This is a genomic window from Microtetraspora malaysiensis (assembly GCF_050947145.1).
Taxonomy (GTDB): Bacteria; Actinomycetota; Actinomycetes; order Streptosporangiales; family Streptosporangiaceae; genus Microtetraspora_A; species Microtetraspora_A malaysiensis.
Genome location: NZ_CP191998.1, coordinates 3331147 through 3788688, shown reverse-complemented (window position 1 = coordinate 3788688; position 457542 = coordinate 3331147). Strand labels below are relative to the sequence as shown.

Annotated in this window: 418 protein-coding genes, 3 tRNA genes, 6 pseudogenes and 1 riboswitch (2 of these 428 cut by a window edge); of the genes and pseudogenes, 219 read left to right on the top strand and 208 right to left on the bottom strand. The window is 71.1% G+C overall.

From position 1 onward, the window contains the following. On the top strand, window positions 1-619 hold the 3' portion of the coding sequence (locus ACQP1V_RS17925; RefSeq protein WP_433424388.1) for an EamA family transporter. 218 nt of this gene lie to the left of the window's left edge; 619 of the gene's 837 nt are visible here — the last part of the coding sequence; its start codon lies beyond the left edge, outside the window; the stop codon is at window positions 617-619. Between the two features lie 32 nt (window positions 620-651). Here ACQP1V_RS17925 and ACQP1V_RS17920 read toward each other — a convergent pair whose 3' ends face one another. The 5 genes from ACQP1V_RS17920 to ACQP1V_RS17900 form a co-directional block, all read right to left on the bottom strand. Then, complete coding sequence (locus ACQP1V_RS17920; protein WP_387410898.1) at window positions 652-1290, bottom strand: HdeD family acid-resistance protein; 639 nt, start codon at window positions 1288-1290, stop codon at window positions 652-654. Window positions 1291-1443: 153 nt separating this feature from the next. Beyond that, the gene (locus tag ACQP1V_RS17915; RefSeq protein ID WP_433424385.1) at window positions 1444-2076 is read right to left on the bottom strand and encodes a GAP family protein; all 633 of its coding nucleotides are present in this window, start codon (window positions 2074-2076) and stop codon (window positions 1444-1446) included. Window positions 2077-2115: 39 nt separating this feature from the next. Then, window positions 2116-3345: a cytochrome P450 gene (locus ACQP1V_RS17910; RefSeq protein WP_433424382.1), complete on the bottom strand. Its 1230-nt coding sequence runs from the start codon at window positions 3343-3345 to the stop codon at window positions 2116-2118. 61 nt (window positions 3346-3406) lie between these two features. Then, the gene (locus tag ACQP1V_RS17905) at window positions 3407-5032 is read right to left on the bottom strand and encodes an FAD-dependent oxidoreductase (protein WP_433424380.1); all 1626 of its coding nucleotides are present in this window, start codon (window positions 5030-5032) and stop codon (window positions 3407-3409) included. Between the two features lie 139 nt (window positions 5033-5171). Beyond that, window positions 5172-6230: a LacI family DNA-binding transcriptional regulator gene (locus ACQP1V_RS17900; protein ID WP_433424377.1), complete on the bottom strand. Its 1059-nt coding sequence runs from the start codon at window positions 6228-6230 to the stop codon at window positions 5172-5174. A 161-nt stretch (window positions 6231-6391) separates the two neighbouring features. Here ACQP1V_RS17900 and ACQP1V_RS17895 point away from each other — a divergent pair, with 161 nt between their 5' ends. From ACQP1V_RS17895 to ACQP1V_RS17860, 8 genes are all read left to right on the top strand, one after another. Continuing rightward, window positions 6392-8011, top strand: coding sequence for an ABC transporter substrate-binding protein (locus tag ACQP1V_RS17895; protein WP_433424374.1), 1620 nt, complete (start codon window positions 6392-6394; stop codon window positions 8009-8011). Between the two features lie 8 nt (window positions 8012-8019). Beyond that, window positions 8020-8970, top strand: a complete 951-nt coding sequence (locus tag ACQP1V_RS17890; protein ID WP_433424371.1) for an ABC transporter permease — start codon at window positions 8020-8022, stop codon at window positions 8968-8970. Beyond that, the gene (locus ACQP1V_RS17885; protein WP_433424368.1) at window positions 8967-9833 is read left to right on the top strand and encodes an ABC transporter permease; all 867 of its coding nucleotides are present in this window, start codon (window positions 8967-8969) and stop codon (window positions 9831-9833) included. Before ACQP1V_RS17890 ends, ACQP1V_RS17885 begins: the two co-directional genes overlap by 4 nt. Then, window positions 9833-10801, top strand: a complete 969-nt coding sequence (locus ACQP1V_RS17880; protein WP_433424365.1) for an ABC transporter ATP-binding protein — start codon at window positions 9833-9835, stop codon at window positions 10799-10801. Before ACQP1V_RS17885 ends, ACQP1V_RS17880 begins: the two co-directional genes overlap by 1 nt. Beyond that, window positions 10794-11693, top strand: coding sequence for an ABC transporter ATP-binding protein (locus tag ACQP1V_RS17875; RefSeq protein ID WP_433424362.1), 900 nt, complete (start codon window positions 10794-10796; stop codon window positions 11691-11693). Before ACQP1V_RS17880 ends, ACQP1V_RS17875 begins: the two co-directional genes overlap by 8 nt. Continuing rightward, window positions 11690-13105 (top strand): amidase, encoded by a 1416-nt coding sequence (locus ACQP1V_RS17870; protein ID WP_433424359.1) that lies wholly within the window; start codon window positions 11690-11692, stop codon window positions 13103-13105. The genes ACQP1V_RS17875 and ACQP1V_RS17870 overlap by 4 nt, the downstream gene beginning before the upstream one ends. Before the next feature lie 31 nt (window positions 13106-13136). Next, window positions 13137-14765, top strand: a complete 1629-nt coding sequence (locus tag ACQP1V_RS17865; RefSeq protein ID WP_433424356.1) for an amidohydrolase — start codon at window positions 13137-13139, stop codon at window positions 14763-14765. 130 nt (window positions 14766-14895) lie between these two features. Further along, complete coding sequence (locus tag ACQP1V_RS17860; protein WP_433424353.1) at window positions 14896-15405, top strand: N-acetyltransferase family protein; 510 nt, start codon at window positions 14896-14898, stop codon at window positions 15403-15405. A gap of 43 nt (window positions 15406-15448) precedes the next feature. Here ACQP1V_RS17860 and ACQP1V_RS17855 read toward each other — a convergent pair whose 3' ends face one another. Next, window positions 15449-16435, bottom strand: a complete 987-nt coding sequence (locus ACQP1V_RS17855; RefSeq protein ID WP_433424350.1) for an alpha/beta fold hydrolase — start codon at window positions 16433-16435, stop codon at window positions 15449-15451. Between the two features lie 324 nt (window positions 16436-16759). Between ACQP1V_RS17855 and ACQP1V_RS17850 the strand changes: the two genes are divergently transcribed. After that, window positions 16760-17107, top strand: coding sequence for a hypothetical protein (locus tag ACQP1V_RS17850; protein WP_433424347.1), 348 nt, complete (start codon window positions 16760-16762; stop codon window positions 17105-17107). Window positions 17108-17175: 68 nt separating this feature from the next. Next, on the top strand, window positions 17176-17601 hold the full coding sequence (locus ACQP1V_RS17845) for an archease (protein WP_433424344.1): 426 nt from the start codon (window positions 17176-17178) through the stop codon (window positions 17599-17601). 15 nt (window positions 17602-17616) lie between these two features. Here ACQP1V_RS17845 and ACQP1V_RS17840 read toward each other — a convergent pair whose 3' ends face one another. The 3 genes from ACQP1V_RS17840 to thiD all read right to left on the bottom strand — a co-directional run bounded on the left by ACQP1V_RS17840 (window position 17617) and on the right by thiD (window position 20023). Continuing rightward, window positions 17617-18531, bottom strand: a complete 915-nt coding sequence (locus ACQP1V_RS17840; protein ID WP_433424341.1) for a GlxA family transcriptional regulator — start codon at window positions 18529-18531, stop codon at window positions 17617-17619. Then, complete coding sequence (locus tag ACQP1V_RS17835) at window positions 18528-19079, bottom strand: cysteine hydrolase family protein (RefSeq protein ID WP_433424338.1); 552 nt, start codon at window positions 19077-19079, stop codon at window positions 18528-18530. Before ACQP1V_RS17835 ends, ACQP1V_RS17840 begins: the two co-directional genes overlap by 4 nt. Before the next feature lie 140 nt (window positions 19080-19219). Further along, on the bottom strand, window positions 19220-20023 hold the full coding sequence (thiD, locus tag ACQP1V_RS17830) for a bifunctional hydroxymethylpyrimidine kinase/phosphomethylpyrimidine kinase (protein WP_433424335.1): 804 nt from the start codon (window positions 20021-20023) through the stop codon (window positions 19220-19222). Then, window positions 20015-20109, bottom strand: a riboswitch (TPP riboswitch). Its footprint overlaps the gene before it by 9 nt. A 365-nt stretch (window positions 20110-20474) precedes the next feature. On the opposite strand from thiD, the gene ACQP1V_RS17825 reads away from it, so the two are divergent. Then, on the top strand, window positions 20475-20669 hold the full coding sequence (locus ACQP1V_RS17825; RefSeq protein WP_433424332.1) for a hypothetical protein: 195 nt from the start codon (window positions 20475-20477) through the stop codon (window positions 20667-20669). 57 nt (window positions 20670-20726) lie between these two features. On the opposite strand, the gene ACQP1V_RS17820 is transcribed toward ACQP1V_RS17825, so the two are convergent. From ACQP1V_RS17820 to ACQP1V_RS17765, 12 genes are all read right to left on the bottom strand, one after another. Then, window positions 20727-21203, bottom strand: a complete 477-nt coding sequence (locus ACQP1V_RS17820) for an SIS domain-containing protein (RefSeq protein WP_433424329.1) — start codon at window positions 21201-21203, stop codon at window positions 20727-20729. Between the two features lie 180 nt (window positions 21204-21383). Then, window positions 21384-21992: a cadmium resistance transporter gene (locus ACQP1V_RS17815; protein ID WP_433424326.1), complete on the bottom strand. Its 609-nt coding sequence runs from the start codon at window positions 21990-21992 to the stop codon at window positions 21384-21386. A gap of 103 nt (window positions 21993-22095) precedes the next feature. Beyond that, the gene (locus ACQP1V_RS17810; RefSeq protein ID WP_433424323.1) at window positions 22096-22401 is read right to left on the bottom strand and encodes a hypothetical protein; all 306 of its coding nucleotides are present in this window, start codon (window positions 22399-22401) and stop codon (window positions 22096-22098) included. Window positions 22402-22503: 102 nt separating this feature from the next. Next, window positions 22504-23748, bottom strand: coding sequence for an FAD-dependent oxidoreductase (locus tag ACQP1V_RS17805; RefSeq protein ID WP_433424320.1), 1245 nt, complete (start codon window positions 23746-23748; stop codon window positions 22504-22506). Further along, the gene (locus ACQP1V_RS17800; protein ID WP_433424317.1) at window positions 23745-24629 is read right to left on the bottom strand and encodes a TetR/AcrR family transcriptional regulator; all 885 of its coding nucleotides are present in this window, start codon (window positions 24627-24629) and stop codon (window positions 23745-23747) included. The genes ACQP1V_RS17805 and ACQP1V_RS17800 overlap by 4 nt, the downstream gene beginning before the upstream one ends. Before the next feature lie 134 nt (window positions 24630-24763). Continuing rightward, the gene (locus tag ACQP1V_RS17795; protein ID WP_084259472.1) at window positions 24764-25066 is read right to left on the bottom strand and encodes a hypothetical protein; all 303 of its coding nucleotides are present in this window, start codon (window positions 25064-25066) and stop codon (window positions 24764-24766) included. Between the two features lie 239 nt (window positions 25067-25305). Continuing rightward, complete coding sequence (locus ACQP1V_RS17790; protein WP_433424314.1) at window positions 25306-25551, bottom strand: type B 50S ribosomal protein L31; 246 nt, start codon at window positions 25549-25551, stop codon at window positions 25306-25308. Further along, window positions 25548-25712 (bottom strand): 50S ribosomal protein L33, encoded by a 165-nt coding sequence (rpmG, locus tag ACQP1V_RS17785; RefSeq protein ID WP_387410851.1) that lies wholly within the window; start codon window positions 25710-25712, stop codon window positions 25548-25550. Before rpmG ends, ACQP1V_RS17790 begins: the two co-directional genes overlap by 4 nt. An 84-nt stretch (window positions 25713-25796) precedes the next feature. Beyond that, entirely contained in the window at window positions 25797-25922 is a 126-nt protein-coding gene (locus tag ACQP1V_RS17780; protein ID WP_433424311.1) for a hypothetical protein, read from the bottom strand. A 59-nt stretch (window positions 25923-25981) separates the two neighbouring features. Next, window positions 25982-28039, bottom strand: coding sequence for a cellulose binding domain-containing protein (locus tag ACQP1V_RS17775; protein WP_433424308.1), 2058 nt, complete (start codon window positions 28037-28039; stop codon window positions 25982-25984). 146 nt (window positions 28040-28185) lie between these two features. Then, window positions 28186-29307, bottom strand: a complete 1122-nt coding sequence (locus ACQP1V_RS17770; RefSeq protein WP_433424305.1) for a hypothetical protein — start codon at window positions 29305-29307, stop codon at window positions 28186-28188. 46 nt (window positions 29308-29353) lie between these two features. Further along, entirely contained in the window at window positions 29354-30448 is a 1095-nt protein-coding gene (locus ACQP1V_RS17765; RefSeq protein WP_433424302.1) for an SPFH domain-containing protein, read from the bottom strand. A 197-nt stretch (window positions 30449-30645) separates the two neighbouring features. On the opposite strand from ACQP1V_RS17765, the gene ACQP1V_RS17760 reads away from it, so the two are divergent. Genes ACQP1V_RS17760 through ACQP1V_RS17745 form a run of 4 tightly spaced genes read left to right on the top strand, consistent with a single transcriptional unit; the run spans window position 30646 to window position 33622 of the window. Next, window positions 30646-30972, top strand: coding sequence for a PadR family transcriptional regulator (locus ACQP1V_RS17760; RefSeq protein WP_387410843.1), 327 nt, complete (start codon window positions 30646-30648; stop codon window positions 30970-30972). Then, the gene (locus ACQP1V_RS17755) at window positions 30969-31853 is read left to right on the top strand and encodes a hypothetical protein (protein ID WP_433424299.1); all 885 of its coding nucleotides are present in this window, start codon (window positions 30969-30971) and stop codon (window positions 31851-31853) included. The genes ACQP1V_RS17760 and ACQP1V_RS17755 overlap by 4 nt, the downstream gene beginning before the upstream one ends. A 33-nt stretch (window positions 31854-31886) precedes the next feature. Next, on the top strand, window positions 31887-32762 hold the full coding sequence (locus ACQP1V_RS17750; protein ID WP_433424296.1) for a hypothetical protein: 876 nt from the start codon (window positions 31887-31889) through the stop codon (window positions 32760-32762). Between the two features lie 32 nt (window positions 32763-32794). Then, window positions 32795-33622 carry a hypothetical protein gene (locus ACQP1V_RS17745; protein WP_433424293.1) on the top strand — a complete coding sequence of 276 codons (828 nt, stop codon included), beginning with the start codon at window positions 32795-32797 and terminating at the stop codon, window positions 33620-33622. A gap of 99 nt (window positions 33623-33721) precedes the next feature. On the opposite strand, the gene ACQP1V_RS17740 is transcribed toward ACQP1V_RS17745, so the two are convergent. Then, entirely contained in the window at window positions 33722-35947 is a 2226-nt protein-coding gene (locus ACQP1V_RS17740) for an ATP-binding cassette domain-containing protein (protein WP_433424290.1), read from the bottom strand. A gap of 48 nt (window positions 35948-35995) precedes the next feature. Between ACQP1V_RS17740 and ACQP1V_RS17735 the strand changes: the two genes are divergently transcribed. Further along, on the top strand, window positions 35996-36616 hold the full coding sequence (locus ACQP1V_RS17735; RefSeq protein ID WP_433424287.1) for a TetR/AcrR family transcriptional regulator: 621 nt from the start codon (window positions 35996-35998) through the stop codon (window positions 36614-36616). 36 nt (window positions 36617-36652) lie between these two features. Here the strand turns inward: ACQP1V_RS17735 and ACQP1V_RS17730 are convergent, their stop codons facing one another. Further along, window positions 36653-37588 (bottom strand): nitroreductase/quinone reductase family protein, encoded by a 936-nt coding sequence (locus ACQP1V_RS17730; protein WP_433424284.1) that lies wholly within the window; start codon window positions 37586-37588, stop codon window positions 36653-36655. Between the two features lie 346 nt (window positions 37589-37934). Between ACQP1V_RS17730 and ACQP1V_RS17725 the strand changes: the two genes are divergently transcribed. Continuing rightward, window positions 37935-38384 carry a hypothetical protein gene (locus tag ACQP1V_RS17725; protein WP_157570673.1) on the top strand — a complete coding sequence of 150 codons (450 nt, stop codon included), beginning with the start codon at window positions 37935-37937 and terminating at the stop codon, window positions 38382-38384. 183 nt (window positions 38385-38567) lie between these two features. Here the strand turns inward: ACQP1V_RS17725 and ACQP1V_RS17720 are convergent, their stop codons facing one another. Both ACQP1V_RS17720 and ACQP1V_RS17715 read right to left on the bottom strand, forming a co-directional pair. Then, on the bottom strand, window positions 38568-38777 hold the full coding sequence (locus ACQP1V_RS17720) for a TOBE domain-containing protein (protein ID WP_433424281.1): 210 nt from the start codon (window positions 38775-38777) through the stop codon (window positions 38568-38570). A gap of 72 nt (window positions 38778-38849) precedes the next feature. Further along, window positions 38850-39455: a molybdopterin-dependent oxidoreductase gene (locus ACQP1V_RS17715; protein WP_433424278.1), complete on the bottom strand. Its 606-nt coding sequence runs from the start codon at window positions 39453-39455 to the stop codon at window positions 38850-38852. A gap of 107 nt (window positions 39456-39562) precedes the next feature. On the opposite strand from ACQP1V_RS17715, the gene ACQP1V_RS17710 reads away from it, so the two are divergent. From ACQP1V_RS17710 to ACQP1V_RS17690, 5 genes are all read left to right on the top strand, one after another. After that, a complete protein-coding gene (locus ACQP1V_RS17710; RefSeq protein WP_433424275.1) occupies window positions 39563-39769 on the top strand; it encodes a MerR family transcriptional regulator in 207 nt (68 codons plus the stop codon). Continuing rightward, window positions 39766-40023, top strand: coding sequence for a hypothetical protein (locus ACQP1V_RS17705; protein WP_433424272.1), 258 nt, complete (start codon window positions 39766-39768; stop codon window positions 40021-40023). The genes ACQP1V_RS17710 and ACQP1V_RS17705 overlap by 4 nt, the downstream gene beginning before the upstream one ends. A gap of 125 nt (window positions 40024-40148) precedes the next feature. Continuing rightward, window positions 40149-41105 carry a sigma-70 family RNA polymerase sigma factor gene (locus tag ACQP1V_RS17700; protein WP_433424270.1) on the top strand — a complete coding sequence of 319 codons (957 nt, stop codon included), beginning with the start codon at window positions 40149-40151 and terminating at the stop codon, window positions 41103-41105. A 57-nt stretch (window positions 41106-41162) separates the two neighbouring features. Further along, a complete protein-coding gene (locus tag ACQP1V_RS17695; RefSeq protein ID WP_433424268.1) occupies window positions 41163-41942 on the top strand; it encodes an alpha/beta fold hydrolase in 780 nt (259 codons plus the stop codon). Between the two features lie 122 nt (window positions 41943-42064). Next, window positions 42065-43225: a PP2C family protein-serine/threonine phosphatase gene (locus ACQP1V_RS17690; protein ID WP_433424265.1), complete on the top strand. Its 1161-nt coding sequence runs from the start codon at window positions 42065-42067 to the stop codon at window positions 43223-43225. Here ACQP1V_RS17690 and ACQP1V_RS17685 read toward each other — a convergent pair. Together ACQP1V_RS17685 and ACQP1V_RS17680 are read right to left on the bottom strand one after the other, a co-directional pair. Then, window positions 43222-46035 (bottom strand): SpoIIE family protein phosphatase, encoded by a 2814-nt coding sequence (locus tag ACQP1V_RS17685; RefSeq protein ID WP_433424262.1) that lies wholly within the window; start codon window positions 46033-46035, stop codon window positions 43222-43224. The genes ACQP1V_RS17690 and ACQP1V_RS17685 overlap by 4 nt on opposite strands. Window positions 46036-46238: 203 nt before the next feature. Continuing rightward, window positions 46239-47198, bottom strand: a complete 960-nt coding sequence (locus ACQP1V_RS17680) for a helix-turn-helix transcriptional regulator (RefSeq protein WP_433424259.1) — start codon at window positions 47196-47198, stop codon at window positions 46239-46241. Between the two features lie 143 nt (window positions 47199-47341). On the opposite strand from ACQP1V_RS17680, the gene ACQP1V_RS17675 reads away from it, so the two are divergent. Then, window positions 47342-47779 (top strand): VOC family protein, encoded by a 438-nt coding sequence (locus ACQP1V_RS17675; RefSeq protein WP_433424258.1) that lies wholly within the window; start codon window positions 47342-47344, stop codon window positions 47777-47779. 162 nt (window positions 47780-47941) lie between these two features. Here ACQP1V_RS17675 and ACQP1V_RS17670 read toward each other — a convergent pair whose 3' ends face one another. Genes ACQP1V_RS17670 through ACQP1V_RS17660 form a run of 3 tightly spaced genes read right to left on the bottom strand, consistent with a single transcriptional unit; the run spans window position 47942 to window position 49257 of the window. Next, window positions 47942-48355 carry a spore-associated protein A gene (locus ACQP1V_RS17670; protein WP_433424256.1) on the bottom strand — a complete coding sequence of 138 codons (414 nt, stop codon included), beginning with the start codon at window positions 48353-48355 and terminating at the stop codon, window positions 47942-47944. Window positions 48356-48398: 43 nt separating this feature from the next. Continuing rightward, entirely contained in the window at window positions 48399-48812 is a 414-nt protein-coding gene (locus ACQP1V_RS17665) for a spore-associated protein A (protein WP_433424254.1), read from the bottom strand. 34 nt (window positions 48813-48846) lie between these two features. Next, the gene (locus tag ACQP1V_RS17660) at window positions 48847-49257 is read right to left on the bottom strand and encodes a spore-associated protein A (RefSeq protein WP_433424251.1); all 411 of its coding nucleotides are present in this window, start codon (window positions 49255-49257) and stop codon (window positions 48847-48849) included. 602 nt (window positions 49258-49859) lie between these two features. On the opposite strand from ACQP1V_RS17660, the gene ACQP1V_RS17655 reads away from it, so the two are divergent. Beyond that, entirely contained in the window at window positions 49860-50828 is a 969-nt protein-coding gene (locus ACQP1V_RS17655; RefSeq protein WP_433424249.1) for an ArsR/SmtB family transcription factor, read from the top strand. Here ACQP1V_RS17655 and ACQP1V_RS17650 read toward each other — a convergent pair. Next, window positions 50797-51594 (bottom strand): ABC transporter permease, encoded by a 798-nt coding sequence (locus tag ACQP1V_RS17650; RefSeq protein ID WP_433424246.1) that lies wholly within the window; start codon window positions 51592-51594, stop codon window positions 50797-50799. The two genes, ACQP1V_RS17655 and ACQP1V_RS17650, sit on opposite strands and share 32 nt — an antisense overlap. Next, window positions 51591-52304 (bottom strand): ABC transporter ATP-binding protein, encoded by a 714-nt coding sequence (locus tag ACQP1V_RS17645; RefSeq protein ID WP_067139650.1) that lies wholly within the window; start codon window positions 52302-52304, stop codon window positions 51591-51593. The genes ACQP1V_RS17650 and ACQP1V_RS17645 overlap by 4 nt, the downstream gene beginning before the upstream one ends. 162 nt (window positions 52305-52466) lie before the next feature. Here ACQP1V_RS17645 and ACQP1V_RS17640 point away from each other — a divergent pair, with 162 nt between their 5' ends. From ACQP1V_RS17640 to ACQP1V_RS17630, 3 genes are read left to right on the top strand one after another with little or no spacing between them, the layout of a single operon-like run. Next, window positions 52467-53615 carry a sensor histidine kinase gene (locus ACQP1V_RS17640; RefSeq protein ID WP_433424243.1) on the top strand — a complete coding sequence of 383 codons (1149 nt, stop codon included), beginning with the start codon at window positions 52467-52469 and terminating at the stop codon, window positions 53613-53615. 4 nt (window positions 53616-53619) lie between these two features. Then, window positions 53620-54267: a response regulator gene (locus ACQP1V_RS17635; RefSeq protein WP_157570677.1), complete on the top strand. Its 648-nt coding sequence runs from the start codon at window positions 53620-53622 to the stop codon at window positions 54265-54267. Between the two features lie 26 nt (window positions 54268-54293). Then, window positions 54294-54608 (top strand): thioredoxin family protein, encoded by a 315-nt coding sequence (locus ACQP1V_RS17630; protein WP_433424240.1) that lies wholly within the window; start codon window positions 54294-54296, stop codon window positions 54606-54608. Between the two features lie 131 nt (window positions 54609-54739). On the opposite strand, the gene ACQP1V_RS17625 is transcribed toward ACQP1V_RS17630, so the two are convergent. Together ACQP1V_RS17625 and ACQP1V_RS17620 are read right to left on the bottom strand one after the other, a co-directional pair. Beyond that, window positions 54740-55552, bottom strand: coding sequence for a helical backbone metal receptor (locus ACQP1V_RS17625; RefSeq protein WP_433424237.1), 813 nt, complete (start codon window positions 55550-55552; stop codon window positions 54740-54742). Beyond that, window positions 55545-55883: a TfoX/Sxy family protein gene (locus ACQP1V_RS17620; RefSeq protein WP_433424235.1), complete on the bottom strand. Its 339-nt coding sequence runs from the start codon at window positions 55881-55883 to the stop codon at window positions 55545-55547. The genes ACQP1V_RS17625 and ACQP1V_RS17620 overlap by 8 nt, the downstream gene beginning before the upstream one ends. Before the next feature lie 158 nt (window positions 55884-56041). On the opposite strand from ACQP1V_RS17620, the gene ACQP1V_RS17615 reads away from it, so the two are divergent. The 3 genes from ACQP1V_RS17615 (at window position 56042) to ACQP1V_RS17605 (ending at window position 57702) form a co-directional block, all read left to right on the top strand. Further along, window positions 56042-57475 carry a hypothetical protein gene (locus ACQP1V_RS17615; RefSeq protein WP_433424232.1) on the top strand — a complete coding sequence of 478 codons (1434 nt, stop codon included), beginning with the start codon at window positions 56042-56044 and terminating at the stop codon, window positions 57473-57475. A gap of 63 nt (window positions 57476-57538) precedes the next feature. Then, window positions 57539-57610: transfer RNA gene (locus ACQP1V_RS17610), tRNA-Lys, on the top strand. Window positions 57611-57630: 20 nt separating this feature from the next. Next, a tRNA-Pro gene (locus tag ACQP1V_RS17605) sits at window positions 57631-57702 on the top strand. Window positions 57703-57746: 44 nt separating this feature from the next. Here ACQP1V_RS17605 and ACQP1V_RS17600 read toward each other — a convergent pair. Then, window positions 57747-58928, bottom strand: coding sequence for an MFS transporter (locus ACQP1V_RS17600; protein WP_433424229.1), 1182 nt, complete (start codon window positions 58926-58928; stop codon window positions 57747-57749). A 157-nt stretch (window positions 58929-59085) separates the two neighbouring features. Continuing rightward, the gene (locus tag ACQP1V_RS17595; RefSeq protein WP_433424226.1) at window positions 59086-59397 is read right to left on the bottom strand and encodes an ArsR/SmtB family transcription factor; all 312 of its coding nucleotides are present in this window, start codon (window positions 59395-59397) and stop codon (window positions 59086-59088) included. A gap of 319 nt (window positions 59398-59716) precedes the next feature. Here ACQP1V_RS17595 and ACQP1V_RS17590 point away from each other — a divergent pair, with 319 nt between their 5' ends. After that, window positions 59717-60430: a GntR family transcriptional regulator gene (locus ACQP1V_RS17590; RefSeq protein WP_433424223.1), complete on the top strand. Its 714-nt coding sequence runs from the start codon at window positions 59717-59719 to the stop codon at window positions 60428-60430. 49 nt (window positions 60431-60479) lie between these two features. On the opposite strand, the gene ACQP1V_RS17585 is transcribed toward ACQP1V_RS17590, so the two are convergent. Both ACQP1V_RS17585 and ACQP1V_RS17580 read right to left on the bottom strand, forming a co-directional pair. Beyond that, complete coding sequence (locus tag ACQP1V_RS17585; protein WP_433424221.1) at window positions 60480-61103, bottom strand: response regulator; 624 nt, start codon at window positions 61101-61103, stop codon at window positions 60480-60482. After that, window positions 61100-62302 (bottom strand): sensor histidine kinase, encoded by a 1203-nt coding sequence (locus ACQP1V_RS17580; RefSeq protein ID WP_433424218.1) that lies wholly within the window; start codon window positions 62300-62302, stop codon window positions 61100-61102. Before ACQP1V_RS17580 ends, ACQP1V_RS17585 begins: the two co-directional genes overlap by 4 nt. 207 nt (window positions 62303-62509) lie before the next feature. On the opposite strand from ACQP1V_RS17580, the gene ACQP1V_RS17575 reads away from it, so the two are divergent. Together ACQP1V_RS17575 and ACQP1V_RS17570 are read left to right on the top strand one after the other, a co-directional pair. Further along, window positions 62510-63052, top strand: a complete 543-nt coding sequence (locus tag ACQP1V_RS17575) for a GlcG/HbpS family heme-binding protein (protein ID WP_433424215.1) — start codon at window positions 62510-62512, stop codon at window positions 63050-63052. Between the two features lie 121 nt (window positions 63053-63173). Further along, window positions 63174-63845, top strand: a complete 672-nt coding sequence (locus ACQP1V_RS17570) for an ankyrin repeat domain-containing protein (protein WP_433424212.1) — start codon at window positions 63174-63176, stop codon at window positions 63843-63845. Between the two features lie 117 nt (window positions 63846-63962). Here ACQP1V_RS17570 and ACQP1V_RS17565 read toward each other — a convergent pair whose 3' ends face one another. Together ACQP1V_RS17565 and ACQP1V_RS17560 are read right to left on the bottom strand one after the other, a co-directional pair. Continuing rightward, window positions 63963-65237 (bottom strand): amidohydrolase family protein, encoded by a 1275-nt coding sequence (locus tag ACQP1V_RS17565; RefSeq protein WP_433424210.1) that lies wholly within the window; start codon window positions 65235-65237, stop codon window positions 63963-63965. A gap of 392 nt (window positions 65238-65629) precedes the next feature. Beyond that, on the bottom strand, window positions 65630-66178 hold the full coding sequence (locus tag ACQP1V_RS17560) for a TetR/AcrR family transcriptional regulator (RefSeq protein WP_433424207.1): 549 nt from the start codon (window positions 66176-66178) through the stop codon (window positions 65630-65632). A 113-nt stretch (window positions 66179-66291) separates the two neighbouring features. On the opposite strand from ACQP1V_RS17560, the gene ACQP1V_RS17555 reads away from it, so the two are divergent. Both ACQP1V_RS17555 and ACQP1V_RS17550 read left to right on the top strand, forming a co-directional pair. Beyond that, window positions 66292-66906 (top strand): DUF2867 domain-containing protein, encoded by a 615-nt coding sequence (locus ACQP1V_RS17555; protein WP_433424204.1) that lies wholly within the window; start codon window positions 66292-66294, stop codon window positions 66904-66906. Between the two features lie 5 nt (window positions 66907-66911). Next, complete coding sequence (locus tag ACQP1V_RS17550) at window positions 66912-67328, top strand: DUF6463 family protein (RefSeq protein ID WP_433424203.1); 417 nt, start codon at window positions 66912-66914, stop codon at window positions 67326-67328. 255 nt (window positions 67329-67583) lie between these two features. On the opposite strand, the gene ACQP1V_RS17545 is transcribed toward ACQP1V_RS17550, so the two are convergent. Further along, window positions 67584-67964 (bottom strand): winged helix-turn-helix transcriptional regulator, encoded by a 381-nt coding sequence (locus ACQP1V_RS17545; RefSeq protein WP_433424200.1) that lies wholly within the window; start codon window positions 67962-67964, stop codon window positions 67584-67586. Window positions 67965-68125: 161 nt separating this feature from the next. Between ACQP1V_RS17545 and ACQP1V_RS17540 the strand changes: the two genes are divergently transcribed. After that, window positions 68126-68533, top strand: coding sequence for a RidA family protein (locus ACQP1V_RS17540; protein WP_433424198.1), 408 nt, complete (start codon window positions 68126-68128; stop codon window positions 68531-68533). A 31-nt stretch (window positions 68534-68564) separates the two neighbouring features. On the opposite strand, the gene ACQP1V_RS17535 is transcribed toward ACQP1V_RS17540, so the two are convergent. After that, on the bottom strand, window positions 68565-69062 hold the full coding sequence (locus tag ACQP1V_RS17535) for a MarR family winged helix-turn-helix transcriptional regulator (RefSeq protein WP_433424196.1): 498 nt from the start codon (window positions 69060-69062) through the stop codon (window positions 68565-68567). A 73-nt stretch (window positions 69063-69135) separates the two neighbouring features. Here ACQP1V_RS17535 and ACQP1V_RS17530 point away from each other — a divergent pair, with 73 nt between their 5' ends. Next, complete coding sequence (locus tag ACQP1V_RS17530) at window positions 69136-69555, top strand: DoxX family protein (RefSeq protein WP_433424194.1); 420 nt, start codon at window positions 69136-69138, stop codon at window positions 69553-69555. Window positions 69556-69649: 94 nt separating this feature from the next. Here the strand turns inward: ACQP1V_RS17530 and ACQP1V_RS17525 are convergent, their stop codons facing one another. Continuing rightward, the gene (locus tag ACQP1V_RS17525; protein WP_433424191.1) at window positions 69650-69835 is read right to left on the bottom strand and encodes a hypothetical protein; all 186 of its coding nucleotides are present in this window, start codon (window positions 69833-69835) and stop codon (window positions 69650-69652) included. A gap of 201 nt (window positions 69836-70036) precedes the next feature. Here ACQP1V_RS17525 and ACQP1V_RS17520 point away from each other — a divergent pair, with 201 nt between their 5' ends. From ACQP1V_RS17520 to ACQP1V_RS17510, 3 genes are all read left to right on the top strand, one after another. Continuing rightward, window positions 70037-70717 carry a phosphatase PAP2 family protein gene (locus tag ACQP1V_RS17520; protein WP_433424188.1) on the top strand — a complete coding sequence of 227 codons (681 nt, stop codon included), beginning with the start codon at window positions 70037-70039 and terminating at the stop codon, window positions 70715-70717. A 123-nt stretch (window positions 70718-70840) separates the two neighbouring features. Beyond that, window positions 70841-71506, top strand: coding sequence for a response regulator transcription factor (locus tag ACQP1V_RS17515; protein WP_387410783.1), 666 nt, complete (start codon window positions 70841-70843; stop codon window positions 71504-71506). Then, complete coding sequence (locus tag ACQP1V_RS17510; protein ID WP_433424186.1) at window positions 71503-72879, top strand: ATP-binding protein; 1377 nt, start codon at window positions 71503-71505, stop codon at window positions 72877-72879. The genes ACQP1V_RS17515 and ACQP1V_RS17510 overlap by 4 nt, the downstream gene beginning before the upstream one ends. A 141-nt stretch (window positions 72880-73020) precedes the next feature. Here ACQP1V_RS17510 and ACQP1V_RS17505 read toward each other — a convergent pair whose 3' ends face one another. Further along, window positions 73021-73791 (bottom strand): COG4705 family protein, encoded by a 771-nt coding sequence (locus ACQP1V_RS17505; RefSeq protein WP_433424183.1) that lies wholly within the window; start codon window positions 73789-73791, stop codon window positions 73021-73023. Between the two features lie 1390 nt (window positions 73792-75181). Here ACQP1V_RS17505 and ACQP1V_RS17500 point away from each other — a divergent pair. The 6 genes from ACQP1V_RS17500 (at window position 75182) to ACQP1V_RS17475 (ending at window position 80656) form a co-directional block, all read left to right on the top strand. After that, the gene (locus ACQP1V_RS17500) at window positions 75182-75493 is read left to right on the top strand and encodes a hypothetical protein (RefSeq protein WP_433424181.1); all 312 of its coding nucleotides are present in this window, start codon (window positions 75182-75184) and stop codon (window positions 75491-75493) included. Window positions 75494-75735: 242 nt separating this feature from the next. After that, window positions 75736-76836 carry a DUF222 domain-containing protein gene (locus ACQP1V_RS17495; RefSeq protein WP_433424178.1) on the top strand — a complete coding sequence of 367 codons (1101 nt, stop codon included), beginning with the start codon at window positions 75736-75738 and terminating at the stop codon, window positions 76834-76836. A gap of 208 nt (window positions 76837-77044) precedes the next feature. Continuing rightward, window positions 77045-77872, top strand: coding sequence for a serine hydrolase domain-containing protein (locus ACQP1V_RS17490; RefSeq protein ID WP_433424176.1), 828 nt, complete (start codon window positions 77045-77047; stop codon window positions 77870-77872). Then, window positions 77845-78291, top strand: coding sequence for a hypothetical protein (locus tag ACQP1V_RS17485; RefSeq protein WP_433424173.1), 447 nt, complete (start codon window positions 77845-77847; stop codon window positions 78289-78291). Before ACQP1V_RS17490 ends, ACQP1V_RS17485 begins: the two co-directional genes overlap by 28 nt. 606 nt (window positions 78292-78897) lie before the next feature. Further along, the gene (locus tag ACQP1V_RS17480; RefSeq protein ID WP_433424171.1) at window positions 78898-79497 is read left to right on the top strand and encodes an RNA polymerase sigma factor; all 600 of its coding nucleotides are present in this window, start codon (window positions 78898-78900) and stop codon (window positions 79495-79497) included. Then, window positions 79490-80656 (top strand): CU044_5270 family protein, encoded by a 1167-nt coding sequence (locus ACQP1V_RS17475; RefSeq protein ID WP_433424168.1) that lies wholly within the window; start codon window positions 79490-79492, stop codon window positions 80654-80656. Before ACQP1V_RS17480 ends, ACQP1V_RS17475 begins: the two co-directional genes overlap by 8 nt. A 28-nt stretch (window positions 80657-80684) precedes the next feature. On the opposite strand, the gene ACQP1V_RS17470 is transcribed toward ACQP1V_RS17475, so the two are convergent. Together ACQP1V_RS17470 and ACQP1V_RS17465 are read right to left on the bottom strand one after the other, a co-directional pair. Then, on the bottom strand, window positions 80685-82025 hold the full coding sequence (locus ACQP1V_RS17470) for an MFS transporter (RefSeq protein ID WP_433424165.1): 1341 nt from the start codon (window positions 82023-82025) through the stop codon (window positions 80685-80687). Window positions 82026-82042: 17 nt separating this feature from the next. After that, window positions 82043-82642: a mycothiol-dependent nitroreductase Rv2466c family protein gene (locus ACQP1V_RS17465; protein WP_433425868.1), complete on the bottom strand. Its 600-nt coding sequence runs from the start codon at window positions 82640-82642 to the stop codon at window positions 82043-82045. 274 nt (window positions 82643-82916) lie between these two features. On the opposite strand from ACQP1V_RS17465, the gene ACQP1V_RS17460 reads away from it, so the two are divergent. After that, the gene (locus ACQP1V_RS17460) at window positions 82917-84032 is read left to right on the top strand and encodes a PP2C family protein-serine/threonine phosphatase (RefSeq protein WP_433424163.1); all 1116 of its coding nucleotides are present in this window, start codon (window positions 82917-82919) and stop codon (window positions 84030-84032) included. Window positions 84033-84090: 58 nt separating this feature from the next. Here ACQP1V_RS17460 and ACQP1V_RS17455 read toward each other — a convergent pair whose 3' ends face one another. From ACQP1V_RS17455 to ACQP1V_RS17440, 4 genes are all read right to left on the bottom strand, one after another. Beyond that, on the bottom strand, window positions 84091-84624 hold the full coding sequence (locus ACQP1V_RS17455) for a DUF421 domain-containing protein (protein ID WP_433424160.1): 534 nt from the start codon (window positions 84622-84624) through the stop codon (window positions 84091-84093). 194 nt (window positions 84625-84818) lie between these two features. Then, window positions 84819-85991: a biotin synthase BioB gene (bioB, locus tag ACQP1V_RS17450; protein ID WP_433424159.1), complete on the bottom strand. Its 1173-nt coding sequence runs from the start codon at window positions 85989-85991 to the stop codon at window positions 84819-84821. Window positions 85992-86173: 182 nt separating this feature from the next. Next, window positions 86174-86866, bottom strand: coding sequence for a hypothetical protein (locus ACQP1V_RS17445; RefSeq protein ID WP_433424156.1), 693 nt, complete (start codon window positions 86864-86866; stop codon window positions 86174-86176). A gap of 254 nt (window positions 86867-87120) precedes the next feature. Then, a complete protein-coding gene (locus ACQP1V_RS17440) occupies window positions 87121-88101 on the bottom strand; it encodes a patatin-like phospholipase family protein (protein WP_433424154.1) in 981 nt (326 codons plus the stop codon). Between the two features lie 92 nt (window positions 88102-88193). Between ACQP1V_RS17440 and ACQP1V_RS17435 the strand changes: the two genes are divergently transcribed. Continuing rightward, the gene (locus ACQP1V_RS17435; protein ID WP_433424151.1) at window positions 88194-88385 is read left to right on the top strand and encodes a hypothetical protein; all 192 of its coding nucleotides are present in this window, start codon (window positions 88194-88196) and stop codon (window positions 88383-88385) included. A 38-nt stretch (window positions 88386-88423) separates the two neighbouring features. Continuing rightward, entirely contained in the window at window positions 88424-91990 is a 3567-nt protein-coding gene (locus ACQP1V_RS17430; protein WP_433424149.1) for a protein kinase domain-containing protein, read from the top strand. 253 nt (window positions 91991-92243) lie between these two features. Here ACQP1V_RS17430 and ACQP1V_RS17425 read toward each other — a convergent pair whose 3' ends face one another. Next, window positions 92244-93197: a MurR/RpiR family transcriptional regulator gene (locus ACQP1V_RS17425; protein WP_433424146.1), complete on the bottom strand. Its 954-nt coding sequence runs from the start codon at window positions 93195-93197 to the stop codon at window positions 92244-92246. A 91-nt stretch (window positions 93198-93288) separates the two neighbouring features. Here ACQP1V_RS17425 and ACQP1V_RS17420 point away from each other — a divergent pair, with 91 nt between their 5' ends. The 5 genes from ACQP1V_RS17420 to ACQP1V_RS17400 all read left to right on the top strand — a co-directional run bounded on the left by ACQP1V_RS17420 (window position 93289) and on the right by ACQP1V_RS17400 (window position 98538). After that, window positions 93289-94401, top strand: a complete 1113-nt coding sequence (locus ACQP1V_RS17420) for a C45 family autoproteolytic acyltransferase/hydolase (protein ID WP_433424143.1) — start codon at window positions 93289-93291, stop codon at window positions 94399-94401. 286 nt (window positions 94402-94687) lie between these two features. Beyond that, window positions 94688-95689 (top strand): ABC transporter substrate-binding protein, encoded by a 1002-nt coding sequence (locus ACQP1V_RS17415; protein WP_433424140.1) that lies wholly within the window; start codon window positions 94688-94690, stop codon window positions 95687-95689. Then, entirely contained in the window at window positions 95686-96708 is a 1023-nt protein-coding gene (locus ACQP1V_RS17410) for a FecCD family ABC transporter permease (RefSeq protein ID WP_387417940.1), read from the top strand. The genes ACQP1V_RS17415 and ACQP1V_RS17410 overlap by 4 nt, the downstream gene beginning before the upstream one ends. Continuing rightward, entirely contained in the window at window positions 96705-97733 is a 1029-nt protein-coding gene (locus tag ACQP1V_RS17405) for a FecCD family ABC transporter permease (RefSeq protein WP_433424136.1), read from the top strand. The genes ACQP1V_RS17410 and ACQP1V_RS17405 overlap by 4 nt, the downstream gene beginning before the upstream one ends. A gap of 7 nt (window positions 97734-97740) precedes the next feature. Beyond that, window positions 97741-98538, top strand: coding sequence for an ABC transporter ATP-binding protein (locus ACQP1V_RS17400; protein ID WP_433424133.1), 798 nt, complete (start codon window positions 97741-97743; stop codon window positions 98536-98538). A gap of 141 nt (window positions 98539-98679) precedes the next feature. On the opposite strand, the gene ACQP1V_RS17395 is transcribed toward ACQP1V_RS17400, so the two are convergent. Next, window positions 98680-99234, bottom strand: coding sequence for a Chromate resistance protein ChrB (locus tag ACQP1V_RS17395; RefSeq protein WP_433424130.1), 555 nt, complete (start codon window positions 99232-99234; stop codon window positions 98680-98682). 89 nt (window positions 99235-99323) lie between these two features. Here ACQP1V_RS17395 and ACQP1V_RS17390 point away from each other — a divergent pair, with 89 nt between their 5' ends. From ACQP1V_RS17390 to ACQP1V_RS17370, 5 genes are all read left to right on the top strand, one after another. Beyond that, complete coding sequence (locus tag ACQP1V_RS17390) at window positions 99324-100115, top strand: COG4280 domain-containing protein (protein ID WP_387417944.1); 792 nt, start codon at window positions 99324-99326, stop codon at window positions 100113-100115. Then, window positions 100112-100318, top strand: coding sequence for a hypothetical protein (locus tag ACQP1V_RS17385; RefSeq protein WP_067140609.1), 207 nt, complete (start codon window positions 100112-100114; stop codon window positions 100316-100318). Before ACQP1V_RS17390 ends, ACQP1V_RS17385 begins: the two co-directional genes overlap by 4 nt. A gap of 153 nt (window positions 100319-100471) precedes the next feature. After that, window positions 100472-100690: an iron chelate uptake ABC transporter family permease subunit gene (locus ACQP1V_RS17380; RefSeq protein ID WP_433425866.1), complete on the top strand. Its 219-nt coding sequence runs from the start codon at window positions 100472-100474 to the stop codon at window positions 100688-100690. 2 nt (window positions 100691-100692) lie between these two features. Next, window positions 100693-101250, top strand: a complete 558-nt coding sequence (locus tag ACQP1V_RS17375; RefSeq protein WP_433424126.1) for an ABC transporter ATP-binding protein — start codon at window positions 100693-100695, stop codon at window positions 101248-101250. Next, on the top strand, window positions 101250-102164 hold the full coding sequence (locus ACQP1V_RS17370; RefSeq protein ID WP_433424123.1) for a DUF7676 family protein: 915 nt from the start codon (window positions 101250-101252) through the stop codon (window positions 102162-102164). Before ACQP1V_RS17375 ends, ACQP1V_RS17370 begins: the two co-directional genes overlap by 1 nt. Window positions 102165-102269: 105 nt before the next feature. Here ACQP1V_RS17370 and ACQP1V_RS17365 read toward each other — a convergent pair whose 3' ends face one another. After that, window positions 102270-103259 carry a helix-turn-helix transcriptional regulator gene (locus ACQP1V_RS17365; protein WP_433424121.1) on the bottom strand — a complete coding sequence of 330 codons (990 nt, stop codon included), beginning with the start codon at window positions 103257-103259 and terminating at the stop codon, window positions 102270-102272. 96 nt (window positions 103260-103355) lie between these two features. Between ACQP1V_RS17365 and ACQP1V_RS17360 the strand changes: the two genes are divergently transcribed. After that, window positions 103356-104489, top strand: coding sequence for an epoxide hydrolase family protein (locus ACQP1V_RS17360; RefSeq protein WP_433424118.1), 1134 nt, complete (start codon window positions 103356-103358; stop codon window positions 104487-104489). A gap of 148 nt (window positions 104490-104637) precedes the next feature. Here the strand turns inward: ACQP1V_RS17360 and ACQP1V_RS17355 are convergent, their stop codons facing one another. Together ACQP1V_RS17355 and ACQP1V_RS17350 are read right to left on the bottom strand one after the other, a co-directional pair. Beyond that, window positions 104638-105414: a methyltransferase domain-containing protein gene (locus ACQP1V_RS17355; RefSeq protein WP_433424115.1), complete on the bottom strand. Its 777-nt coding sequence runs from the start codon at window positions 105412-105414 to the stop codon at window positions 104638-104640. 168 nt (window positions 105415-105582) lie between these two features. After that, window positions 105583-106038, bottom strand: coding sequence for a MarR family winged helix-turn-helix transcriptional regulator (locus ACQP1V_RS17350; protein ID WP_433424112.1), 456 nt, complete (start codon window positions 106036-106038; stop codon window positions 105583-105585). 142 nt (window positions 106039-106180) lie between these two features. Here ACQP1V_RS17350 and ACQP1V_RS17345 point away from each other — a divergent pair, with 142 nt between their 5' ends. The 3 genes from ACQP1V_RS17345 to ACQP1V_RS17335 are packed head-to-tail and all read left to right on the top strand — an operon-like array spanning window position 106181 to window position 108584. Further along, window positions 106181-106585: a DMT family transporter gene (locus tag ACQP1V_RS17345; RefSeq protein WP_433424109.1), complete on the top strand. Its 405-nt coding sequence runs from the start codon at window positions 106181-106183 to the stop codon at window positions 106583-106585. Between the two features lie 49 nt (window positions 106586-106634). After that, window positions 106635-106952 carry a DMT family transporter gene (locus ACQP1V_RS17340; RefSeq protein ID WP_387417951.1) on the top strand — a complete coding sequence of 106 codons (318 nt, stop codon included), beginning with the start codon at window positions 106635-106637 and terminating at the stop codon, window positions 106950-106952. A gap of 57 nt (window positions 106953-107009) precedes the next feature. Next, the gene (locus tag ACQP1V_RS17335) at window positions 107010-108584 is read left to right on the top strand and encodes a TIGR03086 family metal-binding protein (protein WP_433424105.1); all 1575 of its coding nucleotides are present in this window, start codon (window positions 107010-107012) and stop codon (window positions 108582-108584) included. An 11-nt stretch (window positions 108585-108595) separates the two neighbouring features. Here the strand turns inward: ACQP1V_RS17335 and ACQP1V_RS17330 are convergent, their stop codons facing one another. The 4 genes from ACQP1V_RS17330 to ACQP1V_RS17315 all read right to left on the bottom strand — a co-directional run bounded on the left by ACQP1V_RS17330 (window position 108596) and on the right by ACQP1V_RS17315 (window position 110582). Next, window positions 108596-109144, bottom strand: a complete 549-nt coding sequence (locus tag ACQP1V_RS17330) for a YceI family protein (RefSeq protein ID WP_433424102.1) — start codon at window positions 109142-109144, stop codon at window positions 108596-108598. A 76-nt stretch (window positions 109145-109220) separates the two neighbouring features. Then, window positions 109221-109451 carry a winged helix-turn-helix domain-containing protein gene (locus ACQP1V_RS17325; RefSeq protein WP_433424100.1) on the bottom strand — a complete coding sequence of 77 codons (231 nt, stop codon included), beginning with the start codon at window positions 109449-109451 and terminating at the stop codon, window positions 109221-109223. 191 nt (window positions 109452-109642) lie between these two features. Beyond that, a complete protein-coding gene (locus ACQP1V_RS17320) occupies window positions 109643-110071 on the bottom strand; it encodes an ester cyclase (RefSeq protein ID WP_387417955.1) in 429 nt (142 codons plus the stop codon). A gap of 28 nt (window positions 110072-110099) precedes the next feature. Beyond that, on the bottom strand, window positions 110100-110582 hold the full coding sequence (locus ACQP1V_RS17315; protein WP_433424097.1) for a hypothetical protein: 483 nt from the start codon (window positions 110580-110582) through the stop codon (window positions 110100-110102). Between the two features lie 382 nt (window positions 110583-110964). Here ACQP1V_RS17315 and ACQP1V_RS17310 point away from each other — a divergent pair, with 382 nt between their 5' ends. Together ACQP1V_RS17310 and ACQP1V_RS17305 are read left to right on the top strand one after the other, a co-directional pair. Continuing rightward, window positions 110965-111519 (top strand): hypothetical protein, encoded by a 555-nt coding sequence (locus ACQP1V_RS17310; RefSeq protein ID WP_433424095.1) that lies wholly within the window; start codon window positions 110965-110967, stop codon window positions 111517-111519. Between the two features lie 219 nt (window positions 111520-111738). Beyond that, entirely contained in the window at window positions 111739-112053 is a 315-nt protein-coding gene (locus tag ACQP1V_RS17305) for a hypothetical protein (RefSeq protein ID WP_433424093.1), read from the top strand. A 203-nt stretch (window positions 112054-112256) separates the two neighbouring features. On the opposite strand, the gene ACQP1V_RS17300 is transcribed toward ACQP1V_RS17305, so the two are convergent. After that, complete coding sequence (locus tag ACQP1V_RS17300) at window positions 112257-113411, bottom strand: RtcB family protein (protein WP_433424092.1); 1155 nt, start codon at window positions 113409-113411, stop codon at window positions 112257-112259. A 196-nt stretch (window positions 113412-113607) separates the two neighbouring features. After that, window positions 113608-114453 (bottom strand): TrmH family RNA methyltransferase, encoded by an 846-nt coding sequence (locus ACQP1V_RS17295; protein ID WP_433424089.1) that lies wholly within the window; start codon window positions 114451-114453, stop codon window positions 113608-113610. Window positions 114454-115008: 555 nt separating this feature from the next. Between ACQP1V_RS17295 and ACQP1V_RS17290 the strand changes: the two genes are divergently transcribed. Further along, window positions 115009-116187: a cytochrome P450 gene (locus ACQP1V_RS17290; protein WP_433424087.1), complete on the top strand. Its 1179-nt coding sequence runs from the start codon at window positions 115009-115011 to the stop codon at window positions 116185-116187. Between the two features lie 281 nt (window positions 116188-116468). Here ACQP1V_RS17290 and ACQP1V_RS17285 read toward each other — a convergent pair whose 3' ends face one another. Beyond that, window positions 116469-116966 (bottom strand): GNAT family N-acetyltransferase, encoded by a 498-nt coding sequence (locus ACQP1V_RS17285; protein WP_433424084.1) that lies wholly within the window; start codon window positions 116964-116966, stop codon window positions 116469-116471. Window positions 116967-117036: 70 nt separating this feature from the next. Here ACQP1V_RS17285 and ACQP1V_RS17280 point away from each other — a divergent pair, with 70 nt between their 5' ends. Further along, window positions 117037-117996 (top strand): LysR family transcriptional regulator, encoded by a 960-nt coding sequence (locus tag ACQP1V_RS17280; RefSeq protein ID WP_433424082.1) that lies wholly within the window; start codon window positions 117037-117039, stop codon window positions 117994-117996. A gap of 52 nt (window positions 117997-118048) precedes the next feature. Here ACQP1V_RS17280 and ACQP1V_RS17275 read toward each other — a convergent pair whose 3' ends face one another. The 3 genes from ACQP1V_RS17275 to ACQP1V_RS17265 form a co-directional block, all read right to left on the bottom strand. Further along, on the bottom strand, window positions 118049-118609 hold the full coding sequence (locus ACQP1V_RS17275; RefSeq protein ID WP_433424079.1) for a sigma-70 family RNA polymerase sigma factor: 561 nt from the start codon (window positions 118607-118609) through the stop codon (window positions 118049-118051). A 322-nt stretch (window positions 118610-118931) separates the two neighbouring features. After that, window positions 118932-119942, bottom strand: coding sequence for an aldo/keto reductase (locus ACQP1V_RS17270; protein ID WP_433424076.1), 1011 nt, complete (start codon window positions 119940-119942; stop codon window positions 118932-118934). Between the two features lie 60 nt (window positions 119943-120002). Then, on the bottom strand, window positions 120003-120542 hold the full coding sequence (locus tag ACQP1V_RS17265; protein WP_433424075.1) for a TetR/AcrR family transcriptional regulator: 540 nt from the start codon (window positions 120540-120542) through the stop codon (window positions 120003-120005). An 84-nt stretch (window positions 120543-120626) separates the two neighbouring features. Between ACQP1V_RS17265 and ACQP1V_RS17260 the strand changes: the two genes are divergently transcribed. After that, window positions 120627-121649, top strand: a complete 1023-nt coding sequence (locus ACQP1V_RS17260) for an aldo/keto reductase (RefSeq protein ID WP_433424073.1) — start codon at window positions 120627-120629, stop codon at window positions 121647-121649. A 152-nt stretch (window positions 121650-121801) separates the two neighbouring features. Next, complete coding sequence (locus tag ACQP1V_RS17255; RefSeq protein WP_433424070.1) at window positions 121802-123403, top strand: ABC-F family ATP-binding cassette domain-containing protein; 1602 nt, start codon at window positions 121802-121804, stop codon at window positions 123401-123403. A 52-nt stretch (window positions 123404-123455) separates the two neighbouring features. Here the strand turns inward: ACQP1V_RS17255 and ACQP1V_RS17250 are convergent, their stop codons facing one another. The 8 genes from ACQP1V_RS17250 to ACQP1V_RS17215 form a co-directional block, all read right to left on the bottom strand. Further along, window positions 123456-124388, bottom strand: coding sequence for a S66 peptidase family protein (locus tag ACQP1V_RS17250; protein WP_433424067.1), 933 nt, complete (start codon window positions 124386-124388; stop codon window positions 123456-123458). 13 nt (window positions 124389-124401) lie between these two features. Continuing rightward, complete coding sequence (locus tag ACQP1V_RS17245; RefSeq protein ID WP_433425864.1) at window positions 124402-125325, bottom strand: ABC transporter ATP-binding protein; 924 nt, start codon at window positions 125323-125325, stop codon at window positions 124402-124404. Window positions 125326-125351: 26 nt separating this feature from the next. After that, window positions 125352-126332: an ABC transporter ATP-binding protein gene (locus ACQP1V_RS17240; protein WP_433425862.1), complete on the bottom strand. Its 981-nt coding sequence runs from the start codon at window positions 126330-126332 to the stop codon at window positions 125352-125354. 47 nt (window positions 126333-126379) lie between these two features. Further along, window positions 126380-127276: an ABC transporter permease gene (locus ACQP1V_RS17235; RefSeq protein ID WP_433424064.1), complete on the bottom strand. Its 897-nt coding sequence runs from the start codon at window positions 127274-127276 to the stop codon at window positions 126380-126382. Then, the gene (locus tag ACQP1V_RS17230; RefSeq protein WP_067140532.1) at window positions 127273-128313 is read right to left on the bottom strand and encodes an ABC transporter permease; all 1041 of its coding nucleotides are present in this window, start codon (window positions 128311-128313) and stop codon (window positions 127273-127275) included. Before ACQP1V_RS17230 ends, ACQP1V_RS17235 begins: the two co-directional genes overlap by 4 nt. Continuing rightward, window positions 128306-130195: an ABC transporter substrate-binding protein gene (locus ACQP1V_RS17225; protein WP_433424061.1), complete on the bottom strand. Its 1890-nt coding sequence runs from the start codon at window positions 130193-130195 to the stop codon at window positions 128306-128308. Before ACQP1V_RS17225 ends, ACQP1V_RS17230 begins: the two co-directional genes overlap by 8 nt. Before the next feature lie 211 nt (window positions 130196-130406). Further along, window positions 130407-131042, bottom strand: coding sequence for a protein-L-isoaspartate(D-aspartate) O-methyltransferase (locus ACQP1V_RS17220; RefSeq protein WP_433424058.1), 636 nt, complete (start codon window positions 131040-131042; stop codon window positions 130407-130409). 2 nt (window positions 131043-131044) lie between these two features. After that, on the bottom strand, window positions 131045-132163 hold the full coding sequence (locus ACQP1V_RS17215; RefSeq protein ID WP_433424055.1) for a CapA family protein: 1119 nt from the start codon (window positions 132161-132163) through the stop codon (window positions 131045-131047). A gap of 73 nt (window positions 132164-132236) precedes the next feature. On the opposite strand from ACQP1V_RS17215, the gene ACQP1V_RS17210 reads away from it, so the two are divergent. From ACQP1V_RS17210 to ACQP1V_RS17195, 4 genes are all read left to right on the top strand, one after another. Then, the gene (locus ACQP1V_RS17210) at window positions 132237-132719 is read left to right on the top strand and encodes a nuclear transport factor 2 family protein (protein WP_433424052.1); all 483 of its coding nucleotides are present in this window, start codon (window positions 132237-132239) and stop codon (window positions 132717-132719) included. Between the two features lie 117 nt (window positions 132720-132836). Continuing rightward, window positions 132837-134015 (top strand): hypothetical protein, encoded by a 1179-nt coding sequence (locus ACQP1V_RS17205; RefSeq protein ID WP_433424050.1) that lies wholly within the window; start codon window positions 132837-132839, stop codon window positions 134013-134015. Next, entirely contained in the window at window positions 134015-134821 is an 807-nt protein-coding gene (locus tag ACQP1V_RS17200) for an SDR family oxidoreductase (RefSeq protein WP_433424047.1), read from the top strand. The genes ACQP1V_RS17205 and ACQP1V_RS17200 overlap by 1 nt, the downstream gene beginning before the upstream one ends. A 14-nt stretch (window positions 134822-134835) precedes the next feature. After that, a complete protein-coding gene (locus ACQP1V_RS17195) occupies window positions 134836-136008 on the top strand; it encodes a sulfotransferase family protein (RefSeq protein ID WP_433424044.1) in 1173 nt (390 codons plus the stop codon). 13 nt (window positions 136009-136021) lie between these two features. Here the strand turns inward: ACQP1V_RS17195 and ACQP1V_RS17190 are convergent, their stop codons facing one another. The 3 genes from ACQP1V_RS17190 to ACQP1V_RS17180 all read right to left on the bottom strand — a co-directional run bounded on the left by ACQP1V_RS17190 (window position 136022) and on the right by ACQP1V_RS17180 (window position 138586). Continuing rightward, window positions 136022-136687 (bottom strand): response regulator, encoded by a 666-nt coding sequence (locus tag ACQP1V_RS17190; protein WP_433424041.1) that lies wholly within the window; start codon window positions 136685-136687, stop codon window positions 136022-136024. Next, window positions 136684-137835, bottom strand: coding sequence for a sensor histidine kinase (locus ACQP1V_RS17185; protein ID WP_433424038.1), 1152 nt, complete (start codon window positions 137833-137835; stop codon window positions 136684-136686). The genes ACQP1V_RS17190 and ACQP1V_RS17185 overlap by 4 nt, the downstream gene beginning before the upstream one ends. Before the next feature lie 145 nt (window positions 137836-137980). Then, complete coding sequence (locus tag ACQP1V_RS17180; RefSeq protein ID WP_387418234.1) at window positions 137981-138586, bottom strand: helix-turn-helix domain-containing protein; 606 nt, start codon at window positions 138584-138586, stop codon at window positions 137981-137983. A 73-nt stretch (window positions 138587-138659) separates the two neighbouring features. Between ACQP1V_RS17180 and ACQP1V_RS17175 the strand changes: the two genes are divergently transcribed. Further along, entirely contained in the window at window positions 138660-140264 is a 1605-nt protein-coding gene (locus ACQP1V_RS17175; RefSeq protein ID WP_433424035.1) for an FAD-dependent oxidoreductase, read from the top strand. Between the two features lie 41 nt (window positions 140265-140305). Here ACQP1V_RS17175 and ACQP1V_RS17170 read toward each other — a convergent pair whose 3' ends face one another. Together ACQP1V_RS17170 and ACQP1V_RS17165 are read right to left on the bottom strand one after the other, a co-directional pair. Beyond that, window positions 140306-141520: a hypothetical protein gene (locus ACQP1V_RS17170; RefSeq protein ID WP_433424032.1), complete on the bottom strand. Its 1215-nt coding sequence runs from the start codon at window positions 141518-141520 to the stop codon at window positions 140306-140308. Window positions 141521-141531: 11 nt separating this feature from the next. Beyond that, window positions 141532-144336, bottom strand: a complete 2805-nt coding sequence (locus ACQP1V_RS17165) for an ATP-binding protein (RefSeq protein WP_433424030.1) — start codon at window positions 144334-144336, stop codon at window positions 141532-141534. Between the two features lie 191 nt (window positions 144337-144527). On the opposite strand from ACQP1V_RS17165, the gene ACQP1V_RS17160 reads away from it, so the two are divergent. Together ACQP1V_RS17160 and ACQP1V_RS17155 are read left to right on the top strand one after the other, a co-directional pair. After that, window positions 144528-144884, top strand: a complete 357-nt coding sequence (locus tag ACQP1V_RS17160; RefSeq protein ID WP_433424027.1) for a VOC family protein — start codon at window positions 144528-144530, stop codon at window positions 144882-144884. Window positions 144885-144963: 79 nt separating this feature from the next. Further along, entirely contained in the window at window positions 144964-145575 is a 612-nt protein-coding gene (locus tag ACQP1V_RS17155) for a glyoxalase (protein WP_433424024.1), read from the top strand. Window positions 145576-145718: 143 nt separating this feature from the next. On the opposite strand, the gene ACQP1V_RS17150 is transcribed toward ACQP1V_RS17155, so the two are convergent. Both ACQP1V_RS17150 and ACQP1V_RS17145 read right to left on the bottom strand, forming a co-directional pair. Then, window positions 145719-146537: a MerR family transcriptional regulator gene (locus tag ACQP1V_RS17150; protein ID WP_433424021.1), complete on the bottom strand. Its 819-nt coding sequence runs from the start codon at window positions 146535-146537 to the stop codon at window positions 145719-145721. A 212-nt stretch (window positions 146538-146749) separates the two neighbouring features. Then, window positions 146750-147595, bottom strand: coding sequence for a M55 family metallopeptidase (locus ACQP1V_RS17145; protein WP_387418470.1), 846 nt, complete (start codon window positions 147593-147595; stop codon window positions 146750-146752). A gap of 251 nt (window positions 147596-147846) precedes the next feature. Between ACQP1V_RS17145 and ACQP1V_RS17140 the strand changes: the two genes are divergently transcribed. The 3 genes from ACQP1V_RS17140 to ACQP1V_RS17130 all read left to right on the top strand — a co-directional run bounded on the left by ACQP1V_RS17140 (window position 147847) and on the right by ACQP1V_RS17130 (window position 149818). Then, the gene (locus ACQP1V_RS17140; protein WP_433424018.1) at window positions 147847-148443 is read left to right on the top strand and encodes a 3'-5' exonuclease; all 597 of its coding nucleotides are present in this window, start codon (window positions 147847-147849) and stop codon (window positions 148441-148443) included. A gap of 104 nt (window positions 148444-148547) precedes the next feature. Then, a complete protein-coding gene (locus ACQP1V_RS17135; RefSeq protein WP_433424015.1) occupies window positions 148548-149147 on the top strand; it encodes a TetR/AcrR family transcriptional regulator in 600 nt (199 codons plus the stop codon). Continuing rightward, the gene (locus ACQP1V_RS17130) at window positions 149144-149818 is read left to right on the top strand and encodes a molybdopterin-dependent oxidoreductase (protein WP_433424012.1); all 675 of its coding nucleotides are present in this window, start codon (window positions 149144-149146) and stop codon (window positions 149816-149818) included. Before ACQP1V_RS17135 ends, ACQP1V_RS17130 begins: the two co-directional genes overlap by 4 nt. Window positions 149819-150020: 202 nt before the next feature. Here ACQP1V_RS17130 and ACQP1V_RS17125 read toward each other — a convergent pair whose 3' ends face one another. Then, window positions 150021-150803, bottom strand: a complete 783-nt coding sequence (locus ACQP1V_RS17125) for a PIG-L family deacetylase (RefSeq protein WP_433424009.1) — start codon at window positions 150801-150803, stop codon at window positions 150021-150023. 116 nt (window positions 150804-150919) lie between these two features. Here ACQP1V_RS17125 and ACQP1V_RS17120 point away from each other — a divergent pair. Beyond that, window positions 150920-151051: pseudogene (locus ACQP1V_RS17120) on the top strand (helix-turn-helix domain-containing protein); the annotation flags it as partial. 47 nt (window positions 151052-151098) lie between these two features. Here ACQP1V_RS17120 and ACQP1V_RS17115 read toward each other — a convergent pair. Continuing rightward, the gene (locus ACQP1V_RS17115) at window positions 151099-151638 is read right to left on the bottom strand and encodes a GNAT family N-acetyltransferase (RefSeq protein ID WP_387418475.1); all 540 of its coding nucleotides are present in this window, start codon (window positions 151636-151638) and stop codon (window positions 151099-151101) included. 850 nt (window positions 151639-152488) lie between these two features. Between ACQP1V_RS17115 and ACQP1V_RS17110 the strand changes: the two genes are divergently transcribed. Next, window positions 152489-153409 carry a hypothetical protein gene (locus ACQP1V_RS17110; protein WP_433424005.1) on the top strand — a complete coding sequence of 307 codons (921 nt, stop codon included), beginning with the start codon at window positions 152489-152491 and terminating at the stop codon, window positions 153407-153409. 101 nt (window positions 153410-153510) lie between these two features. Here ACQP1V_RS17110 and ACQP1V_RS17105 read toward each other — a convergent pair whose 3' ends face one another. The 3 genes from ACQP1V_RS17105 to ACQP1V_RS17095 form a co-directional block, all read right to left on the bottom strand. Next, entirely contained in the window at window positions 153511-153894 is a 384-nt protein-coding gene (locus ACQP1V_RS17105; RefSeq protein WP_157570708.1) for a hypothetical protein, read from the bottom strand. Between the two features lie 7 nt (window positions 153895-153901). Then, the gene (locus ACQP1V_RS17100) at window positions 153902-160201 is read right to left on the bottom strand and encodes an RHS repeat domain-containing protein (RefSeq protein ID WP_433424002.1); all 6300 of its coding nucleotides are present in this window, start codon (window positions 160199-160201) and stop codon (window positions 153902-153904) included. 92 nt (window positions 160202-160293) lie between these two features. Continuing rightward, window positions 160294-164400, bottom strand: a complete 4107-nt coding sequence (locus ACQP1V_RS17095) for a LamG domain-containing protein (protein WP_433423999.1) — start codon at window positions 164398-164400, stop codon at window positions 160294-160296. A gap of 510 nt (window positions 164401-164910) precedes the next feature. Here ACQP1V_RS17095 and ACQP1V_RS17090 point away from each other — a divergent pair. Further along, entirely contained in the window at window positions 164911-165468 is a 558-nt protein-coding gene (locus ACQP1V_RS17090) for a nitroreductase family protein (protein WP_433423996.1), read from the top strand. A 201-nt stretch (window positions 165469-165669) separates the two neighbouring features. Further along, window positions 165670-165804, top strand: coding sequence for a hypothetical protein (locus ACQP1V_RS17085; RefSeq protein ID WP_433423994.1), 135 nt, complete (start codon window positions 165670-165672; stop codon window positions 165802-165804). Window positions 165805-166096: 292 nt separating this feature from the next. On the opposite strand, the gene ACQP1V_RS17080 is transcribed toward ACQP1V_RS17085, so the two are convergent. The 4 genes from ACQP1V_RS17080 to ACQP1V_RS17065 form a co-directional block, all read right to left on the bottom strand. Then, complete coding sequence (locus ACQP1V_RS17080; protein ID WP_433423991.1) at window positions 166097-166621, bottom strand: hypothetical protein; 525 nt, start codon at window positions 166619-166621, stop codon at window positions 166097-166099. A gap of 423 nt (window positions 166622-167044) precedes the next feature. Further along, window positions 167045-167419, bottom strand: coding sequence for a hypothetical protein (locus ACQP1V_RS17075; protein WP_387416915.1), 375 nt, complete (start codon window positions 167417-167419; stop codon window positions 167045-167047). A 1856-nt stretch (window positions 167420-169275) separates the two neighbouring features. Next, window positions 169276-169686 carry a nuclear transport factor 2 family protein gene (locus ACQP1V_RS17070; RefSeq protein ID WP_433423988.1) on the bottom strand — a complete coding sequence of 137 codons (411 nt, stop codon included), beginning with the start codon at window positions 169684-169686 and terminating at the stop codon, window positions 169276-169278. A gap of 159 nt (window positions 169687-169845) precedes the next feature. After that, window positions 169846-169941 (bottom strand) — tRNA-Sec (locus tag ACQP1V_RS17065). A gap of 93 nt (window positions 169942-170034) precedes the next feature. Here ACQP1V_RS17065 and selD point away from each other — a divergent pair. After that, window positions 170035-171081, top strand: coding sequence for a selenide, water dikinase SelD (gene selD, locus ACQP1V_RS17060; RefSeq protein ID WP_433423985.1), 1047 nt, complete (start codon window positions 170035-170037; stop codon window positions 171079-171081). A gap of 206 nt (window positions 171082-171287) precedes the next feature. Beyond that, complete coding sequence (locus tag ACQP1V_RS17055; protein WP_433423982.1) at window positions 171288-171518, top strand: hypothetical protein; 231 nt, start codon at window positions 171288-171290, stop codon at window positions 171516-171518. A gap of 177 nt (window positions 171519-171695) precedes the next feature. Here ACQP1V_RS17055 and nrfD read toward each other — a convergent pair whose 3' ends face one another. From nrfD to fdh, 3 genes are read right to left on the bottom strand one after another with little or no spacing between them, the layout of a single operon-like run. Beyond that, a complete protein-coding gene (gene nrfD, locus ACQP1V_RS17050) occupies window positions 171696-172625 on the bottom strand; it encodes an NrfD/PsrC family molybdoenzyme membrane anchor subunit (RefSeq protein WP_433423979.1) in 930 nt (309 codons plus the stop codon). A gap of 52 nt (window positions 172626-172677) precedes the next feature. Continuing rightward, window positions 172678-173526 carry a 4Fe-4S dicluster domain-containing protein gene (locus ACQP1V_RS17045; RefSeq protein ID WP_433423976.1) on the bottom strand — a complete coding sequence of 283 codons (849 nt, stop codon included), beginning with the start codon at window positions 173524-173526 and terminating at the stop codon, window positions 172678-172680. Continuing rightward, on the bottom strand, window positions 173519-176707 hold the full coding sequence (fdh, locus tag ACQP1V_RS17040) for a formate dehydrogenase (RefSeq protein WP_433423973.1): 3189 nt from the start codon (window positions 176705-176707) through the stop codon (window positions 173519-173521). The genes ACQP1V_RS17045 and fdh overlap by 8 nt, the downstream gene beginning before the upstream one ends. Window positions 176708-176838: 131 nt before the next feature. Here fdh and ACQP1V_RS17035 point away from each other — a divergent pair, with 131 nt between their 5' ends. Continuing rightward, window positions 176839-177678 carry a TIGR03619 family F420-dependent LLM class oxidoreductase gene (locus ACQP1V_RS17035; RefSeq protein WP_433423970.1) on the top strand — a complete coding sequence of 280 codons (840 nt, stop codon included), beginning with the start codon at window positions 176839-176841 and terminating at the stop codon, window positions 177676-177678. Between the two features lie 6 nt (window positions 177679-177684). Here ACQP1V_RS17035 and ACQP1V_RS17030 read toward each other — a convergent pair whose 3' ends face one another. Both ACQP1V_RS17030 and ACQP1V_RS17025 read right to left on the bottom strand, forming a co-directional pair. After that, on the bottom strand, window positions 177685-178611 hold the full coding sequence (locus ACQP1V_RS17030; RefSeq protein ID WP_387416926.1) for an aldo/keto reductase: 927 nt from the start codon (window positions 178609-178611) through the stop codon (window positions 177685-177687). Between the two features lie 52 nt (window positions 178612-178663). Next, window positions 178664-179536 carry an NAD(P)-dependent oxidoreductase gene (locus ACQP1V_RS17025; protein WP_433423968.1) on the bottom strand — a complete coding sequence of 291 codons (873 nt, stop codon included), beginning with the start codon at window positions 179534-179536 and terminating at the stop codon, window positions 178664-178666. A gap of 195 nt (window positions 179537-179731) precedes the next feature. Here ACQP1V_RS17025 and ACQP1V_RS17020 point away from each other — a divergent pair, with 195 nt between their 5' ends. Further along, entirely contained in the window at window positions 179732-181042 is a 1311-nt protein-coding gene (locus tag ACQP1V_RS17020; protein WP_433423965.1) for an FAD-dependent oxidoreductase, read from the top strand. Here ACQP1V_RS17020 and ACQP1V_RS17015 read toward each other — a convergent pair. Genes ACQP1V_RS17015 through ACQP1V_RS17005 form a run of 3 tightly spaced genes read right to left on the bottom strand, consistent with a single transcriptional unit; the run spans window position 181021 to window position 183678 of the window. Continuing rightward, entirely contained in the window at window positions 181021-181638 is a 618-nt protein-coding gene (locus ACQP1V_RS17015; protein ID WP_433423963.1) for a hypothetical protein, read from the bottom strand. The two genes, ACQP1V_RS17020 and ACQP1V_RS17015, sit on opposite strands and share 22 nt — an antisense overlap. 55 nt (window positions 181639-181693) lie before the next feature. Continuing rightward, on the bottom strand, window positions 181694-183238 hold the full coding sequence (locus ACQP1V_RS17010; RefSeq protein ID WP_433423960.1) for a multicopper oxidase family protein: 1545 nt from the start codon (window positions 183236-183238) through the stop codon (window positions 181694-181696). Beyond that, the gene (locus tag ACQP1V_RS17005) at window positions 183235-183678 is read right to left on the bottom strand and encodes a hypothetical protein (protein WP_433423957.1); all 444 of its coding nucleotides are present in this window, start codon (window positions 183676-183678) and stop codon (window positions 183235-183237) included. The genes ACQP1V_RS17010 and ACQP1V_RS17005 overlap by 4 nt, the downstream gene beginning before the upstream one ends. A 170-nt stretch (window positions 183679-183848) precedes the next feature. Between ACQP1V_RS17005 and ACQP1V_RS17000 the strand changes: the two genes are divergently transcribed. The 3 genes from ACQP1V_RS17000 (at window position 183849) to ACQP1V_RS16990 (ending at window position 186968) form a co-directional block, all read left to right on the top strand. After that, window positions 183849-184991 (top strand): sensor histidine kinase, encoded by a 1143-nt coding sequence (locus ACQP1V_RS17000; RefSeq protein ID WP_433423954.1) that lies wholly within the window; start codon window positions 183849-183851, stop codon window positions 184989-184991. Next, a complete protein-coding gene (locus tag ACQP1V_RS16995) occupies window positions 184988-185665 on the top strand; it encodes a response regulator (protein WP_387416895.1) in 678 nt (225 codons plus the stop codon). Before ACQP1V_RS17000 ends, ACQP1V_RS16995 begins: the two co-directional genes overlap by 4 nt. Before the next feature lie 370 nt (window positions 185666-186035). Beyond that, complete coding sequence (locus ACQP1V_RS16990) at window positions 186036-186968, top strand: GNAT family N-acetyltransferase (RefSeq protein WP_433423951.1); 933 nt, start codon at window positions 186036-186038, stop codon at window positions 186966-186968. 55 nt (window positions 186969-187023) lie between these two features. Here ACQP1V_RS16990 and ACQP1V_RS16985 read toward each other — a convergent pair whose 3' ends face one another. Further along, the gene (locus ACQP1V_RS16985) at window positions 187024-187902 is read right to left on the bottom strand and encodes an alpha/beta fold hydrolase (RefSeq protein ID WP_433423948.1); all 879 of its coding nucleotides are present in this window, start codon (window positions 187900-187902) and stop codon (window positions 187024-187026) included. A 3-nt stretch (window positions 187903-187905) separates the two neighbouring features. Continuing rightward, window positions 187906-190608, bottom strand: coding sequence for a LuxR C-terminal-related transcriptional regulator (locus tag ACQP1V_RS16980; RefSeq protein ID WP_433423946.1), 2703 nt, complete (start codon window positions 190606-190608; stop codon window positions 187906-187908). 159 nt (window positions 190609-190767) lie between these two features. On the opposite strand from ACQP1V_RS16980, the gene ACQP1V_RS16975 reads away from it, so the two are divergent. The 5 genes from ACQP1V_RS16975 to ACQP1V_RS16955 all read left to right on the top strand — a co-directional run bounded on the left by ACQP1V_RS16975 (window position 190768) and on the right by ACQP1V_RS16955 (window position 194484). Beyond that, a complete protein-coding gene (locus tag ACQP1V_RS16975) occupies window positions 190768-191175 on the top strand; it encodes a DUF4259 domain-containing protein (protein WP_433423943.1) in 408 nt (135 codons plus the stop codon). Window positions 191176-191252: 77 nt separating this feature from the next. Beyond that, complete coding sequence (locus ACQP1V_RS16970; RefSeq protein ID WP_067140123.1) at window positions 191253-191780, top strand: DUF1697 domain-containing protein; 528 nt, start codon at window positions 191253-191255, stop codon at window positions 191778-191780. A 280-nt stretch (window positions 191781-192060) separates the two neighbouring features. After that, window positions 192061-192564 (top strand): MarR family winged helix-turn-helix transcriptional regulator, encoded by a 504-nt coding sequence (locus ACQP1V_RS16965; RefSeq protein WP_067140126.1) that lies wholly within the window; start codon window positions 192061-192063, stop codon window positions 192562-192564. 382 nt (window positions 192565-192946) lie between these two features. Next, window positions 192947-194041, top strand: coding sequence for an endonuclease/exonuclease/phosphatase family protein (locus tag ACQP1V_RS16960; RefSeq protein ID WP_433423939.1), 1095 nt, complete (start codon window positions 192947-192949; stop codon window positions 194039-194041). Then, complete coding sequence (locus tag ACQP1V_RS16955) at window positions 193981-194484, top strand: endonuclease/exonuclease/phosphatase family protein (RefSeq protein WP_433423937.1); 504 nt, start codon at window positions 193981-193983, stop codon at window positions 194482-194484. The genes ACQP1V_RS16960 and ACQP1V_RS16955 overlap by 61 nt, the downstream gene beginning before the upstream one ends. Window positions 194485-194554: 70 nt before the next feature. On the opposite strand, the gene ligA is transcribed toward ACQP1V_RS16955, so the two are convergent. From ligA to ACQP1V_RS16940, 3 genes are all read right to left on the bottom strand, one after another. Next, complete coding sequence (ligA, locus tag ACQP1V_RS16950) at window positions 194555-196675, bottom strand: NAD-dependent DNA ligase LigA (RefSeq protein ID WP_433423934.1); 2121 nt, start codon at window positions 196673-196675, stop codon at window positions 194555-194557. Window positions 196676-196829: 154 nt separating this feature from the next. Beyond that, window positions 196830-198170: a PLP-dependent aminotransferase family protein gene (locus ACQP1V_RS16945; RefSeq protein WP_433423932.1), complete on the bottom strand. Its 1341-nt coding sequence runs from the start codon at window positions 198168-198170 to the stop codon at window positions 196830-196832. Window positions 198171-198244: 74 nt separating this feature from the next. Further along, entirely contained in the window at window positions 198245-198658 is a 414-nt protein-coding gene (locus ACQP1V_RS16940; protein WP_433423929.1) for a YchJ family protein, read from the bottom strand. A gap of 154 nt (window positions 198659-198812) precedes the next feature. On the opposite strand from ACQP1V_RS16940, the gene ACQP1V_RS16935 reads away from it, so the two are divergent. Together ACQP1V_RS16935 and ACQP1V_RS16930 are read left to right on the top strand one after the other, a co-directional pair. Continuing rightward, window positions 198813-199673: a response regulator transcription factor gene (locus ACQP1V_RS16935; RefSeq protein ID WP_433423927.1), complete on the top strand. Its 861-nt coding sequence runs from the start codon at window positions 198813-198815 to the stop codon at window positions 199671-199673. 195 nt (window positions 199674-199868) lie between these two features. Continuing rightward, entirely contained in the window at window positions 199869-201569 is a 1701-nt protein-coding gene (locus ACQP1V_RS16930) for an AMP-binding protein (protein WP_433423924.1), read from the top strand. Between the two features lie 40 nt (window positions 201570-201609). On the opposite strand, the gene ACQP1V_RS16925 is transcribed toward ACQP1V_RS16930, so the two are convergent. Continuing rightward, window positions 201610-203235 (bottom strand): prolyl oligopeptidase family serine peptidase, encoded by a 1626-nt coding sequence (locus ACQP1V_RS16925; protein ID WP_433423921.1) that lies wholly within the window; start codon window positions 203233-203235, stop codon window positions 201610-201612. Window positions 203236-203274: 39 nt separating this feature from the next. Beyond that, a complete protein-coding gene (locus tag ACQP1V_RS16920) occupies window positions 203275-203727 on the bottom strand; it encodes an Lrp/AsnC family transcriptional regulator (protein WP_433423918.1) in 453 nt (150 codons plus the stop codon). A 30-nt stretch (window positions 203728-203757) separates the two neighbouring features. Here ACQP1V_RS16920 and ACQP1V_RS16915 point away from each other — a divergent pair, with 30 nt between their 5' ends. Then, window positions 203758-204642, top strand: coding sequence for an SMP-30/gluconolactonase/LRE family protein (locus ACQP1V_RS16915; protein ID WP_433423916.1), 885 nt, complete (start codon window positions 203758-203760; stop codon window positions 204640-204642). Here the strand turns inward: ACQP1V_RS16915 and ACQP1V_RS16910 are convergent. From ACQP1V_RS16910 to ACQP1V_RS16900, 3 genes are all read right to left on the bottom strand, one after another. Then, on the bottom strand, window positions 204584-205633 hold the full coding sequence (locus tag ACQP1V_RS16910) for a hypothetical protein (RefSeq protein ID WP_433423914.1): 1050 nt from the start codon (window positions 205631-205633) through the stop codon (window positions 204584-204586). The two genes, ACQP1V_RS16915 and ACQP1V_RS16910, sit on opposite strands and share 59 nt — an antisense overlap. Window positions 205634-205822: 189 nt before the next feature. After that, on the bottom strand, window positions 205823-207184 hold the full coding sequence (locus ACQP1V_RS16905; RefSeq protein WP_433423912.1) for a CBM35 domain-containing protein: 1362 nt from the start codon (window positions 207182-207184) through the stop codon (window positions 205823-205825). Between the two features lie 70 nt (window positions 207185-207254). Next, window positions 207255-209114, bottom strand: a complete 1860-nt coding sequence (locus ACQP1V_RS16900; RefSeq protein WP_433423909.1) for a PQQ-dependent sugar dehydrogenase — start codon at window positions 209112-209114, stop codon at window positions 207255-207257. A 303-nt stretch (window positions 209115-209417) separates the two neighbouring features. On the opposite strand from ACQP1V_RS16900, the gene ACQP1V_RS16895 reads away from it, so the two are divergent. Continuing rightward, window positions 209418-209768 carry a MerR family transcriptional regulator gene (locus tag ACQP1V_RS16895; protein ID WP_387416877.1) on the top strand — a complete coding sequence of 117 codons (351 nt, stop codon included), beginning with the start codon at window positions 209418-209420 and terminating at the stop codon, window positions 209766-209768. Then, window positions 209765-210739 (top strand): aldo/keto reductase, encoded by a 975-nt coding sequence (locus tag ACQP1V_RS16890; RefSeq protein ID WP_433423907.1) that lies wholly within the window; start codon window positions 209765-209767, stop codon window positions 210737-210739. The genes ACQP1V_RS16895 and ACQP1V_RS16890 overlap by 4 nt, the downstream gene beginning before the upstream one ends. Before the next feature lie 61 nt (window positions 210740-210800). On the opposite strand, the gene ACQP1V_RS16885 is transcribed toward ACQP1V_RS16890, so the two are convergent. Beyond that, complete coding sequence (locus ACQP1V_RS16885) at window positions 210801-210962, bottom strand: hypothetical protein (RefSeq protein ID WP_433423906.1); 162 nt, start codon at window positions 210960-210962, stop codon at window positions 210801-210803. A gap of 10 nt (window positions 210963-210972) precedes the next feature. Here ACQP1V_RS16885 and ACQP1V_RS16880 point away from each other — a divergent pair, with 10 nt between their 5' ends. From ACQP1V_RS16880 to ACQP1V_RS16860, 5 genes are all read left to right on the top strand, one after another. Next, window positions 210973-211263: a 2Fe-2S iron-sulfur cluster-binding protein gene (locus tag ACQP1V_RS16880; protein WP_433423903.1), complete on the top strand. Its 291-nt coding sequence runs from the start codon at window positions 210973-210975 to the stop codon at window positions 211261-211263. Window positions 211264-211508: 245 nt separating this feature from the next. Continuing rightward, window positions 211509-211973 carry a hypothetical protein gene (locus tag ACQP1V_RS16875; RefSeq protein WP_433423900.1) on the top strand — a complete coding sequence of 155 codons (465 nt, stop codon included), beginning with the start codon at window positions 211509-211511 and terminating at the stop codon, window positions 211971-211973. Between the two features lie 227 nt (window positions 211974-212200). Further along, window positions 212201-213334 carry a sensor histidine kinase gene (locus ACQP1V_RS16870; protein WP_433423898.1) on the top strand — a complete coding sequence of 378 codons (1134 nt, stop codon included), beginning with the start codon at window positions 212201-212203 and terminating at the stop codon, window positions 213332-213334. Beyond that, a complete protein-coding gene (locus ACQP1V_RS16865; protein WP_387416872.1) occupies window positions 213331-214029 on the top strand; it encodes a response regulator transcription factor in 699 nt (232 codons plus the stop codon). The genes ACQP1V_RS16870 and ACQP1V_RS16865 overlap by 4 nt, the downstream gene beginning before the upstream one ends. A 41-nt stretch (window positions 214030-214070) precedes the next feature. After that, window positions 214071-215606, top strand: coding sequence for an alpha/beta fold hydrolase (locus ACQP1V_RS16860; RefSeq protein WP_433423894.1), 1536 nt, complete (start codon window positions 214071-214073; stop codon window positions 215604-215606). Between the two features lie 93 nt (window positions 215607-215699). On the opposite strand, the gene ACQP1V_RS16855 is transcribed toward ACQP1V_RS16860, so the two are convergent. Then, window positions 215700-216923: a saccharopine dehydrogenase family protein gene (locus tag ACQP1V_RS16855; protein ID WP_433423891.1), complete on the bottom strand. Its 1224-nt coding sequence runs from the start codon at window positions 216921-216923 to the stop codon at window positions 215700-215702. A 129-nt stretch (window positions 216924-217052) separates the two neighbouring features. On the opposite strand from ACQP1V_RS16855, the gene ACQP1V_RS16850 reads away from it, so the two are divergent. Continuing rightward, on the top strand, window positions 217053-217766 hold the full coding sequence (locus ACQP1V_RS16850; RefSeq protein WP_433423888.1) for a TetR/AcrR family transcriptional regulator: 714 nt from the start codon (window positions 217053-217055) through the stop codon (window positions 217764-217766). Window positions 217767-217808: 42 nt separating this feature from the next. On the opposite strand, the gene ACQP1V_RS16845 is transcribed toward ACQP1V_RS16850, so the two are convergent. From ACQP1V_RS16845 to ACQP1V_RS16815, 7 genes are read right to left on the bottom strand one after another with little or no spacing between them, the layout of a single operon-like run. Next, window positions 217809-218606, bottom strand: a complete 798-nt coding sequence (locus ACQP1V_RS16845; RefSeq protein ID WP_433423885.1) for a glutamate ABC transporter substrate-binding protein — start codon at window positions 218604-218606, stop codon at window positions 217809-217811. Window positions 218607-218646: 40 nt separating this feature from the next. Continuing rightward, window positions 218647-220122 carry a hypothetical protein gene (locus ACQP1V_RS16840; RefSeq protein ID WP_433423882.1) on the bottom strand — a complete coding sequence of 492 codons (1476 nt, stop codon included), beginning with the start codon at window positions 220120-220122 and terminating at the stop codon, window positions 218647-218649. 1 nt (window position 220123) lies between these two features. Then, window positions 220124-220807 carry an FHA domain-containing protein gene (locus ACQP1V_RS16835; RefSeq protein ID WP_433423879.1) on the bottom strand — a complete coding sequence of 228 codons (684 nt, stop codon included), beginning with the start codon at window positions 220805-220807 and terminating at the stop codon, window positions 220124-220126. A gap of 2 nt (window positions 220808-220809) precedes the next feature. Further along, a complete protein-coding gene (locus ACQP1V_RS16830) occupies window positions 220810-222099 on the bottom strand; it encodes a VWA domain-containing protein (RefSeq protein WP_433423876.1) in 1290 nt (429 codons plus the stop codon). Beyond that, a complete protein-coding gene (locus ACQP1V_RS16825) occupies window positions 222096-223007 on the bottom strand; it encodes a PP2C family serine/threonine-protein phosphatase (RefSeq protein WP_433423873.1) in 912 nt (303 codons plus the stop codon). Before ACQP1V_RS16825 ends, ACQP1V_RS16830 begins: the two co-directional genes overlap by 4 nt. Beyond that, the gene (locus ACQP1V_RS16820) at window positions 223004-225229 is read right to left on the bottom strand and encodes a tetratricopeptide repeat protein (RefSeq protein WP_433423870.1); all 2226 of its coding nucleotides are present in this window, start codon (window positions 225227-225229) and stop codon (window positions 223004-223006) included. The genes ACQP1V_RS16825 and ACQP1V_RS16820 overlap by 4 nt, the downstream gene beginning before the upstream one ends. Further along, window positions 225226-226401, bottom strand: a complete 1176-nt coding sequence (locus ACQP1V_RS16815; protein WP_433423867.1) for a hypothetical protein — start codon at window positions 226399-226401, stop codon at window positions 225226-225228. Before ACQP1V_RS16815 ends, ACQP1V_RS16820 begins: the two co-directional genes overlap by 4 nt. Window positions 226402-226758: 357 nt before the next feature. Here ACQP1V_RS16815 and ACQP1V_RS16810 point away from each other — a divergent pair, with 357 nt between their 5' ends. The 3 genes and pseudogenes from ACQP1V_RS16810 to ACQP1V_RS16800 form a co-directional block, all read left to right on the top strand. Next, on the top strand, window positions 226759-227262 hold the full coding sequence (locus ACQP1V_RS16810) for an RNA polymerase sigma factor (RefSeq protein ID WP_067140264.1): 504 nt from the start codon (window positions 226759-226761) through the stop codon (window positions 227260-227262). Then, the gene (locus tag ACQP1V_RS16805; RefSeq protein ID WP_433423863.1) at window positions 227259-227903 is read left to right on the top strand and encodes a permease-like cell division protein FtsX; all 645 of its coding nucleotides are present in this window, start codon (window positions 227259-227261) and stop codon (window positions 227901-227903) included. Before ACQP1V_RS16810 ends, ACQP1V_RS16805 begins: the two co-directional genes overlap by 4 nt. Window positions 227904-228167: 264 nt before the next feature. Continuing rightward, window positions 228168-228572: pseudogene (locus ACQP1V_RS16800) on the top strand (RNA-guided endonuclease InsQ/TnpB family protein); the annotation flags it as partial. 68 nt (window positions 228573-228640) lie between these two features. Here the strand turns inward: ACQP1V_RS16800 and ACQP1V_RS16795 are convergent. Continuing rightward, window positions 228641-229519 carry a hypothetical protein gene (locus tag ACQP1V_RS16795; protein ID WP_433423860.1) on the bottom strand — a complete coding sequence of 293 codons (879 nt, stop codon included), beginning with the start codon at window positions 229517-229519 and terminating at the stop codon, window positions 228641-228643. 763 nt (window positions 229520-230282) lie between these two features. Here ACQP1V_RS16795 and ACQP1V_RS16790 point away from each other — a divergent pair. The 3 genes and pseudogenes from ACQP1V_RS16790 (at window position 230283) to ACQP1V_RS16780 (ending at window position 232787) form a co-directional block, all read left to right on the top strand. Next, entirely contained in the window at window positions 230283-231119 is an 837-nt protein-coding gene (locus ACQP1V_RS16790) for an SAM-dependent methyltransferase (protein ID WP_433423858.1), read from the top strand. 30 nt (window positions 231120-231149) lie between these two features. Next, window positions 231150-231320 (top strand): annotated as a pseudogene (locus ACQP1V_RS16785) (SEC-C metal-binding domain-containing protein); the annotation flags it as partial. 78 nt (window positions 231321-231398) lie between these two features. Beyond that, window positions 231399-232787: a sensor histidine kinase gene (locus tag ACQP1V_RS16780; RefSeq protein WP_067143955.1), complete on the top strand. Its 1389-nt coding sequence runs from the start codon at window positions 231399-231401 to the stop codon at window positions 232785-232787. Here the strand turns inward: ACQP1V_RS16780 and ACQP1V_RS16775 are convergent. The 3 genes from ACQP1V_RS16775 to ACQP1V_RS16765 form a co-directional block, all read right to left on the bottom strand. Further along, window positions 232725-233360 (bottom strand): response regulator transcription factor, encoded by a 636-nt coding sequence (locus ACQP1V_RS16775; RefSeq protein ID WP_369407241.1) that lies wholly within the window; start codon window positions 233358-233360, stop codon window positions 232725-232727. The genes ACQP1V_RS16780 and ACQP1V_RS16775 overlap by 63 nt on opposite strands. A gap of 11 nt (window positions 233361-233371) precedes the next feature. Beyond that, on the bottom strand, window positions 233372-234250 hold the full coding sequence (locus ACQP1V_RS16770) for a CPBP family intramembrane glutamic endopeptidase (RefSeq protein ID WP_067143953.1): 879 nt from the start codon (window positions 234248-234250) through the stop codon (window positions 233372-233374). Window positions 234251-234325: 75 nt separating this feature from the next. Further along, a complete protein-coding gene (locus ACQP1V_RS16765) occupies window positions 234326-235012 on the bottom strand; it encodes a hypothetical protein (RefSeq protein ID WP_067143951.1) in 687 nt (228 codons plus the stop codon). Window positions 235013-235047: 35 nt separating this feature from the next. Here ACQP1V_RS16765 and ACQP1V_RS16760 point away from each other — a divergent pair, with 35 nt between their 5' ends. Next, complete coding sequence (locus ACQP1V_RS16760; RefSeq protein ID WP_433423854.1) at window positions 235048-235299, top strand: TetR family transcriptional regulator C-terminal domain-containing protein; 252 nt, start codon at window positions 235048-235050, stop codon at window positions 235297-235299. A gap of 19 nt (window positions 235300-235318) precedes the next feature. Then, window positions 235319-235822, top strand: a complete 504-nt coding sequence (locus ACQP1V_RS16755; protein ID WP_433423851.1) for a HEAT repeat domain-containing protein — start codon at window positions 235319-235321, stop codon at window positions 235820-235822. A gap of 425 nt (window positions 235823-236247) precedes the next feature. Here ACQP1V_RS16755 and ACQP1V_RS16750 read toward each other — a convergent pair whose 3' ends face one another. The 3 genes from ACQP1V_RS16750 to ACQP1V_RS16740 form a co-directional block, all read right to left on the bottom strand. Further along, window positions 236248-237468: an acyl-CoA dehydrogenase family protein gene (locus tag ACQP1V_RS16750; RefSeq protein WP_387418117.1), complete on the bottom strand. Its 1221-nt coding sequence runs from the start codon at window positions 237466-237468 to the stop codon at window positions 236248-236250. 110 nt (window positions 237469-237578) lie between these two features. After that, the gene (locus ACQP1V_RS16745) at window positions 237579-238544 is read right to left on the bottom strand and encodes a glucosyl-3-phosphoglycerate synthase (protein WP_387418116.1); all 966 of its coding nucleotides are present in this window, start codon (window positions 238542-238544) and stop codon (window positions 237579-237581) included. 93 nt (window positions 238545-238637) lie between these two features. Next, on the bottom strand, window positions 238638-239855 hold the full coding sequence (locus ACQP1V_RS16740; RefSeq protein ID WP_433423847.1) for an MFS transporter: 1218 nt from the start codon (window positions 239853-239855) through the stop codon (window positions 238638-238640). Between the two features lie 118 nt (window positions 239856-239973). Here ACQP1V_RS16740 and ACQP1V_RS16735 point away from each other — a divergent pair, with 118 nt between their 5' ends. Then, the gene (locus tag ACQP1V_RS16735; protein WP_387418114.1) at window positions 239974-240549 is read left to right on the top strand and encodes a TetR/AcrR family transcriptional regulator; all 576 of its coding nucleotides are present in this window, start codon (window positions 239974-239976) and stop codon (window positions 240547-240549) included. A 115-nt stretch (window positions 240550-240664) separates the two neighbouring features. On the opposite strand, the gene ACQP1V_RS16730 is transcribed toward ACQP1V_RS16735, so the two are convergent. Then, window positions 240665-242134 carry a helix-turn-helix domain-containing protein gene (locus ACQP1V_RS16730; protein WP_067140302.1) on the bottom strand — a complete coding sequence of 490 codons (1470 nt, stop codon included), beginning with the start codon at window positions 242132-242134 and terminating at the stop codon, window positions 240665-240667. Window positions 242135-242483: 349 nt separating this feature from the next. Here ACQP1V_RS16730 and aceA point away from each other — a divergent pair, with 349 nt between their 5' ends. Then, window positions 242484-243776, top strand: a complete 1293-nt coding sequence (aceA, locus tag ACQP1V_RS16725) for an isocitrate lyase (protein WP_433423844.1) — start codon at window positions 242484-242486, stop codon at window positions 243774-243776. Between the two features lie 159 nt (window positions 243777-243935). Here the strand turns inward: aceA and ACQP1V_RS16720 are convergent, their stop codons facing one another. Together ACQP1V_RS16720 and ACQP1V_RS16715 are read right to left on the bottom strand one after the other, a co-directional pair. After that, window positions 243936-244748, bottom strand: a complete 813-nt coding sequence (locus ACQP1V_RS16720; protein WP_067140307.1) for an ABC transporter ATP-binding protein — start codon at window positions 244746-244748, stop codon at window positions 243936-243938. Between the two features lie 57 nt (window positions 244749-244805). Continuing rightward, window positions 244806-245786, bottom strand: a complete 981-nt coding sequence (locus ACQP1V_RS16715) for an alpha/beta hydrolase (RefSeq protein WP_387418112.1) — start codon at window positions 245784-245786, stop codon at window positions 244806-244808. 314 nt (window positions 245787-246100) lie between these two features. Between ACQP1V_RS16715 and ACQP1V_RS16710 the strand changes: the two genes are divergently transcribed. The 4 genes and pseudogenes from ACQP1V_RS16710 (at window position 246101) to ACQP1V_RS16695 (ending at window position 248521) form a co-directional block, all read left to right on the top strand. Beyond that, window positions 246101-246928: an ABC transporter permease gene (locus tag ACQP1V_RS16710; protein ID WP_433423839.1), complete on the top strand. Its 828-nt coding sequence runs from the start codon at window positions 246101-246103 to the stop codon at window positions 246926-246928. A 6-nt stretch (window positions 246929-246934) separates the two neighbouring features. Further along, complete coding sequence (locus ACQP1V_RS16705; RefSeq protein ID WP_433423836.1) at window positions 246935-247720, top strand: ABC transporter permease; 786 nt, start codon at window positions 246935-246937, stop codon at window positions 247718-247720. Between the two features lie 5 nt (window positions 247721-247725). Further along, a pseudogene (locus tag ACQP1V_RS16700) lies at window positions 247726-248158 on the top strand (ATP-binding cassette domain-containing protein); the annotation flags it as partial. Next, window positions 248153-248521 carry an AAA family ATPase gene (locus ACQP1V_RS16695; RefSeq protein ID WP_433425859.1) on the top strand — a complete coding sequence of 123 codons (369 nt, stop codon included), beginning with the start codon at window positions 248153-248155 and terminating at the stop codon, window positions 248519-248521. The pseudogene ACQP1V_RS16700 and the gene ACQP1V_RS16695, both read left to right, overlap by 6 nt. On the opposite strand, the gene ACQP1V_RS16690 is transcribed toward ACQP1V_RS16695, so the two are convergent. From ACQP1V_RS16690 to ACQP1V_RS16675, 4 genes are all read right to left on the bottom strand, one after another. Continuing rightward, complete coding sequence (locus ACQP1V_RS16690; RefSeq protein WP_387418108.1) at window positions 248454-248924, bottom strand: hypothetical protein; 471 nt, start codon at window positions 248922-248924, stop codon at window positions 248454-248456. The two genes, ACQP1V_RS16695 and ACQP1V_RS16690, sit on opposite strands and share 68 nt — an antisense overlap. A gap of 111 nt (window positions 248925-249035) precedes the next feature. After that, a complete protein-coding gene (locus tag ACQP1V_RS16685) occupies window positions 249036-249902 on the bottom strand; it encodes an ABC transporter permease (RefSeq protein ID WP_433423832.1) in 867 nt (288 codons plus the stop codon). Further along, window positions 249889-250935 (bottom strand): ABC transporter ATP-binding protein, encoded by a 1047-nt coding sequence (locus ACQP1V_RS16680; RefSeq protein ID WP_433423829.1) that lies wholly within the window; start codon window positions 250933-250935, stop codon window positions 249889-249891. The genes ACQP1V_RS16685 and ACQP1V_RS16680 overlap by 14 nt, the downstream gene beginning before the upstream one ends. Before the next feature lie 22 nt (window positions 250936-250957). Continuing rightward, a complete protein-coding gene (locus tag ACQP1V_RS16675; protein WP_433423826.1) occupies window positions 250958-252115 on the bottom strand; it encodes a LolA family protein in 1158 nt (385 codons plus the stop codon). 173 nt (window positions 252116-252288) lie between these two features. Between ACQP1V_RS16675 and ACQP1V_RS16670 the strand changes: the two genes are divergently transcribed. From ACQP1V_RS16670 to ACQP1V_RS16655, 4 genes are all read left to right on the top strand, one after another. Next, window positions 252289-252963 carry a response regulator transcription factor gene (locus ACQP1V_RS16670; RefSeq protein ID WP_387418104.1) on the top strand — a complete coding sequence of 225 codons (675 nt, stop codon included), beginning with the start codon at window positions 252289-252291 and terminating at the stop codon, window positions 252961-252963. Next, a complete protein-coding gene (locus tag ACQP1V_RS16665) occupies window positions 252953-254428 on the top strand; it encodes a sensor histidine kinase (protein ID WP_433423821.1) in 1476 nt (491 codons plus the stop codon). Before ACQP1V_RS16670 ends, ACQP1V_RS16665 begins: the two co-directional genes overlap by 11 nt. A 155-nt stretch (window positions 254429-254583) precedes the next feature. Further along, on the top strand, window positions 254584-255216 hold the full coding sequence (locus tag ACQP1V_RS16660; protein WP_433423819.1) for a copper chaperone PCu(A)C: 633 nt from the start codon (window positions 254584-254586) through the stop codon (window positions 255214-255216). 100 nt (window positions 255217-255316) lie between these two features. After that, window positions 255317-256834 (top strand): pyridoxal phosphate-dependent decarboxylase family protein, encoded by a 1518-nt coding sequence (locus ACQP1V_RS16655; protein ID WP_433423816.1) that lies wholly within the window; start codon window positions 255317-255319, stop codon window positions 256832-256834. A gap of 24 nt (window positions 256835-256858) precedes the next feature. Here ACQP1V_RS16655 and folP read toward each other — a convergent pair whose 3' ends face one another. Further along, a complete protein-coding gene (gene folP, locus ACQP1V_RS16650; RefSeq protein WP_433423813.1) occupies window positions 256859-257692 on the bottom strand; it encodes a dihydropteroate synthase in 834 nt (277 codons plus the stop codon). Window positions 257693-257811: 119 nt separating this feature from the next. Continuing rightward, entirely contained in the window at window positions 257812-258681 is an 870-nt protein-coding gene (locus ACQP1V_RS16645; RefSeq protein ID WP_387418099.1) for a LysR family transcriptional regulator, read from the bottom strand. 525 nt (window positions 258682-259206) lie between these two features. Between ACQP1V_RS16645 and ACQP1V_RS16640 the strand changes: the two genes are divergently transcribed. The 5 genes from ACQP1V_RS16640 to ACQP1V_RS16620 all read left to right on the top strand — a co-directional run bounded on the left by ACQP1V_RS16640 (window position 259207) and on the right by ACQP1V_RS16620 (window position 265758). Next, window positions 259207-260430 (top strand): neutral zinc metallopeptidase, encoded by a 1224-nt coding sequence (locus tag ACQP1V_RS16640; RefSeq protein ID WP_433423810.1) that lies wholly within the window; start codon window positions 259207-259209, stop codon window positions 260428-260430. Window positions 260431-260605: 175 nt separating this feature from the next. Continuing rightward, entirely contained in the window at window positions 260606-261088 is a 483-nt protein-coding gene (locus ACQP1V_RS16635) for a LysR substrate-binding domain-containing protein (RefSeq protein ID WP_433423807.1), read from the top strand. Window positions 261089-261453: 365 nt separating this feature from the next. Then, on the top strand, window positions 261454-262668 hold the full coding sequence (locus tag ACQP1V_RS16630; RefSeq protein WP_433423804.1) for a neutral zinc metallopeptidase: 1215 nt from the start codon (window positions 261454-261456) through the stop codon (window positions 262666-262668). A 923-nt stretch (window positions 262669-263591) separates the two neighbouring features. Further along, window positions 263592-265064, top strand: coding sequence for an LCP family protein (locus tag ACQP1V_RS16625; protein ID WP_433423801.1), 1473 nt, complete (start codon window positions 263592-263594; stop codon window positions 265062-265064). A gap of 109 nt (window positions 265065-265173) precedes the next feature. Beyond that, the gene (locus tag ACQP1V_RS16620) at window positions 265174-265758 is read left to right on the top strand and encodes an AAA family ATPase (RefSeq protein ID WP_433423799.1); all 585 of its coding nucleotides are present in this window, start codon (window positions 265174-265176) and stop codon (window positions 265756-265758) included. Window positions 265759-265881: 123 nt separating this feature from the next. On the opposite strand, the gene ACQP1V_RS16615 is transcribed toward ACQP1V_RS16620, so the two are convergent. Then, complete coding sequence (locus ACQP1V_RS16615; RefSeq protein WP_433423797.1) at window positions 265882-266487, bottom strand: TNT domain-containing protein; 606 nt, start codon at window positions 266485-266487, stop codon at window positions 265882-265884. Here ACQP1V_RS16615 and ACQP1V_RS16610 point away from each other — a divergent pair. Both ACQP1V_RS16610 and ACQP1V_RS16605 read left to right on the top strand, forming a co-directional pair. Beyond that, window positions 266468-266914 (top strand): hypothetical protein, encoded by a 447-nt coding sequence (locus ACQP1V_RS16610; RefSeq protein WP_433423794.1) that lies wholly within the window; start codon window positions 266468-266470, stop codon window positions 266912-266914. The two genes, ACQP1V_RS16615 and ACQP1V_RS16610, sit on opposite strands and share 20 nt — an antisense overlap. A gap of 561 nt (window positions 266915-267475) precedes the next feature. Then, window positions 267476-268222, top strand: a complete 747-nt coding sequence (locus ACQP1V_RS16605) for a phosphotransferase family protein (RefSeq protein ID WP_433423792.1) — start codon at window positions 267476-267478, stop codon at window positions 268220-268222. Between the two features lie 63 nt (window positions 268223-268285). Here the strand turns inward: ACQP1V_RS16605 and ACQP1V_RS16600 are convergent. Together ACQP1V_RS16600 and ACQP1V_RS16595 are read right to left on the bottom strand one after the other, a co-directional pair. Next, a pseudogene (locus ACQP1V_RS16600) lies at window positions 268286-268465 on the bottom strand (transposase); the annotation flags it as partial. A 571-nt stretch (window positions 268466-269036) separates the two neighbouring features. Next, entirely contained in the window at window positions 269037-269225 is a 189-nt protein-coding gene (locus ACQP1V_RS16595; protein ID WP_433423789.1) for a hypothetical protein, read from the bottom strand. A 169-nt stretch (window positions 269226-269394) separates the two neighbouring features. Here ACQP1V_RS16595 and ACQP1V_RS16590 point away from each other — a divergent pair, with 169 nt between their 5' ends. Together ACQP1V_RS16590 and ACQP1V_RS16585 are read left to right on the top strand one after the other, a co-directional pair. Then, window positions 269395-269838, top strand: coding sequence for a transposase (locus ACQP1V_RS16590; protein WP_433423786.1), 444 nt, complete (start codon window positions 269395-269397; stop codon window positions 269836-269838). A gap of 638 nt (window positions 269839-270476) precedes the next feature. After that, on the top strand, window positions 270477-272132 hold the full coding sequence (locus ACQP1V_RS16585; protein WP_433423783.1) for a DUF222 domain-containing protein: 1656 nt from the start codon (window positions 270477-270479) through the stop codon (window positions 272130-272132). A gap of 64 nt (window positions 272133-272196) precedes the next feature. Here ACQP1V_RS16585 and ACQP1V_RS16580 read toward each other — a convergent pair whose 3' ends face one another. Together ACQP1V_RS16580 and rpsD are read right to left on the bottom strand one after the other, a co-directional pair. Next, window positions 272197-272985, bottom strand: coding sequence for an ion transporter (locus ACQP1V_RS16580; RefSeq protein ID WP_433423780.1), 789 nt, complete (start codon window positions 272983-272985; stop codon window positions 272197-272199). Window positions 272986-273474: 489 nt separating this feature from the next. After that, complete coding sequence (rpsD, locus tag ACQP1V_RS16575; RefSeq protein WP_433425857.1) at window positions 273475-274089, bottom strand: 30S ribosomal protein S4; 615 nt, start codon at window positions 274087-274089, stop codon at window positions 273475-273477. Window positions 274090-274151: 62 nt separating this feature from the next. Between rpsD and ACQP1V_RS16570 the strand changes: the two genes are divergently transcribed. Then, window positions 274152-274958 (top strand): DUF2470 domain-containing protein, encoded by an 807-nt coding sequence (locus ACQP1V_RS16570; RefSeq protein ID WP_433423777.1) that lies wholly within the window; start codon window positions 274152-274154, stop codon window positions 274956-274958. A gap of 113 nt (window positions 274959-275071) precedes the next feature. Here the strand turns inward: ACQP1V_RS16570 and ACQP1V_RS16565 are convergent, their stop codons facing one another. Next, window positions 275072-276226, bottom strand: a complete 1155-nt coding sequence (locus tag ACQP1V_RS16565; protein ID WP_433423774.1) for an ROK family protein — start codon at window positions 276224-276226, stop codon at window positions 275072-275074. A 142-nt stretch (window positions 276227-276368) separates the two neighbouring features. Here ACQP1V_RS16565 and zwf point away from each other — a divergent pair, with 142 nt between their 5' ends. Genes zwf through eda form a run of 4 tightly spaced genes read left to right on the top strand, consistent with a single transcriptional unit; the run spans window position 276369 to window position 281539 of the window. After that, the gene (zwf, locus tag ACQP1V_RS16560; RefSeq protein ID WP_433423770.1) at window positions 276369-278021 is read left to right on the top strand and encodes a glucose-6-phosphate dehydrogenase; all 1653 of its coding nucleotides are present in this window, start codon (window positions 276369-276371) and stop codon (window positions 278019-278021) included. After that, the gene (edd, locus tag ACQP1V_RS16555; RefSeq protein ID WP_433423767.1) at window positions 278018-279907 is read left to right on the top strand and encodes a phosphogluconate dehydratase; all 1890 of its coding nucleotides are present in this window, start codon (window positions 278018-278020) and stop codon (window positions 279905-279907) included. The genes zwf and edd overlap by 4 nt, the downstream gene beginning before the upstream one ends. Further along, a complete protein-coding gene (locus ACQP1V_RS16550; protein ID WP_433423764.1) occupies window positions 279907-280884 on the top strand; it encodes a glucokinase in 978 nt (325 codons plus the stop codon). Before edd ends, ACQP1V_RS16550 begins: the two co-directional genes overlap by 1 nt. Window positions 280885-280927: 43 nt before the next feature. Then, complete coding sequence (eda, locus tag ACQP1V_RS16545; protein ID WP_084258845.1) at window positions 280928-281539, top strand: bifunctional 4-hydroxy-2-oxoglutarate aldolase/2-dehydro-3-deoxy-phosphogluconate aldolase; 612 nt, start codon at window positions 280928-280930, stop codon at window positions 281537-281539. Between the two features lie 114 nt (window positions 281540-281653). On the opposite strand, the gene ACQP1V_RS16540 is transcribed toward eda, so the two are convergent. The 6 genes from ACQP1V_RS16540 to ACQP1V_RS16515 form a co-directional block, all read right to left on the bottom strand. Next, window positions 281654-282589 carry a carbohydrate kinase family protein gene (locus tag ACQP1V_RS16540; protein WP_084258844.1) on the bottom strand — a complete coding sequence of 312 codons (936 nt, stop codon included), beginning with the start codon at window positions 282587-282589 and terminating at the stop codon, window positions 281654-281656. Between the two features lie 35 nt (window positions 282590-282624). Next, window positions 282625-283647, bottom strand: coding sequence for a LacI family DNA-binding transcriptional regulator (locus ACQP1V_RS16535; RefSeq protein WP_387411353.1), 1023 nt, complete (start codon window positions 283645-283647; stop codon window positions 282625-282627). A gap of 10 nt (window positions 283648-283657) precedes the next feature. Next, window positions 283658-285286 carry a glycoside hydrolase family 13 protein gene (locus ACQP1V_RS16530; protein ID WP_433423760.1) on the bottom strand — a complete coding sequence of 543 codons (1629 nt, stop codon included), beginning with the start codon at window positions 285284-285286 and terminating at the stop codon, window positions 283658-283660. A gap of 30 nt (window positions 285287-285316) precedes the next feature. Then, window positions 285317-286183 (bottom strand): sugar ABC transporter permease, encoded by an 867-nt coding sequence (locus ACQP1V_RS16525; RefSeq protein WP_387411350.1) that lies wholly within the window; start codon window positions 286181-286183, stop codon window positions 285317-285319. Beyond that, the gene (locus ACQP1V_RS16520) at window positions 286180-286845 is read right to left on the bottom strand and encodes a carbohydrate ABC transporter permease (protein ID WP_433423756.1); all 666 of its coding nucleotides are present in this window, start codon (window positions 286843-286845) and stop codon (window positions 286180-286182) included. Before ACQP1V_RS16520 ends, ACQP1V_RS16525 begins: the two co-directional genes overlap by 4 nt. 355 nt (window positions 286846-287200) lie before the next feature. Then, window positions 287201-288490, bottom strand: coding sequence for an extracellular solute-binding protein (locus tag ACQP1V_RS16515; protein ID WP_387411347.1), 1290 nt, complete (start codon window positions 288488-288490; stop codon window positions 287201-287203). A gap of 620 nt (window positions 288491-289110) precedes the next feature. On the opposite strand from ACQP1V_RS16515, the gene ACQP1V_RS16510 reads away from it, so the two are divergent. Further along, a complete protein-coding gene (locus ACQP1V_RS16510; protein ID WP_433423753.1) occupies window positions 289111-290385 on the top strand; it encodes an ABC transporter ATP-binding protein in 1275 nt (424 codons plus the stop codon). Window positions 290386-290465: 80 nt separating this feature from the next. Here the strand turns inward: ACQP1V_RS16510 and ACQP1V_RS16505 are convergent, their stop codons facing one another. Both ACQP1V_RS16505 and ACQP1V_RS16500 read right to left on the bottom strand, forming a co-directional pair. After that, window positions 290466-291152, bottom strand: coding sequence for an amino acid-binding protein (locus ACQP1V_RS16505; RefSeq protein WP_245658261.1), 687 nt, complete (start codon window positions 291150-291152; stop codon window positions 290466-290468). A gap of 216 nt (window positions 291153-291368) precedes the next feature. Then, the gene (locus tag ACQP1V_RS16500) at window positions 291369-291794 is read right to left on the bottom strand and encodes a DUF488 domain-containing protein (RefSeq protein WP_433423750.1); all 426 of its coding nucleotides are present in this window, start codon (window positions 291792-291794) and stop codon (window positions 291369-291371) included. 355 nt (window positions 291795-292149) lie between these two features. Between ACQP1V_RS16500 and ACQP1V_RS16495 the strand changes: the two genes are divergently transcribed. From ACQP1V_RS16495 to ACQP1V_RS16470, 6 genes are all read left to right on the top strand, one after another. Beyond that, on the top strand, window positions 292150-293553 hold the full coding sequence (locus tag ACQP1V_RS16495; RefSeq protein ID WP_433423747.1) for an ATP-binding protein: 1404 nt from the start codon (window positions 292150-292152) through the stop codon (window positions 293551-293553). Window positions 293554-293738: 185 nt separating this feature from the next. Next, window positions 293739-295805 (top strand): N-acetylneuraminate synthase family protein, encoded by a 2067-nt coding sequence (locus ACQP1V_RS16490; RefSeq protein ID WP_433423744.1) that lies wholly within the window; start codon window positions 293739-293741, stop codon window positions 295803-295805. A 40-nt stretch (window positions 295806-295845) separates the two neighbouring features. Next, window positions 295846-296811 carry a glycosyltransferase family 2 protein gene (locus ACQP1V_RS16485; protein ID WP_433423742.1) on the top strand — a complete coding sequence of 322 codons (966 nt, stop codon included), beginning with the start codon at window positions 295846-295848 and terminating at the stop codon, window positions 296809-296811. Window positions 296812-296824: 13 nt separating this feature from the next. Continuing rightward, window positions 296825-298159, top strand: coding sequence for a polysialyltransferase family glycosyltransferase (locus tag ACQP1V_RS16480; protein WP_433423739.1), 1335 nt, complete (start codon window positions 296825-296827; stop codon window positions 298157-298159). Between the two features lie 147 nt (window positions 298160-298306). Further along, window positions 298307-299278, top strand: coding sequence for a GlxA family transcriptional regulator (locus ACQP1V_RS16475; RefSeq protein ID WP_433423736.1), 972 nt, complete (start codon window positions 298307-298309; stop codon window positions 299276-299278). Between the two features lie 206 nt (window positions 299279-299484). Further along, window positions 299485-300810 (top strand): DJ-1/PfpI family protein, encoded by a 1326-nt coding sequence (locus tag ACQP1V_RS16470; RefSeq protein WP_433423732.1) that lies wholly within the window; start codon window positions 299485-299487, stop codon window positions 300808-300810. A gap of 146 nt (window positions 300811-300956) precedes the next feature. Here ACQP1V_RS16470 and ACQP1V_RS16465 read toward each other — a convergent pair whose 3' ends face one another. Continuing rightward, complete coding sequence (locus ACQP1V_RS16465) at window positions 300957-302213, bottom strand: DUF6716 putative glycosyltransferase (RefSeq protein WP_433425856.1); 1257 nt, start codon at window positions 302211-302213, stop codon at window positions 300957-300959. A 5-nt stretch (window positions 302214-302218) separates the two neighbouring features. Then, the gene (locus ACQP1V_RS16460; protein ID WP_433423730.1) at window positions 302219-303301 is read right to left on the bottom strand and encodes a hypothetical protein; all 1083 of its coding nucleotides are present in this window, start codon (window positions 303299-303301) and stop codon (window positions 302219-302221) included. Window positions 303302-303447: 146 nt separating this feature from the next. Between ACQP1V_RS16460 and ACQP1V_RS16455 the strand changes: the two genes are divergently transcribed. From ACQP1V_RS16455 to ACQP1V_RS16415, 9 genes are all read left to right on the top strand, one after another. Beyond that, window positions 303448-304362, top strand: a complete 915-nt coding sequence (locus ACQP1V_RS16455; protein ID WP_433423727.1) for an oxidoreductase — start codon at window positions 303448-303450, stop codon at window positions 304360-304362. Between the two features lie 67 nt (window positions 304363-304429). Beyond that, complete coding sequence (locus ACQP1V_RS16450; protein WP_387411328.1) at window positions 304430-305029, top strand: TetR/AcrR family transcriptional regulator; 600 nt, start codon at window positions 304430-304432, stop codon at window positions 305027-305029. After that, window positions 305026-305844 carry an aldo/keto reductase gene (locus ACQP1V_RS16445; protein ID WP_433423723.1) on the top strand — a complete coding sequence of 273 codons (819 nt, stop codon included), beginning with the start codon at window positions 305026-305028 and terminating at the stop codon, window positions 305842-305844. Before ACQP1V_RS16450 ends, ACQP1V_RS16445 begins: the two co-directional genes overlap by 4 nt. Before the next feature lie 112 nt (window positions 305845-305956). Further along, window positions 305957-307420, top strand: coding sequence for a sulfatase family protein (locus ACQP1V_RS16440; protein WP_433225127.1), 1464 nt, complete (start codon window positions 305957-305959; stop codon window positions 307418-307420). A gap of 339 nt (window positions 307421-307759) precedes the next feature. Further along, complete coding sequence (locus ACQP1V_RS16435) at window positions 307760-309109, top strand: ABC transporter substrate-binding protein (RefSeq protein ID WP_433423720.1); 1350 nt, start codon at window positions 307760-307762, stop codon at window positions 309107-309109. Window positions 309110-309193: 84 nt separating this feature from the next. Beyond that, window positions 309194-310168: a carbohydrate ABC transporter permease gene (locus ACQP1V_RS16430; RefSeq protein ID WP_387411321.1), complete on the top strand. Its 975-nt coding sequence runs from the start codon at window positions 309194-309196 to the stop codon at window positions 310166-310168. A gap of 56 nt (window positions 310169-310224) precedes the next feature. Beyond that, window positions 310225-311049, top strand: coding sequence for a carbohydrate ABC transporter permease (locus ACQP1V_RS16425; RefSeq protein WP_387411389.1), 825 nt, complete (start codon window positions 310225-310227; stop codon window positions 311047-311049). Beyond that, on the top strand, window positions 311046-312482 hold the full coding sequence (locus tag ACQP1V_RS16420) for a GH1 family beta-glucosidase (protein WP_433423717.1): 1437 nt from the start codon (window positions 311046-311048) through the stop codon (window positions 312480-312482). Before ACQP1V_RS16425 ends, ACQP1V_RS16420 begins: the two co-directional genes overlap by 4 nt. Before the next feature lie 28 nt (window positions 312483-312510). After that, window positions 312511-313530 (top strand): LacI family DNA-binding transcriptional regulator, encoded by a 1020-nt coding sequence (locus tag ACQP1V_RS16415; RefSeq protein ID WP_387411318.1) that lies wholly within the window; start codon window positions 312511-312513, stop codon window positions 313528-313530. 36 nt (window positions 313531-313566) lie between these two features. Here ACQP1V_RS16415 and ACQP1V_RS16410 read toward each other — a convergent pair whose 3' ends face one another. After that, window positions 313567-314070 carry an Lrp/AsnC family transcriptional regulator gene (locus tag ACQP1V_RS16410; protein WP_387411316.1) on the bottom strand — a complete coding sequence of 168 codons (504 nt, stop codon included), beginning with the start codon at window positions 314068-314070 and terminating at the stop codon, window positions 313567-313569. A gap of 155 nt (window positions 314071-314225) precedes the next feature. Here ACQP1V_RS16410 and ACQP1V_RS16405 point away from each other — a divergent pair, with 155 nt between their 5' ends. After that, window positions 314226-317702 (top strand): indolepyruvate ferredoxin oxidoreductase family protein, encoded by a 3477-nt coding sequence (locus tag ACQP1V_RS16405; RefSeq protein ID WP_433423713.1) that lies wholly within the window; start codon window positions 314226-314228, stop codon window positions 317700-317702. Between the two features lie 28 nt (window positions 317703-317730). On the opposite strand, the gene ACQP1V_RS16400 is transcribed toward ACQP1V_RS16405, so the two are convergent. Continuing rightward, the gene (locus ACQP1V_RS16400) at window positions 317731-317940 is read right to left on the bottom strand and encodes a phosphopantetheine-binding protein (RefSeq protein ID WP_433423710.1); all 210 of its coding nucleotides are present in this window, start codon (window positions 317938-317940) and stop codon (window positions 317731-317733) included. Between the two features lie 421 nt (window positions 317941-318361). On the opposite strand from ACQP1V_RS16400, the gene ACQP1V_RS16395 reads away from it, so the two are divergent. The 5 genes from ACQP1V_RS16395 (at window position 318362) to ACQP1V_RS16375 (ending at window position 323804) form a co-directional block, all read left to right on the top strand. After that, entirely contained in the window at window positions 318362-319048 is a 687-nt protein-coding gene (locus tag ACQP1V_RS16395; protein ID WP_433423707.1) for a thiamine pyrophosphate-dependent enzyme, read from the top strand. Window positions 319049-319064: 16 nt separating this feature from the next. Further along, window positions 319065-320387 carry a GH1 family beta-glucosidase gene (locus ACQP1V_RS16390; RefSeq protein WP_067132239.1) on the top strand — a complete coding sequence of 441 codons (1323 nt, stop codon included), beginning with the start codon at window positions 319065-319067 and terminating at the stop codon, window positions 320385-320387. An 86-nt stretch (window positions 320388-320473) separates the two neighbouring features. Beyond that, complete coding sequence (locus tag ACQP1V_RS16385) at window positions 320474-321352, top strand: aldose 1-epimerase family protein (RefSeq protein ID WP_433423705.1); 879 nt, start codon at window positions 320474-320476, stop codon at window positions 321350-321352. 20 nt (window positions 321353-321372) lie between these two features. Continuing rightward, on the top strand, window positions 321373-322407 hold the full coding sequence (locus ACQP1V_RS16380; RefSeq protein ID WP_433423702.1) for a phosphotransferase family protein: 1035 nt from the start codon (window positions 321373-321375) through the stop codon (window positions 322405-322407). 59 nt (window positions 322408-322466) lie between these two features. After that, complete coding sequence (locus ACQP1V_RS16375; protein ID WP_433423700.1) at window positions 322467-323804, top strand: class II 3-deoxy-7-phosphoheptulonate synthase; 1338 nt, start codon at window positions 322467-322469, stop codon at window positions 323802-323804. Between the two features lie 147 nt (window positions 323805-323951). Here ACQP1V_RS16375 and trxA read toward each other — a convergent pair whose 3' ends face one another. Beyond that, a complete protein-coding gene (gene trxA, locus ACQP1V_RS16370; RefSeq protein ID WP_433423697.1) occupies window positions 323952-324320 on the bottom strand; it encodes a thioredoxin in 369 nt (122 codons plus the stop codon). Window positions 324321-324489: 169 nt separating this feature from the next. Between trxA and ACQP1V_RS16365 the strand changes: the two genes are divergently transcribed. The 3 genes from ACQP1V_RS16365 to cydC all read left to right on the top strand — a co-directional run bounded on the left by ACQP1V_RS16365 (window position 324490) and on the right by cydC (window position 329784). Then, complete coding sequence (locus ACQP1V_RS16365) at window positions 324490-326082, top strand: pentapeptide repeat-containing protein (protein ID WP_433423694.1); 1593 nt, start codon at window positions 324490-324492, stop codon at window positions 326080-326082. A 208-nt stretch (window positions 326083-326290) separates the two neighbouring features. Further along, window positions 326291-327991: a thiol reductant ABC exporter subunit CydD gene (gene cydD, locus ACQP1V_RS16360; protein ID WP_433423691.1), complete on the top strand. Its 1701-nt coding sequence runs from the start codon at window positions 326291-326293 to the stop codon at window positions 327989-327991. Then, window positions 327988-329784: a thiol reductant ABC exporter subunit CydC gene (gene cydC, locus ACQP1V_RS16355; protein WP_433423688.1), complete on the top strand. Its 1797-nt coding sequence runs from the start codon at window positions 327988-327990 to the stop codon at window positions 329782-329784. The genes cydD and cydC overlap by 4 nt, the downstream gene beginning before the upstream one ends. 186 nt (window positions 329785-329970) lie before the next feature. On the opposite strand, the gene ACQP1V_RS16350 is transcribed toward cydC, so the two are convergent. The 6 genes from ACQP1V_RS16350 to lon all read right to left on the bottom strand — a co-directional run bounded on the left by ACQP1V_RS16350 (window position 329971) and on the right by lon (window position 338123). Beyond that, window positions 329971-331245 carry a S1C family serine protease gene (locus tag ACQP1V_RS16350; protein WP_433423685.1) on the bottom strand — a complete coding sequence of 425 codons (1275 nt, stop codon included), beginning with the start codon at window positions 331243-331245 and terminating at the stop codon, window positions 329971-329973. A 254-nt stretch (window positions 331246-331499) separates the two neighbouring features. Continuing rightward, window positions 331500-332627 (bottom strand): Fic family protein, encoded by a 1128-nt coding sequence (locus tag ACQP1V_RS16345; RefSeq protein WP_433423682.1) that lies wholly within the window; start codon window positions 332625-332627, stop codon window positions 331500-331502. 81 nt (window positions 332628-332708) lie between these two features. After that, entirely contained in the window at window positions 332709-333551 is an 843-nt protein-coding gene (locus ACQP1V_RS16340) for a MetQ/NlpA family ABC transporter substrate-binding protein (RefSeq protein ID WP_067132209.1), read from the bottom strand. 161 nt (window positions 333552-333712) lie between these two features. Beyond that, on the bottom strand, window positions 333713-334369 hold the full coding sequence (locus ACQP1V_RS16335) for a methionine ABC transporter permease (protein WP_433423674.1): 657 nt from the start codon (window positions 334367-334369) through the stop codon (window positions 333713-333715). Next, window positions 334369-335331 carry a methionine ABC transporter ATP-binding protein gene (locus ACQP1V_RS16330; protein WP_433423671.1) on the bottom strand — a complete coding sequence of 321 codons (963 nt, stop codon included), beginning with the start codon at window positions 335329-335331 and terminating at the stop codon, window positions 334369-334371. Before ACQP1V_RS16330 ends, ACQP1V_RS16335 begins: the two co-directional genes overlap by 1 nt. A 428-nt stretch (window positions 335332-335759) precedes the next feature. Next, on the bottom strand, window positions 335760-338123 hold the full coding sequence (gene lon, locus ACQP1V_RS16325; protein WP_433423668.1) for an endopeptidase La: 2364 nt from the start codon (window positions 338121-338123) through the stop codon (window positions 335760-335762). 347 nt (window positions 338124-338470) lie between these two features. Here lon and ACQP1V_RS16320 point away from each other — a divergent pair, with 347 nt between their 5' ends. Together ACQP1V_RS16320 and ACQP1V_RS16315 are read left to right on the top strand one after the other, a co-directional pair. Further along, window positions 338471-338797: a hypothetical protein gene (locus ACQP1V_RS16320; protein ID WP_067132196.1), complete on the top strand. Its 327-nt coding sequence runs from the start codon at window positions 338471-338473 to the stop codon at window positions 338795-338797. Beyond that, complete coding sequence (locus tag ACQP1V_RS16315) at window positions 338797-340071, top strand: DUF6745 domain-containing protein (RefSeq protein ID WP_433423665.1); 1275 nt, start codon at window positions 338797-338799, stop codon at window positions 340069-340071. Before ACQP1V_RS16320 ends, ACQP1V_RS16315 begins: the two co-directional genes overlap by 1 nt. 60 nt (window positions 340072-340131) lie before the next feature. Here the strand turns inward: ACQP1V_RS16315 and ACQP1V_RS16310 are convergent, their stop codons facing one another. From ACQP1V_RS16310 to ACQP1V_RS16285, 6 genes are all read right to left on the bottom strand, one after another. Further along, a complete protein-coding gene (locus tag ACQP1V_RS16310) occupies window positions 340132-341130 on the bottom strand; it encodes an STM4011 family radical SAM protein (protein ID WP_433423664.1) in 999 nt (332 codons plus the stop codon). Continuing rightward, complete coding sequence (locus ACQP1V_RS16305; protein ID WP_433425854.1) at window positions 341127-342461, bottom strand: STM4012 family radical SAM protein; 1335 nt, start codon at window positions 342459-342461, stop codon at window positions 341127-341129. The genes ACQP1V_RS16310 and ACQP1V_RS16305 overlap by 4 nt, the downstream gene beginning before the upstream one ends. Window positions 342462-342664: 203 nt before the next feature. Then, complete coding sequence (locus tag ACQP1V_RS16300) at window positions 342665-343516, bottom strand: STM4013/SEN3800 family hydrolase (RefSeq protein WP_433423661.1); 852 nt, start codon at window positions 343514-343516, stop codon at window positions 342665-342667. Then, window positions 343504-344709, bottom strand: a complete 1206-nt coding sequence (locus ACQP1V_RS16295) for an STM4014 family protein (protein WP_387411286.1) — start codon at window positions 344707-344709, stop codon at window positions 343504-343506. Before ACQP1V_RS16295 ends, ACQP1V_RS16300 begins: the two co-directional genes overlap by 13 nt. A gap of 42 nt (window positions 344710-344751) precedes the next feature. Continuing rightward, a complete protein-coding gene (locus tag ACQP1V_RS16290; RefSeq protein ID WP_433423659.1) occupies window positions 344752-345720 on the bottom strand; it encodes an STM4015 family protein in 969 nt (322 codons plus the stop codon). Window positions 345721-345847: 127 nt separating this feature from the next. After that, window positions 345848-347095, bottom strand: a complete 1248-nt coding sequence (locus tag ACQP1V_RS16285; protein ID WP_433423656.1) for a glycosyltransferase — start codon at window positions 347093-347095, stop codon at window positions 345848-345850. 370 nt (window positions 347096-347465) lie between these two features. On the opposite strand from ACQP1V_RS16285, the gene ACQP1V_RS16280 reads away from it, so the two are divergent. Then, on the top strand, window positions 347466-348935 hold the full coding sequence (locus ACQP1V_RS16280; RefSeq protein WP_433425852.1) for an MFS transporter: 1470 nt from the start codon (window positions 347466-347468) through the stop codon (window positions 348933-348935). A gap of 82 nt (window positions 348936-349017) precedes the next feature. On the opposite strand, the gene ACQP1V_RS16275 is transcribed toward ACQP1V_RS16280, so the two are convergent. Beyond that, entirely contained in the window at window positions 349018-349851 is an 834-nt protein-coding gene (locus tag ACQP1V_RS16275) for a hypothetical protein (RefSeq protein WP_387411280.1), read from the bottom strand. A gap of 292 nt (window positions 349852-350143) precedes the next feature. Here ACQP1V_RS16275 and arfB point away from each other — a divergent pair, with 292 nt between their 5' ends. Beyond that, entirely contained in the window at window positions 350144-350566 is a 423-nt protein-coding gene (arfB, locus tag ACQP1V_RS16270) for an alternative ribosome rescue aminoacyl-tRNA hydrolase ArfB (RefSeq protein WP_433423653.1), read from the top strand. 17 nt (window positions 350567-350583) lie between these two features. Continuing rightward, window positions 350584-351039, top strand: coding sequence for an NUDIX hydrolase (locus tag ACQP1V_RS16265; RefSeq protein WP_433423650.1), 456 nt, complete (start codon window positions 350584-350586; stop codon window positions 351037-351039). Window positions 351040-351095: 56 nt separating this feature from the next. Here the strand turns inward: ACQP1V_RS16265 and ACQP1V_RS16260 are convergent, their stop codons facing one another. Continuing rightward, window positions 351096-351875: an HAD-IIA family hydrolase gene (locus ACQP1V_RS16260; protein WP_067132176.1), complete on the bottom strand. Its 780-nt coding sequence runs from the start codon at window positions 351873-351875 to the stop codon at window positions 351096-351098. Window positions 351876-352175: 300 nt separating this feature from the next. Here ACQP1V_RS16260 and ACQP1V_RS16255 point away from each other — a divergent pair, with 300 nt between their 5' ends. The 5 genes from ACQP1V_RS16255 to ACQP1V_RS16235 all read left to right on the top strand — a co-directional run bounded on the left by ACQP1V_RS16255 (window position 352176) and on the right by ACQP1V_RS16235 (window position 357625). After that, a complete protein-coding gene (locus tag ACQP1V_RS16255; protein WP_387411275.1) occupies window positions 352176-353087 on the top strand; it encodes an ABC transporter substrate-binding protein in 912 nt (303 codons plus the stop codon). A gap of 3 nt (window positions 353088-353090) precedes the next feature. Continuing rightward, window positions 353091-353945, top strand: coding sequence for an amino acid ABC transporter permease (locus ACQP1V_RS16250; RefSeq protein ID WP_387411273.1), 855 nt, complete (start codon window positions 353091-353093; stop codon window positions 353943-353945). Next, window positions 353942-354745 carry an amino acid ABC transporter ATP-binding protein gene (locus ACQP1V_RS16245; RefSeq protein ID WP_433423647.1) on the top strand — a complete coding sequence of 268 codons (804 nt, stop codon included), beginning with the start codon at window positions 353942-353944 and terminating at the stop codon, window positions 354743-354745. Before ACQP1V_RS16250 ends, ACQP1V_RS16245 begins: the two co-directional genes overlap by 4 nt. A gap of 173 nt (window positions 354746-354918) precedes the next feature. Beyond that, the gene (locus tag ACQP1V_RS16240; protein WP_433423645.1) at window positions 354919-355965 is read left to right on the top strand and encodes an LLM class flavin-dependent oxidoreductase; all 1047 of its coding nucleotides are present in this window, start codon (window positions 354919-354921) and stop codon (window positions 355963-355965) included. A 493-nt stretch (window positions 355966-356458) separates the two neighbouring features. Then, window positions 356459-357625, top strand: a complete 1167-nt coding sequence (locus tag ACQP1V_RS16235) for a serine hydrolase domain-containing protein (RefSeq protein ID WP_433423642.1) — start codon at window positions 356459-356461, stop codon at window positions 357623-357625. A gap of 59 nt (window positions 357626-357684) precedes the next feature. On the opposite strand, the gene ACQP1V_RS16230 is transcribed toward ACQP1V_RS16235, so the two are convergent. Both ACQP1V_RS16230 and ACQP1V_RS16225 read right to left on the bottom strand, forming a co-directional pair. Further along, a complete protein-coding gene (locus ACQP1V_RS16230; RefSeq protein ID WP_433423639.1) occupies window positions 357685-358329 on the bottom strand; it encodes a LuxR C-terminal-related transcriptional regulator in 645 nt (214 codons plus the stop codon). After that, window positions 358317-359528: a sensor histidine kinase gene (locus ACQP1V_RS16225; protein ID WP_433423637.1), complete on the bottom strand. Its 1212-nt coding sequence runs from the start codon at window positions 359526-359528 to the stop codon at window positions 358317-358319. Before ACQP1V_RS16225 ends, ACQP1V_RS16230 begins: the two co-directional genes overlap by 13 nt. Before the next feature lie 131 nt (window positions 359529-359659). Here ACQP1V_RS16225 and ACQP1V_RS16220 point away from each other — a divergent pair, with 131 nt between their 5' ends. Both ACQP1V_RS16220 and ACQP1V_RS16215 read left to right on the top strand, forming a co-directional pair. Then, the gene (locus ACQP1V_RS16220) at window positions 359660-360358 is read left to right on the top strand and encodes an ABC transporter ATP-binding protein (RefSeq protein WP_433423634.1); all 699 of its coding nucleotides are present in this window, start codon (window positions 359660-359662) and stop codon (window positions 360356-360358) included. Then, a complete protein-coding gene (locus ACQP1V_RS16215; protein WP_433423631.1) occupies window positions 360355-362844 on the top strand; it encodes an FtsX-like permease family protein in 2490 nt (829 codons plus the stop codon). The genes ACQP1V_RS16220 and ACQP1V_RS16215 overlap by 4 nt, the downstream gene beginning before the upstream one ends. Window positions 362845-363174: 330 nt before the next feature. Here the strand turns inward: ACQP1V_RS16215 and ACQP1V_RS16210 are convergent. After that, window positions 363175-364019 (bottom strand): annotated as a pseudogene (locus tag ACQP1V_RS16210) (TIGR03619 family F420-dependent LLM class oxidoreductase). Window positions 364020-364095: 76 nt separating this feature from the next. On the opposite strand from ACQP1V_RS16210, the gene ACQP1V_RS16205 reads away from it, so the two are divergent. Together ACQP1V_RS16205 and ACQP1V_RS16200 are read left to right on the top strand one after the other, a co-directional pair. Beyond that, window positions 364096-365097, top strand: coding sequence for an aminoglycoside phosphotransferase family protein (locus tag ACQP1V_RS16205; protein ID WP_433423628.1), 1002 nt, complete (start codon window positions 364096-364098; stop codon window positions 365095-365097). Between the two features lie 99 nt (window positions 365098-365196). Continuing rightward, a complete protein-coding gene (locus tag ACQP1V_RS16200; protein ID WP_067132159.1) occupies window positions 365197-365454 on the top strand; it encodes a zf-TFIIB domain-containing protein in 258 nt (85 codons plus the stop codon). An 83-nt stretch (window positions 365455-365537) separates the two neighbouring features. Here the strand turns inward: ACQP1V_RS16200 and ACQP1V_RS16195 are convergent, their stop codons facing one another. The 4 genes from ACQP1V_RS16195 to ACQP1V_RS16180 form a co-directional block, all read right to left on the bottom strand. Next, the gene (locus tag ACQP1V_RS16195; RefSeq protein WP_433423625.1) at window positions 365538-366518 is read right to left on the bottom strand and encodes a hypothetical protein; all 981 of its coding nucleotides are present in this window, start codon (window positions 366516-366518) and stop codon (window positions 365538-365540) included. A 118-nt stretch (window positions 366519-366636) separates the two neighbouring features. Next, window positions 366637-367764: an IS5 family transposase gene (locus tag ACQP1V_RS16190; protein ID WP_433412213.1), complete on the bottom strand. Its 1128-nt coding sequence runs from the start codon at window positions 367762-367764 to the stop codon at window positions 366637-366639. Between the two features lie 444 nt (window positions 367765-368208). After that, on the bottom strand, window positions 368209-369141 hold the full coding sequence (locus ACQP1V_RS16185) for an inositol monophosphatase family protein (RefSeq protein ID WP_433423623.1): 933 nt from the start codon (window positions 369139-369141) through the stop codon (window positions 368209-368211). A 20-nt stretch (window positions 369142-369161) separates the two neighbouring features. Next, on the bottom strand, window positions 369162-370316 hold the full coding sequence (locus ACQP1V_RS16180; protein WP_433423621.1) for a hypothetical protein: 1155 nt from the start codon (window positions 370314-370316) through the stop codon (window positions 369162-369164). 392 nt (window positions 370317-370708) lie between these two features. Here ACQP1V_RS16180 and ACQP1V_RS16175 point away from each other — a divergent pair, with 392 nt between their 5' ends. The 6 genes from ACQP1V_RS16175 (at window position 370709) to ACQP1V_RS16150 (ending at window position 375516) form a co-directional block, all read left to right on the top strand. Then, the gene (locus tag ACQP1V_RS16175) at window positions 370709-371506 is read left to right on the top strand and encodes an SAM-dependent methyltransferase (RefSeq protein ID WP_433423619.1); all 798 of its coding nucleotides are present in this window, start codon (window positions 370709-370711) and stop codon (window positions 371504-371506) included. After that, window positions 371503-372147, top strand: coding sequence for a hypothetical protein (locus tag ACQP1V_RS16170; protein WP_433423616.1), 645 nt, complete (start codon window positions 371503-371505; stop codon window positions 372145-372147). Before ACQP1V_RS16175 ends, ACQP1V_RS16170 begins: the two co-directional genes overlap by 4 nt. Before the next feature lie 87 nt (window positions 372148-372234). Beyond that, complete coding sequence (locus ACQP1V_RS16165; protein ID WP_433423613.1) at window positions 372235-373443, top strand: 4Fe-4S cluster-binding domain-containing protein; 1209 nt, start codon at window positions 372235-372237, stop codon at window positions 373441-373443. A gap of 37 nt (window positions 373444-373480) precedes the next feature. Next, window positions 373481-373717: an acyl carrier protein gene (locus ACQP1V_RS16160; protein ID WP_433423610.1), complete on the top strand. Its 237-nt coding sequence runs from the start codon at window positions 373481-373483 to the stop codon at window positions 373715-373717. Further along, window positions 373714-374916, top strand: coding sequence for an enoyl-[acyl-carrier-protein] reductase FabV (fabV, locus tag ACQP1V_RS16155; protein ID WP_433423607.1), 1203 nt, complete (start codon window positions 373714-373716; stop codon window positions 374914-374916). The genes ACQP1V_RS16160 and fabV overlap by 4 nt, the downstream gene beginning before the upstream one ends. A 66-nt stretch (window positions 374917-374982) precedes the next feature. Continuing rightward, the gene (locus ACQP1V_RS16150) at window positions 374983-375516 is read left to right on the top strand and encodes a hypothetical protein (protein WP_433423604.1); all 534 of its coding nucleotides are present in this window, start codon (window positions 374983-374985) and stop codon (window positions 375514-375516) included. A gap of 848 nt (window positions 375517-376364) precedes the next feature. On the opposite strand, the gene ACQP1V_RS16145 is transcribed toward ACQP1V_RS16150, so the two are convergent. Continuing rightward, complete coding sequence (locus tag ACQP1V_RS16145) at window positions 376365-376724, bottom strand: hypothetical protein (RefSeq protein WP_433423602.1); 360 nt, start codon at window positions 376722-376724, stop codon at window positions 376365-376367. A 518-nt stretch (window positions 376725-377242) separates the two neighbouring features. Between ACQP1V_RS16145 and ACQP1V_RS16140 the strand changes: the two genes are divergently transcribed. Then, a complete protein-coding gene (locus ACQP1V_RS16140) occupies window positions 377243-377665 on the top strand; it encodes a hypothetical protein (protein WP_433423599.1) in 423 nt (140 codons plus the stop codon). A gap of 51 nt (window positions 377666-377716) precedes the next feature. Here the strand turns inward: ACQP1V_RS16140 and ACQP1V_RS16135 are convergent, their stop codons facing one another. After that, window positions 377717-378049 carry a hypothetical protein gene (locus ACQP1V_RS16135; protein WP_433423598.1) on the bottom strand — a complete coding sequence of 111 codons (333 nt, stop codon included), beginning with the start codon at window positions 378047-378049 and terminating at the stop codon, window positions 377717-377719. 133 nt (window positions 378050-378182) lie between these two features. Between ACQP1V_RS16135 and ACQP1V_RS16130 the strand changes: the two genes are divergently transcribed. The 7 genes from ACQP1V_RS16130 (at window position 378183) to ACQP1V_RS16100 (ending at window position 383972) form a co-directional block, all read left to right on the top strand. Continuing rightward, entirely contained in the window at window positions 378183-379649 is a 1467-nt protein-coding gene (locus ACQP1V_RS16130; RefSeq protein WP_433425850.1) for an IS1380 family transposase, read from the top strand. Window positions 379650-380786: 1137 nt separating this feature from the next. Beyond that, window positions 380787-381143 (top strand): plasmid replication, integration and excision activator, encoded by a 357-nt coding sequence (locus ACQP1V_RS16125; RefSeq protein ID WP_433423596.1) that lies wholly within the window; start codon window positions 380787-380789, stop codon window positions 381141-381143. 164 nt (window positions 381144-381307) lie between these two features. After that, window positions 381308-382732, top strand: a complete 1425-nt coding sequence (locus tag ACQP1V_RS16120) for an FtsK/SpoIIIE domain-containing protein (RefSeq protein ID WP_433423594.1) — start codon at window positions 381308-381310, stop codon at window positions 382730-382732. Continuing rightward, window positions 382729-382938, top strand: coding sequence for a hypothetical protein (locus ACQP1V_RS16115; protein WP_433423592.1), 210 nt, complete (start codon window positions 382729-382731; stop codon window positions 382936-382938). The genes ACQP1V_RS16120 and ACQP1V_RS16115 overlap by 4 nt, the downstream gene beginning before the upstream one ends. Further along, the gene (locus ACQP1V_RS16110; protein WP_433423589.1) at window positions 382925-383110 is read left to right on the top strand and encodes a hypothetical protein; all 186 of its coding nucleotides are present in this window, start codon (window positions 382925-382927) and stop codon (window positions 383108-383110) included. Before ACQP1V_RS16115 ends, ACQP1V_RS16110 begins: the two co-directional genes overlap by 14 nt. Continuing rightward, on the top strand, window positions 383107-383328 hold the full coding sequence (locus ACQP1V_RS16105; RefSeq protein WP_433423587.1) for a hypothetical protein: 222 nt from the start codon (window positions 383107-383109) through the stop codon (window positions 383326-383328). The genes ACQP1V_RS16110 and ACQP1V_RS16105 overlap by 4 nt, the downstream gene beginning before the upstream one ends. Next, window positions 383325-383972, top strand: a complete 648-nt coding sequence (locus ACQP1V_RS16100) for a replication initiator (protein WP_433423584.1) — start codon at window positions 383325-383327, stop codon at window positions 383970-383972. The genes ACQP1V_RS16105 and ACQP1V_RS16100 overlap by 4 nt, the downstream gene beginning before the upstream one ends. Here ACQP1V_RS16100 and ACQP1V_RS16095 read toward each other — a convergent pair. Together ACQP1V_RS16095 and ACQP1V_RS16090 are read right to left on the bottom strand one after the other, a co-directional pair. Further along, window positions 383938-385374, bottom strand: a complete 1437-nt coding sequence (locus ACQP1V_RS16095) for an NF041680 family putative transposase (RefSeq protein WP_433415262.1) — start codon at window positions 385372-385374, stop codon at window positions 383938-383940. The genes ACQP1V_RS16100 and ACQP1V_RS16095 overlap by 35 nt on opposite strands. Before the next feature lie 148 nt (window positions 385375-385522). Then, window positions 385523-386650, bottom strand: a complete 1128-nt coding sequence (locus ACQP1V_RS16090; protein WP_433412213.1) for an IS5 family transposase — start codon at window positions 386648-386650, stop codon at window positions 385523-385525. 116 nt (window positions 386651-386766) lie between these two features. Between ACQP1V_RS16090 and ACQP1V_RS16085 the strand changes: the two genes are divergently transcribed. The 3 genes from ACQP1V_RS16085 to ACQP1V_RS16075 all read left to right on the top strand — a co-directional run bounded on the left by ACQP1V_RS16085 (window position 386767) and on the right by ACQP1V_RS16075 (window position 389041). Next, window positions 386767-387819 carry a replication initiator gene (locus ACQP1V_RS16085; RefSeq protein ID WP_433423581.1) on the top strand — a complete coding sequence of 351 codons (1053 nt, stop codon included), beginning with the start codon at window positions 386767-386769 and terminating at the stop codon, window positions 387817-387819. 432 nt (window positions 387820-388251) lie between these two features. Further along, window positions 388252-388659, top strand: coding sequence for a hypothetical protein (locus ACQP1V_RS16080; RefSeq protein WP_433423579.1), 408 nt, complete (start codon window positions 388252-388254; stop codon window positions 388657-388659). Window positions 388660-388690: 31 nt separating this feature from the next. Next, window positions 388691-389041, top strand: a complete 351-nt coding sequence (locus ACQP1V_RS16075) for a hypothetical protein (protein WP_433423576.1) — start codon at window positions 388691-388693, stop codon at window positions 389039-389041. 435 nt (window positions 389042-389476) lie between these two features. Here ACQP1V_RS16075 and ACQP1V_RS16070 read toward each other — a convergent pair whose 3' ends face one another. After that, window positions 389477-391048 (bottom strand): recombinase family protein, encoded by a 1572-nt coding sequence (locus tag ACQP1V_RS16070; RefSeq protein WP_433423573.1) that lies wholly within the window; start codon window positions 391046-391048, stop codon window positions 389477-389479. 300 nt (window positions 391049-391348) lie between these two features. Here ACQP1V_RS16070 and ACQP1V_RS16065 point away from each other — a divergent pair, with 300 nt between their 5' ends. From ACQP1V_RS16065 to ACQP1V_RS16025, 9 genes are all read left to right on the top strand, one after another. Then, complete coding sequence (locus tag ACQP1V_RS16065) at window positions 391349-391726, top strand: hypothetical protein (RefSeq protein WP_067132146.1); 378 nt, start codon at window positions 391349-391351, stop codon at window positions 391724-391726. A 42-nt stretch (window positions 391727-391768) separates the two neighbouring features. Next, on the top strand, window positions 391769-392947 hold the full coding sequence (locus ACQP1V_RS16060) for a serine hydrolase domain-containing protein (RefSeq protein WP_433423570.1): 1179 nt from the start codon (window positions 391769-391771) through the stop codon (window positions 392945-392947). Window positions 392948-393153: 206 nt separating this feature from the next. Beyond that, on the top strand, window positions 393154-394014 hold the full coding sequence (gene efeU / locus ACQP1V_RS16055; protein WP_433423567.1) for an iron uptake transporter permease EfeU: 861 nt from the start codon (window positions 393154-393156) through the stop codon (window positions 394012-394014). Between the two features lie 61 nt (window positions 394015-394075). Beyond that, window positions 394076-395206 (top strand): iron uptake system protein EfeO, encoded by a 1131-nt coding sequence (gene efeO / locus ACQP1V_RS16050; RefSeq protein ID WP_433423564.1) that lies wholly within the window; start codon window positions 394076-394078, stop codon window positions 395204-395206. Between the two features lie 31 nt (window positions 395207-395237). Beyond that, window positions 395238-396488 carry an iron uptake transporter deferrochelatase/peroxidase subunit gene (gene efeB, locus ACQP1V_RS16045; protein WP_433423561.1) on the top strand — a complete coding sequence of 417 codons (1251 nt, stop codon included), beginning with the start codon at window positions 395238-395240 and terminating at the stop codon, window positions 396486-396488. 120 nt (window positions 396489-396608) lie between these two features. Further along, window positions 396609-400112 (top strand): tetratricopeptide repeat protein, encoded by a 3504-nt coding sequence (locus tag ACQP1V_RS16040; protein ID WP_433423558.1) that lies wholly within the window; start codon window positions 396609-396611, stop codon window positions 400110-400112. Between the two features lie 80 nt (window positions 400113-400192). Beyond that, on the top strand, window positions 400193-402040 hold the full coding sequence (locus ACQP1V_RS16035; protein WP_433423555.1) for a serine/threonine-protein kinase: 1848 nt from the start codon (window positions 400193-400195) through the stop codon (window positions 402038-402040). After that, entirely contained in the window at window positions 402037-403602 is a 1566-nt protein-coding gene (locus ACQP1V_RS16030; protein ID WP_433423552.1) for a serine/threonine-protein kinase, read from the top strand. Before ACQP1V_RS16035 ends, ACQP1V_RS16030 begins: the two co-directional genes overlap by 4 nt. 17 nt (window positions 403603-403619) lie before the next feature. Beyond that, window positions 403620-405344: a hypothetical protein gene (locus ACQP1V_RS16025; protein ID WP_433423549.1), complete on the top strand. Its 1725-nt coding sequence runs from the start codon at window positions 403620-403622 to the stop codon at window positions 405342-405344. Window positions 405345-405376: 32 nt separating this feature from the next. Here ACQP1V_RS16025 and ACQP1V_RS16020 read toward each other — a convergent pair whose 3' ends face one another. The 5 genes from ACQP1V_RS16020 to ACQP1V_RS16000 all read right to left on the bottom strand — a co-directional run bounded on the left by ACQP1V_RS16020 (window position 405377) and on the right by ACQP1V_RS16000 (window position 413243). Further along, entirely contained in the window at window positions 405377-407326 is a 1950-nt protein-coding gene (locus ACQP1V_RS16020; protein WP_433423547.1) for a CehA/McbA family metallohydrolase, read from the bottom strand. Between the two features lie 132 nt (window positions 407327-407458). Beyond that, complete coding sequence (meaB, locus tag ACQP1V_RS16015; RefSeq protein ID WP_433425848.1) at window positions 407459-408424, bottom strand: methylmalonyl Co-A mutase-associated GTPase MeaB; 966 nt, start codon at window positions 408422-408424, stop codon at window positions 407459-407461. Window positions 408425-408426: 2 nt separating this feature from the next. After that, complete coding sequence (gene scpA / locus ACQP1V_RS16010; protein WP_387411247.1) at window positions 408427-410544, bottom strand: methylmalonyl-CoA mutase; 2118 nt, start codon at window positions 410542-410544, stop codon at window positions 408427-408429. Further along, window positions 410541-412370: a methylmalonyl-CoA mutase family protein gene (locus ACQP1V_RS16005; protein ID WP_433423544.1), complete on the bottom strand. Its 1830-nt coding sequence runs from the start codon at window positions 412368-412370 to the stop codon at window positions 410541-410543. Before ACQP1V_RS16005 ends, scpA begins: the two co-directional genes overlap by 4 nt. Before the next feature lie 75 nt (window positions 412371-412445). Next, the gene (locus ACQP1V_RS16000; protein WP_433423541.1) at window positions 412446-413243 is read right to left on the bottom strand and encodes a peptidoglycan recognition protein family protein; all 798 of its coding nucleotides are present in this window, start codon (window positions 413241-413243) and stop codon (window positions 412446-412448) included. Window positions 413244-413577: 334 nt separating this feature from the next. Here ACQP1V_RS16000 and ACQP1V_RS15995 point away from each other — a divergent pair, with 334 nt between their 5' ends. Beyond that, complete coding sequence (locus ACQP1V_RS15995) at window positions 413578-414366, top strand: hypothetical protein (RefSeq protein WP_433423539.1); 789 nt, start codon at window positions 413578-413580, stop codon at window positions 414364-414366. Between the two features lie 33 nt (window positions 414367-414399). Here ACQP1V_RS15995 and ACQP1V_RS15990 read toward each other — a convergent pair whose 3' ends face one another. From ACQP1V_RS15990 to ACQP1V_RS15980, 3 genes are all read right to left on the bottom strand, one after another. Next, a complete protein-coding gene (locus ACQP1V_RS15990; protein WP_433423537.1) occupies window positions 414400-414945 on the bottom strand; it encodes a YceI family protein in 546 nt (181 codons plus the stop codon). An 84-nt stretch (window positions 414946-415029) separates the two neighbouring features. Then, window positions 415030-415965, bottom strand: coding sequence for an RNA polymerase sigma factor SigJ (sigJ, locus tag ACQP1V_RS15985; protein ID WP_433423534.1), 936 nt, complete (start codon window positions 415963-415965; stop codon window positions 415030-415032). A gap of 125 nt (window positions 415966-416090) precedes the next feature. Next, on the bottom strand, window positions 416091-417023 hold the full coding sequence (locus ACQP1V_RS15980; protein ID WP_433423531.1) for an RNA polymerase sigma-70 factor: 933 nt from the start codon (window positions 417021-417023) through the stop codon (window positions 416091-416093). Between the two features lie 199 nt (window positions 417024-417222). Here ACQP1V_RS15980 and ACQP1V_RS15975 point away from each other — a divergent pair, with 199 nt between their 5' ends. From ACQP1V_RS15975 to ACQP1V_RS15965, 3 genes are all read left to right on the top strand, one after another. Next, entirely contained in the window at window positions 417223-417708 is a 486-nt protein-coding gene (locus ACQP1V_RS15975; RefSeq protein ID WP_387411238.1) for a carboxymuconolactone decarboxylase family protein, read from the top strand. 104 nt (window positions 417709-417812) lie between these two features. Further along, the gene (locus ACQP1V_RS15970) at window positions 417813-418235 is read left to right on the top strand and encodes a VOC family protein (RefSeq protein WP_433423529.1); all 423 of its coding nucleotides are present in this window, start codon (window positions 417813-417815) and stop codon (window positions 418233-418235) included. A gap of 161 nt (window positions 418236-418396) precedes the next feature. Then, the gene (locus tag ACQP1V_RS15965; RefSeq protein ID WP_433423526.1) at window positions 418397-419563 is read left to right on the top strand and encodes a DUF5925 domain-containing protein; all 1167 of its coding nucleotides are present in this window, start codon (window positions 418397-418399) and stop codon (window positions 419561-419563) included. Between the two features lie 88 nt (window positions 419564-419651). On the opposite strand, the gene ACQP1V_RS15960 is transcribed toward ACQP1V_RS15965, so the two are convergent. Next, on the bottom strand, window positions 419652-419990 hold the full coding sequence (locus ACQP1V_RS15960; RefSeq protein ID WP_433423524.1) for a hypothetical protein: 339 nt from the start codon (window positions 419988-419990) through the stop codon (window positions 419652-419654). A gap of 238 nt (window positions 419991-420228) precedes the next feature. Between ACQP1V_RS15960 and ACQP1V_RS15955 the strand changes: the two genes are divergently transcribed. The 3 genes from ACQP1V_RS15955 to ACQP1V_RS15945 are packed head-to-tail and all read left to right on the top strand — an operon-like array spanning window position 420229 to window position 424591. Continuing rightward, window positions 420229-421419 carry a C39 family peptidase gene (locus ACQP1V_RS15955; RefSeq protein ID WP_433423521.1) on the top strand — a complete coding sequence of 397 codons (1191 nt, stop codon included), beginning with the start codon at window positions 420229-420231 and terminating at the stop codon, window positions 421417-421419. After that, on the top strand, window positions 421416-423287 hold the full coding sequence (locus tag ACQP1V_RS15950; protein ID WP_387411234.1) for a prolyl oligopeptidase family serine peptidase: 1872 nt from the start codon (window positions 421416-421418) through the stop codon (window positions 423285-423287). The genes ACQP1V_RS15955 and ACQP1V_RS15950 overlap by 4 nt, the downstream gene beginning before the upstream one ends. Beyond that, entirely contained in the window at window positions 423284-424591 is a 1308-nt protein-coding gene (locus tag ACQP1V_RS15945; RefSeq protein ID WP_433423518.1) for a M20/M25/M40 family metallo-hydrolase, read from the top strand. The genes ACQP1V_RS15950 and ACQP1V_RS15945 overlap by 4 nt, the downstream gene beginning before the upstream one ends. 463 nt (window positions 424592-425054) lie before the next feature. Here ACQP1V_RS15945 and ACQP1V_RS15940 read toward each other — a convergent pair whose 3' ends face one another. From ACQP1V_RS15940 to ACQP1V_RS15930, 3 genes are read right to left on the bottom strand one after another with little or no spacing between them, the layout of a single operon-like run. Continuing rightward, window positions 425055-426029, bottom strand: a complete 975-nt coding sequence (locus ACQP1V_RS15940) for an ABC transporter permease (RefSeq protein WP_387411232.1) — start codon at window positions 426027-426029, stop codon at window positions 425055-425057. Next, window positions 426022-426945: an ABC transporter permease gene (locus tag ACQP1V_RS15935; RefSeq protein WP_433225033.1), complete on the bottom strand. Its 924-nt coding sequence runs from the start codon at window positions 426943-426945 to the stop codon at window positions 426022-426024. Before ACQP1V_RS15935 ends, ACQP1V_RS15940 begins: the two co-directional genes overlap by 8 nt. After that, entirely contained in the window at window positions 426942-428552 is a 1611-nt protein-coding gene (locus ACQP1V_RS15930) for a peptide ABC transporter substrate-binding protein (protein WP_433423515.1), read from the bottom strand. Before ACQP1V_RS15930 ends, ACQP1V_RS15935 begins: the two co-directional genes overlap by 4 nt. Window positions 428553-428669: 117 nt before the next feature. On the opposite strand from ACQP1V_RS15930, the gene ACQP1V_RS15925 reads away from it, so the two are divergent. After that, entirely contained in the window at window positions 428670-429641 is a 972-nt protein-coding gene (locus ACQP1V_RS15925; RefSeq protein ID WP_433423512.1) for a response regulator transcription factor, read from the top strand. Window positions 429642-429719: 78 nt separating this feature from the next. Continuing rightward, on the top strand, window positions 429720-430529 hold the full coding sequence (locus ACQP1V_RS15920; RefSeq protein ID WP_245658250.1) for a DUF4253 domain-containing protein: 810 nt from the start codon (window positions 429720-429722) through the stop codon (window positions 430527-430529). Between the two features lie 37 nt (window positions 430530-430566). Here the strand turns inward: ACQP1V_RS15920 and ACQP1V_RS15915 are convergent, their stop codons facing one another. The 3 genes from ACQP1V_RS15915 to ACQP1V_RS15905 form a co-directional block, all read right to left on the bottom strand. Beyond that, window positions 430567-431340, bottom strand: coding sequence for an ABC transporter permease (locus ACQP1V_RS15915; RefSeq protein ID WP_433423509.1), 774 nt, complete (start codon window positions 431338-431340; stop codon window positions 430567-430569). Then, window positions 431337-432227, bottom strand: coding sequence for an ABC transporter ATP-binding protein (locus ACQP1V_RS15910; protein WP_387411225.1), 891 nt, complete (start codon window positions 432225-432227; stop codon window positions 431337-431339). Before ACQP1V_RS15910 ends, ACQP1V_RS15915 begins: the two co-directional genes overlap by 4 nt. Window positions 432228-432371: 144 nt before the next feature. Further along, on the bottom strand, window positions 432372-434501 hold the full coding sequence (locus ACQP1V_RS15905; protein WP_433423505.1) for an anthranilate synthase component I: 2130 nt from the start codon (window positions 434499-434501) through the stop codon (window positions 432372-432374). A 245-nt stretch (window positions 434502-434746) separates the two neighbouring features. On the opposite strand from ACQP1V_RS15905, the gene ACQP1V_RS15900 reads away from it, so the two are divergent. The 4 genes from ACQP1V_RS15900 (at window position 434747) to ACQP1V_RS15885 (ending at window position 440356) form a co-directional block, all read left to right on the top strand. Further along, complete coding sequence (locus ACQP1V_RS15900) at window positions 434747-436369, top strand: CocE/NonD family hydrolase (protein ID WP_433423502.1); 1623 nt, start codon at window positions 434747-434749, stop codon at window positions 436367-436369. Between the two features lie 209 nt (window positions 436370-436578). Continuing rightward, complete coding sequence (locus ACQP1V_RS15895; RefSeq protein WP_067132018.1) at window positions 436579-436782, top strand: DUF3311 domain-containing protein; 204 nt, start codon at window positions 436579-436581, stop codon at window positions 436780-436782. Next, window positions 436779-438365: a monocarboxylate uptake permease MctP gene (gene mctP, locus ACQP1V_RS15890; RefSeq protein WP_433423499.1), complete on the top strand. Its 1587-nt coding sequence runs from the start codon at window positions 436779-436781 to the stop codon at window positions 438363-438365. Before ACQP1V_RS15895 ends, mctP begins: the two co-directional genes overlap by 4 nt. 161 nt (window positions 438366-438526) lie before the next feature. Continuing rightward, complete coding sequence (locus ACQP1V_RS15885) at window positions 438527-440356, top strand: protein kinase domain-containing protein (RefSeq protein ID WP_433423497.1); 1830 nt, start codon at window positions 438527-438529, stop codon at window positions 440354-440356. Here the strand turns inward: ACQP1V_RS15885 and ACQP1V_RS15880 are convergent. Then, window positions 440304-441743 (bottom strand): WS/DGAT/MGAT family O-acyltransferase, encoded by a 1440-nt coding sequence (locus ACQP1V_RS15880; protein WP_387411218.1) that lies wholly within the window; start codon window positions 441741-441743, stop codon window positions 440304-440306. The genes ACQP1V_RS15885 and ACQP1V_RS15880 overlap by 53 nt on opposite strands. 300 nt (window positions 441744-442043) lie before the next feature. Further along, window positions 442044-442457 (bottom strand): hypothetical protein, encoded by a 414-nt coding sequence (locus ACQP1V_RS15875; protein WP_433423493.1) that lies wholly within the window; start codon window positions 442455-442457, stop codon window positions 442044-442046. Between the two features lie 507 nt (window positions 442458-442964). Here ACQP1V_RS15875 and ACQP1V_RS15870 point away from each other — a divergent pair. After that, the gene (locus ACQP1V_RS15870) at window positions 442965-444044 is read left to right on the top strand and encodes a helix-turn-helix domain-containing protein (protein ID WP_433423491.1); all 1080 of its coding nucleotides are present in this window, start codon (window positions 442965-442967) and stop codon (window positions 444042-444044) included. A 72-nt stretch (window positions 444045-444116) separates the two neighbouring features. On the opposite strand, the gene ACQP1V_RS15865 is transcribed toward ACQP1V_RS15870, so the two are convergent. The 14 genes from ACQP1V_RS15865 to ACQP1V_RS15800 form a co-directional block, all read right to left on the bottom strand. After that, window positions 444117-444890 (bottom strand): hypothetical protein, encoded by a 774-nt coding sequence (locus ACQP1V_RS15865; RefSeq protein WP_433423488.1) that lies wholly within the window; start codon window positions 444888-444890, stop codon window positions 444117-444119. Window positions 444891-445107: 217 nt separating this feature from the next. Next, the gene (locus ACQP1V_RS15860) at window positions 445108-445533 is read right to left on the bottom strand and encodes a hypothetical protein (RefSeq protein WP_433423485.1); all 426 of its coding nucleotides are present in this window, start codon (window positions 445531-445533) and stop codon (window positions 445108-445110) included. Window positions 445534-445827: 294 nt separating this feature from the next. Further along, on the bottom strand, window positions 445828-446241 hold the full coding sequence (locus ACQP1V_RS15855) for a PH domain-containing protein (RefSeq protein WP_387411216.1): 414 nt from the start codon (window positions 446239-446241) through the stop codon (window positions 445828-445830). 136 nt (window positions 446242-446377) lie between these two features. Continuing rightward, on the bottom strand, window positions 446378-446860 hold the full coding sequence (locus ACQP1V_RS15850) for a DUF5709 domain-containing protein (RefSeq protein WP_433423482.1): 483 nt from the start codon (window positions 446858-446860) through the stop codon (window positions 446378-446380). Between the two features lie 64 nt (window positions 446861-446924). Continuing rightward, window positions 446925-448940, bottom strand: coding sequence for an MFS transporter (locus ACQP1V_RS15845; RefSeq protein ID WP_433423480.1), 2016 nt, complete (start codon window positions 448938-448940; stop codon window positions 446925-446927). 87 nt (window positions 448941-449027) lie between these two features. After that, window positions 449028-449189, bottom strand: coding sequence for a hypothetical protein (locus ACQP1V_RS15840; RefSeq protein WP_157570321.1), 162 nt, complete (start codon window positions 449187-449189; stop codon window positions 449028-449030). A gap of 172 nt (window positions 449190-449361) precedes the next feature. Further along, window positions 449362-450549 carry a 4-hydroxybenzoate 3-monooxygenase gene (locus ACQP1V_RS15835; RefSeq protein ID WP_433423477.1) on the bottom strand — a complete coding sequence of 396 codons (1188 nt, stop codon included), beginning with the start codon at window positions 450547-450549 and terminating at the stop codon, window positions 449362-449364. After that, the gene (pcaD, locus tag ACQP1V_RS15830; protein ID WP_433423474.1) at window positions 450546-451724 is read right to left on the bottom strand and encodes a 3-oxoadipate enol-lactonase; all 1179 of its coding nucleotides are present in this window, start codon (window positions 451722-451724) and stop codon (window positions 450546-450548) included. Before pcaD ends, ACQP1V_RS15835 begins: the two co-directional genes overlap by 4 nt. Before the next feature lie 2 nt (window positions 451725-451726). Beyond that, window positions 451727-453136, bottom strand: coding sequence for a 3-carboxy-cis,cis-muconate cycloisomerase (pcaB, locus tag ACQP1V_RS15825; RefSeq protein ID WP_433423472.1), 1410 nt, complete (start codon window positions 453134-453136; stop codon window positions 451727-451729). Then, a complete protein-coding gene (pcaG, locus tag ACQP1V_RS15820) occupies window positions 453123-453689 on the bottom strand; it encodes a protocatechuate 3,4-dioxygenase subunit alpha (protein ID WP_067131978.1) in 567 nt (188 codons plus the stop codon). Before pcaG ends, pcaB begins: the two co-directional genes overlap by 14 nt. Beyond that, window positions 453686-454414, bottom strand: coding sequence for a protocatechuate 3,4-dioxygenase subunit beta (pcaH, locus tag ACQP1V_RS15815; RefSeq protein ID WP_433425846.1), 729 nt, complete (start codon window positions 454412-454414; stop codon window positions 453686-453688). Before pcaH ends, pcaG begins: the two co-directional genes overlap by 4 nt. 92 nt (window positions 454415-454506) lie before the next feature. Next, a complete protein-coding gene (locus ACQP1V_RS15810) occupies window positions 454507-455679 on the bottom strand; it encodes a thiolase family protein (protein ID WP_433423469.1) in 1173 nt (390 codons plus the stop codon). Beyond that, on the bottom strand, window positions 455672-456409 hold the full coding sequence (locus ACQP1V_RS15805) for a CoA-transferase subunit beta (protein WP_387411378.1): 738 nt from the start codon (window positions 456407-456409) through the stop codon (window positions 455672-455674). Before ACQP1V_RS15805 ends, ACQP1V_RS15810 begins: the two co-directional genes overlap by 8 nt. 44 nt (window positions 456410-456453) lie before the next feature. After that, complete coding sequence (locus tag ACQP1V_RS15800) at window positions 456454-457263, bottom strand: CoA transferase subunit A (RefSeq protein ID WP_387411205.1); 810 nt, start codon at window positions 457261-457263, stop codon at window positions 456454-456456. A gap of 96 nt (window positions 457264-457359) precedes the next feature. Here ACQP1V_RS15800 and ACQP1V_RS15795 point away from each other — a divergent pair, with 96 nt between their 5' ends. Further along, on the top strand, window positions 457360-457542 hold the 5' portion of the coding sequence (locus tag ACQP1V_RS15795) for an IclR family transcriptional regulator domain-containing protein (RefSeq protein WP_433423466.1). 1455 nt of this gene lie beyond the right edge of the window; 183 of the gene's 1638 nt are visible here — the first part of the coding sequence; its start codon is at window positions 457360-457362; the stop codon falls past the right edge of the window.

Here is a 457542-nt window from a genome sequence, read left to right as displayed (position 1 = left end):
GCTCATCCGCTGCTACGAGCTGGGCGACTTCGGCCAGGTCTACCCGATCGCCAGGGGAAGCGCTCCGCTGCTCGTCGCGATCGTGGCCGGCATCCAGGGTGAAAGGCTCACGGTCCTTCAGGTGTGCGGCCTGGCCGCGACCTGCGGTGGCCTCGCGGCGCTCGCGCTCGCCGGGGTGGGGCGGCGCAACCTGCCGTCCCGCAAGGCCGTGACGGCGGCCGTGCTGACCGGGGCCGCCATCGCGTCGTACACCGTGGTGGACGGCCTGGGCGTGCGGGAGTCCGGTACCGCGCTCGGCTACACGACCTGGATGTTCGCCGTCGAAGGGGTGCTGACCTTCGCGGTGATGACGGCCGTACGCGGCCGGGCGATCGTACCCGCGTTGCGCGACCGCTGGCTGGTCTCGGCCGGCGGAGGGACGATCTCGATGCTGGCGTACGGCCTGGTGCTGTGGGCCCAGACCCGGAGCGCGCTCGCCGAGGTCGCGGCGCTCCGCGAGACGGGCATCCTGTGGGGCGCGCTCATCGGCGCGGTGTTCTTCGCCGAACGGCTCGGCCCCCGGCGCGTGGCCGCGGCCGGGATCGTGGCCCTCGGTGTCATCCTGCTGTCCGCGCATTGACGACAGCCCCGCCCGTCGCATCGGGAGGGGCGCTAGCTTCGCGGCGCCCCGGGAGCGCCGGTGTCCACCAGCCGCCTGTCCAGGCGCCGGATCGACAGGGTGAGGGCCACCGTCAAGATCCCCCAGGTGATGAGCCACAGGCCGAAGGTCCACGTGATGGCCACCAAGGTGATCCCGGGCCACAGAAGCAGGGCGAGCCCCACGAGAGCGGACAGGACCGCCAAGGAGGCCGCCCATCCACGCTCGCGCACGGACCGGTCGGTCAGCGCGATGACGAACCCCACGATGCCGCTGATCAGCCAGAAGAGGCCGAAGAGGAGCGCCAGGATCGCGGCGGTGTGGAACGGGGCGCGCAGGACGAGCACGCCGACGACGAACGACAGCACGCCCAGCAGGGTGAACAGGACGCGGGTGGCGCCGCTCACCTCGACCGCGACGACGGCCTGCGCGGTCCGGTACACGCCGTGGATGATCAGCTTCACGCCGAAGAGGATGGCCACGACGCCGATGGTGACGTTCGGCCACACCACGATGGCCAGACCCAGCAGCACCGACAGGATGCCGACGGCCACGGCTATTCCCCAGACGCCCGTCGCCAGCCGTATGGTCAGCCGGTCGAACGCCGGCCCGCCGGCCGGTCCCGCCGCGCCGGAGGGTGTTGATGACGCCATATGCTCCCCCTTGTCCGAGGGGCCCATCGCGGCCTGCCGAACGGAGCGTGCGCGGAGCCGTCCCGGGACCCGCCGTATCAGCTGCCACGGCTGGTCCCGCCTACACCTCGCGGCCGGTCATTTTTCCGGCCCCGGACGACCGGGCGACGCGTCTCACAGGATGAGCGCGATGAAGATCAGGCAGGCGACGATGTTTACCAGCCAGCCGTGGGACTCCATCCACTCCCGGATCCTCGGCATGGCGCGTTCGGCCCGCCCGCGAAAGAGCAGGAGACCCAGCAGAGGCAGCGCCGCGACCGCGACCGTGGCCCCGATGAACGGCAACGCCGCGCCCGGGCCTGTGCCGCTCTGCGCCAGATTCGCGCCCACTGTCAGCATGACGAGGATGTCTGAGGGCATCAGCAGGATCACCAGGAAGCCGGTCGTGAACGCCTTCCACGGATCGGCCCCCAGCAGCTCCCTCAGCCACTTCGGCGGCTCCGCCGTGTCCCGCCTCGCGTAGTTCTTCACCGCGACGGCGAGCAGCACGGCGACCAGGCCGATCTGGACGGCGGTTCCCACCGATCCGGCGTCGGAGGCGGGGGCCGGTGAGATCTCGCCACCGAGCAGCCCGAACACGCCGCGGGCGATGGTGACGCCCACCGCCGTGGCGCCGGCGACGCCGACGAGGAATGCGAGAGAGCACGCGCGGGCGCGCTCAGTGGTCACCAGGATGATGGCGCACATGATCTGCGGTCCCATCATCATGGTGACGGCCAACGGGAGCACCTGGAGATTCACGGCCATCCCCCTCCACCGGGCCCACCGGTCCTCGCCGCGCGCTGCTCACGTCACCGGAGACGGGGCGACTCCGTCGAACTCGATGAGGAGGTGGCGAGGCCCGCGCAGCGCCACGTTCTCCCGGTAGGGCGGCGGGTCGGCGACCAGCCGGGGGTTCTCCAGCCGGGAGGCGAGCGCGGACAGCGCGAGCCGGGTCTCCAGGCGGGCCAGCGGAGCGCCGAAGCAGAAGTGGATGCCGCCTCCGAAGCCGAGGTGCTCCTTGTCCGCCCGGTCGGGGTCGAACCGGTCCGGGTCGGGGAAGCGCCCGGGGTCGCGGTCGGCGGCGGCGAGCACGAGCGTGATCGTCGCCCCCTTGGGGATGGTGGTGCCGGCGATCTCGATGTCGTCCAGCGCGGTGCGCTGGGGCAGCATCTGCACCGGCGGCTCGTAGCGCAGCAGTTCCTCGACCAGGGGGACGACGCGGCCGGGGTCGCGGCGCAGCCGGTCGAGCTCGGCGGGGTGGCGGAGCAGGGTCAGCATCCCGTTGGTGATGAGGTTGACGGTGGTCTCGTGACCGGCGACGAGCAGCAGGGAGGCGGTGCTCAGCAGTTCGTCGCGCGACATGGCCCCTTCGACGCCGTCGTCGGTGGCCAGCGCGGACAGCAGGTCCCCGGACGGCTGCCGCAGGCGGGCCTCGGCCAGCTCGTCCAGGTACGCGCGCAGTTCCAGGCCGGCCTCGACCCGCCGCCGTTGCGTGGCCTCCCCGGCTCTCGGGTCGATCGCCTCGACCAGCGCCGCCGCCCACACGCGGAAGCGCGGCTCGTCCTCGGTCGGCACGCCCAGCAGCCGGCAGATCGCCGTGACCGGAAGCGGGTAGGCGAAGTCGTCGACCACGTCCACCCGGGTCCGGTCCGCGAAGCCGTCGATGAGACCGGTGACGATCTCGGAGAGCGCGCCCCGCATGCTCTCGACGCGGCCGGGTGAGCGAGGTGGCCCGAAGTGCCGCATCGCCACACGGCGGACCCGGTCGTGGTCCGGTGGATCACGACGGATGAAGGCGGGCGGCAGGCCGGGCAGGCTCTCCCCGTCCGACGGCCCGCCGCCGGCGACGTCTTCCTCGCGGATCGAGCTGATCCGCGGATCGTGCAGCAGCTCGACGACCTCCCGGTAGGTGCTGACCACGTAGCGGCCGTCGACGCGCAGGACCGGGGTCTCGCGCAGCTCGGCGTACAGCGGGTAGGGGTCGGCGCGGTTCGCGTAGTCCAGGATCCGCGCGAAGACGGACGTCTCGGCCATGGCGTCGCTCCTCGGCTTCGCGGGCTGTCCGGACGTGTACGGTGCAGGGCCGGTGCAGCGGTCACTGCGGGCGGCGCACCAGGGTGGCTCTCCGCTCGCTCGGGTCGTGGCCGGTCACCACGACGGTGGCTCCCTGGGCGACCGCGACGCGCGGCGGCACCTCCGCCGGCACCGGGCGCATCTCGGCGGGCCGGCCGACCATGGCGAAGTCCGGCGGGAACGGCGCGGCCCGCTCGATCATCCGCTGGTAGAACTCCAGCCACATGGCCTGGTCGAACGTGACGGCCGCGGTGACGCGCCCCCGGAACCCGTAGACCGCGACGAAGCGGCGCTCGGTGACCGAGCCCTGCGCGATCACGACCTCGTCCGCGAACGTCGGCACCCCGACGGACTTGATGTTGATCCCGAACTGGCTGGACCAGAACACCGGCAGGGCCAGGTGCGCCCACCGCCGGGTCTGGTCGCTGACCATGTTGTGCGCGGCGATCTCCGCCTGGGCGACCGCGTTGCCCCAGTGCTCCAGGGCCAGGAACTGGAACTCGTACGCCGGATGCGGCAAGCGCGCGATGTCCCCGGCGGCGAAGATGTCGTCGGTCACCACCCCGTTGATGTCGAAGACGCGGCAGCCCGCGTCGCAGCCCACGCCCCAGACTCCGGCGGCCAGCCCCGCGCCCTCCAGCCAGTCGACGTTGCGGACCGCGCCGAGGGCGACCACCGCCGTCTCCACCTCCAGGGTGGTGCCGTCGGACAGGCGCGCGGCGCGCAGCCGCCCCTCCGCGTCGCCGTCGAGCCCGATGACGGTGGTGTCGCAGTGCAGGTCCACGCCGTGCTCCCGCTGGATCTGCGCCGCGATCCCGCCGATCACCCTGCCGAGCGCGCCGGCCAGCGGCGCCGGTCCCCGGTCGACGACCGTCACCGGCCGGCCCAGCTCCCGGCAGACGGAGGCGACCTCCGACCCGGTGAATCCGGCGCCGATGACCAGCACCCGCCCGTTCCCGGACGCGAGCCGCCGCCGCAGCAGGGTCGCGTCCTCGATCGTGCGCAGCACGCACACGCCGTCCAGCGCGGCCTCCGCCTCGTTGGGCCACGGCCGGGCCCGCGCGCCGGTGGCGATCAGCAGGCGGTCGAACTCGACCTCCCGGCCGTCGGCGAGGCGCACCCGCTTGCCGGCCACGTCCAGGCCGGTCGCCCGCTGGCCCAGCAGCCATTCGGCGTCCAGGTCCGTCAGCCGGGGCAGCGTGGTGTGCTCCAGGGGCATCCGGCCGGTCAGCACCTGCTTGGACAGCGGCGGCCGGTCGTACGGCTCGTGCGGCTCGTCCCCGATCAGGGTGAGCGACCCGGCGAAGCCGTCCCGGCGCAGCACCGCGGCGGCCCGCACGCCGGCCAGCGACGCGCCCACGATGACGACCCGCCCGGAACGCCGGAACCCGTCCCCCCTGTCGGGAGCGCTGTCGGGGGCCGGGTACGGGTACGGCCGGGGGCCGGGGACGTGCCCGGCGAGCCGGTCGACGTGAATCGCCTGGACCGGGCACGCCGCCTGCGCCCGCAGCACGTGTTCCCGCTGCTCGTCGCTCGGGTCGGGGTCGTAGAGCAGCGACTCCTGCCCGGGCATCGCGAAGACGTCGGGCGCCGCGAAGACGCATTGCCCGTACCCCTGGCATCGGGTGAGATCGACGACGACGCGCATCGGGCACCTCCCTGCGCGCGAGTGCTATGGGCGGCCAACCACAAGGCCGTGGTGCGATTTACGGCGGTATGTCGAGAACCCAGTGGAAAGCCCGGGCACGGGACGTCCTTACCCCGGTCGTGCGGCTCTATCCCCGCCTCTATCCCTGCTGCGCGGCCCGCCGCGCGGGGACGGTCGAAGACGCGCGGATCCGGAAGTCGGCCGAGAACAGGCGGCCGTCGTCGCCACCGCGGCCGTCGAGGCAGTCGACGAGCAGCTCCACCGCCGCCCGCGCGGTCTCGCCGGGCAGGAAGCCGAGCGTGCTGATCGGCGGGTCGGTGTAGGAGGCCGCCGGGTCCTCCGTGCTGCAGACCAGCAGCAGGTCGCCGGGGACGGAACGGCCGAGCCTGCGGATCGTGTCCAGCAGGAGCGGCGGGCTGAGCTCGACCAGGGTGAAGAGCGCGTCCGGCGGGACCGGGGCGGTGAGCACCTCCGTCACGGCCTGCAGCGCGTGCTGGACTCCGGGGGCGGGGATGGCGACGATCCGGGGCTCGCGGCCGCGCTCGGCGCACCAGTCGTGGTAGGCGCCGACGGACTGCTGGTGGAAGCAGGCCGTGGTCGCGCCCGCGACGACCGCGATCCGCTCGGCGCCCGCGGCCTCCAGATGATCGAGGACCTGGCGTACGGCGGCGCCGTAGTCGAAGTCGACCCACCGGCCGGCCTCCCGCGCCTCGACCGGGACCTCCGCCAGCGCCCGGCGGTCGGCGACCACGGGGACGCCCGCCGTGAGGAAGTCCCCGACCATCGGGTCGCCCTCGACCGGGTCGATGACGAAAACGCCGTCCAGCGGCATGTCCAGCCAGCAGTCGTCCGGCCCGTAGGTGGGCAGCAGGACGACGCCGTACCCATGGGCGAGGGCCGCCTGGGTCGTCGCGGTGGCGAGTTGCGAGAAGTAGGCCAGCTCGGCGTAGACCCAGGGCGTCTCGACGTACTCGCGTGCCGCGACGCCGAGCAGGCGGGTGTGCCCGGCGCGCAGCAGCCGTGCCGTGGCGTTCGGGCGGTAGCCGAGAGATCGCGCCACCTTCTGCACGTGCTCGCGGGTGGCGGCGGGGAGCCGCCCGGCTCCGTTCAGCGCGTCCGACACGGTCGTCTTGGACACCCCTGCGGCGCGGGCCACGTCCACGAGGCGAACCCTGGGTCTGCGGTGCGACTGGCTCATGAGCGCGATCCTGTCATCCGGGCGGACGCTCCGCCACCCACCCGTATGCATTGCAGAATCGTTCCGCCGAACCCTTGTGCAGGAACGTTCCTTCACGAATACTCACAGCCACCTCTGCCGCACACCTGATCGTTGCGGCCCGTTCAGAAAGAGGTGGTCTGATGCGCACCTCCCGTTTCGCCGCCGCGACGGTCCTGCTCGCACTCGCGGTCGCCGCCTGCGGCGGCGCCTCGCCCTCCGGCAAAGGTGGCGACTCCGCCGCATTCGAGATCACGAAGGACACCCCGCCGGCCAAGGGCGCCGTGGACACGGTGACCTGGTCGCTCTACGCCGAGCCGCAGTCCCTGGACTACGCGTACGCCTTCGACTACCACCCCAACACCGTGCTCGCCAACGTGTGCGAGCAACTCATGCGGGTCACCCCCGACCTGAAGGTGGAGCCGGGCCTGGCCGCCGCCGCGGCCAACCCCGACCCCAAGCGCTGGGTCTACACGATCCGCGACGGCGTGAAGTTCCACGACGGCTCCACGCTCACCGCCGACGACGTCGTCGCCAGCATGCGCCGCCACATGGACCCCAAGGTCGGCTCGTACTGGGTCTCCGCCTACCAGAACGTCGACAAGATCGAGAAGACCGGGCCGATGGAGGTCACGGTCCACCTGAAACGGCCCGACCAGCTCTTCAACGAGGAGATGGGCACCTCCGCCGGGACCATCGAGAGCGCCGCCTCGCTGGCCAAGGAGGGCTACGGCACCCCGGACGTCGGAGTCAACTGCACCGGCCCCTTCTCGTTCGAGTCGTGGCAGAAGGGCCAGTCGATCAACTTCAAGAAGTTCGCCGACTACTGGGACAAGGCGCTCGAACCCAAGGTGAGCACGCTCAAGATGGTGTTCATCCCGGACCCCGCCGCCCGCGTCAACGCGCTGCTCGCCGGCGAGGTCGACGGCGGCTACCTGCTGCCGCCCCCCGGGTTCCCCAAACTCCGCACCGCCACCAACGGCACGCTCTACTTCGGCCCCAACACGACGGCCGTGAACCTGATCCCCACCAACCTCAAGGGCACGCTCGGCGACCTCAAGGTCCGCAAGGCGCTGTCCATGGCGCTCGACCGCGACGGCATCATCAAGGCCGCCGCGGGCGGAGCCGCCACACCGGCGAAGGCGCCCGGCGCCATCGGCGCCTGGGGAATCGCCCCCGACGCCGCCAAGGAGTACTACGCCAAGCTTCCGGCCCTCACCAGGGACGTCGCCGGGGCGAAGAAGCTGGTCGAGGAGGCCGGCGCCACCGGCAAGAAGATCGTGATCGCGACGAGCACGCTCTCCCCGGAGATCGGCGTCATCGCCAACGCGGTGCAGTCGGCGGGGCAGGCCATCGGCCTGAAGGTCGAACTGAAGGCGGTCGCCCCCGAGGCCTACACGGCGCTGTTCTCCGACCCGAAGGCCCGCGAGGGCATCGACCTGGTCATGACGATCTGGTACGACTCCACCCCCGACCCGCTGGAGTTCTACGGAATCCTGCGGACCGGCGACTTCTCCAACTACGGCGGCTACTCCAACCCCGAGTACGACGCCCTGGTCGACGAGGCCAACGCCCAGGCCGATCCGGCCGCGCGCGCCGCGACGATCGCCAAGCTGCAGGAGATCGCCGTCCGCGACGTCGTGTGGATCCCGCTGTACGAGCCACCGCACAGCATGTTCCTGAACAAGCGGCTCACCGGCGCACCGACCAGCATCTCCCAGCTTGTCTACCCGTGGGCCGCTCGTCTGGGTTTGGCCGGTTGAGTTCGACCATGGCAGGCTTCCTCCTCCGCCGGATCGCCGGGATCGCCGTGACGTTGCTCATCACGTCATTTCTGATCTTCGGTTCGGTTCATCTCGCCCCGGGTGACCCGGCGACCTTCCTCATGGGAGGGCGCTCGGCGTCACCGGCGGCCCTCGCGGCCATCAGAGAGCAGTACCACCTGAACGACCCGTTCCTGGTCCAGTACACCAAGTGGATCGGCGGCGTCGTCACCGGCGACTTCGGCAAGTCCGCGACGTTCCGGCAGGACGTGGGCGGCCTGATCGCCGCCCGGCTGCCGACGACGCTGTGGCTCATCGGCTACGCCGGCGTGCTGATCGTGGTCGGCGGGCTGGTGTTCGGGGCGCTGGCCGCGCTGCGGCGGGGCATCGTCGACCGGGCGGTCCTCGTCGGCACGGGCATCGCCACGGCCACGCCGTCCTTCGTCGCCGCGATGGGGCTGATCTCGCTGTTCTCCGTCCAGCTGGGCTGGTTCCCCTCCTTCGGCAACGGCGGCGGGTTCGGTGACCGGATCTACCATCTGACGCTCCCGGCGGCGGCGCTCGCCCTGACCTTCGTCGGCCTGCTGGCCCGGGTCACCCGTACGTCGATGCTCGAAGAGCTGGGACGCGAGCATGTCGAGGTGGCCCGCTCACGCGGGGTGCCCGGCTCGGACGTGGTACGGCGGCACGTGCTGCGCAACGCCCTCGGCCCGATCACCACCGTGACCGGAACGGTCGTGGCCGGCCTGCTGGTCGCCACCTCGATCGTGGAGACCGCCTTCGGTCTGTCCGGGGTCGGCCAGCTGCTGGTCAGCTCGGTCACCGTCAAGGACTTCCCGGTCGTGCAGGCGGTCAGCCTGCTGGTGGTGCTCGCCTTCGTCGGCGCCAACCTGATCGTCGACCTGGTCCACCCGCTCATCGACCCCCGTCTGTCCCACGCGAAGGGAGGCAAAGCATGACCGCCGTACCCACCGTCCACCGGCGCAGGCTCTTCGCGCCGCTGGCCCGCATCGTGGGAGGCGACAAGCTCGTCACGGCCTCCCTCGTCCTGCTGGCCCTGCTGATCGTGGCGGCGGTCTTCGCCCCGCTGATCGCACCGCACGACCCCGACGCCGTGGATCTGTCCGCGACGTTGAGCGGCTCCACCCCCGAGCACCTGCTGGGCGCGGACCAGTCCGGCCGCGACGTCCTGTCCCGGCTGATCTTCGGCGCCCGTACGGGACTGCTCGGCCCGCTGGTGGTCGTGATCGTCTCGACGCTGCTCGGCATGCTGATCGGGGTGACGGCCGCCTGGCACGGCGGAGTCGTCGACTCCGTGCTCTCCCGGGCCATGGAGCTCATCTTCTCCTTCCCCGCCCTGCTGCTGGCCATCATCCTGGTGGCGGTCTTCGGCGTCGGGCTGACCGCGCCGGTGATCGCGATGAGCGTCGCCTACGCCCCGTACGTCGGCCGGTTGGCACGCAGCGTGGCCCTGCAGGAGAAGGCGCGCCCCTACATCCAGGCGTACAAGGTGCAGGGCTGGTCGGGCTGGGTGATCTGCCTGAAGCACCTGCTCCCCAACATCGCTCCGCTGATCCTCGCCCAGTCCGCGATCAACTTCGGCTACGCGCTCATGGACCTCGCGGCGCTCTCCTTCCTCGGTTTCGGTGTGCAGCCGCCCACCGCCGACTGGGGCGCGATGATCAACGAGGGCGCCCCGTCCCTGCTCCTGGGCGCGATGCTCCCCGTCCTCGCCCCCGGCGTCGCCATCGTGATCACGGTGGTCGCGTTCAGCATCGTCGGCGAGTCCATCGCCGACCGCGTCGCCAGGCGGGAGCAGTGATGACCACTCGGCTACTGGAGATCGAGAACCTGAACGTACGGCTCGCGGCCGGCAAGGCCGCGCGCCCCATCCTCGACGGGGTGTCACTGCACGTCGAACGGGGCGAGGCCGTCGGGCTGGTCGGCGAGTCCGGATCGGGCAAGTCCGTCACCTGCCGTTCGGTGCTGGGGCTGCTGCCCGAGGGAGCGCAGTCCTCCGGCAGCCTGCGGGTGGACGGAGAGGACATCCTGACGATGCCTCCCAACCGGCTCCGTGAGCTGCGCCGCCGCGACGTCTCCATGATCTTCCAAGACCCTCGGGCCTCCATCAACCCGATGCGCAGGATCGGCGACTTCGTCACCGAGGGGATGCGGGCCGGCGGCGTGCCGCAGAAGGACGCGCTCAAACGGGCCGAGGAGTTGCTGGAGTCGGTCGGCATCCGCGAGCCGCGCGCGGCTCTGCGCAGGTACCCGCACGAGTTCTCCGGCGGCATGCTGCAGCGCGTGATGATCGCCGGCGCGCTCGCCGGAGGTCCCCGGCTGCTGCTGGCCGACGAGCCCACCACGGCGCTGGACGTCACCACCCAGGCCGAGGTCATCTCCATCCTCACCAGGCTGCAGGCCGAGCGTGACATGGGGATGCTCTTCGTCACCCACGACCTGGAGCTGGCCGCCGCGATCTGCGACCGCATCTACGTGATGTACGCGGGCCGGATCGTCGAGGCGCAGTCCGCCGAAGGACTCTTCAGCCGGCCGCGTCATCCGTACACCTCGGGGCTGCTGGCCGCGACCCCGCGGCTGGAGTCGGACGAGCCGCCGCACGGCGTCCCGGGACGTCCGGTGTCGCTGGCCGAGAGTCCGGCCGGATGCGCTTTCGCGGCCCGCTGCGCCCACGTCCGGCCCGGCTGCACGCAGGAGGAACCGGTACAGCGGGAGATCGACGGTGCTCAGGTGGCCTGTCTGCGCGTGGAGGAGCTCATCCATGACTGAGTACGCACTGGAGGTCGAGAACCTGCGCAAGACGTTCGGCGACCATGTCGCCGTCGACGGCGTCTCCTTCTCGCTGAAGCCCGGCGGCTCCCTGGCCATCGTGGGCGAGTCCGGATCGGGGAAGACGACGACCGCGCGGATGATCGTCGGCCTCGAGCGGCCCGACTCCGGCCGGATCAGCGTCACCGGGCGGGACCGCTCCGGCGTGGCCCGCGGCAGGGCGACCCGGCTGGCCCGCGCGCGAGAACTCCAGATGGTCTTCCAGGACCCCTACCTCTCGCTCGACCCCCGCGTCAGCGTCGCGCAGTGCGTCGAGGAGCCGCTGCGCCTGCACTTCGGGATGAGTCCGCAGGAGCGGCGGGCCCGCCGCGACGAGCTGCTGGAGCGAGTCGGCCTCGGCGAGCGGGAGGCGGACGCGCTCCCGAGACGGCTGTCCGGCGGCCAGCGGCAGCGGGTCGCCATCGCCCGCGCGCTGGCGACCGAGCCGAAGGTGCTGATCCTGGACGAGGCGACCGCCGCCCTCGACGTGTCCATCCAGGCCCAGATCCTCGACCTGCTGGCGGAGATCCGCCGTGACACCGGCGTCGGATATCTGTTCGTCACGCACAACCTGGCGCTCGTCCGGCACATCGCCGACGACATCCTCGTGCTCTACCAGGGGCGCGTGGTCGAGACGGGCCCGACCCGGGACGTGCTGGCCGTCCCCGAGCACCCGTACACCCGGCTGCTGCTGCACTCCGTGCCGCGGCCGGGCTGGGACCCGGCCCAGATCGCGGCCGACCGGCGCGCCCTCGCGGCCGCGCTGAAGGAGACGCCAGCAGCTCCGGCGTCCCCCGAATCCCTTCGTCACGTCCCCGACACGAACTCCACGGAAAGGAGTGCGGCCCAGTGACCGACCTCGCCTATCTGCCCGCGACCGAGGCCCTGCGGATGTTCCGCTCTCGCGAGCTGTCCCCCGTCGAGCTGATGACCGCCGTCATCGAGCGCGCCGAGGCCGTCGAGCCGCGGGTCAACGCGCTGAGCGAGCGCATGTTCGATGAGGCGCTCCTCCAGGCGAAGGAGGCCGAGCGCGCCTACCGCGACGGCTCCCCGCGACCGCTGGAGGGGCTTCCCGTCGCCACGAAGGACGAGCAGCCGATCGCCGGGCGGATCGCCTCGGACGGATCGCTCGCCTACGCCGACGATGTGGCCGAGGTGACCCACCCGGTCATCGAGCGCATCGTCGCCGCCGGCGGCATCGTGCACGCGCGCGCCACCACGCCCGAGTTCTGCTGCGCCGGGTTCACGCACTCGCGGCTGTGGGGGATCACCCGCAACCCGTGGAACCTGGACTACTCGCCCGGCGGCTCCTCCGGCGGCTCGGGCGCGGTGCTCGCCTCCGGCACCGCCACCCTGGCTACCGGCTCCGACATCGGCGGCTCGATCCGGCTGCCCGCCGCCAACACCGGCACGGTCGGCTACAAGCCGCCCTACGGCCGGGTGCCCGCGATGCCGCCGTTCAACCTCGACCACTACTGCCACGACGGGCCGATGGCCCGCACGGTCGCCGACTGCGCGCTGCTCCAGAACGTCATCGCCGGCCCGCACCCGCACGACGTGGTCTCCCTCCGCCCCGCCGTCCACATCCCCGACCGGCTCGGCGACGTGACCGGGCTGCGCATCGCGTACGCGCCGAACCTGGGCGACTGGGAGATCGAGCCGGAGATCGCGGCCAACACCAGGGCCGTGGCCGACGCGCTGCGGGAGGCCGGGGCGATCGTCGAGGAGGTCGAGGTCGGGCTGCGCCGCGCCGACGTCATGCGCGCCGCCTTCATCCACTTCGGCGCGATCTTCGGCCCCATGGTGGGCCGGGTCGCCGCCGAGCACGGCGACCTGCTCAACCCCTACGCCCTCGCTTTCGCCGCCGACGCCGCGCGGGCGATGGAGGAGCCCGGCGCCTTCCTGACCGGGCTGGAGATGGAGGCGGCGATCTACCGGCCCATCGGCGAGCTGCTCGACCGCTACGACGCGCTGATCTGCCCGACCACAGGGGCGTCGGGCCTGCGCGCGGGCGAAGAGTACGTCGACACCAAGCTCAGTGTGAACGGCGTCGAGCTCGACCACTATCTGGAGTACTCGCTCACCACGGTTTTCAACATCGCCAGCCGCTGCCCGGTGCTCAACGTCCCCTCGGGTCGCGCGTCCAACGGCATGCCGACCGGCGTGCAGATCGTCGGCCGGAGCTACGACGACGCGACCGTCTTCCAGGTCGGCGCCGCCGTCGAGCGCGTCCGGCCCTGGGCGCACCGCCCCGAAGCGCTGTGATCCCCCTGATCCCGTCTCGAGGAGAATCCGCATGACCACCCCCGCCGATCTCGTCTTCCTCGGCGGTCCGGTGCACACGCTCGGACCGGGCCGCACCGCCGCCACGGCGGTCGCCGTCCGCGACGGCCGGATCGTCGCCGTCGGCGCGAACCCGGACGTCCGGCCGCTGATCGGCCGCGCCACCGAGGTCGTCGACCTGGCCGGCCGCGCCCTGCTCCCCGGCTTCCAGGACGCCCACGTGCACCCCGTCCTGGCCGGCCTCTCCATGATCCGGTGCGACCTGCACGACGCTCGCGACGCGGACGAGGCGGTCGCCGCCGTCCGCGCGTACGCCGAGGCGAACCCCGGCGCCGAGTGGATCAGCGGCGGTGGCTGGTCCATGGAGTGGTTTCCCGGCGGAACGCCGAGCAGGCACCTGCTGGACGCGGTGGTCCCCGACCGGCCCGTCCATCTGATCAACCGGGACGGCCACGGCGCGTGGGTCAACACCCGGGCGCTGGAGCTGAGCGGCGTCGACGCGGGCACGCCTGACCCGGCCGACGGGCGCATCGAGAGGGAGGCCGACGGCAGCCCGCAGGGCACGCTCCACGAGGGCGCGTCCGACCTGGTCGGCCGGCACGTCCCCGAACCGACCGCGGACATGATGCTGCGCGCGCTCCGGGCGGGCCAGCGGCGGCTGCACTCCGCCGGTGTGACCGCCTGGCAGGACGCGATGGTCAATCCGAAGGTGCAGAGCGCCTATCTGGCGGCGGCCGAGTCCGGGCTGCTCACCGCGCGGGTGGTCGGCGCCCTCTGGTGGGACCGCGACAGGGGCGAGGAGCAGATCCCCGAGTTGCTCGCGCGCCGAGGTGAGGCGGGCCGGTTCCGCGCCACCAGCGTGAAGATCATGCAGGACGGGGTGGCGGAGAACTTCACCGCCGCGATGACCTCCTCCTACCTCGACGGCTGCGGCTGCCGGACCGGCAACCAGGGGATCAGCTTCGTCGATCCCGAGAAGTTGCGCGGGTACGTCACCCGCCTGGACGCCGAGGGCTTCCAGGTCCACGTGCACGCCGTCGGTGACCGGGCGGCCCGCGAGGCCCTGGACGCGTTCGAGGCGGCACGCGCCGCCAACGGCGCGAACGACCACCGGCACCACATCGCCCACCTGCAGGTCGTGCACCCGGACGACGTGCCGCGGTTCGCCGCCCTCGGCGTCAGCGCCAACATGCAGCCGCTGTGGGCGGCGCACGAGCCGCAGATGGACGAGCTGACCATCCCGTTCCTCGGCCCCGAGCGGGCGGCCTGGCAGTACCCGTTCGGGGATCTGGCCCGCGCCGGCGCCTCGCTCGCGGCCGGGAGCGACTGGCCGGTCAGCAGCCCCGATCCGTTCCTGGGCATCCACGTCGCCGTCAACCGGTGGGTCCCGGGCGAGCGCGCGGAGGCGTTCCTGCCGGAGCAGCGCCTCACCCTGGCGGCCGCCCTGGCCGCGTACACGATCGGCGCGGCGCGGGTGAACCACCTGGACACCGAGACCGGCACCATCGAGCAGGGCAAGCTCGCCGACCTGGTGGTCACCGACCGTGACCCGTACGCGATCCCGGCCGGCGAGCTCGCCGAGACGTCGGTGCTGGCCACGTACGTCGAGGGCCGCCTCGTCCACACCGAGCCGGCCTTCTGACGGCCTCCCTGAGGAAGCGCGGGCGAGGGCGGCCTGGCCTCGCCCGCGTCCCGGAAGAGCCGTACTAGTTGCAAGGAACTTGCAACTACTTGATCTAGGCGAGAGAGTCCGGGCCCAGTAGGGTGATCGCGTGATCAGTGACGTGACGGTTTCTCCGGCCACCTGGGACGACGGGGATGCGGTGGGCGAGATCCACGCGGAGTCGTGGAAGGCCGCCTACGCCGGCTTCTTCGCTCCGGAGTTCTTCGCGGAGGCGGTGCGGCAGCGGCGCCACAAGTGGCACGACGTGCTCGCCGAGAGCAAGGGAACGATCATGCTGGCCGCCCTGAACGGGCGACCGCTGGCCTTCTCCTACTTCGGCCCCTCGGCCGAGCACCCGGAGGCGACGGAGATCTTCGGCTTCTACGGCCACCCGGACGGCTGGGGAAGCGGTGTCGCGAGCGTCCTGATGACCGCTTCCCTGCGGAGAATGCGCGAGGACGGCGTCAGGCGGGTCCACCTGTGGACGCTACGGGACACGCTCCAGTCCCGCCGCTTCTACGCGAAGAGCGGCTTCACGGAGTCGGGCGTGGTCCGCGACCACGACTACGGCGACGGCAACCCGATCGAGCAGATCGAATACGAGCTGACCCTCCCCTGACGGCCCCAGCGTTTCCACAGGGGGCCGGCGTTGTCCGGTTTGATCACGCGAGGCCGAGGAAACCGGCCAGCACAGGGTTGACCAGAGCGGGTTCGTCCTCGTGGAGGATGTGCCCCAGGCCGGGGAACATGCGGAGCGTGGATCCCGGGATACTGCGGCGCAGCCGGTCGGCCTGCTCGGGGGCGACGAACGTGTCCCGGTCCCCCCACAGGATCAGCGTGGGAGCGCGGATGCCGCCCAGCTTCCGCTCGACGAGCGACAGGTCAAGCTCGCGGACCTGCTTCCACATCGCCGCACGGTTGGGTCGGTGGCTCAGCGGCGCCCAGTACTCGTCGACGACCCTGGAGGTCATCCGTTCACTGTGCGCGTAGGCCCCCGACAGGCCTGAGGCGAAGGTCGATCTGCCCATCAGCTTGGTCACCGCCTCGCCGATCACGGGCACACGCATCATTTCGAGATTGGCGTTGCCTGGCGCGTCCAGCCCCAGGGGCGCCATCAGGATCAGCTTTCCCACGCGTTCGGGACGGGTCTCGGCGAGGTACAGCGCAACGGAACCGTTCAGCGAATGGGCGACCACGGACGCCCGCGGCACGCCGACGGCGTCCATGAATGAGCCGAGAGCATCGGTCATCGCCCGCACGTCATAGCCGAAACCCTCGTCGTGGACGCTCGTGTATCCGTATCCAGGCAGGTCGACCGCGTACACGGTGTGATCGCCGGCGAGGGCGGGGATGGTGTCGCGATAGGTGTAGATCCACAGCGTGCCACCGGGGAGCAGCACAACGGGCGAGCCGTTCCCGGTCTTGGTGTAGTGGAAGCGGGCCACGGGCGTGTCGACGAAGCGCGACTCCGCCGACCAGGACGAGCGGAAATCCCGCTCCTCGGGTGGCTGCCACGCGTACGCCACGACCAGGAGCGCCGCGACCACCACAACCATCAGCGCGGCGACCGCCTTCAGCGCGCGGCGTAACCCTCGCCGCCGTGGGGCCGCCCCGGGCTGTTGCATGGGGTTCTCATCCTTGGTGAACATGAGGCCTCGTCCTCCGTCTGTGAACTATGCATAAAGACGGCACGCCCGTGGGCCGTGTGACGGCCGGGCCGCGTGAGGTCGATCACAGGCGCGCGACTCCCCGGCGGTCGCGCACGCCGCATCACTCAGCGATCAGCCCCCATCCGGCATCGTCCGCTCTCCACCGGGCCCGTAATCGTCACCGAATCAACGCGGCGTATAGTTTGAATTAATGAAATATGGCCCGCCGAACCACTCCCCGCCAAAACGGCCGGGACGCCGAAACCAAAGGGGACGCCAGCGAAAACAGCACACGCACATCGTTCAGAAAAGGTCGTAGAAACAATGAGGAGATACAAGGTCAGAACTTTGATAACGCTGCTACGCCCGGAGGAAGGAGGACTGAAACACGAATTACTCAGCCCCACGCACTCGCTGGTGGTCCACGTACGCCGCCGCGAAGGGACCAAGATCCGTAGCCACCTGTTCGAAACGGCGATCACGACCGACGACGACGAACCGCTGGTCCCCGGTGACAAGGACCGCCTGGTCACCATCCTCGTGACGGACGACCAGGCGAGCGAATATCTCCAGCCTGGTCAGCACTTCGACCTCTGGCCCGAGCATGATGTGGGAGCCGCGTTCGGGAAGAACGTCGGGACCGGCATCGTCTCCCAGCGCGTGTTCGTCTGATCCGTGAAGTCTCGTATCCGCGGATCGGGCCCGACGTGCCGAACGCGGCCGAAGAAGGGGTGGACAGCGTGAGCAGGGGGCACCGGGTGGTCCCCCACACCGCCGGCATCGCGCTGGAGGCGTGGGCGGACGGCCGCGAGGAATGCCTGGCCGAAGCGGCACGGGCACTGGTGGAGACCTTCGCCGACGTCGGCGACGCGGTCCCGGACCACTGCGACACCATCGCCCTGGCCGAGGAGACCGACGAAGAGCTGCTCATCACGCTGCTGGACGAGGTCGTCCGCGAGGTCGAGAGGTCCGGCCGGGTGGCGGTGGACGTGTCGATCGACGAACGAACCGGCGCCACCGAGGGGCAGGTCGAGATGCGATTGGCGACCGTCCCGCTGGAGACGGTCGGCCGCGCCGGCGAGTCACCCGCGCCGATCAGCCGCGAGGGACTGCGGTTCGGCCGCGAGTCCGGGATGTGGCACGCCCACGTCGTGATCGGCCTCTGACCGGGGGAGCCATTGTCAGAAGGGCACTCGGGCGCGGAGACGGCGCAGCATCCGGGCATCTTCGAACCCCACCTCGCGCGCAGCGGTCTCCACCGTCGTGCCACGGCTGACCAGGTGCTCCGCACGTTCCAGTCGCAGCGCCTGCTGGTAGCGCAGCGGGGTGAGCCCGCCGGTGGCGCGGGCGAACAGCCGGGTCAGGGTGCGTTCGCTCACGCCGGCGGAGGTGGCCAGGTGGGCGAGCGGCAGCGGCTCGGCGAACCGCGCGTCGATGAGGTCCTGTACGCGGTGGACGGTGTCGTCCAGGTGGGAGCGGTGCCGCAGCATGGCGCTGGCCTGCGGCTCGTGGCCGTTGCGGCGGGCGTAGACGACCATGGCCCTCGCCACCTGGGCGGCGAGTGCCGGGCCGTGCCTGACGGCCAGCAGGTGCAGCGTCAGGTCGATGCCGCTCGCGATGCCCGCCGAGGTCACCACCCCGTCGTCGGCGGTGAACAGCACGTCCCGCACCACGATCGCCCGGGGATGCCGGGCCGCCAACTCGTCCTGGAGTTCGTGGTGCGTGGTGCAGCGGCGCCCGTTCAGCAGCCCCGCTTGGCCCAGCGCCTCCGCCCCGGCGCAGACGCTCGCGACGGTGCCGCCGGCGGCGTGGTGCGCGCGCACCCGCTCCAGCGCGGCCGGGCTCAGCTCCGGCCCGCCACGCAGTGTGGGCGCCCGCCAGCCCGGCACCACGACCAGATCGTCGGGGCCCAGCTCCGGCCACTCGATGTCCGCGATCAGGGGCAGGCCCTGCGCGGTGCGCACCTGCTCCTGCTCGGCGACGTAACTGAGCTGGTAGGGCTGCCCGAAGTCCGCCGCCGTACTGAAGACCTGGGCCGGCCCGGCCAGATCGAGCAGGTGGACACCGGGCAGCAGGACGAAGACGACACGGCTCACGCCTCGGATGCTCCCAGCTCCGCCTCCAGTTCGGCTACCGTGGCGATCCGGGCGAAGCGGTCGCGGAGGACCGCCTCCGTACGCTCGATGATCGCGTCGGCGCCCAGCTCACCGATCGGGTTCGTCGTGGTGGCGTCGGTGACGAAGACCATCCGGTAGCCGAGGTCACTGCCCACCCGGGTGGTGGTCTCCACACACTGCTCCGTGCGGATCCCGCAGACCAGCAGCTCGCGTACGCCCGCCCCGGTCAGCAGCTGTTGCAGGTTGGTGGTGGTGAAGGCGTTGTGGGACGTCTTGCGCAGCACCGGCTCGCCGGGCTGCGGCTGCTCCAGCTCGTCGAGCAGGCGCACGTGTCCGAGGGCCGGGTCGAACACGTCACCGCTGCCGGGTTCGGCGTGCAGCACCCAGACCACCAGGTCGCCGTTGGCGCGGGCGAGGCGGACCAGCCGGTTGACCGGATCCGCGATCTTCGGGTTGGCGATCTGCTCCCAGAGGGGGCGGGCACGGAAGGACTCCTGGACATCGATCACGATCAGCGCTCGGCTCATGTCCCCTATTCTGACCAGCGCCGATGCCGGTACGGCAGGCCCGATCTGGCCTCGTACCGGAACGATCCGGTCACCGGCGCCCCTCGGCCCATCGCCCCGGCACCGGCTGGCTTCCCAGGTGGGAGGCCAGTCGCCCGGGATCACCAGACGGCGTGGAAGTGGTGGACCGGGCCGCGGCCGTGGCCGACGCCCAGGGTGTCGGCGGCGCGCAGCGCGCCGGTCAGGTACTCCTTGGCCTCGCGAACGGCGGCGAGCCAGTCCGCATGACGCGGCCGCAGCGCCGCGATCGCCGCGGACAGGGTGCAGCCGGTGCCGTGGGTGTTGCGGGTCGCGACGCGCGGCGCGGAGAGCTCGATCGCGCCGTCCCCTTCGCTGAAGACGTCCACGCAGACGTCGCCGTCGAGGTGGCCGCCCTTGAGCAGCACCCGCCGCGCCCCCAGCGCGTGCAGCCGCTTGACCTGCTCGCGCATCTCCTCGACGCCGACTGCCTGGGGCTCGTCCAGCAGGTCCGCGGCCTCGGGCAGGTTCGGCGTGATCAGGTCGACACGGGGCAGGAGCTCCTCGCGCAGCGCGGCCACCGCGTCCTGCGCCAGCAGCCGGTCGCCGCTCTTGGCCACCATCACCGGGTCGAGCACCACATACGGGGGCGAGAACCGGTCCAGCGCCGCGGCCACCGCCCGGACGACCGCGGCCTCCTCCAGCATGCCGATCTTCACCGCGTCCGCCGGGACGTCGGTCAGCAGCGTGTCCAACTGGGACTCGACGAACGCGGCGGGCACCTCGAGGATCTCGCGTACACCGGTGGTCGTCTGCGCGACCAGGCCGGTGATCACCGCCATGCCGTAGCCGCCGAGCGCGGAGAAGGCCTTCAGGTCGGCCTGGATGCCCGCGCCGCCGCTGGGGTCGGTGCCGGCGATCGACAACACCTTGGGGATGGCAGTCAACGATGACGTCCCTTCGCTAGTGCGAACTAGATCAGGTTCGACGGGTGTGATCTCAGCCCGGCTCCCGGGCACCCCGCGTCACGAGCAACCGTAACAGAGCACCGAACGAGGTCGATCTACGACCTCGTCGTCGCCCAGGCCGGACCTGCTCCCGTCGAGCAGACCGGGGAACACAGCGGCCCGCACGTGATCGACGGAAACGTTCGGACCGGACTTCTCGGCCCGCAACGCCGACCAACGACCGCCACCGGCAAAACGCCCTCAAGGCACCCACGATAAAAGCCCGGCGATATTTACCTGGAATAGCAGTTCCCGTTCCCGGTGACTATTGGCGACTGCTTTTCTCCGTCAAATTCGAGAGGCGCTTGACAGCGCGACGGTGCCGCGACGATCATGGACGCCGCTTGCCGGCACTTCATTCAACGCGATACGGCCTGGCCGCGGAACACCAATGCGGCTCGAACCGTGCACCTCGTGGTGTCCCCACCGGCGGACCGTGCTCGACCAGGCCGACCACATCGTCGTCATGGCGCGGGGACGGGTCGAGGCGCAGGGCAGCCTCGCCGAAGTCCTGGAGACCAGCCCCGAGATGCGCATGTTGTGGAGCGGCACGACCGAAGAACGCCAGGGCGACGCGGCGCCATGACCGGGGAGGCGCGCTCCGGCCCAACCCGGCCCGGACGTCCAGGTGAACGGTGCGGTGTCAGTACGCGTGGTCGGCCGTGACGTCGGCCGACAGACGCAGTGCCTGTTCGGCGGTGGCGCCGCGCAGGGAGAGCAGGGTCAGAGTCAGCGCGTCCACGACGGCGAGGTGGGCCAGGCGGCTGGCGACGGTTTCCAGCCCGAAGACGAGGTCCTGCCCGCCGGCGACAAGTGTGACGGTGCTGGTCTCGCTCAGCGGAGAGTGGGCGTAGCTGGTGAGCGCGATGACGCTCGCGCCTCCCTGGCGGGCGCGGCGGGCGGCGTCCACCGTGCTGCGGGTCGCGCCGGTGTGGCTGATGGCCAGGCAGGAGGCGGACGCCGGGAGCTGGCCGGCGGCCAACTGGGCCGTGATCGGGTCAAGCGGGGCGTCCGCGACGGAGCCGAGGGCCCGCAGGCGGTAGGCGGCGTCCGCGGCCACGGCGCCGGACAGCCCGGCTCCGACGACGAGGACGCGGGTCGCCGCGTGCAGGCGCTCCACGGCACGCTGATCTTCCGGGAGCGATTGGGCGTCCTGCGGGTCACCGCCGCCGTCACCGTCCTGACCGGCATCGCCGTACTGGAGCTGGCCCACTGGTGATCGGCCGCGCCGCCCGCGAGGCGGCGGTCTGTTCTGGGCTGAGCACCCCGCCGCAGAGGGGCCGCCGTCAGAACCTCGCGGTCAGAGGATCTTCCCCAGCGCGCCGGACTCCAGCACGATGAACGCCCCGATGGCCATGAACACCAGCGGGACGATCCACTGCCCGTGGCGCTCAATCACCGCAACGACCTTCGTGTGCGAGCCCAGCCAGGCGCCCACCAGGCACCAGACCGCCACCCCTGCCGCGAACACGGCGATGGTCAGAATCGTCGGGCCGACGCCGACGGCGCGGAAGACCGGCGTGTAGACCGAGATGTTGTCGGCGCCGTTCGCGACCGTCACCCCGATCACCGACGCCAGCCCGGACGCCACCGCCGGGGCGGGGCCGTCGCTCCCGTCGGCCCGAGCGCGTAGCGCCCTGACCAACGCCCATATCCCGAGCCCGAAGGGCACCAGGCCCAGCAGGCCGACGTAGTCGTCCGGCACGATGGTCAGCCCCAGCGCGGCCACCACCGACACCAGGACCAACGCCGCGACGCCGAGATACTGGCCGGTCCAGATCTGCCACGTCCTGGGCGCGCCACCGGCCCGCGACGACAGGAACAGGACCGTCAACACGATGATGTCGTCGACGTTCGTACCGGCGAACATCCCCACCGCGGAGGCCAACGTGCCCAAGATTCCATCCACGACCGGCAAAGCTATCGCGTAGTGGCGAACACCCACTTTCGGGACGGAAAGGCCCGGGGCGGCTCGACGGACGCGTCGGCCGGGACGGTGACGACGTGACTGATCAGCCCTCGACCGAGCGGACGCCCTCGTCCGCGCCGCCCGGGATCCCCTCCTGACCGAAGGTGATCATCATGTACCTGCCGTTGGCGTAGCTGACCACCGGCCGGCCGAGCATGTCCCCCACCCTGCGGGCGACCTCCTGGAACACCTCCACCAGCTCCGGGGTGTCGGCGCTCACCCTGAACCGGCCGCCGGCGACGAGGTGCTCGGTGACCAAGGGGGTGAATCCCGCCACGGCTCGGGCCCTCTCGTCCGCGGCGAGTGGGGTACGCCTGAGGGCGACCTGCGTGTCGAGAGGGTGCGCCATCGCTGATCTCCTCGTGATCGTCGGCTCTCCAGGATGCCATCGGAGCCGCGCCGCATGAGCGACAACCGGAGCAAATATCGCTTACGGGCATAACGCGGGGCTTCAGCCGGAACGGCGGGGCTTCCTCGGCGCCCGGCGGGCGAAGACGGGGGCGCGCTCGGGGCGGACGCCCACCCCGATGATGTACGCGGGCACGGCCGACAGAGCCGGCACGGCCGCGAGCAGGGCCAGGAGCAGCTTGGGCGGAGCGAGGGGCCGGTCGTCGAGGACCGGCTCCATCACGCGCCGGTGCAGGAGCCTCTGCAGACCCTGGGTGACGGCGGTGGGCAGGAGGCGCCGGCGGCGCACCGCGTCCAGGTCGCGGCCGGTGACGCGGTGCCGCCTGAGCGGGGCGGCGAGCAGCCGGGCGGCGGCCACGGCGTCCTGGACGGCCAGGTTGATGCCGACGCCGCCGACCGGCGACATGGCGTGGGCGGCGTCCCCGATGCACAGCAGCCCCGCGGTGTGCCAGCGCCGCAGCCGGTTCAGCCGCACGTCCAGGTGCTTGACGTCGTCCATCGACTCCAGAGCGTCGATGGCGCCGTCGAGTTCGGGCGCGACCTCGACGACGTCACGGCGGAACGCCTCGACGCCGCGTGCGCGCAGCGCCGCGTCGCCGCCCTTGTGGCCGAGGTAGGCGATCTGCAGGTAGCCCTCGCGGGGGATCATGGCGATGGCCCTGCCCCGGCCGAAGCGCGGGGTCAGGGACGAGGGGACCGCTCCCTGGACCGGGACCCGGAACCACCAGACGTCGATGCCGACCGGGAACTCCCGCACCCGCAGCCCGGAGTCGCGGCGGGCGAGCGACCAGCGGCCGTCGCAGGCCACGGTCAGGTCGGCGCGCAGCTCGCCGGGTCCGTCCGGGCCGGAGTAGCGGACGCCGGCCACCCTGCCTTTCTCGCGGAGCAGGCCGGTGACCTCGGTGCTCATGCGCAGGGTGAACGCGCGCTCCTCCTGTCCGGCCTGGGCCAGCAGGTTGAGCAGGTCCCACTGCGGGACCATGGCGACGTAGGGGTGGGCGACGCGCAGGCGGCTGAAGTCGCCCAGCGGCACCCGGCGGCCGCCCGGCAGCTCGAAGGCCAGCCGCTCCACCCGGTTGTGCGGCAGCGCGGCGAAGCACTCGCCCAGGCCGAGCTCGTCCAGCAGGGCGAGGGTGCTCGGGTGGACGGTGTCACCGCGGAAGTCGCGCAGGAAGTCGGCGTGCTTCTCCAGCACGGTGACCTCCACTCCGGCCCGGGCCAGTAACAGGCCCAGCACCATCCCGGCGGGCCCTCCGCCGATGATCGCGCACGTGGTGGTCTCACTCATCGAAGCTCCTCTCGATGGAGTAGGGGATGTCCGTCCGCCCCGGCCGGTGGCTCGGGAAGGGCGACGGCACGCAGGAACGTCTCGGCGAACACCTCGCAGGCCTCCTCCACACTGGGCAGCACCACGCCGGGCACGCGCTCGCCGACCGGGCGCAGCAGGAAGTGGAGCACCAGCGGGCCGGCCATCTGGTGGATGAGCAGCAGGAGCGGCAGGTCGCGGACGCGGCCGGCGGCCACCTCGGCGGCAAGCCACCGCCCGAGCCCGCCGAGCAGGCGCGGCGCGAAGTGCCGGGCCAGGATGTCCGTGCCCTCGTCGTTCGGCCTGGCCAGGGCCTGGGCGAGAACGGCCGGCAGCACCCGGGGCGGGCGGGCGAGCCCGTCGGCCAGCAGGCGGTAGACCCGGCGGACCGTCTCGGCCAGGTCCGCCGGCGGCCCGGACAGCGTCTCCTCCAGGTCCAGGATCGGGCTGTAGCGGTCGAAGACGGCGCGCAGCAGCTCGTCCCGGCCGCCGAAGGTCGCGTACAGGCTGTGCACCGAGCACTGGGCGGAGGCGGCGACCGCCTCCAGGGTGGCCGCGGCCAGGCCCTGCTCGCCGATCAGGTGCGCCGCGGCCTCGACGGCGCGGTCGCGCACCGGCCGCTGCCCGCCGGGATCCACCCCGGCGGCGCGCACCGCCTCGTCCAGCGCCTGGCGGGTGCCGCCCAGCCGGCGCAGCAGCGTGCTGCGTGAGATCCCGGCTTCCTGGGCGATCGCGAGTATCGGTACGTCGGCCACGTCCCGGTTCAGCCGGGCGGCGGCGCGGAGCGCGGCCCGGACCAGCTCGGAGGGGACCTCCGCACGGTTGGCGTCCTGCAGGCGGTCGAATTCATCTTTCGGTGACACATCTTTAAGCGTATGCCTTAATAGAGTTTCATCAAGGGGGGAATTCTGCCCGGCCACGCGTGGACAGGATCAGATGCCGCAGGCGGTCGCGGACCGGATCGCCACGTCGGCGAGGCCTGCCGGGGCGAACGGGGTCAGTGGTCGTCCCAGTGCCCGTTGTGGCCGGCATGGCGGTGACCGTCATGGACGTAGTCCACGTGGTCACCGTGCGGGACGGCCACGTGTCCGCACCCCGGCCCATGCTGGTGATCGTGATCGCCGTGCGGCACGTGGCCCGGCGGCTCGCACTCGTCGACGTGGCCCTCGTGCACCCGGTGCATGCAGCCGTCGTGGACGTAGTCCACGTGGTCACCGTGCGGGACGGCGACATGCCCGCAACCGGCGCCGTGGACATGGTCGTGATTCCGATGCTGATGGTGCTCGGCAGATGTGGTCATTGGCCCCCACCCCACTGCTCGATCATGGCGGCGGTGCTCCCGCGGCCGGTCAGCGAACCCGTACCCGTGAGTCGTTCACGGGCAACGCCGTTTCTCCTCAGAAGCACACAGAGCACGTAAAACCCGCCAAATAGCGGCAACCGGGCCACCCGGCACGGGTTCGCACCCGCCCGGGCGACCCGGTGCGCCGCCGTCTCACCGAGGCGTGCCGTGCCCCCCGCCGGTAGGCGCGGCGGACATCAACTCCTCCCGTAGCGCTGGTTGAACCGCTCGACACGGCCGGCCGCGTCCAGGACGCGGTTACGGCCGGTGTAGAAGGGATGGCTCGCGGAGGAGACGTCCACGTCGACCACCGGGTAGGTGTTGCCGTCGGTCCACTCGATGGTCTTGTCGCCGATGATCGTGGAACGGCTGAGGAACGCATAGTCCGCGCCCGGGTCCCGGAAGACGACGGGGCGGTAGTCGGGGTGGATGCTCTTCTTCATCGTTCCTCCCGGAACTCCACGTGCAGACGGATGGTCGGGTCGTACTTGCGGAGCGCGAGCCGGTCCGGGTCGTTGCGCCGGTTCTTCGTGGTCACGTACGTGTAGCCGGTCCCGGCGGTCGAGCGGAGCTTGATCACCGGACGGAGTTCGTTCCTGGCCAATTCGGATCCTTTCTGATCGTCAGACCGCACAACGATAACGATAACCGTTTTTATTCCACCTACATCGTCCATGGCCTCTGGCCGTCAGTCCAGTGGGCAGACGTGGGTGGTCAGCGGGCCGCCGTTCCAGGTCGCCGCGTCGTGCGGGGCCGCCATGAGGTCCAGCTCTCCTCCGTCGGCGTCCGCGTACGCGCGGTGCAGGTTCGGCACCAGCCGCTCGGCGTCCGCGTGGCCGGGGACGTCCGTGGAGGATGTCCCCGGACGACGCGCTACCGGGTCGCGCAGACGGTTCCGTTGAGGGTGAAGACGGCGGGGAGGACGTTCGGGCCGCTGTAGTTGCCGACGAAGCCGATCGTGGTCGACGCGCCGGTGGCGAGCGAGCCGTTGCCGGGTTCGTTGACGGCCTTCACCTCGGAGCCGCTCTCCGTCCAGACGGCGCCCCAGCCGCTGCCCAGGCTCTGCCACGTCCGGGGCCAGCGGAAATGCAGGGTCCAACCGTTGATCGGGGCGCCGTTGTTGGTGATCTCGACGGCGCCGACGTAGCCGTTGCCCCAGTCGGACTGGTCGGTCAGCCGCACGGCGCAGGAGCTGGTGGCGGGCGTGCCGGTCGTGAACGTCACCGGCGGCGAGGCCCACGAGACGCCGCCGCCGCTGTCCCGCGCGATGACGTTGACCGTGTAGCGCGTGCCCGCCGTGAGGTTGCGCGCGGTGAAGGAGGTGCCGGAGGTCTCGCCGAGCTGCTCCGCGACCGCTCCGTTGTTGCGGTAGACCTCGTACTTCGCGATCGGACGCGGGCCGGCGGAGGCGGCCGGCCAGGAGATCGCGGCGGTCGTGTCCGTCACGTTCGAGACCGCCGGCTGTCCCGGCGTGCCGGGCGGCCCGGTCTGGGCCGAGGCGGGAGTCACGACGATCGTGGTCATGGACAGCGGCGGCAGCGTCCGGCCGGTCGCACTCCCCGAGGTCGAGCGGGTGATGTCGGTGGCGCCGTTGGTGTGGGTCAGCACGGTGGGCGCGCCGGAGGCCGGGACGAAGCCGGAGTAGCCGATCGTGACCGGGTACGACATGTCGGACGAGGTGTTGATCAGCAGGACCGCCAGGGAGCCGTCGGCGCGGCGGACGGCGTGCGCGCTGACCTTCGCCTGGTCGGTGGCGGCCTGGACGAACCGGTCGCCGGGCCGGGCGAACGCGCTCATCATCCGCAGCGCGTAATACGGGGCGAAGGGCGTGTTAGCCGGCGGCTCGCAAACGCTGCCGTCGGAGGCGCAGGCCGCCGACGACAGCAGGCCGAAGTCGCCGTAGTCGGTGTGCCCGGCGACCTGCGTGACCGCGCCGATGCCGTTGTGCACGTTCCACCAGTCCACGGTGAACACGCCGTTCGCGAGCAGCGTCGCGTACGCGTCGGCGGCGGCGAGCGCGCCGGGCTGGGTGTTCGTGCCGTTGCTGCTGCTCCCGGTGTTGAACTCGGTCATCGCGATGCCGATCCGCTCCGCCCCGGACCCCGCGTACGCGGCGATCTGCCGGCGGGTGAGATCGATCATGTCGGGGACGTGGGCGGCCTTGTCGAGGGCGCCGGGGTACCAGTGCAGGATCACGAAGTCGATCTTCGGTCCGGCGAGCGACAGGACGACCTTGTTCCAGGTCCCGTCGTCGCCGTCGGCGGTCAGCCCGTCGGGCCAGTTGGCCGGCGTGGTCAGCACCGCGCCGACCTTGATGGTCGGGTCGACCGCCTTCATCGCGTCCGCGTAGGCGACGACGGTGCGGGCGTACTCGGCGGGGCTCTTGTCGGCGTGGTCGTCCGCCTCCCAGGCGGAGCCGTAGTGGCCGTTGCCGTAGTTCTCGTTGCCGATCTCCCAGTACTTGACGCCGTATCCCTTGGTGACGTTGGCGGAACGGACCCAGGCGGCGGCCTCCTCGGCGGTGCCGGTGCCGTAGTTGGCGGTCACCATCGCCTGCGCCCCGGTGCGCCGCGCGCCGCTCATGAAGGTGTCGAAGTCGGTGCCGGGGGCGACGTAGCCGCCGGGGGCGGTGTGGTCGGCCCAGTGGTAGATGTCGGAGTACGAGCCGCCGGGATAGCGCAGCAGCTTCACGCCCGCGTCCTTGAGCAGGTCCGCGGTCTCGTCGGTGCCGAGCCGGCTGTCCCAGATCGCGTGGTTGGCGCCGATACCGGTCTCGGGGACGGCGGCGAGCGCGGCGCGGGCGTCCACGGTCACCACGACCGGGGTGACCTCGTCGGCGTGCGCGGCGGGGATGTTCAGGGCGGCCAGCGTGAGCAGGACCGCGGACGCGAATCGTAACGGGGTTCTCGTGATCAAAGGGGTTTTCGGCATCGGCGCACCTCGTCATGGACAGCGGCATTCACTCGACGCCCCCTCCTGACCAGGCGGCACCATGATCCTGTGGGCTCGCGCGACGCGCGTCAACCGCCGGTGAAAGTTTCAGCCCGCGGCCCGCCGTCGGCCCCCGCCGAGGGCGGTCATTGCCCGCGAGCGCCGGCGTTGACGACGAGCAGGGCGATGAGGGCGACGACCGCCACGCCCGCGAGGACGGCGGCGATGATCCGCGCGGCGCTGTACGGCCGCTGCCCGATGACCTCGCCGGTGCTGGCGTTCACCATCACCTGCCAGGTCTTGCCGCCGTGTACGTAGCCGAGGAACCAGACCGGCAGCAGCACCAGCTTGTAGGTGAGGTCCGAGTACCGGGTGGCGACCGAGCTCACCCGCTGCTCGTCACCGCCGATGTCGTGCCGGCAGTCGGACTCGATGGCCTGGGCCATGCGCCGCTTGGCCGCTTCCAGACCGTCCTCCGGCTCGATGTCGTAGCGCACGGTCTGGAAGCCCGCCAGGTACCGCTCCTCGTAGGGCACCGCCCGGTCCAGGAGCCACGGGGTGAGCTTGTCCAGCCGCTCGGAGGCGACCCGGCTCGTTCCGGGGACGAGCACGTCGTCGAAGTCGCGCGACACCCTGCCGGCGGCGTTCGACCAGCGGGTCCGCCGCACCTGCCGGGTCTCGGTGCGGGTCGAGCCGTTCTCCGTGACGGTGTAGGTCTCAGTCACCCAGTAGTGGACGCCCCGCCGGCCGGTGTAGTCGGAGACCGTGCGGGCGTCGTACGTCCAGTACGGCAGGTAACTCCCCTTGAAGGTCTCCGCCTCGGACACCTTCTTCAGGCTGGAGGGGGCGAACCAGCGGGAGGACGTCCACGTGCGCAGCGCGTCGCGGGCGCCGGCCCGGTCGATGCCGAAGGGGAGGATCGCCTCGGGCACGATCCGCTCGGTGGACGCCGCGTCGGCCACGAGAGGCGCGCCGCAGAACTGGCACCGCTCGGACAGCGTGTCGCTCTCCGTGCGCGCGCCGCATCCCGGGCAGGCGAACAGGCGCGCCGCACCGGCGACCCCCCTCGGCTTGGGCGGCATCCGGGCCAGCTCGGCGTAGTCGTGCTCCCGGACGGGCCGCCCGGCCGGCGCGATCGGGTGCTCCCGCCCGCAGTACGGGCAGCGCATGGACCCGGTGCCCGGGGCGTACTCCAGCCCGGCGCCGCAGGACTGGCAGGCGCAGGAGCGGGACCCGGGCTCGGCGCCGGCGACATTGGGATCGGACACGACCGGTCCTCCGGAAAGACGGGCAGGGGGAAGGGGGACCCGGCGCTCACGCCGGCGGCAGCGGCGGCGGGACGCTGGACATCAGCGGAGCCAGCTCGCGGACCTGGTCGGCCGGCGTCCAGGCGGCCATGCCCGCGTGCCACACCAGGCTGGCGCGGGTCAGCTCACCGCTCCGGACGAGACCGGGCAGCGCGTCCGCGTCGTAGGGGCCCTGCTGCCGGCCGTTCACCGCGACGTACCACTGCTCCTGCGACGGCAGCGGCGGCGGGCCGCCCGCCGCGTCGGCCGGAGCCGCCTGCGGGGCCAGGCCGGCGGCGAGGCGCTGCCCGACGGCCATCCCCATGCCCAGACCGATGCCCTCGCCGGCGCCGCCGGGGTTGCGGGCGGCGTCGCCGATCGCATTCGCGGTCTGGAACCGGGTGTACCGGTCGAGGTCGCCCACGACGCCCATCTTGGTGCGCGTGTCTACCGCCGCCTCGACCTCCGGCGGCAGGGAGATGTTCTCGATGATGAACGTGGGCACCGCGACGCCGACGGGGGCCAGTTCGTCGCTGAGGACGGCCGCGAGGCGCGCGCCGAGCGCGTCCTGGTGCGCCGCCAGGTCGAGGACGGGGATGTTCGCGGTGGCCAGCGCGTTCGCCAGCCGTCCCACGATCAGCTGGCGCAGGTACTCGCGCACTTCCTCGGTGCGGAACCGCGGGTCGGTTCCGGCCAGCTCGCGCAGGAGCGCGGCGGCGTCCGTGATCCGGGTCGCGAACGTGCCGAACGCCCGCAGCCGGACCATGCCGAACTCCGCGTCGCGGACGATGATCGGGTTCTGCGTGCCCCACTTCATGTCCGTGAACAGGCGGGTGTTCACGAAGTAGACCTCGGCCTTGAACGGCGAGTGGAAGCCGTACTTCCAGCCCTTCAGCGTGGCCAGCAGCGGGAGGTTCTGCGTCTCCAGGACGTACGTGCCGGGGGTGAACACGTCGGCGATGCGGCCCTCGTTGACGAAGACGGCGGTCTGGGACTCCCGGACCACCAGCCGGGCGCCCATCTTGATCTCGTTCTCGTAGCGCGGGAAGCGCCAGACGATCGTGTCCCTGCTGTCGTCCGTCCACTCGACGATGTCGACGAACTCACCGCGGATGCGGTCCATCAAGCCCACGTTTCCCCCGCCGTCCTGTTACTCCCCGTACGTCAGTGCCGGGCGGCCCGTGCGCGACACCGCCGACGACGATAACAAGTCACGAAATCAACCGACAGACACATACCTAACGGACGGACCCCTGGTTTTTCGTCATCTCCGGCGCCATGCCGAGATCGGCGATCATCATCCGTGTTATGTTCTGCGGCATGCCCAGGGGGACCGACGAAGTCAGCGAGCCCATGTATTACGTGCTCACCGCGCTGCTCGACGGACCCCTGCACGGTCACGCGATCATGAAGATCGTCGGTGAGCTCTCGGGCGGCCGGGTGAAGCCGTCCGTCGGCACCCTCTACGGCATCCTGGAGCGCCTCGGCGACCGGGGCCTCATCACGGTGGACCGGGAGGAGAAGGTCAACGGCCGCGACCGGCGTTACTTCCGCATCTCCGACTCGGGTCAATCCGCGGTGGAGGCGGAGGCGCGGCGGATGCACGAGGCCGCCGCTCTGGTGATGAAGCGCACCAGCTTCGCATGACGCCGCTCGAACGCCGTTACCGGCTGCTGCTGCGCGCCTATCCGCCCGCCTATCGCGCCGCCCACGGCACGGAGCTCGTCGGCGTCCTGCTCGACTGCGCCGCGCCGGACCGCACGACCCCGGAGCTCAGGGAGGCGACCGGCCTGCTCACCGGCGGCCTGCGCGAGCGGGTGCGGCACGCGGCGCGCGGGAGCGCCTGGCGGGACGGCCTGCACCTGGGCGCCACCGCGGTGATGGCCATGCAGCTCGCGGCGATGCTGCCCTATGCCGGGTCGCTGCCGTTGTGGGTGGTGCTGTCCGCGCTGGCGCTGCTCGCCGCCGTCCGCGGCCGGGTACGTCTCGCGCTCCCCCTCGTACTGCTCACCGGCGCCAAGGCGGTGGCGATCGCGAGCGGGCAGCAGCTCGTCGAGCTGACCATGCTGCCGGTCTATCCGAGTTTCCTCACGACCGAGCCGATGTTCGTGGCGAGCGCTCCGGCGACCGTCGCGGTCGGCTATGGACTCGTCTGCTGCTGCCTGCTGGCCCTCTCCGTCGGGGAGGCGCCGCGCACCAGGTCCTGGTGGTGGTGGGCCGCCGTGCCGTTCGCCGCCTGGGCGGGGCCGCAGTGGATGGCCTTGGAGACGCCCATCCCGATCAGCCTCAGCCGGATGGCCCTGGAGGTGACCGTGCTCGGTCTGGCCGTCTGGGCGGCGCGGGTGGCCGGCGATCCCCGGTGGGCGCTCGCGGCCGCGCTGTACCTGCTGGTCGTCTCCGACCAGCTCGGCGAGCATTTCGCCGTCCTGACGCGGCAGCATCTGGCCTACTGGGGACTGCTGGCGCTGCTGACCGCGCTGGCGGCCTTCGTCCCGCACAGCGGGCGGCGTCGCGTCCTTCTCGATTGACCATGCTACGTTCAACGAAGTATGTTCCTCCGCATGCCCAGAAGATCATTTCTACCCCTGGCCGCTCTCGCACTGCTCGCCGGATGCGGCACCGGCACCACCGCGACACCTTCGGCCGCCTCCTCACCCGCACAGGACAAGGCCCACACGGTCCAGGCGATCAAGGCGGACTGCATGAAGGGGAAGGGCTTTCGCTACGTCCCGTGGGTACGTCCGGCGTTCGCCCGGTCGGCCGAGGATGAAAAACTCGCATCCGGCGACTACGAGGCGGAGAAAGCCCATCGCTCGAAGTACGGCTTCAACGTCGCCCCCCTTCTCGTCTACCGCCCAGGACAGGAGACGTCGAAAGCCGACAACCGAGCCGTCGATCCCAATTACGCCACCAAGAGAGACCTGTCACCCGCGCAGCAGCAGGCCTACGACACGACCGCGGAGACCTGCGAGGCCCAGGCGATCAAGCAGGTCACCGGCAAGGTCGTGAAGTCCGCCTACGACTGGTACATCCAGGCAAACGTGATGATCAGCCGACGCCTGAAGCGCGATCTCGACGGCGACCCCGAGCTCGCCGAACTCGCCTCGGACATGGCCGACTGCATGGCGGCCAAGGGCTACCGAGTGTCCGGCACCACGCCGACGGCCGTCTCCGCCTGGGGCGAGACCACGTTCAGGAAAGAGATGCACGAGCTGGCCCAGAAGGAGGACAAGAGCATCCCCGCCTTCGATCCGGAGAAACAGACGGCCTACCTGCCGCACCTCACCCCCGCCGAGGCGCGACGCCTGCTGGACAGGGAGATCAAAGCGGCTCTCGACGACCTTGAATGCGGCAAGCGGTTCTATCCGGCCTTCCGCCCCAAGAGCAACGAGGTGACACAGCAGGTCGACGCGGAGTTCGGCCTGTTGCGGGATTGACCATACTACGTTCAACGGAGTATGGTCTCCGCATGCCCAGAAGATCATTCCTGCCTCTGGCCGTTCTCACGCTGCTCGCCGGATGCAGCACCGGAACCGCCGCGTCGCCCTCGGCCGCCCCCTCACCCGCGCAGGACAAGGCCCACGCGTTCCAGGCGGTCAAGGCGGACTGCATGAAGACGAAAGGCTTCCGATACGTCGCGCACGTGGACCGGCCGGAGATCAGCGAGCAGGACACGAAGCCTTTCGACTACGCGACGGAGAAGGCCGAGCGCGCGAAGCGCGGCCTCGGCATCGTGAGTTCGTACCTCGACAACCGCGCGAACCCGGACGAGGGGGATGATCCCAATCTCGCCATCGTCACGAAGCTGTCGCCCGCGCAGTTCAGCGCCTACAAGAAGGCCCTGGAGAGCTGCGACGTCCAGGCGGTCAGGCAGGTCACCGGCAAGAACGTGACGTCTTGGTCGGACTGGTACGGCCAGGCCGACGAAACGCTCCGACGACTCTGGAAACGGGAGCTCGACGGCGACCCGAAGCTCGTCGAACTCGCCTCGGCCATGGGCGACTGCCTCACCGGCAAGGGCTACCGGGTGACCTCCACCAACCCGGTGGCCATGAACGAGTGGGTCCTGCAGATGGCCCAGAGCAATCTCCGGGGAAACCAGAAGACGATGACCTCCAACGGGGACGGCGGCGCCTTCAGGCCGCCCGACCTTTCCCCGGACGAGGCGCGGCGCCGCCTGAGCAAGGAGATCAAGCTGGCCCTCGACGACCTCGAATGCGGCAAGGGGTTCTACCCCGCCTACCGGCCCAAGAGCACGGAACTGGAGCGGCAGGTCAACGAAGACTTCGGCATCTGAGATCGCCCCGGCGGCTCTCACCGGTACGGCTCCAGGTGGAGAACGCGCTCAGACAGCCCGACCGGCGTGCCCTGGGCCGGCGGCGGCACGAGGCCCGCGCTACGACGACGCGGGGCGCCGGTGCGGGCCGTCGAGCGACTTCGCGAGATATTTGGCGGTATAGGTGGACGCGCGGGCCAGCTCCGCCGGGACGCCCTCGAAGATCACCTCGCCGCCGTTCCGGCCGGCCTCCGGGCCCATGTCGATGACCCAGTCGGCTTGCTTGACCACGTCGAGGTCGTGCTCCACCGCGATGACCGTGTTGCCCTCGTCCACCAGCCGGTCCAGCAGCGCCAGCAGGGTTTCGACGTCGGCCATGTGCAGCCCCGTGGTCGGCTCGTCGAACACGTACACCTTGCCGCGCTCGCGCAGCCGGTGCGCCAGCTTGAGCCGCTGCCGCTCCCCGCCCGACAGCGTGCTGAGGGGCTGCCCGAGCGTCAGGTAGCCCAGCCCCAGCTCGCCCAGCCTGCCGACGCCCGGCAGGTCGAACTCCCGGGCCGCCTCGTCGGCCGTCATGGCGAGCACGTCCGCGATCGTCCGGCCGCCCACCGTGTACGACAGCGCCTCGGCGCTGTACCGGCTGCCCCCGCAGACGTCGCACACCCGCGTGACCGGGTCCATGAACGCCAGGTCGGTCTTGATCTCGCCGCGCCCCTTGCACGCCGGGCACGCGCCGGTCGAGTTGAAGCTGAACATCCCCGGCTCCACGCGGTTGACCTCGGCGAACAACTTGCGCAGCGCGTCCATGGCGTTGAGGTAGGTCGCCGGCGTCGAGCGGGGCGAGGCGGCGATGGCCGACTGGTCGATGACGATCGTGTCCGGGTGCCGGGCGACCAGCTCGCGCCGCATCAGGGTGCTCTTGCCGGACCCGGCCACGCCGGTGACGGCGGTGAGCACGCCGAGCGGCACCCGTACCGTGACGTTCTTGAGGTTGTGCGCATCGGCGTCCGCGACGGTCAGCCAGCCGGTCGGCTCGCGTACCGGCTCCTTGATCACGGTCGTCCGGCGCAGCATGCGGCCGGTCGGTGTGTCGGCGGCGGTCAGCCCGGCCACCGTGCCCTCGAACACCACACGCCCGCCGTCGGCGCCCGCGCCCGGCCCCAGGTCCACCACATGGTCGGCCAGCCCGATCATGTGCCGGTCGTGCTCGACGACCAGCACGGTGTTGCCCTTGTCGCGCAGCTCCACCAGGAGGTCGGCCAGCCGGTGCACGTCGCGCGGGTGCAGGCCCACGCTCGGCTCGTCGAAGATGTACGTCATGCCGGTCAGGCTGCTGCCCAGGTTGCGTACGGTCTTGAGCCGCTGGGCCTCGCCGCCCGACAGCGTGGGCGTCTCGCGGTCGAGGCTGAGATAGCCGAGGCCGATGGCGTCGATCCTGCGCAACGACTCCACGGCCGCCTCGGCGGCGGGGTCGGCCAGCCCCTCCAGCACGCCGATGAGGTCGGTGACCTCCATCGCGGCGTAGTCGGCGAGGTTGTGCCCGTCGATCCTGGACGCCAGCGCCGCCGCGTTGAGCCTGGTCCCGCCGCACAGCGGGCAGGTGCGCTCGCGCACCATCGGCCGGGCCTCCGGGTCGACCTCCTCGCGGGCGCGCTTGAGGTAGAGCCGGTCGAAGCGGAGCGCCACACCCTCGTAGGTGTTCTGGTACCTGCCCCGCTGGACCTTGAAGCCGCTGCCGTGCAGCAGGAGCTTGCGCTCCTCGTCGGTGAAGTCCCGCAGCGGCTTGTCCGGGTCGAACAGGCCGGACTCCGCGTAGATCTGCCAGGCGGCGCTGCCGATCGGGTGCAGGGCCAGCGCGCCCTGGTTGAGCGACAGGTCGGGGTCGATCAGCCTGTCGAGGTCCAGCTCGATCTTCCGGCCCAGGCCGTCGCACTCCGGGCACATGCCCTGCGGGTCGTTGAACGAGTACGCCGTCGTGGGGCCTGCCGACGGCTCGCCCCGGCGTGAGAACAGCACCCGCAGGACGGCGTGGACCTCCGTCATCGTCCCCACCGTCGAGCGCGCGCCACCCCCGACCGGCTTCTGGTCCACCACTACGGCGGCGGTCAGGTTCGCCATGCGCTCGGCGCGCGGCCGCTCGTGCTTGGGCAGCCGGTGCCGCAGGAACGCGCTGAACGTCTCGTTGAGCTGGCGCTGCGACTCCACCGCGATCGTGCCGAAGACGATCGACGACTTGCCCGAACCGGACACGCCGGTGAAGACCGTGATGCGTTCCTTCGGCAGCCGCAGCGAGACGTTCTTCAGGTTGTTCTGCCGCAGGCCGCTGAGCATGATGTCGCGCGACACGCTATCCCCCATAGGTATGGCTACTGGCATTAGCCTAAGCTATATCCCATGGCTGACATTCCCGACCGCAGATCGCGCCGCCGGAACGAGACCAAGGCCGAGATCCTCGCCATCGCCCTGGACGTGATGGCGGAGGAAGGCGTCGCGGGACTGAGTCTGGCCACCGTGGCCCGGCGGCTCGGCGTCCGGCCGCCGTCCCTGTACAAGTACTTCTCGTCCCGGCACGCCGTGTACGACGCGCTGTTCAAGAAGGGGCAGGAGGGCTACTTGGACGCGGCGCTCCGGGCCGCCGAGCCGTACGAGCCCGGCCTGGCCGCCATGGGCGCCTCCCTGGAGGCCGGCGCCCGGTGGATCATGGCCAACCAGGTCCTCGCCCAGCTGCTGTTCTGGCGGCCGGTGCCCGGCTTCACGCCGTCACCGGAGGCGTACGCGCCGGCCCTGGCCACGCACGAGCACTTCACGGCGTTGATCCGCGGCGCCGTGGAGCGGGGCGAGCTGCACCCGGACGCCGCGGGCGAGGAGGGCCTCGACCTGGCCGCCAGCCTGATCGCCGGGGTCGTCTCCCAGCAGCTCGGCAACCAGCCCGGCGTCACGTACGAGGAGGGCCGCTTCACCCGGCTCGTCCCGCGGCTCACCCGGATCTTCGCCGCCGCGTACCCGCCCCGCTGATCCGCCCCGCACCTCCGGGCCACATCAACTCCGCACTCAGCCGAAATCGGGGGCCGTCGCCGTGGCGTTCAGCGCCTTGACGATCGTGCGTTCCTCGTACTCGAAGTGCGTCTCCAACTGGGCGGCCAGGCTTTCCAGTTCGCTGCGCAGCCGGACGGGGTCGCTCTCACCGGGGACGAACCCGTCGACCAGCCCCTGGATCTCGTCCTGCAGCCGCGCGACCACCACGTGTTCCTCGCCCAGTTCGGTCAACGCCGGGGCGAGGCCCGGGAACCGCTTCGCCAGCATCGGGAACACGGCCATGTCCTCGCCGGTGTGGTGCTTCTTCAGCGCACCGCAGAACTCCATGCAGTGCGTGCGCATCTGCTGCGCCAGGTCCGGCTTCGGCCGCTCCAGCGTGGCGGGCCCCGCGCCGGCGATCAGGTCGACGACCTGGCGGCGCAGGTCGTCGAGCTCCTTGCGCAGCCAGTCGTGGACCTCGACGATCCAGTCGCCCATGCCCTTGACCCGCTCGGCGCCCGGCTCGGGGCCAACCCGGTGCAGCACGACCACGGGGATCACCCGGGTGGTCTTGGCCTGGTAGTCGCCGTAGCCAGGGGCCACCTCGACGACCTTCGCGAAGAGCTTGTCGCGCTCCTCCCCGTCCGGGATGGAGGCGATCGCCTCGTACGTCTCGGTGCCGACCTCAACGGTCACCATGGGGTTCTTCCTGATGTTGTGGTACCAGGCCGGGTGGGTGGGCGCGCCGAACATCGACGCGACCACGAGGGTTTCACCGTCGATCTCGACCTTGGCCAGCGGGCTCGTCCGCGGCTTGCCGGTCTTGGCGCCCGTGGTGGTCAGTAGGAGCAGTTGTGCCCCTTCGAACATCCCACCGACTTTGCCGTTGTTCTCCCGGAACTCCTTGATGACGCTCTGCTGAAAGGCGTCGGCGTCGAAGTCCTTGTACTTTTCGGGCGGGTTCTGGGTCACGCAGTAGTTCCTTCCGGATCAATCCTTTGGATGGATTGGAGGCGGGAGACCACCACGAGCCGACACAAAAAAACCCCACAGGCCGTACTTGCACTGGAGACGCAGCACAGAACCCCCTTTTCGAGGGGTGCCATAACGGCGAGAGAGTCGGAAGATGTGCCGATCTCCGCGGTGGCTTGAAAAGCCGCTACCTCCATGCAGTAGGCCCATACGGGGCTCGCCGCCGAGGCTAACGTAAAGCGTGTCGCCTGTGCAAGGTGTTGCCCGTGTGCTCGGTCGACGTGACGCAGGGGAAGTAGTCTACGATCAAGATCAGCATCTCCCCCCGACCCTAAGGATCGCTGCCTTGTCCCTCCGCACCAAAATCCAAGCGGGTCTCGCCTGCACAATCATCGCCGCCGCCACGGTCATGACGGCAGCCAGCCCCGCCGCAGCCACCGGCGGAACGTGCGGCTCCGGATACAACTTCCTGAAGTCGTATCCGCTGAAAAGCATCTTCACCAGCACCGTCCCCGGAGATCTCAGCATCTACTACAGTCCTTCCACGGGAAATAATTGCGCCATCACCCGAGTGAGGGCGGCATGGGACGGCAAGGCACAGAATGTGTATGTCTCACTGGGCGACGGCAGGGCCTCGTACGTAGTGGACCCGCCGAGCGGCAGCACCAAGAATTATCACTATTACGCAGGGCCGGTTTACAAATACCTGAAGGGGAAGTGCGTTTATACCGTGGGGTATTTGGAGTATGGCGGATACGAATACTCCGCGCACGCCGATGGGGTTCACTGCGGATGATCCCGGGCTCCTCGACGTGAAGCCCTCATATTCCGTCGGGTGAATCGGAGAAATCTACGCACGGTCGCCAGTTTCATTGGGCTGCGGCGCTCTCCGGTGGGGCGGGCGTCGGGTTCGCGAACCCGGTGGCGCGTGGTGCGGCATTCGCTTGCCGCTGCCACGCGCCACCTCCCGTCCCGTCGGTCAGTCCTCGACGCCGAGGATCACGTCGGAAGCCTTCACCACGGCGACGACCCGTCGGCCTGGCTCCATTCGCAGCTCCTCCGCGGCCTCGACGGTGACAGAGGCCATCAGCCGCACGGCTCCGGCGTCCAGTTCGACATTGGCCGTCGCCTCTCCCTTGGTCACCCTGACGACGGTCGCCGGTATCCGGTTGCGCGCGCTCAATCGCATGTTGCCGCCTCCCCTCTCGCGATGACCACGATGGCGACATCGCACAGATGACCTCCCCGCAAAAAGTCCCGATCACCCTGTTCCGACGCGAGTGGTCTCACCTGCGCCTCGCACGGGGTCGAGTGCGTCGGTGTTGCCGACGTGGAGGCGGACGACGCCGCTGACGTAGCGGCCGCCCTTGATGTCACCAGGGACGACCAGGCGCGGGCCTTCGGCGTCGATCTGCTTGCCGTCCTGAGAGAGCGCGAGCAGGACCTTCTTGCTGGAGAAGGACGGGTCGATCTCGGCCCAGGCCACGGTGGCGCGGTAGCCGTCGGAGCCGATCGCAGTGACCACGAGGCGCAGCTGGGTGTTCTTGACATCCGGGTCGATCCGGGGCTGGGTCAGCGCCAGCACGTCGGCCAGGAGCGGCCCGGTGAAGGTGTGCTTCTCCGCGCCGTGGGAGGTCTGGTAGCGGACGCGGACGGTGTGCTGGGGCAGGCTGCGCAGCCGGGCCAGGCTGAAGGAGCGGGGATGGTCGACCTCACCACGGACCTTGACCGTCGCCGAGGCGGCCTGCTGAGCGGCCTTGTGGGCGTACGGCTGCGCGAGTGCTGGGGCGACGGGCGCGAGGGTGGTCAGCAGGGCGGCGGCGAGGGCGGACGTGGCGGCCCAGCGACGAGGGGAAGCGAGACTCATGCGGCATTCTCCGTCTCGTGGATGCTATGGCAATACCGTAGATCAAGCCGCTAATGCGATGGAAGATTAGCGTTCTAGGTAGTAAATGCGGAATATATGGTTGGGCCGTGACGACGTTTCGGATCAGCGAGGCCGCGGCGCTGCTCGGGGTCAGCTCCGACACCGTCCGCCGCTGGATGGACGCGGGCCGGCTGAATGTCGGGCGTGACCAGCAGGGCCACCGGCAGATCGACGGCGCCACCGTGCTTGTCACCCCCGGCCAACAGATCCGGGCGTCGGTCAAAGCCACCGAGACGCATGCCTGCCCGGCATGAAGACGCCGCAGGACGACCGCCACGAGTGCAACGCGATCTGTCTCGGCGGTCCCTGCCACGGCATGCTGACCCACATCGATCAGGACATCGGCATCCTGCTCGTCCCTGTGCCTCGGTGCTCACCCGACGAGCCCGAGACACACGCGCGCTACCGCGTCACCCGCGAACGGGTGAGCTACCACGGCCACGCCGAGCCATACGTTGCCCTGCACTGGGCCGACCCGCACCGCTCGTGCAGTCAGGCGCAGACCTGATCACCAGACCAGAGCCGGATGTCGGTGACCTGGCTGACACGATCGCCTCGCGCTGCGGCATCGAGCGGCGCTTCTCGACACTGAGCCGGGCGGGCATGCCCAGCCGGCACCGGTAGCCTGCGCCCATGGCCATGGGCGACCCGACGGGGACGGATCTCAACCGCTATCGCGGGGAACTGACCGGTTACTGCTACCGGATGCTCGGCTCGCCGTTCGAGGCGGAGGACGCGGTGCAGGAGACACTGCTCCGGGCCTGGCGCGGCCTGGCGGCCTACGACGAGCGGCGGGCCTCGCTGCGGACCTGGCTCTACCGCATCGCCACCAACATCTGCCTGGACATCCTCAGGGGCGCCGCGCGCCGGGCCCGCCCCATGGACCTCGGGCCGGCCGCGCAGGGGCCGGATCTGGGCGCGCCGCTGCCCGAGCACGCCTGGGTGCAGCCCGCGCCCGACGCGCTCGTCCTGCCGGCCGCCGCCGATCCGGCGGCGGCGGCCGTGGCGCGGGAGACGGTCGGCCTGGCGTTCGTCGCGGCGCTGCAGGTCCTGTCGCCGCGGCAGCGGGCGGTGCTGATCCTGCGTGACGTCCTGTGCTGGCGGGCCGCCGAGGTCGCGACGCTGCTCGGCACGACGGTCGCCGCGGTGAACAGCGCGCTGCAGCGCGCGCGGGCCGCCCTTCCCGCCGGGCCCGCACGCGCCGCCGACCCCGTCGACCCCGCGCTGCTGGCCCGCTATGTGGACGCCTTCGAGCGGTACGACGTGGCGGCGCTGGTCGCGCTGCTACGCGAGGACGCGACGATGTCGATGCCTCCGTTCGCGTGGTGGCTGCGTGGCAGGGACGCGATCGAGCGGGCGCTGGTCGCCTCGGGTGGGCCGTGCGCGGGGTCCCGGCTGGTGCCGGTGGCGGCCAACGGAACGGCCGCGTTCGGGCACTACCTGCCGGACGGCGCCGGCGGATACCAGAGGTTCGGATTCGTCGTCCTGGAGATCGAGGGCGCACGCGTGGTGTCGACGACCTCCTACCTCGGCGACACCCGGCTGTTCGACCTTTTCGGCCTGCCGGACTCGCCTCCCGCGATGAGTTAGGGGCGGCCGCGTCGTACACCCTCCGACCGACCGGTTCAGCGAGAGGAACGATGTCCCATGGCCGACTACATCGAGATCAACGGGATCCCCACCTGGTACGACGAACGGGGGCCCGGCGCCGAGGCCCTGGTGGTGCTGCACGGCGGCTTCAGCGACTCCAGGGATTTCGCCGGCAACCTGGACACGCTCGCCGACCGCTTCACCGTCTTCATGCCCGACCGGCGCGGGCACGGACGCACGCCCGACGCGCCCGGGCCGATCACGCTGCCCCTCCTGGTCGAGGACGCGATCGCGTTCTGCGAGTTCGCCGTCAAGAAGACCGGCGGCCGCGTCAACCTCGCCGGATACAGCTTCGGCGGCACGATCGCGCTGGCGGTCGCACTGCGCCGCCCCGACCTGGTGCGCGCACTGGTGCTGATCAGCACGGCGTTCCATCACGAGGGCATGATCATCGCGCCGTCCGGCGACGGGAGCGCGATGCCGGAGCAGGTCGTCGCCGCGTACGCGGAGGTCTCCCCGGACGGGCGGGACCACTTCCCGGTGATGGCCGCGAAGATCATGGCGGGGATCGCGGCGGAGCCCCTGGCCCTGACCGAGGCCGAGGTGTCCGCGGTCGCGGCCCGCACGCTGGTGATGGCGGCCGACGACGACATCGTCCGCCTGGAGCACGTGCTGGCCCTGTACCGGGCGATCCCCGACGCGGAGCTGGCCGTGGTGCCGGGCGCCTCGCACGTGCTCCTGCACGAGAAGCCCGCGCTGTGCGCCCGACTGGTCCGCGATTTCCTCACCCTTCCCGCCGGCCCCACCTACCTGCCCGTCCGCCGCGGGAGCCGATGACGGATCCGCCCCCGCGTTTCCCCTCCCGCGCTCCCCCGGCGCATCCTGGCAGGAGAGGCGAACCCGGATGGCGGCCACGGCGACGCGGCCGGCCGCCATCCAGCGGATGGGCGGTAGCAGCGATGGGCGACGAACGACGATCCGGCAATGCGGCCGGGAGGCAGGCAAGACGGAGCTTCCTCACGACGGCCGCGCTCGCGACCTGGCTCGTGGTGCTCTCCGCGATCGTCGTCGTGCTCGACATGGCCACCGGCACCCGCGTGCGGTTGGCCCCGCTGCTCGTCTTCCTGCCCGCGTTCATCGCGGGCGTCGGCACCGTGCGGCAGACAGTGGTGGCGTCCGTGTGGACGACCGCCGTCGTCGGCAGCTCCGCCGTCTATCTCGGCGGGGACCTGTTCGACAACGTGCTCTCGGTGCTCTTCACCGCGGCCTTCGGCGCGCTGAGCATCGTCACCTGCCGGTACCGGACCCACCGCGACGAGGTGGTCGTCCGGATGCGCTCCGCCGCCGCGGCTCTGCAGCGGCAGCTCCTCCGGCCGCTCCCCCTCATCACCGACCAGATCGCGGTCGAGGGCGTCTACCAGCCGGTCGAGGAGGACAACATGGTCGGCGGGGACGTCTACGAGGTGGCGGCGTCGCCGTACGGGACCCGGGTGCTGATCGCCGACGTCCAGGGCAAGGGACTGCCCGCGCTCGGCGCCGCCTTCGCCGTCCTCGGCGCCTTCCGGGAGGTGGCCCACCGCGAAGCCGCCCTCAGCGTGATCGTCGACGCGCTGGAGCAGGCGGTCGTCCGGCACAACGAATTCGCGGCGGAGACGGGCGAGCCGGAGCGGTTCGTGACCGCTCTCCTGCTCGACATCGACGGCGCGCTCCAGGTGCAGGCCGTCAACTGCGGCCACATCCCCCCGTACCTGCTGCGCGCGGGGCACGCGGCGGCGGTGGCGCTGCCGGGCACCGGGGTGCCCCTCGGGCTCGCCCGGCTCACGCGGGACCCCCACGTCGTGGAGCGGTTCGCCTTCCCCCACGACGCGACCCTCGTCCTCTGCACCGACGGTGTCACCGAGGCCCGGAACGCGGACGGCGACTTCTATCCGCTGCGGGCACGGCTGCGCACGTGGGGGGAGCTTCCGCCGGAGCGGCTCACCGCGACGCTCCGCGCCGACCTGGCCCACTTCACCGGGGGCAACCCCCGGGACGACATCGCCGTGCTGGTCCTGCGCCGCAGGTCCTGGCGACGCCTGGCGGTCGACCGCTCCGTGACCCAGCACGCCGAGCAGAGCTAACCGGGGGTCACGGCGCCGCAGGGAAGGGGCTGCTCGGTCCAGATGACCTTGCCGTCGGCGGTGTGCCGGGTGCCCCAGCGCTGGGCGAGCTGGGCGACGAGGAACAGGCCGCGTCCCCCTTCGTCCGTGGTGGCGGAGCGCCGCAGGCGCGGTGAGGTGCTGCTGCCGTCGGAGACCTCGCAGATCAGCGTGCGGTCACGCAGGAGCCGCACCTGGATGGGGCCGCCCGCGTACCGGATGGCGTTGGTGACCAGCTCGCTGATCACCAGCTCCGTGGAGAACGCCAGCTCTTCCAGGTCCCAGTCGGCCAGCTGCCGGGTGACCTCCGTACGTATGCCGGAGACGGCCGCCGGGTCGGCGGGCACGTCCCACTGCGCGACCTGGCCGGCGTTCAGCGCGCGGGTGCGGGCGACGAGCAGGGCGACGTCGTCGCTCGGCTGGGTGGGGAGCAGCGCTTCGACCAGGGCGTCGCAGGTCTCCTCCGGCGAGCGGAGCGGATCGTGGGTGAGAACGCGTCGCAACCGGTCGAGCGCGACATCGATGTCGCGGTCGCGGTGCTCGATGAGCCCGTCGGTGTAGAGGATGAGCCGGCTGCCCTCGGGCATCGCGATGTCGACGGTCTCGAACGGCACGCAGCCCAGCCCGAGGGGCGGGCCCGCGGGCACCTCGGGAAACTCGACGGTGCCGTCGGGGAGGACCAGCGCCGGCGCGGGATGGCCCGCGCGCGCCATGGTGCAGCGTTGCGAGGCCGGGTCGTAGACCGCGTACAGGCAGGTGGCGCCGATGATCCCGGCTCCGGCCGCGCCGTCCGGGTCCTCGTCCAGGTCGAGCCGGCCGACGAGGTCGTCGAGGTGGGCGAGGACCTCGTCCACGGGCAGGTCGAGGTCGGAGAAGTTCTGGACGGCGGTGCGCAGGCGGCCCATCGTGGCGGAGGCGTGCAGGCCGTGGCCGACGACGTCGCCGACGACCAGCGCCACGCGGGCGCCCGAGAGCGGGATGATGTCGAACCAGTCCCCGCCCACGCCGGCCTGCGCGGGCAGGTAGCGGTGCGCGGCCTCGACGGCGTTCTGCTCGGGCAGGCCGTGCGGGAGCAGGCTGCGCTGCAAGGTCAGGGCCGTCGCGCGTTCGAGCGTGAACCGGCGGGCGTTGTCGATGCACACGGCGGCCCGGCCGGACAGCTCCTCGGCGAGGGACAGGTCGTCGCCTTCGAAGGGCCCCCGGTGCTCCAGCCGGTAGAAGGTCGCCACGCCCAGGACGACGCCCCGGGCGAGCAGGGGGACGGCGATGGCGGAGTGGATCCCCGACGCGCGGACCTTCTGGGCGCGCCCGGGATCCTCGGGCATCCACGTGGACGCGAGGGTCGGCAGCGGTGAGAGCACGGACTGCCCGGTCGCCAGGCACCGTGCCTGCGGCGTCGCCGGGACGAACGTGACCAGATGGCCCACCGGGTACAGCTGCGAGTCCCCGTCGACGGCGCCGAGCGCCACCCGGCGCATCGCCGCTCCGTTCACGCCGGTCGGCTCCTCCCCCATCAGCACGACGTCCGGCAGATCGACGGTGACGAAGTCCGCGAGCCGTGGGATCGCGACCTCGGTCAACTCCTCGGCGGTCCGGGTCACATCGAGCGTGGTGCCGATGCGGACGCCGGCTTCGGTGAGCAGCTCAAGACGCTGCCGCGCCAGCAGGGCGAGCCGGCCGACCCCCGGCTCGCCCACCGCGATCAGGCACTCGTCGGTGACACTGGGCGGCTCGGCGACGGTGGTCTGGGTGGAAGAGGCGGTCCAGGCGGAGGGAGCGGTCGCGCGCGGCGCCGGCAGGGTGATCGCGTTCGGGAGCCGCTCGTACGGCGTGGCAGAGCGAGCGGTGGCGAGGCGGCGCAGCCCGCCGCCGGGCAGGACCGCCTCGACGGCGATGCCGGTCTCCCCGGAGGAGCACGTCACCGGCCGGCTCAGGAGCGTCGCCGCCCGGCCGTTCGGGAGCGCCACCTCGACGACGGCCGCGTGCCCCAAGGAGATCAGCTCCGCGGCCTTCTCCTCCAGGATGAGCCGGTCGCCGCGGCCCAGCGGGTCGCCGCCGGGTGCTCCCAGGCCGGCGGGCTCGCCCGCGTCCGGCAGCAGGAGGGCGGCCGCCCGGTCGCCGCGCGCCGCGAGGCGGGCCTGGACGAACGTCTGGAGCAGCGCCCGCTCGCGCTCCGCGGTCTGCTCCAGCAGGCGCCGCTCGATGTCGCGGGCCGCCTCGCGGACGAGGGCCGTCATCAAGGGGTCGGCGTCCTCACGCAGGCAGGTCAGGTCCAGCAGACCCCGGCTCTGGCCGCTCAGGGGGTCGCGGACGGGGACGGCCGCGCAGGTGAACACCTGCAGGGACTCGACGAAGTGCTCGCGTCCGTGGACGAAGGCGGGCCCCCGTTCGACCAGCGCGGTGCCGATGCCGTTGGTGCCGGCGATCTCCTCGGCGTACGCGAATCCGGGCGCGAGCTCCCGCTCGTCGAGAACCTTCCGCAACGACGGATCGTCCACGCGCCGCCTGACTATCCGCGCCTGCTCGTCGCAGACGATAACGCTCATCCGCATGCTGCGGAGCGCGGAACTCAGCCGATCGAGCACGGGACCGGCGGCGCGAATGAGATCGCTTTCCTGATCCAGGTCCTGGTGGTACGGAACAGCGATGCGGTCGGCCGGAATACCCAGGTTCTGACAGCGCTGCCACGAGGTCAGCACCGATGCCCGCACGCCCGCGCCGACCGGTCTGCCTGCGAGGAGGCGTTCACGGGCGTCGGCGAGGGCATCGTTGTCACTCAATCCGGCCGACACGTCGACCACTCCCCCCGATGTGGCGAATTCGGCTATTCCATGGAGACAGGACAGCATTTAGCCGATTCAGCGCATTAGTGAAGCTTATTTACGCTCCGCAAAGTCAGGGGAGATTCCCGCTCTCGATTTCCTCCGTTTGGGCAAAATCGGCGCGGCCGTACCGGAGCGGCGGCCGGAGGACCGGACCCGGCAGGCCGGGCGCGTCAGCCGGGCCCGGCCATCGCCGCGAGGCGGCCGGCAAGTAGGGCGGCGGCCTTCCTCAGCTCCGGAGGCTCCAGCACCTCCGCCTCGAAGCCCAGCCCGGCCACGCGAATGGCGAGCCAGTTCAGGTCCTCTCCGCCGACGACGAGCACGCACCACCCGTCACGATCGTCCTCGACCCGCCCCACCTGGGGCGGCACCAGCTCCCGCACCCGCTCGGGCCGGGCGCGCACCCGCACCCGGGCGAGATACCGGTACGGCGCCTCGGTCACGGACCGCTGCACGTAGGCGACCGGGTCCGGGTGCTCCGTGGTCCGGAAGCGCCAGGTCGTCGCCACCACATCACGCATCCGGTCCAGCCGGAAGGTGCGCCAGTCGTCGCGGTCGACGTCCCGGGCCATCAGGTACCAGCGGCGGCCGGTGGTGACCATCCGCACCGGCTCGACCGTCCGCTCGCGCTCCTCGCCGCCGCGGCCGGCGTACCGGAACCGCACCCGCACGGCGTCGCGGCAGGCCCGCGCGAGCGTCATCAGCAGCTCCGCGTCGATCTCGACCCCGGGGCCGACAAGGGTCTCGGTGGCGCCGTACACCGCCCGCACCTCGGCGCGCAGCCGGGGCGGCATCACCTGGTCGAGCTTCGCGAGCGCCCGCAGTGCCGCCTCGCCCGCCCCGGCGACCGTGCCCCCCGCCGCCAGCCGCAGGGACACCGCCGCCGCGATCGCCTCCTCGTCGTCGAAGAGCAGCGGCGGCAGCCGGGTGCCCGCGCCGAGCTGGTAGCCGCCACCGACACCCGCCATCGCGTGCACGGGGTAGCCGAGCGCGCGCAGCCGCTCCACGTCGCGGCGCACACAGCGGTCGGTGACCCCCAGCTCGGCGGCCAGTTCGGCGGCGGTCCAGGACGGCCGGCGCTGCAGCAGCGCCAGTAACCGCAACACCCGCTCGGTGGTCCCCTCGACAGTCACGCGTTCATCGTTTCACAAATCGCGGAACGATCCTGTCCGCTATAGGCGGCAGTCTGGCACCATGACCGAGCAGACCTGGAACCCCCTGCTCCGCGACCTTCACCCGCATACCCGCAAGCAGATCCGTCAGGAGGCGAGCTGAAATGGCCCGCGACGTCCAGATCACTTTTGACTGCGCCGACCCGGCCGGGTTGGCGGCCTTCTGGGCCGAGGCCCTCGGCTACCGGCTGCAGGACCCGCCCGAGGGCTTCGAGTCGTGGGAGCAGGCCATGGACGCGATGGGCCTGCCGCCCGAGCGCCGCAACGACGCCTCGGCGGTGGTCGACCCCGAGGGCTCCGGGCCGCGGCTGTTCTTCCAGCGGGTGCCGGAGGGCAAGCAGGCCAAGAACCGTGTGCACCTCGACGTACGAGCCGCCCCGGGGCTCGTGGGCGACGCGCGGATGGCGGCCCTGGAGGCGGAGGCCGAGCGGCTCGTCTCCCACGGCGCCACCCGGCTTCAGCGCCACGAGCCCGCTCCCCCGCTCGGCGCCGGTTACATCGTGATGGCCGACCCTGAGGGCAACGAGTTCTGCCTCGACTGATCAGCCGTTCGGCGGGGGCGGCGACACCACCACCGCCCCCATGAGGCGGCGGCCCCCGCGTGGAGATCACGCGGGGGCCGCCGTCGTCCTGGCCGGCCGCGAGGGGCGTGCCTGACAGATACCGCGCCCGGCAGGGCGCGAATTGTCAGGAACGCCCCGGGATCAGCCGCAGTTCGTCTTGCGCTTGCCGCCCTCCGTGCCGGAGATGCGGCCCATCCAGTCCACACACTTGCCGGACGCGGACAGGTAGATCGGACCGGCGTAGCTGGTGTAGTAGCCGCCGTCGTAGACGTCCCAGTGATTTCCGGCGGGATTGACCGACAGGCCGGCCTCGACGAGGACGGCCGAGCCGGCCGAGTTCCGCTTGGCCACCACGCAGTTCTTGCCGGTGGCGGAGCTGTACGTCAGGAACACCGTTCCCTTGGTGCCGATCGCGGCGGAGTTGACGACGGCGTAGCCGCTTCCGCACTCGTTTCCGTACGTCGCCGCGGAGGCGGGGGAGGCCGTGGCCATCGCCCCGACGAGCGCGGTTACCGCGACCGCCGCCGCGGCGGCCGCCTTCTTCACGGGCGTCATATGGGTTGTCCCTCTTCCTGTCGCTTCGGGTTCTTCATCCGGATCAACCGCAGTTGGTGCCCTTCTTGTACTGGGTGGCCGTGCCGATGGTGCCGCCCCAGTCGACGCACGAGCCCGCCGCCGACACGTAGATGGGGCCGGCGTAGCTGGTGTAGTTGCCGCTGTCCTTGATCCAGGTGGAGCTGGAGGACTTCTTGAGGTAGGCCTCCACCAGCGTGGCCGTCCCCGAGGTGGTCCGGACGGTCGCCACGCAGTTCTTGCCGGTGGCGGAGCTGTAGGTCAGGAACACCGTCCCCCGGCTGTCGGGGAGGTGGAAGGAGTTGACGACGGAGTAGCCGCTTCCGCACTGGCCACCGTAGGTGGCGGCGGACGCAGGGAGGGCCATGGTCATCGACCCGGCGACGGCGGCAGCGGCAGCGGCACCGATCAGCGCGGTCTTCAGAAGCAGTTTCTTCATGGTCGTCCTCTGATGCCTCTCGATGGATCGGGGGTCAGCCGCAGTTGGTGTTCTCGCCACCGGCGTAGGTGCCGCTGATGGCGCCGCCCCAGGTGACGCAGGAGCCCTTGGCGGACCGGTAGACCGGCCCGGCGTAGGAGGTGTACGACCCCTCGTCCATGGCGTACCAGGCCGGGTCGGACGACTTGGCGATGGCCGCCATCATCGGAACGGCGGAACCGGTGCTGTTGCGGACCGTGACGACGCAGTTGTAGCCGTTGGAGTTGTTGTAGGTCAGGAAAACGGTGCCCTTGCCGCTGATGGTCTTCTGGTTGACGACGGAGTAGCCGCTTCCGCACTGGCCGCCGTACGTCGCCGCGGAGGCGGGGGTCGCGATGGCCAGTGTCCCGGCGGCGATCGCGAGCGCGGCAATGCCTGTCGCGGTGATCCTCTTCGAGATGCGCATGATCCGCTCTTCCTGTCACCGGTGCGGCTCCCCTGCGGAACCGCACCGGAGACGCTACGGAGCGGTAGGAAGACCCGGAAGGCGGCCGGCCGGTGTTTCGGCTGGGACCGAAAGACGAGGCCGAAAGGCGGCGACCCGGGGGTGCGGCGGGGCATGCGGCGGGCCGGTCCCCGCATCCGGTCCCCGCGTCCGGTCCCGATTCAGCCCCCGCGTCCGGCCCTCGGGGCGCGGGCACGAAAGAGCGTTGAGCCTATCGACATCACGATCACCTAACGGCATAATGATCTACGAAAGTCAGAAGGAGTGGGTGCGCATTGTCAAGTTTTTGACCGGCGGTTTCTCGGGGTGATCGGCCCGGTCGGCCGATCTTCCGCGCGGCGGCACTCTCACCGGTGACCCTCCTGTGCGTCCCAGCTCTGCCCGGACGCCGGCGAGCGCGCCTCATCATCCGCGTAGAAGACCCGCGATCATGGATCGCCATTTCAGGACTTGGCCCACTTCCTTCTCATCGGGGCAACAGCGGGATGGAATGCCAGATGCTACGCGTCCATTTTTCTGCGCAGGATTGGGAACGGCTCCGCGTCGTTGCGAGGCCCGACCCCATGTGGGAGCTCGTCCTCAGCCTTTACATGCTGGGAGAGGCATCCGATGAAATCGTCTTCGGGCAGTGGAGGCAGCGGGTCCTGTCCCGGCTGAAGCCGGAGTCCCGGATGCTCCTCGACCTGGTGCCACCCCAGGGATACGCCCCGGACTTCCTCAGCCCGCCGGTGGGGGGCGAGGACCCGGGCGACGGGATCGACGCCGTGCTGAACACCCCGCGGCAGCGTATCGGCGAGGAGCTCGACCGGAGGTTCGACGCCGGTCCGCGACCGGAGTGGTCCGGCGCGCTGGCGCGCAAGGAAGGCCGTGCCGTACGAGCGCTGGGCAGGTCGATGCGCGCCTACTTCGACATCGCGCTTCGCCCGTACTGGGGCTACATCTCCCAGGTCGCCGAGCACAGCGCCACATCGATCGGCGATGCGGCGGAGGGACCGGTGGCGCCGATCCTCCGGCTCAGGGACCTGCCCGCGGCCCGGCAGGCCTGCCGTACGACCGTGGAACTGGAGTACGCGCAGGAGCGGGAGCTCGACCTGCGGGGCCGGGGCCTGGTGCTCATCCCCGCGTTCTTCTGCGCCGTCAACCCGGTGACCTTCTACGACCCCTCCCTGCCGCCGGTGCTCCTGTACCCGGTCGGCCACCGCCCGATGTCGTTCCTGGCCCGCGCCGCCCGGTCGGCGGGGCCGAGTGAAAGGGTCCTCCAGCGTCTGTTCGGACGCACCCGCGCCATGGTCCTGCGGACATTGGAGGGAAGGGTCCACACGACGGGCGAGATCGCGCGCATCCTCGACATCTCGCCCGCCTCGGCCAGCGAGCACGCCTCCCTCCTGCGCGACGCCGGGCTCGTGTCCAGCGAGCGCCGCGGCAACCGGGTCTGCCACCGGCTCACGCCGCTCGGGCTGGAGTTCCTCCACGGCCCCGTGGCCGGCTCGACCTCTGAGTTCAGGTCACCTCTCTGCGGACCGCGCGCGTGAGACCCGCCGCCGTCGGCGCGGCGATCCAGAAGGCCACGGACACGGCCAGCCGGGCGAGATCGCCGCCCGTCATGTCCGCGGACGCGAGGGGTGCGGCGGTGGCGTTCAGATCGAGCCACCCGGCCAGAACCTCCCCGGCGGTGCCGAGCCTCGCGACGATCCCCCACATCAGCGGGCCGGCGAGGCAGACGACGATCGCGGCCGGGGCGTTCATGAGCAGCATGCCCAGGGCGAGCCCTTCCGCGACCACGAGGACGTTCGCCCCGGTCCAGCCCAGCAGGACAAGCGGTGAGATGTCCCAGGTCGCCGGGACATGCCGGACCTCGGCGACGACCGCCGTGACGAGCACCGCCGCCAGCAGCGCGAGCAGCGACGCGGCCACCGCGGCGATCAGCGGCGGCAGGCACTTGGCCGCCAGTACGCGCATCCGCCGGGGTTCCAGAGCGAACGTGGTCAAAGCGGTGTGATGGGTCCACTCGGCGGTCACCGTGAGAATGCCGAGCACCGGGAGCAGCGTGCCGAGCCCGATGCCCGCCGTACCCAGCACGGTGAGCGCGCGGGGACCGACGACGACGCCGCGCGCCACAACCGACGCCACCGTCAGGCCGACCAGGAGTGCGGCGAGGATCAGGCCGCTGCGGGTGTCGACGAGCTTGCGCGCCTCCACGGCCACGAGGCGCCGGAACGGGGCCGGCGAGACGGCCCGCGCCCCGGCCGCGACCGGCCCGCCACCGCCCTCGGTGACAGGGACCATGTGCTCGCTCATGCCACGCTCCGGTCGGCGCCGGCGGTCAGGTCGAAGAAGGTCTGCTCCAGGGTCCGGCCCCGGTTCAGCTCGTCCATCGTGCCCTGGGCGAGCACCCGGCCGCGGCCGACGACCACGACGCGGTCGGCGACCTCCTCGGCCTCGTGCAGCAGATGGGAGCTGAGGAGCACCGCGCATCCGGAGTCGGCGAGGCCGCGGAGCAGCCCGCGCATCCATCGCATGCCCTGGGGGTCCAGTCCGTTGCCGGGTTCGTCCAGGACCAGCACGCCGGGCCGGCCGAGGAGGGCGTGCGCGACGCCGAGCCGTTGCCGCATGCCCAGGGAGTAGCCCTTGACGACGCGCCGGCTCTCCCGGTGGGTCAGCCCGACCAGGTCGAGGACCTCGTCGACCCGCCGCCTGGGCAGGCCGAGCGTCATCGCGCCCAGAGTGAGGGATTCCCTCCCGGTGCGTCCCGGGTGGTACGCGTTCGGGGCGAACATCGTGCCCACCCGGTGGGCCGGGCCGTCCAGCTCGGCGTAGGCGCGGCCGAACACGGTGGCCGATCCCGATGTCGCGCGGGACAGCCCGACCAGGATGCGCAGCGCCGTCGACTTTCCGGCGCCGTTGGGGCCGAGGAAGGCGGTGACGCTGCCCGCCCCAACGGTGAAGGACACGTCGTCGAGCGCCTTCACCTCTTTGTAGACCTTGCTGACATGGTTGAACTCGATCACCCGTCCAGTCCAGCGGAGAGGGCGTCACCCGTCATCGGCCCCGGGGCGTGCCCTCCCCGTCCCCGAGGCCGGTTCCGACCGCGCCGATCTCGACCTGCGGCCATGGTGATGTCGACCATGGTCGCTGACGCGCCGGCCCCCGGGCTTCATAGGCTGTGGCGCGTGCATGACCGTACGGACGACCAGCCACCCCTGGACCGGACGGATGTCGCGCTGCGCTATCTCTGCGCCGTGGTCCCGATGCTGTTCTACGGCGTCATCCTGGCCTGGCTCGTCCTCCGGGAGCCCGACCGGCTCCTGCCGGCCGCGGCCGACGTGGCGATGGGAGTGGCCGGGCTGGTCCTGATGCGCCGGCGACGACACCGGCCCTTGCCGGTCGCGCTGGCGACCGCCCTGCTCACCGTGTTCTCGACCACGGCGGCCGGCCCGGCCCAGGTCGCGTACGTGTCCCTGTGCACGCACCGGCGCCCGCGCCAGATCGTCCTGGCCGCCGCCGTCTCGTGGCTGTGCCTGGCGGCGCAGGCCGCCTGGTACGGCATCGGCCAGGCGACCGTCGTCTCCGTGACGACCGGGACCGTCCTCCTCGGCGGGCTGACGGTCTTCGGCCTGTACCTGCGCGGACGGCGCGATCTCGCCGCATCGCAGCGGGAGGCGGCGCTGGCGGCGGAGCGCGAGCAGCTCCACCGGATCGAGCAGGCCAAGCTCGCGGAACGGGCGAAGATCGCGCAGGAGATGCACGACGTCCTGGCCCACCGCGTCTCGCTGCTGTCGATGCTCGCGGGCGGCCTGGCGTACCGGACGGACCTCGGTCCCGAGGAGACCCGCCGGATCGCGCTGGCGATTCAGGAGAACGCGCACCAGTCGTTGAACGAACTGCGGGCCGTGCTCGGCGCGCTCCGGCGCGCCGACACCGTGGAGGCGCCACAGCCGACCCTGTCCCGGGTGGGCGACCTGTTCGACGAGGTACGCGCCGCCGGGCAGCACGTCGAGGTGGACGACGGCGTCCGCGACGCCGACCTGCTTCCGGCCCCCACCGCCCGGCACGCGTACCGGATCGTGCAGGAGGCCCTGACCAACGCGCGCAAGCACGCGCCGAGCAGCCCCGTGACGGCCCGGCTGCACGGGCGGCCGGGGCGCGGCCTGCACATCCGGGTGAGCAATCCGGTGCCACCGGGGACGTCGGCGGGCCCCGGAAGCAGGTTGGGCCTGGTCGGGCTGGCGGAACGGGCCAGGATGGCCGGAGGCACCATCAGCCATGCCGTCCGGGACGGACGCTTCGTGCTCGACGTACGGCTGCCGTGGGAGGTATGACGCCGTGATCCGACTGATGATCGTGGACGACGACCCGATGGTGCGCACCGGGCTGCGCCTCATCTTCGGCGGGGACCCCGACCTGGAGATCGTCGGCGAGGCCGGGGACGGACGGCAGGCGATGGCGCTGATCCGTGACGTGCGGCCGGATGTGGTGGTGATGGACATCAGGATGCCGATCCAGGACGGTCTGGCCACCACCGAATCGCTGATGGCCGAGCCGGACCCGCCCCGGGTCCTCGTGCTCACCACCTTCGACGCCGACGACATGGTGCTGCGCGCCCTGCGGCTCGGAGCCTGCGGCTTCCTGCTGAAGGACACCCCTCCCCCGAAGATGATCGAGGCGGTCCGGGCGGCGGCGAAGGGTGAGCCGGTGCTGTCCCCGAGCGTCATGCATCAAGTGATCGACGCGGCCACCGGCAGACACGAGCCGGACCGGCCGGAGGCACGCCGGGAGCTGGCCAGGCTCACCGAACGCGAACGCGAGGTCGCCGTCGAAGTGGCACGGGGCAGCTCGAACGCGGAGATCGCCGAGCGTCTCTACATGAGCGTCGCCACCGTGAAGGCCAACATCACGCGGATCTTCGCCAAGCTGGGCACCGACAACCGCGTCCGCGTCGCGATGAAGGTGCGCGACGCCGGCCTTCTCTGAGGGACCCGGGCAGCTATGGTCACGTCATGGACGTGATGCTGCTGACGGTCCCCGACTGCCCCAATCTGCCCCTGATAGAGGAACGCCTGGCCGAGGCGCTGTCCGGGCGTCCGGAGATCCACGTCGCCCGCCACGTCGTGACCGATCACAGCCAGGCGCAGCAACTCGGCATGCGCGGTTCGCCCACGATCTTGGTCAACGGGCGTGACCCTTTCGCCCAGCCGGGGCAACCCGCAGGACTCGCATGTCGCCTGTACCGCCACGCCGGAGGCGTCTCCGGCGCCCCGTCGGTGGCTCAACTCCGCGCGGCCCTCGCAGGTGAGGCGGGCGACGACACGTAGTCGCGTGATCCCCCGAGTCCTCGTTCTCCTCCCTCAGCACGCGCGCCGTGCGTGCCGCCGGTTAAACGGTCAAGCCATTGGTCGGCGAGATTCTTCGCCACTCATAACACCCCCACAGCAGGGCGCGCGGATCAGGCGCCGGTGAGCGGAAGCCCCAACTGGTCCGCGAGGACACGCCGCGCGTCGGCCATCGAGGGGCCGTACCAGGTGAGATGGCGGCCGCTGACCAGGGCCGCGTCGACGCCGGGGAAGCTCTCCGGCCCGTCGTCCGCGGTGAAGCGGTACGGCTCGTCGGGCAGGACGGCCAGCTCGGGCCGCGCGGCCATGATGTCGGCGAGGGGGATCTTCGGATACCGCTCCGGATGCGAGGCGAAGACGTTGTCGATCCCCAGCCGCTCCAGCACGTCTCCAGTGAAGGTGTCGCGGCCGACGACCATCCAGGGACGCCGCCACACGGGGATGACGGCACGCCGCCGGAGGGTCGGCGGCGGCGCGGCCCATGCCCGCGCCGCCTCCTCCAGCCAGGCGGGGCGGGGAAGCCGGCAGGCCAGGGTGAGCATGCGCTCCAACGAGGTCAGTGCCTCGTCCACGGTGCGGATCGCGGTCGTCCAGACCGGGACGCCCGCGCCGCGCAACGCCTCGAGGTCGACGTCCCGGTTCTCCTCGAAGTTGGCCAGCACGATGTCCGGGCGAAGCGATGTGATCGCGGCGAGGTCGGGGTTCTTGGTCCCGCGGACCCTCGTGACGTCGAGGTCGGCGGGATGGCTGCACCAGTCGGTGGCCCCGACGAGCACCTCCCGCCGGGTGGCCGCGACGGCCTCGGTCAGCGAGGGGACAAGGGAGACCACCCGCCGTACCCGCGTGGGGACGGAGACGACCCGGCCGAGATCGTCGAACTCCCGCGGGAAGCCGTCGAACGCGGCGTCCTCCCTGGCGTCACTCACCCGCGGCCTCCTTCTCGTTGTAGTCGAGGGCTTCCCGGATCCACGAGTCGAAGGCCTCGTCGGACTCGGTGCCGCCGGCGTCGACGACCATCCAGCCCTTGCTCATCCTCCGGCCGCGCATCTCGGGCCAGAACGCCCCCTCGCGCTGGAGCAGCTCCCCGACCCGGTCGGGGTCGCATCGGAGCATGAGCCGGCCATGGCTGTCGGCGCTGACCGCCAGCTTGCCGTTCACCATGAAGGCGAGGCCGCCGAACATCTTCACCTCGCGCACGTCGGCCTCCTCGGACAACGCCTCGCGGATGCGGTCGGCGAGCTCCGGGTCGTATGCCATGCTCTGCATCCCCTCTACGCATGAACTCGCGCAAGCTGTCATTGTGGTCCAAGACGACACCACTCCCCCATCACCGACGTCGGCGAATGGAGGAAAACCTCGGCGTTCCCCAACAAACCAGTCGAAGTCGCACCGTACGAGCCGGGATCATGGCGCGCATGACGTTCCGTACGGACAAGGACGGCGACCAGAGGCGGCGAGAGATCCTCGCCGAGCTGCACGGGTCGCTGGATCGGCGGTACCGCCCCGAGGACGTCGCCGACCTGGTGCTTCTGGCACTGGACGGGCGGCTGTCGCGGCGCGAGCGCGTGGTGCTGGAGCGCGCGGCCCGGCGCTCCTCCCGCCGCGCGGGCGGGTTCTCCTCGATGTCCAGCGACTACGCCAGGCCGGTGGGCGGCGGGCGGCAGGTCGCGGCGGCGAGCCGCCTGTTCGGACGGCGGGCGGAGGTCGACCCCGACGACCCCGAATCGCTGCTGGAGTTCGCGGCGAACCTGGGGGACGAGATCCGGTGGGCGCCCGACCGCGGTGACTTCCTGGCCGATCGGCTCAATCGGGAGGCGCGGGAGACGGCGGGCATGGACCTGTCCAAGCGGCAGTACAACCGCCGCTTCCGGATGCTGCGCCGGATCGCCGCCAAGGCGGGCACGCTCCGCACCGAACAGGACAAGCGGCGCCTGCTCATGGTGGGAGTCATCGGTTTCGGCGCCGACATCCCGCTGGAGCGGTTCACCGCCGACGCCGACGCGGCGTGCTTCGTCGCGTACTACACGGCGCGGCGCAAGGTGCGCCGGGAGTTCACGTTGTCGGGGCGGGACAACCCGTTCGACGAGATCGCCCAGGTCCTGTTCGACCGGTGCGCGGGCCGGAGCGACTGGTGGATGATCGCCCAGGCGCGGACGACCCCCGACGTGCTGGAGCTCCTGACGGACGAGGAGCGCGGGCGACTGCTGGGCCAGTGGTCGGCGGCCATGCGGCACGCCGCCGACATGCTGCGCGCCCGCTGGGACCCACGTGCCGATCGCACCACGATGATCGTGCGACGCGGCGACGACTCCACGACGTGGAACAACCTGGCGGTCGCCTACAACACGGCCCGGGCCGGCTGGCTGTCCTGCCTGGCGTCGCTGGACGCGCTCGCGCTGCTGGACGCGGCCTGTCCCGGCAAGGTGATGCGCCTGATGGCCGCCGACCTGGCCGCCTGGCACCGCGCCGCCGGCGGCGGCGTGGATCCGAACACCGCGGTGTGGGCGGCGCTGCCGCCGCCCTGGGAGGTGCTGGACGGCACGGCAACGTGTACGCGCGCCGACGTCGAGGCGGCCTGCCGTACGGCGGGGCTGGACCCGGAGCAGTCGGGGTGGACCGCGCCCGCGGCCCCGCGCGGGGTCGGGGTGTTCCGGCCGACGCCCGAGCTGGTGCACGGTGTGAGCGTCGCCGACCCGGTCTGGGCGGCGCTGCTGCGGCGGGCCGGCGTGTTCAGCGGCAAGAGGGTGCGGCCCGACCTGGCCGCCGACGCCTACCACGGGCTGGCCTCCGGGGTGGTGACCGGCGACCTGCCCGCGCCGTCTATGCCTGATATTCCGGGTACGCCGTAGGCCGCCGGGTCCGCGGTTAATCCCTGGTGTCCGGTGGACGATCTGGGGCACACTGACGTCCGGGCCGCCGTAGTTCAGTGGTAGAACGCCTGGCTCTTCTCCAGGTGGCCGCCGGTTCGAGCCCGGTCGGCGGTGCCGTACGCGATGGAAGCCGCCTCGTTGTAGCTCAGTGGTAGAGCTCCCGGCTCGGGACCGGGTGGACGCCGGTTCGAGCCCGGCCGACGAGGCCCTCCACCGCCGACCAGCGGCGGCGGTCACGACGGCCCGCTCGTCACCATGCCGGCGCAGGTTCCGTGCTCTCGGCCCCGGCACGTACGTGGGCACGCTTGGCCAACGCCAGACGCGCGAGGACTGCCGCCACGGCGGCGAGGGCGAACGCGGCGCCGGTCCAGGGAAGGAGGCGGGCGCCGAAGGCCGCCAGGGTCCAGCCGCCGACCCCGGTGCCCACGGTGATGCCCAGGTTGGAGAACGAGACGAACAGGGCGTTGCCGAACTCGGGGGCGTCGCGCGCGTCGCGGCCCAGCCAGGTCTGGCACACGATGAGGCCTCCGGAGTGGACGGCCGCCCAGAGCGCGACAACCGCGATCATCGGCGCGAAGCGCGGGCCGAGGGCGAACACCAGGGCGAAAACGGCGAGGCAAAGGACGGGATAGGCGAGCACGGTACGGACGACGCCGGACCGCAGCAGCGCCGCGAAGGCGAAGTTGCCGAAGATCATCACGATGCCGAACACCAGCAGCATCGCGCTGACCCACGACTCGTTCATCGCCGTGACGGCGCCCAGGTATTCGGCGAAGTAGCCGTACACCGAGAACATCGCCGCAAACACGCAGATGACGGACAGGATCGACAGCCACATCCCGGGGCTGCGCAGCACACCCAGCTGAGCACGGTAGGAGATCCGCTCGTCGGCGGGCATCGCGGGAAGGAAGCACAGGATGCCGATGAACGCGACCAGGCTGACGGCCGCGCCGAACCAGAACGCGGCCTGAAGGGTGACGTGCCCGGCCAGGTAAGACGTCACGGGGACGCCGAAGGCGAAGCCGACGGTGACTCCGGCGAAGACCCGCGCGGCCGCGCGGGCCGGGTCCGAGGCCGGGGCCAGCCGGACGGCCGCCGCCAGCGCGACCGAGAAGAAGACCGGGTGGAGGAGCGCGGGGATGATGCGGAAGGCCAGCATCACCTCGAAGTACGCGGTCAGCGCGTAGACGGCATTCGAGACGGCGAAGACGGCCATGGTCGCCGCCAGTACGGTCCTGCGGTCGATGCGGGACGCCGCGAGTGTCATGAAGGGGCCGAAGGCGGCGACGACGAACGCGAAGGAGCCGACGAGCAACCCCGCCATGGACGTGCTGACGTCCAGCCTGGCCGCCATCTGGGGAAGCACTCCGACGATGCCCATCTCGGTCGTGATGATGCCGAACACGCCCAGGGCGAGCGTCAGGAGGGACAACGCACTTCTTCTCATGATCAGCTTTCGTGTGACGCGACCCCATGGATCTACGTATCGGTCTTTGTAGAAATGAATCGGCGCGAGGGTGCCGTGCAACACCGCCACAACCAGGCGGGAGGCGCCGCGGGCGCGCCTCCCGGACCGGGGCGCCCCGGGGTCAGAGCTCGTCGCGGACGTACGCGGCGTAGGCGGCGATGGCCTGCTCGTTGCGCCGGTAGTACGTCCACTTGCCGATCCGCTCGGACTCCAGCAGCCCGGCATCCTTGAGTGTCTGCAGATAGCCGGAGACCACAGACTGGGAGAGGCCGGACCGGGCCTGGATGTCACCGACGCAGACCCCGATGTGGAATCCCAGGCCCTGCCGGAGGTAGGCGCTCTCGTCGAAGTACTCCGCAGGCGCCTTCAACCAGCGCAGGAACTGCAGGCGCGCAGGGTTGGCCAGCGCCTTGTGCACGGTCAGCGGGTCCACGACGCCCCCTTTCCGGTCGACCCCAGGCATGAAGTTGCATCTACTTTTCTGGATTTGTCGTAATATGTCAAACCAAACGGGCCCTCCCTGATGCCTTGGGAAGGTCGGGTCGGGTGCCCGCTCCGGCCGCCACCCCCGCTCGATGGGCCGCGGATCACCCGGGGGCAGCCGTCGGGAGGCGCCGTCCGGAGAGCAATTGAGCGGTCCACCATCTGCGCCGATGGCACGTCCGGCAGCCCCGTCTCGGGTGCGCCGTCGACGCGGCTGGTAGGCCACTACCTTGCGGTATACCTTCGGCGCGGGCACAATCGGCCGGGAGATGAACCAGCCCACACCCGCTCCCGGCTCTTTGCGCGACCTCGCCTACGAGGCGATACGCGAGCGGATCGTCGAGGGCGAGTGGCACCCCGGCCGCCGGATCGTCGAACGCGATGTTGCCGCCGAGCTCGGCATCTCCCGCATCCCCCTGCGCGAGGCGCTGCGGCGGCTGCACGACGAGGGGCTCGTCATCCTCGTCCCCCGCCAGGGGGCGCTGGTCAGCCCCTTCACCCCGGCCGACGTCTCCGACCTGTTCGACATCCGCGAATACCTCGAAGAACTGGCCGCCCGCCGCACCGCCGAACGTGCCGACGAGAACATCCTGTCCCGCCTGCGCGAACCCCTGCGGGCGGCGGAGGACGCGCGGGCGCGCGGAGACGAGCGCGGCCTGGCCCTCGCCAACGCCACCTTTCACACCGAGGTCGTCAGCGCCTCGGGCAACGCGCTCCTTCAGTCGATCATGGATCCGCTCGCCACCAAGCTGCGCTGGCTCTTCCGCCTGACCTCCGTACGCGACCCCGGCCGGCAGTGCGCCGAGCACGCCCAGCTGTTCGAGGCGATCGCCGCGCGCGACTCAGAGAAGGCCGGCACGCTCGCCCGCGCGCACGCCGCCGCGGGCCGCGAGCTGTCGATGCGCATGGCCGAGGAATGGAGCGATCCGCGCTTCAACCCGATCACGGCCACCCGAACCCGGCGGCGCGGCCCCAAACCCTGACGACGGGAAGCGCCCCCGGGGAGTGCGGAGGTCGTCGCGGGGCGCCTGGTCAGCGGAGCCTGATCAGGCGCCGCTCGACCGCGGCGGTGACGGCGGCGGTACGCGTGTCCACGCCGAGCTTGCGGTAGATGTGCACCAGATGGGTCTTGACCGTCGCCTCGGTGATGAAGAGCCGCCGGGCGATCTCCCGGTTGCCCGCGCCGCCGGCCAGCAGCTCCAGGATCTCGACCTCACGGGCGCTCAGCGCCGAGCCCGGGTCGCGCATCCGGTTCATCATCCGGGTCGCCACCTTGGCGGACAGCACCGTCTCACCCCTGGCCGCGGCCCTGATGGCCTGGAACAGCTCCTCGGGCGGGCACGCCTTGAGCAGATAGCCGGTGGCCCCCGCGTCGACGGCCCGCATGATGTCCGCGTCGCTCTCGTACGTCGTCAGTACCAGGACCCGCGGCGGCGAGGGCAGCTCCCGGATCCGCCGGGTGACCTCGACGCCGTCGACGCCGTCACCGAGTTGCAGGTCCATGAGCACGACGTCCGGCTTCCGCGCCGCGATGCCGCGCAGTGCCTCGCCTCCGTCGGCGGCCGCGCCGACGATCTCCATGTCGTCCTCGCCGCCGAGGAGCGCCGCCAGCCCCGCCCGGACCACCGGGTGGTCGTCCACCAGGAACAGCCTCATCGCGTCTCCCCCCGACTCGTCGCGCCGTCCGTGACGCCTGTTCGTACGCGGCGCGGGCACTCGGTGGGGACCGTGGCCGCGACCGCCGTGCCCTCGCCGGGGACGCTTTCGACGACCAGGACGCCGTTCACCTCCGCCAGCCTGTCGCGCATCGCCCGCAGCCCGTATCCCCGGCCCGGCGCGGGGGTCGGCGCGGCGAAGCCGACGCCGTCGTCGAAGACGTCCAGCGTGACCTCGCCGTCGAGATAGGACAGGGTCACCGTGGCCGTGCCGGCACGCGAGTGGTCGCGGACGTTGGCCAGCGCCCCCTGCGCCACCCGGAACAGCGCCGCCTGCACGTCCGGCTCCAGCGCGTACTGCGCGCCTTCCCGGCGGAAGCGGATTCGCGGCCCGGCGGCGTCGCCGGCGCCCGCGCAGAGCCGGGCGAGCGCCTCGGGCAGCGAGACGTCCACCAGGCCCGGGGGCCGGAGGTCGCGGACGAACCGCCGGGCCTCGTCGAGGTTCTCCTCGGCGACCGCGGCCGCCCGCCGAACGTGGGCGCGGGCCAGCTCGGGGTCGGACGCCCACACGCGGTCGGCGGCCTGGAGGAGGATGCCCATGCTGGTCAGCCCTTGCGCGAGGGTGTCGTGGATCTCCCTGGCCAGCCGCTCGCGCTCCTCCAGGATGCCGGTACGGTGCCGGGAGTCGGCCAGCGTCCCCCGAGTGCTGATCAGGTCGTCGATGAGGAGCTGCCGGGCGGCGCTCTCTCGCTGGAGCTCCCAGAAGATCACCACCGTCATGGCGGCGACGCCGATCGGCGCGAGGACCAGGCTGAGGTCCACCTCCCGGGCGATCTCGAGCTGGGCCGCGATCACGACCAGCGTGAGGGCGGCGGCGGCCGCCGCGAAGCCGCGCGCGTTCAGCGACCGCAGACACAGAAAGAGCAGCGGTACCGCACACCAGCTGAACGACGGCGCGAGCACCACGAGCGCGAGCCAGACCGCCGCCACCCCTCCCAGCCAGACGAGGCGCCTGCGCCCGAGGCGGCTCCAGAGGGCGACGCCGAGCACGTAGGCCAGGGCGAGCAGGCCGGCGACGGCCAGCGAGGCGACCGTACGCGGTCCCATGTCGTGCCGGGTCACCAGCCGCAGGGCGGAGGCGGCGAGCAGCAGGTAGAACCCCGCATGCATCGCCCAGTTCAGCCAGCCACGCTCCCTCATCGCGCTCCTTGTCCGGTTGTCCGGTTTGTTCCGACGCTGTCCGCTGCCGCGGATCCGCCCCGCCTGTACGGCGGCGCGTCAACCGATCGGTTGACCGCCGTCTCAACCGCCCGGCGCCCGGGAATCGCCCATGCTCGCGATGCTCCACGACGGCTCTCCTGGAAGTTTTGAGTGCACCCGACCTCACCACGCTGAACTGGAGAAACGATGACTGGTTCCCTCCGCACCCGCCTGATCGCCGGCACGCTCTCGGGGCTCGCCGTCATGGCCGGCGCCTTCGGCGCGGCACCCGCCCAGGCCGCCCCCGCGGAGAACGGTCGCGCCGCGCAGGCCGTCGTACAGACCGGCGTGCTCTCCGCCGACGCCGCCCTGACGATCGCCGACGCCGCGATGAAGGAGGCCGCCAAGCAGAAGCAACGCGTGACCGTGGTGATCGTCGACCGATCCGGCGCGACCCGGCTCGTGCTGAAGGGCGACGGCGCGGGCCCGCAGACCGAGGAGTCGGCCCGGCGCAAGGCCTTCACCGCGGTCTCCTTCGGCAGGACGACCAGCGAGCTCGGCAAGGGCGTGACCGGCGGGGGCCCGTCCATCGCCGACATCCCGGGCACCCTCTTCCTCGGCGGCGGCGTTCCCGTCGCCTCCGAGGGCGCCCCCATCGCGGGCGTCGGCGTCGGCGGGGCGCCGAGCGGCGACATCGACGAGGCCATCGCCCAGGCGGGTCTCAAGGCCGTCGCCGGCCGACTCCGCTGAGAAGTCCGCCACGGACGGCCGGCGCGAGGAAGTGCGGTCACGCATGACACCGTTGAAGCGCCGGACGGCGCCGGTCTTCCGGCGCCGCGTCCGGTGGCGAGAGCACGGAAGGACGATACGGATGAAGCGCCGGGCGATCCTGGTCTCCGGGCTCAGTCTGCTGCTCGCGGCCTGCGGCCGCACGGTGAAAGGAGAGAGTGTGCTCAACGAGGAACTGCTGGCGCGCGCCGCGCGCGGTGACGCCGCGGGCGTCCGGGACGCGCTCGCGTCCGGGGCCGACGTCGAGGCCCGCGACGGGCTCCGCCGTACCGCCCTGCTGCTCGCCGCGGCGGCCGACCACGTCGAGGTCGCCGAGGTGCTGGTCGCGGCCGGCGCGAACCCGAACGCGCAGGACTCCCGGCTCGACACGCCCTGGCTGGTCACCGGCGTCACCGGAAGCGTCGCGATGCTGAACGCCCTCCTGCCCGCCGGCCCCGACCTGACCGTACGCAACCGCTACGGAGGCGTCTCGCTCATCCCCGCCTGCGAGCGCGGGCACGTGGCCTACGTCCGCGAGGTGCTGAAGACCGAAATCGACGTCAACCATGTCAACGACCTCGGCTGGACCGGCCTGCTGGAGGCCGTCATCCTCGGCGACGGCGGCCCGCCCTACCAGGAGATCGTCCGGATGCTCGTCGCCGCGGGCGCCGACGTCGACCTCGCCGACCGCGACGGCGTCACCCCGCTCGGCCACGCCGTCGCCAAGGGGCAGACCGCGGTGGCCGGCCTGCTCCGCGCCGCCGGAGCGCACTGACCCGCCACCGGCGGCCGCGGCCTTGACGCTCGGCGCGCGGGTACCGCGAGCCCGGTCGCGGGAAGGCCGGGAAGGCACGGTGGAGCCGCGCTCGTCGGTCAGCGAAGGCATCGCGGGCTACCAGGCCCGTTGGACGCCGGGCCCGGGGGCGGGCAGTCCCGCCACTGGGCAGCCGTCGGTCGCCACGACACGCCCGGCGTGCATCACCATCAGGCGCCGGGGGTGCGCGGCCACCGCCTCGGCGACGCTCGCCGCCGCGACGGCGACGAGGTCGGCGCGGCTGCCGGGCTCCAGCCCGTAGCGATCCAGGCCCAGAGCGGCGGCGGCCTCCGTGGTGACGAGCGAGGCCGCGACGCGCAGCTCGTCGTCGGTCATCAGATCGTCGCGCAGGCCGATGATCGTCGCCCGTTCGAGCATGTCGCCCGTGCCGTACGGCCACCACGCGTCGCGGATGTTGTCGGAGCCGGCGAAGACGCGCACGCCCGCCTCGCGCAGTCGCAGGACGGGCGGCATCGGCCCGGCTGGGCCGTTGGTGAGGATGGACACCCCCGCGGCCGCGAGCGCGGACGCCGTCCGGGCGAGCGTAGCGTCGGCGACCTCGCCCAGGCAGTAGGCGTGGCTCACCGTCACCCGGCCGCGCAGTCCGAGCGCGGCGGTGCGGGCGGCGATGTCCCGCAGCTGCCCGGCCCCGATCTCGCCCGGATCATGCAGGTGGATGTCGACGCCGACGCCGTGCCGCTCGGCGAGCCCGAAGACGACGTCGAGCTGCCCGTCCACGTCGCCGTCGAAGCCGTGCGGGTCGAGGCCGCCGACGAGGTCGGCGCCTTCGCGCAGCGCCGCGTCCAGCAGGTCGGGCACGCCGGGCGCGGTGATCACGCCGCTCTGCGGAAACGCGACGATCTGTACGGTCATCAGGTCGCGGACGCGCTCGCGGACCTCAAGCACCGCGTGCAGGTTCGCCAGGCCGGCCTCGGGGTCGACGTCGACGTGGGACCGGGTGTGACCGGTGCCGTGCCCCACCATGCGATGGGCCAGCCGCAGGGCGCGCTCGGCGACCGGGACGGTGAGTTTCCGGCGCGTCTGGAGCTCGGCGTCGACCCGCTCGCGGATCGTGCCGCCTGGGACGTGCGGCTGCCAGGGCGCTCCGAGGAACGTCTTGTCCAGGTGGGAGTGGCCGTCCACGAAGGCGGGGAGCAGCAGCGCGCCGCCCAGGTCCACGCGGCCGTCGCCGACGTCTCCGGCCGCCCGGACGTCTTCGACGGGCGCCCCGCCGTCCGAGGCGCGTTCGCGGATAGACGCGATGAGACCGTCGCGGAGGGACACGTCGGCCCGCCGGCCGTCCGGGAGCGTGACATCGGCCAACACCGAGGGGTGGGAACGGCTGCTCTGCATACGGGGCTCTCCCAGGGCGCGAGGGTGGCGACTCGGGCGTACGGGGCCGGTCCGCCGTTGCCCCGAGCGGCGGAAGCCCTCTCCGCGTTCCCGGGGCGATGGCAGCGACGCCCGCGCGAGTTACTGGTATACCAATGTCCAGGCTAGCGGCTCCCCGGGACAAGCGGTCACCGCTCGGACGCGCGGCGAGGACCCGCTTGCCGCCTCTGCTCAGCGGGGGCGTATCCGCGGGCGCGCACATGGTCGGCGACAACGGCGGCGAAGGCGCGGGCGGCGGCGCTCTGGTAGGCGTTTTCGCGCCGCAGCAGGGTCACGGTGCGGGTGGGCGGCGCCGGTTCGGGCGCACGGCGGAACTGGTGTGCCTGCTTCGCGCGTGGGTTGAGCTTGGCGGTTCAGATCAGGAGGTGCCGGGTGGCCAGGGCGAGGACCTCGGCGCGGCTGTGTGTGTTGTGGTCGGCGGCCACTGACTGGTTGGCGATGGCGAGGGAGAAGGCGAGCATGCTGCGAGCCTCGACATCGCCGGGATCGGGGCAGAAGGAGCTGAACAGCGTGCGGAGGTAGCCCATGCGCCGGTTGTCGACGCGGCGGAGGCGTTCGGCGACCGCTGGGTCCCGGCGGGCCCAGTCGCGGATCGCCAGTTCGACGGGCATCAGCGGAGAGAGGGGGACCAGGGTGCCCAGCAGTCGTACTTTGTCCCGGGCGTCAATGCCTTCGGCCTCGATGCGCCCGATGACCTGGTCGGCGCCTTTCTCCTCCCAGGTTTCCAGCAGCGCCTCCAGGAGTGCTTCCCGGTTCTTGAAGTGCCAGTAGAAGCTACCTCGGGTGACGTCGAGCGTCTTGGCCAGCACGTCGACCCGGACGGCGTCCGGGCCGCCTGCGGCAAGGGCGCGCAGCCCCTCCTCGATCCAGGTGTCGCGTGGGGCGCGGGCTGTGGCCGCCATCGATTCCTCCTGTCGGTGTGATCTGCGACACGGCATCTTGTCTTCGCCGTCTCATGGCGTCTAGCCTTCAACCATACAGTACACCACTGTATGGATAATGAAAGGAGAGCACGATGCGACTCCCGAACACCGCACACACCGCCCGTCCCTGGCAGATCCACGAGATCGCCCCCGATTTCACGCTCGAGGACGTCTGGGAACTGCCGACACCCGGCGGCCCTGACGACCTGCCGAGACTGGTGCGACAGATGACCTCTGGCGGCAACGGAGAGAGCTCTTCCCGGCTGTATGACCTGCTGTTCGAGGTCCGCTGGAAGCTGGGCAACCTGCTGGGCTGGGACAAGAGCGGCCAAGGCGTCGGCGAGCGAGTGCGGTCGCTACGCGATCGGCTGCCGGCGGACCTGCGCGACGGGCCGCGCGGCCCGGACTTTCGCGGGGTGCCGTTCACCGCGGTGTATTTGACGGACACCGAGTTCGTCGCCGAGTCCGCCAACCGGACCGTGCACGCGCTGATGCACCTGGGCTGGGTGCCTGATCAGGCCGGCGGCTATCGAGGCCGGCTGGCCACGCTGGTCAAGCCCAACGGCCTGCTCGGTAAGGCCTACCTGGCCGGGATCACGCCGATTCGCCGGGTGGTGGTGTCCCCAGCACTGACCCGAAAGATCGGCCGCGGCTGGCAGTCGCAGACCGGCAATCCCACCACCGGCATTTCCACGATAGGAGCGTGATCAACATGATCAAATGGGCTGGCCGCGTCCTCGCCATCATCGGCGGCGGACACCTCGCCCTCGGGTTGTTGTTCAGCCGGGCCTCCTTTGGAGACTGGCTGTCGTTGCGGCTGTGGGGCCACTGGCGGGACGACACACCGGCGGTCCATGACTTCTGGGGCAACCCGGCCGGTTTCGGCCTGCCGTTGCTACTCGTCGGCCTGCTCGTGCTATGGATGGACCGACGCGGCCTGACCCCGCCCGCCTTCCTTGCCTGGACGATGCTGGTCTGGGCCGTCGTGTGCGCCGTCATCGCGGAGCCGACCCCGGCGCCGCTGCTGGTGGCCGCCGCCATCCTGCTGTTGTGCGGAATCCGCCGCGCCGCCACACACACCACGCCCGCACCCGAACACAAGCCCACACCCGAACTCAACGGACTGTGAGCACCTCGGCGGCCCACACAAACACTGAGCGCGCATCCGCCCACGCACGGAAACGGCTAGATCGCCACCTGTAAAGAGGCCCACCATGGAGCCGCCCTGAACTGCGGCCCGGCCGAGGCGGTGCGGATCGGGCTGGAGGCGGCCGGCGGCAAGAACCTCGAAGTGACCGGTACTGCCGGGATCGCGACCCTACCGGCCCTACGAACCGCCCGAGCGAGGCCCGGCCGTCGGCTTCGCGTACGAGCACTCCGTCCGTCAGGCGTCGAAGCGGCGGCGGGAGGCCTCGATGCGGCCGAGGTACCGCTGGGTCCAGGCACACATTCCATCGACGGTCGCGCGCAGAGCCCGTCCCGGCTCAGTGAGCGTGTACTCGACCCGCGGCGGCACGGTGGCGTACACACTCCGCTCGACCAGACCGTTGCGCTCCAGCATGCGCAGATTCTGGGTGAGCATCTTGTGGCTGATGCCCTCGATCTCGTTACGCAACTCGCTGAAGCGCAGGGTGTGTTCACCGATGGACTCGATGATCAGGAACGCCCACTTGTTGGCGACGTCCGAGAAGATCTCCCGCGCCAAAGAGTCCGCGCGCGTCAGGTCTGCGTCGTTGAGCGAGCCGTCGAGTTGCTTGGTCACCATTGGGTTCCCCAGTCACTGAAAAGTGCGTTCTTCCATGTCAGCGGCCACTCTCCTACAGTTCCTGAGTAACCGCAAGAGAGCACACGCGTCTCGGTTCCGCGGAAGCGAGCCCATGGGCTTCGCATGACAAACGGGCTTCTCATGACAAGGAGACAGACAGCATGGCCATCACTCTGGTGAACCCCGGCGGACTGCCGGAAATCGATCTATACCGGCAGGTGTCCATCGGATCTGGGTCGAGGCTGGTCTTCATCGCCGGGCAGGTCGCCTGGGGTGCCGACGGGGTCACGGTCGGCGAAGGCGACCTCGCCGCTCAGGTCGAACAGTGCTACCTCAACATCGGCACCGCCCTGGCCGAGGTCGGCGCTTCCTTCGACGACGTGGTGAAACTGACCGTCTATCTCGTCGACTGGACCCCCGAGAAGATGCCCCTGTTCGCGGAGGGGGTCGCCCGGGCCGCCGCGAGGCTGGGCGTCACCCCGGTAGCGCCGCTCACGGGGATCGGTGTCGCCGCGCTGGCCGGGCCCGACCTCCTGGTCGAGGTCGAAGCCACCGCGATCATCGATTGAACCGGGGGCGTGCCGGCCGCACCCGGCCGGCTCACCCCTCTCCAGGTCCGACGGATGTTCCGGAAGGCGGCACGGCGGCCCCCATCGCCGACGCCACCTTCCACATGATCCGCGTCATGGACGTCAGCTCGTCCGGGCCGAAGTGGTCGATCAAGAAGGCGCGGACGACGGCCAGGTGACCTGGCGCGGTCTTCTCCAGGCAGCGCAGACCCTCACCGGTGAGCACCGCCATGACGCCCCGCTCGTCCGAGGGGCAGGAGACCCGCTCGACCAGCCCGATCTTCTCGAGCTGGCCGACCTGGTACGTGAGCCCGCTCTTGGAGACGACCACCAGGCGGGCCAGCTCGGTCATCCGCATCCTCTGACCCGGAGCGGATGAAAGCCGGGTGAGGATCTCGTACTGCGAGTGGGTCAGCCCCGAGTCGGCCTTGAGCTGTTCCTCGATGCGGCGTTCCAGCAGGTGCGACGCGGTGAGGTAGGCCAGCCAGGCGTCCATCTCCCGCGCGTTGAGCCAAGGGGGTTCCGTCACTCCCCCAGTCTACGGTTTGTTCAAATTTGAACCAGCTACTAGGTTTGGTACAAATTCGAACGAAAGGACTTCCATGCTCACGCGGATTCGACCCGTTGCCCTGCTGATCGGCCGGGTCGGCATCGGGGTCATCTTCCTCGTCCACGGCTGGCAGAAGCTCACGACCATGGGCTTGTCCGGCACCCCGGCGTTCTTCGAGCAGATCGGAATCCCCTTGCCCGGTCTGGCGGCGCCGGCTGTCACCGTGCTGGAGCTGGCCGGCGGCACGGCCCTCATCCTCGGCGCCGCCCTGCCGGTCGCCGGGACCCTGCTCGCGCTCGACATGCTCGGCGCGATCGCCTTCGTCCACGGCGGGAACGGCTTCACCGTGGACAAGGGCGGCTACGAGTTCGTCCTCGCCCTCGCCGTGGCGGCCGTGGCGATCGGCTTCAGCGGAGGCGGGACGCTCGCCCTCGACACCCTCTGGCAGCGGCGCGGCCGGCCGGGCGCCTGAGGCGAACCGCGACGGCCTCCGGGTGCCGTGCAGAATTCGGCCAGAATTCGGCACGACACCTGAAGGCCGTCTTATCGATCAAGCCCATCCCCCGCTACTTGGCGATGACCGCTTCGAGGTCGGTGAGGATCTCGGAGGCGGTTGCCGGGGCGAGGTCACCGAAAGTGTGCGGAGAACCCTTCAGGGGCATGTGCGAGAAGGCGGCGGGCTCCTCGCCGAGCCACGCCAGGGTCCCCCGTAGGGGCGGCCGCAGGGGCGGCCGGCCGAGGAGGTCCCGCACCGGGTCGGCGGCCTGATCGCCGAACGGCGTGCCCGGCTCCCTCGCCGCATGACGGCCGTGGCATATGCTCGCCTATGCCCTGATCAGAGGCTTCGGCTCTCCACCGGGCGCGCCCTTCCACGAAGCCGTCCCGACGGCCCGCGCGGTGTCGTGACGGCGTGGGTGAGACGTCTCCGGCTCGATCCGCGACCAAGGAGTTCCGTGCTCATCAAGCGTCTGCGTATGCCGGCGGTCCTCGTCGTCGCGACCGGCCTGCTCGGGGTCGCCGCGCGTACGCCGCTGGTCACCGAGCACGACCTGCGCGCCGACGAGGCCATAGAGACACTGCGCACCCCGACTCTGACGGTGATCGCCGATGTCCTCAACGTCGCCTTCGGCCCCGTGGCCGGGCTCACGATCGTCGTGCTGCTCGCGGTCACGCTCGTCCTGATGGGACGCGCCCGTACGGCCGTGCTGGTCACGCTGATCGTCGCGATCGGCTGGGCCACCAGCTCGGTCTTCAAGCAGATCATCGCCCGGCCCCGCCCGCCGGCGGCGGACCAGCTCGTTCACGAGATCGGTCACGACAGCTTTCCCAGCGGGCACGTCACCCTGACACTCTCACTGGTCGTCGCCGCGGCTTTCCTCGCCGCCGGCACCCGCCGGTTTCCCCTCGTCGTGTCCGTCGGCGCCGTCTTGGTGGCCGCGCAGGCGTTCGCGCGCATGTATCTCGGCGTCCACTACCCCACCGACGTGATCGGCGCGTTGCTGGCCGGCGCCGCCGGAACCTCGGCCGTCATCGCGCTGCGGGGCAGCGTCGATCGCCGTCTCGGCCGGGGGGCGCTCCGCCTCGGGCGCCCGGCGGATCACCGGCGTTCGGGGAACGCGGGCGATGGCACCTGAGGTTCCGGGCCTCGCCGGTGATTCGCCCGGGCTCCGGCGTCGAGCCGCCCGCACCTGTACGCGACCGGAGAGTCGCACCACAACGGCCCGGCGAACACCGCGGAGGCAGGTGATACTGGCCGGGTGACGGTCTACCGTGTCCTGGTCGTCGAGGACGACCACCGGCTTCGCGACGCACTCGCCCGCGGCCTGCACGAGGAGCACTTCGAGGTGCTCACCGCCGCCGACGGGGCGGCGGCGCTGCGGGCCGTCCGAGATCGGGTGGACGCGGTCGTTCTCGACATCGGCCTGCCTGACTCCGATGGTCGCGACGTCTGCCAGGCGATGCGGGCGACGGGCGTCGACGCCCCTGTGATCTTCCTTACCGCGCGCGACCACCTGACCGACCGGCTCTCCGGCTTCTCGGCGGGTGGCGACGACTACCTGAGCAAGCCGTTCCACCTGGCCGAACTCGCGGCCCGGATCCACGCGGCCGTCCGCCGAGCCGGACGGGAGCTGTCCGTCGAGGTCAGCGGAGTGCGACTCGACCCGGCCCGGCATCTCCTGGAAGTCGGCGGGGTGCCGGTCGCCCTCACCCCCACCGAGTTCCGGCTGCTGGCCTGCCTGATGGCCTCCCCCGGGGCGGTGACACGCCGGCGGGCGCTGCTGCGCGCGGCCTGGCCGACGGGCGCCCAGGTCAGCGACAACACCCTGGACCAGTACCTCGCGCGGCTACGGCGCAAGCTGCGTGAGGTGAACAGCCCGCTCGGCATCGACACCGTGCGGGGCGTGGGTTACCGCTTCGCATGAGGTGGCCGCGGACGATCCCGGCACGGCGCGTCCCGCTGCCGTGCACACTTCGCGGTCGGCTCGCCCTGCTCGCCCTGGTCACCACGGCGGTCTGGGTCGGCCTGCTCGCCGGCGCCTTCAACGTCACCCTGTCCGCGCGCCTCGGGGCCCAGGCCGACGACCTGCTGCGGACCCGGGCGGCGGCGGTGGCGGCCACCCTGGAGACGCGGCCGGATGGCGCCATCGTCATCCACGAACCCGCGGACGACCGGGCGCTGGACACCGGCATCTGGATCTACCAGGGCGCCCGCGCCATCGAGCGTCCCGCGGCACCCCGGCGACTCCAGCGCGAGGCCGACCGGCTCGCGAACCACCGCGAGATCTTCGCGGAGACCGCCGGCCCGTACGTGTCCCGGCTCTACGCCCTGCCGGTCCTGGCCCGATCGGACCACGGCCGGCAGGTCGGGACGGTCGTCGCCTCGGTCGGCCTGGATCCGTACCGCACCATGGCGCATGCGACCCTTGTCGGCTCAGCGGTGCTCGGACTGCTCTTTCTCGGCGTGGTGTATCTGGTCACCCGGGCGATCGTCAGTCGGGCCCTGCGGCCGGTCGCCGAGATGAGCGCCCAGGCCGCGAGCTGGAGCGAGCGGGGAGCGGCCGAACGGTTCGGCGTGGCGGGGCGCCCGGAGGAGCTCGCCTCGCTCGCCACCAACCTCGACGAGCTGCTCGACCGGTTGGCCGCCGTTCTCCGCCACGAACAGCGGCAGTCCGCCGAGCTCTCGCACGAGTTGCGCACCCCGCTGGCCCGCATCGTCGCGGAGACCGACTGGCTGGCGGCGCGGCCCCGCACCGCGGCGGAGCAGCGGGCCTCCCACGCGGTGATCGCGTCGTCGGCGGCGACAATGTGGCAGATCTGCGAAACCCTGCTCTCCGAGGCTCGCACCCGCGCGGCGCCGACCCCCGGGCGGTGCGCGTTGCTCGACCTCGCGCACGACCTCGCCCGGCGCTCCGCCGAGGAGCACCCGCAGGCGGCCCCCGTGGTCGTCCGCGGCCACGCCGTGGCCGCCGGGGTCGCCGCGCCCGTCGCGGAGCGCATCCTGGCCCCGCTGCTGGACAACGCCCGCCGCTACGCCGTACGGACGGTCACGATCGAGTGCGCCCGCGTCCCCGGCGGCGCCGAGGTGACTGTCGCCGACGACGGGCCCGGGGTGCCGGCCGGCGTCGGCCCGGCCGTCTTCGAGCCGGGACGGCGGGCAAACCCCGCCGACGGACACGACGGCGCCGGACTCGGACTCGCCCTCGCCCGGCGTCTGGCCCGGGCGGCCGGGGGCGACATCCACCTGGCCGCGTCCGCGGAGGGCGCCCGGTTCGTGGTCAGGCTGCCCGCGGGGTGACCTGCGCCACCTGTTCCTTCGGGTCCCTCGCGTTTTTCGCGTCCCCCAGGTCCCGCGGGTCCTTCGCGCCCTTCGCGTCCTTCCGGGCGACGCCACTCGAGCACCGGCTCCTCGCGGCATGAGGCGCCGAGCCCTCCGTCGTCACCCTGGCGCGCCCATCGACCGCTCCGTGTCGGACAGCGGTACCGCCGCTCGCTGCCGCCACATCGTGTAAAGGATCAGCGCGGCCAGGACGCCGACGAGCACCAGCGAGGAGCCGATCGTCCCGTATCCGAGACCGCCCTTGACGACGGGCTTGCTGAAGAAGTCGCCCACCGTGGCGCCGAGCGGACGAGTGAGGACGAACGCCGTCCAGAACAGCAACGTGCGGGAGATCCGGGTGAGGTATGTGGCGACGAGGATCGACGCCAGCAGGCCGCCGATCAGGAGCGCCCCTCCCGAATAGCCGAGGCCGGAGTCGTCGGCCAGGAAGTCACCGAGAGAGGTGCCCAGCGTGTTCGAGAACAAGATCGCGGTCCAGTACAGCATCTCGCCCCTGAGCGTGCTGATCCGCTCGACCTGGAACGGCTGGCCGCTGAACCGCCAGACGACGAACACCGCGGCGAGCGCCGTGACCAGGATCAGGGCGCCCCTGGCGTAGCCGAGCCCGACGGTGCGGTTCATGAAGTCAGACATGGTTGTCCCGGCCGTGCTCGTCGAGAGGATCACGGTCCAATAGAGCACCGGGTGGAACGCTCGCGCCCTCAACTGCGTCACGAGGCTGATCAGGAACAGCCCGACGAGGATCAGCGAGCCGACGGCGTAGCCGACGTTCAACGTCTGGGCGAGCAGGTCGCCGCCCGTCTCCCCCAGAGTCGTCGCCGCGATCTTCATGACCCAGAAGGCCAGGGTGATCTGCGGAAGTTTCTTCACGTTCCCTCCCCGTTCGCGGGAGGCGCACCCCCGTGGGACGCCCCGAACGCCGCGTGCGCGCCCCCGGAGTCGATCGGCAACGCGTGGCGGGGCCGGCCCTCGCACCGACCGCCAGGAGGAGGGTAGGTCGACGGAGCTGAAATCAACCTGAGCGGCGCCCGGGGCCCCGACGCCTGGCGACTCCGTGCGGTCCCGAGTGTGACTGCTCGGGGGCTTGCGGGACGCCGATGCTTAGGCACACGCCCGACACCCCGGCGAGGGGAGACCCGATCAAGGGCGCTGGTCGCCTGGTAGATGCCTTGGCAAGAGAGCCGGCTCCCGCAATGGGCGTCCATCGAGGAGACGCGTCCAAAGCGGAGCGAGCCCCGCAGGCACCACCGGCTCGGTCGCCGACGTCAGCTCCGACAGCGTCCACCAGTGGAAACGATCGGTCACCGAACGTTCTTGCTCGTCCATACCGGAGGTGTCCACCTTCAGGAGAAGGGGCTCCCACTCCGGTGCCTGTCACCCTTTTGGGGCTCTTCGGTGGGGCACCCGAGCCGAGCGAGTCCGGCGTCCGGGCCGCACGTCGACGCCTTCCGCCCCTTCCAGCCCGCGGCCATTGCCTTCACCCCTCCGCACTGCGGCCATTGCCTCCGCCGCCACAGCCTTCCTCGGCCTCGTCCGGCGAAGCCCGCGTCGCCTCGCCGAATGCTGCCGCTCCGCCTCTCGCGAATACCAGCCAAACGGAATCTCGTACGCAATGCTCACAAATAGTACATGAGTGGCTACTTAGAGTTGCTTATCGAACGCGTGAACGATATCCTCGCAGAGGGTCGACCGTCAGACCGGGAGGAGAGGTGCGAAGAGATGATGCTTTCGGGTGGCGTGCTGCTGTCGCGCCGACCGGAGAACGCTCCTCCGCCTCCACCGTCCGACGCGCCTTCCACGTCCCCGCGGCGGCGCGGACCCAGGCGGCACACGCCGTTCATCGGATCCGATCGCTTCTCCGGTGACTCCTACGGGGCGGTGCTCCTCGACCACGCTCGCAGCGCCGGCTGCCGCGAAGGAGCCCCTGGTCCCGCCCCACACGACCCGGCGCGCCCCGAGGGGCGAGGTGCGCGACGCGGCAAGCCGGACGACGCGGCGTGCGTTGACGGGCGAGGTGGGCCACGCGAGCCGGACGAGGCGCACTCCTGGGCACGTCGGCTGCTCGGCCTCCCAGACGCGCCAGAAGACCAGAAGCCTGACAGCGGGGAGGGGTCGCAGCGCCTCAGAGGCGATGGCGGTGCTCCTTCTGGTCGGGACGAGCCGCGGCCCGGGCACGACCGTGGTGACCTGTCGGCCTGGGACGGGATCTGGCAAGGCCGCCGCCCCACCCACGACAAGCCGTCCGCGAACCGTCCCCTGCGTGCCGGTCGCGATGATCGGCAGCGGAACGGCTCCGGCCGACAGGACGCGGATGGGCAAGGCCGGCACCGCTTGGGCGAGGCTCAGCTGGGCGTGGGCCGCATCTGCCAGGACGAGCAGCGTCCGGACCGCGCCCCGCAGGACACAGACGCACAGGGATCAGGTCGGCGTGGCGGTGACCGGCGGGCCGGTGGCGATGCTGCCGCCGATGGCCGGGGCGCTACCACCGACCACCCGGACACTGACGGCCAGGGCATCGGCGGTGATGGGCAGGACGGTGCGGGCCCGGTCCCTGGTGGTGATTGCCGAGTAGGGGACTGGCCCGATCTGAACCTGGCCGGACGCGACGTCATCGAGTTGCTGGCTCGTGCCGAGCGGCTGGCCGCGGCTGCGGGAAAGGCGCCGGGCGAAACCAAGACCGGGGCTGGAGCCGAGGCCGAGGCTGGCGCTGGGGCCGGTGCCGGTGTTGGCGCGGGGGCCGAGACCCGGGCTGGAGCCGGTGTTAACGCCGGGGCCGGGGCAGGGGCTGGGACCGGTGCCGAGGTTGAGGTGGTGATGGCGGAGATCGTCGCCCTGGCGCGGGCGATCGATCTGGCCGAAGCCGCGATCGCCGCCCGCCTCCCGATAGCCGAAGCGGGTAAAGGCCACCACCTGTTCGGGCGGCGGTCGATCGGGGCGTGGCTGGCAGCAGCTACCGGGTCACGCACCGCCCGCGCTGGGGAACGTGTCACACTCGCGCGGCAGCTGCCGCGCCTGCCCCGCACCGCTGGTCTGTTCGCCTCGGGCCGGTTGTCCTACGGGTATGCGGCGACGATCGCGTCCGCCACCCGCCACCTGGACGACGCCGAAACCGAACTGGCCGAACCGATCCTGGTCCAGCTCGCACAAGCGTCGGCGTCCACGGTCGAGGACGTGGCCCGCGCCGGCCACACCATCATCGAGACCATCGACCCGGACGGGAAGCTGGCGCGGGCAGCGGCCAAGACCGAACGCCAGCACCTGACCATCTCCGACACCGCGGACGGGATGGGCCGCCTGCGCGGGCTGCTCGACCCAGAACTGAAGATGCAGCTGAAAACCTGGCTGGAACCACTGGCGGCCAAAACCGACAGCACCGACCTGCGCAACCACGGCCGCCGCATGGCCGACGCCCTCGCCATCCGACTGTCGCAGGGCGGGCGGCGCACCGTGATGCACGTGTCGGTGACCGAGCAGACCCTGACCGGCCAATCAGAAGAACCAGCGTATTTGGAAGACGGCACGGCTGTCCCGGCCGAGGATGCGCGGCGGATGGCCTATACCGCCGAACTACGGCGGGTGCTCCGCGACGCGGACGGCATCGTGAAGGACTTCGGGCGGGCACGCCGGCTGGCCTCGGCCGACCAGCGGGAGGCGATCCTGGCCATGTATCGGACCTGCTGCCGTGAAGGGTGTGACGTCCCCGCCTACCTGGCCGAGATCGACCACATCAAACCCTGGTATCCGACCGGTCGCACCAACCTGAACAACCTCGCACCGCTGTGCGCCGCGGACAACAAGTGGAAGTCCCGCCACCCCGACCGGGTAGAGGTGATCGATCAGGGCGACGGGACCGTGTCGATGCGGTTCCACCGGTATTCCAAGCTCCGCCCCCGACGCTGGACCGACAGACAGTGACCAACCACCACTGAACAACGATCGGCGCGCCGCGGGTTGCGTCCACGAGCCACGAGCCACGATTCCTGACCCGTGATCCGTGAACAGCGACTCGCGAACGGCAAACAGCGATCGGCGAGCCGTGACCCGCCCGCCATGATCGGCGTCATGATCGTGGTCGCGGCGGCCACCCGGTGATCCGGCCCCTCCCACGGGCCGGCCCCGCAGCATGCCCGAACTCCACGCGCCAAGGCCCCACACGCCGGAGCCCCGCACTCCGGGCACCCGCGTGCCGGAGCTCCCACGCACTTGGATTCCACGCCAGGGCTGCACGCGTCGGACGTCGGCGTGCCGGAACTCCCGTCCGCGCCTGCTCCGGGCCGCCGCAGACGACGCGCGAACAGGCAGTGACCCGGCGCGGCGGTCGATCACCGGTGATCCGGGCCCGCTGACCGACCGGCCCGGCAGCATGCCGAACTGTGCGTGCCGGAAGTCCAGGTGCCGGCGCTTCACGCGCCGGACATCGGCGGACGGAGCTCCGCTCGCCGTCGCTCCCGGCGCTGCGTGGATAGAGGGTGATCACGTCCACGCTGCTCTTGCCCGTCCTCGGGCTGTCCTGGCCGGGTGCCCGAACTCCGCGCGCCCTGGGTCCGGCAAGAACAAGGCGACCATCCGCCACGCGCTGACCCACTCCATCGGCGTCCCGGCAGTGCCGTCCGACCTCACGGTGCAGGACCTGGCTGATTGGGACAGGATGTGTGCCCTGATCGCCAGCTCCGAGCCCTGGTGGGAGCCCGGGACCGAGACCGGCTACCACGCGATGACCTGGGGCTTCGTGATGGGCGAAATCGTCCGCCGGTCCACTGACAAGCCGATCTCGCAAGTACTCATCCAGGAGGTGGCGGCTCCGCTGGGCATCGCCGACGAGCTGTTCTTCGGCGTCCCGGAGTCCGAGCTCGGCCGGCTCGCCCGGCTCGCGGATGCGCCCGGTACCGCCGCGATGATGGCAGCGGTGCAGGCGACATGCCGATGCTCAAGGCCACGCCGCCCGCCGTGACCCCCAGCGCCGAATACGGCAACAACCCCGTGGTGCTCACTTCGCACATTCCCTCGGGCGGCGCGATGTCCGCCCGCGCGGCGGCCAGGATGTACGCCGCGCTGCTTGATGAGGTGGATGGTGTCCGGCTGGTCTCGGACGAGCGACTGCGTGAGGTCACAGCCCTGGCCACGGCCGATGTCGACCAAATGGCCGGTTTCCCTATGCCGCGCGGGCTGGGCTACAACCTCGGCCGGCCCGGAGCCAACCCGCAGGAGACGCTGAGCGTTTTCGGCATGCCCGGCATGGGAGGCAGCGCGGCGTATGCCGACACCACGACGGGCATTCCCTTCACGCTGACCAAGAACCGGTTCTTCCCTGGTCCTTCCGCCGCGGTCGATCAGATCAGCGAGCTGGTCGCGAAGGCCGCCACCAGCTGAGACTCTCCGGTCGGGCCCAGCCGCGGCCAGGCGGTGCGGGCCCGGCCGGTCAGCCTCTGGGCCAGTAGGGGTCCAGGTGGACTCGGCGGGTGTGGGCATGGCGGCCATCCGGCCCGATCTGGATGACGTGTCCGGTGGATGGGCGGTTCGCGGTGGCCGTCGTGGATACGGCAGCCTGCCGCTGTCTTGATCCACTTCTCGCGATCGGCCTGTCCGCCATGCCCGTTGCCGCTGCCCCGCTCGATCTTTGGGACTGCTGCCGAACGCAAGCGGTTGAAGAAGACGGCTTGGGGCCACCGAAGCGAGTACCGGGCGCGGGTGCGTGCGCAGATCGTGCTGCCGGCCGCACGCGGCTGGGCCGACGCGCCCGATCGCCCGGCAGGCCACCCGAAGGATTTCCGGAGCCGACCATTTAGGTGGATCGGATCGTCCACATCGAGTTACGGAGCCGATCGACCGACGCGAGGCCATGGGACCTGATGGAAAAAGCGTGAAGGGAAATCGGCTCTGCGGCGGAGTACTGGGTGTGATCACACTGAAGGGGCGCCTCCTGCCCGACGACACGAGTAGACGCGGCCCCGGTCGCCGGACGGACGAGGAGTGCCCGTGACAGCGGAGAGAGACGGGCTGTCCGCCGTGATCGACGACGCGACCCTGATCGCGCAGTCCCGCCGTCGACCCGACCGTTTCGCGGCGCTGTACGACCGACATTTCCGGGAAATCTACGCCTACATCAGTGGGCGGCTGGGCGGCCAGATCGCCGACGATCTGGCCGCCGAAGTCTTCCTCGTCGCCTTCCGCAAACGGGACACCTTCGACCCGGCGCGCGGAGCCGTACTGCCCTGGCTGTACGGCATCGCGACCAATCTCGTGGCACAGCACCGCAGGAGCGAGATGCGGAGGCTGGATGCGCTCCTGCGGACACCTCCGGACACCACGGCGGAGCACGGCCACGAGGACGTGGTCGCCACCAGGGTGACCGCCGCAAGCACACAGGGGCGGCTCGCGGCGGCCATCGGCGACCTTCCGGACCGCGACCGCGACGTGCTGGTGCTCGTCGCGCTCGGCGAGCTGACCTACGAGGAGGTGGCCCAGGCGCTGGACATCCCCTTCGGGACGGTCGGGTCCCGACTCAATCGGGTCCGCAGAAAACTCCGAGCCCGCCTCGGCGATGTCAACCCCATGCTCGGAGAGACCCATGGATGACCTGACGAAAGTCCGCGACCTGCTGTCCCCGTCCGCGCCGACCGAGGAGGTGGTGGAAGCGGGCCGCGCCAGGCTGCTGGCCACCATCCACGACGCCCCGGCGGGTGCCCGGGTACGCCGCACAGGGCTCAGGACGGCCAGGTGGACGGCCTTGGCCGCCGGGCTTCTCGGCGTCGCCGCGGCGGCGACCGTGGTGATCGCCTCAGGGGCGGCGCCACAGCACCCCCGGCCGTCGATCACGGCCACCGCCTCGGCTGAACGGCTGTCGGCCCGGCAGATCCTCCTGGCCGCCGCGAACGCGATCAGGAACACGGAGGACGGCGACCACTGGGTGCAGCGCACCCGCCGGGGCAGCCTGGAGAAGGACCCCACCGGCCGCTACACGCTGCTCCTGACGTACTCCTACGAGCTGTGGGTTCCCCGGGCGGCGGACAAGCCCACCTCGGTGATCAAGCGGTATCTCGGCGCGGCGCCCGCGACGCCGGCGGACGAGGAGGCGTGGCGCGCCGCCGGAGCGCCGAAGGTCTGGACGTACCCTTCCGAAGAGATCGTGAAGGGGGGAGAAACCATCAGGACCCCGAGCGAGGAAATCCGGGCCGAGCCCGAAGAGCCACACGCCTACCAGTGGCCCAGCGGCGGCTCGGTCGGGCGCCTCCTGCCCTCCACCCCGATGACGCTGGCCGATTTGGAGAAGCTGCCGACGACCGGCGAGGAGCTCCGCGCCTACCTGGAACCCCTCGTGGCGAAGGAGATCAAGCGGACGAACGACGCCGACCCCGACATCGGCCGGTACCTGTTCGACATCGGCACGAACCTCGTCACCAATACCCCGATCTCGCCGAAGGTCACGTCCGCTGTCTACGAGATGCTCGCCTCGTTGCCCGGGGTGACGGCGACGGGCGAGGTCGTGGACGCGCTGGGCCGTACCGGACAGGCCATCACCCGGGTCGAGAAGGGGGTGCCGAGGAAGGAGCGGCTGGTGATCGATCCGAGCTCCGGGAAGCCGCTCTCGTTCGATCTGGTCGCCGGCACGACCACCGACGAGCAGCGGGCGGGGGACGTCTTCTCCTTCCGGGCGATCGAGCAGACCGGCTGGAGGGACGGAGAGCCCGACCTGCCGGCCAAGCGGACCAAGCTCCGTGCTCCCCTGTATTTCTGATCGTCGCGGGGCCTCGTGGCCGCCGGACTCAGCAGCCACTCGCAAGCAGGGGCTCCGGTCCGGCGGCCTCCGGTGTGGCATCGGACCCGGCGGGCGTCGTACGTACGGGCTCGGGCCCGGGCGGCTCCGTCGCCCGGGTGCGCTCCGCCCAGCGGACGGCCGGGCCCATCGCCGCGCCCGCCGCCAGGAACAGGCCGCCGAGCAGCAGCCAGCCGGGCGTCCCGTGGCCCATGACCAGCGTGGTCAGCAGCAGCGGCCCCAGCATCCGCGCGATCGCCGCGCCGCTGCCGAAGAAGCCCTGGTACTGGCCCTGCTTGTCCGAGGGCGCCAGGCCGAAGCCGATCTCCCACGCGCCGGCCGACAGCGTCATCTCCCCGATCACCTGCAGGGCGGCGCCCGCGAGCAGGACGGCCGCGGCCGTCCAGGCCGAGGCGCCCGTGGCCGAGGCGCCCGTGGCCGACAGTGCGAAGACGGCGCACGCGGCGAGCATGACCACGCCGGAGCGCCGGACGAATCGCGACGCGGTACGCAGACCCGTCACCCCGCGGGCCACCCGTACCTGGAACAGCACGACGCTCGCCGTGTTGACGACCAGCAGTGCCGACACCGTCCAGTGCGGAGCCGCTGTGTGCCCCACGATCCACAGCGGCAACACCAGACTGAGCAGCGGCATGTACAGCATCATGATCATGTTGAGGAACGTGACCAGCGCGTACGGCCGGTCCCGCAGCACGGCGAGCTTCGGGCCGGCGGCGACGACCGGTGCGGCCCCCTGAGCCGGAGCGGCAGGAACCGCCACGGCGGGCAGCCGGCGCAGCACCAGGGCGGCCGCCAGGAAGCTCGCCGCGTCCATGGTGAAGATCGTGAGATACGCCTCCCGGGTGTCGAGCTGCAGGGCCACCCCGCCGAGCGCCGCGCCGATCGCGAGCCCTCCGTTGACCGTCGACTGGAGGTAGGCGCGAATCTCGGTCCGCCGCTCCCGGTCCACGAGCCCGGCGAGCAGCGCCTGCCGGGCGGCGGTTAGCCCGGACTGGCAGCTCGCGTACAGGCAGGCCGCCACCGTGAACGCCCAGGGCGACCGGGCGAGGAGGAACGATCCGATCGCCGCGGCGGTGGCGACCGCGAGCACGATCGCCGTGCCCCGGGGTCCCCGCCGGTCGGCGAGGTGACCGAGCGGGATCCCGGCCACGGAGCCGACGCCCCAGCCGAGGGTCAGTCCGAAGCCGACCTGTGTCGGGGACAGCCCCACGATCCGGGTGAAGAACAAGGCCGAGCACACGATGAACGCGCCGTCGCCGACCGCGCCGGCGAGCTGGGCCAGCGCGAGCAGACGCGGAGGTCCCTGCGGCGGGAGGATCCGGCGGAGCATCGGTCGCCTCGCCCCTCTCAGCCGACGACCGGACGGGTGCGGGCGCGCTTCAGCTCGGAGAACCCTTCGGTGCCCGCCGTCAGGAGCACGCCGTCCCAGAGCCGCCCGGCCGCCTCGCCCCGGGGCGTCGGCGTCACGACCGGCCCGAAGAACGCGATCGTCCGGCCGTCCGGCCCCGGCACGTGGATCGCCGGCGTGCCGAGGTCCTCGCCCACCGGGTCCAGGCCCGCCCGGTGGCTGACCCGCAGCGCCGCGTCGTAGTCCGTGCCGTCCGCGGCGTCGGCGAGAGCGGTGGACAGGCCGACCTCGGCCAGCGCGGCGGCGTACAGCTCACGGCCGACCGGCGCCTTCTCCAGGTGGATCCGGGTGCCGAGCGCGGTGTAGAGGTCGCGCAGCACCTCGTTGCCGTACTTCTGCTCGGCCGCGATCGCGACCCGCACCGGGCCCCAGGCGTCGCGGAGCCACTCGCGGTACCACTCCTCCAGGTCGTCGCGGCCGTCGTTGAGCATCGCCAGGCTCATGACGTGGAAGCGCACCCGCACGTCGCGTACCCGCTCGACCTCCAGCAGCCAACGTGACGCGATCCAGGCCCAGGGGCACTTCGGGTCGAACCACATGTCCGCGATCGTCACGTCACCGTCTCCTCGTTCGTGTCACCAGGTCTCGCCCCAGGCGGGCGAAGTCCGACACCATCAACGTAAAGTTCCGCTTGGCCCAATGGCAGAGCCAATTTCGATCTGCTTAATTGGGCCAACATGGCCCGTCGCCGGTCCCGGTCACGGCGGGCGGCCCCGTCGCGTTCCCGCCGAAGCCGAGCCCTCCTCACCGCTCCGGACCGCAGCGCGGCACCTGCCGGGACGGCGCGGCGGGGCCGGGTGGTAAGCAGGAGGTATGCGCCCGCGGCGGCTGATACCGCACCGGCATCGCCCCTGGCAGGCCACCGACGCCCTGCTGGCGTTTCCGCTCGGCCTGATCGCGGCCATCGTGGTGGTCGACCTGCTGACCCCCATCGGGATCCCGCTGGGGCCGCTGCTGGTCGTGGCGCCCGCGATCACCGCGTCGTTCGCCGGCGCCTTCGCCACCGCGATGGTCGCCGCGATCGCCGTCGTGGGCCTGGTGGCCGTCGGCGTGATCCTGGACCAGGGTCTGTTGAGCACGGCGTACTTCCAGTCGCAGATCATCTCGCTGGTGGTCGTCTCGGTGATCGTGACGGCGTTCCGGTACCTGCGGGATCGGCGCTCTCGTGAACTGGCGCAGGTGCGTACGGTGTCGGAGGCCGCACAGCGGGTGGTGCTCCGGCCGTTGCCGCAGCGGCTCGGGCCGCTGCGCGTGGCGTCGATGTATCTGGCGGCGCAGGAACACGCGCAGATCGGCGGCGACCTGTACGCGGCCGCGCGAACGGCCGGCGCCACCCGGCTGATCGTCGGCGACGTGATGGGCAAGGGCCTCACCGCCATCAGCGACGCCGCCCTGCTGCTCTTCGCCTTCCGCGAGGCCGCCCACCGCCAGGCCGCGCTGTCCGATCTCGTCACCTATCTGGACCACAGCGTGTGCTGGAACCTGGCCGAATCCTCGGAACCGGAGAAGGCCGGGGAGTGCTTCATCACCGCCGTGATCCTCGACATCCCGGACGCGCCGTCGCGGATGCGCATGGTGACCTGCGGACACCCGCCTCCCCTGCTGCTCCGCGGCCGGCAGGTCATCACGCTTCATGCCACGTGTCCCGCGCCGCCGCTGGGCCTGGGCGAGCTGACCACCCCGGACTACCGCGCGGACACCTTCACCCTCGAACCCGGCGACCTGCTCCTGCTGTACACCGACGGCGTCGTGGAGGCCCGGAGCCCCGACGGCCTCTTCTATCCGCTCGCCGAACGTGCCGCCTCCTGGGCCGGGGACACCCCTCCGGCGCTCGTCCACCACCTGCGCGCCGATCTGCTCGCCCACGTCGGCGGACGCCTGGCCGACGACGCCGCCGCGATCGCCGTCCAGCGCGCCCCCGATCACTGACCGGCCGGGTGCCGCGGACGTCGCCGGGACGACCGCGTCCGTCGGCGAAGCCGGGGGGTCATTCACCGGCGGCCGGATGTTCCACGCGCTCCAGCGCTTCCTGGGCGACGTCCCCCACGTCGGCGCCGCTGCCGATGACGCTGATCACCCCTTTCGCCTCGAAGATCACGTAGCGTACGGAGGAAAGGGACATGACACCCCGCTGGCGCAGGATCGTGTGCAGGTCCCCCTCAGTGAGTCCGGACCGCCTGAGCTGCCTCGGGTGGATCTTTCCTTCGGTCACGAGAACGCGCGGCGCGTGATCGAACCAGTGGGGAAACGGGTAGCGCAGTCGCAGCTGCGTTATGGCGGCGTGGACGGCGATCACCGTGAGGAGGGCCGCCGCTCCGGTGAGGTAGGAGGTGTCCAACGCCGTCGCGGTGCGCCCGACGATCGCGCCGACGGCGACCGCGGCCACGAAGTCGAACGGCGACAGCTCGGCGATCATGCGTCGCTTGGTCAGCCGCAGGCCGGCCACGGCGGTGACGTAGAGCAGGATCGTCTTGACGGCCACCCACCCCAAGGTCGCGACCTGCCCGAACAACAGGGACACGGTTCCTCCCAAAGGATCGCGGGAGGAGCTCGGCCGAGGCGCCGGGTGGCCGCCGCTCTCCCCCACCGGATGGCCTTCCCCCTGTCCCCGGCGCCGCTATCGCCGCTGGGCAAGGACTGGAACGCACCATGGACGACCTTGGTTCGCGGTGCGCCGTCGAGACACGCTCCGGCAGGCCGAGGACGTGCGGTACGTCAGGCGTTCGGCGGTAGATCCGTACCGGCGCCGCGGCGGCGCACCGCCACCAGGTCGGCGCGGGCGGATCCGGCGGTTTCCCGCACCGGGCCGTCACCGTCGTCGTCACCGTCGCCGTCGCCGTCGCCGTCGCCGTCGAGCACGCGGTCTCCGGCGGCGACCGGGTCCCGCCGATGCTCGGGCAGCGTGGCGGCGTCCCGCTCCTCCACCTCGAAGCCCGCGTCCGTGATCATGTCCAGGTCGGCCTTGCCCGCCTGGCCTTCGCTCGTCAGGTAGTCGCCCAGGAAGATCGCGTTCGCGATGTGCAGCGCGAGCGGCTGCAGCGTCCGAAGATGGATCTCCCGGCCGCCGGCGACGCGGACCTCGATGTCCGGGCAGACGAACCGCACCATCGCCAGGATCCGCAGGCAGCGCTGCGGGGTCAGGGCCCATTCCCCGGCCATCGGGGTTCCCGTGAACGGGATCAGGAAGTTCACCGGGACCGAATCCACGTCCAGCTCACGCAGCGCGAACACCACGTCCACCAGGTCCTGGTCGGTTTCCCCCATGCCCGCGATCAGACCGGAGCAGGCCGACAGACCTCCGGCGCGAGCCCGCTGTACGGTGTCGACCCGGTCGGCGAACCCGTGCGTGGTGCAGATGTCGCCGTACACCGCCTCGGCGGTGTTGAGGTTGTGGTTGTAGGCGTGGGCGCCGGCCTCCCGCAGCCGCGCCGCCTGCCCCTCGGACAGGAGTCCGAGACAGACGCAGATCTCCACGTCCGTGTCCCGCTCCTTGATCGCGGCGATGGTGTCGGCGACCCGCTCCACGTCCCGGCCGGTCGGGCCGCGTCCGCTCGCCACCAGGCACACCCGCTTGGCGCCGCCCGCCACACCCGCCTCGGCGGCGGCCGCCGCCTGCTCCGGCTTCAGCCACGTGTAGGTCAGGACCTCCGCCTTCGACCCCAGACGCTGCGAGCAGTACGAGCAGTCCTCGGGGCACAGCCCCGACTTCAGGTTGACCAGGTAGTTGAGCTTGACCCGGCGGCCGAACCAGCGCCGGCGCACCTTGCCGGCGGCGGCCACCACGTCGAGCAGGTCGTCGTCGCCGGTCGCCAGCACCGCCAGCGCCTCGGCCCGGGTCGGCGTCTCGCGCCGCAGCCCCTTGTCCACCAGAGTGTTCAGCAGGTCCATGGCGCCGATCCTCACCTGATGGGGCGGTCGGTCCAAGGACCGGCACCTACAAGGCGGACCGATCAAGATGTGCCGGTACCGACAGCGTGCCCGGCACCGGAGGCCCGCGGTGTCCGCTGCCCGGGACGCACGCCCGCTCATCGACGGCGGCCATCCTCGACCGTGACGACGGGGCGCGCGGTTCACCTCGCCCGGCGCCGGGCCCTGATGTAGCCCGCCACGGACACCGCCAGGAGGACGGCGAAGACGGCCAGCAGCGGGTTGACGAACCCGGGCACCGTGTCGGCGCCGCACAAGGTGTCGCTGAGCGGCAGCAGGCTCTGCTCACCGCCGGATCCGGCCGCCCCTCCTGACGCGTCGAAGTCGAAGCGGCACACCCGGTCCTTGACATCCACCATCCCGGCGTCCAGGCGGGTGAGTCCGTATCCGTAGGTCGCCAGGAGGCCGAGCAGCCAGGCCCACGACAGCCGCGCCCACGTCCGCCGGGCCGTCAGCCCTGACGACCGTACGGATCTGACGGCCACGACCGCCATCACGCAGGCGGCGGTCGCGGTCAACGGCCACCCCAAGATCAGGAACAGCGCGGCGGCGAGCACCGGCAGCAGCGCGTACCTCGGTTCGATCACAGCCAGGAGCAGCAGCCCGGCGCCCAGCAGAGCGGCGGCCCACCATCCGATCCGGCGTCGGCCGCCGTGGCGGACCGCCGACCAGATCGGCAGGACGAACACCGCGACCAGCAGCCCCGGTACGACGACCAGGAAGAGGCTGTTCAGGGCGCCTTCGCCGAACGCGGCGAACGCCAGCACCATTCCGCCGACCAGCGTGACGGCGGCGGCCGCCGCGCGTTTCACGAGCGCAGCCCGCTCGGCATTCACCGCGCGTTCCCGGCGCCGGAAAGCAGAGCCGACACGGACGTGCCCCACCGGCGTCCACGCGTCCGCGTGCGGTCCTGGGCGTGCTCGAGAAAATGCGCGCTCTGCGTCATGGCCAGCAAGTCCAGCAATGCGGATAAAACATGTCAAATATCGCTACCGATAATAAACAGATATCCGATCGCATATCGGCCCTGGTCAGCCCGCGCACGACGCTCAGTTGGTACGCGCCGCCACGCGAGTGTCCGCCCCCTCGATCACCTGCCCGCCGCCCTCCCGTGGCCCGGATGCCGGGCATGGCGATCGTCCAGGGACCGGGTGAGGCCCGGGTGAGGCTCGCGCCGCTCCAGCCAGTGCGCCGTGGCTCGCGTGGCGCGGTCGATCAGGTCGGCTGTCTGCGCGAAGTCGATGGGCAACACCTCCACCGGGCACAGCGGCGGCAGCACGTGCATCCGCGTACGTGACGTGTTGTGCCGGATGGAGGCGCTGATGCGCTGCTCGCTGAGCAGGTTGTATCCATGCAACGCCATGGCGATCGCCGTGGACGGCGCCCCCGGGAGATGGCAGGAGAAACCGGGCGCGAGCAGGTACACCTCGTCGGCCCCCGCGTCCACGGCGTAGTCAAGAGTCGTCTGGTCCGCGACCCCGCCGTCCATCAACACCTGGTCGTCGATGGTGACGGTGGGGTAGAGACCGGGGATGGCGGCGCTGGCGAGCAGGGCCGCCAGCGCCGATCCGCGGGAGAGGACGACGGCGTGCCCGCTGCGGACGTCGGCGGTCAGCACCGAGAGCGGGACCCGGGTCTCCTCCAGATCGCGGATCGGAAGTATGCGCTGGAGGAACCGCCGCATGGAGTGGTTGTCGAACAGGTAGTTGCGGCGGCCCAGCATCGCCTCGGTAACCGTGACCGGATTAATGGGAAATGCGTAGTTCAACGCCCCGAACGCCTGAAGGGCGCCGCGAAGAGGGTGGAAGGGAAGGTTGGCCGCCAAGCTGCGCAGCGCTTCCGTCTTGCTCAGCGGGTAGACGTCGTGGCTGCTCACCGACAGCCACAGCCGGGCCAGCTCCTCCACCCCCTCCGCATCGGGCCGCGCGGCGTAGTACGCGCCGTTGAGCGCGCCCACCGACGCGCCCACCACCATGTCGGCGTGGATCCCCTGCTGGGTGAGCGCGCGGAGCATGCCGACCTGGACGGCGCCGAGGCTGCCGCCTCCCCACAGGATGAACGCTGTCGTCATGCTCTCCCCCCGGGTCCCCTGTGCCGCCCGCCTGATGACATGCCCCGGATGCGGTCGTTCGCTCGCGCTCCGAACGCACCGACGCCGAAGGCGTGGCCGTCCGCCTGATCGTCCTGCGCGGCAGCGCCGCCCGGCGGCTGTACGAGCGGCACGGATTCACCGTGGAGCGCGCGGACCTGGTCGACATCCTGATGGTGCGACAGCCGGCCGCACGCTGTCCGGAACTCATGGCCCCGGCACGCGGCGAAAGAAAGCAGAACTTCTCCCCCTCGCCCGGTGTCTAATCGCTCGTACTCGTGACCAGCCGGAGGGAGCCGATCGTATGGCGCTCGCATCCGCCCTGCTTCCCGGAGACCCTCCGCGGCTGGGGGACTACTGGCTCGCCGGACGTGTGGGCGCGGGCGGGCAGGGCGTCGTCTACGAGGCCTACGACCCCGAGGGCGTCCGGGTCGCCGTCAAGGTCCTCCACGGCGACGCGGCGAGCGACCCCGCCCTGCGCAACCGGTTCGGCAAGGAGGCCACGGCGGCCCGCCGGGTCGCCTCCTTCTGCACGGCCCGCGTCCTCGCCGTCGACCTCGACGGGCCCAAGCCGTACATCGTCAGCGAGTACGTCGAGGGGCCGAGCCTGCGCAGGGCGGTCGCGGAGGGCCGCCGGTTCGGCGGCGACGACCTGCACCGCCTGGCGACGGCCGTGGCGACCGCGCTGGCGGCCATCCACGACGCCGGCGTCATCCACCGGGACCTCAAGCCGGACAACGTACTCCTCGGGCCGGACGGCCCACGGGTGATCGACTTCGGGGTCGCCAGAACGCTGGAGATGTCGCTCACCGCGAGCGGACTCGTCACGGGTACGCCCACCTACATGGCGCCGGAGGTCTTCATGGGCCGGCGCGCGGGAGCCCCGGCGGACGTGTTCTCGTGGGGCGCGATCGTCCTGTACGCCGCGAGCGGCAACGACCCGTTCCGCGCGGAGAGCCTGGGGGCGGTCATGCACCGCGTGCTGGCGACCGACCCCGATCTCGGTGTGCTGCCCGATTCCCTCCGCCCGCTCATCGAGGCCGCCCTCAGCAAGGACCCGCTCGGGCGGCCCACCGCACGAGAGCTCCTCCTCGGTCTGCTCACCGGCTCCGGCGACAGCCCCGCCGACCTCCTCAGGGCGGGCAGCGCCGAGGCCGGGCTGCTGGGCCTCGGCCTCGCCCCCGATCCCGGTCTGGCGACGCTCGCCGAGGACGCGTACGGATTCCTCAGCGAGACCGAGCGCAACCTGGTGCCCGACGTCTTCCTCCGGATGGTGCGCGCGGGCGAGGGCGGCGAGATCACGCTCCGGCCGGTCCCCCATGCCGAGCTGTTCGACGGCAGACCCGCCGACGAAACGGCGGCTCTCCAGCGGATCCTCGACGTCTTCGCCTACCTGGTCGCGCGCCGGGGCGACGAGATCGCGCTCGGCCGGCCCGGGTTGCTGCGCGCGTGGCCCCGCCTGCGTGCGTGGGTGGACGACGAGCGCGACGGCCTCGCCGTACACGAGATGATCCGGGCGGCGGCCCGGCAATGGGACGGCCACGGGCGGCGCGAGGGCGACGCCCTGCAGGGCGGCCGGCTGGAGACCGCCGTGCGCTGGGCCGCCACCGGCCGCCGCCACCTCAGGCTCGGTCCGCTGGAGCGCGACTTCCTCGCCGCCTGCGACGCGGCCACCCGCCGCCGCGTCCGCCGCCGGAGGCTGCTGACCGCCGTCCTGGCCGCGCTGCTCGCCGTCTCGGTCGCGGCCGGCGCGACAGCCGTACGGCAGAGCGGCGTCGTCGCGGAGCAGCGGGACCAGGCCCTCGCCGGCCAGGCCGCCGCCGAGGCCGACAGCGTCCGTACGTCGGACCCCGTGCGGGCCATGCTGCTCGGCGTCGCCTCCTGGCGGCTCGCCAGGACGACCCAGACCCGGGGCGCGCTGCAGAACTCTTGGGCGCAGCGTGAGCGCGCGGTCTTCACCGACCCCGAGTCCACCGGCGAGTCCGTACGGATGATCTCCGCGGACGGGCGCAGGCTGGTCAGCCTGACCGCCCGGGACGTCCGGATCTACGACCTCGGGAGCGGGAAGCGGATCGGCGGATGGGACGGCCTGGGCATCGACGGCGACGTGCTGATCGGCGCCGCGCTCAGCGCGAGCGGCAGGATCCTCGCGGTGGCGTCGGGGCGGCGGGACGGCCCGCCGACCGCGGTTCACGTGTGGGACACGACGACCGGCAAGCCGACCGGCAAGGTGTTCAAGCTGGAGCCCGCGGTGCCGTTCACCGGCGTGGTGGCCGGCACGAGTGACCGCTATCTGGAGATCCACCAGGGGGACGGCACAACGCTGTGGGACATCCGCACCGGCGCGACTTACTCCTCACTCTCCGGGGTCATGAACGCGTCCTTCAGCCAGTCGGGCGACCTGGTGGCGTTCGCGGACCTCCGCGGCGGGTTCCATCTCTGGCGCCTGCCGGGCGGCCACCCGGTGCGCCGATGGCACGAGAAGGACGCCTGCACGGGAACCGCCCAGTCCATCGCGATCAGCCCGGACGGCCGCACCCTGGCCTGCGCCACGCGGTCGGGCGTCTCCCTGATCGACCTCAGGACCGGACGGCTGCTCCCGGCTCAGCCGGGCCTGGGCTGGGACTCGAACGGCGGCCGGGTCCGCTTCAGCCCGGACGGGCGCCTCCTCGTGGCCGGCGGTGACAAGAACTTCCAGCTCATCGAGGTCGCGACGGGAAGAACGTTGCTGACCTATCGGGTGGACGCGCAGGCGTTCGGCTTCGACGGCACGACCCTGCGCTACCTGGTGGACGACACCGTCGTGGCCCTCGACATCTCCGACCTCCTCGCCCCGCCGCGACTACCCGGGGCCCCGCCGGACAGCGCGTTGCTCAGCCCCGACGGCCGGCTCCTGGTGACGCACGCGGCCGACGCCCGGGAACTCGTCCTGTGGGACGCGGCGCGCCGCCGCACCCTCGGCGCGCCCATCCGGCTGACGGAGGCGGAAAACATCCTGCAGCTCGCGTTCAGCGGCGACGGGCGCCTGTTCGCCTTCGTTGACGGCCTCGCCGGCGACGTCATCCGCGTCTGGGACACCGGGCGGCACGCGCAGACGGAGCGCGTCACCCTTCCCCGGGACTGGTACGCGACCGGCCTGGCCGCGAACGCCGACGGCGGCCTTCTCGCCGTACTGGCGGACACCCCTGAGCAGGACGGAACGCAGGAGCGGCATCACCGGCTTCTCGTCCGGGACATGCGGCAGGGCCGCTGGATCAAGACGATCGACCTGCCCGGCAGTATGGAGATCGCCTTCAGACCCGGAAGCACCATGGTCGTCCCACTCGGTTCCACGGCCAACCACCTGATCGACCTGTCCACGGGTCGCCCCTCCGGCCCCGCGGTGGGGCCCGGCGGCATCGACGCGTCCATGGTCTTCTCCGCGGCGTTCAGCCCCGACGGCCGGATCCTCACCACCGGAGACATCGCCGGCCGCCTGACCTTCTGGGACCTCGCCGCGGACCGCAGACACGGCCCCGTCTTCCGGCTCACCTCCACGGATTCCGGGATCTCCGGCCTCGCGTTCTCCCCAAGAGGCGACGTGGTCGCGTCCGTGCTCGGGGACGGGATCGTTCAACTCTGGGATCCCGCGACACCCGCCAAGATGGGGTCGTCGATACCCGGCGGGAGCGCCGACGTCGAGACCGCCGCCTTCGCCTCCGGCGGCCGCGTCCTGCGCATCCTCGACGCGACCGGGACGCTGCGGGAGGTCGCCGTCGATCCGGACGACCTCGTCGCCGCCGTCTGTGCCCGTGCCGGGCGCACGCTCACCGAGGCCGAATGGGCCCGTGATCTCCCCGGCGCGTCGTACCGGGACGTCTGCGCCCCCTGACCGCGGCTCAGGTAACCGCTGAGCGCCCGCTGCCGATGCTGACCGCCGGCGGCTTCGCCCGTCTTCACGGGAGCGTTCGGCCCGCGTACCACAACCGGAGCGATCGCCCCTTGCGCCCGCGTCGCTCCCGGGGCACTATTGCGATGAGCCTGTAGTAGTCACTACAAAAGGAGCGCAATGAATGTAGGTGACACGTCAGAGCTGCTATCGGGCGCCGGAATGACCTCCTTGGTCGAGTTCGCCGAGGTGCCGGTCATCCCCGGTCGCGGGGATCCTCGGGATCGGGGGGCTCCTCGTCATGGCGCTCTTCGCCATCGGCCGCGCCGGCGTCCGGCCCGGGCGACGACCAGCCCACGTGCTCCTGACGGCCGAGCAGCGCACGGAGCCGCTCCAGCTCCGCGAAGTGGCGCTCGCCGCGCCTCCGCGACCTGGACGCGACCGACAGCGCCAGGGCGTCCGCCACGAGCAGTGACGTCGTATAGGAGCTGAGCATGCTGCTGCGCACGACCGGCGCACTGAGCACCACCTGCACCTGCGGGCCGAGAACCCGGCCCAGGGAGTCGGTGATCAGGATCACCGGGGCGCCGACCCTGGCGGCCTGCTGGAGCACCACCTCGGTCTCCCGCCGGATGCTGTCGTACGCGAACATCACCACGACGTGGTGCCTGGTCAAGTTCAGCAGGTCGTCGGCCAGCCGGAACCCCGTGGCGGTGGCGCCGTACGCCGGGACACCGACGCGGACCAGCCGCAGCGCCAGGTAGTCGGCGACGAAACCGAGCGGGCCGATGCCGAAGACGAGCACCGACGAGGCCCGGTCCAGGAGCTGGACGGCGCCGCTGAACTGCGTGGGCGACAGCGTGCGCCGCGCGTCCTCGAGCAGGGTCGCGTGCAGTTCCAGGGTGTGCGCGAGCACGGTCTCCGGGTCGGCCCCGGCCCAGTCCAGGCTGCGCTGCAGCCGGCGGACGGGGTTCAGCCGGTCGTCGATCGCCTGCTTGACCTCCTCGCGCAGCTCGTCGAGCCCGCCGTAGCCGAGCCGCTTGATGGTGCGGATCACCGTGGCGTCGCTGGTCCTGGTGAGCCGGCCGAGCTCCGCCGAGGAGAGGAAGACCGTGGTTTCGGGATTCTCCAGAAGGAAGTCGACGACGCGCTGAGCCGCGGGGCTCAGCTCTCCGCGCCGCGCCTGCACGCGTTCCAGCAGGGCGTTCACCGGTATCGCTGTAGTAGACACATCACACCCTTGACCGTCCTTGTAGTGACCTCTACCTTACCCGTACACCAGCCGATGCGAAGGAGACATCATGGCTGTGGATCTCGTCCAAATCTCCGGAACCCCTCGTGAACGCGGCCGCCAGTACGGCGAGGCGGCCCGGGACAAGATCGATAAAGCCGTCGAGTGGTACGCGCACAGCTTCGCGCAGAAGGCGGGCCTGCCGTGGGCCTCCGTCACCGAGCAGACACAGGGCTGGGTGCCCCTCATCGAGGCGTACCACCCCGAGATCCTCGACGAGGTGCGCGGGATCGCCGAAGGTGCCAACCGCACCTTCCACGAGATCCTCGCCCTGAACGGGCGCGGGGAGCTGCACAACGGAAATCCTTTCACCACCGCCGAGGAGGAATGCTCGTCCTTCGCCGTGCTCGCGGAGGCGTCCGGCGACGGGCGCGTCTACTGCGGGCAGAACTGGGACTGGCAGTGCGCGACAGCCGAGACGGTCATGATGCTGCGCATCGAGCAGCCGGGCAAGCCGACGGTCATCATGCAGGTCGAGGCCGGCCAGGTGGGCCGGCAGGGGGCCAACTCGGCGGGCATCGCCCTGAACGCCAACGGACTCGGTCCCCGCTTCGGCACCGGGCTCGGTGTCCCCGGCCCGTTCGTCCGCCGCAAGGCGCTCGACTCCTGGAACATGCACGACGCGCTCGACGCCGTCTTCCGCGTACGCCAGGGGTTCTCCACGAACATCCTGCTCACGCACCGCGACGGCTTCGCCATCGACATCGAGACCACCCCCGGCCGCCACCACTGGATGTATCCCGACGACGGGGTCCTGGTCCACGGCAACCACTTCGAGGCGTTCGTGCCCGAGCAGATCAACGACTCCTACAAGCCCTTCGCCGTCGACTCCCTCTACCGGGTGCACCGCATCCGGCAGGGGCTGCGCGCGGTACGAGACACCACGGAGCCGGCCAAGGTCAGAGCGGTCATCCGCGACACGATGTCCGACCACTTCGGCTGGCCGGACTCGGTGTGCAATCATCCGAACCCAAACAAGCCGGACACCGACCGCTACCAGACCGTCGCCTCCAGCCTCGTCGACCTCACCGCCGGCGACTACTGGCTGACCTCCGGCAACCCCTGCGAGAACGGCTACGACCTGATCCCCGTCAACCTCTACTCGTCAGCTTCTCGGCTGTAAACGACCGAGCTTGCAGCTCCTCGCCATCAATGGATTCGACGGTTCAGGCCGCGTACGGCAGCGTGACTCACTGCCCAGCGTGGCGAACCACGCCGCGCTGCGATGTCGATAACAGACCAGAGAGCCGTTCCCCGGCATACCGGGTGCGTTCAGTCCCGCCACCGCAACACGAACCGTAACAACAAAACCACGAAGAGGGAAGCCATTCTCCTCGGGCGTGAACGCCCGAGGTTCCTGGCTATATGGCGCTGAATTCTCGGCGCACCGAAGAGGAGTGCCCCTCACCATGAAGTTCTCCATCCTGAGGCCGGCGGCCGTCGCGCTGCTCCTCGTCACCTCGCTGGCGGCGTGCGGGGGCACCGCCGGCTCCACGGGCTCCCAGGGGGCCGCCGGCCTCTCCGGCGGCGCGGGAGAGGCCGGGGGCGACGCCGGTCAGTGCGGCAAGACCGAGAGGACCATCACGCACGCGCTGGGCACGACGACCGTCACGGGCGATCCGTCCCGCGTCGTCGTGACCGAGTTCTCCTTCGCCGACGGGGCCGGCCTGCTGGGCGTGCGCCCGGTCGGCGTCGCGGACGACAGCGACCGGAACCGCATCATCCAACCGATCAGGGAACGTCTGGGCGACTACACCTCCCTCGGGCTGCGCAAGTCGCCCAGCCTGCCGGTGATCGCCTCGCTCAGGCCCGACCTCATCATCATCGACGCCAAGCGGAACGCCGACGTCTATCCGCAGCTCTCGGCGATGGCCCCGACGATCGCGCTGACCAGCCAGGAGGGCGACCTCGCCGCGAACATCGCGGCGATGCGCGTTCTCGGCCAGGCGCTCAACCGGTGCGCCGAGATGGAGAAGGCCGTGACGGGTCTCCAGGACAAGCTCGCCTCGATCAAGACGAGGATCGACGGGCTGCCCGCCAAGCCGAAGGCCCTGTTCGCCGTCGCCGCGGACAAGACGTTCAGCGCGCACAACGGCGCGGCGTTCGTGCCCAGCGTGCTGTCGGCGATCGGCCTGGAGCCCGCGCTTCCGGCCGACCAATCCCAGCCGCAGGCGGACATGGGGCTGGAGACCCTCGTCGCGACCGCCCCCGAGGCGATGTTCATCGCGAACTACACCCCCCAGAACCCGATCACCGCGTGGCGGGCCAACAAGCTCTTCGCGGGGATACCGGCGGTGGCGTCGAACCGCCTGTTCTCCGTCGACCCGGACGTGTGGGCCCGCAACCGGGGGGTGACCGCGGCCGAGATGGTCGCCGAGCAGGCGGCCGACCTCCTCCTGAACGCGAAATGACGGCGACCGTCCGGCGACGGCACCCGGCGCGGCCGTGGCTCGCGGCCGCGGCGGGTGGCCTCGTCCTCGTCATCGCGGCCGCCGTCTGGCATCTCACGCTGGGGGCCGTACGGGTCCCGGCCGGTGAGGTGATCGGCGCGCTGACCGGCCACGCGTCCACCCCCGGCGAAATGATCGTGGTCGACATCCGGCTGCCCCGCGTGCTCGTCGCCCTCGCCGTCGGGGCGGCCCTGGCGGCGGCGGGCGTGGTCATGCAGGGCGTCACCGGGAACCCGCTGGCGGCCCCCGACCTACTCGGCGTCACCGCGGGCGCGAGCTTCGCCGTGGTGCTGGCGCTCACGGTGGTGCCGCGGCTCGCCGAGGTGTCCACTATCGCGCTCGCGCTGTGCGGCGCTGCGGCGGCCGGCTGCGCCGTACTCGCCCTCGCCGGCCGGAGCAAGGGCTCCGGGCTACGCGAGAACCGCCTGATCCTCGGCGGCGTGACCGTCTCGGCTCTGCTGCTCTCCCTCACCCAGGGACTGATCATCTTTCACGAGAACAACGCGGAGAGCGTGGTCTACTGGCTGGTCGGCGGGGTCAACCTGAGCCAGTGGCGCGAGGCGTGGACCATCCTGCCCGTCGCCCTGGCCGGGATCGCGGGCTGCCTCGCCATGGCGAGCCGGCTCAACGTCCTCGCCCTCGGCGAGGAGATGGCCCGCTCGCTCGGCCAGCGGGTCGCGCTCGTACGGCTCTGCGGGGCCGCGCTGGTGATCCTGATCAGCGGCGCCTGCGTGGCGGTGGCCGGGCCGATCGGCTTCGTCGGCCTGGTGGTCCCCCACATGGCGCGACGGCTGGTCGGATCCGACCACGTCCGGCTCCTGCCGGTGTCGGCGCTCTTCGGCGGCGCGCTGCTGGTGCTCGCGGACGCGGTCAGCCACTTCGTCAACCCGCCCAACGAGGTGCCCGCCGGCGTCGTCACCGCGCTGCTCGGCGCGCCGTACTTCGTCTGGCTGGCCCGGCGAGACAGGAAATCCGCATGACCGCCATCGCGCCCTCGCCGTCGCCGGCCTCGACCGCCGCGTCCCGCCGCACCGCGCGGGGCAGGTGGTACCTCGCCGCCGCCGGCCTCGCGGTCGTCGTCACCGCGTACAGCCTCACGGTGGCCTCGGTCCCGCTCCCCTTCGGTGACGTGCTGGACGCGCTCACCGGCCGGGCGGACGACGCACTGAGCCGGCTGGTATGGGACTACCAAATCCCCCGGATCATCCTCTGCTGGGCGGTCGGCGCGGGGCTCGGCGCCTCCGGCGCGGTCCTGCAGAGCGTCATCCGCAACCCGCTGGCCTCGCCGGACGTGCTCGGGGTGACCAGGGGCGCCGGCGTGACCGCCCTGTTCGTGGTGCTGATCCTGCCCGCCACCCCGCTCAGCCTGCTGCCGGTCGCCGCGCTGGCCGGCGGCGTGGCCGTCACCGTCGTCGTATACACGCTCGCGTACCGGGGCGGCACCACCCCGATCCGGCTGGCCCTGGTCGGAGTCGCCGCGAGCGCCTGCTGCGAGGCGGTGATCCGCTTCCTGCTGATGCGCTATCCGCAGAACGTGAACGGCTCGCTGATCTGGCTGGCCGGCAGCTTCTTCGGGAGGACCTGGCAGACCGTGGCGATCACGGTGCCGTGGGTCGTCGTCTGCCTGCCCGTGGTCGTGTTCCTCGGCCGGAGACTGGACGTGATGGGGCTCGGCGATCCGATGGCGGTCGGACTGGGCGAGCGGGCCGAGCGCACCCGCCGGCTGGCCATCGCGGTGGCCGTCGTCCTGGCCTCGGGCGCGGTCGCCGCCGCGGGCACGCTGTCGTTCGTCAGCCTGATCGCCCCGCACATCGCCCGGCGGTTGATCGGCGGCCGGATGGCGGCGCTCACGCCCATGGCCGCCGCCGTCGGCGTCCTGCTCACACTCGGCGCGGACACCCTCGGTCGCGGGATCAGCCCTCCCCTGGAGATCCCCGCCGGACTGATCACCGCGGTGATCGGCGCGCCGTATTTCCTCTACCTGCTCATGCGAACCGGAAGGTAGGCCCGACATGCGCCTTTCCGCCGAGGGTGTGGAACTGCGCTACGACCGCAAGGTGGTGGCCAGGAACCTCTCCCTGGAGATCCCCGACAACCAGGTGAGCGTCCTCATCGGTCCGAACGGGTCGGGAAAGTCCACCGCGTTGAAGAGCCTCGCCCGGCTGCTACGCCCGGCCGGGGGCCGGGTGCTGCTGGACGGCGCCTCCATCCAGTCCCTGCCCACCAAGGAGATCGCCCGGCGACTCGCGATCCTTCCGCAGGTGCTCACCACTCCGGAGGCCATCACCGTGGAGGACCTGGTCTGGTTCGGGCGCCATCCGCACCGCCGTACCGTGGGCGCGCCCTCACCGCAGGACCGCGAGATGGTCGAGTGGGCGCTGCGTTCGACCGACACCGCGGCGCTGCGCGACCAGTACGTCGACCAGCTCTCCGGCGGCCAGCGCCAGCGGGTGTGGATCGCGGTGTGCCTGGCGCAGCAGACCGACCTGCTCCTGCTGGACGAACCGACGACCTTCCTCGACGTCACCTACCAGCTCGAACTGCTCGACCTGCTGGCCCGGCTCAACGGCGAGGAGGGCAAGACGATCGCCATGGTCCTGCATGACTTCAACATGGCGGCCGAGTACGCCGACCACATCTTCGTCCTCGCCGCCGGTGAGCTCGTCTGCCAGGGAACGCCGCGGGAGGTGCTGACGAAGGAGACCATGCGCACAGTCTTCTCGCTGGACGTGGAGATCGGAGTCAACCCGCGGAGCGGACGCCCGCTCGTCATCCCGTTGCGCCGGCGTCCGGTGTCCCTCCCGGCATGATCGCCCGTACGAGCCCCTCCGGGGCCTGGCGCCGCCCCGGCGGGACCGTCGTGCGCGGGGCGTCTCCCGCGTACGGCCTGGTGCGGGGTGACCCGGTGCGGCGGGGGCTCCGCGCCGCGCGCCTTCCTGCTGCGCGGCTCGTCAGACCGCGCCGGGGTCGCCGACCCGCTCGTAGACATCGGCTTCGAACAGGTCGAGAAGCCGTTCGCACTCCGCGACCTTCTCGTGGGCCAGGTCCCTGCCGGGGGCGCCCATCCAGTCGCGCGCCTCGACCTTGCGAAGCCAGCGGCGCAGCTTCTCGAGGTCCTGACGGATCTCCTCGGCCTCCTCGAACGTGTAGTTCTCCCGGAACCGCTCGAACTCGATCTCCTTGAAGAACTTCGTCTCGCACTCCTCCACGATCTCGGCGTACTCCTTCGCCGAGTTCTCGCGGAACGACTCGACGAGCGCGCGGCGCTCGCGCTCCTCGACCTCGGTCAGCACGAAGATCATGCTCTCGCCGCCGAGCTCGTCGATGCGCTCGCGGACCTTGTCCAGGCGTTCCCGGACGCCGGGACGGTCCGGCAACACGCACACGGCCTGCTGGATGTACAGGGCGCCCAAGCGCTTCAGCTCACGCCACACCGCCACCCGGGCGCGCGACGTCGTCGAGGGAACCCGGTACACGAGCTGCAGAAAACGCTCGTCGATCGTCATGGCACCCAAGGCTACCCAGTTGACACATCCGACATACGCCCTGAAGCATTAGATGCAGTGAAACATTTGTTACAAATCAAGGAGCCGCCGTGACAGGCGCAACCTGGGGCCTCGTCGCCTCAACCTTCGCCGCCTCATTCGTCGAATTCGTCGAAGCTCTCACCATCGTGCTCGCCATGGGCGTCACCCGTGGCTGGCGCTCCGCCCTCGCCGGCACCCTCGCCGCACTCGTGGCACTCACCGCGTTCACCGCCGCCGCCGGATACGCCCTCAGCACCTGGCTCCCCGAATCACTCCTCCAACTCGTCGTCGGCACCCTCCTGCTGATCTTCGGCCTCCAATGGCTCCGCAAAGCCGTCCTGCGCTCCTCCGGACTGAAGGCCATGCACGACGAGGAGGAGGAATACGCCACCCAGACGGCGGCAGCGCGGCAGGCGGCACGCCAGAGCCGCTTCGGCATCGACACCTTCGCCTTCGTCATCTCGTTCAAGGGCGTCTTCCTCGAAGGCGTCGAAGTCGTCTTCGTCGTCATCACCTTCGGACTCAGCGCCGCCAACATGCCCGCCGCCATCGGCGGCGCCGCCGCCGCCGGCGTCCTTGTTCTGCTCGCCGGCCTCATCCTGCACCGCCCGCTCGCCGCCATCCCCGAGAACGCCCTCAAATACGGCGTCGGCCTGCTCCTGGCCAGCTTCGGCGCCTACTGGGCCGTCGAAGGCCTCGGCGTCTTCACCCACACCGGCGAAAGCCTCGAATGGCCCGGCGGCGACTGGGCCATCCTCGCCCTCATCGCCTGCTGGCTCCTCATCTCCCGCGTCCTGGTCCGCTACCTGCCCCGCCTCAAGCCGCAGACCGCCCACCTCAAGCCGGAGACCGCCCGATGAAACTCATCAAGGGATTCGCCCACTTCTGGTACGACTTCATCATCGGTGACGACTGGAAGATCGCCGCCGCCGTCGTCGCCGCCCTCGCCCTCACCCTCGGCGTCGTGCTCGCGGGCGCGTCCGCCGCCACAGCCGCGATCGCGGGCGGCGCCCTGCTCGTGCTGTTCTTCGTCGTCAGCGTCGTCATCGACGTCCGGAGCTGACCGATGACCGCGCAAGCCGTGGAACTCCACGCCCACGTCATCGCCTGACGGCCAGGCCCGCCGTCCCCACCGGAAACCACCGGCCCCTCAACCGCCCCGCACCTTGCGACCCCCGTTGAGGGGCCGAGGCATTGTCCCGGCCCCCTCCCGCACATCGCCCGGCTGGCGCTCGGCACCGCCGACCATCGGCTGCTCATGCCCGGGGTGGCACTGCTCGGCGCCGCGGTCGCGCTGCTGTGCTGCGTGGCCGCCCATGTGCCGGGCGGCGGGGTCGTGCTTCCGCTCAACGCGGTGACCACCATCCTCGGCGCGCCCGTGGTGATCGCCGTGCTGCTGCGCAGCCGCGTGGCCAGAACCGGACTGGCGGTGTGACCGTGGACGAACGAGGTCTGCGCCTGGAGGGCGTGTGCGCCGGATATCCCGCGCGGCGCGGCCACAGTGCGCGTCGGGTGCCGGACGGCCTGAACGCGACCGCCCCGCCCGGCGCGCTCACCGCGCTGATCGGCCCGAACGGCGCCGGGAAGTCCACCCTGCTGCGGACGATGGCCGGGCTGCAGCCCGGTCTGGCCGGGCGGGTCCGGATCGACGGCGTCGCCGTCGAGTCGGTGCCGGCGGCCGCGTTGGCCCGGCGGCTCGCCGTCGTGCTGACCGAACGGGACCTGCCCGCCCTGCTGACCGCCCGCGAGCTGGCCGGGCTGGGACGGCACCCGCACACCGGGTTCACCGGACGGCTGTCGGCCGCGGACGGGGAGATCGTCACGTGGGCGCTGGAGGCGGTTCACGCCGGCCACCTGACCGACCGTCCGGTGACCGAGCTGTCCGACGGGGAGCGCCAGCGGGTGCTGGTCGCCCGCGCTCTGGCTAACAGCCCTCGGCGATCCTGCTGGACGGGCCGACCGCGTTCCTGGACGTCACCTCCCGGGTGGCCCTGATGGGCCTGCTGCGCCGCCTCGCCCGCGAGCGGGATCTGACCGTCGTGGTGTCCACCCACGATCTGGAGCTGGCGCTGCGGGTCGCCGACCGGATCTGGCTCCTCGCGCCCGGCGGCATCCTGCACGCCGGGACACCGGAGGAGCTGACCGCCCGGGGAGTGATCGGCGCCGCGCTCGACGGGGACGAGCTGTCCTTCGACCCCGCCTCCGGAGTGTTCGTGCTGCAGGCGGGCAGCGGAGGATGCGTGCGTGTGACCGCCGACGACGTCCACCGCCCGCTGCTGGAGCGTGCGCTGGCCAGAGAGGGCTGGCGCTCGTCCCCGGTCAGTCATGCCGGCGCGGGCGAGCCTTCCGAGAGGAGCCCGATGAGCCACACCGTCGTCGAGGAACAGGGCAACGGCACCCTGCACGTGTGGGCGCTGCCCACCGACGAGCAGACCCTGTTGTCCCTGGTGAAGGACATCTTCGAGAAGTACTGGGAGCACATCTGGTTCGGCGTGCTCGTCCAGGGCGCCGCCTGGGAGGTCGCCGCGCCGAACGCGCCCGAGCGGATCAGTCTGTACGACGGCTACGTCACCGTCGACTTCGGCCGCTGGCACTTCCACCTGTGCATCGGCGAGCACACCGCGAGCGGCCCCGAACTCGGCCGGATCCGCCGCTGCTCCCGTGCCGAGCTGTACCGCCGCATCGGCGCCGACGGCAGCCCGACCTCGTGGGGGGTGCGTCTGTTCAACGGCCGGGACGAGCAGATGATGACCGTGATGCTGCCCAACCCGTTCCTCACCGACCGCCAGAAGATCCAGGACCCGCCGGCTTTCGCCCAGCTGGCCGCCTGGGACGAGCTCCGCGCCACCTACCTCGGCCTGGAGCCGGATCCGCTGGACCGCACCGGCAAGGGGTTTGCCCACGGATGAGCGGGATCGTCGGCTGCTGGGCGACGGCGTCCTCGCCCAGCGCTCACATGGTCCTCCGACCGCGGTGAGCCCGTCGTCGGGTTCCTGTCCCCCGGTGCGCCCGGATCATCCGGCCGCCGCCGCGCCTCCCCTCTCGGAGGCGGCGTCAGTCGCGCGGAGCGCGCGGGCCGCGATCATGCGCAGGTGCGCCCGCAGCTCCGGCGGCTCGTGCACCTGGAACTCGCAGCCCAGCAGGAGCAGCCGGGACGCCAGCCACTCCAGGGTGTCGGCGTGTCCGCGCAGGCGGCAGCTCTCCTCGTCGATCGGCTGAACCTCGCCCGGCGCGGCGCCGAGCCGCTCCGCCGCCTGGGCGGCGGGAAGACGCACCGTGGCGAGGACCTCGTAGGTGGGAGCGAGCGAGTACATCTTGCCGGTGACGAAGGCGGCCGCGTCCCCGCCGGGCAGCTCCCGCGGCGGGACCCGTAAGCCGGTCGGCCGGACGTCGGTCATCCGGTCGACGCGGAAGATCCTCCAGTCCTGCCGCTCGTTGTCGTACGCCAGCAGGTACCAGCGGCGCCCGGCCAGCACCAGACGGTGTGGCTCGACCAGCCGGCGGGTCTCGTCGCCGTCCCGCGTCCGGTAGGCGAACCGCAGGCGTTCGGAGGCGGCGGCGGCTCCGGCGGTCACGGCGAGGACGCTCGGGTCGGCGCCGGGGTCCCCGGTCAGCATCGACACCGCGGCGGCCCGGAAGGCGCCGACCCGGTGCCGCAGCCGGGACGGCAGCACCTGTTCCAGTTTGGCCAAGGCGCGCAGGGACGCCTCCTCGATGCCGTTCACCGGGTTGCCGGCCACCGTGCTGAGGCCGACCGCGATGGCCACCGTCTCCTCGTCGTCCAGCAGGAGCGGCGGCATGGCCGTGCCGGCGGCGAGCCGATAGCCACCCGCGGCCCCCATGGTCGCCTCCACCGGGTACCCCAGCTCGCGCAGGCGGTCGACGTCGCGGCGGACGGTACGGGGACTGACCCCCAGCCGCTCCGCGAGCTCGCTGCCGGGCCACTCCCGAGGCGTCTGCAGGAGCGACAGCAGGGTGAGCAGCCGGGCCGAGGGATCGTTCATGGGGTCCATCATGCCCCGCCATGTAGGCCGGGATCTGTCCTATATGGCCTCTACGGTCGGGGACGTTCGCATGAGATCCCGAGGAGAACAGCACCCATGACCAATGACATCCGCCCTTTCCGCATCGACGTCCCCCAGAGCGAGCTGGACGATCTGGGCGACCGCCTGGCCCGAACCCGGTGGTCACGACAGCTTCCCGGTGAGGGGTGGCGCCGCGGCGTGCCCGTCGCCCGGTTGAAGGAGCTGGCCGGCTATTGGCGCGACGGCTACGACTGGCGCCGCCACGAGGCGCGCCTGAACGAGTTCGCCCAGTTCATGGTTGAGATCGAGGGGCAGGACATCCACTTCCTGCATGTGCGGTCGCCGGAGCCCGACGCCCTGCCGCTCATCCTCACGCATGGGTGGCCGAACTCCTTCGTCGAGTTCGCCCATCTCGTCGACCGCCTCACCGACCCCCGTTCGCATGGTGGCCACCCGTCCCAGGCGTTCCACGTCGTGATCCCCTCTCTGCCCGGTTTCGGGTTCTCCGCGCCCCCGCGGGAGACCGGCTGGGACGCCGCCCGCGTGGCGCGGATCTGGGCCGAGTTGATGCGCCGCCTCGGCTACCACCGCTATGGCGCCGAAGGAGGGGACTTCGGCGCGTACGTCGCCCCCGAGCTGGCCAAAGCGGCCCCGGAGCACGTGGCCGGCGTCTACGTCATCAGCGGGCTCGGGTTCCCCACCGAGAAGGACGTCCCCGGCATGACACCGGAGGAACTCGCCCAGTACGAGGGGATGCAGCAGTGGGCGGGCGGCAGCACCGTCGACCATCACGCGTTGCTCCGCACGGCACCCCAGACGTTCGCGTACGGGTGGCATGACTCCCCGGTCGCCGCGCTGGCGTGGATGATGCAGAAGTTCGAGGACTTCAACACGGCCCCGCAGCCGGCGGACGAGCTGATCGACCGCGACCTGATCCTCACCAATGTGAGCCTGTACTGGTTCACCGGGACGTTCGGCTCCTCGTCGTGGCCCTACTACGACAGCACAGGCTTCGGCTGGCCGGAGGGCCAGAAGACCGCACCGACCGGTGTGTACAGTGGACCGCCCGGATTCCGCCGGCTCGCCGAACGGCACAACACCGTCGTCCACTGGCCGGTGGACAACCCGGGCCGCCACCATTTCGTGGCCATGGAGAGGCCCGACGCGGTCGCCGCCGACATCCGCGCGTTCTTCGACAAGATCCGCTGACCACGGGCACCCGACGCGCCGCCTGGTCAGGGGCCTCGACCCGGCGGCGCGTCCCTCACCTGCCGCCGGCGGATCCATCGCCTTCCGGCGTCGATTGCCGCGGAGGGCGCGTTCACCGCGAGGCGGACCGGCTGCCGAAGGCCTCGAGTCAGGCGGGCGCTTCCGCCGTCACCAGGAACAACAGAGCCGTGGCCAGGAAGGGGCCGGAGGCTAACGTCTCGATCCATTGGGCGGCATCGCCGTCGAGATAGCCGGCGGCGCCGGCACGGGCCGCGTTGCGGCGCAGTCCGAAAATCTGGTCAGCCGCGGCGAAGTCGCGAAACACCGGCGCCACGGTCAGCACGGAGCGCACGTTGAGGCCGGATTCCACACAGAGCCGCGCCAAACTGCGGCCGACAGTCGCGTTGCGGACGACCTCGCCGGTGATGAAACGGGTCAGCTCTCGGCTCCTCGCCGGTTGAGGAGAGTCAATCAGGAGGCCATCCCAGTCAGGTTCGGCCATGACGATGCGTCCTCCGGGCCGAGCGACCCGGCGAAACTCGCTCAGCACCCGGACCGGGTCCGCCACGTGCTGGAGCACACGATCGGTGCGCGCACGATCGACACTGCCGTCTTCCAGCGGCAAGGCATGCACGTCGCCGGAGCGCACTTCCACCAGCGGGTGCTCCGCGACGCGGGATTGGGCCTCCGCGATCATGGCTGGATCTCGGTCGACTCCGATCACTCTGCCACCCGGCGCGACGGCTGCCGCCATCGCTGCCAGGTCGGTGCCCGGCCCACAGCCGATGTCGAGCACACACTGCCCCGGATGGAGATCGAGCAGGTGAAGAACCTGCTGCTTGTAGGCCTGGCCTGGCAGGCTCGCCGCTACCCCGTCGAGGTAGGCGATCGGGTCGGGACGGGACACGCTGTTGGCGTCGATCATGAGCTGAAGCCAACCAGACGCCCATGCAGACCGTGAGCAGAAGCCGTCAAGGTCTTGTACAGGCCGGCCCGATCCGCGCTGGTCGCGATCACTCGCCGTCGGCCGGGCATGCACGCGTTCCGAACGAGCCGGTTCGAATGGCCGGCCGCCAAGGACGCGGTGCCGGCGTCACAGTGCGTTACGCAGCGCCTGGACGACGCCGGCGAGTTGGGGGTCGGCGCCTGCGGCGTCGAGTTCGGAGGCGAGCACCTCGGCGTAGGTGCCGCGTGCCGCGTTGTAGCGATCGCGGCCCTCGTCGGTGATGACCGCGTAGACACCTCTCCCGTCGACAGTGCAGACGTCTCGGTACGCGAAGCCGACCGCGTCGAGCCGACCGACCAGGCGCGTCACCGAGCTCTGGTTGAGCCCGATTCGATCGGCCAGCTCTTGCATGCGCAGTTCGCCGTCGTCGGCCTGGGCGAGGTCCGCCAGCGCGCGGTATTCGGAGAGTCCGATGCCGTGTGCGCGCTGGAGGCTCTGGGTCAGCTTGCGTTCCACCCGTGTGTGCAGCGCCAGAACCTTGCTCCAGACAGCTTGGTCGGAGGAGGCGGGCAGGGCGTCAGCGCTCAAGTTCGTCTGCGCCATGGTTCGAGCGGTCCTCCCGTGGTCGGTGCGTTTGACAACAAGATACATGTACATGCAAGCTCTTGCTCGCCACCCCTTCCCGCCTCATGGCGGAGCACATTTGCCCCTATATGCATGTACAAGCAATCTTTGGAGGCTGTTCATGTCCGCCAACCCGACGCCTGCCGACTCGACGTCCGACTCAACGTCCAACTCGACGTCCAAAGGCTGGGCCTGGCTGCTCTTCTCGTCCCTGTTCGAGATCACGTTCGCGCTCAGCACCAATGCCACCGACGGATTCACCCAGCTGTGGCCGTCCCTGCTGACCACCGCCGCGGCCTCGTGCGGCATCTTCACCCTGTCTCAGGCCCTCAAGACGATTGACGTGGGCGTCGGTTACACCGTCTGGTCCGGCATCGGCGCCGTCGGAACGGTCATCTTCGGCACGATCATCTACGACGAGCCCATGACCGGCTGGAAGGTCATCGCCTTCATCCTCATCATCGGCGGCGCCCTCGGCCTCCGAATCTCCGACAACGTCGCGGCCAAGAAGGCCGCGGTCGCCTGACCTTCCCATCCAATTCGGCTCAGCCACCCCGCACAGAAAGATCACCACCATGACCTGGGTCTACCTCGGCGTCGCCATCCTCTTCGAGATCGCCTTCGCCCTCGGCACCAATGCCACCAAGGGCTTCACCCGCCCGGTCCCTTCCGTCCTCACGCTGCTCGCCGCGGCGGGCGGCATCTACACGCTCTCGCTCGCCCTTCGCCAGCTGGACGTCAGCGTCGGTTACACCATCTGGACCGGCATCGGCGGCGTCGGAACGGTCGTGCTCGGCGCGATCTTCTTCAAGGAACGGATCACCGCCGCGCGGCTGATCTCCTTCGCCTGCATCATCAGCGGCGCCATCCTGCTCCGCCTGACCGCGGTCTGATCGCCGTCCCGTCAGGAACTTGACTCTCCCATCGTGGGAGGCCCGAAGGTAGGGCATGTGAGTGACGACCTGCTCAGCATCGGCGAGCTGGCCGAGCGGACCGGCCTGTCCGTGAAGCTGATCCGGCACTGGTCCGACATCGGCGTCGTGCCTCCGTCGGCGCGCACCGCGGCCGGCTACCGGCGCTACGCGCCCGAGGCGGTGGCCCGGCTGGAGCTGGCCCGGACGCTGCGCGAGCTCGGGCTGGCCATGCCGGTGATCCGCGAGGTCGTCACCCGGGAGCGCGACCTCGCCGAGGTGGCCGCCCTGCACGCGGACGCGCTGGAGGCGCGGATCCGCACGCTGCGGACGCGTCAGGCGGTGTTGCGCTCGTTCTCCCGGCAAGGATCGACGACCGAGGACCTCACTGACATGACCGACCTGGCACACCTGTCCGCCGCCGAACGCAACGCGATCGTGCACGACTTCATGACCGACGCGCTTGGCGACCTCGACCCGTCCGCGTACCGGGACGGGCTGCTGCTGGCCATGCCCGACCTGCCGCCCGCCCCCACCGCCGGGCAGGTCGAGGCGTGGATCGAGCTGGCCGCGCTCATCCGCGACCCGGAGCTGCGCGCCTCGGTCCGCCGGATGGGCGAGTACGCCGCCGCGCAGGCCGTTCGCGAGCACCGCGAGGAGGATGTGCGGGAGGCGCAGGAGATCACGGATCTGTGGGTCGCCCGCGTCGAGGCGGCCGTCGCGGCCGGGACCGCCGCCGACTCGCCGGCGGCCGAGCCGGTCGTGGCGGGCATCGTCGCGGCCTGGCTGCCCGGCCAGATCCGCGCCGGCTTCTCCCCGGACGGCCGCGGCGACGGTGACGGCCCGGCGGCCCGCCGTCGGCTTCTCGAACAGCTCGAGACCGCCGCCGACATCCGGCTGGAACGGTACTGGCAGCTGATGTGCCTGATCAACGGGCTGCCGGTGCGGGCCAGCATCGCCGCGGCGGGCGCGTGGCTCGCGACCGCGCTGCGCGCCAACCCCGAGCCCGGCGCGCGGGCCGACCGTATCGGCGAGATCCTCGGCCAGGGGCCGGATGTCGGCCCCGAGGCCAAGCTGGAGGCGTGCGCGCGGGTGCTCGCCGAGGTGGAGGAGCTCGTCGCGGCCGTCCCGCCGGACCGGTTCGGCGATCCGACTCCCTGCGGCGACTGGGACGTACGCGCCCTGCTCGATCACCTCGTCTGGGAGAACCTCATCTGGACCGGGCTCGCCGAGGGGACGCCCCGCTCCGACTTCGGCGCCGACCATCTCGGCGCCGACCATGTCGCGGCGTTCCGCACGGCGGCTCGCGCCACGCTCGCGGGCTTCCGCCGCCCGGGGATGCTCCGGCGGCAGTACGGCGCGGCCCCCGGCTGGCGCCTGGTCGAGCAGCTCACCATCGAGATGCTGGTCCACGGCTGGGACCTGGCCCGGGCGATCGGCAGGCCCACGGACCTCGCTCCCGACGTGGCAGAGGCGATCCTGCCCGTCGTGCGGGAGATCTACGGCGACCTGCCGCGCACTCCGGGCGGTTCCTTCGGCCCGGCGCGGCCCGCGCCCGGCGACGCGACGGCCGCCGACCGGCTCGCGGCCTACCTGGGCCGCCCCGTCGGCTGAGCGCGCGCCGGTCAGGCGCGGGGGGTGAGGGCGAGGTCGAACTCCACGCCCACCTCGTCGCTCAGTTTCAGTGCGCCGAAGAGCGCCGAGTAGGGGCGGATCCCCCACCTGCTCTGCACCACCGTCGTCGATCCGCGCATCCGGTCGCCGACGGATCGTCCGTCCAGCGTGACGGTGTGGGTGGCTCCGGAAATGGTGAGGTCGCCCTCGACGTGGAACGCCTCCGCGGTGCCGTCCACCCGGGAGGACCGGAACGTGATCGTCGGGTGCTCACGCGCGTTCAGGACCTTCTCTCGCAGATTGCGTACGATGTCCGCCCGGTCGGAGTCGCTGAGCGGCTTGATGCCGCCGACGCCCTCCTTGACCTCGATCGACGCGACGTCGACCTCAACCGTGACCGAGGAACCGGCGGGGTCCGCCACGACGGCCTCGCCGCGCCAGCGCGCGGGTTCGAGGGTGAGATCGTGGCCGGCCTTCGCGCCCAGACCGGCGCGGGTCGTCCTGATGAGGAGCCGCCCGGACTCCGGGCCGATGGTGTAGGTGCCAGGCTCGATTCCCATGTCTTCAGCCTAGGCGGGCCCGCGTCGCCCCTCGTTGGGCCGAGAGCGAACCGGGCGGCGGGGCCTTTGCGGGCGGTCAGCCGCCGCCGGTCTCCTCGGCCCGGGAGGACACGTACGCCCCCTCACCGGCGAGGACGTAGACGAGACCCTCGTCGCTGAGCTCCTGGATCGCCCCGCGCACATCCTCGGGCCGCACGCCGTACCGATCGCGCAGGCTCGCCTCGGAAGGGAGCGGGCGGTCCGGCTCGATCCGGCCGCTCAGGATCTCGTCGCGGAGGATGCCGGCGAGCTGCCGATGCACGGGCACGGGGCCCTCATGCTCGATCCTCGTGGCCACGACCGGTAGATGTCCCCACTCTCACCCTTTTCACCCCCTCCACCGCAAATATCCGGCAATATCCCCTTTCCTCCCGACCACGCGGCGGTAGCCGGGCGCGTACGCCTCCACTCCGCGAGCAGCGCTGCTCGATCGCCTCCGGGCCTGGGACGCCCGCGCGGTCAGGCGGGCGGCTCCACGGAGACGCCGATCTGGGCGAGCAGTTCCACCTGGTCGAAATAGAGACGCAGGCTGACGATGAGCCGGTTCTCGACGGCGGCGAAGGAGCAGCAGCGCAGCCGCAGGGGGCGTCCGGACGGGGGAATCACGTGTCCGCCCGGGGTCACGTAGGGCCCGTCATGGGTGCCCACCATCACCAGTTCATCGACCGCGAGATCGTCCTGCTCGGTCGCGGTCTCCACCACGAGGCGGACGTCCGGGAACGCCTCCCAGAACTGCCAGACGAAGGAAGCGAGTTCCCCGTGCCCCTCGCACACTCCCTCGGGGCTGACCGCCACGCCGGCCGGACTGAACGTGGCCAGAAGCGCGTCCATGTCATGGGCGCTGAACGCGGCCGTGTACCGGTCCCGCACCTCCCTGGTCTCGGACATCCTGTCGCCCCCTTCGGACGCGCGGCCCTCACACCCGAGGCGTGAACTGGGACAGGTTGTAGATCCCGAGGGACTTCTCGATGTCGGCGACCTGGTTCACCACTCCGGTGAACCCGCTCGGGCCGAACCGGCGGTGCTCCTCGTCCTCGAAGATCTCGCCGAGGTCCCTGAATCTCGCGGGCGGCACCACGTCCCGGAACGCCGGGAAGACGACGGTGTCCTCGCGCGCTTCGTGCGGCTCGTACATCCGGATGAACGCGGGGACGCCGTGCTCGCGCATCAGGTCCTCCGGCGGCGTCACCGCCACCTGCGCCTCGGCGGGCGAGGCGCCGGGCGAACCCGGCGGCGCGATCACCGAGGGCGAGCCGGGCGCGCGGCCCTTCACCAGGTTCAGGTTTCCGGGCCCGCAGGCCGTCAGCGCGAGGCCGCCCGCCAGGGCCGCCGGCACCCGCAGCAGGTCGCGCCGGCGCATCTCCGGCGTACGGGACTCCCCCGAGCCGTCCTCACTCACCCTGCCATCGCCTCCCCCATCGTCCGGCGGTCCGCGCAGGTCAGGTCCTTCCCCGGACATCTGATCGGTTCGCCGACGGCCGGGTAATCCTTCGGCCACTCCTCGGTGCGTCCCTTGGCGATCGATCCCGGAACAGCCGCGGTCGCAGGCGGTCGGCACCCGCACGCCGCGCAGCAGGGACTCGGATCGGGCAGGGTCGCCGCGTCCTGGATGGTGAGTGATCTGGGGACTCTGCCGGCGGGACCACCTCTGTCATTCCCACCACCTCGCCCGCCACCTCTGCGACCGAGATCAGCACCTCCGAGGCTGCGCACGGCGTCGGGGTGCCGACCCGATACGATCTGCCGCGAACCTTGTCGGCGATGCGGTAGTCCAATGCGATATGAACACATTTTGCAATGGAATCCGCAAGCACACGGTAGTCCGGCTGGGACGCCCGGCCGCTGCGGCGGCGCTCGCCGCGGGGCTCGCATTGACCGGCGTCACAGCGGCGAACGCGGCCAGCGCGGCCACCGCCACTGCCACCGCCGGCGGCACGTTCGGCCCGTTCGGCTACGGAGGGGTGCAGCTCGGGATGACCCTCAAGCAGGCCGAGGCGACCAACAAGATCGTAAAGACGCCCTACAGGGGTTACACCTGCTCGGGCTGGGCTCTCAAGGCGCACCCCCCGGGCCGCGACAGCGTGGGACTCTACATCTCCAAGAAGCTGGGCGTTGCCGCCATCTTCGCTCCAAAGGGCGTCAAGACACCCGAGGGCATCGGAATCGGCTCCACCATGAAGCAGGTCCGGAAGGCATATCCCCAACTCGACACCACAGGCAACTACCCCGTTGCCGCCGTCCCCGGCAACCCGAAGGCCATGTTCGCCTTCCTGTCGAACCACGGCAAGGTCTACGAGATGAGCCTGGGCTTGGTGAACCAGGACTGCACCAATTAGTGCAGCGGCGCAAAGATCCTTAAGAGGCTCAGGCGGTTAATCGGCGTCAACCGTCTGAACCTGGGAGGTGGAGGCGGCGGAGGGGCACATGCCGGAGGAAGCCGGTACGCGGGTCCGGCGCCAAGGGTTGCCAGGCAACGCGTGGGAACGCGGGCGATTCAGGATCCCGCGGGACCCATATCCGCGAACACGTCGTTTCCATTGACCCAGGTGGATCGGGTGACCGTTGAGTTCGCGCCGCCGCCGATGTACTTCCAGGGGCCGTACACCCAGTTACAGCCGGACAGGGTGCAGAAGCGCGCCTTAACGCGGAAGGTGCCCGTGGTCGGCTGGCTGCTGGTGCAGTACCCCCAGGCGGTGTGGCGGTCGGCGGACATCCCGGTCGAGCACGAGGCGGCCTGCGCCGGCGCCGCCAACACGACGAGAGTGCCGGTCATGGTCAAAGCCGCGGCAGCGGCGGAGGCGAGCCTGGCTCGAAGACGGATGGAGGGCTGTTTCACGGACGTTCCCTTCCTCGAGAGGAGCGATTCCTGAACAGACCGACAATTAACAACACCCCTGTATACGGCCGATATATTCGCACGTCAGATACATCCCGAGAGGGTGACGTTCAGGGACGGCGGCTCACCGGGAAAGGGAACCGCTCGTGAGCGGTGCTGTCCGCGTCGGCGCCAGGAGTCACGCGCCAATCATGCGGCCGGGGACACCCGAAGCGGGAATCCCCGGTGACGGCCGCCCTACCCCTTGTAGTTGAAGACCTGCCGCAGGGTGTGCTCGACCTCGACGAGGTCCCGCTGGTCCTCCATCACCTGGTCGATCGGCTTGTACGCCTCAGGGTGCTCGTCCACCAGCGCCGTCGCCCGGTCGGCGTTCCAGGTGCGGCCGGCCATCGCCTCGGCGAGCGACTCCGCCGACAGCCTGCGCCGCGCCTCGGCCCGCGACATGCGACGGCCCGCGCCGTGCGAGCAGGAGTTGTACGACGACGGGTTGCCGCGACCGCGCACGATGTACGAGCGCGTGCCCATCGAGCCGGGGATCACGCCGTGGTCGCCGACGTCCGCCTTGATGGCGCCCTTCCGGGTGATCCACATGTCCTTGCCGTGGTGGCGCTCCTGCTCCGTGAAATTGTGGTGGCAGTTGATCGTTCGCACCCGCTCGCCCGTGCCGACGACGGAGAACAGCGCGTCGGAGAGCACCGTGTCCATCCGGGCGCGCGAGGCCATGGCGTACTGCTGAGCCCAGAGCATGTCGCGGATGTAGCCGGTGAACTCGGGGGTGCCCTGGACGAGGTAGGCCAGGTCCGGGTCCTCAAGCGTGATGAAGTAGCGCGCCATCAGCTTCTTGGCCTCGGCGATGTGCCGGGTCGCGAGCTGGTTGCCGATGCCGCGCGAGCCGGAGTGCAGCACCGTCCAGACTCGGTCGCGCTCGTCCAGGCAGACCTCCACGAAGTGGTTGCCCGAGCCGAGGGTGCCGAACTGGCAGGCCGTGGTGTTCCGCTGCTTGGTCGAGAGCTCTGTGTGCGGATGGCCGATCGCGTCGAGCGCGTCGTCGATCGCCGGATCATCGTGGCCCTTGCCGACGCCGGCCGGGATGCGCCGCTCGACGAGCGGCATCAGCGCGTCCAGGCTGTCGGGCAGGTCGGCGGCGGTGAGGGTCGTCTCGGTCGCGACCATGCCGCAGCCGATGTCGACGCCGACGGCGGAGGGGATGATCGCCCCCTGGGTTGGGATGACGGAGCCGACCGTGGCGCCGAGGCCGACATGCGCGTCCGGCATCAGCGCGACGTGGCCGGGCACGAACGGGAGCCGGGCGGCGCGGGCCGCCTGCTCGATGGTGCCCTGTTCGATGTCGGTTGCCCACGAGAGCAGGTTCGGGGCGACCCGGTTCGGCATGGTTGCTCTCCTTTACGTCGCCGCCAAGTCTGCCCGGGACATGATGAAGAATCGACTCATTTGATCTCGTGCCGGGTTCGGCACGGCGAGAGTCCGGAGCCGGCTTCTCGAAGCCGGCGGCGCGCGCCTCCGAGATCGGCGGGGCGGGCCGTCAGCCCGGTCCGGCTCAGCAAGGCGAGATTGCGTTCGGCCAGGCTCAGCGCCCGCTGCGGCGTTGGCGGGCGGCCTCGTACAACGTCACGGTCGCCGCGCTGGCGGCGTTCAGGGAACTGGCCGAGCCGGCCATCGGGATGCGCGCCATGATGTCGCACGCCTGCCGCCATCCCGCGCTCAGCCCGGTGGTCTCGTTACCGATGACCAGCAGGGTGGGGCCGGTCAGGTCCAGTTCGGCGACGTCGCAGCTGCCGTTCTCGTCGGTGCCCACCACCAGGAGCGGCAGGCCTTGGGCACGCAGCTGTGCCACCCACGCGAGCACCTCTCGGTGCGAGGGGGACCGCACCACCGGCAGCGCCAGCAGCGACCCGGTGGAGGCCCGCACCGAGCGAGGATCATAGGGGTCGGCGGCGTGCCCGGTGACGATCAGGCCCGTGCCGCCGAATGCGTCCAGTGAACGTGCCATCGTCCCGATGTTGCCGGGGTTGTTCGGCCGGTCGAACACCACGCCCAGGAAAGACGGCCCCACGTGGATGCGGGACAGCTCATCGTCCGGCAGCTCGACCACCGCCACCAGCTCGGGCACGTCCTCGTCTTTGCCGCCCAGCTCCCGCAGCAGGTCGGGGGCCATGGCCACCCGCTCGCCGCCGGCCGCCTTGAGCATCTGCCTGGCCCAGGTCGACAGCGGCCGCTCGGCGTCGTAGAGGAGCGTATGCACCGGCCAGTCGAACTCGATCGCCAGGCTGATCGGGCGCACGCCCTGGATCAGGAACTCCTTGGCCCGCTGCCGCTTGGTCCGGTTGCCCAGCAGGGCCTGCCACTGCTGGAAGCGCGCGTTCGCCCGCGTGATGCGCAACTGCGCCGATGCCGATTGCCCCCGATCAACCACGCTCTACAGAATAGGATCAGTTTCACCATGTGATGGCAAGCCATGCGTCGCCGGCAGACGTGGCCTTTGCTCCCCATGAACGCCGAACGGTCCTGGCCCGAGCCACGCGGCGCGCGCTGCCGCCCCCTGCCGGGGCGCCCACGACCTCGCGTTTCTCCTGGTCAGGCGGCCGGCCATCAGGGTCACGGAGGCCCGGCTGAGGTGTGTCTCGCTGCGTTCGGGCTTGCTCGGCCACAACCGGGTCCGCCTACGGCTTATGCCGCATACCGGGACACATCCCGAGAATCTGGAAGAAATCTAAAGAAATCCGCTTTCGTCGGGAACTTCGCGGCGCGCTGGAACGACATGTCTCTATGGGGGGCTCTCATCGTCGGCGTACCAGCGACCGGTCGCGCGGAGGGAGCGGCCGGATGTCGGACGCGAAGGGCATCGACATCCCGCGGGGACGACTGCCACCGGCCGTCGCCACGGCGCCCTCCGACCCTTGGACCAACCTCGGCGTCGGCGCGCTTCCCCGCGCACCGGCGCCGGGCGAAACAATGAGGATCCGAATAGATGTCAGAGACGGAATTTCCCCTCGTGCAGTTCATGCGAGAGGGGATGGACCCGGTGCCCGAGCTCGCCCGCATCCGGGCCGAGCAGCCGGTCTATCCGCTGCCCATGCCGGACGGCTCCACGGTGTGGCTGGTCACCCGATATGAGGACGTGCGCGCCGTACTCGGCGACCACAACAGGTTCAGCAACGACTTCGGGAACGTCATCGCCGCCGGTTCCCAGCAGGACGACCCGGGCGGGCTCGGCTTCCGCGACCCGCCGGAGCACACCCGGCTGCGCCGCTTCCTGACCCCCGAGTTCACCGTACGGCGGCTGCGCCGGCTGGAGCCCCGGATCGAGGCCATCGTCACCGAGCGCCTCGACGCGATGGAGAAGGCCGGCACCCCGGCCGACCTGGTCCAGTCCTTCGCCCTGCCCATCCCCTCCCTCGTGGTGTGCGAGCTGCTGGGCGTGCCGTACGAGGAGCAGGCCGACTTCCTGCGCCTCAGCACCGGCCGGTTCGACTTCTCGGCCGGCCCCGAGGCGTCGTTGCAGGCGATCAACGACTCGATGACGTACCTGCGGAAGCTGGTCGCGCGCGAGCGGGAGAACCCCGGTGACGGCCTGCTCGGCATGCTGATCCGCGACCACGGCGACGACATCAGCGACGAGGAGCTGGCCAGCCTCTCCGACGGGTTGCTGACCGGTGGCCACGACACCAGCACGAGCATGCTCGCCCTGGGCACCCTGTGGCTGCTGCAGCACCCCGAGCACCTCGCGCTCGTCCGTGACGGCGACGAGGAGCAGGTCGGCCGGGTGGTGGAGGAGCTGCTGCGCTACATGACCGTGGTGCAGGTCGCCTTCCCGCGCTTCGCCCGCGAGGACCTCGTCCTGGCCGGGCAGCCGATCGCGAAGGGCCAGATGGTCCTCTGCTCGCTGGCCGCCGCCAACCGCGACCCGCAGCTCGGACCGGACACGGAGACCGTCATCCCGGAGCGCGATGCCTCGTCGCACCTCGCGTTCGGGCACGGTATCCACCGCTGCGTGGGCGCGCCGCTCGCGCGGATGGAGATGCGCATCGCCTACCCGGCGCTGCTGCGACGCTTCCCCGAGCTGCGCCTCGCCGTACCGGCCGAAGAGGTGGAGTTCCGGAAGATCGCGATCGTGTACGGGCTGGAGGCCCTGCCCGTGGAGTGGTGACCGTCCCGGTTTCACCTCCGCGTCGCGCCGTGAAGTGAGGACGCCGGGCCCGGATCCCCGGCCCGGCGTCCCGCCGCTTCGAACGCCCCGACCCGCCCACGGCGCGGGGTGAGCACCCGAGAGCTCTACCCGATAGACCTCGTCGACGGCGCCAATCAGTGAATCGACGCCGGGGGTGAGGTTCCGTGTCGGGAGATGACCGATCTGCTCATCGCAATAGCCGGCCACAAAGCCCACGGGGGAGGCGATGCGTCCCGTTCACCCGAGAATCGTCAGCAGAATCACTGGAGGGGCAGCTCCATCAGGATGTCGGCACGCGCGTAGTAGTCCGCCACGGGCAGTTGCTCGCGGGTGATGCGGGTGAATCCGGCACCCTCGTACAGGTGGATCGCCGGAGCGAGTCGTGAGTTGGTGCCGAGGAAGACGCGCCGGGCGCCCAGCTCGCATGCTCGGGCCACCGCTGCCGCGACGAGCTTTCGCCCGATGCCCTGCCCCTGTGCCTGCGGGGTCACCCCCATTTTGGCCAGTTCGACGACCTTGTTCGGGTAGGGGACGAGCGCCACGCATCCCACAACCACTCCGCCCCCGATGCGGGCCACGAGGACATCGCCGCCTGGGGCGACGATCTGCCCGAAGGGATCCTTCAGCACCTTGCGATCGTCGTCGGTGAGAGTGAAGAGTCGGCTGATCCACTCCTCGTTGATCTGTCGGAACGCCTCGGCATCGGCTTCGGATGCCAGAGGCTCGATGCGAGGTTCTGCGCTGACCAAGGGAGGCATAGTTCAAGTGTGGAGCGCACGCATCAAGAACTCCAATATCTATAATGTCGGAAATCGATAAGCTGAGACTATGGATAGCCCGATCGAGTTCCGGCATCTGCGTTACTTCGTCGCCGTCGCCGACGAGCTCCACTTCGGTCGTGCCGCGCAACGTCTGCGGATCGCTCAGCCGGCGCTCTCGCAGCAGATCCGCCAGCTTGAGAGACTGATCGGCGCGACGCTCTTCGAGCGCACGTCCCGATCCGTGCGCCTCACCGCCGCGGGCGAGGCGTTCCTACCGCGCGCCCGCGACCTCCTTGACCGGCTGTCCGCGGACGTGACCGAGGCTGCGCGCGTCGCGCGAGGCGAGGCCGGGAGGCTCGACGTCGCCTTCATCTCCTCAGCCGCCAGCGCGTTGAGCTTGGCGCTGCGCACCTTTACCCAGGATCGACCGGAGGTGCAGGTGCGGCTCCATGAAGGGTTCACCAGCACCACACTGGACCGGTTGGAGCGGGGCACCGCCGACGTCGGAATCGTTCGAGACGCCGACGAGCGGGATGGGATCACCCTGACCCCGCTCGTGAATGAAGAGTTCCTGGCCGTGATGCCATCGACGCATCCGTTGGCGACGAGCGGCACGGTCACCGCCGCGCAATTGGTTTCGTCGCCGCTCGTGCTGTTCCCACCGAACGCCGGACCCCGCGCCCATGCACGGAATCTCCAGCCCTTCCGCGAGGCGCTCCTCGATCCTCAGATCATCTTCGAGGGATCGGAATGGAACACCATCCTCCACCTCGTCGCCGCTGGGATCGGCGTCACCATTGCCCCACGGGGCGCAACACAACCATTGCCCGAAGGCACTGTGATCGCTGAACTCGCCGACACGAACGCGCGTAGCACCGTCCAGCTCGCCACCCGCGTCGGCGACGACAGGCCGCTTGTTCGTGAGTTCCAGAACATCGTGGGTGCCAATACGGTGTCCATGGATCAAACGAATGTCCGAAAAGCACGGCGGTCAGCGGCCGCCACCGCGAGCACCGTCACATCATGATTGATGGGGGTCCTCGCTTATCTCGCGATGACGCAGAGCCCTCCAGCCCCGGTCAGGCGGCCCGTTCGGCGTCGAGCAGCGACGTGGCGAGCTGGCCGCGGGCCCGCGCCACCCGGGAGCGCACCGTACCGACCGGGCACTCCATCAGCTCCGCCGCCTCGGAGTACGGCAGGCCCATGATCTGCGTGAGCACGAACGCGACGCGGCGATCGCGCGGCACCTCGGCGAGGAGCGCGTCCAGCGCCACCGTGTCGTCCGGGCCGGGCAGCCCGCCCGACTGGGACCGTTCCGCGGCCGTACTCCAGTCGGGCACGTCGGCGATCACGGGCCGGGCGGCGGCCGAGCGGATCCGGTCGACGACGACCCGGCGGGCGATGGCGCGCAGCCACGTACGGGCGGAGGCCCGTCCGGCGAACCGGGGAAGGCTGCCGAGGACCCGGAGGAACGTCTCTTGGGTGAGGTCCTCCGCCGACTGGGCGTCGGTCAGGTAGACGAGGAACCGCAGCACATCGGGATAGACGGCGCGGGTGAACGCCTCGACGTCGGCGGGGCCGCCCGCGCGGGCCGCGAGGGCGAGCACGGTCAGCCGCTCGTCGTCGGAGATCCGGTCCACGGCCGCCCCGTCGTGTGCCGTGCCGGCAACTCGGCCGCCGCTCGTGAGTTCCGAGGCCCTGCCGCCTGTGCGATGCGCGACACGGGCACCACTCGCGCGTTTCAGGGGTCGATCGCCGCTCCCTAGATCCGGGACGGGGGCGTCGCTCGCGCGCTGGAGGACTCGTGCCGGAGGCGATGCCGGCTCGTCGGGGGACACGTACGCAATCCTCGCAGTTGGGTACGTCGGTACGCAGATCGGCCCGTGCTGTCCCCGGCCGGAGGGCCACGTCAATCCCAGGGCGTCCCGCCCAAAGGTGCGGGGCACGAACGGGCAGCGGGGCCTACGCTCCGCCGGGCAGGGGCGCCAGTGGGCTGACCAGGCCGGAGGCGCGCAGGGCGGTCCAGAAGCCGGCGGGGATCTCCTCGTCGAGAGCGGCGAGGTCTTCGGCGATGCGGCTGGGCTTGGTGGCGCCCGCGACGACCGCCGTGGAGACGGGGTGGGCGAGGGAGAACTGGAGAGCCGCGGCCTTGATGCTCACGCCGTACTCGTCGGTGAGCTGCTTGAGCCGCCGGACCTTCTCCACGATCTCCGGCGGCGCGTCCTGGTACTCGAAGTGGGTACCGCCGGCGAGGATGCCGGAGCTGTAGGGACCGCCGACGACCATGCCGACGCCCTGCTCTTCGGCCATGGGCAGCAGCCGCTGCAGGGCGTGCTCGTGGTCGAGCAGCGTGTACCGGCCGGCCAGTAGGAACCCGTCGGGCCGCGGCTCGTCCAGGGCGAGCGTGAGCTCGATCGGCTCGGTGCGGTTGACGCCCAGCCCCCAGGCCTTGATGACCCCTTCGTCACGCAGCCTGGACAGCACCCGGAAGGCGCCCGTTCGGGCCTCTTCGAACTTCTGCAGCCAGACGTCGCCGTGGAAGTCCTGGGCGATGTCATGCACCCACAGAATGTCCAGACGGTCGACCCCCAGCCGCTCGAGGCTGCCCTCGATGGAGCGCTCTGTGGCTTCGGCCGTCCACTCGTGGACGATCGTGTTGGGGCGCCCGTGCTCGAACAGATCGCCCTTCTCTCCGAGGTCGCGGGACCCGCTTTCGACCTCGTCCAGGATGACGCGGCCGACCTTGGTGGAGAGCACGAACGAGTCCCGCGGCTTCTGGGACAGCAGTCCACCGAGCCGGATCTCGGAGAGGCCGGCACCGTAGAGCGGGGCCGTGTCGTAGTAGCGGATGCCGTGATCCCAGGCGGCGTTCAGCGTGGCGGTCGCCTCGTCGTCCGGAACGGAACGGAACATGTTCCCCAGCGGCGCCGAACCGTATCCGATGCGTCCGGGAAGGATCTGATCGAGCTTCACAGCGATTTCCTTTCAGGGGGGCGCGTCAGCGGCCTGCCTGAGTGAAGCCAGCCTCCTAGCCTAAGGCTGGGTCCGTAGCCCGTCGAAGACCACGGCGAGCGCGCGGTCGCGCAGTCCGGGGTCCCAGCCTTGCTGCTGGGCGGCCAGGCAGGCCGCGCTGAGCAGTGCGAGCAGCTCCGGCATGCCCACGTCCGGCCGCACCGCGCCGGCGCGCTGTGCCCGGACCAGCAGCGTCTCGATCGGCCCGCGTAGGTCGGGGGACCCGGCTTTGGGATCCACGCCGGCGGCGCTGAGCGCGTCCACGAACACCTTCTTGGTCGTCGCGTGCTCCACGATCATGGCGAAGAACGTGAAGAGCGCCCGGCCGGGGTCGCCGCCCTCGCCCAGCTCGGCCGCCCGCTCGGCCAGCCGCCGCGTCCGGTCGGCCACGATCGCCTGGTAGAGGGCTTCTTTGGTGGGGAACTGCCGGTAGATCGTGCCCACACCGACCCCGGCGAGCTCGGCGACGGCGCGCATCGACGCGGCCAGGCCGTCGCGGGCCAGCACCTCTTCGGCCGCCTCCAGCACTCGGGCCCTGTTGCGCTGGGCGTCCGCGCGCATGCCGCTCCTCCTCGTTGACAACCGGAACACGTGTTCCGTAACGTGCCCACCCGGAACACGCGTTCCGATTCTAGGAGGTTCACTGTGGAATACCGGAACTTGGGCCGCTCCGGACTGCGCGTCTCGCGCGCCTGCCTGGGCACCATGAACTTCGGCACCGCCAACGGCCTGGCCGCCACCGGCGAGGCCGAGGCCCGCCGCATCGTCGACGCCTTCCTGGACGCGGGCGGCACGCTCATCGACACCGCCGACCTCTACCACCGGGGCGAGACCGAGGAGATCGTGGGCCGGGCCGTCAAGGGGCGCCGCGACGCGATCGTGCTGGCCACCAAGGGCGCGATGCCCACCGACCACGAGCCGCGCGGCCTGTCGCGCCGCCGGCTCACCGCCGCGCTGGACGCCAGCCTGCGCCGGCTCGGCACCGACTATGTGGACCTGTACCAGTGCCACCTGTGGGACGAAGGCACGCCGATCGAGGAGACCATGGCCACGCTGCACGACTTCGTGCGCGCCGGCAAGGTCCGCTACCTGGGGTGCTCGAACTTCACCGCCGCCCAGATCGTGCGGGCCCAGTGGGCGGCCGAGCGGGTGGGCGGCACGCCGTTCGTCAGCCTGCAGCCGCAGTACTCGCTCCTGGTACGGGTGATCGAGGAGGAGATCCTGGACGTCTGTGACCAGCTCGGGCTCGGCACGATCGTGTACGGCACGCTCGGCGGCGGCCTGCTCAGCGGCCGCTACCGCAGGGACGCCCAGCCCGACCCGGACAGCCGGATGGGTCGTCTGCTGACCTCCTCCGCACCCGGTTCCCGCGGGTGGGCGGAGTCGCTGCTCACGTCCCGGCACCTGGACATCGCCGAGGAGGTCGCCGCGGTCGCCGCCGGCCTGGGCACCACGCCCGCCGACGTGGCCCTGGCCTGGGTGGCCGGCCGGCCCGGCGTCACGTCGGTCGTCCTCGGTCCTCGCTCCGCCGACCAGCTCACCGCCGCGCTCGCCGCCCTCGACCGCACGCTTCCCCAGGAAGCCCAGTCCCGCCTCGACGAGATCTCCCACGAGCGCCGCGCGCCGTCGAACGGCACGTTCTTCCCACCGCCGCTCCACCGCCGGTGAGCCTGCCGCCGGCGTGACGGCCGGATAATCGGATGCGGTCGGCGGACGGCCCGGGTTACCCTGTCCGCCATGTCGACGCCCCGCATTTCCTAGATCGAGGACCCGCTTCCACGCCACCCGTGTGTCCTCGATCTGTTCCGGAGCGTCATCTAATGATCACCGTTCGCGGTGTCGACCTGCGCGTCGACGCCCGTCTTCTGCTGTCCGGCATCTCCTTCCACATCTCCCCCGGCGACCGCATCGGCCTGGTCGGCCGCAACGGCGCCGGCAAGACCACGCTGATGAACGTCCTGTCCGGGCAGGCCCGGCCGGCCGCCGGGACCGTCCTGCCTACCGGGACGGTGGGCTACCTGCCGCAGGACTCGCGCGCGGCCGACCCGTCGATCACCGTCGCCGACCGCATCCTGTCCGCCCGCGGCCTGGACCGGGCCGTACGCGCCCTGCGCGCCGCCGAGACCGCGATGGCCGAGGCGACGAACCCGGCCGCGCAGGAGCGGGCGATGAACGCCTACGCCCGGGCGGAGGCCCAGTTCCAGGCCGGGGGCGGGTACGCGGCCGAGGCGGAGGCGGCCCGGGTCGCCGCCGGTCTCGGCCTGCCGCCGGGGGTGACCGACCGGCCACTCGGCACCCTCTCCGGCGGCCAGCGGCGGCGGGTCGAGCTGGCCAGGATCCTGTTCGCCGAGCACGGGACGCTGCTGCTCGACGAGCCGACCAACCACCTGGACGCCGACTCGGTGGCCTGGCTGCGTTCCTTCCTGCTCGACCACCGGGGCGGGCTGATGGTGATCAGCCACGACACGGGGCTGCTCGCGGACGTCGTCAACCGGGTCTTCCACCTCGACCCGCACCGGGCCGCGATCGACGTGTACAACACCGGCTGGGCCGCCCACCTCGCCCAGCGGGACGCCGACGACCGTCGCCGGGCCCGCGAGCGGGCGAACGCCGAGCGCAAGGCCGCCTCACTGCACGCGCAGGCGGACAAGATGCGGGCGCACGTGGCGACGGCCGTCGCGGCGAAGAACATGGCGCGCCGCGCCGACCGGATGCTGGCCACCCTGGAGCCGGTCCGGCGCGCGGAGAAGACGGCCCGCATCCGGCTGCCCGAGCCCGCCCCCTGCGGACGGACGCCGCTCGGCGCGGTGAGCCTGGCCAAGGCGTACGGCGGGCGGCCCGTCCTGACCGGCGTGGACCTTGCCGTGGACCGCGGTTCCCGCCTGGTGATCCTCGGGCTGAACGGCGCGGGCAAGACGACGCTGCTGCGGATTCTCGCCGGGCACGACACGGCGGACAGCGGGCGGGTGGTGCACGGCCACGGCCTGCGCCTCGGCTACTTCGCCCAGGAGCACGACACCCTCGACACCGCACGGACCGTACGGGAGAACCTGGCGGCGGCGGCCCCGCACCTGAGCGACGGCGAGGCGCGCCGGGTGCTCGGCGCGTTCCTGTTCAGCGGGGACGACGCCGACAAGCCGGCCGCGGTCCTGTCCGGCGGTGAGAAGACCCGGCTGGCCCTGGCCGGGCTGGTCCACTCCGGCGCGAACGTGCTGCTGCTGGACGAGCCGACCAACAACCTCGACCCGGCTTCCCGAGACGAGGTTCTGGCGGCGGTCGGCGCCTATCCGGGCGCGATCGTCATGGTGACCCACGATGAGGGCGCCGTCCGGGCGCTGCGCCCCGAGCGCGTCCTGCTGCTCCCGGACGCCGACGAGGACCTGTGGAGCGACGACTACCTGGACCTGATCGCGCTCACCTGATCCGGTACGCCCCCGGGGGCGGCACGTAAGAGTGCCGCCCCCGGGGAGCAGTTCAGGAGGTGAGGACCGGCTCCAGGAAGCGGAGCGTGCCCGCCTCGGTGTCGAGCCGGGCCCGGACACCGATGGGGTAGGTCTGCATCGAGATCCCGTGCCCGATGTCGGCCCCGGCGAGGACGGGCACGCCGAGGTCGCCCAGCCGCTCCGCCAGCATCCGGTCGACGTCGCGCGGCTCGCCGCAGTTGGTGAACGTGCCGAGCAGGATGCCGGCCACGCCGTCGCTGTAGGTGGCCCGGCGGAGCTGGGTGATGTACCGGTCCATCCGGAACAGCTCCTCGTCCACGTCTTCGAGGAAGAGGATCGCCCCGCGCGCGGGCAGCGAGGTGTCGGTGCCGAGCGAGGCGGCCAGCAGCGTGGCGGTGCCGCCCAGGGTGTGGCCCTCGGCGACGCCGGGCACGACCGTCCGGGCGTCGGGGAAGACCAGTTCGGTCACCGACTCCGGGTGGAAGAGCAGCTTCATCAGTTCGTCGAAGTCGTACTCCCCCGGCCCCTGGTAGAAGCCGTCGCAGGCGACCATGGGCCCGAACAGCGAGACCCAGCCGAGCTTGACCGCGATCGCCTCCAGCAGCGCGGTCACGTCGGAGTACCCCACCACGACCTTGGGCCGGGCCGGGTCGATCGCCGACCAGTCGACCAGTTCGAGCGTGCGCTGCATGCCGTACCCGCCGCCGGCGCAGAAAACCGCGTCGTACGCGGGGTCGCCGAGCGCCTTGGTCAGGTCGGCCGCCCGCAGGGCGTCGCCGCCCGCGAGGTAGTCGTACTCGGTGCCGCCGACGCGGGTGGAGGAGAACACCTCGGGCTTGAGGCCGACCTCCTCCATGGCGGCCAGGCCGCGGTCGAGGTTCGCCTGGTTGGGCGGGCTGCTGGCGGCGACGACCGCGACCCGGGCGCCGGGCCGCAGAGCGGGCGGGTGGAGGAAATCGGTCACGGGAAGAGCTCCTTCATTGGACGAGGTGGCAGGCGGCGAGGCTGGACGCCGACGGGTCGCCGGTCAGGACGGGCAGGTCCTGGCCGTCACAACGCGAGTCCTGCTCGGCCGCCCTGAGCGGGCATCGGGGGTGGAAGCGGCAGCCGCCGGGGACGGAGGTCGGGTCCGGCGGCTCGCCGGTGAGCAGCACGGGCGGCTCTCCGGAGTCCGGCAGCACCGACAGCAGGGCCCGCGTGTACGGGTGCTTGGGGCGCAGCAGCACCTCCTCGACCGTACCCGTCTCGACGATCCTGCCGAGATACATGACGGCGACACGGTCCGCGATGTTCCAGGCCAGGCCGAGGTCGTGGCTGACGACCAGCGCGGACAGGCCGAGCGAGTCGCGCAGCTCCAGGATCAGTTTGAGGATCTCACCCCGGACCGAGGCGTCGAGCGAGGCAACCGGCTCGTCGGCGACGATGACCGACGGTTCGAGCGCGAGCGCCCCCGCGATGACGACGCGCTGTTGCTGACCGCCGGACATCTCGTGCGGGAACCGGCCCGCGAACTGCTCGGGCGGGCGCAGCCCCGCCTTGGCCAGCGCGGCGTGCACCCGCTCGCCGAGCCGGTCGGTCAGGCCGTGCAGCCGGGGGCCTTCGGCGACGGCGTCGAAGACGTTCTGCCTGGGGTTGAGCGCGCCGCCCGGGTCCTGCAGGACGAGCTGGGTGTGGCGACGGTACGCCTTGAGCGCGGCGGCGGAGTAGCCGAGCGGCACTCCGTCGCTGAGCACCTGGCCGCCGGTGGGTTTGACCAGCCCGACCAGCGCTCTGGCCAGCGTGGACTTGCCGCATCCGGACTCGCCGACGAGTGCGACGATCTCGCCCTGCCCCACCTGCAGGTTCACCCCGTCGACGGCGCGCGCGGGGGCGGCGCCGCGGCGCGCCGGGTAGGTGACCATCAGGTCGCGGACTTCGAGCACGGGCTTCACGCTCCGCTCCCTTCCAACACGCGCAGGCACGCGGCCTCGCGCCCCGGGCCGCTCGGCCACAGCTCCACGGTCTCGGTACGGCAGGCGTCCATGGCCTCGGGGCAGCGCGGCTCGAAGGCGCAGCCCCTGCTCTCGTTCAGCTTGGCCAGCTCGGACGGCGTGGGCGGGTCACCGGGCAGCCCCGCGGGCGCGAGCCGCGAGGCCGGGTCGCCGATCGTCGGGAAGGCCCGGCCGAGCGCCCGCGTGTACGGGTGCCGCGGCTCGGTGATGAGCTGCTTGGACGGGCCGATCTCGGCGATCTGCCCCGCGTACATGACGGCCAGCCGCTCACACATGTGGGACAGCACCGACAGGTCGTGGCTGATCATGATGACGCCGATGCCCGACTCGCGCACCAGCTCGCCGAGCAGATTCAGCACCTGTGCCTGGACCATGACGTCGAGCGCGGTGGTCGGCTCGTCCGCGATGATCAGGTCGGGGCGGCAGGCGAGCGCCATCGCGATCATGATGCGCTGGCGCTGGCCGCCGGAGAACTCGTGCGGGTACGAGCCGAGCCGCCGCGACGGCAGGCCGACGCTGTCGAGCAGTTCGGCCGCCCGCGCGCGGGCCGTCTTCTGGCCGACCTTGTCGTGCAGCAGGATGGGCTCGCAGATCTGCTCGCCGATCGTGCGCACCGGGTTGAGGGCGCTCATCGCGCCCTGGAACACCACGGAGGCCGCCGACCAGCGCACCGCGCGCAGCCGTGCCCACTTGGCGGTCAGCAGGTCCTCGCCCTCGAACAGAACCTGGCCGGTCACCTGGGCGGAGGACGGCAGCAGCCGGAGCAGGCTGAGCGCCATCGTCGACTTGCCCGAGCCCGACTCTCCGGCCACGCCGAGGGTCTGGCCGCGGTCGAGGGTGAAGCTGACCCCGCGTACGGCGGGCACGGTCCGCCCGCCGCCCTGGTAGTTCACCCGCAGGTCGCGCACGTCGAGCATGGGCACCGCGGCCCGCTCCTCCGGCGTGTGGCTCTGATCCGTCGCCGTCACCGGCCCACCATCCTCGGGTTGAGCACGTGCTCGACGGCCCGGCCGACGAGCGTGAAGCCGAGCACGACGATGAGGATCGCGATGCCCGGCGGCATCAGGTACCACCACGCGCCCGCCGTCACCGCGCCGCCCAGGAACGCCGCCTGGAGCATCGACCCCCAGGTCACGCTGGTCGGGTCGCCGAGGCCCAGGAAGGTCAGCGTGGCCTCCGACAGGATCGCCGAGGCGACGGTGAGCGTGCTGGAGACGAGGATCAACGGCATGACGTTGGGCAGCACGTGCCTGATCATGATCTGGGTGTTGCCCGCGCCCAGCACCTTCGCCCGTTCGATGAACGGCCGCGCCTCGACGGAGAGCGTCTGGGCCCGGACGAGGCGAGCGGTCGCGGTCCACGAGGTGACCGCGATGGCGATCGTGATCGACGCCGCGCCCTGGCCGAGCACGGCCGAGAGCGAGATGGCCAGCGGCAGGCTGGGCAGCGCGATGAACCAGTCGGTCACGTGCATGAGGATCTTGCCGATCCAGCCCTGGTAGTGCCCGGCGAGCAGACCGACCGTGCTGCCGAGGACCACGGTGAGCGCGGTGGCGATGAGGCCGATGCTGAGCGACTCGCGCGCGCCCCAGATGACCAGCAGCAGGACCGAGCGGCCCGCCTGGTCGGTGCCGAGCGGGTAGCCGTCGACGGGTGGCGACAACTGCGGGCCGTCCACCTTGATGACGTTGAGCTGGTCGTCGCCGATGAACAGCGGCGCGGCGAGGGCGAGCACGCCGAAGGCGACGAGCAGGCCGAGCCCGGCCAGCCCGGCGGGCCGCTTGGCGAACGCGCGGCAGAAGCGGCTGAACGCGTGGTGGCGCGGGACGTCGAGCCCGGCCAGGGTGTCGAGCGCGCTCATTGGGCCCGCACTCTCGGGTCGAGGAAGCGGTAGACCACGTCCGCCAGCAGGTTCATGATGATCACACTCGCGCTGAAGACGATGAAGGTGCCCTGAAGCAGGGGCAGGTCGGGGATCCTGAGCGCCTCGTAGGTCAGATAGCCGAGGCCGGGCCAGGAGTAGACGGACTCCACCGTGATCGCGCCGCTGACCAGGATGCCGAGGTGCATGAAGATCATCGTGACCGAGGGCAGCAGCGCGTTCGGCACCGCGTGACGGCGCCGTACGGCGTCGTCGGTCAGGCCCTTGGCCCTGGCGGTCAGCAGGTACGGGCTGCCCATCTCATCGATGATCGAGGAGCGCATGACCGTCACGTACTGGGCGAAGACCACGAGCACCATGGTCAGGCAGGGCAGCACCAGGTGCTTGGCCACGTCGACGATGTGCGCCCAGCCTTCCTGCGGCAGCGACGGGTCGCTCATGCCGCCCGCGGGCAGCAGGCTCGGGATCGGGCCGATGCCCACGCTGAAGGCGATCAGGAGGATCATGCCGAGCCAGAAGGTCGGCACCGACCACAGCATGAGTGAGGAGCTCGACGCGATCCGGTCGAACAGGCTTCCGTGCCGCCAGCCGCTGCGGATGCCCAGCCATAGGCCGAGCGCGATCGACAGGGCCGCGGCCGTGCCCATGAGGAGCAGGGTCGGCCCGAGCCGGTCGAGCACCAGCGACGAGACCGACTGCTGGAACTGCCAGGAGTAGCCGAGTTCACCCTTGAGCGTGTTGCCGACGAAGGTGAGGAACCGCTGCCAGATCGGGTCGTCCAGGCCGAGCTGGAGGCGTACCTGGACGAGCTGCGCCTCACTCGTGGGGCGGCCCCTGGTCAGGGTGCGGACCGGGTCGGCCGGCATCAGGCTGAAGATGACGAAGCCGATGACCAGCGTGACCATGAAGCTGACCAGGGCCGCGACCAGCTTGGAGCCGAGGTAGGGCAGGAGGTCGGATCGCCTGACCCCCTGCCCCTTGGCCTTGGCGGGGCCCGCGGTGGTGAGACTACTCACGGTCGTCCGCGCCCGAGCGGCGCTTGAGCGCGATCCCGCCGCCGACGAGGATGACGAGCAGGGCGACACCGCCGATCCACAGCGCGCTGCCACCGCTCTCCTCCTTGGCCGCGGTCGCCTTGGCGGCGACCGGCGTGGCCTTGAGGTAACCCCAGAACGAGTAGCTCTGCGCCGGGTACATGCCCTGCGCGTCCGGCTGTCCGGTGACTATCCCGGTCACAGTGTCGGTACGGGCCACGTCGAGCATGTTGTGGTTGAAGTGCATCTGGTTGACGTCGGCCTTGTAGAGGATGCTCTGCATCTCACCGACGATCTTGGCCCGCTCGGCCTGGTCGAACGTGGTGCGCTGCTTGTTGAACAGCTCGTCGTACTTCTCGTCGCAGAAGAACGAGTCGGTGTTGCCCGCGGTGCCGTCGTCCTTGGGCAGCGCGGCGCAGGTCTGGATGCCGAGCAGGAAGGTCGGGTCGGGGCCGGTGGTCCAGCCGTCCATCAGCAGGTCCCAGTCGCCCTTGGCCAGGTCGCTGTTGAGCGCGCTCATGCTCAGGGTCTGGATCTTAAGCTTGATGCCGACCGTCTCCAGCCAGCCCTTGAGGTAGTTGGAGATGCCCGCGTCGTCCGTGTCGTCGGCGTGGATGCCGAGGCGCAGCTCCAGCGGCTTGCCGCTCTTGGGGTCGACGCGTACGCCGTCGCCGCCCTTGGTGTAGCCGGCGTCGTCGAGGATCTTGTTCGCCTGGTCGAGGTCGAACGGCGTCTCCTCGCCGGGGGCCGGCTTCCAGGTCCACTGCGGCCAGGCCGGGGGCAGGTAGCCGGCGCCCTCCACGGCCAGACCGTCGCGCACCTTGGCGACAAGGGTCTTCCGGTCGGTGGCGAGCGCGATCGCGTGGCGCACCACCGGGTCGCCCAGCGCCGGGTGGCCGGTGCCGATCTTCTTGCCGGTGCGGGTGCGGGCGTTGTAATTGATCTCCAGGCCGGTCCAGCCGTTGCCGACCTCCTGGATGGTCTGCAGGTTCTTGTCCGCCTGCAGCGCCTTGAACTGGGTCGGGTTGATGCCGTGGATGTAGTCGAGCTGGCCGCTGCGCAGCGCGGCGACCGCGGCGTCCACCGACTTGAAGCTCTGCTGGACCATGTGGTCGAAGCCGGGCTTGCCGAGGACGAAGTCCTTGTTGGCGTCGAACTTCGCGTACTGCTCGGGCTTGTAGTCCGTGAGCGTCCACGGGCCGTAGCCGACGAGCGGGAAGGTGTCGTTCTTGTAGTCCTTGAGGTTCTTCGCCTGCGACTCCCAGATGTGCTTCGGCACGATCGGGATGCCGCTGCGGGGGACGCTCACATAGGTGACGTTGGCCTGGGGCTCCTTGGTCTTGATGACCAGGGTCGTCGCGTCGGGCGCGGTGACCGACTCGAAGTTGCTGACCAGCGAACCGTTGGCGGTGCCCGCGACCGCGTCGGTCATGATCAGGTTCAGCGTCCAGGCGGCGTCCTCAGCCGTGATCGGCGTGCCGTCGCTCCACTTCAGGCCGTCCCTGAGCGTGAAGGTCCAGGTCAGCTTGTCGTCCGACTGCGTCCACGACTCGGCGAGGTAGGGGCCGGGGCTGCCCTGCTCGTCGAGGGAGTTGAGCGTCGGGTAGACCCCGGCGAAGACGTCGTAGGCGCCGTCGAAGAAGGCGAGGAACGGGTTCAGCGTGTCGACGCCGGAGCCCGACATCTTCACCCGCAGTGTGGTCTCTCCCTGCCCCGACGGCGCGGACGCCGCGGCGGCGGATCCGGACGATGACGCGGTCGCGGTCGCGGTTCCGGCGGGGAGCGTGACGCCGGCGAGCAACGTCCCGCTCAGCGCGCAGGCGGCCAGGGCCGACCGGCCGCGCCGCGAATTGCTTGTCCCCATTGATATCTCCTGGGTGGTTCAGCAGCTATGTGTCCAGGAATGGTGGCGATCACGGATCACATCCCCAAGAGCCGTGAGGCTTTACGGCCCTCAGCATCGAAAAACGCGACGGTTCTGCTTTTCCGGCCTCACGGGGGCCTAGCCTGAGCCGGTACGAGCGCCGCTTCCGGAGACCCCGGGTCAGTGCGGTAGCCGTACCGGGAGAGCCTGGTCAGCGCGGGTAACCGTACCGGCCGTGGAGGCGGACGAACCTCGCCAGCGTGAGGACCTCGCGGCGCTCCAGCCCGGCCGGGACGCGCTCGAACAGCACGACCTCCTCCTGCCCGCCGGTGCCGATCGGCTGCACCAGGCGGCCGCCGACCCGGAGCTGCCCGGTCAGCGGCGCGGGCACCTCAGGATAGGCGGCCGACACGAGGACCGCGTCGTACGGCGCGCGCTCGGGCACCCCGCGACTTCCGTCGCCCGTGAAGACCTCGACGTTGCCCACGCCGTGGCGGGCCAGGTTGTTCCGGGCCTCCGCGCAGAGGTCGGGCCGCAGCTCGATCGTCACGACGTCGGCAGCGAGGCGCGCGAGCAGCGCGGTCTGGAAGCCGAGGCCGGTGCCGACCTCCAGCACGTGCTCGATCCCGGTCAGCCCCAGCCCCTCGATCATCCGCGCCGACAGCGACGGCTGGGTGGTCACCTGGCCGTGCCCGATCGGCAGCGGCACGTCGTCGTAGGCCCCGTCGGCGAGGTCGGCCGGGACGAAGCCGGCCCGGGGCGTCGTCCGCACCGCGGCGAGCAGGCGCTCGTCGCGGACGCCCTCGGCCCGCAGGATCTCGGCGAGGGACTCGGGGGACCCGGGCACGGTCACGCCTCTCGCGCCGCGAGCATGCCGTCGTCGTCGGGATCGCCGACGACCCGGACCCCGAAGCCGTGGCTGACGCGGTCGAGGGTCGCCCGCAGCCACTCGACGTCGTCCGGCGCGGCGCGGCACAGCCGCATCCGCCGAACCCGCAACGGCGCCATGCGCAGCGCGGTCGCCCGCCCCGACTCGGGGTCGAGCGAGGCGAAGTACAGCAGGCGCAGGTCGTCGCGGAACTCCTCGTACCCGGTGATGCCCTCGTAGTCGTCCACCAGGTCGCCGCAGCCGTACAGCACGATCCGGCCCCGGTGCAGCTCGATCGGGCGTGGATGGTGCGAGGAGTGGCCGTGCACGAGGTCGACGCCGCCAGCCACGAGCGCGTGCGCGAACCGGACCTGCGTCCGGGAGACCCGGTACCCCCAGTTGGAGCCCCAGTGGATGGAGGCGACGGCGAGGTCGCCGGGCCGCTTCGCGCGGCGGACCCGCTCGGCGATCGCCGCCGCCGCGTCCTCGGAGAGGTCGTCGACGAAGTCCACGCCGGAGCGGCCCGCGGTCGCCGCCCAGTCCTCCGGGATGCCGCTGGAGGCCATGCCGAACGAGAAGAACAGCAGCCGCCCGCCTCCCGGCAGCGGCACGGCCACCGGCGCCCGCGCCTGGTCCGCGTCCCGCCCGGCGCCGGCGGCGGGCAGACCGGCGGCGGCAAGGGCGTCCAGAGTCTCGGCGAGGCCCGCGCGGCCGAAGTCCAGGACGTGGTTGTTGGCGAGCGCGCACGCGTCCGGCCGGGCCGCGGCCAGGCAGGGCAGGTTGGCCGGGTTCATGCGGTAGTGGACGCCTTTGCCGGGGACGAACGCGCCGTCGCACGTGACGCTCGTCTCCAGGTTGAGCAGCCGCGCGTCGGGGGCGGCCTCGTCGAGCAGCGCGAGCGCCTCGCCCCAGGGCCAGGTGACGTCCACCGGGCTCGGGATCGGCCCGTTCACCGCCTCGGCCAGTTCGACGTACGTCCGGGCGTCGCCGACGTGCGCCTCGCGCAGCGCGGGGTTGCCGGGGTGCGGCAGGATCTGGTCCACACCGCGGCCGAGCATGACGTCGCCGCCGAGGAACAGCGTCACCGGACGCGCGCCCATACCTCCATGCTATGCCGAGCGAAAATAGAACAAGTTCTTGCCAGCGCGCCGCCGGTCGGTGATGCTGAAGCGCATGGATCCGACCACACTCGAAGAGATCCGCCGGGCCAAGTACCGCTACCTGCGCTGCCTGGACCTCAAGCTCTGGGACGACTTCGCCGACACCTTCACCGACGACGCCGTCGCGGCGTACGACACCCCCATGCTCCGCGAGCCGCTGCGCCTGGCCGGGCGGGACGCCATCGTCGGCTACATGCGCGCCACCCTGGGCGCCGGCATGATCACCACGCATCTCGTCAGCCACCCCGAGATCGAGGTCGGCGACGACGACGCCACGGGGAGCTGGTGCCTGGAGGACACGGTCATCGTCATGGAGCACCGGCTGCTGATCCGGGGCGCCGGCTACTACCGGGACACCTACCGGCGCTGCCCGGACGGGCGGTGGCGGATCAGCGGCACCGGCCACGAGCGGACGTACGAGTTCTCCGTCTCCCTCGACGACCTGCCGAGCCTGCGGTTCACCGCGAACCGCTGGGCGTCTCCCGCCGGGGCCTGACCGGCGGCGAGCACCTCGGCGTCGGCATTGACCATCTCCTAGAACCAGTTCTACTCTCACGTGGAGCGAGAACCTACCGCTTCGGTACATATCTGTACCGCGATCCGAGGGGGTCCGGTGGCCACGCAGACATTCGCCCAGGCGATCGCCGAGGCCGAGCGGATCATCCGCTCGGCGCCGCACGTGCGGACCGATCAGGACCTGGCCGAGGGGCTCGACTACCTCTCCGGCAGCATCAAGGCGTCGCTGCACCTGGCCTGGGCCTACGAGCGCGACTTCCCGTACTTCGTCGCCTCCACCGGGCCGTACGCCAAGCTCGGCCTGGACAACCCCGACACGCTCTACTTCCACGCCTACATCCGCGACGACGCGGAGTACGTGGTGTCGGGGCGGCGCGGCACCACGTCCGACCTCAGCTTCCAGGTGCTCAACGGCGACTACTCCCCGGCGCGCTCGCCCGACAGCCTCGCCGCGTTCGACGACCGCGACATCGAGATCGCCCCGGACGGGACGTACGAGCTGCGCTTCGGACCGGCCGGGTCCGGCGGCGGGCCGAACCGTTTCACGCTCGGGCCCGGCTCGGCGATGCTGGTCGTGCGCGAGGTCTTCAGCGACTGGGAGCACGAACGGCCCGGCGAGATCCGGCTGCACCGCGCCGGCACGCTCGGCTCCGCTCCCCCGCCGCGCTCGCCAGAGGCCATGGCCAAGCGCTTCGACGTGGCCGGCCGGATCCTGGTCGCGCGGCTGCGCACGTTCCTCGCCTTCCCCGAGTGGCACTATCTCTCGCTGCCGGTCAACACGATGACGGAGCCGCGGCCCACGCCCGGCGGCCTGGCCACGCAGTACTCCTCCGTCGGGCACTACGACCTCGACGACGACCAGGTCATGGTGATCACGGTGCCGGCCGCCGCCCGCTCGGACGCGCCGTACCAGGGCTTCCAGCTCGGCAGCATGTGGTACGTCTCGCTGGACTACATCAACCACCAGACGAGCCTGACCGCCGACCAGGCCCGGATCGATCCCGACGGGATGATCCGCTACGTCGTCAGCGAGCGCGACCCCGGCCTGGCCAACTGGATCGAGCGCACCGGGCACCGCCGCGGATACCTGCAGTTCCGCTGGCAGCGGCTCGCGCGCGAGCTCAAACCGGAGGACGGCCCCGAGGTGGAGGTGCTCCCGTTCGACGAACTGCCGCGACGCCTCCCCCATTACGAACGGCAGCGGGTGAGCCCGGGGGAATGGGCGGAGCGCGTCGCCGCCCGCCAGATCGCCGTCGCCCGAAGGATGTTGGGCTGATGGCGGCGCAGGACCCCGTGGAGGACCCGATGTCACTGGAGGGCAAGGTCGTCGTCGTCTCCGGCGTGGGGCCGGGCCTCGGCCGCGCCCTCGCCGTGCGGTCCGCGCGCGCCGGAGCCGACGTGGTGCTGGCCGCGCGCACCGAGTCCCGGCTGGCCGAGGTGGCCGAGGAGGTCACGGCGCTCGGCCGCCGCGCCCTGACCGTGCCGACCGACATCACCGACGAGGCGTCGTGCCGCCGGCTGGCCGACGCCGCCCTGGAGGCGTACGGCCGGGTGGACGGCCTGGTGAACAACGCCTTCGCGATCCCGCCGCTGGCCGACCTGGGCACGGTCGACCTCGACGCGGTACGGGCCGGATTCGAGACGAACGTGCTGTCCACGCTGCGACTGACCCGCCTTCTCACGCCCGCGCTCGCCGAGGGCGGCGGCTCCGTCGTGATGGTCAACTCGGCGGTGCTGCGGCACTCGCGGCGCACGTTCGGCGCGTACAAGATGGCGAAGACGGCGCTGCTCTCCATCGCGCAGAGCCTGGCGACGGAGCTGGGGCCGCGGGGTGTTCGGGTCAACTCCATCGCGCCCGGATACATCTGGGCGGACAACCTGAAGTGGTACTTCCGGTCCCTCGCCCGGGAGCGCGGCGTCACCACACGGCAGGTGTACGACGAGACGGCCGCGACGACCGACCTGCGCCGGCTGCCCGAACCCGACGAGGTCGCCGACGTCGCGGTGTTCCTGCTGTCCCCGGCGGCGCGGGCGGTCACCGGGCAGTGCCTGGACGTCAACTGCGGCGAGTGGCACCACTGACCCGGAGGTTCGCGATGACCACAGGACGCGACGCCGTCCGTACGGATGTCGGCACGGTCGAGGATCTGCACGCCTCGGCCCGCAAGATCACCGGCCTGGCCGACTTCGGCGCGGACGCCTACCTGGACGGCCTTGAGGTGCTGCTCGACTCGTACGCGAGGGAGGCGGCGCTCACCCCGCTGGGCCGCCGGGCGCAGCGCTCCTTCCTGCGCGGCGCGCTGGCCGCCCGGCTGTGGTCGGAGGAGGCGTGGCGGCGGCACCCGGAGCACGCGGACGTGCCCGTCGAGCGGCCGATCTTCGTCACCGGGCTGCCGCGCACCGGGACCACGGCGCTGCACCGGCTGCTCACCGCCGATCCCGCGCACCAGGGGCTGGAGGTGTGGCTGGCCGAGGCGCCGCAGCCGCGCCCGCCGCGCGAGACCTGGGCGGACGACCCCGTCTACCGGGCGATCCAGTCCGGCTACGAACGGCATCACGTGGAGAACCCCGAGTTCATGGGGGTGCACTACATCTCGGCCGACATGGTGGAGGAGTGCTGGCAGCTCCTCCGCCAGTCGATGCGGTCGATCTCGTTCGAGTGCCTCGCCCACATCCCGGCGTACTCGGCCTGGCTGGACGGGCAGGACTGGACGCCGGCCTACCGCCGGCACCGGCGCAATCTCCAGCTCATCGGGCTCCGCGACGCCGGCCGGCGCTGGGTCCTGAAGAACCCGAGCCACCTGTTCGCCCTCGACGCGCTCCTCGCGGTCTACCCGGACGCGCTCGTCATCCAGACGCACCGCTCCCCGCGTACGGCGATGGCGTCGATGTGCAGCCTGGCCGCGCACGCGACCGCGGGCTGGTCGGAGGCGTTCACCGAGGCGGTGATCGGGCGAGACCAGCTCGACCTGTGGAGCCGCGGCCTGGACCGGTTCCGCGCCGAACGCGCGAAGCATGACCGGGCACGCTTCTTCGACGTCCACTACGACGACTTCGTCCGCGACCCCATGGGCACGATCGAGGCCGTCTACGCCCACTTCGGGCTGCGTCTCGGCGACGAGGCGCGTACCGCCATGGCGCGGATGCACGACGAGAGCCGCTCCGGCCCACGCCGGCCGGCGCACCGGTACGCGTTGTCGGACTTCGGCCTGACCGGCGAGGAGATCGACGAGCGGTTCGCCGGATACGTGGAGAGCCTGGCACGCTGACCCGGGGCCGGCCTCACCCGCCGGGCCGGATCAGGCCGCTCTCGTAGGCCAGGATGACCAGCTGGACCCGGTCGCGCACCTCCAGTTTCGCGATGGCCCTGGTGATGTGGGTCTTCGCGGTGAGCGGGCTGATGACGAGGCGCTCGGCGATCTGGTCGTTGGACAGTCCACGCGCGACCAGCCGGACCACCTCCAGCTCCCTCGTGGTCAGGGTGGCCATCCGCCGTCCGGTGTCGGGAGCGAGGTCCTGCCGGTGGGTGAACTGCCCGATGACGCGGCGGGTGACGCCCGGGGACAGGAGCGCGTCTCCGGCGGCGACGGCGGCGACCGCGCGGCGCAGCTCGGTCGGCTCGACCTCCTTGGTGAGGAAGCCGCTGGCTCCGGCGCGCAGCGCGGCGAACACGTGGTCGTCGGTGTCGAATGTGGTCAGGATGACGACGCGGCAGCCCGCGGTCGCGGGGTCGGCGACGATGCGGCGCGTGGCGGTGATGCCGTCGGTGCCCGGCATGCGGATGTCCATGAGGATGACGTCGGGGCGGGCGCTCGCGGCCAGCCGTACGGCCTCGGCGCCGTCGGCGGCCTCGCCGACGACCGTGATGTCCCGCGAGCGGGCCAGCAGGCTGCGGAAGCCGGCCCGTACGAGCGCCTGGTCGTCGACGAGGAGCACCTTGATCGTCACGGTGAGGAGTCTGCCAGAGGGAGTCGGGCCTTCACGGCGAAGCCGTCGGGAACCGGCCCGGCGGTGAGCGTGCCCCCGAGGGCGCTCACCCGCTCGCGCATGCCGGCCAGGCCGTGCCCCTCCCTGATGCCGGCGCCGCCGGCGCTCCCGTGTCCGTTGTCGACGACCTCGACGCTGACCGCGTCCGGCTGGTAGGCCACCGTCACCTCGGCCGTGGTCGCCCCGGAGTGCTTGAGCGTGTTGGAGAGGGCTTCCTGCACGACGCGGTAGACCGCGACGGCGCAGGTGGCCGGGACGGCCGAGGGGTCGCCGCGTTCGTCGAGGGTCACCTCCAGTCCGGTGGCGCGGGCGTCGGCGACGAGCGCGCCGAAGGACGCCAGATCGGGCTGGGGCACGGTGCCGGTCGGGGACGTCCGCAGGACGTCGATGAGGGCGGCGAGGTCGGCCATCGCCCGGTTCCTGACGTCCTGGGCGAGGCGGAGCGCGGCGGCGGCCTCGGCCGGCGCCTCTTCCAGAGTGTCCGCGGCGACGTTGAGATGGACGCCGACGACGGCCAGGGTGTGGGCGACGGTGTCGTGCACCTCCTGTGCGACGCGCAGCCGCTCCTCCGCGGCGCGAGCGCGGCCGTCGGTCTCGCGCAGCCGATCGCGCCAGCGCAGCGACGCGGCGTAGAGGAGGCCCGCGCCGGTGATGAACGCCAGCAGCAGCGCCTCACCGACGGTGTGGATGAGGTAGCGGCCCATATTCCGGTCGATGACCCATCGGAAGTCGACGGCGGAGTAGACGAGCTGGGCGACGCCGATGGCGGCCACCCAGCGCACGCGGGGCGTGGCCGCCGCGGTGAAGTACGCCGCCCATATCGGCCAGATCCAGCCGTTGGGGCCTTCGCTGGTGAGGTGGTAGGCGAAGATCGCGGCGATGGACAGCGACAGCACGGCCATCGGCCAGCGGCGTCTGACGAGCAGGAGCGCGCCGAGGAACAGCGCGAGAGGGATCACCGGGACGGGCCCCCGCCAGGGCGACTGCACCCCGGTGGCGAAAGCTACGGCGACGAAGATGACGACGGTCAGCATGGCGAGCGCGCCATCGATGACCTTGGCGGAGTGACGGACGGAAGCGGGTTCGCGCCGCTGTGACAGTGCGGACATGTGACACCTTTCTGGGAGGACGGCGGTCACATTAGGCCGGACCGTGGCCGGCCCGCGTCGTCCGTTCACCGTCACCTGAGCTCCCACCGTTCGCGGTACGCGTACACCGAACGGAGTAACGACGACCTCGAACAGCGCGGAGCGTTCAGTCCGGGACGGCGTCGCGGGACGACGCGCCGCGCGGCTTCGTGCGGACGTGCATCCGTTCGCCCTGCGGCCCGAACAGGCTGAGCACCTCCACCGGCGCCTCCCCTGTGCTGCCGAACCAGTGCGGCAGCCGGGTGTCGAACTCCGCGGCCTCCCCCGTTTTGAGCACGATGTCGTGATCGGCGAGCACCAGCCGCAACTTCCCGCTCAGCACGTACAGCCACTCATAGCCCTCGTGCGTACGCGGGTCGGGCGTGCTGCGGGTGGTGTTGATGATCATCTTGAACGCCTGCGGCCCGCCCGCGTGCTGGGTCAGCGGCATGATCGTCGAGTCCCACTGCTTGATCGGCTTCAACCGCACCCGGGGGTCACCGACCTGCGGCGCGCCGACGAGCTCGTCGAGCGGCACCTGGTAGGCGCGGGCGAGCGGCAGCAGCAGTTCCAGGTTGGGCCGGCGCTCGCCGGATTCGAGCCGGGACAGGGTGCTGGCCGAGATCTCGGTGGCCTCCGCGAGCTGGGTCAGGGTGATGCCGCGTTTCTTGCGCAGCGCGCGCAGCCGCGGGCCCACGGCGGCCAGGACCGCGGCGTCGTCGGTGTTTGCCATATCGGCAAGATAACTTGTCCGTCCGGCAGGCGAGAGAGCACCGTATGGAACCACGAGCGAGAGGAGTCCCACGGTGGACGAGACGTACGACGTGGTCGTGGTGGGCGGCGGCGCGGCCGGACTCAGCGGCGCCCTGGCGCTGGCCCGGGCGCGGCGGTCGGTGCTGGTGGTCGACGAGGGACGGCCGCGCAACGCGCCCGCCGGCCACGTGCACAACTACCTGGGCCGGGAGGGCACGCCGCCCGCCGAGCTGGCGGCGGCCGGGCGGGACGAGGTGACCCGGTACGGCGGGCAGATCGTCAGCGGGCGGGCCGAGACCGCCGCGAAGGACGGCGACGGCTTCCTGGTGACGCTGGACGACGCGCGCCACGTGCGGGCGCGGCGGCTCCTGGTGACCACCGGCCTCGTGGACGAGCTGCCGGACGTGCCGGGGCTGGCCGAGCGCTGGGGTCGCGACGTGCTGCACTGCCCGTACTGCCACGGATGGGAGGTCCGCGACCGGCGCATCGGCGTCCTGGCGACCGGGCCACTGGCCTGGCACCAGGCGGAGATGTGGCGGCAGTGGAGCCCGGACGTGCTGGTCCTGCTGCACCACGCCCCGCCGCCGGACGCGGAGCGGGCCGAGCGGCTGGCGGCGCGCGGGATCGTCGTCGTGGACGGTCCGGTCGCGGGGGTGGAGACGGACGGCGACACGCTCACCGGCGTACGGCTGGCCTCGGGCGAGGTCGTCGCGCTCGACGCGGTGGTGGTCGCGTCGCGGCTGTCCGCCCGCGCCGACGTGCTGGAGTCGCTCGGGCTGAAAACGGTCGAGGTGGAGATCGGCGGCCACGTCGTCGGCACCCGGGTCCCCGCCGACCCGACCGGGGCCACCGCCGTGCCCGGCGTGTGGGTGGCGGGCAACGTGGCCGACGTACAGGCTCAGGTGATCGCGTCCGCCACCGCGGGCCTGACGGCCGGCGCCGCGATCAACGCCGACCTCGTCGCCGAGGACACCCGCGACGCCGTCGAGGCGTACCGGGACCAGGCGCGGACGATGTTCGAGCGGGACGCCTGGGAGGAGCGCTACCGCGCCCGCCCGGCACTGTGGAGTGGCCGCCCCAACCCGCAGCTCGTCGCCGACGCCGCCGAGCTCACCCCCGGACGTGCGCTGGACGTCGGCTGCGGCGAGGGCGCCGACGCGATCTGGCTCGCCGAACGCGGGTGGCGCGTCACTGCGGCCGACATCTCCACCACCGCGCTTGAGCGGGCCGCCGCGCACGCCGCCGCCGCGGGCGCGGGGATCGCCGACCGCGTCACGTGGACGCACGCCGACCTGCGCGACCAGCCGCCCGCCGAGGGCGCGTACGACCTGGTGTCGGCGCAGTTCATGCACCTGCCCGGCGACGCGCGGCGGGACCTGTACGCGCGGCTGGCCGCCGCGGTCGCCCCCGGCGGGACCCTGCTGATCGTCGGGCACCACCCGTCCGACCTCTGGACCACCGCCCGCCGGGGGGTGTTCCCGGACGCGATGTTCACCGGCGAGGAGATCGCCTCCGAGCTGGACCCCACCGCGTGGCAGGTGCTGGCGGCCGAGAGCCGCCCGCGCCCGGTGACGGACCCGCAAGGGCGGCCCATCACCGTCCACGACGCCGTCCTGGTCGCGCGCCGCTCGCTCGGCACCCAGGCGCCCGTCGCCTGACCCGGCCGTGGTCCCCGGTGCGAGGGCCGGGCAGGCGGCGCCTACTCTCGCGCCGGGATCGCGGCCAGGTTGAGGACGTCGTAGTCGTCGCCCTGCTTCGCGTCCCAGAAGAAGACCGCGGTGGGCGACGACGAGGCGCCCTGCCCGTACGAGCCCGACCTGCCGTCCGGGCTGGGCGCCGTGATCCCGCCCGCCTTCCCCGTGGCGAGGTCGTAGATCATGCTCGTCGTGTCCCGGTACACCTCGACGAAGCGGCCACCGTAGACCTCCGGCTCGGTCATGGTCCACGGCACACGGCTCAGGTCCAAACCGTCAACGCGCATGGCGACGGCTCCCCCGCCCTGGCGGCCGACGCACCACTCCGTGGAGCAGCGCAGACCGGTGACGTCCGGCAGCGGGATCATGTTCTGCCGCACGCCGCTGCGCAGGTCGGCCAGCACGTTCTGGTTGGTGTCCGGCAGCCCCGTCTCGATGTCGCTCGCCGCCGGAACGTTGCGGGCCCACGGCCACGACGCCAGCCACAACCCGTCCGTTTCCGGCATCTTCTCCGGCTTGCCGCCGCCGATCGGCATGCGGTACACGCCGCCGGCCTCGGGCGACCAGACGACGTGGTCCCCGCTCACCCCGAAGCGGTCGATCCCCGCGAGCTCGCCGGTCACCTCGCCGACCCGGATCGGATCCCCGCCCTGGCGGGGGGCCACCCAGAAGTCCACCCAGCTCCGCGGCTCTTTCGGCCTCCTGCCGTACCACGCGATGTAGTCCTCGCCCACCTCCACGCCCCCTTGGACGTATCCGTCGGCTCCGGGAACCAACGTGACGAGGGTCCGGCTCCGGCCCGTCTTCATGTCGTAGACGTCGAACCGCTTCGGCTCCTCGAACGACGGCCCGGCGGTGAGGAGGATCTCGGTGGGTCCGAGCGCGGTGACCGGCCGATAGCCGAGTCCGTCCGCGGACGTCTTCGGGAGCGACGCGACCGCCTCCGGCCACACCGTCCGCGCGTCCCGGACCCGCCCGTCCCGGACCCGCTCATCGGCGGCGCCGGCCGTCCGCTCCGCCGTACCGGGCGTCACCGACCCCGTGCTCCGCCCGGGAACGTCGGTACGGTGGCCGGCGCGGACGACGGCGATGGCACCCGACGCGACGGCCACGACACCGATCACGACCAGGGCCACCCGTCCGCGCGTCCCGATTCCACGGCGCCGGGCGCGAGCGTCGCCGAGGCCGGCCGGTCCGCCCGGGTCCTGTTCCGTTCCCATGCTTCCTCCCGTCACGACCGCCCCGTGGTCGTCATCGATGTCGGGGCAGGGGCCATCGGGGCGAGGCCGAGATCGGCCAGCGCGGCCGCGCCACGGTCGGCGTGGTCGCCGCCGGCGAGCACCAGGGTGCGCAGCGACTGATAGCGGCAGCCGGCGGTGTCAAACGCGGCTACCGTGGCGAGCAACCGCTCGTGATCATTGTCCAGCAGCGCTTGGGCCCGCTCCACAATGGCGGTGGCGACAGGGTTGCCGGCCACGACGGTCCGAGCCTCGGCCACCCGGTCGCGAGCGCCGGGGCTCCCGGCGAGCACGGCGGCTTCGGCGCGCAGCGCCACATACCAGTGAAGCCAGATCCAGGTGACCCATTTCCACACCTGCCTGGGCTCGGGGGCCATCCGCTCCAGCGCCTCCGGCGCCTCCCCGTGGTGCAGGAAGAGGATCGCGTCGAAGATCGCCCCGTAGCCATAGGTATGCTCCGGCGGGGTGCCGAGCTGATCCAGGACCTCCTGCCATTCGCGCCGGGCGTCATGGTCGTCGCGGAGGCCGTGGATCATCGCCACCGCGGCCACCGCCGGGCAGAGGATCGAGCGGGCGGGGCTGCCTGCCCGCCGCCACGCATCGAGGAACCGGACGCTACCGGTGAGCACCTCGTCGACGTTGCCCGCCAGCGCGTCAACCATCAGCAGCCGGCACGTAGCGCGGTGACCGACCTCCGCCAGCGAAGGATGGTCGGCCAGTTGGCGTGCCCATCGGCGGGCGCCCAGCACGTCCCCTGCTCCGAGACCGGCCTCGGTGACTATACCGAGCGCGTCGATCAGCTCGTGGGTGCCGGCCGGCGAGATCGGCAGGGATGACAGGAGCGTGATCCGGCGCCGGGCCGTGGCCGCGGTGGCGAACGTGTCGCCGGCCCAGCTCTGAGCTCCGGTGAGCGCGTCGAGCGCGGCCGACTCGGCGAGCGGGTCGCCGGTCCGGCGGGCGAGCTCGACCGCCCGCTCAGCGCGCGCGATCGTCTCCGGTACGGCGTTGCCGGGCGGGCCCTGGGCGGCGCCGAACGCGTCGGTGAGCACCGCGGCCTCGGCCAGTGCCACCGCGGTCTGCGCGGCCGGATCGTCGCCCACCAACTCCCGCGCCTCGGTGATCAGCGCGAGCGCTTCCTCCCGGGGCGGGATCCGCACGAACGTGGTCGAGAACCGGAACGCGACAGTGGCGGCGGTCGTCAGGTCGGCGGCGGCGCCGGAGCTGTCGCCGGAGCTGCGGGCGGCGTCCGCGGCCGCGCGGCGAAGGCGGTACATGTCATCACCGACCGTCCGGCAGCCGGCCACGGCCGCGGCCTGCCGGAGCATCGACGCGCTTGCTGCGGGGTCGGTCGCGAGCGCGGCCGCCTGCTCATAGCGCCGCTGGGACTCGCCGGTCAGGTGACGGGTGAAGGTCAGCTCCGCCAGGTGCCGGGCGAGATCGTACGCGTCCGTGCGCTGTTCCGGCTGTTCGGCCGCCCACGCCAGGGCCGCGCGGAGGTCGTCCGCCACCCGGTCGAACCGAGCCCGCCAGTCCTGGCGTGCCACCGCCAGGCCGGCGGCCTTGGCCAGGCACCAGCGAAGGTGCCGGGAGCGAGCGTCGACCAGCTCACCGGCCTCGGCGAGCCGCTCCGTGCCGTACTGGCGGATGGTCTCCAGCGCCCGGTACTCCGTACCGCCCGGGGACGCCGTCACCACCAGCAGGCTCTGTTCGGCGAGCCGGGCCAGTCCCTCGGCGACAATGCCTTCCTCTGATCCGGCCACCTCCACGGCCGCAGCAGCGGTGAACGGCGCCACGAACACCGACACCCGGCGCAGCAGCGCCCGGTCGGCCGGCTCCAGCAGCGCGTGGCTCCAGTCCAGCGCCGCCCGCACCGAACGGTGCCGCTCATCCGCGCGGGAGCCACCGGTGAGCATCCGGAGCGGGTGGGACAGGGCGGCGGTGATGCCATCGAGCCCGAGCGTGGGATACCGGGCAGCGGCCAGCTCGATCGCCAGCGCCATCCCGTCCAGCCGCGCACAGATCGCGGCGATCTGGTCGCGCAGTGGCGGATCCAGCGGCCAGCCGACCGCCGCCGCCCGCTCCATGAACAACGCGACCGCGTCCGACTCGCCGTCGACGGACAGCGACAGCGGCAGGACCGGATACACCCGTTCGAACGGCACCATCAGCCGGGCCCGGCTGGTCGCCAGCACCGTCGACCGAGGGCACGTCGCCAGCAGCCGCTCGAGAAACAGCGCCACCCCGTCCACCACGTGCTCACAGTTGTCCAGCACCAGCAACGCCTGGCGGTCGGCCAGCGCGGCGACCACGGACTCGGTCATGTCGCGGCCGGGCTGCTCACCCAGGCCGAGCGCCCCGGCGACCGCGGTCGCGATCATCCCCGGATCGGTGACCGGGACAAGGTCGACGAACCACACCCCGTCGGAGTACTCGCCGGCCGCTTCCGTGGCCGCCGCCAACGCGAGCCGGGTCTTGCCCACTCCGCCGGGACCGACCGCGGTCACCTGGCGATGTGCCTTGATCATCTCGGTCAGCTCGGCTCGCTCGCTCACCCGGCCGATGAACGAGGTCAGCGGGGCGGGCAGAACCGGCGCCGGGTGAGACGGACCGGCGCCGGCCGGCTCGGGCGCACGCTGGGCGAGCGCCCGCCGATCCGGCACCTCCAGCTTGCGCAGCAGCGAGGAGACGTGGCTCTCCACGGTACGCACCGAGATGCACAGCCGCGCCGCGATCTCGGCGTTGCTGAGATGGGCCCCGACCTGTTCCAGCACCTCGGCTTCCCGAGGCGAGATCTCCATTCCTGCCACCATTGCCCCATTTTGACGCAACCGCCTCCGCACTCCCTTCCGTAGTGGCCACCGTGCGCAATCCGTGCCGTCGATCCGTGAACGGTTCCGTGGCCGCCACGGATGTGGAGTGGACAGGTCGGAAGAGAAGCTGTGACTACGAACACGGCGGGTCGAAATGGCCCATGACTACAGGAGTGACCATGACCGGCTCTTCCACCCAGGGAATCAAGACCGTGCTGCATCCCGTGTCCGACCTGGCGAAGGCCAAGGCGGTGTACGCGGCCCTGCTCGGTGTCCCGCCGCAGACCGACTCGCCCTACTACGTCGGCTTCGAGACCGAAGGTCAGCACATCGGGCTGGTGCCGGACGGTGGACCGCAGGGCATGGTCTCGCCTGTGGCCTACTGGCACGTACCGGACATCGAGGCGAAGCTGGCCGAGGTGACCGCCGCGGGGGCCACCGTGAAGGAGGCCGCGCACGATGTCGGTGGCGGCCGCCTGGTGGCCACCGTCATCGACCCCGATGGCAACGTCCTCGGGTTGCTGCAGGACCGGTGAGCGTCGGCCTGCCCCTGCCCGATCCGCCGCGTACCGGCCCCTGACAAGACGACGAACCCCCTCGCGCAAAGGACCTGCCATGACCTCCTTCGAATCTGTCACCCTGGAAGTCCCCGACTCCGCGGCCGCGGACGCCTTTTACAAAGCCTTCGGTTTGGACGCTTACGTGAACGTACGCGCCTCGGATGCGCCGACGACCGGCTTCCGTGGGTTCGCGCTGTCACTCGTGGTGTCCCAGCCGGGCAACGTCGACGCGCTCATCAGCGCCGCCCTCGACGCCGGCGCCACGACGCTGAAGCCGGCCACGAAGGGGTTCTGGGGCTACGGCGGCGTTGTACGCGCCCCGGACGGGACGATCTGCAAGGTCGCGACCTCGAAGAAGAAGGACACCGGCCCTGCCACCCGGCACATCGACCAGGTCGCGCTCCTCTTGGGAGTGGAGGACGTCAAGGCGAGCAAGCGGTTCTACGTCGACCGCGGCCTGGCCGTGGCGAAGAGCTTCGGCGGCAAGTATGTCGAGTTCGACACTCCGTCGTCGGCCGTCACGCTGGCGCTCTACCCGCGCCGCGCCCTCGCCAAGGACACCGGCGTCTCCCAGGAGGGCGCCGGATCGCACCGGATCGTGATCGGCGGCGGTGCGGGGCCCTTCACCGACCCGGACGGGTTCGCATGGGAGACCACATCCGTCTGATGCAGGCGGTGCGACGTCGACAGCATCATCACGCGGGTACAGGCCGGTGCCGCCAACGGCGTTCGCAACCGCGCGGGCGACTCAACAAGCCGGCGGTGGATCTCCGGGCATGCGTCATGCCACGGAGATCCACGGGTCGACCGCTATCCGCGGCGCGTCACCGCTTCCTGCAGCTCGGTCACCCAGGTCGACGGATCGCCGTCCCCGTACTTCAGGTACACCTCGCGAGCGATGCCGTGGCTGCGGTAGCCGTTGTCCTCGATCCACCGGGCGAGCCGCTGGAAGGTGGCGTCCACGTTCTCCATCGGCCCGTGGTGGACGATGACGGCCGCCTGCTCGATCGCCGGCACGTCGACGACGTCGAAGCCGTGGCTCTCGCCCTTCTCGATGTTCACCGGGGCTCCGGCATGAACGCGTACGCCCTCGGGGACCTGCTCGTAGTAGGCGATCGACGGGCCGACGATCGCGATCCCGGCCTGGTCGAGCCGCCTGCACAGCTCGACGTACAGAGGCTGGACCACCGGGCCGATCTTGTCGGACTCGTAGCTCTCGGCGATGCCGCTGAGCTCGGCGAGACGAACCGCGGGAGTGCTCTTGATGATGACGTCTGCGGGCATGCCGCCCTCCGTTTCGATGGCTCGGAGCCTCGCCTCCACCCTGGCCAGCCGCGCCGTGTCGTCGGCCACCTGAGCCGCCAGTTCCGCGCGACGTAGCCGCAACATGCCGTGCAGCTCCTCCGTGCCGACCTTCTCCTGGAGGATCTGCCCCACCTGCTGCAGGCTGAGGCCGAGATCCTTGAGGGCGATGAGCCGGTGGAGGCGGGACAGCTGTCCCGCCTCGTAGTAGCGGTAGCCCGTGTCCTGATCGACCCGGGCCGGCCGGAGCAGGCCGAGAGCGTCGTAGTGCCGCAGCATCCGCACGGACACCCGGCCGAGGCGGGCGAAATCTCCGATGATGAACATGACGGCTCCGGTCTACGGCCTGACACGGTGTGAGGGTCAACTGCGCCGGGGAACCCCGAATGCGACCCCCATCCTCTCAGGGAGGGGCCGGGCAGTGTGCCCCCACCGACGTCAGGCGTCCTCGCCCGCCCCGCTTCGCCGGGCCTTCGCTCCGATCCTCGCTCCCTTCCGCTCCGGTCCCTCGATCCGGGCGAACCTTGCCGGTCCCGGCGCTAACGGCGGCTGAACAGGGCCATCCGGCTGATCATGGCCTCGGCGGCGAAGTGGTAACAGAGCGTGACGCAGCCCAGAACCTCGCGGGGCGTGGCGAAGGTGGCGGCGAGCGTCTTGTCGGCGATCCTGCGCACGCCGGGGATCTGCGCCCCCATCTCGGCCGCGGGCGTGCTCGGCATGTCGATCTCCAGCTCCAGGGTCTCGGGCAGCTGGAGCGGCGCCAGCTCCCCGGCCCCCCGTACGGTCTCCGCCGCCGCCTCCCGGATCAGCCGCCTGGCCTCGGCCGGGGAGAGGCTGTCCGCGGCGGTGTGCCCGTGCGCGATCTTGACGGCGACCGTGCGCACGCCGGGGAAGGCCTTCTCCGCGACACCGCAGATGACGTCGTCACCGGTGAGCAACCCCACCGGAACGCCGACCGCGGCCGCCTGCAACGCGTTGACCTCGGCCTCCGACACCTGCCGGCCGTTCAGTCGTACCTCATAGAAGTGCGAGGAGTAGGTGTGGGCGAGCACGCCGGGCGAGCCGGCGGCGGCGTGGTAGCCGAGGAACATGGCCACGTCGTGCTCGGCCGAGATGCCCTCGGCCATGCAGTCCAGCTTGGGACTGCCGAAGATCAGCCGGGCCCGCGGGTCGAGTTCGTCGTGCAGCAGGTTGTCCATGGTGCCGTGGCTGTCGTTGATCAGCACGCTGTCGGCTCCGGCCTCGAACGCGCCCTCGATGGCGGCGTTGGCCTCGGCGGTCATCAGCCGCTGCGATCGCGGATACCCGTGGCCGCCGCGGACGATCTGGTCCATGGTGGCGATGCCGCCCACGCCCTCCATGTCGATGGAGATGTAGACCCGCACTGGCTACTCCTTGCCTCGTCCTTGGCCGTCGTTCACAGGGTGTCACCCCGGAGGGACGGCAGGCTTTGGCGTCGAGACCGAAGCTGAGTGCCCGCCTTGGGTGTCCCGCACAGCCCGGGGGCAGCGTCCTCGGCGGGCGGCGGCCGCCACACCCGTGGGGTGCTTCCCCCGACCCGACCGGCCCGGCACCGTGGAGCCCAGCCCGCAGCAGCACCCAGACGATCGGCCGACAACCCCGCGAGGACGCACCCATGGACTTCGGCACCTGGCCCCACCTACTCGTCGTCGATGTGGAGGGCAACGGGGCCACCCCGCCCGACCTCGTCGAGGTCGCCGCCGTCCCCATCGCCGCCGGACGGCCGGTTCCGGAGTCGGCATGTCGCACCCTGGTCCGGCCGCCCCGGCCCATCACCCGGTTCGCCACCCGCGTCCACCGCATCACCAACCAGGACGTGGCGGGCGCCCCCTCTTGGGAGGAGGTCGCCCCCGCCGTCCACGCACACCTCCGGCACACGTGGATCGCCGCTCACAACGCCGGCGTCGACTACAACGTGCTACGCCGCCACCTACCCGGCTGGAAGCCCGCGGGGATCATCGACACCCTGCGCCTGGCCCGCGCCACCTATCCGGCCGCCCCGCGGTACACGCTGGACGCCTTGCTCGCCTACGCCGCCATCCCGCTGACCGGCGTCGACGGCCGCCGCCACCGGGCGGGATTCGACGCGCACGCCACCGCGCTGCTCCTGCTCGACCTCGCCCGCCACTACCCCTCGTGGGACGCCCTCACCGCGGCGGCCGTCCCGCCGGGCCGCGCCTCTCCACGCCACGAGGAACCAACCTTGTGGTGACACTCTCGCGATAGCTGCCCGAGCGCTACCGGCCCGCGCACCCCAAGGGCCATACCGTACCGTATGGTATGTTCGAAGCAGGACGAAAGCGACGGGACGTGCACATGGCGCGCAGGCAGGACTGGCTTGAGGCGGGGCTCACGGTGCTGAGCGAGAAGGGGGCGCCCGCGCTGACGATCGAGCGGCTTTGCGGACGGCTCGATCTCACGAAGGGCTCCTTCTACCACCACTTCGCGGGCATGACGGGGTTCAAGACGGGGCTTCTCGCGCACTTCGCGGCGGAGTACACCACCCGCTACATCGACCAGGTGGAACGTTCGGGCGGCTCTCCCCTCGCCAGGCTGGAGCGCCTCCTCACCCTGGTCCTGGCCGAGGAGGACGAACGCTCCCGTGTGGAGATCGCCGTACGGGCCTGGGCGGCGCAGGACGGCGAGGTCCGGGCCACGCAGGAACGCGTGGACGCTCTGCGCCTGGACTACCTGCGGGCGTTGTGGCGGGAGACCGGCGGCGCCGAGGCCGACGCCGTACCCATGGCGCGCCTGCTCTACCTGGTGCTGATCGGCGCGGGTCAGGTGGTCCCGCCGGTGGCGGCGGGCGACCTGCGCGAGGTGTACGAGATGACCATGCGCCTGGCACCGGACAGCGGGACGAGAAACCGCGGCCGGGCGGCGGGCGCCGCGGCGACGCCGGAGGCGGACTCGTGAGCGGTCTGCCTCGTGGCCAGTCACCGGCTCCGCTGCGGAGGTTCGGCCTGCCCCGGTTCGCCGGAGTGCGCCCGGAGGTGCCTGCCCGGCCGGTGCTGTCGGTGTCGGGCGTGGTACGAAGGCCGATCCAGATCGACCTCGCCGAGTTGCTCGCCCTGCCGGGCCGCCGGGAGCAGGTCGGCGACCTGCACTGCGTGACGACCTGGAGCGCGACCGGTCTGCGCTGGGGCGGCGTCCCGTTCAGGGCGGTGCACGAGGCGCTCGCGGCACGGGTGCGTCCGCATCCGAGGTGCGCCTGGGTGAACTTCACGGGGCTGGACGGCTACCGGAGCTGTCTGGCGCTGGCCGACGCGCTCGCCGAGGACGTCCTGCTCGCGGACACTCTCGACGGCATGCCGTTGACCGAGGATCAGGGAGCTCCGGCGCGTCTGGTCGCGCCCGCGCACTACGGCTACAAAAGCGTCCGGCATGTGTGCGCGGTGGAGTACCGGCTGAGCTACGACCCCGGGTCGGCGGGCCCGCTGGGCCACCGCAGGGGCCGGGTCGAGAGGGAGGAACGCAGCGTACTGCTCCCGGGCTGGATCTGGCGGCGGGTCTGGCGCGGGCTCCTCCCCCGCGTGCGCCGCCGTTACGACGGCGACGTCTCCGACCAGGGATCCGCCGGCGTCTGACACAGGATCCACGTTCCCAGCGGACCGGCACGCAGGCGGCCTCTCAGCGCGGGTCGCCGCCCCACTGCTCGCCCGGCGTCCGTTCCATCGCGGCTCAGCTGAATCGCAGCCGGCACAGGCCCCCACCGCTGACCAGCAACTCGCCCTCAGCCGGCCGCGACTGCTGTCCTGACTTGCCGAATCCGGTCGACGACCGTCATCCTCACCCGCGGTGGGCCCCCCTTGGGGGCGAAAGGGTGGTTTCGGGGTCCCCGGTGTAGACGACGCGCCGGTACCACTCGTTCGACAGCATCTGGGCACGGGCCCGCTCCGGCAGCGTGGTCAACAGAGTCATCGACGCGCCGCGCTCGACCTCGGACTCGTGCGCCTGCATCGCCGCCCATTTGCGGTCGGCCCAGGGTGTCACGTCGAGGTGGGTGGTGACCTGGTCATCAGGGACGCCCGGCAGCGTCTGTCCCGGATCGGGGGCGGCTCCGAAGACCTCCTGCCAGTGAGACACGACAACGGAGCGCGGGATGGTCGCCAGGTAGAGAGCGCGTGGTCGCCAGGGGGCGCCGGCGTCGGGGTAGAGCTGGTCGTAACCAGCCGCTTCGACCGCGGCCATCGTGACCCGATGCGCGTGGATGTGGTCGGGGTGCCCGTAGCTGCCGTACCCGTCGAAGGTGAGCACGACATCGGGTCTGACGTCCCTGATGTGTTCGACCAGTCGTCCCACCGCCTCGTCGAGCGGCACGTCCAGGAAGCGCGGGCTGCCAGGTGCGGACTCGGGCTTGTGCGCGTCGGCGTAGCCCAGCAACCTCGGCTTGTCGGCGCCGAGGATGGCGAGGGAGCGCTCCAGCTCACCGGCCCGGCGGGTGCCCTCCGCCCACGTGCAGGTCACAACCGCGGTCCTGGCACCCTCGGCGGCGTACCTGGCCAGGGTCCCCCCTGTCCAGATCGCCTCGTCGTCCGGGTGGGCATGTACGCACAGCAAACCGAAGTCCACTACGGTCTCCCCATCATCAATGGCCGCCGATCGCAGCGCCGGCAACCCATTGCCTGTTGATGATCCACAGTGCCAGAGCCACCGGGTTGCCGCGGCGGATCCTGTTGCCCTGCCGCTCTTTTCGCTATCGGCGCGCGATGATGGTGCCGGCCTCGGACGGTGGGAACCGTGTTCCGGTGATTGCCCAGCTGGTGCAGGCTGACGAGGACACGGTGCGGGATGTGATCCACCGGTTCAACGAGATCGGACGCCCCGTCGCCGCCGCAGCCTGATCAAACGACCCCAGCGGAGAGCGTCAGATCCTCGCACTACGGGCGATGCGGTACAGCACGTTCGGACGCAGTGGCCCTTCGGGCTCGGTGGGGTCGTCGAAGTCGTCGGCCGGGTCCCGGGTCATGCCGATCCGGCGCATCACCGCCTGGGAACGAAGGTTGGTGGCCGTTGTGACAGCGAGGATCTCAGGAAGCTCAAGAGCGTCAAAGCCGTGAGCCAGGACTGTCAGCGCAGCCTCGGTAGCGTAGCCCTGGCCCCAGGCCGAGCGGGCGAGCCGCCAGCCGATCTCCACTCCTGTGAACGGCATGTAGTCGTCCACTTCATCCAAGCCTGCGAAGCCGATGAACTCGCCCGTGGCTTCCACCTCAACCGCCCACCACCCGTAGCCTCGCTGGTCGAACTCGGCCTGAAACTGCGACACGGAGGCATCGCTCTGTTCGCGGGTAAGCAGGTCGCCCAAGTGCTCCCGGACCTCGGGATCGGCATTCATCGCCGCCCACGGTTCAAGGTCGGAGTCACGCCATCGGCGCAAGATGAGGCGATCGGTACGCAGTTCGGCCATGCTGCCCAGCCAACATGAGCTCTGGCCCCGAGGCAATCGGTTTTTCCTCGTGACACCGCCACCCGGAAACACAGGTCGCTCCCAGGGTGAACGAAGCGACCGCCGACCCGGCGAACCTATGCGGTCAGAGCACTGGACGAATGGGTTTGCGTGGCCCAGCGCCTCGAGACGGGCGGGTTCCGACTCGACCCGCGTGGCGCCGACCACCACGCGACACTTCTCCAAGCTGTTCCTGATTGTGACCGGCGCATTCTCCGGAAATCATGCGGAGAGAATCGCGCGAACGGTCATTTCCGTGCAGCGATGAATTAACGACGCGGGTCTGTCAGTGCGACCAGACCGTGCTCGGTTGAACGAGCGTCACCGATGCGCTTTCTTCCTCCTCGGCCCCTCGCCGACGAGGACGCCGCAGGGAGTGCCCTCGCTGGGTCTGTCCAGTTCGGCCTCACGAACGGCCTGCATAGCTCCGGTTGATCATTCCGATCCGCACGGATGAGAACGTTTGGCGAGACAGGTGGTTATCAATACGTGGGCGAGGCCATCGTCCCGCCCAGAACGGCGCGGAACCGCGGTGACGCATCGGAGCCCCGAATTCTGTTTCCGAACAGAGGTAATCAGCCCCAATCGACCCCTTTGCCTGTTACGGGTGTCCGGCCCGGCGTGACGCGCTCTACCGTGAGGACAGGTCAATACGCCGTTTCGGCGCCTTCCCGGGAGACCGATTCGACGCTCCGTCAATCAGTAGTGACTGAGACCAGGCCGAGCATCCAGCAGGTCCGGTGTCACGTGAGACACAGCCCCGCGCATGAGCGGGAGCGTGGAACCTTCACCACCTCACGGAGTGATCTTCATGCTCAGACAAGCTCTCGCCGCCGGCGTAATGGTGGCCTCCGCCCTCACCGTTCCGATGGCCATCTCCTCCCAGCCCGCGAACGCGGCCGTCACCCCCTCTGCGATCGCCGCGTCGAACGTCACGAGCTCCATGCTCAGCTGCTGGTCAGGAAACGCCTGCGGGACCCGGCACTACCGTCATACGAAGACTCGGGCCGTCCGCAAGGTGATCGTCCAGGAGCGCCTCTACGTCGAGAAGCCGAAGTACCGCAGGACCTACGTCAAGGAAGTCCGCGTCGCCAGGCATCACCGGATGCACCGGGCGTACGTCAAGGAAGTCCGCGTCGCCAGGCATCACCGGATGCACCGGGCGTACGTCGAGCAAGTCCGCGTCACCAGGCACCCCCGGATGCACCGGGCGTACGTCGAGCAAGTCCGCGTCACCAAGTACCCGCGTATGCGACGCGCATACGTCGAACGCCCGATGTACGTCCACCGCCCCACACTCCACAGGGCCTACGTCAAGGAGATCCGCGTCGCCAGGCATCACCGGATGCACCGGGCGTACATCGAGCAAGTCCGCGTCACCAGGCACCCCCGGATGCACCGGGCGTACGTCAAGGAAGTCCGCGTCACCAAGTACCCGCGTATGCGACGCGCATACGTCGAACGCCCGATGTACGTCCACCGCCCCACACTCCACAGGGCCTACGTCAAGGAAATCCGCGTCACCAGGCATCACCGGATGCACCGGGCGTACATCGAGCAAGTCCGCGTCACCAGGCACCCCCGGATGCACCGGGCGTACGTCAAGGAAGTCCGCGTCACCAAGTACCCGCGGATGCGACGCGCGTTCATCGAGCGCACGACATACGTCCAGCACGCCGTACCCCGCAAGTACGTCATGAAGCGGGCGCACAAGACCTGGTCGTGCAAGTAGTCCGCAGGTCTGAAGTGCCGGTGCCGCTTACGTAGAATCCCGCCGGAAGTGCGGACGCCCGCTCACTCTCGCAGGAGGGTGAGCGGGCGTTTTCGGATGCCTCAGCTGTCGCGCCGGGTCTCCGCTTCGACCAGCCAGCTCGGTTTCGCGCGGCGCGGCGGGCGATACAGCCGCTTCACCGCGATCCCGCCGAACACCAGCGAGGCGAAGATGAACAGGGCCATGAGGGCGTCGATCGTCTCGTCCCCCGAGACCCAGGTGTAGGCGAACATGATCGCCCACATGGACATCATGATCGCACCGGGTAGCTGGGCGAAGGGCAGGTTGCGCCACTCCTTCGCGTTGTCCTCGTCGAAGTAGCGGGACGCCCAGGAGCTCTCCGGGCCGCTGCGGACGAACCGGACATGGTTGACGAACCCGATGATTGCCAGCAGGGCGGTGACGAGTACCGCCCACACCGGCGCGTGCGGGTAACCCACCGCCACGCTGCTCTCATCCAAAGAGATGGTGCCATCCCTTCTTGATTCCGGAGCCGATCGACTTGCCGACGCTGATCGCCGGGCCGCGCAGCTTGTCGTAGCCTGCGACCAGCGTGTCGCCCGCCAGGCCGCCGACCAGTCCGCCTATGTAGGCACCCGCGGCTCCGCAGACTGCGGCGAGCACGACACCGGGGCTGCAGGCGGCTGCCCCGATACTAGCCCCGGCGTAGGAGCCGCCGGCTACGGCCGCTCCACGGATCCCCGCCCGGACGGCCTTCTCGCCGGTGTTGATGTCCTTGCCCGAGTCGTTGTTCCACTGGGTGGCGGCGCCGTCGACGAAGGTCGCCGCCACGCCGAACCTGCCGAGCCACTTGCCGGCCTTGCCCAGCCGGCTACCCCACTTGATCCCGCGGGCTTCCACCCTGTTCGCCTTGGCGTCGTACCAGGAGCTCAAGCCCTTCCAGAGCCACTTGGTCAGCCAGTTGCCCTCCGGATAACTGACGGATTTGAGCTTGTAGAGGCCGGCCATGACGCGGCCGCTTTCCTTGACGTTCTCCCCCCACGTGCCCAGGGCGTCGGCGGGGCCGCCGAGCCCGTACGCGAGCCAGCCGAGCGCGGTGAACTTGCGTGGGTCGACGCTGCTGAGCGCGTTGCTCTTCACTGTGGAGCCGAAGCTCGGGCTCTGACGATGCGGCGCACTCCAGCCACCACCGCTGTGGCCGCCACCACCGCCGCCGCCACCGCCGTGGCCGCCACCGCCACCGCCGCGGCCGCCGCCGCCACTGGGTTTGCTGAGGAGGGCCAGCAGGAGCGCCAGCAGCGCCAGCAGGAGCGCCAACGGGTTGCCCCAGAACCTGCCGTCGGGGTCGCTGAAGGTGATCGGGTTGTTGTTGGCGTAGGCATACCCGTTCATCTGCTGCGGATCATGGTTGTCGATCACCGGGTCGACACTGATGAACCTGCCGGTCGCCGGGTCGTACTCGCGCGCCCCCAGGTGGGTGAGCCCGGTCGATTCGTCGACGCTGCCGCCGACGAAACCCTTCTCTCCGGGCCAGGCCCCCGGTGGCGCGCCGCGCAACTGCCCGAACGGCTTGAAGCGCCGCTGGGTGACCTGCTGGGTGGTCGCGTTGATCGCCAGTTCGGCCGTGCCGTTCTGGTCGTCGGCCAGGAAGCTGACGCCCTTGGTGGTGCGCACCGCCACCGCGACGGTGTCGTGGGTGTAGTAGCGGGTGGCCTCGACCTTCGCGGTGGTCTTGTCCAGTCGCAGCTCCATGCCCGGCAGGTAGAGCGTGGTACCGGTCGGGTCGCGGCGGATCAGCCGGGTCCCGTCGGCGTCGTAGAGGAAGGAGGTGACCTTTCCGCCGTCGGTGACCTTGCTGAGGTGGCCCTCGGTGTCCCATTCGAGCACCTGGTCGACCGCGCCGATCTTCCTTCTGTCGGTGTTGCCCACGTCGTCGTAGCCGTACTCCTCGACGCGGTTACCGGCGGCGCCGGTCTGGGTGACCGTGGCCAGGGCGTGCGGCCTGGGCTGCCCCGCCGCCGGGTAGCTGTAGTCCCGGACGGTGTCGGCGGCGCCGCCGACACCGTGCTCGACCTCCTTGGTGCGGTTGCCCGTCACGTCGTAGGCGAAGGACTGCCAGTACGGTGCGACGCCGCCGATCGAGCCGGGGGTGGCCCCGCACGCGGCGGTGCCCTGCGTCCACGCCTCGGTCATCCTGCGCAGGTAGTCGTACTGGAAACACTGGGTGTCCGTGCCTCCCCGGGACACGTCGGAGATCATCGTGATGTTGCCGGCCGCGTCATAGGCGTACGTGGCGTCGCGGTCGACTCCGGCGATGTCCTCGCGGTCGACCCGTGAGGAGTGCAGGCGCTGCGTGCCGTACTCGTAGGCGTACGTCAGCCACGTCTTCTTGCCGCCACTCGACAGCTCGTACTGCTCGGGCTTGCCGGTGAGGCTGTGGATCGAGGCCGTCACGTACGGCGTGAGGCCCGAGGTTGTGGTGGGCCTGCGCAGCTCGTCGTAGGAGTAGACGACGGTCTCGGCGGGCAGCCCGCCCGCGGCGGGGTACGAGGCCGACTGGACAGTGCCGTCCAGTTTGTACTGCGAGTTGAACTCGTAGCTGCCCGCCAGGTCCCCCTCGACGGCCGGGACGGTCACCGTGGTCCGGATCGCCCGGTACAGGTTGTCGTAGGCGTTGACCGTGGTCGTGTATGCCTGGCCGCCGACGAACCGTGTCGAGGTGGAAACCTGCCCCTTGCGTACGGTGTCGTAGGTCCAGGAGGCCTGGATCGGCCCGGTCTCGGAGCCCTCGCGGGTCGCGGTCTTGCGGCCGAGCGCGTCGTAGCTCGTGAAGATCTTCTTGCCGCGGGAGTCCGTGGTGGACGTCACGCGGTCCAGGTCGTCATAGGTGGTCTTCGTGGTGCCCTTGTCGGGGTCGTCCACCTGGATCTCGCGGCCCCGCTGGTCGTAGGCGTGGGTCCAGGTGTTGCCCGCCGCGTCCTTGACGGTCGCCAGCCGGCCCGCGGGCGTGTAGGTGTAGGTGGTCGCGTCGTAGGCACCGGTCGGTGAGTCGCCCCGATACTGGCGGATCTCGACGATCCGGTCCCGTGCGTCGGTCAGCGTGGTCACCGGGGTGTCGCCCTTCGGCGGGTCCACGGTGACCCGGCCGCCCGAGTAGGTGGTGACGGTGCGCCACTTCTCCTGGGTGTCGCCGTTCCCGATCAGGAACCGCTCCAGCGTGGCCCGGTTTCGGCCGTCGAACTCGTAGACCTTCTGCGACTCGACGTTGCCGTCGTACGCGCCGAACAGGGTCGTCGAGGGCGCTCCCGTCGAGTAGTACTGTCCGTACTCGCGGCCGACGTTGCCGCGGGAGTCGTAGAACTTGTCGGTGATCAGCCGCCCGCCCTTCGGGCCCGGTTCCTGCGTCTGGCGCAGGCGTAACCGCCCGTCGTAGAGCTCGTACGTGGGGGCGGTCTGGCCGCCGTCCGCGGTCAGCTTCCTGGTGCCGATGGCGATGATCTCCCCGTCGACGACCCGGTAGCTGAACTCCAGGTTGGGGGTCTGCTTGCCGGACTTGGATCTGTCCGGCATCCACACCTTGAGCAGCCTGCCGAGCGCGTCGTACTCCATGTCGGTGCGCTTGAGGTTGGCGTCCAGTTTGACGGTCTCGAACCCGAACGCCGGATCCTTGTCCACCACGGTCACGTGCGAGGTGGTCGCGTCGCCCGGCACGGTCGGCGGGCTCGTCGTGCGCACCTGGGTGGTCAGCCCCGCCGTGTCGGTGAACGCGGTGGTGGTCACGTTGCCGAGGGCGTCCTTGGTGGTCACCTCGCGGCCGAAGCCGTCGTAGGTCGAGATCTCCTTGGGTACGTAGGTGGCGGTGGTGCCGTTGTGGGACGCGATCCGTTCGGTCCTGGTGACGTCCCCCTTGGTCGGGGCCGCTCCGAACGCGCCGTTGTCGTAGAAGGTCCGCTCGTCGTCGATGACCTGCTTGGACCGGTCAGGCGTGGCCGAGCAGGCGACCGCCACCGTCTCCACCCTGGACGGATATTTCAGCATCCATGCGGTGGTGTTCTGGACGTAGGTGGTCCGGGTGCAGGTGTCGTCCGCGGTCGTGGACAGGTCGCCCTTGTCCTCGACCTGGGTGGGCAGGCCCGCCACGTTCTCGTGGCTCGTCACCGTCTCGGTCTCGCGCCATTTGCCGCCGTCCATCGCGGTCCATGTGTGGGTCTTGGCGACGTCGACGAGGTTGGCGGTGACGGTTCCCCAGCTCCTGGTCCGGCTGGCGGTCTGGTGGAACCAGGGCGTGTTGACGGTCTTGACCGCCGCCGTGCCGCCCGTGTCCTCGTACAGGGTCTCCTTCAGCTGGAAGCCCTGTAACGGGTCCTGGTCGACGACGCTGCCGCCCTCGCCGTCCGAGATCGTGACCTTCTTGACGCCGCCGCTCGGGTTCAGGCGGTCACCGTCCATGCCGCGCAGGAACAGCTTCTCGGTCTGGGAGCGCAGGTCACCGATGCCGCCGGTCCGCACCCGGACCCGCCCGTAACCGCGCCACTGCGACCAGGTCTTGTACTTCTCCTTGGTCATCCCGTCATCGTCGTCGTAGTGCCAGGCGGCGCCGTCGAGGTACTCGTAGGTGGTCAACGCGTCCGGCGCCTTGCCGGTCCGGTCGCTCTGTATCACCTGGGCGACGACGTACTTGTGGAACCAGTCGAGTGTCGGGTTCTCGTATCCGGCCGGCGTCCATTTGACCGGGAAGCAGCGCTTGGTGTTGGTCTCCGGCGTCGGCAGCGAGTTCAGGGTGCAGTCGGCGTCGGAGTAGTTGATGTCGATCTGCCCGCCCGACTCGTCATAGACCGCCCCGAGCCGGTACTTGATGAACGGCGCGATGTCGTCGCCCTGCTTGTCGACCCGGTTGGGGAGCTGGACATGGTTGAAGGTCACCGGCGGCAGCGCGACGGCGGGTGACGTGGCCTTGCCCGTATGCGTGATGGACTTGAGCAGCAGGGCCTGGTCGATGTCGGCGTCGCCCCACAGGTGGTCGAGGTCCCAGGAGTCGACGTCCCGGTAGCTGCCGTCGGTCTTCACGACCTGCGTGGTGACCCTGGTCAGCCGCTTGCGCGACCAGAACGTGGGCGCCAGGGTGCCGTGCGTGCCCTTGCACTCGGCGCCGTCCTCGCAGTTCAGGTCGTAGGGGACGTCCGGCCACTTCGTCGGGTTGGCGGCGATCTTGCTGGGGTCGCAGTCGAACGAGCTGGTGGTCAGGCAGCGCTCCGACACGGTGAAGGACACCCGGGCCGACGCCTTGGCCGTGAACAGCGTGTCCGACCGCTGGCCGTACTCGATCCGGTCCAGCCAGCCCCCGCGCACGTACGGGGTGCCGTCCGCGGCCTTGAGGTTGCGGCCGTAGCGGTTTCGCTCCTGCGTGTAGAAGTAGGAGATCGCGTTTCCGTGCGGGTCGACGACGTAGTCGAGGTTCCACTGGTACGCCTGCTGGCACCAGGAGGTGGCGAAGGTGGAGCCGTGACAGGGTTCGCCAGCGTCATTGCCGAAGACCGGGTGCGTCCAGGCGGAGGCGGTCTCCGGCTTGCCCGAGCTCCACCCGGGCAGCCGGTTCAGTCCGAAGAAGTACTGCACACCGTCCGGCGTGGTCAGCTTCCAGTACTCCCCGTCGTCGTCGCCGTTGGCCTTGCCGGTGTCCTTGAGCCGCTCGATCTTGGTGCCGTCGTCGTTCTTCATCCGCCAGGTGCCGTCGGACGCCTGGACCAGCTCGCCACCCCTGCCGTTCCAGCTGAGCACGGCGTTGTCGTAGGCCCAGCACTGGTCGCCCGGCGGGGTGCCCCACTGATCCTTGGGGGCGCCGTCGTCGGAGCAGGGCTTGTAGGCGCGCTTGATGTACCCGGGCCAGTAGTCGAAGCCCTCGCCCACCCAGGACGGCTGGTTGTTGGTGTTGGACGTGCGGCCGTCGATGGAACCGGAGGAGTAGCCGATCTCCAGCTTGGGGGCCAGCTCGCCGGGGACGGGGGGCGTGCGCAGCGGGTAGACCCAGGAGAAGTCGCCCGACTGCTCGGCGACGCTCCAGGTGGCCGAGGGGGACAGCTTCGACGCCTTGTAGTCGCCCTTGTCGCTGGAGTCGCCCGATTCGGCGGCGAGCACGGTCGGCTCCGCCGCCGCGACCTTCGCCGTGGCATCCGCCAGGATGTCGGCCGAGAGCGTCTCCTGCTCGGTGTTGTTGTGCGCCTCGATGGGCGTCGTCGTACGGCAGGCCGGGTCATCCGGGGTGGTCAGCGCGCAGGCGGGCAACCTGACCAGGCGCAGGCGGCTTCCGTACGAGCCGCCGTAGGCGGCGGCGAACGATCCGTAGTCGAGCTGGACGCCGACGTCGCCGTCCGCGGTGACGGCGAAGACCACGCCGTCCACGCCCGCACGCTTCGCGAGCGCCTGGTCGGCGACCTGGACCGTGGCGGTGGTGGCCGTCGACGCCGCGCGCGAAGTGGCCCGGGCAGGGGCCGCCACCTTGACCGGCAGGTCACCCGCCCTGGTCGGCTGGGTGCCGACCTTGGCCTCGGCCCGGCCGGCGGCGGGCCAGGCGGCGCTGGTCTTGGCCGACCGGCCCGCCGGGTCGGGGGTGCGCGGCCGTCCCTTGACCGGCTCTCCCTTGACCACACGTTCCAGACTGTCGACCTTGGGCCGTTCCTTGGGCGGCCCGGTCTGGGCCGATGCCGGCGGTGCCACCAGGCAGCCCGCGACGGTGATCAGCACCGTGGCCGCGGCGACTCGCCGTCTGAGACGGCGGTTGGCGAACCCCTTCATGCACAACCTCCCGCCCGGCCGCCTCGTCTGGGCGGCCGGGGGCTAGTTCGGAATTCGGAGTCGTGGGGATGTGATGAGGAAGGGAAGCCCGCTCAGGGGCCGGTCTCCGTGTCCAGCTCGGCTCCGCCGGCCAGCATCTGGATCTGCTCGTCGCTCGCGACGCCCTGGAAGGCCCAGACGTCGTCGATCACTCCTGGCCAGTACTCGCCCCAGACGCCGTCCGCCTTCGTCCGGCCGAGCTGCAGGCCCTTGGTCGCGTTGACGCCGACGACGTTGGACCGCCACGACACCTGGTCCTCGGTCTGCTCAAGCTCGCCGTTGACGTAGAGCCGCATCTGGTCCTGGAAGGCGTCATAGACGATCGCGACGTGGTCCCACTCGAATCCGGCCTGGAAGGAGGAGTGTTCGGCCGTCGGCCGGTCGGCGCCGGTGGCATCCTTGTCCGGCATCTCGATCTGGTAGCCGCCCCAGTTGTCCGGGTCGGCGGGGTCGGGCCGGTAGCGGAGGGTGAAGCCGCTGTTGACCGCCCCCTCCTGGCTGAAGACCGTCACGGCCTTGTTCGGGCGGCCGGCCGTGGTCACCCAGCCCGCGACGGTGAAGCTGTTGTCGGTGCGCACCACGGGGACCGCGGTGGCCGCGTAGTCGCCGTCGCCGTCGAGCACCAGGCCGCCGGGCGGGTTGCCGACCCAGCCCGCGCCCTGGTCGATCTTGGCGTTGCCGTTCAGGGTGACGTGCCGTCCGGCGGGGCCGTCGTCGGCCGCGATGGTGAGCGGGGCGCCGCTGGCCATCGTGGCGATCTCCGAGTCGGTGATGATCTGGTCGAAGATCCGTACGTCGTCGATGTCGCCGGGGAAGAAGGAGTCCAGCTTCCCGTACCAGCCGACGCCGAGCTGCACCGGGCCGTTGGCCTTCCACGGGGTGGTGAAGGCGGTGGTCGAGTTCAGCTTTCCGTTGACGTAGAGCCTGATCGTCTTGGCGGCGGCGTCGTAGATCCCCACCAGATGGGTCCAGACCCCGCCCTGCGGCACCGCGGTGGACTGGGCGCGGGTGATCGCGTTGTCGGCGGTGTCCGTGTTGTACCTGTTGAAGATCCACCGGTCGTAGCTGGAGGAGTAGTACAGCTCGAACCCGCTCTTGTTGGTGCCGATCTGGGTGGCGATGATCGACGCGTGTGTGGGTTTGGTCGCGGGCAGCTTCGCCCAGGCCGACACCGAGAAGCTCTTGGTGGTGTCGATCACCGAGCCGGTGGTCTTGGCGTATCCGGTCGTGCCGTCCAGGTGGGCGGCGGTGCCGACCTTGCCCGCGGCGCCGAAGGTGAGGCCGCCGACCTTGCCCGCCGGGTATGTCCCGTTGGCCTCCTCCGCGCGGGTGGCGCCCGCCGGCTCGTCAAGTTTCCAATACGCCTTGCTCTGGCGTACGGCGGACGCGGAATCGTTCAGCTTCCAGCGGGCCGCGACGACCGGATGCTGGGTGAACAGGTTGCCGACCTCCTCCGGAGTGACGATCCTGTCGAAGATCCGCACGTCGTCCATCTCGCCGGAGAAGAAGGCGTCCAGCGTCCCGTACCAGCCGGCGCCGAGCTGCACCGGGCCGGTGGCGTTCCACGGGGTGGTGAACGCCGTGGTCGCCTGCAGCGTCCCGTTGACATAGAGCCTGATCGTCTTGGCGACGGAGTCGTAGACGCCCACCAGGTGGGACCACTCCCCGCCCTGGGGCGCGGTCGTCGCGATAGCGCGGGTGATCGCGTTGTCGGCGGTGTCCGTGTTGTACCTGTTGAAGATCCAGCGGTCGTAGCTGGAGGAGTAGTACAGCTCGAACCCGCTCTTGTTGGTGCCGATCTGGGTGGCGACGATCGCGGCGTGGTTGGGTTTGACCTCGGGCAGCCGCGCCCACGCCGACACGCTGAAGCTGCTCGTCGTGGTGACCACGGGTCCGGCCGTGATCGCGTAGCCGCTGCTGCCGTTGGCCTGCATCGCCGTCTTGACGACTCCGTCGACGCCGAGCGTGATGCCGCCGTTGACGGTGGCGGGGTAGGCGCCGGAGACGTCGGTGACCTTCGGAGAGCCCATGGGCTCGTCCAGCGGCCAGATGGCTTTGGCCTCGGATCCCGACTTGACCCTGAACGCGTAGCGGGCCGGCTCGCTGGCGTTGCCCGCCGGGTCGAACGCCTGCACGGTGATGTAGTTGAGACCCGCGTGCTCGGGCGCGATGTCGATCGTCACCGGCCCGCCCGCGGTGGACGGCTTACGCTCGTTCGCCTGGGTGGGGTTGCCGTTGATCCCGAACCAGTACTTGACGGCGTCGGGCGCGGGAGAGTCCGCGGTGAACCGGCCGTAGCGGCCCACGCCGTCGTACCACGGGTCGTCCGGGTTCTCCGGATCGGACTCCGGGTAGTCCGTCGAGGTCACCACGGGGGCGGGGGGCACCGTCTTGTCGTAGGTGAAGTAGCAGGCGGTCGCGGAGCCGCTCCAGCTCCACGGGCTGTACTGGTAGCCGTCCCAGGTGCGGACGTACCAGTCGATCGTCTTGTTCTCCGGAATCGTCGCCGGCATCTTCACCTGGAAGGTGGAACCCGACGTCTTCGGGCCGATCTTGCCGGACGTCCACTGGGTCTTGCCGTCCCAGTCGGCCGCGAACTCGGCGTAGACCTTGTTCGCGTCGGCGGAGTCGGGGTCGGTCAGCACCGCGTACAGCGTCGGCGGCACCCGGATGGCGGGCGCCGGAGAGTAGACGCACTTGCCGCCGGGGTTCATCGACAGGTCGCTCTGCTTCGGCTGCGGCGGCGGGGTGTTGTAGTTGACCCGCAGGTAGGCGTCGTCGGCGAACCGCTTCCAGCCGGAGGCGGCGGTCTCGGATCCCGCCTGCAGCCCGAAGGTGGTGGTCGACCACTTGCTCGCGGCGGCGTCCTTCACCGCGGCAGTGGCGTTGAACTCGACGTCACCGCCGGGGCAACTGGACGACCAGCCCTTGGCCACGGTCCTGGAGTCCAGCTGCTTCTGCCAGTTGTCCTTCGTGGAGTTCCATGTCGATTTGTCGGTGAACGCCTTGGTCAGCCAGAGCTGGACGGCGCTGGCGGTGCACGAGTACGACCAGGTCTCCTTGGCGACGAAGTCGGCGGAGATGATGGTCTTGCCGGCGTACGCGCTGGTCGGCATCCGGTAGAAGATGCGCTTGACGTCCGAGGCCGCGCACTTGGGGTCACCGGAGCACAGGCCCATGCCGGAGTCGGCCTTGCCGCCGAACTTGTAGTACGACGTGGTCGGGTAGGCCTTCGACACGTACGCCCAGGCCGTCGCCTTGACCGTCTTCCACACCGGGTCGATGTAGACGGGGAAGCGGGTGTCGGGGTCGTTCAGCAGTGCCGCGTCCGGCTGCAGGGTGAGCGTCTCCCCCTCGACGGCGGTCCGCAGGTCGGCCACCTTCGAGGTGCCGGCGGGTCCGTCCTCCAGCCCGCCCTGCGGCGTTCGCCGGGCGTCCAGCGTTCGCGCCGCGCTCTGGTCGCCGGGGGCGCCGGAGTCCCACATGATCGCTTGGGGGGCCTCGAAGACCGCACCGCCGCTCGCCTGGTCGACGGCCTCAAGGACGCCGCCCTCCTGCTGCGTCCGTACGGTCAGGCTGGAGCCGCCGAGGCCGAAGTTGAGCGCGCCCAGGCGCGCGGCCGCCTCCCGCGTCTTGACGACGAGCGTGTGGGAGAACCCGTCGGTGTCGGCTCTGACGATCAGGTCGACGTCGTCGAGGACCGACCGGTAGACGGCCGAGTCGCCCTGCAGTTCCGGCTCGGGCAGCCCGCCCGGCCAGGTGAGCGCCAGCTCGCGGCCGGCGCGGGTCATCCGCACCAGCGGGCCGTCGCCACCGCCGGACAGCGACAGATCGATCGTGGACGCCTTGGGCCCGATGGATCCATCGGGGTGTTTGACCAGCGTGGCGTCGGGAGCCACCCAGGAGCTGTCCTGCCGGACCCGGACCGGGCGCAGGTGCTCGACGCCGGTGAGGGTGCCATCGGGGTTGGCGAAGACTTCCCGCTCCTCCCCTCTCCTGGCGAGCACCTCGATCTGCCTGCCTGTCTCGCGAGCCAGCTTCTTCGCCGTCTCGTCCGTCGGCGCCACCGTGTCGGGCTCGGCGCCGGCGTGCGCGACCGCCGCCGCCGGGTTGACGTTCACAAAGATCGACACGCCGACCGAGAGGGCGGCGGCCAGCATCACGGAAACTATTTTTCGGAACACCGAGTACCCGCCTCATCAGGACAGGGGGTTGGGACAGACAGGGGCCGGGGCAGCAGGAAAGCCCCGTGTCCCCTGGGAGAGAAGGGGAGGAAACGATCAGCGATCTCAAGTAAGTACTTGCAAAAGCATGTTGTCAAGATCTTGCCGATCGACCGTCAAGGATTTTCACCCCGGACCGAAAATGGACCGTGACATGATCAGTTCGCGCTGCCGGGATGCCCCGAGGGGTACGGCAGCAGTGCCCGTGGGGTCACTCTGGCGCGCACTCCGTCCAGCCGATCGGGTCTGAACCTGGGCACAGTGAGGACCACAGCGACACCTCCCTTTTGGGCCGCCGGCCCTGGCTCGGCCGGCCGCTGCTGGTTGGCTCGGCCGGTCCGCCGGGCGGCCAGGTCGTGTGTGCCGGGCTGCGGCCCGGACCCGCTGACAGACGGCACCCTCGGCCCGCGCGGAATACGCTTGATTGCCACGAGGTTGGGGCGCTTCGTGACGACTTCTCCTGCCCTAACGTCATTCGCCGCGCGTCGTTTCAGCCCGCTCCAATTCGACCCGGAGCACGTCGCTTCGAACGACGAGGTCGATGTGCTCCTGGAGGCAGCGGGCCGCGCACCCTCAGCGGGCAACTCCCAACCGTGGGCGTTCATTGTGGGCAAGCGCGGCGACGGCGTCCACGCCAAACTCGTTCGGCACTTGTCCCGGAGTTCATCCGCCTGGGCACCGGGCGCAAGCCTGCTCGTGGCGAACCTGAGCCAGAGGTTCGTCGAGGACACCGAGATGGACTATTCGGAGTTCACCCACTACGACCTGGGCCAAGCCGTGGCGCACCTGACTTTCCAGGCTCACGCCATGGGACTGTCGGTCCACCAGTTCCGCGCGTTCGATCAAGACGCAGTGGCACGAGAGTTCAGCGTGCCCAGCCACTGGGAGGTCACCACCATGGCTGCGATTGGCGTGCCGACCGCCGAGGCATGGTCGATGACCGGTGCGGGGACAAGCCGTGAGCGCAGGCCTCCGACACAGATAACCTGGGCCCGCGGTTCCTAGCACTCCAGTGACACAGTGAGACCATGGCTGGGATCTGCGCTGGTAGTGGCATCGGCGGGCGATGGCTTGATGGCGGCGTCGCCAGTATGACCAGTGCGGGATCTCTTCGATCCGGCGGTGCCGAAGAGTACCAACCCGTGGACTGCCCAGGCATAGCTGGCGTGAACCGAATCCATATCGCTCGTCCGTACGGTCAGCCCCATGAACAGACTCGGCTTCCTGGCCCGCTGCGCCGCCGCGACAGGCGCGGTGGTCACGATACTCGCCACCGCGCCGTCCGCCTCGGCAGCGGACCGTCTCCCCGCAGCCGCAGGTAGCAGCACCCCGTGGGGATGATTCTTCGGCGGCAGCTCCACCATCGAAAAGGCCATGTCCAACAAGATCACCCCACGGTCGAAGCAAACCAGCAAGGGGGCGGTGGACCTGCGGGCCGGGTGGTACAAGGGCGAGCAGTATGGATGGGCGAGAGGGCGAAGCCCCCAGAGCCGGACGCAGTACACCGTGATCGAGGTGGACACCAACGGGGACAGGAAGCCCGACGACTCCTGGGGCATTCTCGCCAGGGTGGGGACGTTCACCTGCGCCTACCCGGCGTCCTCAAGCTCCAGGCTCGCCTTCCGTGCATACATCAGCACCAAGCCTGGCGATAAGTGCACGTCCGCCGCCTACCGGACCTCCTGGTGGTAGACCCGACGTCTCCGATCATGTAGGCGGGGACGCCGGCCGCCGCGCGAACGCGGCCGGTCCCGATCTTCACGTCGCCCAGGAGCTCGACGAGCTCGGCCGCCGTGACCAAGGTTTCCGCCGGCTCCCCCTCTTCAGGCCCGGGAGGCGGAGAGGGCTTCTCCGTGACCGGTTGCGGATTCTCCGCTGTGGGGCGCTCCTCGGCCGGCGTGCGGGTCGCGATGAGCCACTGTTTGATCCGCCGGTCGATCCGGTCGTCGATCCGGTTGGCGACGCGGGCCTGCACCAGAGTGTCGAGGCGGGTGTTGAGCCGCCGGTCGAAGTGGTCATCGAGCCGCGGTGTGAGGTTCTTGTCGGCCCACAGGTCGGCCCAGGTTAAGAAACGAAGATCGAACTTCTTCTCGATGAAATCGTCGGCTGCGGCCTCGGTGTAGGCGTCGAGAAGCTCTTTCAGGTCGGCCTTCGGCAACGCGTCGAATCGGTCGTCGAACCTGGCGTTGAAGTGAGCGTCGATTTGCTCCTTGAGCCCTGCCCCTACCCGCCCCTCACCGGCCTCTACTCCGCGGAAGCCAGCCCTGAACCGGACATCAAGCCACTATGCCGAGACCCTGGCTGAAATTCACTGAGAAAACGTCAATGAACTTCTACGCTCGCGAGATCGCTGCTGCGCAGGAGACGAACAGAAAAGCGCTCGAACGTGCACGCGCGATACTTGCTCGGTGACACATACTCATTGATATCCCTGCACGGCGCTCCGCCGTCGGCCTCAACCGCTACGCGGCCCCTTCGGGGTGCTTCGCATTGCCGCCAGCCGCTCCGCCCGCTCTCTGACTCAAAACGTCAGACACCCCAGTCTCTATCAAAATCTGGGGTGTCGTGATCTGGAGTGCAGCTAGGCAATCGGTTCCCTGTGCTTACCGGGCTCCGCCGGGCACAGCCACAATGCCTCGCCGTCGATCACGTCCGGGTTGAGCGGATGAGTGTGCCCAGGGCACGCGGGCAGCGCCTGCCCCCACGTCGCCTCAATCATATGATCTTGCAAATTCGAGGCCAGGTTAGCAATTGCATCCGGTCTCGGGACATTTAGCGGATACACGCCCCAGTAGAGATCGTCCTCGCCAGCACCAGCGGGGCCGACGCCGACCTCAGCGAAGGTATGCTCCGGGGTGCGGATCTTATGCACCCGCCAGCCCAACCCGCCGTCGATTCGATCAAGAATGGCTTGCGCGACTGTGCGGATGTCCTGCTCATCCAGCTCAGGGATCATTGGGTCAGTCTAGCTTCGCTGCTAGTTCATCAGAGTCGCGTTACTCGTGAGCGATCCATGTGCAGGCTTGCCACCGACCCGCATGGCGAAGGTCGTGCGATCCTGACAGTGGATCTTGTCGCCTTTCCCTACAGGATTGAAGTTGCCGTGGAACGTGTACGACGCGGGTTGAGTGTGAGGGGCGTTCTTCGTCATGCTGACGTTGTTCCTCCATCAGAACATCCCGCCCTCGGACACATTTTCCGTGATAGTCGCCTGAATCGCCGGGGCGATGAGGAAGCCCCATGGGACCGTGCGCTTCCGGCCGGATAGGCATTGGTACGCGATATCCCATTGGCCGTTGCTGTCGCTGTGGTGCGCCTTGTTGTTGCACCATAAGCGATCTTCGTACGTGCCACTACCGGCAGCCCCGGCCAGCCGCTCCCGACTCCGGCCTTTGAGAGCATCACGTATCCCATCAGCCTTCCTAGGGAAAACCCCCCGGTCGAGCGTGACAGTAAGTGAGCTACTGAACATCCCCCCACCGCCCTTGATGGTGATGCTCCTAACGGCGGGTTGCCCTGAATCGGCAGCGACCGGGGCAACGGCCGCGAGAGGCAGCAGGCCAGCTACCGCCATCACGAGCACCGGTAAGGGCTTTGCATGCATAAATGACCCATTTCTGCGATGTGCCGTTGATCCGATCCGCCAGTTCTACACGCTCCCGCCACTCCGGACAGTGAAATAACAGACCCTCATACCTATAGTGGCGATTCGGTAAGTGCCGCTATCCGGAAATCCCGCCGCAGATACGGCCATAGGCAAATGGCCCCCGCCCGTCTGACATGCAGAGGGAAACGAGGGCCAGATGCCGCCCTTCTATTGGGTGGGAACCGGACAGCGGCACGAACGCGCAACCACCCCAGTTGGCCGAGGAGGGGAGCGGCAGCGCGAAGAATGAAGGGCGCGGCGATGGTCCACGCTGACCGGGTCGTCAGCGTTCACGACCGCCTGTCGGCGCATCCCCCAGCGGAGGATGAGGTGCAGTTCCACCGCCTCCGGCATGGTTGGCGTTGTTGTGTCGACCCGGATCGGCTCGTGCGCGACCCGGCATCCGTCGGTGCCGATCACCCCGACCCGGGCCTGTGCGCCGGCCCGGCGAGCCGCCTCCACCATGGAGGAGACCGTCGATTTCCCGTTGGTGCCGTTGACAGCGACTACGTCCATCTCCCGGGACGGCTCACCAAAGCATCGGGACGCCACCACGGGCGCCATCGCCCGCGTGGCGGGCACCTGCACCACGCACACGTGCGGGGGCAGATCGACTGGCCGTCACCTGCACCCCATTCAGTTGCCCACGCCGGAACGGCGGGGGGCTGCGCATTGACCGGGCGCGAGCCTGGTGGCAGTGGGGAAAGCCTGAGCAGACCGCGCCGGCCTTGCTCTCCGCATGTCGCGAATTGGTGCCCGAAGTGCGAGACCGTCCTGCTATCCGGTCGATGGCCGTCCAGCTGATCGATCGGCATCCCAAGACGTCGGGGGTGCGTGAGCTGGCCGCAGCGATCGGCTACCGGCGGGCGTCTCTCATTCGACCACCGTCGCAGTCTGAGATGCCAAACGCCCCACTCCGCGCGACGCGGATGGGGCGTTCTTGATGCTCAGACACCCGGAACGCTCCGGAACACGTCGGAACGGGACGGGCCGGTGACGACGACTTTGTGCACGCCGGGCCGACGCGAGCGCAAGATCCGTAACCCCCGGACGGGAGAGCGTATGCCCCGGCCCGGCGGGCGGCGCCGCCACAGTGTCCTGCACGTTTGACGTCCGTCCCGGCAATGCGCTGCTCATCAAGGTCGCTGCCGGCGGAGGCGGCGGCTTCAGTGGTGGCCGAGGTGCTGGGCGTCGGGCCAAATTCCGTCCGCAGGCATGTGCAGCCGGTCGGTCATCGACTGGCGCCATTCAGGTGTCGTCGTTGGCTCACCCCAGTAGTCGGTGACGCGAATGGCCGTGCCATCTCGGAGTTCCGCGATGCTGACGTTGCGGTACAGGCGGCCGTCGCCGTAATTGCAGGTCCATTCGACCACGACGATGTCCTCGTCGAGATACAGGCGGCGGCCGACTTCGAGGGTGAGTTCAGGGAAGTTCCCCTCGACTTCGCCGACGAGCTTGCTGGTGCGTACAACTTCACCCATCTGCGGCCACTGGCGTTCGACATCGGGTGCGAGAGGTACGCCGAGGACATAGGCCAGGCGAGTACCGCCATTCGATGCTGCTACCGGCTCGCTCATAGCCGAGCCCCTACCCAGAAGAGCTCGTCGCAGCCCCAGCCAGCACGCCCGACCGGCGCGACCGGGTGTTCCCCATTTGTTCCCCATCGGCCTCTCGGGGAGATCATTTCAGTGGGAAGCCGTGATCTTCTCTCACGGCTTCCCACACGTTTTTCCTGGTGGCGGAGGCGGACGGGAATCGAACCCGCCAGGCCGAGATACTCGACCTCAGCGATTTTGAAGATCGCGGGGGCCACCAGGCGCCCAGACGCCTCCACGGGAGAACGTACCGGCGGGCGGGTAAGGGCCATCACGAACGGTGTTCATGAACCTCCCCACTTCTGTCCAGATCGACCCAGGTGAGGCGGCATGACCGAAACGACGACCGAGCCCGGCTCCACATCACGACACGACCCGCCGGTCGGCGGGGTACGACTCACGCAGTACGCCCACGGGGGCGGCTGCGCCTGCAAGATTCCTCCGGGAGAGCTGGAGTCCATCCTGGCCGGCCTCATGGGCGGGCCGGACGACGGCGCGGCGGGCGAGTTGCTCGTCGGGCTGGACGACGGGGACGACGCGGCCGTGGTCAGGATCGAGGGCGGCCGGGCGGTCGTCGCGACGGCCGACTTCTTCACCCCCGTCGTGGACGACCCGTACGACTGGGGGCGGATCGCCGCCACCAACGCGCTCTCGGACGTGTACGCCGTGGGCGGGGAGCCGCTGGTGGCGGTCAACCTGCTGGGCTGGCCACGTGACACCCTGCCGATGGACCTCGTCGCGGAGGTGCTGCGCGGCGGCCTCGACGTGGCGCGGACGGCGCGCTGCCACGTGGCGGGCGGCCACAGCGTGGACGACCCGGAGCCCAAGTACGGCATGGCCGTCACCGGCCTGGCCGACCCGGACCGGCTGCTGCGCATCGACGCGGGCCGCGCCGGGCTGCCGATCTCCCTCACCAAACCGCTCGGCGTCGGCGTGCTGAACACCAGGCACAAGGCGGCCGGCGAGGTGTTCCCGCAGGCCGTGGCCGCGATGACCACGTTGAACCGGGACGCGGCGCGGGCGGCGCTCGCGGCGGGGGCGCGGTGCGCCACGGACGTGACCGGCTTCGGGCTGCTCGGCCACCTCTACAAGCTGGCCAGGGCGAGCGGCGTCACGGCGGTCGTGGACGTGGCTGCCGTGCCGTACCTGGAGGGAGCGCGGGAGGCGGTGCGGGACGGCTATGTGAGCGGCGGCACCCGGCGCAATCTGGCCTGGGTGGAGCCCCACCTCGATCCGGGGAGCTGCGACGCCGCCGAGCTGCTGCTGCTCGCCGACGCGCAGACATCCGGGGGGCTGCTCGTGGCGGGCGAGGTCCCGGGTGCGCCGGTGGTCGGCGAGCTCGTCCCCCGCGAGCGCGCGGCGCTGCGCCTGCGCTGACCGAGCGCGGTCGCGAGGCCGAGGAGACGTTCTTCACCGTGCCCGGGTGCCGGCCGGTCCGGCTCCCGGGCGTCGGCGGGCAGCCGAACTGAGCGCTCACGCCCGTGCAGTGCGTCCGGTATGCGAGGGTCCACCGCAATCTCGGCGCGCCTCGCGAAACGTTGCGGTCGCCACGCCGTCAACCCGCGGGAGGGGTGTTGTGGCTCGTGGCGGTAGCCGCGCCCGCGACGCGGTTGAGATGGTGGGCTCTGGATCACCGGACGGGCACCATCACCAAGACCGGCTACGCCCGGAACGACTGCGGCTACACGCTGAACCTGAAGATCGTGTGGGCGCACGGCACGGACGGACGCTGCCGGACCGCGCGGCCCGGCGTCACCATCAGCGACAAGGTGTCGCGCGGTCTCATGAGCTTCGACGGCGCCAACCGCTGCTGACACCGACGGTGCACGGAGGCCGGCTCCCGACCTCCGGCCGGCACTGATGGCGAAGTAGCTCCGAAAGAGGCGGCCCCATGATCACGCGGGTGACCATGGGGCCGCCTCTTCGTTGTGCTCGGCATGCGGATGGAGTCATCCGTGTCGTCGCATTCGGCAAGGCACACCGGGGCCGGTTCACCGGACGGCGCTCGCGTCGAGGCGTTCCCGCTGCGGCACCACGGTGTACTTGGGATCGGCGGCGGAGGCGCGGCCCGCCTCGAGGATTCCGAACCGGGTGCACAGCGCCCCGGCGGTCAGCGCGAGGCCGGAGGCCACGGTGGCGGCCCGGCTGCGTCCGGCGAGCAGCGCGAGCAGGCCGCCGCCCGCGGTGAGCGCGCGGGCCGCGCTCAACAGGCGTCCCGCCCGCCCCTCCCGGTACGGCTCGCCGACCAGGCCGAGCCGCCGTTCCAGCATCGTGGCGGCGGCGGTCTCGGCGGCGGCTCCGAGCGCCGCGACGGCGCGGGCCGGGCCGGCGTCGGCCCGAGGCGTTGTGAGCATGGCGACCGCTCCGGCGCTGGCCAGCGCGCTCCCGGCGAACAGGAACGGCAGCTCCCGGTAGCCCGCGTGCCAGGCGGGCACGGCGGTGTCGGCGACCAGCACGGCCGTGTACGTCGCGGTCAGCGGCCCGGTCACCGCCGTGGCGAGGGCGGCGGCGTCGCCGGCGGCGGGCAGGATCCCGGTCACGGCCGAGGCGGCCGCGGCCGCCGACAGGCCGCCCTGGGCGGCGAGGATCCACGACCCGACGCTCATCGGGGAGGAGGGCTTGAACATGCGGAGCATGTTGAGGAACCGGGTGGGCCGGCCCAGCTCGGCGATCAGGAGGACGGTGCCCCCGGCCGCCCCGGCCGCGGCGGCGATCCGCGTGGTGCGGGCCAGGCGGGGCCGCCCGGTGGCCCGGGCCAGGACCGCCATGAGTGAGGACGCCCCGGACAGCCCGCCCAGGTACAGGTAGGCCGGCATGTGCGGCACGTGCCAGATCGGCCGTTTGATCACTGGCCGCCCGTAGTACGACCGGAACTCCGCGTCGTCCGGCCGCGGCTCCCGCTCGCGCGTGCTGCTGGTCATCGGCACCTCTCCCGCGTCCGCGTCGTCGAGAACGTTCTTCTCCGGTCCCGCGTCATCGCGGCCCGCCCCGTCCGAGGAGCCGGTCGGAGGACCCGAGGAAGGAGAGGGCGACGGCTCCCGCCATCGTGAGCGCGGCGGCCCCGGCCCACCGCCACATCGCGGGCAGGTTCCGCGTGGGCACCACCGGGTCGGGCGGCAGGCCGTACACCTCGGGCTCGTCGAGGAGCAGGAAGAACGCGCCCATCCCGCCGACGCCGTCGTCCGGGCTCTCGCCGTACAGGCGGGCCTCGGTGCGGCCGAGCGCGTGCAGCTCGGCCACGCGGGCGGCGGCGCGCCCGCGCAGCTCGTCGAGCGGGCCGAACTGGATGGAGTCGGTCGGGCACGCCTTGGCGCAGGCGGGTTCGAGGCCGCCGCGCAGCCGGTCGTAGCACATCGTGCACTTCCACGCGCGTCCGTCGTCCTCCCTGCGGTCGATCACCCCGAACGGGCAGGCGGGCACGCAGTAGCCGCAGCCGTTGCAGATGTCGGACTGCACGACCACCGTGCCGAACTCGGTGCGGAACAGCGCGCCGGTCGGGCAGACGTCGAGGCAGCCGGCGTTCGTGCAGTGCTTGCACACGTCCGACGACATCAGCCAACGGCCGTCCGGCCCGATCTGGAACGGCTTCTCGCCCCCGTCGCCGTCGCCGGTCGGGCCGTCGGCCGTCCAGACGGGCTGCTGCTCGATGAAGGCGACGTGCCGCCAGGTGCTCGCTCCGAGCGCGCCGGTGTTGTCGTAGGAGGTCGCCTCGAACACGAACCCGTCGTCGGGGAGCTGGTTCCACTCCTTGCAGGCCACCTCGCACGCCTTGCAGCCGATGCAGATGCTCGTGTCGGTGAAGAAGCCCATCCGCTCAGCCATGCCGGTACTCCTCGACCAGGCGGAGCAGGTCCGCGCCGCGCGGCCGGCGGCCGGGCCGCACGTCGCAGGTGGTCGCCTTGCTCTCCTGGATGTGGACGTTGGGGTCGAGTGCGAGCGGCATCAGGTCGTTCGCGATGTCGCCGGTGACCAGGCCGCCGCTTCCCCATCCCCAGTGGTACGGCAGGCCGATCTGGTGGACGATCCGCCCCTGGATCCGCAGTGGCCGTACCCGCTCGGTGACGAGGACACGCGCCTCGATCGCGGTCCTGCTGGTCACGATCGTGGCCCAGTCGCCGTTCGCCAGGCCCAGCTCGGCGGCGAGCGCCGGCGACACCTCGCAGAACAGCTCCGGCTGCAGCTCGGCGAGGTAGGCCAGCGGCCGGCTCATGGCGCCCGCCGTGTGGTGCTCGGTCAGCCGGTACGTGGTCAGCACGTACGGGAAGCGCGGCGACCGCTCCGGGTTGTACGGCGACTCGGGCCGCGGGTAGAGCCGGCGGGCCGGGTTGTCCTGCTGGGCGTACAGCGGATTGCGCACCGGCGACTCGAACGGCTCGTAGTGCGCGGGGAGCGGCCCGTCGACCAGGCCCGCCGGCGCGTACAGCCAGCCCTTCCCGTCCCCCTGCGTGATGAACGGGTCGGTCCCGGACAGCGCAGCCTCGGCCAGGGCGCCCTCCGGCGGCCGGTAGCCCGGCGGCTTGGTCTTCTCGAAGTCGGGCACGTCGGGCCCGGTCCACTCGCCCTTCTTCTCGTCCCAGTAGATGTACGCCTTGCGCTCGCTCCATGGACGGCCGTCGGGGTCGGCCGAGGCCCGGTTGTAGAGGATGCGCCGGTTGGCCGGCCACGCCCAGCCCCATTCGGGTGCCTCAAGGCTCTGTTCGCGCCCCGGCCTGCGCCTCGCCGCCTGGTTGACCTCGTCGGCGTACACCCCGCAGTAGATCCAGCAGCCGCACCGGGTGGATCCGTCCGGCTTGAGCTCGGTGTACCTCGACAGGGCGCCGTCCGGCCCGACGCCGCCGATCTCCCGCAGCACCGCCGGCGCCGACGGGTCCCCGTGGACGCCCTCCTCGGGATAGTCCCAAGTCAGCTCGCGCAGCGGCAGATCCATCTCGTCGGAGGACGCCCGTTCCTTGAGCAGCTTGCCGAGGTGGTAGTAGAACCACAGGTCGCTACGGCAGTCGCCGGGCGGGTCGAGCGCCTTCTCCCGCCACTGGAGCAGCCGCTGCGTGTTGGTGAAGGTACCGTCCTTCTCGACGTGGCTGGCCGCGGGCACGAAGAACACCTCGGTGCCGATGTCCTCGGTGCGCATCTCCCCGGTCTCCAGCTCGGGGCCGTCCTTCCAGAACGTCGCCGTCTCCACCAGGGTCAGGTCGCGGACCACGAGCCACTCGAGGTTGGCCAGGCCGAGGCGCTGCGCCCGGCCGCCCGCGGACCCGACGGCGGGGTTCTCGCCCACCACGAAGTAGCCCTTGACGGTGCCGTCGATCTGGCCCATGACCGTGCTGTAGTGGCTGTGGTCCCCGGTGAGGCGCGGCAGGTGGTCGAAGCGGAAGTCGTTGTCCTCGGTCGCCGCGTCGCCCCACCACGCCTTGAGCAGGCTCACCATGTACGAGCGCTTCCTGCCCCAGAACCCGGTGTCGCCGCCCGCCCTGGCCAGGTAGTCGTCGAGGGTCTCGTGCTGGTGCGCGTGCGGCATCGGCAGGTACCCCGGCAGGATGTTGAACAGCGTCGGGATGTCGGTCGAGCCCTGGATGCTCGCGTGGCCGCGCAGGGCGAGGATGCCGCCGCCCGGCCGCCCCATGTTGCCGAGCAGCAGCTGCAGGATCGCCGCCGCCCTGATGTACTGCGCGCCGACGGTGTGCTGGGTCCACCCGACGGAGTACACCCACATGGTGGTGCGCTCCCTGCCGGAGTTCGCGATGATCGCCTCGGCGAGTTCGGCGAAGTCTTCCGGGGAGATGCCGCACAGCTCCGCGACCAGATCCGGGGTGTAACGCGCGAAGTGCCGCCGCAGGATCTGGTAGACGCAGCGCGGGTGGCGCAGCGTCGGGTCGGTCCTCGGCTTGGGATGCGCCGCCGCTCCGCCCGCGCCGTACTGGTCGGGCCCGCCCATGTCGGCGTGCTCCCGGCCGTGCTCCACCTGCTCGGAGCGCTCCCCCGCCGCCGGCTCCTCCATCACTCCCTCGTACGACCAGGTCGCCGGGTCGTACGTGCGCGTCTCCGGGTCGAAGCCGGAGAACAGGCCGTCGAGGTCCTCGGTGTCGCGGTACTCCTCGGACACGATCATCGGCGCGTTCGTGTAGGCCAGCACGTACTCGCGGAAGTCCAGCTCGTTCGACAGGACGTGGTTGATCAGCGCCCCGAGCAGCACGATGTCGCTGCCCGCCCGGATGTTCAGGTACCGGTCGCAGAGCGCGCTGGTCCGCGTGTAGCGCGGGTCGATGTGGAACACCTTCGCCCCGCGGGCCTTGGCCTCGACCACCCACTGGAAGCCCACGGGGTGGCATTCGGCCATGTTGGACCCCTGGATGACGATGCAGTCGGCGCGGACCAGGTCCTGCTGGAACGTGGTGGCGCCGCCGCGCCCGAAGCTGGCCCCCAGACCGGGGACGGTGGAGGAGTGTCAAATGCGGGCCTGGTTCTCCACCTGGATCGCGCCGAGGGCGGTGTAGAGCTTCTTCATCAGGTAGTTCTCTTCGTTGTCGAGCGTCGCCCCGCCCAGGCCGGCGATGCCCAGGGTGCGGCGCACGACCTTGCCCTCGTGCTCCTGCTGCCAGGTGTCCCTCCGGGTCCGCGTGACCCGATCGGCGATCATCTCCATCGCGGTGCCGAGGTCGAGCGGCTCCCACTCCGTGCCGTACGGCCGCCGGTAGAGCACCGTGGTCTGGCGTCCGGCGTGGGTGACGAGCTGCTTGCTGGCCGATCCCTTCGGGCACAGCCGGCCCCGCGAGATGGGCGAGTCGGGGTCGCCCTCGATCTGGCTGACCTTGCCGTCCTTGACGTAGACGAGCTGGCCGCAGCCGACCGCGCAGTAGGGGCAGACGGATCGGGCGACGCTGTCGGCCTCCTCGACCCGGGGACGCAGCGCGTCGGTGCGCGCCGAACGCGCGGCCTGGCCTCTGCCGTCCTGTCCCCGAAGCTGCCGGATCACCGGCCATCGGGCGAACAATCCCCCATCTGCCATGGTGCGTGTCTTGCCCTGCTCTGCCCGATCTAACCGCTCGCCCGCGCGAGCCGCGGCCGGGTGCCGGGGCGAGTGCCGGGGAGCGAGTGTCGTCTCCGGGTGGGACGCGTCCCCCGGCTTACGCTGGGGCGATGGACTCCGGTTTCGGCTACTTCGCCACGCACGACGCCGTCGATCCCGCCACGCTCGCCCGCATGGTCGAGCAGCGGGGCCACGTCGCGCTGATGTTCAGCGAGCACACCCACATCCCGGTGACCGGCGCCGCGCCGCTGGGCCCGGACGGCGGGCCGCTGCCCCGCAAGTACTGGCACACGTACGACCCGCTGGTGGCGTGCACGGTCGCCGGGGCCGCCACGACCCGGCTGCGGGTGGGCACCGCCATCTGCCTGGTCCCGCAGCACGAGCCGATCGCGCTCGCCAAGGCGGTGGCCAGCGTCGACGCGCTGACCGGGGGCCGGTTCGAGCTCGGGGTCGGCGCGGGCTGGAACGCTCCCGAGATCCGCAACCACGGCGTCGACCCCGCCCGCCGCTTCGCCGTCATGAAGGAGCACATCGAGGCGATGCGGCAGATCTGGACGCACGCCGACGCCGAATACCACGGTGAATTCGTGTCGTTCGGCCCGATGTGGTCGTGGCCGAAGCCGGCGCAGAGCCCGTACCCGCCGATCCTCGTCGGCGGGACCGGCCCGCGCGTCTTCGACCGCGTCCTGGCGTACGGCGACGCCTGGCTGCCGAACTACGGCCCGGGCGTCCTGGAGCGGGTGCCCGAGCTGCTCGGCCGCGCGGACGACGCGGGCCGGATGATCAAGGTCGTGATGCTGTCGACCCCGGCGGACCCCGCCGTCCTGGAGCAGTGCGAGAAGGCGGGGGTGTCGCGCGTGATGGCGTGGCTGCCGTCCACCGGGCCGGCCCGCATCGAACGCGAGATGGACGCGTTCGAGGCGGCCCTCGCCGACATGCGGGGCGAGTGACGCTGCCTACGCCGCGAGCTCGTCGAGCTCGGCCAGCGCCGCCGCGTCCGGACGCCACGTCCCGGCGGCGGCGTTGGCCCGCACCTGCTCCGGCCGGGTGGCTCCGGCGATGACCGAGGCCACGGCCGGCCGGGCGAGCAGGCCGCCGATGGCGACGTCGAGCAGGCCCACCCCCTGCCGCTCCGCGAACCCGGCCAGCCGCTCCACGGTCTCGAAGCGGGCGTCGGTGAGGTAGTCGGGCCGGGCGGCGAGGCGGGCACCCTCGGGAGGGGTCGCGCCGCGCCGGTACTTGCCGGTGAGCAGGCCGTTCGCCAGCGGGAAGTAGGGCAGCACACCGACGCCGAAGCGCTCGGCGGCGGGGAGGAGCTCCTGCTCGACCTGCCGGTTGAGCAGGCTGTACTCGTTCTGCGCCGACACGAAGCGCTCGTATCCGGCGGCGCGGGCGAGGTGGTCGGCGTCTGCGACCTGCCAGGCGGCGAGGTTGGACGAGCCGATGTAGCGCACCTTGCCCTCACGCACCAGCTCCGTCAGCGCGGCGAGGGTCTCCTCAATGGGGGTCGCCGGGTCGGGGAAGTGCAGCTGGTAGAGGTCGATCCAGTCGGTGCGCAGGCGGCGCAGCGACCGCTCGACGGCCTTGCGGATGTACCGGCGGGAGGCGCGGGCACCCCAGTCGGGTCCGTTCGCGCCCTGGACGTCCGCGCCGAACTTGGTGGCCAGGACCACCTCGTCCCGCCGACCCTTCAGGACCTCGCCGAGGTACGCCTCGGACTCGCCGTACATGTCCGCGGTGTCGATGAGGGTGATCCCGACGTCCAGTGCGGCGTCCACCACCGCGCGGGTCGCGTCGATGTCGATCCGGCGGCCGAAGTTGTTCGCTCCCAGACCGACCTGCGAGACGACCAGGCCGGAGTCGCCGAGGCGGCGGTAGGACATGTCAGACACGGAAACACTCCCCTATTTCGTCAACAGTGCTCATCGCGTCCGGCTAGCGCCCCTCGCCGCGTACGGCGTGGCGACGCGGGCGGAGCAGCTCCACGACGGCGCCGATGTCGGCGTCGGCCCAGCCCAGCTCGGCCGCCTCCTCGTAGCGCCGTTCGACCAGCCGGGCGATCGGCGGGTCCACCCCGGCCGCCCGGGCCACCTCCACGGCGAGCCGGACGTCCTTGGCGCCGAGGCTGGTGGTGAACCAGCCGCGATGATCACCGCCGAGAATATCGTCGATCCGGTTGTGCGCCGCAAGCGGCACCGTGGGCCATCCGAGGAGGAAGTCCCGCAGCAGGAGGTCGTCCACCCCGGCCGCGAGCCCGGTGGCGACCACCTCGCCGAGCACGGCGACGCTCGACATGAGCAGGTAGTTGTTCAGCAGCTTGAAGACGACCGCGTGGCCCGGGTCGGCCCCGCAGTAGCGGTACGCGGCGAACCCCTCGGCCCAGATCGGCCGCAGGTCGTCGACCAGCTCGCGATCGCCCCCGACCAGCGTGAACGCCTCCCCCTCGGCGACGGCCGCCGGGCCGCCGATGATCGGCGCGGAGACGAACCTGCCTCCCGGCGCCGCCTCCGCGAGCGACCGCGACGTGTCCGGGGAGACCGTGCTCATGTCGGCGAAGATCGGCCCCTCGACCCCGGCGAGCCGGGTCATGACCTCGCGCACCGCCGAGTCGTCCGCGAGTGAGATCAGCACGGCCTCGGCACCGCGCGCGGCCTCCGCCGGGTCCGCCGCCTCGGTGGCGCCGCGGGCGGTCACCTCGCCGGCCCGGCCCGGCGTCCGGTTCCACACTGTGACGGTGAAGTCTCGCGCGAGCAGCCGTTCGGCAAGCGCCCGCCCCATCCTGCCCATCCCGAGTACCGCGACACGCATGCCGCATCCCCCCTTATCCCCGTTGCGGCCATTCTCCCCAGGTCCGCCGTACGGGAACGTGCCGGGTCGAGCCGCTCCAAGGGAAGGGTCGAACCAGGAAATATCTGCTTTTGCAGCGGAATGCCGGGGGTCACGCCGGGAACGGTCATGTACTGCTGGCACGAAACACCTGAGCCAGCGGGAGGGAGCCGGGCGATGCCGGAACCCGAGAGCACGACCTGCGCCATCTCCGGCGGCGGCCCGGCGGGGGTGATGCTGGGCCTGCTACTGGCCCGCGCCGGCGTCCAGGTGACGGTGCTGGAGAAGCACGGGGACTTCCTGCGCGACTTCCGCGGGGACACGGTACACCCCTCGACGCTGCAGGTCCTGGACGAGCTGGGGCTGGTGGAGGAACTGGAGCGGATCCCCCATCGCGACCTCACGACGTTCCGCATGATCACGCGCGACGGCCCGCTGATCGACGCCGACGTGCGGCGGTTCCCGTCCACCGGGAAGTACCGGCACGTCGCGATGATCCCGCAATGGGACTTCCTCACCCTGCTGGTGGAGCACGCCCGCCGCTACCCCACGTTCCGGCTGCTGATGAACGCCGAGACCCTCGGGCCGATCGAACACGGCGGCGCGATCCGCGGGCTGCGCTACCGGGACGCGGGCGGGGAGCACGAGCTGCGCGCCGTGCTGACGGTGGCCGCCGAGGGGCGCCGCTCCGACCTGCGGCGGGCCGCGGGCATGATCCCCCTCGACCTCGGCGCGCCCATGGACGCGCTGTGGCTGCGCGTCTCCCGGCGGCCGGACAGTGACGACGGCGGCCTCACCGCCTACATCGGCAAGGGGGCGATGGGGGCCGCGATCGACCGGGGCACATACTGGCAGATCGCGTTCCTCATCCCCAAGGGCTCGTACCAGCAGATCAAGGAGCAGGGGCTGGAGGGGCTCCGGACCCGGCTGGCCCGGCTGCTGCCGTTCCTCGGCGGGCGGGTCAACGAGATCGACGACTGGGACAAGGTGGCGTTCCTGGAGGTCGGCCTGAACCGGCTCAGGCGCTGGGACCGGCCCGGTCTGCTGGCGATCGGCGACGCCGCGCACACCATGTCGCCGATCGGCGGCGTGGGCATCAACCTCGCCGTTCAGGACGCGGTGGCGACGGCCAACCTGCTGGCCGGGCCGCTCCTGCGCGCCCAGGCGGACCCGGCGAGGTTCGACAAGACGTTGCACCCCCGGCTGGTCCAGCGGGTCCAGCGGCGCCGGATGCTCCCGACGGTCGGCACCCAGTTCGTCCAGTTGCTGGCCCAGCGCGGGCTCGTCGGCCGGGTCCTCGACGGCGAGGAGCCGCGGCTGCCCGAGATCCTGACCGGCGAATACGCCCGCCGCCTGATGTCCCAGCTCCTCATGCGGATCATGCTGTACGGCATCCGCCCCGAGCACGTGCGCACGCCGGAGCGGGCCCCCTCCGGCGTGCCCACGCCGGAGCGGGACCGCGTCACTCAGCCGCCCGGGCCGACGTGATTGTCCGGGGCCATGTCGCCGTGTGTCGGCAGGTCGCCGCGCTGGACCGGGCTCGGCGGCGGGGAGCCGTCCCCGGTGGACGTCCCGTCGCCGACGGCGTTCCGCGCCCCCGCCACGGCCGACTTCAGCGCGTCACGCGCCACCTCGCCGGTCCGGCCGACCAGCCGGATCAGGTGGTCGCCCCTGACCGCGACGTACTCGTGCCGCCCTCCGCCGGATCGGTACCAGCCGGCCTCGTCGCGGTCGCACGTCACCGCCGAGCCCGGCTCGGCGTCGAAGATCGGCGTCTCGGCGCAGACGGCATCGCCGAACGTGCCCCGGTTGACGCGCAGCTCCACCTGCCTGCCGGGCGGGGAGGTGTAGACGGCGCCGAACCCATCGTCCCCGACGACGCCGACGGACTGCTCGGCCAGCTCGAAGCCGGGGACCTCGACCGCGTAGATCAGGTCCGGGGCCGTGCCCTGGGCCTGGGCGCGGTCAATCAGCGCCTGGCTGTACGACGCGCCGGTCCCGCAGGCGGCGACCGCGAGGAGCCCGAGGGAGAGGACGGCCGTCGCGGCGCCTCGCAGTAAACCGCCCGCTTTGCACTGAATCACCCGATCACTCTTCCCCATGACGGCCGCGTCCGCCACCGGATCCGGGGGCCGCCGGTCAGACCACCTCGATGTCGGCCATCATCGCCATGTCCTCGTGTTCGAGGTTGTGGCAGTGCATCATGTAGCGCCCGCGGTGGCCCTCGAACCGGACCAGGACCTCGACCACCTCGTACGGACGCAGGTCCACGGTGTCCTTCCAGCCCCCGTCGGTGGCCGCGGGCGCCTTGCCGTTGCGGGTCAGCACCTGAAAGTGCGCCATGTGGACGTGCACCGGATGGTGGAAGTCGCTCGCGAGGCGCCACAGCTCGACGGTCCCGAGGCGGGGCCGCGCCCGCGGGGTGCCCGGCGTGAAGGGCCGTCCGTTGATCGTCCAGGCGCCGGCCCACTCCCCCGACTTGCGGAAGTCGAAGACCCGGGTGGTGACCGCGTCGGAGCGGCGGATCCGCTTGGGATGGGAGAGCCGCTTCGGGATCGCGCTGTCGTCGGCGGCCTTCCTCGCGACGCGGAAGGCCATCACATTCCGCGCCGTACCGTCCTCCAGGGTGTTGACCAACGTCACCCGGCTGCCCACGGGATAGGCGGAGAAGTCGACCACGACGTCGAACCGCTCGGCGGGGGCGATCGTCACGGCGTCGTGCTCCACCGGTGCGGCCAGCAGCCCCGCGTCGCTGCCCACCTGGACGAACCGGCCGCCGGGCCGCAGCTCCAGACGGTACCGCCGGGCGTTGGAGGCGTTCAGCAGCCGCAGCCGGTAGCGGACCGCGTCCACCTCCAGTTCCGGCCACGGGGCGCCGTTGACGAGGACGACGTCCCCCTGGACGCCCTCCATGTACGCGTCGTCCACGCCGGCCCGCACCAGCAGGCTCGGGTCGCGCGAGGGGTAGCGGAACGCGCCGTCCTCGTCGAAGGCGCGGTCGCAGATCATCAGCGGGATGTCGCGGTCGCCCTTCGGGAGCGGCAGCGCGTCGTCCTCGTCGTCGCGGACCAGCAGGAACCCCGCGAGCCCGCGCCACACCTGCGGGCCGGTGAAGTCCATCCGGTGGTCGTGGTACCAGAGAGTGGCCGCCCGCTGATCCAGCGGATAGACGTAGTCCCTGGCCCCGGGGTGGAACTTCCACAGATCCGGATCGATCCGCATGCCGGCGTGGTGCCCGCCGACCGGCCGGAACCCGCGCCCGGCGGCGACCACGAGATCGGTGGGGTAGCCGTCGGAGTCGGCCGGGGTCACCCCGCCGTGGAGGTGGGTGGACGTCGGGACGGACAGCTCGTTGCGGACCCGGACGACCGCCTGGTTCCCACGCCGCAGGTCGAGGGTCGGCCCGGGGAAGACGCCGTCGAACCCCCACACCTCCGTCCTCGTGCCCGGGATGATCTCCACCTTGGCCGCGCGCTGCGCCAGCTCGTAGTGGCCGGGCCGTACCGGGCGGGCGACCGGGGGGACGGGCAGCGGCACGGTGAACGGCGCGGGAAGCGGCAGCGCGCTGGCGAGCGTCCGGCCGGAGGTCTCCCCGGCGAGCCGGCCGCACCCGGCCAGGGCGAGCGCGCCGCCGCCGAGGACGCCGAGGAAGCCGCGCCGCGAGAGCGGGTTCGGACGCGTCATGCCGCGACCCCCCGCGCGCGGGGCCGCAGGCTCCGCCAGGTCCAGACGACCAGTACGGCGGAGCCGCCGAAGATCGCCATGCCGAGCGGGAAGTGTCCCGCCAGCACCCGGCTCTGGCCGAGCACGACCTGCACCGTCTCCATGACGACCAGCGCCACGCTCGCCCACGCCGGGCCAATCGGCCCCCGGCCGGGACGCCACAGCAGGATCGCGGCGACGAGCTGGAGGTACAGAAAGGCGTGCGTGACTCCGGCGTTGTCGCGGTGCTGGGTCAGCATGTCCACATCGCCGGTGACGAACAGCCCGGCCAGGGCGGCCTGGCCGAGCACACCGGCCAGATGCGCGGTGGCGGCGATCCGTAGCAACCAGACGATCCAGCCGGGAGCTCCAGCCCGGACGGCGCGCTCCGGTCGATCGGCCACGGAGGAGGGAGCGTTCATGCCGATCATGCTTCCGCCTCGGCGGCGCAAGATCGTCCTCCTTGAGATGGCTTTTCGCCGTACGCCGCAAGAAGTAAACCCCGCCCTCCCGCGCCTGGCGCGTACCACCTGAGATGTACGCCCGCTCTCCGTCCCGCGGAGGACGGCGCGCCGAAGCGGAGGAGTCTAGGGTGGCGCGGGTGGACGCCCGCAAGTCCGACGCGCTGATCGCCTTCGCCGCCCTGGCGGGCATCGTCGCGGGCACGTACGGCGAGCTGTCGAGCTCCGGCCCGTTCGAACGCCCTCTGGACCCGCTCGGCCTCGCGCTGATCGCGGTCGCCGCGCCCGCGCTGGCCTTCCGGCGGAGTGCTCCGCTGCCGGTCGGCGTGATCACGGTGGCCTGCGCCGTGATCTACTACGCCTGCCGCTACCCCGGGGTGTTCGCCACCGCACCCGCGCTGACCGCGATCTACACGGCCGCGTCCCTCGGCCGGCGGCGCCTGGCGATCTGCCTCGCCCTCGTGATGTACGCCGGCGTCTACGGCTTCATCGCGCTCGCGGACACCGACCCCGCGCCGGGCGACGGCTTCAACCTGCTCGGCGGGTGGCTGGTGGCGATGGTCGTCCTCGGCGAGGTGACGCGGAACCGCCGCGCCTACCTGCGCGAAGCGGAGCAGCGGGCGATCGAGGCGGAACGCACCCGTGAGGAGGCCGCGCTGCGCCGGGCGAGCGAGGAGCGCCTGTGGATCGCGCAGGAGCTGCACGACTCGCTCACCCACAGCATCTCGGTGATCAACGTCCAGGTGTCGGTCGCGATGGAGCTCCTCGACCGGCGCCCGGAGCGGGCCCGGGACGCCCTGGTCGCGATCAAGGAGTCCGGACGCGACGCGATGCGCGAGCTGCGCGCGACCCTCGGCGTGCTCAGGCAGGCCGACCAGGACGCCACACCCGCGGGTCTCACGGCGCTGCCCCGGCTGGTGTCGCGGGCCGAGGCCGCCGGGCTGCCCGTACGGACCGTCGTCGCCGGCGACCGGCGGGAGCTGCCCGAGGAGGTGGACCGGACGGCGTACCGCATCGTGCAGGAGGCGTTCACGAACGTGCTGCGCCACGCGGGCCCGGCGTCGATCACCCTGACGACCGAATACCATCCGGAGAAGATCGTCGTCCGGGTGGCGGACGACGGGCGGTCGTCCGGCGGCGCCGCCGGCCACGGGATGGGGCTGATCGGGATGCGGGAGCGTGTCGTCGCGCTGGGCGGGTCGCTGTCGGCCGGCCCGGCCTCGGAGGGCGACTTCCTCGTTCACGCCGAGCTTCCTCTCGCGGGGGCGCTGTGATCCGGGTACTGCTCGCCGACGACCAGCCGCTGATCAGGGCGGGCTTCCGCGCGCTGCTCGAAATGGCGGAGGACGTCACGGTGGTGGGCGAGGCGGGCGACGGCGCCGCGGCGGTCGAGCTGGCCCGCGCGCTGCGGCCGGACGTGGCGCTGCTCGACGTCCGCATGCCGCTGCTCGACGGCATCCAGGCGACCCGGAGCATCGGCGCGGACCCCGACCTCGACGGGGTGCGGGTGGTGATCCTGACCAACTACGCGCTCGACGAGTACGTCTTCGCCGCGCTGCGGGCGGGCGCCAGCGGGTTCCTGCTCAAGGACATCGAGCCCGCCGAGCTGCTGCTCTCGGTGCGGGTGGCCGCCCGGGGAGAGGCTCTGCTGTCGCCGTCGGTGACCCGGCGGCTGATCGAAGAGTACGTCGCCACGCCGCCCCGGCCGGTGGCCGTACCCGGGCTGGAGCGGCTGACCGACCGCGAGCGTGAGGTGGTGGCCCTGGTCGCGTCCGGGCTGTCCAACGAGGAGATCGCCGCGCACCTGGTCATCAGCCACGCCACCGCGAAGACGCACGTCAGCCGGTCGATGACCAAGCTGGGGGCGCGCGACCGGGCCCAGCTCGTCGTGTTCGCGTTCGAGTCGGGGCTGGTCACCCCGCGCGCGGGCCGTCCGTCGCGTGCCTGAGGGGACGGCGACGGCGCCGGTCAGTGGGAGGGCCACGGCCGCCGAGACGGCCGTCAGCGGGAACAGCATCGGGGCTCCTTACAGTCACGTGCGGAGCCCGGCCCTGTGGCCGTCCTCCACTCGGTGATCCCAGTCAACCGCCGCAGAGCGAGACGGAACATGGTCGAGTTGCTCTAATCCATGTTTGATCGTCTATCGCCTTCACGCGGGCGCGCGGCGTCGGTCCCCGGGAGTACCGCAGGAGGGAAAATCGGCAGTAGAGATGCACATGGAGGTGCGTGCCGCCACCTTCCGGCCGCACGAGGGCGGGCTTCACGGCATGACCGGACATTTGGCTTGAATAATGACAAAGGTTCGGTAGTTTACCCAGATGATCTCCTACCGCCCTACCGTCCCCGCGGACCTCGACCGCGTGACCGCGTGGATCGTGACCGAGCCCGTCGGCTGGATCCCCGCCGACCGTTACCTCGCAGAGCTGGCCGAGAACATGTACCGGCCGGAATGGACGTGGATCGCCGAGGTTGACGGCCGGGTCGTGGGACGGGCGCTGTGGTGGGGGCCGAGGGACAGCGCGCACCCGGTCGCGCTCGACTGCCTCGACGTGGATTCCGCCATGGGTGACCGTGCCGCCATCGCCGCCGAGCTGATCAGGGCCGCGCTGGCCGGATTCCCGCAGCCGGTGCAGTACGCGATCAAGGCGGCCGGCGGCTGGCGCGACGATCCGGCCACCTCGAGGGCCGTGGGATGGCGGCAGGCGGCAGCACACGCGGCGGGCCTCACCCGGGAAGTCGAGCGGCTGCAGTTTGAGTGGGCACCCGCCGACGGCGTGCCCCCCTCGGGCGGCAGGCTGCGGTTCGCCGAGGCGTCCGATGAAGAGTTCCTGACCGTGTTCGCGAGAATCGCCGAGGGCAGCCTGGACGCCCAGACCCGGGCGAACCTGGCGGCCAAGGGCGTGGACGCGACCGCGCGCGAAGAGATGGACTTCTATCTCAACGCGCCGGGCAAGCGGGAGTGGTGGCGGATCGCCTATACGCACGAGGGCGAGGTGGCGGGCATGGCGATCCCCTCGGCGACGCCGTACAACGTGAACGTCGGGTATCTCGGGGTGGTCCCGGAATTCCGGGGGCGCGGCTACGTGGACGAGGTGCTCGCCGAGATCACCCGCATCCACGCGGCCAACGGAGAGCTGCGCATCACCGCCACCACCGACGTGGGCAACGCGCCGATGGCGGCCGCGTTCGGACGCGCCGGATACCGCAACACGGAAATCCGGATCAACCTGTCCAACGACGTCCGGCCCTAAGGGCTGCTTCAGATCACCAGCGCGGCCAGGGTGACGGTGCCGAGGAAGCGGCAGGTCACCCTGCCGTGTGCGCGAGGATGGCGGCGGCCAACTCCTCGTGCGCCTCGGGCGGCAGTGTGTGCCCCATGCCCGCCACGATCATCAGCCGCGCCCCTGGGATCTGCTCGGCGATGATCGCGCTGTGGCCCGGCTTGGCCGGCTCGTGGCTGCCCTCGATGACCAGCGTGGGTGCCTTCACCTGATGGAGCAGGCCCACCGGCTCGAAGTCGGGCTTGGCCATGGCGGCCAGCCGGTGGTTGGCCACCGCCGACAGGTCGCGGGCCCGGTCGTAGATCCGTTCCTGCAGGCGCCGCGCCGCGTCCTCGTCGAACGGCAACCCGGTGCCGTGCAGCAGGCGCTGCTCGGCGATCATGCCGTCGATCCGCGCGCGCCGGTCCGCCGGTGGCGGGGCGGCCATCAGCGTACGGTAGAAGGCCACGAACTCCGGTGCCGGCTCCGGCAGGCTCCCCTCGGGCTGCGGCTGCCCCATCAGCGCCCGCATGATCACCAGGCCCTCGCCGCCGCCGAGCGGGGAGGAGCCGATGACGGTCAGTGAGCGCACCCGCTCCGGCCGCTCCACGGCGACGAACTGGCCGAGCAGGCCGCCCGCCGAGTGGCAGACCAGGTGCGCGCTCTCCAGGCCGTGGTCATCCATCACGCGGTAGACGTCGTTCTTGATGTCGTCCCAGGTGTACGGCTCCGCCTCGAAGTCGAGGGTGCCCGACATGCCGGTGTCGCGGTGGTCGTACCGGATCACCCGGCGGCCACCGGCGGTCAGGCGACCGACGAACTCGTCCGGCCACAGGATGCCCTGCGACATCGAACCCATGATCAGCAGGATCGGCGTGTCCGTCTCGGCGCCGAACTCTTCACTCCAGATGTTCACGTTTTGCATGTCTCAGAGCATGCCGTCTTCGGCTACGGGCGCCTTCTGTAGAACTACTAGTCGCGCCAGATCCGTACGGGAGCCGATGCCCAGCTTCGGATAGATCTTGTACAGGTGGTACTCGACCGTGCGCGGGCTCAGGAAGAGCTGGGCAGCGATCTGCTTGCTCGACAACCCGTCGGCGACCAGGCCGGCGATACGCAGCTCCTGCGGGGTCAGCGCGTCGAGCACGGCCACGTGCGGGGCCTGCCCGCTCTCACCCGCCGCGCGCAACTCGTCCTGCGCGCGCCTCGCCCACGGCCGGGCACCCGCCCGCTCGAACGTCTCCCACGCCCTCCGCAGATGCGCCCGCGCCTCGCCCGGCCGCTGAGCTCGGCGCAGGCGCTCACCCAGCAGCAGAGCCGTCCTGGCCGCCTCGAACGCGTTGGTGTGCAGCCGCAGCGCCGCGCCGAAGGCCTCCTCGGACGACTCGACCAGGCCCCGGCAACGGGCCAGCAGGGCGCGCGACTCGGCCGTCGCGGCGTGCGCCGACCACCGGTCGTACGCGGCCAGCGCCGCCCGCGCGCCCGCCTCGTCACCCGCGCCCACGGCGGCCTCGACGCCGTCCGGGGTCATCCGCCACACCACGGTCGGATGCCCGGCGCCCGGTCCCGCCGCGGCGAGGGCCGTGAAACGGTCGTGCGCCGCCGCGAACCGGCCCAGGCACAGGTCGAGCATCGCCAGCGCGTACGACGCGACGCCCGCACGCAACCCGACCCGGTGTGGGATGGCGATGGCCAGCGCCTCGCGGGCCTGCCGCTCGCAGGGCTCCTCCTCGCCCCGCAGCGCCGCCAGCACCGCCAGGTTGGCCAGGTGCGCGGCCACCGTGTTCTCATATCCGGCCTCACGAGCCAGCTCCAGGCCCTCCTCGGAGACGGCCCGGCTGCGCGCCAGCCGCCCCTCGATGCGCTCGGCCGTCGCCACGAACTCCAGCACGACCGGCAGCTGCCCGCTCATCCCCGACACCCTGGCCACCCGCCCGGCCCGACCGATCATCTCGGCGGCCTGATCTGCCTCGCCCAGGTGGCTGGCCGCAGCCGCCGCCCACAGGTACCCCGCCGCGTCCTCCAGCTCGCCAACCCGGGCCAGCGCCCGCCGCAGCAGGCCCGGCCCGGCAGCGTCGCCGTCCAGCGTCAGGCCGATCCCGGCCACCGTGTCCCGCAGGAACCCCTCAGGATGCGCGGCGGCCCGCCGGCCGAGCTCGACGAGGGCCGCTGTGTCGCCGACGTACGAGGCCGCCTCCGAGGCGTCGGCCAGCATGTCCAGGCTCTCACCCGCCGCCAGGATCCGTACGGCTTCGGCGGCGTTGCCCGAGTTCAGCTCGAACCGGCCCCGGAGCTGGGCGATCTCCATGGCGAGGGTGGTGTCCCCGTCGGCCCGTTCGCGCGCCTCGGCCAGCAGCGACTCCGCCTGTCCCGGGCGGCCGCCGAGCCAGGCCGCGACGGCGGCGTCCTTCAGGCGGACGGCACGGGCGCGCGGCTCGGGGGTCAGCTCGGCGGCTCTGGCCAGGGCGGTGGCGGCGGCGCCGTACCCGCCACGGTCACGCGCCCGCTCCGCGGCGGCCACCAGCGCGGCGGCGACCTGCTCGTCCTGACCCAGGGCCGCTTCGGCCAGGTGCCAGGCGCGGCGGTCATCCGAGGTCAGCTCGGCGAGGACAGCGTGCACGCGGCGGACGTCGGCGGGGGCGGTCGCCTCGTGCACCGCGGATCGGATGAGTGGATGACGGAAGCGCACGCTCGTGCCCGACACCCCGGCCAACCCGGACTCCTCCAGCTCGGCCAACGCCACCCGCCCAACCCCGACCCCCGTGCTCTCACCGGGCCGTACCGCTTGCTCGGCGAACAGCCGGTCGGTGGCGCGCAGGACCAGGTCGAGGTCAGCCTCGACGGCGGCGACCAGGGCGACCAGCCGAGCAGGGGCGGACAACGCGGCCACCCGATCACCGAAGAGCCGGGCACCACCGGGCAGCGGGTCGGGCAGCGGTTCGCGCCCGGCGAGCTGCGCGCGTGTCAGGCGAGCGGCGATCTCGCCCAGGGCGAGCGGGTTCGCGCGGGTCAACGTGACAAGCTCCCGTGCCACCTGGGCGGCCAGCACACCGCAGCGGGACTCCAGCAACTCGGCCGCAGCGGACTCGGACAGGCCGCGCACGTCCATCGTCAGCGGCACACCCTTGACAGCAGCGTCCCCGCGCACGGCGAACAGCATCGCGATCCGTTCCGTCCCCAACCGCCTGGCGGCGAACAGCAGCGCATCGGCCGAAGCCCGGTCCACCCACTGGAAGTCGTCGACCACGCAGATCAGCCCGTCCGGCGCGGCGGCCTCGGCCAGCAGCGAGAGCACGCCGGCCCCCACCAGGAACCGATCGCCGGCACTGCCCGCGGCAAGCCCCAGGGCCGCGCTCACCGCCACGCGCTGCGGCTCGGGCAGCGCATCGAGCGAGCCGGTCACCGGCCACAGCACCTGGTGCAGCGCCGCGAACGCGAGGTCGGACTCCGACTCAACGCCGGTGGTCCGCAACACCCGCATCGCGCCACCGCGCGCGGCCGCCGCATCAAGCAGGGCAGTCTTGCCCGCCCCCGCCTGGCCCCGCAACACCACCGCACCCCCGAAGCCATCGCGGGCCCGCGCGATCACCTCGTCGAGTGCGCCGATCTCCACAGATCTTCCATAAAGCACAAGCGCCCACTGTAGGAGGCCGCCACGCTGCCCCGTCCCCGACCAGGGCCCGCACCTGCCCATCCGGCTACAAACGGGACGGAACGTACGCCTGCGGAGATTGTCAGGGGCGGCCGCTACGATCACGCCCGACCGCTTTCCCGACACCGGAGGATCGACATGGGCGCGTGGGACCTGGGGCCGTTCGACAACGACGGGGCGCTCGACGCGCTCGGGCATCTGGACGCCGGTGAGGACGTACCCGGCGGCCTCGCCCAGGTCATGCGGGAGATCCTCGACGAGGACGAGTACCTCGACGCGCCGGAGCTGTCGGGCGCGGTGGCCGCGGCGTGCCTGGTCGGCGCCCGGTTGATCGGCTCCGAGTCGGACGTGGTCGCCGCCGGATGGCTTGAGCGGCATCCGTTCGCCGTGACCGACGCGCTGCGCGACCTCGCCCGCGCCACGCTCGACCGCGCGGCCCTCCCCGACGACAACGAGCTGTACGACCTCTGGGAGGACGCGGACGCGCTGGTGTCGTGGCTGGAGCGGCTCGCGCCGTACCGGGAGGCGCTCGCGGCCGGTTCGTAGCACGCCTGCCTGTACCTGACGTCGGTCGTCAGGTATGCCCGGTAGTGTCGCCCTGACTTCGAAGAAGGGAACGGGCGATGCGATACGCGGCCCTGCTGCGCGGCATCAACGTCAACTCGGGCACCGCGATCGCCATGTCCGACCTGCGGGCGGTGGTGGAGCGGCTCGGGCACTCCGAGGTCCGCACGCACCTGCGGAGCGGCAACGTCGTGTTCACCTCGGCCGACGAGCGGCCCGAGCGGGTCGCGTCACTCATCGAGCGCGGGATCGCGGAGGACCTCGGCCGCACGATCTCCGTCATCGTGCGGACCGCCGCGGAGCTGCGCCGGGTCGTCGAGGAGAACCCACTGACAGTGCCGGATCCGGCCAGGTTCGCGGTGATGTTCTTGTCCGGCCCGCCCGACCGGGCGGCGCTGGAAGGCATCGACCCGGCCGCCTACGCGCCGGAGGAGATGCGGATCGGCGCGCGCGAGCTGTACCTGCACTTCCCCGAGGGCATGCGACGCACCCGGCTGCACCCGCTGCTGGAGAAGCGGCTCGACGGGGTGTGCACGACCCGGAACTGGAACACGGTCACCCGGCTGCTGGCCCTCACGGAGGCGTGAGCGCCGTACCCCGGCGGTCGGGGCGGCGTGCCGCTCACTTGCCTTGTGAACCGCGGGCCGGTTCAGGAGGTAGCCACGGGCCGGTCCAGGAGATAAGCGCCACACACGGCCGGGCGGGCCCCACCGGTTGGATCATGACCCGGCCCGCTCCGCCCTCGTCCTCCGCCTGCTCCGGCGCCCTTTCCGGCCGATTTTCCGACAAGCGCCCGCACGCTCGGCGAGCGCTTGTTCGGGACCAAATATTTCGACGAACGCGTCAAGCGCCCCTAACGTGCTTTTCATGACCGGACACCACACTCTGCGCCAAACCGAGGACGCCATCGGCGAACGGCTCGGTGGACTCAATGTCGACTTCGAGGCGATGTGGGCGGTGTCGAACATCTATCGGGCTTCGTCCGCGATCCGCAACCACCTGGAGCAGACCGTGCTCCGCGACACCGGGCTCACCTGGACCGGGTTCGTCGTCATGTGGGTGGTGTGGCTCTGGGGCGAGAGCGAGACCCGGCACGTCGCGGCGGAGGCGGGCATCTCCAAGAGCACGCTCACCGGCGTCCTGAAGACCCTGGAGTCCTACCGGCACATACGCCGCTTTCCCCACCCGACGGACCGGCGCCGCGTGATGCTGGAGCTGACCGCGTCCGGGGAGCGCCTGATGCGCTCGCTGTTCCCCGACTTCAATCGCCAGGAGGCCTTCGTGGTCAAGGAGCTGGACAGCGAGCAGCGCCGCGGGCTGGCCGACTCGCTCAGGAAGGTCGTCCAGCATCTGGAGACCATTGAGCGGTGACCTGTGGCGCCCTCGCCGCGGGAGCGTCCACTGAGCGGTGGCCTGTGATGACGCCCTCGCCCGCCCGCACCGCCATCGAAGGCAACGACACGCCATTCGCGGTCCTGGCGCCGAGACAGCGCAGGCATCACGAATCCGCTGGGTGACGCCGATCGCTGAAGGCCGGAGCGCTGCAGACGAATCCGGTTGCTGCGCTCCGCCTTCGACTCCTTGGCCTGCGCGGGCTTCTTCGTGGTGCTCACCAACGCCCCCTCGACGGCTTCGACGCGGGCCCGGGGCCGACACGCTTCCGATAAGACCGCTTCTGGCTAGTTTGCGGCAATCTTGTGGCCGTTTGCGGCGTAGATCCTTCTTCCGCAGTGAAGACCACCAAGGAAGTGCGATGCCGCGTTTTGTCTCCCTGACCGCCGCTCTGCTGGCCGCCCTGGCGCTGCCCGCCCTCCCGGCCCACGCCGCCGCGCCCGACGGCACGCTCACCGTGCGTACGCCGAGTGTGAAGGCCGGCGAGCCGGTCGACTTCTCCTATTCCACACCACGCCCGGACGCCAAGAACTGGATCGGCCTCTACAGCGATCCCGGCAACGGGCCGGTGGACCAGAAGTACGTGGGCCCCTCGCTGAAGTGGGTCTACATCCCCGCCGCCACCGGCGCGGCCACCCTGCCGACCGATGGCCTGGAGCCTGGTAACTACGTCGCCTACGCGCTGGCGAAGGACGGCTACGAGTGGCTCGCGTCGCCCGCCAAGCTGAAGATCGTGAGCAGCGAGCCGCTGCACTTCGTCACCGGCGACTTCACACTGCGCAACGCCCGCGCGAAGTCCCCGTACGCGGCCACGGTCAAGGGCACGGTCCGCGGCCCCGAGTCGACGTTCCGCAAGGTGAACGGCCCGGAGTGGGTGCGGATCGGCGAGGACGGCGCCGTGACCGGCACGCCCCCGGCGTCGGCGTCCGCGAAGACGGCCGCCGTCACCGTCGAGGCGCGCACCGACGCGGGCGAGCGGACCACCGCGACGGTCCGCATCCGGGTCCGGCCGCCCGGCGCCCCGCTGGTGCCTCAGCTCAAGGCCATGTCCTGGAACCTGTGGCACGGCGGGAGCCAGGTCAAGGGCGGCCGGGAGAAGCAGGTGAAGTTCCTGCTCGACCGCGACGTGGACGTGGTCGGCCTGCAGGAGACGTCGTCCACCTCGGCGAAGGAGCTGGCTGAGGCACTCGGCTGGGACCACTACCAGGCGGGCGCCGACCTCGGCGTCATCAGCCGCTACCCGATCGTGGCGCGCGGCCCGCTGCCCTCCGAGTCGGGCCTCGCCGGGGTCAACGCGCGGTCAGGCTGGACGACCGGCATGAGGTGGCCCTCTGGAACGTGCACCTCGGCTACACCCCGTACGGCCCGTACGACGCGTGCTTCGGCGGATGGAGAGTGGACCGGCTGCTGGCCAGGGAGTCCGAGTCGAAGCGCACCGAGCAGATCCAGCGCGTGATGTCGGCCATGTCCGGCGACCTCGCCGCCTCCGGCCGCACCCCCGTCCTGCTGACCGGCGACTTCAACGCCCCCTCGCACCTCGACTGGACCCCCGCGACCAAGCGGTGCGGCTACGACTCCGTCCCCTGGCCGACCTCGGTCGCCCCCGAGCAGGCGGGCATGAAGGACTCCTACCGGGTGGCCCACCCCGACCCGGTCGCCGCCCCCGGCATCACCTGGTCGCCCATCTACACCACCTTCACCGGCGGCTACGGCCACGACGCCCACACGGGCGAGCCCGAGCCGCAGGACCGCATCGACTTCGTCCACTACAAGGGCGACATCGAGGTGACCTCCTCCGAGGCCGTCGTCGAGGGTGCCCCGGCCCCGATCCCCAACCACCAGGACAACGCCTGGACCTCCGACCACGCCGCCGTCCTGACCACCTTCGCCATGAACTGACCGAACCCCATCGAGATCGCGGCGCCGGTCCTCCTCTCCGCCGCCCGGAGGGATGCTCGCGGCGGGGCGGTCAGATGAATGAGGCGACCATGGTGGCGAACTCCTCGGGGGTGGCGATCCGCACGCCGAGCGTCGCGGCCTTGTCCCGCTTGGAGCCGGCCTTCTCGCCGGCCACGAGCAGGGAGGTGCGGGCCGAGACGCTGGAGGACGCCCGGCCTCCGGCGCGTTCGATCAGCTCGTTCATCTCGGTGCGGGACAGCGCCCCCAGCGGGCCGCTCATTGCGCCGGTCACGACCACGGCCATCCCCGCCAGCGGCAGATCCACGGTGGGCCCGGCAGCCGCCTCCGGGGAGTCGGCTGCCTCCGCCTCCGATCCGGCGGCGTCGGATCCGGCGGCGCGGGGGACGGCGACGCCCGGCTCGGTCATCGTCACCCCCGCCGCCACCAGCCGGTCGATCAGCGGCTCCAGCTCGGTGAGCTCCTCCACCAGGGCCGCCGCCTTCTCCGGCCCGATGCCGTCTACAGCCTGCAGCGCCTCGGCGTCGGCGGCGCGGATCGCGTCCATCGAGCCGAAGTGGCGGGCGATCCGCCGGGACATCGAGCGGCCGGTGCCCCGCACGCCCAGCGCGCAGAACACCTTGTTGAGCGGCTTCGCCTTGGCCCGCTCGATCGCGGCCAACAGGTTGTCGGTGCTGGTCTCACCCATCCGGTCCAGGCCGAGGATCTGCTCGCGGGCGAGCGTGAACAGGTCGGCGAAGTCAGCGATCAGCCCCGCGTCGACCAACTGCACGATGCGGCTCTCCCCCAGGCCCTCGATGTCGAGTTGGTCGCGGCCCACCGCGTAGCTCACCGAGGCGACCGCGTGGCAGGCCCGGCCCCGGGCGCACCGCCAGCGCTGCTGCGACGCGTCGATCTCGCCGCCGCACCTCGGGCAGACGTCCGGGAAGACGATCGGCTGCTCGGCCCCGGTCCGCAGGTGCGCCACCGGCGCCTCCACCCTCGGGATCACGTCGCCCGCCTTGTAGACGGTCACGTGGTCGCCGAGCATCAGGCCGCGCCGGGTGATGTCCGCCGGGTTGTGCAGCGTGGCGTAGGTGACCACGCTGCCGTCCAGCAGCACCGGCTCCAGCACGGCGCGCGGCGCGATGATGCCGGTGCGCCCGACGTTCCACTCCACGTCCACCAGCTTGGTGATCTTCTCGACGGCGGGCAGCTTGTACGCGATCGCCCACCGGGGCGCGCGGGAGCTGAACCCGGCCTGCTCCTGGTCGGCGGCGAGATCCGCCTTGACGACGATGCCGTCGATGCCGAACGGCAGCCCGGCGCGCGCCGCGGCGATCTCCTCGACGCGGGCCTGGACTTGCTCGACGGCGGCCACGGCGACCACGCCGACCGGGGTCGCGCCGGTGGTTCGCACGCCGAGGCGGGCGACCAGCTCCATGATCTCGCTGTGCGGCAGCTCGCGCAGCCGCCCGGCCAGCTCGCCCGCGTCGTCGGGCGGCAGCGGCAGCGCGCCGTATCCGAAGAACGTCATCTCACAGCGGTACGGCCGGTCCTTCGCCCGCAGCGTCCCGGCGGCGGCGCTGCGCGGGTTGGCGAACGTGGTCCCGTCGTGGGCGGTGCGTTTGGCGCACGCCTCCTCGAACTGCGCGGCGGTCATCAGCACCTCGCCGCGGATCTCCACCGTCACCGGCTCCGACAGCGCCTCGGGCAGGCCGTGGACGGTGCCGATCGCGTGCGACACGTCCTCACCGGCCACGCCGTCGCCGCGGGTCACGAGCTGGACCAGCCGGCCGCCGCGGTAGCGGGCCGACACCGCGAGCCCGTCGAGCTTCGGCTCGACGCTCCACCGCTCCACCGGGCGGCCGAGCCGCCGCTCCAGCCCGGCCGCCCACCCGGCCAGCTCCTCGGCGGAGAACACGTTGTCCAGGCTCAACATCGGCACGGTGTGCGGCACGTCGCCGGTCACCGCCCCGCCCGCCACCTTTCCGGTGGGCGAGCCCGGCAGCACCTGGTCGGGGTGCGCCGCCTCGTACGCCTCGATGCCGCGCACCAGGCGGTCGTAGGCGTCGTCGTCGAGGGCGGAGTCGCCCGCGCCGTAGTAAGCGGCGGCGGCGTCGACCGCCGCCCGCACGGCCTCGGCGTATTCCGCCTGGTCGGCGAGGAGCGTGGCGTGGAGCGCGTCTGTCATGGACACATAGTGCCGGGTCCCACCGACAATCCCGGACGGTCGCCTGTACGGGCGGTCCCGGCGCCGTCGGAAGAGGCGTGGGCAGGGAAGAAGGGCACCCGGGAGAAGCGCCGAGGCGGTGATCCGGCCGCCTCAGTCCTTCCTCAGTGCGGCCTCAGTCGTCGGCCACGTCCTCGGGGGTGGCGCGGGCGAGCCCGGCCAGCACGTCCAGCGCGTACGACAGGGTCTCCATGGGCGGGGAGGCGAGGCCGAGCCGCACCGCGCTGGGCGCGCCGCGCGGCCCGACGACGAACGACGCGGCGGGCGTGACCGCGATCCCCCTGCGGGCCGCGGCGGCGACGAACGTCTCGGCCCGCCACTGATCCGGCAGCTCCCACCAGCAGTAATAGGCGCGAGGGTCGGCCCGTACGGTGAACTCGGCGAGCCGCTCCGCGGCGATCCGCTGGCGCGCGGCGGCGTCGGCCCGTTTCGCTTCGGCGACGGCGGCCAGGGCGCCGTCGGCGGCCCACCGGGCGGCGGCGTCGAGGGCGAACCGGGGGGCGGTCCACGCCCCGGAGCGCAGGGCGGCGGAGAGCCGGTCGGCGAGTCCCGGGGGCGGCACGGCGAACCCCACGGTCAGGCCGGGGGCCACCCGCTTCGACAGGCTGTCGATCATGATCGCGTGCTCCGGGGCGAGCGCGGCGAGCGGCGGCGGCGCGGCGTCGTCCAGGAACCTCCAGACCGCGTCCTCGACGGCGTACAGCCCCAGCTCGCGCAGTGTCCGGGCGATCGCGGCGCGCCGCCCCTCCGGCATGGTGATGCCGAGCGGGTTGTGCAGGGTCGGCTGGAGGTAGACCGCGCGCAGCGGGGTGGCACGGTGCGCGGCGGCGAGCGCGTCCGGGCACAGCCCCTCGGCGTCCATCGCGAGGGGGACGGTCGTCACACCGAGCCGGTGCGCGACGGCCTTCACCACGGGATAGCTGACGGCCTCCACCCCGAGGCGCTCCCCCGGCGGCACCAGGGCGGCGACCGCGGCGGCGATGGCCTGCCGCCCGTTGCCCGCGAACAGCACGCGTGCCGGGTCGGGGCGCCAGCCGTCCGCTTCGAGCAGCCGGGCCGCGGCCTGCCGCGCCTCCGGGGTGCCGGCCGCGCCCGCCGGGCGCAAAGCGGCGCCGAGCACGTCGGGACGCAGCAGCGGGACGAGCCCCCGGGCGAGCAGGGCGGGCTGCCCCGGGGCCACGGGATAGTTCAGTTCGAGGTCGATCCCGGCGGTGGAGGGCTCGGCGAGCGCGGGCGTGGGCGGCGGCTGCGCGGCGCGGACGAAGGTGCCGCGGCCGACCTCGCCGACGACGAGGCCGCGCCGGGCCAGCTCGCGGTAGACGCGGCTGGCGGTCGAGTCGGCGATGCCGCGCCCCCGGGCGAAGGCGCGCTGCGTCGGGAGCCGGTCTCCCGGCCGCAGACGGCCCGAGGCGATCTCAGCCGCGACCTCGTCGGCGACCGAGCGGTAGTCCTCCATGACACCTCACCGCATTCGGGAGATTGCACCGAGGACCAATGTATCCGGCGTCGCGCGGCCCAAGATCGTCGCGGTCAGAGGGCCCCGAGGTACGTCCAGGCGCCCGCGTCGCGGACGAAGCGGCTGTTCTCCTCCATCGCCCCCGGCGTCCCGCGATCCTCGTAGTGGGCCCGGAACCGCACGGTGCCCTCGGTGTGGACGGCGCTGCCGCCGGTGCTGCCCAGGATCTCCAGCCGCACCCACCGCGGCCCTTCGGCGAGGTCGAGCCGTGCGGGACGGGTGGACGGGTGCCAGGTGCGCAGCAGGTAGCCCGCGTCCCCGACGCTGAACGCGCTGAACCGCGACCGCATCAGCGCCTCCGCGGTGGTCGCGGCGGCCTCCCCCCGGTGCAGCCGCCCGCAGCAGTCGCGGTACGGCAGGCCCGTGCCGCAGGGGCACGAGGAGGCGGGATCGGGGCGGAGCGTGGGGCGGGCGCGGCGTTGGGACATCCCCACATTCTGCCCGGCGCGTCCCGGTGGCACGGCCGGGCGCCCCCGCCTCCGAGGTCCCGCCGGCGTCCGTACGGCGCGGCGGGCGAAACCAGAACGGCCGAGGTCGCCGTGCCGTGTTTCCGTCGGGGCGCAAACCGGGGCAAGATGAGGCATGGTCCCGCTTCACAGCCAGGCGTCCCCGGACGTCCCCCGCATGTGGGGGCAGGAGCTGCGCTCACTGCGCGAGGCCACCGGCGCCCCGATCGCGTTCGGCGGCCCCGTCACGGACGGCGGGCTGCGCCTCCAGCACTTCGACGGCACCCGTACCGGCCTGCTGTCCGGGCTCGCCATCTCCCTCGGCGCCGGCGTCGGGGGCCGGGCGCTGGGCGAGCGCCAGGTGGTCGGCGTGGACGACTACCGGACGGCCCACGACATCTCCCATGACTACGACGTCCCGGTGCTCACCGAGGGGATCCGCGCCACCGTCGCGGCGCCCGTGGTCGTGGGCGCCGCGGTCCGCGGCGTGATCTACGCCGCCCTCCGGGAGAGCCCGGGCCTGGGCGACCGGCTCAAGACCGCGACCTCGGCGGCGGCCCGCGCGCTGGCGCGGAAGCTGGCCGTCGAGGACGAGATCGACCGGCGGGTGGCCGCCCGCCTCGCGACCGTCGAGCGGACGCGGGCCAGGGCCCTCGAACGGCTGCGCAAGGTCCACTCCGGCCTGCACGCGCTGCACCGGAGCACGTCCGACGAGGCGCTTCGCGAGCGGATCGCCGCGCTCCTCGACGAGGCGTCCGGCCCGCCCGCCCCGGCCCCGTCCGGCCAGGCGTCCGGCAAGGTCCCCGTGCTCAGCGCCCGCGAGCTGGCCGTCCTGTCGCTGGTCGCGACCGGCCGCACGTACGCGAGCGTGGCGGCCGATCTCGGCATCTCCCCCATGACGGTCAAGAGCTACATGCGCGACATCCTCCTCCGGCTGGACGCGCACACCCGACACGAGGCCGTCGTCGTCGCGCGCCGCCACGGCCTCATCCCCTGAAGCCCCGTGAAGTCCCCGAAGCCCCCGAAGTCCGATGGAATCTTCCCCGAAGCCCGCTGGAGTCTGTTGAAGTCCCCCGCAACCCGCTGAAATCCGCCGACATCCCCCGGCCCCGTCCGCGTACCCCCCATCGGGGGGTGCCACGACGGCGTGACGACGGTCACGATGTGCGGCGGACGACCAAGGAGGCCCGCGATGTCACCCGACCCCACCTCTGCCCTGCGAGCCGCGCGAGACCGGCTGCTCGACCTGCGGACGGCCTACGACGACGCCGTCGCGGCGTTCTCGTGGCCCGACGTGGGCGACACCTTCAACTGGGCGCACGACTGGTTCGAGACCTGGGCCCGCGACAACGAGCGCCCCGGCCTGGTGATCGTCGAGGAGGACGGCAGCCGGGCCGCCTACTCCTTCGCCGAGCTGTGCCGCCGCTCCGACCAGGTGGCCCGCCTCCTCAAGGCGGGCGGGGTGGGCCGCGGTGACAGCGTCGTCGTCATGCTCGGCAACCAGGTCGAGCTGTGGGTGACGATGCTCGCGATCATCAAGCTCGGCGCCGTGATCATGCCGACGACCACCGCGGTCGGCCCCGCCGAGCTGACCGACCGGGTCGAGCGCGGCGACGCGAAGGCGGTCGTCTGCAACGCCGCGGACGCGCCGAAGTTCGCGACCGTCCCCGGGGCGTACCTGAAGGTCGTCGTCGGAGGGGCGGTGGACGGCTGGCGCGAGTTCGCCGGGGCGGACGAGCTGGAGGCCGCGCCGCTGCCGCATCCGGGGAACGCGAGCGGCGACCGGCTGCTGCTCTACTTCACCTCGGGCACGACCAGCAGGCCCAAGCTGGTCGAGCACACCCACGTGACCTATCCGGTGGGCCACCTGTCGACGATGTACTGGCTGGGGCTGCGGCCCGGGGACGTCCACCTCAACATCTCCTCGCCGGGGTGGGCCAAGCACGCGTGGTCGAACTTCTTCGCCCCGTGGCTCGCGGAGGCCACCGTGTTCGTCTACAACTACTCGCGCTTCGACCCGGCGCGGCTGCTCGCGCAGTTGCGGGCGGAGAACGTGACCACGTTCTGCGCCCCTCCCACGGTGTGGCGGATGCTGATCAACGCCGACCTGTCCGAGCGCCCGACGACGCTGCGTGAGGCGGTCGGCGCGGGAGAGCCGTTGAACCCCGAGGTCATCACCCAGGTCGAGAAGAGGTGGGGGCTGACGATCCGCGACGGGTTCGGGCAGACCGAGACCACCGCGTCCGTCGGCAACACGCCGGGGCAGCGCCTCAAGCCGGGGTCCATGGGCCGCCCGCTGCCGGGCGTGCCGGTCGTGCTGGTCGACACGGTGACCGGCGCTGTGCTCCCCGGCGAGGCCGAGGGTGAGCTCTGCCTCGACCTGTCCCGGGCCCCGCTGACCCTGATGACCGGGTACCAGGGGGACGAGGCGCGCAACACCGAGGCGATGGCGGACGGCTACTACCACACCGGCGACGTCGCCGGCCGGGACGCCGACGGCTACATCACGTTCATCGGGCGGACCGACGACGTCTTCAAGGCCTCGGACTACAAGGTCAGCCCGTTCGAACTGGAGAGCGTGCTCATCGAGCACCCGGCCGTGGCCGAGGCGGCCGTGGTCCCCGCGCCGGACCCGGTCAGACTGGCGGTGCCCAAGGCGTACGTGGCCCTGGCCCCCGGCCACGTGGCCGACGAGGAGACGGCCCGGTCGATCCTCGCCTACGCCAGGAAGAATTTGCCGCCCTACCTCCGGGTGCGCCGCCTGGAGTTCTACGACCTGCCGAAGACGATCTCCGGCAAGATTCGCCGGGTCGAGCTGCGGCAACGCGAGGAGCAGCACGCGCAGGACCGGCCGGCCACCGAGTGGCGCGACGACCAGTTCGACCTGTCCTGAGCCCGCCGGGGCTCGCCTGATCCCCGCCGCCCGACGTGGATCAGGCGGCCTGGTCGGGTTCGAGGTGGAAACCGAGCTGGCAGTACAGCTCCAGCTGGTCGTAGTAGTCCCGGTCGGTGATGATCCGGCCGTTCTCGGTCGCGCACGCGCAGGCGCCGCGGAGCACGACGCGGCGGCCGGTCCCCGCGGACTCGACGCCGTCCGGCAGGAGGAAGGGCCCCGTGTGGGTGCCGACGAGCGTGTATTCCGTGACCGCGGGATCGTCGCATTCGACCTTGTACCACGCCGCGATGTGCAGGTCCGGGAAGGCCTTGAAGAGGTGCTCGAACTGCCAGGCGATCTGCTCGTGCCCTTCGGCGACGCCGGCCGGGGTCACGTAGACGGCGTCCGGGCTGTAGCAGGCGAGCACCCTGTCCAGGTCGTGGGCGTTCATCGCGTCGAAGAGCGCGTCCTTGAGCTCTCGAGCAGTGGGCATGGCCATCGCCTCCACTTCCCAAGCTACCGCCTGGCGCTCCAGCCCCCCGGACGGCCGACCGCCCGGCCCGCCGTGCTCGGCCATCACGCCGAGCGGCGTGACCGTCACCCACAGCCGTCCGGCCTCGTCCCCGGCCTCGTCCCCGGCCACCTCCCACGCCGTCACGTCCGAGACGTACCGGCCGGCGTAGCGCGGGACGTCGATCGGCAGCGGAGGGGCCGGGGGCGCCGGCGGCTCCGGCGGGACGACCCCGGCCAGGCGGCGCAGGATCGGCTCGACCAGCCCGGCGCGCAGCGGGTCGGGGTCGCCGCCGTTGGTCAGCAGCGCCACGGCCACTCCCGCGTCGGGCACCAGCCGCAACGTCGCGGCCTGCCCCGGGGTGGACCCGTCGTGCCCGGCCACCGTTCCGCCGGTCCAGCGCGGCAGCTCCCAGCCGAGCCCCCAGTGGCCCGGACGGCCGAGATCGGGCAGCGCGACCTGCGGCTCCCGCATCAGCCGCGCCGTCGACGCGGGCAGTACGGCCGGGTCCCCGCGCATGTGGGCGCGGGCGAAGGCCAGCAGGTCTCCGGCGCGCATCGCCAGGCTGGCCCCGGCCGGGTCGATGCGGTATCCGGCCGGCGGCTCGGCGCCGATCAGGTGCCGGGTGAGGAAATCCCACTGGCGGCGAAGCACGTGCGCCTCGGCGTGCAGGTAGCTGTGCGCGGCGTTGGGGACCATGAGCATCTCGAAGTCGGCGTCCGCCCGGATGAACGCGTCGACGAGGCGCAGCGACAGGGCGGGATGGCAGTTGTCGTCCATCTCGCCGAAGAGGATCAGCAGTTTGCCCGCCAGCCGCTCCGCGTGCGGCAGCAGCGAGTCGGCGGTGTAGTCCTGCGGCGGCGGCCCCTGGTAGGTCTCGCTCCAGATCGCGTAGTAGCCGCTGTGCTCGTGGTCGCCGGCGGAGGCGACGCCCACGCCGAAGAACTCCGGGTGCGTCAGCAGCGCCCGGACCGTGGCCGCGCCGCCGCCCGAGTGGCCGGCGATCCCGACCCGGTCCAGGTCGAGGTAGGGCCGCTCGGCCGCGAGCTGGGTGATCGCCGCCACGTGGTCGGCGAGCCCCACCGACACTCCGGGGTCCCCGTGGGCGATCGAGTCTCGGCGCTCCGCGTCCGCCGGATCAAGATCGGGACGGCGCTCCCCGACCTTCGGCACCGCCGGTCCCTACCTTCGTGTGGCCGGCCGGTCGGTCGGTCAGGGGATCACCGGGCGTTCGAAGAAGGTCTCCAGGACGACGATCGCCTGGGTATGCGCCACTCCCTGGATGCCGTAGATCCGCCGCAGCACGTCTTGGAGCTGCTCGGTGGTCGCCGTACGCACCTTGACGAGCACCGACGCCTCCCCCGCGATCACGTGCGCCTCCATGATCTCCGGGATCTCCGCGAAGGCGCCCCCGGACTCCCCCATCCACGCGTCGGCGCCGACCATCACGTACGCCAGCACCGGCCGGTCCAGCGCCACGGGATCGACTTCGACCGTGGTCGCCCGGATGACCCCGCGCTCGCGCAGCTTGCGCACCCGCTCGTGCACCGCCCCGCCCGACAGCCCGACCGCCCGCCCCAGCGCCGCGTAGGACTGCGCGGCGTCGCGCTGCAGTTCGGCCACAAGCGTGCGATCGATGTCGTCCAACTGAACCTCGTTTGGCATAATGCAAATATTACCGAAGGAGGTTCAGTCATGGAGCGATTCCGGGCCGAATTTGAGGTGCTCGATGAGCGTTTCGGCTACGACGGTGGCGACAACTACGTGGAGGTGCTCCACAGCGGCAGCCGTAAGACCGAAGGGCCCGCCTACTTCCCCGCGGGGCGCTACCTGGTCTGGAGCGACATCCCCAACGACCGGCTGCTGCGCTGGGACGAGACCACCGGCGCCGTCGGCGTCTTCCGCACCCCGTCGGGCAACGCCAACGGCAACACCGTTGACCTCGAGGGCCGGCTGATCACCTGCGAGCAGGGCGCCAGGCGGGTCACCAGGACCGAGCACGACGGCACCGTCACCGTCCTCGCCGACCGCTACCAGGGCAAGCGCCTCAACAGCCCCAACGACGTGGTGGTCCGTTCGGACGGCACGATCTGGTTCACCGACCCGCGCTACGGCATCACCGGCTACTACGAGGGCAGCCCGGCCGAGAGCGAGATCGGCGGCGACCACGTCTACCGCCTCGACCCCGCCTCCGGTGAGCTGTCGATCGTGGCCGACGACTTCGTCCGGCCGAACGGCCTGGCCTTCTCGCCGGACGAGTCGCTGCTGTACATCGTGGACACCCGCAAGCGGCACCTGAGGGTGTTCGAGGTGACCCCGGAAGGGACTCTGGCGGGCGGCAAGGTCTTCGCCGAGGCCTGGTTCGACGGGATCCGCCTCGATTGCTACGGCCGGGTGTGGGCGGCGGCCATGGAGGGCCTCCACTGCTACGCCCCCGACGGCACCCTGATCGCCCGCCTCCGCCTCCCCGAGGCGGCCTCGAACCTCACCTTCGGCGGCCCCAAGCGCAACAACCTGTTCATCACGGGCTCGGACGGGGACCTGTACTCGATCCGGGTGACCTTCGCCGGGGCCAGGTGACCGCGTGCTCCCCGCCCCCTTTCCTTCCGGGGGGCGCCGGGGCGGCCTTGAGCAGCGCGGCCAGCATCACGATTCCGGCGGTGATGCTCAGCCCGTACTGGACGACGGAAACGGCCGGATATTCGGCGGCCGTGTAACCGCCCGGCCGGAGTAGGGCCCACGGGAGCTTCCACACCGACCACGCGACCAGCGAGCCCGACGACGTGAAGGCCACCGCCATGGGGATCCACCGGGGCATCCTCGGCCGTCCGGTGGCGACCGTGCGGATCGCGGCGGCGCCCAGGACGGCCCAGAGCGCAGAGTTGCCGGCGAGCAGCCGTCCGTCGGCGTTCATCAGGTCGCGGTGGGTGAGGCCGAGCGTCCCGCCCGCCGCCCAGTACGCCCACAGGAGGGCCGGTGCCGCGACCAGGACGTACAGAGCTCGCAGATGGGATCGGCCGAGGGGCGCCGGCCGGTGGTCACCGACGCGTCCGAGGAACGCGGCCGGCCACCTTTCCCGCATGTAGATGGGGAGCGCGATGGCCAGCCCCAGGGCCATGCCCCCGAAACCGATGGCGATGAAGGCCGTCTCCCAGGACGGGACGGCGTCCCCGCCTCCGGAGTCGCCGCCTCCCGCGCCCCCTCCGAGGACGGCGCCGAACAGCATGTAGGGGATCATCGGTATGAGGAATCCGGCTGCCATCCAGGCGAAGAAGACCACCGGTGGCACCGGGAGGCGACGTCCCCATCGTTGCGCGAGGGCCAGCCCCAGAACGACGCCGACGACCGACATGACGACGGTGACCCCGTTCAACAGAATCCAGTCGCCGTCGGTGAAGGTGGACGGCGTGCTCCCGAACAGCGCCGCCACCACCCAGATGACCTTCACCGTGAGATAGAGCGACAGCGACAGCGCGGCGCCGTAGCCGGCCACTACGCGCGCCGCGGTCCATTTGGCGCCGACCGGTGTCGCGGTGCCGCTCACCGACGCGTCCAACCCGTTCTCGTTCATGCTCGAAATCGTCCGGCGAGCGCCCGGCACCCGCCTCCCCCACGCGAAGCATTCGCCTCCCTCACACGGGGGAGCATGCGAAGAGCCGTCCCGCCGGACGGCCCCACGCACGTGCGGTGATGCCGCTGCCGCGGAGCTGGACGGCCACCCGAGCCGCGCGTCGTGCGCGGCGCGGTGACCGTTGTCCGCTCACCCTGTGTACTGGGCGAAGATCTTCGTGTAGGCGTACGCGGACTGGGAGACGCCGCTGCAGGAGTCGGCGTCGGAACCGGAGCCGCACTGCCGGTCCCGGTTGACGGACCAGAAGGTCAACCGGCCGATGTGGTGCTGCCGCGCGTACGACAGCATGGTCTGGAAATCGGTCGTGGTGACGGTCTCGCCGGCCTCGTCGGTCTTGCCGTTCATCGAGGAGAGGCCGACGCGGGTGTAGGCGACCGCGTCGCTGTAGCCGTACGCGCTCTTGACCTTGGCCTTCAGGCCTTCCATGGCGCTGACGGTGGCGGCACCCATCGTGCCGGTGTGGCCGCCGAAGTCGAACGGCATGATCGTCCAGACGTCGTTGTCCAGCCCGGCCGCCGCGCCGCGGTTGATGAGGTCGGCGCCGGTCGAGTCGGGTCCGTTCGGCGTGGTGCCCATCGTGATGATCGTCTTGATGCCGGGGTTGTTCGTCTTGACGATCTTCAGGGCGTCGACGACCCGCTGCCGCACGCTCGCGGTGGTGAACTCGGTGTCCTCGATGTCGACGTCGACGACCTTCAGGTTGTACGCGTTGATCACCTTCTGGTACGCCCCCGCGAGGGCGGACGCGCTGGAGCACTTCTCCCCGAGCTTGGCGCCGCTCCAGCCGCCGAACGAGACGACGACGTCGCCACCGGCCGCGCGGATGGAGTTGATCGCGGCCTGGTCGGACCCTCCGGTGAGGGCGCGGTCGCCGTCCCACTTCGGGTTGCAGGTGCCGTCGGAGAGCACGAAGGCGAGCGTGAACCACGTGACGCCGGTCGCGGACATGACGCTGGCCGGCGGCTGCGGGTTGCCCCACCCGAGGTACTCGTACGGCGCGACCGCCATGGAGGGGCCGCCGCCCGTGTCCGAGGTGACGACAGTGAGCTTGTCAACGTTCGGGCCGCCGGTCGCCGTGGTGGCGGTGGCCCGGATCGTGTTGGCGCCGGCGTTGAGGGTGACGGGGATCGAGGCGTCGGCCCAGGTGTCCCAGTTCGCCGTGGCCGGGAAGGACGTCGAGCCCACCGAGGCGCCGTTGACGGTGATGTCCATCGGCCGGTCGGCGGCCGTTCCGTTGGCGTACCGGAACGTCAGCGTCGCCGGACCGGCAGAGGCGGCGTTGACCGTCCACTGGATGGAGCCGCCGACCGTGTTGACGTAGTCGACGAACCCGGTCCCGGTGTACCCGGTGTGGTTCGTCGCCACCGACGCCTGCGACAGGATCGCGTTCTCCGCCTGGTACACGGTGGACGCGGCCTGCGCGGACGAGGCCAGGCAGCCGAGCGATCCGGCCAGGACGACGCTGAGGACGCATGCGGATGACTTGCGCACGTGACGCTCCTGCTGGTTGGGGGGTGGCCCGGGTCCCGCACGCGTTCCGTGCGGGACCCGGAGGCGGGTGTCAGCTGATGGCGACCCGGAAGATCTTGTCCGCACCGTTGGCGGCGCCTCCGTTGTTGTCGGTGTTGGTGGTGGTCAGCCAGAGCTGGTCGGCTCCGGGGACCTTGACCACGGTGCGCAGCCGGCCGTAGGCGCCGACGTAGTAGGCGGTCGCTGCGCCGACGTTCTCGGTGTCGCCGGTGATCGGGATCCGCCAGAGCCGCTCGCCGCGCAGCGCCCCCATGTAGACGACGTTGCGGACGATCGCGATGCCGCTCGGCGACGCGGTGCTCACCGGCCAGGTCGCCTTCGGGTTGGTCATGCCGGAGACGCCGCACGTGCCCTCACAGGTCGGCCAGCCGTAGTTGCCGCCCGGCTTGATCAGGTTGAGCTCGTCGAACGAGCTGTCGCCGAACTCGGCCTCCCACAGCCTGCCGTTGCGGTCGAAGGCCAGGCCCTGCGGGTTGCGGTGGCCGTAGCTGTAGACGAGCGTCCCGAACGGATTGCCCGGGGCGGGCGTGCCGTCGGTCTTCATCCGCAGGATCTTGCCGTTGAGTGAGGTCGTGTCCTGGGCAAGGCTCGACGTCTGGGCGTCGCCGGTGCTCGCGTACAGGTAGCCGTCGGGGCCGAAGGCCAGCCGGCCGCCGTTGTGGTACTTGTTCTTCTTGATCCCCTGAACCAGGACCGTGTAGCCGCTCAGCGAGGTGCCGTTGTAGGTCATCCGGACGATCCGGTTGCCCTCGGACGCGGTGTGGAAGAAGTACACGTAGTGGTTGGAGGCCCAGCCCGGGTCGACGGCCACGCCGAGCAGGCCGCCCTCGCCGCCGGTCGTCTGCACGTTCGGCACGGTGCCGACCTGGGTCCGGGCCCCGGCCAGGGTCACCATGAAGACCTTGAACTGGCCGGCGGTCACCTTGTCGTCCCGTTCGGTGGCGAGCGCCGTCTGGCCGTCGGGCAGCCAGGACAGGCCCCACGGGATCGTCCAGCCCGACGAGATCGTCGTGATGCTCGACGGCACGCCGCCGTCCGCATCGCCTCCGGGGGCGGCCGTGACGGTGAGCTTGTCGACGTTCGGCCCGCCGCCCGCGGTGGTGGCCGTGGCGCGGATCATGTTCGCGCCCACGTTCAGGTTCGCGGTGACGGTGTCGTCGGCCCAGGTGTCCCAGTTCCCCGTGGCGGGGTACGCCCTGGAGCCGGCGGTCGTCCCGTTGACCGCGATGTCCATCGGCCGGTCGGTGGTCGTGCCGTTGGCGTACCGGAGCGTCAGCGTCGCCGGCCCGGCGGAGGCGGCGTTGACCGTCCACTCGATGTAACCGCCGACCGTGTTGACGTAGTCGACGAACCCGGTCCCGGTGTACCCGGTGTGGTTCGTCGCCACCGACGCCTGCGACAGCGTGGCGTCCTCGGCCTGGTACACCGTCGACGGGACGGTGACCGTCACGTCCAGGTAGTCCAGGTTGGGGTTGCCGCCCGCCGAGGTCGCGGTCACCCGGAGCGTGTTGGCGCCCGCGTTCACGTTCGTGGTCAGGGTCGAGTTCGCCCAGGTGTCCCAGTCGGCGGTCGCTCCGAACGATCGGCCGGCCGAGACCACGGTTCCGTTCACCGCGACGTCGGCCGTGCGGGCGGCGCCCGTGCCGTTGGCGTAGCGCAGCACCAGCGTCGCGGTGCCCGCCGCGGGCGCGTTGAAGGTGAACTGCGTGTAGCTGCCGGCGACGTTGTCACCGTTGACGAACCCGGTACCGGAATAGTTGAGATGGTTCGCCTCCACGACCCCCTGCGAGATCGTGGCGTTCTCCGCCTCGTAGCGGGTCGCCGCCGAAGCGGGCCCCGAGACGACGAGCTGGAAGCCGGCCAGTGTGGCCAGCGAGGCCAAGAAGATCAACGGACGTCGGAGACTGCGGGGGAACACCGTGACAGCCCTCTCCGCCGGACCGCGCGTTCACGCTCCCCCGAGCGGGCGCAGGTCCAGCTGGTCATGGCGGGGACACAAAGGTTAGGAAAGCTTCCTAACTTTCATTGCCAGGGAACAGCGCGGGCCGTTCGCCGTCAAGGCCCAAATTCGCCGGCCTCGACCCGCCGGACGACGTCCGCGACCACCCGCGGCGCCCGACGTGAATCATCGCCCGGACGGCAGGGAGCCGTGCCGGTTTGACTTCGAGCGCACTCTAAGGGCGACCCTGGAGACATGACGATCCAGGAGGCCGCACGCAGGTCAGGACTGAGCGCGCACACGCTGCGCTACTACGAGCGGATCGGGCTCATCCACTCCGTCGACAGGAACGGCAGCGGGCACCGCGACTACGACGAGCGGGACCTCGAATGGCTCGCCTTCCTCACCAGGTTGCGCTCCACCGGCATGTCGATCGCCGACATGTGCCGCTACGCCCAGTTGCTCCGCGCGGGCGCGCACACCGCCGAGGAACGCCGCCGGATGCTGGAACGGCACCGCGAGAAGGTCGCGGCCAGGATCGCCGAACTCACCCAGGACCTGTCGGCCCTGGACTACAAGATCAAGACTTACCGGGAGACAACATGATCAAGCGCACCCTCGGAAAGAGCGGCCTGGAGGTCTCGGCACTCGGCCTCGGCTGCATGGGCATGTCGGAGTTCTACGGCCCGGCCGACGAGAAGGAGTCGATCGCCGTCATCCACCGGGCACTCGACCTGGGCATGAACTTCCTCGACACGGCCGACATGTACGGCACCGGACACAACGAGGACCTCGTCGGCCGGGCGATCAGGGACCGCAGGGACGAGGTCGTGCTGGCCACCAAGTTCGGCATCAGGCGTGACGGAAACGTCCGCTCCATCGACAACACGCCGGAGTACATCAGGGCCGCATGCGACGCCTCCCTCCGGCGGCTCGGCGTCGACCACATCGACCTGTACTACATGCACCGCCGCAACCCCGACGTGCCCGTCGAGGAGTCCGTCGGCGCCATGTCCGAGCTCGTACGGCAGGGCAAGGTCAGGCACCTGGGCCTGTCGGAGGTGAGCGCGGAGACGCTGCGCAGGGCGAACGCCGTCCACCCGATCGCCGCCCTGCAGAGCGAGTACTCCCTGTTCACCCGAGGCTTGGAGGAGGAGATCCTACCCACCGCGCGCGAATTGGGCGTCGGGCTTGTGGCCTACTCCCCGATCAGCCGCGGCATCCTCACCGGCACCGTCCCTCCGGCCGATCAGCTTCCCGACGACGACTTCCGCAAGTGGGCACCGCGCAACCAGGGCGAGAACGCCGCGCGCAACGCCGCCCTGGTCGCCGAGGTCCGGAAGATCGCCGAGGCGGCCGGGATCACCCCGGCTCAGCTGTCCCTGGCGTGGCTGCTCGCGCAGGGTGACGACATCGTGCCGATCCCGGGCACCAAGCGGCTCCGCTACCTGGAGGAGAACGCCGCAGCCGCCGGCATCACGCTGACGCCGGACCAGCTCACCGCGCTGGAGTCGGCCGTACCCGCCGACGCGGTGCGCGGCGCACGCTACGCGGACATGAGCAGCGTCGAGGCCTGAGCGACGACGGCCCCGCGGCCTGCGTTCTCCGAGGCGGCGGGGCCACACCCCACGGGGCGGATCAGCCGGCCGTGGTCCGGTCGATCGCGGCGCGGACCCGCTCGGCGAACTCGGGCTCGAAGTGCGGCATGAGCAGCAGCATGGAGTGGAGCACGCCCTCCCGCGCGTCGATCTCATGCAGGCGGCTCCCCCCCCCCGGAACGCTCCACGTCGAGCGCTTCACCCCCGCGGAGGTGGCCGGCGACCCGGCCGCCGACCGGGAGTTCGAGGTCGAATTGGCCCGCTCCGGCGTCACGCTGCGCGTGCCGGCGAGGACGTCGATCCTCGACGTGGTCGAGAGCGCCGGCCTGGCCGACCTCGGAAGCTGCTACCAGGGCACCTGCGGCTCCTGTGAGACGAAGGTGCTCGCGGGCAGCCCCGACCACCGGGACTCGGTGCTCTCGGCCGACGAGCGCGCCGCCGGGGCCAGCATGATGCTCTGCGTCTCCCGCTGCGCGTCCCCGCGCCTGGTCCTCGACCTCTGACCGACCGGCGTTGGGGGGTGCCGCGAGCGCGGGGCGGGGCGGGGCGGCGCGGGGCGGGGCCGAGCAGGCACCACTCACCGAATTCGACCTTCTACGCGGCCGCGTCTGGCTTACTGTTGATCCTCACTTGTAGTGAGGAGGACGTTTTGTCGCGACTTGAGTCCCCGGTGTGGGCAGAGGAAACCGCCCCGATACCGCTCCAGCGAAACCGAGTCCGTACGCGCACGAAGGTCATCATCACGGCCATGGCCATAGTTGTCGCGGCGGCAGCCGGCTGGGCCTATTCCGTCATCTCACAGCCCGGTGAAACCACCGGCGGCGCCGTCGCCGCGGATGTCCCCAAGATCGATGGGGTTGAAGTACGTTACGTTCCCGATGGTCTCGGCCAGCCGGAGAGCCTGCCTGCGCACGTCGCCGGCCTCAGTGGGAAGGCGCTTCGCTGGCAAGACAGCGACGGCCTTCGGACCGTGCAGGTGTCCGTCTACCGGTCGAGCAAGATACGCGACGCCATGGACATTCTCGCGATGAATGTCATGCGGAGTCCTGTCGAGCCCAGGAAGGACAGTGATCCGGTGATCTCCGATGACCGCACAGACATGATGTGGCTGATAGATCGCGGACTGCTGGTCAGGGTCACCACGTCCAAGTTGGCGAACGATGCGCTCGAACCGATCACCCGAGGACTTCATGTCGCGAAGGCCCCCGCGTAGAGAGGGCCACATCTTTCCGGTGGATCAACCGACGCCACCGCACCAACCGGTCCTGCAACGGCCCCGATCACTTCCCCGGTCCGCCACGGCCTGATCCTTCCCGGGCCGGGGAGGCTTCTTCGCTCTCCCGCCTCCTTCTCCGGTCGTAGGCCGGGTTGGCCCGCAGGCCAACAGCCCTCCTCCCCTTGGATGACAGGCGCCCGGGAGAGATCGGGTTAGCTTCGTTCATGACCTACTGGATCCGCCTGCGATCCCGGCACTGGGTCGCTCTCGATGTCGGGGGCGCGGCGCTGACCTGCGCGATCATGCTGCTGATCGGCCAGGGCAGCCTCCTGTCGCAGGCGGTCGGCGCGGTGGTGGCGCTGGTGACGATCGCCCGGCGCCGCCGGCCGGTCGGCGTCCTGGTCGTGGTGACTGCGGGCACGCTGGTGCTGCTCGTCTCCGGGGCGCTGAGCGGCTACCCGCCGATCCCGATGGTGCTGGCGCTGCACACCATGACTGTCACCCGTGACAGGCGACAGGCCGCCGCCCTCGCCGGAACGGTGACCGTGGTGCTGCTGGTGGCGGGGGTGGCGGTGCGGCAACCGGTCAGCGAGCTGACGCGCGACATCGAACTGGTGGTGCCGGGGCTGCTGACCGGGGAGCTGTCACGTGCCCGGCAGGCGTACCTCGCCGGGCTGGCCACGCTCGAACGGCAACGCACGCGGGCGCTGCTGACCGCCGAGCGGATGCGCATCGCCCGCGAGCTGCACGACGTGGTCGCGCACGGGCTGAGTGTGATGACCATGCAGGCGGGCGCCGCCCTCCACACGCCACAGCATGAGGCGGTGCTGCGCGAGACGCTGGGATCCATCGAGATGACGGGACGGGCGGCGATGACGGAGGTACGGCGGTTGCTGCAGGTGCTGCGCGAGGAGCCGGACGGTACGGCGGCGGCCCCAGAGCTGGCCCCGATGCCCGGCCTGGCCAGGCTCGGCTCACTGATCGCCCGTACGGCGCAGGCCGGGGTCGAGATGGAGCTGCGGACCCACGGGCATCCCCGCCCCCTGCCGGCGGGGGCGGACCTGGTCGCCTACCGGGTCGTCCAGGAGGCGCTCACCAACATCATCAAGCACGCGGGCACCGGCAGCGGCACGGTGCTGGTCGGGTACGAACCGGACGCGGTGCTGCTGGACATCACCAACCCCCCGCCACCGCCTGGCCGTAGGCCCCGGATCCCGCCCGCCGACGGCGGGCACGGGCTGACGGGCATGCGCGAGCGGGTCGCCCTGTACGGCGGGTCGCTGCGGGCGGGACCGCTGCCCGGCGGCGGCTACGCCGTCACCGCGCATCTGCCGATCCCCGCGAAGGCGGTGTCGTGACGCTCCGGGTGGTCGTCGCCGACGACGAACGGCTGGTGTGCGCCAGCCTGCGGATGGTGCTGACCGGGGAGGGCCACGAGGTGGTCGGGGAGGCCGCCGACGGCGGCCGGGCCGTGGAACTGGCCCGCACCCTTCGCCCCGACCTGGTGCTGATGGACGTGCGGATGCCGGTCATGAACGGCATCGAGGCGACCCGCCGGATCACGGCGGCCGACCCCGCGGTGAAAGTGCTCATCCTCACCACCTTCGACCTGGACGAATACGTGTACGCGGGGCTCCGGGCCGGAGCCACCGGGTTCCTGCTCAAGGACGTCCCGCCCCGGGAACTGGTGGCGGCGATCGAGGTGGTCGCGGCCGGAGATGCGCTCCTGGCGCCGCCGATCACCCGGCGGCTCATCGCCGACTTCGTCGGCCGCGCCCCCGCACCCCGAAACCCGTCCGTCCTCGATTCACTGACCGGGCGCGAGATCGAGGTGCTTGAGCTGGTCGCGCGGGGACTGTCCAACAGCGAGATCATGGCGAAGCTGCACGTGACGCTGTCGACCGTGAAAGCCCACATGGGCAAGCTGCTGCAGAAGCTGGACGCACGCGACCGGGCACAGCTCGTGATCGTCGCCTACCAGGCGGGGTTGGTCGACTTGGCCCCTGGTCCTCCACCCGACGCAGGAGAAGCGGACGCGAACTCGGCCCCGTAGCAGGATGATCCGGACACCGGGCAGGCCCGATCGTGGATGCCATGCGTTCAGTAACCAAGCGGACCACGGCACTGGCAGCCGTGGCCATCACCGGAGTCTCCCTGCTCGGCGCCACCCCGTCGGCCGCCGCGGCCACAGAGCCCTGGTGTCCCGAGGTCCCAGGACACCGGGTGGAGTGCGACACGATCACCCGCCCGCTGGTGGCGGAGCGGCCGGAGCTGGGCACCGTCTCGGTCGGCTACGCCGTCGTACGGCGCAGCGCGCTGGACCGTCCCGCCACCGGGACGATCGCCGTCAATCCCGGGGGTCCCGGCAACCCCGCGCTCCCTCTCGCCTCGGCCTATCTCGGCCTGCTCACGCCGCTCTTTGCCGATCACGACCTGCTGCTCGTCGATCCCCGGGGTACGGGCGTGTCCAGCCCCCTGGACTGCGGCATCACCACCGCTGACCTCCTGGGCACGACCCAGGGGCGGCGCAAGGCCGTCGCCCGCTGCGGGAGCAGCCTGGGACCGCGCGCCGGGGGCTACACCTCCGCCGCGACCGCCGACGACCTCGACGCGGTACGGGCCCGGCTCGGGGCCGCCAAGCTCGACCTGGTCGGTGAGTCCTACGGCACCTACCTGATGCAGATCTACGCCCAGCGCCATCCCCGGCAGGTCAGGTCGATCACGCTGTCGGGGGTGCTGCCGCTCGACTTCGACACCTTCCAGCGGCCCAACGCCCGCGCCTTCACGATGACCCTGCGCCGGATCTGCGAGCGGAGCAAGGCGTGTGACGGCGCCGCGGCCGTACGTGACCTGCGGATCTTCGCCGCCGCTGTCCGGAAGCGGCCGGTCCCCCTGTCGGTCAAGGTCGGCGCCGAGAAGCGCGTCGTGGAGTTCGGCGAGGAGTGGCTCACCCGGCTGGCCATCCAGAACTCCACCAGCGGAACCGGCGCCGATCCCCAGGCGTCCTCACTGATCGGCGCCTTCCCGGCCCTGATACATGACGCCGCCCGCGGCGATTTCACGCTGCTGACCGCCGCCGTCCAGCGGGTGGTCGGGGCCGAGGGAGAGGAGCCGAACTCCTCCCTGGGCATCAGCGTGGCGTGCAACGACTACCCCAGAGCCTGGTCGGTGGACGCCACTCCGGCCCAGCGGCGCCGGCAGTACGACCGGGCGCTCGCCCGCACCGACCCCGCCGGCTTCGGAGCTTTCAGCCCGGCGGCCGCGGCCGCGGCGACCTTCTGGTCGGGCGACATCTGCCTGGAGTGGCCGCGCCAGAGCGCGACCCGGCCCCACCCTGTCAGTGACGACTTCCCCGACGTCCCGGCCCTGGTGCTCACCGGCGACCTGGACGCGATCACCCCGGACTCCGACGCCGCCAAGGTGGCCCGCAGGTTCAAGCGATCAAGGCTCGTCTCCGTACCGAACCTGGGCCACGTCCCCGACCTGGACCCCAGCGGCTGCGTCTCCGGCATCGTCACCGGTTTCGTCGCCGAGGGAACCCCCGGGCCGACCGCCTGCCTGAAGCGGATCCCGCCCATCGCGGTGGATCCCGCGGAGGTCAACCGCAGCCGTCCAGGTCCCCGGCCTTGATGCCCACGCCGAATCTTCGTCCGCGGAGACGGCGGGCAGGACTTCGTCAGGTCGTCATGGCGGTCCGGGGGCAGGGCGCCCCGACGCTCACGGTCACTGTTCGCGCATGCCCCACGGGGCGCCGTACGCGGTCAGCAGGTCGAGGAAGGGCCGGGGCGGAAGGGCTTCCGGGCCCAGGACGCCGACGCCGGACCAGAGGCCCGCGGCTATCAGCTCAAGGGCCACCACCGGGTTGACGGCGGTCTGCCACACCACGGCCTGGGAGCCGTACTCCCGCATGGACCACTCGTTGTCGACCACGTGGTAGAGGTAGACCTCGCGCGGGCTGCCGTTCCTGGTGCCCTTGACCCAGGTGCCCGCGCACGTCTTGCCGCGCATGCGCTCCCCGAGGGTCGCGGGGTCGGGCAGGCACGCCGCGACCACATCGCGCGGGGAGACCATGACGGGAGTGCCGTCCGCACCGAGGACCTGGACCGGCTCGGTGCGGTCGAGGCCGAGCAGGTGCAGGGTTCGCAGCGTCTGGATGAACTCCGCGCCCAGTCCGTACTTGAAGGTCACCCGCTCGGCGTCGACCCAGCGGGGAACGAGCAGCACCTCCTCGTGCTCGACGTTGACGCACTCGACCGGGCCGATGCCGTCGGGAAAGTCGAACACCTCCGGCTCGCTGAAGGGCGGGGTGGTGAACCAGCCTCGGCCGGCCTCGTAGACGATCGGCGGGTTGAGGCACTCTTCGATGGTGGTCCAGATGTTGAACGAGGGCGCGAAGTCGTACCCCTCTACGGTGAGGTCGGCACCGTCGCGGATGCCGATCTCCTCGATGTGATCGAAGAGCTCGTCGGCTGCGTAACGGGCGAAGACGTCCGACAGCCCCGGCTCCACACCGATGCCGACCAGCGCGAGCTTGCCCGCCTTCTCCCACTCGGCGGCCAGTTCGAACTGAGCGTCGCCGAGCTTGACCCCGCACACCTCATGGGGGCGCTCCGGGTGCGGCCGGGACAGCGACATCGCCATGTCCAGGTAGTGCGCGCCGACGCGCAGCGCCGCCCGGAACAGCGGCATCACGAAGCGCGGGTCGGTGGCGTTGAGCAGGACGTCGCAGCGGTGCTCCTCCAGCAGTGCCGCCACGGCCGCCTCGTCGCTCGCGTCGACCCGCCCGGCGCTGAAGCGGGTACCCGCCTCCCCGAGCGCGGCGACGGCCGCCTCGGCGCGGGACAGGTCGTAGTCGACGACGACCATGTGGTCGAAGAACGATCGGCGGGCCGCGATCCGGGTGATCGCCGTGCCCACACCACCGGCACCGACAAGCAGAACACGCATGACAGAACATCCCCTTTCCGAGGCACACGCCTTGGTGTGCCCGATCCAACGTCACCGCCCCTTCATACGTCAATTGTGTTGGCATAAGCTTGGGGGCGAAGGAACAGGCGACAGGAGGAGGGGAACACCGTGCCCAAGCCGGTGGTCTCGGAGTCGGCGCGGCAACGCCGCCGCCCGACAAAGAGCGGGATGGTTCTCTCGGAGGAGCTGATCGTGCGGACCGCGCTGCGTATGCTGCGCGAGCATGGCTCCGCGGGTCTGACCGTGCGACGGCTCGGCATCGCCCTGGGAGCCGACCCCAGCACGCTCTACCGCTACTTCACCGGCATGGACGACCTGACGCTGGCCATCGGCGACCTGCTCATCGGCCAGGCGATGGCCGACTGGTACGGCACCGGCGACTGGCGTGCCGATCTTCGCGAGCTGGGCCTGCGCATCCACGCCGCCTACCTCGAACACCCACAGGCCGCGGTGCTGACCGCCAACCGCATATCCGGCAAGTCTCACGAAGTCGCGGCCGACGAGGCGATCCTCGGGCTGCTGCGGGGCGCGGGGTTCCCGGACCGAGACGTCGTCCGCATCTACCACGCCTTCATCGACATGACTCTGGCCTTCGCCGCGCTGGACGCGGCGTCCCTGGCGCTGCCCGAGGAAGCACGCACGGCGGACGAGGAGATCTGGCAGGCGACCTACGCACGCCTGCCGGCGGCCACTCATCCCAACATCGCGGCGGTCGCCCCCCTGCTGGTCGCCGGCATGAACGACAGCGCCTACCCCGCCGCCCTGGAGATGCTGCTCGGCAGCGCCGAGTCACACCTCACTGCCGGTCCGGGCGCGGCCTGACCGTCGGGCCCCGGGCCACGGGCCCCGCGTCGGCGGCGGAGGTCAGCCGCAGCCTTCGAACTGGGGGACGGTGAAAGTGAGCGCCAGGCCGGACTTCCCGAACCACTCCTGCAGCAGCTTCTTCGCGGTTCCGTCCAGGTACATCTCGGTGATGGCCTTGTTGACCGCCTCGCAGCCGTCCAGGTCCCCGGCCTTGATGCCCACGCCGTACCGCTCGTCGGTGAACGGCGCGTTGACGATCTTCATGTCCGAGGTGGCGAAGCCGGCCAGGATGAGGTCGTCGGTGGACACCGCGTCCACCTTCCCCGCCTTCAGATCGGACATGCACTCGCTGTAGGAGGCGGCCTCGACCAGCTCCACGGCGATCTTCCGTTCTTCCTTCACCCGGCGCCAGGAGTTCGAACCGGTCACCTGGCACAGCTTGCGCCCCTTCAGGTCCCGCACGTTGGCGACCGCGCTCTCCCCGGCCCGTACGAGAGTGTCCTGGTGGGCGACGTAGTACGGCCCGCCGAAGGCCACCTTCGTCTTGCGTTCCGGAGTGATCGAATAGGTGGCGACGACCAGATCGACCGAGCCGTTCATGAGCGCCTTCTCCCGCTCGGACGAGGGCACCGCGACGAACCTGGCGTTCTTGCCCAGCTTGCGGGCGATGTAGCCGGCCACGTCGACGTCGAATCCGGCGAACTCGCCCTCCGCCTTCTTCATCCCCAACCCGGGCTGGTCCGGCTTCACCCCGATGACCAGGACATCCTTGTCGAGGATCGACGAGCCGGCGCCGCAGGCCGTCGCCGACAGCAGCGCCACGGCCCCGAGCAGCACCGACGCGGCGATACGCCGCAAACGGCCCCTCCTGGTCAGCCCGACCATTGACATCTTCCCTTCACCGGTACTCGGCGAGCCGGGGCCGGACTCCGACCAGGATCAGCAGGGCGGCCGCGAGCGCCGCCCCTGACAGCAGAAGGTTCCAGCCACCGAGGGCGCGGTCGCCCTCCGCCACGGCGTCGTCGAACGCCAGGCGGTGCAGCTTCGTCAGCTCGACCAGGGCGCCGTCGTAGGCCCTGAATGAGGCGCCCGTGGCCTGCCGTACGGCGTCCCCGCTCCTGCCCGTTGTGGCGAGCTGCCGCATCTGCCGGTCATCGTGCTGGAATTTCTGGTAAAGCGTGAGCACCCTGGCCAGGGCCTCACGCTGGCCGGGCAGGGTGATACGACCGGCCTCCGAGCCGTAGAAGCCGAGGAAGTCCGCCTTACCGGGGAAGGCGGCGACGCTGTTGTCCACCGCGGCGTAGTACTTGTCCAGGTTCCCGCCGGGGACGTAGAGCACCGACTGCGACTTGTCGAGGTACACCTGCTCGTAGGTGTCCGCCCGCTGCGGGTCGAGCAGATACCTGCTCTCATCACCGTGCAGGCTGTTCCCGATCGCGCGTGCCCGAGACAGCACGAGAACCGAGTCGAAGCCATCCTCCTTGGCCGTCCGCATATCGTCGGACACCCGCTGCAGGACGAGCACTCCCGCGATGGTCAGCACACCGACGACGACGGTGGCCGCCAGCAGCGCCGGGTTGATCGCACGACGGAACCTGCGGGCCAGGAAGGCCTGCAGCGCGACGAGGACGGCCAGCGCGAGCGCCCCGCTGAGCGCCACCCAGAACCGGCCCGCCAGCACGGCGGCCGACTCGTCCGCGTAGGCGTGCCTGACGACGGTCCCGCTGTCGAGCGTGAGGTTGTACGCCTTGGGCAGCAGGTCCAACCGCATCAGGTCGGTGGCCTGGCGGTAGACGTCGAGAGCCGCCTGCGAGGGGGGCCCTGCGGCATGCCGGGACTGCTCGTCCAGGAGCAGGGCGCGCGACGCGAGCCGCTCGTAGCGGCCGAGCCCGTCGAGTACGGCGCGCACGGTCATCTGCCCCGTCGGGTCGTCTCCGGCCAGGTCGGCGGCCTGCAGCACGGCGCTGTCGGCCTGCGCGCGGCGCTGGTCGTAGCGGTCCAGCGCGGCCTGGCGGCCGGGCCCGCCCTTTTCGCCGGTCAGCAGCACGGTGGCTACCTGAGCGTCCATGTCGCTCAGCGCGAAGTACAGGTCGGCGGTGGCCACCACCTGCGGGCCCGCTGTGTGCCCGATCGCCCGCAGTCCGTCCCCGGCGTGCCCCAGGGCCACGCCCATCAGCGCGAACAGCAGGCCGACGGCGAGGACGGCGGCGCCGGCCCCGGCACGGATCCGCCCGGGAACCGTTCGCAGCCGCAGGGCGCGCGGCGGCGAAGAGGCGGGCGTGGGCGCGGTTACAGGCGCGGGCGGAGGGACGGGCGCGGAGGTGGGGCCGGTGGTGGTTGGGCCGGTGGTGGTGGTGGGGGTGACAACGGCCATCTCAGCCCTTCCGCACCGTGATGCTGGTCCATGCGCCGACGTGGACGCGATCCCCGTCGCCGAGCGGGATCAGCGCGTTGTGCTCCACCGTCTTGCCGTTGAGCAGGGTTCCGTTGGCGGATCCCAGGTCGACGAGCTGCCACGTCCCGTCGGGCTGTGCGAGCAGCACCGCGTGCAGGTGGGAGACGCCGGGGTCCTCGGGCGGCCCGGCCAGGTCGATCTCGGGGGTCAGCGCCCGCGACTTGCTGCGCCGCCCGATCCTGACCTCGAGCCCGGCCAGAGGTACCCGCCGCTCCGGGCAGTACGGCGGGAACGCGACGCGGGCCGCGTCGGGGCCGCCCTGCGCGATCACGGCCTCGTAGTGGTCGCGGTCCGCCGCGATCACCGCGACCCAGCCCGAGGCCGGGGTGTCCGGCGTGGAGGGCTGCGGGGATGGCGGCGTGGACGGCGGCGTCACCTGGTTCCCGCCGCCGAGCACGAAGTCGTAGCCGCAGCTCTCGCAGAATCGGCCGCCACGTGGCGCCCCGCAGTCGGGACAGTCGTCCAGCTGGTGGGCGTCGGGCGGGACGGCCGGAGCCGAAGCGACCGGGGCAGCCGGGGCGGCCGGGGTGCCCGCCAGCAGCGCACCGCAGACGTCGCAGTACTCCTCGTCCGCAGAATCGTGCCCTACCGGGCAGATCGCCATGCTCAGGCCTCCGGGTCCTTGCGCATCCGGACGGTGCGGACCGACCGGGTGTCGAGCGCGATCTCGTCCGCCTTGTCGACGTCCCGCCGGAGGCGGGCGGTTCCCGTGCCGGGGTCGAACTCGATCACCTTGTCGAGCAGCTTGGCGGTCTCCTCGTTGCCGGCCTTCTCGGCGATGCCGCGTGCCTTGCCGAGCCGGGCGGTCGCGGTGTCCAGGTCACCGTCGTTGCGGGCCTGCAGGCCCTCCTGGATGAGCGAGGCGAGTTCCTGCTGGCCGGTGTAGTGGGCCACCCGGGGGTTGATGCGGGTCGACTGGACGGGGTCGTCGCTCCACTGCGCCAGGATGTTCCCCTTGGCCAGCACCTCTCCGGTCCCGGGCAGAACCAGTCGCACCAGGCCGGCGCGCATCTCCTGGCCGACGTTCCCGGCCGGCACCCGCACGTTGATGTGGTATTCGCGGGATTCGCCGCCCCAGGCTCCGGTGGGGTAGTCGCCGGTCAGCGCGTCCACCTCGGTGCGGCGGCCGGTCAGGTCCTCCAACGTCGGCGAGACCTGCTTGACGAAGTTCAGCTTCGCCGCGCGCGGCGTCCACAGACGCAGCGCCACGTCCGCGACCGTCTTGCCCATCGCCGCCTGGGTCATCGCCCGGAAGTCGGCCTCCAGGTCCTCGGGCCGGCGGATGTCCATCACGCTGCCGAGCAGGGTGGAGGCGATCTCGCGAAGCTCGGCGACCACCCAGTCGACGCCCACGCCGCGGCAGTCGCAGACGAACTTCCCCGCACAGTACGCCAGGTTCGCGGCGAACTCCGGCGCCTTCTCGTGCTCGTTCTTTCCGTCGGTCAGCAGGATGGCATGCTTGATCGCGCCGGGGTGCGCCTGCTGGAAATCGCTGAACAGATCGGCGGCGCGACGCAGCCACCGGCCCATCGCCGTCCCCCCTTCGGCCACCAGCCGGGTGACGGCCTCCCTCGCGGCGCTTCTGCTCTCCGGGGTCGCCGGCACCAGCATCGCCCGGTCGGGGAAGATGATCTGGGCTTCGTGGTTGCCGGCGACGACCGCGAAGTGCACCCCGTCGCGGAGGGTGTCGATGGCGGCCCGCGCGGCCTTCCTCGCCTCGGCGATCTTGTCGTACGACATCGAGCCGGAGGTGTCGACGATGATGATCTCGGCGGCCTCGACCGTGGGGGCACGCTCGATCGGGCCGCTCGCCTCGACCGTGACGATCGCGTGCACCTCCCCGCTTCCCGTGGGAAGGTATTTGTTCTGGTCTACGCGCATGGCGAAGTCGGTCACTGCTGCTCCTTCGGGAAGACCACGGTGGCCTCGGCCTGATCCCCGGGTCCGAAAGGGATCACCAAGACGGTGATGTTGTCGTGTCCTCCGGCCTCCAGCGCGAGCCGCACGAGCCGCTGCGCCGCCGCGCGGGGGGTGGCGTTCAGGGCGACGGCCGCGAGCGCCGCCGGCTCGGGGTGGTAATTCCACAGGCCGTCGCTGCACAGCAGGACCACGCCCGGCCCGTCCGGGGTGAACGTGCGGATGTGCGGCACGACCTCGCCCGCGTCCGCGCCCAGCCAGGCGGTCAGCATGTGCGTTCCCGGGGTGGCGTCGTCACCGGTCAGCACCTCGGATCCGGGTCCGAGCCAGTAGGCCCGGCTGTCGCCCACCCAGCCGACCGTGACCTGCCGCCTGCCGACCACCGCCGACACGTAGGTGCAGGCGGGCGCGTCCCCGCCCTTCTCGGCCAAGGCGGCGACGGCTTCGGCGGCGAGCCGTACCGCCTCCCGGGTCGCGGTCTCGGCGTCGGCCCCCTCCCCCAGGTGCTTGGCGAGGACGGCCGCGGCGGTGTCGACGGCGGTCTGGGACGCCTCCTCCGGGCGCGGCGAGGTGGACACCCCGTCACAGACCACTCCTACGGCCACCATGTCGGCTGCCGTGCCGGCCGCCGTCAGCGCCATGGCGTCCTCGTTGCGGTTGTGCCGCAGGCCACGGTCGCTCACCCCGGCCGCGACCTCCAGCTCGATCTCGACGTGGTCGCGGTCGGAGGGCTGGAGCATGCCGCAGTTCTCGCAGTAGCCGTCGGCCCCGACCGCCGGAGCGCCGCACGTGGTGCAGCCGGCGACTCCCAGCGCGTGGCCGCACTGCTCGCAGAATGCCTCACCCGCCAGGACGAGCGTCCCGCAGGCGGGACAGCTGCCGCTCACCACAGCGTCCTCGGACGTACGGTGTTGGCCAGATCGACGAAGGCGTGCCGCTCCTCCACGGATCGCGCCGATCTGGCCAGCGCCCGGTAGACGCGCTCCAGCTCGGCGCGCACATCCTGCTCGTGCAGCCGAGTGCCCAGCAGCGTCGCCTGCCCGGATGAGGCGGCCTGACCGGTGGTGACCCGGCCGAGGGCGCTCCGCAGCACCTCCGAGAGCAGCCCGTCGCGGTCCCGGGCGTCGAGCTTCAGGCTCCGCAGCCGCTCGCCCGCGGCGACGAGTTCGCCTTCGGCAGGGTCATGTCCTCGTACGGCCGCCGCCACCGCGGCCGCCTGCGCGGCGGTGCGGTGGATGGAGGTCGCGGGCACCTCGTCCAGGCCGGTGGTCGCCCCGGCGCGATCGCCCTCCGCCAGCCGGAGCCTGGCCAGGCCGAAGCCGGCGCTCACGTATGAGCGGTCTGTCTGCCAGATGGCCGCGTAATGGCGAGCCGCCTCCTGGCCCGCTCCGCCGGCTTCGAGGGCGAACGCGAGGGCCAGCCTGGGCGCGGCCTCGCCGGGGAGCCACGAATAGAGCCCGTCGAAGATGCGCGCCGCTTCCTCCGGGTCCCCCGAGGCCAGTTGCCCGACCCCCCGATACCACCAGATCCGCCAGTCTCCCGGCAGTTGCCCGGTGGCGTCCGCGAGCAGCTGGTCGGGGACCGGACGGCCGAGTTCACTGAGCACCCTGATCAGCGCGAGCGTGGTCTCCGGAGTGGACGGGGCGGATTCGAGCAGCGTCACCAGCTCGGCGGGATTTCCCGAAGTGAGGCCCGCGAGCAGGCCGGCGCCGGGGTCGAGCGGGTCCACCAGGGGGACGGGCAGTGCGGACACGACGGCGAGGCGGTCGAGTGGGCCGAAGACCTGGCCTGTGGCCGCCGGGGCGAGCTCGGTTCCGACGGCCCGGCGCTCCGGGCCGAACAGTCCGGACTGCGCGGCGTGGGGGACGCCCAGCTCGGCGGCACGCACCTCCCTGAGCACGCCGACGAGCTGGTCGGACATCTCCGCCGTGCTCTGGAACCGCCGGGCCGGCTCGGAGTCGGTCGCCCGTTCCAGGAACCGGCGGTAGGACTCGTACCCCTGGTCGATCGCCGGCAGCGGAGCGGCGGACCCGTCCCTGACGGGACTGAACGGGAAGCCCAGCACGGCGAGCGTGCGCCCCACCGTGTAGAGGTCGGAACAGATTGACGGCCCGTCGAAGGCGATCTCCGGCGCCTGGTACCCGACCGTCCCGTAGATCGCGCTGTCCGCGTCGTCGATCCTCCGCACGGCGCCGAGATCGATGAGCTTGAGCTGCTCCTCCACCTGGATGACGTTGCCCGGCTTCAGATCGCAGTAGAGCAGGCCCTGGTCGTGCAGGTAGCCGAAGGCCTTGAGGATCTCCAGCCCGTAGGCGATGACCTGGGCGACCGGGAGCGCCTGGCGGTTGGCACCCTCCCGTAGCCGCGCGTGCAGCATCTCCTGGAGCGACACACCGCCGACGTACTCCATCACGATGTAGCCCACCATCGTCCCGGTGCCGGGGTCGGGGTGGGTGACGAAGTTGAAGATCTTGACGATGTTCGGATGGTCCATCGCGGTGAGGAAATGCCGCTCGGCCTCCGCCGCGGCCAGCGCCTCCACGTCCCCTGTGTCGAGCAGCCCCTTCAGGACCACCCACCGGCCCTCCAGGTGCCGGTCGGCCGCCAGGTAGATCCAGCCGAGACCACCGTGCGCCAGACAGCCCTTGACCTCGTACTGCCCGCCGACGAGTTCGCCCGCGGCGAGCTTGGGCGTGAACGAGAACCGCCAGCCGCAGTGCGGGCAGTACCCCTCCGGTCGCCCCGGCTGGTCACCTCTGCGGCGGCCCACCGGCTTGCCGCAGTCGGGATTGCCGCAGAAGCGCCGGTCCTCCGGCACCTGGGGGTGGGCCAGTACCACCCCGGCCGGGTCCCGGTACGGCACGGCCGGCACCTCGACCAGGCCCATCCCGAGCTGGCCTCTGCTCGACCGGCCGCTCGGCCGGCTCGTGCCGGTACGTGCCGTACCCGACATGTCCAGCGGGATGGACGGTCTGGTCAGGGACGCCGAGGGCGGCGCCGGCGCCGGGTCCGGCTGTGCGGCCGGCTCCGGCTGCGGGGCCAGGCCGCAGGCGTCGCAGTAACCGTCCTCCACGGTGCCGCCGCACCCCGGCTGGGCGCATCTGATCATCCCGCCACTCCGATCCGGCTGATCGCCCGCTGGTAGGCGGCGATCGCGACGGTAGCCTGCCGTAGATCGCACGGTGCCGTCCAGAGCAGGGCGCGGGCCTCCCCGTACATCTCACTGAGTGCGGCGTCCTCGGCATGCCCGAGCCGGACCACCTTGGCGTGGTAAGCCTCCAGCCGGCCACGCAGCTCGTCACGACGGCCGATGAGGCCCGCCATCGATTCGGTCGCGGTCCGCGCTCGCGCCAGCGCCTCGTCCACGGCCCGTTCCAGCCCGGTCAGCCGCTCGACCAGCTCCAGCCAGCGACCGCCGGCCGTATCCAGCGCGGCCAGCCGGTCCCGCAGCGCGGCGGCCTCGTCCGGCAGCGCCGGCAGCGCGGGTGAGGCGATCTTGACGAGCACCGTGTCCCGGATCGAGCGAGCCTCGTTCTCTGCCTCGGCGACCTGCGCGATGCGCTCGCCGAGGCGGCGGGCCCGGTCGCCGTACTCCGCCCGGATCCGCGCGGCCTGCTCCAGCAGCCCGCGACGGGCGGCGAGGTCGGCGAGTAATCCGTTGAGCTCGCCACCGATCTTGCCATCGGGGGCGGCAGCGCCGAGCGGGTCGGCGGTGACCACCGCGCGAATCCGGTCGATCCCGGCGCCGATGCGCTCCAGATCCGGATCGGCGCCGTCGAGGTCGCGCAGCTGGTCCTGAGCCGAGCGGCGGGCGACGTCGGCCTCGTCAAGCCGCGGGAGCAGCGCACTCCAGGCGTCGTCCGCGGCCGCGACCGTCTCGGCGACGTCGCGGTAGGCGGCGTCCATCCGCGCCACCACCGTGTCCAACGTGATCCACTCGCCTGCGGCCCGCAGCAGCGACCGCTTCTCGACGGGCACGTTCTCCGGCTTCAGCTCCACCGACGGGCCGGCGAGCAGCCCGGTCAGCGCGGCCAGGTCGGGCTTGCCGGCCCTGAGCTCCTGCGCGCGATCGAGCACCCCCCGGTAGGCGTCGAACAGCCACCACAAGGTCACCGCTCGGGCCTGTGCCTCGTCCCAGCGGCGCCGGGTCTCCCCGGCCAGCCGCGCACCCTTGAGCAGCCGGTAACCCGGGTGGGAGTCGAGGTCCAGCAGGTCGTCCGAGATCCGATCACGTTCCTCGGCACGGCGGCGCAGCGCGAAGTCGACTGCTTCGATGCTCATCGGCGGGCCACCGGCCCCTGGCATGGCCAACGTGCATGCGCTCCCAGCGTGGGATGGACAAGATTCTTCCCACCCCTATTCTTTACACAATTTTGGGATTCGCGCGCTATACCCGTTCCCTCCGCCGGTCGGTGCCCGGACTCCGTCAGCGCGACGCCGACCGCGCCACCTGCACCGCGCCGGCCGCAACACGACCAACGGCACCACGACCAGATCCACGCTGGGCTCCGCGATGAGGACCCCTCCCCGGGGTCCGTCGCACCCTGATGCGAAAACGCCGTCCGAGAAGAACGTGAGCCCTACGGGAGGATTTTCTCCACGGCGGTAATCGAAGGGATGTAGAGGTCATTACCAAGTGTGGACGATTCCGAAGCGCAACTCACCGCGCTCTATAAGGGGCACTACCGCAGCGTGCTCAGTTACGTGCTGCTGCGAGCCGAGCAGCAGACCGCCGAGGACATCACCAGCGAGACCTTCCTGATCGCCTGGCGACGACTCGACCGCGTGCCTGAGCCGCCGCTGCCCTGGCTGCTCGGTGTGGCCCGCAATCTGCTGCGGACGCAACGCCGGTCCCGGCTGCGCGGACAGAGCCTGGTTGAGCGGCTCGCCGAGCTGGCCCCGGCCGGCGATGTCGCCGAACAGGTTGCCGAGCGACAGGCGGCACTGAACGCGCTCGCGGACCTGTCCGAGCGCGACGCCGAGGCCGTGCTCCTGGCCAGCTGGTACGGCCTCAACCCAGCCGAGGCCGCGAAGGTCGCGGGCTGCTCGGCTCGCACGTTCAATGTCCGCCTGCACCGTGCCCGCCGCCGCCTGGCCGACGCACTCGGCCGCACCCGCCTCACCTTCCAGGAGCAGTCATGAACGACCTCGACGACCTGATCATGTCCCTGCGCCCCGACACCGACGACGCCTACCAGCGCCGCCGCGAGTCCGACCTCGCCCGCACCCTCGCCACTCCTCGCCGTCGCTTCTTCTCCCTGCGGCTGCGGTTGGCGGCGGTGGCCGTTCCTGTCGTGCTCGTCGGCGTCGTGGCCGCGGTCGCACTGGCACCCGCCCCATCAGAGGATCGCGTCGTTATGGCGGCGAGCCTGCAACAGGTTCTTTTGGCGGGCGCCGAAGAGCCAGTGATCTCGGTCTTCCTGTGCTTCGAAGATGACGCATGGCCCGCGTGTGGCGGCAGCACGGGGGATCCCGGAGGTGGCGGCTCGGCGATCACCGAGCAGGAGAAGGAGAACGTCAACAAGACGCTGACCACGATGCCGGGTGTGGAGAACGTCACGTTCGAGGACAAGGCCGCCCTGTATGACCGTTTCCGCAAGAGCTTTGTTAAGTCTGGGGGGAAGCCAGAAGTGCTTGAGCAGCTCACGGTTGAGGACATGCACGAGTCGTTCCGGGTCACGATGAAGCCCGGTGCGGACTGGCGCCCAGTGATCGAAACGGCGAAGGGGATGCCTGGGGTCGCCAGCGTCATCGACCAAAGATGCTGCGTGACGACCCGTTAGAAGGCCGCTGAAGGCGTTGGACTTCTGGCTCCACCCCATCCCCGGGGCGGAGCCAGCCTGCGCGAGCGGCGCGGCCGCCCGGGCGACCGCCAGCCACACCGACACCGACCTGATGCGCAACGCGGCGTCTTCGGCCTGGTGCTCAAGGACCGCACGGGTCAGGTGAGTGGCGACGCGGATCCGGCCCGGCCCGTACGGTCCTGCTCCGTCCGCCCGCCGGTCCGCGTTCCGTACGGCACGGGGTGACCCGCGCCATACGGGCGGGCCGCCGACACCAACCACACCATCGCCAAACGCATCGTGACCGAGGCAGAACGCACCGGACGCGGCATCGCCCTGGAAGACCTGGGCGGGATCCGTGACCGGGTACGGCTCCGCAAGCCCCAGCGGGTCACGCTGCATTCCTGGAGTTTCCACCAGCTCGGGTCGTTCATCGCCTACAAGGCGGCCCGGCACGGGGTCGCCGTGATCCATGTGGATCCGGCCTACACCTCCCAGACCTGCTCGGCCTGCGGGCACGTGGACAAGGCCAACCGGACCGACCAGGCAACCTTCTCCTGTACGTCGTGCGGCTTCGCTGAGCACGCCGACGTCAACGCAGCCCGCAACATCGCCTCGCGCGGTGTCACGGGCTGGGCAGTGAGTCACGCTGCCGACGACGCGGCCTGACCCGTACCCGCCAGGTACGGCGAGGAGCTGCAAGCTCGGCCCTTTCAGGGCCGAGAAGCTGACGCGACTTACCAGGTGAGGTCGCTCTTGTAGAAGACGGTCGCCCGGAACTGGTCAGGACTGCCACTGATCTTGCTGGAGAAGCCGAACGCGAGGCGCGGGCCGCCCGACGATCGCCAGATCGCCATTCCCTGAGGTTCGCGACCGGACAGCGACTCGCCCGCTCTCGTCCGGTACACCTCCTCGACCGAGGCCCCGGCCTTGTTCATGTCGAGACGGACCAGGTAGGACGGCTTGGCCGGGTCCGAGGGCTTCGCGGGCGGACCACCGTAGGAGAGGTACGCGTACTGGCCGTACGAGGTCACGCCCTGGAAGTGGTCGGAGTCGGAGAGACCGAGTTGGGCGTTGGTCGGGAGGGCGCGCTTGGCAAGGATGGGAGTGGTGTCGCTGATGCCCTTGTTGATGACGGCGGGGAGGTCGAACAGAGCGAGGCGCCACGGGCTCGTCTTCCCCATGTACCGGACGAGCAGCCGGTTGGTGTAGGGATCGATCGACGGTCTCGGACAGTCCCGGAAATCGGAGAGGCGGATCGGGAATTTCCGGACCCCCGCGTCCTTGACGTAGTCGAGCAGGCCCCCGTCGCTGTACTTGATGCGGCAGATCGTGTGGCTGTTCGGGGCCGTACCGGGGGACAAGCTCCTCCAGTCGCCCGCGAGCCACACGTACGGAGATCCGGACGTGTCCGGCTGGATCGCCATCGACGAACCGTGGTCGAACCCCTGGAGCGCCATGGCGCCCAGCACCTTGCCGCTCAGGTCGGTCCTGGTCATCCAGAGGTCGCCGTTCGTGCTCCCGACCTTGGTCTGCACGAAGTAGATGTGCCCGTGGACGTGGTCGAAGGCGAAGGACTGCATCGCCCAGTAAGGCTGGTGAAGTGTGGCCCGCACAACGGGATCGCCGCCGGCCCCCTCGAATACGAAACGCTGCGACGTCGGGACGGCCGCGGACGCCGATTCAGCCGCGAACAAGGAAAGGCCGCCGCTGGCGGCGGCGGCTGCTATCCCTGTACCGGTTCGGAGGAGCGTGCGACGACTTACGGCAGACGTTCCGCCGATTTGGGTATTTTTGCGCAAGTGCATCACCCTGCTGGCCGTTGGCTGATTTGGTTGATCACGATCAACCTAGCAACGACAAGATCAACTTCGGGCGAAATATGGGCACTTCACGCGCCAGGAGCCATATTTTCTGCGACATAGGGGCGTTGCTGGACCAGCCGGTACCGTCGAGGTCAGGTAGGCCGCGCAGCAGCTCCGACTTCCTCCTCGTTTCAGGTAGTCGATGGCGGCGAATCCGCGCGGCGCGTTCCTCCTCGCGTGGAGGAAGACCAGCAACGGCTGGGAGTCCCTAATCACGTGGACGACGTCGGTGTTGCTGCCGAAGTCTGCGCCGATCCACGTCAAGCACGTCAATGACCTGGTGCGGCGAGCCCATCCGCTACGTCGGCGACAACAGCCCGCGCCGTCCGATCACGCTGTGGCCCGTCTTCATCGACCACGGGCCGCACCACAAGTGCCACAAGCCTGACTGCGGCCGGGCGGTACGCACCGCGATGTGCTGCTGCCCCCGACGGATACGAGATCCACGAGCACACTCACGGGTGCGACCGACTGAGGCTAAGATCAGAAAAAAACAGCTTCCCTGGAGTCCGGCATGGCCAACGACAAGCCCTTCCTTCCGTGGTCTGAGACCCCAGAGCCGACCCCATTGAAAATCGACACCTCGGTGCCGCATCCCGCTCGCGTGTACGACTACTGGCTCGGCGGCAAGGACAACTTCGAAGCCGACCGCAAGGTCGCCGAAGCCACCCACGCCGCCTCTCCTGGAGTGGTCCAGGGCGCAAAGGACAACCGCGCCTTCCTGGGACGTGCCGTACGCTTCCTCGCAGAACAGGGAATCCGCCAGTTCCTGGACATCGGCACCGGCATCCCCACGCAGGGCAACACGCACGAGGTCGCGCAGGGAGTGACCCCAGAGTCCAAGATCGTCTACGTCGACAACGACCCCATCGTGATGGTCCACGCCCGTGCGCTTCTGCGCGGCACACCCGAAGGCAAGACCACGTACGTTGAGGCCGACCTCCGCGACCCGGAGAGCATCCTGACGCATCCAGACGTTCTGACGACTCTCGACTTCGACGAGCCGATCGCCATCGTGATCGTGGGCACGCTGATGTTCATCAAGGACGACGAGGACCCCTTCAGTATCGTCAAGCGGTACACCGACGCCGTGACAGCCGGGAGCTACCTGGCCATCTCCCACGTCACCGCCGACTTCGAACCCGAAGCCGTGGGTGCCAGCGCGAAGGCGTACAACACCGGCCCCACATTCTTCACCCCGCGCACCGGCGCCGAGATCGCCCGGTTCTTCGACGGCTTCGAACTCGTGGAACCCGGCATGGTCGCGGTCTTCGACTGGCACCCGGACGACGATCCCTTCCGCGACACCCGTCTGGCGGGCGCGTACGGAGCCGTCGGCAGGAAGCTCTGACGGAATTTCACCCCTAGCTAGCTAGTCCGGCTGCTCCTCCGGCATTTACTGTCTAGAGACCGCCCCGATCACCCGCAAGCGAAAGTCTTACGGCAGAACCTGAAACGTTCTTCCGAACGCACGCGCGCCCGATACAAAGGTCGAGACCGCAACGCCCCGTGCCCATGCGGTTCGGGTAAGAAGGTCCAACGCTGTCACGGCGTCAATTCGGCCTCCGGACGGGTCAACACCTCGCGGGACCGCCTGTGGGAAATGTCGGATAAGCCCCACAATGGTCGGGTGCACAGGCTGATCATCCTGCTCGCGGTCGTGCTCGCCGCCCTGGGAACAGTGGCCATGCTCGGTGCGGAGTTCGCGGGGCCGAAGATCCCGCTGCTGTTCATGGGATACGCGGCCGGGGCCGCCGCGGTGACGGCCGGCCTGTGGGCGAGGACACGATGGCCGGACAGCCCGGTGGGATCGTTGCTGGCGTGGAGCGGGGTGATGTGGCTGGCCTCGGGGGCCGGTTACGCGAACGTACCCGCGGCCATGGCACTGGGAGCAGCGGCGCCGGCCCTCCAGCACGGACTGCTCGGGCACGCGATGGTCGTGCTGCCGCATGGCCGCGCCGGCACGCCGATCCGCCGGGGGGTGGTGGCGCTCGGATACGCGGTGCCGCTTCTGTCCGGCGCGATGTCGATGGCGTACGGGGAGCCGTCCGGCGGGGAGTGCCTCTGCCTCGCTCAGGCGTTCGGCCTGGTCACAGGGGGCAGACCGCTGGCCCTGGTCGGGATGACGATGGCCGGCGGATACGCGGTCGCGCTGTCGGCGGCGGTGTACCTGCGGTGGGTACGGCTGCCACGGCCGGAACGCGACACCGCCGTCATGTTCTCCGGGCTGACGCTCATGCTGCTGGTGCTGGTGTACGAGACGGGCAACCTGGCGCGGGCCGGCGGGCTCGCGGTCCACTTCACCGGCGGGTTGCCGGACAGCCTGGTCGTGCTGGGTTTCATCGTCTGGCCGCTGGCCTACCGTGTCGCGCTCGGCCGCAGGGAGGCGGCGCGCCGGATGGCCGAACTTCTCGACGCGGGTGACGAGGCCAGGCGCCGGATCGAGCGTGACCTCCATGACGGCGCCCAGCAGCGGCTGGTCAACGTGCGGCTGTTGCTGGGGCTGGCGCGCGACGAGCCGGCCCGCCTCGGTCAGGCGGTCGCCGAGCTGGGCCGGGCCTTGGAGGAGCTGCGGGAGCTGGCCCGCGGCACGTTCCCGGCGGTGCTGGCCGAGGCGGGTCTGGGTCCCGCGCTCGGCTCCCTGGCCGAGCGGGCCGCCCTGCCCGTTCAGGTACGGGCGGCTCTGCCCGTACGGCCGGCGCCGCTGGTCGAGCGCACCGCGTACTTCGTGGCCGCTGAAGCGCTGGCCAACGCGAGCAGGCACGCCCGCCCGGCGACCGTGAAGATCGCCGCCGTGCTGGGGAAGGGCCTGTTGACCGTGGAGGTGACCGATGACGGATGTGGGGGTGCCGTGTTCGGGGGAGGTCTGCGCGGCCTGGCCGACAGGGTGGTAGCGTGCGGGGGCACACTGTCCGTGCACAGCCCGCCTGGGGCCGGGACCACCGTACGGGCCGTGTTACCCGCGCAGGTATCGGAGTACGGCCAGAACCCGCCGGTTGTCGGCGGTCGCGTCCGCTAGGCCGAGCTTGCCGAAGACGCCGCGTACGTACCCTTCGACCGTCTTCTGCGTGAGCCCGAGCAGGGCCGCGATGCCCTGGTTCGATCTGCCCTCCGCGACGAGGGCGAGCACTTCCCGCTCGCGCGGGCTGAGCCGGTCGAGCGGGCCGGGTTCACGGGGCCGGGACACCAACTGCGCGACCACGGCAGGGTCGAGCACGGTCTGCCCGGCTGCCACGCGGCGCAGCGCGTCGGCCAGCTCGTCCGGTGCCCCGACCTGATCCTTCAGCAGGTAGCCCGTCCGGTACGGGGTGGCGCCGAAGAGCTCTCCCGCGTAGTGGGTTTCCACATGGTTGGACAGGAGCAGCACCGCGACGGACGGATGCTCCCGGCGCAGCCGGACGGCCAGCTCCAGCCCTTCGACCGTGTAGGTGGGCGGCATGCGGATGTCCACGACCGCCACCTCGGGCGGGCGGGCCCGGACCAGCCGCGCCAGCGTCTGCCCGTCGCCCGCCAGACCGGTGACGGTGAACCCCGCGCGTTCCAGAAGAGCGGCCATGCCCTCGCGGAACAACGCGGAGTCGTCCGCGATCATCACCTGCACGATCACACGGTAACCGCGACCGGCTTCCGGCGCGGCGTCCGGATGCGTCCCGCCTTCGCGGCCAGGGTGAGGAGGACGGTCCCCACGGCCGCGCTGACCAGGATGAGGACGAGCCCGGACTCCAGGTCGCCGGGGCCGCTGCCGGTCCACAACTGCGGGCCGTCGACATGCCCGCGCAGCAACGGGGTCTCGCTGATCGCGCCGGCACCGGTCGATCCCGCCCCGAACACCGAGCTCTCGAACAGGTTCCAGCCGGTGTGGATGCCGATGGGCAGCCACAGCGAGCCGGTCAGCAGGAAACCGCCGCCGAGGACGAGCCCGCCCGCCACGGCGATGCCGATCAGCGTCATGGCGGTGGCGTTGGCGTTGGGCGCGTGGAGGAGCCCGAAGACCACCGCGCTGAGCGCGAGCGCCCACCAGGAGCCCAGAGCCTTCTCCGGCAGCCGCAGCAGCACGCCGCGAAAGGCCCATTCCTCCCAGAAGGCGACGCACAGGGCGAGCACCGTCATGGTGGCGAGCGATCCGACGTTCACCGTGACCGCCGAGACGGTGTACCAGCCCGCCAGGGCCATGATTCCGAACACCGACGCCTGAACCGCCGCACCGATCGCCAGACCGCTCAGAAGGTGGGGGATCGCGTTCTTGGCCGGGAAGCCGATGCCCGCGAGCGACGTACCCTCCATCCGCCGGGCCAGCGGGATGCTGACCAGCGCCGCCACCACCCCCGCCAGGCCCAGCAGCAACCCCAAGGCCGGAGAAAGACCATCGGGCCCGATCTGCAGGGCCGCGGCCAGGACGGCCTGGAGGGCGAAGAAGACGGCCAGCACCACGATCAGCAGGGTGAACGCCTGAGACAGCGGATGGCCGAGGAATTTGCGCATGAGGGAACTCCGATTCGCAGGGTGCGGCTCGATACTCGGGCGTTCACCTCCAGCTGTTCAAGATCCGTATTCTCCTCAAGGGATAACCCTGGAATGCCCGGCGATGCGGTCGGCGTTGGCCCGCTGCTCGGCCATCTGCGGCACCGCCACCATCGGCAGCCCGTCGCCCGGCGGTTCCCACTCGCCCTGGTAGGCGCGTCCGGTCAGGCCCGGCCCGACGAAGGCGAAGCCGTCGCCGAACGTCTGCCCCGCGTACTGGAACGCCCTGGGCAGCATCACCAGCCGTATCGCGGCCCGGTCGCCCCGCATGAACGCCTGCAGGTCGCCGAGCCCTTCCGCGCGCAGGAGGCGGTTGAGGCGCAGGACCACGCGCAGGAAGCGGAAGCTGACGGGGTTGAAGGTGGTGTACTCGCGGTTCATCGACCGGTGTTCGTTGCTGACCAGGTTCGGCCAGGTCTCGATGGAGGGCACCCGCCAGCGGGCCGCCAGCATCCGGCCCCACCAGCACAGCGGGCCGTCGTGGACGACCAGGTCAGGGCGCCGGCCGTGGTCGAGCTGGCTGGGGCAATGCGGCCAGGGTCTGGTCTCGTCCAGCAGGAGGCCCATGGCCCGGATGAGCTCCTTGCCGTGCATCTGCGGCACGTCGTCCAGAGAGAGCGAGTCCCAGGCGTAGGTCCAGGGGACGATCTCGGCGCCGGTCTCGGCCACCCGCGGCGCGTTCACCTCGGTGGTGGCGTACGTGACGTGGTGCCCGCGCGTCACCAGTTCGGTGGCCAGGCCGAGCGTGGGGTTGATGTGTGCGTGAGCGGGTGACCGAGCTGATCGAACAGGGGCTGCGTGACGGTGAGCTCCGACCCGAACTGGATCCGGTCCGCGAGGCCGTCACGCTGTTCGCCATGATCGACGGCCTCGGTGGCGAACTGCTGCTCGGCGTTCGCGATCCCGCCGACGCGCTCGCCACCATCCGCTACCACCTGGACCGGCTCTTCTGCCGCGTCAACGACGACACCATCATGATCGCCGCCTGTCGCTATCGCTGTGAGAAGTAGCATGCCCGGGCGATCGTGGATGTTCGAGGCAGTCGTGCGAGGGCTCACCTCCAGTTACGGCCACCTTGGGTGGAAGGTCGCCAACGACTCCATGTTCGGCGATATCGCGTGGTTGCCCCGCCTGACCGGCGACGAGCGCACCGAGGCCGAAGACCTGGCCATCGCGACGTTGCAAGCGGGCGATCCACGGGCCGCACTCACCCTCGGCGAGGCCGGCTGCACCCGCGCGATACCAGCACTGCTGAACATGGCCACGTCCGCGTCCACCGCGCCAAACGTCCGTCTGTTCGCCGTGCGCGGACTCATCCAACTCGACCAAGGAGCCAGTCGCGCCGCTGCCATCGAGATCCTGCGGGACAGCACGATCTTCCGTGGCGACCGCCGCGAGGCGATACGCGTACTGGCCGCTCATCCGGACAGCGACGCGGAGACAGCGTTGGAGGAAGCCGCCGCCGACGCCGACCCGTATGTCCGTACCAGGGCAGCCTGGGCGTTGGAGGAGATACGTGGACCCAAAGGCTGAACATAGAGCCCGTACTTGGGCCTGCGTCACACTAGCCAGTTGGGCCGCCTTCTGAAGCTACGGCGTGGGAGCGCACTTTTGCGGCTCGGGAGGAGCGGGTGAGCCAGGGGGAGGCGACGGCGGGTGACGAGGAATCGCAGAGTCGCGGCGGAGCCGCCGCTGATCCGTAGCAATATGCGTTCCGAACCGGCTGAGCGGGTTGCGAACAGTGCGCCGGCGAGAGCGATGAGAATCGCTGTCGCGACGACGTACCACTAGGACTCGCGCAGAAATCGCTCGAACGCCTCGCGGGCCGGCGCCGAGATGGTTTTGCCCTCGACGGCGGCGCTGGCCTGGCATTTGATCGCTGTAGGCATGCCGATCAGAGGAGGCGTGGCGCGACAGCCGCTCTGCGAGCCACGCCACCCCTCTGACCTACGAAGTTCCTACCTCACCGGCAGGCCGGTGACGGAGCGGCCGATGATCAGGCGCTGGATCTCGCTCGTGCCTTCGAAGATCGTGTAGATCTTGGCGTCGCGATGGAAGCGCTCCACGGGGTGCTCGCGGGTGTAGCCGGCGCCGCCGAGGATCTGGATGGCCTGCTCGCTCACCCAGACCGCGGTCTCGCTGGCGACGAGCTTGCTCATCGAGCCCTCGGCCTGATCCATCGGGCGGCCGTGCCGGGCCATCCAGGCGGCGCGCCACGTCATCAGCCGCGCGACGTCCACCCGGGTCGCCATGTCGGCCAGCATGAACGCGACCGCCTGGTTCTCCCCGATCTTGCGGCCGAACTGCTCGCGCTCGCGCGCGTAGTCCCTGGCGTACTCGTACGCGGCGCGGGCCGTGCCGACGGCCATCGCGGCCACCAGCGGGCGGGTGGACTCGAACGTCCGCATCGCGCCCTGCTCGCCGGCGCGGGCGCCCGAGCGTACGCGGGCGAGACGGGCGTCGAGCTTCTCCTTGCCGCCGAGCAGGCAGGAGCCGGGGATCCGCACGTTGTCGAGGACGACCTCCGCGGTGTGCGAGGCGCGGATGCCGTGCTTGCGGAACTTCTGGCCCTGGGACAGGCCGGGCGTTCCGGGCGGGATGATGAAGGACGCCTGGCCGCGCGTCCCCAGTTCGGGGTCCACGGAGGCGACGACGATGTGCACGCCGGCGATGCCGCCGTTGGTCGCCCAGGTCTTCACACCGTTGAGGACCCAGTCGCCGTTGTCGTACACGGCGCGGGTGCGGATCGCCCCGACGTCGCTGCCGGCGTCCGGCTCGGAGGCGCAGAACGCGGCGACCTTGACGTCGTCGGGGGTGCCGAACATCTGCGGCAGCCACTCCCCCGCCTGCTCGGGCGTGCCGCCGGTGGCGAGGGCGGCGGCGGCCAGGCCGGTCCCGACGATGGACAGGCCGATGCCCGCGTCACCCCAGAAGAGCTCCTCGAAGGCCACGTGCAGCCCGAGGCCGGATTCCTCGAACCACTGCTGGGCGAAGAAGTCCAGGGAGTACAGCCCGATCTTGGCGGCCTCCTGGATGATCGGCCAGGGTGTCTCCTCGCGCTCGTCCCACTCCGCGCCCGCCGGGCGGACGACGTCGCGGGCGAACTGGCGCACCCAGTCCCGCACCTCTCGCAGATCGTCGTTCAGTTCGGGGCAGAAGCCCGTCGCGCCGTCGCTCATCGCACTTCTCCGTCAGGGTTCGGGCCATGGGGGGTCGCCGGGACGAAACACCGGACGGCGCGCAAACTTACCGGTCGGTAGCATTTTTCCGCAACCGGCCGGGGAGCGCGTCAACGTCCGCGCGCGGCGTAGTGCGGGACGGTCACCATCGGCGGGCGCTCGGCGACGGAGACGTCCCGAACGATCGGCTCGTGGCCGGGATCGCCTCCGGAAACGCCGCGCCGGAACTGGGTGAGCTGAGGAGAGGGCGCGTGCAGCGACACGATGCGGTTCTGGCGCTCAAGCCGCGACCACGCGGTGTACATGATCTGCCCGGCCATGCCGCCCAGCGCCTCGGTGGACTGGTGGGAGTGGACCCGCCGCCCGAGGTCCACCTGTGCCAGCGCGTCCAGCCCGGCCAGGTCGAGCAGGTCGATCAGCAGGCCGAGCTCCACGCCGTACCCGGTGACGAAGGGCACCCGCTCCAGGGCGCTGCGCCGCCCGGCGTACTCGCCCGCGAGCGGCTGGACGAACCCGGCCAGCAGCGGCCAGTGCAGGTTGAGGAGCGGGCGGGCCACCAGCTCGGTCACCCGGCCGCCGCCGCCCTGCAGCTCCGACAGCGGCCGGTCGTAGCACCCCTTGACGTACACGATCGAGGGGTCGGCCAGCAGCGGGCCGAGCAGCCCCGTCACGAACGACGTGCGGAACTCACGCAGGTCGGCGTCGACGAAGACGACGAGGTCGCCGGTGGTCACGGCGAGCGACTTCCACAGCGCCTCGCCCTTGCCGTCGAGCGGGTGCAGGTCGCACAGGATCTCGTCCTGGGCGAAGACCTTCGCCCCCGCCTGCAGCGCCTGGGCCGCGGTCTCGTCGGTGGACCGCGAGTCGATGACGACGAGCTCGTCGACCAGCGGCACCGCCTCGACGAGGTCATGCCGGATCGCCGAGACGATCTCGCCGACGGTCTCGGCCTCGTTCCTGGCCGGCAGCACGACGCTGATCCTCGTGGCGCCCTTGGCCTCCATCAGGGCCCCTACGGGCCAGTCGGCCGAGGATGACGTACGGCCGCGCAGCCAGGTTTCCACCTCAGGCAGCACGCACAATCCTCATTTCTCCGCCGCAGTCCACAGTTATTACCTTATGGTGTCCGATCGCGCTCGGCAGTCGGGGCGCGCGCCGCCCGGACGGCGTCACCTCGACCGTACGGCGGCGGCGAGCAGGATGAGGGCGGCCCCGGCGACGAGGGCCGCGGCGACGGCGGCCACCAGCACCGTGAAGCCGTGCGCCGCGAGCGCGGAGGCGGCCTGCGGCCCGAGACTCGCACCGACGAACAGGACGAACGTGAAGAGGGAGACCGCCGTGCCGCGCGCCCGCCCGGCGAGGCCGCCGACCGTCTCGATCACGCTTGGCGCGGCCACGCCGATGGCGAAGGCGAAGACGGCCAACAGCACCGCCAGCCCGACGAGGCCGGGATCGGTCACCGCGACGGCGGCGGCGCTCACGGCGGCCAGCATCAGGGCCAGCCCGGCCCGCCGGGCGGGGGCGATCACGGCCAGCCGCGGCGTGACGAAGGGGATGACCACGAACGCGGGCAATGCCGTGGAGCGCAGCGCCAGCAGCGCGGCCGGGTCTCCGGCGATCTCGGCGGGTCCGTCGAGCTGGAGCGCGGTGTAGACGGCGACGAACGCGCCGAGGATCACCAGCGTGGCGGTGTAGACGAGCACGAGCCGGGGGTCGCGGAGCAGGGCGGGGACGGCGGCGTAGGGGTTGGCGACCGCGCCGCCGGGCGCGTCCGGGAGCATCACCCGGGCGAGCACCAGCGCCATGACGGCGAAGGCGGCGCCGCCGGCGAGGAACACCGCCCGCCATCCGGCGAGGTCGGCGAGGGCCTTGGCGGCGAGCTGCCCGATGACCGCCGAGGCCAGGAACGCGGAGGTCACGGAGGTCATGGTGACGCCACGGCGGCGGGGTTCGACGCGCTCGGCGACGTAGGCGAACGCGACGGGCGCGAAGGCGGCCGTGGCGACGCCTTCGGCGAAGCGCAGCGCGACGGCCGCGCCCACCCCGGTGCTCAGGGCCACCGCCGCCGTCGCGAGCGCGGTCGCCGCCATGCCGGACGTGATCACGCGGCGCCTGCCGTACCGGTCGGAGAGCGGGCCGAAGACCAGGAAACCGCCCGCGTAGCCGAACCCGAACGCGCTGACGAGCCAGGTGAGGGTGACCGGCGAAGCGCCCCATTGGCTCGACATGGCGCCGATGAGGGGGATGACACCGTAGAGGTGGCCGGTGGCGAGCAGGCCGGTCAGCACGAACGCGAGCAGGGTGCGCCCGAAGGGTGCCCAGGCCGGGGCGGGCGTGGCGGAGCCCCGGCGAGCGGGGCGGGAGGACGGGGAAAGGACTGTCGTCATGCCCGAGGACGGTAGCCAACCAACTAGTTGGATGTCAACCAACTAGTTGGTAGCGCCCGGTCCGATTGCGGCCTATCCTGGAGCCCGGCACGTCAGCACCATCGGGAGGGGCCCTCGGATGTCACCCAAGGATTCGACCGCCGCGACCAGGGCGGCCCTCCTCGAGGCGGCCCGCGTCGAGTTCGCCGCGAAGGGCGTGGCCGGGGCGCGCGTCGACACCATCGCCGAGCGCGCCGGGGTGAACAAGGAGCGCATCTACGGGCACTTCGGCAGCAAGGAGAAGCTGTTCGACGCCGTCGTCGTCACCGCGCTCGACCAGGTCACCGAGGCCGTGTCGATGCCCGGGAAGGACGCGGCCGACTACGTGGGCCGGCTGTACGACTACTACCGCGAGCATCCGGACCTGGTCCGGCTGCTGATGTGGGAGGCGCTGCACTACGGAGGTGAGAAGCTCCTGCCCGGGCAGGAGCGGCGGGTGGACAAGTGCGGCCGCAAGACCGTGTCCCTGGCCGAGGGCCTGGGCCGCGAGCCGTCGCCGCAGGTCGCGCGCACCATGCTCATGCTCATCGGCATGGCCATGTGGCCCACGGCGATGCCCCAGTTGAACCGGATCTTCCTCGGTGCGGACGGAGCCGCCGACCACGACGCGATGCGCGACAGCGTCGTGGAGTTCGTCCGGGCCGCCCTGGACTGAGGGGCCGCACCGGCCCGCCCGGACTTCCCGGCCCCTGAGCCGGCGGACCCGGCCGGGGCGCCGGATCGGCGCGGCGGGCCCCGGCCGGGCGACCTACGCGCGCGGACCCTGATGGTCAGGAGGCGGCGTGCCGCTCCAGGAACGCGTACACGTCGGCCTCGTCCACGCCGGGGAACGACCCCGGGGGCAGCGCGGCGAGCACGTGTGAGTTCGCCCGCGCCGAGGGCCACGCGTAGCCCTCCCAGCGCTGGGCCAGCTCGGCGGGCGGGCGGCGGCAGCACTCGCCGTTCGGGCAGTTGGACCTGGTCCGGTTCGTGGTCTCGCGGCCCCGGAACCAGCGCGACTCGCGGAACGGCACGCCGAGCGTGATCGCGTAGTCCTTGCCCTGGGACGGGTCCACGTGGGCGACGCAGAAGTACGTCCCGGTCGGCGAGTCGGAGTACTGGTAGTACACCGAGAACCGGTCCGGCGACAGGAACACCTGGCGGCCCGACCACTGCACGCACATCCGCTGGCCCTCGATCGCGCCCTGCTCGTCCGCGGGGAAGACGATGCCGTCGTTCTCGTACGCCTTGTAGATGGTCCCGCCGGCGTCGTTGCGGACGAAGTGGCAGACCAGGTCGAGATGGCGGGTGGCCAGGTTGGTGAACCGGTGCGCCGCCATCTCGTACGACACGGCGAAGACGTCGCGCAGGTCCTCCACCGACAGCGCCCGGTCCTGCTTGGCCTCCCGCAGGTACGGCGCGGCCGCCGCCTCGGGCACGAGCACGGCGGCGGCGAAGTAGTTGGCCTCCACCCGCAGGCGGAGGAAGTCGGCGAAGTCGCGCGGCTTGTGGTGCTGGAGCGCGAAGTGGCCGAGGGTCTGCAGGAGCACGGTGCGCGGGGTGTGCATGCCGAGCTGCTCGCGCTTGAGGTAGATGCGCCGGTTGCGCAGGTCGGTCACGGACCGGGCCGAGCGCGGGAGGTCCTGCGCGGTGTGCACGGTGAACCCGAAGTACGACACGAGCGCCTGCACGGTGCTCTCCGACAGCGCGCCGGCGCGGTAGCCCACGGCGGCCAGCGCCGCGGCCGCGGCCTTCTCGATCTCCTCGAAGTAGTTGCCCAGCTCGCGCTGCTTGCGGCGCAGTTCGGCGTTGGCCGCGCGCGCCTCCTCCGGCGTCGCCGTCCCCTTGGCCTGGCGGGCCTTGAGTTCCTCGTACAGGCCGAGGATGTGCTCCAGGACGTCGTTGGTGACGCGGGCGGAGACCTTCAGCCTGCTCAGCCCGAGGCTCGCGTACAGCGGGTCCCGCTGGGCCTCCTCCAGCGCGATCTCGAGCTGCGCCCTCCGGTTGGGGGCCTGGCGGCGCAGCAGCTCCTCCACGGGGACGCTCAGCGCGGCGGCCAGGGACTTCAGCAGCGACAGCTTCGGCTCCCGCTTGCCGTTCTCCAGCAGTGAGAGCTGGCTCGGGGCGCGGCTGACGCGTTCGCCCAGCTCCGAGAGGGTGAGGCCGCGCTGCTTGCGCAGATGCCGGAGCCGCTGCCCGAAGGCCAGGAGATCGAGCTCCTGTGTCAAAGACAGCGGTTCTTCACCAAGCATGGACGGCATACCCGGATCATATGCGAAATTTCGCCGTTTCTTCCAGGTTGGAGGCGTCCGCAACACCCCGCATGACCTCCTGCCTGCGGCGGCCTCCGAGCCCGGCGCCGACGGCTCCGCGGCAGTTGCGGGCGCCCGCCATTGGTCTAGTCCAGAGAGAAAAGTCCGCGTTTCTTCTCTGCTGAATACTCACGAGTCTTGACTTAGGCAGAAATTTCATCGCTTTTCATGTCGATCTCGGGTTGCTGGATCTCCCCACCGCGCCGGAAACTCGAACCAAGCACCCAGGTGACGACAAAGCGCCTCAAACAGGGCAGCTGTCCTGTAGCGAGCGGCAGCAACAAGGGAGTGACGGACAATGTCGGACCGGTTCACGGAGGCCGCGCGGCGGCTCCAGGACGACTGGGACACCAACCCCCGCTGGAAGGACGTCGAGCGCACGTACACCGCGGAAGACGTCGTGCGGCTGCGCGGCTCCGTCCAGGAGGAGCACACGCTGGCCCGGCTCGGCGCGGAGCGGCTGTGGCATCTGCTGCGGACCGAGGACTACGTGAACTCGCTGGGCGCGCTCACCGGGAACCAGGCGGTTCAGCAGGTCAAGGCCGGCCTGAAGGCCATCTACCTGTCCGGCTGGCAGGTCGCCGCCGACGCCAACCTGGGCGGGCAGACCTACCCGGATCAAAGCCTCTACCCCGCCAACTCGGTGCCCGCCGTCGTGCGGCGCATCAACAACGCGCTGCTGCGCGCCGACCAGATCACCTGGGCCGAGGGCGACGAGAACGCGCCCCACTGGCTGGCGCCGATCGTGGCCGACGCCGAGGCCGGCTTCGGCGGCGTGCTCAACGCGTTCGAGCTGATGAAGGGCATGATCGCGGCCGGCGCGGCGGGCGTGCACTGGGAGGACCAGCTCGCCTCCGAGAAGAAGTGCGGCCACCTGGGCGGCAAGGTGCTCATCCCGACCGCCCAGCACATCAAGACCCTCAACGCGGCCCGGCTCGCCGCCGACGTCGCCGGAGTCCCCTCGCTGATCATCGCGCGGACCGACGCCCAGGCCGCGACCCTGCTCACCAGCGACGTCGACCCCCGCGACCAGGCGTTCTGCACCGGCGACCGCACCGCGGAGGGTTTCTACCGGGTGCGCAACGGCGTGGACGCCTGCGTCGCCCGCGGTCTGGCGTACGCGCCGCACTCCGACCTGCTGTGGATGGAGACCTCCACGCCCGACCTCGACGTGGCCCGCACGTTCGCGGAGGCGATCAAGGCGCGGTACCCCGACCAGATGCTCGCCTACAACTGCTCGCCGTCGTTCAACTGGAGGCAGCACCTGGACGACTCCACGATCGCCAAGTTCCAGCGGGAGCTGGGGCACATGGGGTACAAGTTCCAGTTCATCACGCTGGCCGGCTTCCACTCACTCAACTACTCGATGTTCGACCTCGCCCGCGGCTACGCCGAGGAGGGCATGCCGGCCTACGTCGAGCTGCAGGAGCGGGAGTTCGCGGCCGAGCCCCGCGGCTACACCGCCACCCGCCACCAGCGCGAGGTCGGCACCGGATACTTCGACCTGGTCAGCACGGCCATCGCGCCGGACTCCTCGACGACGGCCCTGAAGGGCTCGACCGAGGAGGAGCAGTTCACGCAGGCTCACTGACCGGCGGGAGCGGGTGACGTCCTCTCCCCCTTCGGGACGCGCCCCGGCCAGGTCGAGGCCGAAGGCCCCGCCGGCACGCCGCAGGTCACCCTCCGGGACCAGACGGCGGCCGGCGGGGCCTTCCCGCTCCCCGGGACGGCCGTCCCGGGGAGGTCGGGATCAGAGCCGCACGGCGCGGGCGTACCAGCGTCCGTCCACCGGGTGGATGAGCAGCCGCCGGCCGAAGCAGTCCGAGAGGTTCGCGCCGGTCAGCACCTCGCCGACCGGACCGCCGACGACGACGCGGGTGTCGCGCATCAGCAGGGCGTGCGTGGTGCTCGCCGGCACCTCCTCCAGGTGATGGGTCACCAGGACCGTGGTCAGATCGGAGCGGGCCGCCGCCAGGTTCTCCAGGGCCTCGATCAGGTCCTCGCGGGCCGGCAGGTCGAGCCCGGAGAACGGCTCGTCCAGCAGCAGGATCGCCGGGTCGGCCATCAGCGCCCTGGCCACCCGCACCCGCGCCTTCTCACCCTGGGAGCAGACGCCGAACGGCCGGTCCCCCAGGTCCTTGCAGCCGAGGTCGGCCAGCAGACGGTGCGCCCGCTCCCGCTCGGCGTCGCCGTACTTGTCCCAGAGGGGGGCGCTCGTTCCGGTGTGACCGGTGAGCACCACCGTGAGGGCGGTGGCGCCCTCCTCCTCCAGCAGCGCCTCGTCGACCAGCCGCTGGCTCGCCGCGACCAGGCCGATGTGCCGCCGCAGCTCCCGCAGGTCCACCCGGCCGAGCCGCCGGCCCAGCACCTCGGCCGTCCCCGACGTCGGGTGCCGTACGGCCGCGGCGACCGAGAGCATCGTGGTCTTCCCGGCGCCGTTGGGGCCGAGCACGACCCAGTGCTGGCCGTACTCCACGCGCCAGTCGATGTCAGCCACGAGGGTGCGGCCGGCCGCGCGGACGGTGATGCCGTTCAGTTCGAGGGCTGCTCCATCGGTACTCATGGGGTCAAGGATGCAACAGCGGCCGCCGCGCTCGCGGCGATCGTCCGAGGGATGGACTCAGGCGGCGGCGGTGTCCGAGCCGCCGGCCCGCTCCTCGACCGCGCGCAGGAAACGGGCCACGTGGCGGAAGAAGATCCGTGCTTCGGGCACCACGTCGGCCAGGATCGGGAACACGTGCGGCATCCGGCGCCACTCCTCGTACGTCACCGGAACGCCGTTCTCCCGGGCGCTCAGCGTGACCCTCCGGGCCTCGTTGCGCAGGATCTCGGTCGAGCCGGTCACGATCATGAGCGGCGGGATGCCCGTGTAGTCGCCGAACACCGGGGAGACCAGCGGGTCGCGGCAGTCGAGGCCGGCCGTCCACTGGCGGGCGAGCCAGTCCACCCGGCCCGCCGGAAGCATCGGGTCCAGCCACCGGTTGTCCCTGCGGCAGCCGTCGCTCAGGTCGGTCCACGGGGACAGGCAGATCGCGGCGGCGGGCAGCGGCAGCCCGCGGTCCCGCAGCGCCAGCAGTGTGGCCAGGGTGAGGTGCCCGCCGGCCGAGTCACCGGCCAGCAGCACGTCCTTGGCCCCGAACCCCCGGTCGAGCAGGCACTCGTACGCGCTCAGGGCGTCGCCGAGGGACTCGGAGAGGGAGTGGACCGGCCCCTGCCGGTAGTCCAGCGCGATCACCGGCCGCCGCGCGGCGGCCGACAGCCGCCAGGTGATCGGCCGGTGGGTGGCCGGGGAGCATATGAAATATGCGCCGCCATGGAAGTAGAGCACCACTTTGCTCTCGTCCAGGCCGGCGCCGCCCCGCACCCACTCGCCCGAGCAGCCGTTGAGGCGGGCGCGGGCGGTGGACGCCTCCGGCGGCAGCCGTCCCGGCACCCACTGTCCGAGGCCGATCAGCCTGCTGGCCAGGGCCATTCCGGCCGTGTGCCGCAGGAGGACGGCGGAGAGCGGGCGCGCGGTGCCGCGGAGGATGCCGTTGAAGGCGGCGGCCTGCCAGCTCACGGGGTAACCGGGATGGATGTCGACATCGATCTCGGATTTCACGCTGACCTCCACTCCCGCCTCGTGAGAGCGCCGTCTCCTGAAAGCCTCTCTCCTCAGAGCATCGCCGTGGACCGTCGCTCTTGCCGCTGGATACCGGATAGGCCGGAAACACTTCACTATATGTCGCTATATGCGGAAACCCCTCTGCCCAGAAAATCCCCGGTCAGACCTGCGCGTCCATTCCCGATCGGCGTCCGATCGGACGGGGCAGGAGAGGCTTTCGGGGCGGACGAGGCGCGCGGGACGGCCGCCGGTTCAGGCCGCCCGTAAATCCATTGCGTCCGTCCGGCTCGGGCGGCTAGGTTCCGTCGTTCGTGCCGCCATTTCATCGGAGGTTCCTCACTCAACCACCCCTCTTATCCCTTTATGCCCAACTTGTCCGGTACGGCTTCCGCAAGCACGCAACATATTGGGGAGCGGCCGCGGCGGGCGCGTTCACCAACACCGTCTTCGGCGTCCTGCGGGCGTACGTGCTGATCGCCCTGTGGCGGGCCCGCCCCGGCCTCGGCGGGTACGACATCGCCGACGCGGTGACCTTCTGCTTCCTGACCCAGGCGTACATCGGGCCGATGCAGGTCTTCGGCGGCGGGCTGGAGGTCACCCAGCGCATCCGGACCGGCGACATCGCCCTCGACCTGGTGCGCCCGGCCCCGCTCCTCCTCTGGAGCCTGGCGCAGGACCTCGGCCGGGCCGGCTACCTCTTCCTCGCGCGCAGCCTCCCGCCGACCGTCGCCGGGACGCTGCTGTTCGGGATCGTCCTGCCCGGAGACGTCGCGGTGTGGGCGGCGTTCGCCGCGAGCTTCGCACTGGGCATCGTGATCAGCTTCGGCTGGCGCTACATCGTCGCGATGGCGACCTGCTGGCTCCGCGACGATCGGGGCCTCGCGGTCGTGTCCCTGGTCCTGACCACGTTCTTCAGCGGCCTGATGCTGCCGCTGGTGATCTTCCCCGAGCCGCTCGGGACCATCGCCGGCGCCCTCCCCTGGGCCGCGATGGTCCAGGTGCCCGCCGACGTCTACCTCGGCAAGGCCGACGTCCCCGGCGCGCTCGCGTTCCAGGCGATGTGGGCCGCCGTCCTGCTGTCCCTGGGCGCCCTCATCACCCGGGCGGCCCGGCGGAAGGTGGTCATCGATGGCGGGTGAGTGCTGATGCGCGTCTATCTCCTGCTCATCTGGACGTGGACCAGGGCCGCGGCACGCTACCCCACCTCGTTCGCGCTGATGACCGTCGCCGGGACGGTCACCGCCGGGCTGGAGGTCGCCGCCATCTGGATCGTGTTCAGCAACACCACGACGCTCGGCGGCTTCGACGTCTCCGAGGTCATGTTCCTGTACGGCACGGCGGGCCTGCCGTTCTCCGTCGCCGACCTCCTCTTCGGCAACACCGACCGGATCAGCCAGCACATCAAGGCCGGCACGTTCGACGCCATGCTGGTCCGGCCGGTCGGCACGTTCGTCCAGATCGCCGCCGACCGGTTCACACCGCACCGCGCCGGACGCGTGCTCCAGGCCGCGATCGTCCTCGGGGTCGCCCTCGCCCGGCTGGACGTGCCCGCGTCGCGGGCCTGGATGATCCCCGTCATGGTCGCCTGCGGCATCGTGATCTTCACCTCGATCTGGGCCCTCGGCGGCGCGCTCCAGTTCCTGCTCACCGACGCACCCGAGGTCACCAACGCCTTCACGTACGGCGGGGTCACGCTCACCCAGTACCCGCTCACCGTCTACGGCGCCGACCTGGTGCGGGGCGTCACCTACGTCCTGCCGCTGGCGTTCGTCAACTGGCAGCCGGGCCTGTACGTCCTGGGCCGCGCGGACCCCCTGGGCCTGCCGTACGCGCTGCGTTTCCTCTCTCCGGCCGCGGCGGCGGCGCTGGCGGTCGTCGCCGCGTTCGCCTGGCGTGCCGGAGTCCGCCGCTACCGATCGACAGGGAGCTAGACCACATGATCGACGCAGACCGCATCGGCCGGTCGTTCCGGATCCGGGGCGCCACCGTGCACGCCGTGCGCGACCTGTCCTTCCACGTGGCGGCCGGCGAGTTCGTCGGCTGCCTCGGCCCGAACGGCGCGGGCAAGTCCACCACCATCAAGATGCTCACCGGCATCCTCGCGCCCACCTCCGGCCGGGTCACCGTGGCCGGCCTGGACCCGACCCGGCGCCGAACGGCGGTCGCGCGAGATCGGTGTGGTGTTCGGACAGCGGACCACCCTGTGGTGGGACCTCCCGTTGCGGGACAGCTTCGAACTGGTCCGGCTCCTTTACAAAGTAGATCGCATACGGTTCCGGGAGCGGCTCGGCGAGCTGACCGAGCGGCTCCGGCTGGGCGAGTTCCTCGCGACCCCGGTCCGCCAGCTCAGCCTCGGGCAGCGCATGCGCGGCGACATCGCCGCCGCGCTGCTGCACGACCCGTCACTGCTGGTGCTCGACGAGCCCACGATCGGGCTCGACATCGTCAGCAAGGCCGAGGTTCGCGCGTTCCTGCGCGACCTGAACACCGAGCGCGGAACCACCGTCCTGCTGACCACCCACGACGTCGGCGACGTCGAACGGCTGTGCCGCAGGGTGATCCTGATCGACCACGGGCGGCTGGCCTTCGACGGCACCGTGGACGAACTGCGCGCCACGGTGCCGGGCGAGACGTCGATCGAGGACGTCGTCGCCCACCTCTACCTCAATAGCTCTGCTCTGCGAACTCGTCCTCCTCGTCCCGGAGAGGACTCGCCCACCGCGACGGCATGAGCACCGGCAGGAACAGGGCGACGCCCAGCGCGCCGTACACGCCGGTGGAGAGGAGGGCGACCATGCCCTGGCCCGCCTGGGCGACCTCGGCCTGGAGGGAGGTCGCGGTCGGGGCCAGGTCGAGCGCCCGCGGGACGTCCAGGGCGTAGACGACCGTCCAGGCGAGCAGCACGATCGACGGGACGAAGGCGGCGAGCGGCGAGGTCCGGCACACGAGCACCAGCCCGAGCAGCAGGCCCACGGCGGCGACCACGCCCAGAGCGATCAGCATCCGGCCGTCCCCCGAGGGGCTCACCTTGAGAATCTGCGCGCCGCGGGCCAGTTCCGGCGCGGCCCAACCGGCGCCGAAGAGGAGGGCGGCCGTGAGAAGCACACCGGTGAGCAACCCGAAGAAATGTCGCATAACAACCACCTCGTCTGGGAGCGCCCTGTGAGGGGGGTGCGGGCGCCCCGCGATTGGGCGTACACATTAGCGACAAATCCGATCTAAAGGCACACTTCTCGACGAGAGCCATCAGGACGTGACATCGCGGGAGGTGAAGCGGGCCCAGGCGAACGCGCCGGACACCGCGGCGTATCCCGCGAAGACCAGCAGGCCCGTGCCAATACGCCCGGTGTCCATCGGCGCCCGCAGCACGCCGTCGAACGCGTTCCACCACGAGGTCAGCAGGAACGGCCGGAGCGCCGACAACTGCGGGAACACCGCGAGCACCTGCGAGACGACCACCAGCACCACGCTCGCGGCGATCGCGCCGATCGGGTTCTCGGTCAGCGTCGAGAACATCAGCGCCAGCGCGCCGAGCGCCGCCATCCCCGCCGCCGCGTACAGCACCGCCAGCCCCACGCGCAGCAGGCCCTCGGCGAACGGCACGGTCGTGCCCGACAGCAGCGTGACCGGGCCGGTCGGGAACAGCGCCAGCCCGGCGACCAGCGCGGACACCGCGACCAGCGCGCACGCGGCCAGGCAGAAGACCAGGACGTTCGCGTACTTGAGCGCGAGCAGCCGGCCGCGGCCCGCCGGGGCGGTGAGCAGGTACCTGAGCGTGCCCTGGCTCGCCTCGCCCGCCACCGCGTCCCCCGCCACCACCGAGACGGCCAGCGGCAGGATCAGCGGCAACATGGCGGACAACGAGGTGAAAGCGAGGACGAGCCCGTTGCCCGCGACCCGCGCGATGATCGGTCCGGCGTCGCCGTCCGTGCTCGCGATCCGCACCGCCACCCCGAACAGCACCGGCACGACGGCGAGCACCGCGAGCATGGCCAGGTGCCGCGGCCTGCGGAAGGTCAGCGCCGTCTCGGACGCGAGCAGCCGCGCCGCCGCGCGTGCCGGCCCGGCCGCCCGGAGCGGCGCGGCGTGGGCGAGCGTCTCATGACTCGACATCGAAACCCTCCCCCGTGAGGCGGACGTAGACGTCTTCCAAGCTGGGCCGCACCACGGCGAAGCCGCGGACGGCGACGCCGTCCTCGACGAGCGCGGCGCAGATCCGCTCGGGCGGCGTGTCGCCCAGCTCGGCGGTGGCCACACCGCCCGCGTGGCTCACGGCCGTCAGGCCGAGCCCGGCGAGCACGGCCGCCGCCGCGCCCGCCTCCGGCGTCTCCACCCGGACCGAGACGGCCACGCCCGCGTGCAGCTCGGCGATCGGCCCCTGGGCGACCAGCCGCCCGGTGCGCATGACCCCGACGTGGGTGCACATCTGCTCCACCTCCGACAGCAGGTGGGAGGAGACGAACACCGTCGTGCCGTCCGCGGCCACCTCCTTGATCAGTGCGCGTACCTCCCTCGTGCCCTGGGGGTCCAGGCCGTTGGTCGGCTCGTCGAGGACGAGCAGCTCCCTGGGGCCGAGCAGGGTGGCCGCGATCGCCAGCCGGTGGCGCATCCCCAGGGAGTAGGCCCGGTAGCGCTTGCCCGCCGCGTTCCCGAGCCCCACCCGGTCGAGCGCCTCGCCGATGCGGCGGGCCGCCGTCCGCGGGTCGGAGCGGGGGTCGGCCGCGTCGAGGCGGCGCAGGTTGGCCTCGCCCGACAGGTACGGGTAGAAGGCCGGGCCCTCGACGAGGGCGCCGACCCTCGGCAGCGCCCTGGAGACGCCGTCCGGCATGGGCTCGCCGAGCACGGAACAGCGGCCGGACGTCGGCGTGACCAGTCCGAGCAGCATTCGGATGGTGGTCGTCTTCCCCGAACCGTTCGGCCCGAGGAAGCCGAAGACCGATCCGCGTGGCACGGCCAGGTGCAGGTCGTCCACGGCCACGTGGCCGCCGCGGAACCGCTTGGTCAGCCCGGCCGTGGCGATCGCGTGCCCGGTGTCGCCCGCGGCGGCCCGCTCCGCCCGGGCGCCGGGCCCGTACGCGGTCTCGTGGTCGTCGGGGTGGGGCGGGGCCGCCTCGCCGGACGGCCCCGCCTTCGTCGCCCTGCTCACGGGGCCGCCCGCCGCGCCCCGCTCACTTCGCCGCCGCCGCGGCGTACAGGACCTCGGGGGTGACGGCGCCCGCGAACATCCGGCCGTCGTCGGTGAGCAGCGCCGAGACGAGCTTCGTCCGGATCAGTCGCCCGCTCCCCCACTCCCCGCTGACCGGGGTGGCCACCTTCACCATGCCGTTCGCGAGGGAGGCGACGCCGTCCCTGTCCCGCGCGCCCTTCGCCCGGTCCGCCGCCCCGGCCAGGTCACCCTCGAAGCCCTTCGGAAGGGACACGACGACCACCCGGTCCCAGCCGTCCCCGACGACGCGCGGCGCGGCGCCGTCATGCCCGTCCACGCCGTCCATGCCGTCCTTGCCGTGCGGTCCGCGCGCGATCGACGGCGCCGTCGTCTCCTCGACCTTCGCCCGGGGCGGGGGCGTGAAGGCGAAGTTCTCCGGCGCGGGCGGGGTGAACGTCACCGAGTCGAAGCCGACCTCGAACGCCGGCTCCGCCGTCCCCTTCGCGTAGAGCTGGACGCGCAGCGGGACGAGGGTCTCGCCGTCGATCGCCAGCCGCACCTCCTTGACCAGCGATCCGGCTTCCTTGGGCGTGAGCACCACCTGGTACGCGGCGCGGCCGGCGACGGTCGCGTCCTCGCTGATGGCGATCTCGGTGTCCGTGCCCGCCGCCCGCAGCGCCTCCTCGGCCGCCTGCGCCGGGGTGACCGTCTTCGCGTACGGCACGGCGTCCGGCCGCCCGGCTCCGTCCGGCGCGCCCTTGACCCGGGTGGCCGTGTTGGCGGCGCTGTCCCACCACCACACCTGGTCGCCGTTCACGACGAGGTCGCTCTCGTTCATCTCATCGGGCACCATCAGGCGGAGCCGGTCGGGCCCGCCGTACCAGACCTTGGCCTGGTGGGAGCCGGACAGCAGGCCAAGCGGCGAGGTCGCACCGCCGGCGGCCGGCAGCGCGGGCAGTCCGAGGGACGCGGTCTCGACGATGGTGCCCGACATCTGCGGCAGCCGTCCCGACTGCCACTTCTCGGCGGCGTCGGCGAGCAGCTCGGCGGCGGTGCGACGGGGAAGGGACGGCTCCCCCTGGACCGCCGCGATCACCGGCCCGGCCGCCACGACGCCGGCGACCACCGCCACGGCGGCGACGGGCACGCCCCACCTCACGGCGTGTGTTCCAATACGCATGTCATGCCTCCACTGTGCTGAATCACCCGGTTTCCCGCGCGAAACGGAACAAATGTCATCGGATCCGATCGATCCGACGTTCCGTAGCCTGCGCGCCCGAACCTGAGCCGAAGCTGAGACGACCTGAGAGGGCTCTCAGCCGGATCTCAGGAGAAACCCGCCAAGATGGGGCAATGCGGGTGCTGGTTGTCGAAGACGAACGAAGGATGGCGGCGGCCCTGAAGCGGGGCCTGCAGGCGGAGGGGTTCGCGGTCGATCTCGCCCACGACGGCGAGGACGGCCTGCACTGCGCCCGTACGGGCGAGTACGACGTCGTGGTGCTCGACATCATGCTGCCCAAGCTGTCCGGCTACAACGTGTGCAAGCGGCTGCGCGCCGAGGAGAACTGGGTGCCGATCCTGATGCTGTCGGCCAAGGACGGCGAGTACGACATGGCCGACGGGCTCGACCTCGGCGCCGACGACTACCTCGCGAAGCCGTTCTCGTACGTCGTGCTGGTGGCCCGGCTGCGGGCGCTGCTGCGGCGCGGCGGCACCCGGCGGCCCGCCGTGCTGCGGGCCGGAGATCTGTCCCTCGATCCCGCGCGCCGCCTGGTCGCGCGCGGCGAGACGCCCATCGAGCTGACGCCCCGCGAGTTCTCGCTGCTGGAGTTCCTGATGCGACGGCACGACGAGGTGGTCTCGAAGTCCGAGATCCTCGAACACGTGTGGGACACCTACGACACCGACCCCAATGTCGTCGAGGTGTACGTCGGCTACCTCCGTCGCAAGATCGACACGCCGTTCGGGCGGAACACGCTCCAGACTGTGCGCGGCGCCGGATACCGGCTGGTCGGCGATGGAAACTGAGCCGCCCCGTCGCAGGCCCGGAAGCGGCCCGGCCGGATGGTGGCGGCGCAGGAGCCTGCGGTTCCGGCTGACCGCGACCGCCTCGGCGGTCCTGGCCCTCGCCCTGGCGGCCTCCGCGTACGTGTTCGTCGGCGTCCTCGGCAATGCACTGGCCGGCACGATCGACGACGAGGTGTACCAGCGCGCCCGCGAGGTGGTCGCGCTGGCCGACGACGGACGGCTCGGCGACCGGATCGTCACGACGGACAACACGATCGTCCAGGTGCTCGACTCCTCCGGGCGGATCGTCAACGCGACCCCGGGCACCGACCGCCTGGTCCCGCTGCTCGGGGCGGATCGGCGGGAGCGCGCCGTACGCTCGGGCCGTCCCGTGTTCCTGGACGGCAGGCCGTACGGGATCCCCGGCCCGCTGCGGGCGCGGGTGCTCAGCGCCGACGCCGGGCGCACCGTCATCGCGGCGCGGTCGTTCACGGAGGTCCAGGGCAGCCTGACGACCACCGGTCACGTGCTGGTCGTCGGGACACCGCTGCTTCTGGTCCTGCTCGCGGCGGCGTCGTGGCTGGTCATCGGCAGGACGCTGCGGCCGATCGCGCTTTTGCGCAGAGGCGCGGCCGAGATCAGCGGGACGGCGCGGGCCAGGCGGCTGCCGGTGCCCGAGTCGCGGGACGAGGTGCATTCCCTCGCCACGACGCTGAACGACATGCTGGCCCGGCTGGAGGCGGCCGACGCCCGGCAGCGCGCGCTCATCTCCGACGCGTCGCATGAGCTGCGCAGTCCGCTGGCCAGCATCCGGCTGCAACTGGAGGTCGCGCTCAGCCACCCGGAGGGGCAGGACTGGCGGGAGACCGCCGAGGGCGTGCTCGAGGACACGATGCGGCTGTCCCGGCTGGCCGAGGACCTGCTGGCGCTGGCCCGCCTCGACGAGGGGCGCACCGCCCGCCGGGAGCCGGTCGACCTCGCCGCGCTGGTCGAGCGGGCGGTCGAACGGCACAGCGTCACCGGCGACATCGCCCCCGGCGTCACCGTGGACGGCGACGCCCTCGACCTCGGCCGGGTGCTGACGAACCTGGTCGCCAACGCGGTGCGGCACGCCACGTCCACGGTGGTCGTCGCGCTGCACGCGGAGCCGCCCGGCGCCGGAGCTCCCCGGTCCGGTTCCGGATCGGCTCCTGGCAGGGGCACGGCCGGCGTCGCGCGAGGGGGCGCCACGGGAGGGGGTGTCGCGGTCCTGACCGTGACCGACGACGGCCCCGGGATCCCGGCGGAGGACCGGGAACGGGTCTTCGACCGGTTCACCCGACTGGACAGCGCGCGCAGCCGGGACGAGGGTGGCGCCGGGCTCGGCCTGGCGATCGTCCGCGACACCGTGCGCGCCCACGGGGGCACCGTTCACCTGGAGGACGCCGCCCCGGGCCTGCGCGCCGTCGTACGGCTGCCCCTCGCGGCCCCCGAGACGTCCCGGTAGGCGTCACCCCCGGGCCCGTGGCCGGGGCCGGGGCGGGGCCGGGGCGGGGCCGGGTAAAGGCTGCGCCTGAGCGGCGGGGCCACGCGAGTTCCGCCACAGCACGACATATACGTTGTGTGTCCAGGTCATCACAAATCGTATTGGGGGTGTGGCTCATGGCCTACGCATGGGGACGGCTGCGGTGGGCCGCGACGGCGGCGGTCCTGGTCCTGTCCGGCGCCGGTTGCGGCACCGAGCCGACGCCGCCCGAGTACTACCCGACGACCGAGGGCGCCAACACGCAGGCCGGCCAGATCAAGATCAGGAACGTGTCGATCGTCGGCCCGGCGCCGACCGCGACCGCCGCCGCGGGCTCCTCCGCCCCCGTCTACTTCTCGCTGATCAACGCCGGGAGCGCGGAGGACAGCCTGGTCCAGGTGCGCGCCGAGGGTGTGGCCAGGTCGGTCTCGATGTCGCAGTCCGAGGTCCGCGTGCCGCCGCTCGCGCTCGTGTGGGTGGGCACCGGCCCGTACACGGTCACCCTGCAGGACCTGGAGCGGCCGCTCACCGTGGGCCAGTACGTCACGCTGCAGATGCGGTTCAAGCAGGCCGGAGAGGTGACGGTGCGCAACGTCCCGGTGCAGATGGCCGGCGTCGCCTCCACCCTGCCGAGCCCGACAGGGTTCACCCCTTCCCCTTCGCCTTCTCCCTCGCCCTCGCCCTCGCCCTCGCCGAGCCCCACACCCCCCGCCTCCCCCTCGCCGAACCTCTCACCGAGCCCCTCACCGAGCCCCTCACCGTCCGGTTGACGCCGGCGCCGCCTGCCCGAAGATCCGCCCGCCGCGTACCTTCTCTAGCATCGGAGCGATCGGAGCCCCCCTCCGTCCCTCCGTCCCCCAAGGAGATCCGATGCTTCCCGAGTACGGCCGCCCGGCCCAGGAGCTGCTCACCGAGCTGGCCGAGCTGAAGGCCGGTGACCTGCCCGTCCGCGGCGGCAAGGTGACCGCCTACGTGTACGACACCGGCCGTCCCGAGATCCACGACGCGGCCCACCGGGCGTACGCCGAGATGCTCGAGGTCAACATGCTCGACCCGACGGCGTTCCCCAGCATGGTGGCGCTGGAGAAGCAGGTGGTCGGCGCGGTCGCGGACCTGCTCGGCGGCGACGCGACCACTCCGGGGATCTTCACCAGCGGCGGCACCGAGTCGATCATGCTGGCGGTGAAGGCGGCCCGCGACCACTGGCGCGCGACCACGGCCGCCGGAGGCACGGCCGCCGGGAACGGCGCATCCGGCGACGCCGGGGAAGGCGCCGGAGAAGGCGCCGGCCGGGCCCCGCAGCTCGTGCTCCCGGTGACCGCGCATCCGGCGTTCCACAAGGCCGCCCACTATCTCGGGGTCGAGGTCGTGCCCGTGCCGGTGGACCCGGTGACGTTCCGCGTCTCCGTCCCCGCGGTCGAGGCCGCGATCGGCGACCGGACGATCCTCGTCGTGGTCTCCGCGCCGTCCTACCCGCAGGGCGTGATCGACCCCGTGGCGGAGATCGCCGCGCTCGCCTCGTCGCGGGGCGTCCCCTGCCACGTGGACGCCTGCGTCGGCGGGTGGCTGCTCCCCTGGCTGCGCGAGGCGGGGGCGGAGATCCCGCCGTTCGATCTGCGCGTGCCCGGCGTCACGTCGCTCTCCTGCGACCTGCACAAGTTCGGCTACGCGCCCAAGGGCGCCTCCGTCCTCCTCTTCGCGGACGCCGCGCTGCGTCGCCGCGCCTACTTCGCGTCCGCCGCCTGGCCCGGATACACGATCATCAACGCCACCGTGCAAAGCTCGCGCTCGGCCGGTCCGCTCGGCGGGGCGTGGGCCACCCTCCAGTCCCTCGGCCGCGACGGCTACCTGGAGCTGGGCCGTACGACGCTGGAGGCGACGCGCAGGCTGGTCGAGGGCGTGTCGGCGATCCCGGGGCTGCGGGTGCTCGGCCGTCCCGAGTCGTCGCTCGTCGCCATCGCGGCCGACCCGGACGCGCCCGGTGGCGCGATCGACATGTTCGTGCTCGCCGACGAGGCGCGCGGGCGCGGCTGGTTCCTCCAGCCGCAGCTCTCGTACGCCGGGATCCCGGCCAACCTGCACGTCACCGTCACCGGCGTCACCCTGCACGGCGTCGAGGAGATGCTCAAGGTGATCGCGGAGTCGGCGGAGGCCGCCCGCCTGGCCGGGCCGGCCGCGGTGCCGGACGGCCTGCCGGAGCTCATCGCCTCGGTGGACCTGGAGGCGCTCGACGACGCCACCTTCACCGAGCTCGCCGCCTCGGTCGGCATCGCGCTCGACGGCGGCGGCTCGCAGGGGATGGCCGTCGTGAACGCCGTCCTCGACGCGCTGCCCGCCGGGACCCGGGAGGCGGTGCTGGTCAGGTTCCTGTCGGCGATGTACTCCTGACGGCCGGCGGCGGGGGGCGCCGGCTCAGCCGCTCAGGCGCTCGACCACGTCCAGGGCGGCGCGGGCCGCGGCAGCGTCGTGGACGCGGAAGACCCGCGCCCCCTGGAGCGCGGAGACGGCCAGGGTGGCGATGGTGCCCGCGTGGCGCTCCTCGACCGGGAGGCCGCCGAGCGTCTCGCCGACGAAGTCCTTGTTGGACACGGCCACCAACACCGGCCAGCCGGTGGCCACCATCTCGTCGAGGCGGCGGCTGACCTCCAGCGAGTGCCAGGTGTTCTTGCCGAAGTCGTGCGCCGGGTCGATCAGCACCGCGTCCCGCCGCACACCGGCCGCGACCGCCCGCTCCGCGAGCGCCGTCGTGTAGCCGATCACGTCGGCCACCACGTCGTCGTACGCGATGCGGTGCGGGCGGGTACGCGGCTCCACTCGGCCGGCGTGCGCGCAGACCAGGCCGATCCCGTGCCGGGCGGCGACCCCGGCGAGCGCGGGATCGACGCCGCCCCAGGTGTCGTTGAGCAGGTCGGCTCCGGCCTGGGCGACCACCTCGCCGACCTCGGACCGCCAGGTGTCCACGCTGATGATCACGCCGGAGTGGCGGGCCCGGACCTCGGCGACGAGGTCGGCCACCCGGCGGATCTCCTCCGCCGGATCGACCTCGTCCCCCGGCCCCGCCTTGACGCCGCCGATGTCGACGATGTCGGCTCCCCCGTCGATCGCCCGCGCGACCGCGTCGAGCGCGGCGCCGAACCCGAAGGTCGCTCCCTTGTCGAAGAAGGAGTCGGGCGTGCGGTTGACCACCGCCATGATCGCGTGGTCGCCCGGGCCGAAGGCCCGGCCGCGAAGGCGCAGAGTAGACATCCCGGTCAGCGTACCTCCGCGAGCTGAAGAGACGATCAAAACCGTCGTCCCCTGCGGGCAGCGCCGGGCCGCCGCGGACCTCGGTGGCTCTTGGAGCGCTCCAAAGCTACGCGGCAAAGCTATGCGGCGGAGCCGCCCTCCGCGATGGCGACGAAATCCTGTGCGATCGGCGGAAGCCTCCGCCGGGCGTGCACCACCGCGATGACCTTCTTGAGCGCCGGGCTCAGCGCGCGCACCTCCAGGCCGGCCCGCGCGGCCTGCTCGGCCATCGCCCGGTACCAGAGCAGGTGCGCGCCCGCGTCCTTCACCACACCCAGCCAGCCGGCCCTGTCGTCGGACTCGACCGCGACCACGGGGCGGACGCCGTACGTCGTGAAGATGTGGTCGAACTCCCTGCGCCGGGGGCTTCCCGGGGTGGGCAGCAGCAGGCGCATGCCGTTCAGCCTGGCGAGCGGCACGGGCTCGGGGAGGCCCGCCCCGGGCGGCGAGATGAGCACGAACTCCTGCCGCTCGACGGGGTGGGTGACGAGGTCGGTCGGCACGGGCAGGTCGGTCAGGCCGAGGTCGGCGCGCTGCTCGCGCACGGCGGTGACCACGCTGTCGCGCCCGTCGCAGCGCACGATCTGCACGCGGATGCCGGGATGCTCCGCCGCGTAGGCGGGGAGCAGCCGCCCGGCGAGCCCGGGTTCGAGGCTGGGGGTCGCCGCGATGCGCAACTCCGCGCCGGGCGCCTGCTCGCCGGCCGCCAGCATCTCGATCTCGCGGACGGCGTCGAGCGCCTCGCGGGCGAGTTTGACCACACGCCGCCCCTGCGGCGTCACGACGACGCCGCGCCCCGAGCGCGCGAAGAGGGTCAGGCCCAGCTCGCGTTCCAGGTCCCGGATCGCGCGGGACAGTGCGGGTTGCGCGATGTAAAGAGACCGGGCCGCCTCGGTCATGGTGCGGTGCTCCGCAGTCGCGACCACATAACGGAGCTGCTGCAGATTCATGCGAGAAAAGCTAGGGCAGATAGGCCCGGCTATTCCGGAACATCGCAGAGATCACCTCGGCTGATTACCCTCCGCTCCCGTCTACTGCGACATCCGTTACACATGTGAAATGAGTAAGGTTTTGCCCGATATTTCAGGACAAGGGGGCAAAACTTGGCGACGCAATACCCTCCACCGCCGCCGCAGGACGGGAATCCGTACCCGGACCCCACCTCGGGATTCCCCCCGCCACCTCCCGGGGCGCAGGGAGCGCCCTATCCGCCACCACCGCCGCAGGCCGCTCCGGCGGGCGCGCAGGGCGCCCACTACCCGCCGCCCACGCCGCCGCAGGGCCCGCCGTACGGTCCGACCGGAATGCCGCCGCAGGGGATGCCGCAGGGAACGCCACCCGGAGCGGGGCCAGGAGCACCTGGCGGGACTCCTTACGGGGTGCCTCCCGGTGGCCCGTACGCCGCGCCGCAGGGAGCGCCTCCGGGACCTCCGTACGGGGCGCCGCCGGTCGCGCCGGGCAGAATGCCCCCGCAGATGCCGGGACCGATGCCGCAGGGGATGCCGGGCACCGCCGCGCCCCAGGGGATGCCGCACGGGATGCCGGGGGCGCCGCAGCCTTCGCCCGGACAGGGGTACGGCCCGGGACCGACGGGCTGGTCGCCCCAGCCGCAGCCTCCGAGCCCTCCGTACCCGCCCGGTCCCCCGCGGCCGGCCGGGCCGTACGGCCCGCCCCGCTACACGCCGCCCGCCTGGCAGCCGAAGAAGAAGTCGGGCGCGGGCGCGATCGTCGGCGGACTGCTGGGCGTGATGGCGCTCGCCCTCGTCGTGCTCGTCGTGGGCGCCGCGTTGCTCAAGGGCTCGGGGAAGGACGACCCGCCGACCTCGGTCGCGCTGCCCACGAGCACCTACTCCCCCGCACCGTACGACGAGCCGACCTCCGAGCCCACGTCCCAGCCGACATCGGAGCCCACGTCCCCGCCCACATCGCTTCCGACCTCCCAGCCGACCTCCCAGCCGACGCGGGAGCCGACGTCGCACCCGGTCAACCGGAGCTTGAAGGCCAACAGCGTCTACCTCGCCGGAGCCCTGCCGACGACGAGGTGCCCGGCGGGGAGCGCCAACATCTACAACCATGCCCAGTTCAGGGCGCTGATCCTGAGGACCGGGCAGTGCATGGGAAGGGCGTGGAATCCGACGCTGGCCCGCGTGGGGATCACCTGGCGGGCCCCCGGCTACATGATCGCGCCGAGTAAGGGGCGCGGCGCGTGCGGCGACTACCCGTCCCCCGGGAGCAACGTGCCGTACTACTGCCCGCGCAACAGCACGATCTACGCCTCGACGTCCGCGTTGGTGAAGGAGTACGGCTCGTTCGGGAACTGGCACGGCTACATCATCAGCATGATGGCCCACGAGTACGGCCACCACATCCAGAACATCTCCGGCATCTCGGATGAGTGGTGGCAGCGCTACCAGGCCACGTCGTCCAAGAGCGCGCAGCTGGCGCTGACCCGTCGGCACGAGTTGCAGGCGACATGCTTCGGCGGCATGTTCATGCGGTCGGTGCAGGCGACCTATCCGATCAACGCGAGCCAGCGCAGCTCGCTGCTGTCGGCCTACGGCTACATGGGCGACCAGGCCGGCTACCCGCGCGACCATGGCAGCACCGCCAACAACTACGGATGGTTCCGGCAGGGATACATGCGCCAGAAGGCCTACCAGTGCAACACCTGGGCCGTCGGCGCGTCCTCGGTCTCCTGAGTCCCGCCGAACAGATCGCGCCTCCGCGCGCGGCGAGGCGGCGCCTTCCCGCCTCGCCGCGTCCGGGGGCCGCCCGAGCAGATGCGCGCCCGCGTCCTTCACCACACCCAGCCAGCCGGCCCTGTCATCGGACTCGACCGCGACCGGCGTCGTCGTGACGCCGCAGGGGCGGCGTGTGGTCAAACTCGCCCGCGAGGCGCTCGACACCGTCCGCGAGATCGAGATGCTGGCGGCCGGCGAGCAGGCACCCGGCGCGGAGTTGCGCATCGCGGCGACCCCCAGCCTCGAACCCGGGCTCGCCGGGCGGCTGCTCCCCGCCTACGCGGCGGAGCATCCCGGCATCCGCGTGCAGATCGTGCGCTGCGACGGGCGCGACAGCGTGGTCACCGCCGTGCGCGAGCAGCGCGCCGACCTCGGCCTGACCGACCTGCCCGTGCCGACCGACCTCGTCACCCACCCCGGGAAGCCCCCCGGCGCAGGGAGTTCGACCACATCTTCACGACGTACGGCGTCCGCCCCGGCGCCCCGAACGTGCGAAGAGGGTCAGGCCCAGCTCGCGCTCCAGATCCCGGATCGCGCGGGACAGTGCGGGTTGCGAGAAAAGCTAGGGCAGACCGGCCCGGCCATTCCGGAACATCGCAGAGATCACCTCGGCTGATTACCCTCCGCTCCTACTTACTGCGACATCCGTTACATATGTGAAATGAGTAAGGTTTTGCCCGATATTTCGGAGCAAGGGGGCAAAACTTGGCGACGCAGTACCCTCCACCGCCGTCGCAGGGCGGAAATCCGTACCCGGAACCGGCCGCGGGATTCCCCCCGCCACCTCCCGGGGCGCAGGGGCCGCCCTACCCGCCACCACCGCCGCAGGCCGCTCCGGCAGGCGCTCACGGGGCCCCGTACCCACCGCCCGCACCGCCGCAGGGCCCGCCGTACGGTCCGACCGGAATGCCGCCGCAGGGAGCGCCACAGGGACCTCCGCACGGGGCGCCACCCGTCGCGCCGGGCAGAATGCCCCCGCAGATGCCGGGACCGATGCCGCGGGGGATGCCGGGGGCGCCGCAGCCCTCGCCCGGACAGGGATACGGCCCGGGACCGACGGGCTGGCCGCCCCAGCCGCAGCCTCCGAGCCCTCCGTACCCGCCCGGTCCCCCGCGGCCGACCGGGCCGTACGGCCCGCCCCGCTACACGCCGCCCGCCTGGCAGCCGAAGAAGAAGTCGGGCGCGGGCGCGATCGTCGGCGGACTGCTGGGCGTGATGGCGCTCGCCCTCGTCGTGCTCGTCGTGGGCGCCGCGTTGCTCAAGGGCTCGCGGAGCGGCTACACCCCGGTCGCACTGCCCTCGTACACCTTCTCCCCTCCGCCGTACGACAAACCGACATCCGAGCCGACATCCGAACCGACATCCGAGCCGACGTCGGAACCCACGTCGCTTCCGACATCGCTTCCGACATCGCATCCGACATCGCATCCGACATCGCATCCGACGCAGGAGCCGACGCAAGAACCGACGTCAAGGCCGGTCAACCGAACCGTGAAGGCCAACAGCGTCTACCTCGCCGGAGCCCTGCCGGCGACGAGGTGCGCGGCGGGGAGCGTCAACATCTACAACCACGCCCAGTTCAAGGCACTGATCCTGAGGACCGGGCAGTGCATGGAACGGGCATGGAAGCCGATGCTGACCCGCGTGGGGATCACCTGGAGCCCCCCGGGCTACATGATCGCAGCGGGCAGGGGGCGCGGCGCGTGCGGCGACTACCCACCCATCGGGAGCTCGCAAGCGTTCTACTGTCCGCAGAACAACACGATCTACGTCTCGACATCCGCGACCGTCAAGGGGTACGGCTCCATGGGGAGCTGGCACGGCTACTACACCAGCTTGATGGCCCATGAGTACGGCCACCACATCCAAACCATCACCGGCATCTCGGAGGACGAGTGGCGGCTCTACAACGCCACGTCCTCCAAAAACACGCAGCTGGCGCTGACTCGTCGGCACGAGCTGCAGGCGACGTGTTTCGCCGGCATGTTCATGCGGTCGGTGCAGGCGACCTATCCGATCAACGCGAGCCAGCGCAACTCACTGATGTCGGTCTGGGGCACCCTTGGCGACCAGCCCGGCTACCCGCGCGACCACGGCAACCTCGCCCACAACTACGCGTGGTTCCGGCAGGGATACCTGCGCCAGAAGGCCTTCCAATGCAACACCTTTGTCGTCGGCGCGTCCTCGATCTCCTGAGTCCCGCCTGACACAGATCACGCCTCCGCGCCGCGGCGGGTGCCTTCCCGACTCGCCGCGTCCAGGGGCCGCCCGAGCCGCCGGCGGCCGTGGCCGGGGGGCTGCGGTGACCCGGGGGCGGTCACCGTTCCGTCTCCCGGGAGCACGAAGGGGCGGTCGCGTGGTCGCGCGGTGGCGCGACCACGGCGGTCACCCCACTCCGCGATGCATCACTCAGCGCCTTCATCGTCCTTTATTTGGCTTCTGTCAGCCTTGTGGGGATATGGGGCTAGAATCCGTCGTCAATTCTTGCAACTTCGGATACCCGGCATTTGCCTACGAGACGGGAGCGGTTCACCATGCGCCGTGGGGACGCCATGGACGAGGCCGGAGACGGTCCAGAGGACCCGTCGCAACCGCGTTCCCGGAGACGTCCGCCCGGGGACGGGCCACGAGAGGCCAAACGGGGTGACGACACCCCCGAGCGCGGCTCCGGCACTCCCCGTCGTGAAGCCGGGAACCCCGGCCACGGGAACGGGCCCGAGCGGAACCCGGCGGGCTCAGGAGGGAACCGCGCTCCGGGGCAGGGCCACGACCGGGCGGGCGGCGGCAGTGGGCCGACCAGGCCGGCGCGCGGGCCGCGACCGCCGCAGCAGGGGCCGGACGCCTCCGGGCGCGAGGCCTCCCGCCGTACCGCCGGAGGTCCGCAGACGCCGCCCCCGCCACGCGGCGGCGGAGAACCCCCGCGCTCCGGCGGCCCGGGGCGCGACGGCCGGGCCCCTCGACGGGACGGCCGCGCGGAGCGGCACGACAGCCAGGGACCCCCGACCGGGGGCCAGGGACCACGGATCGAGGGCCAGGAGCCCCCGAGGGCGGCCGGCGGCCCGAACGGAGACCCCCGCGAGCGGCAGGCCAAGGGGCCGGGTCCCCGATACGGGAAGCCCGTGACGACCGCGTCCCTCATCGGCTGGACGGCGCTGTCGGCGATCGTCCCCGGAGCGGCCCACCTGCGGGCGGGCAAACGCCGTACCGGATTCATCATGCTGGCCTTCTTCGGCGCGCTCCTGATCGCGGCGGTGGTCTACGGCCTGCAGTTCCTGGGGAACGCGGGCGCGGCGGTCCGGCAGAGCACGCTCACCACCGTCATGGTCGGCGCGGGCGCGGGCGCCCTCGCCTGGTTCGCGCTGATCGCGATGTCGTACATGGCGCTCCGCCCGGAGCGCCTGCCCCGCAAGGGCCAGGTCGTCTCCGGCATCGTCGTCGGCGTGCTGTGCGTCTCGGTGATGGCGCCGTTCGCGCTGACCGCGACCACCATCAAGACCGCGGGCGACCTGCTCGACGACGTCTTCGTCCCCCAGCCGGGCGGCCCGAGCCCGTCCCCCATCAGGGCCGAGGACCCGTGGAACGGCCGCAAGAGGGTGAACTTCCTCCTCATCGGCGCGGACGCCGCGGGCAACCGCGAGGGTGTACGCACCGACTCGATGACGGTGGCCAGCGTCAACCTCGTCACCGGCAACACCGTCCTGTTCAGCCTGCCGCGCAACCTGCAGTACGTGCGGTTCCCGGCGAGCAGCCCGATGCACAAGCAGTTCCCCGACGGGTTCAACGCCGAGGGCCAGGGCCTGCTGAACGCCGTCTGGTACTACGCCGACAACAACCCCCAGCTCATGGGCGGCAAGAACCGGGGCCCCGAGGCGCTGAAGGACGCGATCGGCTACACGCTCGGCCTGAACATCGACTACTACGCGATGGTCGACATGTTCGGGTTCGCCCGCCTGATCGACGCCATCGGCGGGCTCCGCATCCGGGTCGAGCAGGACGTCAAGTGGGGCGGCCACTTCGGCACCGCCGGCACCATCAAGGCCGGCTACCGGAAACTGAACGGAGAAGAGGTCCTCTGGTACGGCCGTTCCCGGGTGAACAGCGACGACTTCTCCCGCATGTCGCGCCAGCGTTGTGTGATCGGCGCGCTCGCCCAGCAGGCCAGCCCGACCACCGTACTCGCGAACTTCAACAAGATCGCCGCGGCCGCCCGGCACATGTTCCGTACGGACATCCCGCGCGACCTCCTGGAGCACCTGGTCCCGGTCGGGTTGAAGGTGAAGGACGCCAAGATCACCAGCCTTCAGTTCGTGCCGCCGACCATCTACACCGGCAACCCGGACTGGGCCAAGATCCGCCTGCTCACCCGGAAGGCGATCCGCGAGTCCACGGCGGACAGCCGCACCGCGGCCGCGGGCGTCACCGCGAGCCCGAGCGGCACCGGGACCGGCGGCGCGTCGGCCTCCGGCTCACCGACCGCGAGCGCCGCGGCCACCCCCTCCGCCGGAGTCACGGCGAGCAGGCCCACGCGTCCGGTCACCCCGACGCCGAACAACAAGGCCGCGGACTCGCTCTCGGAGATCTGCGGGTTCTGACCGGCCCAGACCATGCGTCCGGGGCCCACGGGATCGCGAGCGCGGCGATGTGGGCCCCAGGTCAGGAAGCCAAGGGCCGCGTGCGCCGGACATAACCCATGATGGAGTGGTGAAACCGCCCGTCTGGATCGTGTCCGGCCCTCCCGGAGCGGGCAAGTCGACGGTCTGCTCGGCGCTGCTGCGCCGGCTGGATCCCGTGCCCGCCCTCCTCGACAAGGACACGGTCTACGGGGCCTTCGTCGAGGCCACCCTCGCCGCCTACGGCAGACTTGGCGGCGAGCGCGAGGGCCCCTGGTACGACCGGCACATCAAGCGCCACGAATACGACGGCCTGACCGCCACCGCGTACGAGATCCGCTCGCACGGCTGCCCGGTGATGCTCAGCGGGCCGTTCACCTCCCAGGTCCACGACGCCGAGTTGTGGCGTCACTGGGTCACCGACCTGGGCGGACCTCCCGTCCGTCTCCTGTGGGTCCGCTCCGACGGCCCCACCCTGCGCTCCCGGCTGGTCGAGCGCGGGCTGCCCAGGGACGGCCAGAAGCTCGAACGATTCGAGGAGTACCTCCAGGCCATCCGGGTGAACGAGCCGCCCGCCGTGCCGTACGTCGAGGTGGACAACCGCATCGGCGCACCACCGATCGACCAGCAGCTTCGGCATCTCATCCCCTGGGGACGCGGCCCGAGCCGTCATTGACGCGTTCTCCGGCATGAATGCCGACGGCCCTCCCACCCTTGGGCAGGAAGGCCACATAGTCGGCGGCGCGCCCCTCCCGGCAGTCGAGAAGCCGGGAGGGGCGATGTGGTCGGGCGAGGCCGATCAGTTCAGCCGCTTGAGGTATCCATTGGCGACCAGCCAGCTCACCGGCAGTTCTGCGGGCATCTGCGGCGCCTCAGGGATGTACCTGCTGAGCAGGTGGTACTGCCTGCCGACCCCTTGCTGCTGGAACGCGGAGGCGGCCGGCCCGGCATCGACGGTGAACGCCCTGACGACCTCGTACGCGTGATAGTTGCACGGGTGCCCGGGGTCGCCGGAGAACGTGTTCAGGTTGTTCGGCGGGAGGGACCTCCGTACGTACGGCGTGCCGTACGGCGCGAGGAACGATCCGCCCTCACCGCCGAAGCGGTCGAGTTTCGTCCCAACCAGGAGGACTACCGATGAGACGAGCGGCCTGCCGTTGCCGTAGCCCCCGGAATGGGCGAAACCGAAGTCCGTCGGATAACGCCATCCGTTGGCCGACTCGTTCCAGTAGCGATCGATGAACGCCATCGGCTTCAGCCCGCCAAGAGGCACGTAGCCCTTCAGGATCTTGGCCAGCCATCCGTTTTGCGGAAGGTTCAGCGGGCCGAGGTTCGGATTGCCCTGAACATAGGGCAGGCCGCAGACCTGCGTGAGGGTTCTCGGCGTGGGAGCGACGGCGGGCACGACGGTTCCCGGCGTCGTAGTGACGGCGGGCGCGACGATTCCCGGCCTCGAAGCGACACCGGGCGCGACAGTTCCCGGCCTCGAAGCGACACCGGGCGCGACGATTCCCGGCCTCGAAGCGACACCGGGCGCGACGATTCCCGGCCTCGAAGCGACGGTGGGCTTGGCGGTGGGCTTGGCGGTGGGCTTGGCGGTGGGCGTTCTCTCCAGGGTCGACGGCACAGGCGACCGGGGGCCCGTGGCCGAGGCGGTGATGTCTGCCTGGGCGACGCCGCCCAGGAATGCCGCTGTGGCCATGGCGAGCGCCGCGACCAGCGGTGCTCGTCGAGAAAAACCTTGCACGGATTCTCCTGAAAGGACTCGCGTGAACCTTCACCGGACATGTCGACATCAATACGAAATCCACCGCGGAGAGAAAACGCACTGAGCGTTTCCAAAATCCCCAGACGGGTCCCCGGCTGATGAGCGCCCACACAGATGAATGCGGCGTCAGCCGGTCACACCCCGAAAGATTTCCATTGAAGCGACGGGACCGTGCCTACCCGCCGAAGAATCAGGTTGATCGCAAGAAAATCCCCGGAGCGGCAAAAGACCACGGAGCGTCGATGGCGATTGGACTGGATTAATTCCGGTAAATTCCACCATCACCGGAACCCGCGGTTTGGCGCGATTTCCCTACGCACGCCGGCCCGTTTCCGCACAGCGTGGACAAATAACCGGATTTCACCCGCATGATGGAGAACTCGGACAGCCCTGCAGAGTTTTCAGACTCAGCCCCAGAGTCCGCGCTTTCCCCGGAAAGCCCCTGGACCAATCCCCCTTTATCCCTATATACGGACTTAGGGCTCCTAACAAAAATGGTGGACTTGACCTGGCCAGCGGTCGGTGTCGCGCACGAGGCCGCTTGGTAGCGGGACGCGGTCAGCCGCGCAATCGCACGCGATAAACCCGGTGACGTCGACGACCATCCCCGGGATACTGGTCGCCCATGGATGAGGTCAAAATGGTCGTCGCTCATTCCGAGCGCGCGACCCTGCGTGTCGGCGACGTGTTCCTGAAGGTGGACGCCGATCAGGCGCGCATCGACGTCGAGGTCGAGGCGATGTCCCTCGCGCCGGTCCCGACCCCGAAGGTCCTGTGGCACAAGCCGCCAGTGCTCGCGATCGCCGCACTCCCGGGAACGGCGCTCGGCCGCCTCGGCGAGCCGTCGACCGCATCCCCGGCAGCGTGGGCCGCGGCGGGCGCCGCCATCCGGAGGTTGCACGATGCGCCGTTGCCGCCCAGGCTCGGCCGGGCCGGCCGGGGCCTCGACGAGTTGGCGGCGGATCTCGATGGCGAGTGCGAGTGGCTCGTGACGAACGGCGTCCTGCCCGCCGACCTGGTCACCCGCAACCGCCAGGTCGCCGAGGCCGCGCTCCGGCCGTGGACACCGGTCTTCACGCACGGCGACCTGCAGATCGATCACGTGTTCGTCGACGGCGACGGGATCACGGGCATCATCGACTGGTCCGAGGCAGGCCAAGGTGATGCCCTGTACGACCTCGCCACCTTGACGCTCGGACACGAGGAGCACCTCGGCGACGTCGTCGCCGGCTACGGCACCGACGTCGACCTCGACGTGATCCGCGCGTGGTGGTCGTTGCGAAGCCTGCTGAATGTTCGCTGGCTGGTCGAGCACGGCTTCGACCCATTCGCGCCGGGCTGTGAGATCGACGTGCTGAGATCCCGGCTGTGAGGCTGCGCGCGCCCGACTGCTATGAAAAGTCCGAACGGAATGATCAGTGGTGAGGCGTCGCCGGCAGATGATGGCGGCGGCGAGGATCATGAAGGCTTCGTGGATGTCGTCGCGAATCTCCCAGCGGATGCGCAGGCGGCGGAACCAATGCAACAGGGCGATCGTCTGCTCGATCACCCAGCGATGCCTACCCAGGCCGGAGCCGTGCGGGGTGCCACGGCGGGCGCTGACCGGTTTGACCCCTGCGGCCCAGACCATCCGGCGGTGGCCCGTTCCGCGACTTCGCCGGATACCAAAGGGAGACCATGAGCTCCCTCACCCTGGCCTCGGGGACCCACGGGTCGGGGCGAGAGGCGTCTTTCAGATGCAGGGACGTCGTCCCGACCGGATGGGGACCGGTCGGCTTGGGCAGATACGGTGTGCTGCTCGACATGGCCGAAGGGCTGACGGAAGTAGGCACGAGCGCGGACAAGGCGGACGCCGGCGCCCAGGAGGCAGGGACCGCCAGAGTGAGCAGCCCGGCGACGGCGGCCGGTCCGCCCCGCAGGACCAGAGTGCGCAGCCTCGGCTTTCCACTACTCGGACGACGGTCGGCCGGAACCGGACGACCCTTGCCTTTCTTGGCCTGACCCTCGGCTTTCAGCACCGGACTGGGATGTTGATATGCCATGGGTTGATCCTGCGAACCCGGCCCTGGCCTCGGTATCGGCCGAAGGTACGGCCGGCGCCGCGCGAACGGTACTTTCGGCCGATTTGGACACCAGTCGGCCGCTCAAGGTAGTGGGGTGTCCGAACCCTGGCCGGGCTGTTCATGTCACTCGATGGTGTCGTGGAAGCGCCGGAGCGTGACCTGGTTCCGACGGCGCCATCCTGACCGACGCAGGATCTCTTCGGCCGGGGTGGGTTGACGGCGCGACTCGATGCCGCCGAAGCCTCCGGCGGCTGCGTCCATCTCGTCGCCGAAGGTGACCAGCCGGCCATCAGGGTCTACGCTGTCGGCCACGGCCAGCACGTGATCTTGATTGTCCTCGCCGACTCCCGATGCTCACGCGATGGCCGTCCCCATGGCGTAACCGAAGATTACGAAGCCTCGCTGGAGTATCCAGTGACACTTCACGATCTTCGCCGCACACTGGAACGCCGACGCCGTACGCGATGACGTGCGCCACTACGTGAGCGAACACCTCGGCAGCGATGGAGTCCTGATCGTCGACGAGACCGGCTTCCTCCAAAAAGGGCTGCCGATCGGCCGGGGCGCAACGTCAATACACCGGTACGGCAGGTGCCGGATCGAGAACAGTCAGGTCAGGGTGTTCTTGGCCTATCCCACCCCACGCGGGCGGGCATTGATCGATCGCCGTCGCTACCTGCCCGAGCACTCCTGGCTGGCCGACCAGCCCCGCTGCCGATCCGCCGGTGTGCCAGGCGAGATCCCCTTCGCCCGGCCGACACCACTGTCCACCCTGGTACCCATCGCCGGCATCCACTGGGCGGTCGTGGCGCCGACACCGAAACGCCAAGCGCCCGAAATGCCGTCCTTCCATAATCTCGACATTCAAATCGGGCCACGTTCTCCACAATTACCACCAGCCACGACAAAGCGGGCAAGACCGTGAATTTGAAGCACTTTTCGCCCATCTCCGCTCGCTCTGGAAAATTCAAACAATCATCTATATCCCAAAAGGGACTTATTGCGAATTCTCGCCAAGAAATCCGCCCCTCCATTCACCCAAAAAGGCTTGCGAACACTCGTTCGCATGTGTCATTATTCGTATACACATTCGATTGACCATGCGACCGAGAGGAGGCGGGCGTGCCGGAATCCTTTGGATCATCGGCGTTTTTCTCGCCGCCAGATGAGCGCCCACCTTCACCTGGTCCATGTGATGCCGACTGGTGGGAGCACATCACCTCGAAAGCGAAATCCCGGGGATCGGACGGCAGTTCAGCCCTTGCCCCCGACAACGGCTGGGATCTTTTCCCACACGTTCCGGGCGGCGACGGTTCCCACAGGGAGATGCCGCTCACAGGTGAGCCATGGAGCTCCACCGGGTCTCCCGCTTCCGGCCCCACTTCCGAGGGGGCGTTGGGCCGTGATGGTGCCGGCCGTTCCCGCGAGGATTCTGATGGGGATGAAACCTTCCCGCCCACTGAGGGGCCGGGCGGCGGCGAGTCTGGGGATGGAACCTCCGAGCAGGAAGGGCCCACTCCTGGCGACGACTCTTCCCACGCGGGTCGGGCGTCGTGGCCGTTGGTGGCGCAGGTCCGGCAGGTCGCGTCGGCGTTGGCGGCGGGGGTGGCGCCGGACGCTCCGGGGGTGTGTCTGGCGGAGGCGGAGGATCTGCTGTTCGCGCGGGACCGGCTGATCTCGGCGATCGCGGCGCGGGTGGAGCGGGTGCATGCCGCGGGTGAGGCCAGGCGGGCTGGGCATGCCTCGACGCGGTCGTGGTTGCGGGGGGCGGCGGGGATGAGTGTGGCCGGGGCGGGCCGGGTGCTGGCGTTGGCGACCGAGCTTGCCCGCCTGCCGACCGTGCGGGCGCGGTTTGCGCAGGGGAGCCTGGCTGAGGGTGCGGTGACGGCGATCTGTTCGGCGACCGCGCGGCTGACGGATGAGCAGGCGGCGTTGGCGGAGCCGATTCTGGTCGGGCTGGCGGACCAGGCAACTCCTGCGGAGATCGCACGTGCGGGGCGGTATCTGCGTGCGGTGCTGGACCCGGACGGGGAAGCCGACGACGGCGAGGCGGATTATCGGGGCCGGTTCCTGTTGGTACGGGAGAGCGCTTCGGGCGGGGTGGAGGGGGAGTTTCGGCTGCCTCGGGAGGCGGGGGCGCGGTTGCGGGCGTTGTTGGATGCGTATGCGAAGCCGAGGGTGGCGGGGGATGAGCGGCCGCTGCGGGTGCGGAACGCGGATGTGTTGATCGCGTTGTTGGAGCAGCAGATCGGTACCGAGTTGCTGGTGTTGATCAACGCCGAGTCCCTTCCCGACGACCCTCCCGCCTCCTCACCGGGCGAGACGTCCGAATCCTCATCAGCGGGAACGCCCGCGCCTTCGCGGCCGAAGGCGTCCGACCCCGCGCGCTCCAAGACATCCGACCGCTCGCCCGCCGAGACTCCCGACCCGACGCGGTCTGAGGGGTCCGACCCCGCGCGTTCCAAGACATCCGGCCCTTCGCGCAGTGAGGTGTCCGACTCCACACCGGCCGGAACGTCCTCCTTCTCGGGCGGTGAGGCGTCTGCCGCTTCGTCAGCCCACGCGTCCGGCCCGCCGGAAGGCAGCGCTCACGATGGCGTGCGGCACAAGCCGGAACCGCAGCAGACCCGGCAGCCCGAGGACGACGGCGGGCGAGGCGATCGGCCTGCTCGCGATGGCGAACAGCGCAAACAAGGACCGGGACAGGCACAAGGCCAGGGACAGGCGCGGGGACCGGGACAGGAACCGGGACAGGAACAGGCGCGGGGGCGGGGTGCGGACTGGGCGACGCCCGGCGGGCTCATCTCGGGACGCACACTGCCCGGGCTGCTTCTGGCCACCGGACAGCTCCTGCCCGTCACCGACATCCACCGCCTCGCCCAGACCTCCGGACTCACCCGCCTGGTCATGGACGCCGACGGCTGCGTCCTCGACGTCGGACGCACCGCCCGCCGCGCCACCCGACGACAACGCCGGACCATCCTCACCCGCTACACCCGATGCATGGTCGACCACTGCCCCATGCCCGCCCACCTGTGCCAGATCGACCACATCACCAACTGGTCCGACGGCGGCACCACCGACCTGGACAACCTCGGACCCACCTGCCAGTTCCACAACCGCGACCGCTACCGCAACCCCGCCCACTACCGGCTCCACCAGGTCGGCAAGAACCGCTGGGGCTTCACCTACATCGGCCCGCGGCCAAGAGGGCGATGATCGTTCCCTCGGCTCCACGGGTCAGCGGGGCGGCGAGAGTGTCGCGTCCACGGGCCCTCGGCCGTCAGGAGGGGACACGTTCGACGAGGAGCTCCCGAAGGCTCTGGATCTCCTGACGGAGGGCCGCCACCTCACTCAGCACGTCCTGCTCGTCGTGGCGTCCTTTACGGCCTTCTTCACGGCTCTCCTCCTCCATCGCGCTGACGACTACGGCGATGAAGAGGTTCAGCACCACGAACGTGCAGATGAGCACAAAAACCACGAAGTACAGCCAGGCCGACGAATGCGTATCCATGAGGGGTCGTGCGATGTCGGACCAGGCGTCACCGGTCATCACCTGGAACAGCGAGAAGAGGGACTTCGACAAGTCGCCGAAGTACTCGGGCGAGGCGGTGCCGTAGAGCTTGGTGCCCATGACGGCGGCCACGTAGAGCACGAGCCCGAGGAGGAGCACGATCGACGCCATCCCCGGTACGGCGTTGAGCAGCGCCGAGACGACCCGCCGCAGGGACGGTACGACGGAGATCAGCCGGAGCGTTCGCAACACACGCAGAGCACGGAGCACCGACAGGCCGCTCGCCGTCGGCAGGAAGGAGATGGCGATGATGAGCGTGTCGAAAACGTTCCAGGGATCGAGCAGGAAGCGCAGCCGGTACACGTACGCCTTGGCCAGCAGCTCGACCACGAAGACGTACAGCGCACAGTGATCCACGATGTGCAGCAGATCGCCGTAACGGGCGACGGCGGACGGTGAGGTCTCGATTCCCAGGGTCGCCGCGTTGATGAGGATGACCCCGATGATCGCCTGCTGGAACCGCCGTGACTCGATGACTAGGCGGACGCGCTCACGCACACATGCTCCTGGGGGATACGACACGAGATCGCCCGAGAGCATAACGGACACGGCCGGTACGAGTGATCGACATGCCCATATGTAGCCGACCGCCTTCGGCGCGCCTCCGCCGTACGGCGCGCCGGGACGGGCGGGGCGTTCTGAGGAGAAGCCGCCGCCGAGCTGGTCCGGCTCTCTCACCTCGCGCTATGGGCTTCCTCGGCACGACGCTCCGGCCGAGGAACTCCCCCAGCACGCCGACACGAGAGTAAGCCGACGCGACCCCTATGGGATGATCAGGTCAACGCGCCCCTAAGGGGCGAGCAAGCCGACGCGCCACCCTAGGCGGCGATCAGGCCGACGTGGCCCCCCAACTGGGGCGATCAAGCCGGCGCACCACCTCAAGGCGATCAGTCAACGCAGCGCCTGAAGGCGACCAGGCCGGCGCGAACCCTTCAGGTCGGCGCGAACCCTTGAGGCGATCAGCTCGGCGGCGGAAGAGCGGTCAGGTCAACGGGAGTAGTGCTCGACGACGAGCTGCTCGTCTACCGGAACCGCTATCTGCTCACGGACGGGCTGGGAGACGAGGGTGAGGCGCAGCTCCTGGTGATCGACCGACAGGTATGCGGGGATCCGGTCGTCGGCGTACACGCCCTCGGAGGCCGCCACGAAGGGCTGCATCCCGCGCGACCGGGCGCGTACGCCGATCACCTGGCCGGGTTTGACCAGGTAGCTCGGAATATCGACCTTGCGGCCGTCCACGGTGATGTGCCCGTGGCTGACGTATTGCCGAGCGGCGTAGATAGACGGGGCGAGTCCCGCCCGCAGGACGAGCGACGCCAGCCGGGTCTCGAGGATGACGACCAGTTCCTCGCCGGACCGCCCGGGGCGGCGCAGCGCGAGATCCCAGTAGCGGCGGAGCTGCTTCTCGGACACGTCGTAGTACCAGCGCAGCTTCTGCTTCTCCAGGAGCCGAATGCCGTAGTCGCCCACGTTGCGACGGCTCGTCTTACGCCCATGCTCGCCCGGCGGGTACGGCCGGGCCTCGAAGTACCGGACCGCCTTGCGGGTCAGCGGGACGCCCGCCCGGCGGGAAAGCCGCACCTTGGGACCTGTGTAGCGCACGTTCACCTTCCTGTGGTTAGGTAAGCCTAATTAAGGCAAGCCTAACCTTAGCAAGGAGGGTTATGCACCCCGTGGAAGCTCCCCCGATCGCGGAGCGGATCCGCACGCTTGCGGCCGTGGCCGTCCCCACGCATGTGTCCGTCGCCGGTGCCCCCCTGTCCGGCGCGGCGCGCGGCGGAGTGGACGCGGCGGGCCGCCCGGTGGTGCTCGTCAAGCCCGGCGAGGACCTGTACGGCATCGCCGACGAGGTCGTGGTGACCGTCGACCTGGTGGCGACCCGCGACACGGGCGGGAGGGACCGGCCACGCGGGCTGCTGAAGATCCAGGGATGGGCGCAGGCCGTGCCGGACGGGGAGGTGCGGGCCGCGGCGGTGGCGATCGCGGATCGGTGCCCCGATGACGATCTCCTCGCCGCCGTCGACGCGGCGGAGCAGCGCGTTCCTCCCACGCCCACGGGCGCTCCCGAATCGCCCGCGGCACCGCCGGCTCCCGGGCCGCCGATCGCCGGACCGGCCCCGCGCCTGCTCCGCGTGGATGTGGCCCAGGTCGTCTACCTGACCGGCCAGGAGTCGGGGGTGCTCGACGCGGACAACTACCTCGACGCGTCCCCGGACCCGTTCCTCGACCCGGCCGAGCGGATCCTCCGCCATGTCAACGAGTGGCACCGTGAGCAGCTCGCCCTCGCGATCGCGCACCTGCTCGGGGAGCCGGTGAGCGCCGACGTGTGGCTGTGGGAGCTGGACCGCTACGGCGCGACGGTGTGGTCGGCCCCCGACCGGCTGATCCGGCTGCCCTGGCCCTCCCCGGCGGCGAACGCCGCCGAGATGGAGCACGCGCTGAGCTGCGTCATGTGCCCTCGCCAGGGGTGAGCCGGGGGGTGAGCCACGGGTGAGCCAGGGGTGAACATCCCGGGTGGCGAGCGGCATGCCCCCGCCGAGATGCCGCACCGTCAGTACGCCCCCGTCGGGAAGCGCTCCCGGGGTCAGGACGCGCGGGTGTCGTCGATCGCCGCGGGTGACAGGATGTGGTCGATGACCATGAGGGCGCAGCCGGTGATGCCGGCGCCGGGGCCGAGGCGGCTGCGCTCGATGCGCAGGCTGCGGGTGGCGAGCTGGGTGGACCTCTGGTAGACGATCTCGCGAACGCCCGACACCAGCGGCTGGAACATCTCGGCGACGTCGCCGCCCAGCACGACCACGGCGGGGTTGAGCAGGTTCACCGCCGTGGCGATCACCTCACCGAGCCTGCGGCCCGCCTGCCGTACGACGGCCATGGTCTCGGCGTCGCCCGCGCGGACCAGCGCGGTCACGTCGGCGAGCGAGGACACGTCGCGGCCCTTCTCGCTCAAGTCGCGCAGGATCGCGGTGCCGCTGGCCACCGAGTCGACGCAGTCGACGTTGCCGCAGCGGCAGAGCACTCCCCCGCCGTCCCTGACCGGGATGTGGCCGATCTCGCCCGCCGCACCGAGCGCGCCGCGGAGGATGCCACCGCCGGAGATCACCCCGGCGCCGATGCGCGTGGAGACCTTGACGAAGAGCAGGTCGTCGATCTCTGATGCGTACGCCATGCGGTGCTCGCCCATGGCGATGACGTTCACGTCGTTGTCGACCAGGACCGGTACGGGGAACCTGCTCTCGATGATGGGCGGGATCATCACCCCGGTCCAGCTCGCCATGACGCGGGCGCTCTCCGTGCGCCCGGCGGCGAACTCGACGGTGGCGGGGACACCCAGGCCGATGCCGACGATGTCGGTCCTGCCGTCGAGCAGCTTCTCCCAGGTGTCCATGACGAGAGGGAGGACCACGTCGGGCCCCTCCTCGACGTCGATCTCGACGTCCGTGCGCGCCAGCGCCTCGCCCGCCAGGTCGCATACGGCGATCTGGGTGCGCTGGGCGCCGAGCGACGCGACCGGGACCACGCCTCCGGCGGCGTTGAAGCGCAGCCGGACGGGCGGTCTGCCGCCCGTGGAGGGCCCTTCGGCGTCCTCGACGATCAGGCCGCGTTGCAACAGCTCGGCGACCCGGTGCGCCACCGCGGGACGGGACAGCCCGGTTACGCGGCCGATCTCGGCACGGGTCACCGCCTCCCCGCTCCGGACGAGCTGGAGGACTTCACCGGTAGTAGCAAGTCGTGACATCGTGCAAAAGTGAAGCACATATAGGCACCCAAGCACAACGACTTATTCATCTGGAGTTACAAAACTCGGTTGATATAGTGCCTAACTTCCGGCTACTGTCCCACTTGTCCCCTTTAGCCCCCGCAGGAGCAGCAGCCGCAAGATGTCTGTGTCCCCCCGCAATTCCCTGTCGGCACCGGAGATCGTCGCGCCCGACGGCGGTCTCGCCCCATCGACCCCATCCGGCCCGCTCGGCGGCGCCACGACGACCGCTTCCGAGGCCGCCTCCGAGACCGCCTCCGAGACCGCCCGTACGGCCTCCGGGACGTTCTCGGCCGTCGACGAGATCGGCACCGGCGCGACGCCCCGGCACGCGGCCGACCTGATCGTGTTCGGCGGCACCGGCGACCTGTCCATGCGGAAGCTCATCCCCGCCCTCTACCACTGCGACCGCGACGGCCGGCTGGCCGACGAGACGCGGATCATCGCCATGTCGCGCGGCGGCCTCACCGACGCCGACTTCCGGGGCAAGGTCGACGCCGAGGCGCGCCCGGTCCCGGAGGGGGAGGACGACGAGGGCTGGCAGCGGTTCCTCCGCAGGCTGCACCACGTGTCCGTCGACGTTGGCGGCTCCGACCGCAGCGGGTGGGGCGCGCTGTCCCGGCTGCTGGCCGGCTACGAGGACCGCGACCGCGTCTTCTACCTGGCCAGCCCGCCCATGACCTTCGGGCCGTTCTGCCGGGAGGCGCACGAGGCCGGGCTGGTCACGCCACACTCCCGGGTCGTACTGGAGAAGCCGCTCGGCCGTGACCTGGCCAGCGCCCAGGCGATCAACGACGAGGTCGGCGCCATCTTCGACGAGCGGCAGATCTTCCGGATCGACCACTACCTCGGCAAGGAGACGGTGCAGAACCTGCTCGTGCTCCGGTTCGCCAACGCCTTCCTGGAGCCGGTCTGGAACTCGCTCTGGATCGACCACGTCCAGATCACCGTCGCCGAGACCGTGGGAACGCCCGGCCGTCGCGGCTACTACGACCACGCGGGCGCGCTGCGCGACATGGTGCAGAACCACCTGCTCCAGCTCCTCTGCCTGGTCGCCATGGAGCCCCCGTCGCGCAACGACCGCGAGTCGATACGGGACGAGAAGGTGAAGGTGCTGCAGTCGCTGCGCCCGATCGTCGGCTCCGAGGTGGACCGCTTCACCGTGCGCGGGCAGTACGCGGCGGGCGACGACGTCCCCAGTTACCTGGACGAGCCCGCGAGCACCCCGCCGACCGAGATCTCGCGCCGGGTCGAGACGTACGCGGCGATCCGGGCCGAGGTGAAGAACTGGCGCTGGGCCGGCGTGCCGTTCTACCTGCGCACGGGCAAGCGGATGCCGAGCCGGCGGTCGGAGATCGTGGTCCAGTTCAAGGACGTCCCGCACGCGATCTTCCCGGGGGCGACGCCGAACCGGCTGGTCCTGCGGCTCCAGCCGAGCGAGGGGATCCACCTCCTGCTCATGGCCAAGGAGCCGGGCGCGGGTGAGGTCGCGCTACGGCCGGTGCCGCTCAGCCTGAGCTTCGCCGAGACGTTCCAGAGCCGGGTGCCCGACGCGTACGAGCGGCTGCTCATGGACGTGCTGGCGGGCAACCCGACCCTGTTCATGCGGCGCGACGAGGTCGAGGCCGCCTGGCGCTGGATCGACCCGATCATCGAGACCTGGGAGGGCTCCGCGGCCCTGCCCGAGCCCTACCCCGCCGGGACGGCCGGCCCGGCGGGCGCCCGTGAACTGCTGGCCCGCAGCGGCCGGACCTGGCACGAGGAGGACTTGTGAACGCGCACGCGATCGACCCCGTCGTCTCGGCGGTCACCGACAGGATCCGGGAACGCAGCCGTGAGGGGCGCACGGCCTATCTGGAGCGGGTCGCGGCCGCGGGGCGGGAGCTGCGCGACCGCGGCCCGGCGCGCGGCCGGCTCGCCTGCGCCAACCTCGCGCACGGCTTCGCCGCCTCCGCGCCGGACGACAAGGCGGACCTGCGCGGTACGGCGAAGCCGGGCGTGGCCATCGTCACGTCGTACAACGACATGCTGTCGGCGCACCAGCCGTACGAGACGTACCCGCCGGAGCTGAAGCGGGCGGTCCGGGCGGCGGGTGGCGTGGCCCAGGTGGCGGGCGGCGTGCCCGCCATGTGCGACGGCATCACGCAGGGCCGGGCCGGCATGGAGCTGTCGCTCTACAGCCGGGACGTGATCGCCATGGCGACCGCGATCGCGCTGTCGCACGACATGTTCGACGCGTCACTGCTGCTCGGCGTCTGCGACAAGATCGTGCCGGGGCTGCTCATCGGGGCGCTGCACTTCGGGCATCTGCCCGCGATCTTCGTGCCGGCCGGGCCGATGAGCTCGGGCCTGCCCAACAAGATCAAGGCGCGCAGCCGGCAGGAGTTCGCCGAGGGCAAGATCACCCGGCTGGAGATGCTCGACGCCGAGGCGAAGTCGTACCACTCGCCGGGCACCTGCACCTTCTACGGCACGGCGAACTCCAACCAGCTCCTCATCGAGGTGATGGGCCTCCACCTGCCCGGCGCGACGTTCGTCAACCCGCACACCGAGCTGCGGCACGCGCTGACCGAGGCGGCGGCGCGGCGCGCGGTGGAGATCAGCGCGCACGGCGACGAGTACACCCCGCTGGGCGAGGTGGTCGACGAGAAGGCGATCGTCAACGCGTGCGTCGCGCTGCTGGCGTCCGGCGGCTCGACCAACCACACGCTGCACCTGGTCGCCATGGCGGCCGCCGCCGGGATTACCCTCACCTGGGACGATCTGGCTGACCTGTCCAAGGTCGTGCCGCTACTGACCCGGATGTACCCCAACGGCCAGGCGGACGTGAACCACTTCCAGGCCGCGGGCGGCATGGCCGTGTTCATCGGCGAGCTGCTCGACGCCGGCCTGCTCCACGGCGACGTGCTCACGGTCGCGGGGCGGGGCCTCGACCTGTACCGCTCGGCGCCCTCGCTCAAGGACGGGTCGCCGGTCTGGGAGGAGCGTACGGCCGGCAGCGGCGACCTGGAGGTGCTGCGCCCGGTCGCCGAGCCGTTCTCGCCCGACGGCGGCATCCACATCCTGGACGGCGACCTCGGCCGCGCGGTGTCCAAGGTGTCGGCGGTCAAGCCGGAGCACCTGGTCATCGAGGCGCCGGCCCGGGTGTTCGACGACCAACTCGACCTGCTGCGCGCGTTCGAGGCGGGCGAGCTCGACGGCCAGGACTTCGTGGCGGTCGTCCGCTACCAGGGGCCGAGCGCCAACGGGATGCCGGAGCTGCACAAGCTCACGCCTCCGCTCGCGGTCCTGCTGGATCGGGGGCAGAAGGTGGCAATCGTGACCGACGGCCGCATGTCGGGCGCCTCCGGGAAGGTGCCGGCGGCGATCCACCTGTCCCCCGAGGCGGCCCACGGCGGGCCGATCGCCCTGGTCCGGGACGGCGACGTGATCCGGCTGGACTCCGCGGCGGGGACGCTGACCGTCCTGGCCGACCTGTCCGGCCGCACCCCCGAGGGCGCGCCGCTCTCCGACGCCCGGTGGGCCGGGACCGGCCGGGAGCTGTTCCAGGCGTTCCGCCGTACGGTCGGACCGGCGGAGCGGGGCGCGAGCGTGTTCGGCGCGGCCCGCGGCGTCATGGGAGTCGGGTCCGGACGTGCCGTCGACGCGGGGAGCCGCTGATGACGGCCCCGGCGACGCCGTGGCTGGTCGCCGACGTCGGCGGCACGAACGCGCGCTTCGGCCTGGTGACCCGGCCGGGGGGCGAGCTTGAGAGCGTCGCCGTCCTGCGCGTCGCGGAGCACCCGAGCCTGCCGGATGCCGTAGCCGCCTATCTCGATCGGCATGGGGGCGGAGTGCGGCCGGAGGCGGCGTGCCTGGCGATCGCCGGGCCGGTGCAGGACGACCGGTACGCGCTGACCAACGCGGACTGGGCGGGGTCGGTGTCCGCGCTGGGCATCCCGTACGTGGAGCTGCTCAACGACTTCGAGGCCCTGGCGATCTCGCTGCCGCACCTGGGCGCGGACGACCTGACGTCCCTCGGCGGGCCCGAGCCGACGGACGGGACGGTGCGCAAGGTGCGCGCGGTGCTGGGGCCGGGGACCGGGCTCGGGGTGGCCGGGCTGGTCCCCGCCGAGTCCGGATGGATCGCCGTGCCCGGGGAGGGCGGCCACACCGCCGTCCCGGCCATCACCGACCTGGAGATCGACATCGTGCGGGCGCTGCGAGCGGACGGCGTGCCGTACGTGGACGCCGAGCACCTGCTGTCCGGCACCGGGCTGCCCCGGCTCCATCGCGGGCTGTCGATGGTGCGCGGCGTCGCGCCGGAGGCGGTGACCGCGTCCGAGATCGTCGCGTCGGACGATCCGCTCGCGGTGGAGACCGTGGAGGTCTTCCTCGCGCTGCTCGGCGGCTTCGCCGGGAACGTGGCCCTGACCCTGGGCGCGCGCGGCGGCGTCTACCTGGGTGGCGGGGTGCTGCCGCGCATCGTCGAACGGGCCAGGGCGAGCACGTTCCGGGCGCGGTTCGAGATGACCGTGCCCGCGCTGTCCGGCTACATCTCCGGGATCGCCACGTCGCTGATCGTGGCGGAGCAGCCCGCTCTGGTCGGTGCCGCCGCCTGGCTCGCCCAGCGGGCAAGTAATGTTGAGCTGGTATGACCGAGTATCGGCGCGAATGTTACCTTCGCGCTTGGAGGAATCTATGAGTCTGCTCGATCTTGCGCCCGTCGTGCCGGTCGTCGTCGTGGACGACGCCGCGGCCGCGGTACCGCTGGCCCGCGCGCTCGTCGCGGGCGGGCTTCCGGTCATCGAGGTCACCCTGCGCACGGACGCCGCGCTCGACGCGATCCGGCGGATCGCGGACGAGGTGCCGGACGCGGTGGTCGGCGCGGGCACGGTGCGCTCGGCGGGCGACATCGCGGCGGCGGTCGCGGCCGGCTCGCGCTTCCTCGTCTCTCCCGGCACCACCCCGTCGCTCCTGGACGCCCTGGTCGACGGCGGCGTGCCGTTCCTGCCCGGCGTGGCCACCGCGTCGGAGGCCATGGCGGTCCGCGAGCGCGGCATCACGGAGATGAAGTTCTTCCCGGCCGAGGTCGCGGGCGGCGTCCCCTACCTCAAGGCGCTGTCCGGCCCGCTCGCCGACGTGCGGTTCTGCCCTACCGGCGGGATCAAGCCGGCGACCGCGCCCGCCTACCTCGCACTGCCGAACGTCGGGTGCGTCGGCGGCACCTGGCTCACCCCGGCCGACGCGCTGGCCGCCGGGGACTACGGCCACATTGAGAAGCTCGCCCTCGAGGCGTCCGCGCTGCGCTGACCGAGCGGCCCCAGAACCTCGTCAGCCGAGCCATCCTCCCTCGGCGAAGCTGACGGCCATGTTCGTGACCGAAACCCGGTGAACACGTTCATGGAACCCGGGCTCGTGACCTCCTCACCCGTTGGTCACGAGCCCACTCTTCTGCCCGCCCTCCCCTGCCCGCTCCAGGAGCGCGGCGAGGGTGATCGGGTCCTCGTGGGTGCCGGCGGCGGTGCAGGCGTGCGCCCCGGCGAGGGCGCCGAGCCGTACGCACTCCTCCAGGGGGAGACCGCGCAGGCGGCCGTAGAGCACGCCGGAGACGAACGCGTCGCCCGCGCCGTTGCTGTCGGCCGCGGGCCCGGGCAGCGGCTGCGCCGGGAAATGCCGGACGCCGTCCCACTCCGCCGCGAGGACGTGGCAGCCGTCGGCGCCGTCCGTGCAGACGACGAGCGAGGCCCGCCCCCGGCTCATGATGGCCCGCATGACCGCGTCCCTGCGGTCGCCGAGCGCCGCCGCCGACATGAAGACCACGTCCGAGGCGTACGCGAAGTCCTCGTGGTGGGGGTTCGTCCCGTCCCAGTCGTGCAGGTCGGTGGAGGTGGTCACGCCGTCCGGGATGTCGGGGAAGACGTGCCGGCAGGAGCCGACGATGGAGACGTGGACGTGCCGGGCCGCGCGTACGGCGGGCAGGTAGAGGTCGCGGGGCAGCCGCTCCCCCGGCGTCGCGCGCGGGTCGTGCAGCGAGAGGCGGCGGCCGTCCGGCGTGACCAGCAGGACGCTGCGGATCGTGCCCGCGCGGGACGGCGCCCAGGCGAGGTCGACGCCGCGGGCGGTGAGGTGGTCGCGGACCAGCCGGCCCTGCGGGTCCGCGCCGATCAGGTCCACCAGCGTCACCCGCAGTCCGAGCGCCCGGCATCCGAGGGCGACGCCGGAGCCCGTGTTGCCGATCCGGTCGAGCACCGGCGGCACGTGGTAGGTGTCCCGGTACGGCAGGGGCAGCTCGGGCACGTAGACGGTGGTGTCCACGCCGGTGCCGCCGAGCACGACCACGTCGTGCCGGATCGTTGTCACGTGACCTCCGGGGTACGCCGCGCCGTGGCGCGGGGTCAGCGGTTGACCAGGGGGCCCGAGCTGGTGGAGCCGCGCACGACGAGCTCGGGCCGGAAGACGAGCTCCAGGTGCTTGGCGGGCGTGCCGCCGATCTCCTCGAGCAGGGTCTCGACGGCGGCGGAGGCCATCGCGCCGATCGGCTTGCGCACCGTGGTGAGGGGCGGGTCGGTGAACGCCATCAGCGGCGAGTCGTCGAACCCGACCACCGAGACGTCCGCCGGTACGGCCAGGCCGCGCTCGCGCGCGGCGCGGATCGCGCCGAGGGCCATCAGGTCGCTCGCGCAGACGATACCGGTGCAGCCGCGCTCGATCAGCGCGGACGCGGCGGCCTGCCCGCCCTCGACGGAGAACAGCGAGTGCTGGATCAGGTCGTCCACGTCGCCGAGCCCGAGAAGCTGCGCCATCGCCTGGCGGAACCCCTCGATCTTGCGGATCACCGGGACGAAGCGCCGCTGGCCGAGCGCGAGCCCGATGCGCTCGTGCCCGAGATCGACCAGGTGCTGGACGGCCAGGCGGGCGGCGAGCCGGTCGTCCGGCGAGATGAACGGGGCGTCGATGCCCTCGTTGTAGCCGTCCACGAGCACGATCGGCAGGCCGCGGTCGGTGAGCCGGCTGTACCGGTCCATCCGGGCGGTGGTGTCGGCGTGCAGCCCGGAGACGAACACGATGCCCGAGACGCCCCGGTCGAGCAGCATCTCGGTGAACTCGTCCTCGGGGGCGCCGCCGGGCTCCTGCGTGCACAGGATCGGGGTGTACCCGTGCTGGGTCAGGGCCTTCTCCACCGCCTGCGCGAACGCGGGGAAGATCGGGTTGCCCAGCTCGGGGATCACCAGGCCGATCAGACCGTTGCTGCGCTGGCGCAGCCGCTGCGGACGCTCGTACCCCACCAGGTCGAGCGCGGTGAGCACGGCCTGCCGGGTCGCCGAGGCGACCCCCGCCTTGCCGTTGAGCACCCGGCTCACCGTCGCTTCGCTGACACCTGCCTGAGCCGCGATGTCGGCGAGCCGCGCGTTGGTCATGGGCACAACTTTAGACATTTTCGAGAGTCCACCACGTGGTGGAGTCGGGGGCCAGCAGGACGCGTTCGCCGGAGGTCACGGGGTCGGCGCTCGCGAGGAGCGGCCCGGCCGCGCCGAGGGGACGCTCTACCTCGACCCACTCCGCGGTCATGTTGATCAGACAGGCGAAGCCGCCGCCGCGGGTGAAGGCGAGGGTGCCGGCCGGGGAGTCCAGCCAGGAGATCGCGCCGTCGCCGAGCGCCGGGTGCTCCCGCCGGATCCGCAGCGCGGACCGGTACAGGCTGAGCGTGGACGCCGCGTCCCGGAGCTGGGCCTCGACGCTCAGGCCGCGCCAGGCCGGGGGCACCGGCAGCCAGCTCTCGTAGATGCCGGGAGGGGCGAAGCCGAAGGGCGGCTCGTCGGTGGCCGTCCACGGCATGGGCACGCGGCAGCCGTCCCGGCCGCTGTCGGGGTCGCGCAGCCGCTGCGGATCCTGGAGGTACTCCTCGGGCAGGTCGAGCACCTCGGGCAGGCCGAGCTCCTCGCCCTGGTAGAGGTAGGCCGAGCCGGGCAGCGCGAGCATGAGCAGGGTGGCCGCCCGCGCCCGGCGCAGCCCGATCTCGCCCCCGCCGTACCGGGTGACGTGCCGCTTCACGTCGTGGTTGGACAGCACCCAGGTGGAGGGCGCGCCGACGAGCGTCACGGTCTCCAGCGAGACCGCGATCACCTCACGGAACGCGGCCGCGTCCCACGGCGTGGTCAGGAAGTGGAAGTTGAACGCCTGGTGCAGCTCGTCCGGCCGGACGTAGTTGGCCAGCCGCTCCGGCGAGGGCGCCCACGCCTCGGCGACGCCGATCCGCTCCCCTTCGTAGGAGTCAAGGATCCGGCGCCAGGCGCGGTGGATCTCGTGGACGCCGTCCTGGTCGAAGAACGGGACGATGTCCGTGCCGATCAGCCGCACCTGGTCGCTGTGGCCGACGTCGGGCAGGCCGTCGGCCTTGACCATGCCGTGGGCGACGTCGACGCGGAAGCCGTCCACGCCGAGGTCGAGCCAGAAGCGGAGGATGTCGGCGAACTCGGCGTGGACCTCGGGGTGCTCCCAGTTCAGGTCGGGCTGCTCGGGGGCGAACAGGTGGAGGTACCACTGCCCGTCGGGCAGCCGGGTCCAGGCCGGGCCGCCGAAGATGGACTCCCAGTCGTTGGGCGGCAACTCGCCGCGCGGGCCGCGTCCCTCGCGGAAGATGTAGCGCGCACGCTCGGGACTGCCCGGTCCCGCGGCCAGCGCCTCCTGGAACCAGGCGTGCCGGTCGGAGGTGTGGTTCGGCACCACGTCCACGATCACCTTCAGACCGTGGCGGTGCGCGTCGTCGAGCAGGGCCTTGGCGTCCGCGAGGGAGCCGAAGATCGGGTCCACGTCGCGGTAGTCGGCCACGTCGTACCCGAAGTCGGCCATCGGCGAGGTGAAGAACGGCGTGAGCCAGATGGCGTCCACGCCCAGCTCCGCCAGGTAGCGCAGCCGGCTGCGCACGCCGAGCAGGTCGCCGACGCCGTCGCCGTTGCCGTCCGCGAAGCTGCGGACATACACCTGGTAGATCACGGCGTCGCGCCACCAGCGGGTGGCGGTGTCCGCCACGGCGGCGTCCTCGACGAGCTCGGTCATTGGGTTCCCCCGATCTTGCGAATCATGCGATCACGACTTGGTGGCACCCGCGGTGAGGCCGGTCACGAGATGCCGTTGGACGAGTAGGAAGACGGCCGCCGCGGGGATCGCGATCAGCACGGCCGAGGCGGTGAGCAGACCCCAGTCGGACCAGTGCTGCCCGACGAACTGCTGGAGGCCCACGCCGAGGGTGCGCTTCTCCTCCTGGGACATGAACACCGTGGCGTAGGCGACCTCGCCCCAGGCGGTCATGAAGGAGTAGAACGCGGTCACCGCCAGGCTCGGGCGGGCCAGCGGGAGCACGACCCGCCAAAACGTGCCAAACGGCGTCAAACCGTCCACCATTCCCGCCTGGTCGATTTCCCGCGGGATGGTGTCGAAGTAGCTCTTCATCATCCACGCGCAGAACGGCACGGCCACGGTGAGGTAGGCGATGACCAGGCCGGGGATCTGGTTGAGCAGCCCGAGCCCGGCCATGAGGTTGTACAGCGGCACGATCAGGATGGCCACGGGGAACATCTGGGTGACCAGAAGCAGCCACATAACGCCGCGGTGGCCGGGGAAGCGGAACCGGCTGATCGCGTATCCGGTGGTGGAGGCGACGAACACGCCGAGCACGGTGGTCAGCGCGGCGGCCAGCACCGAGTTGAGCAGCCAGGTCGGGAACTCGGTCTCGCCCAGCACCCGGGCGTAGTTGTCCAGGGACGGCTGGTTGAAGATCTCCAGCTCGGACGACAGCCAGCCGTCGCGGGGCTTGAGCGAGGTCAGCACCAGCCAGACCACGGGGAAGAGCGAGATCAGCGACGCCGTGATCAGCGCGCCGTGCAACAGGATCGACGCCAGCGGTCCGCGTCCGCCGCGGGAGCGTGCCTTCGGGGTCGCCGTGACGGTGCTCACCAGACCTCCCCCTGCCGGCGCAGCGCGCGGCGGTAGACCGTGGCCAGGACGACGAGCAGGGCGAGGATGAGCACGCCCCAGGTGGCCGAGCCGGAGTAGTCGCGCACCCCGGTGAAGGCCTCACGGAAGGCGTAGGTCACCAGGATCTCGCTGGAGTGGCCCGGCCCGCCCTTGGTGATGAGGTAGATGATCGGGAACATGTTGAACGTCCAGATCGTGCCGAGCAGCACGACGGTGCTGGACACCGAGCGCAGCCCGGGGACGGTGATGTGGCGGAAGCGCTGCCAGGGGGTGGCGCCGTCCACCTCGGCCGCCTCGTACAGCTCGGCCGGGATGGACTGCAGGCCGCCCAGCAGGGCGACCATCATGAACGGCACGCCGAGCCAGACGTTGACCGCGATGACCGCGATCTTGGCGGTGAAGGGGTCGTCGAGCCAGCCGACGGCGCCGAAGCCGGACGCCTTGAGCATCGCGTTGATGACGCCGAAGTCGCTGTTGAACAGGTAGCGCCAGATGAAGGCGGAGACGAAGCCGGGGATGGCCCAGGGCAGGATCAGCAGCACGCGGTAGACGGAGCGGCCGCGGACCTTGCGGTGCAGCATCATCGCCAGGGCGAGGCCGATGCCGTAGTGGAGGCCGACGCAGACGGCGGTCCACACCACGGTCCAGCCGAGCCGCTCCCAGAACAGCCCGCTGGACAGGATGGACAGGGTAGTTGTCCAGGCCGACGAACTTGTAGGTGGCCGGGATGACGTTGACGCCGATGGTGCGGCCGACGTTGGCCTCGGTGGCGTCGGTCAGGGACAGGTACACCCCGCGGGCCAGCGGCCAGCCGACCAGCACGCCGACGACGACGATCACCGGGGTGGTCATCGCCCAGGCGTACCAGTGCCGGGTCAGGGCCAGGCGGATCCGGCCCGGCTCGGCCCCGCGCCGGGCGGGGGCGCGTCCGGCGCCCTCCGCCCGGTCCGGGCCCCCGGCCGTCTCAGGGACGGGTCCGGTCGAGGCGGCCACGGGTCAGCTCCAGTCCTTCATGATGCCGTGGTACTGCTCGTCGACCTGCTTGAGCATGTCCTCCGGCTTGGTGCCGGCGAGCAGCGCCTGGTAGCCCTCGAGGAGCGGCTGGAAGAGCTGGCCGCCCTCCGGGATCCAGGGACGGCCGACCGCGGTGTCGAGGATCGGCTTGAAGACCGCCACGTCGGGGTTGGCCTGCACCTTCGGGTCCTGGAAGCTCGACGCCCGGGTGGGCAGCAGGCCGAGATCACCGGAGACGGTGGCGAGGGAGGAGGCCGAGCTCATGAAGCGCACGAACTCGTACGACGCGTCGATGTTCTTGGAGCCGGCGTAGATCGCCAGGTTCCAGCCGCCGGTCGGCGCGCCCGCCTTGACCGACCCGGCCGGGACCGGCGCGATGCCGAGGTTGGTCTTGTCCTTGAACTCCTTGCCCTGGTAGACCTCCGACAGCGCCCACGGACCGTTGTAGATCATCGCGGCCTTGCCGTCCTTCAGCGCGGTCATCGCGTTCGCATAGCTGTCCTGAAGCGCGGGCTTGGCCGCCGCCCCCGAGGCGACCAGGTCGGTGACGTCCGCCATCGCCTTCGCGTTCTGCGGCGAGTTGACGACGATCTTCTTGTTCGGCACGTCGAGGAGGTCGCCGCCCTCGCCGTAGATGAACGGCAGCAGGAAGTAGGAGTCCACGTTCAGCGCCAGGCCGTTCGCCCCGGTCTTGGCCTTGACGTCGAGGGCGACCTTCTTCAGCTCCTCGAGCGTCTTGGGCGCCTCCTCGTACCCCGCCTCCTTGAGGATCCGCTTGTTGTACAGCAACGCCAGGGTGTCGGTGACCTGCGGGACCGCGTACGTCTTGTCGTTGTACTTGGTGCTGCTCAGCGGGCCGGCCAGGTAGTCGCTCTCGTTGTCCACCGCGCGCGTGCCGTCCAGCGGCTGCAGGTAACCGAGGGACGCGAACTGCGAGGTCCACGCGACCTCGGAGCGGATCACGTCAGGAGCCCCGGTGCCCGACTGCGCCGCGGTCTGGAACTGGCCCTGCGCCTGGTCCGACGGGACGTTGACGTACTTGACCTTGATCTTCGGGTACGCGGCCTCGAACTCCTTGATGAGCTTCTGGAAGGTCGGGCCCTCACTGTCCGGGCGGGTGGTGTCCCACCAGGTGATCTCTCCACTGATCTGCGCGGGGTCGGCGACGGCGGACTTGGCGGGCGCCGCGTCGCCGGAGTCGCTGCTCCCGCAGGCGGACACCGCGAGAGCGAGGGCCGCGGCAGCCGCCGCGGCCGAGATGACTCGCCGCATGTTGTGCACTCCTCATGGCTCAGGGGGGAACGGCGTCGCGGTGGGGAAGCCGGCACGCCGGGTGTACGCCGGAACGTAACAGCGATGTGAACGGACATGAAACCCGTTGCAGAAAGTTTCTGCAAATTCGTTACATATGCCGCTTGACCGGCGGAGTAGCGCCGATCATCCGACCTTTCGCCCCGGCGCGGAGAGTACGAAGGAGCCGAGCCGCAACGCACCACAAAAGGGACATGTATGACGGGAGAGGGAGGTGGCGCGAGCGGCGGCTGAGGAATGGTGCACGACCGTTTCCCCGCCCCCGGGTCGCCGGAAACGACAGTTCGGTCTTTCTCTAAGTAACCGACATCTGTCGATTCTCGGCATATACCTGGCTATTTACCGCTAATGCGGGAACAATCCGCTACCAGTGGGTAACGAGGAGGTGCCGTTTTTCTCACGGACATGTATGGACACGCGTGGCCAGACGCGATGTACTACCTCATCAATCACACCGATATCCGGGGTCAGGGCACCGGTGCCCGAGGAGAAGCGAGTCTCCACATGAGCGAACGCGGCGAGCGATTCGACAAGTGTTGCCCGTGCGGATGCGTCAACGGGCGGCCGGCCGGGGTGCCGTCATGAGTGCGGTGATCCTCGACAATGTGACGAAGGTTTATCCCGGCGGTTTCCTCGCCGTCGACCGGATGAACCTGCGGGCGGAAAAAGGCGAGCTGCTCGTGCTCCTCGGCCCCTCCGGATGCGGCAAGTCCACGCTGCTGCGCATGGTCGCGGGGCTGGAGGAGATCACATCCGGCGACCTGTGGCTGGGCGGGAAGCTCGCCAACCACCTCGCGCCCCGGGACCGCGACGTGGCCATGGTCTTCCAGAACGGCGCCCTCTATCCCCACCGGACCGTCCGCGGCAACATCTCCTTCCCGCTGGAGATCGCCAAGGCCGACCCCGGCATGACCCGGGAGCGGGTGGTCGAGCTCTCCCGCGCCCTCCACATCGACGAGACCCTCGACCGGCGGCCGGCCACGCTCTCCGGCGGCCAGCGCCAGCGGGTCGCGATGGGGCGCGCGATCGTCCGCCGGCCGTCCCTGTTCCTCATGGACGAGCCGCTGTCCAACCTGGACGCGGGCATGCGCACCGAGCTGCGCATGGAGATCTCGTCGCTGGTGCGCGCGCTCGGGGTCACCACCGTGTACGTCACGCACGACCAGGTCGAGGCGCTCACCCTGGCCGACCGGATCGCCATCATGAACCGGGGCGTGCTGCAGGACATCGGCACGCCGGCGCAGGTCTACAACGACCCGGCCACCGCGTTCACCGCCGCGTTCCTCAGCTCGCAGCAGCTCAACCTGCTCGCCGCGACGGTGCGCACCCCGCAGAACCAGTTCGTCCTGCTCGACTTCGGCCCGCACCAGATCACGATGCCGTGGAGCGATCCACGCGCCTACGCGGTGTCCCAGCACACCGGCTCGCAGATCATCGTGGGCATCCGCCCGGACACCCTGACACCGGTCCCCGAGATGACCGAGGGGCCCAGCTTCTTCGGCCGGGTCCGGACCCTGGAGTACCACGGCCACGAGTGGCTCGCGTACCTGGAGGCCGGGATCCCCTCGGTCACCGTGCCCGAGCCGCCCGACCCGCGGCACAACGCGTACGCGAACGGCGGAGGCGGCGGCCGCGCCCGGTCCATGGTGCGCCGCCTCTGGGGCGCCGGGGACGGCGAAGCCGACCACACGCCCGCGCCGTCGATCGGCGGCACCCACCGCAGGGCGGACCTGATCGTACGGCTCGGCGGGCGGCCCGTCTGGCGGGCGGGCGAGCACGGCCGGGTGGCGGTGGACGTGTCCCGGCTCATGCTGTTCACCCAGGCCGGGAGCCGGATCGACCCGCCCCGGCGGTGACGCCCCGGGCCGGGCTCCCCCGGCCCGGCCGGCGCCCCTTCGCTCAGTCCCTCGCGTCCCTTCGCTCTGTCCCTCGGGTCCTACGCCCTGACCCCGGCCCGGACGACGACCTCGACCAGCTCCATCAGCCGGGTCATCCGGTCGAGCTCGACCCGGTGGAAGGCGGGCCCCTGGATCCTCGCCACCACCAGGTGCAGGATGTTCTCACCCGGCAGGGGCGGCAGCGGCACGCTGAGCACGTGCAGCGGGCCGTCCAGGGTGACCGCCGACGACCGGATCGCGGTCAGCTCCGTCCCCCGGTCCGCCCACGCCTCCGGCCAGGACAATGTCTCCGGCGCCTGCCAGCTCCCGTGGACGAGGGCGCCGTCCGCGGCGCTCACCGCCACCGCCCAGTCGGCGCTGACCAGGTCGGGCACGGCGTCCACCAGCGTCGGCAGTGCCCGGCCCGGGTCGGCCGCGACATGGCCGAGCAGGTCGTAGTCCGGATTTGCCCCGGGCACCTCGCGGGTCCGCCAGGCGGCCTCGACCCTGGTTCCGGGGACGACGCTCACGCGCTCGCGCAGCTCCTCCGCGCTGAGCACCCCGCTCCAGGACACGGTGAAATCGTCGATCGCCCGCCCCGAGTCCCGTTCGAGCACCGTGACCTGAAGAATGTCCGCACCCATGACGCCGAAGGCCCGCGCCACCTGGCCCAGCACCCCCGGCCGGTCCGGCAGTGAAACGCGTAGCCGCAGCAGCATCCCGTTCCCTCTCTTCCGGCGCAACACTTTCCTAAACTGTGCCGGAAAGAGGTTTCGGGCGTGTTTTCGGCAGATGTCGAACATGCTGCCGACGCCCGGCTCCCGGACCGGCACCCGGAGCGGCGCGTACCGACCGGCCCGCGGGCCGGTGACACGGTCCCGCTCACAGACCGCATCTCGGTCCGGCCTTCCGGGCCGGACCGCACTGTCGGCCGGGCGTCCGCCGGGCTCCGCGGGGCGGGGTCAGGTGTTCTCCGTCAGCCACTCCGCGAGGACGGCCGCCTGGCTGTGCCCGATGTCGCGCGTCGCGGTGAGCAGGGTCAGCTCTCCCTCGCCGGCGAGGTCCCGCAGGTGCTCCGCCGCCCTCCTGTGCTCGGGATCGCCCAGCTCGGCGAGATAACGCCGCCGGAACTCCATGAAGCGGCTCGGCTCGTGGCCGTACCACCGGCGCAGCCCGGTGGACGGCGCGACGTCCCGCAGCCACTCGTCGACGTGCGCGTCCTCCTTGCGCATCCCGCGCGGCCACATGCGGTCGACCAGCACCCGTACGCCGTCCGACGGCGAGGCGTCCTCGTACACGCGCCGGCAGTCGACCGACGGCCGCGCGCTCCTCCGCGCGGCGGACGATGCGCGGTGGCCGGTCCGGTGGCCGGTCCGGTGGTTCGTCATGGTGGCGCCCCCTGGCAAGCCGAGTTCGCGCGCTCAGGTTTGTCCATTTTATCGACCTAAAGTCGGTTTTTAGTGAAATGACGGCACGGGTACGGCGATGCCGCGGTACGGGACTCCCCCGGCGCGACCGCAAGACTTGCCGCAAGTTTCAGGGATTCCGCCGCCGATCTTGCACGGTCCTGCCTCGCGGCCCAGGCGGGTGCCGGACTCCCCGGACCCCCGCCGCCGAAGCGGACGAAGGCGCCGCGCGGACACCTGGGGAGCGCTTGCCCTGGATGTGACACTTTGACCAGGTTTAGTCAGATCTTTCCGGTGTCACGAATCCGCCTGTAACCACGGTCAGTACCCTCAAAAAATGTCCCTCCCCTGGCTGCGCGAGCTGTCCATACACGCTCGCCTGACACTGCTCACGACCGTCGTGGCGCTGCTCGTGCTGATCCCGCTCGGGATCGGCGCCGACATCGTGGTACGACGTGCCGTAAACGCGCACCTGTGGGAGGACGCCCGGCAGATGGCCTCCAAGGTCGCCGCCGATGTGCGCGAAGGCGGGCTGGAGGACCCCATCCGCACGCCCAGCGGATCGGAGCTGATCCAGGTCGTCACGCCATCCGGGCAGATCCTCGCGTCCACTCCATCCGCGCGCGGCCTGCCCTCGCTCACCCGGACGTGGCCGCGCCCCGACGACCGGTTCGTCGAGTTCAGCACCTGCGGCCTCCCGCAGGGGAGGTGCGGAAACGGGGTCGAGCTGCGAACCGGGGCGCAGCCGAACGCCCCGGTCGTCGTCGCCGTCCGCCGCCAGCCGCTGCTCATCGCGACCCGGCTGCTCGACCTCCTCATCGCCGGCGTGGTCGCGCTGCTCACCGCGGTCATCGCCTGGGTGTCGTGGAAGGTGGCCGGGCGGGCGCTGCGCCCGGTCGAGGCCATCCGCACCCAGCTCGCCCACATCAGCGGCAGCGACCTGAGCGCGCGGGTGCTCGAACCCCCGGGCAAGGACGAGATCGCCCGGCTCGCCCGCACCGTCAACGACGCGCTGGAGCGGCTGGAGCGGTCGGTCACCCAGCAACGGCAGTTCGCCGCGGACGCCTCGCACGAGCTGCGCACCCCGATCACCGGCATCTGCGCGCAGCTCGAAAGCGCGATGCCGCACCCGGAGGATCACCCCGAGGCCATGCGGGCGGCGCTGCGCGACACCAAGCGTCTTGAGGCGATCATGAGCGACCTGCTGTTCCTCGCCCGCATCGGCACCACCGACCGCTCCATCCGGGAGAAGGTGGACCTGGGCACGCTGGTCGCGCACGAGGTCAACCGCCGCGGCTCGGGACCGGTCGCGATCGACTCGCGGATCACGCCGGGGGTGATCGTCAACGGCGTGAGCACCCATCTGTCCCGAGTGCTGGTCAATCTGCTGAACAACGCGGAGCGGCACGCCAAGAGCCTGATCACGGTGGATGTCCACCGCGAGGGCGACGACGCCGTGCTCGCCGTCGGCAACGACGGCGAGCCGATCGCGGCGGAGGATCGCGAGCGCATCTTCGAGCGGTTCACCCGGATCGACTCGGCCCGCGGCAGGGGCCAGGGCGGCACCGGGCTCGGCCTGGCCATCGCCCGCGAGGTCATCCAGGCCCACCACGGGACGGTCCGGGCGGAGGACACCGACAGCGGCGCGCTGTTCGTGGTCCGGCTGCCGGCGACCTCCGGGCCGGAGCCGCACTCCGAGCCGGACTCCGACCTGCCCTCCGCCCCCGGCTCCCACTCCTGACGCCCGAAGCACGAGCCCGAAGCACGAGCCCGAAGCACGAGCCCGAAGCACGGCAAGTACGGAAAGTTAAGTCAGGCGCCCCTGCGCGTTCAGCTCGGGCACCCCCTGCGTGACATCCCTCTGACTAGGTTCTGGGATCACCCCCGGGGCCTCGGGGGCGTCGTCGCAGGTAGAAGGAGTGCCCCGTGCGAGTCCTGGCCGTTGTCCCCGCCCGTGGCGGTTCGGTGGGCGTACCGCTGAAGAACCTGGAGAGGGTGGGCGGCGTCCCGCTGGTGTCGCGGGCCGTCGGCGCGTGCCTGCGGGCCGCCCTCGTCGACGAGGTCGTGGTCAGCACCGACCACGAGGGGATCTCGGCGGCCGCGCGCGAGGCGGGGGCCCGCCTCGTCGAGCGCCCGGCGGAGCTGAGCGGAGCCACCGCGTCCAGCGAATCGGCGGTGCTGCACGCGCTCAACGCGCTGCCCGAGGACCCGGAGGTGGTCCTCCTCGTGCAGTGCACCAGCGCGTTCATCGACCCGGACGACCTGGACGCCGCCATCGGCCGCGTCCTCGACGGCGAGGCCGACGTGGTCTTCTCCGGCATGGAGACCTACGAGTTCGTGTGGACCGGCGCGGGCGTGGGCGTCAACCACGACCCCGCGGTCCGGCCGCGGCGGCAGGACCGCGAGCCGCACTTCCGCGAGACCGGCGCCTTCTACGTCATGCGTACGGCGGGGCTGCGCGAGCACGGGCACCGCTTCTTCGGCCGGGTGGCCGTCCAGCCCGTCCCGGCCCGGCACGCCGTGGAGGTCGACTCCCCCGAGGACCTGGAGATCGTGCGGGCGCTCGCGCCGTTCGTGGACGAGCCGCTGCCGATCGACGTGGACGCCGTGGTCACCGACTTCGACGGCGTGCACACCGACGACCGCGCGTACGTCGACTCCGAGGGCCGCGAGATGGTCCTGGTCAGCAGGTCCGACGGGATGGGGGTGGCGCTGCTCAAGCGCTCCGGCGTCCGGCTGCTCGTGCTCTCGACCGAACGCAACCCCGTGGTGGCGGCCCGCGCCCGCAAGCTCGGCGTCCCGGTGCTGCAGGGGCTCAACGCCAAGCAGACCGCGCTGCGCGACTGGCTGGCGATCGAAGGCCTGGACCCGGCCCGCGTCGCGTACGTCGGCAACGACGTCAACGACCTCGGCTGCATGGCGCTGGTCGGCTGGCCGGTCGCGGTCCCCGACGCCCACCCCCGGGTCCGGGCGGCCGCCCGGGTCGTGCTCGGCCACGCCGGCGGGGCGGGAGCCGTACGGGAGCTGTGCGACCGGGTGCTCGCGGCGCGGCCCGCGGGCCCGGACGCCGCCGAGCGGATGCCGCGCCGGCTGCCCCGGCCGGAGCTGCGGGTCAAGGGCGAGCCGGTGCGGATCGGCGAAGAGCTGGTCGGCCCCGGCCTGCCGGTGTACATGATCGGCGAGATCGGCATCAACCACAACGGCGACATCGACATCGCGCGCAAGCTGATCGACGTCGCGGTCGAGGCGGGCTGCCAGGCGGTCAAGTTCCAGAAGCGGACCCCGGAGATCTGCGTGCCGCCCGAGCAGCGCGGCCAGATCAGGCAGACGCCCTGGGGGGCGATGACCTACCTCGACTACAAGATCCGGACCGAGTTCGGCCGGGACGAGTACACCGAGATCGCCCGGTACTGCGCCGCGCGCGGCATCGACTGGTTCGCGTCGCCCTGGGACGTCCCCTCCGTGGAGTTCCTGGAGGAGATGGACGTCGTCACGCACAAGGTGGCGTCCGCCAGCGTGACCGACCACGAACTGCTCCGCGCCCTCGCCGCCACCGGGAAGCCGATCATCCTCTCGACCGGTATGTCCACGATCGAGGAGATCGACCAGGCGGTGGAGATCCTCGGCACCTCGGGCCTGGTGATGATGCACGCGACATCCACGTACCCGCTGCCGCCGGAGGAGGCCAACCTGCGCACGATCGTCACGCTCCGTGAGCGGTACGGCGTGCCGGTCGGCTACTCGGGCCACGAGCGCGGCCTGCAGATCTCCCTGGCGGCGGTCACCCTGGGCGCGGTGGCCGTCGAGCGGCACATCACCCTGGACCGCACGATGTGGGGCTCCGACCACGCCGCCTCGCTGGAGCCGAGCGGGCTGGAGCACCTGGTCCGGGACATCCGCATCATCGAGTCCGCGTTGGGAGACGGCGTCAAGCGCGTCTTCCCGGGCGAGGAGGCGCCGCGCGCCCGCCTGCGCCGCGTCGCCGCCCAGTGACGGAACCGACCGCCGGCGAGCCGGCGAGGAAGGCGGCCGGGTGCCCGAGCTCTCGGTGATCGTCGCGGTCCGTGACGGCGAGCCGTACCTGGCGGACGCTCTGACGTCGTTGACCCGCGGCCCCCTCCCGGACATGGAGGTGGTCGTGGTCGACGACGGCTCGGCGGACGCGACGGCGGCGGTGGCCGAGGACTTCCGCGCCGACCTGCCGGGGTTCCGGCTGCTGCGGCACGCCGCGCCGGCCGGGGTGGCCGCGGCGAGGAACGCCGGGCTCGCCGCCGCCTCCGGGCGCTACGTCACGTTCCTGGACGGGGACGACTGGGTGGCGCCCGGCTACCTGGCCGAGCTGACCGCCGCGATCGACGCGCTCGGGTGCGACTTCGTGCGGGTGGACCACGTCCAGGTCGAGGGCCGCAGGCGGGAGCTGCTCCGCGCGCCGGCGCGCAGGCGGGGCACCGTGCTCGACCCGCGCGAGGCCATCCTGCCGTTCGACGCCAGGACCATGGTCGACTACGCGTACGCCTGGGCCGGGATCTACCGGCGCGACCTCGGATCGCTGCTCGCCTTCCCGGAGGGCCTGCGCACGGCGGAGGACCGGCCGTGGATCTGGCGGCTGCACCGGAGGGCGCGCTCGTTCGCCGTGATGTCCCTGGCGGGCGTCTTCTACCGGCGCGGGGTGCCCGGGTCGCTGACCGCGATCGGGGACGAGCGGCAGCTCGACTTCTTCACCGCGTACGAGACGATCCTGGACGAGGTCGAGCCCGAGTTCCTGCGCAAGGCGGCGCGCAACCTCACCGGGCTGCTCGCGCACCACGTGGAGCTGATCGACCGGTTCACGCCGGAGCTGCGGACGGCGTTCGAGGAGCGGGCCGCCGTGATCCTGCGGCGCGTGCCCGAGGAGGCCCTCGCGGGCATGGATCCGGAGCGCCGCGCCCTCGTCGCGTCGCTCGCGCGCGGTCCGGCCGACGGGGACGGGGACGTTGACGCGGACGCGCGGATCGACTGATCTGGGGAGAGACATGGCACGGACCACGCTGCTCTGCGCCTCGACGCCGCTCGGGGCGATGACCCTCGCGGCGGCCTGCGACGAGGGCCGTCTCGGCCCGGGCCGGCGGATCCTGCTGGTGTCGAACGACGCGGCGATCCCCGAGATCACCCCGGCGCCGGACGAGTCGCCGGGGTTCGCGCGGATCCGCGACCGGTTCGACGAGGTGGTGTCGTGGAACGCGGTCATCGCCCCGTTGCACCCCTCCGAGTGGAAGGCGCGCTCGGTGGAGGCCCCGATGCTGGGCCGCCTCCTGGCGGCACGCCTGGGCGACCCGGACGAGCTGGTCGTCGAGTCGATCGCGGTGCCGCCCGCCCGCACCCTGGCCGGGCTGCTGCGGGACGTCCCGATCACGGTCTACTCGGATGGCCTGATGAGTTACGGGCCCACCCGCTTCCCCCTGCCCGGGGAGATCGCCGGGCGGATCACCCGCCTGCTCCACCTCGACCTCGTCCCCGGCCTCGTTCCCCTGCTCCTGTCCGAGCACGGCGTGCCGCCGGAGATCGTGTCCGATTCCGCGTTCCACGGCGTGGTCGAGCGGGCGGCCGGCGACCGGTCCGGGGGGCCCGGAGACGGGCCGCGCCGGGAGGCCGTCATCGTCGGGCAGCACCTCTCCGCCCTCGGGATCCTGAGCGCCGCCGAGGAGGCCGAGCTGCACGCGGCCATGCTGCGCGGCCTCGCCGCGCGCGGGCACCGCGCGGTGGTGTTCCAGCCGCACCCGGCCGCGGGGCGGCGGCACGCCCGCGAGCTGCGGCCGGTGGCCGAGGAGCTGGGCGTCGAGCTGCTGGTCGCGGACGGCTCGGCCCCGGCGGAAGTCTGCTTCGCCGTCCACCGCCCGCGCCTGGTCGTCGGCTGCTTCTCCACGGCTCTGGTGACCGCGCGGCGCCTCTTCGGCATCCCGGCCGCGACCGTGGGCGCCGACCTGGTGCTCGAACGGCTCTCGCCGTACGAGAACGCCGACCGGATCCCGGCGACCGTCGTGGACGCGTCCCTGCCCCGGCTCCGCCCGGACGGCTCGCTGGAGGAGCCGCCGCCGGTGGATCTGGGCGCCCTGGTCGGCGCGGTCGGGTACTGCATGCGCGCCGCGGCGTACCCGGGCCTGCGCGAGGCCGCCGCCGCGTACGTCGAGGCGAACGGGCCGGCGCGCTACTTCACCCGCCGCCGGCTGTCGTCGCTGGGCCTGCTGCCCGCCCCCACGCCGCCGGCCGAGACACCGCCGGACGCCCTGGGCGAGGACCAGGGGGAGGCCCGGGGTGAGGGCCCGGTAGAGGGCCGGACCTCCCGGCTGCGCCGTCTCTTCTCCCGCTGAGCCCCGGCGACGCCCCTATCCGGATCCGCGCCCCCGGCGGGCGGCGGGCGCGGTGGCTCTCGGGCCGCCGGCGAGTGCCTGATCCGTCCGGTGTGCGGTCCGTACGGCCCTCCCGGAGCCCGGTGCCAGCGGTCTAGCGTAGGCGCCGTGAGTGAGCGAGTGGCGAGCACGGGCCGGGTCGTGGTGCTGGTCCTTCCGGACGTGAACCTGCTGGACCTGGGCGGTCCGGTGCAGGTCTTCGACGCCGCGGCGCACCTGGGTGCCGACTACCGGCTGGAGTACGTGTCCGACGCCGGAGAGGCGGTGTCGGCACAGGGACTGCGGCTGGCCGGATTCGCCGGTCTGCCGTCGACCGAGCCCGGCGACCTGGTGCTGGTGCCGGGACACCGATTGAAGGATCTCCGGACGGGCGAGCCCCTGGTTCCCGACTCGGTGACACAGTGGCTGCGCACGGCACATCACCGCGGCGCCCGGATCGCCTCGGTGTGCACCGGCGCGGCGGCGCTGGGCGAGGCCGGGCTGCTGGACGGACGCCGGTGCACCACCCACTGGTCGCTCGTCGAGGCGATGCGGCGGAGATACCCGGCGGCCCGGGTCCAGGACGGGGTCCTGTACGTCCACGACGGCACGGTGAGCACCAGCGCGGGGATCTCGTCCGGGATCGATCTGGCGCTGTCGCTCGTGGAACGCGATCATGGCCCCGCACTCGCCGCCGCGGTCGCCCGGGAACTGGTGGTCTACCTGCGGCGGAACGGCTCGGCTTCCCAGATCAGTCCCTTTCTCCGGCACCGTTCGCACCTGCATCCGGCCGTCCATCGGGTGCAGGATCATCTCGCCCAGCACCTGGACACCCCTCACACCCTCGCCGAGTTGGCCGCCGTGGCCCACCTGTCCCCGCGGGGCCTGAGCCGGGCGTTCGCCACGGCGATCGGCATCAGCCCCCTGGAATACCAGCAGCGACTGCGCCTGGAACGGGCGTCGAGACTGCTGGCCGACACCGACCTCGGCGTGGACGCCGTGGCGAGCCGCTGCGGCTTCCGCGACGTCCGCCACTTCCGCCGCCTGTTCTCCGCCCGGTACGGGATGTCTCCGTCGGAGGCGCGCAAGCACGCGCGCTGAGCGGCGGACCTTCCCCTGATTCCCCCTTCCACGGCGCGGATCGTGTTGCCGATGCGCGCCGCCGATCTGTGCTGCCGTGAGTTGGCCATGCCTTCATGGCCGTACAAAGAAGAGAGCCTCCTGTGTCTTCTGTCCGAAGCCGTCCGAGTGTGCGTCCGAACAGGCCCGTCGTGCGCCGGATCGGGCGTGTCCTGCTGGGTGCCTCCGTGTTCCTCGCCTCCCTGGGCGGGATCTGCGCCGCCGGTGTCGCCACCACGATGGGCCAGAGCTACCCCGAGTTCGACCGACGCCCGCCCGCCCGGGGCTGGCCGGCCGCCAAGGCGATACCCGGCGGACGGATCACCGTCGCGGTCGTGCTCAGCAACGCCGGCTCGGTCTCCGCCGACGTTCTCGCCCCTTACGAGGTGTTCGCCCGATCGGGACGGTTCGCCGTCTACACCGTGGCGGCGCGGCGAACCCCGTCCCCGCTCTCCGGCGGCGTACACCTGCTGCCCGACCACACCCTGGACGAGGTCGGGACCGGCGCCGTTCCCGAACCGGACGTGGTGGTGGTGCCCGCCGTCGTCGATCCCACCGGCACGGCGGAGGAGCGGCTGCGCGAGTGGATCGCCGCACGGTCGCGGCACGGCTCCCGCCTGCTGGGCGTTTGCGCGGGCTCAGAATTCCTCGCGGCCGCCGGTGTGCTCGACGACCGCCGGGCGACCTCCTTCTGGGCGAACATCGACTCCCTGAAGCGGAACCACCCCGCGGTGCGATGGCAGAGCGGCGAACGCTACGTGGAGGACGGCACGATCACCACCACGGCCGGCATCACCTCCGGCACCGTCGGCGCGCTCCGCCTGGTCGAGAGGCTCGCGGGTGCGGATGAGGCCCGGCGGATCGGCGGCGCGCTCCACTTTCCCGGCTGGCGCCTGGACGGCCCCACCGCGATCACCCCGAACCACCTCGCCCTGTCCGACCTGCCGTACGCGCTGAACGCGGCGTTCCCCTGGCGGCGCCCCACGATCGGCATCGGGCTGGAGGACGGAGTGGGGGAAATCGACGCCGCCGCGGCGTTCGAGGTCTACTCCGGTGTCTCCTTCAGCTCCCGCGCGATCCCGATCAGCGCCACTGGAACGGTCACCACGCGGCATGGCGTGATCCTGCTCACCGAACCGGCGGGTACGGCGGTGCCGCGCCTGGACCGGTTCGTGGTTCCGGGGGTGCGCGGCGACGTGACGCCGACGCTCGCGAGCTGGGCGTCGGGACGAGGTCTCACACCGGAGCTGCCCGGCGGCGGACGGCGGGACGGAGAGTTCGGGTTCGACCCGATGCTTCGTGACCTCGCCGCCCATTCGGGCGACGTGACCGCCCGTATCACCGCCAAGTTCTCCGAATATCCCGTCGGACAGCTGCGTCTTTCCAGGGCCGGCTGGCCCTGGCGTTCCACGGTGCTCTTCGCGGTCGCCCTGGCCGGCTCCGCCGGTGTCGGGGTGTTCGCCGTCGCCCTGCCGCGTCTTCTCCGCCGCCGTACGGCCGGCGCCGCGCGATGATCCGGCTGAAGGGCATCACTCAAGAGCCCCACGCACCCATCCCCGCGTGCGCCGGGAGCACCGGCATCGGTCGCGCGCGCTCGCGCTCGACGAAGCCGACGTGCGCCACCCTGACCGTATGAGGGGCGGGGCCTCGTGGTCCGAGATCAGAGCGCCTTCAGGTACCGGCGGACGCGGCGCCTGGCGCGGTAGCCGTACCGCAGGACCCGGGGCGGCACCTCCAGCCGGAGCCGGGCGCGGCGGCGGGCCGCGGCGTGCTCCGGCCCGTCGAGCAGGGAGCGGCCAGGGGCGAGGCCCCCCTCACCGGCGGCCGCGGCCAGCTCGCGGATGCGGTCGAGCCAGTCGCTCTCGGCGTCGTCGTGGAAGTAGTTGGCGCGGCACCACTCCCCGTCCGGGACGCGGAACTCGCCCTTGGCGAGGTCGTCGAGCGTGCCGAGGCACCCGCTTCCCTCGAAGACCAGGTTGATCATCTCCGCGCTCACCCCGAAGTCGGACAGGATGAGCAGCGGCACGCCGGCGGCGATCGCCTCCAGGGCCGCGGTCGAGCTGACCGTGACGAACCCGGCGGCGCGGGAGAGGTGCTCGTGCATCGGCCCGGTGGCGAACCGGAGCGCGTCGACCCGGACCCGGCCCTCCCCCGCCATCGCGAGCCAGAGACGCTCGTAGTGGTGCCGCTCGTTGTGCGTCTGGCGTTCGGAGTCGCGTCCCCTGAGCTTGACCACGACATCCAGATCGGGACGCGCCTCGGCCAGCGCGGCAAGGGCGAGCAGCACGGTCTCGCGCTCCTCGCGCCGCCGCGGCACCTTCGCCTGGGTCGCGAAGATCACCCGGTCGCGCTCCGCCGGCACGGGGCCGCCGAGGTCCAGGTACGGCAGGCGGGCCAGGGCCACCCCGCCCCCGGCGGCCGACCCGCCGCCTCCGAGCGCCGCCCCGATGGCCGCGAACTCCCGCACCTCCCGGCCGCTGTGCACGACGAACAGCTCGCACCCGCTCCGGTACAGCCACGCCTTCTCGGTGGCGGGCACCGAGATGCCGGGCAGTCCGGACACGAACGCGGGGCGCGGCCGCAGGTCGTCGAGGATCTCGGCGGCGAGGACGTCCACGACGGGGCCGGTGCAGGCCAGCAGCACGACGTCGGGCCGGAAGCGCTCGGCCGCGCGGCGCAGCCGCCGGGCGGCGAGCACGGGCGGCAGGCCGCCCCCGCCCTCCCCCGGGCGGCCGGAGCCGGCCGGCCCGCCCGCGCGGCCGATCCGCGTCCCGCTCACCGCCGCCTGGATCTGGCTCTCGGACGGCGCGATCGGGGAGCGCACGACCAGCAGCTCGGTCACCCAGTCGGAGGGCATGGCGTCGAGGAGGCCGGCGGCCCACTTCAGGTACGAGTCGGAGTCGGCCACGGCGAGCACGCGGATCAAGGAGCTACCTTTCCAGGGGCGGGGGAATGTCCCGGCAGGCCGCCGCGGGCGGGGCTCTCCCCCTCGGCGGCGGGGGCCGGTACGTCGGTGAAGATCTGCAGGTGGGCGCGCAGCGAGGGACCGGCGGCCGCCGTCCACCACTCGTCGGGCACCTCGACGGCCTCGACGGAGACGCCGCGCCCGGACAGCAGGACGCGCAGCGAGGTCACCGCGGTGGAGGGCAGGCTGACCACGCGCTGCCCGGGGCGCAGATCACGCAGCGTCAGCTCGACCGGCGGCCCGGAGTCGTGGACGGTGAGACCGTCGATCCTGGCGACCCGGGCGAGGTCCGCGGGATCCTCGCGCCGATGCGGGTAGTAGGCGACCGGCTCGCCGAGTTCGCGCAGCCAGCGCAGGTAGCGGTCGCGGTGGATGAGCCCGTTGCGCACCAGGGACGTGCCGAGCACGACGGTGCGCTCCGCGGGCGCGGGGCCGGCGGGCCGGGACCGCAGCCATCCGAAGTCGTGCCGGACCAGCTCGGCGCCCAGATCGCGGACGGCTTCCGCCAGCGGCTCGGGAACGGGCAGCGCGGTGAACACGGTGAGCCTGCGGCCGCGCAGCCGCATTCCAGCGGCGGCGCCGAGGACCGCGCGGGCGATCCCCGCCGCGCCCTCGCGGGTGGCCCGGGCGCGCAGCAGCGGGCGGCGGGCGGTGAGCAGTTCGAGGAGGCGGATCGTGGCGAGACCGTCGTCCACGAGCACGACCCGGTGGAGGCGGGTGGTGAGCACGCGCGCCTGGACCCGCCCGGAGAACGCGTCACCGACGGCCCACACGCGGCCGGGACGCGGCATGCCCGTGGAGGGTTCGGCGAGCCGCAGCCCCTCGGGGAGCCCGATCCGGCGCAGCTCACGCCCGGTGAGCCGCAGGGCGCGCTGGCCGGCCCTGGGCACGACGAGCGTCTCCGGGGCGAGCAGCCCGGCGTGGTGCGCCTCGGCGACGCACAACAACTGCAGCGGGGATTCCACCCACGCGACGGCCGGCCCCTGCTCGACGGCGTGGCGCCGACCCGCGTTGCCCACGTCCGGTGAAGACCCGTTCACGACGCGACGAGACTACGCGCGGCAGGCGGCGCCCCTCCGACGCGTTCGCGAACGCCGGGTGAACAGGCGCCGACTCCGGGCGGGGTGTCGCGAACCGGCGCCTGACATGTAGTGTACGAAACCGTTTCGTACACCTAGGAGATGGCATGTGGAGCGTTGACGACATCCCCGACCTGACCGGCCGCACCGCGGTGGTCACCGGAGCGAACTCGGGCATCGGCCTCCCGACCGCGCTCGAACTGGCCCGGCACGGGGCCCGCGTCATCGTCGCGAGCCGCGACCCGGACCGGGGGCGGGCGGCCGTCGGGCAAATCCTCGAGCGGGCGCCCGGCGCGCACACGGAGTTCGAGCGGCTCGACCTCGCCGACCTCGGCTCGGTGCGCGCGTTCGCCGACGCGATCGGGTCCCGGCTGGACGGGCTGGACCTGCTGGTGAACAACGCCGGCGTCGGCATGATCCCGAGGAGCACCACCGCCGACGGGTTCGAGACGCAACTCGGGACCAACCACTTCGGGCACTTCGCGCTGACCGGCCTCCTGATGCCGCTGCTGCTCGCCCGGACGTGCCCCCGGGTCGTCACGGTGGCGAGCGACGCCCACAAGATGGGCCGGCTCGACTTCGACGACCTGGAGCTGCGTCGGGGATACGGCCGGATGAGCGCGTACGGACGGTCCAAGCTGGCCAACCTGCTGTTCGCGTTCGAGTTGCAGCGGCGGGCGGGGTCCCGGCTGCTGAGCGTGGCCACGCACCCGGGCGCGACCGCGACGGACATCGTGAAGCTGGGCCCGCTGAGCGGGGTACTCAAGGTGCTGCTGCGGGTCGCCATGCAGCCGCCCGAGGCCGGGGCGCTGCCCTCCCTGTACGCGGCGACGTCGCCCGAGATCCGGGGCGGGGAGTTCCTCGGACCGAAGCTGAAGCCGCCCGCCACCAGCGCGGCGGCCAGGGAAGAGGCGCTGGCGCGACGCCTCTGGACCGTCTCCGAGGAGCTCACCGGCGTACAATTCCCGGACCTCGCCGCGTATCCCCGGCCGCGAGGCGCGGCAGAGCAGGCGGCAGAGTAGGCGGCAGAGTAGGTCCACGACAGCGGCGCGGGACAGACCGCGACTGGACATCAGCGACAGGGAGCCCATGGAGAACGCCACCTCGCGACGACTCGACCCCGCCCGCGAGCAGGCGATCCTGGACGCCACGCTGGAGCTGCTCGCCGAGACCGGGTACGACCGGATGTCGGTGGACCAGATCGCCCGGCGGGCCGGGGCGAGCAAGGCGACGATCTACCGGCGGTGGACGGGCAAGGCCGATCTGGTCGTCGATCTCGTCTGCAACCGGCTGGACATCGACCTGCCCCCGGCACCGGACACCGGTTCCCTGCGCGGCGACCTGCTCGCGGCGCTCGGCGCCATCTGCTCGGCGATCGGGCACCGGCACCAGCTCATCATCGGGCTGGTCTCCGCGATGCTGTCCAGCCCCGAGCTCGCCGGGGCGGTGCGCGACCACATGCCGGGGCGGGACCTGTCCGGCCTGGAGTTTCTGCTGGGCAGGGCCGTCGAACGCGGGGACCTGCCGGGGCCCGTCGACCCGCGCGCGCTGTTCTCCGTCGCGGAGGGCCTCATCTGGCGGCGGCTGATCGTCCTGGGCGAGCCGCTGGACGACGTTTTCATGGCCGACGCCGTCGACCGGGTCCTGCTTCCGCTCGCCGAAAGCTGGTCGGGCAGCATGGAAACATGAACACCATCACCCTCAACAACGGCGTCACCATGCCGCAGCTCGGCTTCGGTGTGTGGCAGGTGGCCGACGACGAGGCGGAGAGCGCGGTGTCCACCGCCCTCTCCGCCGGATATCGCAGCATCGACACGGCGAAGCTCTACCACAACGAGGCGGGCGTCGGCCGGGCCGTACGCGAGTCGGGGATCCCGCGTGACGAGTTGTTCATCACGACCAAGCTGTGGAACGACGAGCACGGCTACGACCAGGCCCTGCGCGCCTTCGACGCCAGCATGGAGCGGCTCGGCCTGGACGTGCTCGACCTCTATCTGATCCACTGGCCGGCCCCCGCCCAGAACAAGTACATCGAGACGTGGAAGGCCCTGGAGAAGCTCTACGCCGACGGCCGGGTGCGGGCGATCGGCGTCTCGAACTTCACCGTCCAGACGCTGGACCGGCTGCTCGACAAGGCGGACGTGGTGCCGGCGGTCAACCAGATCGAGCTGCACCCGCAGTTCGCGCAGGACGCGCTGCGCGCCTATGACGCCGCGCACGGCATCGCGACCGAGGCGTGGAGCCCGCTCGGCCAGGGCAAGGGCCTGCTCGACGAGCCGGCGCTGCGGCGGATCGCGGCCAAGCACGAGCGCACCCCGGCCCAGGTGGTGCTGCGCTGGCACATCCAGCTCGGGAACATCGTCATCCCGAAGTCGGTCACGCCCGTACGGATCCGCCAGAACATCGACGTCTTCGGCTTCGAGCTGGACCCCGCCGACATGACCGAGATCGCCTCCATGGACGCGGACCGCCGCCTCGGGCCGGATCCGGCGACCTTCGGCTGATCTGGGCGGCTGATTCCCGCTCGCGAGATATATACGGATTCGTCACGGCCTGCGCACTACTGGGTACAGGCCGTACGTTTCCGCTGGTAGCGGGCAGGTAATGATCTGACCCATGCCGTTCCCCAGAAAGCCCCGCCGGTGGTGTCCCTGGCTCGCCGTGGCGCTCCTCATGTGTACGGCGTTCTCCGGGGCCGCCGCCCAGCCGCAGCGCGCGTCCACGCGTCCACCGAACGTCGTGCTCATCCTGACCGACGACCTGGACTCGACCGACCTGCAGCGGTTTCCCAACATCTGGAACCTGCTCGTCCAGCAGGGCGCGGTCTTCTCCCGGTTCTTCGCGACCAACCCGTGGTGCTGCCCGTCGCGGTCGTCGATCCTGCGGTCGCAGTACATGCACAGCCACCAGGTGGAGAGCAACCGCCCGCCGACCGGCGGTTTCCCGAAGTTCCGGACGCTGGAGGAGTCCACGATCGGCACGTGGATGCGGTCGGCGGGCTACCGCACCGGGCTCCTCGGGAAGTACCTCAACCAGTACCCGCTCGGCGCGTCGCGGCACTACATCCCGCCCGGATGGGACCGCTGGGCCGTCCCCGTCACCCGGCTCTACCAGGAGTACGGCTACGCGCTCAACGACGACGGCTCGGTCACCCAGCACGGCTACACGCCCGAGGACTACCTGGAGGACGTGCTGAGCCACAAGGCCGACGAGTTCGTCTCCTCATCGGGCGACCAGCCGTTCTTCCTCTATCTCGCCCCGGTGGCGCCGCACCAGCCGGCCAACTACGCGCCGCGGCACGCGGACGCCTTCCAGGACGAGGTGGCGCCGCGGACACCGTCCTTCGACGAGCAGGACATGTCGGCGGAGCCGCTCTGGCTGCGCGAGAAGCCCCCGCTGACCCCGAAGGCGGTGCGGCGGATCGACGAGCTGCACCGCGACCGGTTGCGCGCGATGCTCGGCGTGGACGACATGGTGGGCTCGCTCGTCTCGACACTGGAGCAGTCGGGGCAGTTGGCCAACACGTACATCTTCTTCACCTCCGACAACGGCTTCCATCTGGGACAGCACCGGCTGCACCCGGGCAAGACCACGCCCTTCGAGGAGGACATCCGGATCCCGATGGTCGTGCGCGGCCCCGGCATCACGCCCGGCTCGACGATCGACCGGCTCTGCTCGACGGTGGACCTCGCGCCGACCTTCGCCGAGCTGGGCGGGGCGACGCCGCCGTCGTTCGCCGAGGGGCGCTCGCTGGTCCCGATCCTGCGCGGGGAGGACGTGCCGTGGCGCGACGCCGTCCTCGTGGAGTTCTTCCAGCCGCCGTACGCGCCGTACGCGGCGCCGACCTACAGCGTGCTGCGCACCGAGAGGTACAGCTACGTCGAGTACGGCACCGGCGAGCGGCAGCTCTACGACCTGGCCACCGATCCGTACGAGCTGCGGAACGTCGCCGCCACGGCGGACCCGCACCAGGTGGACACGTTCTCGGCCCGGCTCGCGCTGCTGCGGAGCTGTTCCGGGGCCACCTGCCGGATCGCCGACGCGGAGAGCCGCGCCCTGCTGCGGGCGGTCCCCCGCTGACACCGCCGCCCACACCGCCGCCTACACCGCCGTGGCCGGCGACCACCGGCCACGGCGCCCCCGCGCGGGGGCCGGGTCACGCTGCGTGAGCATTTTGGGCCCTATGGGATGGGAGCGCTCCCAAACGGCTGATTAGGCGCTTTGTTCCGTAAGATCCCGTTCTATCGATCAAATCGGCCCTGGCGTAACGGTTATGTTTCGGCGTATTGACGCCGACATCACCCATGGAGCAACCTTCGTGGGAGCGCTCCCAACATCTACCTATCTCGGACCGGCAGTCGGGGACGGCCCGGGATGCACCTCCCATGACTTCGGGATACCACCTGAGAGGGGTCCGGAATGATGCACACCTCCCGTCGCGGCAGGCTGCTCGCGCTCGCCGCTGTGGCGACGCTCGCCCTGGGCGTCACGGCGGCCTGCGGCACCGGCGACGACGAGAAGCCGGCCGGCGACGGCGGCTCCGCCGCGGCGGCGGAGCCGGTCACCGTCAAGGTGCAGACCTTCGGCGGTGGCAAGAACTTCGGCTACAAGGAGGCGATCGACAAGTGGAACGCCTCCCACACGGACATCATCATCAAGGAGGAGCACCTCACCGACCAGTTCGAGCAGGTCTACTGGCCGCAGATGATCCAGTGGCTGCAGTCCGGCACCGGCGCCGGTGACGTGGTCGGCATCGACGAGGGCGGCATGGGCCTCGCCAAGGCGCACCCCGAATGGTGGGCCGACCTCGGCGAGTACGGCCTCAAGGACCGCCAGGCCAACTTCGCCTCCTGGAAGTGGGACGGCGGCACGACCTCCGACGGCAAGCTGTTCGGCCTCGGCACCGACATCGGCGGCATGAGCCTGTGCTACCGCCGCGACCTCTTCGAGAAGGCGGGCCTGCCGGCCGACCGGGACGCGGTCAGCAAGCTCTGGCCCACGTGGGACGACTTCGTCAAGGTCGGCAAGGAGTTCCAGGCCAAGGTCAAGGACACCAAGTTCGTCGACGGCACCAACACGCTCTACAACGTCGTGCTGGTGCAGGAGGGCGCCAAGAACGGCAACGTCACCTACTTCGACAAGGACAACAACCTGATCGTCGACAAGAACCCGGCGATCAAGGCGGCCTACGACTTCGCCGCCAAGATCAGCCAGGACGGCCTCACCGCCAAGCTGCGCAACTTCACCGACGAGTGGAAGACGGGCATGAAGAAGTCGCAGTTCGCGACGCTCGGCTGCCCGGCCTGGATGCTCGGCGTGGTCAGCGGCGACGACGCGGCCGGCCCCGACTTCAAGGGCAAGTGGGACGTCGCGGCGGTCCCGGGCGACGGCGGCAACTGGGGCGGCTCCTGGCTCGCGGTGCCCAAGCAGAGCAAGCACCCGAAGGAGGCCGCGGCCGTCCTCGACTACCTGACCGGTCAGGAGGGCGAGGTCAGCGTCTTCAACTACGCCGGCAACATGCCGAGCAACACCCTCGCCCAGCAGGACCCGGCGGTCCAGAGCGCCAGCAACGAGTACTTCAACAACGCTCCGGTCGGCGACATCTTCGCGAAGTCGGCCTCCTCGCTCCAGCCGATCTTCCTCGGCATCAAGCACGCCCAGGTCAAGAACGCCATCGAGTCGGTCGTCTCGGCGATCGACGACGGCTCCGTGCCGTACGCGCAGGGCTGGCAGAAGCTCGTCGACGACGCCGTGAAGGCGGCCGGCTGATCCCCGCTCGCCGAACCAGCACCGGCCCGCCGCAGCGGCACCCCGCCGGCGGGCCGGTCGCCTGCTTCCGCTGAAAGGTGACCCATGAGCGTTAACGTCGACGCGGGACGCGCCAGCCAGGCGCCGATCCCGCCCCCGAGGAGCAGCCCGCGGCGCCCCTCCGGCCTGGGCTTCCTGTCCTGGCTGGACCTGAAGGCCGCGCCGTACCTGCTCATCTCGCCGTACTTCCTCCTCTTCCTGGTCTTCGGGATCTTCCCGCTCGGCTTCACCCTGTGGTACTCGCTCTTCAAGTACGACCTCACGGGGACCGAGGAATGGACGGGGCTCGGCAACTACACCGCGCTCCTGTCCGACGGCGCCTTCTGGAACGCCGTCGTCAACACAGTCGGCATGTTCCTCATCGCGACCGTGCCGCAGATCCTGCTGGCGCTGCTGCTCGCGAACGCCCTGAACAAGCGGATCAGGGGCCGGCTGCTGGTCCGGATGGGCGTCCTGCTGCCCCTCGTCACCTCGGTCGTCGCGGTGGCCGTCGTCTTCACCCAGCTCTACGGCCGCGACTGGGGTCTGATCAACTGGATCCTGGGGCTGTTCGGCGCGGACCCGATCGACTGGAAGGCCCAGCGGATCCCCTCGTGGATCGCCATCTCCACCATGATCGACTGGCGGTGGACCGGCTACAACTCGATCATCTTCCTGGCCGGGATGCAGACCATCCCCAAGGACCTCTACGAGGCGGCCTCCATCGACGGGGCCTCCCGCCGGCGCCAGTTCTGGCAGATCACCGTGCCGATGCTGCGCCCGACCATGATCTTCGTGGTGCTCAACTCGACCATCGGCGGTCTCACCCTCTTCTCCGAGCCGACCACGTTCTTCGGCGGCAACGTCCACGGCGGCACCAACAGCCAGTTCCAGACCGTCTCGATGTTCATCGTCGAGCAGGGCTTCCGCGAGTTCGACTACGGGTACGCGTCCGGCGCCGCGTGGCTGCTCTTCCTGATGATCCTCATCGGATCGCTCGTCAACTTCCTGCTCGTCCGCCGGATCGGGGGCAACAAGTGACCACGCTCACCGTGGGAGACCGGCGTCGTCCCCCGACGGGGCGCAAGCGGTCCGACATGTGGTCGGCCACGCCGTGGACCAAGATCGTTCTTATCGTCACCATCGTGATCTCGGCCTTCCCGATCTACTGGATGATCGTCATCGCCTCGCGTACCAACAAGGAGGCGACCGACATCCCGCCGCCGTTCCTTCCCGGCGGCAACCTCGGGGAGAACATCCGGCGCGTGCTCGCCAACGAGGACGCGCACTACCTGACCGGCCTCACCAACTCGCTGATCATCGCGGCCACGGTCACGGTGTCGGTGGTGCTGATCTCGACCTTCGCCGGCTTCGCCTTCGCGCGGCTGCGCTTCAGGGGCGGCAAGCTGCTCCTGCTGCTCGTCCTCATCACCATGATGGTGCCGCTGCAGCAGATGGGCATCGTGCCCCTCTACCGGGTCATGGTCAACCTCGAATGGATCGGCACGCTCAAGGCGGTGATCCTCCCGTACCTGCTGAACGGCTTCGGCGTCTTCCTGATGACGCAGTACACCGAGCAGGCCGTGCCGGGAGAGCTGGTGGAGGCGGCCCGCGTGGACGGCGCCTCGACGCTGCGAATCTGGTGGAACGTCATCCTGCCCGCCGTACGGCCCGGCATGGCGGTGCTCGGCATCAACACGTTCATGCTGACCTGGAACGACTTCATGTGGCCGCTCATCGCGCTGACCCCGGACAACCCGACGGTCCAGGTCGCGATCAACTCACTCAACGCGAAGTTCGGCACCGACTACGTGCTGGTCTTCAGCGGGACGGCCATGTCCATCCTCCCGCTCATTCTCGTATTCGTCCTCTTCGGCCGACAGATCATCGGTGGACTCATGGAAGGTGCGGTCAAAGCGTGACCACGCAGGAGACTCGGGCCGAGACCCGCAGCCCCGGACTGATGTTCCCCACAGGGTTCGTCTGGGGCGCGGCGACCTCGGCGTACCAGATCGAGGGCGCGGTCGCCGCGGACGGGCGGGGCACGTCCGTCTGGGACACCTTCGTCAACCAGCCGGGCCACGTCGTGGGCGGCGAGAACGCCGACGTCGCGATCGACCACTACAACCGCTACCGCGAGGACGTGCGGCTGATGGCCGGCCTCGGCCTCACCGCGTACCGGTTCTCGGTGTCCTGGCCGCGCATCCAGCCGGACGGGGCCGGGGCGGTCAACGCCAAGGGGCTCGACTTCTACAAGCGGCTCGTGGACGAGCTGCTCGCCCACGGCGTGGACCCGTGGCTGACGCTGTACCACTGGGACCTCCCCCAGGCCCTGGAGGACGCGGGCGGCTGGCCCGATCGGGACACGGCGGCGCGCTTCGCCGACTTCGCGGCCCTGGTCCACGACGCGCTCGGCGACCGGGTCACGAACTGGAGCACGGTCAACGAGCCGTGGTGCGCCGCCTTCCTGGGCTACGCCTCGGGCGAGCACGCGCCGGGACGGCGCGAGCCGGCCGCGGCGATCCGCGCCGCCCACCACCTGAACCTCGCCCACGGCCTGTCCACACAGGCGATGCGGGCACAGCGGGCCGACTCCCTGATCGGCGGGTGCGTGAACCTGTACGCGATCTCGCCGGCCACCGGCAGCGAGGCCGACCGGGACGCCGCCCGGCGCATCGACGGGCTGCAGAACCGCTTCTTCCTGGACGCGCTGCTCAAGGGCGCGTACCCGGAGGACGTGCTGGCGGACCTGCGCGCGGTCACCGACACGGATTTCATCCAGGACGGCGACCTCGCCCTGATCGGCGCGCCGCTCGACACGCTGCTGGTCAACTACTACAGCCGGTTCACCGTGTCGGGGGCGCCCGGCGGGGCCCGGTCGGCCGCGGCGGCGCCGACGGACTCCGGGTCGCCGTGGGTGGGCAGCGAGCACGTCGGCTTCGTCAACGGCGGCCGCCCGGTGACGGCCATGGGCTGGGAGATCGACGACTCGGGCCTGTACGAGATCCTGACCCGGCTGGCGCGGGACTACCCGTCCGTCCCCCTGGTCATCTCCGAGAACGGCGCGGCGTTCGACGACGAGCTGACCGCGGACGGCCGTGTCCATGACCAGGAGCGACTTGCCTACATCGACGCCCATCTGCGGACCTGTCATGCTGCCATCGAGGCGGGCGTCCCGCTGCGGGGCTACTTCGCGTGGTCGCTGATGGACAACTTCGAGTGGGCCTGGGGCTATGGGAAGCGTTTCGGCCTCGTGTACGTCGACTATCCGACCCAGCGGCGCGTCCTGAAGGACAGCGCCCTGTGGTACGCGGAGGCGGCGCGACACGGTGGGTTGCCGGGCGCAGCAGAATAGGCCCGAGAAAAGTCAGGAGGGGGCAACGATGAACGGGGACCGCCGACCGGGGGCACGCCCGACTCTGGAGGCAGTCGCCGCCCGCGCGGGCGTCGGACGCGGAACGGTGTCACGGGTGATCAACGGTTCGCCGAAGGTGAGTGAGAAGGCCCGCGACGCCGTGCTGACGGCGATCAAGGATCTGGGCTACGTGCCCAACCGCGCGGCGCGCACTCTGGTGACCAACCGCACCGACACCATCGCGCTGGTGGTCTCCGAGTCCGAGCAGCGGGTCTTCGACGAGCCGTTCTTCGCGGGCATCATCCGCGGGATCGGCTCGGCCCTCTCCGAGACGGGCCTCCAGCTCATCCTGACGATGGCGCAGAACCGGGCCGAGCACGACCGGCTGGCGGACTACCTCACCGGCCAGCACGTGGACGGCGTCCTGCTCACCTCCGTGCACGGCGCCGACACGCTGCCCGAGCGGCTGGAGGCGCTGGGCGTGCCGACGGTGATGGGTGGCCGGCCGGTCGGGCCCACGCCGTACAGCTATGTGGACATGGACAACCGGGCGGGCGCCCGGCAGGCCGCCAAGTACCTGCTCGGCAAGGGCCGCACCAGGATCGCCACGATCGCCGGCCCGCAGGACATGGGCGTCGGCGTCGACCGTCTCGCCGGTTACCGCGACGCGCTGCTCGCGACCGGCACCGGCGAGCGGGTGGCGTACGGCGACTTCTCCGAGGCGAGCGGCGAGGCGGCGATGCGGGAGCTCCTCGACCGCCACCCGGACCTCGACGCGGTCTTCGCCGCGTCGGACTCGATGGCGGTCGGGGCGCTGCACGTGCTGAAGGAGCGCGGCCTCAGCGTGCCCGGTGACGTGGCGCTGATCGGGTTCGAGGACTCGCGGTTCGCGCTGCACACGGAGCCGCCGCTGACCAGCGTCCACCAGCCGACCGAGGCGATGGGCCGCCAGATGGTGCAGCTCCTGGTCGCGCGGATCAACGGCGACGCGCTGGAGCAGCCCGTGGTCATCCTCGACACCCACCTGGTCATCCGCGCGTCGGCGTAGCCGCCGGGCCGTACGGCCCACACGGCCATCCGGCCGTCATCCCATGCGGGGCCCCCGGGACGCCGTGCCGGAAGCGGCGCCCGGGGCCGCCCGGGGCGCCGGCGCGTCGCGGGTCCACGAGCCCAGCACCATCAGTGTTTTGGTGCCGGTGACGTTGCCGGCCCGGCGCAGGCGGTCGATCACGTGCTGGAGATGCCCGAGGTCGCGCACCCGGACGTGGACCAGCGCGTCGGGATCGCCGGCGATCGTGTACACCTCCTGGACCTCGGGGACGTCGATCGCGGTCCGGACGATCTCGCTGACCGGCGTCGTGCCGGGATAGCTGAGCTCGGTGAACGCCTCGATGCCCCAGCCGAGCTTGGCGTAGTCGATCTGCACCGTGAAGCCGGTGATCACGCCGATCTCGCGCAGCCGGTCCACCCGCCGCTTGACGGCGGCCACCGACAGGCCGATCTCCGCCGCCATCTCCGAGAAGGTCCGGCGCCCGTCCTCGCGCAGCAGCCGCAGGATGCGGTGGTCGATGTCGTCGATTTCGGACATGGGAGAACTCCTCGGCTCGGCGAAACGAACCTTAGCGAAACGCGACTTTCCTGCAAACCTTTTGCGTCTTTTCGGCTTGTACTCGCCGGATACTTGCGCCCGCCCGGAACGCGTTGCTGTGCTTGGGCTCCCCCGAACGAAGCCAGGAGGTTCGCGTGCGCCCCACTTCCGCAGCCGGTCCGACCGAGGTGTCACTTGAGGACAGGTACACGGCAGCGGACGGCCGGGTGCTGATGTCGGGCATCCAGGCCCTGGTCCGCCTGACGCTGGAGCAGCGCCGCCTGGACCGGGAGCGCGGCCTGAACACGGGCGTCTTCGTCTCCGGCTACCAGGGATCGCCGCTGGGCGGGGTGGACCTGGAGATGGGCCGGGCCGCCCGCTTCCTCGAACCGGCGGGCGTCGTGTTCCGGCCCGGACTCAACGAGGAGCTCGCGGCCACGGCGGTGGCCGGGACGCAGCTCCTCGCGCAGGTGCCGGGCCGCCGGCACGACGGCGTGACCGGCTTCTGGTACGGCAAGAACCCCGGCCTGGACCGGGCCGCCGACGCCATCCGGCACGGCACGCTGGCGGGCACCGCCGCGCTCGGCGGCGCCGTCGCGTGGATCGGCGACGACCCGGGCTGCAAGTCCTCGACCGTGCCCAGCTCGTGCGAGCCGATGTGCCAGAGCCTGTCGATGCCGCTGCTCGCGCCTGGCACGGTCGCCGAGATCATCGAGTTCGGCCTGCACGCGGTCGCCGTGTCCCGCCTCAGCGGGCTGTGGACCGGGCTGAAGATCATCGCGGACGTCGCCGACGCGTCCGCCACCGTCGATCTCGGCCCGCTCCGGCAGGGCGTGCCGGCGCCGGACCACGCCGACCGCGGCGCCTCGCCCCTGCTGGTCGGCCCCGCCGCCCTGGACGCCGAGCACGACATGCTGACCCGCAGGCTGGAGCTGGCCCGCCGCTACGCCCGCGAGCACGGCCTCAACCGGGTGACCTTCGACGCGCCGCGCGCCACGCTGGGCGTGCTCGCCTCCGGCACGTCGTACGCGGTGGTGCGGCGGGCGCTGGCCGACCTCGGCCTGGACGAGGAAGCGATGGGAGACCTGGGCCTGCGGCTGATCCGGCTCGCGATGCCGTTCCCGCTGGCCCACGAGGACCTCGCCGCCATGACCGCCGGCCTGGACAAGGTGCTGGTCGTGGAGGACAAGGTGCCGTTCCTGGAGGGAGAGCTGAAGGAGGCGCTCTACGGCGGCGTGCGCGTCCCCGACGTGGTGGGCCGCGAGTTGCTCACCGCCCGCGGCACCCTCGGCGCCGAGGACGTGGCCCGGGCGCTCGCCGCCTGCGTCGGCACGGACCGGCTGCCCCGGGCGGCGGCCGTCCGGCTCCAGTCCCTGGCTCCCCGCAAGGCGTCCCGCCGTACGCTGCCGCTGGTGGCCGCGCGCACGCCGTACTTCTGCTCGGGGTGCCCGCACAACTCCTCGACCCGCACCTCCGACGACACGCTGGTCGGCGTCGGCATCGGCTGCCACGCCATGATCGCCCTGGACGGGAACGGGCGCGGCACCCGGATCGGCATCACCCAGATGGGCGGTGAGGGCGCCCAGTGGATCGGCCTGGCCCCCTTCACCGAGGACCGGCACTTCGTGCAGAACCTGGGCGACGGCACCTTCCACCACTCCGGCTCCCTGGCGATCCGCGCCGCCGTCGCCGCCGGGGTGACGATGACGTACAAGCTGCTCTACAACGACGCCGTCGCCATGACCGGCGGCCAGCGCGCGGAAGGCCGGCTCGACGTCCCGGCGCTGACGCGGTCGCTGGCCGTCGAAGGGGTCCGCCGGATCGTCATCACCACGCCGGAGCCGGAGAGCTACCGGGGGGTGCGGGTGGCGCCGATCGCGACCGTCCGGCATCGGGACGACCTGGCCGAGGTCGAGCGGGAGCTGGCCGCCGTCGAGGGCGTGACCGTGCTGATCCACGACGACCGGTGCGCCGCCGAGGAGCGCCGCCTGCGCAAGCGGGGCAAGCTGCCCACCCCGGCCGCGAAGGTCGTGGTCAACGAGCGGGTCTGCGAGGGCTGCGGCGACTGCGGCGACGTCTCGACCTGTCTGTCCGTCCTGCCCGTCGAGACCGAGTACGGCCGTAAGACCCGGATCCACCAGCCGTCCTGCAACTCCGACCTGAGCTGTCTCAAGGGCGACTGCCCCTCGTTCCTCCTGGTCGAGCCGCGCCGCTCGGAGAAGCCGCGCGCGGCCGCGCCGAAGCTCGTGCCGCGGCCGCCGGTGGAGGTGACGGAGCCGGCCCGCCGCCTGGGCGGCGCGTCGGCGCTGATCAGGATGCCGGGCATCGGCGGCACGGGCGTCGTCACGGTCTCGCAGATCCTGCAGATGGCGGCCCACATGGACGGGCTGCACGCGGCCGGGCTGGAGCAGACCGGGCTGGCGCAGAAGGGCGGCCCCGTCGTCAGCGACCTGCGCGTCTCGACCGAACCGGTCCCCGGATCGCTCCGCGCGACGCCCGGCACCGCCGACGTACTGATCGGCTTCGACCTGCTCGGCGCCGCCGCCGACGGCAACCTCGCCGTCGCGTCGCCCGACCGCACGGTCGCCGTGGTCAGCACGTCGCTGGTGCCGACCGCCGCGATGGTCACCGGGCGCGTCGCGGTGCCCGGCTCCCCCGCCGACGCGCTCACCCGGGTCGAGTCGGCCACCCGCGGCGCGGACAACCTCTATCTCGACGCCCACGGGCTGGCCGAGGCGCTGTTCGGCGACCACATGCCGGCCAACATGCTCCTCGTCGGCGCGGCGTACCAGCACGGCTGCCTCCCGGTCTCGGCCGAGTCGATCGAGCGGGCCATCCGGCTCAACGGGGCGGCCGTCGAGCAGAACCTCGCGGCCTTCCGCTGGGGCCGGGCCGCCGTGGTGGACCGCGACGCCGTCCTCGCCGCCGCGTCCCCGGCGCGGGCGACGGCCCCAGAAGCGGGATCAGCCGCGGGATCGGAGACCGCGCCCGAGTCCCTGGAGCGGGCCCTCGCCACGCGGGTCACGGACCTGACCGGCTACCAGAACGCCGCCTACGCGCGCACGTACGCCGAGGACGTGCGCCGCGTGGCCGCCTTGGCCGCCGAGCGGGCGGGTGAGGAGGCCGGGGCGCGGATCAGCCTCGCCTACGCCCGGTCCCTGCACAAGCTCATGGCGTACAAGGACGAGTACGAGGTCGCCCGGCTGCACCTGGACCCGGCGGAGAAGGCCAGGCGGGAGGAGGAGTTCGGCGCGGACGCGGTCGTCTCCGTGCTGCTGCACCCGCCGCTCCTGCGCGCGCTGGGCATGAAGCGCAAGATCAGGCTGCGCCGCTCGGCGGGCGCGCTGTTCCAGGGGCTGCGCGCCGCCCGGGTCCTGCGCGGCACCGCGCTCGACGTCTTCGGCTACGCCGGGGTGCGCCGGGTCGAGCGGGAGCTGGTCGGCGAGTATCGCGCCCTGGTCCGCGACGCCCTCGCCCGGCTCACCCCCGGGACGGCCGACGCCGTCGCGGAGATCGCAGCCCTGCCGGAGGCGATCCGCGGGTACGAGGACATCAAGCTCGCCCGGGTCGCCGAGTACCGCGAGCGGGCCGCGGCCGCCCTGGCGCGGCTGACCGCTCCCGAACCCGCCTGACCCTCGCGCACCTGGAACCCCCGGGACGTCAGGTCTCGGGGGAGGCCAGGAGCCGCTCGGCCTCCTCGTCGGTCATCCCGTCCAGCTCGGCGATCAGCAGGTCCTCCACGGCGGACGCCAGCTCGGCCACCGTCCGGGCCTCGAAGACGGTCCGCACCGGCACCTCCACCCCCGTCGTCCGGCGCAGCCGGGCCGCGACCCGGGTGGCGTTCGCGCGTGGTGGTGCTGGAGTCGTCATGGCGAGCCGGATCGTGGTGCCGCACCGGCGGGGGCCATGGTGATGCCGCCGGCGCCGGGCCGATCGGTGGGGGCGGGGAGGCCGCCGCCGCTCGCGTTCGGTCCCGGGCTGCCGGCAGTTGGTGGGAACACATTCGATTGGGAACGCTCCCACGTCCATGGGCGTTAGAGATTACGGCTTTGGTTCGTCAAGAGTTATGGAGGTTTCACGCCATTCTCAGCGATTCAATGCGCCAAATTCAGATATTTCCGCATTTCAGCGGGCTGCTTGTGCGGATTCAGTGCGATCCGATCCTCCAGCCGGGATTGACAGCAACCTGAGGCGAATCTACGCTCCGGTGGGAGCGCTCCCAAATGGTTTGACGGCCTGTGCCCGGTCGAGCGCGCCTTCGATCGCCGACGCCCCCAGGAGCGCATCACCCGTGATCGTCACCGCTGCATCTCCTCAGAGCCTGCGGCCACCCCCCTCCGATCAGGACCTGCGGTCGCTGCTGCTCATCCGGCATTTCGAGCTGGCGTTGCTCCGGCTGTTCGAGCAGGGCGCCGTCAGCGGCACCACGCACACCTGCCTCGGGCAGGAGTACGTCCCCGTCGCCCTGGCCCCGCTGCTCCTCGACGAGGACTTCGTGTTCAGCAACCACCGGGGCCACGGGCACTTCCTCGCCCGCCACGCCGAGCCGTACGGGCTGCTCGCGGAGATCATGGGGCGCGAGGGCGCGTTGTGCGGCGGAGTCGGCGGCAGCCAGCACGTCTACCACCGGCGGTTCCTGTCCACCGGCGTCCAGGGCGAGAGCCTGCCCGTGGCGACCGGCGTGGCGCTGAAGCTCGCCGGGACGATCGGCGCGCGGGCCGCCGCGTTCGGCGTTCGCCACCACCGGATCACGTCCACCGACGTCGAGGAGATCCGGGCCGAGCTCGCCCCGCTGTCGCCGCCGTGCGCTCCGAGCCGGCGCCGCTGGTCGCCGAGTTCGTCACGCACCGGATCGGCCCGCACAGCAGGGGGGACGACACGCGCTCCCCGGCGGAGATCGAGCGGGCGCGCCGGTCCGACTGGCACGCCCGCTACGCCGCGGCCGACGCTCGAAAACCCCGGACATTTCACGACATGAGGATTGGACGAGCCCGATGAATTCACCGGCGAGATTTCCCTCGGACTTCGTCTGGGGCGCCGCCACCGCCGCGTACCAGATCGAGGGTGCCACCCGCGAGGACGGCCGCGGCGTGTCCGTCTGGGACACCTTCAGCGCGACGCCGGGCAACGTGCGCGACGGCGACACCGGGGAGACGGCGGCCGACCACTACCACCGCTACGCCGAGGACCTCGACCTCATGGCCGGGCTGGGCCTGCAGAGCTACCGGTTCTCCGTCGCGTGGCCGCGGATCCAGCCGACCGGCTCCGGGGCGCCCAACCAGAAGGGCCTGGACTTCTACCGCCGGCTGGTCGAGGGCCTGGTGGAGCGGGGCATCCGGCCGATGGCCACGTTGTTCCACTGGGACCTGCCGCAGGAGCTCCAGGACCGGGGCGGTTGGGAGAACCGGGACACGGCCGAGCGCTTCGCCGACTACGCCGAGATCGTGTTCGACGCCCTGCCCGTCAGGGACTGGCTGACCGTCAACGAGCCGAAGACCGTCGTGGACTGCGGCTACCGGAACGGCATCCACGCCCCGGGCGTGCGGGACGACGCGCGGGCCTTCGTGGCGCTGCACCACCTGCTGCTCGGCCACGGGCTCGCCACCCGGCGGCTGCACGCCGGGCACCCGGGGCGGCGCATCGGCCCGGCGCTCAACCTGCACCCCAGCTATCCGGCGGACGAGAGCCCCGAGGCGCTCGCGGCGGCGCGGCACCAGGACGGCCTGGAGAACCGCCTCTACCTCGACCCGATCCTCAAAGGGCGCTACCCGGAGGACACCCTGGCCTGGATCGCGGAGCGGAGCCCGATGGCCGAGCACATCCGGGAGGGCGACCTCGCCGTGATCAGCGAGCCGATCGATCTGCTCGGCGTGCAGTACTACACGCCGATCTTCGTCGACGGCGCGGGCGAGCGGGTGATCACCAACCCGAGGGCGCAGGCCGAGTGGCTGGAGATCTACCCCGAGGGCCTCCACGACGTCCTGGTCCGGCTCAGGCGGGACTACGACGGCGTGCCGCTCGTGATCACGGAGAACGGCCTGGCCACCGTGGACGCCCCGGACGCCGACGGGCGGGTGCGCGACGACGAGCGGATCGCCTACCTGCACGGCCACCTGCGCGCGATGCACCGCGCGATGGCGGAGGGCGCCCGGGTGGAGGCGTACCACGTGTGGTCGCTGCTGGACAACTACGAGTGGGCCGAGGGATACAGCCAGCGGTTCGGCATCGTGCACGTCGACTACGCGACCCAGCGCCGCACGCCGAAGGACAGCGCCCTCTGGTACCGCGATGTCATCGAGTCGGGCGAGATCCGCTGACGGACGGCGCGTCCGCGCGGGCCGTCCGCGCGGTTTTGCCTCGCTTACGCTGATATGACCGTTCCTCCGGCGAAAGGACATCCCCCGTGGCCCAGTACGAAATCTTCGGCGGCGGCTATCACGCCGAGGTCAGCCCCCGGGGCGCCGCCCTGCGGGTGCTCCGGCACGGCGGCCGCGACCTGGTGACGAGCTGGCCGGAGGACGGGCCCATCCCCTTCTACAGCGGCACGATCCTCGCCCCGTGGCCCAACCGGGTGGCGGGCGCGGCGTACGAGTTCGAGGGCGCGCGCCACGAGCTGCCCGTCAACGAGCCCGACCGCGGGAACGCCCTGCACGGGCTCGTCGCCGACGTCGCCTGGACGGTCGCCGAGCTGCTGCGGGCCGAGGACGACCACGGCTTCGTCCGGCTGACCCACACCGTCGAGCCGGCGCCCGGCTACCCGTTCCGCCTGGCCCTCCAGGTGCGCCACGCGGTGTCCGCGCGCGGGCTGGTCACCACCCTCACCGCCCAGAACGTCGGCGACACCGCCGCCCCGTACGGCTGCGGCCCGCACCCCTGGCTGCTGGCCGGCCCGGACGTCGAGGAATACGAGCTCGATCTGCCCGCCGGTCAGGTGCTGCTGACGGACGACCTGCTCCGCCCGCGCGAGCTGGCGGACGTCTCCGCCACGCCGTTCGACTTCCGGCGGCCCCGCCCGGTCGAGGCCACCGCGATCGACCACGCGTTCACCGGCCTGACCGCGGGCCGGGTCCGGCTGCGCGGGCCCGAGGGCGGAGTCGAGGTCTCCTGGGACCCGGCGGCGATGCCCTGGGTGCAGGTCTGCACGGGCACCGGGCTCGGCCACCGGGGCGTGGCCGTGGAGCCGATGACCTGCCCGCCGGACGCCTTCAACTCGGGGACCGACCTCGTCGTGCTCAAGCCGGGGGACACGCACGAGGCGGCCTGGACGATAGCCGCCTTCTGATCCCGTTCGGAAAAATTCCCATGGATAGCAGGACGAAGCGGAGGCTCTCCCCCGCTCAGCTCCGCACCCTGGTGCTCCACGCGCTGGGGGCGGGCGTCGTGTCCGCGCGGGAGCTGCCCGACGGCTACGCCAACGCCGTGTGGCGGCTCGGGCTGGACGACGGGCGCGACGTGGTGCTCAAGGTCGGACCTCCCCCGGGCCTGGAGCTGCTGAGGTACGAACGGGACCTGCTGCGGACCGAGGCCATGGTCTACCACCTGGCCTCGGCCGCGGGCCTGCCCCTCCCCGCCCTGCTGCACGCGCGGTACGACGACCCCGTGGTCGGCGGCGACTACCTGATCCTCACGGCGCTGGACGGCGTGCCCTGGAACCGCGCCTCGCTCTCCCCCGAGGAGGAGAGCGGCCTGCGGTTCGAGCTCGGCCGCCACCTCGCCCGCCTGCACACGATCCTGGGCGACGGCGTCTACGGCTACCCGTACGCGGGGCTGACGGGGCGGAGCTGGCGGGAGGCGTTCCTCGCCATGGTGGGGGCGATCCTCGACGACGCGGTGCGCTACGCGACGCCGCTGCCCGCCTCGATCCTGGAGATCGCCGGCCTGGTCCACGCCAACGCGGACGCGCTGGACCGGGTGACCCGGCCCGTTCTCGTCCACTTCGACGTCTGGCCGGGCAACGTCTTCCTCACCGGCCCGGAAGACGCCGGCGGCGGGACGCCGCGGATCCAGGCGCTGATCGATCACGAACGGGCGTTCTGGGGCGATCCGCTCGCCGATTTCGTCACGCCCACGCTGTTCGGGGACCTGCGGGACGACGACCCGATGCTGGCGGGCTACCGGGAGGCGGGCGGGACCGTGCCCGCGGATCCGGAGGCGCCGATCCGCGACGCCCTCTACCGGGCCTACCTGTATCTGATCATGCTCGTGGAGGACGGCCCCCGGCAATATCCGGAGGAGTCCTACGCGCCCGTCCGGGCGCGTACGGCGGAGTGTCTCGCGCGCTCCCTCGACGTCCGCGCGGCCGGTGACCCGGGTTCGGCGCGGCCGTTCCCGACGTGATCTCATTCCGTGGACACGGCGGTGAGATTCACCGACCGTGTGTCATAGCCTGGTATACCGTGAGCGCAAACAATCTCGATTCATGGCGTGACCTGCCTGCGGCCCAGCAGCCGGAGTGGCCCGACCGCGCCGAACTCGACAAGGTCGTGGCCGAGCTTCAGGGCCTCCCGCCCCTGGTGTTCGCCGGGGAGTGCGACGATCTCAAGGCGCGTCTGGCCGCCGTGGCCCGCGGCGAGGCCTTCGTCCTGCAGGGCGGAGACTGCGCGGAGACCTTCTCCGGCGCCACCGCCGACAACGTCCGCAACAAGCTCAAGACGTTGCTCCAGATGGCGATCGTGCTCACCTACGCCGCGAAGGTCCCGGTCGTCAAGATCGGCCGGCTGGCGGGCCAGTTCGCCAAGCCGCGCTCCAAGAACACCGAGATCCGCGACGGTGTGGAGCTGCCCGCCTACCGCGGCGACATGGTGAACGGCTTCGAGTTCACCGCCGAGGCCCGCACGCCGGACCCGGACCGGCTGCTGCGCGCCTACCACTCCTCGGCCGTCACGCTGAACCTGGCCCGCGCGTTCGCCAAGGGCGGCTACGCCGACCTGCGGCAGGTCCACGCGTGGAACCAGGACTTCGTGGCCGCGTCCCCGGCCGGGCAGCGGTACGAGCAGCTCGCCCGCGAGATCGACCAGGCCCTCGCGTTCATGCGGGCCTGCGGCCCCTACCCGGCCGAGTTCCACACGGTGGACTTCTACTCCTCGCACGAGGCGCTCATCCTCGACTACGACCGCGCGCTCACCCGCATCGACTCCCGGACCGGCCTGCCGTACGACGTGTCGGCGCACATGGTGTGGATCGGCGAGCGCACCCGGCAGCTCGACGGTGCGCACGTGGAGTTCTTCAGCAGGATCCAGAACCCGATCGGGGTGAAGCTCGGGCCGACGACCTCGCCCGAGGATGCGCTCACGCTGGTCGAGAAGCTCAACCCGGACAACGAGCCGGGACGGCTCACCTTCATCAGCCGGATGGGCGCGGGCAAGGTCCGCGAGGCGCTGCCGACGCTGGTGGAGAAGGTCACGGCCAGTGGCGCCTCGGTGGCGTGGATCTGCGACCCGATGCACGGCAACACCTTCGAGGCCCCGAGCGGCCACAAGACCCGCCACCTGGACGACGTACTCGACGAGGTGGCCGGGTTCTTCGAGGTGCACCGGGCGCTGGGCACCCACCCGGGCGGCATCCACATCGAGTTCACGGGTGACGACGTGACCGAGTGCGTGGGCGGCGGGCACCCGATAGTGGAAGAGGACCTGGCGCTGCGCTACGAGACCGCCTGCGACCCGCGCCTCAACCGCGGCCAGTCGCTGGATCTGGCCTTCCGCGTCGCGGAGCTCTACCGCTCGCAGGACTGAGCGGCGCGCTTCGGCGGCGCCGTACGACACCGAACCGCCGGTTCCGAGCACCGCTCGTGAACCGGCGGCCCTCGCCGGGCCGTCGGGATCTTCGCCGACGGGTCGGGGCGGCCCGGCCGCCCGCGGACACGCGGGCCGGGCCGGGCCTTACTTCTTCGGCTCCATATCCGCCGCGATTTCGGCGCGGATGGCGTCCATGTCGAGCGCCCGGAGCTGCTTGATCAGGTCCTCGAGCGCCGGAGCGGGCAGCGCCCCGGGCTGGGCGAAGACCACGATGCCGTCCCGGATCGCCATGATCGTGGGGATCGCCGTGATGTCGAACCCTTCCGACAGAGCGGGCTGGGCCTCCGTGTCGATCTTGCCGAACGTGATGTCGGCGTTCTGCTCCGAGGCCTTCTCGAAGATCGGCGCGAACGTGCGGCACGGGCCACACCACGACGCCCAGAAGTCCAGCAGGACGATGCCCTTGTCGGCGATCTCGTTGAAGTTCTTCTCGGTTACCTCGATGGTCGCCACGGCGACTCCTCTCGTCTGCGTTTCGCCCGCATAACCACGTGCCCACCGCCCAGCATTCCATCCGGCCGCCCCCCGCGCGCACCGCGGCCGATCGCCTCACCTTTCCGGGACCGAAGCATCACTCACCGCGAACGTCCCGAACACCGGTGAATGCGGGTATGTCTCTCCTATGCCCCCAAGCCTTCTCGACGTCGGCTGGATCACGTGCGCGCGCGACGACTGTCCCGGCGCCGCGCATCCGCCGTACGGACGCTGCCTGGCGCACCTGGACCCCGGCGAGCTGGAGTCCACGCTCCGGTCCCTCTCCCCCGGGCAGGCCGTCGATCTACGCGGCACGGCGGTGAGCGCCGAACTGCTCGACCTCGTGCTGGACGCGGCCTGCCGCCGCCTCGGCCGGGCCCGGTTCGACCTGGCCCGCTTCACCGGTCCCGCGCGGTTCGCCGGGGTGGAGTTCCTGGGCGACGCGACGTTCGACCGGGCCCGGTTCGACGGCCTGGCCTCGTTCTTCGGCGCCCGGTTCACCGGCAACGCCTCCTTCGGCGCGGCGGTGTTCGCCCGCGAGCTGACGATGCACGGCTCGCGCGTCCACGGCCACGCCTCGTTCGACCGGTCCAGCGTGGGCAGCGACGCGCTCTTCGGCGACGCCTGCCTGTCGTCGGCGTCCTTCGACCAGGCCGAGTTCCGCGGGTTCACCTCGTTCGACGGCACCGGGTTCCACGGCGAGGCCCGGTTTCGCGGCGTGCGGTTCCGCCGGGCCGTCTCCCTGTCCCGGGCCCGGTTCGACGGCGCCGCCGTGTTCGAGGGCGCCCGGTTCGCGGCCGAGGCGTACCTGTCCCCCAGGTCCGTCGCCGGGCGGCTCGCCCTCGCGGGGGCGCGGGCCGACGGCAAGCTGGAGATCGACGCGTCCGGCTGCCTGGTCGACCTCAGTAACGCCCGGACCGAGGGGCGGCTCACGCTCCGGCTCGCCGACGCCGACGTGGACCTGCGCGGCCTCGTCTCCCGCGGCCAGGCGAGCCTCGTCCGCCGCTCCGGCCGGGTGCGGGTGCTGTCCCTGGAACGGCTCGACGTCGACCGGCTGTCCCTGTCGGGCGCGGACCTGAGCGGATGCCACCTCGCCGGGGTGCCCGACCCGGGACGGCTACGGCTTTCCGGCTGCGTGTTCGCCACCACCCCGCGCGGCGTCCAGCTCCGGCTGAGCTGGCCGCCCGTCCGGTGGTGGAGCAAACGCCAGGTCCTCGCCGACGAGCACGCCTGGCGCTTCGGCCCGGCCCGGCCGGCGGTCGATCCCGGTCGTCTGAAACATCTGTACACGGGCCTGCGGGTGGACGACGACCGCACCGCCACCGACTTCGCGTTCGGCGCGATGGAGATGCGCCGGATGTCCGCCGCCGGTCCCGCCGCCCGGGCCGTCCTCGGCGTCTACTGGCTGCTGTGCGGGTACGGCCTGCGGACCGGCCGCGCGCTCGCCTGGCTGGTCCTCGTCGCCGCGGTCGCCGCCGGAAGCCTGCTGTGGTCGTCCTCGGCTCCCCAGCACGTGGCGCGCCGCCCGCCGTGGACGGGGAGCGGCGTTCCCGCGCAGGCGCCGCCGCCCGCCGCACGCGCCGTCGTGCCCCGCCCGCGTGCCGGGGCGCCCGGCACCCGTGGCGCCGTGTCCGGCACCCATGCCGCCGCTCGCTCCGGCGTCGCCGTACGCGCCGATCTGGCCGCCCGGGTGGCGCCCAGGCCGGGCGAGTCCCACGACCCTCCCCGGTCGCAGCCCTGACCTCCGGTCCGCCGCACCCGCCGACGGCGGTGCAACGCCCGCCCCGAAATCGGCACCGGCCCCACCGGGTGCCATGGTGTTCCCGTGGCCTCGATCGTTTCCGTCCCCGAGGCCGTTCGGGCGCCGTGGCGATCGCGCACGCTCTCTCCGGCTCACGTGATCGCGCACGTCGGGGGCACTCCGGGCATTCGGGAATACTGAAGGGCATATGCACAAAGATCTCCTGCGGCTCGCCCGCGCGGAACCGGCCGTGCGGCGCCATCTGGCCCTCTGCCTCGCCGCCGCGGTCCTCGCCGGTCTGCTCGTGCTCGCGCAGGCCGAGCTGCTCTCGGGCGTGCTGTCCGGGAGGTTCGCCCTGGCGGCCCTCCTCCCCCTGGTCGGGGTCGTGGTCGTGCGCGGCGCGCTCGGCTGGCTCCAGGGCGTGTCGGCCGGCCGTACGGCCACCGGCGTCAAGTCGGTCCTGCGCGCCCGGCTGATGCGGCGGTTCCAGGAGTCCGGACCGGCGGGACCACGCTCGGGCGAGCTGGTCACGCTCGTGGGCCGCGGCCTCGACGCACTCGACCCCTACCTGAGCGGGTATCTGCCCGCGGCGGCGGTCGCGTCCGTCGTGCCCATCGCCGTGCTGGCCCGGCTCTTCGTCGCCGACCTCGCCAGCGCCCTGATCGTCCTGGTCACGCTTCCGCTCATCCCGGTCTTCGGCGCTCTGGTGGGGTGGACGACCAAGACCGTGACCGAACGGCAGTGGCGGGCGCTGTCCCGGCTCGGCGGGCACTTCCTGGACGTGGTGCGCGGCCTGCCGACGCTCCGGGCCTTCGGGCGGGCGCGCCACCAGTCCACGGTGATCCGCGAGGTCGCCGCCGCGCACCGGGCGGCCACGATGCGCACGCTGCGGGTGGCGTTCCTGTCGTCCCTGGTGCTGGAGCTCGTCGCCTCGCTCTCGCTCGCCCTCGTGGCCGTTCCCGTCGGGCTCCGGCTGCTCTCGGGCTCCCTCCACCTGGACACGGCCCTGCTCGTCCTCCTGCTCGCTCCGGAGGCGTACCTGCCGCTGCGGGCGATGGGCACGAAGTTCCACGCGTCGGTCGAGGGCGTGGCGGCCGCGGACGAGGCGTTCGCCCTGCTCACCCCGGCCTCCGGGGACCGGGACGGCCGGACCGGGGGGACGCCGGACGCCCAGCCTCGGGAGGCCCGGCGTGCGGGCACGCGGCCCCCGGAGATCCGCTTCGAGCACGTGACCGTCCGCTATCCCGGCCGGGAGGAGCCCGCGCTCGACGACGTGTCCCTCGTCGTCGCGCCCGGCGAGCGGGTCGCGCTCGTCGGAGAGAGCGGCGGCGGGAAGAGCACGCTGCTCCACCTGCTCCTCGGGTTCATCACGCCGTCCGAGGGCCGGGTGCTGGTCGACGGCGTCGATCTCGCCACCCTGGACCTGGACGAGTGGCGCCGCAGACTGGCCTTCGTGCCGCAGCGGCCGCACCTGTTCGCCATGTCGGTCGCGGACAACATCGGGCTGGGCGGCGCCGCCTCCCCCGAACTGATCCGCGCCGCGGCGGCCTCCGCGCAGGCCGCCGGGTTCGTCGAGGCGATGCCGCAGGGCTACGAGACGGTGCTCGGCGAGCGCGGTGTGAACCTGTCGGCGGGGCAGCGCCAGCGGGTCGCGCTGGCCCGGGCCTTCTGCCGGCCGTCAGCGGAGGTTCTACTGCTCGACGAGCCCACCGCCCGCCTGGACGGCCGCAGCGAGGCCGCCGTGGTGGAGGCCACCCGCACCCTCGCCGAGGGCCGTACGGCGATCGTGGTGGCGCACCGCCCCGCGATGATCGGCCTCGCCGACCGGGTCGTCCGCATCGGGGCGGGCCGGATCGTCCACGACCGCCACTCCGACGCCCTCACGGCGGAAAGGGGCGACGCCCGATGACCGGCACGACCGACAGCACCGCCACGGCCGACAGCACCGGCACGGTGAGTGGCCGCGCCGGCGGGAGCGTCCGGGGAACCCGGATGATCGGAACGCTTCTCGGCCCGGGGATGGCCCGCAGGCTGGTCGTCGCCGCGCTCGCCGGTTCGGCCGCCGACCTCGCGGGGGTCGCGCTGATCGCGTCGGCGGCGTGGCTGATCACCCGGGCCGCCGAGCAGCCGCCGCTGGCCGCGCTCTCGGTCGCGATCGTCGGGGTGCGCGCGTTCGCGACCGGCAAGGGCGTGCTGCGCTACGCGGAGCGCCTCACCGGGCACGACGTCGCGCTGCGGGCGCAGGCGGCCACGCGCGAGCGGCTGTACGACTCGCTGATCCCCGCCGGGCCGCTCCGCCAGCGCGGCGCCGACCTGCTCAGCCGCATGGTGGACGACACCGAGGCGGTGCAGGACCTGCTGGTCCGCTGCCTGCTGCCCGCGATCGCCGCGCTGCTCACCGGGATCGCGGCCGTCGTCATCGGCGCGTTCCTGCTGCCTGTGGCCGCGCTCGTGCTCGCCCTCGGGCTGCTGGTCGCGGGCGTGCTCCTCCCCGCGGGCACGGCCGCCGCCGCCCGCCGCTGGTCGGCCAGGATCGCCCCGGCGCGAGCCGAGCTGGCGGCCCGGGTGGCCGACCTGGTCCACGGCGCGGCCGACCTCGCCGCGTACGGGGCGAAGGAGCGGGCCCTCTCGGACGGCATGGCGGCGGACGCCCGTCTCGCCGCGCTGGAGCGGGGGCAGTCCAGGATCAACGCGACCGCCCTCGGGCTCGGCGTCCTGGTCCAGGGATCGACCGTGGCGGCGATCACGCTGATCGCCCAGACCGCCGGGCTCGGCCAGGTGGCGACCGCCGTTCTCGCCCTGACCGCGCTGGTCTCCTTCGAACCGGTGCTGCCGCTGGCCGCGGCCGGGGAGCGCTTCGCGGGGGTGTCCGCCGCGCTTCGCAGGCTGGCGGAGGTCCGGGAGACCCCGGTGACGGTGACCGAACCGGACGCGCCCGCGCCGCCGCCGGAGGCGCCGCTGACCGTGGAGGTGGCGGACCTCGTCATCCGCCACGGCGACCGCGCCCCGGCGCTCGACGGGGTCAGCCTGACCCTCACCCCGGGCCGGAGGGTGGCGGTCGTCGGGCCGAGCGGAGCCGGGAAGAGCACCCTGCTGTCCGCGCTGATGCGCACCGTGGACATCGGCTCGGGAGACATCAGGATCAACGGGGTGGACATCCGCTCCTACGCCACGGACGACGTCCGCGCGGTGATGACGGGGCTGACCCAGGATCCGTACGTGTTCCAGGCGTCGTTCCGTGACAACCTGCGCCTCGCCGGGCCGGAGGCGTCCGACGGCGAGCTGACCGAGTCCGTACGGCGGGCACGGCTGGACGCGTGGGCGGAGCGCACCGGCTGGGACACGGTGCTCGGGGAGGACGGCCGGACCGTGTCGGGCGGCCAGCTCCAGCGTCTGGCGCTCGCGCGGGCCCTGCTCTTCGATCCGTCGGTGCTGCTGCTCGACGAGCCGGCGGAGGCGCTGGACGAGGAGACGGCCGACGCGCTGACCGCCGACCTGCTCGACGCGACGCGCGGCCGGACGACCCTGCTCGTCACCCACCGGCTGCGCGGGCTGGAGCAGGTCGACGAGATCGTGGTCCTGGAGGACGGCCGGGTGACCCAGCGCGGCACGCACGCCGAGCTGGTGTCGGCACCCGGTTACTACCGGGATCTGTGGGAGTCCGAGACCCTGATCGCGGCATCCCGCGCCTCCGGCGCCTGACCCCCGGCCGCGTCCCCGGACACCGCTGCCCGCCTCCCGGACCGGGCCGGCCATTCCCGAGCGGCCGGCCGTCCAGGCGGGCACCGGGCCGGACGCCCACGGGGGTGACAACGAAAGCCGCCCAGGCGGCCGCCGGACCTCGGAGGTCGGCGTGCAGCCCGGGCGGGGACGATGGGCGGGGGGAGGTCAGTTCGTGCCGCTGTTCTCGGTGAGCGTGATGGTGGCGGTGGAGGGCTTGCCGTTCCGGGTGTAGGTCAGAGTGATCTCGTCACCCGGCTGGTGGCGGCGGATGACGCCGACCAGCGTCTCCGCGTCACCGACGAGCACGTTGTCGATCTTGGTGATCAGGTCGGCCTCCTTGAGGCCCGCCTTGTCGGCGGGGCTGGCCTTGGTGATCGACGCGACCACCGCGCCGGCCGCCTCGCCGGTCGAGTCCGCGACGCTCACACCGAGGAAGGCGTGGGTCGCCTTACCCGACTTGATGAGCTGCTCGGACACCTGCTTGGCCGTGTTGATCGGGATGGCGAAGCCGACACCGATGTTGCCGGAGCTGGAGCCCGAGGTGGCGATGGCGGTGTTGATGCCGATCACCTGACCGGCCGCGTTGACCAGCGCGCCACCGGAGTTGCCCGGGTTGATCGCCGCGTCGGTCTGGACCATGCCGCCGATGGTCACCTGCTGGGTCGGCTGCTGCTGCTCCTGCCCCCAGGGGAACTGCGGCTGCTGCTCCTGGCCGCCCTCCGTCAGCGTGCGGTCGAGCGCGCTCACGATGCCGGAGGTCACCGAGCCCTCCAGGCCGAGCGGGCTGCCGATCGCGAGAACGGAGTCGCCCACCTGGAGCTTGTCGCTGTCGCCGAGGCTCGCGGGCGTCAGGCCGGAGACGTCCTGCGCCTGGATCACCGCGAGGTCGGTGGCCGGATCGGTTCCCTTGATCGTGGCCGAGGCGGTTGTCCCGTCGCTGAACTTGACGGTGACGATCGCGCCCTGCCCGGCGTCGGCGACCACGTGGTTGTTGGTGAGGATCAGACCGTCGCCAGAGAGGATGACACCCGACCCCTCACCTCCGCCGGTCCGCGTCCTGACCTTGATCGACACCACCGACGGCTGGATGGCCTTGGCCACCGCCGCGATGCTGTTCCCCGAGCTGTTCGACACGGGGAGGACCGGCGAGGAGACGACGGTCGTGGTTCCGCTGAAGCCGGTCGCGACGAAGGCCCCCGCGACCCCGCCGCCCAGGGCCACCGCGGCGAGGGCGAGCCCGGCGATCGCCTTCTGCCCGCCGGTCCATCCCTGCTTCACGGCCTGCTGGAACGGGGGCGCGGCGTACGCCGCCGTGTCACCCTGCTGGGATTGGCCGCCGTAGGTGCCGTACTGCCCGTGCTGGGGCGGGGTGCTGCCGAACTGGCTCCATCCGTGGCCCGTCGTGCTCTCGTTCTCGGGCGTCCGCTCCTCGGAGCTCATCGTCTTCCCCCTCGTGGCTGCCAGATCTTCCGGGTTCTTCTCCGGTACGTCTCAACCATGCCAAACGACCTGTAAGGTCACGCTAAGCGATCAGCGACAGCCCGGAACTTTCCTGTCCTCATGCCTGTGAACAGCGGGTTCCGACGCTCGTCCGGCTTCTACAGTCCGACGCTTTCCTGCCCTTCCCAACCCGTGCCGATCCCCGGCTGTTCCCCCCAGGCTGTTCCCACCTGGGTGTGAACCGGCACACCGCGCTACGCGTACGGATCGCGCAGGGGCACGGCCCGGCCGGCGAACTCCTCCCGGATGGCCAGCATCTTGGGCCCCGGGGCGTAGAAGCGTCCCTTGGTCTCGCCGTACGGGCTGAGCCAGTCGCGGGCGGCGAGCTCGCGCAGGTCGCGGGCCGCCTGTCCCTGGCTGAGGGATTCGTCGGCCTGGTACATGCTCCGGCGCAGCCGGCGGGAGACAAAGACCTGGTAGAGCGCCGAGACGCAGCGGGGATGCAGCTCCTCCGCGTCCGCCCGCTTCTCCAGCAGCATCCAGACCTCGCCCGCCTCGGCCAGCCGCCGTTGGACGCGCTGCGCCTGCATGTGGTGGCAGCGCAGAACGAACCGCACCCACGAGAGCGTGTCCCCGTTGGGGCTCCAGTGGCCACGGCCCACCTCTCCGAGGACGTCGTAGTAGTCGTACGTCGTCCGCCCCTCCCCCAGCCACTCCTCGATCGAGGAGAACTCGGGCATGGTGATCTGGTCGCGGGCGAGCACCAGGGTCTGCAGCGCGCGGGACATGCGCCCGTTGCCGTCCCTCCATGGGTGGATCTTCACGAGGTTCAGATGGGCCATGGCGCCGCGGACGTAGCTGGGGGCGTCGAGGTCGCCGGCGTTCAGCCAGTCCACCAGCTCGTCGAGCAGGGCCGGGACGGCCTCGTGGCCGGGTCCCTCGTAGACGACCTCGCCGGTCGCGGAGTCGCGCACGTAGATCCCGCCGGGGCGGACGGTGCCCGGGGTCTTGTCGACATGGTGGCCGATCATCATGAAGTTGAGCGCGTTGAGCAGGCCGACGTCGTACCGGAAGGACTGCGTCTTCGCCAGCAGGGAGATGTAGGTCAGCGCCTGCTGATACCCGGCGATCTCCCGGGCCACCGCCGCGGAGGTCTCCAGCGGCTCCTCGCCGACCATGATGGACTCGATGTCCTCGACGCTCGCGCGATAGCCCTCGATGGAGTTGGACCCCTGGATGGCGCGCGCCTGGAGTTGGCGGCGCAGCTGGCCGTCCCAGCGATGGGTCTCGGCCAGGCGGTACCTCAGGTCCCGCCGCATCTCCTCGACCTCGCCGAGGATCTTCTCGTCGACCGGTTCGAGGTCCGGCGTTCCGTACAGCATGCAGCCCATAACAACATGGGCGAATCATTCGGTCAAGCGACCGAATGATTCGCCCATGAATGTCGGCTTTGTGCGCGGCGATCAGAAGGCCGGGATCACGGCGCCCTTGTACTTGTCCTCGATGAACTGCTTCACCTCGGGGCTGGTCAGCAGCTTCGAGAGCGTGACGATCCGGGGGTCGCTCTCGTGCCCCTCGGCCACGACCAGGATGTTGGCGTACGGGTTGCCCTCGGCCTTCTCCAGGACCAGCGCGTCGCTGCTCGGGTTCAGGCTCGCCTCCAGGGCGTAGTTGCCGTTGATGACGGCGGCGTCCACGTCCTCCAGGGAGCGCGGGATCTGGGCGGCCTCAAGCGGCTGGAACTTGATCTGCTTGGGGTTGCCGGTGACGTCGCGCTCGGTCGCGGCGGTGCCGACGCCGTCCTTGAGGGTGATCACGCCGTTGTCGGCGAGCAGCTTGAGCGCGCGGCCGAGGTTGGTCGCGTCGTTCGGCACGGCCACGGTCGCGCCCTGCCCGATCGAGGCCACGTCCTTGATCTTCTTGGAGTAGAGGCCGAGCGGCTCCAGGTGGACCGACGCGACGGAGGTCAGCTTGGTGCCCTTGGAGGCGTTGAAGTCGTCGAGGTACGGCTTGTGCTGGAAGTAGTTCGCCCCGAGCTGGCCGTCCTGGAGCTGGAGGTTCGGCTGGACGTAGTCGCTGAACTCCACGATCTCCAGCTTGAGCCCGGCGGCGGGGGCCAGCTTGTCCGCGACGAACTTCATGATCTCCGCGTGCGGCACCGGGGTCACGCCGACCTTGAGCGGCTCACTCGCGGCGGCGGCGCCCGACGCGGTCGCGTCGGACGAGGACGGGGAGGACGACGAGCCGCAGGCCGCCAGGCCGAGCGACAGCCCGACGGCGAGCACGAGCCCGAACAACTTGCGCATGGTGTGACCACTCCTTGGTGGGTCGGTGGGTGCGGAAATCCGCCCGGCGTCTCCCGGGCCGCCCGATGCCGGGCCTCCCGGGAACGACGGGAACGGTGAAATCAGGTCGAAGGGGGATCAGGTCGAAGGGGGATCAGGTCGAAAGGGGGAGGCGCGCGGGGTCAGCGGCGGGTCAGCCTGCGGCTGACGGCGTCGCCGAGGCTCTGGACGGCCTGCACGATGACCACCAGCACCACGACCGTGACGATCATGAGGCCGGTCTCGAAGCGCTGGTATCCGTACCGGATCGCGAGGTCACCCAGCCCGCCGCCGCCGATCACGCCCGCCATCGCCGAGTACGAGACCAGCGTGACGATCGTGACGGTCAGCGCGGCGACCAGGCCGGGCAGCGCCTCGGGCAGCAGGACCTTCGCCACGATCGTGCCCCGGCTCGCGCCCATGGCCTGCGCGGCCTGGACGACGTCCCGGCCGACCCCGCGCAGGGCGGTCTCCACCAGCCGCGCGAAGAACGGCGCGGCGCCGATCGTGAGCGGCACCGCCGCCGCGCCGGCCCCGATGGTGGTACCGATGATCAGCCTGGTGACGGGCATGACCGCGATCATCAGCACGATGAACGGCAGCGAGCGGCCGACGTTGACCACCGCCCCGAGGACCCGGTTGGCGACGGGGGCGGGAAACAGCCCGCCCCTGCCGGTCCCGACCAGGGCGACGCCGAGGGGCAGCCCGAACAGGACGGTGAACAGCGTGGACCAGGCGACTATCTGCGCGGTCTGCCCGGTGGCCTGCCACAGCAGGGGGCTCATGTCCGACCAGGTCATCAGGCCGCCACCTCCACCAGCAGGCCGCGGTCGCGCAGATAACCGAGCGCCGCCTCCGACTCCCCGCCCGTCAGGCGGACACGGAGCCGCCCGGCCGAGACACCGGCGACGTCCTCGAGGGCGCCGCCGAGGATGTTCACGTCCACGTCGAACTTCCGTACGACCTGGGAGACGACCGCCTCGTCGGCGCGGCCGGAGTACACCCCGGTGAAGGTGATCGTCACACTGCCGGGTTCGGCGGGCGGCAGCGGGAAGAGCTCCTCGGTGAGCCGGGACCCCGGCCGGGCCAGCAGGTCGGCGATCCGTCCCGCCTCCTCGATCCGGCCCGCGCTCATGATGGCGGCCGAGTCGCAGACGGCCCTGATGACGTCCATCTCGTGCGTGATCAGCAGGATGGTCAGCCCGAAGTCGCGGTTGAGCCGCTTGAGCAGGGCGAGGATCGACTGCGTGGTGCCGGGGTCGAGCGCCGAGGTGGCCTCGTCCGACAGAAGCACCGACGGACGGCCCGCGAGGGCGCGCGCGATGCCGACGCGCTGCTTCTGGCCGCCGGAGAGCTGCGCGGGGTACGCGCCCGCCTTCCCGGCCAGCCCGACCAGGTCGAGCAGCTCCTCCACGCGCCGCGCCCGCTCGCCTCGCGGCACGCCCATGATCTCCAACGGGAAGGCGACGTTCCCCGCGACGGTGCGCGAGGACAGCAGCGCGAAGTGCTGGTGGATCATGCCGATGCCCTGCCGGGCCTGGCGCAACTCCCGATCGCCGAGCGCGGTCAGCTCCCGCCCGCCGACGGTGACGGATCCCCCGGTCGGGCGTTCCAGCAGGTTGACGCAGCGCAGGAGGGTGCTCTTGCCGGCTCCGCTCCGTCCTAGCACGCCGAAGATCTCACCCTCGCGGACGTGGAGATCCACGCCGTCGACGGCCACGACGGAGCCGTAGGCCTTGCGCAGGCCGGACACTTTGATCACAAGACTTCCCTTGGAACGACGACTTCGGCGGCGGAGTACGGGCACGGCCGGCGGGTCCCGGGCGGGAAGGGCAGGTGGCTGAAACGGCGCAGGACCAGGAAGTCCGTAGGGGAGGTCATGAACGGGCCTTCGGAGCGAGTGTCGATCAATGGAATGGGGCTCAGGCCGGACGACAGCCGCACATCATCACGCCCCGCGTCCGCAGGGGCATGGCAGCGTCGCACATCACGTTCACGGTCACACCAACAGATGGCCTGGTGGGAGATATTCCGATAATTCCCGACAATTAATGTGGCTTACCTCACACTCGCCCGGAACGCGTACGGCCCGCGCCTCGGAAAGAGGCACGGGCCGTACGCGACGGACGGTCCTGTGGGCGGTCGCGGGCAGGACCGGGGACCGAGCAGGGCCGCCGGAAAGGACGGCGGTCAGGCGGCGGCCTTCTGCGCCACCGTGGCGGGCGTCAGCGCCAGGTCGAGCACCTCGCGCACGTCGCTGACCGCGTGGACGGTGAGGTCCGCCAGGACGTCGGCGGGGACGTCGTCCAGGTCGGGCTCGTTGCGCGCGGGGATGAGCACCGTGGTGATCCCCGCCCGGTGGGCGGCGAGCAGCTTCTGCTTCACCCCGCCGATCGGCAGTACCCGGCCGGTGAGGGAGACCTCGCCGGTCATCGCGACGTCGCCGCGCACCGGACGGCCGGACAGGAGCGAGGCCAGCGCGGTCGTCATCGTGACGCCCGCGGAAGGCCCGTCCTTGGGCACCGCGCCCGCCGGGACGTGGACGTGCACCGACCGCTCCTTCAACGACCCGACCGGCAGCTCCAGCTCGACGCCGCGCGAGCGCAGGTAGGAGAGCGCGATCTGGGCCGACTCCTTCATCACGTCGCCGAGCTGGCCGGTCAGCGTCACGCCGGTCGATCCGGTCTCGGGGTCGGCCAGGGACGCCTCGACGTACAGGACGTCGCCGCCCGCGCCGGTGACCGCCAGGCCGGTCGCCACGCCGGGCACCGCCGTACGCTGGCGGGACTCGGGCAGGGTCGACTCGGGGACGTGCCGCGGGCGCCCCAGGTAGGGCACGAGGTCGTCGGCGGACGCCTCCACCGGGAGCTCGGCCTCGCCGAGCGCCACCCTCGCCGTGATCTTGCGCAGGACGCGGGCGATCGACCGTTCGAGCGAGCGCACGCCGGCCTCCCGTGTGTACTCACCGGCGAGCCTGCGCAGCGCGTCGTCGTGGATCGTCACGTCGTCCGGCGTCAGGCCGGCCTTCTCGAGCTGGCGGGGCAGCAGGTGGTCGCGGGCGATGGCGACCTTCTCGTCCTCGGTGTAGCCGTCGAGCGTGACGATCTCCATGCGGTCCAGCAGCGGGCCGGGGATCTGCTCCAGCACGTTGGCCGTCGCGAGGAAGAGCACGTCGCTGAGGTCCAGCTCGACCTCGAGGTAGTGGTCGCGGAACGTGTGGTTCTGCGCCGGGTCGAGCACCTCCAGCAGCGCCGCGGTCGGGTCGCCCCGGTAGTCGGCGCCGACCTTGTCGATCTCGTCGAGCAGCACGACCGGGTTCATCGAACCGGCCTCGCGGATCGCGCGGACGATCCGGCCCGGCATCGCGCCGACGTAGGTGCGCCGGTGACCGCGGATCTCCGCCTCGTCGCGGACGCCCCCGAGCGCGACGCGGACGAACTTCCGGCCCATCGCCCGCGCGACCGACTCGCCGAGCGAGGTCTTGCCGACTCCGGGCGGCCCGGCCAGCGCGAGCACCGCGCCGCTGCGGCGGCCGCCGACCACGCCGAGGCCCTGGTCGGCCCGGCGCTTGCGCACCGCGAGGTACTCGACGATGCGGTCCTTCACGTCGTCGAGGCCGGTGTGGTCGGCGTCGAGCACCGCCCGCGCGCCCGCGATGTCGTACTCGTCGGTGGTGTGCGTGCTCCAGGGGATGTCGAGGACGGTGTCCAGCCAGGTGCGGATCCAGCCGGTCTCGGGCGACTGCTCGGAGGTCCGTTCGAGCTTGGCGACCTCCTTCAGCGCGGCCTCGCGGACCTTCTCCGGCAGCTCCGCCGCCTCGATCCTGGCGCGGTAGTCCTCCTCCTCGTCGGAGGGGTCGCCGTTGAGCTCGGCCAGCTCCTTGCGCACGGCCGCGAGCTGCTGGCGGAGCAGGAACTCACGCTGCTGCTTCTCCATGCCCTCCTGGACGTCCTTGCGGATGGTCTCCGCGACGTCCATCTCGGCGAGATGGTCGCGGGCCCAGCCGACGAGCTGCTCCAGGCGCTCGGCGGGGTCGGAGGTGTCCAGGAGGAGCAGCTTCTGCGGGGTGGTCAGCCAGGGCGCGTAGCCGGCGCTGTCGGCGAGCTCGGACGGGTCCTCGATCTGGTTGACCGCGTCCACGACCTGCCAGGCGCCGCGCTTCTGCAGGATCGTCGTGGTGAGCGCCTTGTACTCCTTGGCCAGCTCGTCGGCCCGCGAGCCGACCGGGACCGGCTCGAGCACGGTGGCTTCGACCCAGAGCGCCGCGCCGGGGCCGGTGGTGCCGGTGCCCACGCGCATCCGGCTCACGCCGCGCACGACGGCGGCGGGTTCGCCGCCCGGCAGCCGGCCGACCTGCTCGACCACCGCACTGACCCCGACGGCGCCGTACCGGCCGTCCACCCGCGGCACCAGGAGCACCTTGCTCTCGCCGGTCCCGGCGCGAGCGGCGTCGATGGCCGCGCGGACCTCGGCGTCCGACAGGTCGAGGGGGACCACCATGCCGGGCAGGACGACCTCGTCGTCCAGGGGAAGGACGGGAAGGATCTGTGTCATCTGGACGCTCCCGAAGGTTGAGTTATGCCGACTCAACTAACGCGAGTCCGGCCGTGTTCCCTTGATTGCGCGAGTTCGCTGTGAGCGATCGTAATTCTGTAATTCGCCTGCGTTTTTGCGTCTTTCGTGGCGTTACGTACGGCTTGTCTCGTGCCCCGGTCACCCGAATCCCCCGGACAGGGCCGGTCGGCGGGCGTTCCGGGCGCCGCCGGGCGCGGCATCGAGATCGGTGGGAGCCGCACCGCCCGCGGGCCTCGCCGCCGAGCGTGGACGAGGGGAACCGGGCAGTGTGCGAAATGTCAGTGCTCTCCCCTATCTTCGCGATCAGCTGACCGAAAGGAGCCGTCGTGTACCGGCAGGGAGACATCCTGATCGTTCCTGTGGCCGAGGAATCCGTGCCCGCGCGGGCCCGGGCGTTGCCGCCGCAGCCGCGTGATTCGCGTGGTCGTCTCGTTCTCGCCCTCGGCGAGGCGACGGGGCACGCTCACGCGATCCCGGGCCCCGGCACCCTGCTGCTCGATCCCAGCCCGCAGAACCCCGGATTTCTGCATCTGCCCTCCGGCGGACGGCTCGTTCACGAGGAACACGACGCGATCTCCCTGCCGAAGGGGTGGTACCAGGTGATCAGGCAGCGGGAGTACGTCCCCGGCGCGTTCCGGGTGGTGGCCGACTGATGACGACCGATCTCAACGTCGATTTCACCGTCGCCTGGCGTGAGGCGGCGCTCGCCACCGGGCCCGCGGACCGTACTGTCGCGGAGGCCGGTGTGCGTCGCGCCTACCGCGATGCCGGGCTGCCCGAGCCGGAGCACGTTCTCTGGTTCGAGTCCCCGGCGGCCGGGGCGGTGGCCGCGGCCGCGCTGTCCGGCGGTCCCAAGGCCCGGGCGACCCTGGCCGCCGCCGGCCTCGGCGAGATCGCCGACCAGGTGCTCGCCCGCGTCGGCGCGGCTCCCGCCGGACGCAACGTCCGCGACGCCGTACGCACCGGGCCGTGGGAACGCGCCCGTCGCGCCCTGCACGAGGTGCTCGGGCCGGCGGGCTGGTCGAGCGCGTGGGCGGCGAGCGGCGGCGAGCTGTGGCCGCAGGTGAACCGCCTGGTGGTCGAGATCCGGCAGGCCATCGCCGGAGATCGCGACACGGACGGCAACCCGTTCGCGGAGATCGCGGCGGCCGGGGCACCGGCGGGCGGCGAGACGGCGGCCCGGACCGCCGGGACCGCGACGAGCGGCGGCGAGGCGGCGGCCGGGAGTGAGCCGGTCCGGCTGGACCGCGCCGCGGGCGAACTGCTGCGCGGGGCGACGCTCGACGCCGTCCTCGGCCAGCATGACGCCGCGTGGCTGTGCGCCTTCGCCCCCGACCCGGGCGTGCTCCGCGAGATCCTCTCCGGAGTGGCGGAGACGGAGCGGTCCGCGCTCGGCGGGCTCTACGACGTGGCGCGGTCGGCCGGCTGGTGGTGGCCCTTCGAGCGGGTCGCGCTGCTGTGCGAGCGGCCGCTGGAGCTGCACCTCGACGACCTCGGCCGGCTGCACCGGGCGGAGGGCCCCGCGATGCTCTTCGCGGACGGCTTCGCCCTGAACGCCTGGCACGGGATGCCGGTCCCCGCCGGATTCGGCGCGACGATGGCCGCGCTCGACCCCGCCCTGATCCGCGGCGAGAACAACGCCGAGCTGCGCCGGGTCATGCTGGAGCACTACGGCTACGACCGCTACCTCACCGGCTCGGGCGCGTCTCCCGTCCACGCGGACGAGACCGGCGTGCTCTGGCGGATCTCCCTGCCGGATGACGAGGACGTGACCATGGTCGAGGTCGTCAACTCCACCCCCGAGCCGGACGGCACCCGCCGCACCTACTTCCTGCGCGTGCCCCCGTGGATCGTGCGGGCGCGACAGGGCGTGGCCTGGACGTTCGGCGTCACGGAGGAGGAGTACCAGCCCGAGCGCGAGACCTGATCCCCGCTCCGGCCACGTGTGCGCCTCGCCCCCCGGGGGCGCACGCGTCCGCCCTGCCGATCAGGGCAGGGCGGGCCATCCGGCGGGGATCCGTTCGAGGACCCCGTCGGCGAACACGTCGTACAGGCCGAGCGGCTCCAGATGGACGTAACCGATGTGGCAGTCACAGGTGGTGGCGGGACACGGCCGGGGCCCCAGCGCCCGATCGAACGACCCGTCGTAGAGGTTGCCGATCACCTCGGGGATGAAATGGCAGCGCCGGACCGTGCCGTCCCCGCTCACCGAGACCACGCTCTCTCCGGTACGGCAGGCGAGCCCGGCGCTCGGGTGGGCGAACCTGCTGTATCCGAAGAGCGGGTCGATCGCGGCCCACTGCGCCGCCTCGTCGTCCGTGTAGCGGCGGCCCTCCTCGGCGTTCACCCACAGGTAGGTGCCGGCGGGCAGGTCGGCGCGCAGCCGGCGAGCGGCGGCCAGGTGATCCGGATGGCCGACGATGCCCACACTGTGCCGTACGCCGAGCCGGGACAGCTCCCGGGACTTGGCGAGGAACCGGTCGTGGGCGACCTGGCTGGGGTGGTAGGTGACCCACAGCGCGAGCCGGGTGAGATCCGCGTCGGCGAGCCAGCCGGTGCGGCAGCTCAGGTTGGTCTGCACGGCCACCCTGCGCACGTGCGGAAGGCGGCTCAACTCCACCATGGCCGCCCGGTACCAGGAGCGGACCAGGGCCTCGCCCCACGGCGTGAAGAGCACCGAGACCGGGTGGTCGCGCCCGGCCACCCAGGCGGTGAAGCGCTCCAGCGCCGCCCGGTCCGCGCGCAGGCGCTCCGGGTCGTCCCTCCGCTTGGCGAAGGGGCAGTACGCGCAGTCGTAGTCGCAGCTCGCGAGCGGCCCCCGGTAGAGGATCGACAGATGCCCGTCCCCGGCGTCCCGCCGCCCCCGACTCTCCGCCGGGCGGGCGGCCGGGCGGGCGGCCGGGCGGGCGGCCGGGCGGAGAGTCTCACGGTGGGATTCGCAGCGGGCCGGGGCCGGGGAGACGATGGGGAGCGTCCTGTCGTTCATCGCTCCTCGTAGCCGTCCATCAGCGTCCCGACCCGGCGGGAGAACAGCGCCGGGCCAACCGCGTCCGAGTGGGCCAGCCCCTCGGCGGTGAGCCGCACCGCCTGGTCGCCGACCTCCAGCCACCCGCGTCCCGTGAACCGCGACAGTTCGGCGCCGAAGTCCGCCAGCACGTCGGTCCCGAAGCGGTTCCCGTAGTCGGCCCGGGACAGCCCCTCCGCCTGGAGCAGCGACTGGATCAGATGCCGGCGGCGGCGCTCCTCGTCGTCGAGCCGGAAGCCGACGTTCGCCACCGCGAACTCCTCGCGCGGCAGGCGGACGTACTCGTCGATGATCGCCCGGACGTGGCGGGCGCCCACCGCGTACTCGTACGAATAGTGCAGGTCGCGGGTGTAGGAGCGGGCGCCGCAGCCGAGGCCGACCATGCCGTCGGTCTGGCAGCAGTACTCGGTGCCGCCGCCGCGGCCGGGCAGCCGGAACATCCGCATGGAAACCTGCTCGTATCCGGCGGCCAGCAGGTGGTCGCGGCCGACGCGGTACAGCTCCAGACGCTGGTCGTCCCAGGCCCGACCCTGCCTGCCCAGACCGGTCAACGGCCGGACGTACAGCGGGTAGAGGTACAGCTCCTCCGGCCGCCAGGCGAGGGCGGCGTCGAGGGAGTGCCGCCAGGACGCCGGGGTCTGGCCGTCGATCCCGTAGATCAGGTCGATGTTCAGCGTCTCGAACCCCTGGGCGCGGATCGCGTCGAGCGCCGTCTCGACCTCGGCCCGCCGCTGGGGCCGGACGGCCGAACGGGCCTCGGCGTCGATGAAGCTCTGCACGCCGATCGACACCCGGGTCGTGCCGCGCTCGGCGAGTACGGTCAGCCGGTCGGGGGTCGCGGTGGCGGGCGAGGTCTCCACCGACAGCGGGATCGTCCGCAGGTCGACTCCCATGATCTTCTCGGTCAGGTCGAACAGCCGGGTCAGCTCGCCGGCGCTGAGATAGGTCGGCGTGCCGCCGCCGATCGCGGCCGTCACGAACCGGGGCGCCGCACCAAGGGCGTCGCGGACGGCGTCCGCCTGCCGTTCGAGGGCGTCCAGGTAGGCCGTGGTCAGCTCCTCGGGGGCGCCGGTGCGGGTGAACAGGTTGCAGAACCCGCAGCGCATCTCGCAGAAGGGGATGTGCAGGTAGAGGAAGAGCGCGTCGGTGCGCTCCCCCGCCCACACCTCGCGGAGCAGGGGGCGCGGGTCGAGCTCCCGATAGGCCGTCTTGTGCGGGTAGGCGTACACGTATCCCTGGTAGGGCCGGTCGCCGTCCGCGTCGCGGTCGAGGCCGTCACCGTCGGCCCACATCGCCTCGTGGCGCGCCGGCACACCGTGCACCCGCTCCGGCGGTGGCCCGCCGACACCGATCTCGACGGCGCCGGTCCTCTCCATATCACTCCCCGCCCGCATGGCCGTGCCCCCTGTGTCGCTCGTGTTCCATGTCCTGATCAACCGTCCTCGCTGCCCCGCGCCCGCCGCCGGCGTCTGGACGTCCGGCCTCGGGGGTGACGTCACGCGCCATCGTCCGGATCCCGCTCCCCGGCCGGCGACGCGTGCGGGGCGCGGTCCAGGACGAACTCGGCGTACGGGACCGTCCACACCACCTCGTGACCGATCCGGTGGCCGGTGTGGCCGTCCTCGCCGTACGCCGTTCCGTGGTCGGAGCAGACGATCGCGAGGCACGGGCGCCGCCGCGTCATCAGCGCGAACAGCCGCCCGATGTGCCGGTCCACGTACTCCAGGGCGGCGGCGTGGCTCTCTCTCGTGTCGCCGTGCTCCCGGGTCGCTCCGGGCAGGTGGAACCAGTTCGGCTGGTGCAGCGCGGACACGTTGAGCAGCAGGAACACCGGCCGCTCGACGTCGCGCAGCGCCCGCTCGGCGCAGTCGATCTGCCGCTCCAGGGAGTGTTCGGAGGTCACGCCGAACTCGCGCTCCCAGTGGCTCTCCGCGAACAGGCCGGGAAGGGCCGAGCCGAGCGGCGTCAGCTTGTTGAAGAAGCCCACTCCCCCGACGCAGACCGTGTGGTAGCCCGCCGCGGCCAGCCCCGCCGGAAGGTCGGGCGCGTCGAAGACCCAGGTCCCCTGGGCGGTCGTCTCGCTGCCGGGGAAGACGGCGGCGAACAGCCGGGGATGTGGCCCCGGCTCCGCCGGTGTCGGCAGGAACCCGGCGAGCATCGCGGCGTGCGCGGCATAGGTGAAGCTGCCGGGACTGTGGCGCCGCTCCCAGCGCCCTCCGGGCAGCACGCGGGCGAGGGTGGGCAGCCGCCCCTCCTCGACCAACTCGGCGGCCACGTCGTAACGCAACGTGTCGAGGGTCACCAGCAGGATGTCGTGGCTGCCCACGACGGCGTTCATGTCACGCATGCCGTCTCCCGTGCGCCGCCGGCCTCGGGACGCCACCCGTCGAGCACGGCCGCGACCTGCGCGGCGTACGTGTCGAGGCCGGCCACCGGGGTCCCGGTGAGGCCGGGCAGGCCGGGCAGCAGATCGCCGAAGGCGTTGACCTCGGCGATCGCCACCGAGCGCAGGTCCGCCCCCACCATGACGTCCACGCCGACCGCGAGGCTGCGCGGGAAGCAGGCGGCGGCCCGCGCGCACGCGTCCAGGACGCGCTCCCAGGTCACCGGCCCCAGCCGCGCCCGCACGCCGTCGAGATCGCCCCGGGCGCCGCCCAGGTGGAGGTTCGTCATGGGGCCGCGCCCGAGGCGCACCACCGCGTGCGTGGGCGTCCCTGCCACGCAGACCACGCGCAGGTCGAACGCCCGTCCGGAGAGCGACGCCTTGGGGAACCAGCGCTCGACGTGCAGCCCCTCGGGAGCCAGCGCGCCGACGATGGTCGCGACGTCGTCCTCGCTCTCGTACGTCCGGACCCGCAGCGAGTTGTGCAGCGCCTGCCCCGGGCCCAGATCCGCCGAGGTCACCGCCTTGACCCGGGCGCCGTGGACCTGGAAGGCGATCACGCCGGAGGCCGACGAGCCGTGGGCGGGCTTGACGAACACACGCGTCCAGCGCCGTCGCGCCATCTCCTCCCGCAGCTCGTCGTACGAGGTGACCGGGCCGGTCAGGGCGTCCGGGACCGGGACCTCCGCGGCTCGCAGCCGCCGATGGCTCAGTCGCTTGTCGAACATCACCGCGATCTCGCCGGGGTCGCCGAGCAGGCACGCCGACGGCACCGTCGCGGTCAGGGCCCGCACCCTGGCCAGACCGGCGACGAAGGTGCGGTACCACCGGGCGCCGCCGGTGACCCGGCTCGGGTCGCCGGGACCGCGCAGCAGGGCGTCGGTCCGGGCGTCCTCGCCGGGAGAGTCGATCCGGACCAGCGTGCCGGGCGCGAGCGCGTCGAATCCGCGGACACCGAGGCCCTGAGCACCGGCTTCAACGGAGGCTTCGCCGACGGCGTGGCCGGGCGCGAGAAGGCCGGCGAGGACGTCGCTCCAGGAGATCACGACCGGCTCGGGCAGATCGCGGCGCAGCACGGCGTCGCGGAACATCGTCACCCTGCGGTCTCCCGGGGTGCCCACCACGGCGAATCGCACGTCGCCCTGCTCGTCACTCATCCGCGCGGCGCTCCGCGCGCCGGTCGGGCACGCGTCGCACGCTCACTCGCTCACCGCCACGTAGCGCCAGACGCGGCCGTCGCCGTCGTCGTCGCCCTGCTCCTGCTCGGAAAGGTCGATCTTGACGCCGGGCAGCGCCTCGTGGATCCGCTTCATCATCCCGCCGCTGAGGAAGTGGTGATGGAGGTCGAGCCGGCGCAGGTGGGTCAGCGGCTGGCCGGTGAGCAGCGCCTCGGCCCCGGCGTCGGTGAGCACGCCCATGGACAGGCTGAGCGTCTCCAACTGGGCGACGACGGGCGCGGACGCGACCGCCGCCGCGATCTCGTCCTGGATCTCGCTGTCCTGCAGGCCGAGATGGCGCAGGGAGGGCAGCCGGACGCCGGACAGGATGCCCTCCAGGTCACCCATACTGGCGTCGCCGCCGTAGTTTTCCACGCCGAGCCACAGCTCCAGGCGCTCGAGCGCGGGGAGGTCGCAGCCGCCCACGCCGCGGACGACCGCGCCGGGCAGGCCCCCGGTCTCCAGCCGAAGCGACTTCAACGCCTCGTGCCGGATCGGGCGCAGCCCCAGGCCGGTGCCGCCACGGACGTCCAACCGTTCAAGCAGCGGGAACGCCTCCAGCAGCGGCGTCACATCGGACTGCTGGATCCACGAGATCTCGCACTCCTCGGACTCCATCGCCCCGACGAACAGCGAGCGCAGCGCGGGGAAGCGGGCGGCGTTGTCGACCAGAAGGCGGATGATCTCCTCCGACGAGTCCTCGTACGCGTCCTCCCAGGCGCCGATCACGACGGCGGTCACCCTGGTCGTGTCCACCCGCTTCATGAACCAGGCGAACACCTCCGCGAAGGTGTGCTCGGCGTCGTACGTGTCCGCCGACAACCACCAGACCACCGAATCGGGAGCCGGCAGCTCACCGTCCGCATCGTCCAGGCCGACCACCTGGACCGGAAGACCCGCGTAGCCGTCGCGGTAGTCGTGGGTGGCTCGCTGATACTCGTCGTCGACCATGCCGAACTCCTCGCCGGGGGAAAGCTGCGGGCACTGTCCTACCAGAGGCGTCCGACAGTTCCCGCATCGGCGACCTGGACCGCGACCTCGCCGGCCCCCGCGATCGCGACGCGCCCGCCCGTGCCGATCACGCCTGCACGCTCCTTGTCGTGAGTTCCGCGTAGATCTCCTCGAACCGGGCGAGGGACAGCCGGTGGTCGTGGGACGCGGCCAGGGCGAGACCGGCCCGTCCCATGGCGGCGCGGAGCCCCGAGTCGGTGAGGATCGCCGTCAGTTGCCGGGCCATGGCCCGCACGTCGCCCGGCGGGTAGAGGTGGCCGTTGCCGTCCACGAGATGCGGCAGCGCCATCGCGTCCGCGGCGACGACGGGAAGGCCGCTCGCCATCGCCTCCAGGGTGGCGATGCTCTGCAGCTCCGCGATCCCCGGCATGGCGAAGACGTCGGCCGCCGCGTAGACCAGCGGCAGGTCGGCGTCCGGGACGAACCCGAGGAAGCGCACCCGCTCGCGGGCTCCGATCCGGGACGCGAGCCGCTCCAGCGCGGCCCTGCGCCCGCCGGTCCCGGCCAGCACGACCTGCGCCTCCACGTGGTTCAGCACCTGCGGAAGGGCGAGGATCAGGTCGTCCAGGCGTTTCTCCTCGTCCAGGCGGCCGACGAAGAGGACGGTCGGCAGGTCGGGCAGCCCGAACCGTTCCCGCGCCCGGATCCGGTCCCACGGCCGGGGCCGGAACCGGTCCAGGTCGATGCCGCAGGAGACGGCCTCCACCACGCCGGTGAACCCCTTGGCCGCGAGCAGCTCGGCGGCGATCTTGGTCGGTGTGGTGACGTGGTCGGCCCTGGAGAACACCCGGGCGACGTCCCGCCAGGCCATCCGGTCGGCGACGTCCCGCAGCCGGGCGGGAACGCGCGCGAACGGAAAGAGGTTGTCCGGCATGAAGTGGTTGGTCGCGACCACCGGCCGCCCAGCGCGCCGGGCGGCCCCGACGGCGGCCCGCCCCACGACGAAGTGCCCCTGGATGTGCACGACGTCGGGGCGCAACCCCTGGATCAGCCGCGACATCGTACGGCCGAGCCCGGCGGGGACGGCGACCCGCATCGTCGGGTGAACCAGGAGGGGGGCCGACCGCAGCCGGTGGACGGTCACGTCCCCCGCGGTCTCGATGCGCGGCGGCCCCTGCTCGGAGGCGCAGACCACGTGGACGTCGTTGCCCCTCTCGGCCAGCCCGGCCGCGAGCCGGCGGGTGAAGTACGCGGCGCCGTTCACGTCGGGCGGGTAGGTGTCCGTCGCGATCAGCACGCGGCGTCCCATCGGAGCCAGAGACGCCGGGCCGGCGTCCGGCGTGTCCGGCGAGTTCATGGTGGGCATGGCGGTCATGGCGTTCTCCGGCGGGGTGTGGTGGTCAGGTTGCTCCGGCCGCCCGGGCCCATCGGCTGCCTCACGGTCAGTGTTCCCCCGGTCGGTGTGACGACGCCCGGCGCGCCGACGGTGGGGCCGGCGCCGCGCCCAGCGCGAGAGGCGAGGCGCCCATTCGCCGCGAGCACGACCATGGGCTGCGCCTCTCGCTTGTATGACGACACGGGGACATGGCCGGAAGACCTCGAACGGGCGGCCGGACAGGGAACGCGGGACCAAACCCGAGCGTGGTACGCCGGCCATCGGGGTCACCCGGAAACAGGCGTCGTTTCGCTGGTGGCGGAGAGCTGATGCCCCCTCCCCCTGCCATAAAGGGGTCTTCGGCCGCATGATGGGCGATGTGGAATCCGACCAGATCCGGCTCCGGTCCGCCACCGGGCGGTGGGTCATCCTGGCGACCGTTCTGGGGTCCGGGATGGCGATGCTCGACAGCACGGTGGTCAACGTGGCGCTTCCCGCCATCGGCCGGGACCTCGACGCGGGCATGTCGGGGCTCCAGTGGACGGTGAACGCCTACACGCTCACCCTCGCCGCGCTGATCCTGCTCGGCGGCTCGCTCGGCGACCGGTTCGGCCGGCGCAAGATCTTCCTCATCGGGATCGTCTGGTTCGCGGTGGCCTCGGCCCTCTGCGGCGTCGCCTCCAACGTCCCCGTGCTCGTGATCGCCCGGGCGGCGCAGGGCGTCGGCGGGGCGCTGCTCACCCCCGGCTCGCTGGCGATCATCCAGGCGTGCTTCGCCAGGGACGACCGGCCCCGCGCGATCGGCGCCTGGTCGGGGCTGGGCGGCGTCGCCGCGGCCGTGGGGCCGCTGGTCGGCGGCTGGCTGGTGGAGGCGGTCGGCTGGCACTGGGTCTTCTGGATCAACCTCCCGATCGCGGCCGTCGCCGTGCTGGTGACCCTGCGGCACGTGCCGGAGAGCAGGGACACCCGCTCCTCCGGGCGCTTCGACGTCCTGGGATCGGCGCTCGCGGCGCTGGCCCTCGCGGGCATCACGTACGGCCTGATCGAGCCGGGCGCGGGGAGGGTCGCGCTGGCCGTCGGCGTCGTGCTCGCCGTCTGTTTCGCCGTCCTGGAGGTCCGCCGTTCGCCGCAGGCCCTCGTGCCGGTGCAGATCTTCGCCTCGCGGGTCTTCACCTCGATCAACATCGTGACGATGATCATGTACGCGGCGATGGGCGTGGTCTTCTTCCTGCTCGTGGTCCAGTTGCAGGTGTCGGCCGGGTTCTCGCCGATCGCCGCGGGGTTGGCGATGCTGCCGGTCACCGTCCTGATGTTGCTGCTGTCGGCCCCCGCGGGCGATCTGGCCAAGCGGATCGGCCCCCGCGCGCCCATGACGGCGGGCATCCTGATGTGCGCCGCCGGGCTGCTGCTGATGAGCCGCATCGGGCCGGGCGCCACGTACCTCGCGGACGTCTTCCCGGCGGCCGTGCTGTACGGCCTGGGCCTGTCGGCGGCGGTCGCACCGCTGACCGCGACGGTGCTGGCGTCGGCGAGGGAGCGGTACGCGGGCCTGGCCAGCGGCATCAACAACGCGGTGGCCCGCACCGGCAGTCTGCTCGCGGTCGCCGCGATCCCGCCGCTGGTCGGCCTGACCGGCAGCGCCTACGACTCGCCGGTGGAGTTCACCTCGGGGTTCCGCGTCGCGATGCTCGTCAGCGCGGCCATGCTGGCCGTCTCGGCTCTGATCGCGTTCGTCACGATCAGGTCGAACGTGCTGGCCGCGGCTCCCGGGCCCGCGGGGCGTACGCACTGCGGCATGGCGGCGCCGCCGCTGGAGGAGCGGGACCAGGAAGCCGGGTGAACGCCGCCATCCAGCGAGGACACCGTCCCACGCCTCGACCGCGCCACGCGTCCCTCGGGTGACGCGGGGGACGCGCGGCCGGTCAGAGGTACGGCCGCAGGAACTCGTTCGCGGCGCCGCAGCCGAGGTAGTTCCGCACGGTGTGGAAGTCGAGCCAGTCGATGTTGCAGCTCACGTCGCGCTCGACGCCGTCGAAGTGGTCGCGCAGGCCCGGCGGGATCGCCGCGATGTCGTCCTTGTCGGCGATGTTGATCCAGCGTCCGACGCCCGGCGGCCGGGCTCCCCGCCCCTGGAGGGGCACGGGCAGCAGCCGCTCGAAGACGACGTTCCGCATCGCGAGCGGGCTTCCCAGCGTGACGAGCAGGTCGGCGGACAGGTCGGGGTGGGCCCAGAACGCCTCGTACGCCACCACGCTGCCGAGCGAGTGCGCGACCACGACCTGGGGCTGCCTGCGCCGGATGACGTCGGCGACGGTGTCCCGCGCCTTGACCCTGGGGTCGCCGCCGCCGAGGTAGGCCGCCACCTCCGGGCAGAAGTCCTCGGCGAACCGCACCGCCTGGTCGCCCAGCCTGCCGAGCAGCCATTCGGCGAGCCGGTGGGCGATCCCGGTGAGGGTCTCGCCCGCCTGGCTGCGCACCCGGCCGTCGAGCTGCCTGGCCCAGTCGGAGAACACCAGCTTCGCGTCCGCCGCCATCGTCCTGACCGGGGCCGGCGCCGTCCGGCGCAGGTGGTGCGCGTAGTAGGCGATCTCCGAGAAGTACTCGGCGCCGCCGTACGGGGATCCGCCGGTGATCCCCTTGTCCAGATAGCCGTTCCACTTCAGCCGCATGGTCTCGGCCGCCCGGCCCGGTGACTCCCCGGACTCCTGGTAGTAGTGGTACTTGCCGATGCCGTGGACGCCCACCATCGTCGTCATGCCCGTGCCCCTGTCTCCGCTGCCTCAGCCCCCGCGGGTGCGCGCGTCCGCCTCGCCCGCCCCAACCATCCCGCACGCGGCCGCGGGCCGGGTCGCCGAGGCGTACCCCGCCTGGTTCACTGGGGATAAATCAGTTGATCCGGCCACGGGCGGGATCGCTACGCTGAACCGCCCCCGAGGCCGACCCGTCACCATCCCGAGGCCGTCCCGTCACCGCCCCGGTACGGCGCGGCCCTCACAACCCGAAACACCCGCCCCGGGAACGCCCGGGAGATCCGTGAAAGAGGAGACCATGCCAGGCCCGTTGCACGTCCGCGGTTCGACCGTGATCCCGGAGGCGGAGCTCGGCTGGCGTTTCTCGCGCTCGTCGGGCCCCGGCGGCCAGGGCGTCAACACCACCGACAGCCGGGTCGAGCTGAGCTTCGACGTGGCCGCCACGACCGCGCTCGGCCCCGCGCTGAAGGCCCGGGCGCTCGAACGGCTCGGCGCCCGCCTCCGCGACGGAGTGCTCACGGTGACGGCGTCCGAGCATCGCTCGCAGCTCCGCAACCGGGAGGCCGCCGAAATACGGCTGGCGCACCTGATCGCCGAGGCGATCGCCCCGCCGCCCCGGCGGCGCCGTCCGACCAAGCCCTCCCGCGGGTCCGTCGAGCGGCGGCTGACCGCCAAAAAGCACCGTTCCGACCTCAAACGCCTGCGGCGCGGTACCGAGTGAACGCGTAGGCTGAGCAAATGGAACTCCCCCCGAGCGTGCGGGCCGTGCTTCTCGAATCCGACGGCGAGGAGGACCGGCTCATCCTGTTCCGGCGCACCGTGCCCGGCCGCGACCTCTACTGGTCGGCCCCCGGCGGCCACGTCGAGCCGGAGGACGCGACCCTGGAGGACACGCTCAGGCGCGAGATGCTGGAGGAACTCGGCGCGACCGTCGAGGCGATCACCCCGCTCACCACACTGAGCTGCATCCAGGAGAACGGCGTCAAGACGCAGCACGTGTACGGCTGCCGCCTCGTCACGATGGACGTGGCGCTGCGCTGCGGGCCCGAGTTCGAGGATCCCGCGCGCGGCCACTACGAGGTCGTACGGCTGCCGCTGCGGCCGGAGGAGATCAGCGCGATCAACCTGATCCCCGAGGAGCTCAGGACCTACCTGGGCGAGTACATCTCCCACCTGCCCCAGCTGATCGGCTGACAGGGTCCTTCTCCGACCCTGGTTCCAGGTGAACGCGGTTCACCGCGGCGGGGATGTCAGACCAGGTCGATCAGGTCGGCGATCGAGGCGGCCACGTGTGACGGGCGGAAGGGGTACCGGTCGATCTGGTCCTTCTGCATGACGCCGGTCAGCACGAGGATCGTGTGCAGGCCGGCCTCCATGCCGCAGACGATGTCGGTGTCCATCCGATCGCCGATCATGGCGGTGCTCTCGCTGTGCGCGTCGATCCGGTTGAGCGCGCTGCGCATCATCATCGGGTTCGGCTTGCCGACGAAGTACGGTTCGACCCCGGTGGCCTTGGTGATCAGGGCGGCCACCGCCCCGCACGCCGGAAGCGACCCCTCGTTCGACGGGCCCACCGGGTCGGGGTTGGTGGCGATGAACCGGGCGCCGTTCTCGATCAGCCGGATCGCCCGCGTTATCGACGTGAAGCTGTAGGTCCTGGTCTCGCCGAGCACGACGTAGTCGGGGTCGAGGTCGGTCAGCACGTATCCCGCCTGGTGCAGCGCGGTGGTCAGCCCGGCCTCCCCGATGACGTACGCGGAGCCCTCGGGGCGTTGGCTCGACAGGAACGCCGCGGTCGCGAGCGCCGATGTCCAGATGGACTCCGGCGGAATGTCCAGGCCCGCGGCGCGCAGCCGTACGGAAAGGTCACGTGGGGTGTAGATGGAGTTGTTGGTGAGAACGAGGAAACGGCGTCCGGTCGCGCGCAGTTTCGCGATGAATTCGTCGGCGCCCGGAACCGGGTGCCCCTCGTGAACCAGCACGCCGTCCATGTCCGACAACCAGCATTCGATCGCTTTACGCTCGCTCATGTCTCCAGGATGTCAGGGAGCGCGGCGAGCCCGCGAGGCGCGGAAGGCGCGGAGGGCACGGGGATGGCCGCGCCAGAGGATCACGATCAGGAAAACCGCAGGCCGTAAGGGTTGCGGACGATTCCCACATCTGGGATAACGTGTGCCATCCCGAAAAACCATTCGAGGAGTGTTCACCCTGGTGCCCGATTCCGCATACCGAGGCGTCGCATCGCCCCGGGCACCGGTCAACCGGCGCATCAGGCCGAATCCCCACGCGTGGCCGGGCCCGAGCCGGCCGACAGAACCAAGGAGTGCCTCGTGCTTCCACGATCAATCACGCGGCGCCGTATAGCGGTGATGGGCGCGCTCGCCGTTGCTGCGGGGCTCAGCCTCTCGGCGTGCGGCGGCGACGACTCCGCCGGGACCGACACGGCGGCCCCGGCGCCCAGCGCCGAGAGCACGCTGGCCAAGCTTGTGCCGGAGAACATCGCGGCGGACGGCAAGATCCTTATCGGTAGCGACGCTTCCTACCCGCCCAACGAGTCCGTCGACCCCGCCAACCAGAAGATCGTCGGCTGGGAGGTCGAGCTGGGTGAGGCGATCGCCGGCAAGCTCGGGCTCAAGGCCGATTTCCAGAACGCCGGCTTCGACACGATCATCCCGGGCATCCAGTCCGGCAAGTACGAGCTCGGCATCTCGTCCTTCACCGACAACCCTGAGCGGGAGAAGGTTGTCGACTTCGTGACGTACTACAACGCCGGTGTCTCGTGGGCCACGCTCAAGGGCAACCCCCAGGGCGTCGACCCCGACAACGCGTGCGGCAAGAAGATCGGCGTCCAGCAGGGCACGGTCGAGGTCGACGACATCAAGGCGCGCAGCGAGAAGTGCGTCAAGGACGGCAAGCCCGCGATCGAGCAGGTCGTGCGCAAGGGCCAGACCGAGGTCAACGCCGACCTGGTCTCGGGCAAGATCGACGGCATGCTGGCCGACTCGCCGATCGTGGGTTACGCGATCAAGCAGACCGGCGACAAGCTGGAGATCATCGGCCAGATGTACGACGCGGCCCCGTACGGCTTCGCCTTCGCGAAGACCTCGGGCACGTTCAAGGACGCCGTGATGGGCGCACTCAAGGAGCTGATGGCGGACGGCACCTACACCAAGATCCTGGAGAAGTGGGGCGTCCAGGACGGTGCCATCACCACCCCCGTGATCAACGGCGCCGGCGGCTGATCCATGTCCGCCGGTCAAACGGAAACACGCACCGGGACGATCAAGGCCGTCCCGGTGCGCCACCCCGGCCGCTGGGTGGCGGCCGTGGCGGTCGCGGTGCTCGCCGCGATGCTGGTCAACAACCTGATCACCAACGAGGCCTACAACTGGGCCGAGCAGCTCAAGTACCTGTTCGCGCCAGCGGTACTCGAAGGCGTCCGCACCACCATCTGGCTGACGGTCGCCGCCATGCTCGGCGGCGTGCTCCTGGGCATCGTGCTGGCGCTGATGCGGCTGTCCGCCAACCCGCTGCTGCGCGGCGCGGCCTGGGTCTATGTCTGGGTGTTCCGCGGCACCCCGCTGTTCACCCAGTTGCTGATCTGGGGCAACATCGGCGCGCTGTTCCCCACGCTCGGCCTCGGCATCCCGTTCGGGCCGGAGTTCGTCACCGCGCAGACCAACGCGCTCTACAGCGCGGCCGCGGCGGCGGCGCTCGGGTTGCTGTTCAACGAGGCGGCCTACATGGCCGAGATCGTGCGCGGCGGCATCCAGTCGGTGGACACCGGCCAGCAGGAGGCGGCCAGCGCGCTCGGTCTGACCCGGGCGCAGACGCTGCGCCGGATCATCCTGCCCCAGGCGATGCGGGTGATCGCGCCGCCCACCGGCAACGAGGCGATCTCGATGCTGAAGAACACGGCGTTGGTCGCGGCCGTGCCGTACACGGAGCTCACCTTCACGGTGCAGAACATCTACTCGCACACCTACCAGATCATCCCGATGCTGGTCATGGCGTGCATCTGGTACCTGTTCCTGTCGTCGCTCATGATGATCGGCCAGCACTACCTTGAGCGGCACTACGGCAAGGGGTACGCGCGATGACCGGACTCACGAACATGGCGGCCGGGGACGTCGCGGCCCAGGGTCTGATGGTGAAGGCCGAGCGGGTCTGCAAGAACTTCGGCCACGTGGAGGTCCTCAAGGGCATCGACCTTGAGGTACAGCAGGGCGAGGTGATGTGCGTCGTCGGGCCTTCCGGCTCCGGCAAGTCGACGTTCCTGCGGTGCATCAACCACCTGGAGAAGGTCGACGCGGGCCGGCTGTGGGTGGACGGCCACCTCGTCGGCTACCGGCAGCGCGGCGACAAGCTGTACGAGCTGCGGGAGAAGGAGGTCGCCGCCCAGCGCAGGGACATCGGCATGGTGTTCCAGCGGTTCAACCTCTTCCCGCACATGACGGCGCTCCAGAACGTCATGGAGGCGCCGATGCTGGTCAAGGGCGAGTCGAAGGACGCGGCCAAGGCCCGGGCCGAGCAGCTGATGGAGCGGGTCGGCCTGTCCGACCGGATGGGCAACTACCCGTCGCAGCTCTCCGGCGGCCAGCAGCAGCGGGTCGCCATCGCGCGGGCGCTGGCGATGCAGCCGAAGCTCATGCTGTTCGACGAGCCCACCTCGGCGCTGGACCCCGAGCTCGTCGGCGAGGTCCTGGACGTCATGCGCGACCTGGCCCGCGAGGGCATGACGATGGTCGTCGTGACCCACGAGATGGGGTTCGCCCGCGAGGTCGGCGACTCGCTCGTCTTCATGGACGGCGGCGTGGTCGTCGAGCAGGGCGTCCCGCGTGAGGTGCTGGCCAACCCCCAGCACGCCCGCACGCAGGCGTTCCTGTCCAAGGTCCTCTGAGTCACGGCGTACCGCACGGCGGTCGAGGGGAGCGCTCCCGGAGCGCTCCCCTCGACCGCTTTCCGGCTCCGGACAGGCGGCCGGAGGGCGGGCAGCGGGGAGACCCTCCCACCAGTTGTCACCCGCGGAGCCCGGCCGGAAATAAACGGACAGCCACTCCGGTTGTTCGGAGAATGACCACGGACATCATCCGCGGCGTCCCGCGCGGGACGGCCGACATCCCCTTGTCGATCCTCGAACTCGCGACCGTCGGCGAAGGGCACACGCCCGCCGACGCGCTCCGCTCCGCGACCGAGCTGGCGAGAAACGCCGAAGAGTGGGGTTATCACCGCATCTGGGTCGCCGAGCACCACGGGATGCCCGGCGTGGCCAGCTCCTCCCCGGCCGTGCTGATCGCCCATCTGGCGGCGGCGACGCGCGCGATCAGGATCGGCTCCGGCGGCGTCATGCTGCCCAACCACGCCCCGCTGGTCGTCGCCGAGCAGTTCGGCACGCTGCACGCCCTGCATCCCGGACGGATCGACCTCGGCCTCGGCCGCGCCCCGGGCACCGACATGGCAACCGCGAACGCGCTGCGCCGCTCCGCCGACATCGACCCCGACGAATTCCCCCAGCAGGTCGCGGAGCTGGCCTCCTTCCTCGACGGCGCCTTCCCCGGCGACCACCCGTACGCCAAGATCCAGGCGATCCCGCGCTCCGCCGGCCGGCCGCCGATCTGGCTGCTCGGCTCCAGCGGGTTCAGCGCGCGGCTGGCCGGGCTACTCGGGCTGCCCTTCGCCTTCGCCCACCACTTCAGCGCCGCGAACACCGAGCCCGCCCTCGACCTGTACCGGTCCTCGTTCCGGCCCTCCGAGGTCCTCTCCGAGCCGTACGCGCTGATCGGGGTGTCCGCCGTGGCGGCGGACACCGAGGCGGAGGCGCTCCGGCAGGCCATGCCGGGCGCGCTCTCGTGGCTGCGGATGCGCCGGGGGACGCCCGGCCTGTTCCCGTCTCCCGAGACCGCCGAAGCGTACGCGTACACGCCCATGGAGACGGATTTCGTCCGCGATCGGCTGTCCAACGTGGTCTACGGAGACGCCGACGGGGTCCGGGCCGGCCTGGAGGAGCTGCGCAAGCGCACCGGCGCCGACGAGCTGATGATCACGACGATGGTCCACGGCGCCGAGGCGCGGCTCCGCTCCTACCGGCTCATCGCCGAGGCGTACGGCATGACCGCGTGACCCGGTGACCGACGCGAGTTACCGACACCGCTCACCTGCGGGTTCATGATCACTGGTACGAGTGTCGGCAGACGGTCGTTTACCGGCACTCAGGCCAGGCGGGCGTTGCGCTCATGACGGGTGTGGTTCCTTGGGTGCCGCCGGCACCTCGGGGCAGGGTGAACAACGACCAGATTTTCAAGGACCGGGCGAGAGTGCTGGATGAGGACCTGGCCGGCCGGGTGTCCACCGCAGGGGCGGACGCGCTGCTGACGGAGATCGTCTCGCTGGAGCACGTTCCGGTACGGCGGCGGCTCCTGCTCTCTCCTGGCCGCGCTCTGCTCGGCCTGCTCGTGCGAACCAGAGAGTGCGATCACCGCCGTGGACCAGGAGTTCCCGGGGCGGCGGTAGCGCTGGCTGTAGTGCGGAAACACCCACGCGCGGGATCGATCACGAGCTGGTCGCGCCGACATGCTGGATGACATCGCAACCACGTCATCAAGGGAGTTTCCCGATGTCTCAGCATCCTGCCGTTACCTTCCGCAGCGCCCGGGTGGGCGCCGCGGCGGTGCTGGCCCTCGCGCTGGGGACCCTGAGCCCGGCGGCCGCCGACGTCGCTCCGCGAAACCAGCCGGGCGACGCCGTACAGACGGCGCTGAACGAGCTGGTCGGCGGCGGCGAATTCCCCGGTGCGCTGGCCGCGGTGAGGGAACGCGACGGGCGCAGCCGGAACTACACCGCAGGTGTCGGCGACCTGGCCACGCGGGCAAAGGTCCCGGTCAACGGGCAGGTGCGCATCGCCAGCATCACCAAGACCTTCACCGCCGCCGTCGTGCTGCAATTGGCCGGCGAGGGCAAGGTCGAGCTGGACGCCCCGGTCGAGAAGTACCTGCCGCACGTGGTACGCGGCAGCGGGAATGACGGCCGCCTGATCACCGTCCGCCAGTTGCTCCAGCACACCTCGGGCTTGCCGGAGCACGGCAGGGCCATCGCGGGGACGTTCTTCGAAAGCCAGCACCGCTACTTCGAGCCCCGGGAACTGGCCGATCTGGCCTTGACGCAGAAGCCGCTGTTCGCTGCCGGCAAGGGGTGGAGTTACAGCAACACCGGGTACGTCCTGCTCGGGCTAATGGTGCAGAAGGTCACGGGCCGCCCGATCGGAGTGGAGATCACCGATCGGATCATCACGCCGCTGGGGCTCCGTGACACCTACTGGCCCGGTGCCGGCGAGCAGAAGATCCGGGGTGCCCACCCCAGCGCCTATAAGTCCAAGACCGGCAAACCGGGCGGCGAGCCGGTGGACGTGTCGGAGATGGATCCGTCCAGGGGGTGGGCGGCCGGGCAACTGGTCAGCACGCCACGGGACCTCAACCGGTTCCTGAGCGCGCTGCTGGGTGGCAAGCTCCTCAAGCCGGCCATGCTGGAGCAGATGAAGCGGACGGTCTCGGTGCCCGGGGCCCTCGAGGGGTGGGGGTACGGGCTCGGGCTGACGAAGACCCCGCTGAGCTGCGGCGGCCTCGCGTGGGGGCACACTGGTGATGTCGGCGGCTACTCGACCCGTAGCGGCGCCATCGAGGGCGGCCGATCGGCCACGGTCACCGCGACCGCGGAGTCGCTCACGGCAGATGGCGACAAGCAGCTCACCGCCGCCCTCGACACGGTCCTCTGCGCCGAAAAGTAGCGGGCCGCTCGGGCGAACCCTCGCGGGTCAGAACCTCGCGAGGGCCTGGCTCTTACCGGTCAGGCCTTGAGGTAGGCGAGCACCGCCAGGACCCTCCGGTGACCGCTGTCGGAAGGCTGCAGGCCGAGCTTGGCGAAGATGTTCCTGATGTGCTTGTTGACCGCCCCCTCGCTGATCACCAGCCGCTCGCTGAGATCGGTGTTGGACAACCCCTCCGCCATCAACGCGAGCACCTCCCGCTCCCGAGCGGTCAACGCGTGGAGGGGATCACCGGCCCGGCGCCGGACCAGGAGCTGGGCGATCACCTCGGGGTCGATCGCGGTCCCGCCCCCGGCCACCCGGCGCAACGCGTCGAGGAAGGACTGCACCTTGCCGACCCGCTCCTTCAGCAGGTAACCCACCCCCGCCCCACCCTCGCTGAGCAGGGCGGATGCGTAGGTGTCCTCGACATAGGAGGACAGCACCAGCACGGGCAGCCCGGGCCGCATCCGCCTGGCCTCGATCGCCGCGCGCAGGCCCTCGTCGCGGAAGTCCGGCGGCAGCCGTACATCCACGATGAGGGCGTCGGGCGCCTTGGTCGAGACGACGGCGAGCAGGTCGGCGGCGTTGTCGACGGCGTCGAGCACCTCGATGCCCTCGGCGGCCAGCAGCAGCACCAGCCCCTCGCGCAGCAGCGCGTCGTCTTCGGCGATCACAACCCGCATGGCAACTCCACTTTCAGTACGGTCGGCCCGCCAGGCGGGCTGGTCAGGGTGCTCCGGCCGCCGAAGGCGGCGGCCCGGTGGTCGATTCCGGTCAGGCCGCTGCCGGTGCCGCTCTGGGCGCCGCCCACGCCGTCATCCTCGATCTCTATGGCCAGCAGGCCGCCGTCCAGGTACACGCGCACCGCCGCCTTGCCGGCATGGCTGTGCTTGGCGACATTGGTGAGCGCTTCGGCGGCGGTGAAGTAGGCCGCCGCCTCGACGGCCGCGGGCAAGCGGGGAAGATCGGCGGTCTCGACGGTGCAGGGGACGTGGCTGCGCGCGGCCAGCGCAGCGAGCGCGCCGTCGAGCCCGTGTTCGGTGAGGACGGGCGGGTGGATGGCCCGGATGGCATCGCGCAGGTTGACCAGCGCGTCGGAGGCGGCCTCCTGTGCCCGTCCGGCCATCTGCCGGGTGCTCTCCGGGGCGTTGGCCAGGGCGCGTTCGAGCATGCCGAGGTGCATGACGACGGCGACCAGGCGGTTCTGCGTGCCGTCGTGGAGGGTGCGCTCGATGCGCCTGAGCTCTTGGGCGTGGGCTTCGAGGGCCGAGGCCCTGGCCGCGGTCAGCATCGCCACCTGCTGCGCCAGCCGTACCCGGCCCAGGGGTTTGAGCAGGCTTCGGCTGAGTCGTTCGGACAGGCCGGCGGCGGTCGGCAGGACCAGGCAGGCCACTCCCAGATAGCCCGCGGCGACGAACAGGCCGGTCAGGGCCAGCGGCCAGGAGTCGATGGCATACCAGAGCACCGACGGCGGGCTGCCCGGCATCATCCACCACCACAGCGGCAGGGTCGCTGCGTTGAGCGCGGCCAGCGGCAGGCCGAGCGCCAGGAACCCGAGGATGATCCCGGTGACGCCGTGCGTGAGAAGCCAGAGCACCTCCCGCGGCGTGGCGGGGTCGCCCACGGCCGCGCGCACGCGCGTCGGCAGCGGCCCCTCAAGCGGCAGGTACGGCGGAGTCGGCATCCCCAGGCGGCGGCGCTGCCACCCGGACAGCCGCCTGACCAGACGCGTCACCGGCGAGATCAGGGGCAGGCCGATCCCGGCCAGACTCAGCAGCGTGACGCAGACGACCAGCCAGAACAGCGGCAACGCGAGCAGCGCGACACCCGACCCGAGCATCAGGAAGCGCGCCGCGTTCCGCGTGGCCGTCAGGACGTTCATGGCCGACATTCTGCATGGTGGTGTACACACCACCTCCAAGACGCCCACCGATGGGATGTCGCGCCCTCATCTCTCACTCCTACGTTTGTGCGGTCCGAGAGAGATTGATGGGGGCTGCGTTGGCGGTTCGGGTGGAAGAGCTCCACAAGACGTACGGGAAGGTGGCCGCGCTCGCCGGGGTCACGCTGGAGATCGCCGACGGCGAGTTCGTCGCGATGATGGGCCCGTCGGGCTCGGGCAAGAGCACGCTGCTGCACTGCGCGGCCGGGCTCGACACGCCGAGCTCCGGCCGGGTGCTCTTGGGCGGCGTGGAGGTGACGGCACTGGACGAACCGGGGCTGGCCGCACTGCGCAGGGAGCGGATCGGCTTCGTCTTCCAGGCCTACAACCTGCTGCAGGCGCTCAACGTCGCCGACAACATCACCCTGCCGCTGCGCCTGGCCGAACGCCCGGTGGACGAGGCCAAGCTGATGGCCATCGCGGCCAGGGTGGGGCTCGGCTCGCGGCTGGGTCACCGCCCGGCCGAGCTGTCCGGCGGCCAGCAGCAGCGGGTGGCGCTGGCCAGGGCGCTGATCACCGATCCCGAGGTGGTCTTCGCCGACGAGCCCACCGGCGCGCTGGACACGCGGACCGCCCGCGAGGTGCTGACGCTGCTGCGCGAATTGGTGGACGAGGCCGGCCAGACCCTGGTCATGGTCACCCACGATCCGGTCGCGGCCTCCTACGCCCACCGCGTGGTCTTCCTCGCCGACGGGCACCTGGCGGGCGAGGCGCTGCGGCCCACGCCGGAGCAGGTGGCCGAGCGCATGACGCAGCTGGGCGCGTCATGACCGACCTGATCTGGAAGCTCCTGAAAGCCGACAAGGCGGGCCTGGCCGGTGCGTTCGCCGCCCTGTTCGCCGCCTCAGCGCTGCTGACCGCCTGCGGGCTGATCCTCCAGTCAGGCCTGGGCGCCGGGGTCTCGGCCGAGCGGTATGCCGCCGCCGACGTCGTGGTGAGCGGCCCTGACTCGGTGCGGGTGACGATCGGCGGGGAGAGCAAGACCAAGCCACTGACCGAGCCCGCGACCTTGCCGGCCGCCCTGCTCGACCACGTTGCCGCGGTGCCGGGCGTGCGTGCCGCCATCCCCGACCGCGGCTTCCCCGTCGACCTCATCACCGACGACGGCGCCTCGCCGGCCGCCACCGGCCACGGCTGGTCCACCGCCCCGCTCGCCCCGTTCACCCTCGCCGCCGGGCATGCCCCCGGCCCCGGCGAGGTCGTCCTGGATGCCGCCGCCGGGCTGCGCCCAGGCGATCGCGTCACCGTCGTCGCCGGTACGGCTCCCGCCGCCACCTACCGCGTGGCCGGGATCGTCCGCGGCGACCTGCGCCGCCCGCTGGCGCTCTTCCAGGATGCGGAGGCCACCCGCCTGTACGGCAAGCCGCAGGAGCTCGACGCCATAGGTGTGCTGGCCCAGCCCGGCACCGACTCGGAGGAGCTGGCCGAACGCCTCGAAGAGGCACTCGGCGACTCCGTCACCGTCTCCACAGGTGAGGCGCGCAGCCGGGCCGAGTTCGGCGACGTCCGGCGGGCACGCTCCGACCTGCAGGAGATGGCCGCCTCGCTGATCGGCAGCGTGGTCGTGATCGCCGGGCTGGTGCTGACCGGCGCGCTCTCGCTCACCGCCCACCGCAGGCGCCGTCAGATCGCGCTGCTGCGGGCGGTCGGCGCGAGCTCGCGGCACATCACCCGCATGATCGCCGCGGAGACCGCCGCCGTCGCCCTGCTCGCGGGCCTGCTGGGCTGCCTGCCGGGCGGACTGCTGGCCGCGCGGCTCCTCGACGCGCTTCGCCTGGTGGGTCTGGCGCCCGACGACTTCGCGATCTCCGTGGGGCCGATCCCGGCGCTGGCTGCGGTCGGCGCCTGCCTGCTCATCTCGCAGGCCGCCGCCTGGGCGGTCAGCCGCCGGGTCTTGCGCCCGCTGCCCGCGCAGGCGTTGACCGAGGCGTCCGTGGAGCCGCCCCGGTTGTCGCCGGTCCGGATCACCTCGGGCGCGCTGCTCTTGATCATCGGAATCGGCGCGTCGTCGGCGCCGCTGTGGTGGAGCAGCGTGTTCGCGGTGGCCATCGCCGCCAGCGGCGGTCTAGTCATGATCATCGCGCTCAGCGTGCTCGGGCCGCCAATCATGCGGCTGGGCACCAGGATGCTCGCCGGGCGGCTCCGCCGTACGTACGGAGCGGCGGGCTACCTTGCCACGGCCAACAGCCTCGCCGACTCGCGACGGCTGGCCGGGACGGTCTCCCCGATGATCCTCGCGATCGGCTTCGCGCTCCTGCAGCTCGGCCTGCCGGCCACGACCGCGTCCGCGGCCCAGCGTGACCTGGAGGCCGGCACGCTGGCCACGCACACCCTCACCGGCGGCGAGTGGGGGCTGCCGCCCGGTGTGAGCGGCGACGTGCGGAAGCTGCCGGGCGTGCGTGCCGCAACGCCGGTCGTGCGGACCCGCGTCTACGCCGCGATCAGCCTGCTCGACAGCCCGGAAGTGCTCGACTACCAGGCCCAGGCCGTCGATCCGGCGGGGTTGTCCGGAACGGTCGACCTCGGAGTGGAGGCCGGGTCGCTGGCCGGGCTGCGTCCCGGGACGGTGGCGATCAGCCGGGCCGCCGCGGGCACACTGTCGGCGAAGATCGGTTCGATGCTCCACCTCTACCTCGGGGACGGCACGCCGTACCAGCCCGAAGTGGTGGCGATCTACAGCCGCGGCTCGGGCTTCGGCGACCTCACGCTGCCGCGCGCGGTTGTGCCGAGGAGCCGCGACGACGCCGTCCTCGTGCGCGCCGACCCCTCGGCCGACCTCGACGCGCTCACCAGGGCTCACCCAGGGCTGGTGGTCAGCGACGGCGCGGCCATGCGGGCCGCCCAGGAGGAGGGCGAAGCCGCCGCGATGCTCGGCGGCCTGATCCCGCTCCTACTGGTCTTCGGCTACCTGGCGATGTCGGTGGCCAACGCCCTGATGCTCGCGGTGACCGAGCGGACCAGGGAGTTCGCACTGCTCCGCCTGGCCGGGGGCAGCCGCGGCCAGGTCATGCGGATGTTGCGCGCAGAGTCGGTGCTGATCGTCACGCTCGCGGTGATCATCGGCACCGCCGCGCCGCTCCTCCCGCTCACGATGATCGCCTACGGCCTGACCGGGCTGCCCCTGCCCGCCATCCAGCCCGTGACCTACCTGGCAGTCGTCGGCGCCACTTCGGCGCTCGGCGTGCTGTCGGTGCTCGTCCCCGCGCGGATCGCCCTGCGAACGCGCCCCATCCAGGCCCTCAGCGGCCACGCCTGACTAGGAGATCGACATGACCGAACCCCGCTGGACCCCGCCCAAGCAGAAGCGGCAGTGGCCCTGGATCCTGCTGGCGATCGTCGTCGTCGCCGTCGTGATCAACGTCGCCCTGACCATCTGAGCGACCCACCCGGCTGTTCAGCACCCGCGCGACCCGGTCGGCCACCACTTCCCCCTCCAACGAGCCCACCGGAGTGAAGGAGCCGAACTTCTCGGCCAGGGCGCGCAGCTCCGTGGCGTAGGGCCGGGCCGTGTCGGGGTTGGACACCCCGGCGAGAAACCCTTTGACCGCCTCCTTGAGCACCGGGTGACCGGGTGACCGAGTGAAGATCAGGATCGGCCGGGCGCGAGGGCGTCGAGCGCCTCCTCCGCCCGGCGCATCGACGCGGCGGGATCGGCGTCCGGGTTGCCGATCCCGGGGTCGAAGTTGAGATCGTGGAAGACCTCCGTCACCCCCTTCTCCCCCAGGGCCGCGACGTCGGCGCGGATCTTCTCGTACGACCCGGTGAGCGGGGCGGAGTCGTCCTCCTGCGCGCGGGTGACGCCCCGGCAGACGAACCGCAGCGTCGCGGGGTCGCGCCCCGCCTCGCGCGCCGCGTCCTTCACGATCGCGATCTGCTCCCCGATCGTGGCGAGGTCGGCGCGGCTGGGGCTGATCCACCCGTCGGCGATCCGCCCGGCCCGGCGCAGCGCGACGGGGCCGTGCCGCCCAGCAGGATCGGCGGCGCGCCGACCGGCTTCGGATCCTGGTGGACCGGCGGCAGCTCGTAGAACTCGCCCCGGTGCTCCACCACGTCGTCGGTCCAGAGGCGGCGGAGCAGCCCGACGTACTCCTCCGCCCGCCTCCCCCGGCGCTCCATCGGCACGCCGGACGCCCGGAACTCCTCCGGAAGCCACCCGAGGCCGAGCCCGACGTCGAGCCGCCCGCCGGAGACGTCCTGCAGGGTCGCGAGCTGCTTGGCCATCAGGGCGGGCGAGACGAACGGCAGGTTCAGTACCGCGACGCCGAGGCGGATCCGGTCGGTGACGCCCGCCAGATAGGACAGGGCGACGACCGGATCGCGCACGCTGCGGTACACCGGCCCCATGGGATGTCCGACCGGATAGAGCAGCCGCTGGAAGGTCCACACTTCGTGGTAGCCCAGCTCCTCGGCGCGGCGCGCGATCCGCTTCATGTTCTCCGGCGTCGCCCACGAGCCGGAGACCGGTACGGCAAAGCCAATCCTCATACCGGAACCATAGGCTGGGCTCATGATCGAATCATCGGGGGGACCGGCCGGCGCGGCTCCGCCGGACGCCGCGCCCTCCGTCACCGCTCCCCCCGGCGGGCCGGACGCCGGCCTGGTCGCCGGGCTCGTACGGCTCGCGCCCCGCGAGGGCCCGGTCACCGTGCTCAAGCAGAGCACCGGCTCCCCTCGGATGGACTCCGGAGCGGGCGTCGTGGTGGTCCGGGTGGGCGACGTGGTGGTGAAGGCCCACCCCGAGGGGACGCCGGAGGCCGACCTGCGGGTCCGGCTCGACCTGGCGGGCCGGCTGCCCGGCCTGATGCTCGCCCCTCTCGGCGTCGAGCGGCTGGGGGCGCGGATCGTCACGATCTGGCCGGCGGGTGAGCCGTTGACACCCGCCGATCTGGAGGACGGCGACGACCGCGCGCCATGGGCGGAGGGCGCGCGGCTGCTGGCCCGGCTGCACGCCCGTCCCCTGCCGCCGGGGCTGCCCGCGGCGGGCGGCCCGGCGCGGCTCGCACGCGCCGTCGCCGCGCTCGACGGGCATCACGACGTCCCGCCGGCGATCCGCGCCGCGTACCGGACGCTGCCGTGGAGCGGCGCGGAGCACCGGCCGGTACGGCCCGGCCTGGCGGCGGGGGGCGAGCCGCGGGCCGCGCTGGTCCACGGGGACTGGCACCTGGGCCAGCTCGTCCGGATCGGTGCGGCCTGGACCCTGATCGACCCGGACGACCTGGGCCACGGCGACCCGGCCTGGGATCTCGCCCGACCGGCCGCCTGGTTCGCCGCCGGTCTGCTCGCCACCACGGCCTGGGACCGGTTCCTCGGCGCGTACCTGGCCGCGGGCGGCGGCGCGGTCAGCCGCGACGACCCGTGGAGGGAACTCGACCTGCCGGCCCGGGCGTTGACCGTCCAACTGGCCGCCACGGCGGTCGCGACGGCGAGACGAGCCGGGCGGCCGCTCGACGACTCGACGCGGGCGCTGGTGTCCTCCTGCGCGAGGATCCTCGCGACGGCGCACGTCTGAGCCGGGGCGCCACCAAGCAGTACCCAGCCTCACCAGCACCACCGCACCACCAGAGCAGACGGCCCTACCCAGCCGTTACGCGATCAAGGAGATCAACTGATGCAGTGCCCCAAGTGCCGCGGGAACATGCGGACGTTCGACCGCAACGGGATCCACATCGAGCAGTGCGACAACTGCCGGGGCATCTTCCTCGACTACGGTGAGCTGGAGACGCTGACCCGGCTGGAGAGCCAGTGGGCGCAGCAGCAGTACGCGCCGCCACCCGCGCACGGCGCGCCCGCCTGGGGCGCTCCGCACCACGGCCACCACCATCACCACCACGAGCGGAGCTGGGTGGGCATGCTGTTCTCGAGCTGACCTCGTCCGGACGGCCCGGCCCTCTCCTCGGCCGGGCCGTCAGACCGGAAGCCGACGACCCCGGGCTTCCGTCAGACGGGAGATCAGGCCGGGAAGTCGTCCGGGGAGACGTCGCTCGTCGACGCGTTGCCGCCGATCATCTTCTGGAGGGTCAGCGTCCAGGTGCTCCAGCGGATCTGGGTCGCCGTGTAGGTGGTCGTGAACGACAGCGAGTCGTCGAACCTCTGGAAGACGCAGTTGCGGGTGAACCCCCGGGTGGCACGGTCGTAGTCGCTGCCGCTGGTGTAGTAGACGCGGTACTTGCCGTCCCTGATGTTCGTCACCTTGGCCGTCGACCTCTTGCGCACGTACACGCTGACGGCCTTCCTCTTGCCGAGGACGAGCGTGACGACGCTGTCGCCGGCGGTGCCGTTCTTCACGGTGAGGGAGCCCCTCCCGCCCCGGATGGCGGACGCCAGGATCGTGCCGTTGCCCAGCCTGCGGTTCTGCTCCTTCGGCGGGGTGAACTTGATCAGCCCGCCCTTGTAGTCGCCACCTCCGGAGAGGTCGGCCCCGGCCTCCTTCAGCCCGCCGAACTCGCTGGACTTGCCGAGCCGGGCGAGCACGCTCGACGCGGTGCACAGCGACCGGTCGCCCACGGCCTGGCCCAGCTCGTCGAGCTTGCCGTTCATGGCGCGCAACGCGGCCAGATAGTCGGTGTGCTCGGTGTCGATCTCGGCGGGCGGGTGCAGCGGCCCGAGCCGCTCCGCCGCCGAATCCACCGCGCTCTGCGCGCGCCGTACCCGCTGGCTGAGTGACTTGAAGGTGCGAGCCTTGGCGATGTCCCGCAGCGCGGCCCCGACCGGCACGCCGACGGCGTCCAGCTCGACCTGGTACGCGTCCGGGGCGAGCGCGGTGTCGGCCGGCGACTCCGCCCCCTTCCCCGATCCGGACGCGGAGGCGGGGTCACCGGAATTGGAGCCGGAATTGGAGGAGGCCCCGGCGCCGCCGCCGGAGGTGCAGGCCGCCAGGGTCAACGTCAGGCTCGCCGTGAGCGCGAGCGCGGAGAGTCGCGGGGAGATCACTCGTACAACTTTCTCCGCAGCCGTCAGGATGTGTCAACCTGGAACATTCCGGGACAGTGCCCGGTCAGCGGCCGTCCACCTCCAGCAGCCCCGCTCCCGATCCGTCCTTAGAGCCTGTTCACAGATGCTTAAGTGCGGGTCCGTAGAGGGCAGGGCCGATCTTGTTGATGTGGCCTTGGCGTGACCATTGGGACAGCTGGACGCGGAAGCTGTTGACGTTGTCGATCCCGAGGATGGCGGCCAGCTCGGTGCCCTTCCATGCCCGCCAGGGCTGGGCAGCCAGGAGTTCGAGGACCTTGCCGCGCCGGTCGGGGCTGGTCGGCGCCGGCAGCGGTGGAGGGTCGCTCCAGCGGCCGTGGGCTGGCAGTCCTGCCAGGTCACGGGTGAGGCGGCGGGTCATGTGGTGGACGGTGGCCCACAGCACCATGGCTTCGTGATGCTCCGGTTTTCGTTCATAGCAGCGGACCAGACGGCGGTAGCGCATCAGCAAGGCGAAGGACCTCTCCACCACCCACCGGCGGGGCAGCACGACGAACCCCTTCATGTCGTCATTGCGCTTGACGATCTCGATGGTGCAGGCCAGGACTTGCTTGGCCCAGGTGACCAGCCGTCCGGCGTAGCCGCCGTCAGCCCACACCAGGCCGATGGTGGAGAACTTCTCCCGCAGCCGGGCCAGCAGCGGAGCGGCACCGTCACGGTCCTGCACTGAGGCCGCGGTGCTGATCACACAGATCAGCAGGCCGAGGGTGTCGACCGCGATATGCCGCTTCTGTCCCTTGATCTTCTTGCCGCCGTCGTACCCGCAGGCGGCCGAGCCGACGGTCTCGGCCGCCTTCACGCTCTGCGCATCGATCACCGCCGCGGTCGGCGCCTCCTTGCGGCCGGCCGCGACCCGGATCCGGCCGCGCAGCCGATCCACCAAGCTGTGCGGCATCCCCCGGGCGGACCAGCGTTCGAAAAACGCGTACACCGCCGGCCATGGCGGGAAGTCCACCGGCATAGCCCGCCACTCGATCCCGTACCTGGTCACATAGCCGATCGCGTCCAGCATCGCCCGTAGATCATGACGTGTCGGTGCACCGCCTGGGCCCTTGCGTAACCTGGCCATCACCGCCTCGGCCTCCGGCCGCAGCACCTGCCACTGCTCATCGGTCAGATCCGACGGGTACGACCGGATCCGATCCCGGCACAGGCAACCGGGCACAACACAACTGGCGCTGACGCCAGGAAACCGGTAGACAGTCATCCAAGGGCTTCTGGTGGGCGAGTGATCTAGACACTCCCTCGACTATCAGAAGCCCTCTTCTGTCTCCAGAGCCGACACGCCAACCCACCCAAACCGATCGCTAACAGGCTCTTAGTGGGGTGTCCGCGAATCTCGGCCGGGCCGATCGCTTCGCCGGAAGAAACCTGCGGTTCTCGCGAAGACCAATACGGGATTGTGACACATTTGTGCCCTTGCCTGGAGGCCCCGGCACCGCGCTACGTAGAGGGGTTTCCGAATCGTTGCGGTGGTGCTGCACGTGCGGGGCAAGATCACACAAAGGGGGATTACGCTGGTCAGCCAATGGGGATGGGCGGTGCCCCTGCCCGCGAACTTCCCCTCCGCCCCCTTTGTGCGATCTTGGAGGGGTCCCCGTACGGGTGGCTCCGAAACAATTCGGCAACCTCTCCCCTTGCGTCCTACCGGCTATGTCCCTGTGATCACTTTGAGGACATCTTGGGCCAGAGTCTGGCTGGCGGCGGCAACAAACTTCTGTCGCCGGTTCATGGCTTCTGCGATGTCGGCCAACGTGCTGAAGTGATAGTCCAGCGGGATAGGGCTGCCTTGCAGGTCGAGGACAACGCCACCGGCGGCGTGAAGGATGTAGTGGCCTGGGGCAAGGTCCCAGATGGCGAACCCCTTGGCGAACTCGATCATCGCATCGGTGAAGCCTGCCGCGACATGGCACAAACCAACCGACCCGAAGTCGACCCCGATGCGTCCCCGGTTCCCCCCGCTTGGAGATCGCTGCCCCAGCCTCTCTAGGAAATCGGTCTGTCGAGCCAGCGGAAGGAAGCGTTCGGTTGGTTTCATGAGGTAGTTGGTGATCAACGATTCAGGCAGCGAAGCTGCCTTCCCCGGGCGTAGGGGGTAGCGCTGTCCGTCCGCTGTGATGACGAAGGCATGATCTCGTCCGGTGTGGTCGCGGGCCGCGATGTAGATCTGGAGGTGGTGGAAGATGTCGCCAACCACCGCCGCGATTGGGCGCGCAAGGTTACGCGAGTAGACCATGACATGGGTGTAGCCGTGCAGAGCGCGAACAGCGAGTTCGCTCGTGTCGAGTGGATCAACCAGGACGCAGAGATCGGGGTCGGGATCGTCTCCAACGAGCTGTGGATCTGCCTCCTCTGAGGCGTAGATGTAAGACGGAAGGTAGTCACTAAGTAGCTTCTGGTAACGCTCATGCATCCACAGGTCATGGTCCGAGAGGAAGTTGTCCGCATGTCGAAGGTTTCTGCTCTCGGCGTGCTCGCCCGAGAGTGCAGCCTCGATCAGTCGAGGCCGGATCTCGCGGATCACTGTAGTGACCATCTGGGCGAGATTGTGTGCGAGATCCGGTAGAGGGTGCTGAGGTGCCACGATGAGTAGCCTCCATTTGGTCAGCGTAGTTCGAGAGGCGGTTCGATACCGGGAGGGCTCATCGTGGCGGCGATGAACACTGCGGCGAAGTCGGCTGCTCTCATAATTCCGGCTCCGGTTAGATCGTCGAAATCTGCCACCTCAAGGCGGGGGTCCTTCGTCATTGCGCCGAAGACCGCAAAGTAGATTTCGGCTCCTGGGTAGCGGTGGCGGAGCTGGTTGGTGATGAAGCCGACGACGTTCGCATGCTTCACCTCGAAGTCGCAGAGGACAATAGTCGGGGACTCCCGGAGAGCCGGATAGGACGATGCCTCATCAAGGGCAATGTCGTCGCGGTTCTTGATGCACTTGAGGTAGCCGATGGGACACCGGCCGAACTGCGCGGACGCGAGGAGAGTAGCCATAACGAGGCCAGCTTCGTTGATGCCGAAGCATGCATCCGCGTCCAAGCGGCGGCCGAGATTCTTGATCTGGCGAATGAGCCGTTCGACCCCAAACCCGAAGGATGTCCAGGTCAAGTTCAGCAACTGACCAGGTTGGGGATTCGGTAACGAGAACACCCGGATGGCCGGGTTACCGTTCTCGACTGTTGGAACGTCGAGGCTGAAGTCGCCACCGATGATGTTGCCTCCTGCCGCAAGCAGTTGTGAGGCTGATGATTGAGATAGTGGCAAGCTGCCAGGGGTAGCCGCCTCCGCCGTCTCTGGGCGCGCTGATGGCAAGGTCGCAGCAGCGAAACTCTTGAGTGAAAGTTGATCTTCGGGGGCAAGGCGCTCGTACGCTTCGGCGACCAGATCACCGGGTGAGATGCGTTCCTCTGCGACGCCCAGCGGGCCTTGGCCGTATGCGGTGGCGAGAATCAAGAGACTTGAGAACGTCGGGGGCGACCCGGCTCCGCCACGGCCTCGCGCCCATGCCTCCCATGCGTTGAGGGTGGTCCCGCCGAGGCTGGTCTGATGGCCGGTGACCTCGTTGTAACGAACAGCCGCTTGATCCTGTGAGAGGCCACAGGCGTAGCGATGCGCCTGAAGGCTACAGATATCCGGATGCTGATTCATCAGTTCTACCGCAGCCTTTTTGACCGATCCCAGTTGCTGCCACAGGTGTCTGCCAAGGCGTGCCATTTCACGCCCGCGCGCTTGTGGACTTACCCCTGCTTGTCTCTGTTTGGTCATGGCTACCCTCCACCGCTGCGCTCACAACGGACTGCCGCGTTGGGCTGGCTTGAGACATCAAGGTTACCCATTCAAATGGGCAATGGGGTGGCATCAACGAAAAGACGCAGGTCATGCCCGCCCACAGATCCGGGCGTCCACACGCTTTTGCGCAGGTGCGAGGGCGCTTCATGAATTGCGATCGTGTGATCACGCGCTAGTGCGCGAGAAGACACAAGAGGTCCCAAGAAATGAGCGGACCCGCCCACAGTGCTCGAACACCGGGACGGGTCCTTGATCGCACACGGGAGGTGCGACCCATGGGAAACGATAGAGCCACCGGCAGGGCCGGAGCGAGCCCCGGCAGCAGAGCACGAGCGGGGACACTCGGGAGAGTCTCCTCTCTCGTTCCCGTGCGCCCGAGCACTGACCCTCTACCGGCGGTCAGTACGACGACGCCGAACGTCGCGCGGATGTATGACTACTACCTGGGCGGCAAGGACAACTACGCGGTTGATCGCGAGCGCGCGGAACAGATGATCGCGACGGTTCCGTTGGTGCGGGAGACCGCGCGTGCGAACCGGGCATTCCTGGGGCGGGCGGTGCGGTTCCTGGCCGACGAGGCGGGGATCGATCAATTCCTCGACATCGGGGCGGGCCTGCCCACGCAAAACAACGTCCATCAGGTCGCGGAGCGGGTCAACCCGGCGTCGCGCGTGATGTACGTGGACAACGACTCGATGGTGCTCACGCACGCTCGGGCGCTGCTGGCCACCAACGCGCGGACAGGGGTGATTCAGGGGGACGTCCGCAACCCGGTGCACATCGTGCGTCATCCCGAGGTTCGCGGGCTGCTGGATCTGTCGCGGCCGGTGGCGGTGATGCTGGTCTCGCTGATGCACTTCATCCGCGATGAGGACAATCCTTACGATCTGGTCGCCTCGTTGATGGCGGCGGTGCCGTCGGGCTCTTGCCTGGTGCTGTCGCACGTGGAGCATCAGCCGGAGTACGAGGACGCGGTCGCCGCGTCCTACGCGCGGGCCAGTGCTCCAGTCGTGGCGCGGCCGGTGGAAGAGATCGGCCGGTTCTTCGACGGGATGGACCTGGTCTATCCGGGGCTGGTGAACGTCCGGCAGTGGCGACCGGATGAGGAGGTCAGCCCCGTTGATCCGGACGTCCCGTTCTTCGGCGCGATCGGGATCAAGAGGTGAGGCGGCCAGACGGGCATCGGGCCGCGCGTCGCTCTCCTGCTGTGGTCGCGGCGGAGCGGCTGCGGGAGGAACTGGAGCGGTACGGGATCGGGGCGGACATTCACGAGGGCGACGGGGTCGCGCTGGTGTCGGTCTGGGTCGATCTGGTCGTCTGGACGGACGGCGCGTACTCCTACCTGTGGTGGACGGGCGAGCACTTTCCGCGCTCCAGTCTCCGCAAGTACACCTACGGCCCCGTAGATGACCCCGTCGCGGCGGCTCGCCGGGTCGCGGCCCGGTATGCGGAGCTACGGCACGGTCACCCCAGATCGCGGGAGGTCGGCGAGACGCTGGCGGCGGTCCCGGAAGGCTTCGCGGTACCGAGCACGGCTCGGCGGGGCTGCTGGTACTGCGAGCGGCCATCGGGGGCCGACACCGCCTTGGAGGAGTATCGGGTGCGGGTGGCGCGGGAGCCGCTGTGTGCGTGGTGCCGCATCCTGTCGGACCTGCGCAGGCAGCTTGTCCGGTTGGAGCCGCTGCTGCCGGAGGTGGCGGAGGTGCATCCGGATCTCGTCGCCGAAGCGTGGGAACTGCTCGCCCCGGTGGTTCCCCGCTCGGGGCTGGTGTTGCACGGGGCCTTCCAGGTTCCGGCCCCCGCTTAGGCGGCACATGAGCGGCGCGGCGGTACGGGAACCCAGCGCACTGCCCCGTACCGCCCGCCTTCCATCGGGGTCACGGAGAGGGAATCAATGATCAAAGAGGGAACGGCCACGTATGTGGACGGGCAGGGACCCGTGATCCCGTTCACCGGTAAGTACGCGGTGAAGGATGCTCGGGTCTTCGACCTCATCCGGGCGGGGTGGGATCGGGCGGGACTCGCTGATGCGCCCTATCGTCCGCTGCGGATCGAGTTCGAGCTGACGACCAAGTGCAACGACACCTGCCCGAGCTGCGGAATGGGCGCGTTGTCCCTGCAAGCGGGCCGCTCGCTCACCGATGGGCAACTCGATCATCTGGTGTCGGAGTTCGAGAGCATCGCTCTGCCAAGCGTCGCCATCACCGGCGGTGAACCGTTCGTCGCCACGCGGGCGCTGCTTCGGTTCATGGACCGTGCGCGGGGCACGGTGGATATCTCCAAGCTCACCACCAATGGCGTGTGGGGGTCGGAGCGGCGTTGCGGGCCGACTTTTGATCGGCTGGTCGCGCACGGCCTGTTAGACAACCGGCTGTTCGTGCCGCTGCTCATGGTGTCGATCGGTGAGCAGACAACCCCGCTGGATCGGGTGTGCCGGATCATTCACCATGTGGTCACCGAGTTCAGCCATCGTGAACTCAACATCGCGGTGTCCAGCCTCGCCGATCCGGCCGACCGGGAGCACAAGATCTATCCCCTCATGCGGCTGTATGAGGAGACGTACGGGGGGTTCCCGCATGACCGGGTCCACTCCACCATGCGCGTGTACCTGGAGAACGAGCGCTTGGAGGATCAAGCTCTGATCCACCGTCCGGGTCGTACCTCGGTCGCCAAGTGGATGGACCACTGCTATGACTGCTTCGCGCCCACGGTGGGGGCCTACGTGCTGCCCACTGCCCTGCTGAAGGCGTCCGGCGACCTGTACGCCTGCGCGGCCTTCAACGTGCCGGAGAAGCTCCGGTTCGGGAACATCTTCGCTGAGCCGCTGCGCGAGGTCATCGCCCGCACCAACCGCTCGTCATACGTCGCCACGGTGCGGGAGGGCGGGGGCCTTAAGGCGTTGCACCGCGTCATCCCGCGCGCCGAAACCGAGAAGATGACGTGCGGGAGCTTCTGCGGCTCCTGCTCCCTGCTCATCGACGCCTACGAGCAGCGCACAGGCGAGCGGGGGCCGGGTGGTCCTGCGCTGCCGATGGTGAACGTTGACACGCTGTGGTCCCGGCTGGCCGCCACACGCGCAGGAAGGGACAACGCGTGTGGATGACTCGGCCCCACGGATCGCGGCGATAGTCTCCGAGGCTGTGGCACAGGTCACCAGATGTGAGCCGCCGCGTGAAGATCTGCATCTGAATCTGCTGGGCGACCTCGGCGTGGACAGCCTGGCCCTGCTGGAACTGGTCGAGATCCTGGAGAAGCGATTCCGGGTGAGCATCCCGGACGAGGACACCGGGCAGATACGGACCCTCGCCGACCTCACTTCCGTGATCCACCGGCTCACCAGTACCGATCCGACTTCGACACAGATAGGCAAACGATGACCGCACGACTCATTCAGCCATCCGGGCGCGGCTTCCTGCTGTTCGACTCCCACCCCGCGGGGTGCGCGCGGATCGTCGCCGACATGGCGGCCCAGGTTCAGCCGAAAACGCAACCGGGTGAGGGGAAACGGCCGGTCGCCCTGGTCATCGGCTCCAGCGCCGGTTACGGACTGGCCGCCTCAGTCGCCGGTATCACCCGGTACGGCGTGCAGGGGGTGGGCCTGTGCTTCGAGCGTCCTCCGACCGCCCGCCGGACGGCGACGGCGGGGTGGTATCGAACGATCGCCACGGCCACACTCGCGCAGGAGACCGGGAGCGATTTCGCGTTCGTCAACGGGGACGCCTTCGCCGACGCCACCAAGGATGACGTACTCGACCTGGTGGCCAAGCGGTTCGGGGGCATCGATTACCTGATCTACAGCGTCGCCGCGCCACGTCGCACCGACCCTGTCACGGGGGCGCTCCATCAGTCGGTGATCCAGCCCATCGGAGCCGAGCACGTCACCAAGACGCTCGAATTCGACGAGGACGGGACGCCCCATCTCAAAGAGATCCGCGTCCAGCCCGCCACGGACGAGGAGGCGGCCGACACGGTGAAGGTCATGGGCGGTGAGGACTGGGCGCGCTGGGTCGATGCTCTGGAGGCGCGCGATCTGATCCGGCCGGGCTTCACCACGGTGGCGCTGTCCTACATCGGTTCCCATCTCACCTCGGCCATCTACCGGGCAGGGACGATCGGAGCGGCCAAACTGCATCTTGAGGGGACGGCATCCGTCCTCAGGGATCGGCTGAGCGCCCACGGCGGCCGTGCCCTGACCTCCGTCAACGGGGCGGCGGTCACGCAGGCGTCAACGGCCATCCCCGGCATCGCCCTGTACGTGAGTCTGCTGCGCGATGTCCTCGGTGAGGGCATGGCGTCGCCGCTGGCCCAGTCCATCGACCTGTGGGACCAGCTCACCGGGACCGCCCCGCTCGACACCGACGAACAGGGCCGCATCCGCCTCGACCGTTGGGAGCTTGACGAGGAGGTCCAGGCGGCCGTGACCGAGCGATGGGAGGCGGCGACCCCTGACACCATCGGGGATCTCGCCGACACCGGCTGGTTCCGGGACGAGGTCCGGCGGCTGTACGGCTTCGAGGTTCCGGGTGTGGACTACACCCTGCTCTCCGACCCCGATCTGCTCTGGCCCGCCGTCTGACCGGACAGCGCCGTCAGGCAGACCCGACACGTGGGCCGGTTCTACCCCCAAGGATCAGGAGGACACGTGATCGTGAACGACCGCGTCCAGCGGTGTGAGGAGTACATCCGACGCCCCCGCCGCCCCTATGCGGAACGCAAGGCCCGGTACCAGGCGGCGGCGGATCGGCTCTACCTGGGCGGGCTGTCCAACCTTGACATTCTGGTGGACGTTGGGGCCGGGCTCACCGAACTGGATGTCTGTCTACGGGTCGAACACGGATGGCGCGGCCGGTACGTCCCGGTAGACGGGTGGCTCGACGGCGTTGACCTGAACACCTGGGAGCCTGACCGCTGCTTCGACTGGTTCGCCGCCCTGGAGATTCTGGAGCACCTCAACGAACCGGGCCGCCTGGTGGAGGTGCTCCAGAAGCACGCGACACGAGGGCTCGTCGTCACCACGCCCAATCCCGATGTCTGGGATGTCCTGGCGATGGACTCGACTCACGTGACGCCGATCAGCCGCGCCATGTTGGAGGAGTGGGGCTTTCAGACCACGCTGCACACCTTTTACGGCAAGTACCAGGATGGCATTACCGGGCTCTGGCTCCGGGACGGTTGACCTCACCTACTACCGCTGTCCCCTACGAGGGCTGACCAGCGGTGTACGACCGGCGCGGCTATGCGGGCCGCCTGATTCCTCGCCGCGGGCTTGGATCGCCGCGCCGTTCCATACCTCGCGCTGCTGAACCCCTCCTGCGCCATCCCTAGGGGTGTGGTTGCGCGTCCGTGCCGCTGTCCGGTCCCCACACCTGGGACGGCGGCGAGTTGGCCCCCGCTTTCTGAGCTCCAGAGCAGAGGGCGGGGGCCTTCCCTATGTCCGCTGGGCTGAGCGGAGCGGCCGGCGTCAATGCGAAGCACCCCGAAGGGGGCCGCGTAGCGGTTGAGGCCGGTGGCGGAGCGAGGCCGTGGGGATAGAAGGAGGGCCTCGGACATCACGACGAGCGTAGATGTCCGTGACCCTTCTACCGGCCAGCGACCTTTGGGTCAGGGGGCTGCCCACCATCCGAAGGCAGGAAAGTTGCTGTAGCGGCTGGGTTGCCGTAGGTCTCGGGCCGGTAGTGGGGTCGTGCTGATAGAAATCACCTTTCCTGTGGCCACATCGACCTGTATGTACTGCTCCGAGGGGGCGGCCGTCGGGTGATTTGTTGTGGCGGCGGTGGCGGCAGGTGACGCGATAAGTGCTGAGTAGACAATCGATGTCGCCAGAAGTGGCAGTATGAGCCGCTTGCTGCTAATTGACTGCTTACGCATCGCTCCTCCAGCGAACATGGCGTTACCGTGGTCATGAAGAAAACAGCGTAGCGGCCAGCGACCGGGTGGCAGATGTGATCAACCGCCGCGCCTGCGTGGATACAAGCGGCCGGTCAGGCGGCGCATCCGACCTCGGCCGTTGGAGTCCGGAGTGACCTACGCGCGTGGCTGCTCATCCCAGCCAGACCACAGGAACAGGCCGGGGTCAGGATCGTCGAGAAGACGGAAGTCGGTCGTCTTTAAGTGAACCTTCAGATCGGATTGAACGGCATCAATGTGGAGCACGAAATGAGTGCTCACATCGATGGTCATAGAACCGATCTCAGTATTTGAATGAAGAAGCGCGCACCTGTAGGCGGTCCGACGCAATGTCGGGTCGATCGCCGGGGAGTTGCATTCTCCCAAGGTGCAGCTCAGCAGGTTTCGCGCCATGACCGGTGGGCGTGAAAGGAGTGTGACCTCATCCGCTTGGAGCTCAGGCTCCAAACGGCCATAGCTCCAGTCTTCCCCTGCCATGTGGATCAGACCTTGGCCTGGCAATTCCGTTCGCCAATGCCATGGGGTTCGGAACCAGTAATCCACAGTTCGCCGTCCGAGGGTCCCCTCCAGTAGGTAACGGCCTCGGACGGCGAACACGGTGAGTTCAGGGGCCTTCACGTAACCATTTCTAGCACGAAAGCGCGGCTCCCGAGCTGTAGGCCGTTGAGGTCTGCCCGAGCATCCCACCGGAGTTGTGCCAGGTAGCGTAGGCCTTTGTCTGGTCTGTGCCGCTGCCTCCCACTGGCGAGTGCTTGACGGACTCCGTTGCCGGGCGCAGCGTTCCGGACCGCCCCCTGGGGAGAGGTCCGGAGTCGTTCTAGGCATCGCCGCGCCCTTCCCTTCAGTGGTGGTGCGGGGTGCGGTTGCGCGTCCGTGCCGCTGCCCGGTCCCCACCAGGCGGGGACCGTTGCATTTCTGGTCGGTCCAGCCTCAGTCCGGCTGTCTTATCCTGAAGGTCGCCTCAAGTCCTGGGAGGACGAGCGATGAGATGGGTTATGCCACTACTTGTCGTCACGGTTGTGGGCGCGTTGAACCGGTTCGTCTTTAGCTTGACCAGAGGACGAATCCTGCTATACAAGTTCACCGGCATGCCTTCTGTCACGCTCATGATTGCGAGGCCGGAAATGGGCCATGCAGAGCGCGCCGTCCTTTCATGCCTGCCTGATGGGGAAACGCATGTTGTCCTGAGGCATGAGCGCCGCATGCATCCCGCCGATGCACTTCTCACGGGAAGCGGTATCTCAATATTCATTGACGCGGATATCGACGCCTGGCCTGTCGTAGCGTCACCTGTCGGTGAGAATCCGGACAAACTTCTGGCTCGCCTGCTCGAAAACGAATCCTTCATCAGACGCTGCGAGGTGAGGGCGTCGCGTCTGGTCCCCTTTGCGCGGCTGAAGCCGGACAGTCGCCCGTGAGGCCTTGCGGGCACTCACGGGCGGCTGTCCTTGGTTAAGGAAGGCTGATGGCTATATGCACCACCAGCTATTCACGCCGCTAGTCGCAACGGCGGGACTTGGTGCCCACTTGCCTTGGTACTTGGTGGTGATGTACGCGCGAGTCCGGTACTTGTGGGCCCCGCGCGGGTCATGAGCGCAGTTGTAGGACACCCTGGACTTGTAGTTCTTGTTGTTGCTAACGTTGCACCCGTACTTCACAGGGCCGCTCGCCACGACCGACCACAAGCCGGTGCCGGGGAAGTACTCTTCGAGATCCGCTTCGATCCGGCAGTCCTCGGGCTTTGGGGTCGTGCAGAAGTTGATGTATGCCTCTGCCCAGATAGGCGGCTTGTTGTACGTCACGGTGAACGGAGCTTCTGCCACGACTGTGCAGCCGATCGGAGCGGCGCTAGCCTCCGCTATTCAGCGCTGAAGGCCGGACAAGACCGTTGAAATGAAGAAGGTGCACCTGATCTGCAAGGATGCGATTGCCTAGATCAACGTCCACAACAGAATCGGGTTCACCGTTCGGGTGAAGCGTACGCGATGGGACCACCGGCTGTCTGTCGCCGGGGACGCCAAAGGACTCGTTGGCCACGCAGGAGCCGTCTTACTACGTAAGTGCGCTGATCAGACAGGCCTGACCAAGGAACTCGGGGCGGTCTTCGCCCGATTGGAGTCCTCGCCGCTGTGGGATCGCGGTGTCGTGATGGTCCAGCTCGCGGTGGCGATCGTGCTGGGAGCGACCAGCATGCGGCAGATCAGCGTGCTGGCCCATCGGGCCGACCTGTTCGGGGCGCCGCCGTCGGATTCGACCGTGCGCCGAGCATTGGAGGCGGCCGGGAGCGACCCGGTGCTGCTTGGGCGGATCGCCCGGGCGCGGGCGAGGACGCGCGCGCATGTGTGGGAGTTGATCGAGGCGACCGGGGCGGGCTTCCCCTGGATGGTCGTGGCGGGAAAGGTCCTGACCGGCTGGGTCGTCATCGACATCGACGCCACGCTGATCACCGCGCACTCCAAGAAGGAGGGGGCTGCGGCGACGTTCAAGAAGACGTGGGGCTTTCATCCGCTGGCCGCCTGGCGCGCCCAGACCCAGGAGTGCCTGGCCATGCTGCTGCGAGAGGGATCGGCCGGGTCCAACACCGTCATCGACCACCTGGAGGTGCTGGCGGCGGCGATCGCGCAGATCCCCGCACACCGGCGGTCCAAGCTGCTGATCCGTATCGACGGCGCGGGTGCCACCCATGACCTGCTCGCTCGGTTGGAGAAGCTCAACACGACGCGGCGGACGGTCCGGTTCACCGTCGGCTGGGCGATCACCGATGTCGATGAGGCGGCGATCGCCGCGCTGCCCCAGGGGGCGTGGGAGGCCGCGTTGCGCCAGGACGGCAGCCTTCACCAAGACGCCGCCGTCGCCGAGCTGACCGGCCTGAACGCCCGTGCCGGTGTGTGGAAGGTACGGCTGGTCGTGCGCCGGGTCAAGCCCTCCCGGCGGCATCAGGCGACGCTGACGGCGCTGGAGAAGAAGACGGGCTGGAAGTACTCGATCATCGCGACCAACATGGGCCCGCGGGGGATGCGTTGCGTGCCGGGCAGTCATCATGCGCAGTTCATCGACGTGCTTCATCGCGCCCACGCCACTGTGGAAGATCGTGTGAGGACGAACAAGGCCATGGGCCTGCGCAACCTGCCGTCGAAGACCTGGACGGTGAACGTCGGCTGGGTCCTGGCCGCCAACCTCGCCGCCGATCTGGACGCCTGGACCCGCCTGCTCGGCCTGTACGACGACGCCGAACTCGCCCGCGCCGAGCCGCAGACCATGCGCTACTGCCTGTGGCACCTGCCCGCCCGGCTCGTCCGTCACGCTCGCCGCCGCATCCTGAAGATCAGCGTCACCTGGCCGTGGACGGCTGCGTTCCTGACGTGCTGGCAGCGTCTATGCGCCCTTCCAGCGCCCGGCTGACCAGCCCGAATCCGATCCGTCACGCAAGGAAGGACTGGCCGCACCACCCCCCGGCCCGTGGAAGCCGACGCCCACCCGAGCGCCTCGGGTAACCCGCCGTACCGGCCGAGGACCTGAACAGGACGATCAGGCGGAAACCTCCGCAGGGCGGAGGCCCTTACCGAACCCGACTCAGGCCTGATTCATCGAGGCTAGCGCCCTGAACATCAGGATCGGCCTCCACTCCTGAGAAGGCCATACCGGGCTCGCCCGAAAGTTCCGGCTCTCCAGGCAGAACGTCACTGGTTGGGACGTCGTTCGGGTCATCGTCTGCCACCGCCGGAGAGGCAACGGCCAGAAGAAGTGCTGACACGGGAATAACTGCAAGGAGCATCCTTTTGAAGGACATTCCCCCCCTTTCGGTTTCCCTCACTGTGAACCGAGAATCGTCAGGACCGATCTCGCTCCGCGAATGTACATCTATCAGACTTCGATCAACAAGGGTCGATCTTTAGAGTCAGATATGGTATTTCAAGACCTCGTGTCGAGGTCATGGACGGCAAAGTCCTTGAGTGTGCCAATGTCGGTGATGCGACGGAGAGAACCTCTGGCGACTAACGTGAAGGAGTTCGGAAGGGGCTGCCGTGTTGCGGTTGAAGCTGGTGCAGCGGAATGGCCATCTTGGTGGAGGTAGCGTGTTCCGCGGCTGCGCTATTTGTCGATCTTGAAGGTGGGCGGCTGTGTTGGTGCCGCCTGGTCGCGGTGGCGCGGGCCGGGACCGGCCCCCAGGCCGCATGCCCGCCCGCTGGCCGCTACGCGGCCGGGCGGTGGCGGCGCGCAGCGCCGCCCTTGATTCTTATGAGATTAATTCGGCAATGTTTGCTGGCTGGCCGGGCCAACCGGGACGGCCCAAGTGGGCGACAGTGGCGGGCTTTCTGTTGCATCCAGAGAATCATTTACGGACACCCTTAACAGCGAGTTGAGAATCTTTGTGTTATTGCTGAGATTTCGGAACCTTATGCGGCACTTACTCGTTGGCCGGGTATCAGTCAACTCGACCGATAGGAGGGGTTGCGGGTGGCTTTACAGGGTGGTATCCCTGTTCAGCACTCCACGGCTTTCCCGTACGGCTGCTATGTCGTCGGGGAGGTCTCGCCGGTGCTCGATTTCGAGGCGAGCACCAAAGATCGTCCCGTGCCTGCGCGTGACAAGCTGACGGGCGAACTGATGTGGGCGGTCCCTGTGATGGACGGGGACCCGACGCTCAAGGCCGCCGCCAAGTCGGTGTCGGTCAAGATCCTGTCACCGGTTGAGCCGGTGATCCCTGCGGCTCCGCCGGAGATGGCGGGCCTGCCCTTCGTTCCGGTGGAGTTCGAGGCGCTTGCGGTGACGCCGTACGTGAACCCTCAAAACCGGCTGGCGTACTCGTTCAAGGCGCGCGGGATGCGCGCGGTGTCCGTGGCTGGGGCCGGTAAGGCTCGCCACGGCAAGGGGTCGGCGGAGGACGCCGGATAAGTCGCGGCCAGGTAGGGCCGGTGCGTGCGACGGGCACGCGATCAATTCACGGGTGAGAAACCCTGCCATGAGGTGTGGCCGGGGACCGCTGACGTTCGTTCAGGAGTCCCCGGCGCATCCGTCTTCTCTTCTTCCTCACGTCATCAGAGAGGGTGACTTTCTTCGTGCTACGCAAGTTGCCGGGCACGGAAGTTCAGAACGTCGTTTCGACGACTCCCGACACCTCGATCGTCTTCGCGCCCACGGTGGTCAAGACGCCCGCGATCGTCGCCATCGTTGTCTGGCTGTGGCGGCTGCTGGCTGGGCTGGTCAAAACGGTGGTGCGGCATCCCGTGGCCTGCGGCTGGGTCGCCTCGCTGGCCGGGCTCGGATGGGGGCTGGGCTGGCGCGCGGCCCTGGTCGAGGTCGTAGCGGTGGGCCTGGCCGGGTCGATGTGGGCGGCGCTGTGGCCTGCCTCGTTCCTGCGCGTGGTGGGGGCGCGCCTGCTGGCCTGGTGGCGGTTGGTGTGGGTCTACCGGCGCAAGTGGCGGTCGGTGATGGCGGTGGCCGGGCTCGGCCGTCAGATCGGCGGGCGGGTGTACCTGCCTGACCTGCGGCGGGTGGTTTGCGGTCCGTGGGCGGACCGGGTCACGGTGCGCATGCTGCGGGGGCAGACGGATCAGGAGTGGGCCGATCGGCTCGCGAACATCGCGCACGGCTTCGGGGCGGGGTCCTGCGCGGTGTCGGTTCTGCGGCCGGGCTGGGTGGTGCTGACGCTGCCGCGCCGTGACCCTCTGGCGCGTGTGGTGCGGGCGCGTCCCATGCCTGCGACGGCGAGCGTGGGGCCGGTGGAGATCGGCGTCTGTGAGGACGGGTCACGGTACCGGCTGCGGGTGCATGGCACGCATGTTCTGATCGCGGGCGCGACGGGGGCGGGTAAGGGCTCGTGGTTGTGGTCGGCGGTGCGGGGGCTGCTGCCCGCGCAGCGTGCGGGCCTGGTGGAGCTGTGGGCGCTGGACCCCAAACGGATGGAGCTGTCGTACGGGCGGGCGGTGTTCAACGCATACGCGGCGACGCCGGAGGACTGCGCGGAGCTGCTGGAGCACGCGGTCGCGGTGATGCAGGAACGGGCGGACCGGTATGCCGGGGTGCGGCGTGATCACGTCCCCACGGTGCGGGACCCGTTTCTACTGGTGATCGTCGATGAGGTGGCGTTCTTGACCGCCTACCAGTCGGATCGGGGTCTCAAGCAGCGGACCATGGCGGCGCTGGCAACGCTGACCACGCAGGGGCGGGCGGTCGGTGTCGGGGTGATGGCGGCGTTGCAGGACCCGCGCAAAGACGTGCTGTCGATCCGGAACCTGTTCCCGGATCGGGTAGCGCTGCGGCTGGACGAGCCGGACCAGGTGGACATGGTTCTCGGCGACGGCGCGCGGGATCGGGGCGCGCTGGCGGATCAGATCGTCCGTGATCCGGCTGACCCGTCGGTCGGGGCGGGGGTGGCGTTCGTGCGGCTCGAAAACGCGCCGGATCCGGTTCGGGTGCGGGCCGCGTACGTGTCGGACGCGGACATCAGGCAGATGGTCATCTACGCGATGGAGGTTTCGTGATCCTCGCCAGGGTTCTGGAGGGGCTGGCCTGCGCTGAGTGCGAGGCGGACGGAGAGCTGTGGCACGACGCGGTGCGGGGGGTTGTGGAGTGCCGGGCCTGCGGGTACCGGACGGTGCTCGGCGGCGAGGACGGCGAGGGCTTCGGGGACGGCTACGACGGCGCGGACGGGTGGGGCTGGGAGGCGGCGGCGTATGGCGACGCGTGAGCACCTGGCGGAGCTGGCGTGCGCGGGGTGCGGGGCGGTGGATCTGTGGGCCGACCGCGAGGTCATCGAATGCCAGACGTGCGGCCGTTCTGCCTGGCTGGACTGGAGCGGCTGCGAAGACAGCTACGCGGGTGAGAACGCGGTAGACCCGGCGTTCGGTGGTGGTCGATGACCTTGCATGAGCATCTGTCCGGGCTGCGCTGTGTGGTCTGCGGTGCGCGGGATCACCTGTGGGCCGATCACGGCCGGGGCATCGTCGAGTGCCGGGAGTGCGGGCAGTCGGCGCTTCTCATGGACGCGGAGATCACGGCTGCTAGCGACGACGACCAGAGCGGCAAGCGGCAGAGCGATGACCAGGGCCGGGGGGCACGGCGAAGGGAGAGTGTGTGACGGACTCGCTGTCGCGGGCGGAGCGGGCGCGGTTGCCGCTGGCGCGGGATGTCGCCGAGCTGGTGGCCGAAGAGAACGGGGTGTGTACCCGGTCGATCGCGATGCGGGTTGTTGACACGCAGACCGGCGCGAGTCGGGTGGTGGAGATCCCTTGCGGGGCGACCTTGGAAAGCGCGTGTAAGCCGTGCGCGCGGCGGAGTCGTCAGCTTCGGATGGTGCAGTGCCGGGAGGGCTGGCATCTGGAGTCTGAGCCGGTGGCGGAGCCGGACCCGCCATCGGAACATCAAAAGTGGCTGATCGGGTGGCGGGCCTACGCGCAAGAGCAGCGGGAGCGGGCCGAACGCGAGGGGATCGCGGAGGGCGGGGACGTGGCGTTCTGGGATGCCACGATCGCCGACGTTGACGCGGAGATCTCCGCATCGGGGGTGCGGGGCAACGTCCTGGACGGTGCGGGGGTGGGTGAGCGGCGCACGCGTTCGACGCGGCGGCGGCAGGACACCCCCGATCTGCCCCGGCGGGCGATGTCGGACACGACATTGGGGCGGACGTTCATGACTCCGGAGGGGAAGACGTTCCGGCCGTCGATGTTCATCACTCTTAGCTTGATCTTTAACCTGTGCGCTGTTGTCGGGCGGTCATGGTGAGGTCTCGTTTGCTGGTCTTTCCGACGTCGTGATGGGGTGCCGGTCTGCGGTTCTTGGAGCCTGGCGGCCGGCCGGGGCCGGGCTTGCTAGGTTTCGGCGCGCTGGCGGGCAGTGCGGTGTTCGCGCGGATGTTCCGGAACCCGCGCCGGACCCGGGCGGGCGTCAACCGTCCTGGCGCGACGGGCTTCTCCCAAGGGCGGCGCAGGTCGACGGCGAGGGGGCGGGCGAGGCGTAGCTGGGTGTAGGCGGCGATGACCAGCCAGGTCCAGCGGTCGGCCGCTGCGGGGTCGCGTATCTTCGGGGCGGTCCATCCCATGGTCTGTTTGAACAGCCGGAAGGTGTGCTCGATATCGAATCTGCGCAGGAACGCCTGCCAGCGGTGGTCGACGTCGGCGGCGGTGATGCCGGTGGCCGAGGACCACAACCACACCGGCTTGGGGTCACGGTCCCCGGGAAGATGCTCCACCTGCAGCCGGATCAAGGTGCCCTCGATGATCGGGAGTTCGCCCTCGTGGTCGAGCCAACTGGTCCGGTGGGTGAGGCGGGGGTGGAGCCGGTCCCAACTACTGGAACGCGCCGTGCCGTAGCGGGTCGTGTCGGTGGTCGTGGTGTGCTGAGGTTCGGGCCACGTGGCGGGTTTGTCCAGGGCGAACTCGGGGCCGTGTTTGGGCGGGCGGCCGATGGCGCCAGGCAGCCGGGAGGGCTTGGGCAGCCGCAGGATGCGGTCGGAGCGGATCCGTCCGAGCACCTCGACGGGCAGGTCGGCCAGGACGAACGCGAGCCGGGTGACGTCGTAGCCGGCATCCATGACGATCAGGATGTCCGGGTCGCCGGCCTGCCAGTGTCCAGCTGAGACGAGACGTCCGACGACCGCGCGGAGTTGGTCGGCGGTCACCGCTGTGGCGTCGTCCGTCGGCCCCAGGCGGACCGCGTCCAGGACTGCGGTCCAGGAGGTGCGGCCCGGTTCCAGCGCCGCGACGAAGGAGTACGGCCAGCCCGGGATCAGCTGGGCCTGATTCTTGCCGCGGCCGTAGACGTGGCAGAACAGGCGTTCCGCGCTGGTCGGTGCGTCTGAGCGCAGCCAGGGGCTGACATCCACGACCAGTACGATCCGACCGTCGACGGTCTTGGGGATCGGCAGGTCGGTCAGGACGGCACGCAGCCGGTTCTCCTCGATCCGGCCGCAGTTCAGCCCGTCGTAGAGGGCGCCGTGCCCGCGCCGGTGTTCGGGCGTCAGTGTCAGATCGACTAGAGATCTGACCGCGCCGTCGGCGCACAGCAGTGCGTCGGTGAGCTCGAACAGCGCGTCTGCCCGAGCGGTCAAGCAGTCATACAGGTCGGTTCGGAACCGGGACAACACGGTCAGCGACTCGACGCGGGCGGGATCGTCTAGCAAACTCATCCTTACGGCCTTGGTTGGTGATCATGGGTGCTTCAGCAACGCACATGATCACGCCAGGGCCGCTCTGCTGTCCGGCGAACGCCAAAGGCCGCCGCCATCTCGCCCAGCCGACCGACGGGTGAGGTTAAAGATCAAGCTTAGAGCCTGTTCACAGATGCTTAAGTGCGGGTCCGTAGAGGGCAGGGCCGATCTTGTTGATGTGGCCTTGGCGTGACCATTGGGACAGCTGGACGCGGAAGCTGTTGACGTTGTCGATCCCGAGGATGGCGGCCAGCTCGGTGCCCTTCCATGCCCGCCAGGGCTGGGCAGCCAGGAGTTCGAGGACCTTGCCGCGCCGGTCGGGGCTGGTCGGCGCCGGCAGCGGTGGAGGGTCGCTCCAGCGGCCGTGGGCTGGCAGTCCTGCCAGGTCACGGGTGAGGCGGCGGGTCATGTGGTGGACGGTGGCCCACAGCACCATGGCTTCGTGATGCTCCGGTTTTCGTTCATAGCAGCGGACCAGACGGCGGTAGCGCATCAGCAAGGCGAAGGACCTCTCCACCACCCACCGGCGGGGCAGCACGACGAACCCCTTCATGTCGTCATTGCGCTTGACGATCTCGATGGTGCAGGCCAGGACTTGCTTGGCCCAGGTGACCAGCCGTCCGGCGTAGCCGCCGTCAGCCCACACCAGGCCGATGGTGGAGAACTTCTCCCGCAGCCGGGCCAGCAGCGGAGCGGCACCGTCACGGTCCTGCACTGAGGCCGCGGTGCTGATCACACAGATCAGCAGGCCGAGGGTGTCGACCGCGATATGCCGCTTCTGTCCCTTGATCTTCTTGCCGCCGTCGTACCCGCAGGCGGCCGAGCCGACGGTCTCGGCCGCCTTCACGCTCTGCGCATCGATCACCGCCGCGGTCGGCGCCTCCTTGCGGCCGGCCGCGACCCGGATCCGGCCGCGCAGCCGATCCACCAAGCTGTGCGGCATCCCCCGGGCGGACCAGCGTTCGAAAAACGCGTACACCGCCGGCCATGGCGGGAAGTCCACCGGCATAGCCCGCCACTCGATCCCGTACCTGGTCACATAGCCGATCGCGTCCAGCATCGCCCGTAGATCATGACGTGTCGGTGCACCGCCTGGGCCCTTGCGTAACCTGGCCATCACCGCCTCGGCCTCCGGCCGCAGCACCTGCCACTGCTCATCGGTCAGATCCGACGGGTACGACCGGATCCGATCCCGGCACAGGCAACCGGGCACAACACAACTGGCGCTGACGCCAGGAAACCGGTAGACAGTCATCCAAGGGCTTCTGGTGGGCGAGTGATCTAGACACTCCCTCGACTATCAGAAGCCCTCTTCTGTCTCCAGAGCCGACACGCCAACCCACCCAAACCGATCGCTAACAGGCTCTTACGTTGCCGTCGTACGGGCGGGTGCGGGATGGGGTGCCGGTCGATCCGGGCACGTATGACTACCGGCGGGCGGCTCGGGACGCGTTGCACTTCTCCAAGCTGGTGGATCGGTTCGTGCAGAACCTCCGCCGGGTGGCGGGGTTCGATGTTCAGTACTTCGCGACGGTGGAGCCGCAAAAGCGGCTTGCGCCTCACGTGCATATGGCGGCGCGGGGGACGCTGCCGCGTGCGGAGATCAGACAGATCGTCGCGGCGACGTATCACCAGGTGTGGTGGCCTGCGGCTGATCAGGTGGTGTACGAGGGTGACCACCTGCCGGTCTGGGCCGCACGTCCTGGGCGAGCGGACGGCGGGGCGTACGCGGACGGGCAGGACGGGGATTACGTCGATCCGGTCTCGGGTGAGGTGCTGCCGACGTGGGCGGATGCCCTTGACGAGCTGGACGGGGCGGAGGACGCGGAGCCGGTTCACGTGCTGCGGTTCGGGACGCAGGCTGACGTGAAGGGCGTGCTCGCTGGCAGTAAGGATGCTGACCAGTGCGTCCGCTACCTGGCGAAGTATCTGACCAAGAGTCTCGGCGGCCAGGTCGGACCGGATGAGGTGGCGCGGCGGGCGCACGCTGCCCGGCTGGTGGAGGCGTTGCGGTGGGAGCCGTGCTGTCCGGAGTGCCCGAACTGGCTGCGGTATGGGGTGCAGCCCAAGGACGCGACGCCGGGGATGGTGCCGGGCCGGTGCCGGAGGAAGGCGCACAAGCCGGAGCATCTGGGCTACTCCGGCCGCCGGGTGCTGGTCTCGCGGAAGTGGTCGAACAAGACCCTTGGCGAGCACAAGCGGGACCGGCGGGCCTGGGTGCTGGAAATGCTCGGCATCGCCGATGAGCCGACGGCCAGTGAGCCGGGCCGGTTCGAGTGGTCGCCGATCCCGGACGGTGATCCGGATCTGGGGTCGCGGGCGATGCGGACGCTGCGCGAAGTGGCGAGAGCGCAGCAGCGGCGGCGGCTCCTGCGAGAGCAACAGGCCAGAGCGGGCGATGAGTCACCACCGGGCGCGGGCTGATGGTCGGGACGGCGCAGGGTCGGCTGTCTTTCGACAACGGGGAGCGCAGCGGCCGGCGTCAATGCAAAGCACCCCAAAGGGGCCGCGTAGCGGTTGAGGCCGGTGGCGGAGCGGCAGGAAGCGCAGGCACCGGGAGGGCGCGGCGGAAGGCCCCTTTTGTACGGAATCGCTAGCGCGGCCGGGTGTGGAGGGATCAGATGGTGATGTGATCGCCGCGACAGAAGAAGCACAGGCGGCGCGGAGTCAGGGAGCGTCGGCTCGGTAACCGGAGCTACAGGAGGTGGCCCATGGGCATCGGAGGTCTTCTTCTACTGATGGTGGTCTCGCTGACGACTTATCTGGGATGCCTCTATATCCGCGACAACAAGCGCCGCAAGCGGTGAGGGCTGCGGTACCGCACAGATCGGCAATCAGAGGCGTCAGGAGGGACACATGGTCAGTGAGGCGCTTGGGTTCGGACTCGTCCTCGTCGTGGTGCTCGGGATGGTCATCCCGTTCGAGATGTGGATTCGGGACCGGCGGGACCGCAAGTGGGGCGACGCGGAAGATGATCACTGGCGGCAGCCTCGTCCGAGGATGGGGCGGCGCAGGCCGGAGCCGCGCTTTCCGATCCACGATGCTCCGCCCACCATGAAGCACCGCTACCTGATCGGCACCAATCCGGATAACGCGCAGGTCGTCTACATGTCGTGGGCGGAGGTGAAGGAGCTGGCGGCCAGAAGGTCGATGCGGCGGGATGTGTATGTGTCTCGCGAGGACGGCGACGGGATCAAGCGGTGGGTGTGGCGCAGGCGGGTGCTCCTCCGCCACTGGACGGACGCCGGGTCGGCGGGACGGTAGGGCGTCGGTAGCGGTCGGAAGGGGTCACGCGGTGGATGTCGGCTTGGTTTTGGTGTTTGTCCTGCTGCTGGCGGTCCCGGTGCTGGTCTGGCTGCATGCGCGGGGGGAGGACGGGTGGGCGGATGTGGAGCGGACGGAGTCGGGCGCGCCGATCGCTCGCCGTCACCGCTACGTGTTGACCCAGAGCGGGAGGCGGGCGAACAGGCAAGAGGTCGTCATGACCTGGTGGGAGGTCAGGGAGCTGGCGGCGGAAAAATCGGTGGGGCTCCCGGTGCATCGAGATGTGTGGGTGGCCCGCGAGACGGAGGGCGGCGCGGTGAAGCGGTGGATGTGGCGTCGGGGGAGGCTGATCCGGCATTGGACGGATCATGCGCCGCTGTGATCAGCCGTCATCGATGGTGGGGCGCGCTTGGCGGGGCGTGCCGTAGGCACCGATGAAAGACCGCTTGGGGGCGGCGAGGGTGGTCGGTGCGGCGGCTGCCACGGCGGGACCCCCGGGTCGGGTGGGCGGGATGGCAAGAGAAGGAGGCACAGAAAGCGGCGACCGTGGGGTGTGAGCAGGGGGAACGGCACGAACGCACCGACAGATCACGGCACAGCACGGGGGACGTTGAGAAGTCCCGTCAAGATCAGGAAACCGAGAGTGCGCGTCTGAGGGCGGCTGCTCGGGCTCTGGTGGCTGACTGGCCGGAGCTGGGCGCGCGGGAGCGGAACCGGCTCGGGCTGCTGCTGTCCGGGCGGGCCGCGTAGGGCAGTAGCGCCACTACCCCCGCCGGGTGGAGATACGGCGGGGGTAGTGGCGTTCTCGGGGCGAGTGTCACGCGGCGGCGGCGCGGACCGGTATGGGGTCGATGATCACTCGCTCGTTGATCGGCGGGCGCGTCTTGCGGCGGCCTCGGCCGATCGGGACGGCGGTCACGGTGGCAAGCAGGGTGATGATCTCCCTCTTACGGCCTCGGCTCAGACCGGCCCATGTGGCGGCGGTGTCGTCGCTGGTGATGAACACGGCGAGCGGGCTTTCCCCGGCGGCGGCCTTCAACTGCTCGTTGATCTCGGCGATAAGGCGGTCGGCCTCTTCGCATGTGTCCTGGAAGGTCTCCTCATCGATGCCGCCACGCGCGTACATCTTCCCGGCGTTCTTCTTGCGGGCCTCGATCGCGATCACTTCAGCGCGTAGGGCGGCCACGTCTACCGTCGCGCGCTGGGGCAACAGGTCGGCCAGGTCTGGTCGTGACAGTCGTTCGATCATGACGGTCTCGACCCATCGGTCAGTTTCTTCGGCGGGTGTGCTGCAATGTCCGCCCATGACACACCGGTAGACAGCGATCCCCTGGGAGTTGTACCGGACGGTCATGGTCGGTCCGTCGTCGCAGACGGGGCACTGCATGATCCGGCTGACGAGCCATTTCGGGGTGTTGCCTGGCCCGGTACGCCGCTTGGGGTCGGCAAACATCGCGATCAACGCTTGCCGCTCGTCCTCGGTGATGATCGCGGGTAGCGCGTTCTTGCGGATGATCTCGCCTCGGTAGACCTGGTGTCCGGCCGTGCGCGGGTGGATGAGGATCTGCTGAATCGTCTTCCTGCCCCACCCCTGCGGCTGGAGGATCTTGCCGTTACGGCGAAGCTTTCGCCCGTCCTTCTGGCTGACGGTCAACACTCCACGCTCGGCCAGCGACCTAAGGACCTGGTTCATCGGGACCCCGGCTAACAGATCGCTTTTCCACGACCTGATCTCCTCGGCTTCCTCCGGGTTGTGCTGGTTCATGTCCAGTACCGGCCGGTCCTCATACCGGCGCTCCATCGTGGGGGCCTTGGGGTTGATGCACACCGACCGAACACGGCCAGTGTCCACGCCCCACCCAAAAGGGCGGACGCCGCCGCCGTAGTCGCCGTTTCGGGCCTGGCGCTTACGCGCGACGGCTACCCGCTCGCCCTTAAGGTCGGATTCCTGCTCGGCGTTGACGGTGTCACGGATGAAGTCCGCACGCCCGGCCGCTGTCCGGAAGTTGTACTCACCGCCTCGGGCACGGGAGTACACGCGCACGTCGTAGGTGAGGGCGTGCCGGACGAAGGCGTGCGCTTGGTCCACGCGTCGATGCAACCGGGTGGCATCCCAGATGATCAGCTTGCCAACTTGGCCGTTGGACATATCGACTAACAGGCGCTCGTAATCGGGCCGGTAGGCGTCTTCGTCGCGAGCGCTGATGTCGTTGTCGCTGTAGGTGCGGGTGATCTCTCCTAACTCTTGATCGTCGGCGAAGTCCTGGTTTTCGAGGTGCTGGGAGCCAATGCCGTGCTCGGTGCCGTCGCGGTCCTGGGACTTGCGGGTGTAGTCGGCCAGCACGCGCGGGCCGTCGATGCGCTGTACCTGGATCTTGGAGATCTGCACGTTGGGCCTCCGGTAGGTCGGTCGTTTGTCCGATCTACCTCTATTTTGTGCCCTATTTAGGTAGTCGTGAAGCCCGCTTCGCCGGGCCAACGCTGCGGTCCCCGCTCCCTTCCGCTCCGCTCCCTCGATCCCCCTGAGCTCCCGAAAAAACTTCGTCTTCATCGTTGACGATGTTTTACGCCTCCCCTAATGTTGTCTCTACCGGAGACGATGTTCAACGTCTCGCGCAAGCGGGACTCCGCGCCGAGCGTGGTAGTAATGGGACCCCCAGAGGAGGCCGGACAGACAAGTTGGTGCACCATGACCGAGCATTTCCTCGGCGTTCTCGGCATCGGCGAGGCGCTGGGAGTGAGCCGGCACGCGGTGCACAAGTGGCGCTCCCGCTATCCGAGCGGTTCGAGTCACCCGTTTCCCGAGCCCGACGTCGAGGTCGACGGAGCTCCCGGCTGGCGGGCTGATCGACTGGAAGAGATCGTGCGGTGGCGCGACGGCCTGCCGGGCCGCGGCGCGGGCGGCGGCCGCCCCTCCGCCGCGCGTCAGGAGTATCTCAAGGCGGCGTCCGCACGCGGCTTCACCCGGGACGAGGCGATCCGCGCGCTTGCCACGTTCACCGACGAGTTTCCGGAGATGACCGAGCCGGAGATCTGCGCCTGGCTCATCGAGAGCTGGCGTAGCTAGCGTTTTCCGGCGACACACCCCATGCACGGAAGGCGATGCCGCATGCCCGAAATCGGCGGAAACACCGCACCGGGATTCGAAGGAGTGCGTGACGCGTTCGCGGCCAATCTGGCCGGAGACCAGGAGGTGGGCGCGGCGGTCGCCGTCTACCTGCACGGCACGAAGGTCGTCGACCTATGGGGCGGAGTCGCCGACCCCGAAACCGGCCACCCCTGGCAGCGCGACACCCTGCAGGTCGTGTTCTCCACCACCAAGGGCGTCACCGCCGCCTGCGCGCACTTGCTGGCCCAGCGGGGCGAGCTGGACCTCGACGCGCCAGTCGCCGAGTACTGGCCGGAGTTCGCCGCGAACGGGAAGGAGCACGTCCCGGTCCGCTGGCTGCTCACCCACCAGGCCGGACTGCCCGCGCTCGACCACCCGATCACACCGGCGGAGGCGATCGCCTGGCATCCCATGGTGACCGCGCTGGCCGCCCAGCGCCCCTTCTGGGAGCCGGGCACGGACCACGGTTACCACGCGCACACGTACGGCTGGCTGGTCGGGGAGGTCGTCCGCCGGGTGACCGGCCGCAGTATCGGCACATTCCTCGCCGACGAGATCGCCACGCCGCTCGGCCTGGACCTGTGGATCGGGCTGCCGAAGACCGAGCACCATCGGGTCAGCCGGATCGTCGCCGACCCGATCGACCTGGACGCACTCTCCCGGATCGACCTGGACGCCCTTCCCGAACCCGCACGCGAGGTGATGCGGGCCTACGCCGATCCCACGTCGCTGACCAGACGCTCGATGGGCGTCGTCACGCCGCCGCTCAACCACGACGACCCCGGCGAGCAGTCCGCCGAGATGCCGGCGACCAACGGCATCTGCACGGCCCGCGCGCTGGCCGGCTTCTACGCCGCGCTCATCGGCGAGGTCGACGGGCATCGCGTTCTCACGCCCGAGACCCTGGCCGCGGCGACCGCGGAACAGGTCAGTGGAATCGACCGCGTCCTGCGGGTGCCCGTCCGGATCGGCACCGGCTTCGGTCTGCCGACCCCCGACGCGTTCTGGTACAGCCCGACCGCCTTCGGGTTTCCCGGCTACGGCGGGTCGCTCGGCTTCGCCGACCCGGCGAACGGCCTCGCCTTCGGCTATGTCATGAACCGCATCCAGGAAGGCGTGCCGGACCGGAGGGCCGCCACGCTCCTCGAGGCGGTCCACCGCGCGCTCAAGGCCCGGTGAACGGCTTCGGCGGGCCGCCCCCACGGAAGTCCGCCCCTGCGGACGTTCGCCTCGCCGCCGCTCGGCGTGCCCGGCTTGGGGCGGAAAGTGGCGAACGTCACTGAAGCGACATTTAGCTACCCCTCTGGCTGAGGTAGCCGGCGGACGGGTAAGGTAACGCTGGCCTAAATAAGGGTCGCCTTACTCGATCTCGCAGGAGCGGCACAGTGTTCGCGAGCTACCTCATCGGCCTCAGAGAGGGCCTGGAAGCCACCCTCGTGGTCTCCATCCTCGTCGCCTTCCTCGTGAAGAGCGACCGCCGCGACCGTCTCCCGCTCGTGTGGGCGGGCGTTGCCGGCGCCGTCCTCCTCTCGGTCGGGTTCGGTGCGCTCCTCACGTTCACCGCCGCGCACCTGAACCAGACGCAGCAGGAGCTGTTCGACGCCATCACCTCACTCGCCGCGACCGTGTTCGTGACGTTCATGATCTTCTGGATGCGCACGGCGGCGCGGCGGATGTCCGGCGAGCTGCGCGAGAAGCTCGGCCACGCGCTGGAGCTGGGCGCCACCGCGGTCGTCGTCATGGCGTTCCTCGCGGTGGCCAGGGAGGGGCTGGAGACGGCCCTCCTGTGGTTCGCCGCCGCGCAGGGTGCCTCGGCCACCGCGAGCCCGCTGGTCGGCATCTCCCTCGGGCTGCTCACCTCCGTGGCGCTGGGCTGGGGCCTCTACAAGAGCGCGCTGCGGATCAACCTCACCACGTTCTTCACCTGGACCGGCCTGCTGCTGATCCTGGTCGCCGCGGGCATCTTCAAGTACGGCGTGCACGACCTCCAGGAGGCGGGCATCGTCCCCGGCCTGAGCACCTACGCCTTCGACATCAGCGGCGTGCTCGACCCGGGCGCCTGGTACTCCGCGCTGTTGAGCGGCATGTTCAACATCACGGCCCAGCCCACCGTGGTGGAGACCCTGGCGTGGGTGGCCTACGCCGTTCCGGTCCTCATCCTCTTCCTGCGGCCGTCGGGCCGTCCGAAGGCGACGCGTGGCCCCGCCGTACCGGCTGGTGACGCGCCGACCGTGCCCGCCTCCTGAGCGCGGGCTCCCCGCCTCCCCGACGTCCCCATCGAGCTTTCCCAGAACTGGAGTCCTCCGCATGCGCACCCCCGCCGCCGTCGCCGTGGCCGTCCTCGGCCTACTCGCCGCCGCCTGCTCCGGCACGGCCGACACGACCGCCGCCGGCGGCGCCGGCACGCCGGGGAAGATCACCGTGGCGGCCAGCGACACCGAGTGCAAGGTCGGCGCGACGGAGCTGCCCGCGGGCACCTCGACCTTCTCGATCACCAACAACGGCAGCAAGGTGACCGAGTTCTACGTCTACGCGGGCGGCGACCGCGTGATGGGCGAGGTGGAGAACATCGTGCCCGGCCTCACCCGCGAGGTCATGGTCGAGCTGCCCGCCGGCACGTACGAGGCGGCGTGCAAGCCGGGCATGGTGGGCAAGGGCATCAGGAACCCGCTGAAGGTGACCGGCGACCACAAGCCGCTGAGCGACGACGCCAAGCTCTCCGAGGCCACCGCCAGCTACAAGCGCTACATCAAGACCCAGAGCGAGACGCTGCTCACCAAGACCCAGGAGTTCGTGGACGCCGTCAAGGCCGGCGACATCGACAAGGCGAAGCAGCTCTACCCCGTCGCGCGTACGTACTGGGAGCGCATCGAGCCGGTGGCCGAGATCTTCGGCGACCTCGACCCGGCGATCGACGCCCGCGAGAACGACGTCGAGAAGGGCGAGGAGTGGACCGGCTTCCACCGCCTCGAGAAGGACCTGTGGGTGAAGAAGGACGTCAGCGAGGACGGTCCGATCGCCGACAAGCTGATGGCCGACATCAAGACCATCGTCGAGAAGGCCAACGAGGCGACGATCTCCCCGCTCCTGCTCGGCAACGGCGCCAAGGGCCTGCTCGACGAGGTCGCCACCGGCAAGATCACCGGCGAGGAGAACCGCTACGCGCACACCGACCTGTGGGACTTCGACGCCAACCTCGAGGGGTCCAAGGCCGCGGTGCAGGCGCTGCGCCCTGTGCTGGAGGAGCGCGACCCCGCGCTGGTGAAGACCCTCGACGAGAAGTTCGCCGCCGCCGAGGCCGCCCTGGAGGCGCACCGCTCCGGCGACGGCTGGAAGCTGCACACCGACCTGTCCAAGGACGACCTGAAGAAGCTGTCCGACGTGATCAACGCGCTCTCCGAGCCGATCAGCCGGATCGCCTCCACGGTGAGCAAGTGACCGCGGCAGCCGTACCGGGACGGAGCAGGCAATGAACATCAGCCGCAGGAGGCTCTTCGGGCTCGGCGCGGCGGGCGTCGCCGCCGTCGGCGCGGGCGCGGTCGCGAGCCGCGCCCTGGTCACCGGCTCGCCCGCCCCCGCGTACGCGGCGACGACGTCCGCGCCGGTGTCGTTCTACGGCGCCCACCAGGCCGGGATCGTCACCCCGGCCCAGGACCGGCTGCACTTCGTCGCCTTCGACGTGACGACGGACAAGCGCGCCGAGCTGGTCGAGCTGCTCCAGGACTGGACGTCTGCCGCCGCGCGGATGACGCAGGGCAAGGAGGCCGGGACGTTCGGCGCGGTCGGCGGCGACCGTGAGGCGCCGCCGGACGACACCGGTGAGGCCCTCGGGCTGCCCGCCTCCGGGCTGACCCTGACGATCGGCTTCGGCGCATCGCTGTTCGACAAGCGATTCGGCCTGGCCGACCGGAAGCCGGCCGCCCTGGCCGACCTGCCCGCGTTCCGCGGCGACGACCTCGTGCCGGAGATCTCCGGCGGCGACATCTGCGTGCAGGCGTGCGCGCACGACCCGCAGGTGGCGGTGCACGCGATCCGCAACCTGGCCAGGATCGGGTTCGGCAAGGTGTCGGTGCGCTACTCCCAGCTCGGCTTCGGCCGTACGTCCTCGACCTCGCGGGCCCAGGCGACCCCGCGCAACCTGATGGGCTTCAAGGACGGCACCGCCAACCTCAAGCTGGAGGACACCCAGCTCCTGCGCGAGCAGCTCTGGGCGGCGGCGGGGGACGGCCAGGGGTGGATGGACGCCGGCAGCTACCTCGTCACGCGCAAGATCCGGATGCACATCGAGACCTGGGACCGCGCGCCGCTGTCGGAGCAGGAGGTCATCTTCGGCCGCGACAAGGGCGAGGGGGCCCCGCTGACCGGCGCGAAGGAGTTCGACGAGCCCGACCTCGCCAAGAACGGCCCCGACGGGGAGCCGGTGATCGCCGACAACGCCCACGTGCGGCTGGCCCACCCCTCCGTCCACGGCGGCGCCCACCTGCTGCGGCGCGGCTACAACTACGTGGACGGCTCCGACGGCCTGGGCCGTCTCGACGCCGGGCTGTTCTTCATGGCGTACCAGCGGGACCCGCACAAGCAGTTCGTCCCGATCCAGCGGGAGCTGGCCGCCAAGGACGCGCTCAACGAGTACATCAAGCACGTCTCCAGCGGGCTGTTCGCCTGCCCGCCCGGCGTGACGGACGCCGGTGACTACTGGGGGCGCGCCCTCTTCACCTGACGCTGTCTCACCGCCTGCCCGCCCGGCATCACCGACGCCGGACCATTGGCGTCAGACCCTCTTCACCGAATGCTGTCAGATGCGTTGCGGCCGCCGCCGGCAGGCGCTGTGATTGGGAGCATGGCGAACCCCCCTCGCTCACTCCAGGATCTCGTGCGCCGCCGGCAGCAGGCCGGTTTCGTCGGCAGGGAGGGCGAGCTGGCCTTCTTCCGCGACAACCTCGACCTGCCGGTCGAGGACGAGCGCCGCCGCCTGCTGTTCTCGATCCACGGCGACGGCGGGATGGGCAAGAGCTTCCTGATCGGCCGGCTCAAGGACGTCGCGCGGGAGCGGGGCCGCCTGATCGCTGGCGTCGACGAGAACGCGTTCGGCGTCGTCGAGGTCATGGAGGGAATCGCCGCCCACCTCGACCAGCAGGGCGTCAAGCTGAAGCGGTTCTCGCGCGAGCTTGAGACGTACCGCAAGCGCCGGCACGAGACCGATCTCGGCTCCGAGGACGGCGTGGCCGCCACGCTGACCAAGGCGGCGACCAAGATCACGACGGGTGCGGTCGAGACGTTCGTCCCCGGCGGCAATCTGATCGGCAAGGCCATCGACCCCGACCAGGTCAACCACCTCCGCGCGGCTGCCGTGGACCGGCTGCGCAAGCGTGACGACGCCCGGCTCGTGGCGTCCCCGGTGGACGAGCTCACCCCCGCCTTCCTTGAGGGCCTGCGAGACGCGGACAAACCCCTTGCCCTCTTCTTCGACACGTACGAGCGGACGGGCGTCTACCTGGACGACTGGCTGCGGGCGATCCTGGACGGCCGGTACGGTGACGCCCCGCTGGAGATGATCGTCACCGTGGCCGGACGCCGCCCTCTCGACCCGCACCGCTGGGCACCGTACCTCGGGGTGGTCGCCGACCTGCCGCTCGTCGCATTCACCGAGGTCGAGGTGCGGCAGCTCCTCGCGCAGAAGTCGGTGACCGACGAGACGGTGATCGACGTCATCCGCGCCGTCTCCGGCGGCCTGCCGCTGGGCGTGGCGATGCTGGCCGAGCAGCGGCCGAGCGCACCCGACGCGGTGAAGGACCCCTCGGGCGGCCTGGTGGACCGGTTCCTGCAATGGGAGCAGGACCAGGAGAAGCGCGACTTCGCGCTCGCCGCGGCGCTGCCGCGCCGGCTCGACCAGGACGTGGTCGCCGTGCTCGTCGACGACGGGGCCGACCCCGCCGAGCTGTACGGCTGGCTGCACGCGCAGAGCTTCGTCTCCAGTACGAGCGGCCGCTGCCAATACCACGACGTCGTCCGTGAGCCGATGATCCGGCTCGCCCGGGGCAGGTCGCGGCAGCGCTGGGAGCAGTCCCACCGCAGGCTCGCGGAGTTCTATCGCGAACGCCGTACCGGGATGGGGCTCTCGGGCAAAAGCGGCTGGGCGGACCGCGACTGGGAGGGTCGTCTGCGGGAGGAGTCCTACCACTTGCTGTGCGCCGACCCGGCCAGCGGCCTCCCCGAGGTCCTGCCCAGGGTGATCCGCGCCACGATGGAGAACATGGCGACGGCGCGTGGATGGGCGGAGACGATCGCCGCCGCGGGGCGCGACGCCGACGCCGACAGGCTCGTCAGGCTCGCCCGCGTCCTGCAGCGCAGCGTGGCCGAGACAGGCGACCTCGTCGGATTTCTGGACACGGCACTCCGGCACCCCGCGTTTCCCGACGACGGGAGAGCACACGCCTACCAGCACAGAGGGGTGCTGCTCAGGAACGCGGAACGCTACAACGAGGCCCTGCACGATTTCACCCGGGCCATCACCTTGGACCCCGCCCTCAAACGCGCGATAGCCGGACGAGGCGATACGTACCGGCTCGCGGAGCGATACGAGGACGCACTGGCCGACCTGACCCGTGCGATCTGCCTCGAACCCGACGAAACCTGGCTCCTGATACGCCGCGGCATGACCTACAACGCGCTGAGACGTCACGACGAGGCGGTGGCGGACTACAGCCGCGCCGTCGAACTCGACCCCGATGACGCCTGGAGTTTCGCTCAGCGAGGGATGACCTACCTCAAGCTCGAACGCCGCGAAGAGGCACTCGCGGACCTCACCGCGGCCATCCGCCTCAAACCCGACTACGAATGGGCCATCGCCAACAGAGCGAACGCGTACCGGCACCTCGGCAGATATGACGACGCGCTCGTCGACTTCAACCGCGCCATCCAGCTCGAACCCGAGGACACCTGGAACCTCAGACATCGAGGGATGACCTACCACGCGCTCGGACGCCATGAGGAGACACTCGCCGACTTCAACCGCGCCATCCAACTCGACCCCGATGACCCCTGGGACCTCACGTATCGGGGCCTCACATACCAGGCGCTCGGACGCCATGAAGAGGCACTCGCGGACCTCACCGCAGCCATCCGCCTCAAACCCGACTACGAATGGGCCATCGCCAACAGAGCCGAGACATACCGGCGACTCCGCCGATACGACGACGCACTCACCGACTTCGACGAGGCGATCCGCCTACGCCCCGATAACGCATGGGCCATCGGCAACAGAGCCAATACGTACCGACTGCTCGGCCGGCACCACAACGCACTCACCGATTTCAACCGCGCGATCCAACTCGACCCCGATGACCCCTGGGACCTCACGTATCGGGGCCTCACATACCAGGCGCTCGGACGCCACGATGAGGCGCTCACCGACTTCACCGAGGCGATCCGTCTCAAACCCGACTACGAATGGGCCATCGCCAACAGAGCGGACATATACCAGCACCTCGGCAGATATGACGACGCGCTCGCGGACTTCGACCGCGCCATCCAACTCGACCCCGACAACACCTGGAACCTCGGGCACCGAGGCCTCACCTATCAATCTCTGGGGCGTCGGGAAGAGGCGCTCGCGGACTTCGACCGCGCCATCCAACTCGACCCCGACAACACCTGGGCCCTCGGGCATCGGGGTGTGACGTACCGGTCACTGGGGCGTCGGGAGGAGGCGCTCGCGGACTTCGACCGGGCCCTGGAGCTGGCGCCGTACGACGACTCGTTCGCGCTGGAGCGCTTCATGACCTGCGGCGTCGCGCTACCGACGGAACACGGATACCAGTGGGTGGCCGACGTCGAGGCCACCGAGGCGGAAAGCGGAGATCTCGTCGGGTCGGTGCGGGAGTGGCTGGTCTCCGCCGGGATGGTCTCTCCCGATGTCGCCGGCTTCCGCTTCGAGGCCAAGGGAGTGCATCTCTGGCGCGACGCGGACGGGCCGGGCCATCGGCCGTCGGGGGTGGCGTTCCACAGTGGACGGATGATCTGCTCTCCGGAGAAGGGCGAGTCGGTCACCTGTCCCGGGTGCGGGGACCGGACGGTCCTGCGCGCGGACAGGGTCGCCGCGTCTGAGTGGGACGAGTTCGTCCTCCCCATCTACGACTGGCCATCCGGGCGGCGGCCGGAACGGACCTGCCGAAGTTGCGGCGAGCACAGGCCGCTGTCCGAGTGGCACATCGAGGAGCCGTGGGCGTTCGCGCACGTCGCGGTGCGATTCTGGAACCGGCCACCGCTGACGGCGGAGTTCCTGGACGCGCTGTCCGCACGCCTGGGCGGGCACCGCCTCGTCGTGCTCAGCGGCCACCGCTGACCACGCATCGGAGATAACAGGATTTCTTCAGTCACGACTACCCCAGCGTCCACATAGGCTCGATCCACTATCCTCCCGATATGCCCGAGTCCTCTGGGGGACGACTCGCCTCTCGTTACCTCCTGCGCCGTCAACTTGGCAGTGGCGGGATGGGCACGGTCTGGCTGGCCTGGGACGAGATGCTCCAACGCGAAGTCGCGATCAAGGAGCTCCGCCTGCCGGACGGCCTCGACGAGGCGGAGCGCGCCCACACCGTCGAACGCGCCGTACGCGAGGCGCGGGCCGCCGCGCGGGTCCGGCACCCCGGCATCGTCAGCCTGCACGACGTGCTGGTCGAAGACCGGCGGCCATGGATCATCATGGAGCTGCTGCGCGGCCGTACGCTCGCCGACGAGGTCAAGGAACGGGGGCCGCTGCCCCCGGAGCGGGCCGCCCGCGTGGGCGCGGAGGTGCTCGACGCCCTCCGGGAGGCGCACGCGCACGGCATCCAGCACCGGGACGTCAAACCGGCGAACGTCTTCCTCAACGAGGACGGACGTACGATGCTGACCGATTTCGGCATCGCCCGGCTGGAGGGTCAGGTCACGCTGACCGCGGCCGACACCACGATCGGGTCACCCGGCTTCATCTCTCCCGAGCGGCTCGACGGCGCCACCGGCGGACCTGCCTCCGACCTGTGGTCCCTCGGCGCGAGCCTGTATCTCGCGACCGAGGGCGCCCCCGCGTACGACGGCGGACCCGTCGAGCGGATCCATGCCACGCTGGCCAACAGGACTCCCCCGCCTCCGCGCCGCGCGGGCGCCCTGGGGCCGCTGCTGATGTGGATGATGGACCGCGACCCCGCGGCTCGGCCGGACACCGCGACCGCGCTCCGGCTGCTCATCGACATCTCCGAGGGCCGCTCCCCCACGCTGTCGCCCGTCCCGGCCGCTCCGGCGCCGATCCCGCCCGCGTCCTTCGGGCCGTACAACGAGCCGATCCCGCCGGGGCCGGTCGCCCCCGGGCCTGGCTATCCGGGGCCGCAGAGCGGCCAGGGCGGCGCGCCGTTCGCGGGCGCCACCGGCTACCCCGTCTGGCAGGGCGCGGGAGGGCCGGGCCATCCGGTGGGCGTCGCCGACCACTCCAACCCGCACAACGTCGTCCACCAGCCCGGCCCGCACGACCCGTGGGCCGCCGCTCCGGGCATGCCGAACGCCGCCGTTGACGTCGCCTTCCCGGGCGCCCCGCACGGACCGCGTACCGGCCCCACCCACCCGGCCGTGCCGAACGCGCCGGGAACCGCCGATCCCCCGGCCACGAGACGGCGCATGCTCCTGGGGGGCGCGGTCGTGGCCCTGGTCGCGGCGGTGGCCGCGACCGTGGCGTTCGTCGTGCTTCCGGACGGCAGCGCGCAGAAGGCACCGTCGTTCACGCGTCCCGTCGACTTCTGCGCGCTCCTCACCTCCGAGCAGGTCCACGAGGTCGTCCGTACGGCGCCGGCGCCGAAGGGCGCGGTCTCCGGGGCGGGCTGCGAGTGGGCGGTCAGGGGCGAGGGGATCAGCCTCATCCCGAAGAAGGACTCCGACACGCCCGACCCCTGGGCCATGACCGAGGAGTCCTCCAGCCTGCTGTACGAGAGCCTCGCCAAGAAGTACGCCAAGGGGCTCAAGGGCGACTGGAAGTGGAAGGAGATCGGGCAGACACGCCCGATCGCGTTCGTGCAGACCGCTCCCCGGCCCGTCAAGGGCGTGGGAGACGAGGCGCTCGCCTACGAGTTCACGACGGCGCAGGGCCACACGTTCGGCGGCGTGGTGCTCTTCCGGCTGGGCGACCTCGTGGTCGAGGCCGCCTACTCGACGCTCTCGACCACCCCCACCGACGACGACATCCGCAGCGCGGCGCTCTCCGTCGCCCGCATGGGCGACGCCGCGCTGCGCACGAAGGGATGAGCAGCGTGCTGCTGGCCGGTCGATACCGCCTGCTCGAAACCCTCGGCGAAGGCGGTGCGGGCACCGTCTGGCGCGCCAGGGACGAGATGCTGCACCGCGACGTCGCGGTCAAGGACATCCGCGTGCCACCCGAACTCACCGGCGAGGCCAGGCGCGCCTTCGGGGGGCGGGCGATCCAGGAGGCCCGTTCCGCCGCCAGGCTCAGCCATCCGGCCATCGTGGTCATCCACGACGTCGTCGTCGACCGGGACCGGCCGTGGATCGTGATGGATCTGATCCGCGGCCGCTCGCTGGACCATGTGATCAAGAACGGCGGGCCGCTGCCCGCGCGCCGGGTCGCCGAGATCGGGCTCCGCCTCCTCGGCGCCCTTTCGGCCGCGCACGCCCAGGGGCTCCTGCACCAAGACGTCAAGCCCGCCAACGTCCTGCTCGACGAGCACGGCCAGGCCCTGCTCGCCGACTTCGGCATCGCCCTACCGGCCGCCACCGGCGACACGTCCGGATCCGCCCCCGACGCCGGCCGGGAGACGGCCGCCTGGCTCACCACGGCGGGTTCTCCCGGGTACGCGGCGCCGGAACGGCTTTCCGGCGGCGCCGCGACACCCGCGTCCGACCTGTGGTCGCTGGGCGCCACGCTCTATACGGCGGTCGAGGGGCGCGCTCCATTCGCGCGTGAACTGGCCGCCGCCGTGACCGCCGCGATCCTGCTGCGTCAGGCACCGGCGCCCGAGCGGGCGGGGCCCGTGCTCGGCCCGCTCCTGCTCGCCATGCTGGCCAAGGACCCGGCGGCCCGTCCCTCCCCGGACGCGATCCGGGAGGCCTTGCGCGCGGTCGCCGCGTACGACCCCGCCCCCGCACCGGCCGCGCATCCCACGGCCGGTGTGCTCTCCGTGCCGGCCGACCCGTCGTCACCGGTGTCGGGCACCCTGCCCACCGCGCCCTCGCGGCGCGGTAGGGCGCGTCCCGCCAAGCGGAGGCCGCTGCTGATCGCGTCCACCGTGCTCGTCGCCCTGGCCGCCACCGGCACGGCGGGCTGGCTCGCCCTGCGGCCGGACGCCTCTTCAGCAGGGAGCACGAGCGGCGCGGCTCCTTTCGCCACGGTGCCCGACCCGTGCGCCCTGCTCACGGACGCCCAGGCGACCGAGCTTCTCGGCGGCCCCACCGAAACCTCGGCGGCGGACGGCGAGTGCGAGTGGCGGTTCCGCCAGGACGGGATCGTCTGGCGCAGCGTCACCCTGCTGCTCCGGACCGAGCACAGCGGGGAGGCCGCCCAGCTCTCCCTCGCCTCCCGCCGTTCCGTTCAGGCGTCCGTCAAGGGGACCGCGTTCCACGAGACGACGTCCGGGGTCCGGGACGTACCCGGCGCCGGCGCCGAGGGCTTCGCGCAGGACGTGTCGAACGCCTTCCAGAAATCCACCACCAGCACGGTCTGGTTCCGCGTCGGCAACATGATCGGCGAGGTCCGGTACCACCAGCTGGACGGCCCCGCCGTCACCCCCGCCGCCCGGCGTACGGCGGAGCGCGCCGCGAAACTCACCGCGGAAGCGATCGGTCGCGCTTGAGCCCCCGAGGAGAGCACATGGACAGCCAGGAAAACGGCCCGCGCGATCCGAACGAGGCCGAGGACGGCCGTCCCATGACGCCCTGGCCCGGCCACCCGAGCCCGCCGCCGGACGGCCCGGTCCCGGGCTCCGCGCCGCCCTGGCCGAACGGAGCGGCTCCGGGCCCCATGGCACCCGGCACGCCCGGCGGCCCCTCGTCCCCGCCTTCGTGGCCGTACGCGGCGAACGGGCAGAACGGCCAGAGCGGACCGGGCGGACCGGGCGGACCGGCGGGCCCCGGCCTGCCGGGCGCGCCGACGGGGCCGACGGGGCTGGGCGCGCTGGTCGCGCCGATCCCCCCGCGCCGCCGTAGCAAGCTGGTCCCGGCGGTGGCCGCCGCGACCGCGCTGGTCGCCGCCGCTGCCGCGACCGCCTTCTTCGTGTTCCGTGAAGGGGACAGCGACGCCGCCGCGCGCCCGGCGAGCTCCACGCCTTCGCCGCATGCCACGCTCGCCGCGCCGGACGCGTGCGCCATGCCGCGCCACGCCACCGTGGAACGGCTGGTCCCCCAGGCGAAGAGCACCAAGGACACCCGGGACCACCGGGATGACACCGGCTACATCAGCTGGGTCTGCACCCTGCGCAACGACAACTTCTCCTTCGGCGAGTACGTCCGCTCCCGGAGCATCGAGATCGAGCTGACCCGCTACGAGGCGGACGGCGAGCTCACCGCCGTCCGCGTCGCCCGCAACTCCTACGACGCCGAACTGACGGGGGGCAAGTACGCCGAGACCCACTCGACCAAGGAGAACTACAGCTCCAAGGTGCGCACCCTGTCCGGCGTCGGCGAGGAGGCGTTCGCCCGCTACACGTGGGCGCGGGACGCCAAGAGCAACAACAACATGTACTCCTACGGCCAGGCGATCGGCCGCGTCGGCGACGTGGTGATCGAGGTGAAATACCAGGCGAGCCAGCAGCGCAAGGACGCGCCGATCTTCTCCACGGACGGCGTTCAGGGGGTGAACGAGGAGAACGCGCTGCGCGAGGCCTCCACGCTCTTGGGCGAGGTCGCGGCGTCGGTGACGACGTGGCGAAACGGCCGCGGCCCGGCGAGCACGACAGGCGATCCGGGCGGGACGGACGCCGCCGGCTCGACCCCCGAGGCGTCGCCGTCGGCCACCGCCTCCCCGTCGCCCACCCCGATCGCGATGCCCGCCTTCTGCGAGCAGGTGTCGGCGGTCGCGCAGCGTTACGTGCCGCAGGCCACCCAGAAGGCGACCCAGATCCAGGACGCCTCGTCCACCAGCACCGACTGCGTCTGGATGAACCGCGAGTTCCCCGCGGGGGCGAAGACGCGGCTGCGCAGCGTGATGATCACCGTCCAGCGCTTCACGAACCGGGTCGGCGCCGAGGACCCCAACGGCGCGAAGAACCGCTTCATCGACCAGCGGGCCGAGGGCCGGAGGATGGCCGGGAGCGGCTTCGGCGGCATGTTCTCGTACACGTCGATCGACATCAAGGGCCTGGGCGACGCCGCTTTCCGCCAATACCGGACCAACCGGACGCCCACCGTGCACGCCGGGATCGGCCAGGTGGCCGTGCGGTACGGCTCGGCGGTCGTCACGGTCGACTTCTTCGGCGCCGATCGGCCGGAGGGTACGCCGCTGAACTCTCCCAAGTCCACCCTGATGGGCGCCAAAGAGAGCCTGGCCGGCGCCCTCACCGTGGCGCGGGCGATAACGCAGGCCCTCGCCGCGGGCTGACCTCACCGGGAAGGGGCCCGCGGCGAGGGCGGTCAGAGGCGGGCCCGGTAGACCGCGCGTGCCTTCTCGATGAGGTCAAGGTGGTCGCGGAGCTGCCCCTCGCCCTCCAGCCGGGCCTGCCCGCGCACCAGTTCCTCCAGCAGGACCAGCCAGCGCAGGCACCAGCGGACGTCCTCGCCCCTGGCGACGTGCCGTCCGCCCACGTCCAGATAGATCGGGCTGGTGTGCGCGTACACCTGCCGGTGCAGGGAGCGGCGGTGGCCGCCGCCGGAGGCGACCGCGACGAGGTACGTCGGCTCGGTCACGGTGAGCGCGGCGGTCAGCTCGCCTCCGCCGCCCTCGGCGAGCACGCCGTCCGCGGTGCGGATCTCGACCCGCTCCACCTCGGGGCCGATCGCCCTGGCCCGCACCGTCACCCGGTCGCCCGGGGACAGGTTCAGGGTGTCGCCGATCTGGTGGCCGTCCACCGACAGCTCCAGCCACGGCCCGGTGGTCGCGAAGGTACGGCCGCGCCGCACCGCCGTGGCGTACGCCTCCGCGGTGAGCGGGCCGTCGAGCCGGGCGTAGACGCGCTCCCAGCCGGGCGGGCTGGACACGGTCTCCTGCCGGGTGAACGAGAGCATGGAGTCGGTGCCGGCCAGCGCGGTGAGCCGGTTGCCCGCGCCGATCAGCCGCCGGTAGACCTCGACCGTGCCCTCGATGTCGGAGAAGTGCAGCAGCTCCATGCCGTCCACCAGGCCGAGCGCGGCGTCGACCACGACCGCCCTGGCCGAACAGTTCCTGCGGCCTTCGGCGATGATGTCCTCCGGCGTGGCGATGGAGCGGTGGAAGGGGTGGGCGTAGCCCAGCACCGCGCCCGTCTCCCGCATCTCACCGCAGGCGGCGCCGTTCGGCGGCCAGTCGGCCTCGTCGCCGAAGCCGGTGTGGTACCGCATGGGCGGGGCGGTCACCCCGAACGCGTGGACGTGCCCGAACAGGTCGTTGCGGTACTCCACGCCCATCCGGGCGATGTGTCCGGCGTCCGACCAGGGCAGGTCGCGTCCGGCCCAGTGCTGGAGCGCCTCCCGGTCGTAGACGCGCTCGCCGGAGACGTTGCCCGCGACGAGGTTGAGCACGTGCAGGTCCTCGCCGTGCTGCATCAGCGCGGCCGCGGCGGGCGGGGCGACCAGGTCGCCGGCCCAGTTGAGGTGCACGTGCAGGTCGGCGCCGTACCAGCCGCGGGCGGCGGCGTCGTAGATCCGCTCGGGGGTCAGCTCGACGCGCGTCTCCCCCCACGGCTCGGGCACGACGGTCGTCTCGGCCCAGTCGTACTCCATGCCCCGGGTGACCTGGACGGTGAGAGGCTCGGCCGGGACGTCGAGCACGAGGTCGTCGCCGTGGAAGAACGGCCGGCCGTGGTAGTCGAGCCGGCGCGGCACGCCCTCGGGGTACCAGCCCTGGCCGCCCTTCGATGTCACGCTCCACCGGCAGGGGAAGCCGGCGCGCAGCCGCAGCCGCGACGGCACGGCATGGCGGCGGAGCGGGGACAGGTCCACCGGCACGCCGTCCACGGTCACGTGGGAGTCGCTGCGGACGTCCACCAGCAGCGCGCCGCGGGCCGCGATCTCGTACGGCCTGCCGTCCACGGTGACGGCGGTCGCGGTGTCGCGCGAGGAGTCGACGACGAGGGTGACCTCGACCGGGCGGGCGGCCACCACCGCGTGAACCGTCCCGGGGTCGAAGCGGTGGCCGTGCGGGGTGACCCGGAGGGCGACGAGCCCGTCCGGCAGGGTCTCGCCGAGCACGTCCCGGAAGGCGGCGTCGAGGTCGGCTCCGGGGGCCACGGACATCCGCTCGGCCTCCTTCGGAAACCGAAGGAAGGTCATCATCCGGACGTAGTCGAGCGGCGGTTCACCCCAGGTGAGACCGTGCTCGGCCAGCAGCGCGCCGTACTCCTCGAGCGCGCGTGCCACTGCCGGCGGCAGCAGCGGGTCGTGATGCATGGTGCCTCCCCGTTCGTCGACAACGGGGCCATGGTGACATCACAACCTGCGCGGAAATCCGCGCGCCGGCGGCGCTCCTCACCTGGGGGTAGCGGTCTATAACACCTGGGAGGAAATCACGCGTCCCGCTTGTCACAAATCCCCGGCCGGACCCGAAAACACGGCGAGGATCCGGTCCGCGGCCTGGCCGGGCGTGAGGCTCCCGTCGAGCACCTGCCGCTCGATCTCCGGGGCGATCGAGGCGGTCTTCTCGTGCAGCCGGGCGAGCAGCCGGTCACGCACCAGCGCCCACGTCCACTCGACCTGCTGGCGACGCCGTTTGCCCGCCAGGTCGATGCCCTCCTGGTGGCGTACGACGTGCTTCCACAGCTCCTCCAGCCCGGCTCCGGTCAGCCCGCTGCAGGTCAGGACCGGGGCCGTCTCCCCGGATCGCAGGAACCGCAGCGCCCCGGCGAGCTCGCGCGCGGCCTGGCGCGCGGCCACCTCGTGCTCGCCGTCGGCCTTGTTGACCGCGATCACGTCGGCCAGCTCCAGGACGCCCTTCTTGATGCCCTGGAGCTGGTCGCCCGTACGGGCGAGCGTGAGCAGGAGGAACGTGTCGACCATGTCGGCGACGGCGGTCTCGGACTGCCCGACGCCGACGGTCTCCACGAGCACGATGTCGTAGCCGGCCGCCTCGACGACGACCATCGCCTCCCGGGTGGCCGCGGCGACGCCGCCGAGGGTGCCCGCGGTGGGGGACGGCCGGATGAAGGCGTTCGGATCGGTGGCCAGCCGCGCCATCCGCGTCTTGTCGCCCAGAATGCTGCCCCCCGAGCGCCGCGACGACGGATCGACGGCGAGCACCGCCACGCGGTGCCCGCGCCCGGTGAGGTGGGTGCCGAGAGCCTCGATGAACGTGGACTTCCCGGCCCCCGGCACCCCGCTGACGCCCACCCGCCGAGCCTTCCCAGCGTGCGGGGTCAGTTCGGCGAGCAGGCGTTGCGCGAGATCGCGGTGGTCGGCGCGAGTGGACTCCACCAGCGTGATGGAGCGGGCGATCCACCGCCGGTCGCCCGCCAGCACTCCGGTGACGTAGTCGGTGAGCGCGTTCCCCATGGTCACGTGCGGGAGAGGGCGCGCAGCAGGTCGAGGGCGGCGTCCGCGATCACGGTGCCGGGCGGGAAGATCGCCGCCGCTCCGGCCTCGCGGAGCGCGTCGAAGTCGCCCGGCGGGATCACGCCGCCGACCACGATCATGACGTCGTCCGCGCCGAGGTCGTGCAGCGCCCGCTTCAGCGACGGGACGAGGGTCAGGTGCCCGGCGGCGAGCGACGAGACGCCGACGATGTGCACGTCGGCCTCCACCGCCTGGCGCGCGACCTCCTCCGGCGTCTGGAACAGCGGGCCGACGTCGACGTCGAAGCCGAGGTCGGCGAAGCCGGTCGCGATCACCTTCTGGCCCCGGTCGTGCCCGTCCTGGCCCATCTTGGCGACCAGGATCCTCGGGCGGCGGCCCTCGGCCTTCTCGAACTCGGCGCATGCGGCGCGGACCTCGTCCACTCCCTGGCCCACCTCCTCGCGGTACACGCCGGAGATGGTACGGATCTCCGCGGCGTGCCGTCCGAACACCTTCTCCAGCGCGGCCGAGATCTCACCCACGGTGGCCTTGGCGCGCGCCGCGTCCACGGCCAGCTCCAGCAGGTTCCCGCCCTCGGCCGCCGCCCTGGTGAGCGCGTCGAGCGCGGCGTCCACGTCGGCCTGGGAGCGCTCCTCGCGCAGTCTGCGGAGCTTCTCCAGCTGCTGCTCGCGCACCGCCGTGTTGTCGACCTTGAGCACCTCGATCGGCTCGTCGGCCTGCGGGCGGTACTTGTTGACCCCGATGACCGGCTGGTGGCCGGAGTCGATGCGCGCCTGGGTGCGGGCCGCCGCCTCCTCGATGCGGAGCTTGGGCAGCCCCTGGTCGATGGCGCGGGCCATGCCTCCGGCCCGCTCGACCTCCTGGATGTGCCCCCACGCCCGCGCGGCGAGGTCGTTGGTGAGCCGCTCGACGTAGTACGAGCCGCCCCACGGGTCGATCACCCGGCAGGTGCCCGACTCCTGCTGGAGCAGGAGCTGCGTGTTGCGGGCGATCCGGGCGGAGAAGTCCGTCGGCAGGGCGAGCGCCTCGTCCAGCGCGTTGGTGTGCAGCGACTGCGTGTGCCCCTGGGTGGCGGCCATCGCCTCCACGCAGGTCCGTACGACGTTGTTGAACACGTCCTGGGCGGTCAGGGACCAGCCGGAGGTCTGGCTGTGCGTGCGCAGGGACAGCGACTTGGGGTTCTTCGCCCCGAAGCCGCGGACCAGCTCGGCCCAGAGCAGCCGGGCCGCGCGGAGCTTGGCGACCTCCATGAAGAAGTTCATGCCGATGCACCAGAAGAACGACAGGCGCGGCGCGAACGCGTCGATGTCCAGGCCCGCGGCCACCCCGGCCCGCAGGTATTCGACGCCGTCGGCGAGGGTGTAGGCCAGCTCCAGGTCGCAGGTCGCCCCGGCCTCCTGGATGTGGTAGCCGGAGATCGAGATGGAGTTGAACTTCGGCATCCGCCGCGAGGTGTACGCGAAGATGTCGGAGATGATCCGCATCGACGGGCCCGGCGGGTAGATGTAGGTGTTCCGGACCATGAACTCCTTGAGGATGTCGTTCTGGATGGTCCCGGCGAGCTGCTCCGGGGCCACCCCCTGCTCCTCGGCCGCCACGATGTAGAGCGCGAGGATCGGCAGGACCGCGCCGTTCATGGTCATCGACACGCTCATCCGGTCGAGGGGGATCCCGTCGAAGAGCTGCCGCATGTCGTAGATCGAGTCGATCGCGACGCCGGCCATGCCGACGTCGCCCGCGACCCGGGGGTGGTCGGAGTCGTAGCCCCGGTGCGTGGCCAGGTCGAACGCGACCGACAGGCCCTTCTGCCCGGCGGCGAGGTTGCGCCGGTAGAACGCGTTCGACTCCTCGGCCGTGGAGAAGCCGGCGTACTGGCGGATCGTCCACGGCTGGTTGACGTACATGGTGGGGTACGGCCCGCGCAGGTACGGCGGAATGCCGGGGTAGGTCTCCAGGAAGTCGATCCCCTTGAGGTCCCCGGCCGTGTAGAACGGCTTGACCTCGATGCCCTCCGGCGTCTCCCAGACCACGCCGTCGACGTCCGGCACGGTCCCCGCCCCGGAGCCCAGGTCGATTCCCGAGAAGTCAGGGATGGTCATCGGGTCACTCCCAGATCGTCGAAGGTCGTGCGGAGCACGCCGAGCGCGTCACAGCCGGCGTACACACGGTCGTCCACTCCCTCATACTCGCCCTTCCCGGCCAGCCACACGCGCCGAGCCCCCGCCTCGCGGAGCGCCGCCGCCACCGCCTCCGCGCGCTCGCCGTACAGGCGGTCGCTGGAGCACAGGCAGGCGACCGGCGTGCCGGCGTCGCGGAACGCGGCGGCGATGGCGGCGGCGTCGGTGCCCGGCCCGCTGGTCACGGTGGCGACGCCGCCGGCCGCGAAGAGGTTGGCCGCGAACGACGCGCGCGCCGTGTGCACGGCGACCGGCCCGATCGTGGCGAGGAACACGGTGGGCCGCTCGTCCTGGGCGTCGGCGAGGTCGCGCAGCGCCTCGAACTCCTCGGCGTACCGGACGCGGGGCAGCCCCGCGCCGGAGGGGGCGCCGGCGAGGCCGTGGCCCGGCTCGCGCTCCGGCAGCCGCTCCGTCAGGTTGGGGAACTCGCTCACCCCGGTGATCGGGTCGCGGCGGTGGGCGACGCCGTCCGCGCGCCTGGCGCGGGTGGCGGCCAGCCGCTCGGGGACGAGCCGCTCGAGAGCGACGGCCATCCCGCCCGCGCGCTCGATCTCCTGGAACCACGCCCAGGCGCTCTCGGCCAGGTCGGCGGTGAGCCGCTCCACGTACCAGGAGCCGCCCGCCGGGTCGAGGACGCGCGCCACGCCCGCCTCCTCGAGGAGCAGCGACTGCGTGTTGCGGGCGATGCGCCGGGCGAACGCGTCCGGCAGGCCGAGGACGGCGTCGAACGGCTGCACGGTCACCGCGTCCGCGCCGCCGACCCCCGCCCCGAAGCAGGCCAGCGTGGTGCGGAGCATGTTCACCCACGGGTCCCTCTCGGTCATCATCGCCGAGGAGGTCACAGCGTGCTGGAGCTGCTCGCCGGGGCCGCCGACGACCTCCGCCACCCGGGCCCACAGCCGCCGCGCGGCGCGGAGCTTGGCGATCGTGAGGAACTGGTCGGCGGTGGCCGCGTAGCGGAACTCGAGCTGCCCGAGCGCCTGCTCGGCGGAGAGCCCCGCGGCGGTCATAGTCCGCAGGTAGGCGACGCCCGTGGCGATCGAGCAGCCCAGTTCCTCGGCGTCGCCCGCGCCCGCGTCGTGGTACGGCAGGGCGTCGACGACGAACGTCCGCAACGCCGGGAAGTCGCGCGCGCAACGCCGCAGAAGATCACTGGCCGCATCGGTCGCGCGGGGGAAGGCGTCCTCGCGTCCGAGGTCGAATCCGGGCGCGACGCTCGCGCCCCGGGCGCGGGCGCCGAGCGGGTCGAGGCCGAGGTTGCCGCCGGGAGGGGTCACGCCGCGCTCGGCGAGCAGGTCGAGGAACGCGGTCGCCGCCTCGTGCGCCCGGTCGCCCGCCTCCAGGACCACCGGGGCGAGGTCGAGGTAGACCCCGTCGAGCACCCGCGGCAGCGCCTCGGGGCCGATGGAGGACAGGTCCAGCCAGATGGAGGTGACGCCGTTCTCCAGGTCGGCCAGGACCGCCTCCCTGGTGACCGCCGGGTCCGGGTGCGCGTGGCGCTGGCGTACGTCCCAGGGACGGGCGGGCCGCACGACGCGCGGGGCGTCGGGCAGGTCGGAGGCGTCGTGGAGGGGGGCGATCGTCACGCCGTCGTACGTCGTGGAGGACAGCGCCTCCTCCGCGGCGGCGGGGACGGCGTCCTCGGGGAGGACGCCGGACTTCCTGAGGACTCCGAGCGCGAGCGTGCGCCACTGCTCCCGCGTGCCGGGCGGGAATCCTGCGGCGAATTCAAGAGGCGGCACCGTCATGCGAGGGATGCTAGGCGCATCGTCCCCAGAACATATATCCGGGTCCCGGTCTACGAGAAGGTGGGGGCGGGCCGGTCAGGCTCCGGGCGCGGCGGACTCGGAGTGCCCCGCCGGGTCGAAGGCGGCGTTCCAGGTCAGCGGACCGACGATGCCGTCGGGGTCGAGGTGCCGCTCCTTCTGGAACGTGACGCACACGGCCGTGGACTTGGGACCGTAGGCACCGTCGACCTCGATCACGTATCCGAGGCCGGCCATCTGCCGCTGCCAGGCGCGAACGTCCTCACCTCGCATGATGGGCGGATATTTCAGCAGCCGTCCGGGCCACTGCGGGGTGGATCCGGGGTCAGGCGGCTGGCCCCCGCCTCCCGGGCGTGGCGCGCCCTCGCGCACCCAGGCGTAGAGGGCGTCGCCGGGGCAGTCGGTGGAGTAGCCGTCGCGGTGCCCCTTGATCTCCTTGCCCGCGCCGCCCTTGGCACGGAGGTACTCGATCGCGTCGAGGATCGCGTTCAGGAGCCCGTCGGTTGGTGTGACCAGGCCGGAGTTCCCGACCAGGCCGAGCACGGCGTAGTGCCCGGAGTTGAGGCCGGCCCCGTTGGCCGCGGGCAGGTTGTGCGGCCCCCGCCCGACGAACACCTTCCGGTGCGAACAAGCGATCATGGAGTAGCCGAGGTCGATCCATCCGTTGCCGTCCATGTGGAAGTCCTGGATGGACTTCACCATCGCCACGCACTTGGCGTGGTCGGTCACGATGGCGGGATCGACCCTCCCTCCGGTGTAGTGGACCTTCACTCCCCTGGTGGAGGTCAGTCGCGAATAGGAACCCCTGGGCGCGCGGGCGCCCCACGCGGCGCGAGAGACGAGGTCGATGGCCACGGACGTACTCCCGGATGGGCAAGGCGGACGGGGGGCCGCCGGACGCCCCGGCACGGAAAGGTCCGGAATCGGCGGTTCATCCACGCGCTCGACCAGGGAATCCGGCAAAACGACCCTAACCACATCACCAAATAAATAGCATCCTTTTTCGTAATTTTTGCTGGTACGCCAGGTCGCGCGACGGCGAGCCCAGGGGCAGCGCGCCTTGCAGGGGCCTTGCAACACGCCACGTATGCCGTGCTCAAGGAATATGTAACCGGGCGGGGTTTCACTCAGTACACGAGCCCGGAAGGCAAGGGTCACGCCGGGAAGCATCCGCTCTCAGGAGATCACCATGAAGCGCACCGCACTTGGTCTCGCCACCGCCGCGATCACCGGCCTCGGCGTCCTGCCCGCCGTCGTCGCCGCCGCGCCCGCGTCGGCCGCCGACTACGGTTCCGACACCTGCGCTCAGGGCTACGTCTGGCGCGAGGCCCGCCCCTCCGACCACGTCTGCGTCACCCCCGCCGTACGCACGCAGACCGCCCAGGACAACGCCGTCAAGGCCTCCCGCTGGACCAACGGCGCGTACGGCCCGCACACCTGCGTGACCGGCTACGTCTGGCGCGAGGCGTTCTCCGGCGACGACGTCTGCGTCACCCCCGCCGTACGCAACCAGGTGCGGGCCGACAACGCCGACGCGGCCGGCCGCGTCGCCTCGTCGTCCAAGCTGCCCTCGCCGATCGTCGTCAACCGCAAGGTCACCTTCAGCGGAGGGGTCCCGGTGGGCGGTTGGACGTCGCTGACCGTGTACGACAACGGGACGTACCAGTGGTCCGGGCACATGCACGACTCCGGTGCACCCAGCTACAACTTCACCGGCGTCTGCGTCGTCCGTATGTCGTCGGGCTCCGCCTTCGTGTTCGAGACCTTCGGACGGCTCCACGGAACGTTCGACTCCGGCTCCCGTGACCACAACTGGAGCAAGTCGGGCACCATCTCCTCCCTTCCCACGGCCTGGCGCGCGTCGTCGAGCTACCAGGTGAGCTGCAAGAACAGCGTCAAGCTCAACCTCGACGGCACGGTGAAGTCGGCGCTCGAGGCCGTCGGCTACGCCTCCGCGGTCGTCGCGATCGTCGCCTGACGAGCCGCCCCAGGCCTCCGGGGCGGGAACGTGTCAGGACCGCCGGACCACGGTGACGTCGAACTCCAGCGTCACCTTCGGGCCGACCATGACCGTGGTCGCGGCGTTCCAGTTCACGCCCCAGTCGTTGCGGTTGATCGTGGTGCTGCCCGTGAGGCGGACCCGGAAGTCGCCTCGCGGGTCGTTCTCGGTGCCGATCAGCTCGAAGTCCACGGTCACCGGCCTGGTCACTCCGCGCATGGTCAGGTCACCGGTGACCGTGAGGCCGCTCGGGCCGGCCGGCCGCACCGTGGTGGAGATGAAGGTGAGGGCCGGGTGGGCGGCCACGTCCAGGAACGTGCCGCGCAGTTGGTCGTCGCGCTGCCGGTTGTGGGTCTGGATGCTTTCGGCCTGGATGGTGAGCCGGGCGCTGGACTTCGACGGGTCGTCGCCGTCCAGGTGCGCGCCGCCCTCGAACTCCTCGAACCGGCCGCGCACCCGGGTGGCCATCGTGTGCCGGGCGACGAAGCCGATCCGCGAACGGGCGGTGTCGAGGACGTAGTCGCCGGTCAGCTCGGTGAGTGTGGTCATGGTCGACATGCGTGGTCGCTCCTAAAGGGGAGAACAGGTGGGTGATCGTTCAGGTCCGGGCCGGTCACGGTTCGCGCGCGTGAGCAGCACGCGTCAGCACGTCGTCCACGGCCGGAGCTTCTCGGGGTTGCGTACCGCCCAGATGTGCTTGATCCGGTCGCCGGCGATGTCGAACGCCATCACCACCACGGTGACGCCGTCCTGCTGGGCCACCAGACCGGGCTGACCGTTGACCGTGCGCTCCAGAATCGCCAGGCCGGGTGCTTTTTCGGCGATGTCGACCAAGGCGCGCGCGATCTGCTCGTCGCCCTCGACCGGGCGGAGCACGGCGGCGACGAGGCCGCCGCCGTCGCCGACCCCCGTGGCGTCGGGGGCGAGGAGGCCGATGAGGGCCTCGATGTCCTTGGCCTCCCATGCCTCCTTGAAGTCCCTGACGATGCCGGCGCGCCGGGCCGCCGGGGTCGCGGAAGGCTGCGACTCGCGGACGCGACGGCGGGCCGAGGAGGCCAGCTGGCGGCAGGCCGCCGGAGTACGGCCGACGATCTCGGCCACTTCGGCGAAGGGGTAGCGGAAGACGTCGTGCAGGATGAACGCGACGCGTTCGGCCGGGGTCATCGATTCGAGCACGACGAGGAAGGCCATGTTGACCGACTCGTCGAGCGTGATCCGGTCGGCCGGGTCGGCCGTGGCGCCGTCCGGCCGCCCGCTGATCCACTCCGTACGGTCGGGCAGCGGCTCCGGGATCCATTCGCCCACGTAGCGTTCGCGCCGGGCCCGGGCCGAGCCGAGCACGTCGAGGCAGATGCGGCCGGCGACCTTCGTCAACCAGGCGCCGGGGGATTCAATGGCCTCCTGCCGTTCCCGGGACATGGCGTACCAGCGGGCGTAGGTCTCCTGGACGACGTCCTCGGCGTCGGCCAGGGAGCCGAGGAGCCGGTACGCGAGATTGATCAGCTGGCGCCGCTCGCTCATGATCGCGTTCAGGCCCGGATCGAGCCGGCTGTCTCCCGGCTCGGACGAAGTGGTCATGATGTCCCCGGCTTTCCTTTTTCCTTGTCACATCCGCTCTCACCAGTAGGACGAGACAACACCTCGGAATGTCAGGCCGGCGAGTGGCGGCTCACGCTGGCGACGGCCGGCCAGGCTCCGCGCGCTCAGCGGAACAGGGCCGTCTCCCGCTCCATACGCGACAGCTTCCCGGGGTTGCGCACGGCGTAGAGACCGGTGATGAGACCGTCGTCGATACGCACCGCCATGACGGTGTCGACCTCGCCGCCTCGCCGGAGGACCAGAGCCGGATAGCCGTTGACCTGCGCCGGCCGCAGCGCCGCGGCGCCGAACCTGCTCAGCCCGGCGGCCAGGGAGGCCACCCTGCCGGCCCCCACGATGGGCGCCGGCGCGGCCTGCACGACTCCGCCGCCGTCGCCCAGGAAGACCACGTCCGGCGCCATGATGTCGAGCAGGCGTTGCAGATCGCCCGTTTCGATCGCTCGTTGGAACGCCTTGAGCGCGTCTTGGGTCTCGGCCGGGGAAACGACCCCGCGTGGTCGGCGCGCGGCGACGTGGGCCCGGGCCCGGTGGGCGATCTGGCGGACCGCCGCCGGGCTCTTGCCGACGGCTTCGGCGATCTCGTCGTACTCCACGGCGAACACCTCACGCAGCACGAACACGGCCCGCTCGGTCGGCGCGAGCGTCTCCAGCACCAGCAGCATCGCCATCGAGACGCTGTCGGCCAACTCGGCGTCCTCGGCCACGTCGGGCGTGGTCAACAACGGCTCGGGCAACCAGGGGCCGACGTAGGACTCCCTGCGACGGCGGAGCGTACGCAGCCGGCCCAGCGCCTGGCGTGTGGTGATCCGGACCAGGTACGCGCGCTGATCCCGCACCGCGTCGAGATCGACGCCCGCCCACCGCAGCCAGGTCTCCTGCAGGACGTCCTCCGCGTCGGCGGCCGAGCCGAGCATCTCGTAGGCGACGGTGAACAGCAGCTGGCGGTGGGCGACGAACGCCTCGGTGGCGGAGTCCACGCGGCCGCCGCGAGCGGGCGGCTCGATCGGTTCCGTTGCCCGCTCGCCGTGCTCGCTCATTGCGCGCTCCTGCCTGTTCGCTCTCGACCATGCCATAAGGACAAGACACCGGTCCCCACCGCTTTGTGACAACCGCGACCGGTGGCGTACATCACATGACCGTGCTGTCACAGGGGTCGGGGCGGCGGCATCTTCATGGTCGTCAGGACGCCGCGCGAACGATTCGCGCGACGCGAACCCCCGTAGCGAGGACGAAGCCATGGAACCCCGGATGAACCTGATGACCAACGAGCTCGGCGCCAAGATCGGCAAGCGGTTCTACAACGTCAGCCTGGCGATCGAGCAGTCGTCGCTGCCCAAGGCCACCCAGGACCTGGTCATGCTGCGCGCCAGCCAGATCAACGGCTGCGGTTGGTGCGTCGACGTCCACACCAAGGAGGCCGCGGCCGCCGGGGAGGCCGCGGTCCGGCTCAACCTGGTCGCCGCCTGGCGCGAGTCCACCGTGTTCACCGAGGCCGAGCAGGCCGCGCTCGCGCTCGCCGAGGAGGGCACCCGGCTCGCCGACGCCCACCACGGCGTGTCCGACGAGACCTGGGCCCAGGTGCGCAAGCACTACGACGACGACCAGATCGCCGCGCTGGTCTACCTGGTCGCCATGATCAACGCGGCCAACCGGCTCGGCGTGATCGTGCGCACCAAGGGGGGCTCCTACGAGCCCGGCATGTTCGCCGGCCTGTCGAGCTGATCGTAGACGAGCCCCGGCCCGGCCCGGGATCATTCGACCCGGGCCGGGCCCGCGCCCGTCCGGGCGCGGGCCCGGCCCTCCGGCGACGAGGAGAAGGAGCAGCGATGTCCGAAGAGACGATCTCCAGCAGGGGGTACGGCCCGGACCACGTGTCGGGTCTCGGCTACGGCCTGCACCATGTCCAGCTCGCGATCGGGCGGGGAGACGAGGAGGCCTGCCGCGCCTTCTACGTCGGGATCCTCGGCATGATCGAGATCCCCAAGCCGCCGGCGCTCGCCGCACGTGGCGGCCTGTGGGTGCGGGCCGACTCCCTGGAGATCCATCTGGGTGTCGAGCAGGGCTTCCGCCCGGCCCGCAAGGCCCACCCCGGCATCCTCGTCACCGACCTGGACGGCCTGGCCGCCCGGCTGGAGCGGCACGGCGTCGAGGTGACCTGGGACGACGACTTCCCCGGCCACCGGCGTTTCTACGCCCACGACACCGTCGGCAACCGGCTGGAGTTCCTCCAGCGGATCCCGTCCGCCTGACGCGGCACCCGTCGTCCCGCCGCCTCTCGCTCACCCTCCGAACGCGATTGACGACGAATCGGAACGAAGTCGTGGGCCTGCCGTACGGGAAACGCGCATTTCATCGACGGACAGTGCTAAATCCGTCGACAGGCCGACATGGCACCGGAATCATGGCAGGCATGTCCATCGTGAAGGAGGTCGACTTCCCCTCCCGACCAGAACCCCGCGAGCCGCTTCCGATGAACGTGTGGCTCGACGACGGCGACAGCCCCGCCGACGTGATCGACGCGCTCGCCCTGTCGCCGTTCGCCACGGGGACGCAGCCGTGGTCGCGCAGCACCACCGTGGACCGGGTCCGGCTGGAGCCCCCGACGGTCCCCCAAGGCGGGCGGGTGCTCCGGGTCGCCCAGGACAGCGACGGTCACGAGTCACGCCTGATCTCCGGCGAGGGGTGGACCCTGCGCGTGGTCCGCTACATCAGCAGGTCGGCCACCTTCACCGTGACGGCCACGAGCGAGGAGCTGGCCCGCTCGGTCCTCGACGAGGCGACCAAGGGCGCGGAGGAGGAGGTCGCCAAGGACGAGGACCACGTCGCGATGGGCTTCGTGTGGCTGTCCGATCACGGCATGCGCCGCTCCGCCAAGCCGATCACCACCGCTCCCTGGGACGGGATCAGGCACAACTATCCGCGCGCGGCCAAGGACCGGCTCGGCCGGCTCATGGCGATCCGGCCGCCGGACGTGAACGGCCGGCTGCTCCTGCTGCACGGCCCGCCGGGCACCGGCAAGACCACCCTGCTGCGCACGCTCGCCCGCGAGTGGGCGAGCTGGTGCCAGGTGGACTGCGTCCTCGACCCGGAGCGGCTGTTCAACAGCCCGGGATACCTCATGGATGTGGCGGTCGGCTTCGACTGCCCCGACGACGACGAGGAGCCCCGCTGGCGGATGCTCGTCCTGGAGGACTGCGACGAGCTGATCCGCGCGGAGGCGAAGCAGTCCACCGGCCAGGGGCTGTCCCGGCTGCTGAACCTGACCGACGGCCTGCTGGGGCAGGGGCGGGACGTCCTGGTCGCGATCACCACGAACGAGGACCTCAACCAGCTGCACCCCGCCGTGGTGCGGCCCGGCCGCTGTCTGGCCCAGATCGAGATCGGACGGCTGGCCCCGGACGAGGCCGTGGCCTGGCTCAACACGTCGGCGGACCGCTCCGGCGGCTCGGCCGCGCCGAACGGCGGGGCCGCGGGCGTCGGCCCCGACGGCGCCACGCTCGCGGAACTGTTCGCGCTGCGCGAGGGGCACAGGCTCACCGCGCCCGAGACGACCGCCTCGACCGGCCTGTATCTCTGAGGACGGCCGAATCCGAGGCTCCGAGCCCCCGCCGCCACTTGCGGCGCGGGCTCGGGGGCCCGGAGGCGGAGGCGGAGCGCCCGGTGGGTCAGTTCCAGAAGACGGCGACCGCGGTGGCGAGGGCGGCCAGGGTGCCGACGCCGTAGAACGCCCACGGCGGCCTGACGCGCGTACCCGCGACCGCCACCAGGGCGATGGCCAGGGCGAGTCCCGCTTTGACGGCCATCTTCGGGCCGGAGACGGACATGTCCATCGTCGTACGGATCCAGATGAGCAGGGCGCCCGTGACGAACTGGGCGACGGCGGCGATCACGACGGGGGCCCCGACAACCATCGTCCGGAGCCGCATCTCACGGAGGAAGCCCCCGAGGAGGGCGGAGAAACCGACGAAGTGGAGAAAGACCAGGACGAGTCGCAACGTTTCCATGCAGACACCCCCCGTTGACGGCCTCACCTCAGGTGTCCGCATGAGCGGTGCCATACGCGTCCGCCTGCGAAAGGCCCTCGACGTACAGTAATGAGGGTACTACGCCCCGTTTTTGTGATGTTCGCCGGTTTTCGCCGCTCGGTGTCGCGCCGCACCGCAGAGCCGCTGTTACGTACTGGTAAACCAATACGTAAACCATCCGATGTGCCGCTTACGGTCGGAAACCACAATCGGCAAGGTGGTCACCCCGTCTCCGGCACGCGTGAGCAGCGTCGTCCTCCATCGGTGGTCCTTCGAGGGCCAGGAGAGCGGCGTGGCCTCCTACCTCGATGTGTTCGGCCCCTCCGGGATCCGCAACGACGACGCCGACGGCGGCACGAGCTGGCCGTACATCCGGTGGACCTCCGAGGAGCGGGAGATCGGCTTCCCGGCGACCCAGCTGGTGCCGTCCTGGACGGCGAACACCCCGCCCGGCTCCTGGCTGCAGGTGGAGCTCCGGGCGCGCACCGCGACCGGCGCCCACACCAAGTGGTACTGCATGGGCCGCTGGGCCGAGGGCGACGCCGACATCCACCGCACCTCGCTCCCCGGGCAGGGCGACCAGGACGGGGACGTCGCGGTGGACACGTTCGTCGCGGCCCGGCCGGTCGTCGCGTACCAGGTCCGTGTCACTCTCTACGGCGCGGGCGGCCGGGTGCGGTCGGTCAACGTGATGGCCTCGGCGGTGCCGCCCGGAGGCCCGGCGAGCGCGGGCCGCGGCCCGGCCCCGGCCCTGACGAACGGGGCGCACCCGGACACGGTCTCCCCGCCGAGGACGGCGAGCGTCGAGCTGAACGTGCCGCGCCACTCGCAGATGACGCACCCGGGGCACCACCCGGAGTGGGACGGCGGCGGCGAGTCGTGGTGCAGCCCCGCCTCCTTCACCATGGTGCTCGGCTACTGGGAGCGCGGCCCCGCGCCGGACGAGCTCGCCTGGGTCTCCTCCGACGACCCGTGCCCGTCCGTGGACCACGCCGCGCGCGACATGTACGACCACAGCTACCAGGGCACGGGCAACTGGCCCTTCGGGGTGGCCTACGCGGGACGCTACGGTCTCGAGGGCTTCGTGACGCGGCTACGCTCGGTGTCAGAGCTGGAACTGTTCGTCCGGGCGGGCATCCCCGTGATCACATCACAGTCGTTCAAGGAGCACGAGCTGCCCGGTTCCGGGTACTCGACCAGCGGCCACATCATGGTCGTCGTCGGCGTCACGCCGACGGGCGACGTGATAGCCAACGATCCGGCGGCGCCCTCGGACGAGGCCGTACGCCGGGTTTATCCGCGCGAGGCGTTCGAGAACGTCTGGCTGCGCGGCTCCAGCAGCGGGGGGATCGTGCATGTGGTCCACCCGCCGGACGTCCCACTCCCTCTCTCCGAAGGAAACTGGTGAGCCGAACCGAACCGGTGAGCATCAGCGCCGTCGACGTGGCGCGGGTGGACGATCGACCGCTGTGGGTGGAGATCTGCGGCGACGAGGTCTGGTGGGACGAGCCGCGCCCGCAGGAGGGCGGCCGCCGCTGTGTCGTGCGCCGCCGCGCCGACGGGAGCGTGGAGGATGTGCTCCCGCCGGGATGGAATGCCCGCAACCGGGTGATCGAGTACGGCGGGCGGTCCTGGCGGTCCCACCAGGGGGCGCTGGTGTTCACGAACTGGGCCGACCAGCGGCTCTACCGCTGCGCTCCCGGCGGCGAACCCGTCCCGCTCACCCCCGAGGGCCCGGCGCGGTACGGCGACCTCGTGATCCACGGCGACGAGGTGCTGTGCGTACGGGAGATCGGCCGCGAGCGGGCGATCGTGGCGGTGCCCCTCGACGGCGGCCCCCTGCGCGTCCTCGTCGAGGCCCACCACTTCGTGATGAACCCGCGCGTCTCCCCGGACGGCCGGCACATCGCCTGGATCGGCTGGAACCATCCGGACATGCCGTGGGACGCCACCGAGCTGTGCGTCGCCCCGCTCGACGGGGCGGAGCCGTACCGGGTGGTCGCGGGCGGCGCGGTCGCCCAGGCCGAGTGGCGGGACGCCGGCAGCCTGTACGCCGTCACCGACACGACCGGCTGGTGGAACATCCACCTCGTCCCGCTCGACGGTGACCCGGCGACCGCACGGAACCTCACGCCGCTGCCCATGGAGTTCGGCGACGCCGTGTGGAAGCTCGGCCAGACGTTCTTCGCGGTCTCCGGCGACTCCATCGTCACCATGTACGGCACGGCCGACCTGCGGCGGCTGGGCGTGATCGACGAGAGCGGCGCCCCGCCGCGGGAGATCGGCGGCGACGCCACCTACTGGTCGCCGACCCTGGCCGCCGACGCCACCCACGTCGTCGGCGTCGCCGCCTCGCCGTACCGGCCGTACGAGGTGGTGCGGATCGAGCTGGCCACCGGGAAGCGGGAGACGCTGTCCCCGCCCAAGCGACTCCCCCCGGCCGAGCTGCTGCCGACGCCCGAGCCGGTCATGATCGACGGCGTCCACGCCCACCTTTACGCGCCGCTGCGCCCGCCGTCGGCGGAGGGGGCGCCGCCGTACGTGGTGTTCGTGCACGGCGGGCCGACGAGCGCCGCCGCGCCGATCCTGGACCTGGAGGTCGCCTACTTCACCAGCCGGGGCATCGGCGTGGCCGAGGTCAACTACGGCGGCTCCACCGGGTACGGCCGGGCCTACCGCGAACGGCTGCGGCACAACTGGGGCGTCGTGGACGTCCAGGACTGCGAGACCGTGGCGCGCCGGCTGCTGGCCGACGGCACGGCGGGCAAGGTCGCGATCAGGGGCGGCAGCGCGGGCGGCTGGACCTCGCTCGCGGCGCTGGTCCACAGCGACGTCTTCTGCGGGGCGGCCGCCCACTACGCGATCGGGGACCCGGAGAGCTGGGCGGCGGAGACGCACGACTTCGAGTCGCGCTACCTCGACGGGCTGATCGGCCCCCTTCCCGAGACCCGGCAGCGCTACCTCGACCGTTCCCCCGCTCTGCACGCCGAGCGGGCATCCGGCCCGGCACTGCTCATGCACGGCCTGGAGGACGCCATCGTCGATCCGTCCCAGGCGGAGCGGTTCGCCGCCGAACTGGAGCGACACGGCGGGACCTGGGCGTACCTCGCCTTCCCGGGGGAACAACACGGATGGCGACGTGAGGAGACGATCGTCGCGGTTCTGGAAGCCGAGCTCGCCTTCTACGGCCTGATCTTCGGCTTCCCGACGCCTGAGGTCCCGCCGCTCGTGCTGCGGGGCCCATCCGTGACGTTCACTCCAGGAGACTCCGCATGACCGTGACGACCGAGGTCGCCGACATCTGCTCCACCCTGATCAGGATCGACACCACCAACCCCGGTTCCGGCGAGCGCAAGGCCGCCGAATACGTCGCGGGCCTGCTGGACGAGGTCGGCATCGAGCCGACGGTGGTGGAGTCCGCGCCGCAGCGCACCAACGTGCTGGCCCGCATCCCCGGCGACGGCACCGATCCGGACGCCCTGCTGATCCACGGCCATCTCGACGTCGTCCCGGCCGACCCGTCGGAGTGGCGGCTGCACCCGTTCTCGGGCGAGGTGGAGGACGGGTGCGTCCACGGCCGCGGCGCGGTCGACATGAAGGGCACCCTGTCCATGACCCTCACCGCGGTGCGCGAGTGGGCCCGGCGCGGGGTGCGGCCCCGGCGCGACATCGTGCTCGCCTTCGTCGCCGACGAGGAGGCCACCGGCGAGTACGGTGCGGGCTACGTCGTGGACAACCACCGGGACTGGTTCGCCGGCTGCACGGAGGCGATCAGCGAGTCGGGCGGCTTCAGCTGGCACGAGGGCGACACCCGGATCTACCCGGTGGCGGTGGGCGAGCGCGGCACCGCCTGGATGCGCCTCACCGCCAAGGGCGTCGCCGGGCACGGGTCCAAGCCCGCGGCCGACAACCCGGTCGTGGAGCTGTCCCGCGCGCTGGTGCGGATCGCCGACCACCGCTGGCCGGTACGGGTCACGCCCGCGGTGGCGGCGCTCGTCGAGGGGCTCTCCCGCGCGCTCGGCACGACGATCGACCTCGACCGGCTGGACGAGGAGATCGAGCGGCTGCCGCAGGCGTCCATGCTGTTCAAGGGCGTGCTGCGCAACTCGGCCAACCCGACCATGCTCGACGCGGGGTACAAGGTCAACGTCATCCCGGGCACGGCGCAGGCCCACGTGGACGGGCGCTTCCTCCCCGGGTACCGCGACGAGTTCCTGGAGACCATCGACCGGCTGCTCGGCCCGAAGGTCACCCGCGAGTTCGTCAGCATGGGCGAGGCGGTCTCCGCGCCGGCCGAGGGCCTGTTCGACCAGCTCCGCGGCGCCCTGCTGGCCGAGGACCCGACCGGCCACCCGGTGCCGTATGTGATGACCGGCGGCACGGACGCGAAGGCGTTCGCCCAGCTCGGGATCCGCGGGTACGGCTTCGCGCCGCTGCTCCTTCCCCCTGACCTGAACTACTTCGGCATGTTCCACGGGGTTGACGAGCGGGTCCCGGTGGAGGGACTGGAGTTCGGCGTCCGCGTCCTTGACCGGCTGCTGCTCGCGGAGACGGAGCCCCCGGCGACCACCGAGCACTGATCGAATACGAGCGCTCCGCGGAGGTGAGGCACTCCTCCGCGGAAGTGGCCTGCTCCACGCGAACAGCTTCGTGGCATCTCGAGGCCTTCCAATCGAAGAGCCCTTGTCACTCGCTGCTTTCCTGTCCGGCTGCGGCGCTCTCCTGGGTGCCCCTTCGAGCCACGGCCGCCAATGGATGCTGATCCCCGGCTACCCGCTCGGCCAGGGACCCTCGCCGCGATGGGCAGGACCGCCCAGTCGGACCAGATACGCGAGGCCACCCTGGCCTCCATGGCCGCGGCGCTTGGAGAGAGCCACCCAACATCGTGGCGCTGCAGGCGTGGCGGCGAATCAACCGGGATCTGGAGCCGCAGCCGATCCGGAACAGGTGAGCCGCAGCAGGGCGGCCCGTCCAGGGTTCCGACGTGGGCCGAGCCACGCCGGAACCGACGCCCGTGGCCCCACTCCTTGTCAAGAGATTCAGCTATCGCAGCTTGGGGTCGAGGGCGTCTCGTACGACGTCGCCGAGCATCAGGAAGCTCAGCACGGTGGCGGTCAGGAACAGCGCCGGGAAGACCAGCAGGTGCGGATGGTCGGCGAAGAACGTCTGGGCGACGTTGAGCTGCAGGCCCCATGACACGTCGGGGTACTGCAGGCCGACGCCGAGGTAGTCGAGCGTCGCCTCACCGGCGATCACGTTGCCGACGTTCAGCATGGCGACGACGAACACCGGCGCGATGGAGTTCGGGAGGATGTGCCGGAACATGATCCGCCGGTCGCCGGCGCCGAGCATGCGGGCGGCGGCCACGAAGTCCGTGTCCTTCACCGCGATCACCTGGCCGCGCATCAGGCGCGTCATCGTCGTCCAGCCGAGCAGGACGAGGACCAGCGTCATGGCCCACATCCCGTGGCCGGGGAAGGCCACCAGGACGACGGTCGCGCCGAGGACGAACGGGATGCCGAAGAAAACGTCGGTGATCCGGGCGATCAGCGCGTCGAGTACGCCTCCGTAGTAGCCGCCGACCAGCCCGAGGAGGATCGCGATGATCAGCGCGAACGCGGTCACGGCGACGCCGATCACGATGGACGCCCGCGTGCCGTGGACGATCTGCGACCAGTAGTCGCAGCCCTGCAGGTCATAGCCGAAGACCGCGCCGCTGCCGGGTCCCTTCTTGGACATCCGGAGGTTGCAGTTCTCGTTCGGGCCCATCGCGGCGAACACGTCCGGGAAGGCGGCCATCACCCCGGCCAGCGCGAGGACGGCCGCCGAGAACCAGAAGACGACCCGCCCGCGCAGTTCCAGCCAGGCGTCGTGCCACAACGACCGCCCGGAAGGACCGGTCTCGGGTACGGCGTCCGCGAGAACGGCCGAGCCGGAAGAGGTCCCGGTGTCCGGCGACTCCGCCGGGAGGACGGGCTTCGGGCGGCCTTTCGGCTGTCCGGGATGCAGGTCAGGCACGGCGGATCCTCGGGTCGAGCACACCGTAGAGGAGGTCCACGACCAGGTTGGCGACGATGAAGATCATGACGAGGAGGGTGACCACGCCGACGACGACGGGCCCCTCCTGGAGCTGGATGGACTGGAACACCTGCTGGCCGATGCCGGGCAGGTTGAAGATGCCCTCGGTGACCACCGCGCCGGCCATCAGGTTGCCGAAGTCGATGCCGAGGTAGGTGACCACCGGGATCAGCGAGTTGCGCAGGGCGTGCAGCCCGACGATCCGGCGCCGCCGCAGGCCCTTGGCCGTGGCCGTGCGGACGTAGTCGGCGCGCAGGTTCTCCACCAGCGAGGTCCGGGTGAGCCGGGCGACGTAGGCGAGCCCGAACGAGCCGAGGACCATGCCGGGCAGCAGGTAGCTGACCGGCCACCCCTCGTCCGTGCCCGCCGTCGGGAACAGCCCGAGGTTGAGGCCGAGCAGGATCTGCGCGGTGTACCCGACCACGAAGACCGGGACCGCGATGACGAACGTGGTTCCCGCGAGAACGGCCGTGTCGGCGATGCCGCCGCGGCGCAGGCCCGCGACGATGCCGAGGCCGACGCCCACGACCAGTTCGAAGATCCAGGCGGTGACCGCGAGCTGCGCGGTCACCGCCCACCGGTCCCCGAGCAGCTCGCTCACCGATTGCCCGGTGAAGGTCTCGCCGAGATTCCCCTGGAACACCCCGAGCATGTAGTAGCCGTACTGCACGAGCAGCGGGTCGTTCAGGTGGTAGTGCTCGCGCATGACGTTGAGCACCTGCTCGGGCACCGGCTTGTCGCCGGCCAGCGCGAGTATCGGGTCTCCTGGCAGCGCGAACACCATCGTGTAGATGAGGAAGGTGGTGATCACGAAGACCGGGATGGCCTGGATCAGGCGCTGGACGGCGTATCTCACTTGTTCTTGACCGTGATCGTCTGGAGGTTGTTGCTGTATGCCGTGAGCTGGACGTCACCGAGCCTGGCGGAGTAGCCCGACTGGTCCTGCCAGTTCCACAGCGGGATCAGCGGCATCTCGGCGAGCGCGAGGTCCTCGGCCTTCTGGTAGAGCGGAAGGCTCGCCTCGATGCTCGGCGCCTCGTTCGCCTGCTTGATGAGGTCGTTGAACTCCTTGCTCTCCCAGCCCATCTTGTTGCCCTCGCCCCACATGAACTCGAGGTAGTTCTGCGGGCTCGGGTAGTCCATGACCCAGTTCTGCCGGTACGGCCCGTCTTCCTTGTGCTCCCGCAGGGTCGTCAGGTAGTCGGATGCCGGGATCTTGCGGAACTTGATGTCCTGGATGCCGAGGTTCTGCTTGAGCTGGTTGGCGACCGCGGTCATCCACTGCTCGTAGCTGGGGTCGGCGTTGGAGAAGTACAGGTTGAGCGTGCCGCTGAACCCGCCGGCCTGGTCGAAGAGCTGCTTGGCCTTCGCCGGGTCGTACGTGCAGGTCTCGCCGCAGGCGTCCTCCCGGTAGCCGGGCACGAGCGGGGCGACCAGCGACGCCATCGGCTTGAACGTGCCGTTGTAGACGGCCTCGACGATCGCCTGCCGGTCGATCGCCATCGAGATCGCCTTGTGCAGGTCGGCGTTGGCGAACCGCTTGTCGAACATCGGGAAGCCGAGGTAGTCCATCGTGCCGCCGGCCGTCGCCACGAAGCGGTCGCCGAGCAGCTTCTTCGCCTCCGGCGCGCTGGCCGGGGGGATCGTCGTCAGCAGGTCCACCTTGCCGGCCCGCAGGTCGGTGTACGCGGTGTCCCGGCTGGCGTAGATCTTGAACTCGACGCCGTCCGACTGGGCCTTGCGGTCGCCCGCGTAGTCGGGCGACTTCTTGACGGCGATCTTCTGGTTGTGCTCCCAGGTCCCGTCGAGCATGAACGGGCCGTTGCCGATCGGCGCCTGGTCGTACGCCTTGAGGTCCTTGAACGCGGCCTTCGGCATCGGCACGAACGCGATGTAGGCCAGCGTGATCGGGAACTGGCTGAACGGGCCGGTGAGCGTGACCTTGAGGGTGTTGGGGTCGACGACCTGCAGCCCGGACATCTTGTCCGCCTTGGGCTCGCCCTCCTCTGGGTTCAGCGCGTCGTAGCCCTCGATGTTGGCGAAGTAGTAGTTGTTGGTCCAGCCGTTCGGGCCGTAGGCGGCCGCGTTCCACGCGTCCGCGAAGCTCTCGGCGGTGACCGGCTCGCCGTTGCTGAACTTCTGGCCCTGCTTGATCTTGATGGTCCAGACCTTCTGGTCATCACTGGTCACCGACTCGGCGGCGCGCATCTGCGGCTTGCCGTCGGCGTCGATATATACCGGGGTGTCGAAGATGGCGTCGAGCACCGCAATGGAATAGCTGCTCGACGTGTTGCCCGGCGTCAGGTGGTCGGGCTCGGTGAGCGCGACCGAGAACACGCTCGGTCCCTGCGCGTCCCCGCCCTGCTTGTCCTGCCCTCCGCCTGAGCCGCCGCATCCGCTGACCCCGCCGAGGATGACCGCCGCCACCGCGAGTGCGGCGGTTCGTCTTCTGCTGAGCGTCACGTGATCCTCCGCCTCTACTGTTGCGGTGAGGGTAAAGAGCGGTTCAAGTGCTTACATCGGATGGTTTACGTATTCCTTGCCAAAAGGATCTCGGGCAGGCTTACCCTGGAGGACCCCATGGATCTGATCAGCCTGAGCGCGCGCCACCTCCACGCGATCGCCGAACTGGGCTTTCGAGTGGCCCAGGACGGGGCGCACGGCGCGATGACGGCGCTGCGCCAGGTGATCCCGGTGGAGGCCTACGAGTTCGTCGCCTTCGACCCGGCGACCGGACGACACCGGTCGCTGGTGTCCGCCGGGTACGCCCGCGTGGACGCCGACGCCGCCGAGGAGTACACCAGCCTCGCCCCCTATCGGCAGGCCATGTCGCTGAAGGAGCCGCTGGTCATGGGCTCCCCTGGCACCGAGCGATACTTCCGCCGCCATCTGGAGCCGTACGGCTGGCGGGCCGGCATCACCACGCCGCTGTTCCTGTCCGAGGGCCGCTACACCGGGCTGCTGCACCTCCACTCGCGGGACGACTTCCCGCCGGAGGCGGCGCCGGTGATCTCCGCGGTCTCCCCCGCGCTGGCCCACGTCACCGACCTCACCCGCTGCGTCATCGACCCGCTCGGGCTGCCGTCCGGCTACCAGGCGCTGGCGTACGAGCGCGGCGGGCGGTGCCGTACGGTGGCGGGCTGGCCGCCGTCGGAGGCGCTGCGCGCCGAGCCCGCGATGGCCGGGCTCGCCCGCGAGTTCATCGACTCGCGCGAGCTGTCCCGGCGCGGACTGTGGCTGGACAGCGCCGGCCAGTGGCGCGAGATGCGCATCCACCGGGCCGGCGTCGGCCTCCACGGCTCCATCCAGGGGGCGGTGATCGCCGAGCGCCCCTGCACCCTGCCGTACGAGCTGACGGCGCGCGAGCTGGAGGTGCTCACCCGGGTGGCCCGGGGCGACTCCAACCCGCAGATCGCGGCCGCCCTCGTCCTCAGCGTCCGCACGGTCACCACCCACCTGGAGCACGTCTTCGCCAAGCTCGGGTGCGACAGCCGTACCCGCCTGACCACCAAGGCCCTCGCCGAGGGGCTCTGCCGCCTCGACCTCCCCTGACGGGCGCCGGGGAGCCCGCGCGAAAACTCCGGCGAACTCCCCGGGTGCCTCCGACAGCGATTCTGAGATCCTGTGGGGGTGGCGATCAGAACGGACGACGGTGAACATTTGGGGCTGCTGTTCCCGGACGGCGGAGACGGGCGCGCGCTCCCGGACGACCTCCCTCCGGGGTCCCTGGTGTGGCCGGACCCCGAGTACGACCGGCTCCGGACCCACCGCCGCCCCTCGTTCTGGCTCAGCGACTCTCCTGTCCCCGCCTCGCTGTGGAGCCGGCTGCGGGCCGAGCATCCGCGATCCGGCCTCTGGCCGGTGCTCCTGGAGGACTCCGTACAGCCCTGGTCGGCCGGACAGATCGCGCCGGAGCCGGTGTCGGAGATCGACAACTACGGGGCGGGCGCCTTCATGGCGGAGGTCTGGCGGGACCTGCTGGCCGGGGGCGTGGCGGACCTCGCCCCTTATGGGGAGGAGTGTCCCGGTCTGGCGGAGCCCGGCGGCCTGGTCGCCGACCCCGACGTGGTGGCCGACTGGTACGCCCGGATCGTGGCGGGTCGCCGCACGCCGCTCGGGCTGGCCGCGGTCGACCGGGGCGCCGACGTCCTGGCGGTGATGGGCTGGCAGGGCGCCGTGCACCACAACGAGTGGAGCGTCCCCCTCGCCGCCGTGGTGCGGAGCTGGGAGGAGCGCTTCGGCGTACGGGTGATCGGCATGGGGTTCAACACGCTCGACCTCAGCGTCGCCGCGCCACCGGCCACGCCGGAGCACGCGCTCCACGTCGCGGCGGAGCACTGGACCTTCTGCCCGGACAGCATCCTGCAGGGGCCGGGCACGCTCGCCGACTACGCGGAGCAGATCCAGGGCAAGAACGCCTGGTCGTTCTGGTGGGACTGACCGCCGCCGCGCCCCCGGCGGGGGCGCGGCGCCGATCTCAGGTGATGTCGCGGCGTACGGTCGTCGCGTTGGCGACGACCGCGAAGACCACCGCGTAGCCGATCAGGACGGCGGCGCCGCCCCAGGCGGGCAGCAGGTCGCTGCTCCCCATGCCGGGGGTCACGTCGATGCTCATCAGCGACTGCGCCGCGCCGCCGGGGAACCACTTGCCCACGACCTGCAGGGCGGGAATGGCCAGGAAGAGGCTCTCGATGACGTACGCCCAGGCGACGGCTCCGACGATGCCGGCGATCTGGTTGCGCACGAGCGCGCCCACGGCGATGCCCAGGATCGTGTAGAGGGCGAGCGAGGCCACGGTGCCGAGGGCGATCGCCGGGACGCGCGCCTCCGTCAGCGACAGCTCGCCCCCGGCGAGCAGCACCGTGGGGATCACGACCAGGGCGGTGAAGAGCAGCACGGCCAGCGCGAACAGCACGCCCACGATCAGCCCGGCGACCAGCTTGGCGGTGATCACCCGCCCGCGCCGCGGCGTCGTGAGGAAGGTGCCGGTGATCGTCTGGTAGCGGTACTCGGACGTGATCATCACGACGCCGAGGATCATGACGAAGATCCGGCCGCTCGCCCCGGCCGACCAGGCGAGCTGCGCCCACTCCGGCGTGTCCAGCGCGGGCAGCCCGCCCTGGGCGTTCCCGGCGAAGCCGATGTAGAAGGCGAGGTTGACGCCGATCAGCAGGAGCGTGGAGAGCAGCATGATCCACCACAGCCGCGTGGTGGACAGCTTCAGCAGCTCCGCGCGCACCAGGGCGATCATCGCTCCTCCGTCAGTTCCAGGAAAACCTTCTGCAGGTCGGACCGCTCGGCGAGCATCTCGGTCAGCACGACGCGCTGGTCGAGCACGACCCGCCCGATCTCCTCGGGCTCCAGGCCGTGCACGCGCAGCGCGCCGTCGTCGAGCCGATCGACCGTCGCGCCCGCCTTCTCCAGCGCGGGCGCCAGCTCGCCGTCCCCGGCCGTCCGGACGCGCACGGTCTTCTCGCCGTTGGTGGTGAGCTCGGCCAGGGTGCCCTGCCGTACGAGCCGGCCGCCGGCGATGATCACGATGTCGTCCACGGTCTGCTCGACCTCGGACAGCACATGACTGGACACCAGGACGGCGGCGCCACGGTCGTGGGCCAGGTGCCGCAGGAAGCCGCGCAGCCACTGGATGCCGGCCGGGTCGAGGCCGTTGGCCGGCTCGTCCAGGATGTACACCTTGGGCTCGCCGAGCAGGGCGGAGGCGAGGGCGAGCCGCTGGCGCATGCCGAGCGAGAAGCCACCGACGCGCTTGCCCGCCGCGTCGGCGAGGCCGACCTGGCCGAGGGCCTCGTCCGCCCGCGAGACCGGGAGTCCGGCGGCGACGCAGAGCAGCCGCAGGTGGTTGCGCGCGGTGCGGCCGGGATGGAAGTTGGTGGCTTCGAGCACGGCCCCGACCTCGTTGAGGGGCGTGGCCATGTCGCGGTAGCGCTTCCCGTTGACCAACGCCTCGCCGGAGTCGGGCGTGACGAGGCCGAGCAGGGAGCGCAGTGTGGTGGTCTTACCGGCGCCGTTCGGTCCGAGATAACCGGTGACGGTGCCTGCCTTCACGGTGAAGGAGACGCCGTCGACCGCGCGGACCGCGCCGAAGGATTTCGACAGGTTTCGGATCTCGATCGCAGTCATCGCCCGCGATTATCGCGGCGAAATCGCGTAATTTCCTCATCCTTTATAACGATAAATCGAGCAAAGCGCGAGAAACGCGATCAATAACCGGGCACTGGGCCGGTCTCGCCGCCGCACGGACGGCGAGACCGGAGGGTGCCGCCGTCAGCGCGCGCAGCGGCGCAAAACGTTGGCGATGATCCGCGCCCCCGCGCCGCCCTGTGTGGTCAGGATCGACTCGGGGTGGAACTGCACGGCGAAACGCCGGTTCTCGGCGTCCTCGATCGCCATCGCCGCGCCGTCCGGCGTGGTGGCGGTGACGGCGAAGCCGCGCACACCCGGCTTCTTCGCGTGCAGCGAGTGGTAGCGGGCGGCCACGAACTCCTCGGGCAGGCCGTCGAGCAGCGCGCTCTCCCCCTCCCGGCGCACCTGGCCGCGCTTGCCGTGCTCGGGGTACGGCAGCAGCTCCAGGCTGCCGCCCGCCTGCTCGATCATGGCCTGCATGCCGAGGCAGACGCCGAACACCGGCAGCTCCCTGGCGTACAGCGCCTCGACGAGGGCGGAGCAGCCGAAGTCGGACGGCCAGCCGGGGCCGGGTGAGAGCACCACGAGCGTGGGCGCGATCTCGTCGAGCATCTCCAGCGGGAAGCCGTGCCGCAGCGTCACGACCGACGCGCCCTGCTGCCGGAAGTAGTCGGCCAGCGTGTTGACGAAGGAGTCCTCGTGGTCCACGAGCAGAACGGTGTGCCCGTCGCCGGGCAGCTCGGCGGCCGGGCGCCCCTCGTCCTCGGGCGTCTCCCGGCCGACGGCGGCGAGAGCGCCGAGCAGGGCGCTCGCCTTGAGCTCGGTCTCGCGCTCCTCGGCCTCCGGGTCGGAGTCGAACAGCAGCGTCGCCCCGGCCCTGACCGTGGCGACACCGCCCCTGATCTGCGCGGTGCGCAGGGTGAGCCCGGTGTTCATCGAGCCGTCGAAGCCGATGAAGCCGACGGCGCCGCCGTACCAGCGCCGGGTGGTGGCCTCGTTGTCCTCGATGAACTGCATGGCCCAGGTCTTGGGCGCCCCGGTGACGGTGACCGCCCACATGTGGGTGAGGAACGCGTCGAGGGCGTCGAACTCCGGACGGAGCCGCCCCTCGATGTGGTCCACGGTGTGGATCAGCCGCGAGTACATCTCGATCTGGCGGCGGCCGATGACCCGCACGCTGCCGGGAACACAGATCCGCGACTTGTCGTTGCGGTCGACGTCGGTGCACATGGTCAGCTCGGACTCCTCCTTCACGCTGGACAGGAGGGTGCGGATGGCCTCGGCGTCCTCGACCGGGTTGGCGCCGCGGGCGATGGTGCCGGAGATCGGGCAGGTCTCCACGCGGTCGCCGCTGACCCGGACGTACATCTCGGGCGAGGCGCCGACCAGGTGCTCGCCGTCGCCGAGGTTGAGCAGGAACTCGTACGGCGCGGGGTTGGTCGTGCGCAGGGAGCGGTAGAAGCCGGCGGGATCGGTGCAGGAGGAGTGGAAGACCTGGCCGGGGACGACCTCGAACAGGTCGCCGCGCTTGAACTTCTCCTTCGCCTTGGCGACGATCTCGGCGTACGCCCCCCTCTCCGGGTTCGGCGGGATCTCGGTGGGGGCGGCCATCGGGAACGTCTCACCCGTGCGTTCCAGGCCCCGGGTGGAGACGCCGTCCACGACGAAGTCGTACAGGTACTCCATGCTGGTCTCGCGTACGCGGTCGATCACGACCAGCCGGTCCGGCAGGTGGAGCACCAGGTCGCGCTGGTCCGCCGGGCGGGGCAGCGCGTAGCGGATCGGCTCGAACTGGAAGGCCAGGTCGTATCCGAAGGCGCCGTACAGGCCGAGGTGCGGGTCGTCGCCGCGGAAGGCCGCCATCAGCTCGCGGATCGCCGTGAAGACGGTCGGACGGCGGCTGCGCATCTCCTCGGGGAGGATGTCCTCCGACTCGGCGATCGCCACCTCGACGTGCTCGGCGGTGGGGGCGGCGACCGGCTTGCCCGCGGCGAGCAGGCACGAGGTGACCGCGGGCAGGACGACGCGGCCGCGCTCGTTGAGCGCGCGGGCCGCGATCCGCCGTCCCCTGGCGACGATCTCCACGCAGGGATCGACGTAGCCGAAGGCCCACCGGCTGTACCGGCCGGGATAGTCCATGCCAGAGGAGAACGCCCCGCCGCGATGCTCGCCGAGCGAGGTCACGATCTCTTCGAGCGCGGCCTCGGGTACGTCGCGCACGATGCGCTCGACCTCGACGCCGCCGGCCGTGGTGTATCGGCTGGTATCCACCTGTCTCGCCCCTTGATTTTCGTAATGCCCCGGGGGCGGACATGAAAAAGGCCGCCTCTCGGGGCGGCCGTTTGCTCCTGCTCGCGTATGCGAAACCCACGCCGCCTGCTAGCGGCGCCACCACTGATTTGGATTTCGCATGACGTACAGGTTAGTGGCCTCGCACGTGATCATGCAACGACGTTGCTCCCTGGCCCCGGCCAATAATGTTACTAGTATGTAACAAACACGGCGAGGAGGGACGAATGGCACTCCAGCTCCCCCGGCACCGCGCTCACCGGGTGCTCGTCCACCGCGATGTGCCGGTGCCGATGCCGGACGGTGTCACGCTGCTCGCGGACCGGTACGTGCCGGTCGGCGCCGACCGGCCGCCGACCGTCCTCATCCGCTCCCCGTACGGCCGGGCCGGGGTGGTCGGCTGGATGTACGGCCGGATGTTCGCCTGGCACGGGTTCCACGTCGTGATCCAGAGCTGCCGCGGCGGGTTCGGCTCGGGCGGGCTGCTCGACCCGCTCGGCGACGAACGCGAGGACGGCCTGGCCACGGTCATGTGGATGCGGGCCCAGTCCTGGTACGGCGGGAGCTTCGCCATGCACGGCCCCTCCTACCTCGGCTACGCCCAGTGGGCCATCGCGGCGGAGGCGCCCGACCTCAGGGCGATGGCCACGCAGGTGACGGCGTCGTGCTTCCGCGACGCGGCCTACGTCGGCGGGTCGTTCGCCCTGGAGTCCACGCTCGTCTGGACGACGCTCACCGCCGGGATGGAGGGACGGCTGGGCGGCGCCGCCGCGACCTTCCTCGCCCCGCGCCGCACCCGCCGGGCCGTGCGGTCCGGCCTGTCCGGCCGGCCGCTGTCCGAGCTGGACCTCGTGTCGGCGGGCCGCCCGCTGCCGTTCTTCCGCGACCTGATCGCCCACCACGCCGACCCGTCGTCGGCGTACTGGCGCAAACGGGACTTCTCCGCGTCCGTCGGCGAGGTCACGGCCGAGGTGACCATGACCGGCGGCTGGTACGACGTGTTCCTGCCGTGGCAGCTCAAGGACTACAAGGCGATGCGGGCGGCCGGGCGGCAGCCGCACCTGACGATCGGACCCTGGTACCACGCGGACCTGCGGCTCGGGCGGGTGGCGAGCGCGGGCGCTCTGGCCTGGTTCCGCGCCCACCTGCTCGGCGACCCGTCCGGGCTGCGGACGTCGCCGGTGCGGCTCTACGTGACCGGCGCGGACGAGTGGCGGGACTACCCCGACTGGCCGGTGCCGGGGACGCGGACGGAGCGCTGGCACCTGCAGCCGGGCGGGGCGCTCTCCACGGACAACCCGGCCCCGTCCGGGCCGGACCGGTTCCGGTACGACCCGCGGCACCCCACCCCGGTGCTCGGCGGCCCGGTCCTCATCGGCAACTCGACGCCGCGGGACAACCGGCGGCTGGAGTCGCGGCGGGACGTGCTGGTGTATACCTCGCCCGTACTGGCGGCGGACACGGACCTGATCGGGGAGGTGTCCGCCGATCTGTACATCCGGACGAGCACCGAGCACGCCGACGTCGTGGTCCGCGTCTGCGACGTCCACCCGAACGGGACCTCGATGAACGTGTGCGAGGGCGTCCGCAGGCTCACCCCGGCCGAACTGCCCGACCCGGACGGCGTGCGGCGGATCCGGGTGGACCTGTGGCCGATCGCGCACCGTTTCCGGCGCGGCCACCGGATCAGGGTCCACGTCGCGGGCGGGGCCTACCCCAGGATCTCCCGCAACCCCGGCACCGGCGACCCGCTCGGGCCGGGGGCGGCGCTGGTCTGCTGCGACCACGAGGTCCTGCACGACCCGGCCCGTCCCTCCGCGATCCTGCTCCCCCGAGCCGTCCGAAGCTGACCGCCCGAAGCTGACCGCGGGGCGCCCCCTGACGCGGCCCCCTGACGCGGCGCGGATCGGAAACCCAGGTCACGCGGCTCCCGCCTTTGAGAGGCCGAGCGAGCCATGACGCTCGGCGCGCCAACCCGACCGTTCGGCGATCGGCGATCCGGATGTGACGCGCGTCACTTTACGCTGCGGAGCGACCCCCAGTCAGAAAGGAGGGCGCGTTGGCCGCCCCTCGCAGTGACCGAAGTCCCTGGAACTGGCTCCTTCTGATACCGATCGCGATCCCCCTCATCCCCGCCCTGTACAACGCCGTCGAGCCGCGACTGTTCGGCATCCCACTGTTCTACTGGCTGCAGCTCGCCTTCATCCTGCTCGGCGTCGCCACCACCACGGTGGTCTACCGGATGACCAGGAGCCGCCGGTGAGCACCGAGATCGTCGTCTTCGCGGTCCTTTTCCTGGTCGTGAGCGGCATGGGGTTCGTGGCGGCCCGCTGGCGGCGCGCGAACGACCTCGCCAGCCTGCACGAGTGGGGCCTCGGCGGCCGCAGCTTCGGGTCGTGGATCACCTGGTTCCTGGTCGGCGGGGACCTCTACACCGCCTACACCTTCGTGGCGGTGCCCGCGCTGCTCTTCGGCGCGGGGGCCACCGGGTTCTTCGCCCTGCCGTACACGGTGGTGACCTATCCGCTGGTCTTCCTCGTGATGATCCGGCTCTGGTCGGTCTCGCACGTGCACGGGCTGGTCACCCCGGCCGACTTCGTCCGGGCGAGGTTCGGCTCGCCGACGCTGGCGCTGCTGGTCGCCATCACCGGCATCGTGGCGACCATGCCGTACATCGCGCTGCAGCTCGTCGGCATCGAGGCGGTGCTGAAGACGATGGGCGTGCGGGGCGACCTGCCGCTGATCATCGCGTTCGCGATCCTCGCGGCGTACACGTACCAGTCCGGGCTGCGCGCGCCGGCGCTGATCGCCTTCGTCAAGGACTCGTTGATCTACCTCGTGATCCTGGTCGCGGTGATCTACATCCCCTCCAAGCTCGGCGGCTGGGGAGCGATCTTCGACGCGGCGCAGGCGAAGTTCGACGCCACCCCGGCACCGGGCGACGGCATCCTGCTCAACTCGAACAACCAGTTCCAGTACGTCACGCTGGCCCTCGGCTCGGCCATGGCGCTGTTCCTCTACCCGCACAGCGTCACGGGCGTGCTGGCGGCGAAGAGCCGCAACGTCATCAAGCGCAACATGTCCGCGCTGCCCGCCTACAGCCTGCTGCTCGGCCTGATCGCGCTGCTCGGCTACATGGCGATCGCGGCCGGGATCAAGCCCATCGGCACCGACGTGAACACCGTGGTGCCGCAGCTCTTCGACACCATGTTCCCCGACTGGTTCGCCGGCGTGGCGTTCGCCGCCATCGGCATCGGCGCGCTGGTGCCCGCGGCCATCATGTCGATCGCGGCGGCCAACCTGTTCACCCGCAACATCTACCGCGAGTACATCAGGCCCGACGCCACGGACGCCCAGGAAGCCTCGGTCAGCAAGATCGTCTCGCTGGTCGTGAAGGTCGGCGCGGTGCTGTGCATCCTGCTGATCGACCCCCAGTTCTCGATCGACCTGCAGCTCATCGGCGGCGTGATCATCTTGCAGACCCTGCCGTCCGTGGCCCTCGGGCTCTTCGGGCGCTGGTTCCACCGGGCCGGTCTCATCGCCGGGTGGGTCGCCGGGATGGGCGCGGGACTGGTGATGCTGTACAACATCGCGAACCCGGCCACCAAGCACGCGCACTTCGGCGGCTCGGCGTTCCCGCTGGAGAAGCTGGGCCTGGACACCAAGATGACCGTCTACGCCGGGTTCCTCGCGCTCGCCGTCAACCTGATCGTCGCCGTGCTCGGCACGTTGCTGGCGCGGGCGGTCAAGATGGCGGAGGGTCCGGACGCGACCCGGCCCGAGGACTACGTGGCCGACCGGGAGGACCCCCGCGTCCACGATCTGGAGGTCGCCGGCTCCTCCTGATCCCGTACGGCTCCACGCGCCCGGTGCCTCCGCGACAGGGTCACCGGGCGTCGCCGTGTCCGGGGCCTTGCCCCGGCCCGTCTCCCACGTGATCCCGCTATGTCGATCAATGACGTGATCTCTGCGGTAATGTTCCGGACGGTTGTCTGGAGGTGGCTGGGGTGGGCGAGACGGGCGCGCCGCTGGTGCCGGGATATGAGGTGCTGGGCGTCCTCGGGCAGGGCGGCTTCGGCGTCGTCTACCGGGCCAGGCAGCTGACGGTGGGCCGCGAGGTCGCGCTGAAGCTCGACAACCGCGTCCTGCTCTCCGACCGCGACCGCCGCCGGTTCCTGCGCGAGGTCACCGCGGCGGGCGCGCTGTCCGGCCACCCCCACGTGGCCGGCGTGTACGACGCGGGCGTACTGCCGGACGGCCGGCCGTACATGGTCCTGGAGCTGTGCCCCGGCGGGTCGCTGGCGGACCGGCTCGCGGCGTACGGGCCGCTCGGCGCGGCCGAGGTCCGCGACATCGGGATCAAGATCGCGGACGCGCTGGCCGCCGCGCACGCGGCCGGGGTGCTGCACCGGGACGTCAAACCGGCGAACATCCTGGTCAACGCGTACGGGCTGGTCGTGCTGTCCGACTTCGGGCTCGCGACACGTCCGGGCGGCGCGGGAGGCGAGCACGCCTCGGTCACCCGCGAGTCGCTCACCCCGGCCTACGCGCCTCCCGAGGCGTTCGAGCTCACCGAGCCGACCGCCGCCGGGGACGTCTACGCGCTGTCCGCCACGCTGTACACGCTGCTGAACGGCAGGCCGCCCCGGTTCCCCGAAGGCGGCGTGGTGAACATCGCGGCGATCCTCGCGCTGCACCGGCTGCCCGTCCCCGACATCCCCGGAGCGCCGCCCGCGCTGGTCGAGGTGCTGCGCCACGGCATGGCGAGCGACCCCCGGGAGCGGATCGCGAGCGTCGCCGAACTGCGCGACGCGCTCGCCGCGCTCGGCCCGGACGGCGCCGCCGATCGCGCCGCACCGGGTCACGCCTCCCCCGGGTACGCCTCCGCGGCCCCCGGCCCGTACGCGAGCGCGCGCCCCGAGGCCGCCTCACCCGAGATGAGCGCGGCTCCCTCCGTTCCGCGCGCGCTCTCGCATGCCCCGACCGGAGCGAGCGCGATCCCGAACCCGGCCGTCCCGGGGGTCAGGCCGCCAGGCGCCCCCGGAGGCAACCCGGCCGCGGGCCCCTATGCGCGTACGGCGCCGCCGCGGGTGAGAGCGGGCGCGATGCCGGCCGCGCGGCCCCGGGCGGCCCGCCATCCGGCCGTCTTCGCCGCGACGGCCGCCGTGTTCACCGTCCTGCTCGTCGTCGGGATCGTCCTGCTCACCCCCAGCGACGCGGACCAGGGCGGCACCGGCCTGAGCCCCGGAGCCGCGGCGGCCTCCCACAGCCCGACGGGGCCTCCCGCCGCGAGCGGGCAGGGCGGCTTCGACGTGGCGACCTACACGGCTGGCTGCCCCGCCGCCGAGGTGGCCTCCGCCGGGGCGGCGTGCGTCTCCACCCCCGAGTGCTGGGCCGGCCCGGTCGTGATCGCCGGCGACGCGACCGCACGCTCCATCCCCTGCGCCAAGCCGCACGTGTGGGAGACGTTCGCGATCGCACCGCTGCCGCCGGGGGTGGCCAGCGACCAGCCGACGGTGGAGAAGCACCCCACCGTCACGCGGGTCTGCTCGAAGTACGTCCTGCTGCTGTCCCGGCGCGGCGCCGCCACGACGATCAAGGCGGACAGGTGGGAGATAACCGTGCTGCCCCCGAGCGCCGCCAAGTACGCGACGGGCGCGCGCGGCTACCGGTGCCTGGGGCGGGTGGACGGGCCCAACAGGTCGGCCGGCAGCTTCGGCCGCGCCACCTATCCGACCCCGTCCGGCAGCCCCGCCGCCGCCCCGGCCGCCGCGCCGGCGCCCGTCACGGGTTCGTCCGGCTCAGCTCGTCCAGGGCGTCGCGCAGATAGTCGATGAAGTCCCACACGTCGGGCACCATGTCGCGATCGACCACGATGCCGACGTCCAGCGACCCGTCGTAGGAGAACACGGTGATGTTGATCCCGCCGCTGACGTCGGTGATCACCGAGACCGGATAGTGGGCGAGCAGCCGGGCCCCGCACATGTACAGCGGGAACTGCGGGCCGGGGACGTTCGACACCATGAGGTTCATGGCGGACGCGGTACGCGACGCGATACGGAAGGCGGCGCGGTCGGCGAGGCCGCTCAGCGCGGCGGGCATGGCCTCGCTGAACTCCAGCAGCCAGGTGGCGGGCGCCGCCGCGTACCGGTCCTTGACGGTCTTCATGGAACGGCTCACGCCGCGCAGCCGCTCGCCGGGGTCGGCGACGTCCGTGGGGAGCGTCGCCATCGCGAGGACCACCTCGTTGGCGGGGACGTCGCCCTCCGTCAGACCCCGGCTGGAGATCGGGATGCCGGCGACCAGCGGCTCACGGGGCAGCTCGTCCCGCTGGACCAGCCAGCGCCGCAGCGCGGTCGCGCACAGCGACAGGACCACGTCGTTGACGGTCACGCCGAAGGCGTTCTTGATCCGCTTGACGTCGGCGAGCGGCAGCGTCCCGAACGCGAACCGGCGATGGGGCGAGATCGGCCCGGAGAAGGGCGTGCGCGGCACCGTCATCCGCGGCAGCCCGGGCAGCGGCTCCGCGCCGATGCCGCGCACGACGCGCGAGACCAGGCCGGTGCCGGGGATCTGCGAGACGACCGGGATCTCGTCGAGCCGCGGCATCACGCCCGCGAGGAAGCGCACCGCCGCCCCCGGGTTCTCCAGGACGCGGCCGACCCCCCGGACGATCATCTCGACGGTCTCGGGCGGCGTGTCCGGCTCGGACTCCGGCGGCGGGGTCTCGCGCCGCGGCTCGGGGCCGAGGTCCATGAGCGCGGCGAGCACCTCCGCGCCGGTCACACCGTCGATGGCGGAATGGTGCACCTTGGTGTAGACGGCGATCCGCCCGCCGGACAGCCCGTGGATGAGGTACAGCTCCCAGAGCGGACGGCGCCGGTCCAGGCGGCGGCTGTGGAGGCGGGCGACCTGCTCGCCGAGCTGGTGGTCGTCGCCGGGGCGCGGCAGGGCGATCTCGCGGACGTGGTAGTCGAAGTCGATCTCACGATCCTCCGCCCAGTAGGGGTGGTCGAGCCGGAACGGCACCTGCACCAGGCGGCGCCGCAGCGGCGGAGCGAGGTGCGCCCGCTCCTTGATCAGTTCGATCAGCGCCGCGCGGGTGACCTCCCCGCCCGGCGCGGTGGACGGGTCGAGGACGGCGAGCCCCGCGATGTGCGCGAGGTTGCTGCTCGTCTCGAAGTTGAGGAACTGCGCGTCGAGCGCGCTCAGTTGCCGCGCCATACCTGGTCACTGCCCCCGTCGTCCGGTGTCGTTGGTTCGGCTTCCACCAGTGATGGTGCACCGCGCGCGGGATGCCCGGATCGGCGGGGTGTCCCCAACGTCTCCACCCGGCCGCTTTCCGACATGGCAGGAAAAGTAGAGATAGACGGTTGACCATGGCTTGCATCCGGCTTGTCGGCGACTCAGAAACGCCGCACGCTCATGACCTGAAACCCCAGCACGGATCGTGCATGCGCGCACGTGCACGATCCGATCGCCGTCCGCTGAGAACCCGCGGCAGGCGAGTCTGGGGCCGATGGCCTACGGCATGGTGATGAGCGGGCTCCAGGAACATCCGTAGTGGTAGTCGCTCCCCCACCCGTAGGTGACGCAGATGCTGCCGCGATACTTGCCGAACGGCCGCCAGGTCGAGATGCCTGTCTTGTGGCCGTCGCAGTCCAGAGGTTGAGTGTGGTCCAGAACCGAGCCGTCCTCACCGAGGAGCTGGAGCTCGACGTTACAGCTGCTGGCGGGGCCGGTCGTCCTGACGTAGCCGTCCACGTAAGCCGAGGCCCAGCCTGTGGCGCTGATGCAACCGCTGATAACGACGTTCCCGATGTGATGGTCGCTGTCACAGCCGCCTCCTTCGGCCGCGAACGCGGGCTGGGAAGTGGCGGTGAGCGGGATGAGCAGCGTGGCGGCGAGAGCGGCGAGGATCTTGTAGCGGTATTTCATCGAAGTGAACTTCCTTTCGCGCGAGTTCGTGCAGGAATGGCGGTTGTGCTGTGGCGATCACCACAGCCAGCTGTTAGGACGGCCGCCAGGAGGTGGGCGTGAAGTTGGCGAGGATGTCCCCGTTCTCGTTCTGCAGTCCGCCGCCCCAGGCGACGCAGGTGAGCTTCACGGGTTCGGGCGCGTCCTGCGCGGTGTCGTCGAGCGGGGCCGGGGCGGGGAGATGAGGGCCGCTGGGGGGATGGCCAGTGCGGCGATGCGCTGAAAAGATCTCACTGAATGACTCCTGTCGGGTCGAGACGATGTGCCGTGATGGCGTGAGATCACTTTCGGAGGGCCGGTGCCGTGTCCACCACAAGTGGACAGCGCATGTGGACAACGACCGGACACCCGCCAGGTCTGTACAGAGGCTGACGAGCGAGAAATCGAGGGTGAAGGCGCATGTCTGATCGTGATGACCCGCTGTCCGAACAGGGACGTGGACACCAGCCGGAATCAGGCGAGGATCCGGTGGCCGCGTTCATCGCACAGTTACGGGCGCTGCATCAGCAGCAGGGGTCACCGTCGGTGCGGGAATTGGCGGACAGGACCCGGCGCGCCCAGGCGCCCTACTCGAAGTCGGTCATCGGCCAGGCCCTGCAGGGGCACCGTCTGCCGTCGGAGGGGGTGCTGCGAGCGCTGGTCAAAGCTCTCGGCGTCGACGACCCCCAACCCTGGGTGGACCGTCGCGCGCAGGCCCTTGCAGCCAGTAGAGCCACACCGGCGGCAGTGCGGGAAAGCCCTGTCGAGCAGACCACCGGCGAGGGCCGCGGCGCCACTGAACAAAGCACCGCAGTCGGGGAGAGCCCCGCCACGGGCCACGCTGCCCGTGGCCACAAGGCTCTATCGCGGAAGGCCTCCCGGCGACGGACGATCACGATGGTGGCCGTGCCGGCGTTCGCCGTCCTCCTCGTGGCCGGGATACCGTCCCTTGGCGGCATGGACACATTCGCCGGGCCCCAGCCCACCGGGACACGGCCGTCGCCCTACACGCAGGCAGCTGTGCTCACCCAGACCACCAACCCCGCCACGCCCACTGCTCCCGCACGTATCCTCACCACGCCTGTCGGCAAGCGCACCGGCACCTGGAGCGCGGTACACGGCCTCGGCTGCCAGGCGGCATGGTTCTACGCGGACCCCGGCTGGAGACCGACCGGCGGAGGCTGGACGAAAGACGGCTGCACCGGTACCGCCCTGTTCCTGCAGGTGAGCTCCGAGCCGGGCCAGTTCACCCAAGAGGTGAACTGGTACTTCGACACTCGTCCCGAGGCCCGCTGCATCATCGAGGCCTTCATCGCCGACGACCGCCGTTCAGCCGGTACCGCTTCCTACTACCTCGACGACGACGACACCACCATGCCGCACCTGGCCGGGCCTATCACCATCGATCAGACGACCCACCGAGGCGCCTGGGTCACCCTGGGCACCTGGCCGGTGCCCGGGCCCGGACGGCTGACCCTCATCTTGGGCAACCAGCCTCATCAGGCCATCGACACCTACACCGTGACCGCATCCGCGGCCCGCGCCACATGCCGTTGGAGCGACGAATAGAACCGCTCGGCACCGCGCTGCTCACAGGCGGCAGGCGCCCGTTTGAGTCACCGCTGCACCGGCGTCCTGGTGTCACGGCGTGCGCAGACCCTCGTTGTGCTTCATGGCGAGCCGCCAGACCATGAGGATCGCGACGACGCACAAGAGCGCGTCCAGGATGTAGGCGACGGACATCGCATTGGACACCGGGATGAAGTCCGTGCTGACCAGCTCGCGATCCCCGCCGGCCTCGCGGTCGGAGGCCATGTCGAGCATCTCCCAGTACCACCACCGTGAAGCCAGGGTGAGGAACAGTTCATCCAGGATGCCGACGACTCCCCACGCGATCACCAGCACGGAGGTGGGCCCCGGACGTAGGGGATGGCCCAGCCGCCAGATCTCGTTGACCACGATGATCAGCGCGATGCCTGACGCCAAGCTGACCAGCATGGCCGGCAGGAATAGGGCGGGCAGCACGGCACTGGCGAGTCCGAACAGGACGGGCACGACGAACAGCGCGACCAGCGTCTCCTTCTTCCACTGGATCATGCCGGGCGTGCGCAGCTCGATGTTGCCCCGCATCCTCAGCAGCATGACGATCCAGATGACGGTGGTGCCCCAGACAAGCAGGGTGTCGACCCATCCCAGTGCGCTGAGCTGTGCCAGCCGGTCGGTCGCCTCGCCGATGGTGAGCTCCCGCACGTCACCGCGCAGGGCCTGCCACTGCGTGATGTTCACCATGTCCAGCAGGATCCCGACCGCAAGGGCGAGGATGATCGCGACGGCCAGGCCGCCGGCCGGCCTGGGTCGCGGCTGCGGCGCCGGCGGCTGCAGCTGGGGCGGTGGTCCGTACGGTTGCTGACTCATCACGTGGCTCCAGAGGTGTGGTGGGTGAAGGTGCCTCCCTGGGAGGCGCTCGATCCGTCAGAACAGCCGTATGCGGCGGCAGCGGTCGATCGGCCTCGGGACGTGCGGGCGGCACTGATCAACAGCCCTTCGATGCCGCCCGCACGAGGTCTCGTACGACAGATCAACGAGGTCGCACGACTAGGTCGTGTCAGACACTCCCTAGCGCCGATGCCCTCTACTGCCCGTCAATTTCCGGCTTTTCGCACTTCTTGATCTGCTTGCGGATGTCGTTGCCGGTGTAGACCCATGCGTCGGTCAGCACTGTCTCCGAGCCGGCACCGCTGGCGCTGTAGCCACCGCCCACGGAGATCCAGGCAGTGGTCGAGCCGTACGGGCCGGTGACCTTCGGGCCCTCTATCCAGCACACTGGATAAATCGGAGCCCCGTACGCGTACCACCTCACGGGGCGCTTGCTGAAGTCGATTCTGTACACGTCTCCATCAGCAGCGCTCCCGCCGATGGTGGTTGCCTCGAACGAGGCGAGCCCCGCCGTGTTGATCACCTTGCCGACGGGTGCCTGCTTGGCCGCGGCCGAACTCGGCAGGGCAGTCATCCCTACTGCGAGGAGCCCGCCCCCCACCAGCGCGCCGACCTTTCTCATCGTCTGCTCCCTTCGTAACGAAACAACGTGAGATCACTGTTGAACGGCCGGCACGGTGTCCACCACCCGTGGACAGCACATGTGGACAACAACCGGACACCCTCATACGGGTCCGGCCGAGGACGACGGCAAAGCCGGGGGAGTTGGAGACCCCGATCAGCTCCGACACCGCGGGGGCTCTTCCATGTCTGGAGACACTCGGGGATCGACCCGGCACACGGCACTCGCCGGCGCGGTTCTCACAATCGACCTTGTGCGCGCGTGGATCAGGGAACTTTCCGGGCCGGGCCTGCGTCAGGGACGCAGTCGCATCACGATCTCGGCCACGTCGACGACGGGGGCGCCGAGGTCGTAGCGGCTGAACAGGTGGACCTGATCCCCCGTGTCGATCTCCAGCAGCCGCGCCGTGACGCCGTAGCGGCGGCGGGTGTCCACCCGGATCCGGTCCACGTCGTTCCAGGAGTGCCGCTCTCTCCCGGCGAAGCCCGCGGGCACGGTGACCCCGCCCTCGTCCACCGCCAGCCGTACGGGCGCGATCAGGTCGCGCAGGGCCAGCGCGGCGAACCCGGCCGCGGCGACGGAGGCGAGGAACGCCTGGGCGACGTCGCCCAGCAGGGCCAGGGCGACGCAGACAGCGGCGGCGATCGCCTTGGCCGCGAGGATCCCCCGCGGCACCCGCCACTCGTGCCGTGTCTCAACATCCGCCATCGTCGCAGCGTAACGCGTCCAGCTGCAAGATCACCGATCTTGGCGGCCCGCTTCGCTCACAGCCGATCTCGGGGACCGTGTCCGCCGCTGGCCGCGCAGGCACCCGGGAGGCGGGTCACCGGACGCCTGCGCGGGGTCACTCGGGCTCGATCCGCATCGCGCTCTCCTCGGGGCCGAAGCCGCCGGTGTCGGGTCCGACGTCCTCCCCGATCATCTCCTTGTCCACGTCGGGGCCGAGCCCCTCGTCGGGGTCCACGAGGCGCCCCGCCGGGCGGCGGACGTCCTCGTCCTCGTCCTCGGAGCGGCCGACCTCCTCCTCGTCGCCCCCGTACGGGATCCTCTCGTCGGCGATGTCGGGCTCGGCGTCCTCCGGCGAGCCGTAGAGCAGCGTCTTGTCGGGGACCTCCCGGCGCAGACGCATGTCCAGCGACTCCCCCTGCGCCATCTCCGCGGGCGTGGTGCCGTACTCGTCGAGGCCGACCGGCCGGTCCCCGGGGAGCGGCTCCTCCTGGGGGTCGTTCGCCCACTGGCGCTGCGGGGTCCCCTCCCCGAGGTCGGGGATGCCCTCGTCCTCAGCCCGGGAGCGCGGGTCGGGCTCCGGTCTCGTGCGCTCGCTCATACGCGTCCCCTGCCCCTCTCCGCGTACGTATGCGTCCGGGCGGGGCGGCTTTCCGCTCGCGTGTTCAGATCGCGTCGACCGCGCCCCGGGCGTCGCGGTCGTCGCCGACGGTCTCCGCGGCCAGCCGGGACAGCAGCGCGGTGAGCTCCGGGTTGCTGTCCGGGTTCCACCCGTCGAGGTGGCGGGCGAGCGCGGCCCGGCGGACCGCGACCATCCGCCGGACGGCCTCCCGGCCCGGGCCGGTGATGACCAGGTCGTCGTCTGAACGCTCGACGAGACCGCGGTCCACCAGCGGCTGGGCGCAGCCCGCGCCCCGCTCCGGCGTGGTGCCGGCCCGCGCCGCCAGCGCCGTACGGCCGGCGCGGCCGGTCCTGGCCACCCGTGCGAGCATCCACACGGCCCCGGCCGGCAGGTCGTACCCGGCGCGCCGGGCCAGCTCGCGGTACAGCCGGGCGGCCTCGGGGTCCTTCCGCATGAGCACGGTGAGCGCCCGCTCGATCTCCTCCAGTGAGGAGCGGCCGCACGGCGCCCCGTAGCCCTCGCCGAGGTCGGCGGCCGAGGTCCCGACGGTCGTCCGCAGCGGCACCTGCCGCAGGAAGCAGGCGAGGACGAGTCCGGCGAAGGCGACCGGTGCCGCGTACAGGAAGATCGTGGTCACCGATTCCGCGTAGGCGTGCACGACCCGGGCGGCGACGTCCGGGGGCAGCCGGGACAGCAGCGCGGGGCTGCCCTGCACCGCCGCCGGGTGGAACCCGGGCGGGAGCGCGGCGCCGCGCAGCGCCTCCGCGGCGCGTACGGCGACCTGCCCGGCGAAGACCGTGCCGAAGAGGGAGACGCCGAACGATCCGCCGATGGAGCGGAAGAACGTCACCGACGAGGTGGCGACCCCGAGATCGCGGTAGTCCACGACGTTCTGCACGGCGATCACGAGGACCTGCATGACCAGGCCGAGCCCGACGCCGAGGGCCAGGAACCGGAGGCTCAGGGAGAGTGTGGAGCTGTGCTCGCTCATGCCGTGGAGCAGCAGCAACGCCCCCGTGGTGATCGCCATGCCGGCGATCGGGTAGATCCGGTAGTGCCCGGTGCGACTGATCGCCTGCCCGGACGCGATCGAGGTGCCGAGCATCCCCGCCATCATCGGCAGCAGGTAGAGGCCGGACGTGGTCGCCGAAACGCCGTGCACCACCTGGAGGAACAGGGGCAGGTAGGCGAGCGTGCCCATCATGGTGAAGCCCACCACGAAACCGAGCGCGGCGGCGACGGAGAACACGTCGACCCGGAACAGGTGGAGCGGCACGATCGGCTCCGCGGCGCGCCGCTCGACCCGCACCCACAGCACGAGCAGGAGCGTGGCCGCGGCGCCCAGGCCGAGGATCGGCGGGGAGTCCCAGGCGTATCGGCTGCCGCCCCAGGAGGTGGCGAGCACGACGCAGGTGACCGCCGCGCCGAGAAGGACGGCGCCCGGATAGTCGATGGCGTGCGGCCTGCGGTCCCGCCACCCGCGCAGGGTCGCGGCGATGACGAAGAGCGCGACGACGCCGATCGGCACGTTGATGTAGAAGACCCAGCGCCAGGAGAGCCGGTCGACGAACAACCCGCCGAGCAGCGGCCCGACCACGCTGGCGAAGGCGAAGACGCCGCCGAAGAATCCCTGGTAGCGGCCTCGGTCACGGGGGGCGACCACGTCCGCGACGATGGCCATGGCCAGCACCATCAGCCCGCCGCCGCCGAGGCCCTGCAGCGCCCGGAACGCGATGAGCTGGGTCATTCCCCCGGCCAGCCCGCACAGCGCCGACCCCACCAGGAAGATCACGATGGCGGCCTGGAAGAGGTGCCGGCGGCCGTACTGGTCGCCCAGCTTCCCCCACAGCGGGGTGGAGACCGTGGAGGCGAGCAGGTACGCGGTCACGACCCACGACAGGTGGTTGAGCCCGCCGAACTCGCCGACGATGGTCGGGAGCGCGGTGGACACGATCGTCTGGTCCAGGGCGGCGAGGAGCATCGCCAGCATCAGCGCGAGGATCACCGCCCATACGCCGCGCTCGCGGGCGGGCGCGGCGGCCGTCCCGCTCTCCCCCATGGGTCCCCCTGTCCCCCGAGAGCGGGCCCTCATGCACGCGCCCGCCGGGCGGCCCGGAGGATCCGGGTCACCCGGCGGGGATCTGGATCACGCGGCGGGCATCCGGGAGACCGGCTGGGGCTCACGCCGGGTGGAGGCGGCCATCCCCGCCAACCCCAGGAGCATGCACACCGAGATCAGCAGCAACGCGATCAGACCGAGCAGCGTCACGGCCGCCAGGGAGACCACCGCTCCCAGCAGCTCAACCATCTGTTCCTCCCCGAGTTCCGGCCGCGGAAGGGCTGAGGGCACCCTTCCAGCGCCGGGTCGCGCCTTATCTGCCTATAAATAGGCATACGCCATGACGCGGCCCGCGCGCATCAGGCGGCGGGGAGACAGCCCGGTCCCCCGCCGGGAGACGGCGGGAAGACGGGGCCGGCGGTCACTCGAAGGGGGGTCCGACGTAGTTCTGCGCGAGCTCGGCCGCCGCGGCCTCGGAGTCGGCGATCCGGTGCAGCTGCGAGAGCTGCAGCCGGGTGTCGAAGTCGCTCTGCGCGGGGTCGGGGTGCAGGGTCGTGGTCATGAAATAGGAGAAGTGCTCGGCCCGCCAGACCCGGCGCAGGCAGGTGTCGGAGTACGCGTCGAGAAGGTCGGCGGCGCCGGTCTCGTGCCACCGGGCGAGCGCCCGGGCCAGGACGACCACGTCGGCGGCGGCGAGGTTCAGCCCCTTGGCCCCGGTCGGCGGCACGATGTGCGCGGCGTCCCCGGCCAGGAAGAGCGGGCCGTACCGCATGGGCTCGGTGACGAAGCTCCGCATCGGGGTGACCGACTTCGACGTGATGGGGCCGCGCTCCAGCTTCCAGTCGCCGTCCACGGCGAACCGGAGGTCCAGCTCGTCCCAGATGCGCTCGTCCGGCCAGTCGGCGGGGTCGGTGCCGTTCGGCACCTGGAGGTACAGCCGGCTGACCGTGGGCGTGCGCATGCTGAGCAGGGCGAAGCCGCGCTCGGAGTGCGCGTAGATCAGCTCGTCGGACGAGGGCGGGACGTCGGCCATGATGCCGAGCCAGGAGTAGGGGTACTCCCGATCGAAGGTGCGCAGCACGCCGGACGGGACGGCGGCGCGGGCGATGCCGTGGAAGCCATCGCAGCCCACCACGAAGTCGCAGGCCAGGGTGTGCTCACGACCCTCGTGGACGTAGCGGACCGACGGCTGCCCGGCCTCCAGCCCCTCGATGGCGACGGCGCGCGCCTCGAACAGCAGCGGGCCGCCCTCGGCGAGCTGGAGCGCCACCAGGTCCTTCACCATCTCGGTCTGGGCGTAGACCATGACGGCGCGGCCGCCGGTGAGCGACGGGAAGTCGATCCGGTGGCCCCGGCCGTCGAAGCGCAGCTCGACGCCGTTGTGCGGGAGGCCCTCGCGGTCCATCCGCTCACCGGCGCCGCACGCGCGCAGGACGTCGATCGTGCCCTGCTCAAGGATGCCGGCGCGCTGGCGCTGCTCGACGTACGCGCGGTCGCGGTGTTCCAGCACGACGGAGTCGATGCCTGAGCGCCGGAGCAGCCGGGCCAGGAGCAGGCCGGCGGGGCCGGCCCCGATGATCGCGACGGTGGTGCGGGCGGGGACGCTCATGTGTTCCTCTCCTGGAGCTCGTTCAGGGTGCGCTGGGCCACGGCGAACGCGGCGTTGGCGGCGGGGACGCCGCAGTAGACGGCCGCCTGCAGCAGGACTTCCTTGATCTCGTCGGGGGTGAGACCGTTGCGCAGCGCGGCTCTGACGTGCATCGCCAGCTCCTCCAGGTGGCCGCCCGCGACGAGCGCGGTCAGCGTGACGCAACTGCGCGTACGGCGGTCCAGGCCGGGCCTGGTCCAGATCTCGCCCCAGGCGTAGCGGGTGATGAAGTCCTGGAAGTCGGCGGTGAAGGAGTCGGCGTTCGCGGTGGCCCGGTCCACGTGCGCGTCGCCGAGCACGACGCGGCGCACGCCCATCCCGGCGGCGTACCGGCGGGAGCCGTCCGCGCGGGCCGGACCGCCGCCTTCGAGGTGGGTGAGCAGGGCGGTCAGCACGGGGCCGGGCCGTTCCACGCCTGCCAGGTGGGCCGCTCCGGGGATCTCCACGAGCGTCGCGCCGGGGATGCCGTCGGCCAGCTCCCGCGCGTGCGCGGGCGTCGTGGCCACGTCGTCCCGGCCGCCGATCACCAGGGTCGGCGCGGTGATCCGGCCCAGCTCGGCGCGGATGTCGTAGGTCGCGAGCGCGTCGCAGCAGGCGGCGTACCCGTCGGCGGCGACCTCGCGCAGCTCGTCGAGGAAGGGGGCCGCCTCGGTGAAGGCGGGGGTGAACCAGCGCCGGGCGGCGGAGTCGGCCACGATGCCGGTGCCTTTGGCCCGGACGAGCGCGGCCCGTTCGCGCCACGTCTCCTCGGGGCCGAACCGGGCCGACGAGCACACCATAGTCAGCGAGGCGACCCGGTCGGGGTGGTGGAGCGCCAGCCACGCGCCGACCGCGCCGCCGAGGGAGACCCCGGCGTAGTGGAACCGGTCCACGCCGAGGGCGTCGGCAAGGTCGAGGACGAGCCCGGCGAGGTCGGCGACCGTGGCCCCCTCGTCGAGCACGGACGGCGAGCCGCCGTGGCCGGGAAGGTCCCACCGCACGACGCGATGGTCCCGGGCGAGCGCGGGCACCTGGGGGTCCCACACGGAGAGGGTGGTGCCGAGCGAGGGGCCGAGCAGGAGCGCGGGAGCGTCCCGGCGGCCGTCGGCGCGGTGGTGCAGGCGCCCGGGGCTGCCGGGAGCGTGGGCAGGCTTCATCGTCACTCCTTGACCTGCGACTGGCGGCGAAGGGCCCGCTCGGTCAGCGCCGGGGCGGAACCCACGTAGGCGGCGGGGTCGAGCAGACGGCGCAGCTCGTCCCCCGTGATGGGGAGTCGTTCGTCGCGGAGCGCCTCGTCCAGGCCGACGCCGTCGGCGGCGGCCCGGCGCGCGGCGCGTTCCACCGCGGCCCTGGCGGCGGCGCGGCCGAGCGCCGGGGTGAGCGCCGCCGCGAGGCGTTCCGCGAGGAGAAGGCCGCCGGTGTGGCCGAGGTCGGCGCGCATCCGGCCGGGGTGGACGCGCAGCCCCTCCGCCAGCTCGGCGGCGTTCGCCGCGGCTCCGCCCGCGACACGCAGCAGCTCCCGCAGCGCGGGCCACTCGGCGTGCCACGCGCCCGCCGGGCGCTCGTCCTCCGCGGCGAGGGACGCCAGGAGGACGGCGGCGAGCGCGGGCGCCTGCCGCGCGGCCGCCGCCATGAGCGTGGCGCGGACCGGGTTGCTCTTGTGCGGCATGGCGGACGAGCCGCCGCCCGCGCCTTCGGAGAGCTCGCCGATCTCGGTGCGGGTCAGCACCAGCACGTCGGCGGCCGTCTTGCCGAGCGCGCCGGCGGTGAACGCGAGGGCCGACCCGAGGTCGGCCACCGGCGTCCGCAGCACATGCCAGGGCAGCGGCGGCTCGGCCAGCCCGGTCTCGGCGGCGAACCGGCGCAGCAGCGCCACCCCCACGTCGAGGCCCTCGGCCGCGGCCGGGTTTCCCGCGTACTCGTGGAAGGCGGCCAGCGTCCCCGCCGCGCCGCCGAGCTGCGCGGGCAGCGTGAGGCGGGAGAGCCGGTCCGTCGCGTCCAGGATCAGGGCGCGCCACCCCGCCGCCTTGAGCCCGAAGGTGGTCGGTACGGCGTGTTGGGTGAGCGTGCGCGCGGGCAGGACGGTGTCGCGGTGCTCGGCGGCGAGCCGGGCCAGCGCCGTGGCGGCGCGGCCGAGGTCGGCGGCGATCAGCGGCAGCGCCCGGGAGGCCACCAGCATCAGCGCGGTGTCCACGATGTCCTGGCTGGTCGCCCCCAGGTGCACGTACGGCGCCGCCTCGGGGGCGCGGCGGGCCACGGCCGCGGTGAGGTCGGCGACCAGCGGGATCGCCGGGTTGCCGCCGGCCCCGGCCCGCAGGGCGATGTCGCGCACGTCGTAGAGCCGGGCGTCGGCGGCCGCGCCGATCGCCTCGGCGGCGGAGGCCGGGACCATGCCGAGCGCGGCCTGGGCCCGGGCGAGCGCCGCCTCTGCGTCGAGCATCGCTTGCAGGACGGCGACGTCGCCGGCGGCCTCCTCGACGGCGCTCCCGGTCCAGGCGGGGGTGAGCAGGCCCGGCTCGCCGGGCCGCCCCTCGTCCGGGCTCCGGGCCGGGATGTCAGCCGAAGTCAAGGAAGACCGTCTCCTCGCCGCCTTGGAGGCGGATGTCGAACCGGTAGGTCCCGTCCTGCTCGGGCCGGGCGATCAGCGTGGCGCGGCGGTCCGGGTCGAGGGAGTCGAGCAGCGGGTCGCCCGCCGTGTCCTCCAGGTAGACGCGCGTGTACAGGTGGTGCAACAGCCCACGCGCGAAGACGCACACCGAGATGTACGGCAGGGCCCCGGGAGCGGCGGGCCCCGGAGGAAGCGTGCGGAGCGTCCAGTGGCCGTCGGCGTCGGCCGCTACCCGGCCGAACCCGGTGAAACCGACGCCGGAACGGCCGGCGAAGGAGCCGGTGACCGGGTCGCGGCGCATCGAGCCGGGCGCGCCCGTCAGCCCCCCTGCGGGGTCGGCCTGCCAGAACTCCAGCAGCGCGTCGGGGATCGGCTGCCCGGCGCCGTCGAGGACCGCGCCGTGCACGATGATCGCACCCGGGTGGCCGGGCGGCACGAGGTCGCCCCCTCCCGCGAACGGCAGCGCGTAGCCGTAGAAGGGGCCGATGGTCTGGGACGGTGTGGGCGGTCTCAACGGCCTTCCTCCATCCAGGTCGCGGACGGCCCGTCGAGGACGATGTCCCAACGGTAGCCAAGCGACCACTCGGGGCTGGACAGGTCATGGTCGTACGTGGCGATCAGGCGCTGCCCGGCCCGCTCGTCCGTGATCGAGTTGAAGATCGGGTCGTACGGGAACAGCGGATCGTTCGGGAAGTACATCTGGGTGATGAGCCGCTGGGTGAAGGCGGTGCCGAACAGCGAGAAGTGGATGTGCGCCGGGCGCCAGGCGTTCAGGTGGTTGCGCCAGGGATAGGCCCCCGGCTTGATGCTGGTGAAGGTGTAGCGGCCCTCGTCGTCGGTGAGGCAGCGGCCGGTGCCGGTGAAGTTGGGGTCGAGCGGGGCCGGGTGCTGGTCGCGCTTGTGCGCGTACCGCCCGGACGCGTTGGCCTGCCAGATCTCCACGAGCTGGCCGCGCACCGGGCGGCCGTCCCGGTCGAGGACCCGGCCGGTCACGACGATCCGCTCGCCGAGCGGCTCGCCGTGGTGCTGCCGGGTGAGGTCGCTGTCCAGCTCGGTCACGTCGGTGACGCCGAACACCGGCCCGCGCAGCTCGGTGAACGCCTCGGGCGCGGCGACCAGGGGCCGCTCGGGGTGGCGCAGGACGGAGCTGCGGTAGGGCGGGTAGTCGCGCCGCGGCTGGAGCTCTTCGGGGGCACCGTCCGCGGCGGCCTTCTCGGCCTCCGTCCGGATCCGCGCCATCTCGGCGTCGATGACGGCCTGGGGTTCGGGCGTCGGGGGGGTCGTGCTCATGCCTGCCTCCTCGCTGTCATGGGGCTCCTTCGCTTCGCCGGTCAGCGTTCCAGGACGACGGCGAGGCCTTGGCCCACGCCGATGCAGAGGGCGGCCACGCCGGTGCCGGAGCCGGCCGCCGCGAGCTGGTGGGCGACGGCGCCGGTGATCCGCGCACCCGAGGCGCCCAGCGGGTGGCCGATCGCGATGGCGCCGCCGCGCGGGTTGACGACGGCGGGGTCGAGGTCGGGCCACCGGCCGAGGCAGGAGAGCGCCTGCGCGGCGAACGCCTCGTTCAGTTCGACGGTCAGCAGGTCGGCGAAGGTCCGGGAGGCCCGCTGAAGCGCCCGGTTGACCGCCTCGACCGGGCCGATGCCGAAGTACTGCGGCTCGACCGCGGTGACCGCGCAGGCCCGGACGCGGGCGAGCGGCTCACGCCCGGTGGCGGCGAGCCCGGCCTCGTCGGTGAGCAGCAGCGCCGCCGCGCCGTCGTTCAGCGGGGAGGAGTTGCCCGCGGTGACCGTGCCGCCCTTCCTGAACGCGGGCTTCAGCCTGGCCAGCGCCTCCGGCGAGGTGTCCTCGCGGATGCTCTCGTCCCGGGCGAGCCCGTCGAGCGGGACGACCTCGGCGGCGTACGCGCCGTCCTTCCAGGCGCGGGCCGCCTTCTCGTGGCTGGCCAGCGCGAAGGCGTCCTGCTCCTCGCGGGTGACGCCGTACCGGTCGGCGAGCAGCTCGGCGCTCTCGCCCAGCGCGATGGTCCACTCCTCGGGCATCCGCGGGTTGACCAGCCGCCAGCCGAGCGTGGTGGACACCATCTGCTGGTGCCCGGCGGGGAACGCCCGCTCGGGCTTGGGCACCACCCAGGGGGCGCGGCTCATCGACTCGACGCCGCCCGCGATCGCGACGGAGGCGTCGCCCACCGCGATGGCGCGGTACGCCTGGATCACGGCCTCCATCCCGGAGCCGCAGAGCCGGTTGACGGTGGTGCCCGGGACGGTGACCGGGAACCCGGCGAGCAGCGCGGCCATGCGGGCGACGTTGCGGTTCTCCTCGCCGGCGCCGTTGGCGTTGCCGAACACCACGTCGTCCACCCGCGCGAGGTCGAGCGCCGGGGTGCGCTCGGCGAGCACGCGCAGCGCGTGGGCGGCCAGGTCGTCCGGCCGCACGCCGGCCAGCGCTCCGCCGTACCTGCCGACGGGAGTGCGGACGGCGTCGACGATGTACACGTCACGCACGGGGGTCACCTCCGGATTTGAGCGCGCGGAGCGCGGCCAGCTCGGCCTGGGTGGGGGGTTCGGTGACGCCGACCGAGTCGGCGACGCGCAGCTTCCAGCCGGTCGCCTCGGTCACCTGCTCGACGGTGACCCCGGGGTGGATCTCGGTGAGGACGAGCTCGGCCGTCTCGGGGTCGGGACGGAGCACGCCGAGGTCGGTGATGACCGCCACGGGGCCCTGGCCCAGCAGGCCGAGCCCGGCCCGGTCGCCGGGGCCGGAACCGTGCCCGACGGTGGTGACGAAGTCGAGCCGCTCCACGAAGTTGCGCCGCGAGTGGCGCAGCACCATCAGCACCTTGCGGCAGCTCGCCGCGATCTCGGGGGCGCCGCCCGCGCCGGGGAGCCGTCCCTCGGGCCGGTCCGGCCCCCGGTCGATCACGGTCGTGTTGATGTTCGCGTACCGGTCCACCTGGGCGGCACCGAGGAAGCCGACGTCGATCCGCCCGGCCTGCAGCCAGTAGTTGAAGATCTCGGGGACCGACACGACCGCGTCGGCGGTGGCGGCCAGCTCGCCGTCGCCGATCGACAGCGGCAGCCGGGCCGGCTTGGACCCGAGCGTGCCGGACTCGTAGATGAGCACGAGGTCCGGCTGGGAGGTGCGGCGGGCCAGGTTGGCCGCGGCGCTGGGGAGGCCGATGCCGACGAAGCAGGTGCGCGAGCCGTGGAGCGCGCGCGCCGCGTTGACGGTCATCAGCTCGTCGGCCGTCCAGTCCGGCGCGGCGTTCGTCGTGTCGCTCACGATGCCTCCAGCACGTGCTCGCGCATCCAGGCCAGGAACGCCTCACGGTCCCGGGAGATGGGGTCCCACGCCTGGTAGAACTCGTTGTCGCGGACCGAGTAGCCCGCCGCGTACGACGGGTGGGCGCCGTTCGGCACGTGGGCCACGGCGCTCACCGTCCAGCTCGGCAGGACCACGGCGTCCGGCATCGGCTCCAGCTCGTCGACGATCTCCTCCACGGTGACCAGGACCCGGTCGGCGGCGAGCGCGGCCTCCTTCTGCACGCCGACGAGCCCCCAGAGCTGGACGTTGCCCGCGCGGTCGGCGCGCTGCGCGTGGATGACCGTGACGTCGGGGTTCACCGCGGCGACGGCGGCCAGCTCCTCGCCGGTGAACGGGCAGGTGACGGTGGCGATGGTCGAGGAGCGCTTCGGCAGGTCGCTGCCCCGGTAGCCGCGCAGCACCGCGAACGGCAGCCGGGACGCGCCCGCGACGTAGCGGTTGGCCATGCCCGCGTGGCTGTGCTCGTCGAGCTCCAGCGGGCGCGGCCAGCCGTTCTCGACCGCGTCGCGGAACCGGTGCAGTGAGCCCACCCCGGGGTTGCCGCCCCAGGAGAAGACCAGGCGTCGCGCGACGCCCATGCCGATGAGCTGGTCGTAGATCACGTCGGGGGTCATGCGGACGAGGGTCAGGTCGGTGATGCCCTGGCGGATGATCTCGTGCGCGGCCGCGAACGGGATCAGATGGGTGAAGCCCTCCATGGCGACGGTGTCGCCGTCATGGATGAGGCCGGCCACGGCGTCACGCAGACTCCGGATCTCTGCCATCGCTCCTCGGGTTGTTCGCAGGGTTGTTCGCCCGGTGAACTTTCGTTCATAATTGACTTGCCAGGAGTTTCCTCCCGCCTACGAACGGATGTCAAGATGGATGTCGTCGGGCCGCTCGAACGAGGGCTGGCCGTGCTGCGCGTCATGTCGGCGCCCGGTGGGCACCGGATGCGTCCGAGCGAGCTCGCCCGAGCCACCGGACTCGCCCGCTCGACCGTGGACCGCGTGGTCGCCACCCTCGTCCACCTCGGCCATCTGCGCGAGATCGACCGCGAGGTC

Coding starts and splice junctions, on each gene's coding strand:
- ACQP1V_RS17035 (WP_433423970.1), top strand. CDS start 176,839: ATGGACTCCGGTTTCGGCTACTTCGCCACGCACGACGCCGTCGATCCC.
- ACQP1V_RS17675 (WP_433424258.1), top strand. CDS start 47,342: ATGGCCCGCGACGTCCAGATCACTTTTGACTGCGCCGACCCGGCCGGG.
- ACQP1V_RS17025 (WP_433423968.1), bottom strand. CDS start 179,536: ATGCGTGTCGCGGTACTCGGGATGGGCAGGATGGGGCGGGCGCTTGCC.
- ACQP1V_RS17565 (WP_433424210.1), bottom strand. CDS start 65,237: ATGCAGAGCAGCCGTTCCCACCCCTCGGTGTTGGCCGATGTCACGCTC.
- ACQP1V_RS17705 (WP_433424272.1), top strand. CDS start 39,766: ATGAAGACGCCGCAGGACGACCGCCACGAGTGCAACGCGATCTGTCTC.
- ACQP1V_RS17485 (WP_433424173.1), top strand. CDS start 77,845: ATGCTCAAGGCCACGCCGCCCGCCGTGACCCCCAGCGCCGAATACGGC.
- ACQP1V_RS16455 (WP_433423727.1), top strand. CDS start 303,448: ATGTGGAGCGTTGACGACATCCCCGACCTGACCGGCCGCACCGCGGTG.
- ACQP1V_RS16690 (WP_387418108.1), bottom strand. CDS start 248,924: ATGCGACATTTCTTCGGGTTGCTCACCGGTGTGCTTCTCACGGCCGCC.
- ACQP1V_RS17280 (WP_433424082.1), top strand. CDS start 117,037: ATGGATAGCCCGATCGAGTTCCGGCATCTGCGTTACTTCGTCGCCGTC.
- ACQP1V_RS17720 (WP_433424281.1), bottom strand. CDS start 38,777: ATGCGATTGAGCGCGCGCAACCGGATACCGGCGACCGTCGTCAGGGTG.
- ACQP1V_RS16240 (WP_433423645.1), top strand. CDS start 354,919: ATGACCACGGACATCATCCGCGGCGTCCCGCGCGGGACGGCCGACATC.
- ACQP1V_RS17005 (WP_433423957.1), bottom strand. CDS start 183,678: ATGAACGCTCCCTCCTCCGTGGCCGATCGACCGGAGCGCGCCGTCCGG.
- ACQP1V_RS16030 (WP_433423552.1), top strand. CDS start 402,037: ATGAGCAGCGTGCTGCTGGCCGGTCGATACCGCCTGCTCGAAACCCTC.
- ACQP1V_RS15915 (WP_433423509.1), bottom strand. CDS start 431,340: ATGATCGCCCTGGTGCGCGCGGAGCTGCTGAAGCTGTCCACCACGCGG.
- ACQP1V_RS17825 (WP_433424332.1), top strand. CDS start 20,475: ATGCGGCTCGAACCGTGCACCTCGTGGTGTCCCCACCGGCGGACCGTG.
- ACQP1V_RS16110 (WP_433423589.1), top strand. CDS start 382,925: ATGGCGACGCGTGAGCACCTGGCGGAGCTGGCGTGCGCGGGGTGCGGG.
- ACQP1V_RS16660 (WP_433423819.1), top strand. CDS start 254,584: ATGGCCTACGCATGGGGACGGCTGCGGTGGGCCGCGACGGCGGCGGTC.
- ACQP1V_RS17915 (WP_433424385.1), bottom strand. CDS start 2,076: ATGGCCGTGAATCTCCAGGTGCTCCCGTTGGCCGTCACCATGATGATG.
- lon (WP_433423668.1), bottom strand. CDS start 338,123: ATGACACAGATCCTTCCCGTCCTTCCCCTGGACGACGAGGTCGTCCTG.
- ACQP1V_RS17555 (WP_433424204.1), top strand. CDS start 66,292: ATGCGACTCCCGAACACCGCACACACCGCCCGTCCCTGGCAGATCCAC.
- ACQP1V_RS16940 (WP_433423929.1), bottom strand. CDS start 198,658: ATGTCCCAACGCCGCGCCCGCCCCACGCTCCGCCCCGATCCCGCCTCC.
- ACQP1V_RS17285 (WP_433424084.1), bottom strand. CDS start 116,966: ATGCCTCCCTTGGTCAGCGCAGAACCTCGCATCGAGCCTCTGGCATCC.
- ACQP1V_RS17110 (WP_433424005.1), top strand. CDS start 152,489: ATGCTCAGACAAGCTCTCGCCGCCGGCGTAATGGTGGCCTCCGCCCTC.
- ACQP1V_RS16260 (WP_067132176.1), bottom strand. CDS start 351,875: ATGAGCGAGCGTAAAGCGATCGAATGCTGGTTGTCGGACATGGACGGC.
- ACQP1V_RS16530 (WP_433423760.1), bottom strand. CDS start 285,286: ATGACCGAGCTCGTCGAGGACGCCGCCGTGGCGGACACCGCCACCCGC.
- ACQP1V_RS17895 (WP_433424374.1), top strand. CDS start 6,392: ATGCGCACCTCCCGTTTCGCCGCCGCGACGGTCCTGCTCGCACTCGCG.
- ACQP1V_RS17075 (WP_387416915.1), bottom strand. CDS start 167,419: ATGATCCCTGAGCTGGATGAGCAGGACATCCGCACAGTCGCGCAAGCC.
- ACQP1V_RS16790 (WP_433423858.1), top strand. CDS start 230,283: ATGGCCAACGACAAGCCCTTCCTTCCGTGGTCTGAGACCCCAGAGCCG.
- ACQP1V_RS17585 (WP_433424221.1), bottom strand. CDS start 61,103: ATGAGGCTGTTCCTGGTGGACGACCACCCGGTGGTCCGGGCGGGGCTG.
- ACQP1V_RS16695 (WP_433425859.1), top strand. CDS start 248,153: ATGCGCGGCGACATCGCCGCCGCGCTGCTGCACGACCCGTCACTGCTG.
- ACQP1V_RS17735 (WP_433424287.1), top strand. CDS start 35,996: ATGGCTGACATTCCCGACCGCAGATCGCGCCGCCGGAACGAGACCAAG.
- ACQP1V_RS15965 (WP_433423526.1), top strand. CDS start 418,397: ATGTCCATCGTGAAGGAGGTCGACTTCCCCTCCCGACCAGAACCCCGC.
- ACQP1V_RS15980 (WP_433423531.1), bottom strand. CDS start 417,023: ATGAGCGAGCACGGCGAGCGGGCAACGGAACCGATCGAGCCGCCCGCT.
- ACQP1V_RS16720 (WP_067140307.1), bottom strand. CDS start 244,748: ATGAGTACCGATGGAGCAGCCCTCGAACTGAACGGCATCACCGTCCGC.
- ACQP1V_RS15925 (WP_433423512.1), top strand. CDS start 428,670: ATGGATCTGATCAGCCTGAGCGCGCGCCACCTCCACGCGATCGCCGAA.
- ACQP1V_RS16920 (WP_433423918.1), bottom strand. CDS start 203,727: ATGCCAAACGAGGTTCAGTTGGACGACATCGATCGCACGCTTGTGGCC.
- ACQP1V_RS17115 (WP_387418475.1), bottom strand. CDS start 151,638: ATGGCCGAACTGCGTACCGATCGCCTCATCTTGCGCCGATGGCGTGAC.
- zwf (WP_433423770.1), top strand. CDS start 276,369: ATGTCTGTGTCCCCCCGCAATTCCCTGTCGGCACCGGAGATCGTCGCG.
- ACQP1V_RS17750 (WP_433424296.1), top strand. CDS start 31,887: ATGCCCAGAAGATCATTTCTACCCCTGGCCGCTCTCGCACTGCTCGCC.
- ACQP1V_RS17630 (WP_433424240.1), top strand. CDS start 54,294: ATGGACGTGATGCTGCTGACGGTCCCCGACTGCCCCAATCTGCCCCTG.
- ACQP1V_RS16930 (WP_433423924.1), top strand. CDS start 199,869: ATGTCACCCGACCCCACCTCTGCCCTGCGAGCCGCGCGAGACCGGCTG.
- folP (WP_433423813.1), bottom strand. CDS start 257,692: ATGTCTACTCTGCGCCTTCGCGGCCGGGCCTTCGGCCCGGGCGACCAC.
- ACQP1V_RS17850 (WP_433424347.1), top strand. CDS start 16,760: ATGAGGAGATACAAGGTCAGAACTTTGATAACGCTGCTACGCCCGGAG.
- ACQP1V_RS17240 (WP_433425862.1), bottom strand. CDS start 126,332: ATGCTCGACGTGCGCGACCTGCGGGTGAACTACCAGGGCGGCGGGCGG.
- ACQP1V_RS17620 (WP_433424235.1), bottom strand. CDS start 55,883: ATGGCATACGACCCGGAGCTCGCCGACCGCATCCGCGAGGCGTTGTCC.
- ACQP1V_RS17265 (WP_433424075.1), bottom strand. CDS start 120,542: ATGCGCGCGGACGCCCAGCGCAACAGGGCCCGAGTGCTGGAGGCGGCC.
- ACQP1V_RS16605 (WP_433423792.1), top strand. CDS start 267,476: ATGGATGAGGTCAAAATGGTCGTCGCTCATTCCGAGCGCGCGACCCTG.
- ACQP1V_RS16285 (WP_433423656.1), bottom strand. CDS start 347,095: ATGACCGCCATGCCCACCATGAACTCGCCGGACACGCCGGACGCCGGC.
- ACQP1V_RS16205 (WP_433423628.1), top strand. CDS start 364,096: ATGATCGAATCATCGGGGGGACCGGCCGGCGCGGCTCCGCCGGACGCC.
- ACQP1V_RS17415 (WP_433424140.1), top strand. CDS start 94,688: ATGAAGTTCTCCATCCTGAGGCCGGCGGCCGTCGCGCTGCTCCTCGTC.
- ACQP1V_RS17350 (WP_433424112.1), bottom strand. CDS start 106,038: ATGGCGCAGACGAACTTGAGCGCTGACGCCCTGCCCGCCTCCTCCGAC.
- ACQP1V_RS17430 (WP_433424149.1), top strand. CDS start 88,424: ATGGCGCTCGCATCCGCCCTGCTTCCCGGAGACCCTCCGCGGCTGGGG.
- ACQP1V_RS17855 (WP_433424350.1), bottom strand. CDS start 16,435: ATGTTCACCAAGGATGAGAACCCCATGCAACAGCCCGGGGCGGCCCCA.
- ACQP1V_RS15855 (WP_387411216.1), bottom strand. CDS start 446,241: ATGGCGGATGTTGAGACACGGCACGAGTGGCGGGTGCCGCGGGGGATC.
- ACQP1V_RS16675 (WP_433423826.1), bottom strand. CDS start 252,115: ATGCGTATTGGAACACACGCCGTGAGGTGGGGCGTGCCCGTCGCCGCC.
- ACQP1V_RS16335 (WP_433423674.1), bottom strand. CDS start 334,369: ATGACCTGGTCGGACATGAGCCCCCTGCTGTGGCAGGCCACCGGGCAG.
- ACQP1V_RS16345 (WP_433423682.1), bottom strand. CDS start 332,627: ATGCTGTACGGAACGCCGGACCTCGAACCGGTCGACGAGAAGATCCTC.
- ACQP1V_RS16445 (WP_433423723.1), top strand. CDS start 305,026: ATGAACACCATCACCCTCAACAACGGCGTCACCATGCCGCAGCTCGGC.
- ACQP1V_RS17140 (WP_433424018.1), top strand. CDS start 147,847: ATGGACTTCGGCACCTGGCCCCACCTACTCGTCGTCGATGTGGAGGGC.
- ACQP1V_RS16390 (WP_067132239.1), top strand. CDS start 319,065: ATGAATTCACCGGCGAGATTTCCCTCGGACTTCGTCTGGGGCGCCGCC.
- ACQP1V_RS17100 (WP_433424002.1), bottom strand. CDS start 160,201: ATGAAGGGGTTCGCCAACCGCCGTCTCAGACGGCGAGTCGCCGCGGCC.
- nrfD (WP_433423979.1), bottom strand. CDS start 172,625: ATGACCAGCAGCACGCGCGAGCGGGAGCCGCGGCCGGACGACGCGGAG.
- ACQP1V_RS17580 (WP_433424218.1), bottom strand. CDS start 62,302: ATGAGGGAGCGTGGCTGGCTGAACTGGGCGATGCATGCGGGGTTCTAC.
- ACQP1V_RS17180 (WP_387418234.1), bottom strand. CDS start 138,586: ATGGCAAACACCGACGACGCCGCGGTCCTGGCCGCCGTGGGCCCGCGG.
- ACQP1V_RS16750 (WP_387418117.1), bottom strand. CDS start 237,468: ATGAGCGACGGCGCGACGGGCTTCTGCCCCGAACTGAACGACGATCTG.
- ACQP1V_RS17195 (WP_433424044.1), top strand. CDS start 134,836: ATGACCACAGGACGCGACGCCGTCCGTACGGATGTCGGCACGGTCGAG.
- ACQP1V_RS17805 (WP_433424320.1), bottom strand. CDS start 23,748: ATGAGTGAGACCACCACGTGCGCGATCATCGGCGGAGGGCCCGCCGGG.
- ACQP1V_RS16180 (WP_433423621.1), bottom strand. CDS start 370,316: ATGACCAAACAGAGACAAGCAGGGGTAAGTCCACAAGCGCGCGGGCGT.
- ACQP1V_RS16080 (WP_433423579.1), top strand. CDS start 388,252: ATGGTCAGTGAGGCGCTTGGGTTCGGACTCGTCCTCGTCGTGGTGCTC.
- ACQP1V_RS17310 (WP_433424095.1), top strand. CDS start 110,965: ATGAACACATTTTGCAATGGAATCCGCAAGCACACGGTAGTCCGGCTG.
- ACQP1V_RS17155 (WP_433424024.1), top strand. CDS start 144,964: ATGACCTCCTTCGAATCTGTCACCCTGGAAGTCCCCGACTCCGCGGCC.
- ACQP1V_RS16235 (WP_433423642.1), top strand. CDS start 356,459: ATGTCTCAGCATCCTGCCGTTACCTTCCGCAGCGCCCGGGTGGGCGCC.
- ACQP1V_RS16895 (WP_387416877.1), top strand. CDS start 209,418: ATGACGATCCAGGAGGCCGCACGCAGGTCAGGACTGAGCGCGCACACG.
- ACQP1V_RS16645 (WP_387418099.1), bottom strand. CDS start 258,681: ATGAATCTGCAGCAGCTCCGTTATGTGGTCGCGACTGCGGAGCACCGC.
- ACQP1V_RS16145 (WP_433423602.1), bottom strand. CDS start 376,724: ATGGCAGGGGAAGACTGGAGCTATGGCCGTTTGGAGCCTGAGCTCCAA.
- ACQP1V_RS17400 (WP_433424133.1), top strand. CDS start 97,741: ATGCGCCTTTCCGCCGAGGGTGTGGAACTGCGCTACGACCGCAAGGTG.
- ACQP1V_RS16685 (WP_433423832.1), bottom strand. CDS start 249,902: ATGTCGAGTCATGAGACGCTCGCCCACGCCGCGCCGCTCCGGGCGGCC.
- meaB (WP_433425848.1), bottom strand. CDS start 408,424: ATGGGGAACGCGCTCACCGACTACGTCACCGGAGTGCTGGCGGGCGAC.
- ACQP1V_RS17835 (WP_433424338.1), bottom strand. CDS start 19,079: ATGAGCCGAGCGCTGATCGTGATCGATGTCCAGGAGTCCTTCCGTGCC.
- ACQP1V_RS17215 (WP_433424055.1), bottom strand. CDS start 132,163: ATGGGCGCGCGTCCGGTGACGCTGTTCCTCGGCGGCGACGTCATGCTC.
- ACQP1V_RS16415 (WP_387411318.1), top strand. CDS start 312,511: ATGAACGGGGACCGCCGACCGGGGGCACGCCCGACTCTGGAGGCAGTC.
- ACQP1V_RS16805 (WP_433423863.1), top strand. CDS start 227,259: ATGAACGACCTCGACGACCTGATCATGTCCCTGCGCCCCGACACCGAC.
- ACQP1V_RS16020 (WP_433423547.1), bottom strand. CDS start 407,326: ATGCATCACGACCCGCTGCTGCCGCCGGCAGTGGCACGCGCGCTCGAG.
- ACQP1V_RS17695 (WP_433424268.1), top strand. CDS start 41,163: ATGGCCGACTACATCGAGATCAACGGGATCCCCACCTGGTACGACGAA.
- ACQP1V_RS16250 (WP_387411273.1), top strand. CDS start 353,091: ATGTCCGCCGGTCAAACGGAAACACGCACCGGGACGATCAAGGCCGTC.
- ACQP1V_RS17355 (WP_433424115.1), bottom strand. CDS start 105,414: ATGATCGACGCCAACAGCGTGTCCCGTCCCGACCCGATCGCCTACCTC.
- ACQP1V_RS16945 (WP_433423932.1), bottom strand. CDS start 198,170: ATGGAGGACTACCGCTCGGTCGCCGACGAGGTCGCGGCTGAGATCGCC.
- ACQP1V_RS17045 (WP_433423976.1), bottom strand. CDS start 173,526: ATGGCTGAGCGGATGGGCTTCTTCACCGACACGAGCATCTGCATCGGC.
- ACQP1V_RS17875 (WP_433424362.1), top strand. CDS start 10,794: ATGACTGAGTACGCACTGGAGGTCGAGAACCTGCGCAAGACGTTCGGC.
- ACQP1V_RS16910 (WP_433423914.1), bottom strand. CDS start 205,633: ATGAACGAGAACGGGTTGGACGCGTCGGTGAGCGGCACCGCGACACCG.
- ACQP1V_RS17290 (WP_433424087.1), top strand. CDS start 115,009: ATGTCAGAGACGGAATTTCCCCTCGTGCAGTTCATGCGAGAGGGGATG.
- ACQP1V_RS17010 (WP_433423960.1), bottom strand. CDS start 183,238: ATGACGCGTCCGAACCCGCTCTCGCGGCGCGGCTTCCTCGGCGTCCTC.
- ACQP1V_RS16855 (WP_433423891.1), bottom strand. CDS start 216,923: ATGCGTGTTCTGCTTGTCGGTGCCGGTGGTGTGGGCACGGCGATCACC.
- ACQP1V_RS17905 (WP_433424380.1), bottom strand. CDS start 5,032: ATGCGCGTCGTCGTCGATCTCACCCGATGCCAGGGGTACGGGCAATGC.
- ACQP1V_RS16190 (WP_433412213.1), bottom strand. CDS start 367,764: ATGACTGTCTACCGGTTTCCTGGCGTCAGCGCCAGTTGTGTTGTGCCC.
- ACQP1V_RS16425 (WP_387411389.1), top strand. CDS start 310,225: ATGTGGTCGGCCACGCCGTGGACCAAGATCGTTCTTATCGTCACCATC.
- ACQP1V_RS17165 (WP_433424030.1), bottom strand. CDS start 144,336: ATGGAGATCTCGCCTCGGGAAGCCGAGGTGCTGGAACAGGTCGGGGCC.
- ACQP1V_RS17385 (WP_067140609.1), top strand. CDS start 100,112: ATGAAACTCATCAAGGGATTCGCCCACTTCTGGTACGACTTCATCATC.
- cydD (WP_433423691.1), top strand. CDS start 326,291: ATGCACAAAGATCTCCTGCGGCTCGCCCGCGCGGAACCGGCCGTGCGG.
- ACQP1V_RS17900 (WP_433424377.1), bottom strand. CDS start 6,230: ATGAGCCAGTCGCACCGCAGACCCAGGGTTCGCCTCGTGGACGTGGCC.
- ACQP1V_RS17495 (WP_433424178.1), top strand. CDS start 75,736: ATGGCGGAGATCGTCGCCCTGGCGCGGGCGATCGATCTGGCCGAAGCC.
- ACQP1V_RS17790 (WP_433424314.1), bottom strand. CDS start 25,551: ATGAAGAAGAGCATCCACCCCGACTACCGCCCCGTCGTCTTCCGGGAC.
- ACQP1V_RS16275 (WP_387411280.1), bottom strand. CDS start 349,851: ATGACGACGATGGTGGGCGTCCACGGCATCGGCAAGTACCACTACTAC.
- ACQP1V_RS17910 (WP_433424382.1), bottom strand. CDS start 3,345: ATGGCCGAGACGTCCGTCTTCGCGCGGATCCTGGACTACGCGAACCGC.
- ACQP1V_RS17615 (WP_433424232.1), top strand. CDS start 56,042: ATGACGTTCCGTACGGACAAGGACGGCGACCAGAGGCGGCGAGAGATC.
- ACQP1V_RS17210 (WP_433424052.1), top strand. CDS start 132,237: ATGGATCCGACCACACTCGAAGAGATCCGCCGGGCCAAGTACCGCTAC.
- ACQP1V_RS16060 (WP_433423570.1), top strand. CDS start 391,769: ATGCCCGAAATCGGCGGAAACACCGCACCGGGATTCGAAGGAGTGCGT.
- ACQP1V_RS16430 (WP_387411321.1), top strand. CDS start 309,194: ATGAGCGTTAACGTCGACGCGGGACGCGCCAGCCAGGCGCCGATCCCG.
- ACQP1V_RS17760 (WP_387410843.1), top strand. CDS start 30,646: ATGCCCAGGGGGACCGACGAAGTCAGCGAGCCCATGTATTACGTGCTC.
- ACQP1V_RS17745 (WP_433424293.1), top strand. CDS start 32,795: ATGCCCAGAAGATCATTCCTGCCTCTGGCCGTTCTCACGCTGCTCGCC.
- aceA (WP_433423844.1), top strand. CDS start 242,484: ATGTCGGACCGGTTCACGGAGGCCGCGCGGCGGCTCCAGGACGACTGG.
- ACQP1V_RS16380 (WP_433423702.1), top strand. CDS start 321,373: ATGGATAGCAGGACGAAGCGGAGGCTCTCCCCCGCTCAGCTCCGCACC.
- ligA (WP_433423934.1), bottom strand. CDS start 196,675: ATGACAGACGCGCTCCACGCCACGCTCCTCGCCGACCAGGCGGAATAC.
- ACQP1V_RS17545 (WP_433424200.1), bottom strand. CDS start 67,964: ATGGTGACCAAGCAACTCGACGGCTCGCTCAACGACGCAGACCTGACG.
- ACQP1V_RS17135 (WP_433424015.1), top strand. CDS start 148,548: ATGGCGCGCAGGCAGGACTGGCTTGAGGCGGGGCTCACGGTGCTGAGC.
- efeO (WP_433423564.1), top strand. CDS start 394,076: ATGCGCACCCCCGCCGCCGTCGCCGTGGCCGTCCTCGGCCTACTCGCC.
- ACQP1V_RS16265 (WP_433423650.1), top strand. CDS start 350,584: ATGGAACTCCCCCCGAGCGTGCGGGCCGTGCTTCTCGAATCCGACGGC.
- ACQP1V_RS17225 (WP_433424061.1), bottom strand. CDS start 130,195: ATGGGGACAAGCAATTCGCGGCGCGGCCGGTCGGCCCTGGCCGCCTGC.
- ACQP1V_RS16630 (WP_433423804.1), top strand. CDS start 261,454: ATGCCGGGACCGATGCCGCGGGGGATGCCGGGGGCGCCGCAGCCCTCG.
- ACQP1V_RS15805 (WP_387411378.1), bottom strand. CDS start 456,409: ATGACCGTCAACGCGGCGCGCGCGCTCCACGGCTCGCGCACCTGCTTC.
- ACQP1V_RS17670 (WP_433424256.1), bottom strand. CDS start 48,355: ATGACGCCCGTGAAGAAGGCGGCCGCCGCGGCGGCGGTCGCGGTAACC.
- bioB (WP_433424159.1), bottom strand. CDS start 85,991: ATGGACCTGCTGAACACTCTGGTGGACAAGGGGCTGCGGCGCGAGACG.
- ACQP1V_RS17330 (WP_433424102.1), bottom strand. CDS start 109,144: ATGGGAATCGAGCCTGGCACCTACACCATCGGCCCGGAGTCCGGGCGG.
- ACQP1V_RS17715 (WP_433424278.1), bottom strand. CDS start 39,455: ATGAGTCTCGCTTCCCCTCGTCGCTGGGCCGCCACGTCCGCCCTCGCC.
- ACQP1V_RS17170 (WP_433424032.1), bottom strand. CDS start 141,520: ATGGGAACGGAACAGGACCCGGGCGGACCGGCCGGCCTCGGCGACGCT.
- ACQP1V_RS16875 (WP_433423900.1), top strand. CDS start 211,509: ATGGCCATAGTTGTCGCGGCGGCAGCCGGCTGGGCCTATTCCGTCATC.
- ACQP1V_RS16500 (WP_433423750.1), bottom strand. CDS start 291,794: ATGACGAACCACCGGACCGGCCACCGGACCGGCCACCGCGCATCGTCC.
- ACQP1V_RS17365 (WP_433424121.1), bottom strand. CDS start 103,259: ATGAACGATCCCTCGGCCCGGCTGCTCACCCTGCTGTCGCTCCTGCAG.
- ACQP1V_RS17030 (WP_387416926.1), bottom strand. CDS start 178,611: ATGTCCTACCGCCGCCTCGGCGACTCCGGCCTGGTCGTCTCGCAGGTC.
- ACQP1V_RS17405 (WP_433424136.1), top strand. CDS start 96,705: ATGACCGCCATCGCGCCCTCGCCGTCGCCGGCCTCGACCGCCGCGTCC.
- ACQP1V_RS17095 (WP_433423999.1), bottom strand. CDS start 164,400: ATGCTGGCCGCCGCCCTCTCGGTCGGCGTGTCGATCTTTGTGAACGTC.
- ACQP1V_RS16985 (WP_433423948.1), bottom strand. CDS start 187,902: ATGCAAAACGTGAACATCTGGAGTGAAGAGTTCGGCGCCGAGACGGAC.
- ACQP1V_RS17650 (WP_433424246.1), bottom strand. CDS start 51,594: ATGAGCGAGCACATGGTCCCTGTCACCGAGGGCGGTGGCGGGCCGGTC.
- ACQP1V_RS16035 (WP_433423555.1), top strand. CDS start 400,193: ATGCCCGAGTCCTCTGGGGGACGACTCGCCTCTCGTTACCTCCTGCGC.
- ACQP1V_RS16300 (WP_433423661.1), bottom strand. CDS start 343,516: ATGCGTGACATGAACGCCGTCGTGGGCAGCCACGACATCCTGCTGGTG.
- ACQP1V_RS16280 (WP_433425852.1), top strand. CDS start 347,466: ATGGGCGATGTGGAATCCGACCAGATCCGGCTCCGGTCCGCCACCGGG.
- ACQP1V_RS16775 (WP_369407241.1), bottom strand. CDS start 233,360: ATGATCGCGGACGACTCCGCGTTGTTCCGCGAGGGCATGGCCGCTCTT.
- ACQP1V_RS17475 (WP_433424168.1), top strand. CDS start 79,490: ATGGATGACCTGACGAAAGTCCGCGACCTGCTGTCCCCGTCCGCGCCG.
- ACQP1V_RS16565 (WP_433423774.1), bottom strand. CDS start 276,226: ATGTCACGACTTGCTACTACCGGTGAAGTCCTCCAGCTCGTCCGGAGC.
- ACQP1V_RS16965 (WP_067140126.1), top strand. CDS start 192,061: ATGACCGGACACCACACTCTGCGCCAAACCGAGGACGCCATCGGCGAA.
- ACQP1V_RS16655 (WP_433423816.1), top strand. CDS start 255,317: ATGCTTCCCGAGTACGGCCGCCCGGCCCAGGAGCTGCTCACCGAGCTG.
- ACQP1V_RS16480 (WP_433423739.1), top strand. CDS start 296,825: ATGGCACGGACCACGCTGCTCTGCGCCTCGACGCCGCTCGGGGCGATG.
- ACQP1V_RS17810 (WP_433424323.1), bottom strand. CDS start 22,401: ATGGCGCACCCTCTCGACACGCAGGTCGCCCTCAGGCGTACCCCACTC.
- ACQP1V_RS17885 (WP_433424368.1), top strand. CDS start 8,967: ATGACCGCCGTACCCACCGTCCACCGGCGCAGGCTCTTCGCGCCGCTG.
- ACQP1V_RS16065 (WP_067132146.1), top strand. CDS start 391,349: ATGACCGAGCATTTCCTCGGCGTTCTCGGCATCGGCGAGGCGCTGGGA.
- ACQP1V_RS17235 (WP_433424064.1), bottom strand. CDS start 127,276: ATGAGCGCGCTCGACACCCTGGCCGGGCTCGACGTCCCGCGCCACCAC.
- ACQP1V_RS16740 (WP_433423847.1), bottom strand. CDS start 239,855: ATGACGACAGTCCTTTCCCCGTCCTCCCGCCCCGCTCGCCGGGGCTCC.
- eda (WP_084258845.1), top strand. CDS start 280,928: ATGAGTCTGCTCGATCTTGCGCCCGTCGTGCCGGTCGTCGTCGTGGAC.
- scpA (WP_387411247.1), bottom strand. CDS start 410,544: ATGACCATCCCTGACTTCTCGGGAATCGACCTGGGCTCCGGGGCGGGG.
- ACQP1V_RS16350 (WP_433423685.1), bottom strand. CDS start 331,245: ATGAGCTCCGAGGAGCGGACGCCCGAGAACGAGAGCACGACGGGCCAC.
- ACQP1V_RS17755 (WP_433424299.1), top strand. CDS start 30,969: ATGACGCCGCTCGAACGCCGTTACCGGCTGCTGCTGCGCGCCTATCCG.
- ACQP1V_RS16840 (WP_433423882.1), bottom strand. CDS start 220,122: ATGGCCGTTGTCACCCCCACCACCACCACCGGCCCAACCACCACCGGC.
- ACQP1V_RS16310 (WP_433423664.1), bottom strand. CDS start 341,130: ATGAACGACAGGACGCTCCCCATCGTCTCCCCGGCCCCGGCCCGCTGC.
- ACQP1V_RS16665 (WP_433423821.1), top strand. CDS start 252,953: ATGGAAACTGAGCCGCCCCGTCGCAGGCCCGGAAGCGGCCCGGCCGGA.
- ACQP1V_RS17200 (WP_433424047.1), top strand. CDS start 134,015: ATGGCGGCGCAGGACCCCGTGGAGGACCCGATGTCACTGGAGGGCAAG.
- ACQP1V_RS15850 (WP_433423482.1), bottom strand. CDS start 446,860: ATGAGCGAGCGCACGAGACCGGAGCCCGACCCGCGCTCCCGGGCTGAG.
- ACQP1V_RS15945 (WP_433423518.1), top strand. CDS start 423,284: ATGACCGTGACGACCGAGGTCGCCGACATCTGCTCCACCCTGATCAGG.
- ACQP1V_RS17440 (WP_433424154.1), bottom strand. CDS start 88,101: ATGACGACAGCGTTCATCCTGTGGGGAGGCGGCAGCCTCGGCGCCGTC.
- ACQP1V_RS16640 (WP_433423810.1), top strand. CDS start 259,207: ATGCCGGGACCGATGCCGCAGGGGATGCCGGGCACCGCCGCGCCCCAG.
- ACQP1V_RS16550 (WP_433423764.1), top strand. CDS start 279,907: ATGACGGCCCCGGCGACGCCGTGGCTGGTCGCCGACGTCGGCGGCACG.
- ACQP1V_RS17460 (WP_433424163.1), top strand. CDS start 82,917: ATGCGCCCGCGGCGGCTGATACCGCACCGGCATCGCCCCTGGCAGGCC.
- ACQP1V_RS16870 (WP_433423898.1), top strand. CDS start 212,201: ATGACCTACTGGATCCGCCTGCGATCCCGGCACTGGGTCGCTCTCGAT.
- ACQP1V_RS16860 (WP_433423894.1), top strand. CDS start 214,071: ATGCGTTCAGTAACCAAGCGGACCACGGCACTGGCAGCCGTGGCCATC.
- ACQP1V_RS16975 (WP_433423943.1), top strand. CDS start 190,768: ATGGGCGCGTGGGACCTGGGGCCGTTCGACAACGACGGGGCGCTCGAC.
- ACQP1V_RS16535 (WP_387411353.1), bottom strand. CDS start 283,647: ATGACCAACGCGCGGCTCGCCGACATCGCGGCTCAGGCAGGTGTCAGC.
- ACQP1V_RS16970 (WP_067140123.1), top strand. CDS start 191,253: ATGCGATACGCGGCCCTGCTGCGCGGCATCAACGTCAACTCGGGCACC.
- ACQP1V_RS17470 (WP_433424165.1), bottom strand. CDS start 82,025: ATGCTCCGCCGGATCCTCCCGCCGCAGGGACCTCCGCGTCTGCTCGCG.
- ACQP1V_RS15970 (WP_433423529.1), top strand. CDS start 417,813: ATGTCCGAAGAGACGATCTCCAGCAGGGGGTACGGCCCGGACCACGTG.
- ACQP1V_RS17410 (WP_387417940.1), top strand. CDS start 95,686: ATGACGGCGACCGTCCGGCGACGGCACCCGGCGCGGCCGTGGCTCGCG.
- ACQP1V_RS17150 (WP_433424021.1), bottom strand. CDS start 146,537: ATGTTCATCATCGGAGATTTCGCCCGCCTCGGCCGGGTGTCCGTGCGG.
- ACQP1V_RS17185 (WP_433424038.1), bottom strand. CDS start 137,835: ATGTCCGCACTGTCACAGCGGCGCGAACCCGCTTCCGTCCGTCACTCC.
- sigJ (WP_433423534.1), bottom strand. CDS start 415,965: ATGACCACTTCGTCCGAGCCGGGAGACAGCCGGCTCGATCCGGGCCTG.
- ACQP1V_RS17245 (WP_433425864.1), bottom strand. CDS start 125,325: ATGGTCACCTACCCGGCGCGCCGCGGCGCCGCCCCCGCGCGCGCCGTC.
- ACQP1V_RS16305 (WP_433425854.1), bottom strand. CDS start 342,461: ATGTGGGCCGACGGTGACGGCCTCGACCGCGACGCGGACGGCGACCGG.
- ACQP1V_RS16230 (WP_433423639.1), bottom strand. CDS start 358,329: ATGCGGGTTGTGATCGCCGAAGACGACGCGCTGCTGCGCGAGGGGCTG.
- ACQP1V_RS15975 (WP_387411238.1), top strand. CDS start 417,223: ATGGAACCCCGGATGAACCTGATGACCAACGAGCTCGGCGCCAAGATC.
- selD (WP_433423985.1), top strand. CDS start 170,035: ATGACCGAAACGACGACCGAGCCCGGCTCCACATCACGACACGACCCG.
- ACQP1V_RS15840 (WP_157570321.1), bottom strand. CDS start 449,189: ATGGTTGAGCTGCTGGGAGCGGTGGTCTCCCTGGCGGCCGTGACGCTG.
- cydC (WP_433423688.1), top strand. CDS start 327,988: ATGACCGGCACGACCGACAGCACCGCCACGGCCGACAGCACCGGCACG.
- ACQP1V_RS17690 (WP_433424265.1), top strand. CDS start 42,065: ATGGGCGACGAACGACGATCCGGCAATGCGGCCGGGAGGCAGGCAAGA.
- ACQP1V_RS17575 (WP_433424215.1), top strand. CDS start 62,510: ATGACTGGTTCCCTCCGCACCCGCCTGATCGCCGGCACGCTCTCGGGG.
- arfB (WP_433423653.1), top strand. CDS start 350,144: ATGCCAGGCCCGTTGCACGTCCGCGGTTCGACCGTGATCCCGGAGGCG.
- ACQP1V_RS16730 (WP_067140302.1), bottom strand. CDS start 242,134: ATGCCGTCCATGCTTGGTGAAGAACCGCTGTCTTTGACACAGGAGCTC.
- ACQP1V_RS17345 (WP_433424109.1), top strand. CDS start 106,181: ATGTCCGCCAACCCGACGCCTGCCGACTCGACGTCCGACTCAACGTCC.
- ACQP1V_RS17880 (WP_433424365.1), top strand. CDS start 9,833: ATGACCACTCGGCTACTGGAGATCGAGAACCTGAACGTACGGCTCGCG.
- ACQP1V_RS17160 (WP_433424027.1), top strand. CDS start 144,528: ATGACCGGCTCTTCCACCCAGGGAATCAAGACCGTGCTGCATCCCGTG.
- ACQP1V_RS17395 (WP_433424130.1), bottom strand. CDS start 99,234: ATGACGATCGACGAGCGTTTTCTGCAGCTCGTGTACCGGGTTCCCTCG.
- ACQP1V_RS16670 (WP_387418104.1), top strand. CDS start 252,289: ATGCGGGTGCTGGTTGTCGAAGACGAACGAAGGATGGCGGCGGCCCTG.
- ACQP1V_RS17510 (WP_433424186.1), top strand. CDS start 71,503: ATGAGGTGGCCGCGGACGATCCCGGCACGGCGCGTCCCGCTGCCGTGC.
- ACQP1V_RS17465 (WP_433425868.1), bottom strand. CDS start 82,642: ATGTGGTTCGACCCGAAGTGCCCCTGGGCCTGGATCGCGTCACGTTGG.
- ACQP1V_RS16755 (WP_433423851.1), top strand. CDS start 235,319: ATGTTCGAGGCAGTCGTGCGAGGGCTCACCTCCAGTTACGGCCACCTT.
- ACQP1V_RS16105 (WP_433423587.1), top strand. CDS start 383,107: ATGACCTTGCATGAGCATCTGTCCGGGCTGCGCTGTGTGGTCTGCGGT.
- ACQP1V_RS16365 (WP_433423694.1), top strand. CDS start 324,490: ATGCCCCCAAGCCTTCTCGACGTCGGCTGGATCACGTGCGCGCGCGAC.
- ACQP1V_RS15865 (WP_433423488.1), bottom strand. CDS start 444,890: ATGAGTCAGCAACCGTACGGACCACCGCCCCAGCTGCAGCCGCCGGCG.
- ACQP1V_RS16200 (WP_067132159.1), top strand. CDS start 365,197: ATGCAGTGCCCCAAGTGCCGCGGGAACATGCGGACGTTCGACCGCAAC.
- ACQP1V_RS15845 (WP_433423480.1), bottom strand. CDS start 448,940: ATGGGGGAGAGCGGGACGGCCGCCGCGCCCGCCCGCGAGCGCGGCGTA.
- ACQP1V_RS17340 (WP_387417951.1), top strand. CDS start 106,635: ATGACCTGGGTCTACCTCGGCGTCGCCATCCTCTTCGAGATCGCCTTC.
- ACQP1V_RS17370 (WP_433424123.1), top strand. CDS start 101,250: ATGGGCCTGCTGCGCCGCCTCGCCCGCGAGCGGGATCTGACCGTCGTG.
- ACQP1V_RS15910 (WP_387411225.1), bottom strand. CDS start 432,227: ATGACTGCGATCGAGATCCGAAACCTGTCGAAATCCTTCGGCGCGGTC.
- ACQP1V_RS15875 (WP_433423493.1), bottom strand. CDS start 442,457: ATGAAATACCGCTACAAGATCCTCGCCGCTCTCGCCGCCACGCTGCTC.
- ACQP1V_RS16295 (WP_387411286.1), bottom strand. CDS start 344,709: ATGAGTGACGAGCAGGGCGACGTGCGATTCGCCGTGGTGGGCACCCCG.
- ACQP1V_RS16960 (WP_433423939.1), top strand. CDS start 192,947: ATGCCGCGTTTTGTCTCCCTGACCGCCGCTCTGCTGGCCGCCCTGGCG.
- ACQP1V_RS16815 (WP_433423867.1), bottom strand. CDS start 226,401: ATGAGCATCGAAGCAGTCGACTTCGCGCTGCGCCGCCGTGCCGAGGAA.
- ACQP1V_RS16735 (WP_387418114.1), top strand. CDS start 239,974: ATGTCACCCAAGGATTCGACCGCCGCGACCAGGGCGGCCCTCCTCGAG.
- ACQP1V_RS16140 (WP_433423599.1), top strand. CDS start 377,243: ATGCCACTACTTGTCGTCACGGTTGTGGGCGCGTTGAACCGGTTCGTC.
- ACQP1V_RS17655 (WP_433424249.1), top strand. CDS start 49,860: ATGTGGGAGCTCGTCCTCAGCCTTTACATGCTGGGAGAGGCATCCGAT.
- ACQP1V_RS15880 (WP_387411218.1), bottom strand. CDS start 441,743: ATGGCGCGGCAACTGAGCGCGCTCGACGCGCAGTTCCTCAACTTCGAG.
- ACQP1V_RS17255 (WP_433424070.1), top strand. CDS start 121,802: ATGATCACCGTTCGCGGTGTCGACCTGCGCGTCGACGCCCGTCTTCTG.
- ACQP1V_RS17865 (WP_433424356.1), top strand. CDS start 13,137: ATGACCACCCCCGCCGATCTCGTCTTCCTCGGCGGTCCGGTGCACACG.
- ACQP1V_RS16835 (WP_433423879.1), bottom strand. CDS start 220,807: ATGGCGATCTGCCCGGTAGGGCACGATTCTGCGGACGAGGAGTACTGC.
- ACQP1V_RS16040 (WP_433423558.1), top strand. CDS start 396,609: ATGGCGAACCCCCCTCGCTCACTCCAGGATCTCGTGCGCCGCCGGCAG.
- ACQP1V_RS16820 (WP_433423870.1), bottom strand. CDS start 225,229: ATGATCAGATGCGCCCAGCCGGGGTGCGGCGGCACCGTGGAGGACGGT.
- ACQP1V_RS16515 (WP_387411347.1), bottom strand. CDS start 288,490: ATGCGGCGAGTCATCTCGGCCGCGGCGGCTGCCGCGGCCCTCGCTCTC.
- ACQP1V_RS16245 (WP_433423647.1), top strand. CDS start 353,942: ATGACCGGACTCACGAACATGGCGGCCGGGGACGTCGCGGCCCAGGGT.
- ACQP1V_RS17665 (WP_433424254.1), bottom strand. CDS start 48,812: ATGAAGAAACTGCTTCTGAAGACCGCGCTGATCGGTGCCGCTGCCGCT.
- ACQP1V_RS16005 (WP_433423544.1), bottom strand. CDS start 412,370: ATGACGGTGCCGCCTCTTGAATTCGCCGCAGGATTCCCGCCCGGCACG.
- ACQP1V_RS16705 (WP_433423836.1), top strand. CDS start 246,935: ATGCGCGTCTATCTCCTGCTCATCTGGACGTGGACCAGGGCCGCGGCA.
- ACQP1V_RS17300 (WP_433424092.1), bottom strand. CDS start 113,411: ATGCCGAACCGGGTCGCCCCGAACCTGCTCTCGTGGGCAACCGACATC.
- ACQP1V_RS16510 (WP_433423753.1), top strand. CDS start 289,111: ATGAGTGCGGTGATCCTCGACAATGTGACGAAGGTTTATCCCGGCGGT.
- ACQP1V_RS16915 (WP_433423916.1), top strand. CDS start 203,758: ATGGAGCGATTCCGGGCCGAATTTGAGGTGCTCGATGAGCGTTTCGGC.
- ACQP1V_RS17020 (WP_433423965.1), top strand. CDS start 179,732: ATGCCGGAACCCGAGAGCACGACCTGCGCCATCTCCGGCGGCGGCCCG.
- ACQP1V_RS16215 (WP_433423631.1), top strand. CDS start 360,355: ATGACCGACCTGATCTGGAAGCTCCTGAAAGCCGACAAGGCGGGCCTG.
- ACQP1V_RS16435 (WP_433423720.1), top strand. CDS start 307,760: ATGATGCACACCTCCCGTCGCGGCAGGCTGCTCGCGCTCGCCGCTGTG.
- ACQP1V_RS16410 (WP_387411316.1), bottom strand. CDS start 314,070: ATGTCCGAAATCGACGACATCGACCACCGCATCCTGCGGCTGCTGCGC.
- ACQP1V_RS17795 (WP_084259472.1), bottom strand. CDS start 25,066: ATGACCACATCTGCCGAGCACCATCAGCATCGGAATCACGACCATGTC.
- ACQP1V_RS16450 (WP_387411328.1), top strand. CDS start 304,430: ATGGAGAACGCCACCTCGCGACGACTCGACCCCGCCCGCGAGCAGGCG.
- pcaH (WP_433425846.1), bottom strand. CDS start 454,414: ATGGCGCGGATCCGGACGGAGGCCGAGAAGGCCGCCGCGGACGGTGCC.
- ACQP1V_RS16315 (WP_433423665.1), top strand. CDS start 338,797: ATGACGACCGATCTCAACGTCGATTTCACCGTCGCCTGGCGTGAGGCG.
- ACQP1V_RS17660 (WP_433424251.1), bottom strand. CDS start 49,257: ATGCGCATCTCGAAGAGGATCACCGCGACAGGCATTGCCGCGCTCGCG.
- ACQP1V_RS17570 (WP_433424212.1), top strand. CDS start 63,174: ATGAAGCGCCGGGCGATCCTGGTCTCCGGGCTCAGTCTGCTGCTCGCG.
- ACQP1V_RS15995 (WP_433423539.1), top strand. CDS start 413,578: ATGAAGCGCACCGCACTTGGTCTCGCCACCGCCGCGATCACCGGCCTC.
- ACQP1V_RS16095 (WP_433415262.1), bottom strand. CDS start 385,374: ATGAGTTTGCTAGACGATCCCGCCCGCGTCGAGTCGCTGACCGTGTTG.
- ACQP1V_RS17490 (WP_433424176.1), top strand. CDS start 77,045: ATGCCCGAACTCCACGCGCCAAGGCCCCACACGCCGGAGCCCCGCACT.
- ACQP1V_RS16935 (WP_433423927.1), top strand. CDS start 198,813: ATGGTCCCGCTTCACAGCCAGGCGTCCCCGGACGTCCCCCGCATGTGG.
- ACQP1V_RS16440 (WP_433225127.1), top strand. CDS start 305,957: ATGCCGTTCCCCAGAAAGCCCCGCCGGTGGTGTCCCTGGCTCGCCGTG.
- ACQP1V_RS16890 (WP_433423907.1), top strand. CDS start 209,765: ATGATCAAGCGCACCCTCGGAAAGAGCGGCCTGGAGGTCTCGGCACTC.
- ACQP1V_RS16290 (WP_433423659.1), bottom strand. CDS start 345,720: ATGGTCGACGACGAGTATCAGCGAGCCACCCACGACTACCGCGACGGC.
- ACQP1V_RS17540 (WP_433424198.1), top strand. CDS start 68,126: ATGGCCATCACTCTGGTGAACCCCGGCGGACTGCCGGAAATCGATCTA.
- ACQP1V_RS17560 (WP_433424207.1), bottom strand. CDS start 66,178: ATGGCGGCCACAGCCCGCGCCCCACGCGACACCTGGATCGAGGAGGGG.
- ACQP1V_RS16990 (WP_433423951.1), top strand. CDS start 186,036: ATGATCTCCTACCGCCCTACCGTCCCCGCGGACCTCGACCGCGTGACC.
- ACQP1V_RS15800 (WP_387411205.1), bottom strand. CDS start 457,263: ATGGCAGAGATCCGGAGTCTGCGTGACGCCGTGGCCGGCCTCATCCAT.
- ACQP1V_RS16400 (WP_433423710.1), bottom strand. CDS start 317,940: ATGACGACTCCAGCACCACCACGCGCGAACGCCACCCGGGTCGCGGCC.
- ACQP1V_RS17890 (WP_433424371.1), top strand. CDS start 8,020: ATGGCAGGCTTCCTCCTCCGCCGGATCGCCGGGATCGCCGTGACGTTG.
- ACQP1V_RS17070 (WP_433423988.1), bottom strand. CDS start 169,686: ATGAGCGAGCCGGTAGCAGCATCGAATGGCGGTACTCGCCTGGCCTAT.
- ACQP1V_RS16165 (WP_433423613.1), top strand. CDS start 372,235: ATGATCAAAGAGGGAACGGCCACGTATGTGGACGGGCAGGGACCCGTG.
- ACQP1V_RS17360 (WP_433424118.1), top strand. CDS start 103,356: ATGACCAATGACATCCGCCCTTTCCGCATCGACGTCCCCCAGAGCGAG.
- ACQP1V_RS15990 (WP_433423537.1), bottom strand. CDS start 414,945: ATGTCGACCATGACCACACTCACCGAGCTGACCGGCGACTACGTCCTC.
- ACQP1V_RS16090 (WP_433412213.1), bottom strand. CDS start 386,650: ATGACTGTCTACCGGTTTCCTGGCGTCAGCGCCAGTTGTGTTGTGCCC.
- ACQP1V_RS17590 (WP_433424223.1), top strand. CDS start 59,717: ATGAACCAGCCCACACCCGCTCCCGGCTCTTTGCGCGACCTCGCCTAC.
- ACQP1V_RS15860 (WP_433423485.1), bottom strand. CDS start 445,533: ATGAGAAAGGTCGGCGCGCTGGTGGGGGGCGGGCTCCTCGCAGTAGGG.
- ACQP1V_RS16225 (WP_433423637.1), bottom strand. CDS start 359,528: ATGAACGTCCTGACGGCCACGCGGAACGCGGCGCGCTTCCTGATGCTC.
- ACQP1V_RS17920 (WP_387410898.1), bottom strand. CDS start 1,290: ATGGCGTCATCAACACCCTCCGGCGCGGCGGGACCGGCCGGCGGGCCG.
- ACQP1V_RS16025 (WP_433423549.1), top strand. CDS start 403,620: ATGGACAGCCAGGAAAACGGCCCGCGCGATCCGAACGAGGCCGAGGAC.
- ACQP1V_RS17420 (WP_433424143.1), top strand. CDS start 93,289: ATGGCTGTGGATCTCGTCCAAATCTCCGGAACCCCTCGTGAACGCGGC.
- ACQP1V_RS17700 (WP_433424270.1), top strand. CDS start 40,149: ATGGCCATGGGCGACCCGACGGGGACGGATCTCAACCGCTATCGCGGG.
- ACQP1V_RS16570 (WP_433423777.1), top strand. CDS start 274,152: ATGCACCCCGTGGAAGCTCCCCCGATCGCGGAGCGGATCCGCACGCTT.
- ACQP1V_RS17775 (WP_433424308.1), bottom strand. CDS start 28,039: ATGCCGAAAACCCCTTTGATCACGAGAACCCCGTTACGATTCGCGTCC.
- ACQP1V_RS17085 (WP_433423994.1), top strand. CDS start 165,670: ATGAACAGACTCGGCTTCCTGGCCCGCTGCGCCGCCGCGACAGGCGCG.
- ACQP1V_RS15960 (WP_433423524.1), bottom strand. CDS start 419,990: ATGGAAACGTTGCGACTCGTCCTGGTCTTTCTCCACTTCGTCGGTTTC.
- ACQP1V_RS17765 (WP_433424302.1), bottom strand. CDS start 30,448: ATGGACCGCATCCGCGGTGAGTTCGTCGACATCGTCGAGTGGACGGAC.
- fabV (WP_433423607.1), top strand. CDS start 373,714: ATGACCGCACGACTCATTCAGCCATCCGGGCGCGGCTTCCTGCTGTTC.
- pcaD (WP_433423474.1), bottom strand. CDS start 451,724: ATGAAGCCTGCCCACGCTCCCGGCAGCCCCGGGCGCCTGCACCACCGC.
- ACQP1V_RS16340 (WP_067132209.1), bottom strand. CDS start 333,551: ATGCGCAAGTTGTTCGGGCTCGTGCTCGCCGTCGGGCTGTCGCTCGGC.
- ACQP1V_RS15900 (WP_433423502.1), top strand. CDS start 434,747: ATGGCACTCCAGCTCCCCCGGCACCGCGCTCACCGGGTGCTCGTCCAC.
- ACQP1V_RS16495 (WP_433423747.1), top strand. CDS start 292,150: ATGTCCCTCCCCTGGCTGCGCGAGCTGTCCATACACGCTCGCCTGACA.
- ACQP1V_RS17320 (WP_387417955.1), bottom strand. CDS start 110,071: ATGTCCGAGACCAGGGAGGTGCGGGACCGGTACACGGCCGCGTTCAGC.
- ACQP1V_RS15835 (WP_433423477.1), bottom strand. CDS start 450,549: ATGAGCGTCCCCGCCCGCACCACCGTCGCGATCATCGGGGCCGGCCCC.
- efeB (WP_433423561.1), top strand. CDS start 395,238: ATGAACATCAGCCGCAGGAGGCTCTTCGGGCTCGGCGCGGCGGGCGTC.
- ACQP1V_RS17550 (WP_433424203.1), top strand. CDS start 66,912: ATGATCAAATGGGCTGGCCGCGTCCTCGCCATCATCGGCGGCGGACAC.
- ACQP1V_RS17530 (WP_433424194.1), top strand. CDS start 69,136: ATGCTCACGCGGATTCGACCCGTTGCCCTGCTGATCGGCCGGGTCGGC.
- ACQP1V_RS16770 (WP_067143953.1), bottom strand. CDS start 234,250: ATGCGCAAATTCCTCGGCCATCCGCTGTCTCAGGCGTTCACCCTGCTG.